This is a genomic window from Shimia isoporae (genome assembly GCF_004346865.1).
GTDB classification, from domain to species: Bacteria; Pseudomonadota; Alphaproteobacteria; order Rhodobacterales; family Rhodobacteraceae; genus Shimia; species Shimia isoporae.
The window spans coordinates 394683-856055 of sequence record NZ_SMGR01000001.1 but is presented as its reverse complement, the minus strand read 5'-3'; the positions used below and the strand labels follow the sequence as shown (position 1 = coordinate 856055).

Below are 461373 nucleotides of genomic sequence, written 5' to 3'. Positions count from 1 at the left end.
AACATGACATCTGGACAGCCTTCGTAAATTACCGGCGACAGATCTAACTTCCAGAGCCCGTTGGCTGGTTGAAGGCCTACCGCTTCGGGAGACACGGCCTCCAAGCCGGTTTCGATAGGCAGGCCTTTCGGCACGCAATGGTCGGGGCCTCGATAGTCATAGGTTTCGAAGGCAGTTCCCAATACCACCTGAACTGCGGTCAATTCTTCGACGGGCACCCAATACCCCTCGCCATCATGCAAAACGAGGCCATAGCCGGCCTCAGGAGGCTGTCCATATTTCTTGGACCGCGCCGCAGAAGCGGCTTCATCGGGCACCTCAAAACGCGCGCCTTCACCGTCGAGAGAAATTGTTGGTGCGAGGCAGTTCGCGATGGCGAACTCCGGAGATGTACCGAGAGCAAGCAAGAAGCAAAGTCGGGGAAATTTCATTTTTTGTCCTGAAATTCGGAGTATTAAGCATATTATGGCCTTAGCAATCGTTGTTTCTTTGGACATGACCACTTCTGGTTATGTAGACAGAATTTCAAAAGAATTTTGAAAGGCCGTTTCCGGCCGGGACACATTCATGAAGGCATTTCCCGAATTGGTTGGCTCGCTATACGAAGCAGCCGCTGACCCAGCGAAATTTGATCGACTGTTGAGACTGGCCGAAGCCGGCTTCGAGAAAGCTGAAGACCAAGTGTCGTTTTCAGCGTTGCGTACAGCTTGGGAAGCACACATTGCACGGGCAGAAGACATTCTGACCAAGTTCCCGATGGACCCGACTGATACGGAAACCAATCCTGCATTTGACTTAGAGAGAAATGGGCGCGTTGCACGGCCAAACAAGCTCGCGCAGAGGCTGATGGGATTGAAAGAAGGTGATTTGCTTTGCCAATCCTACGACGTAGAATCCAGTGTGCTGAAAGCTCTGGCCGCCTATTCTGATGGCGGCGCTGAATTCGCTCCGGCACTGCGTCTGCCGCGCGAGGACAACGGCAAGCTGGTCCACTTTGTAGTTCGCGCAATCCCATCGAATGGAACGCTTCGTCTCACTGGAGTTGAAGCTGCCTGGCATCAACAAGCTTCTCGGACCATGCAATTTCTGTATGGACTGACCCCGTCAGAAACAGAAGTTCTCGGTTTTTTGTGCGAAGGCCATTCACCCGCGGAGACGGCTGAAAAACGTCAACGATCTATTGAAACAATTCGCCAGCAAATACGCGCAATGATTGATAAGACCCATGCGCAGGGACTCAGTGGTTTGATACAGTTAGGACAGGCAACAACGTTGGGCTGTACGTTATCTCAATCCAAGAGGTTCCAAAACCAAGAGAGCGAAGTCTTTCTGAGTGATGGCCGGAGGCTCGTGTTCATCGAACAGGGTCCGAGAAATGGCCGACCAGTGGTTTTTCTTCACGGATGTCTTGGAGGGAACAGGCTGCCGAAGTCCGCCGAAAATTGCTTGTTTGAAAACAATTTGAGATGGATAGCCCCGGCCCGTCCGTGGCATGGGCGATCAGAAGGACACACTTCCTTTGCCGACAGACCAACAGCCTACAGTAACGATCTTTTTGAACTATTTGACCATTTGGATTTGTCGGACGTTTCGTTGGTGGGCTATGACGTTGGAGCGGCATTTGCTCTTTTGTCGGCCTCAAATCTGGCATCGCGTTTGGCGCAAGTTGTTTGCGTCGGACCGACTCCCCCGACACGTGGCCTGCGGGATTTCGCGGATGCCCCAATGGCACAGAGAATATTGGCAATGGCTGCTAAGACGTCGGAGCCCTTACTACGTTATCTTGCAGTCATCGGGGACCGCAAGATACGCGCCGAGGGCCCTCAATGTTTCGCTGCAACCGTGTTTGCCGATAGTACCGCCGACCTTGTCGCTTGTCAGGACGAAGAAATACTTGAGGTAATGTGGCAAGGACATCACTTTCACGTCCTTTCCGGAAATGAAGGATTCATCAACGACTGCCGACTTATTGCGTCGGATTGGTCCAAACAAATGCAGCAGCATCTTATTCCAGTGTCAGTTGTTCATGGTGGAAGAGATAAAATTGCGTCGATTCAAAGGGTCAGGAAGTTCGCCTGTGAACTTAAGGCTCCTCTCAGTATTGTGGAGAACGCCGGACACAGCCTGGCGTTCAGCCATACCAAAAACGTCCTGGACCATATTGCCGGAGGATTGGATTAGTTTTTCAGCATCTCCGCCAGCTTACGATAGGAAGCCTTTGGTGTTCGCTCGAAGGTGTCAAAATTGACATGAACAAGGCCGAACCTCTTGTCATAGCCCAGCGCCCATTCGTAGTTGTCCATCAACGACCAGAGATAGTAGCCCTGAACCGGCACCCCCTCCGCAATCACTGACTTTACCGCCTCCAAATGCGATCCAATGTAGTCGATCCGATGCGGGTCATCTACAACACCATGCACCGCAACATCATCTGCGGACATACCGTTTTCTGTGACAAAAATGGGCAAGTCGCCGGTGTATTCATCCTTTGCTCTACGCAGGAAGTTGGCCAAACCTTCAGGATAAATTTCCCACCCCATTGTTGTTTGCGGCAACTCGCCTGTGGTCTCCACGTAGCCCGGCCAAGGACTGTCGTCAGGCACCACGATCTTTCGGGTGTAGTAATTCAGTCCACACCAATCGACCGGCGCACTTATCGTAGCAAAATCATCTTGCCAATTGTTCGGCAAATGCGGCTCAAGACCTTCAAGTGCAAGCGAAGGATACTCACCCTTGAAAATGCCTGACAGGAAAAACCGATTGTAGATCGCGTCGTACCGAGCTGCAGCCAAGGCAGCTTCGGGAGAGTTGTCCGCGGGCATCGCCCACTCAAGGTTGCAAACTGCTCCCAGGTTATCCATTCCGAGGCCCCGCATGGTTTCAATCGCGCGACCGTGAGCCAGCAACACATGGTGCATAGCCCGCGCGGTTGCGCGTATGTCGCGAAGACCAGGTGCATGCAGCCCCATGAAATGGCTAAGCCAACCCACGCACCAAGGTTCGTTGATTGGTGCGGCCGACCAGACGCGATCCCCGACACGCCCCATAATGACCTCTGTGAAGTCCGCGAACCAATTGGCAATATCGCGGTTCCGCCAACCACCTAAATCAGCCAATGGCGACGGCAATTCCCAATGGTAAAGCGTTGCGGCCGGCTTCACACCGCGCTCAAGTAGGCCATCGACAAGGCGGTCGTAGAAATCGAGCCCCTCCATGTTCGGCGCGCCGCGACCTTCAGGCAACACGCGGGCCCAGCTGGTCGAAAAACGATAAACATCCACGCCCAGATTGGCGATCAGATCCAGATCTTCATCGAGACGATTGTAGTGATCGCACCCTTTGTCTCCATTTTCGGAACGCACGACATTTCCTGGCGTTTGTGCAAAGTCGTCCCAGTGGGTCCGCCCTGCTCCACCGAAGCTGTGCCCTTCGATTTGATAGCTTGACGTCGCCACGCCGAATTTGAAGCCATCCGGGTACTCCGAGCGGTTGAATGTCATGTCACAGTTCCATTGTTTTGAGCATCAAGAAAGGCAGGCGCAGGGCCGGTGGACTGCCCAACAAGCAGCGCAGCCTCCAGCATCACTTGGCGCACAGGAGCATCGGGGGTTTCAATCATATCCATCAAGACTTCGCCGACCCGTCTGCCAGCTTCGCGGACAGATGAACGGACTGCCGTGAACTCTGGCACGTCTCCTCCGTTCCGGAAGTAGGATAAGTCGTCGTCGTGCACGATCACGGATACATCTTTGCCCATGACGAGGCCGGCATCCCAAAGAGCGCGTCGCACACCAATAGCTGGAATGATGGAAGAACAAACTACTGCGGTTGGAGAATTGTCCATCTCGAAAAAGCTGCGCATTGCGTCGTATCCGAAAGCCTCGGTCATTTCGTCGTGCAACATCAGGTCCGGATCAGGTGACACACCGCGTGTGGCTAAAGCGCTGCTGTATCCTGCGGCGCGGCGAGCCGCGAAATCCATATCCGAGAAGCCGTTGAGCAAGGCGATGCGGCGATGCCCAAGATCCAAAAGAAATGAGGTGGCGCGCTCGAAAGACCGTCGATTGTTTACGTCCACAAAATTGTAGGGCAGGTCCACGTCACTGGAACGACCATGGACAATAAACGGCATGCCAAGCTCAGTCAGAAGCGGTACTCTCATGTCGTTTACTTTGGGCCCGTGAACGACCATTCCGTCAACTGTACCTCTCGCAGCCAGACGACGATAAAACCCCTCCTCATCGACATCCTCTACAACTGACAACTGAAGATCGTAGCCGTTTGCGGAATAGACTTCACCCGCACCAGCTATGAAATCGGCAAAAATCGGATTGACCATCTCGTGCTTCTTAGAGACCGGCAGGACGTGACCGATGGTCATGGTCCTGCCGGTCGCCAGGCGTTTTGCCCTCGCATTGGGCGCGTAGTTCATTTCCTTGGCGACCTGCATCACCCTCAGTCGCGTGCTCTCACTGACCTCCGGATACCCGTTTAAAGCCCGGCTGACAGTGGTCTGCGAAAGCCCCAGCTTTGCCGACAGGTCTTTCAGATTGGTTGCCAAGTCGAATCACCTCAAAGCGCTTTGAATTTCCTTCAGCAAGTTAACCTGTGAAATCCACCCCGTCAAAGGGACGCCCTGCAAAATGCTTTAAAATACAGAATATTTTGACACCCAAAGCACATACTTACCCTGAGATTGATTTATCCAAAGCGCTTTGATAAATTTCTTACATACATGAAACGGGAGGTTCTTCATGAAACCGATTCTTATGTCTGGCGCCGCAGCGCTGGCTCTCTCTGCATCTGCCGGATTGGCCGAGCAGCTCACCGTCTTTGGCCCCTGGCTTGGACCGGACCAAAAAAACGTGGAAACCGTGCTAGCGGACTTTGCCGAAAAGTCCGGACACGATGTTCGCTATGTCGGTTCGGATAGCTTTGAGCAGCAGATCATGGTCGACGCTGAAGCCGGCTCCGCGCCGAATATAGCGATTTTCCCGCAACCTGGCCTTGCCGCGGACATGGCGAAGCGCGGCTTTCTCACTCCACTCGCTGATGGCACTGGCGAGTGGGTACGCGACAATTATGCGGCAGGACAATCCTGGGTGGATTTGGGCACCTATGCGGATGCCGATGGAGATGACCAACTGTTCGGTTTCTTCTACAAAGTCGACGTAAAGTCGCTGGTTTGGTACTCGCCTGAGAATTTCGAAGACGCAGGGTACGACGTGCCCGAAACCATGGAAGATCTCAAAGCGTTGACGGATCAGATCGTCGCAGATGGCGAAACTCCGTGGTGCATCGGACTGGGTTCTGGCGGCGCAACGGGCTGGCCGGCAACCGACTGGGTCGAGGACCTGCTGCTTCGCACGCAAACACCCGACGTCTATGACGGCTGGGTTAGCAACGAAATTCCGTTCACAGATGCGCGCATCGTGGCGGCAATCGAAGAATTTGGCGCCTTCGCCGGCAACGACGACTATGTCGCTGGTGGGGCAGGTGCGGTTGCGTCAACCGACTTCCGCGACAGCCCGAAAGGAGTCTTTGACAGCCCGCCACAATGCTACATGCACAGACAGGCATCATTCATTCCGGCATTTTTCCCTGACGGGGTTGTCGTCGGTGAAGACGCAGACTTTTTCTACTTCCCGGCTTATGCGGGCAAAGATCTTGGCAAGCCGGTTCTTGGCGCAGGCACGCTTTGGGCGATTACCAACGAGAATCAGGCAGCGCACGATCTGATCGCTTATTTGCAGGACCCGAAGGCACATGAAATCTGGATGGCACTGGAAGGCTTCCTTACGCCCCATAAAGGCGTGAACCCCGAAGTTTTTGGGGACCCGACCTTGCGCAAAATGAACGACATTCTGTTAGGCGCCACGACTTTTCGCTTCGACGGTTCCGACCTGATGCCGGGTGGTGTTGGTGCGGGCTCCTTCTGGACTGGTATGGTTGACTATGCTGGCGGAAAGGACGCGGAGACAGTTGCTCAAGAAATCCAGAACAGCTGGGACGCCCTGAAGTAACCCAACAACTTTACAACGCCCTTCACCCACCGTGCGGGGCGTTGTTGCATTCGAAACCTCGGGGGAGGGTCAGCCATGCATCCGGCCATTCTAGGACTAGTGACGATTGCGCTCGGCGTTGGGGGCTGTCTCGGATATTTCTATTTTTCCAACCTGCTTCTGGACAAAGTGCTGTTTCCAGCACGCGGACCAAACGCGGGGAAAAATATCAATCGCGCCAATATGATACGGCCTTGGCTGTTCCTTTTTCCGGCGGTCTTCGCGCTTGGCCTTTATCTGGGCTACCCAGTGGTCGAAACTCTGCGGCTTTCTCTAACTGACAGGGACGCAGGGGGAACGTTCGTTGGGCTGGCCAACTACCAGCAAATGATGAACGAGCCCAAATTCTGGGAAGCCATGCGCAACAACATGCTTTGGCTGATTGTAGTGCCCGCAGCCTCTACGGCTTTTGGGCTGCTGGCCGCGCAACTCACTGACCGAATTCGCTGGGGAAACATCGCTAAATCTCTAATTTTTATGCCGATGGCGATCTCGTTCGTTGGCGCGGCCGTGATTTTCAAGCTGGTTTATGACGCCCGTCCGGCAGGCAAGGAACAGATCGGTGTACTGAATGCGATCTGGATGACTTTCGACGGGGGATGGGGCTCGATCCTGTTTCTGAAAGCCCTTCCAATAGCGCTGCTTCTCTCGATTGTGGCCTTGCTGTTTTACGTCGGTATTACGTCGGCAAAACGTCTGCGTGAAGACCGCGCCCTTGGCGGCATAGGCAAACTCGGACTTTTGGTGGTCTTGTTTGCTTGCCTCGCATTAGGGGCGATGGGTGTCATGCAAACAGCGGACATCTTTGCAGCGGATTTGCCGTATGGCACGCCCCAGACATGGTTGACCATTCCATTCTGGAACAACTTCCTGTTGATGGTGGTGCTGATCTGGATTCAGACTGGTTTCGCGATGGTGATCCTTTCCGCTGCTTTGCGCGGCATTCCCGAAGAGACCATCGAAGCAGCTATTGTGGATGGCGCCTCCCCTCTCCAGGTGTTTTTCAAGATCAAGGTTCCCCAGATCATTCCCACCATCGTCGTCGTCTGGACGACCATCACTCTGGTTGTGCTCAAGATCTTTGACATCGTCTTTGCAATGACCAACGGGCAATGGGAAACGCAGGTTTTGGCGAATTACATGTTCGACAAGCTTTTCCGCGCCAACGACTGGGGTGTTGGGTCAGCTGCAGCAATTGTCATCATGTTGCTGGTGTCGCCCATTCTGGTTTGGAACGTCGTCCAAGCCCGCAAAGAGATGCGGTGAGGAGAGAGTTCATGGACAATATCGCTGGTCGCAAATCTTCTCTGGTCTGGACGGTTCAACTCGCCACTCTCGCACTTGTCGCGCTTTGGCTGTTTCCGACAGTTGGACTTTTGGTCTCATCGTTTAGGACCGCAGATCAGATTTCCAGTTCAGGCTGGTGGAAATCGCTGACGGCATCCGAGCAGGTGATCCAACTCCGCACCGGCGGCAAGGATGCCGCGCGTGAGGAAAACGGACTTTGGATCGTTAAGGGAAACCTCCTCACCGAAGGGGATACGCCTCCTGGCTCGGATGTGGAAATCACCCGTTTTGGCGTGTCGTCCAAAGCGGTAGATGCTTTCGAGATTGGCGACGAAGCCGTATTCTCCAAAGACAGCAAGACATTCACCCTGCTAAAGGACGGCAGCTATCGCCTGACATCCACCAAAGAGCTTAAGTCACGCGGTCAGAGGGTCTTTGTCACCGCCGTACTGCCGCCGGAGTTTACCCTAAAGAACTACGAGCAGGTACTGCTGAGCGGAGACACTACCGACAGTATGGCCAAAGCGTTTTTCAACACGCTGACCGTGACCATTCCGGCGACGATCATACCGATCGTTATTGCGGCCTTTGCGGCCTATGCCTTGGCCTGGATGGAATTCCCCGGTCGATCATTGCTGATCGCGGCGGTCGTTGCGCTGCTGGTTGTCCCCTTGCAGCTGGCCCTTATCCCGCTTCTCAAACTTCATCTCGGTATCGGGATTGGTAAGGGATATCTCGGTGTTTGGCTGGCACACACCGGATTTGGCCTTCCATTGGCGATCTACTTGCTGCGCAACTATATGGCCGGCTTGCCTCGGGACATTATCGAAAATGCGAAGGTGGATGGCGCCACCGACTTTCAGGTCTTTACCAAGATCGTGTTGCCATTGTCCTTCCCTGCCCTCGCCAGCTTTGCGATCTTTCAATTTTTGTGGACATGGAACGACCTGTTGGTGGCGAAGGTCTTCCTGATCGATGCCACCGGAGAAACAACTGTGATGACCAACCAGATTGTCGAGCTGCTTGGCACGCGCGGCGGCAATTGGGAAATTCTCGCGACGGCGGCGTTTGTGTCTATCGCCGTTCCGTTGGCTGTCTTCTTTGCGATGCAACGCTACCTCGTGCGCGGCCTTTTGGCCGGCTCGGTGAAATAACGACTGAATTGAGACCTTAGATGACCCTTCAGGACCCGAAAATGACCCAGAAATCCGCTTTGATCAAAGACCCTGACTGGTGGCGTGGCGCGGTGATTTACCAGATCTACCCGCGCTCCTTTCAGGACAGCAACGGCGACGGTATCGGCGACATTGCCGGGATCATTCAACGCCTTGATCACGTGGAGAAGCTCGGCGTGGACGCGATCTGGTTAAGCCCGTTTTTCACCTCTCCGATGCTCGATTTCGGTTACGACGTGAGCGACTACCGCGACGTTGATCCGATGTTTGGCACCCTCGAGGATTTTGACGACCTGATTGCAGCGGCTCATTCCCGGGGGATCAAAATCATCATTGACCTTGTGCTGAGCCATACCAGCGACCAGCACCCTTGGTTTGTTGAGAGCCGCGCGGACCGCGAAAACGTCAAAGCTGACTGGTATGTCTGGGCAGACGCAAAGCCGGATGGAACGCCGCCCAACAACTGGCTGTCGATTTTTGGCGGTTCGTCTTGGGAGTGGGATGGACAGCGGATGCAGTATTATCTGCATAATTTCCTGATCGAACAGCCGGACCTGAATTTCCACAACGCCGAGGTGCGGCAGGAATTGTTGGATGTGGCACGCTTTTGGCTGGATCGCGGCGTGGACGGATTTCGGCTGGACACTGTGAACTTCTACTATTGTGACGCTCAGTTGCGGGACAATCCTGCCCTACCCGATACGGCACGCAACGATAGCATCGCGCCTGCCGTGAACCCTTACAACTTTCAGGAACACCTCTACGACAAGAACCAGCCGGAAAATCTCGAATTCCTAAGGGAGCTCCGCGACCTGCTGAATTCCTACGATGCTATCACAACGGTTGGTGAAGTTGGGGATGCCCAGCGCGGCAGCGAAATTCAAGCCACCTATACCGGCGGCGGTGATAAATTGCATATGGCCTATGACTTCGCGCTGCTGGCCAATGCATATCCAACCGGAACCCGGATTGCAGAGGTTATGAAAACGTCAGAAAGCTTCGGTCAGGACAGCTGGGGGTGCTGGGCTTACTCTAACCACGATGTGGAGAGGCACGGCTCTCGCTGGCGCCTATCTGATGAGGCCAAGCGTGTCTATGCGGCTTTGTTGATGTGCCTGCGCGGGTCTGTATGTCTTTATCAGGGGGAAGAACTTGGCCTCGAAGAAGCAGAGGTTCCGTTCGAGGCTCTGCAAGATCCCTATGGCAAGAGGTTCTGGCCAAAATTCAAAGGGCGCGATGGCTGCAGAACCCCTATGGTCTGGCAAAGCGATAATCGGAATGGTGGGTTTTCAACTGCAACGCCCTGGCTGCCAGTATCGGCTGACCACTTGAACAAGTCTGTTTCATCACAACAGGAAGATGCGACTTCGATGTTGGCGTTTTATCAGGCCATGATCGCCTTTCGCAAAACACAGACACCACTGCTCAAGGGGCACTATGCGCCAGTTTCGGCGGATGACGCGCATATTGCCTTCGAGCGCGAACATGACGGGCACCGCATATTGTGTGTTTTCAACCTGTCTGATGCGCCGATCAGCGTGCCGCTGCCAAGTGGAGAGTGGACTTGGAATGGAACCGCGCCATTTGAGGATGTTCGCAATGGCGAAACGGTGTCTCTCGGACCATGGCAGGCCGCGTTTGCCAACGAAAAAGGAGCTTTGTGATGGCTGAACTTTCCCTGAAACAGGTGTCCAAATCCTATGGCGAAGTGAATGTTCTTGGAGACATCAATCTGGAAATCGACAAAGGGGAATTGATCGTCTTTGTCGGCCCTTCAGGCTGTGGCAAGTCCACCTTGTTGCGGATGGTTGCCGGACTTGAAAAGATTTCGGGTGGTACGCTCGAGATCGATGGAACTGTGGTTAACGACGTCCCGCCCAGCGAACGTGGCATAGCAATGGTGTTTCAGTCTTACGCACTGTATCCGCACCTGACCGTGCGAGAGAACATGGCCTTTGCGCTCAAGATTGCAAAAATGGCGCCCGCCGAAATCGAAGAACGTGTTGAAAAGGCTGCAAGGACCCTTCAGCTTCACAACCTTCTGGATCGCTTGCCCAAAGAACTCTCTGGAGGGCAGCGGCAGCGTGTGGCCATAGGGCGCTCTATTGTGCGTGACCCTAAGGTGTACCTGTTTGACGAACCGCTTTCCAATCTGGACGCCGCGCTCCGCGTCGCCACCAGGATCGAGATTGCCCAACTCAAGGAAAGCATGCCAGACAGCACGATGATCTATGTCACCCATGATCAGGTCGAGGCCATGACTCTTGCAAGCCGGATCGTGGTGCTTGCGGGAGGCGGGATAGCTCAGGTTGGTACCCCTCTGGAACTATACGAACGACCCGAGAACGAGTTTGTCGCACAGTTTATTGGCTCACCGTCGATGAACCTTTTGTCCGGAAAAATTGTCGAAACAGGCAAGCAAACACGGGTCGAGTTGGATGCTGGCGGGCAAGCAGTTTCCGATGTTCCAAGCGTGACAGATGATTTGGGCCGCACCGTCAATATCGGCGTTCGACCGGAGGATCTGACGGTAACAGATGGACCGGCTATATACCGAGGCGAAGTCGCCTACACCGAAGCTCTTGGCGAGGTCACCCTGCTCTACTTCAAGCCCGATGCAAACGGGGGAACTGTCATTGGCAAGCTGCCCGGTGTGCACAAGGGTTTAAAGGGTGAGTCGGTGGCGTTGACCGCGCCTGCAGCCAAGGTTCATATCTTCGCAGACACACAATCCCTGCTGTATCGCGACCAGCCAATCAAACATATCACAGCGGGCACACACTAAACCGCGCAACCCACTCAAACCAATAATAAATTATGAAAGAAGGTCCGCGCCGGAGCAGCTGTCTGTTCGGGTGACCTTGAATAGACGATGCCTGTCGAACTGGAACAAAAGTAGGTCAAAAGGGGAACCTGTTAACGGTTCGTTATTTCCCTTGCCGCACCATTGCCGGAAATTTGTTTGTTTCAAAGGTTTTTGGTTATGGCGCAAAACAGCCCCCAGCCCGGTGCGAAAAAGATTGTCGGCACATCTGGCGATGACACAATCGTTGCCACCGACGGCGACGTCGATTCTATCAATGGAAACGCTGGCAACGACACGCTGGAAAGCGGCGACGGGAATGACCTTGTGGCCGGCGACATGGTCGGCAATGAGTGGGTCTTTGTTGACGGCAAGTGGGTCTACAATCCGGACCTGATCGATACCACAAGCCCTGCCATAACCCGCAACTACAACGACATTATCACGGCGGGAAGCGGAGACGACGTTCTGCTTGGCAACGGCGGAAACGATATCCTGAGCGCCGGTGCTGGCGACGACACTGTCAATGCCGGCACGGGGCGAGACAAGGCGTATGGCGGCGAAGGCAATGACATTCTGAACCTCGAAAGCGGAGATGATACCGGCGCGGGCGGCATCGGCGCAGACACGATCAATGCCGGGTCCGGAAACGACCTCGTGTACGGAGACTTATCAAACGGAAACATGCTCGGCGGAGAGATGGAAGGGGGGGCAACGTTCGCCCAACACGCTGGAAACGGCGCCTGGAGTGTTGCGGACCACAATGGAGTTTCGGAGATCAGCCAGAAACTGTCCACGAAACTGGGTGAAACATACTCAATGAGCTTTGACGTTGCCGCCAATCTTGCCGGAGGATCTACGTCGGGCAATGTCGAAGTACTTTGGAATGGAGATGTGGTTTGCGTGATGCAGCCTTTGTCTGGAGCGTATGAAACAGTCACATTCGATATTGAGGGCACTGGTGGTGAAGGCACGCTAACGTTTCGCGAATTGCCCCCACCGCAAGACGGGCCTGTGATTGATATGAGCGGACCCATTTTCAGTTATGCCAAAGAGATGGACTTTGGTGGAAACAGCGTCGAGGTTGCCGCCTTTGCTCCGGGACAAAGCAAGCTTTATCAGGTGATCGACGGCCAACTGAACGTGTTTGACCCGCAGTCGGAACAATACGAAGTGGCGGGTGATCCGACAGGCCTGCGTATCAACGCCATCGGGTTCAATACCGAAGACGACCTAATCTACGGTATCGCCAAGGCCAATGGCACTGACACCCTGGGAAATGTGGTTTCGGTCCGGGACCTTGTGATGCTTGACGCGAATGGAGAAGCCTACCGGATTGGCGAAACACCCGTTGGTGACTACGTTGGAGACTTTGACAGCGACGGCAATCTCTGGACGTTCCAGTCCAGCCTCAACCGCGTCACCAAAATTGACGTCAATGCACTGGATGCAAACGGCAATCCGGAAGCAACCAATTTTGATCTGCCCGATAGCCTGTTCAAAGGCCGCAGCTATGACATCGCCTACAACGCCGCAGAAGACGCGTTTTTTGCCGTGGAAAGTCCGGGTACGAACGGCGGCAACGGTACCGTGCACCGGATCGACCTCAGGGGCGTTGAAAATGGCGGGCCTCCGGCGATCACTTCGGTTCCTATTACTGGAACTCTTTATGATGACGGTATGACCGCGGGAATGCCCAAAGGCGCGTATGGTGCGGTCTTTCTGGATGGCGACGGCAATCTCTACTTTGGCTTGAACAAGGGGGATCACGATCTCGACGGATCCACCGAAGCCACTGGCGGCATTTTTAAAGTACACATCGACTGGACCGAAGAAGCGGCCTACAGCGAACTCATGGCGGAGGCGCAAGCCACAGGCAGCAACGATGGGGCCGTGGACCCGCGCGCGCCTGACCCCTTTTCCGAGGTAGACCCAAGCGGCAGCGTTCTAATACGAAACCCGACGTTGGAGCCAACCTCTGGAGGAAACGACAAACTCCGTGGAGCTGAGGGAAATGACACCATGCACGGTGGTGGCGGCGACGACACTCTGCACGGCGGTGCTGATGACGATGTGTTGCATGGAGACGCGGGGGCCGACCGGATTTTTGGCGGATCTGGAGATGATATGGCAGCTGGAGGCTCCGGAAACGACAGGCTGATCGGATCGCGTGGCAACGATCATCTTTCCGGCGGTTCTGGCCGAGACTATTTGCACGGCGGGTCCGAGGAGGACAGCCTGGATGGCGGCGCCGGAAACGACAAACTTGTGGGCGGGGTCGGGTCTGACACGATCTCAGGAGGCGCCGGAAACGACCATTTGTGGGGAGGCAACTGGTGGAAGGACGGCAGTACAGACACATTTGTCACAGCTGCCGGCGGCGGCAGCGACATGATCCATGATTTCGAAAGCGAGAAGGATGTCATTGACCTGACGGCATACGGCCTCGAGTTTGCTGACCTTGAAAACCATATTCAGGATCAGGGCTGGGCCACGATTATTGACCTGAGCGCGCTAACGGGCGGCGAGGTCAATGACAAACTGATTTTGAAATCGGTTTCTCCGGACGATCTGGACGAAAGCAACTTCCTGCTCTGAGGAGTGCGACATGCCGAATGCTGCCATAGGGCAACTCAGGCGGCTGATCGTTCCGCTGTTTTGTCTCAGCTTGATCACCAATCTCGCAATTTTGGTGAACCCCATTTTCATGATGCAGGTTTTGGACCGCGTGGTTCCAACCGGTAATTTGAACACGCTTGCGATGCTGCTCATTGTGGGTGTGGGGGCGCTGGCCTTGCAGGCAAGCGTCGAGTTCATACGCGACTTGTGCTTTCAGCGCGCGGCGCTCTGGATCGAACAGAGCACCATTCCGGCAGTCATGAACACCCCGGCTGAGGAAAGACAGTCTTTGATTGCAGACCGGACTGTATTAACCGAAGCACTGGCGGGCGGAACTTGCGCGACAGCTTTGACGCTGCCCTGGATTCCCTTGTTTCTCCTTGTCCTTTGGATCATCCACCCATTGTTTCTACTACTGGCACTCGCGCTGACAACTTTTGCGGCGGTGATCAAATTCGCCGGGGAAAGCCTTGCCGGAGGCAACGCACAGGCCCGTTCATCGCTGCGGCAAGAGGAGGTCGAAACTCTTCGAGATGCCGATGACGTTGTGTGTGGATCGGGTATGCCCGCCGTTTTCCGAAACTTCTGGGAAAGATGGGCAACACTCTCAAACAGTCGTATCCACTCTCTTGGCGAAACGCTCGCGGCCTCAGTCGCGACGACCGCTTCAGCTGGCTTTTTGCGCGGTGTGACCCAGCTTTTGGGACTGAGCCTAGGGGCCGCATTGGTCGTTTCGGCCGAGTTGACAGCTGGCGGCATGATTGCCGCGAGCCTCATACTGGCGCGCACCGTCGCAAACGCCGAAATGGCCGTGAAAGCCTGGCCGGAACTGCGTGCGGTACGGACCGCGTTTGATCGGCTGTCATTGCCTCGGGACCATCAATCCGACATCAGGACCGAGATTGCTGAACTCGACGGTCGCCTTTCATGCAGCGGGCTTATTTTTCCGCGAGGTGGAGGCGCGCCTCCGCGCCTTGATCGGGTAAGTTTCAAACTCACACCAGGACAGTGCCTCGCCATCGTCGGACCAAGCGGTGGCGGCAAGACCACTCTATTGGAAGCCCTGAGCGGAGTGGCCCACTGCCCTATTGGCTCGGTTCTATTGGATGAAACCGACATCAAGACGCTGCCCATCGAAAGTCTGGGAAAACACGTCGGGTATTTGCCGCAGCAAGCGAAACTGTTCAGGGGCACGCTTGCCGAAAACATCAGTGGCTTCGCTGTCAACGTGGATGGTAAACGCGTGGTTGCCGCAGCAAAAACCGCCGGTGTGCATGGGCTCATAAGTGCGCTTCCCGAAAGTTATGACACGGACATAGGCGCACATCCTCATGTGCTGTCGGCAGGTCAAAAACAGCGAGTCGCGCTGGCGCGCGCGATTTTCAGCCAGCCTAGATACCTTTTTTTGGATGAACCCAATGCTTTGCTGGACGCCGCCGGCGAACGTCAGCTTTGCGCTGCTCTCGCGCGCCTCAAAGGCTTGGAAACGACCATCGTCATGAACATTCACCGGTCGGGCCTCATGGGGCTCGCCGACCAAGTCCTCGCGCTGGAAAAAGGTCGGATTGCCGATATTGGACCGCGCAACGAGGTGCTTGAGCGCATGAACAGTGGACACCGGCGTATCGAGTTGCCACTGGCCAAAACCGCGTTGCAGGATCTGACCGACTGGGTAGGCGCTCAGTTCACACGCAGCAGTGACGCGGAATTCGCACGCAAAGCCGAGGTTTTGGCCCGCGAATTATTCAATCTCGCGCTTCTGGAAAAGGATGCGGATGATGTCTGCGCTGCCAGTTTTCAATTTCGCTTTCTGAGTGACGCAACCTGTGAAGTTAGCCTGATCCAAGATGCTCCGACGCAGGCTCGTTCCAAAATGAAGGGCGTCACGAAGCTCCTGTCGCGATCGGAGTTCGACCTTGCGCAACTTGCGGAAGACGAAGCCGCAATGGCCACCATTTCCCAAATGAGCGACACATTCGACATCCAGTCGCAAGACGGGACATCCGTATTTCGGGCCGCGTTGTCCGGGCCAAAGCGCAGGGTGAACGGAGGTGCATCGCATTGACTGAAAACGGAGCCTCACAACAAGCCGATACTCAGCCTGCGCAATTGCCTCGCGCAATCCTCCGCCCCCTTATTTGGGGGGGATGGGCAATTCTGATTTCAGCTTGTTGTTTTTGCCTCTGGGCAATTTTTGCTCCCTTATCGACGTCGATCTACGCGATGGGACACTTGAACGCGCCACTTCCGAATTTTGATATTCAACACCCCGTTGGCGGAGACATCCAAGAAGTCCTTATCAAAGAACACGAACCAGTTGTCGCCGGGCAAGTTCTTGTGCGCATGGACGTCACCAACGAGAGAGCGCAACACGCAGAACTCGAAGGCAGTTTGCAATCCCTCATTGCGGAGCGTGCTGCGATTCAATGGGCGCTTTCCTTCACACCGACGGCTGTTCAAACGCCCTATTCAGGCCTGAAAGAAGAGCTGTCTACTGCCGCGCAATCCACGGCACAAAACTCATCTCATATGGCCCGAATTTCCAACATGCTTGGGGCGCTTAGGCTGCACAAGGATGTCATGACGCAAACCGCCGACGCTATGCTGGTGCGGGCACAGGGGCTTGAACACGGCCTGCAGGCTCGGTTGCAGCAACGCAGGTCTATGCAGGCGCGTTTCGACAAATTCCGGCAATTGGTCGCGACAGGGGCTTTCCGCGCGTCGGACAACGACACTCTGCTTGAAGCGATCCTCGATCTGGACTCAAGCATTCGTTCCCAAGAGGCCGAGGTGGCCGCAATCAAGTTACAAGCTGCGCAAACGGAGCTACAAATTCATTCAGAGGAGCTTGAACTGCGCCAAAAACTTCTGGACCGGCAAAGCCAGATCGCGACAACGATTCCTCGCCTACGGATGCGGCTTTTGCGGCTAGAGGCAGTCTTGCAACATGCGGAATTGCGCGCGCCAGCAAACGGAACGATCGCGCAACTTCATTATGACACCGAAGCCATGTATGTGCCGCGTGGCGAGACGGTGCTCACTCTGACGCGACATACGAAAGCGCATCATGTTGCCTTCGTCGTGCCACCGCACGCCATAGACCAGGTTCGGGTCGGAATGGCGGGAAAGCTCAAAGTGTCCAGCCTGCCTCAACGCAATCACCCGGAGATACGGGTCGAAATAGCGTCCATTTCGCCCGAGGCACAACGCGATGCTGAAGAGACTGTTTTGGGCTATGACGGGATAGCGCAGATCAACCGGGCTGACCTGCAAAACCTGCGTAAACAAATGGGGGACGAACTGTCTTTATCGATCGATATGCCCGTGACGCTAATTTTCACAGGACGCCAGACGACTTTTGCCGACTATCTGATTGGACCATTTTGGGACTTTCTGGCCAAGGCGCTTCAGGACTGATTGCGAAACAATGTTCGGTGGTTTTCTCTTGGCGAACCGGAAAATCTGACGGACAGTGGAGGTTGCCGCTGATACTCAACGGGTGAAAACAGCCGATGTTAGAAATGGATTCCGGAAGAGATTCCCAACCCGAAGGCCTCGCGTCTTGTTCAGGCCTTTTGCGGCCCGCTGCAAACCTCTTTGAGGCTGACTACGGCTCCACGCGGACACACCTCAAGGCGATGCATTTCCAGCCGCCCCCGGTCTGAACTGGTTCTTCTTTCTGATAAACCACTCATTTCGGAGGCTTTATGGCTCAACAACCCAATATCGTGGTAATTATGGCCGACCAACTGGCGCCGCATTTTACAGGCGCATACGGTCACCGCACCGCAAAAACCCCACACCTAGACGCGCTTGCAGAACGAGGCATGCGTTTTGACGCCGCTTATTGCAATTCGCCGCTTTGCGCACCGTCTCGATTTTCCTTCATGTCCGGCCAGTTGATCAGCCGGATTGCAGCCTATGACAATGCGTCGGAGTTCCGAGCTTCGGTCCCGACATTTGCGCATTATCTCAAAGCGCTCGGCTATCGTACGTGTCTTTCCGGAAAAATGCACTTTGTTGGTCCCGATCAAAAGCATGGCTTCGAGGATCGCGTGACCACTGACATCTACCCTGCAGACTTTGCTTGGACGCCGGATTGGGAGGCGCACGACGAGCGGATCGACAAATGGTATCACAACATGCAAACCGTAAAGGAAAGTGGAGTCGCGCAGGCCACCTATCAGATCGACTATGACGACGAAGTAGGATTTGCCGCCAAACGCTGGCTGTTTGACGAGGCCCGCCGACGCGGCGCCGGAGATGATCGCCCATTCGCGCTTGTGGCCAGTTTTATCCATCCGCACGATCCCTACGTTGCGCGGCCCGAATGGTGGAATCTGTATTCGAATGAAGATGTGGACTTACCTGCCTTTGTGCCACCGATCGAAGAACAAGATGCATTTTCAAGACGTCTGATGGACGGCATTGAAGCCAGCTACATTCCCCTTTCCGATGAAGAACTGATCAGAGCGCGTCGCGCATACCTGGCCAATGTCAGCTACTTCGACAGCAAGATCGGGGAACTTGTTCAAACGCTTGAAGACATAGGAGAACTGGAAAACACCGTGGTGATCGTCACAGCCGATCATGGTGATATGCTTGGTGAACGTGGGCTCTGGTACAAGATGAATTTCTTTGAACACTCCGCGCGGGTTCCATTGGTGATGGCTGGACCGGGCATCAAAACCGGCACCGCCTCCAATGCCTGTTCGCTGGTGGATATGCTGCCCACACTGATCGACATTGGCGGCGGGGATTTGAAGATGGTCGGCGAACCTGTGGACGGGCGCAGCCTCATGCGATTGGCCCGCGCCGAGGACGATCCGATTGACGAGGCTATCGGTGAATACTGTGCTGAAATGACGCCCTATCCTGTGGTGATGATCCGGCGCGGATCTTTGAAATATGTGCATTGCGACATAGACCCACCGCAGTTGTTTGACGTCGTTTCAGACCCTCTTGAAACCACCAACCTCGCCAAAGACCCAGCCTATGCTGAAGCGGCTTCTGGATTCGCCGACGAAGTGAAAGAGCGTTGGGATGGCGAAGCTCTTCGAGCCAGGGTTATCGCCACTCAAAAGTCGCGACGAGCGTTGCATGCAGCTATGGAAGCTGGCGCCGGAGAGCATTGGGACTACAACCCGCCGTCAGACGCTTCACAGCAATATGTTCGCAATCACATGGACTGGGCAGAAGCCAATAATTTCTATCGCTTTCCGAGAGTCGAAGACGGTTCATCTTGAACGGATCGGGAGCGTGAACTGCTGTTGTTTTATCTGGAGGTCGGCTGGCGCCTTTGGCGTCCGGCCAGCCATCCCGATGACCTCAAGAGCCAGTTTTTCGAGCTAGACCTTACCGGAAGGTTTTGCCAGCCGCACGCTGACACAACACCGTTTGAGGAAATGGTCAGCGTGATGTGAGCGATCCCTTCTCCATCTCCATCCGACGCGTGGCAAACGAACCGCGTGCGAACGGCCGCCCCCATTTTCTGAGCAAGCTGGTCCGCTTTCTGTCTGATAAGGAGGCCGTTTTTCGCGTCCTTAAGTGCTTTTGGTGGTGCCTTCCACGGTGCCTTGCAGGGGCTTAACCAAGCTATTCACCACGACAGCCACCGATGGACTGGACGCCAATACCGACAGTAAATCTCATCCGACTCATCTGGCCACGCGGCCTGCTTTGGGGTCCACGTTCGAACTTCCGCCAGCAAAACCTTCTAGCGAGCCGTGCCCATGGCATTCAGGGGCAGAACGCTCTATCGTCCTTTGCCGCTGATCCGAGTGCAGCTCTAGCCCTTTTGCGCGGCCACTCCCTGCGCGCGCACCTCGCTTAATGACTGCACTGGCGTCAGGGCTTCTGGGTCAACCTGCAATTCGATCAGGTAGCCGGATGACGATGTGCGTGCCCGTTCAAGCACAGCCGGAAAGTCCTCGGTACGCGTCACGACTTCTCCGGGGATTCCAAACGACTTGGCATAGGTAACAAAATCAGGGTTCACCAGTTCGGTAGAAATCACGCGCCCGGGGTGGTGACGTTCCTGATGCATGCGGATCGTACCGTACATACCGTTGTTAACGACAAGGTAAATGATTGGCAGATCGTATTTTTTTGCCGTTGCCATTTCTTGTGCAGTCATCAAGAAGCAACCATCCCCTGCCACGCTTACCACCGTACTTTCGGGTTTTTCCAGCTTGGCCGCCACAGCAGCCGGCACCCCATAGCCCATGGAGCCACTCGTTGGCGCAAGTTGGGTGCGATACGTGCGGTGGGCATGGAAACGATGCAACCAGACGGCGTAGTTGCCTGCGCCGTTCGTGAAAACAGTGTCGGCCGGCAGTGTGTCTGAGGTGTGCCGTATCACGTGCCCCATGTTGAGATCACCCGGCACTTCGGTTGGCGTTCGGAAGGCCTGATAACGGGCATGGAAACCGCCAGTCCAATCGCTCCGGTCAACATCCGGCGAAGACAGCTCGAGCATTGCGCTCAGAAAGTTCTCAGCCGAAGAAACGATCGAAACGTCAGGCGCATAAACGTGGCCGAGCTGTTCCGGTCCCGGATGAACGTGCACAAACTTCATTTGTGGCACAGGACTATCGATCAGTTCATAGCCCTGCGTGGTCATTTCTCCGAACCGTGTTCCCACCGTAATCAAGAGGTCGGCCTCTTCACCCACGCTTTGCAACAGAGATGGCAAGGCTGCGATTCCGATGACGCCCGCATAATTGGGGTGCCCGTTGTCGACGTAGTCCTGACAGCGGAAGGTTGTGGCTACAGGAAGGTCGAATTTTTCCGCAACCTGCGCAGTTAACTCGGCAGACCTTGCGCTCCAGCCCGGCCCGCCAACAACAAGCATGGGCTTCATGGCTTGCGCGATCAATTTTTCCAGCTGCGCCATGTCTTCGGCAGCCGGTGCAGCATACCCAACATGCGCCGGACGGGCATCCGGGACAGTGGCCACGGCAGACAGAGTGTCTTCTGGCAAGGCCAATACAACCGGACCCGGACGGCCCGACAAAGCCACATGCCAAGCTCTTGAAATATATTCAGGAATTCTTGAGATGTCGTCGATCTGCGCGACCCACTTGGCCATCTCGCCAAACATGCGGCGATAATCGATCTCTTGAAAGGCTTCACGGTCCATCATGGATGTGGCCACCTGCCCGATCAGGACGATCATCGGCGTGCTGTCCTGAAAGGCAGTGTGCACGCCATTGGAGGCGTTTGTCGCGCCCGGCCCACGGGTGACAGCGCAGACCGCAGGTTTTCCGGTCAGCTTGCCATAGGCATCCGCCATATTGGCTGCGCCGCCCTCATGCCGGCAGGTTACAACGTCGATCTTGTCGGCGTGATCATAAAGCCCATCAAGCAGACCGAGATAGCTTTCGCCAGGAACGCAGAACACCTTTTCGATGCCCAGTATGGCAAGTTGGTCCGCGAGAATTCTGCCGCCATGACGCGAATTTTCACTGTTTTCAGAACGGCTTGCGGGCATGGAATTTTCTCCGATTGGGCGCACGACTCAGCGTGCATCTGAGCAGTCCACAAATCCCGTCGCAACCGCAAAATGGCGGCGCAATCAGGTGCGCGCCGCCTCAAACGCCGCCCATGCCTTTTCGAAAGCCTCGAAATCGAACCCATCCTGGCGTGCCGGTTCCAAAACGAGCTTTTCGGTTTCCAGCAACTTCAGAATGGACGCTTCGAGGGAGTCCAGAACGTCGGGCGGAACGACGAGGGCCCCGTGTCGGTCTGCGTGAACAAGATCGCCGTTCTTCACCTGCATCCCGAAAATGGTCACCGGGGTCCCGATTTCCCGCACATGCACGAAACCGTGGCTGGGACCAATCGATCCCGCAACCACGGGGAAGCCCTCGGGCAGATCGCCAAGGTCGCGCATGACGCCATTTGTAAGCGCGCCGGACAACCCCAAACCCTTGTGAACAGTTGTATTGATCTCGCCCCAAAAAGCGCCAATGCAGTCCGGGAAGTCGACGTCTTCGACAACGGCGACAGTGGGTTCCGCGCCTTCGGACATATGTCGATAGTATGCCATGCGACGTGTTTTGAGGATATCTGCGGCCTCGGTCGGCGGGTTGAGCGCCGCGATTTTGGCCGTGCGCGCGTATCCCACCATGGGCGGTTCGTCGGGAGCCGAGCAGAGCATGGTGCCTCGAGTGAATTGCGCAAACCCGCGTTTGCCCTGAGCGACCTCAATGGCATTGCAAACCGTGGGTGTATCCACGGAACGGAGCAGTTTCAGAAGTGATGGGGTCATAGTCTCTCCAGCCATCGCGACAGCGCGGCGTTTGTTGCTTCGGGTTGTTCCAGTGTGGGGAGATGGCCAGCGTTTCGAACGATCTCCAAATCCGAGTCCGGCAGCAGATCCCGCATCAATTCATGTCGGGAAACCGGACAGAGTGTGTCGTCTTCCCCGCAAAGAGAAAGCGCAGGCTTCGCGAACGATTTCAACGTTTCAGATTGATCAGGTCGCGTCATTAAAGCTTTGGATTGGTTTATGAAAACCTCATCGCCAAGGTCCGCGGCCATCGCCATGCAGATGTCCAAGATCGCCCCCTGATTTGGGCCGTCTGTGAGGTAATTGGGTTTCATTTCCTCGCGCATGACTTGCCTCAGATTTCCGGACTTTACCGCTTCGATCTGCGGCCCCCGCCGCGCTTTTACCGCGTCCGATTCCGCTAGCGGGTTCGTATCCAAAAGCGCCAAACCAGCCACGCGCTCCGGTGACTGTCGCACCATTTCCATGGCGACAATACCGCCCATCGACAAACCAGCGAGTGCGAAGCGTGCCGGAAGTGAATTCAGCACGTCTGCAGCAAGTTCCCGCATGGTCTGGAAGGCGCTGATCGGTGCGGCTATCACCGTGCGCGCGCCTGAAAACGCCGCGAATTGCGGGGCAAACAGACGTGCGTCACACATCATACCCGGCAATAGAACGAGGGGCAGCGTCACGAGTTCTTGCCTGCCAGTGCCGCGCCCTCGGACAAAGCGGCCAACTTGGCGTAGGCAATATCCGGATCCACGGCACCAAATCCAGCAAAGGTGCCAAACCCGCAATCGCTACCGGCAATCACACGGTCCGCTCCAACTATTCCCTCAAACCTTTCAATACGTTGCGCCACAAGCTCCGGATGCTCGACAAAGTTTGTTGTCGTGTCGACAACGCCCGGCACCAGCACTTTGTCGTCAGGAATTTCCGCTTTCCGGTCACGAAATGTGGTCCATTCATGGGCATGGCGCGGGTTCGAAGTTTCAAAAAGGACATAACGTGACTTGGTGGCCATCAGAGTCGAAAAGACCTTGTCCATAGCGATGTCACAACAGTGTGGCCCTTCGTAATTGCCCCAGCAGATGTGAACACGCACACGGTCTTGCGGCACGTCTGACAGCGCGTGGTTCAGGGCCTCGACGTGCATGTCGGCGACCTTGACGAATTCATCGTCGCTGAGATCGGTAAACAACATATGACGAGACAGCGCGAGGTCGGGGCAATCCAACTGCAAATCGAGCCCGTTTGCCACAATCGTCTCGTACTCAGCCTTCATCGCATCAGCAAGTGCGGCCAGATATGCTTCGCGGCTTCCGTAGAAATCGTTTTGCAAAAACAGAGAGATAACCCCGGGAGACGCTGCGTTCATGAAGCCGCGTTCAACGCCGTGCTTGGCCATAGCCGATTTGAGATTGTTGATGTCTTTCATCAGTTCGTCCTGCCCTTTGGAGCGGACTTCGCCGGTGCATTTTGGACGTGCATATTGGGGCGTGCCGCCGTCATCGGCCAACCGTTGCAGGAAACTCGGGAACATTTTCAGATCGGCCGGGGCGTTGCGTTCACTGTCGCCGGAAAACCCCGTGTACCGGTCCTTGACGTAAGTCGCGTAGGAAATTTTGCTTGTTTCCCCGTCGCTTACGATGTCCACCCCCGCCTCGACCTGCTTGCGCACTGTTTCGTCCACAGCCTCGGTCATGGCCGCATCAAACGCCGCTTGATCGTAAGGCTTTTCGTTTTCCCGTGCGAAGATGAAATCCACCACTTTTTGTGTGCGTGGCAAGCTGCCCACGTGGGATGTTAAGATCTTAGCCATTTCGCTTTGTCTCCCTGTCTGCACAACGTCGGCAAAACGTCGGTATTACGTCGGTGCGCGTTTCCGGCGGTTATGTTAACCGGTTGGCGCCGTTCGCCCCTTAGGGCCAGGTTTCCGTGCGGCGAAGGCAATTCCCCGCCGTACGGATGCACTGTTAACCCTGCCAGGTCAGTCCGGCAGGATCAGCGGTGCCAACAATCTGATAGATCGCAGCCTCTCCTGTCATGGATGGCAGAACGGTGTGCGCCATGCCTTCCGGGACTGACATGGTGTCGCCCGGTGCAAGGGTTGCGCTACCGCCGTCCCATGTCACCTTCCAGTGGCCGGTGACCGGCATGAGAACGGAAGGATAGTCGAATGACGTTGTGGTATCCGATGCCGAACCGCGGGTTATGAAGTTCACTTCAAAACCCGGCTTGTCGCGCAGAATACCGGTTTCGCCGATCACCTTCGCTGGCGTCTTGTCTGACAAGGCAACCATGTCCCAGTAGCGCGCAACATGATTTGGCAGAACCTGCGCAGTGGTCGGTTCGCCCCGCTTTGCCAATTCATCGGCCGCCATCAAAGGCATCGGGCTCACGCCCGAAGGCAGTGCCTCTCCCTTCTTGGTGTCATAGAGCTTGCCGCTTTCGGCGAGAACGAGACCGTGATCCGCGGCATCCTCAATCACCTGCGGTGCCCACATGACGCCGCCGCCGGCGTCGTCGCCCCCGAGAATGGCCATGATCATCCCGTAATCTGTGCCGATGTTTTCGAAACCGCGGAAGATGCCGGTGGGGATATTGAAGATGTCGCCTTTTTCAAGAACCACTTCGCCTGCGTCGCCGTAGCGGCCCCAAAAGAACCGCCACCGGCCAGACAGCACAAAAAACGCTTCGGCCGTTCGGTGATCGTGCAACGAGTTGCGGCATTTCGGGGGTTGGCCGGCCGCGCCAATATTGAAGCCGTGCGGGATGGTGATGTGCACATGCTGATCGGGGCTTTCGGACACGCCGCCACCGATGATGGTGAAGTTTTCCTTCTGATCGCTGCCCGGAGTGTGGGCATCAATGAAAGCGGTTTTGCAGGGTTGCAGTTCGCCGTAGCGAACGATGCGGGATTCCATTTCCTGAGGTGTCATACTGGTCGTCCTTTTTACGTGTTGTGATTTCAGTTCGGGAAAACACAACGCCGCCCCGGAGGACGGTTGTTGAGGCGACGTGCGCGTAAGGCGGCGCGGTGTGCATGAAAGCGCCGCGCGGCCTGTGAATCGCACAGGGGTCGATATGGTGGCGCGACGCTCACCCCTGGCCCGTCTGAAGGAGGATCTGTTTCCAGATCGTCGTTTCGTCAAAGAGTGTGTACTCGCGGCGCACTTTCGGTTGGCCGGAAATGACCGCACCGAAGTCTGCATGGCTGATGCCAAGCACATAGACCTCCGCTCCCGTTGGAGCGCCAAATGCGCCCCAGCCTTCGTGTTTGCCCCAAAGGCTCCAACGAAGGGCTGCGCGAGGAGGCATCATCGGATCGTCACGTCCAATTTGATGTTCAATCTTGAATTCGGCATTCGGGAAGGCCGCGCGCAGGCTCATCCAGAAGCGGTCAACCGCACCCCAGCCGTGTCCGGTCACGCCACCGACATATTCGGATTGCACCGCACGGTCATATTCGGTTTCGATCGCGGCAATGTCTGCGCCCATGATGCGGCTGATGATGTCCGCGTAACGCTGTCCCCACTCGTTGTCATTTCCCCTGCCCTTGTAGGGCCCCGGTTGATCGGTGTCGGGCGTCAGGGGTTTGATGCAGTTTTCGGGGCCGCCTTCTGCTTCGATCAGGTTGGCGGCGTAGGCCTTGGGCTCCCAGCCCATCTGACGCACAATGGCGCCCTGATCACGGATCAGCCACTCGTCGTTGATCTGGTTGTTGATCGCGTGACAGTCCGCAAGGATACGATACCGCAACTGCTTGCCGGTCGCCTTTCCGTAAACTCCGTCTGCCATGTGCGTTGCGGTGGAAATGATACGGTGGCTCGAGAGCATGCCGTCTTCGGGTGTTCCGGACCAGATCACGTCTTCGCCCAGCAATTCCCGGTCAGGAAACTCGGCGAGCGTTGCCATTGTTGCACCGATAACGTTCTGGTTGCCAATCACCACGGACGCAGGAGATCGTACGACGATGTCGTCGCTGTAGTAGTGGTGAAGAGTCGCGATGCCACGATCTTCCCAGATCTCTTTGGTAATGCCGATGATGTAGTCCGGAAAATCGGTGAATTTGGAGTCAAAACCTTGCATCAGGTGGTTCCTTTGTCGTTAGCCCAGCCTTCAGGAACGCGCGCAGAGCCGCGCAGGATCAGGGGGGCGTGAATGGCACTCTGTTTGGGAGTGGCGCTCGCGGGCGTTTCAATGTGCGACAGCAGGGCGTCCACCGTTTCGGCCACCATCAGGTTGGCCCGCTGTCGCATGGTGGTCAGGTCATAGGCACGCCATGAAGCGGGCGGCGCGTCGTCAAAGCCAACAACCGAAACGTCTTCGGGCACCTTGAGACCGAGGCCGAAGCGCAATTCGTCCATCACCGCAAAAGCCATATGGTCATTGGCAACGAACACTGCGTCGGGACGCCGTTCGACAGGGACGTCGAACATTCGCCGAGCCGCATCCCGGGCTGTTTCGGTTTGGAAATTGCCGACCTCTCGGGCAAAGAGGTCACGGCCTGCCTGTTGCAGCCCCTTGCGGAATCCGGCCTCACGGTCGCGCTGGGTGGATGCGCCTTCCCATCCGGCTATGTATGCGATCCGCTGATGGCCTCCATCGATGAGAAACTCGGCCAGTTCTTTGCCGCCGGCAAAGTTGTCTGACGTCACATAGGATACGCCTGCGCCTTCCTGAACCCGGTTGAAATGCACGACCGGAACACCCGCGGCCTGACAGCGCTGTGAAATATCAGAGGACAGGGCGACGGACGCCGTAACGATCCCATCCACCTGATAATCCAGAATTTCCTCGACAACAGTGTCGATATTGCCCGCCGTTTGCGAGGCCATGAAAACAAGAACGTGGTACCCTTTTTCCTGAAGCTCGTTTGAGAGGATTTCCAGGGCTTCGGGGTAGAAATAGTTGTCGAGATACGCCACGACGAGCCCGATGATGCGGCTCTTGCCGGAAACCATGGCCCGGGCCAGAACATTGGGTCGGTAACCGAGTTCCTCGGCCGCCTTGCGCACCTTTTCAACGGTTTTCTTGCTGGCAGACGCACCGGGCGTGAACACACGGCTGACCGCGGACTGGCTGACACCCGCGCGTTCTGCAACCTGTAAAGACGTTACTTTCTCAGCCATCAGTCTGCGGTCCAGCCTCCGTCAATCAGCATAGAAGTGCCTGTCACAAGAGCCGACGCGTCAGAGGCCAAGTAGGCGACTGCGCCCATGATGTCTTCGACTTCGCCAACCCGCCCGATCTTGATCTTGTCTTCGATCCAGGCGCGGCGTTCCGGGTTTTCAAACGTCGACGCGGTCAGAGGCGTCTTGATGAAGGTCGGGCAGATCGTGTTGATCCGGACGCCCTGCTTTCCCCATTCGATGGCCATGGCTTTGACCATACCTTCGAGCCCGTGTTTGGTGGCGCAATACACCGCGCGGTCAATTCCACCGACATGCCCCATCTGCGAGGAGATGTGCACGATGGAGCCCCCCTTGCCTGCTGCAATCATGGCTTTTGCAGCATAAGTGGACAGGAAATATGCCGAACGCAGGTTGACCGATTGCACGGCGTCGAAATCCTCTGGGGTGGTTTCCAGAGACGGCCCGTGCCGTGCCAGTCCCGCCGAATTTACGACCACGTCAAAGGCCCGATCCGCGCAAAGGGTTTCCAATGCGCCCAGATCGCCCTGATCAAGTATCAACGCTTCCGCTGACAGGCCTTCGGCCTGCATTGCCGCCACGCTTTCGTTCAGCCGCTCCGCCCCGCGCGCAGCACAGACCACGTGGGCCCCGGTTTCTGCAACGGCGACAGCGCATCCGAGGCCAATACCGGAAGAGGCTCCGGTGACCAAAGCGGTCTTGCCTTTGAGTGAAAACGTCGGTGTGCGGGGCAATTGGGTCATCAGCTCATTCCATCAGGGATATCTATGCGCGCGATATTGCGCGCCTTGTTGAATTCGCGCAAACGGGCAAAGACGTCTACGCCGAGCTGTTTATAGGCGTCGATCAGGTCAACCAACACCCAGTTTTCACGGATCTTTCCATCCTCCAACCGCCAAAAATCAAGTGATTTCATGGTGATCTTCTTGCCGGCAGGCGCAATGCCCATCCAGCCGTCATGCGTCACAGTCTGGATCATGTTGGGCCAGCCGGTTACGGCGGCATATTCGCCATCACCAAAGAAATGGTATTTGATCTTCGCCCGCTCGAAGCCGCGGTCTGGCATGCCGTTGAGGAACGGGATCTGATGCCAGTTTCTGAAACCCGCAATCCCGCGACCAGTGCCGATGCCGGATGGCCCGTACCAGTTCATGCGCGGATGCCAGAACCGGTCCATTTCCATGGACTGCGGATCAGGATCAGAGGGATGTTTCTTGAGGTGTTCGAGCATTTCGATGATGTGCTGGCGCGTTTCCTCACCCTTGGCTTCATCATGTGGACCGGGCACAAATCCGTCTTGCGTTGCGGGACCCGGAACATGGAACTCGCGGCCCAGCGACGGGGCCATCGGCCATGCGTTCGCCTGCATCATGACTTCGGGCACGTCCCAAAGTGCCTGAAACTCCACGACTTTGCCATCGACTATGCGGAAAAACTCATGAAAGCGCATTGTCACCTGGTGGCCAGTTGGCGGTATGTCGAGCCAAGGGCCGGTGAACACCCCTGTGTAGTATCCGCCGCAACCGACCCAGTCGCCCTCGTAGTCGTCGGTTCCGGCCATAACGATGTAGTCACGCCGCTCGAGATCGGGCCACGCTTCAAACAACTCGGCGTAAGCCGCATCATAAAATGCATCGGCCCCAGTGCTGTCCCCAAAAGGCTCGCAGAGACGGAACACGGCGTCGGGTGCGGAAACAGCCGAGAGGGCCGCGCGCACGCCCGCCTCGCTGAAGTTGTACATGGCTTCGCGCAGAGGAGCGATGAGCGCCTTGTTTTCTGTATGTCTGTCCATCATCTTCTTGCTCAACAAAACCGAAGCGCGAAAAGCCGCGCTCCTGCTTACAGTTTTTCCTTACTCTGCCGCGTCGCGATACGGTGCGCCTTGTCCATACGGCACGTTAATTCCGCCATATCGGCGTACCCGCACGTTGCACTGCTCGGCATGGCCAACGAAGCCCTCGAGCATGCAGAGGCGCGAGCCGTACTCGCCAACCATGGTGGCGGCCTCGTCTGTCAGGACCTTCTGATAGCTGTGGGTTTTCAAAAACTTACCGACCCAAAGTCCACCGGTATAACGCCCCGCTTTTTTGGTCGGCAGGGTATGGTTTGTGCCAATGACCTTGTCGCCGTTGGAGACATTGGTGCGTGGTCCAAGGAACAGCGCACCATAACAGGTCATGTTTTCGAGGAACCAATCGTCCCGGTCGGTCATCACCTGCACGTGTTCGGACGCGATGTCGTCAGCCACCTTGAGCATTTCATCATAAGTGTCGCAAACGATCACCTCGCCATACTCTTCCCAGCTGACCGAGGCCGTGTCGGCGGTCGGCAATATTTTGAGAATGCGGTCGATTTCGCTCAGGGTGTCCTCGGCGAGTTTGCGTGAGTTTGTCACCATCACGCAGGGGCTGTTGTAGCCGTGTTCGGCTTGCCCCAACAAATCGGTTGCGCAGATTTCGGCATCAACGGTGTCATCCGCGATGACCATGGTTTCTGTTGGCCCGGCAAAAAGGTCGATGCCAACGCGGCCAAAAAGCTGGCGCTTGGCTTCCGCCACGAACGCATTGCCGGGGCCAACAAGCATATGCACGGGATCAATGGTTTCGGTGCCCAATGCCATTGCGCCAATCGCCTGAATGCCGCCCATGACGTAGATTTCGTGCGCACCGCCAAGGTGCATCGCGGCAATCACCGCTGCGTTAGGTTTGCCCTGAAACGGGGGTGTACATGCGATGATGCGCGGCACGCCCGCTACCGAGGCAGTGGCAACCGACATATGCGCCGAGGCCACCATCGGGAATTTGCCGCCGGGCACATAACATCCAACTGACTGAACGGGGATGTTCTTGTGGCCGAGGATCACGCCGGGAAGCGTTTCGACCTCAAGATCAAGCATGGTGTCGCGTTGCGCCTGCGCGAAGTTGCGCACCTGTTCCTGCGCGAACTTGATGTCGGAGAGCTCGCGGTCCGTCAGCTGGGCGATAAGGTCGTCAATGTCCTGCTGGCTCAGCTTGAAGGCCGCCGGGGAGTAATTGTCAAATTTCTCCGACAACTCTCGCACGGCGGCGTCACCGCGTGTTTCGATGTCTTTCAGGGTCGCTTCGACCACAGCGCGGGTTTTGGCGTCGTCTTCGGCGCGCTCGGCCTGGTCCTTGCCGCATTTGAGATACTCGATTGTCATACCATCTTCCTCGATTATTCGGGCCGCGGGGCAGTTTTTTCCCCGCGATCAAAGGCTTCCCAGCCTTCACCATTGAACAGATCCACGCCCAGCTGCGCGGCGACATGGGCGAAATCGACATTCACCCAGTTGTCGACGATCTTGCCGTCGACCACTTTCCAAAAGTCCATGTAGCGGATTTCGACCCGCTTTCCGGTGGGCGCTATGCCAAGGAACTCACCGCTGTGGGTGGCTTCCTGACGACCAAATGCTGCTGCCCATTCGCCCATGTATAGGCGCGCCTCGTCGATGCAGGTTTTGTCCGAAAAGGCCGCCTGAAACGGACGCTGCCAATTGTCCTGAAACTCCTTTAGGCCGGTTTTCGTTCCACACCCCTGATTGCCCATCCAGCGGAAACCCTGTGTGAAGAACTCTCCTATGTCGTCAATGCGGTGGTCGTTCAGGCCATCAACCATACCTTCGATGACGGCACGGGTTTCTTCGGTCTTGCTCATGTCGGTGTCGCGCGTCAGCACGGCTTGTTCGGGGCGGGAGCCTTTCATGGGGCGTCTCCTTTCAGAAGTGCGTTGGGGATTTCGAGGGGAACGATTGTCCCCCGCCCTATGAAATCCCGCGGCAGTCTGTTGAGAGCCGGATGGCGCGCCATGGCGGAGGAACGGGCAGATGCACTCATGCGGCCTCCTCCGAGATGAATTGCGCTCCACGCCATCCGATCATCATCGAAGGCGCGTTTGTGTTAGCAGACGTGACCTGCGGCATGACAGATGCATCCGCGACCCAAAGGCCGCGGACACCGTTCACAGAAAGGCGTTCGGAAAGCGGACCGCCGAGGCGAACTGTGCCAACCGGATGATAAGCCGTTCCAGCGCTGTTGCGGATGTGGGTTTTGAGTGCTTCGCCGGTAACGGTTTCGCCGGGGTGCACCTCAGGTGCCCTGTGCTTGCCGAAATCGGCGTCCTTCAACAGCTCGCGCAGACGGCCAATGCCAGCCACCATCGTGTCCAGATCGCTGTCATCTGCGAAAAGCCCGAGGTCGATCAGCGGCGGCGCCTTTGGATCCTTGCTTGCAAGACGTAAGCGACCGCGAGACTTCGGGCGACAGAGGCAAACGTCAGCGAAGTAGCCTGCTTTCGCCTGATATTTGGGGGGCTTATGCGCCAGATGGAACGGGATGAAGTGGGTTTGTACATCCGGTTGATCGCTGTTGCCACGCGCATTGAAAAACAGGCCGGCCTCCACTGTTGGCGAAGAAAGCGGGCCGGATGCGGCGAGTGCATAATTGAGTGGAGCCAGAGCCCAGGACAGCCACTGAGCGGGTTCCAGTCCATAGCCGGAGCGCGGCCCCTCAAAGTGCAGGCCGACGCCGGGGTGATCGTGAAGGTTCTCTCCGATATCGGGCGAGTCCAAACGAGGGTCGATGCCGAGTTGGGACAGGTGGTCCTTTGGACCGATGCCCGACCTCATAAGAATTGCAGGCGATGCAACCGACCCCGCGCACAACACAACGCCTTTTGCTGCGCGGACTTCGGTTCCGTCAGCCAGAACCACACCCGCAGCCCTGTCATTGTTCCAAAGAATGCGATCAACCTCACATCCTGTGCGCACTTCGACATCATTGCGACGCCGCAAATAAGCTCGCGCAGCCGATCGCCGCCGGTAGCGGGTTTTGTTGTGCGAAAGCAGCCCGCCCGATTGCGCCTCCGGCGTCGGGCTGGTGTTGCCAAACAGCGGCTCCAAACCATGCGACAACGGGTGCGCCTTGGTCAGGCGTACGGGGTGCAACTCTTGTTCAACCGCGTCAAAGGCCGGAGCAACATCGGCATAGGACCAGCCGTCTACGCCCCAATTGTCAAAGTCGTCCTGTCTTCCCCGAAACCACACCATCGAATTTATCGATCCCGATCCGCCAACCATGCGGCCACGGGGCACGGAAATTTCGCGTCCGCCAGCGTGCGTTTGAGGAGTGGTTTTGAAGGCCCAGTCACGCGGCCCGTTCATGAGCCAAACAAGGCCAAACGGGATCGATACCAGCGGGTGGGTTTCGGCAGGACCTGCCTCCAGCAGCATCACCGAGCCCGCACCGCGGCGGGCGAGTTCGGCGGCCATCACACATCCGGCGGAGCCTGCGCCTATGACGAGGTAGTCACGCATCAGGCGGCGGCCTCCACGGTCGAGGGACCTTGAAGGCAACCCAAAACGTCGACGCCGAGTTGGCGGTAAAGATCGAGCATGTCGACCATCACCCAGCATTCTCGCACCAAACCGCTTTCAAGCCGCCAGAAATCGAGTGAACGGCGGGTGATGCGTTTACCGGTAGGGGCAAGACCCAGAAAGCCGTCACCGGAATGCACGGCCGTACCGGACGGCCAGCCGGTGAATGCCACGAGTGCGCCATCACCAAAGAAAACACCGTCATGAAGGTGCCGTGTGTTGTCTGAAAGCCCTTCGCGGAACTGCTTGAAGATGCGGGTAGCAATGCCGTGATGGCCGCGCGCTGTGCCGAGACCGGTATGGCCGTACCAGTTGGCGTGGTCATGCCAATAACCGCCCAAGCCACGCTCTGGCGTTTCCGCAGTTCCTTGTTTCAGATCGTGCAACATGTCCCAGACACGTTGCACTGAGGCGTTCGATTGAGTGGCGTTTCGGGGCGCAGTCATCACGCCTGCGCCATCCATCGGTCCGGGGCACATCCACTCTTCGCCCTTTTGCGGTGCCATGGGCCAGATTCCGGCCTGATACATGACCTGCGGGATGTCCCACAGCGCTTCCATCTCGACTACCTTACCGTCTTCGATGCGCAGATATTCGTGATAACGCATGAATACGGGGCGTCCGGTGGCAGGTATGCCAAGCCAAGAGGCGGAGAGGGTCCCAACGAAGTTACCTCCGAGACCAACCCAATTACCTGATTTGTCTTGCCCCCATCTGGGACCGGCCATCACGATGAAATCCCGTCTTTCAAGATCGGGGATCGCGTCAATCAGAGGTGTATAGACACGCTCCCATAAATCCTGCGGACCCGCTACATCCTGAAACGGGTGACCCATGCGGATTTTTGCGTCGGGAGCAAAGAGTGCCAGCAAAGCTGCGCGCATTTCCGCCCTGTCGCCTCTTTGAAAGGCTGCGCGCAGAGGGGTCATGGCAGACCGGTTATGGTCGTGTGCTGAGTTCACCCTTTCACGGCCCCTGCTGTCAGGCCCGAGACGATCTGACGCTGGAAGAACAGGATCATGATGAAGAGCGGTACCGTGGCCGACACTGCGGCGGCGACAGCAAACATGATGTTGCCCTGCACCTGTACCGACCCAAGGAAACTGGCAACGGCAGGCACCATGGTTTCGTTGGGCTTGCTGAGCAGCATGTTGGTCACGATGTAGTCGTTATATGCCAGCAGGAAGCTGAAGAGACCGGTCGTGATCACGCCAGGCCACATAACAGGTACAATCACGTGCCAGAAGGCCTGAAAGCGGGTGCATCCGTCAACCATGGCGCTCTCGTCCATGTCTTTGGGGATGTTCTTGAAAAAGCTATGCAACATCCACAGGGTGAAGGGTTGGTTGATCGCCACGAGCACGATGATGGCTGTGCCTTTGAGGCCCCAGATGTTCCATTCAAAGAATGGCAGCATGTAACCGGAGACCAGCGTGATGTGTGGCATGGCGCGGAAGATCAGTGCGGCCATCAGGATCCAGAAGGCGTATTTGAAGCCGGAGCGGGCCAGCGCGTAGCCACCCAGCGTGCCGAAGGTCAGCGAGATAATAACGGTGAAGAACACAATCACCGAGGTGTTGAGCACGTTGCGCCAGAACTCTTCCTGAATCCAAGCGCCGCGATACCCGTCAAGCGTAAAGGCGCTTCCGGTTTCACGGGTCGTGAAGACGCCATAAATCGCATTGGTCCAGTCCGCCTTGGAAAAGAAATCGCCCTGAACTTTGAAGCTGCCCCAGACCGTCCAAAGGAACGGGAACGCCGCGATAATGAGCCAAACGATCACCAGCGCGTAGGAAACGACCTTGAGCGTTGAGAGACGGGATTCTGCCTTGGTTGCCATGACTGTCGTCTCCTTAGTGGGCTTTGGCGTTAAAATCGCGCCAGGTGCGGATCAGCACCGGAGTGAGAAGGATCGCGACACCGATGATCGTCAGGATCGAGGTGGCCCCTGCAGAGGCGTAGAGCGGGTTACCGGCTTCGATCAGATCGCTGACAATGAAGGTGCTGAGGGACTGGGCGTGCGCCTCGGCCTGAAAGCTGACGAGCGGTTCAAGGACGCGGAAGTTGTCCATAAGGAGCATCAAGGTCACGAAGGACACCAGCGGCATCAGGTGGGGAACCACGACGCTGATCATGGTTTGCCATTTGCTGGCCCCGTCTACGCGGGCAGCTTCCAGCGTGTCTTGAGGGACGGTTTGTAAGCCTGCGTAGAAGGTGATGAACGAGAACGGCAAAGTATGCCAGACACCGTAGACCATCAGCATGATCCACATGAGCGGGGTCGAGGCTTTGATGCTGAGGGACGGATCATTAAAGATGCTCTGCAGCGTCGCGCCAATCACCCCGTCACCGTCAACCATCCATGACAGGATCATCGACCCGACGATGGTCGGGACAAGAAATGGCAAGAGCGAAATGAAAATCGCAAGGCCACGGACGGCTCTGGGCAGATTGTTTACGCCAACTGCAATGGCCATGCCAAACACCAGAACCAAAGGTGTGACGACGAAAGTGTAGGTCAAAGTAAAGACCAGGGCGGCGTAGAACTTCAGATCCATGATTTCCGCAAGGAAATGTCCAATGCCGCTGGTAGACCTCCAGATTTCGCCGATTTCGGCAATCGCGAGGTGAGACCGGTCAAAATAGGTGCCGAGTCCGTTGAACCGACCGAGTGGCTTTTCTTCTCGAAGCTGTGCAGTGGCTTCGGCGTCAATCGTCGTGGTTGGCGTACACCCGAAGGGGCCGCAGCTTTCGGTCACGATCAGAACCTGTTCGTGCTCCACAAACAGTGACTGAATGAAGACCGAGACAATGGGCAAGGCGATGAAGAGTATCATCGCCGAGAGTGTCGGCAGGATGAACCAAAAGAAGGTGCGATGCTTCATGACAAACGTCCCGGTCGAAGGATTTACGTGGGGGAGAAGGGCCCCGAAGGGCCCAACTCAGGGGAGTGATTATTGCAGGAAGCCTGCTTCCTTGGCGGCGGTGCGATAGGCCGCTTCTACGTCTGCCAGCGCATCTTCTGCGCTCTCGTCGCCCTTGTAGTAATCCACCAGTTCCGCGCCCAACGCGTTATGCATCAGGTTGACGTAGGGGATCATCGGGTAAGGTTTCGCGCCGCCCGCGGCTGTTGCCGCAACACCTGCTGCTGCAGGGCCAGGCTTGAAGCCGTCGATCAGCCAGATGGCCTTGTCGTTGTGCTCCGCCATCAGGTCAGAGTTGATCGCGCTTGCCAGCGCCGCAAAGGTCGCCTCTGCGTCGGCATCAGGCACGTTCTTGGCAATGGTGAAACCGTCCCACCACAGTGTAGCGGCTGGGGTAGAGCCCCCACCTGCTGTCGGTGCGGCGGACAGAACGGTGTTGGAAGTGACTTCGGCGGTCGAGCCTTCGTCATCCAGAACCGCGCCACCGCGGGACCCCCACATGATGGCCATTGCAGCTTTGCCAGCTTCCCACAGACCTTGCGTCTCGTTGGATGCGTGGCTCAGATGGTCCGGATGCGTGTATTCCAGCAGCGCTTTCACAGACTCAAGTGCTGCCATGCCCTCTGGAGAGTTCACGTTCGGCTCGGCTGTGCCGGGCTTGAACAGTTCACCGCCGTTGGCGAAGTAGAACAGGTTGAACAGTTCGCCGACGTTCCAGCCGACTTTCATGTTCATCACAATCGGGTATTCCATGATGCCTGCCGCGCGAATTTTCTCTGCTGCGGCAACCATTTCCTCGACGCTGGTCGGGATGCCGTCCACACCTGCCTGCTCCAGAATATCAGTGCGGGTATACAGGTGCTGAGAGTTGGCCATGAAGGCCACCGCCATCACCTTGCCGTCGATCTTGATCAGCTGGGACGGTTTGATATTCGCGCCATACTTGACAACGAGATCGTCAAGCGGACGCACCAGATCGTCGTTCATCAACTGGGTCAGAGTGGAGTTGGCAACGATAACGGACGTATATTCAGCCGGGTTCGGCGTCAGAGCCTGATTCATCATATCGCGTGTATTGTCGCGAAGGTTGATGGTGAATTCACTTGCACCGCTCGCGCAGTTTGCCTCGGCAGCACCCGACACGGCCTGAATGGCCGGGAAGTCGGAGCCGAGAATGCGGACGGAATTGCCGGAAGGGCCACAATCGGCGGCAAAGGCTGCCGTGCCCATGAGGCCCGATACGGCCCCTGCGATGGCTACTTTCTTCAGAAACATTTTCTTCTCCCTGTTATGTTTCTTTGTATTTGGATGCGCCTTGCAACCGCGCACCCAATGGTGTTTCCGGCAGGAGACCGCCGGAAATGCGGAGGCTGTCAGGCCTCGATCCGAGCGCCGGTCTGGGCGTCGAACAGGTGGCAGATTTCGGCTGGCACGGAGAGTGATACCGTGTCGCCAATCTCTGACCGGAAATCCTTGGGTGCACGCACGGCGACCAATTCGCCACCGATGCGGACGGTTACCATTGTGGCCTCGCCCAACAGTTCGAGCGTGTAGATCGGAGCGGTGATTTCATGGTGACCAGCGTCCCCCAAACCCGCGTCTTCGGCGCGGAACCCGAGGGTCACGGGGCCATCAGGTGCAGACAATCCCGCGATTTCAACGTGTTCGGCGCGGAAGGTGCCACCTTCCATAGTGCCGTTCATTAAGTTCATCGCGGGGTTACCGATGAAGCTCGCAACAAAAGTGTTGGCCGGCCGGTCATAGATGTCGGTCGGGCTGCCGACCTGTTGCACCACGCCCTGTTTCATCACCACAACGCGGTCAGCCAGCGTCATCGCCTCGATCTGGTCGTGGGTCACGTAGATTGTGGTCACAGCCAGTTCATGGCTGAGGTTCTTGATCTGGGCGCGTGTGGAAACCCGCAGCTTTGCGTCAAGGTTGGAAAGCGGCTCGTCCATCAAAAACACGTTCGGCTCTCGCACGATCGCACGGGCCAGAGCAACACGTTGGCGCTGACCACCTGACAATTCCGCAGGCTTGCGGTGCAGGAAATCGTCAAGCTCCACCATCGCCGACGCGCGGCGGACTTTCTCGTCATGGGTCGCCGGATCAATCCCACGCACCTTGAGCGGAAAGCGGATGTTTTCGTAGACGTTCATGTTCGGGTAGAGCGCGTAGGACTGGAACACCATGGCCACGTCGCGGTCTTTAGGCTCCAGATCATTGACCTTTTTGCCGTCGATCAGGATGTCGCCTTCAGTGGCGTCCTCCAGTCCGGCGATCATCCGCATGGTGGTGGTCTTACCGCAGCCTGATGGGCCAAGCAGGACCAGAAACTCCTTGTCCGCGATGGTCAGGTCGAAATTGTCGACCCCGACAAAGTTGCCCCATCGCTTGCCAACATTGCGAAGCTGAATTTCTGCCATTTGGTCCCCCTGCCGCTTCTGGCTGAGCCGACTCTCGAGGAATCGGGAATCGTTTTGCATACGTTTGCAAAATAACGTAATGACGTGAGGGCAATTTTGGCAAGACTTTTTTGCATACGTACGCAAAACTCGGTCAGAGAGCCGAATCCATGCAGATAAAACAACGGAAAAGCCATGAATATCAGCGACAACACGGAAAACGACGTACAGGACGCCAAAGACGTGGTGCGCCGATTCTATGATGCTTTGGAAACCCGCAGGACCCAGACGCTACCGGATGTGATGGCAGAATTCTGCGCTGATAACCTTTTGTGGCGCGGCTTTTCACCATTTGATGAGATCGTTGGCCCACAAGCCGTTGCAGAGAAGTTCTGGCAGCCCTTGCGTCGCAGCCTCACACGTCTGCAGCGGCGCATGGACATCTTTTTCGGTGCAAAGAACCGCCATGATCCCGATGGCGATCCGTGGGTCTGTTCAATGGGACACCTGATGGGACTGTTTGATGCGCCATGGCTCGGCATTCTGCCAACAGGGAAGATTGTGTTTCTGCGCTATGCCGCCTTCCACAAAGTAAGAGATGGCAAGATCGTCGAAACCGCGATGTATTTTGACGTACCACATCTGATGATGCAGGCAGGTCTGCGCCCGTTTCCGACACAGACGGCAGCGGAATTGGTGCAACCGGGGCCGCGCACCCATGACGGGTTGTTGTTTGAGGCGCAGCCCTTAGACGCAGGTGCCAAAACGCTTGCTGCGATCGAAGCGATGATCACCGATCTTGGACAATGGAACAGCGGGATGCCTCTGGAGGAGGAACTGGCGCGAACGTGGCATGACGACATGATCTGGTGGGGTCCGACCGGTATCGGCGCGACCTACACGATCGAGCGCTACGCCAAACAACATTCCGGCCCATTCCGCGCGGCATTCGGAGAACGCTCGAAAACGAAACATGTGTGCCGTATGGCAGAAGGCCACTATGGCGGCTTCTTCGGGTGGCCGAATTTCACAGCGGTTCCAACAGGCGGTTTCATGGGTATGCCCGCAACAGGCAAAGCCGGCGAGTTTCGTGTGATCGACATTTACCGTCGGGATGGAGACAAGCTGTCGGAGAATTGGATCTTCATTGATCTTCTGCACTTCTGGAAGATGCAGGGAGTGGACATTCTTGCGCGCACCACCGATATCGCCGCCGGAGAGGCCACATGCTGATTGATGCGCATCACCATCTCTGGGATTTGTCAGCGGTTCATTACCCCTGGCTGATGGCGCAGGGCGAACCGAGATTTTTTGGCGACCCCGCTCCGATCCAACGCGACTATCTGATGGACGAGTTCCGCCAAGGCGCCGAAGAACTTGGATTTGCCGGATCAGTTCACATTCAGGTGGGCGCGGAAGATGGCTGGCAAGAAGCAAAATGGGTGCAGGCCTTGGCGGATGACGCTCCCGATTGGCCCTTGGCTCAGGTTGTTTTTTGCGATTTGACACGCACGGATCTGGAGCAAAACCTGGATTTATTTCAGTCTTTGACCACCGTGCGAGGCGTGCGCCAGATCGTAGGGCGCGCACCGGGCGAGGATGCTGTAACAGGGACCAACGACCTGCTGGACGATCCAAGGTTTTTACGCGGGCTGCAAATCGCCGGTGATCGCGGGCTGTCGTTTGATTTGCAACTCATCCCGGAACTGATGGAGAAGACCGCGAGGGTTTTGTCCCGTGCGCCTCAAACAAAGGTCGCCCTTTGCCATGCCGGAAGTCCGCACGACCGAAGCCCGTCAGGTCTTGCGGATTGGGCCGAAAGGCTGAAGCTCTTGTCGGAACTGGAAAACATCACGTGCAAACTGTCAGGACTTGGCATGTTTGAGCATAACTGGACAACGGAAGACTTTCGTCCAATCGTGGAAACTTGCCTGGAGCAATTCGATCCGGAGCGCTGTATGTTTGGCTCAAACTTTCCGGTGGACAGCCTGTATTCGGACTACGCAACCCTCGTGAACGCCCACCGCACCCTTGTTCCCGAGGCGGTTCATCCGCAGGTTTTTGGCGACACGGCACGGTCGTTTTACGGGTTATAAGGTTATTGCAGCGCCGCTTGTTGCAGTTCAGGTGCCACGCCAAAAGTGATGGTGCTGGCCGGACGGCTGGCCATACGCTCCAGATTTACGATGGTCGACAACATTATCCGGTCGTGGCTCCAGTCTCCGGAGCGTTGCAGCATGACCGTAGTGCTTAGCACCATCATCACCAATGCTGCGGAAATAAGCGCCCAAGTGCCGAAGGTGGGTTTGGTTGGTTGCTGTGAAGTGACCACGATCAAACGGTTGCGCAACGCGGCTCCGCCTTGAAGTTCGTCCCCGTCAACCAATGCGACCGATGGAGAGATGCGCTTGAAGAACGTGCGTTTCTTGCCGGCCTCGGCCACCGCGCGGATCAGGCATTCGCAATAGGCGCGCACATCAAATCCGGGACGGGCCGAGAGGGATTGGTCGCAAGCGTATTCACGCAAGTTTCGCACTTCACGTCGCCACATCACGAACGCCGGGTTCCAAAACAGAAATGGACGCAGCAATTCCAGAACGATTTCGCACTCTATGTCTTTCTGCCGAAAGTGCTGCAGTTCGTGTGACATGGTCAGGCGCAGATCCTGCGGACGCTCCAGCACGGATTGTGGTAGGATCACATAGCGGGTGAAAAGGCCACGGGTGGAAAAGGCAACGCGCGCGGTCGAGCTTACACGAATTTGGACACGCCCAATCTGACGCCAGACAAAGGCACCGCGCAGCGCAACACGGAGATGCCAGAGCGACAGACAGATATGCGCGATGCACCACCCTGCCCCAGCAGCAGCGACGGCGGCCAGAACTTTGCTCCACAGCGTTTGCTGCGCCAGCATCTCACGCACAAAGTCCTCACGCAGCCCCAGAGTGGTTTCCAGTGATGTGGCCGAGATGTTCATGTTGCCTTGCAGGTATTGGGCAACAAGCAAATCCGCGAGGTTCGGCGGATGTGCCATGATCCAAGTTGTGAAAACGAGCGCCAAAAGCGGCGCGAGCGCCAACAACAACGTCAGCCCGTTCATCAGGCGCAGTTGCGGCAGGAAAGCCATGCCAAGGGATGTCCGACGCAAAACCCATCGCAATCCGAACCACAGCACAGCGCCCAGCGCGATGAGCAGGTTCAGATCCAGATACGCGTTCAGCCAGCCCTCTGCGGTCATTTTCCCCCCAGCCTTTGATCAAGCAACGCCCGCATCTCCTCCAGCATGGCGTCGGTTACATCCTCGTCGTCCACCAAACGCGCCACCATGGCAGCGGGCGTTCCGTTGAACAGTTTGCTCGACAGGTCTTTCAGGTGAGTGCTTTGATACTCTGCCTTTGGCACGGCGGGGCGATAAACTAGCGAACGGTCCTTCCGCTCGCTCGACAGGAAACCTTTCTGCTCCATAATTTTCAGAATGGTCGCCACCGAGGTATAGGCACGCTCCTGTGCCTTGTTCAGCTCGGCGAGCAGTTCGCGCACTGTGCCCCCACCGGTTTCCCAGACCACATTCATGAATTCGAGCTCGACCTCGGTCAAAAGCGAATTGTCCTGTTTGCGTCGCATGCTGTGGCTGTCCGGCTTGAGTTGGATTTTTGCCATGCTAGAAAATGAAACCTCATTTGGGAACTAAAAAATTAGAAGATGTGAGAGAACGCCCCTCACACCTTCCAGAAACAGAATGCGCCCCAGCAGATTGCCAACGCCAAAGGTGCCCACAACGGCGTGCCCATGATCCCCAGCCACGCCAGGAAAATATAGGCTGACCCAAGCAGGCTGATGAACAGCCTGTCGCCCCGCGTGGTGGTAAGCCCGAGCACGCCTTTGCGGGCATCGCCACCGGGATTGCGGATTTCCAGAGCGATCAACAGACCGATTGTGGCGAACAAGGCGATGAAAAACAGCGCCGTGGGCCAGGTCCAGGCCATCCAACTCAACATCACACTCTCCCCATCGCGAAACCCTTCGCGATGTAATTCCGAACAAAGTAGATCACGATAGCTCCCGGAATGATGGTCAACGTACCCGCCGCGGCCAGCAATCCGAGTTCATAGCCTGCGCTGGAGGCCGTTTTGGTCATCGTTGCCGCAATGGGCTTGGCTGCTACTGCGGTCAGGGTCTTGGCCAAGAGCAACTCTACCCACGAGAACATGAAGCAGAAGAACGCGGCGACGCCGACGCCTGCCTTGATTGCGGGAATGAAGATCGTGGCGAAGAAACGCGGGAAGGAATAGCCATCCACAAAGGCGGTCTCATCCAACTCTTTCGGCACGCCTCCCATGAAACCTTCCAAGATCCACACCGCGAGGGGGATATTGAACAGGCAATGCGCCAGAGCCACGGCGAGATGCGTGTCAAAAAGACCAACGGCCGAATAAAGCTGAAAGAACGGCAGGGCGAAAACGGCGGCCGGCGCCATCCGGTTGGTCAGCAGCCAAAAGAACAGCTGTTTGTCGCCCAAAAACCGGTAGCGGCTGAAGGCATAGGCTGCTGGAAGCGCGACGGCGACCGAGATCACGGTGTTCAACGACACATAGATGATCGAATTGATATAGCCCCAGTACCAAGACGGATCAGTGAAGATCGTCTTGTAGTTTTCCAGTGTGAAGGTTTGTGGAAAGAGCGAGAAGCCGGCAAGGATTTCGTTGGTCGTCTTGAAGCTCATCGCCACGAGCCAGTAGATCGGCAACATCAGAAAAAGGATGTAAACGATGGGGACGATGGATCGTTTCTGCATCTGGTCCCTCCCTTAGTTCAGATCGTCTTTGGTCATCAGCGTGTAAAACAGCCAGCTGACCAACAGAGTGATTGCGAAATAGATCAGGCTCATTGCGGCGGCAGGACCGAGGTCAAACTGACCAAGCGCGATTTTCACCAGATCGATAGACAGAAGTGTCGTCGAGTTGCCCGGCCCGCCGCCTGTTAGGACAAACGGTTCGGTGTAGATGTTGAAACTGTCCATAAACCGCAGAAGGATCGCGATGGTGAGGACAGTTTTCATCTTGGGCAACTGGATGAAGCGGAACACGCTCCAGTTCGACGCGCCGTCGATTTTGGCGGCCTGATAGTAGGCATCCGGGATCGACACGAGACCGGCATAGGAGAGCAGGACAACCAGCGAAGTCCAGTGCCAGACATCCATTGTGATGATCGTCACCCAAGCCGCCAGCGGATCTTGCGTCATGTCGTAGTTGATGCCTAATACGTGGTTCAGGAAATACCCAAGAAGTCCGATGTCCGGCAGCGTGAAAATATTCCACATTGCGCCAACTACGTTCCACGGGATCAGCATCGGAAGCGCCATCAGCACGAGACAAACCGGCACCCAGAAACCCTTGCGCGGCATCGACAGCGCAATGGCAATGCCCAGCGGGACCTCGATGACAAGAATAAGCGCGGTGAACATGAACTGGCGGCCCAATGCGGCATGGAACCGGTCAGAGCGCAGAATTTGTTCAAACCAGTCAACGCCTTGCCAGAAAAACACGTTGTCGCCGAAAGTTTCCTGAAACGAATAGTTCACCACCGTCATCATCGGAATGAGTGCGTTGAATGCGACAAGCAGCAAGACGGGCAAGACAAAGAACCATGCCTTTTGGTTTTCGGTCTTCATGCCGAGACCTCCTCTGGCTGAGTGGCCAGCCAACCATCCACATAGAGGCGGGTCTGGGCTTGCAGGAATTTGAGATGCACCGAGGCACCTTTCTCGGGCGCGGGTGCCTTGATTATGGCGTTGACGCGGTTCCCGCCGGCATCACATTCGACAACCATGTGGCGGCCCACGTCGGACACTTTGGTGACAGTGGCGGGAATGCCGGAGCTTCCGAGAGCGACGTACTCAGGGCGCACACCGATTTCCAACTGCCCGGAAACGTCGTCCGGCACGGCACCTTCCAGCAGAACGGGCGCTCCGTTGAACAACGCTTGCCGGTCTTTGACAGAGCACGGTAGTACGTTCATTCCTGGCGATCCGATGAAGTGACCGACAAACGTGTGGGCAGGTCGTTCGAACAGGTCCACCGGCGTGCCGATCTGAACAACTTCGCCTTCCTGCATGACCACCACCTGATCCGCGAAAGTCAACGCTTCTGTCTGGTCGTGGGTCACATAGATCATCGTGGCGTTTACACGCTGGTGCAGTTCCTTGAGTTTGGAGCGCAGTTTCCACTTGAGATGCGGGTCGATCACTGTGAGTGGTTCGTCAAACATCACCACATTCACGTCCTCGCGTACCAAACCGCGGCCCATAGAGATTTTCTGTTTGTTATCGGGGCTTAGACCGGCGGCTTTCTGGTCAAGCATATCCGTGACCTCGAGCATTTCGGCGATAGCTGTGACGCGAGACTTCACGATGTCTTCGCCACGCCCGCGATTGCGCAAGGGGAAGGCTAAGTTGTCGTAAACCGTCATGGTGTCGTAGATCACAGGGAACTGAAAAACCTGCGCGATGTTGCGCTTGTCAGGCGGCAGATGGGTCACGTCCTGATCATCGAACAATATCTTGCCTTCAGACGGGACCAACAGGCCCGAGATGATATTGAGCAACGTAGATTTGCCGCAACCGGACGGCCCAAGAAGCGCGTAGGCGCCGCCATCATTCCAGTCGAGATCGATTTCCTTGAGCGCGTATTCCGACCGGTCTCTGGGTTCGGCAAGATAGCTGTGCTTGAGGTTGGAGAGTGTTATTTTGGCCATGTCTTTGCCTTATGCCGCGCGTTGGCCGTCAGGCGTGAAATAGAAGCACGCCGTGGGATCAAGGTAAAAGTCGTGCGCCTCGCCGACCTCATAGGGATGGACGCCGTGGCTGAGTGACACCCAACTGCCCTGCCCCATGTCGAAATGTGCACTGCTTTCGGAACCGCTGAGTTCGGTCACCTGCACATGCCCCTGGATCCGCACGTGATGCACATCATCGCTGAGCGGAAGAACGTGGTGGGGACGGATTGCAACCGTGTAATCACCGTCAACCAGAGTGCTGTCCATGACCGTCCAGCTGACATCGCCGAGATGCACTGTGTCGCCGGTTTTGGTGACGGTCGCGATGTTGATGGGCGGGTCCGAAAAAACGGCGGCCGAGCGCAGGTTGGACGGTGCGCGATAGGTTTCCGCAGTTGGACCGAATTGTGTGACTCGGCCGTCCTCCATCAATGCGGTGTTCCCGCCGAGCAGCAGCGCTTCTTCAGGTTCGGACGTGGCATAAACCACCACCGCGCCGCGGCCGGCAAAAAGTTCAGGTAACTGGTCGCGCAATTCTTCGCGCAGTTTGTAATCAAGGTTCGCCAGCGGTTCATCGAGAAAAACAGCTTTGCTTTCCTTGGCGATGGCACGTGCCAAGGCGGTACGCTGTTGTTGTCCGCCAGACAGCTCATGCGGGCGACGGTGCAGCATCGGGCGCAATTGCAGGATGTCGGCAGCTTCTTCGACACGGCCCTGAATCTCGGATTTCGCCATGCCAGCGACCCGCAAGGGAGAGGCGATATTGTCGAAAACCGTCATGTGTGGATAGTTGATGAAAAACTGGTGTACGAGGCTGATGTTGCGCTTTTGGGTGTTGAGCCGGGTCACATCCTGCCCGTCCATGAACACCTGTCCGCTGGCGCTCGGGTCGAGCCCCGCCATCATCTTGATCAGCGACGTCTTGCCAGAGCCGGTGGCCCCCAAGAGCACATTGAAGTGGCCCGGCTTCAAGGTCAGCGATGTCTCCTTTATGTGGAGTTCGCCACCGACGCGCTTGGTCACATTCCTGAGTTCGAGTGTCATTGCTTTCGCGACTTTCCAGAGCGCCAATCGGCGCCTTGTGAGTGGTGAGGATGCCCCGGAGATTGCGCTCCGGGGCCAGGGAGTGGGGGCAAGGTGATCCCTCGCCCCCGCTGGGGAGTGTCCCTATTTCAGGGTCAGTTGTTGGCCCAGCGCGCAACGAGCTCGTCGTAGTTTACGGTCTTGCCTTGCGGCTTTTCGTTGTCGAGCTTGGGCTTGGCACCGCCATTTGCGAACCACCACTCCGCGTCTTTCTCTTCGTTCAGACGCGGGCCGCAGCCGCCATAGACATTCTGGGCTTCGTCCGCACGCTGCATACGCGCCATGGTGATGTCCATTTCCTCGGCCAGGCGATCCATCGCTTCCTGCGGAGTGAAGGCACCGGAGTTCACGTCACCGATTTGCTGCCACCAAATCTGGGCAAGCTTGGGATAGTCCGGCACGTTGATGCCGGTCGGAGACCATGCAACGCGATCAGGCGAGCGGTAGAATTCTACCAGACCGCCGAGTTTCGGCGCGCGTTCCGTGAAGCTCTCGTGGTTTACAGAGCTGTCGCGAATGAAGGTCAGGCCCACGTGGGATTTCTTGACGTCGACAGTTTTGGAGGTCACGAACTGGGCATAAAGCCAAGCTGCTTGTGCGCGATCTGCCGGTGTCGACTTCAGGAATGTCCAGGAGCCAACGTCCTGATAGCCAACCTTCTGGCCTTCTTCCCAGTACGGACCATGCGGGCTCGGTGCCATGCGCCACAGCGGGTTGCCTTCGGCGTCAACAGTGTTGTTGCCTTCGGACTGAGGCTTCACCATGTCTGCGGTAAAGGCCGTGTACCAGAAGATCTGCTGGGCCACGTTGCCTTGGCTCAGAGCTGGCAGAGACTGGTAGAAGTCGAAGGATGCGGCGCCCGGAGGGGCGTAGTTGCGCAGCCATTCGTCCCACTTGCGGATCGCGTAAACAGCCGCCGGTCCGTTTGCTGCACCACCGCGCGTTACAGACGCACCGGCCGGGTTACAGGATCCGGCTTCCATGCGGATGCCCCATTCGTCGATAGGCACGCCGTTCGGCTCACCCTTGGAACCTGCACCGGCCATCGAAAGCCATGCATCGGTCATCCGCCAGCCCAGGTCAGGCGCACGTTTGCCGTAGTCCATGTGGCCGTAGATGGCCGTACCGTCGATTTCTTTCACGTCGTTGGAGAAGAACTCGGCGATGTCCTCATAAGCGGACCAGTTGACCGGCACACCCAGATCATAGCCGTACTTTTCCTTGAAAGCGGCCTTCAGGTCTTCGCGGTCGAACCAGTCTTTGCGGAACCAGTAAAGGTTTGCGAACTGCTGATCAGGAAGCTGATAAAGATCACCGTCCGGGCCGGTTGTGAACTGGCTGCCCATGAAGTCGCCGAGGTCGAGCGTCGGCGATGTGGTCGCAGCCCAGTCCCCTGCCATCATGTCGGTCAGGTTGTACGCAAGCTGAAGACGCGAGTGTGTGCCGATCAGATCGGAGTCATTCACATAACCATCGTAGAGGTTCCGGCGTGTCTGCATTTGTGTCTGCACCGCCTGCACAACTTCGCCTTCGCCGAGAATCTGGTGGTTAACCTTAATGCCCGTGATTTCCTCAAATGCTTTGGTCAGCACTTCGGATTCGTAGCCGTGCGTCGGAATGCCTTCGGACAGAACGTTGATTTCCATACCAGCGAACGGAGCTGCGGCCTGAATGAACCACTGCATTTCCGATAGCTGTTCGTCTTTGGACAGAGTCGACGGTTGGAATTCCTCGTCGATCCATTTCTTGGCCGCCGCTTCATCAGCGTGCACGGCTCCGCCCGCAATCACGGCCGCCGCCGCAACTGCGGAGAGAAGATACTTCCGCATCTCTTTCCTCCCATTTGTAATAGTGCCAGAAACCTTCTGGTTTCGTGACTGACATAGAGGTTTCACATGCTGGGGCTTCCTGTCAAACTAAAATTTTAGTTTTTAGTAAGATACTGTTTTTAAATTATATAATGACGGATACCTGAAATCTCAAACGATCAAAACGCCCGCCATCCCTCTTCGTCCCTGGGCGAATTTCACCCGTTTGGGACTACGAACATCTTGCGAGAAGAAATGGAATAACATAACAATTCCTGCAATTCATTTAGCCCCTTCCGGAGATAAATCATGACCCGCAAATCCGTCTTGCTGTGTACCACGCTCATTTTCACCGCTCTGCCCGCTATGAGCGAAGAAAAGCGTGAACTTGGCGCCCACGCCCATGGCCACGGCGCGTTGAATCTCGCTTTGGACGGAAATGTGCTGGCAGCAGAACTTGAAGTGCCAGGTTTTGACATCGTTGGTTTCGAACATGCAGCCGAATCCGATGCCGACAAGGCGGCGATTGCGGCTGCGCTGGAAACACTGGGCGATCCGCTCGGCCTCATGGCGTTGCCCGCAGCAGCCGGATGCGAGGTGACGGAAACCTCGGTGGAATTGCACGGCGATGAAGATCACGACGGGCACGACGACCACGGGCATGACGACCACGGCGACGAAAAACAAGGCGATCACGCTGATCACGACGAGCATGACCACGACGACCATGGCGATGAAAAGCATGACGATCATGCCGACCATGATGACCATGATGACCATGATGACCATGATGACCATGATGACCATGATGACCATGAGCATGAGGACGAACATGCCGATGAGGCCTCGCATTCGGAATTCCATGCCGAATACGTTCTGACGTGCTCAGATCCGTCGAAACTAGACAAAATAGAAATGACCTACTTCAGCGTTTTCCCAAATGCAGAAGAACTCGAAGTTCAACTGGTGTCTGATGCTGGCGCGCGTAAAGTGGAGGTCAGCGGGGACTCGCCCGTGATTGATCTTAACTGAGCACAGGACTTTTTCGTCGCCAATGAATGCCGCCGTGAAAATGACCGATGTGGCGTTCGCTTGGCGCGGACAAACGACGTTTTCGCTCGCCCTTCCAGACTTGACGGTGGCGGCGGGCGAAAAACTCTTTGTGTTGGGTGAAAGCGGCAGCGGGAAGTCCACTCTGCTTAGCCTGATGTGCGGGATCACGACGCCACAATCCGGAAAAATCGAGATCGACGGCACAACGCTGTCTGACCTGCGGCCAGCACAGCGCGATCGGTTTCGGGCAGAAAACATCGGCGTCATCTTTCAGATGTTCAACCTGTTGCCCTACGCCTCACCAATTGAAAACATCGTTCTTCCGCTCGCGTTTGCCCCCAATCGCGCCAAACAGGCTGGCGACCAGACCGCAGAGGCTCTGCGGCTGACAAAAGCACTGGGTTTGCCGGAAACGCTTGTCACAAGGGCACGCACAACCGAACTCAGCATCGGACAGCAACAGCGGGTGGCGGCGGCGCGGGCTCTGATCGGCAAACCGCGGTTGATAATTGCTGACGAGCCGACCTCGTCGCTTGATGCCAACACTCAGGAGGCCTTTGTTGATCTTTTGATGGAGCAGACAGCGGCGGCTGATGCCTCTTTGATCATGGTCTCGCACGATGCGCGGCTTGCAGACAGGTTTGACCGAGCGTTGGATCTTTCCGAAGTCGCGCAGGTATCGCGGAGCGGCACATGATTCTTGTCCGTCTCGCCATAAAGTCGCTGAGAAGCCGCATTCTGACTGTCGGATTGACGGTGTTTGCCATCGCACTTTCGGTGGCGCTGTTCCTTGGTGTCGAGAAGGTGCGCACGGGAGCGAAAGCCAGTTTTGCCGATACCATCTCCGGCACAGACTTGATCGTCGGCGCCAGATCAGGCGGCGTGCAGCTCTTGCTATATTCGGTTTTCCGTGTGGGCAACGCGACCAACAACGTGACGTGGCAAAGCTATCAGGACATTGCCAACCGAGACGAGGTCGATTGGATCGTGCCATTGTCTCTAGGAGACAGCCACCGCGGGTTTCGCGTTCTGGGCACGAGCACCGCGTTTTTTGACCGCTATAAATACAGGGGCGGACGCGACATCGCGTTTGGCTCCGGGGTGGGTTTTGACGACCTTTTTGAGGCAGTTGTTGGCGCGGACGTTGCCAATGAGCTGGGCTATGTTCCCGGCGACGAGATCGTCGTCGCGCATGGGTTGGCATCGTTCACAGAGCATGATGACAAGCCATTCAAGGTTTCCGGTGTCCTCGAAAAGACCGGCACGCCGGTGGATCGCACAGTGTTTGTAAGCCTTGAGGCCATCGAGGCCATCCATATCGATTGGCAAGGCGGCGGCAGATCCCAGAACACGATCAGTGCGGAAGAGGTGCGGCAGATGGATCTGACCCCCAAGGCCATCACAGCGGCGCTTGTCGGGGTCAAATCGCGGCTAAAGATATTTGGGCTGCAGCGCTGGGTGAACACCTATCCGGAAGAGCCGTTGCTGGCCATTCTGCCCGGCGTTGCACTGAGCGAACTCTGGAGCTTGATTGGCGTCGCTGAAACCGCGCTCGTGGGCGTTTCGGTCATGGTCGTCGTCACTGCGCTTCTGGGCATGATGGCAATGATCTTTTCCGGTCTGAATGAACGACGGCGCGAGATGGCCCTTTTGCGCGCGATTGGCGCGCGTCCCCGCACGGTACTGGCGCTGCTGATGACCGAAGCTGCCGTAATGAGTCTGGTTGCGACGCTGCTGGGCGTTGCCCTGCTTTACACGGGATTGTTCGTTGCCAGATCCTATGTGGACGCGGCATTTGGTCTGTATCTCGAGATCACCTGGCCTACGACGCGTGAGTATCTGGTTCTGGCCGCGGTTGTGGTTGCGGGGACTTTGGTTAGTCTTCTGCCCGCCGTCCGCGCCTATTTTCTCTCGCTGGCGGACGGAATGCAGGTACGGTCCTGAGGCCGAGACATAGGATAGAGACATGCAAACGCGGCGCGACTTTCTTAGAGTTCTAACGACGGCCACCCTGGCCACGGCGACGTCCGGTGCCTGGGCCCGCGACACCGTGGATCTGGACTGGAGCGACTTGATTCCGGCGGGCGACATGGCAACCCTCATGCGGGATTTGCGAGGCTTGGGCGTCGTGCAGCACGGTGAATTGTCCACCGGCTTTGAACAGGCTGAAGCTGGTGGCGTAACAGAAGCGTTTAATGGCCAAACTGTGCGGATACCCGGGTTTGTCGTGCCCCTCGACTTTAGTGCGACCGGTGTCACGACCTTTATACTGGCGCCGTTTGTAGGCGCCTGTATCCATGTCCCTCCCCCGCCGGCAAACCAGCTGGTTCTGGTCACCGCACGCAAGCCCTACGAGCTTGTGGACATGTTTGATGCGGTGGAGGTAACTGGCGTGTTCGGCACCGCAGCCACAAGCACCGATCTGGCCGAAATCGGCTACACAATCGAGGACGCCAAAGTGCGCGCATACAAAGGCTGACGCAGCCTCCCAGCCACGCATAGCCAGTCAATTTCATATGTATGACTTGGTGCCTCGCACACGAGCTTTCTGCGAGCAACCCAGTTTCCGCGGTGTTTGCCTTACTGCCCAAACAGACGAACAAGCGAGGCCGGGTTGAGCACGTCCCGTCTGTGCCAATGCGGGATCTGCCGGCGGTCGGCGGTCAACTGTTCAACATCCCCCACCAGAGCGCATGATCGTGTCGCGTAATTTTTGTAGACACTTTGTGGCGGGTTAGTACTAATCCCCGCCTGGCATTTCCCATCCAGAAGCGGCCAGAAACACTCTGAGCTGACGCTCGAGCTCTTGGTAGCTACAATCCCCAAGGCGACTGCGACGATGCTCGGCAACGTCAACCAATCTTTCACTAAGCAAATTCATCAGCTCATGGCCTTTTTCAGTAGGCGTAAGTCGTACTTCGCGCCCATCGGAGCTCAAGCGGACGCGCTTAAGGTAATTCGCGTCCTCCAGACGCACGGAATACCGGCCCAAGGTAGCGTCATTAAAAACAAGTATCCGGCAGTAAGTCGTTAACGGTTGATCCGGGAAACGACACACCATGCCAAGCAGCGACAGGTGTCCCGTTGGCAAACCTACGTCTGACGAGATTCTCTCAAGGTCCGAGGTCATAACCCGGCCGGCGATCTGGAGAAGAACGCCGAGCGAAACATCGCGAACGTCGCGTTTTGGCTGCATTTCGTCGCTGGTCATAGCTCATAAATTCACACTTGGTTAACGAGGTCAAATCACTAAAGCAATCAATCGCTTACGCAACGGGGAATGAGAAAAAACCTCCAAAAGCGCGAAGAAATCAGGGAGATTTTCCTTCAGATGATAATGTTTCAATTGCAATATTGTCAACTGAAGGAAGATTGTCGTGATAAAACCACAATTTGAGACTTATTGCTGCCAAATTGTTCAGAGGGAACCACAATGAACAAAAGACTCGACCCGACACTTTCTGTGAAAGACTACTCGCACCTCAGCCAGTCCCAATCCGGAGTTATTGATACGGGTGACCGCGCCAAAACCTACGTTTTTGACGAAGATGGCCCGGGCTCTTTCAAGATCATCGGAAAAACCAACCGCCCCGAATTTGATACAAGTTCCGTGCTCAAGCGCATCGCAAAAACCAACGATGGCCGCGAAAACTGGGGCGAGGCGAACAACGGCGACGGCGAAAGCCGCAACAAGCTCGACCTCTTCGATTCTGAAGGCAATGTGGCCGACGACTTCGTGGCCCTCGTAAAAGAGGCTATGGAGGGTGATGAAGGCATCACCTTGGGTGGTCTGTCCCGCGCCAGCGGTGACTACGTGCTTGAGATCGAAGTGCAAGGACGCTGGAGCTCTGACATCCTGAAATTCTCCGGCGACTACGTGGCACAAGCCATGCAGCAGCTGGCACAGGAAGACCCGTCAGGTTACGCAGCCACCTTTGGAAGCGCTGGCCCAACCCACGTTGATCTCTTCGACAAATCCGAACAGGTTGGGGTTTTTGTTTTTGACAGGCCTGACAAAAACGACTCCGTCTATCACGGCCGCAACAACTTCTCCACGGAAGACATGAGCGACCTTCTGGACGGCGGCTCCTTCATGAATGACGGGGAAATGATCGCTGTGGTCAACGCTGCTCTCAACCAGAAATACGGCATCGCTGAATTGGACGGCCTGACCTACTTCAACGACGATGGCTCCAGCATCTCGATTGGCATTACCAACACTCGCGGAGCAACCGACACCATTGTTCTGACCGGAAGCGAAGTAGAGGCTGTTATCGGGGGCTTCGCGGATCAGTTTACAACCAACATGGACACTGGTGACGGTCGATCCAAGTTCGCCTTCTGGGACACAGATGAAGGGGGATCCATGTGGTGGGGCGGTGGCAAGAACATCGTCCATTTTGATGAAGATGAAACCGTGTCCCTCGGGAATACGTCCGGAAACCAACTCAACACTGGGGAGATAGACGAGTTTGTGTTCCTGGCTCTTTCAAACGACGGTGCGAAAGACGTGGATGTTGTTCTCGGGGGACAAGAGGGTGACGATTTCATCAAGGTCGAACTCGCCACAAAAGGTGGTAACACCGACACGTTGGTCCTGACAGGCGATCTCGTTGAGCAGGCGATCGAAAGCTATTGGGATTTCGTCGCCTAATTGGCTGCCAAGCAAAGCTCAACTTCCAGAGGTGCCCACTCATTTGGGCACCTCTTTTCGCGTCCGCCGAACCGAAATCTATCGATCAACAGTGGCTACAATGCCATCTTGGCGATGGCCTCTTAAGTGCGCTTTGCTCTCGTAGAATTTGAAATTTGTCACACATAGATTTGCGCTGTTCGATTTCTGCTTCACCACAGTGAAGACTGACAATTCGGTGCGCTTGAACCTCGTCTCAAATCCTTCCTAGGGTTGCTGATTGACCCGCAGCGCCAACGCCCAATATCCCCAGCATTGCAAGTAAAAGGTATTGCGGCACATGGGGCTGGTTCGCGCGGATAGAGCTGCATCGTGGAGCGCGTGGCGGTTACGAATGTGCGCAATAAGCCGTTCGCGCGACTTTGCAAAGCACGCTTTCTGCGAGCTGCAGACCTTGATGCACCGCGCAGCAAGCGGGTTCCGCTCTGACAGGGTATGAATGGCCGCTTTGGCCAAGCTGAAGCTCAGCATTCGCAAATGCAGAGAATGACAGGAATCCGCCCGATCCGCAAAAACACCAGATCGGCCCAAAGCCGCCGTTGGCGGGATTGTCGGCATGCGGAGCGACTTCGCGATTGGAGATCAAATTCGCGCTCTGAGACCAACGAACGCGTCCTCCGGCACTCCATTGTGCGCAAACTCGATAATGGTTGATTTTTTGTTTTGTATGTTAACTATTAAGCGTTTTTCAGAAAATTGAGTTTGAGTGGATAATGAAGGTTACACGGTCGGAAGCTTTGGTAGCGCAGAAATCGATTGTTCTTACAAAATCAATGGTGGACGAGAACGAAAGAGCGGCGATTGTTGGATCTCTGAACGTCGTCGATCCATCGCTTGGCGACACCTACACAGTGAGCCTCTCTGCCAATTCATCAGGCCTGTTTGCGATTTCAGGAAACACGCTCAGTGTCGCCCCAGGGAAGGCTCTTGATTTCGAAAGCGCGGCCAGCCACGCAATTACAGTTCGCGCCACCGATGACCGCGGCTTCACAGTTGATCAGTCTCTTAGGATCACAGTCAACAACCTTTCGGAATTGCTAGTTGGTAGCAACAACGCCGACACAATAGCCTCAGGCTTTGGCGCCGACACTGTAACGCTCAACGGCGGACCAGATGCGTTGCAAGGCACACTCCACGATTTAAATGGCGACACAATAACCGACTTCGCGCTCGAAGATCGGATCGTCGTTTTGCAAGAACATGCAAGCATCAGCGGCATTTCCGCGAGTTTTGAAGCCGCGGAGCTAGAGCTCGATGCCGATGGAGACGGGACCGCCGACAGCACATTGACCATGTTGGGAGACTTTTCGACCGGCGATTTCATGGCAGTCGCGAATGGGCTGAACACCCAGGTGACTTTTGAAACGTTTCTGCCAGCCCTTGGTGAGGGCGTGAGGGTTGCTCCGGGCGCAATCAACGGCGTTGCAAACCAAGCTTTCTTGACCGGCGATGGGGCAAACACGTTTCTGGTGACGTTGAACGAAGCACAGATGGGTGCACGATACGATAATACGTTGGGGGTCTATGAGATCGCCGACGATGGGACGATTTCAAATGTGCGCTTGCTCGCCGAGAGTGTCAAAGACAGCGCGAACACGAGCTTTGAAATCTCAGGTGTCGCTGCTGGCATGCAGCTTGGCTTTTTCATTGTGCAAGACGGAGCCCAATGGGCAAAGGCGCTCGAGGTTAAGGACGTACTTGGGTTTACAGGTTCAAGTGTCCACAGCGCGGCGCCAACGCTAACGGTAAATGGTGTTGAAACGGATGTCGCTGTATTTCACAGCTTTCGCCCTGAGTTGAATCCGGGCAATCAGCAGCATGTTCTCTCCGGTGTCGCGCCCGGCGGCGCTGGATTATCGCTTGGTTTTGAAGATCAAACAAACGGTGGCGACCAAGACTATCAGGACGTGGTTTTCACAGTAACCAAAGCCACACCACTTATGCCTGTGTCTCCGATGCCAAGCACCGTTGCCGGTGCCGTCAACGCCGAAACCGGAGAAGACACCCCTCTTTCGATAACACCTGATATCGACGGTCCACTTGCTTCTCAGCCCTATACGATAAGTCTGGACACAGTGGGCCTTTCCGGTCTTGCGTCAGTTCAACTCGACGGGACAATCGTTTACGATCCAGCTGGCGCCTTTGACTATCTCCGGCTGGGCGAAACAGCACAGGAGCTGTTCACCTATACCGTTACCGACGCCAAGGGTGTGACGTCGCAGGCAAGTGTTCATGTCACTGTGCTCGGGCTCAACGACGCGCCCATGGTTGTGCAGGAAACGACGACAGGCACCGAAGACACAGCGCTTCGGATCTTTCCGTTGGCGAATGACACGGATGCCGAGAGCGACGCATTGACGATCGTCGCACTGCGTGGTGTTTCCAACGGGACAGCTGAAATCGCCCCGGATGGCCAGTCCATCCTGTTTACGCCTGCCCGGAATTTCGACGACGGCGTGACTTTTGAATACCTGGTTCAGGACGCTTTTGGCGCGGCAACCTGGGGCAGTCTCGAGGTTGGGTTCACAGGCGTGAACGACGCTCCGAACGTCGGCAATCTGTCGGACGAAACCGAGGCGGGCTTGAGGGTCAACTTCCTCCTAGGGGATTTTGAGCCGTCGTTGGTTGCGGACGGTGAAGATCTCAACCCATTTACACTACCGCGTGCCTATGGTGATCCTGACGCCTATGACGAGCACACAATCACCCTTAACACGGCAGGTTTGCTGGGGGTCGTGACTCTGGGTGAAGGCGGAGCAGTTTCATACGATCCGGGCGATGCCTTCAAAGGGTTGGCTGCGGGGCAAACGGCACTTGAAAGCTTTACTTACACGGTCACCGACCTTGGTGGTCTTTCGTCAACAGGAACCGTCAACATCACGGTAAACGGTGCCAACGACTCGCCGGTCGCGAGTGATGACTCGGTGTCCACCAATGAAGACCAGCCGATTGTCATCACCCCTCTTGGCAACGACACAGACCCCGATACAGGGGACAGCCTTACGATCGTCGCCCTTCGCCCGCCGCAGAACGGCACAGCCAAGATCGCTGCCGACGGGTTGTCGATACTGTTTACGCCAGATCTTGACTGGAGCGGGACGACTTTTCTCGAGTATCAAGTCTCTGACGCGGGCGGGTTAAAAGACTGGGCAAAGGTGGACATCGAAGTCTCGCCACAAAACGACAACCCAGTGCTGCAAGCCCTTTCTGGCAGCACAATGGAAACGAGCACAATCCAGCTCACTCCGATCTTCAGCGATGTTGATGGCGACAGTCTGACACTGTCTTTCGACGATACCGGCACTCAAGGGGCGGTGACACAAAACGCAGACGGCACCTTTACCTATGATCCAAACGGCGCGTTTGGCGGCCTGGCGGACGGCGCCATTGCCACCGACACATTCATTTTCACTGTTTCTGACGGCAATGGCGGCATAACAAATGCAACCGCAACGGTGACTGTCACGGGGCAGAATGTGGCCCCTATCGCTGTGGCCGACACTTTCTTTGTTGTGGAAGACACGCCAACCGTTCTGTCTCCGTTGAGCAATGATATAGATGGGGACGGCGACGCGCTCGTTATTATCGGTCTCTCGAATGTGCTAAACGGCAGCGCCGTGTTGAGCGCGGACGGCACGTCAGTCACGTTTACTCCGGATGGAAACTACAACGGCCCAGCCAGTTTCACCTACACACTGAGGGATCCGGATGGAGAGACCAGCAGCGCCGTGGCAGGGATCTCGGTGACGGCGGTGAATGATGCGCCTGTTGCATCCGGTTATGACATTATTATCGACCCCTCGGTTCCCGCGCCTGAGTTCGTTCTGGACCTGCAGTTTATTGACCCGGACATCGTTTATGGTGACACGCATATAATATCGATCGATTATGCTGCCTCAGACACTCTTTTTGATCAAAACCCGGCGCGATTTGGTGCGAGCGAGTTCTATATAAAATCGTCTACGGGTGAGGTCATCTATTCGCCTCAGGACGCTTTTGTAACCGCTGCTGCAGGTGAGGTATTGACCGAGACTATTGTCGTTAAGGTCACTGACGCGGGTGGGCTGAGCGACACTGCCGAGTTCAAAATCTCGACCACAGGCGTGAACGACGCGCCGGAAAGCTTCTGGATATCCGGCACCGGTGGCAAAGAAGACGCGGGCCCGATGATCCTGTCGCTGGGAGGTGTCATCGATCCTGACTTTGGCGACAGCCACCAAATCAAAGGTATCGCGGACGCTGTGGGCGGTTCGGCACGTTTGTTGCCCGACGGGACGATTGAATTTACACCGGACCCGGATTTCTGGGGCAAGGCGTCGCTTGAGGTCACAGTTGACGATGCTTCGGGAGCCAGCGTAACCCAAACCGTCGACATTCTGGTGGACGGGACGGCAGACCCGATCTCGGTTGGCTTTGAGGTCTCCGAAGGGCCTGAGGTCAATCAGTTTTACTTGGACGTTTCAGCCATTCGTGCGTTGGAGAGCAGCGGTGAAAACCTGCGCGAACTTACGCTCGAAGTCGTGGATTCCAACGGAAACCTGCTTCCCAACCAGTCGTCATATCTAAGCCAGAGTTCGTTCTCTCCGACCAGTTGGGTCGGCGACAACGTGGCACAAAGAGTATTGGTTACCATCCCTGACGGTGCCCCAGCCGACTTTGGAATCCGTGCCAATGTCACTGCATTTACGCCAGGTCTCTACTTCACGTCGACCGACCCAGACAAATTCACCACTGCAACCAGTACTTTTGATGTCAGCTGGAAGAGCGCGACCAACACTTTCGAGGAAACGGTCACTTTCTCCGACCAATCAATTTGGGAGAACGGTTCCGCAGACACGCGGCACGAGGCCAGCTTTGGTCTGGGTGCAACGCTGGGTGCGGGCATCGATGAGAGCCAAACGCTGCTATACGCGAACCTTACCGCGGGTGGGGTTGGGGCAAAAACCCATATTTCCGGCGCGATTGGAGTTGATGCCTTCACGACCTTCGGCATGACCAACACTGTCTACGCCGAGGGTGGCGGCACCTCGGGTGGGGTTACGTACGACGGATCAGTGAACATTTTTCACAACAAGGTCACCGATCTGGTGCAGTTTGAAACGTCGGCAATGCTGGATCTGGCCAACTCCTCTTTCGTTGCCGGTTCGCCTGAACTCGGCTTCTCTTCTGCTTTGAATAACCTGGTTTTCAACCTTTCGGCCTATGCGAAAATCTGGGGCTATGTGCATCTAAAGAGCGGCGTCACCACGACCGGGCCTGAGTTCAACATCGGCGGCAGTCAGAACATCGGTGTCAACCTCCCGGGACTTGAGTTGGTGTCCTACGACGGAACAACTCTCAGCCTGCTTGAGGGGCTGGCGACTAAGGATGGCACCAACTATACCAAGACCTTCACCAAAGGCACGAACGAGTTGGGTACGGTCACACTGACTGCGCCCCAAGTTAACTCGACGTCGACACAGCTTGATTCGGCTTCGCTTGCATCCGGTGCCAAGACAGAGTTTGCAAACTTTACGCTGGACTTGGATGGGATTATCGCGACGGCTGCTGGTAAGCCCAATCCTGTGCATCTGCGAAAAGGGATCGGCGAGGAAGGAGACGCGGCTTACGCGTTTCTGTCGCTCGAGGCCTTGGACCTCGATCTTGTGAACCGGCTCAGCTATCAGCAGAACCATATCCTGACACCGGGTGAAACCTTACCCGGGGTGCTGGTGCTCGAAGATGGCGACCGCTTTGAGTTCAAATTTGGTGACACAATCGATGTTGGCACACTCGCCAGCCACGACGTGAACGGGGATGGGCAGCTTGAATACAGTTTTGAACTTGACCCAACGGCGCAGTTTCAGACCAAAGCTCAGATTGTCTATGAGATGTTTGATCGGCTGGAAATCCTCAAGGCCAGCTTTGGCGGCGGGATCGATTTTGGAGTGCTCGAGGAGGACTTCTCAAAGACTCTGGGTCCCTGGAAATCCACCAACTCCAACGTAATCGATGTCGAGGAGTACCTGCCAATTACAACTCAGGATTTTGCACTGTCCTTCGACGACGCGACGACATCTGTTTTCCTGATTTGATGCGGATTTCGCGAGCAAAGAGACGACGCGGGTTATTAAACGGGTTCGTGTTCTGATCGGGGATGCAGGAGTAGAAGGCGCGGCTGGGACAATCGATGAACGGCAGCTTTCGCGGCGCTGCCACAGGGACCGCGAGAGCGTGGAGAATGTCCGCTTGCGAACCGTCGTCTTGCTCAGCCTTCCCGCGGAAGGATTCCACTTGCTTAACGCGATCAAGGTATCGCGATATGCGGCCACACCGATCTGGGTTGGCTGCTCAAACGGCTTGCCTCCCAGAGCTTTTCCGAACGCGCGAATGTTGGTCAAGTCGGCATCCACCGTCTTTTCATTGAGCCGCCTTAGGTAGATTTACCAAGAGTGGGTGATGCGTTCATTTTGTCCCGAAATCCGTTAACTGAGCGGCGCTGCGATTTTCGTCGCATCGATTTTCCCAATATCAACATGACTGGCTCCCGTTTCTTCGTCCAATGCGCTGGGCACCCACTCGTTTGCAGTTTGCTCGGACAAGCGCTGCCCCGAACTTTGCCTAAAGGCAGGCATATCCAATCGAAAGTTCTTGGCCGCGAAGCGGCCTGCGAGACTCGACTGCGCCCAACAAGCCCGAATGGCGAGCATAAAGCGCGAAAGGCGGTCTCGCTCGGGCCGAAGGCCTGATCTGTTCGAAAACCACTTAAAGTTACCAGCAAAGCGTTTGCCGCCCTGCGTGCCACCGCGCAACGCTCAGCACCGTTACGGCCCCTCCCAGAATCCGAAGCACCCCACACCGCCAAACGATTACAGAAAGGCTCTGTGCTTTGTCTGTATAAGTATTCAGAACGGCCGGTCGCTGGGTCTCTCACATCCCAAACCAATTCTCAGAAAAACCTCACAGCTGAGCCAGCGCTGGAAAGGCAATCCAGAAGTGCCTCACGTTCAGTTCCGAACTGCCGCAAAATCGCTTCGGTGAACTGTTACGGAAAGGAAACCCGCACGGGGTCAAGCCATTGAATTCACGACACTATGTGAAAGTGGCGGAGACGAAGGGATTCGAACCCTCGAACGAGTTTCCCCGTTACTCCCTTAGCAGGGGAGCGCCTTCGACCACTCGGCCACGTCTCCGCCGACGCGTGTATCAGCCTTGTGACAGGAAGGACAAGTGCAAAAAACGAGATTTGGGCGCAAATTTGCGTACACCCCGAGCCGCAATCCTTGGGCCGTCAGACCCGCATCGGCCGAGGCATGTGCCTACGAGAGCCGCTGCCAGTTATGTTCGATATTCCGGGCAGCGACCTTCACCTCATTTTCAAATGTCATCGACAGCGCGAGTGCGCGGGCGTTTTGCGCGATCTCTTTTGCCCGCGTGTCATTTGCGCGAACCCAATCGTATTTTTCAAACAGATCGCTCAGGTCTGCCGCGACCGGGACGAAGTGTTCCCATGGCAACAGGCGATCATAGTACCACTGGCGATACCCATAGTCGCCAGCGATCTTGAGCACACAGCAACCCATCAACATCCGGTGGAAAAGGTTGTCCCAAGTATTCGAGTAACCGTCGATGTCGATAGCAAACTTCCGGCCAAACCAGGAAATGTTCTCGACCCGCGGTCTGTTCAAACCGGCCTTCGCGATTATCGGGTCATGTGGCTGGGCAACACCTGCTGAGAAGCCAAAATCGATTTCACTATCCTTGCACAACCAAGCGCATCGCAATCGTTGCTGCAAAAGCGGATGTGTGGCCAAGGACGCCTGCCCGCTCAGCCAACCAAGGCCATTTACTCCGCCACGCCAGACCAGATCGGAACTGCGGCTGCCCCATGCGACGTCTTCGCTTTCAATCCGGTCGCGCATCTCCTCAAAGCCTTGCGCCTCAAAGAAATACTGGTCCGGCACGAGAGCCGCATCCTCGCGGTATGAGGAAAAGAAGAAGCCGCCAAGGCTCAGCTCGTGTCCGTCAGAGAAATGGAACGGCAAGCGTTCCACATCAGCAGAAGCCTTGTTCAAATAATACAGGAAGGACATCGCGCGACGTCCGCCCATGCGCGCTCCCAAGCCTTTTCCTACCGATTTTTTCTGAAAGACAATATCATAGCCGCCTTTACGGCGTTCAATAACACCATCGAACTGACAGGCAATTTCATCGCTGAAACGCACTTTGAAATCGGGTGGGGGAACATCGTATCCGGTGAAAAACGTCAACCCACGACTGCGGGAAATATAACTGTAGTAAAGGCTCATCATCCGGTCCTGCATAACGGCGTGCATATTGATCGCCGTCGGTCGGAGCCGACCATGCCAGACGGGCGGACGAAATCAAGCGGGATGTGTGGACACCATTGGACAGGGACCGGCGATCAGGCCGCCTTGAAGGTGTTCATCGCCCATTCGGCACGCCATTTCGGATCAGGCGAAACATCATTGCCAGCCAGAAGCGCTTCCACTGCAGCAATCCGGGGCTGCATGCCCTGTCCGTTTGCCACTTGAATCGCCAGTCCGGGGCGGGCGTTCAACTCGAGCACCTGTGGACCACTTTGCCGATCCAGCACCACATCGACCCCCATATATCCAAGCCCGACGGCTTTCTGGCACTGCGCTGAGAGCTGAATGATTTCTTCCCAGCGTGGGACAGCGATCTGGGCAAGGTCGGCCTCTGTATCGGGGTGTAGCAGCACAGGACGATTGTATTGAACGGCGCGGTTGGAGCGCCCCGTGGCGATGTCCAAACCGACCCCTACTGCGCCCTGGTGCAAGTTGGCTTTGCCGTCAGATGCGGCGGTCGACAAGCGCGTCATCGCCATGATCGGAACCCCCTTGTAGACGATCACCCGAATGTCAGGCACGCCTTCAAATGAAAAACCGTCAAACACCGGATCAAAATCAATCATCGCCTCGATCATCGCGACGTCGTTCTTGCCGCCCAGAGAAAACAGACCGGAAAGGGTGTTGTTGATGTGACGGGCCACTTCATCGAAGCCGATTTCAGCGCCCGAAGGTTTTACATAGACGCCATCGCGCTGCTCGGTGATGACCAGAATACCTTTGCCCCCCGACCCTTGGGCCGGTTTGATCACAAAGCTTTCGAACGGCTTTAGAAATGCCTGCAATTCACGGATCTGACCTGTTTGGCGGACGACGCCCAGCAATTTGGGTGCCGCCAGCTTTTCTGCCAGAACCAGTGCCTTGGTTTTGAGCTTATCATCCACCAAAGGAAAGAGCACGCGAGGGTTGTTCTGGGCGATCAGTTCCACGTTGCGCCGGTTCATTCCAACGATCCCTGCGCGACGCAGGCTCCAGGGGGCAGCCAGCCGCATCAGGTGTCCTCCCGCGTCAAAGGTTCAAATCTGCGCAGCTCGCTGAGGCGATAACCGGTATATTGACCGATCACCAAAATGAGGGCGAGCACCACCAGCAGGAGTTCCGGATACGCGAATGTCAGATACGCAACCTGTCTGTCTGTCATCAGGAGATAGGCCACGATCGCCGTAAACAGGGAACCGCCGCCTTGCACCAACACGTCCCGCATTCCTTCTTCTTCGGCCAGTACCGACATGCGTTCGATGGTCCAAGCGATAATGATCATCGGGAAGAACGTGATCGACAAGGCTGCGGTGACGCCAAGTTTGAAGCCGACAACCGAAAGCGCGAGATAGAGCCCTGTGACCACGATCAGCACAGCCGCTATTCGAGGCACAAGGAGCAGGTTAAGCGACGTCAGGTACCCCCTGATCACGAGGCCGACGCCGACAACAATCAGGAACAATGACAGACCCGCGATCAATTCTGTTTGCACAAATGTAAGCGCAATCAGAATGGGCATGAAAGTCCCCGACGTCTGAAGGCCGACAAGATTGCGCAAAACCACAACGACAAGTGCGCCAATGGGAATAAGCAGCAAGGTAGCAAAGGTGTTTTGCACATCCACTGGCAACGCGAGAATGGAGAAATCGACCAATCCTGCCCCGGTTTCACGGCCCAGCTGTACAGCCAATTCACGGGACGACACGCGATCAACGATGCCGCTGAACACGATTTCTGAACCACTGCCGCCAGACACTTCATACAGAAGCTCATCCTGACGGGCGAACGGAACGAAGTCTGACGGCATGCCAACCGTCTGCGCCACCGGAACGATTACTCTCCAGCTTTCACCATCCCAGAGTTCAATCAGACGCGACACGGACAGACTTCGACTGGTTTCTTCAAGATAGATGCCGCGCAACTCGTGGGCATGCACGCCCGCAGACCGAAGCAATCTGACCGTCATGGCGGCGCGGTCTGCCACCTTTGGCTCGTCTCCTAAAAGAGCTTGAACATAGTCGCTGCCCGCATCCTCCCAGAGTGTTTCCGCCAGGCGAAGGCCAAGCCCGACCTGATCCGCAGAGAAGGAATATGCTTCCTCCAGAAGCGCATCGGCTACGTCAGCCTCGGGATCGGCAAACGGCTCTGCTGCGGGGTCGCCGGAAGGAGGCTGCAAATCCGGTAAGATGCCGCCACCCTTGTAGACACGGGCTCGAAAAAACAGCCGCTGGGGACCGCTTTGCTTGCGGGTCTCCCAGACCCCGACGCGCGGTCCGCCGGATTGTTCGATGTGGTAGGCGTACCCGGGAGGCGCCAAGCCTTGTGGCACAACATAAACGTCGCGTGTCATGTCCGGCAGGTTCAGAGCCACACGAACGGGCTCATCCTGCGCCTCAAAGGTAATCTGCGCCTGAAGCGTCCATACGTTCTCTTTTTCGCCGGGCGTGATCGGGAACCCCAGAACAAAGTGCTTGTAGCCGGCGACACCGAAACCCACGAGCAGCAGCACCGCCACCATCAGGCGCAATTGTTGTTTTGCAGACATGATCAGCGCTCCATTTCTTCTTTGGTGCCGTGCAAATAGGCGCGGCTGACGTCAATCAGTGTGACGCCGCTTAGAAAATTCCGGCCAATCAAAAGCGGAAAGGTAAAGTCGGTTCTGTCGGTCAGGTTGACTTCGACGGTTTGCACCAGAGGTCCGACCTGCAACGCCATTTCGACCACCGGCCTGCGTTGATCGGGTTCTCCGCCGCGCCGCGTAATAAAGGCTACACGGACGACTGGGCGCTCCATTTCGATACTCTTGTCGAGTTCTTCGTTGCGCGCGACGAAACGCACCCAGGGTTTGCCATCCCGCTCGAACTCTTCGATATCAACCGCATGCAGCGAGGTCGTTGTGGCACCGCTGTCGATGCGCGCGGGCCAAACACTATCGAGTTCCGGCAGGGAGAACATTTCCGCTTCACCGATCACCAGAAGGTCACCGACCTCAAGCTTGTCCTCCAGCCTGACGACTTTGGGAACCTCGTCGGCGACGCCTTGAGGTGCGTGAAACAACAGACCAATTACGAGCAAAAAGACCAATCGTGCCAAGGTGAGCTACTCCGCACTGTTAAAAGGAAATCGTCTAAAGTCCTCTAGCTATAGCACAATTTTTCGTGTGCTCACCTTTTTCTTCAAATGCCCGCTGTCATCGAGGTCGAAAAACAAAAACGGCCGCGATCATCTCTGATCGCAGCCGTAATCCATTTTCCGTCCGAACCAGGTCCGGCGAAGCCGGGTATCAGGTGTTAAACAGGAAATGCATGACATCGCCGTCTTGCACTTCGTACCCTTTGCCTTCAGCGCGCATTTTGCCCGCCTCTTTGGCACCGCTTTCGCCGTTGCAAGCGATGTAGTCGTCATAAGCAATCGTTTCGGCGCGGATGAAACCCTTTTCAAAGTCACCGTGGATCACGCCCGCGGCCTGAGGTGCCAAAGTGCCCTGACGAATGGTCCAAGCCCGCGCCTCTTTGGGTCCGACCGTGAAGTAGGTTTCCAGGTGCAACAACTCATAGCCCGCACGAATCAGACGATCCAGACCGGCTTCCTCCAGTCCCATTTCGCCAAGAAACATCTCGGCTTCGTCATCTTCGAGCTGGCTGATCTCTTCTTCGATCTGTGCCGAGATAATCACGTGGCTGTTGCCCTGCGCGGCGGCCATTTCTGCCACAGATGCGGAGTGCGCATTGCCTTCGGCGGCTTCGCTTTCGCCCACGTTGCAAACATACAGGATCGGCTTTGTCGTCAGAAGTTGCAGCATTTTCCAAGCTTTGGCGTCTTCGTCATCGACCTCGACCAGCCGCGCCGGCTTGCCATCCTCCAACATTGCCTGCGCCGCCTTCAGAAGGCGCTCCTGCTGGACAGCTTCCTTGTCACCGCCGCGCACCTTGCGCACGATTCCCTGGAGTCGCTTCTCGATGCTTTCGAGATCGGCCAACATCAGTTCGGTTTCGATGGTTTCAGCATCGGCGACAGGATCTACGCGACCATCCACGTGGGTCACATCGCCGTCCTCAAAACAACGAAGCACATGGGCAATCGCATCGGTTTCCCGAATGTTGGCAAGGAACTGGTTGCCAAGACCTTCGCCTTTGGATGCGCCTTTGACCAATCCGGCAATGTCCACAAACGTCATCCGGGTCGGGATGATCTGTTTGGATTGAGCAATTGCCGCCAACTTATCAAGACGTGCATCCGGTACGCCGACTTCGCCCACGTTGGGCTCGATCGTGCAGAACGGAAAGTTCGCCGCCTGCGCCGCAGCGGTTTTGGTCAGCGCGTTAAACAAGGTCGACTTGCCCACATTCGGCAAACCCACAATACCCATCTTGAAACCCATGGCCGGTCTCCTGTCACAGCTTTGACGCTGCTCTTATGCAGAGTTTGGGCGCGGTGCAAGCCGCGTGTTATTCTGGTTCACAGGAGGACCAGCGACATGACATTCAATCCCTACCTCAATTTTGACGGACAATGCGCCGAGGCTCTGACCTTTTATGCAGACCTATTTGGGGCAACGGACCTCACCTTGATGCCATATAAAGACGCGCCGGACAGCGAGCAACTGCCGGCGTCTGACCGCATCATGTACGGGCACATAATGCTTGGCGAGGCGTGCCTCATGGCGTCCGATTTTCCGCCCGGGATGCCGGCGAAGCCGATGGAATCGGTTTCGGTCAACCATCCGGTGCCGGATGCAGCAACCGGACAGAAGATCTTTGCTGCGCTTGCCGAGGGTGGCGATGTGACCATGCCTTACGCCCCCACATTCTTCTCCAGGGCATTCGGCATGGTACGCGACCGATTTGGCACGAACTGGATGATCGGAGTCGCACCGGACGAGCAAGCCTGACGCCCGATAACGGGTGGCATTGATTTTCCGGCGCGAAACAGGCATCCCTGCCGCAGCACTTTGTTGAGGGATGCCCGAAATGACTCGTATCGACGCCAAATTCGCCGAATTGAACGCCGCAGGCAAAAAGGCTTTTGTAGCCTATGTGATGGCGGGTGATCCCGACTACGACACCTCGTTGGAAATTGTTAAAGGATTGCCCGGCGCGGGCGTTGACGTCATCGAACTCGGATTGCCGTTTACGGATCCGATGGCGGACGGACCGACCATTCAACTTGCCGGCCAACGTGCGCTGGATGGCGGCATGACCCTGCAACGCACGCTCGATCTGGCAACCGAATTCCGCAAAGAAGACGACACGACACCCATTGTGTTGATGGGCTATTACAATCCGATTTTCTCGCGCGGCGTTGACCGGTTTCTGGACGATGCCAAAGCGGCCGGCATCGATGGTTTGATCGTTGTGGACCTACCACCGGAAGAAGACGAGGAACTCTGCATTCCGGCGCAGGCAGCTGGATTGAATTTCATTCGCCTTGCGACGCCGACAACCGACGACAAACGCCTGCCCAAGGTACTGCAGAACACATCGGGTTTCGTGTATTATGTGTCCATTACCGGCATCACCGGCGCGGCAGAAGCACAGGCCACCGACGTTGGTCCAGAGGTGGCCCGCATCAAGGCGGCCACCGATCTGCCGGTGATCGTGGGTTTTGGCATCAACACGCCTGCTAAATCACAAGCGATCGCCTCAGTGGCTGACGGCGCTGTGGTTGGGTCTGCCATCGTTAGCCAAATCGGAGCCGGCAAGCCGGTCGACGAAGTGCTTGCCTTTGTGAAATCACTGGCTGACGGCGCGCATTCCGCCTAGATCTCGGGTTCCTCCTCCCGATTGGCGCAACACGCGCCGCCGCAGCGCAGTCTGGCCGAGTGTGCGCGCACGCCAATTCCGCATGTCCAGCTTACGGACAATTGGCGCCGCTCTCTTGACGCTTAAACCCGACCTCAGGGTTCCGCTCCCCGACTGCGCTTGTCCTCCAGAGCTTTGACCATAGCTTCGACGAGTACCGACCGGCTGACAGGCTTTGCCACATGTCCGGTCATACCCTGAGACAGGTAGTCCGCGACCTGATGCACCATCGCATTAGCGGACACCGCGATGATAGGGATGGCCTCCTTCATGTTAGCCTTTTCCACCTCTCTGATGACCCGCGTCGCCTCAAGCCCGTCCATCACAGGCATATTGATATCCATGAGAACCATTTCGAATTGGCCTTCGGTCCAGGCTTCCACCGCTTTCTTCCCATCGGGAACGATAGTCAGATCGACCCTGGTCTTTTTGAGCATGGCCCGCAGCACAAGCTGATTGGTTTTGTTGTCTTCCGCGGCCAGAACCTTCAACCCCTCCAGCGACACAGCAGCTCTGTCAGAGTTTTTAAGCGGGCTGGCCGGCGTGCGGTCATGCAGCGGTACGACCTGCATTCTGGCGCGGAAGACTGCGCCCTGCCCTGCTTCGCTTTTGACGCTGATGGTGCCCCCCATGAGTTCACAAATCCGCCGTGAGATCGCCAAACCCAGCCCTGTACCTCCGTGCAGGCGGGTCACCGAGGCGTTCGCCTGATTGAAACGTTGAAACAGGCGAGTCTGCTGTGATCGCGGAATGCCCGGACCGCTGTCACTGACCACAATTTCCAGCCATGCTTTGTCGCCAGTTCCGCGGCTGAGGGACATACGGAGAGACACGTGACCGCTGTCGGTAAACTTGATCGCGTTTGACAGTAGATTACCGGCCACCTGCTGTAGACGGGTCGGATCGGTTTCGGCCATGACCTGTGCCGAAGGATCAATTTCCACGTCAAATCGCAACCCTTTGTCCGCAGCACGTTTGGCGTGTTGCTGGTGCAAGACCCGTGCCAACTCGGGCAGAGAATAAGGAATTGTCTCGAGATCAAATTTCCCCGCCTCTATTTTGGAGATATCCAGCACGTCGTTGATGATTGAGAGAAGCAAACGTCCACTGTCACCCAGCACGCTCACGAGACGGCTTTGCTCGACAGTCAGCCCGCTGTCATCGAGCGCCTGAGCCATGCCGAGAATGCCGTTGAGCGGCGTCCGGATTTCATGGCTCATAGACGCCAGAAAGACGGACTTCGCCTCGTTCGCAGATTCCGCCGCGACCCGAGCGGTTTCCAATTCGGCCGTGCGTTCATGCACCGCGGTTTCCAGTGTTTCCGCGAGCTTGGTCAGTCGCTGGTTGGCTTCGTAAAGCTCTCGGCTTTTGCCTTCCAGCAGTCGCTCGGCCTCCTCGCGGCCCTTCCTTTCACGCAAATATCGCCGGCGCGACACCATTTCGGCACCTGATCCGACCTTGTCCCCGAGATACATCAGGCGACCTTCTGGACAAGGAATTCCGCGCTGTGGGTGCTGTCAGAAGACTTGTCCACCATATCGACCGTGTAGGTATGACCAAAATGATCCATACAACTTTCCAGCATGCCTCGACAAAAATGCTGTAGCGGGCGCTCGGAGGAATAGACCATTCTCAATTGCCCCTCTGCCGGACGATCCGTTGCGAACGTCGGCAATTCCACTTCGGGATATAGCTTACGTACCTCGACGTGCACCTCGTTCTCAATGGAGTCGAGCATGTCAAAACCATCGGTCTTATTGGCAAAGAACGCCGGGTAGTTCTCGACAAAGCGGCCAAACATCCAATGCCCGAACTGCACCTGGAGGGCATCCACGGGTGCATCCAGATGCGTTCCGAAAGCACCAACCAAACGCAGCAATTCGCTGCAAGGGTAGTTTCCAACAGTGCTGAAGGCCCCGTCGGTTTCCAGATCAATGGTATCGAGGATGTCATCAACGGCCTCTTCGCCCATGACGGATTCGGCCATGCGGATCAACTCCACAAACACAACGCCCTTCATCAGGACCTCCAACAAAAAACTCACTAAACTAAGGGCAGATTACGTCAGAGACGTTAACGGACCCCTAATAAGCGCTATTGGGATTGCACCGACTCCCTCATATTGGTAAGGAACCTTGACCAATATGAGGGAGTTTGGACCAATATGCCGGTAATCACCTGTATCGATGACCTGAAACGCATCTACGAAAGGCGCGTGCCCAGGATGTTTTTCGACTATGCCGAATCCGGCAGCTGGACCGAGCAGACTTTCCGCGAAAACACGTCCAACTTCGAAGACATCTATCTGCGCCAGCGCGTTGCTGTGGACATGTCGGGCCGATCCACTGCCAGTCAGATGATCGGTCAGGATGTCGCCATGCCTGTCGCACTCGCACCAGTGGGCCTGACCGGCATGCAATGTGCAGATGGAGAGATCAAAGCTGCGCGGGCCGCGGAGAAATTCGGGGTTCCGTTCACCTTGTCGACAATGTCAATCAACTCAATTGAAGACGTTGCCGAAGCCACCACAAAACCGTTCTGGTTCCAGCTGTACACCATGCGGGACACTGATTACGTCAGCCGTCTGATCCAACGTGCCAAAGACGCCAACTGTTCGGCACTGGTGATAACGCTCGACCTACAAATTCTGGGGCAGCGGCACAAAGACCTGAAAAACGGTCTGTCCGCTCCGCCCAAACTCACGCCGTCCACGATCGCAAACCTGATGACCAAGTGGTCATGGGGGATCGAAATGCTCGGCGCCAAGCGTCGCAACTTTGGTAACATCGTCGGTCATGTCGACGGCATCTCGGATGCGAAGGACCTCGGTGCATGGACCAAGGAAAGTTTCGACCCAACTTTGGATTGGGACAAGGTGGCCAAGCTCAAGGAAGAATGGGGGGGCAAGGTAATCCTCAAAGGCATTCTGGATGCCGAGGACGCCAAGATGGCTCTCAAAGTTGGCGCTGACGCAATCGTTGTGTCCAACCACGGCGGTCGCCAACTTGATGGCGCTCTGTCATCCATCCGCGCCCTGCCCTCGATTATGGAGGCGGTGGGCGATCAGGTTGAAGTCCATCTGGACAGCGGCATCCGCTCTGGTCAGGACGTGTTGAAGGCGCTGGCGCTGGGGGCGAAAGGTACCTATATCGGACGCGCATTCGTGTATGGCCTCGGGGCCATGGGACAGAAAGGCGTTGAAGAGGCCTTGCGGGTCATCCACACCGAACTCGACCTCTCTATGGCGCTCTGCGGCCGCCGTCGCATAGACGAACTGGACCGCGATATCCTGCTGGTACCGGAGGGTTTTGAAGGTCGCTGGCAGGCCTGATTTGCGGCGATAGGCGGGTTCGCGCGAAAAATCCAACAGAGCGGCGCGAATCCCCTTTGCTTTCTAGGGAAACCCCGCTATACGCGCGGCTTCACGCGAGGTTACAGCCTTGGAGGAACCTCGCACTAGTATATGGAGAATTCAAAATGGCTGGTCAAATTCCTGATCTTATCGCCGAAGCACGCACGGGGACAGGCAAGGGCGCCGCTCGTCAAGCACGTCGTGACGGCTTCGTACCTGGTGTTGTTTACGGTGGCGACGCCGAACCGCTCGCAATCCAGATCCCTTTCAACGTTCTGTTCAAGAAACTGAAAGAAGGTCGCTTCCTGTCGACCCTTTTCAACCTCAAAGTTGAAGGTCAGGAAGACGTGCGCGTGATCTGCCGCGGCGTACAGCGTGACGTGGTCAAAGACCTTCCGACCCACATCGACCTGCTGCGTCTGCGTCGTACTTCGAAAATCAACCTGTTCATCCATGTTGACTTTGAAAACGAAGAAGAAGCACCCGGCATCAAAAAGGGCGGCGTTCTGACCGTTGTGCGTCCGGAAGTCGAACTGAACGTGACCGCGGGCGAAATCCCCGAGCGTCTGGTTGTTGACCTGACCGGCAAAGAAGTTGGCGACACCATTACCATCTCGCAGATCGACTTGCCTGCAGGTGCCAAGCCGACAATCGACCGCGACTTCGTGATCGCAAACATCTCCGCTCCATCTGGTCTGCGTTCGTCCGAGAACGAAGAAGGTGAAGGCGAAGAGGCAGCCGCAGAAGAAGCAGCAGCCGAAGAATAAGACCCCGCCGCAAGGCGTGTGGCAGGCGCGGCGCTCCTCACGGGGCGCCGCGCTTTTTTATGGCTGAATGGCGCGCGGCAAACTAGGCTCGTTGCAGATGTATCGCGAGCTCTCAAATGCCCCTTCATTTTACACTCGACGAATTCCAGCAACGTCAGGACAAAGCCTGCGCAGCTCTTGCCAAGGCGGGTCTGGACGCCATTTTGCTTTTCGCACCGGAAAGCCACTACTGGCTCACGGGATACGACACCTTTGGATTTTCCATGTTTCAATGCATGGTTCTGACGGCAGATGGCCGCATCCATTTGTTGACCCGCGCCCCCGATCTGCGACAGGCGCGACACACGTCCGTTCTTTCTGACGATCAAATCCACATCTGGCCGGAATACGAAGGGGCCACCCCCGAAAACGATCTCGCCACTTTGCTCAGCGACCTGAATCTGAACGGTGCACGGATCGGATGGGAGACACAGACCGCGGGCCTCACAATGTGGAACGGTCAAAAAGTACAGTCAGCAGTCTCCGGCCTGATCGAAGCTTCTGACGTGATCCGCTCTTGCCGTCGGGTGAAATCAGCGGCGGAAATCGCCATGCACCGAAAGGCTGCGACGTTGTCAGACGACGCGCTGGACGCGGCGGTCAAAAGCACCCGTGCAGGCGCGTTTGAAGGGGACATCCTGAGCGCTATGCAGGGTGCGGTATTTGAGGGCGGCGGTGACTATGCTGGCAACGAGTTTATCATCGGCTCCGGCTCTGGTGCGCTCCTCTGCCGCTCTTACTCCGGCCGCCGCAATCTCGATCCGCAAGACCAGTTGACACTTGAATGGTCAGGCACGTTCGCCCGCTACCACGCCGCGATGATGCGCACGTTGGTCGTTGGCGAAATCAGCGACACCCACAAACGTATGCATGCCGCCACTGTGGAAGCGTTACACGCCTGCGAAGAGGCCATCCGTCCGAACGCACCGATGGGAGATGTATTTTCGGCCCACGCCCGCGTGTTTGACGCCCACGGTCTTAACCACGCGCGTCTGCAGGCCTGCGGCTATGGCATGGGAGCAGTCTACAATCCGATCTGGGTGGATTTCCCAATGTTTTATGAGGGGAACCCGCTTCTGATGGAACCCAATCAGGTGTTTTTCCTGCATATGATCCTGATGGACTCGGACACAGGGCACGCGATGTGCGTGGGACACTCTGTTCTCGTCACCGAGACGGGCGTTGAACGCTTGTCGCGCAGCCCGCTGGATTTGGTCCCCCTCTGATCCGTGTTTGCTGCAAATGCGCCTGGGGGAGCCGAGCCAGGCCCTAGAAAGAGTCTGGTGGGCAGTTTCATCTTTGAAAGGTCAGTATCCGGCAGGTTCGCACGGGCGAAGCCCCTACCCTTTCTTCACCTTGCCAACCCGCATGAACCCCAATGTCCGCCCAGAACTGGTCGACGGGTCATAGGTCAGCCCCGAGCGGCTCATGCAATCCACGATCTTCTTGATCACTTTGCGTGGGTATTTGGATTGGTGCAGCTCAAGCACCACGTGGCGCACGCATTTCGGCCACTTCTCGTCAAACAGGAACTGCTCGCCCCCTTCGATGTCCATCATCACAAACTGAGGCTGATGGATCGCAAGCAGGTGCCCAATTGGCAGTGCCGGCACCTCGACCATGTCGTCCGGCGAAGCCCCCTCCTCAACAAGCCCGCCTCCCCAAAACAGAGCTCCGGCGCGAAATTTCACTGTCTCGGATGAATGGGAGTCGCCAACCACCGCACCGTGCACAAGGTTCACTCCCTTCTGCCCATTGCGGTCCAGATTGGCGCGGATCGGGTCAAGCATTTTCGGATTGGCCTCGACGCTCATGACGTTTTCGGCGCCGGCGGTCTGTGCGCAAATTGAGCTTACATACCCAAGCCCTGCACCGATCTCCAACACGCGCCAGCCTTTCTTGATCCGCTTTAGCGCGGCCTCGCTCTCCTTGTTTTCGTAGTCGCCTGAGGCCAGCTTGGCTTCTATGCGGGTGTCTTTCAGCCAGTCGGGAATACCAACCTCAATGCCTTTGAGCGTGTAAACCGTCATACCCCAACTGCCTGTTGCCTCTTGTCATTTCATTGAGTCCTAGGGGCTCGGCGGCTATAGAGCAACCGTGAGCAGCACAGGTGAGCAGTCATGAAACTCTTTGTCGGCCTTGGCAATCCAGGCAACAAATATGCGGGCAACCGCCACAACATCGGCTTTATGGCTGTGGATCGCATTGCCAAGGATCACGGATTTGCTCCCTGGAAAGGCAAATTTCAGGGGGCTCTGACAGAAGGTCGCCTTGGAACCGAAAAAGTACTGCTGCTAAAACCCGAGACGTTTATGAACCTGTCGGGCCAGTCGGTGGGTGAAGCCATGCGGTTTTACAAGCTGGAGGCCGAAGACGTTGTGGTTTTTCATGACGAGTTGGATCTCGCGCCGGGCAAGCTCAAATACAAGAAGGGCGGTGGACATGCGGGGCACAACGGATTGCGGTCAATGCACCAGCACATCGGCGAAACCTATGGCCGCGTGCGCATGGGCATCGGTCATCCGGGGCGCAAAGATCTGGTGAGCCACTACGTGCTCCACGACTTCCACAAAATGGATCAGGAGTGGCTGGAGGACATGCTGCGTGGCATTTCGGATGGCGCAAAACATCTTGCGGAGGGCGATACTGCCAAGTTTTCCAACGCGGTTGCCCTGCGGCTGAACCCGCCGAGGTCCTCGACTTCCAAACCAAAACCCGACGCGCAACAGCAAAAACAGCCGAAAGCCAAACCAACGCCAAAGCCCGCCCCCAAACCGGAACCGATAGAAGACACCCGTAGCCCTCTACAGCGGCTCATGGACAAGTTTTCATGAACGCAGCCCTTCGCGCTGCCTTTCTGGAACAGGCGGGCCATTGCGAGGGTCTGGACAGCCGTTTTATGGGCCGGTTGCTGCGTTTGTTGGGCGACCACTGGCCTGAGGACACCGAGCTTGGACAGAAAAGCGCGGAGTTTACTGGCGACATCGGGCCTTCGGGGCACAGTCTGCCTTTGCGAATTGCCGGCGGGCTGCACGCCCTTGTGCTTTTGGGCAAAGATCCGAGACTTGCTGGCGCTTACCCCCCACACACTTGCTCAGATGACGAACTCGTCAACGCAATCGTGCAGGCGATAAAAGACAACGACGGGTTTCTGTGTGACTGGATCGGGAATGCCCCGCAAACCAACGAGGTCCGTCGGTCTGCGGTTCTGATCGGCGCAGCGCAACTGCTTGCTGATCGTTTCGGCCTGCCCTTTCGGCTATCCGAGCTTGGCGCCTCTGCCGGGCTCAATTTGATGTTTGACCGGTTTCGGATGAATGTCGGGAGCGGCTACGGTCCTGACAGCACCGTGTCACTTTCGCCGGAGTGGAAAGGCCCCCTGCCGCCGCTTGCAGACATTTGCGTTGCGGAGCGGCGTGGCGTCGATTTGAACCCGCTGGATGTCCGCGACGATGCAGATGCGCTGCGACTGCAGGCCTACCTTTGGGCGGACCAGAAGGAGCGCATCGCGCGCACCCGCGCCGCAATCGCACTTCAGGACGCACCTCTGGACAAGGGGGATGCAATTGACTGGCTTGCAACCCGTTTGGCGGCACCTGCTGAAGGACACATTCACCTGATCTACCATACAGTGGCATGGCAGTATTTTCCGGCTGATGTCCAAGAACGTGGCACAAGACTGATTACGTCTGCCGGGTCACGGGCGACCGAAAGCGCACCGCTGGCATGGCTATCCTATGAGGCCGACAATCAAGCGCCCGGAGCAGCGTTGACCCTACGCATCTGGCCGCAGAACACGACGCTTTCGCTGGGAAGGGCCGATTTTCACGGCCGCTGGGTCGATTGGCATGCACCTGCGACTTTGCGCTGATCACCGCTCTGACCCAAGGTAAGACTTGCGGAGATCGACCGTCAGGTGATCAAGTTCCCCCGATATGAGAGGAGACATTCATGCGCACGTTTGGCAAGTGGCTTGGCCGCATTCTTTTGATGTTTATCTTGGCTGCCGCTGTGGTCGGGTTTGTAAAACGCGAAGAACTGATGCGCCTGATGGCGGTCAATTCCCTGTTTGCCGAGGACAAGATCGTCCACAACTTTTCCCATATGAACGGCGCGTTTTTAAGTCGTGAAGTGGCCCGCGGAGACGGGCCGGTGATCAATCTGCCAAGTGGGCCGGAGGCGGAGCTGCCTGCACGCACAAGTCAGTGGGTTGAAGACAGAAATGTGACGGCACTTGTTGTCCTAAAAGACGGTGCGCTGGTGCATGAAAGCTACCATCTCGGCACGCAAGACACCGATCAACGTATCAGCTGGTCAGTGGCCAAATCCTATCTTTCTGCGCTCATGGGAATTCTTGTTTCCGAGGGCCACATCGAAAGCATCGACGATCCCGTCACCAAATATGCGCCCTTGTTGACGGGCACTGCCTATGACGGAGCAACCGTCAAAAACGTTTTGCAGATGTCATCTGGCGTCACGTTCAACGAGGACTATCTGGATTATGACAGTGACATCAACCGCATGGGGCGAGTTGTGGCCCTTGGCGGCACATTGGACGGCTTTGCGGCAAGCCTGAACGAAACCTTTGCGCCTCCCGGCAAGCAGTTTCAGTACGTGTCTATAGATACCCATGTACTCGGCATGGTGATCCGCGGCGCAACTGGCAGGGATGTTGCCTCGCTCCTGTCTGAGAAAATTGTCTCCAAGCTCGGCTACGAAGCTTCACCATATTACGTGACCGATGGGGAAGGAGTGGCATTTGTTTTGGGCGGGCTGAACATCCGCACGCGAGACTATGCAAAGTTTGGACAGATGTTCTTGCAAAACGGCATGGCAAATGGCGAGCAGATTGTGCCCGCAGATTGGGTGGCCGCGTCCACTGTTCCCAGCGCCAATACCGGCGAAGGCAAGCTGCACTACGGCTATCAATGGTGGATGCCCAAAGACCCTCGTGAGGGTGAGTTCTTTGGCATCGGCGTGTATGGACAATATATCTATATCGACCGCGCCGCAGGTGTTGTGATTGCTGTCAACTCCGCGGACCGCAAGTTCAAGGACAAGGGCGTGAACGACGACAACATTGCGCTGTTCCGCGAGATTGCCTCAGGGCTTCGGTAGCGTTGGAGAGTTCCGGTCAACAAAGAACTCGTAGATCGGATCGCATCACAATACTGTCGACAGGCTTTGCCAACGCGTTAAGCCGTGCCATGGTCGGCGTATGATTGAAAAAGACCCATCCGTGAATGTGCTGGGCGAGGCGCTCGTACCTTGCTCCCACGACCCTTTAACAGGCTACTTCCGTGACGGAGCGTGCAATACCTGCGCCGAAGACACCGGCAGTCACACTGTCTGTGCTGTCATGACGGCCGAGTTTCTCGCCTATTCAAAATACGTCGGCAACGACCTCTCTACGCCAAGACCGGAGTTCGGTTTTGCAGGCCTCAAACCCGGTGACCAGTGGTGTCTTTGTGCCGCTCGTTTTCTACAAGCCCATGACGAGGGCTGCGCACCAAAAGTCCATTTGGCCGGCACCCATCAGCGTGCCTTGGATATTGTCCCTATGCGGGTGCTTGAGCAACACCGCATCGACGCGCATCCGGGGTAACGCAAGTCGCCGCTTCGGGGTCACTTCCGATCTGCGGTCCCCTTTGCGAGGATCCTGTCGGAGCGCGTGCCCGACACATATCGCACCATGAAGGGACGGACAGGATGTGTAATTCAAACCGTTGGCAAAACGGTCATCGAAGTGCCGAACCCGTTCCACTCTGGCGTTCGACCACTATCCGGCCACCAAGTGACGATGCTACCGGCCGCCGATGTCACCGAAATCCGGCCCCTGCTGGGACCAGTGTGGCTGTCCCTGCGGAGGGCGCGGCCGCACCATATCCGTGACTCTTGCTCCGGTTTTCTTGTCGACGATAATCACAAACTGATTTTCGTCTGTGTACCCCATAACGCGGGTGTTTCCATTCAGGCGTTTGTCGATCTTGATTTGCTGTGCACCGTTGCGCGTCATTTGCGCGACCGCGTCGTCTACGGAGTCTTGGACCACATCAGCCGAGGCGGGCACGGCAAAAGCCAGACCAAGACATACAGCGGTCACAAAGCGGTTCAGACGCAACATGGCAAATCCTTTGAACATATACCCGAATTTGGGCTGCCTAAGGATGACCTTCAAGAGGGAAGTCCAGCGAGTTTTTCCCGCAAGCTCCGCCCCAAAAAAAGAGCGCCCAATCGGACGCCCTCATTTTCAAAGCTCGTTTAGAGATCACTCTACAGAACGGCCCTCGGTGTCTGACATGTCAAAGCCAAGATACCGTGCAACGGTTTGAACGTCCTTGTCCCCGCGACCGCACATGTTCATGACCAGCACGTGGTCTTTGGGCAGGCTGGGCGCAATTTTCATTACATGAGCCAGCGCGTGGCAGGGCTCAAGCGCGGGAATGATGCCTTCCTGTGCGCAGGAGAACTGGAACGCTTCAAGCGCTTCCTTGTCTGTAATCGACACATATTGGGCGCGTCCGGTGTCGTTGAGCCAGCTGTGTTCTGGTCCGATGCCCGGGTAATCCAGGCCGGCGGAAATCGAATAACCCTCGAGGATTTGCCCGTCGTCATCCTGCAAAAGATACGTGCGATTGCCATGAAGCACACCAGGGCGTCCCCCTGTAAGCGACGCACAGTGCTCCATTTTTTCGTCAACACCCTTGCCGCCTGCTTCGACGCCGATGATGTTGACGGACTTGTCGTCTAGGAACGGATAGAAAAGGCCCATGGCATTGGATCCACCACCAATGGCGGCGATCACGGTGTCGGGCAAACGGCCTTTGCCTTCATGCTCCTCCAACTGCCAACGCACTTCCTTACCAATAATCGACTGAAAATCACGAACCATCGCCGGATACGGGTGCGGACCGGCCACTGTGCCGATGCAATAGAAGGTATCGCGCACGTTGGTCACCCAATCGCGCAACGCGTCGTTCATCGCATCCTTGAGCGTGCCGCGACCAGAGGTAACCGGCACCACTTCGGCGCCCAAAAGACGCATCCGGAACACGTTTGGCGCCTGGCGTTGGACGTCATGCGCGCCCATGTATACCACGCATTTCAGACCGAATTTCGCACAGACCGTTGCTGTTGCAACACCGTGCTGGCCGGCGCCTGTCTCCGCAATGATGCGGGTTTTGCCCATGCGACGCGCCAAGATGATCTGACCAAGCACATTGTTTACCTTGTGCGCGCCGGTGTGGTTCAGCTCGTCACGTTTCAGATAGATTTTGGCACCGCCAAGGGTTTCGGTCATACGGGAAGCAAAATAGAGAGGGCTCGGGCGACCCACATAGTGCTTCCACAAATCATTCATTTCCGCCCAGAAGGTCGGATCGTCCTTGGCTTTTTCATACTCTGCCTCCAGATCGAGGATCAGGGGCATAAGGGTTTCGCTGACAAAGCGGCCGCCAAACTGGCCGAACCGGCCTTTCTCGTCTGGGCCATTCATAAAGCTGTTGAAAAGGTCGTTGGACATTGTGCCTCTCCCGCGGTGTTTCAATTCTTCTAGGGCTGGGAATCAGGATTGGAAAGAGCAATCTGCGTGATTACGCAGCATCACGCGGAACCTGAGCTCGCAGCGGCTCCGGCAAGGCCGTGTGCCATTCCGCCAAAGCGTCCGGAATGCGCGGTATTTCCTCGGCCCAGTAGACGTGAAAACGTGAGGTATCGGTCAATCTGCTGCCCATCTTCAACGCATGTCGATGTGCACCTGACGTCGCGAAACGCCGCATCGCAGCCGGTGACGTCCAGACTGTCAGGGAAAAGAAATGGTTTGCGTGCGGAAATACGTCTGCCCTCAGGTTTTCTTCCATCGCCCGCGCCTGCCGCAGCGACAGCGCCGTGAGAACGGTAAATTGCGGCATGTCCCACCAATGCAAGAGTTTCGCCGCACCTATCGCTACCAGAACCATTCGGAGATCTCCCATTTCAAGGAGATTACGGGAGGCAAGGAGGCACGGACCAATCGCCCGCTATTTGGGCGCCAACACCTTGCGCACCATCCACGGAAGAGAAGTAATCACCTTGGGGGCCACCCATTTTCGAAAGGCTGGCAGGGCATCTTCGGCAATTTTGCAAAAGACCTCGTCGTCTCGAACTTCGATCGCATCAGCGTGTGATTCATAGGCTTGGAATGGCTCACCCAACAAGCGTTCGGCCCACGCAATGTCATCCGAGTTTGCACGCAGATAAAGAGCCACCCGTTTCGTCGGGATGGCCAAAGGATGCCCGGGAAACTCGCGGGCCAGAATGCTGAGGTACCGGTTCCACTGCTGCCCAAGGACACCAGCCGGCTTTCTCAGATAATGATTGGTGACAGCAAGAGCTTCGGTCGACGGGCTTATGTTACTTCCCTTGTTCTCCGGCAGCGGTTTGGTGACGCCCACTACGGCGCCGAAATCCGCGACAACGCCACCCACACCGAAGGCACCTCGATGGAACGGTCGAACATGAACATTGTCTCGCCCGACCGCATCGATCCAATGTTCCAAGCGGGCGCGATACATTGCCTTCTCAGGCACCGGTCGAAACTCCGTCGGGGTCGTTTTCATCCGTTCGGCCAGCATGCTCGTCACAAAGGAAACAGGTTCCCGCAAGTAGACAACCACCTGCACGCGGTCAAAATGCGGACGACAAAAATCCAGCAGCGCCTCATGGCCACCTGCAAAGCCGGGCCGCGACATGGACTCACCCGAGATGACGATGTCTCGGCGATCCTGTTCCAGAAGTTGCTTGAAACGGTGCAAAAGCTTGGGGCGATTGCGCGCAAAGTCCCGATAGGGATAAGGCACTCGGGCATTGGAGAAAAACCGCTCCGGGTCCGTCTGGAACATTGTCAGTATCGGAAAGGAGTGGTTCGGGTGCGGCAACGCAAGATACCGCAGACCGTCATCGGAATACTTGTGGAATGCCGATTGGATCGCCGTGGTTCCGGTTTTGTGAGTGCCGATATGCAGCCACAGTGTGCGGGTCATTTTACGCTCCGCACCGCCTCCATGAAGGCGCGGATCATCTCTGGATCCTTGATGCCGGGAGCGCTTTCGACACCAGACGACAAATCCAGTTGCCGCGCTCCGGTCATGCGGATGGCTTCTGCCACATTGTCCACTGTCAATCCTCCCGCCAGCATCCAGGGTGTCGGCCAATATTTGCGGTTGACCAGACGCCAGTCAAACGACAGCCCGTTACCGCCCGGCAACGCGGCTCCTTTTGGCGCCTTAGCATCAACCAGCAGCTGGTCCGCGACTGCCCCGTATGTCTCGATCTGTGCAACGTCTGCTTCCTCGGCAATGCCGATTGCCTTCATCACAGGCAAACCGTAGCGAGACCGCACTTGGGCAACACGCTCCGGAGTTTCCTTGCCGTGCAGCTGCAACATGTCCAGAGGAACCGTGTCGACAAGCTGATCCAGAAAAGCGTCCTCTGCATTTACGGTGAGTGCAACCTTGGCCACGCCGACAGGCACGTCGACCGCAAGATCCCGTGCACGCGGGAGACTCACGTTGCGCGGCGACTTCTCAAAAAAGACAAAGCCCACATAAGCAGCGCCGGCATGAGCCGCAGCCGCAACGTGTTCAGGCTCTTTAAGCCCGCAGATCTTGACGCGAATATCCATGAGCTAGCCCTACAAGAGCGGCCCCCAAAAGCAAAGCCTCAGCTGGCTTCGTCCAGCAAGGCGAGAACCTCGTCTTTGTTCTCGGCCTGCTTCCCCTTGAGACGCCGAACCTCACGCTTGGTCTTGTGAAGCTCTTTTTCTGCCTTGCTCTTGTCCGCTCGATGGCGGTGTTCCCGCAGCCATTCCCAGACGAACCCCACCAGGAGGCCGACAACAATCGCGCCAAGGATCACCACAAACAGAGGCAGGCTGATTGAGAAATTCATCCCCAGCAGATCGCCGAGTGCGGCGGGCAAAAGGGTGAGGGTCACAAGGTCGCGGTTTGCAAGACAAACAGCAATAAGGACGACACCAAGGGCGCCCAGAAACGCATAACGCAGATAGCGCATTTTACTTCCCGTTCAGTCGGTCACGCAGCAACTTGCCCGTCTTGAAGAAGGGCACGTGTTTCTCTTCTACTTCTACCGACTCACCAGTGCGCGGATTACGGCCCGTACGGGCATCGCGCTTTTTGACCGAGAATGCACCAAAGCCCCGAAGCTCTACACGGTCGCCATCACTCATCGCATCCGTGATCTCGTCAAAGATCGTGTTCACGATGCGCTCAACGTCGCGCTGGTAAAGGTGGGGGTTTTCATCTGCAATTTTCTGAATCAGTTCCGAACGGATCATCGGCTATGTCTCCCTGAGGACGTGCAGGTCTTTGCGCATGCATCCTCCCGACTATAGGTAGAAACGCCCGAAACGGAAACGGAAAGGCAGGCCCAGAGGGGTGTTTTCCGCCTAAATCCGCCGATTTTGGCCTGTCTTGCGCAAAACAAATGCCCAATTTACCGATGGTGCCAGCTCGTCCTCCAGCGCCGCAGCGCAGAGAAGCTATTGATTCGCAACAAAAAGCCCAGGGCACTTTCGCTTGGCCTTCTAAGCGTCCAAGAGGCGCGTCCACACTTTTCAAAATACGTGCCCGATTTCTGGCTGACGTCTTTTGCGCAGATGTTAGGCTGTCTTCATGCTGTTTGAATTGCCCGACCACAACACACTCTATGAGGCCCTCCTGAAGCGCGATGACCGCTACGATGGTCAGGTCTTTGTCTGCGTGGCGACCACTGGCATCTTCTGCCGGCTGACGTGCCCAGCCCGCAAACCGAAACCGGAAAACTGTACTTTCTTTTCCACGATTGGGGAGTGCATTGAAGCTGGCTACAGGGCTTGCAAGCGGTGCCATCCCCTTCAGCCGGCGGCGCAGGCAGATCCGGCCATTTCGGCTTTGTTGAACGCCCTGGACAAACGTCCAGACATCAGATGGTCAGAAAGCCACATCACGCAAATGGGCTTTGACTTGTCTACCGTGCGGCGCAGCTTCAAACGACAGTTTGGCATCACGTTTCTCGAAATGGCTCGTCAACGTCGTCTGAGAGAAGGGTTTGAAACGCTGGCCGGCGGCGACTCCGTTATTTCCGCGCAACACGAGGCAGGATTTGACAGTCCTCAAGCCTTTCGTACGGCCTTTGCCAAACTGCTGGGCTGTCCGCCCTCCTCACTTCCATCGGGCGGATTTTTGCGAGCTGACTGGATCAGTACGACATTGGGCGACATGATCGCCGTCTCGTCCACAAGCCACCTGCATCTTCTGGAATTCACGGACCGAAAGGCCCTGCCGCGAGAACTGTCCCGTCTTCGCGCGCACGCAAAGGGAGATCTGGGACTGGGTCGTTTTGGACCCACGGATCAGATTGAAGCCGAACTGAGTGCGTTTTTCTCCGGTCGCAATGACACCTTTGCCACGCCGCTTGCCCTGCACGGCAGCGCATTCACAAAAGAGGTATGGCATGCCCTGCTGGCTATCCCGGCCGGGCACACACGAAGCTATTCACAAATCGCGCGAGAAATCGGCCGTCCGACAGCGACCCGCGCCGTTGCACGCGCCAATGGTGCAAACCAGATCGCCGTGGTGATACCGTGTCACCGCGTGTTGGGTGCTGACGGCGCGCTGACGGGATACGGCGGCGGCCTTTGGCGCAAACAGAAACTTCTCGAAATCGAACAGCAGTACCGCACATCATCCGAAAGGCTCCCAGCATGATCGACACACCATCCTCCGCTCAAAAGGCCGAAACCCTCAAGGCTTTGCATCTGCCCGGAACACCGGTTGTTCTCTATAATATTTGGGACGCGGGCAGCGCAGGCGCGGTCGCCAAAGCGGGCGCCAAAGCGCTGGCTACGGGAAGCTGGTCCGTGGCAGAAGCGCAAGGCTTTCGGGACGGTGAGTCTCTACCAATGGAGTTTCTGTTTTCAATTGTGGAACGGATCGTCGCAACCAACGACCTTCCTCTCACGGTGGATTTCGAAGGCGGTTACGCGATGGCTCCGGAAGAGGTCTCGCTCAATGTCGAACGGTTGATTTCGGCCGGTGCTGTGGGTCTCAACTTCGAGGACCGCGTCGTAAAAGGCAAAGGGCTACATGCGATCGACGAGCAAACCAGTCGTGTCAAAGCAGTGCGCGCAGCCGGTGATCAGACAGGTATTCCAATTGTCATAAACGCCCGCACCGACCTGTTCTTGCAATCCAAGCCCGAGGATCACGCCAGCCACATACCAGAGGCGCTGGAACGCGCAGCAGCCTATGCAGAGGCAGGCGGTGACAGCTTTTTCGTCCCAGGCCTTTCGGATCCGGACCTGATCCAGAAAGTCTGCACCGAAAGTCCCCTGCCGGTGAATGTCATGTTGCGAGACGTGACAGCACAAATCGCCCCGCTCGCGGCACTTGGCGTAGGTCGCATCAGCTTCGGCCCCACACCATATGCTGTGGCAATGAAAGCAATTACCGAACAGGCCAAGGCTTTTTACTGACCCTGCCGGGCGCGGATGTCCCGCGCCCTACTCCATCCAAGAAGGCTTGTCCTCGACATGTTCTTCAAATTGCACCTGCAAACCGAGATCGCCATCAAAAACGTTGGCTGACACCGGGAAACTGGCCTCTTCCGAAAGTACCTCGCCAAGGGATGTGCCGCAGATCTTGCAAAAACAGCGTTTATATTTGTACGGCTGCTGGGGGCGATAGACCGCTATCTGATCTTGTCCGGATACCCAGTTCAGACTCTCCTTCTTAATAAAGACCATTGCGCTGGCCCCCGCCTTTCGGCAGCGGGAACAGTAACACGCGCCCAGGGTGCTGGGCGCCTCCGTCAACTCGAACCGCACTACGCCGCAATTACAACTGGCTGAAATCATCCTGAAAACTCTTCAATTACCTATCAATACAAAAAGAACATACCATGAACAAATGGATTGAACAAAGAAAAACCCCGCCGTTTCCGGCGGGGTTCATTAGTGTCTCAGAAGATCGGGTTGATCTTATTCGTCGCCCGATTTCAGCGCTGCGCCGAGGATGTCGCCGAGCGATGCGCCGGAGTCCGAAGAACCATACTGTTCCACGGCTTCTTTCTCTTCTGCGATCTCGCGAGCTTTGATCGACAGACCCAGACGGCGGGTCTTGCTGTCGACGTTGGTGACGCGGACGTCGACCTTGTCGCCAACCGAGAAGCGCTCGGGGCGCTGCTCTGCGCGATCACGCGACAGATCGGAGCGGCGGATGAAGGACTTCATGCCTTCGTATTCCACTTCGATGCCACCATCTTCGATCGCGGTCACTTCTACGGTGATCACGGAGCCGCGCTTCACGCCGCCAACCGCTTCTGCGAACTTGTCGCCACCCAGTGCTTTGATCGAGAGGGAGATACGCTCTTTTTCAACATCCACTTCGGAGACAACGGCCGAAACCATGTCGCCTTTGCGGTAGTTCTGGATCGCATCTTCGCCACGCTCGTCCCAGGACAGGTCGGAGAGGTGAACCATGCCGTCGATCTCGCCCGGCAGGCCGATGAACAGACCGAATTCGGTGATGTTCTTGACTTCGCCTTCGACCTCGGTGCCTTCCGGATGGGTTTCCGCAAAGACTTCCCACGGGTTGCGCATGGTCTGCTTGAGGCCAAGGGAAACGCGGCGCTTGGAGCCGTCGATTTCCAGAACCATGACGTCCACTTCCTGAGAGGTGGAAACGATCTTGCCGGGGTGCACGTTTTTCTTGGTCCAGGACATTTCGGACACGTGAACCAGACCTTCAACACCCGGCTCCAGCTCAACAAATGCACCGTAGTCGGTGATGTTGGTCACGCGGCCTTTGTGCACGGACTCAAGCGGATACTTGGCTGCGACCAGATCCCACGGATCTTCCTGCAGCTGCTTCATGCCGAGGCTGATGCGGTGGGTTTCTTTGTTGATCTTGATGACCTGAACCTTGACGGTTTCGCCGATCGTCAGGATCTCGGACGGGTGGTTCACACGGCGCCATGCCATGTCGGTGACGTGCAGCAAGCCATCAACGCCGCCGAGGTCTACAAACGCACCGTATTCGGTGATGTTTTTGACCACACCGTCGACTGCCTGACCTTCGGACAGGTTGCCGATAACTTCGGCGCGCTGTTCGGCGCGGGACTCTTCGAGGATCGCACGACGCGAAACCACGATGTTGCCACGACGACGGTCCATCTTCAGGATCTGGAACGGCTGCTTCAGACCCATCAGCGGGCCAGCGTCGCGTACGGGGCGCACGTCAACTTGCGAGCCGGGCAGGAAGGCCACAGCGCCGCCGAGGTCGACAGTGAAGCCGCCTTTGACGCGGCCGAAGATCGCGCCTTCGACGCGTGCATCGTCTGCGTATGCTTTTTCCAGGCGGTCCCATGCTTCTTCGCGGCGCGCCATCTCGCGGGAGATCACGGCTTCGCCACGGGCGTTTTCAGCCGCGCGCAGGTACACTTCCACTTCGTCGCCGACAGCGATCTCGGGAGCTTCACCAGGATTTGCGAATTCTTTTACGTCAACGCGGCCTTCCATTTTGTAGCCTACGTCGATGATGGCCTGACCTGCTTCAACAGCGATGACAGTGCCTTTGACAACAGAACCCTCTTCGGGTGTGTCCATTTCGAAGCTTTCATTAAGGAGGGCTTCGAATTCCTCCATGGTGTTATCAGCCATGTGGCGTCATTTCCTTTTCAATCGTTTTATCTGGCCGAACGGTTGTCTCCGCCGGTCTTGGTTTCCATTGGTCTGGGCGCACCACATCGGACAAAAAAACACAAAAACAAAGAAGGGCCGGCTTGTGCTCGACCCTGCTCGTCCCGATGTATCTGGCGTTTGCGCCTTATAGACAGGGGGGCATATAGCGGTGTTTTGCCAAGGGAGCAAGGGGATTCGCGGGCTCGAATATTGAAGCTCGAAGCCAAAGCACAGCTTTGTCCGATTCGTAAGTCGCTCCCACCGACCAGCGCTTCGGCTCAGTCTATGAGAAACTTTGCGAACCTAAATCAACCTGCAAGCTTAACGCGCCAGTTTCACCCCGCGCCTACCTGAAGTCTGCGAACCAATGAAAATCCACTGATAGAGTGCGACGCCGTAAAAAAACGACCGCCCTTTGCAAATCGGTTGCCAAGACACCTTACGTGCATCGCACCTCTTAAAAAACTGGCATTTCGACGTCCGATTTGACGAAACCTTTCGGTTGGCCGAGCAACCTTTTTAAGCCACTCCCGCCGGAACAACCGCATTTTGCCCCCATCGTTTGGGGGACTGCCCGTAGGCGCGTTTGAACTCGCGGCTGAACTGGGAGGAACTCGCATAGCCGACGTCCATCGCGGCTTCTGTAACGCTGGTGCCTGCTGCGATTTTCATCGCTGCGGAATTCAGACGCATGGATTTCACAAACTGTATCGGAGACATGGTTGTCGCCTGCTTGAACTTTCGATGGAATACGGCGCGGCTCATGCCAACTTCTGACGCCAGATCGTCAATCGTGACGGTTTCGTCCAACCGCGTCGACAGAAACTCGATCGTGCGCGCGATTTCGTTGCCCACGCCAAAAGCCCGCCGGGCGCCGTCGCCTGCTTCGCCCTTGAGAACCGCGTAATACAGTTCACGCAACCGCCCTGCCCCGAGAACCGCTGCATCGTCGGGTTGTTCCACTAGTTGCACCAGCCGCAACAACGCGTCGGAAAATTCCGCATCCCAATGCGCCAGCGCCACGCCTTGCGGCACTGCGCCGCCCTTGGGCGTGCGCAACCCGCCCCCAGCGTTCTCCATCTCGATCGCTAGTTCGGTCATCACGCGGGTATCGAGCGAAATCGACACGCCCAACAGGGGTGCTTCTGGCGAGGCTTCCGGCGTACCGGCCTCGGCGGGCATAGACATCGAACAACACATATAGCGTTCGCTGTCATACACATGCCGCTCGCCATCCAGAACCGCTTCCTTGGCGCCACTCACAATCGCGACAACCGAAGGTTCATACACAGCCGGCACACAAGGCATCGGCGTGGCAACGCGAAACAGCTGCACACCGCTCACACCCGTCTCAAACAGACCTTCGTCACGGACAACGCGTTCGATGATGGATTTGATCTGGTCTTTACTCATGAGGCAGATTTAAGAGCCAACTGCCAGACAATCCAACCCCAACGATACAAACAGGCAAGAATGAGCGACGAAATTGCCCCTTTTTCACCCTATCACGCCAAGATAGGGCACTATTCGGGAGAGCGCATCGCTTTTCGGCTCAATCAGCCGTTAGAAAAGCGGCCGCCTCTGCCAGAGCCCGGTCTGCCTCTGGGGTAACGCTGCTGTACATCTGGTAGCAATGCATCAAACCGTCCGTTTCGCGCAAAACCACCTCCACGGACTGTTCTCGCAGAGCCGTCACCATGCGGGTAGAATGGTCATAAAGCCTCTCGGTCCGGTCGACCTGAAACAGCATCTTTGGCGCGCCCTCAAAGGTGCCATATAGAGGCGAAATCTCAGGATCCTTCGGATCTGCCGCCCCTACGTAAGCCGCATTTCCGCGCAAAACAAAGCCTTGCGGTAACAGCGCTTCAGAGCCGGCATTGGCATCAAAGGTCGTAGAACGCTTTGTCAAATCCGTAACCGGCGAGAAAACTGCCACGGCAGAGGGCTTTGCCGCCCCTTTCGCCAGTACCCGATGTGTAAGCGCCAAAGCCAAATTGCCTCCGGCACTGTCACCTGCGACTGAAACATATGCGTCGCCGTATTGCTCCTGCAGGTAATCAAGGGCCGCTTCTGCTTCGTCCAGAGCTGCGGGAAATGGACTCTCAGGCGCCTTGCTATAGTCCAGAAAATACACAGCACACAATCCGGCATTCGCGAGACCGGAAACCAAGCCTTTGTAGTCTCGCAGACCACCGATCACGAAAGCCCCGCCATGCAGGTAGAGTACAGCCTTCTGCGGGTTCGTCCCGTTTGGTGTCGCCCGAGTAAGCGTGGGTTGCCCATTGACCGGTTGAAAAGACACGTCCTTGTGCACTCTGTGCAGCGTCAATGCATTCAATGCCGCCACCGGCCGCAAGAGTTTCGGGCAGGCAAGCAGAGCCAACAAAGTTTTTTGCATCATGCGCGCGTGGAGATTCACGAAACGCTGTTTTCTGGATATTCCGGTCAACTGGCAGCACGTTTTGAGAAGGTTAAAATTTGGGGCATGCAACGGCGTGCCCTCGCCACCCTACCGAAGCGCAGGAATAACTGAAGTGGCACTTTGCTTAGTTTGCGCAAAGTCACGCACCCGAGTTTTAAAAGGGCGAGGCACAATCCTTGCGCAAAGTGGCAGCCTCGACCGCAGCCAGTCGCGCCAGAGCGGCCTCCGGATCACGTGCACCGCCGGCTTTCACCCAAATACCTCTTGCCGAGGCTGGGCTCCAAGGGAGCGCGGCCGTGCTGAGCCAGCGTCGCAATTCCGGAGGTAGTGCGTCATAAGCCTGCATCGCGTTGCCGGGGCGGCGACGACGACGCAGGCTGCTCTGGAGGTTCTTAGTCATCTTGGGTCTTCAGTAGAATTTAGATAGTTATGTTATTACATTACTAAATCGACCAAAGGCAAGCCACAAAACAAAAACAGCGGCACCTCGCGAGGCGCCGCTGCGGATTTTCGCCTGTGTCCCGGATCAGGAAACGGTTTTGACCATCTCGTCCTTGCTCTTGCGCACTTTCGGCATTGGCAAAAGCCAGTCAGCGCCTTCTTGACGATAGCCCAGCGGCAATAGTGTGACAGACTTCAAGCCGAGTTCATTCAGTCCCATGATCTCGTCAACTGCGGCAGCGTCAAACCCTTCCATCGGGCAAGTGTCGACACCCAACTCCGCAGCAGCAAGCATTGCAAAGCCAAGAGCAATATACGCCTGCCTTGCAGCGTGGTCGTGGTTCACGGTTTCTTCGCGCGGCAGATAGACCGCTTTCAGGTTCTCGTAATACTGGCTCAGCATCGGGTTCTCTCCGCGCAGCTCTTCCATGTGCGCGCGTACCGCATCGATGCGTTCCGCCGAATAGTTGTCCCAAGCAGCAAAGACCAAAAGGTGAGACCCTTCTGTGATCTGGCTTTGGTCCCAGCCAACTTTACGGATCTTTTCACGCATCTCGTCATTGGTGACGACAAAGACCTCGAACGGCTGGGTGCCGCTGGAAGTTGGTGCCATACGGACGGCTTCGAGGATGGCCTCGACATGCTCTTCGGAAACCGCCTTGGCCGGATCCATTTTCTTGGTGGCATAGCGCCAGTTCATCAGCTCTTTGAGTGTGCTCATTTCTGTCTTTCCTTGTACCGCCGACGCGCTCCCCATGAGTGCGTCAGGGGTGGTATATTTCTGTAACCGGCGATATATGAGGAACTGAATATCGGCACAAGAAGGCACATTCTGGTGCCCCGGTCACACGGAAGGAACCACCCCATGCCCAAAGACACCGCCAAAACGGGCAACTGTCCGGAATGTTCGCGTATCAACGAAGTGCTTGGTCGCGTCGGCGATCGTTGGTCCGTGTTGATCGTCATCTCGCTGGCGCAATACGGCACCCTGCGGTTCAACGAACTCAAACGTCATCTCGGCATCTCTCAACGCATGCTGTCGCTCACGTTGCGAGAGCTTGAGCGTGACGGGCTTGTGCATCGGGAATACCATCCGACCATTCCACCCAAAGTGGAATATTCACTGACCGAACTAGGACAATCGTTTCGAGAACCCGTTCAGGCCTTGGGATTGTGGGCGCTGAAAAACCTTCCGAATATCGACGCCGCACGCGAGACCTACGACATGGAAAATCCCGAGAAGGCGCCGGCCTGATCCTTAGACGAGGAACAGCAGTGCCAGAAAAATACCAGCAACGCCTAGGGCCTCCATCCAGCTGTCATCGTCACCGCCATCATCCACCGGCTCCTCATCTTCGACACCGGTTGTTTCGATCTCGTCTTCAGGCATCGCCACTTCGGGGGGCAGATCAACGGGACGCAGAATGTCGTCGATCACATGGGCGACGCCGTTGGAGGCCGCCAGATCAGTCTGAATGATCATCGGGTCATCTGCGTTCGGGTCCTGGTCTACGAGGGTGGCACCATCGACCCCAATTTCTCCCCCCTGCAAAGTGGCAAGCGTCTCAGATCCGAGCACTGCCGTACTGTCCTGTTCGCCGGGGCTCACATGATAGGTTAGAATGGAGCTCACCACCGATAGCGGATCATCCGGATTGAGAACGGTTGCTGCGTCGACAATGGTCTGGAACGCACCGGCTTCGTCCTCTCCCTCGTAGCCGAGATCCTGCGCCAGCGCGATGAAGGCACTGTCCTGAGGCGCAAACACCGTCAATTCGGCATTTGGATTATCAACCGCTTCGTCCAATCCGGTTACCTGAAGCGCCGTTAGCAACATGTCAAAGTCATCCGGGTTGTCGTCAAAGCTTCCGCCGCTTTCCTCAAGCAGTCCCAGCAAAGTCGGGTCGCCGCTATCGACAGGTGCATCCAGAGGCAGCAGCACCTGATCCACGATCTGGACTGTGCCCGCCCCCACGCCGACATCGGCTGCTACAACATCCGCATTCTGGTAGTCGGGATCTCCGTCGATCACAGTACCATCGGTGACCTCGAACGTGGCGTTCTCAAGCAGAGTGGCAACCGGCCCTTCAGCATTCAGAGTGCTCAGGTCATCCTCATCCGGCGCGACGTGATACAGCAGGATATCGGTGAGCAAGGGGATCGGATCGCCATCTTCTGACAAACCGGTCAGCGCTGCTGCAATCGCTCCGAAGACGGCGCTTGCATCGTCGGGGTCACCGTCAAACCCCAGGCTTTGCGCAAGCGAGGCAAAAGCATCGTCCGTCGGCGCGAACAGAGTGAACCCTTCGAGACCGGAAACCGCCCCCGTCAGTCCCGCAGCATCAAGCGCCAGTCCGAGGACTTCGAAATCATTGGATGTGGACAATGGTCCGTCAGCCGTTTGAACGAACGGCGCGATGGTTGGAAACAGGTTTTGCAATGACATGGTCTTCTCCCCCGAGCGTTGTGAGGGCTTACGGGGACATGTCGCGGCGGGTTCAGATTGTCGCAGGAGAGTCACGCAAACGTGACATGCGCCCAGGTTGCGGGAAACCTGTCAGCGGCTGCGGGCAGTCTCAATGGCCGCAATGGCGGTGCTGACCGCCTCTTCAATTCCAAGAGCAGACGTGTCGATCACAACAGCATCCTTGGCAGCCACCATCGGTGCTTCCGCCCGATCACGGTCGCGCGCGTCGCGCTCCTTCACGTCAGCCAGAACAGTTTCAAAGCTGGTGCTTACACCTTTGCCAACCAATTCCCTGTAGCGTCGCTCCGCCCGCACTTCAGCACTGGCCGTTACAAACAGCTTGGCTTCGGCATTCGGACAAATCACGGTGCCAATGTCACGTCCATCCAGAACGGCGCCGCCGGCACGACGGGCGAATGCTCGCTGGAAATCAACCAGCGCAGCTCGCACCTCGCCGATCACAGCGACACGGCTGGCGGCCTGCGCCACTTCCGGTGTTCGCAGATTTTCTGCCTCTAGATCACGTGCAGTAAGCGCCTGTGCGGCTGCGATTGCATCGGTTCCGTCAAGCGTTTTGGCCCCGACAGCCCGATACAGCAAACCTGTGTCCAGATGGGCAAAACCGAAGTGACCGGCCACAGCTTTCGAGATTGTCCCCTTACCTGCGGCTGCCGGCCCGTCGATGGCGATGGTGAAAGCCATGGCTCAATTCCGCACGACGTCGGCGCCTAACGCCGCCATCAGTGATTCAAAAATCGGGAAAGACGTGGCAATCGGGCTGCCATCATCCACGCTCACAGGGTTCTGGGTCGCCATGCCCATCACCATAAAGCTCATGGCGATACGGTGGTCCAGATGGCTTTCACAAGTCGCTCCGCCCGGCACATTGCCGTGCCCGAGCCCCTTGACGATCCACCAATCTTCCCCTTCTTCCACTTCAACTCCGTTCAGCCGCAGACCGGTCGCCATAGCGTCAATCCGGTCGCTCTCTTTCACGCGCAGTTCTTTCACACCACGCATCACGGTTTCACCTTCGGCAAAAGACGCGACCACGGACAGGACCGGATATTCATCGATCATGCTGGCCGCACGGGCGGGATCAACTTCAATGCCCTTCAGGTTGGGCGAAAACTTCGCACGCAGGTCCGCCACTGGCTCTCCGCCTTCTTCGCGCTCGTTTTCATAGGTTAGGTCGGCGCCCATTTCCCGCAAAGTGGTGAAAAGACCGGCGCGTGTCGGGTTCAGACCGATATTCGGAACAAGCACATCCGAGCCGGGCGTTATCACTGCTGCACATACAGGGAAAGCGGCTGACGACGGATCGCGGGGTACGGCAATCACCTGTGGTTTCAACTCCGGCTGACCGGTCAAGGTGATGACGCGGCCTTCATCTGTTTCTTCAACAGAAATATCAGCGCCAAAGCCCGCCAGCATACGCTCGGTATGATCACGGGTGGCTTCCTTCTCGATCACCACGGTTTTGCCGGGAGCATTCAGACCGGCAAGCAAAACGGCGGACTTCACTTGGGCCGAAGGCATCGGCACGGTGTATCGCACCGGCACGGGGTCCTTTGCCCCAACAATCGTCATGGGCAAGCGGCCACCCGAACGGCCGACAGACTGTGCGCCGAACAAAGCGATAGGGTCTGTCACGCGGGCCATCGGGCGTCCGTTCAGGCTCGCGTCACCGGTAAAAGTCACGGTGATATCACAGGTCGCCATCGCGCCCATGATCAGTCGCACACCTGTGCCGGAGTTCCCGCAATCGATCACAGTGTCAGGTTCAGCAAATCCGCCAACGCCAACGCCATGTACCGACCAGTTGCCGCCTCCGTGGTTGATTACGTCTGCGCCGAAAGCCGCCATTGCCTTTCCGGTGTCCAGAACATCCTCGCCTTCCAGCAGGCCCGATATTTTGGTCTCGCCGACCGCCATTGCTCCCAAGATCAAACTGCGGTGACTGATCGACTTGTCGCCCGGCACATTGGCCTCGCCGGTCAATGGACCGCAGGGACGGGAAGTCATCGGAATAGGAGTGCCGTGGCCGGACATAGTGCGCGTATCCTTCTTGCTCTTGCCTCGCTGTTAGCGCAACAAGTGGCCCTCGTCCATGCCGTGTTTTGTCCGATTGCTGCGCGCGGGCTCAGGCTGGCTCCGTTCCGGTCAGCCAGCGGGTCGGATTGACGTGGGCGATCTGGCGGAACGTATCCCCGCCAAGCGCATGACGCAGGCGCATCGACACGGCTCGCTCGCTCAGGTCTTCCTGCTTGGTCATGTAATAGTCAGATCCAAAAAGAACGCGATCCCGCAGCTTGTCGTTTTCAAGGAACACGCTCAAAAACGGGATGTTTTCCTCAAAATCAAACATCGTGTAGCTGATGTCGGTATAAAGATTGGGGAAATCGCCAGAGGTGATCATGTCTCTGATCGTCGCAACCCAATTGCGGCTGCGTGACTGGGCATCCAAAGGGTCAATTCCGGCGATATAATCGTCCCATTCATCCGATCCGCCGAAATGGGCCAGGCAGACACGTAACTCCGGAAATTCCTTCAGTACACGTTCATAGTTGCGCGGCGAACCAAGATCCTGCCCAACTTTGCCCTTGAACCCGCGCCCGTAAACACCGCCGCGCGAACAATGGCTCATCACGGGAATGTTGTGGTCCACGCAGTAGGGATAGACTTTGCTCATCAGCATGGGGTCCCGCGGATCGTAGCCAAGCTTGGGATAAATCTTCAGTCCGTGAAAACCGTACTCCTCGATACACCTGCGGAATTCGTCAAATGCATCGGCTCGTCGAGGATTAACTTTTGCAAACGGCAAAATGCGGTCCTTGAAAGCCGGATCCTTGGAAAGTTCAAAAAGCTCTCGATGCTGCGCGGCGATGTCCTTTGGCGCCTCTTTGTAACCGGAAGCCGCGATGTCCATTGGCAGAACGACAAAGCGCGCATCATCGGGATACTGCGGCAAAACAGAGCGCAGCACCTGTTGCTGGGATTTCAATTGTCCTACGGCCGCCATGCGACCCAGTTTCTCGACCTGAAGCCCCAACTCGCGAAAAGGACCGACCAGAATATTGGAGAAAAAGCGGATCAGCTTGGGGTTTTTGCGAATGGCGCCGACAATTGCCACCGGAAAATCCTCCGGCACATGATCCAAAGTAAACAAATGCAAATGACAATTCGTAATACGGTAATCGGTCATAACGACACCTCAATAATGAAATGCCGAAAGTGTCTCCGATCCCCGCGATTCCCTCAAGTCTGGCGACGAATGGCCACTTAGGACTTTCGAAATGTCAGGTAGTGCGGCGTTCGCCCTTCGCGGAAAGCCTTTTGCTCATAGCGTGTTGAAATCCAGTCGTGCCATGGCTCGCGCCAATCTTCCGGCTTTTCTGCCAACCATTCAAAACCGTGTTTGGGCACCTGTTCCAACGTCTGGCGGACATAGTCCTCGATGTCGGTTGCCACCCGGAAAATTGCTCCCGGTTTCAGCTTGCGCGCCAGAGGTTCGAGGTGCTCCGGAGTGACGAACCGGCGACGGTGGTGACGTTTTTTCGGCCACGGGTCCGGATACAGCAAAAACGCGCGGCTCAGGCTTTGGTCAGGCAACACGTCAAACATGTCGCGCGCATCACCCGGGTGTACTCGGATGTTGTCAGCTCCGGCCTTCCGGATCTTGCCCAGCAGCATCGCGACGCCGTTGATGTAAGGTTCGCAACCGATGATTCCGACGTCGGGGTTTTGGACCGCTTGATGAACCATGTGCTCACCGCCTCCAAAACCGATCTCCAACCACACATCCTTGCCCCCAAAGAGCGCCTCGAGGTCAATGCGCGTACGCTCCGGGTTCTCGTCCCATGTCACCTTGCCAGGGCTCAGTTTGGCAAGGTCCTCATCCAGATAAGCTTCTTGCGAAGAGCGCAAACCCTTGCCTTTGAACCGGCCATAGAAATTGCGCCATGGGGCGCCCGAAGGGTGTTTGTCAGTCGGCTTGTCAGACATGAGCTCTCTCGTTTCGATCGCCCGTGCCTTTGCCGTACCCAGCCCTTCGGGTCAAGCTTTGCTCAATCTTTTCCGAAAATCGCGCGCAGAATGAACATGCCGGGAATGGTCACGATATACATCGTGATCCCGTAAAGCGCGGCTGGCACTGCAAACTCCGGTATGCCCGAGGCCTGCGCCACCATGCCTGCAACTGTGATCCCCAGCGTGGCATTCTGCACGCCCATCTCGACCGAGATGCAAAGCCCATCAGGTCCAGACAATCCCAAGAGCCGCGCAACGTATACCCCTGCCACGAGAAGGATTGCATTGAGGATCATCAAAACTGGCCCCAACGACCAGATGTTTGCCATGAACAGATCCCAGTTTGTCGCCAGCGCGGCGGCGACGATCACAAGGAACAGGATGAGCGCCACTGCCGATACGATTTTTTCGATTTTGTCCGCCAGTCCGCTGGCAACCCAACGTGTCAAAAGGCCAATGATGACCGGCACCGCCGTGATGGCAAACATCGACATGCCGATCCCGAGGACGTTGACCTCAGGCGCCGCTGCCCCAAGAAAGGTGTCACCCGCCCAAGCCACGAGGATCGGAACCGTGATCACGGACAAAAGGCTCACGACAGCGGTCAGCGTGATCGACAGCGCCACGGTCCCGCCAGCGAGTTTGGTGAGGATATTGGATGTCACACCGCCCGGACAGAACGACAGGATCATGACGCCAAATGCCATGGCCGGCGGAAGGTTGAAAATAAACAGCAAAAGGTAGGCAACCAAAGGCACAGCCCCGATTTGCATCACCACACCTGTCAGCACTGCCTTTGGCATTGTGAGAACCCTGCCGAAATCGGCAAAGGTCAGGCCAAAGCCCAGTGAAAACATGATGAAAGCAAGAGATAGCGGCAGCGCCACATCGATGAGCATTGGTAGTCCTCCCTATTCGCGAAGAGAGGTTTGCACAGAAAGCAGGCAGCACCAAAGGTTTCGTTGGGGAAAGGCCGCAAGGAGGGCGTCTCCTGCCGACAGCAACGGCAACGAGGTGCTTGCAAAACAAAAGCCCGCCGGAAACCGACGGGCTCTTTGGGCTTCTCTTGGAAACCGGCGTTATAGCGCCGATTTGAGGTCCTCGACCAGATCGGTGCGCTCCCAGCTAAAGCCACCGTCCGCATCCGGTGTACGCCCGAAATGGCCGTAGGCAGCGGTACGTTGATAAATCGGCTTATTGAGCTGAAGTTTTTCGCGGATGCCACGCGGTGTAAGGCTCATGACCTCGCGGATCGCTTGTTCGATTTTTGCGGGCTCTACGTCACCAGTACCATGGTTGTCACAATAGATAGACAGTGGTTCGCTGACGCCGATCGCGTATGACAACTGGATTGTGCACCGCTCCGCCAAACCAGCCGCAACAACGTTTTTCGCCAAGTAACGCGCAGCATAGGCCGCCGAGCGGTCAACCTTGGTCGGGTCTTTCCCGGAGAACGCTCCACCGCCATGCGGTGCCGCCCCTCCATATGTGTCCACAATGATCTTACGGCCGGTCAAACCGGCATCACCGTCCGGCCCGCCGATCACGAATTTTCCGGTTGGGTTCACATGCCATTCGGTCGCGTCGCTGACCCACGCGGCAGGAAGCACTTCGCGGATGTAAGGTTCGACCACCGCGCGCACATCGGCGCTGGTCATAGCTTCGTCAAGGTGCTGCGTGGACAGAACGATCGAGCTCACACCGACAGGCTTGCCATCTTCGTACACAACCGACAGCTGTGATTTGGCATCCGGCCCCAAAGTTGGTTCCTGACCAGATTTTCGCACCTCGGCCAGACGGCGTAGAATTGCATGCGAGTATTGAATCGGGGCGGGCATCAAAGCGTCGGTTTCGGTTGTCGCGTAGCCAAACATGATGCCCTGATCACCAGCGCCTTCATCCTTGTCGGCGTTGGCATCAACCCCTTGTGCGATATGCGCAGATTGCTCGTGCAAAAGGTTGGTGATCTCAACAGTCTCGTGGTGGAACTTGTCCTGCTCGTAGCCGATGTCCTTGATACAGGCGCGAGCGATTTCGTCGATCCGTCCCATGTAATCCTTAAGTTTGTCTTGGTCTGACAGACCAACCTCTCCACCGATCACCACGCGATTGGTGGTGGCAAAGGTTTCGCAGGCCACGCGGGCCTCAGGTTCTTCGGTCAAAAATGCGTCGAGAACCGCGTCCGAAATCCGGTCGCAAACCTTATCGGGGTGGCCCTCCGAGACGCTCTCGGAAGTAAAGGTGTAGTTATTTCTTGCCATGGGGGTGCTCCATTAAAATAATTCATCGCCACGTCAGGAAGCCGTTGTGGCGACAGATGTAGATAAGCCCTTACGTGCCGGTTACGCCCGGGTCAATGAGATTTGCGCCACCGCAAGGCGGCCATTGTCAGAATGAGCGCCAAAAGCAACAGCGCCAGCGGAGTATCGCCTGTGCGTGAATAAAACGTTTCCGGTGCAAGCGCGGGCAGCGCTACGTCCAGAGCTCCCGCTTCATTCAAAGTGAGCGCCGCCACAATCCTGCCCTGCGCATCAATCGCAGCAGATACGCCGGTATTGGCTGCACGCAACACAGGCACTCCGGTTTCGATCGCCCGCATGCGGGCCTGCGCCAGATGCTGATAGGGGCCGGAAAAGTTTCCGAACCAGGCATCATTCGTCATATGCAGCATGACTCTGGGTCGGCTTTGTGTACCGCGCACGTCCTGCGGGAAAACCGCCTCATAGCAGATCAACGGCAGTGCCGCACCAATTGGCCCGAGATCGACAAGCTCCGGCCCGTCGCCGGAGGAGTATCCGCCACCGTGTTGGCTGGCCAGTCCACGCAACCCGAAACGACCCAGAAAATCGCCAAACGGTATGTACTCACCGAATGGCACGAGGTGATGCTTGTCATACAAGTCAGTCACAGTACCGCCGGGACCAATCACCGCCACGCTGTTGTAAATTCGCGGCCCGACATATCTGTTGAGGCCAAGAACAACCGGTGCGCCACCAGCCATTTCAGCGGCAGCCTCCAATGCCCCTGCCGCGTCCTCCAACAACCATGGTACGGATGTTTCTGGCCAGACAATCAAATCAACTCCCGCCGCACCCGCGCCACCAGAAGTCAGCATCAAGGATCGCTCGAAAAACCGCTGATAATGATCTGGATGCCATTTCAGATGCTGAGCAGCATTGGGTTGCACCAATCGAACAACGGGCGCGTCCGCGCCCGTTTCGGACGCCTCCGGAACAGGTATCCAGATGGCCAGCATAACGGCACCGGCAACTCCCCAGATCCAACGCCAACGGGTTACCGCCCCAAGCGCCAGTCCTGCAGTCGCAAGAAACAGAAGGAAGTTAAGACCATGTGGACCAATCACCGATGCCGCCTGCCCAGCTACCTGACTGACAAGCACATAAGATGGCATCGCCCAGGGAAACCCGGTGAAAACATATGCTCTCAACAGTTCCGTCGCGGTCATGCACACGGCAAGCGCGGCGGCGCCCCCATACCCGCCGAGACGCAACAGGCCGGCCACTCCGAATGCGGCACCCCAGAACAGCGCGCCCCCGGCCGCCATCAAGACGAGTGCAAAGGGCGCCATCCAACCGTGACGGGCGACGTCGACTAAAAACGGCTCAACAATCCAATGAAGGGCCACGGCGAAATAGCCGAACCCGAACCACAATCCAGTCTTGGCCAGAGCGCGCCAATCTCGCGCGCGCAACGCGAGTCCGAAGACGGCCACAAACGACGCGACAGTCAGATACCATTGGTCAAAAGGCGGATGACCAAGGGCGCCCAGCGCGCCCAGAAGAACGCACAATAGAATCTTCCAGATGCCCGCGACGTCCCAGCGCTGCACAACAGCGCTGTCAGCCATTTGCGGCCTCCGCCGGAAGCAGAACTCTCAGTCGTTTGATGCGACGCGGATCCGCATCCACAACCTCAAAGCTCAATCCGTCTGGCAACTCGACCACTTCACCGCGTGCCGGAACGTGGCCACACAACATGAAAACCAAACCGCCCAGAGTATCGATCTCCTCACGGTCAATATCTTCATGATGCGTAAGCGAACGCCCGATTGCGGCTTCAAAGTCTTCCAAAGGTGTTTTGCTCAAAGCAAGGTAACTGCCGGGCCGCTCCTGAACCCAAAAGTCCGCCTCTTCAGCGTCGTGTTCATCTTCGATCTCGCCGATCACCTGCTCAATGAGGTCTTCGATGGTCGCAAGACCGTCAACGCCACCGTATTCATCGATCACCAGCGCCATGTGACGGCGCTCCGCCTGCATCTTGGCCAGCAATACACCTATGGCCATCGAAGGGGGGACAAACAGCAAAGGTCTCAGCATCTTGTCGATTTCGAGGCTGCGCGTGTCGCCGTTGAAACCGTGACGCAGCGCAAAGTCCTTCAAATGGACAAAACCGATCGGCGTATCCAATGTGCCGTCATAAACCGGTAGCCGCGTCATGCCGCTGTCGCGAAAGACCTGCAAAAGCTCGGTTTCGCTGATCGTATTTGGTACAGCGACGATATCGGCTTTCGGCACGGCCACATCCTCAACGCGCATGCGGCGAAGGTTGATCATGCCATGAGGCTGGGAAGCAGGTGCCGGAGCCGCCTGAGCGCCATTGATGGCCTCCGGCATCTCCGCGGATTTCGAAAACAGGCGTGCTATCCAGCCGCCCTTTTTCTGATGTTGACCTTCCGGCCGCGCGCTCAGCGCTGCGTTAGAAGACCCGTCGATGGTGTCGCCCATTGGTCCTTTCCGTTGGGGATTTGTCCCCGTTCATCCTTCATATGGGTCCGATAAACCCATTTTGCCAAGTATGGCTGTTTCCAGCCCTTCCATCAAAGTGGCATCTTTGTCACGGATATGATCATAACCGAGAAGATGTAACACCCCGTGAACAACCAAATGTGTGACGTGGTCCGCCATCGGTTTTCCCGCAGCCCTCGCCTCACGTTCGCAGGTTTCAAAGGCAATCGCGATGTCGCCCAGTTCCGTGTCCGGCCCTTCTGGTGAATTCGGCGTGTCGCCATCCACCTCTGCGCCCCTCTCTTCGCTTGGCCAGCTCAAGACATTCGTCGGCGTCGGCTTGTCGCGAAACTCGGTATTCAATTCGGCAATGCGGGCATCATCACAGGCCAGCACCGCGATCTCCCAATCCCCAGCCGCAAACCCCAGATGCGCAAGAGCCGCCCGTGCAGCGGTCTCTGCCAGCGCTTCAAAACCCAACGCGACCCAGCGCTCGTCTTCAATGATGGTGTCAGTCAACATGCTTTGACTATCTCGGAACCGTTTCCAGCTTGGACGCCAGAACACATACCGGCATCACGCCTTTTGCTCTTTTTTTTCTTTCTCCGCCAAGGCCCGCACCGCGTCTTTGTCGTAAGCCTTGATGATCGCCGCCACCAACGGGTGGCGCACGACATCATCTGCAGTGAAATAATTGAAACTGATGTTGGGAATGCCCTTCAGCAGGCGCTCCGCATCCTTCAACCCCGACGGCACCCCGCGCGGTAGGTCGATCTGGCTCCGGTCGCCAGTAATCACCATGCGCGACCCTTCACCCAGACGAGTCAGGAACATCTTCATCTGCATTGTCGTTGCGTTTTGCGCTTCATCCAGAACCACAAAAGCGTTTGCCAATGTCCGCCCGCGCATAAACGCCAGCGGCGCAATCTCGATCTTCTTTTCTTCGATCAGCTTCCCCAGCTGTTTCGCTGGCAAAAAGTCGTTCAGCGCATCGTAGAGCGGCTGCATATAGGGATCGACCTTGTCCTTCATGTCGCCTGGCAGATAGCCAAGTTTCTCGCCCGCCTCCACGGCAGGACGTGACAGAATAATCCGGTCCACTTGCCCCGAAATGAACATCGACACCCCGACCGCAACGGCCAGATAGGTTTTGCCCGTACCTGCGGGACCAATGCCAAACGCCAACTCATTTTTGAACAGCGACAGGACATAGGCCTTTTGCGCATCGGTTCTGGGCTCAATCAGTTTCTTGCGGGTCTTGATCTCAACAGGCCCGCCTTTGAACATCTCCATCTGGTCGCCGTCGCGCACGCCGGTGCCTTCTTCAGAGCCTCCCATGCGAATCTCACGATCAATGTCGCCGCCCTCGACGGACTTGCCACTTTCCAGACGGTCATACAGAGATTGCAGCACGTCCACGGTCTCAGAACGAGGCCCATCCTCGCCAAACACGGCCAGATGATTGCCGCGTCGCAGGATCTGCACCCCCATTTTTTGCTCTATATCCGCGAGGTTGCGGTCAAACTCTCCGCAAAGCTCGATCAAAAGGCGGTTATCCGGAAACTCGACCGAAGTCTCTTTGGCTGTTTCGGACGCTGGCGGCGGGGTCATCGCACCTGTGGGCAATCAGATCTCCTGAGAACTAGATGTTGTACCCCGATGGTGCCAACTTGCAGAACAAGGTGCAAGCGGTCGCAAATGAAATTTGTATGAATGCCGTGAAATTCCGCACCTACAAACGAAAAAGGCCGCGCTTTTGTAGCACGGCCCCTCGTATTCCATCAGTTCGGATCAGATCTGGTCCTTGAACCGCGATCCGCGCTTGAACGGACCGGTCGCCACGCCGGGAGGTGCGGCATTGGAGCATACAGGCTTCCCGTACGGATCAAGTCTCTGGGACAGGTACCCCTCGACACCGTCGTCAATGATCCAGTGGTCACAGCCGTTGGGATCTACCCAGATACCCGCCTTAAGTTGGCTCAGGTGCTTGCTGTCAAAACCACGGTCGATGGTTTTGTCTACTTTGTTGTCCGTACAGGCTGAAACGCCAACTGCCAGCGAAACCAGGAGAGCGCCTTTGATGATGTTCATGTTCTCTCTCCTCAGCGCAAACAAATGATTTCGACGCGGCGGTTCTCCGCCATACCGGACGCCGAGCGATTGGACGCCCGAGGCATACGTTCGCCGTAACCACGCACATCCACGATGCGCGCGCCTGCCTGACGGCCGACTTTGGCCACCGCATTCGCACGGTTGTAGCTCAGTCGCATGTTGTATTCATCGCTTGCTCGGCTGTCGGTATGACCTGCGATGATAAAGGCCGAAGCGGTCGAGGTCTGGAAGAACTCTGCCAGCTTCTGACGGTTTGCCGAGTTGATATAATATTTATCCGTGGCAAAGAACTGATCCGAGTTCATCACCCCGCAAACGTTTCCGCGACGGCAAACCGGAATACCCTGACGGCTCACGTGGGGCGTCATATAGCCCTCGACACCGTCGTCCATCACCCAGTGCTCGCATCCATCCGGATCAACCCAGACCGTCGGCACATATTCCTGACCCAAAACCGTACGCTGCGTTTGTGCAGCGGCGGGTTGAGCTACGGCCACCAGCGCCACGCAAGCTGCAGCAAGACCTGCAGATGCCGCGCGGACCATATTCTTGATTTTCTCCGCCAAAACGACTTCCTCTCACAATCCCCCAACGACGCGGTCGCGGAAGCAGAACCCGCAGAGCGCCTAACCAGTGCTCGGCAGATTACCGGAATTCGTAATTTTTCCAAGGACTAATGCCGGATTTGCCGCTTGCGGATGACAAAAAGTGGCAAATTTATGACCGGATTGGGAAGTTAACAGGCAGGCGTTTGGTCAATCCCGCCTACCCCGCAAAATTGTTTCCGCGCAGCGATCAATCGCGCGCTAGAACACCGCCCAGAGAGTTCGGGCCGCTCTCCACGATTCTCACCTTGGCAATCTCGCCCACTTTGGCGTCGGCATCGGACACGTGCACGGCGTGCAGATATTCGGACTTACCGACCATTTGGCCTTCAAAGCGCCCCTTGCGCTCGAACATGACACTCACGTCGCGCCCAACCATGCTGTCCTGAATTTCCCGCTGCTGCTTGGTGATCAACGCCTGCAAGCGGTACAGCCTGTCGGTGGCCTCGGCATCATCAACCAATGGACGTTCGGCGGCCGGCGTACCGGGACGGGTGGAGTATTTGAAGCTGAACGCCTGTCCGTATTTGACCTCTTCAATCAGGTCCATGGTGTCCTGAAAATCGGCTTCCGTTTCTTCCGGAAAACCTACGATAAAGTCTCCGGACAGCAGTATGTCGGGACGGGCTGCACGAATGCGTTCGATCAGCCTGATATAGCTGTCGCGGTCATGACTGCGGTTCATGCGCTTCAGGATCTTGTTGGACCCGGATTGCACCGGCAAGTGCAGATACGGCATCAATTTTTCGCAGCTGCCGTGCGCCTCGATCAGGTCGTCCATCATGTCGTTAGGATGGCTGGTCGTGAAGCGGATGCGCTCAAGTCCGTCGATTTTGTCCAGTTCCCAGATCAATCCAGCAAGCGACATGTCACCGCCATTGTGAGCTCCGTGATAGGCGTTCACATTCTGACCAAGCAGAGTGATTTCACGCACACCGCGCTCCACGAGATCACGCGCTTCTGTCAGGACACGGTCCACAGGACGGCTAACTTCCGCCCCGCGGGTATAGGGCACCACGCAGAAGGCGCAGAACTTGTCGCAGCCTTCCTGAACGGTCAGAAAAGCCGCCGGCGCACGCTTCGCTTTCGGACGCGACTTCAGGCGCTCGAATTTGTCTTCCTCAGGGAAATCCGTGTCTAGGGCCTTTGCGCCTTCCTGCGTTTTGGCCTCCATTTCAGGCAACCGGTGATAGGCCTGCGGGCCAACGACAAGGTCCACCAGGGGTTGGCGACGCATAATCTCCTCGCCTTCGGCCTGCGCCACACAGCCCGCCACGCCGATCTTCAGGTCCGGCTTCTCAGCTTTCAAACCTTTGAAGCGGCCAAGTTCGGAATAGACCTTCTCCGCCGCTTTTTCGCGGATATGGCAGGTATTGAGCAGGATCATGTCCGCGTCATCGGGGCTTTCCGTGGTCTCGTAACCTGCCCCGCCCATGGCCTCTGCCATGCGCTCACTGTCGTAGACATTCATCTGACAGCCATAGGTCTTGATAAAGAGCTTCTTCTTTTCAGAGGACTTTTCAGAGACAGACTCGGTCATCACGGGTTTCCTGCTGCGGTTTCAGGGCGCCTCCCTACATCAAAAGCGGTGCGGCTTGCAATGCACGGCAAATTAACCGATTTTAACCACAACAGGCGCAAGAACCGCATCCAAGGGCCGGGCATGAAATACGACTCCGTCAACCATCTGATCCGTACGGGAAAATCCCATTTCGCCAAGGGGCCGATCGCGCTGATTTTTGTGGAAGACGATGTGGAAATCGACAGCACCGTCCGTCACCATCTTGATCTCGGCTTTCGGAAGGTGGCCGTCTTCATGCCTGATGGCTTCGACCTCGCCGAAGATCTGTCAGAGCTCTGTCTTCGCATCACTATGGAAACCACGCGCGGTAACTCCGTGATGGAGGCAGTCACAGCCATCAACGAAATCGCCACCGGACAATGGATTTATTACTGCTTCAACGCAGAGTACCTGTTCTTCCCGTTTTGCGAGACCCGTACGGTTGGCGAGATGCTCACATTCCACACCGAGGAGCGTCGCGACGCGATGCTGACCTACGTGATTGATCTTTATGCGCCGGACTTGGGCAAGACCCCCAATGCCGTCTCGCTTGAGGACGCACAACTGGACCGGTCCGGCTACTACGCCTTGGCCCGCAATGATGCGGACAACCACAACCATCCCAAAGAACGGCAACTGAATTTCTTTGGTGGCTTGCGCTGGCGCTTCGAGGAACACATTCCCGCCGACAAACGCAAAATCGACCGCATCTCCATTTTCCGCGCCAAACCGGATCTCGCGATGCGCGAAGACTTCACGTTCACCGACGAGGAATACAACACCTATGCCTGCCCTTGGCACAACAACCTGACCGCGGCGGTCTGTTCGTTCCGGACCGCCAAGGCTCTTAAGTCCAATCCAGGCAGTACCTTCGAGGTGCATGACTACCGCTGGCACAACTCCGTGCCCTTTGAATGGCACTCCCGCCAACTGCTTGATCTTGGCCTGATGGAGCCGGGGCAGTGGTTTTGAGGCCGCGCCTGCTCTACCTTCTACTGCCTGTAATTCTCGCTCTGTCGGCTTGTGCCAAAGTGCCGTTTGATGCACCTCGTGAACCCTCCTACGCCATTACGCCCAAGACCGCGGCACGTTCCGATGTCGACACCGCGCTGTCGCTACAGCAAGGCGCCCCCTCGGCGTATTTTGAACTGAGCAATGGCACCGATGCATTGGGGATGCGGCTTCGCATGATCGAAGCTGCGGAACATAGCATCGACATTGCCACATTCCTGATCAAGCCTGACACGGCCAGCGCCATCCTCGCCCACCGGCTCTTTGACGCGGCTGACCGCGGTGTGAGAGTGCGACTTCTGGTAGACGACGTTTTCACCACCTCCCCGGACCAAGACCTCGCGGTCATCGACGCGCATCCCAACATTGAAATCCGCATTTTCAATCCGACCTCTCGCAATGCTCCCAAAGCGATGGGCTTTGTATTCGATTTTGCCCGTGTAAACCGCCGGATGCACATAAAGACATTTGTGGTGGACGGGACCATGGGCATCATTGGCGGGCGCAATTTTGCAGACGAGTACTACGCGCTGAAACCAACCGAGGAGTTTGCGGACTACGATCTCGCACTTTTCGGTCCGGATGTGGCGGAAATTAACCCGGTGTTTGACCAATACTGGAATGACCCTTTTGCGCTCCCTGTCGCGGCCCTTCGGGCAAAGTCCGCCCCTCCGGTTCCTCAGATTTCGCTGTCGGAATGGGCATATGACCCACAAAGCCCGGAAGTGCAGGCCTACAGACAGGCAATCGACACACCCTATTTGCGGCAAATCGAGAGCGGCGCCATCGCGCCTTTCCGCGGCACCTCCGAGGTGATCGCGGATCCCCCCGAAAAACTGCGCAATCCAAACGGCAAAGGCCCCCATGTTTTGGGCGAAGCATTCTTTGCGGCCATCGGTGCCGCACAGGATCAGGTCACTCTGATAACGCCATACTTTGTTCCTGAAAATTACGGCGCTGCCTTCTATGAAAAACTTGCGCGCTCCGGGGTGCGTCTGCGCATCATTACCAATTCACTCGCGTCGACCAATCACGCCTATGTTCACGGCGGCTACGCCCGTCACCGCGAACGGCTGCTGACCGCTGGTGTCGAACTCTACGAATTGCGTTATGACACCATCGCCGCGCTCGGCCTTCTTCCCGAGGACGAAGCGCCGGGTGTCACGCTGCACAGCAAGCTCGCGATTATTGATGACACGTCAGTGTTGGTAGGCTCTCTTAACCTCGATCCACGTTCCATAAAGACCAATGCCGAAATTGGCCTCTTGGTCAAAAGCCCCGCCTACGCGCGTGCACTCTTGGCAGATCTGGACCGTGAAATCGAAGATTTTACCTATCAGGTCACCGACACTGGAACCTCTCTCAACTGGGCGTACACGCCCCGAAGTGCCCCACCGCGCGAAACCGACAAAGAACCCGACGCCACTTTCTGGCGCCGCTTCCTTTCGGTGCTTCCACAGTGGTTCGGCCTTGAAGGCCTCACCTGATGTCCGTCAGGCGGTAGCTTTCACCAAGACTGCGCCAGTCCGCCCACCGGCCTCAACCATCTCATGTGCCTTCGCAACTTCCTCAAGTGCAAATACGTGCGGCGGTTCAAACCGCAACGCACCGGCGCTCAACGCTTCGTGCAGCTTTGCGACAGCCCGCAGGCGCTCGTCTAATGGCAGGATATAAATCAGCGTAATGTCGACCTTCAAAGCTTTGAACAGCATCGGGCCAAATGGCATCTGTGGCGTCATCTCTTTTGCCGACCCATAGGCGGCAATCGTACCCAAAGGCTTCATCACCTCGCACAACATTGGCAGGTTTGGCCCCAGTTCGACCTCGATCGCGCGATCCACACCCGCCCCGTCTGTCGCAGTCAGTATCTCGGACGCCAGATTGGCACTGGCGTAGTCCAGGATAACATCCGCTCCCGCCGCTTTTACCCGCGCAACGTCTCTTGCACCGCAGGTCGCGATCACTCTTGCGCCTCCCCAGACCGCGAGCTGAACCGCGAGATAGCCAACCGAACCACCACCTCCGGACACAAGCACGGTCTTACCAGCCACATCACCGGCACCGAACACCGTCTGCGCCGCCGTCAGACCCGGAATACCCAGAACCGCACCATCTTCCAGCGAAACGGTTTCCGGCAGCGCGACCGCCTGCTCCGCTGGCAGGACCACATATTCTGCACAGGTGCCAAAGGCCCGCTGCCATTGCCCGTTCCAAAGCCAGACACGTTCGCCCACACGCGATGCGTCCACGCCCTGCCCTACGGCTTCGACCACGCCCGCTCCGTCACTGTGGGGCACAATCATTTCAAAAGGTGGCTTCGTAACGCCCGGACGCGCGCCTCCACGGGCCTTACAATCCGAAGGGTTCACCCCACTGAACGCCACCCGAACCAGAACCTCTCCGGCACCGATATCCGGCCGGACCATTTCTTCCACAGACAAAACATCTGCGGCGGGGCCAAAAGCCCGCCAAACAACTGCCTTCATGACAAATCTCCCTCGTTGGCAGCCATGCTGTCACAGCCCGGACAAAGGCACAATTCTCGGATGTTGGAACGTCGTCGCGTCAGACTGCGCTCAGGTGCGGCGCAACCGGATCACTACGTCAACCTTGGCGATCTCGGCGCCTTCGGGCACCTCAGGCAGCTGCGCGATCTGCAATTGTTCAGCAGGAGCATCCGTCAAAGTACGGTCGTCTTCCCAGAAGAAATGCGGGTGATCGTGGGTATTGGTGTCAAAGTAGCTTTTTGACCCGTCAACCGTGATTTCCTGCATCAGCCCCGCGTCGCAGAATGCACGCAGAGTATTGTAGACCGTCGCCAGCGAAACGCTCTCGCCATGCTCGCGCACCGATGCAAATAGGCTCTCGGCCGTCACATGCCTGTCGTTGCCATCCCCCACCAACAACGCAGCCAGAGCCACACGCTGCCGCGTCGGGCGCAATCCTGCCGATGTCAGCCAGTCGGTACCGTTGCGGGTCGCTTGGTCAATCATGTCATGATCCCATGGGGTTAACGCGCGCTTGCGCCTGCCTGACAAGGCTTATACCCCGCCGCGCCCCCTACATTCAATTGAAAATCAGTTGCAGCCCACGGGACGCCTTGTCACAGCCACCTTGCGGGAGCAAAGCCACAGGTGATAGACGGGGCGGGACCTAGAACAGAACGTGACACGACTAAAGGACCTTTCGCATGGCCGACTATCCTACCAGCTTTGACAAAGAGGACCTGCTGAAATGCGCCCGCGGCGAGCTCTTCGGCCCCGGCAATGCGCAACTGCCTGCTCCGCCGATGCTGATGATGGACCGCATTACCGACATCTCTGCGGATGGTGGCGAGTTCGGCAAGGGCCACGTGGTTGCGGAATTCGACATCACCCCCGACCTTTGGTTCTTCGAATGCCACTTCCCGGGCAACCCGATCATGCCCGGTTGCCTTGGTCTCGATGGACTATGGCAGCTTACCGGCTTCAACCTCGGCTGGCGCGGCATGCCCGGCAAAGGCATGGCAATGGGCGTGGGCGAAGTGAAACTCAAAGGCATGGTCAAACCTGACCGCAAGATGCTGACGTACAACGTGGATTTCACCCGCATCATCGACCGCAAGCTCAAGCTTGGTGTGGCCAACGGCAAGGTCTTTGCCGACGGCGAGATTATCTACGAAGTCAAAGACATGCGCGTCGGTCTTGCGGCGGAATAAGCAACAGCGACACCTAAATGAAAAAGAGGCCTGCGGGCCTCTTTTTTTGTTTGGTCGGGATGGCTCATTCTAAGCCGCCTTCAGTCCAGCGCTTTCAGCACGGCCTCGGCCAATGGCAACTGAGAGTAGCCTATCTTGGATGGCGTCAATCCCAGCCGCACAATCACGATGTCACGCTTAGGAAACACGCCCACAGACTGCCCGTCGTGGCCAAGCAGCCAGACGGAACCCTCAAACTGTCCCTGGTTCTCGGTGCTGTCGATCCACAAGTGTCCCTTGCCATAGACGTCCTCGGACACTGCCACCGGTTCAAACATCCAGTCTACATATCCCACCGGCAATATCTGTTGTCCGTTCCATACGCCCTTCTGCAAAAGAAACTGGCCAAATCGCGCCCAATCACGTGCTGTGGCATACATGTAGCTCGACCCGACGTAGGTATCTAAGGCGTCCGTCTCCATAATCGCGGAGGTCATCCCCAGCGGCCCGAAAAGCGCCTCCTGAGGATAAGACAAACCATCATCGTCGAGGTGATCCTGCCAGACGCGAGACAACATTGTCGACGTTCCGGAAGAGTAATTAAAGGCCGTCCCGACTTCGCTGGCCAAGTCCCGATTGGCAGCGAAACCTGCCATGTCGTCGTTCAGGTAAAGCATCTGCGTGACATCCGACACATTGCCGTAGTCTTCATTCCAATCAAGTCCGCTCGCCATTGCCAGCATGTCGCCGACTTGCACCGCGTTTCGCCCATCCTGTGCCCACTCCGGATAGGTGTTCTCCAACGTGTCCTCGACCGTCATGTCGCCGTTTTGGACCAATGCGCCAATGATGCTTGCCGTTACGGTTTTGGTCATGGACCAGCCAAGCAAAGGTGTCGTTTCATCAAACCCCTCTGCATAGGCCTCGCCCACGACACGCCCGTTCTTCACCACCACAACAGCACGGGCTCCTTCCCCCAGCAAATCCGGATCGGAAAGCGCATCTGACAACGCCGCATTATCGATTGGCGTCACGTCGTTGCCCACCGGCCAAACTCCCGGACCAGCATCCGGCAGGGACTCAAGCTTGGCAGAACTCAGATCAGCGTCATGCACGTTGGTGCATCCAAGGCCGCTTCGGTACTGCGATACCGCCGGAGCAAAAAACCGAAAAACCCGTGCTTCGACACGCTGGGCTTCCGCGTCGACATCGACGGAGATGTGCTTCAACAACGGATGCCCCGGCGCTTGCACATCAACAGTCAGCACCTCCTGCGCGTCGCGATTGGCAATGAACACATTGGAACATACTATTTTAGCAGAATAGTTCGTTCCCACCTTCAACAACGCGGGCGGTGAGACAAACAAAAAGACCACCAGACCGGCAAACCCGACAAGGACCAGTCCAACCCCATACTTCAGCGCTTTCAATAGCATGTCTTCCTCTCAACCGGACGCCCGGTTCCTGCAACACAAGTTGCACCCATCTAAGACCATGACCGTGCCGTGCGCCACAGTTCCGTTAAGTCCCAACCGACGCGGCCACACCTCGCGGCCACGGCGCTACAAAAGTGTTTCGCCTTGCGAGGGCCTGCCGTCGCTACCATGGCAACCTATTCACGGTGTATGTCGCGACGTCGCAAATTATCTGCGTTGCCCCTCCGTCAAGAACCTGTTCAACCTGACGAAATTCTCATTCAATTCCGGAGCCACCGAATGGCGATTCAAATCGATAAATCCCGCTTCTCCAATCTGGCTGTTGAAGAACGCGACAATGGCGTCTGGGTTGTGACCCTGAACCGTCCCAGCAAGCGCAACGCACTCGACATCGACACCATTGAAGAACTCGTGGAGTTCTTCTCGCTGGCTCCGCGCGCCGGTGTGAGCGTGGCGGTTCTCGCCGGCTCCGGTGACCATTTCTGCGCGGGACTTGATCTCATCGAGCACCACGACGAAGATCGTAGTCCGGCGGACTTCATGCATGTTTGCCTGCGCTGGCACGAAGCTTTCAACAAAATGGAATACGGCGGCGTCCCGGTGGTTGCCGCCCTTCAGGGCGCCGTTGTCGGAGGGGGACTGGAATTGGCCAGCTCGGCCCATGTTCGCGTTATGAACGAAACCACATATTTCGCACTGCCCGAGGGTCAACGCGGCCTCTTTACAGGTGGCGGCGCGACAATTCGTGTAACCGATCTCGTTGGCAAAGCACGCATGATCGACATGATGCTGACAGGTCGGGTCTATCAAGGCCAGGAAGCGGTCGATCTTGGTCTCGCACAATACATCGTGGAAGGCTCCAGCCTCGACCGCGCTCTGGAACTGGCAGATCGGATTGCACAGAACCTGCCGCTGTCCAACTTCGCCATTTGCTCTGCCGTCAGCCACATCCAGAACATGTCCGCACTGGATGGTGCCTATGCCGAAGCGGTTGTGGCAGGCGTCGTAAACACGCAGCCGGACGCCCGCACGCGACTGGCGGCTTTCGCGGACAAAAGCGCTGCGCGCGTGCGCCCCAACGACTGATGGCAAAACGGGGCGCGAAACCGCAGAACTCGCGGCCCCACCTTGCGCCCTGCCCGCCCAATGCCCTACATAGGCAGCAACACATCTAAGGGAGAGCGCACATGCGTCGCGTCGTCGTTACCGGACTGGGTATCGTTTCCTCGATCGGCAACAATGCCGAAGAAGTCACAGCCTCGCTCAAGGCAGGCAAATCCGGCATTTCCGCCAGTGCCGAAATGGCCGAACATGGTTTCCGCAGCCAGATCGCGGGCCATATCGACATCGACATCAAGGAACTGGTCGACAAACGCACCCTGCGTTTCATGGGTCCTGGCGCCGCATACGCCCATATTGCCATGCAGCAGGCGATTGCTGATGCGGGCCTGACCGAAGAGCAGATCGTCAACGAACGCACCGGCCTCGTGGCTGGTTCCGGCGGGCCCTCGACCTCTGCCATGCTTGTGGCCCACCAGACGGTCGAAAAGACCGGCGCGACCAAGCGTATCGGACCGTTCGCCGTGCCGAAGTGCATGAGCTCGACCATTTCTGCAAATCTGGCAACCGCCTTCAAAATCAAAGGCATCAACTACTCGATCACCTCAGCCTGTTCGACGTCTCTGCATTGCATCGGCAACGCCGCGGAACAGATCATGATGGGCAAACAGGACGTGATGTTCGCTGGTGGTGGCGAAGAACTCGACTGGACCCTGTCCTGCCTCTTTGACGCCATGGGCGCAATGAGCAGCAAATACAACGACACTCCGGAAAAAGCCTCCCGCGCCTTTGATGAAAACCGCGATGGTTTCGTGATTTCCGGCGGCGGCGGCATCGTGGTTCTGGAAGACCTTGAGCACGCGCTGGCCCGTGGTGCAAAAATTTACGCCGAGGTCACCGGCTTTGCGGCAACGTCTGATGGCCACGATATGGTTGCCCCGAGCGGTGAAGGCGGCGAACGCGCCATGCGCCTTGCGGTGTCGACCCTGCCGGAAGGTCGTTCTGTCAGCTACATCAACGCCCACGGCACATCCACACCAGTCGGCGACGTCGGCGAAGTCGAGGCCGTGCGCCGCGTCTTTGGCGAAGGCAGCACGCCTCCCATTTCTTCCACGAAATCGATGACCGGCCACGCCCAGGGCGCGGCCGGTGCTCTGGAGGCTATTTTCTGCCTCTTGATGCTGGACGGTGACTTCATCACCCCTTCTATCAATGTCGAGACCCTCGATCCGGCGATCAACCCTGACGAGATTGCGACCAAAACAATTGAAAACGCCGGTCTTGATACGGTGATGACAAACAGCTTCGGCTTTGGTGGCACCAACGGCTCGATGCTCTTGTCGAAGTTCGAGGGATAACGAGACCATGCGGAATACACTGCAGGGCAAGCGCGGCCTGATTATGGGCGTCGCCAACGAACGCTCGATTGCTTGGGGCATCGCCAAGGCGATGCATGACGCAGGCGCGGAGTTGGCATTCACCCATCAGGGAGACGCATTCGGCAAGCGGGTCGCACCATTGGCAGAAAGTCTTGGAAGCGATTTCCTTGTCGATGTGGATGTGACCGACGACGCCTCACTGGATGCCGCGTTCGAACAGCTTGGCGCAAAATGGCCGACCATCGACTTTCTGGTGCACGCGATTGCCTATTCCAACAAGGACGAACTCACCGGTCGGTTTGTGGACACCTCGCGTGACAACTTCAAGAACTCGATGGACATCTCCTGCTATTCGCTCATTGAAGTCGCGCGCCGCGCGCATCCGATGATGGCGGAGAACGGCGGAACGATCCTGACGTTGACTTACCAGGGATCGACCCGCGTCACCCCCTTTTACAACGTGATGGGCGTGGCAAAAGCGGCACTGGAAAGCGCAACCCGCTATCTGGCAAACGATCTTGGCCCTGACGGCATTCGCGTAAATGCGATTTCTCCCGGCCCGATGAAGACGCTTGCCGGCGCCGTTATTGGCGGCGCGCGCAAAACGTTCCGCCAAACCGAGCAGAACGCGCCTTTGCGCGCCAACGCCACACTCGAAGCCATCGGCGGTACTGCGGTCTACCTGGCGTCGGAGGCCGGCGCCTGCACCACTGGAGAAATTCTGCGTGTGGATGGCGGCTATCACGTCCTGGGCATGCCACAGCCAGAAAACCTCTAAGCGCTTGAATTCCTGCAAACGGGCTCCCGCCCCCTATCGGGGTTGGGCCCGGCTCAAGCCTCCGGCTTGAGCCTTCGGGTATTTGAAACCAGTCAGAAGATCAGGGAACACGCATCTTTCCGTCTCGACAACGGCCACTTTATCCCCTTGGGGGCAGGTCGTCAGATTTCGTGGTGTAGAGTTCCGATGCGATGGCGCGCAGGATATCGGCTGATGTTCCTCGCCTGATCTGCCCTGCGCCAGTGCCCGCCCATTGGGCGCCATAGCCTGCCTCGCCTGCATTTTTTGCAGCCGCATTCAGCGCTTTTCCGATGTCGTAAGCCACCGGATAATCCGGTGCCGACACCTCGCCCAGCGCCTCGCCCAACACCACAAACCGGTTTGACAGGCAACGCGCCGCCCGACCCGAAATGACGCGGGTCAGGACCGTTGAACCGGCGCCGGCCTGCCTCAAAGCAGCGCGATACCCCGCGTCCGCAGCGGATTCATCAGTGTCAATAAAGGCCGTGCCAAGTTGCGCCGCCACAGCACCGGCATCCAGCGCCGCCGCCACGCCTCGCCCGTCCATGATACCGCCCGCAGCGATAACCGGCACGTCTACTGCTGCATTCAACGCGCCGACCAACTCCAGAGTTGTCATCGCACTGTCTTCAGACGCCGGATCAAATACCCCCCGGTGGCCGCCGGCCTCGATTCCTTGGGCTACAACCGCATCGACACCGGCCGCAACACAAGCCTCTGCCTCTTCCACGGATGTCGCACTGGCAAAGACAAGGTTACCCGCTGCTTGCAGTTCGGCAATCCATCCGGTTGCGGGCAAGCCAAAGTGCAGGCTGACCACGCCTGGTTTTTCCTCAAGCAGCATGTCCATCATGAGGCGATCCTCGAGGAACGTACGGTAGATTTCCGACAGTGAATCCGGTGGCGAAGCGCCAAAACCTTCAAAAACCGGCCGCAACGCTTTGATCCAATCGGCCTCTTTTCCGGCATCGCGAACGGCAGGGGCATGGCAAAACAGGTTTGCATTGATCGGCTTGTCGGTCAGTGCTCGCGCGGCGCGCAGCATGGTGCGGGCGCCGTCGACGCCGGCCGCGCCAAGCCCCATCGCGCCAAGCCCTCCGGCGTTGCTTACCGCGGCTGCCATTGCGGGGGTCGAAACGCCCGCCATGGGTGCCTGAAAAATCGGCCAGCGCAGGCCAAGCTTTGTGATCAAGTCCATGACATGTCTCCCTCCGGTTCCACGCTAGGCCTTGCCCGCCCAAAGAAAAAGCCCGCCAAAATACGGGCGAGCTTCTGTCCTAAATCTGCGAATACGGGGTCAGTTGATTGATACCAGCTCGATCGCAAATGTCAGATCCTTGCCCGCCAGCATGTGGTTGGCGTCGAGCTTCACGATCTCGTCCGTGATTTCCACCACAGTCACAGGCACAACCTGCCCGGTCGGCGACTGCATCTGCAGTTGCAGACCGATCTCAAGCGGGATCTCCGCCGGAATCTGTTCGCGCGGGACGTCCTGAATGGCTTCTTCGTGGCGCGGGCCATACGCCTGATCTGCAGGAATCTCCGCAACCTTCTTGTCGCCTACGCTCATGCCATCCACGGCATTGTCAAAGCCCGGAATGACCTGCCCTGACCCGAGAGTGAACTCAAGCGGATCACGCCCCTCGGAGCTGTCAAAGACCGATCCGTCGCTCAGAGTGCCAGTGTAGTGAATGCGAACGGTATCGCCCGATTTTGCGGCTGTCATGGTGTGTCCCATCATTGTCTAAGTGCGCACCCCACCGGCCCGCATAAAGGCCGCACCCTAAAGTCGTAGGTCCGAAAGTGCAAACGCCCCTTTCCGCCCCCTGCGAAACCTGACAATCTGCGCCATAACGGGAGGATCACATGGCCATCACAACTTGCATTTTCGACGCATACGGAACGCTCTTCGACGTGGCCGCAGCCGCTCGGGAAGCCGCGGCCGAACCCGGTCGGGACGCCTTTGCAAAACACTGGATGAAAGTCGCGAATGACTGGCGACTGAAGCAGTTGCAATACACCTGGCTGCGAGCTGTCGCCAATGCACATACAGATTTCTGGGAGGTCACCCAGAACGGTTTGGATTGGGCGCTTGAAGCCTCCGGCCTGCAAGGCGATGCGGAACTCCGAGAACGCCTGCTCGCACTCTACTGGGAGCTGTCAGCCTATCCCGAAGTCCCGCAAATGCTTGCGGATCTGAAATCCCGCGGCCTGAACACGGCGATACTCTCCAACGGATCGCCTGAAATGCTGAGCGGGGCGGTCGAGAGCGCGGGCGTTCAGGAATTTCTGGATGATGTGTTGAGTGTGGAGAGCGTCGGTATCTTCAAGCCTGCAGAGTCCGTTTATGAACTGGTCACCAAGCGGTTTGGTTGCGCGCGCGACGAAGTGCTTTTTGTCTCCTCAAATGGATGGGACGCGGCTTGCGCAACTGGCTACGGCTTCAAAACCGCATGGGTGAACCGCGCGGGCGAACCCGTTGACCGGATGCCGTGGAAACCAGCGATCATCCTGTCCGACCTAACAACCATCCCTGATCACGCAGTTTGACGCATGCCCAGATTTACAACATCAGACGGTCTTTCGCTCTTTTTTGAAGATACTGGCGGCGACGGACCCGTCGTCCTGTGCCTTGCTGGGTTAACCCGCAATAGCACCGATTTTGATTACGCCCTACCCGCAATGACAGCCGCGCGGGTGATCCGGTTGGATTATCGCGGTCGTGGCCAGTCAGACTGGGCAGAAGACTTCATGTCTTATTCGGTGGACCGCGAAGCACGCGATGCAATCGAACTGCTGGATCACTTGAGGATTGAAAAGGCAGCTGTTCTCGGCACATCCCGCGGCGGCCTTATTGCCATGCATCTCGGTCAAATAGCACCGCAGCGGTTGAATGGCGTGTGCTTTAACGATGTCGGACCGGTGATCGAAACCGACGGGCTTGAGATCATCCTCGTTTTTATCGGGCGCAACCCCGTCTGGAAAACGCTTGATGAAGCCGCCGAAGCCTTCGCCACGCGCATACCCGGCTTTGACGGGGTGCCGCCAAGCCGCTGGCGGCAAGAAGTGACAAAACACTTCGTTGAAACGCCGGACGGCCTCGCGATCAACTATGATCCCAAACTGCGTAATGCGACGCTTGCGACCTTTGATCCCCGCGCGGAACAGCCCGATCTCTGGCCGCTCTTTGATGCTCTAAAGGGCATGCCTCTTGCAGTGATCCGCGGTGCAAACTCTGACATTCTGTCCGCGCAGACATATTCCGAGATGCTAAATCGCGGCCCGATTCTTGCGGCAGAAATCCCCGACCGCGGTCATGTTCTCTTTCTCGACGAACCGGATGCAGTCGCCATCCTGCAAAGCTGGATAGACCAACTGGAGAGCCCTTCATGAACATCGACATGATCCGTGCAGCAGCCGACCGGCTGCAAGGTCACGCACGACGCACACCAATTTTGACCTCGCCGTTTCTGGACGAGATCGCCGGTCGTCAGGTGTTGGTTAAACCGGAGTGCCTGCAACACACCGGCTCCTTTAAATTCCGCGGTGGTTGGTCGGCGGTCTCGGCTCTGGACGAGGTTACCCTTAAGCGCGGCATCATCGCCTACAGTTCAGGAAACCACGCACAGGGCGTTGCCCTAGCCGCCGCCAAGCATGGGGCGCCTGCCGTCATTGTGATGCCGAAAAACGCACCCAAACTGAAAATCGCCAACACACGCGCACTTGGGGCCGAAGTCGTGCTTTATGACCGCGCAGGCGGGGAACAACGCGAAGAAGTCGGCGGCAGGATTGCCGAAGAACGCGGTCTTACCCTGATCCGTCCCTATGACGAGCCGCAAGTCATCGCCGGTCAAGGCACCACCGGCCTCGAAATCGCGGCCCAAGCCGCCGAGTTCGGCGTGACCTCGGGCGACGTTCTGGTCTGTTGCGGCGGCGGCGGTCTGTCTTCCGGAATCGCCTTGGCGCTGGAGGCCGATGCACCTGACTTGCGCGTCCGCCCCTGCGAGCCCGAAGGATTTGACGATGTCGCACGGTCGCTCCGAACCGGTGAAATCCAGTCCAATCCGACCCAATCCGGATCGCTTTGCGATGCTATCATAACGCCCCAACCCGGCAACCTGACGTTTCCGATCATGTCCCGTCTTTGCGGCCCGGGTTTGGTGGTCACCGAAGACGAGGCACTTCGTGCGATGGCTTTGGCTTTCAAACGCCTGAAAATCGTGGTGGAACCCGGCGGTGCAGTCGCGCTCGCTGCAGCCCTCTTCCATGGTGAAAACATCGAGGGCGACGCCGTTGTTGCCGTCTGCACGGGCGGCAATGTGGATGCCGAGATTTTCGCCAATGCCATCACCAGGTTTGACTAACACTAGGATCGCACCCGCACCAATGGCGGCCATCGTCACCGCATCAACAAGGACCAACGCGATGCCCCATCGCTCAAATCAGTTTGAAATTCGCACCCGCCGTCACGCCGGACGCGCACCCATTCAGGCATGGCGCACCTCCGGTGCGACAAGGCGGGGTCGGGTACGATCCGAGCCGCTGCGCGCCTCGGATTTCTGTTTCTCAGGATAATCCCATGACCCGTTTCACCATCGCCTCTTTCAACGTCAAAAACCTCATCGGCCCGGATCAGGAATATTATCCGTTCCAGTCGTACACTCCCGAAGAATACGCTTGGAAAGAAGACTGGACCGCCTCGCAGATTTTCTCCATGGACGCCGACATCATCGGCTTTCAGGAAATCTTTGACGAGGCCACCCTGCGCAATGTCATTGCCGAGGCCGACCGCAACGGCATCGAAAGCAACAAAGCTGTTCTCCCCGACAAATCCAAGCGCTACCACCGCAAGGCCATCTTCCGCAAACTGGGCTACACCCCGTACGAAGACAAAAGCCTTTTTGTCGCTCCCAACATCAACGACACCGGCGAACCCGGCCAACGCCGCCCCGGTGTCGCGATCCTTTCGCGCTTCGGCTTTGCCGGTACGCCCGAGATCATCCAAGACCTACCCAAACCACTCGACATTCCCTTCCGAGACCTCACCGGCGAGGACGGGGGCCATTATCGCCTTACCCGCCTCTCCCGCCCGATTTTGAAAGCCCGCATACGGGTCTCCGAAACCACCACCATCACCGTCTTCAACTGCCACTTGAAATCCAAGCTCGGCGAATTTCCCCGCGGTGATGATGGCAGGGCACCGGAGGCGGATCTCACGCAATACGACCCCGTAGGCCGGGCCATGGGCGCCATGCGTGCCGCCCTGCGCCGTATGGCCGAAGCCTGGGTTTTGCGCCGGGAAATCGTGGCCGAACTCAACGCAGGACACCCCGTCATGGTTATGGGTGACTTCAACGACGGCGAACATGCGGTCAGTTCAGAAATCATCTCCGGCGAAGTGCCCTTCCGCAACTACTCATGGATGCTCAGACACGACGCCAAACACGGCGCCGACAGATATTCGCGCGAAGAAAACGACCTCATCCAAAAGGCTGTGAACAAGGTCCGCCTGACCTCCGCAGAAAGCCTTTTTGTGAAGAAATCCATGCGCGACATGGTCTACACCACGGCCTTTGGTGGCGTTTACGAAAGCATTGATCAGATCTACCTCAGCCAGCATTTCCATCCGGACAATGCCGCGGCGATTGGCGAAATGGAGTATTTCTCGGTTTTGAACGACCATCTGACAGACGGCAGCCATGCCGAAGCACCTTATAATAAACTTGCTTCCGATCACGGGCAGATCATGGCCCACATCCGGCTTAAGGACGACTGATGCCCCTCGCAAATCTCAATGGAATTTCCACCCACTTTCGCGAAGATGGCGACCCGAATGGAGCGCCAGTTGTTTTCATCAATTCGCTTGGCACCAATATGGGCCTTTGGGAACCCATCCTGCCGTTCCTGACCAAAGGTCTGCGTATCATCCGCTATGACATGCGGGGGCACGGCGAGACAGATGTGCCGCCTGCCCCCTACGCGATGGGAACGCTCGTCAAGGATGCTGAGGCCCTTCTGGATCATCTGGAAATCAAGGATGCACTCGTCGTAGGCCTTTCGATCGGCGGTATGATTGCTCAGGGTCTGGCGGTAAAACGCCTCGATCTTGTGCGTGCCATGGTCCTTTCCAACACAGCAGCCAAAATCGGTTCACCAAAGCTCTGGGACGACCGGATCGAACAAGTTCGCAAAGGTGGGCTCACCTCCATGGCAAACGCCACAATGCAGCGCTGGTTCAGTCGTGACTTTCTTGCCCGGCCTGAACTCGCGCACTGGCAAGCGATGTTCGAAAGTACGCCACCAGAAGGATACATGGGCTGTTGTGCCGCGATCAAAGGCACTGACTTCTACACCCCCACATCGGGGTTGCGCCTGTCCACCTTGGGCATAGCGGGATCAGAAGACGGGGCGACGCCACCGGACCTTGTGCGAGAAACAGTAGAACTGATTCCGGGCGCGCGGATGGAATTGATGCGGCGTACCGGCCACCTGCCCTGCGCAGAAAAACCGGAAGACTACGCAGCCCTCATCAACGGCTTTCTCAAGGAAACCGCTCATGTCTGACATTCTCCTGGTGCATGGTTCCTGTCACGGAGCGTGGTGTTTTCGCGATCTCATACCGGCACTCGAAGCCCTCGGCCACTCCGCCCGCGCGATAGACCTGCCCAGTCACGGTCAGGACAGTACCCCCATTGAAGATGTCACGCTGGATACCTGTGGACAAACCGTTGCTGATGCACTCGGCGACAACACCTTCGTTCTGGGGCACAGCTGGGGCGGCTATCCCATTTCGAGGGCTGCTGACCTGGCAGACGGGAAAATTGCGCGTTTGATCTTTCTCTGTGCTTATGCCCCTTGGGACCGGCATTCGCTCGCCGATATGCGCCGCGCAGCGCCGCGCCAGCCGATACTGGATGCCGTCATCAAATCGGAGGACGGCCTCAGCTACACCATCGATCCAGCGAAGACACGCCGCGTGTTTTATCACGACACGCCCGAAGGCACCGAAGACTTCGCAAATGATCACCTCTGCCCGCAACCCATCCTGCCGCAAGAAACTCCGATTTCCTTAGGCAGCGGCTACGCAAAAACGCCAAAGTCCTACATCCGCTGTAACAATGACCAAACCATTCCGCCCGAGTTCCAGCACACCATGACCAAGGACTGGCCCAGCGAAGACGTCTATGAAATGGACACGAGTCACTCGCCGTTTCTTGCTGCTCCAGAAGAGCTGGCTGCGTTGGTTCACCGGATCATCACCAAATAACTCCCTTTCAGAATTCTTTGAAAATTAGGGGTGTCCGCACTTCCCATTTAAAAAAATTGCCCCCATGTTCTGCTCTACCGCGTAGCACTCGCGATTGACGAACTGGACCGACTTATGACGAACCGCCTACCCATACTGGTCATTCTGGCCACTGTGACCATAGACGCCATGGGCATCGGTTTGATTATCCCGGTCATGCCGGACCTGATCCGCGAGGTGATGGGCGGTGATCTGGCGCAAGCGGCGGTCTGGGGCGGTATTCTCGCCACCGTTTTCGCGGTAATGCAGTTTCTGTGCGGCCCTCTTCTGGGCAACCTTTCTGACCGCTACGGACGGCGCAAAGTACTTCTGGTTAGCCTCGCTGTTATGTCCGCAGACTACGTGATCATGGCGTTGGCAAATTCCATGTGGCTTCTGGTTGTCGGGCGCATCATTGCGGGCATCACCGCCGCGACCTATGCAACCGCGTTGGCCTATATGGCCGATATTTCCAAACCCGAGGACAAAGCCAAGGCCTTCGGGATCGTGGGCGCAGGTTTCGGCATCGGCTTCGTGCTTGGCCCGGCAATTGGTGGCATTCTTGGCGAATTCGGTACCCGCGCTCCATTCTGGGCCGCCGCAATTCTCGCGGGTGCAAACGCCCTTCTCGGCTGGTTCACACTCACGGAAACGGTGACAGAAAAGAACCGCCGCACCTTTGAATGGCGACGCGCGAACCCACTCGGTTCACTCAAGGCGTTGGGCAAGCTGCCAGCCATGACCCGCCTGCTTACTGTCTTTCTGTTGTATCAGATCGCAACCGCCGTTTACCCGGCTATCTGGCCGTATTTCACAGCCGAGCGCTTCGGCTGGGAACCTCGCATGATCGGCGTGTCACTGGCGGTCTACGGCATTGGATTTGCACTGGTTCAGGGCTTTTTGATCGCGCCGTCCGTGCGCATTTTCGGCAACCGTCGCACGGTGCTGATCGGGTTGGCTATCGAGGTGGCAGCGTTGCTCTTCCTCGGTTTTGTATCCATCGGCTGGCTCGTGCTCGCAACAGTGCCGATCGCCGCGCTTGGCGGCATCGGTCTGCCGGCGCTTCAGGGGATCATGTCCCGCCGCGTTCCGGACGACGCTCAAGGCGAGCTACAAGGTGTCTCGGCCTCGCTCACATCCCTCGCCCACATCGCCGCACCCTTGGTGATGACACAGACCTTCGCCTTCTTCTCCAAAGAGCACGCGATTCTCTACCTGCCCGGCGCTCCGTTCCTGCTGGCGGCCCTGTTGATGGTCTTGTCCTTTGTGGTTTTCCAAAACTCACGTGGCGGCAAATAACCCAAAAACGACGCTCTTTGTCTGGTTTAGCATGACAGCCTCCCTATCCTGCCCCAAACTGTTGGGAACAGGAGAGGATCAGACCACATGACCACCATCAAAGCCGCTGTTTGCCACGAGTTCGGCCAACCCCTCGTTGTCGAAGACGTCACTCTGCGTGCGCCCCAAATGGGCGAAATCGAAGTTGAATTGTCCGCGGTGGCAATTTGCCATTCCGATATTTCCTTCGCTGACGGCGCTTGGGGCGGAAGCCTGCCTGCCGTTTACGGCCACGAAGCTTCAGGACGCATTACGTCGGTGGGCGCGGGCGTCACCGGTCTGGCCGAAGGCGACCCTGTTATTGTCACGTTGATCCGTGCCTGCGGCACATGCCCCTCCTGCTCCGAGGGCAAGCCGGTGATCTGTGGTACGCCCTACGACGGCGACAAGGGGCCTTTGAGCACAACAGATGGCGGCAAACTGCATCAGGCCATGGCCTGCGGGGCCTTTGCCGAGAAGGTCGTGGTCGACCAGTCGCAGGTTGTGAAAATCTCCGAAGACATTCCGATGGAGGCCGCCAGCCTAATTGCGTGCGGCGTGATCACCGGCGTCGGAGCCGTGGTAAACGCCGCCCAAATTCGCGCCGGTCAGGATGTGGTCGTGATCGGCGCCGGCGGCGTGGGCCTGAACGCCATTCAAGGCGCCCGCATCGCTGGAGCCCGCCGGATCGTCGCGGTGGACATGAGCGAGGAAAAGCTTGAAATCGCGAAGGAATTCGGCGCCACAGACGGGGTTCTGGCAACCGAAAAGAAGCCCTTTGTGAAAGCAATGCGCGCAATGGGCCGCGGCGCCGACGCGGTTATTGTCACCGTCGGCGCGATCCCCGCCTATGACGACGCCCCCCGCTATCTCGCGCCTGGTGGCAAGGTCATCATGGTTGGCATGCCGCATTCCGGCGCCAAATCCACTTATGAGCCGGTTATCCTCGCTGCCATCGGTCAGGGCATGCAAGGCAGCAAGATGGGCGACGTGGTCATCAAGCGTGACATTCCGTGGATGGTGGACCTTTACCAGCAGGGCCGCCTGAAGCTTGACGAACTGATCTCGGGCCGCTGGACACTTGACCAGATCAACGAGGCCATCGCCGACACCAAAACCGGCAGCGCGAAGCGCAACGTGATTGTGTTTGACCGCTAATCAGTCCGTATCCGGAGGACAGCCGTGCTGAAATTCGTCACAGACCTCTTCAAACCGTCGGCGCCGAAACCGCCGCCGCCGATCACCTCGACGACGTCCATGAATTTTGACGCCGTCGAGGTCGCGCCTTTTCTGACACGGCTGACCAACCATCCGCGCTTTGAACTGCCCGCAGATGTGGCCACGGCCATCGGCGATGGCCTTTCCGATATCCCCGTCGAAGACACAAGGCGCTGGAAAATCACATGCGGTTTTGACGGAGAAGACATCGCCATGGAGATCGAGGTCTTCATGGACGATGTTGACGCGCCCGATCTCTATTTCTTCAGCACGCAAGCAGCGATCACCGAAATCGAGCGCGAACTTGAAGCCTTCGCAGCATCAATGGGGACCTGAGTTGGCGCATCCCGACCCATCTTCCGTCGCGACAGGCAGACGATAGCCAGCCCCCGGGCGAAACGCCGGCGCCGCAACACAGCAGGAGTTCAGAAATGACCGACGCCACATTGCAAGACCAAGGCCAAGTTCTCGCTCTTTCCTTGCCGCAAGGTGTGCTCCGATTTCACGCAGTCTGGCTCCGCCACAACGCCCTTGACCCATCCAATCGGGATCAAAACAACGGGCAACGCCTCACAACGCTCGCCGACCTGCCAGACACCTGCAAACTCGCGACTGCCGAAGCGTCGGACACAACCGTCTCGATGACCTTTACAGACGGCAAGTCCACGGCTTTCCCCGTCGAGTGGCTCGCAGCCAACGCCTATGACCGTGTTCTCAAAACCGACAAAGGACATTTGCCGGAACACGCTGAGACATGGGACGCGTCTTTGATGGAGCGCGTGCCGACCGGACACCTGCCCGACCTGCAAAGCAGCAACCGTGCCAAACGCGACTGGCTTGCGGCCATCCGCCGCTACGGGTTTGCCAAAGTATCCGGTATGCCACCGAAACCGGGTGCACTATTCGACATCGTTGCCCTTTTTGGCTTTGTGCGGGAAACCAACTATGGTCGGCATTTCGAAGTCCGTACCGAGGTCAATCCAACCAATCTCGCCTTTACAGGCCTCGGCCTTCAGGCCCACACAGACAACCCCTATCGCGACCCTGTTCCGACCCTTCAAGTCCTTGCCTGTCTTGAGAATTCTGCTGAAGGCGGCGACAACATGGTGGTTGATGGATTTGCAGCTGTGCAAAGGTTGCGACAAGACAATCCGGATGGCTTTGCGCTTTTGCACAGCCACTCCGCCCGTTTCGAATATGCTGGCGAGGCCGGCGTAAAGCTCACGTCACGCCGTCCGGTCATCGAACTCACACCGGAGGGCACATTGAACTCCATCCGGTTCAACGCACGTTCCGCTGCTCCGCCACTGGACGTACCATTTGACAAAATGACAGATTACTACACTGCGCTGCGCCAGCTGAGCGACATCATCGACGACCCTGCGTCGGAGGTCCGGTTCAAACTGGTCCCGGGAGAAGCATTCATCGTTGACAACACCCGCGTTCTTCACGCCCGCAAAGGATACTCGGGCGCGGGCAATCGCTGGCTCCAAGGCTGTTACGCAGATAAGGACGGCCTGCTGTCGACGCTTGCCGCGTTGGAGATCGAACCATGACCGAACTCACACAAGACACCATCGTTGATTTCATCGGCGACATCTTTGCGCGATGCGGCGACGAAGAATATCTGGGCGAACCCGTCACCATGGCTGAACACATGCTTCAGGGGGCGACAATCGCGGAACAGAACGGCATGAGCGAGGACATCATAGTTGCAGCGCTCCTGCACGACATCGGCCATTTTACTTCCGAATTCGGAACGTTTTCCATGGAAGACACCAAAGACCGGTTTCACGAGGAAGCCGGCGCCAAGGTATTGGCCGAATTCTTCCCGTCGGTGGTCACCGATTGCGTGCGGTTTCATGTGGCCGCAAAACGATATCTTTGCGCCACCAAGCCGGAATATTTTGACCGCCTGTCAGACGCGTCGATCCATTCGCTCAATCTTCAAGGCGGCCCAATGTCCGACGCCGAAGTTACCGAATTCGAACAGAACCCGAATTTGGAGAAAATCATACAGGTCCGCTACTTGGACGAAGCCGGAAAACGCCCGGACATGCCGACGCCCGACTACGCCCATTTTGCGCCAATGGTTCAAAGAGTTGTCGACGCCCACATGAGCCACCAGAGATAAATCAAGCCCACCCAATCGGCACAGATGCGGTGCCGACGAAATACCGACGTTTTGCAGACGTCAGAAACAGCAAAATTCAGACCGTTCGTCAGAGAGCGACTGACCACAGGGACAAGACCATGAAACTCACAGATCTCGACGTCATCGTCACTGCGCCGCCCGCGCCCGGTTGGGGTGGCCGCTACTGGATACTCGTCAAGCTGACCACAAACACCGGCGTCACCGGCTGGGGTGAATGCTACGCCTCATCAGTAGGTCCGGACGCGATGACCCACGTTATTCGCGACGTGTTTGACCGCTACTTCCTTGACGAAAACCCCGAAAACATCGAGCGCCTTTTCCGCCGGACCTATTCATCCGGCTTCACCCAGCGTCCTGACCTGACTGTGATGGGTGCATTTTCCGGCCTCGAAATTGCCTGTTGGGACATTCTTGGCAAAGACCGCGATCGCCCGGTTTATGCTCTGCTCGGCGGCTTGATGAACGAGCGCTTGCGCGCCTATACCTATCTCTATCCCCTTGATCATCATAAGGTTTCCGATTTCTGGACTTCCCCAGAAATGGCGGGAGAAACCGCCGCCGAAATGGTGCGCCAAGGCTATACCGCTGTAAAGTTCGATCCCGCCGGCCCTTACACCATGCGCGGCGGACATATGCCCGCCATGTCCGACATCTCCATGTCTGTCGCCTTCTGCAAAGCCATAAGAGAAGCAGTCGGCGACAGAGCAGACCTGCTTTTCGGCACCCACGGACAATTCAACACAGCGGGCGCCATCCGCCTCGGTCAGGCACTGGAGCCATACAGCCCGCTCTGGTTCGAAGAACCGACACCGCCTGATAACATCGAAGACATGGCCCGAGTGGCTCGCAACGTGCGTATTCCGGTCGCAACGGGTGAGCGCATGACGACCAAATCGGAATTCGCAACCGTGCTTCGCACCGGTGCGGCCGAAATTCTGCAACCTGCCCTCGGGCGTGCCGGCGGCATTTGGGAAATGAAGAAAGTTGCTGCAATTGCAGAATGTTACAACGCTCAAATGGCACCCCACCTTTATGCCGGGCCGGTGGAGTGGGCTGCCAACATCCACCTCGCAGCGTCCATCCCCAACCTGCTAATGATCGAGACCATCGAAACCGAATTCCACGACGCGCTGATATCCTCATCGATCTCAGTCGAGGACGGTTTCGTGACCCCGCCCACGGCCGCGGGGCTCGGCATTGAGGTCAACGAAGACCTTGCCCGAGCGCACCCTTTCACCGACACCGGACTTCACTTGCAAATGCAGGACGAACCCTGTGACTACGTCAACGGAAACAGTTTCGAAGGCGGCGCGCCTCCAAAAACCTGAAGACATCTCGAAAACCTTTCTCGCCGATGCTATATCTCTCTGACGCAAGAGAGCAGACGTGATGACCGAGACCCTTCAGAAACCGCCAGCGCCCCCAACGGAAATGGCGCAAAATGCACAAGCCGCCGCCGCCTATCTCAAGACGTTGGCGCACGAAGGACGTCTGATGATCCTGTGTCATCTCGGCTCCGGTGAGAAATCTGTTGGCGAACTTGAGGATCTCCTCGACCTGCGTCAGGCCGCTGTAAGTCAGATGCTTTCCCGCCTGCGCGAAGAAGGCCTTGTCGCCACGCGCCGAGAGGGCAAAACCATCTACTACACGCTGGCGGACCGCAACACGGCAGAGGTTATCTCATTGCTTTACAACCTCTTTTGCGCGCCTAACGCCAAGTGACATCGCCTCAACTGCCCGCCGCTTTGGAAGGCTGGTTTGCCACGCGCGGTTGGGACATCCACCCGCATCAACGCGAAATGCTCGCACGTGCGGCCGACCCATGCACGCTGCTGATTGCGCCAACCGGCGGTGGCAAGACGATGGCGGGTTTCCTGCCGACACTTGCCGAATTGGCCGATGGAAACCACGCGGGCCTGCACACACTCTATGTCTCGCCACTCAAGGCCCTTGCTGCCGACATCAAACGCAATTTACGCACGCCGGTCGAGGACATCGGGCTTCCGATCCGCATCGAGGACCGCACCGGCGACACCTCGCAAACTGCGAAAAAACGCCAGCGTGTCGACCCTCCGCACATATTGCTGACCACGCCGGAAAGCCTCGCTCTCCTGACGTCATACGAGGATGCACCGCGCATCTTCAAAGGCCTCAAGCGCGTTATTGTCGACGAAATCCACGCTCTGGCTGATTCCAAACGCGGCGACCAACTGTTCCTCGCACTTGCCCGTTTGCAAAGCCTCTGTCCTGACCTACGACGTGTCGGCCTGTCGGCCACGGTTGACCGGCCAAGCGAGATCGCAGACCTGCTCGCGCGGCACCCCGACCCCTGCTCGATCATCACGGCAGACCCTGGGCCAGCGCCGGATATCGCCATGCTTCAACCCAACGAAGCGCCCCCTTGGTCAGGCGGCGGGGCTGCCTATGCCATCCCCGCTGTTCTGGAACAGGTGAGGCAACACAAGACCACACTGATCTTTCACAATACACGTGCGCAGGCGGAAATTTTCTTTCATAATCTGTGGCTTGCTAACGAAGACAGTCTTCCCATCGGCATCCACCACGGCAGCCTCGACAGGCAGCAACGCGAAAGGGTCGAAGCTGCAATGGTGCGGGGCGATCTAAGGGCAATCGTTTGTACCGGTTCCCTCGATCTTGGCATCGACTGGGGTGATGTGGACCTCGTCATTCAGGTTGGTGCCCCCAAGAACGTAAAACGGCTGGTGCAGCGCATCGGTCGCGCCAACCATCGCTACAACGCTCCCTCCAAAGCCTTACTCGTGCCGGCCAACCGCTGGGAAGTTGTGGAATGCGTTAACGCGCTGCAGGCCGTCCGCGAAGGCGACCTTGACGGCGATCCCCGCGCGCGTGGACCCCAAGACGTACTTTGCCAACACATCTTGCTCGCCGCAGCATCGGCTCCCTTTTCCGCCGATGCCCTGTTTACCGAGATGACCTCTTCAGGTGCCTATGCCGATCTGACTCGAGAGGAGTTTGATGCCTGCCTCGAGTTTTGCGCGACTGGCGGCTACGCCTTTCGGGCTTATGACCGGTGGCAACGGCTGCAAGAACGTGACGGCCTCTGGCACCTGCGCGATCCGCGCGCAGCCGCGCGGATACGCATGAACGCAGGAACCATTCAGGACGCCGACACACTCAAGGTCCGTCTCAAGCGCAATCGTGGCGGCAAACCTCTTGGCGAAGTCGAAGAAGCCTTTGCGGCATCGTTGTCACAAGGGGACACTTTTTTGATCGGCGGACAGATCGTCCGTTACGAAGGCTTACGTGAAATGACGGTCGAAGTTTCCCGCAATGCCGCAAAAAAGCCTCGGGTCGCTGTATTCTCCGGAACCAAATTCGCGACATCCACACAACTCAGTCAACGCACTCTCCGCTTTCTGCAACAAGACAGTTGGCCGGAATTGCCTGAGCACACTGCGGACTGGCTACGCCTTCAGCGCGACATGTCTCGTCTGCCGGAGCCCGGTCGACTTCTGGTGGAAACGTTTCCCCGGGACGGCCGTGAAAATATGGTCGTCTACGGCTTTGCCGGTCGCAACGCACAGCAGACGCTCGGGTTGTTGCTTACCAAGCGCATGGAAGACCTCGACCTCGCTCCGATGGGTTTTGTCTCTACTGACTATGCCACCTTGATCTGGGGGTTGGACGAAATAGCAGATCCGGAACCTCTTTTTGATCTCAACGCTTTGCGCGACGGTCTTGATGGCTGGCTCGCGGGAAATGCACTGATGAAACGTACCTTCCGCGGGGCTGCAACAATCGCAGGCCTAATCGAGCGTAACACCCCAGGTCAGCGCAAGTCGGGACGGCAAGCGACCTTCAGCTCTGACATTCTCTACGACACGCTGCTGAAATACGATCCGGATCATCTTCTGATGAAAGTCACGCGAAATGAGGCACTCAGCGGTCTTGTCGATTTCGCACGCATTGAAGACATGCTTACGCGCGTCGGAGGCCGCATTGATCACGTCCGCACGCCTCACGTGACACCATTGTCCGCCCCACTGTTTCTAGAAGTCGGAAAAGTTCCCGTTCAGAGCGGCAGCGCCGAAGAAAGATTGCTTGCCGAAGAGACCGCAAGCCTGATGCGCGACAGTGGTCTCTACAATGTCGAAGGTTAATTTGTGTTAACGGCGGAACGTTAACAATTTCGCTAAAATTTGTTCCATTTGTGTAAGTTTTCGAGTCCGCCACTTGTCTGGATTGGCCCTTCGGGATAGGAACGTACCATGAACGGCGCAGACTTCTCCCTCGCTGGTGCACGCCTCACTGCACTTGGCTCCGGAGCCCTTTGGTGGGCAGACCAACGCTTGCTTGTTGTCTCCGACCTGCACCTTGGAAAAACCGAACGAATTCTGCGGCGTGGCGGCCCCTCTTTACCTCCGTACGAGACTCGCGACACGCTGATCCGTCTTGAGAACGACCTCAATGCAACCAACGCGGCGACCGTGGTTTGCCTCGGAGACAGCTTCGACGACGTCGAAGCGGCCCGCACATTGCCCGAGTCGGACCGTCTCTGGATTTCCCGTCTCCAAGCCGGACGCCGCTGGGTCTGGATCGAAGGCAACCACGACCCGGGGCCAATCGATCTCGGGGGCACCCATCTCGCAGAGCTTCCGCTTCCACCCCTCACATTTCGCCACATTGCAGAAACAGGCAAAAGCGGCGAAATCTCCGGCCATTATCACCCGAAAGTTCGTGTACAAACGCGGCTGCGCAGCATTACCCGTCCAGCCTTTCTGATCGACAGCGACCGCGTCATCATGCCGGCCTATGGCACCTATACCGGAGGCTTGCGCAGTTCGGATGACGTGCTCAAAACCCTTATGCGTCCCGAAGCCACGGCGATCATCACGGGACAGACCCCACGCATGGTGCCCATGCCGCGTTAACTTTTGCGGATAAATTATTAACCCGGCGTCAAAAAATTATGCCCATTGACCAACGCAAGCGTTTGACCTTCTCATATTGACCAGCCGTTCACTTCCGGATCTTTTCATGAGTATGACACCCGAGATCTCCGAAAAACTCCACGAGAGCTTCGCCAAACAGTCCATGATGTCGACTTTCGGTGCCCGGATCGATGAGATCAGGCACGGCCAAGTCACACTGCATGCGCCCATCAATGAGGGATGCATGCAACAGCACGGCTTCGCACACGCAGCTCTGACGTTTGGGTTAGGGGATTCTGCCGCTGGATATTCCGCGTTGTCTGTCATGCCGTTAGAGGCCGAAGTTCTGACAAGTGAAATGAAGATTCACCTGCTCGCACCAGCAAAAGGTGAACGGCTTGAGGCCGTCGGCAAAGTCATCAAACCGGGCAAACGGCTGGTGATTGTTCAAGCAGAAGTGTTCGCCGTCTCCGATAGCACACGCACACAGGTCGCGTTGATGACCGGAACCATGGTGCCTGTTCTGCCAAAGTAAAAGGCGGCCCGCGTCAGGACCGCCTTCCAAGCTGTTCACAAGGCGGCCATTTACGCAGTTAAGCCCTCGGGCTCAGCCAGACCATTTGCCCGGCAACAGGCCGTCACCGTGTTGGCCAGTAGGCAGGCAATCGTCATCGGGCCGACGCCACCCGGCACAGGTGTGATTGCGCCAGCAACGGCCGCCGCGCTTTCGTAGTGCACGTCGCCCACAAGCCGGGTTTTGCCTTCGCCCTTTTCCGGTGCATCAATGCGATTGATGCCAACGTCAATCACTGTTGCGCCTTCCTTGATCCAGTCGCCGGGCACCATTTCCGGACGACCCACGGCCGCCACAACAATGTCCGCGCGCCTCACAACTTCCGGCAGGTCCTTGGTACGGGAGTGCGCGATGGTCACGGTGCAGCTGTCGCCCAGCAAAAGCTGTGCCATCGGCTTGCCCACAATGTTGGAGCGCCCAATCACAACCGCATCCATGCCGGACAGGCTACCGTGATGGTCGCGCAGCATCATCAGACATCCAAGCGGTGTGCAAGGCACCATGGATTTCTGACCCGTACCCAGCAGACCCACGTTCGAAATGTGGAACCCGTCAACGTCCTTTTCGGGCGCAATCGAGTTGATAATCAGATCTTCGTTCAGATGCCCCGGCAACGGAAGCTGAACCAGAATGCCATGCACATTGGGATCGTTGTTAAGCTGATCCACAACCGCCAGAAGATCCGCTTCGGAAGTGTCTGCCTCCAGCTTATGTTCATAGCTGTTCATGCCGGCTTCTACGGTCTGTTTGCCTTTCGAGCGCACATAAACCTGGCTTGCGGGGTCTTCACCAACCAACACAACAGCCAGCCCGGGCGTGATGCCGTGCTCTTCTTTCAGGCGTGCCACATGGCCTGCCACCTTTTCGCGGACCGTCGCCGCAAAGGCTTTGCCGTCAATCACTTGCGCTGTCATCTTGATCTCCCGTTAAACGTCTGTCCGGGCATAGCTGTCCCGGTAGTGGTCCATTTGCATCCGCGTTGCCAACACGGCGTTTTTCATCAGAGTTGCCACCGTCACGGGCCCTACACCGCCCGGAACCGGCGTGATCCAACCCGCCACTTCGGCGCAGCTTTCAAAATCCGCATCGCCCACAGTGCGCGGCCCGTCCGGTGTTTCCACACGGTTAATCCCGATATCGATCACCGCGGCCCCCGGCTTGATCATGTCTCCGGTCACCAGACCGGGTTTCCCAACGGCAACAAACACGGCATCTGCGGCTCGGCTGTGCATCGCCACCGAACGCGTCATGTGGTGACACACCGTGACCGTCGCCCCTAGGCCCATCATCAAAAAGGCAATGGGTTTACCGACAATTTCGGAATGCCCGATCACCGTCACGTTCAAACCTTCCATCTGCAAAGGCAACGTTTTCAGAATTTCCACGGCCGCCACCGCAGTACAGGGACCTAGCGCAAGATCGTTGTAAACGATGTTGCCGATAGAGGCCGGATGCATGCCTTCCACGTCCTTCAACGGATGCACGGCTTTTTGCAGCGATTTAACTGGAATATGCTCGGGCAGCGGACGCTGGATGATGATGCCATTCACCCGTGGGTCGTGATTCAACCCCTGTAGAATTCCGATCAGCTGCTCCAAGGAGGTCTCGGCCGGATAGTTGCGCGCCTCAAACTGCACTCCCGCGCTTTCGGCCTGCTTCTGCTGGTTGCGCACATAGAGTTCGGCTGCCGCCGTTTCACCCACGCTCACAGACACCAGCCGAGGCGACCAACCCAGCTCGCTCAACTTCTGCGCCTCCGCCCTGACGTTGGCCCGCAGCTCCGCGGCCACTGCTTTTCCGTCAATCACTGCTGCGCGCATGGTTCGCTCCGCTATTCGAAATCGATGGTCCGCGCTTCGCGCGCGATGGACCAGTCGATCAATTCTCGCCACATGACCTCTACGATCGACGGGTCCAACCCTTCGGTTTCGGCCGTGGCTTTCACTTTGGCCACCACGTCTTCGACGCGGGCCGGAATGGAGGCAGGCAGCCCGGCCTCCGTCTTGATCTCTACCGCCCGATCGATATAGCCCGTGCGCTTTGCCAGAAGCCGCACCAGATCACGGTCAAGCGCGTCAATCTGATCGCGCAAAGTCGGCATGTCGGGGCAATCGGCGGGGTCAAGCATGGCGTTCCTCTCGGAATTTCTCGCGCATGCCCTACCCCGCCTTTTGCCAAACCGCAATGCGGATCAGAACAGGCCTTCGACCAGACCTTCTTCGTTGATGCGAATGTTCTCTGCCGCCGGATGACGCGGCAGACCCGGCATGGTCATGATCTCACCGCAGATCACCACCACAAAGCCAGCGCCCGCGCTCAGACGCACTTCCCGCACCGGAACAGAGTGGCCTGTCGGCGCACCGCGAAGGTTCGGATCGGTCGAGAAGGAATACTGGGTTTTGGCCATACAAACCGGCAGATGACCATAGCCAGCTTCTTCCCACTGACGCAGCTGGTCACGGATCTTCTTGTCCGCCAACACTTCGTCCGCACGATAGATCGAGGTCGCGACACGTTCGATTTTCTCGAACAGCGACAGTTCGTCTTTGTAAAGGGGCGCGAATTGGCTCACACCGGCATCCGCAATCTCTGCAACCCGGGTAGCCAGTTCCTTGGTACCTTCGGACCCTTTTTCCCAGTGCTGACATAGGATCGCTTCAGAGCCCTGCCCCTCAACATAGTCCTTCACGGCTTGAACTTCTGCGTCGGTGTCGCTGACAAAGTGGTTGATCGCGACAACAACCGGCACGCCAAATTGTTTGAGGTTGCCGATGTGACGCCCAAGGTTAGCGCACCCTTCGTTCACTGCATCCACATTTTCCGCGCCAAGATCTGCCTTGGCTACGCCACCGTTCATCTTCATGGCACGGATCGTTGCCACCAGTACAACGGCGTCAGGCGCAAGGCCGGCCTTGCGGCACTTGATGTTCATGAACTTCTCGGCACCTAGGTCCGCACCAAAGCCCGCCTCTGTGACGACATAGTCCGCGATTTTCAGCGCAGTGGTAGTGGCAATCACTGAGTTACAGCCGTGCGCGATGTTGGCAAACGGCCCGCCATGAACGAACGCTGGGTTGTTTTCCAGCGTCTGCACGATGTTTGGCTGCATCGCATCCTTCAGCAGCACGGTCATAGCGCCATCCGCTTTGATGTCGCGGGCATAAATCGGGCTGCGGTCACGACGATAGGCGACAATCATGTCTCCCAGACGTTTCTGCAGGTCTTCCAGATCGGTCGCGAGACACAGGATCGCCATGACTTCAGACGCCACGGTGATGTCAAAACCTGTCTGACGTGGGAAGCCATTGGCCACGCCGCCAAGCGAAGTCACGGTGTCACGCAGCGCTCGGTCGTTCATATCCAGCACGCGACGCCAGCTCACCCGACGCTCATCGATCTCGAGCTCGTTGCCCCAGTAAATATGGTTGTCGATCATCGCCGAAAGGAGGTTGTGCGCCGAAGTGATCGCGTGGAAGTCGCCTGTGAAGTGCAGGTTCATCTCTTCCATCGGAACAACCTGAGCATAGCCACCGCCGGCGGCGCCACCCTTCATACCGAAGTTCGGCCCAAGCGATGCCTCGCGAATGCAGATCGCCGCCTTCTTTCCGATCGCGCAAAGCCCGTCACCAAGGCCCACGGTCGTGGTTGTCTTGCCTTCGCCAGCCGGAGTCGGGTTGATCGCGGTGACAAGGATCAGCTTGCCGTTTTTGTTGCCCTGAACAGAATTGATGAAGTCTTGGCTCACCTTGGCCTTGTCGTGGCCATAGGGCAGCAGGTCATCGCTTCCGATACCCAGCTTGGCGCCGATTTCCTGAATCGGGCGTTTCTTGGCCTCGCGGGCGATTTCGATGTCGGTTTTGAAACTCATGACGGTCCCTGTCGCAAAATGTTGGCGCTCTCTCTGCTTCTTTTGTAGCGCTCACAAAGGCGCCGGCGAGATGCATTTCCGACATTTAGAGCGCTTCTTGCGTCGACATGCGCGGCACCCGTTTCGTTTTGGAAACGTAACGTCAACATCGGCACCGTCCGTGTCAAAAATTGAGACTCACTGTGCCCGCGCGGTCTCCAGTTCACTCCAGACCGGTTGATCGGGAATAAACAGCCGCAATTTGTCTCCCAGATTGAGCGTTCCCGGCCGCTCGACCCAGGCCGTTACACCGCGCCGGTTGTTGGCGGCCGGTTTGAACTTCTTGCCGAAGCCCTCGTGCACACCTTCAATCACACGACCCGGAAATACACAGGGACGGTTTTCCATATCGATGGTGATCGTCACACCATCCGGCCCCTGAAGGCGCGAGTTCGGCGGCACGTGCGTAAAATCGGGTATCCCCTTGATCACCAGCGACGCCCCTACCCAGGCCGGATCAAGGCTTGCCAACCCCATTTCGGCGGCGATCTCATCTAGCTCTTCCTGACTCAGAACAGACATCTGGCGCACATTTACGATCTCGGTGCCCTTCGGATAAAGCGCCGAGACCCGCACACAAGAGGCCCGCGTCACACCGGCGTGGCTTTCGTTGTCGGCCCCACCAAAGGCAAGCGGCAACGTCGTGGCGCCCTGTGCCTGCAAATCCGTACCTCTGTCAGAAACCCGTCCCAGCCAGACAACTTCCGCTTCAAATCTCGTTGGTTTCAACGCAGGCATTCTGCCGCTCCCTCTCGAATTGCTTTGCCAAAGGAGTAGACAACCACCGTCTCTCAGACAACGCACGTTTGGTGACGGGGGCAATCAGGGGTCGTGATCCTTTGGCTGACCCGATGCAGCCCCATCGGCAGCGTTACCGTTCTTCTCGCACCGGATGGGTGCCACAAAAGGTCACCGCCCAAGCCCGTTCTCGTCGTGCAGCCCACAAAAAAACCCCCAAGGTGCCCTCACACCTTGGGGGTTTCTAGTCTTGGGTCCCTTCTCAGGGTCTGTCCCTCGGATCAGCCGGTGGGTTCCGGCTCCATCCCGCCATCATCACCAGACGGCTTGCTGCGGGGTTTGGTTTTCGGAATGGCAGTCACGCTGGGCGCGTTGCCTTGGTCAGAGGACTCATCGTCATCACCTGTGTTCGGCGGCTCACCGTTCATGACGCGTTTGATCTCGTCACCGGTCAGCGTCTCATATTCAAGCAGACCCTGCGCCAAACGTTCCCATTCCTCATTTTTCTCGGTCAGGATCTTCAAGGCGTCGTCATAGCCCTGCTGGATGAAGCGCTTCACTTCTTCTTCGATCAGCTCCTTGGTGGTCGCAGACACGGAGAACCCGCCTGCACCGCCGTTGGCTTGGTAACCCGCCGCCGCTTCCTGGTAGTCAATGTTGCCCACCTTGTCGGACATGCCCCATTGCATCACCATGGCACGCGCTAGGGCACTGGCCTGCTGAATGTCACCGGCTGGGCCGTTAGACACGTGGTCTTCACCGTATTTGATCACCTCGGCCGCCTTGCCTGCCATGGTCATCGCCAGCTTCTGCTGACATTCATCACGGTGATAGTTCAGGCGGTCCATTTCAGGCAGGCTGACAACCATGCCCAGCGCGCCACCGCGCGGAATGATCGTCGCCTTGTACACCGGATCACACAGCGGCAGTTCAAGACCGACGACGGCGTGACCTGCTTCGTGATAGGCCGTTTTCTCTTTCTGGTCTTGCGTCAAGACCATCGACCGGCGCTCGGCGCCCATCATAACCTTGTCTTTGGCAGCTTCAAAGTCTTCCATCGTGACGAAACGACGACCCACGCGTGCTGCCATAAGCGCAGCTTCATTCACGAGGTTTGCCAAATCCGCACCAGAGAAGCCCGGCGTGCCTCGCGCAATGATACGCAGGTCCACGTCAGGACCCAGAGGCGTTTTGCGGGCATGCACGCCCAGAATCTTTTCGCGGCCCTTAATGTCGGGATTGCCCACAGTCACGTTGCGGTCAAAACGACCCGGACGCAGAAGCGCAGGGTCCAGAACGTCCTTGCGGTTGGTGGCCGCGAGGATGATCACACCTTCGTTGGCCTCAAAGCCGTCCATCTCTACCAGTAGCTGGTTGAGCGTCTGTTCGCGCTCGTCGTTGCCACCGCCATAACCTGCACCACGGTGGCGGCCTACGGCGTCAATCTCGTCGATAAAGACAATACAGGGCGCGTTTTTCTTAGCCTGCTCGAACATGTCGCGCACACGTGAGGCGCCCACGCCAACGAACATTTCCACAAAATCGGAACCGGAGATTGTGAAAAACGGCACGCCCGCCTCGCCCGCAATCGCGCGCGCCAGCAACGTCTTACCAGTACCCGGAGGGCCGACTAGCAGAGCGCCTTTTGGAATCTTACCACCGAGTCGCGAGAATTTCTGCGGGTTGCGCAGGAATTCGACAATCTCTTCAAGCTCTTCCTTGGCTTCGTCGATGCCGGCCACGTCGTCAAAAGTCACGCGACCATGTTTCTCGGTCAACATCTTGGCCTTGGATTTACCAAAGCCCATCGCGCCGCCCTTGCCACCGCCCTGCATGCGATTCATGAAGTAGATCCACACACCGACCAACAGCAGAACCGGCAGCATGCTGAACAGAAGCGCCTGGAATCCGGAGGTTTCCTGGCTCTTCGCTGTGACCGGAATATTGTTATCAATCAACAAGTTGGTCACCTCGGCATCGCCAGGCATGATGGCAACGAAACTCTCGCCGCTCTTGGTTGTGTAAACTGCCTTCTCACCGTCCAGCGTGACCGACGCCACTTCGTCTCTGTCCACTGCGGCCACAAAATCAGAGTAGCTCTGATCGCGGCTCTGGAGTGCCGATCCGTTGCTGTCAAAAAGGTTGAACAAGGCCAGGATCAGCAAGAAAATGACGACCCAAAAGGCTATATTGCGCGCGTTGCCCAAGGCAAATCTCCCGTAAAAACCGCCGCGGTTCCTAACATGGCGGCGATTAGAGTTAAATAGACATCACAGAGCACAGTTCAATGCGTTTTTGCGCTTGTTTGTCTCCATTCATCCAAACACGTCCCGCCCGTTGATCAACTCAGCATACCAGCCTTCACCAAATCCAGCCAGCGGAGCGGCGATCAATTCCTCGCCACGCCAGACTGCAGGCGAGGACAATAAGCTCACACGCGGCACACCCGTTTCCCTCCAGTTCCCGCAGAGCGCCAACCCGGCTTCTCCCAGCGCACCAACGACCCCGCCCTCAACGTCAGGGCCCCGAACCATCCAACGTCCGTCCCAGACGCTGCCGAATGCGACAACTTCGGACTGAACCGCCCTCAGTTCTCTGGTGATGGTTACGCTGTTTTTTCCCTTCAAGATCAAACAGCCGTGCAGGCTCGTAACCTTCTCCGCGTCAAAGACGGCTGCCAGCGTCTTAAATCTGGGCCGGTAGGCCTGCCCCGACACAAAAGACAGGGCATCCGCAAGCAGCCGGAAGGCAAGCGATTGAGGCAGCGCGCTCCAAACTGCGGCGTCCAGTACAATGTCGCCACGGGACTGCTGTGCGAATTGCGCCTTGGCCTCCGCAGCCGCCCAATGAAGCGTGGTTCTCTCGCGTCCCATATGGTCCGCGGTCTGCACAAGGCGTTCGACGGTCAACCCCAATGGTTTCAGGACATCCATCATTTGCCGCGCTTTAACACGGTCAAAGGTCGTATCCTCGTTACTTGGATCGTCGGCCCAGATGATTTTTTCCGTGCGCAAGTATGAACGGAGATCCTCGCGGCGTGCACTCAACAAAGGCCGCAACCACGTAATCTCGCCCTCTTTTCGAACTTCCGCCATGCCGGCCAAACCGTCCACGCCGGAACCGCGCGCCAACCGCATCAAAAACGTCTCGGCCTGATCGTCCGCTGTATGCCCCAAAACCACGTGGGAAATGCCATGCGACCGGGCCCATACCCGAAGCGCCTCACGCCGCCCTTCACGGGCCGACGCCTGCAAATTGCCACCACGGTCCCACTTCCAGTCCAGAACGTCGTGGCGGAGGCCGTGCTCCGATACGTAGTTTGAAACCAGGGCTATTTCATCGGCGGCCGCGTCTCGCAAACCGTGGTTCACGCTGGCCACGGCGAGTGTCGCGCGCCCCCACCGGCGCAAAAGGTCGAGCACGGCCATGCTGTCCCCACCGCCACTGACGGCCACACCAATTGTCTCTGGGACATTTTGTTCAAAGGCACCTTGCAGCGCCTTTGCCATCATCTCGTCAAGCGCATGCACCGCTCAGGAACACTGCAGCGACATCATTTCATCCCGCGCCTGCGTTACGAACCCGCTGGCCGGATACCGTACGCCGACCTCGTTCAACGTCACACAAGCCTCATTGGTCTGCCCCAACGCGCCCAGCGATTTGCCTAGGCGAAATAGGGCCTCTGGCGCGGTGCCGGCCTGCGGACCACCGGAATAGGCTTCCAGAAACGCGCGTGCGGCATCCGTATTCGCGTTCATACCTTCCAGAGCCTGCCCACGACGAAGGTGTGCTTCCGCTTCAAGCGGGCTTCCGGGGTAAGTTTGTACAAACGCTGCGAACTGGTCCGCTGCCGCTCCAAAGTCGGCACCGTCCAAGGCCGTCATGGCACGCCCAAAATCGGCTTCTTCGCCCACGGCTAGCTCACTACTGTCCACCGCATCACCAGAACCGCTGGTATCGGTTTCAACAACGCGGCTGTCCTCGACATCACCACCAAGTGTCGTGGTTTCGCCCAAAGCGCTCAGATCGCCGCCCTCAAGCTCGACAAGCCGGAATTCTAGGTCCCCAATACGGTTGGTACCGTCTTCGACGATCCGTTCGACACGAAACTGCAACTCCTCGGTTTTGCCCGTGAGCACTTGCAACTGCCGCTCGATTGCATCCACCCGCTCCAGCGTACTCGCACCCGCGGGCGCCGTGCTACCAGCCCCGCCAGTGGTCGACAGTTCGCGTTTCAGCCGCTGAATATCGACATAAAGCACAGTCAATTGCTGACGGATATCCGCCAGCGTTTCGTCGCTGCTCTCCTGCGCCGCCCCCATCATCGGGGCCAGCGCCAGGGCCAATGCGGTCAAGCCGCCAAAAACCGTGCTCTTCATTTCCATATTCTCCGCGCGCTTAGCCCGACAAGCCCGCTGTCAGCACCGTCACAGACCGACGGTTCTGCGCATAACATGCCTCTTGCGAGCAAACCTCGATCGGACGCTCTTTACCATAGCTCACTGTGCTCAAACGGTTCGCCGCGACACCTTGGGACACCAGAAGTTCTTGCACCGACGCCGCACGTCGCGCGCCAAGCGCGAGGTTGTATTCACGTGTGCCCTGCTCGTCGGCATGACCTTCAATAACGGCTGTGTAATCCGTGTTTGCCAACAGCCAGTTGGCCTGCGCCAACACCACAAGCCGCCCCTGTTCGCTCAAAGTGGACTGATCCACCTCAAACAGGACACGATCTCCGATCGTTTCGTTGAAATAGGCAACAGACGTCGGATCAGACGGGTTGCCATTCTCGCCGACACCGGTGCCCGGACCGGTACCACTACCGTCCAGATGCGGTTGACTACAGGCGGCCAAAGCCAGCCCTGCCACGACAAGCGCCACTTTGCTCAGATGTTTCATCTCAATGTGCCTCTTCGTTTCCTTGCCTGTTCTTGCGCCAGTCCTACCACAACCGCCGCTCTGATAAAATATTGCCTTACTGAAGCGGCGACCATGCGGGGTCAGACCCGCCGCCACCCACTTCGACACGCTTCAGGTTGCGCCCGGAAACATCGACCGAATAAAGCGCGCTTACGCCATCCGATCCCCGTGTCTCGCGTGTGAACATAATGACCCGACCGTTGGGCGCCCATGTCGGCCCCTCATCAAGGAACGAGGCGGTCAGCAACCGCTCTTCGCTGCCATCCGTGCGCATAACGCCGATGTGGAACCGGCCTTTGTTCTGTTTGGTGAAGGCGATCAGATCCCCGCGCGGGCTCCAGACCGGCGTGCCATAGCGCCCCTGACCGAAACTGATGCGCTTTGCCTCGCCGCCACCTGCATTCATAACGTAAAGTTGCGGACTGCCGGATCGGTCGCTTTCGAATACGATCTGCTTGCCATCGGGGCTGAAACTCGGCGCGGTCTCGATTGAAGGTGTCGATGTCAATCGACTGCGCTTCCCGCTTCCGATGTCCATCTTGTACAGGTCGGTGTTGCCCCCCTCTGTCACAGACATCACCACGCTCTTTCCGTCCGGACTGAAACGCGGTGCAAAACTCATCGTCCCGCTCTGGTTGCTCAATACGCGGCGCTGAGCAGAACCCACGTTCAACAGATAGACCTGCGGAAATCCTGTTTCATAGCTCGTGTACAGAACCCGGTCGCCGGTGGGCGAGAAACGCGGCGCAAGGACAATATCCTTGCTGTCTGTAAGATAGGTCAGGTTCGCCCCGTCATAATCCATCACGGCAAGGCGCTTCTTGCGGTCGTTTTTGGGGCCCGTCTCGCTGACGAACACGACGCGGCTGTCAAAGTAGCCGCCTTCGCCAGTAATCCGGCTATACACCGCGTCCGCAACCTTGTGCGCCATACGCCGCCAACCGTCCGTGGTACCTTTGAACCGCAAACCGTTACCAAGCTCCTGCCCGGCAAACACGTCAAAAACCCGGAACTTCACCTCAAGCTGATTGCCCGACACCGAAACGCCACCGGTGATCAGCGCTTGCGCGTTGATCGCTTTCCAGTCCGCGAACTGCACAGGACTGCCGAAATGCGTGATCGTCGAGATATGCGCCTTGGCCGGAATTTCGCGGAACAAGCCGGTTCCATTCAGGTCCGCCGCGATAACCCGGGCCAGATCTTTGGAGATCTGGTTTGACCCCGGGGTCTCAGCCACAAAATCCGGCACGGCATAAGGCAAAGGCTCGATCACACCATCAGTGATCTCGATCCGCAAAGGTCCACTTTGCGCCTGTGCCGATTGCCCAAAGGCACCCAAGGCACAGAGTCCGATCAGAAGGGTCGCAGCCAGTTTCTTCATTTGCGCCTCATTTTCTCCGGATTGAAGGTAATTTCCACGTCTTTCCAGTGGTCGTATTTTTCTTGTGGCAGATCATAGCCGCTTTTCTGGCATCGAAGAACGGCTCTTCGTGCCGCCTGAAATGCCGTGCGCACAGCGGCTTCATCGCCGCCAGTGGCATCAATCAGCCTCACATCACCCTGCACCTTGCCGTTGCGATCGAGTGACAGCCCGACAATCACGGTCACGTCCGCAGCACGGCTGCCCACATCCACGACCCAGCATTGTTGCACGGAAAGGCGCAACGCATCTTTCTCTCCACCGGTCAGCGGTGGTCCCGAAGGCGCTGGAGACGGCTCGCTCTCCGCGGCCTCTGCCAGTGCCGCGGCAACTGCGTCGTCCGTTGGCGTGGGGGTGGGTGTCGGCTCCGGCTCGGTCACAGCAGGGCGTGCCGGGCGCAGTTTCGGGCGCAACGAGCTTGTGGGGGCTGCGCTGGCCACGTCTTCCTGTTTTGGTTCCGTGATGATTTCCGATGAGGCCGCCTCTGGAGCAGTGTCCTCAAGCACCTCTTCCGCTGCCTGACCGGACTCGTCAGGCTGGGTGGCTTCCTGAACATCGTCCGCAATCGTGGTGTCAGGTTTGGGTTGTGCCACAGGCTCGGGTGCCACCCGGTCTGCCGGCACAGGATCAGGCTGAACCGGTGTATTGGGAATTACAACAGCGGTATCGACCTCCGGTTCGGGCAAAACCGGTGCATCATCCATCACGTCTTCCGGTTCGGGCGGCTGCGGGTCGGGCACAACCGGAGCCGTATCCGGCTCGGTTTCGACAATCTCTTCGGGAGCAACCTGCGCAACGTCCTCGTCGGGCTGCTCTGCAACTTCGGGTGCTTCGGTTGCTTCTGGCGGTTTGGGAGCGACAACCTCGGAACTCAGGTCCGGCGCTTCTCCCGGTGGCGTTAGCGCTGCGAACTCTTCTGCCGTAATGATCGCTACTTCAGACACCTCGACAGGCGGCAGGTCCGAGCGGAAAGCACCGCCAAACAGAACCCAGCCGATCAGCCCCACATGGGCCGCGCCAGAGATATAATGTCCGATATGCACCTATTCGCGCTCCGGCTTATTGCCCGTCTTGCCCGTCAAGTGTCGGCCCGCCGACATCGGTCACAAGACCCACGTTTGAGAACCCGCCCGCATTGAGCGCTCCCATGACCTGCACCACGGCCTCATAGGGGATTGCCCCGTCGGCGCGCAGATATACGCGATCACTGTCGCGCTCTGCGGCAACCGCACGCAGCATAGGCACGAGCTCGTCGGCAGCAACTTGCGTCGTCATCACGCTGATGGACAGGTCTGCGGCGATGGTCACGGTCAGGGGTTCTTCCTGTTCGCCCGGCAAAGGGTTCGCCGCTGTCTTGGGCAATTCCACGGGCACTCCGACGGTCAGGAGCGGCGCTGCCACCATGAAGATGATGAGTAACACCAGCATGACGTCCACAAACGGTGTCACGTTGATTTCGCTCATCGGCTGGCTGCCACGCCGGCTGCGGCGACGCCGTTTGCCGCCGCCTCCGCCTGATTTCATTACACCCGCGCCCATAACTCAGGCGTCCAACTGACGGCTGAGGATGGTGGCAAACTCATCGGCAAAGGCCTCATATCCGGCGATGATCCGGTCGCTGTCCGCGCTCAGCTTGTTGTAGAAGATCACCGCGGGGATTGCGGCAAGCAAACCCAGCCCCGTCGCCAAAAGCGCCTCGGCAATACCCGGTGCCACAACTGCAAGATTGGTGTTCTGCTGCGCGGCGATCTCGATAAAGGCATTCATGATGCCCCAGACGGTTCCGAACAGCCCCACAAATGGCGCCGTCGATCCGACCGTCGCGAGAATGGGCAAACCGTGTTGCAGCTCGTCTGCTTCCTTGGCGATGGCCACATCCATAGACCGGTCAATCCGGCTTGTGGCGTTCGCGATCAGCCCGCCATCCTGACGGTGGCTGCGCTGCCATTCGACCATTCCGGCTGCAAAAACCCGCGCCGAACGCCCACTGGGTTCCGGCCCAATCTCTTCGAACAGCTTGTCCAGTGGTTCTCCAGACCAGAAAGCCCGGTCAAACCGCGCCGCCTCGCGCCGCGCTTTGCGATACATGATGTGTTTCTGGATAATCACCGACCAGGCCCAAAACGAGGCCACGATCAGCATGATCATCACTAGTTTTACGGTCAGGGTTGCGCGCGCAAATAACGCCCACATCGAAAAATCGACTGCTGCTTCCATACTGCCTGCTCTGCTTTCGGCCCTCTTCTGGGGCTTTGATTTGCTGGAAAGTTAACGCAGGTCCAGTGCGAAAGCTATCAATTTGGCGTCAGAGGCAGCAAATGCCCCTGATTAGTGCACCATTTGGCGGATATCCGCCGGTAAACGCACCGGTTGGCCTGTTTCGTTCATGCAAACCACGGTCACAGTCGCCTGAAACAACAGCTCCTCGCCCCGTTTTACCCACTGATCCATGACCAGTCGCGCTGCGGAAACGCTGCTCACCTTCGTCTCGACGGTCAACTGGTCGTCCAGAACGGCGCTGCCAAGGTAGTCACATTCCACCCGCCGCACCGCAAAGACGATACCTTCTTCCTTCATCTTAAGCTGATCCATCCCGATCTCGCGCACCCACTCGCTGCGACCACGTTCGATGAACTTGAGATAGTTGGCGTAATAGACGATCCCCGCCATGTCGGTGTCTTCATAGTAGACGCGGATCGGCAGGGTGTAGATCATGGCAGGTGCTCCGGAATAAGGTTGTCAAATGCGTAGGAGGAAACCGACGTTTGGGCAATACCCACCGTGCCCTCACCCATCCGCCTGGATCAGATGCACATCGCGCTGCGGGAACGGGATGGAGATGCCTTCGGCGTCAAAGGTCTCTTTCACCAGCCCCGTCAGGTCCCAGTACACGTCCCAATAATCTTCCGTCCGCACCCAAGGACGACAGAACAGATTGACCGAACTTTCCCCGAGTTCCCCGACAAAAATCGCAGGCGCCGGATCCGGCAAACAACGTTTGTCCGCAGCCACAAGTCCCTTCAAAACCTCAAGGGCTTCCGGCGCGCTATCGGAATAGGCGATACCAAACACCAGATCCACACGACGGGTTTTGGCCGCACTCACGTTGGTAATCACATCCCCCCAGATCTTGGAGTTCGGCACAACGATGATCTGGTTGTCGAACGTGCGGATTTGCGTGGAAACGACCGACATGTCATCCACCACACCGCTGGCCCCCGACACTTCGATAAAATCGCCGGTATCGAAGGGTTTGAGAACCATGATCATCAAGCCGCTCGCCAGATTGCCGAGCGTGTCCTGTAGCGCAAAACCGAGGATAAAGCTCAACCCGCCAAACACGGCAAACAGAGGTGTGACGTTTACCCCTGCGATGCCCAGCGCAATCATCAGCCCGACAACAACTGTGATCCAATAGACTACGGTCAAAACAAACCCACGCAAAAGGTTCGACATCGCGGGCAGCCGCCGCAATCCGCGGGCCGCGAGATTGCGCACAAACCGTGCAACAAACAACAAGACAATCAGGGAAACAAAGAACACGGACGTCTTCATCAAAAAGCCCAGCCCGCCATCGCGCGATCCCAACCAATCCCAAGCAATGGAAAACAGCGTTGCCGGATTGGTTGCTCGAATCGTCGCCCCTGCAACCACGGTCAAATACCTTTGGTGGGGGTCAATTTCTTCTGCCTTGCCGCCCTTGGCGGTCCAACTGGCAATAACGGCACGATAATTGTCAGCCACGCGCGTCTGCTGTTCCAGCGTCGCCTCAACCTGTGCCCGCGCCGCTTTTGCTGCGTCACTATCTCCGCCATCGTCTTTCTGGCTCAATTCCACAAACTCGGAGATGACGTCCGAAAGGTGACCCTGCCACACATCAGCAAGCTCCGAAATCTGCGCAACGGTCAGCGGAACCACAAACAGTTCCAATTTTTCGGTTTCAACAGTCGGATCACTGGCTTGTGACACCATGTCTTCCGAAGACGCCTGTGCGCACGCCGCCCATACTCCGAATAGGAAAATCGTGAAAACGCACATCAGCCACTGGGGCAACGTTCTGAAATTCGCCATGTTCCAAAACCTTTCAAATCAACTACCCAGCATCTTTCCCTTTCGCTTAGCGCTTTTCAAGTTTGACAAATCAAAAGGCCACCCGCGGTTGAGCGGATGGCCAAAACTGGTCCGGGTAAATTGTCTAGATACCGATACCCGCGAAGCGAACACCGCTCAGGTCGGCCATTTCGCGCTTCCAGGTTGTGATGTCGTCGCGATTGAGATCTGACAGGCTGGAATGTCCGCACGCCCGCGCCAGAACCTGCATCAGTTCAACGCTTGCACCAAAGTACCGTGCCAATTTCTGGGCGCCCACCTGCACATCAAGCCGCTTGCGAAGTTCGGGCTTTTGCGTGGCCACCCCGACCGGACAATTGTTGGAGTTGCACATCCGCGCCGCGATACAGCCTACGGCTTGCATCGCCGAATTGGACACCGCCACCGCATCCGCTCCCAATGCCATCGCTTTCACAAAGTCCTCGGCCACCCGCAAACCGCCGGTGATCACCAAAGTAACTTCGCTGCCTGCCTTGCTGTCCAGATGTCGGCGCGCCCGTGCGAGGGCCGGAATGGTGGGCACTGAAATATGGTCGCGGAATATCAGAGGCGCGGCACCGGTTCCGCCGCCGCGTCCATCCAGAATGATGTAATCTGCACCCGCTTCCAGTGCAAAATCGATATCAGCTTCGATGTGGTTGGCAGACAGCTTGAACCCGATCGGAATGCCTCCGGACCTTTCCCGAACCTGATCCGCTACTTTCGCAAAGTCCGCAGGGGTCTTGAGATCCAAAAACGTGCTTGGGGAAATGGCGGCCTGCCCGGGCTCCAAACCCCGCACATCCGCGATCTTTCCCTGTACTTTCTCCCCCGGCAGATGGCCGCCAGTGCCGGTCTTTGCCCCTTGTCCACCTTTGAAATGGAATGCCTGCACGCGCTCTGTCAACGCCACATCCCATCCAAATTGGGCGCTCGCCAACTCATAGAAATAACGTGAGTTTTCCGCCTGCTCCTCTGGAAGCATGCCGCCTTCACCGGAGCAGATACCTGTCCCTGCCATCTGCGCGCCCCGCGCCAATGCGGTCTTTGCCTCTTCGCTCAAGGCCCCATAGCTCATGTCGGACACAAACAGCGGAATTTCCAGCGTCAGCGGCTTCTTCGCACGTGGTCCAATCACCACCGAAGTCGCAACCGGAGCATCGTCCAACAAGGGCTTTCGCGCCACTTGTGCGGGCAGGACCTGAATATCGTCCCAATGCGGTAGATCTTTGCGGGGCACACCCATCGACCCCATCTCGCCGTGGTGACCAAGCTTGCTTAACCCGTCGCGCGCCAGTTCATGAATTCGCGCCACAGTGGGTTCTTCCGGCGTCGGCACGGCCTCCGGCACATCCGACACCGGCTTCGGCGCCGGATCACCGATTTTGAGTTCCCCAAGTTTGGCGTGTGTTCCATCGCAAAACGGCGCATTCGCACTGGCTTTACACTGACACAAAAAGGCAGTGCCGCTCTTTTCGGCGACAAATTTCTTGGGTGTCATTCCTGTGCCAGCGTGACTTCCGTCACAGAACGGTTGGTTTTTGGACCGCCCGCAACTGCACCAGAAATAACTCTTCCCTTCTTCCAACTCGACTTTGGTGGGGTTGGTCGCCGCAATGATGGGCACGTCGCCTGCCATGATGTTCTCCCGTTCGCATAAGGTTGGTACGATTCACACTGCACGGAAGATCTAACGCACAAAACCCTATAGAAATGCACATCAAGGTGCGTAGAAGCGCAGAGGTAGCCGGAAGACAGCAAGGCCGGCTTTGGCCGCCTTGTCAGTTGTCCAGCCGCAGTCTTGCGAATAGCCTCAAAGCATGGCTGGCATCCACACTCGCCGGCGGCATCATCCGGTCATAGGCCGCCGCTGCCACGGCAGCAATCTCGGGCCGCAGGACCGTCGCGCCGCTGTCAGGCACCACCGCAAGCGGCGAGCTGTCGCGGAAAGCCTCCGGCCCCCAAGTGACAATCACCTGCACCGCCTCGCCCAACGCCAGCGCCTCTGCCGGAATTTTCGACATCGCTGCATTCATGCGCAAAAACACAAAAGCCGCCTGAATGGAGCCGTCATTGTCAAACCGGAAGGCCCGATACTGCGTGGCGTCTGCGGTCTGCAGCTTGCCGACCAGTTCTTCCAGCCCGGGGATCATCCGCTCAAGATCGGGCACATCCAACAATTCCGCCCATTCGCGGAAAAAGAACACCATCAGGTTGCTGCCAAGTTCAGGGTCGGTCTCCGCCATCTGGTGCCCAACGAGAGTTGCAACCGCTTCGATCGCGCCTTTCACGGTCGCCAGCGTCTCGTCCTGCACACCAAAAACCACCGGCGCGATTGGCCGTCCCCAACGGGCAAAGCCGTAGCTTCCGTCCTCACGTGTGAACAGGCGCTCTACGTCTTCAGGTGTCATCTCGGGTATCCTCTACCGATCTCAAATAGGCGCCCCACTTCTTGTCCAAAGCAGCGCCAAGGTCCACCCCCTGACATTGGCCAAAAAAACGCAAGAAGCCAAAAAGGTCGGCTAATTGTCATCAATATCAGATTGCATAGCATCCGATGCCAAATCCGCGCGACGCCAAGCTCTTCAAACTGTCGCAAACAAATCTCACTGTTCCAGCAGGCGCAAATACCATACCGACGCCAAACCGACGTTTTGCAGACGCTTTGCAGCCTCACCCAAACAGGTTCGATTGTTCATTTTTGCGTGGCGCCTCCAGCCCAAGATGACGCCATGCCTTTTGCGCCAACATTCTTCCTCTGGGGGTGCGCTGCACCAGACCTTGCTGCAACAAAAACGGCTCGATCACTTCCTCAATCGCGTCCCGGCTTTCGCTCAATGCCGCAGAAATTGTGTCGATCCCAACCGGCCCGCCACCATAGTTCTCAGCAATGAACGTCAGGTACCGTCGGTCAGCCCCATCCAGCCCGAGATTGTCCACGCCCAACCGCGTAAGCGCCCCGTCTGCAAGAGGTTTTGTTATCTTCCCATCACCTTCGACGAGGGCGAAATCGACCACCCGACGCAGCAATCTTCCGGCAATCCTGGGTGTTCCTCTCGATCGCCGCGCGATCTCGCGGGCACCTGCTTCATCCGCTGGAACACCAAGCTTGCGCGCGTTACGCGTTACGATCTCGTTGAGTTCGTCCTCGGTGTAGAACTGCAGCCGCGTCGGAATCCCGAAACGGTCCCGCAAAGGTGTTGTCAGCAAGCCCAAACGGGTGGTCGCCCCGACCAGCGTAAAAGGCTGCAACTCAATCCGTACCGTCCGCGCAGCCGGCCCCTCACCAATCACAAGATCAAGCTCGAAATCTTCCATCGCCGGATAGAGAACTTCCTCCACAGCGGGATTTAGCCTGTGAATTTCATCAATAAAAAGGACGTCTCGCGCTTCAAGGTTGGTCAGGATCGCGGCCAGATCGCCTGCCTTTGCCAGCACCGGACCAGACGTCATACGAAAGTTCACCCCCAACTCTCGTGCCATGATCTGCGCCAAGGTGGTTTTCCCCAGCCCGGGCGGTCCATGAAACAGCGTGTGGTCCATCGCCTCACCGCGCCGCTTTGCGCTCTCAATGAAGACACGCAGGTTGGCGCGTGCCTCTCGCTGTCCGATAAACTCTTCAAGCGCCTGCGGCCTCAAGGCTCTATCAGCGTCTTCCGGTCGGGCTTCGGGGCGCAATGTCGGGTCCGGCTGGTCCATGAATTATCCCTTCGGCGCCAAAAGCTTGAGAGCCGTTCGGATCAGGTCTGCGGCTTCAGCGTCCGGCATCTCTCCAGCCGCCTCCGCCACGGCCTGTGCGGCCTCGCTTGGGCCATACCCAAGGTTGCCCAAAGCTGACAACGCATCCGCCTGAACGCTCGCTGCAGCTTGGGCCGCGGCCCCGCTTGCAGATGCGCCGGATCTCAAACGCGAAGGCGCGACGTCGCTATCGTCAATAACATCCTCGGATGCTGGCGCTTCTGCCGGGGCATCTCCCATCGCCTGAGACAAAGTCCCGCCCAGAGCCATGATCTCGGGCGCCTTGTCCTTCAACTCGATCACGACTCTTTGCGCAGTTTTCGGACCAATGCCTTTTGCCGCCTTGATCGCAGTCACATCACCAAGCGTTATGGCGCGGCTCACACCGTCCGCACCCAAAGTGCCAAGAATAGCCAACGACGCTTTGGCCCCAATGCCCTGAACGCTCATCAGGAGCCTGTGCCACTCTTTCTCAAAAAGCGTGGTAAACCCAAAAAGCTGCAACAGGTCTTCGCGCACCAGCAAATCCGTATAAAGCGCCACAGCCTCACCCGCAGGCGGCAACGTTGCCAACACGCGGTCGCTGCAATAAACGACATAGCCAACGCCGTTCACATCGATCAGCACATGATCCGTCGTGCGGTATTCCACTCTTCCGGAAATCTTGCCAATCATGCGCTCGCCCTCTTCAGTGCCGCATCATATCCCGCACCCGCTTTGGCATAGTGCGCATGACAGATTGCGATCGCTAACGCATCCGCTGCGTCCGCGCCGTTGATGCTCACACCCGGCAATTGCAGTTTGACCATGTGCTCGACTTGATGTTTCTCGGCATGGCCAACCCCGACCACAGTCTTCTTCACCTTGTTCGGCGCGTACTCTCCAATAACCAAACCGGCCTGCGCGGGAACAAGCAACGCGATCCCTCTGGCCTGCCCAAGCTTCAGAGTGCCGGCACCATCCTTGTTCACGAATGTCTGTTCAATCGCAGCGTGGTCTGGCTGGAACCGCGCAACCACGTCGGTGAGTTGCTCATGTAGGCTCAGAAGGCGTGCCGCCAGATCCGCGCCCACAGAATGGCAAATCCCGTTTGCCACGTGCGAAAGGCGACTCCCGTCGGCGTCAATCACGCCCCACCCCATATTGCGCAACCCGGGATCGATTCCCAAAACCCGCATAATTTGCCTCACTGCCAAGTAGTTTTTCACATTTTCTCATGCAGTAGCACGAAACGGGAACAAACTCCAAGACAATAGCACATTGTGAATTTGCGACAGAAGAATGCTTATTGCCGACAATCGTTAACGCCCCAGCAACAATTTGCGGTCAAATACGACACCCAAAAGGTCGTTTTCCGCCTTAATTTTAAGGGAAATAGGCGGATTTCTACCTATGCAAAAATTGCATCCCACCTATGAAGTAATACCTCTTGTTTCCTTAACGACCTATCCATATTTGCCGGTCATCAGAACAACGCGGACCACCAAAACATCAGCTTAAAGGAATATGGAAATGGCCTCGATTGAAAACACCTCGAACACCACCACTAACGGCCATTTCGGCTCGTTTATCTCCTCCATCGTTGCATCTGTCGCAGCATGGAACGACGCGCGCCTGACCCGCAACGCGCTGCGCCAGCTCAGCGATCGCGAACTGGAAGACATCGGTCTGTCCCGCGACGACATCAACGGTATCCGCTAAACCGGATAACTCCGCCCGATCAGGGCGTCGATCATACCGCTTTGGAACCGTGGCGCCGAAAGGCACCACGGTTTTCTTTTTCTGTAATGACAAAAAAACAGCCTCGGGGAGAGAGACCCGAGGCTGTTTTTGCGATCTTGGAGGGATCGTCAAATTTCGTGTTTGTCTCAGAAAACGCTTTTCACCTGCGTGGCGACCCACCGGCTTACCGGGTCCGGGCTCATGGTCCAGGACATCACCTGCTCCGCGGCCGAAGCATCCGCCATACGGGCCACATGCTGGGAATAAAAGTCGGGGCCAAACTGAGCAATCATGATGCCTTTGATGGCAAAGAACGCCACTGCAACCATCATCAATCCCGACCAAGGGAAGCTGCGGCGGTTCGCTTTGCCTTTGACGATCACATACCCGTTGCGGTCAATCGCTACGGCTTTGCGTCCCACACGGCCGGTCTTGGCCTGTTGACGATAAATCTTTGCAAGACGGTCGTGAAATTCTGCGTAAGATTCACTCATGGCACTAGCTCTTTGTTCGGCCCCCACCAAACATGGTCAAAGTCGCGCCGAATTGTGGCGAAAGTAAGGCAAGTTGCCGAAAATACGGCAAAATCAGGACAAATCTGGCGAGAATGCCTCATTCCGAAATGCCTTTTGGAAACAGTGATTTCGAAGGAAATTAGACTGTTCGAGATTTGCCAACAATATGCAAAACACAAGCACAAAAAAAGGCGGCCAGCGCCGCCCGATTCTGAAGAAGTCTTAAGATTCGCTTAAACGAAAATGTGTCAGCGTCGCGTTAGGGTCAGGGTTGTCCACTCTCCGACTTCCTCACGGGTGTGCACGTCAAATCCGGCAGCGTCATAAGCCGCGACAACGTCGTCCGCCTGTTCGTTCAGGATGCCGGACAGGATCGCATGCCCCAAAGCGGATACATTGCTTCCCATGTCGGGCGCCAGATCCACCAACGGCGCCTTCAGAATGTTCGCGAACACCAGATCGTACGGCGCTTTCGCCGCCAGTTCGGGGTGCCCGAAGCCAGCTGCTTCAAGGCAGACCACCTTCCCATCAAGCCCGTTGGCTTTGACGTTGGCTTCCGCCACTTCAACCGCGACCTCATCGATGTCGCTTGCCAGCACCACATCCGGCCAGATGCGCGCCGCACCCATCGCAAGAACAGCTGTACCACAGCCGATATCGGCGACGTTCTTGCCAACAAACCCTTCGTTTGCAAGACGATCCAGCGCTTTAAGACAGCCAAGTGTTGTTCCGTGATGCCCGGTACCGAAAGCCATTGCCGCTTCGATCAGCAGAGGTTCGGACCCAGCAGGAACCTTATCGGCGTCATGACTGCCATAAACAAAGAACCGGCCCGCCTCGACCGGTGCAAGCTCACGCTTTACATGAGCCACCCAGTCGGTTTCCGGCAATTCGCTCACCACAAAAGGTTTGGCGCCAAAGGCAGCTGCCAGCACCGCAAGCCCGGCTTCGTCAGGCTGCTCCACGAAATAGCCACCGATCTCCCACAGACCGGATCCGTCCTCTACCTCGAAGACACCGACACCAGTCGGCTCCGGGACAAGGCGCTCCATGGCGTCGCCAAGCTTCTCCGCCTGGTCCTTGCCGGTCAAAGTGGTTAGTGCGGTGAATGTGGGCATAACAGCTCTCCGAATGTCGCTGCGCTGCGCTTAGGGCCTCTCTGGCGCAGGGTCAAGCGTCGCGGACCCGCTCTCAATGCCAAAGCCACGCAAGAAGTGCCATGCCCAGAGCGCCGCGATGATGCCAACAACAACGCTGACAACCGTCTGCCCATAGACCACACCCGGGGCTGCAAACCAGCCCGCACCCAACATCGCCGCCGGCAGAATGAAAACGCCGTCGCGAGCCCAGTTGATCAACGTTGACCGCCCGGGTTTGCCCAAATTGTTGAACGTCGCGGTTGCCACGAACAGGGCCCCGACAAGCATGAAGCCGCCTGCACCTACATAGGCAAACGCGAGGTAGACGTCCTGCCCCCGCTCTGCCAATCCGAAGCCTCCGACAACGGCCTCCGCAGTGGCTGCGAGAATAACCCAGGTCACAAAGGCATATCCCATCGCAAAGACGAGTGCGTCGCGAAAAGTGCTCCGCAGCCGGTCGAACTGTCCGGCTCCGTAATTCTGGCCGAAGATGCCACCGATTGCGCCTGACAAAGAGAATATCCCGCCAAATGCCACAACAGTGAGCCGGTTCAGCACCGCCCAACCTGCGACGGCATTGTCACCAAATCCGGCAATCACACCCGTGAGCAAATAGTTCCCAAAGGGCGCGGCAAGCTGCGTCAACATTGCTGGTAATGCTACGGCGAAAAAAGGCTTCGCGACCCGCTTGACCGCAAAGACCGCCGGACGGGCCAGCAGATCATGCGTACCAACGGCAAACCGCAGCGCCATTCCCGCCAGCACAACGCGCGACAGCACCAACGCCCAGGCCGCGCCGTCAATCCCCCAGCCCAGATACAGGATCATAAAGGGATCAACCGCCATGGAGATCGTGCCCGACGTAAGCGTAACAAACATTGCCCGCTTGCCGTCTCCTTCAGCTCGCAACACCGCCGACCCCACGAGCCCAAAGGCCATAACCGCCAACGAAGGAATTGTGATCAGCAGATACCGCGCGGCGTATTCGAGCGTTTCACCGCTCGCCCCCACCAGCTCCAGCAACGGATACCGCAACGCGACCACCACCGCAGCAACGATGGCCTGAAACGTCACAGAAATCACCATCGAGGCCGTCGCATCCTCCCGCGCACGGGCTTGTTCACCCTTACCGATGCGCCGGGAGACCAACGCGGTTGTCGCGATCATCAGGCCAATGCCGCTGGAAACCGAGAAAAATTGGATCGCGAAAGCGAACCCCATGGCTGCAACCATCTTCGGATTGCCAAACTGTGACAGCCAAAACAGGTTCGCGAGGTCGACCAGAAAGACAAAGGTGATGCCAACGGCGCTGGTCATGGTCATGCGCACCACATGCCCCATTGTGGACCCGTCGAGAAATCTACCGCGCTTCTGCATGTGTTACTCTGCGGGTGCGCGCGCGAACACGGAGAAGCGGGTTTCGTTGCCCTTTTCAGGATGGCGCGGGATCAGCGTCGCGAGGATCAAAGAGACACCCGCCATCGCCGCCGCCAACACGAACACAGCACCGGGCGAGGCCAGCCATAAAAACCCAAGCGGCACCGGAAGCGTGACTGCGGCAATATGATTGATCGTAAAGGCCACGGCTGCCGTCGGTGCCATGTCCTCAGGGTCGGCAATCTTCTGGAAATAAGTCTTCAGAGCAAAGGCCAGCGAGAACAGAAGGTGGTCGACGACATATAGCAAACAAGCCACAAGCAGCCCCCAACCGAACATGTAAATGCCGCCATAAGCGAGGAAGACGATCACAAGCCCAGTGTATTCAAAAATCAATGTGCGCCGCTCGCCAAATCGCGCCACTGCATGACCAAACGCTGGCGCCAACACCATATTGGCCACAAGGTTGAGCAAGGCGAGGCCCGCGACTTCGTGCACTTCAAAACCAAACCGCTCCACCATCATGAACCCAGCAAAGATCACAAATATCTGTCGCCGCGCGCCAGACATGAATTGCATGGCATAATAGAGCCAGTACCGTTTCTTGAGCACCATCTTTCGAGCTTGTGGCGTCGGGCTTTCAAACTGTGGAAAAGCAAACAGGCAATAGATGGCGATCAACGCCGTGACGCCGCCACCAACAAGGTAGACCTGCTCATAGCTCCACTCAAACCGCTTCCAGCCAACGGTCAAAAGTGCGTAAGGCACAAGCGCCGCCGCCGATCCAATTCCGACCAGATACCCCAAAATTTTCGGCGCGACTTTCTTGTCAAGCCACTGAAGCTGCAGCGATTGGTTGACTGTCTCGTAGTAGTGAAATCCGATCGAACTCAGCAATGTCAGCGTCAAGATCCCGGACATCTCCGGAAAATAGGCCGTGACGGCGGTCGCGGCCCCCAACAGAAAAAGCGACAAAAGCCCAAGCGTCTGTTCCCGAAACAGATACAAGAGGTAGATGACCAGAATTGCGAGGAAGCCGGGAATTTCTCGGACGAAATGCAAAATGCCAATGTCGAGGCCATCAAAATCCGCCGCATCGGTCACAAAGTTGTTGAGAAGTGCCAGCCAGACATTGAACGCAATCGGCATACCGATTGCCATCAGCACCAACAAAGCGACAGGCCGCCGCCAAACCGGCAGATGCTGTGCGTCATCAAGGGAAATTCTTTTGAACATGCTTCGGCTTTACGCCTGTGCGGTGCGAATGGCGAGACACAAATTTGCACAGAGCGTGTGTTTGTCTAGAGGTGACCAAACGGTGCGCCTTCGGCGCTCAGGCTTGCAGGATGCGAGGCGCTGCCTCGCGCTCCAGGGTATTTTAGGCCACAAAGAAGGTCAGTAAAAACTCTGCGGGTCGATGTCGACGGACAGGCGCAGATCGCCCTTTAACTTGAACTGGCCAACCCATTTGGCCAACGCCGCCTGCAAAGGCGCACCTTTGTCCGCTTTGACCAGCAAGCGCACGCGGTGCCGGCCGCGCACGCGCGCAATCGGTGCTGGCGCAGGGCCATAAACTTCTGCGCCGATCTCGCGCAGCATGCCAGCATTTCGCGCAAGTGCGTTCCCAAGGTCGAAAACCTGCGACACATCCGGACCGGATAGGATAATTCCGGCCATCCGGCCGAAGGGCGGTACCCCGGCGAAGCGGCGCTCGTCCGCTTCTGCACGCCAGAAACCGAGCTCGTCGCCAGCCAGCGTCGCGCGGATGACCGGATGCTCGGGCTGATAGGTCTGCAAGAGCGCCTGCCCTGGCTTTTCTGAACGCCCCGCCCGCCCTGCAACCTGTCTCATCAACTGAAATGTGCGTTCGGCGGCGCGCAGATCGGATCCTTGCAGGCCCAAGTCGGCGTCGATTACACCGACCAACGTGAGCAAAGGAAAATTGTGGCCCTTGGCTACGAGTTGGGTGCCAATGATGATGTCGGCGCCACCGCTCGCGATTTTCTCGATACCTTCCTTCAGGGCTCGGGCCGATCCGAAAAGGTCAGACGAGAGAACCGCCTGACGCGCATCCGGCCAGAGTTTTTCGGCCTCTTCAGCGAGGCGTTCCACCCCCGGACCAACCGGTGCAAGCTTTCCTTCGACGTCACAACTCGGACAGGTGTCGGGCATAGGTTTGGTCTCGCCGCACTGGTGACACACCAGCCGTTTCAGAAAACGGTGTTCCACCATCCGCGCATCACAATGATCGCAGCCCACTTGATGCCCACAGGCCCGGCAGATGGTCACCGGCGCGTAGCCCCGACGGTTGATGAACAACAGGGACTGCTCGCCTTTCTCAATACGCCGATCCACCGCGCGTTTGAGCGTCGGAGAAATCCAACGGTCCCGTGGCAAATCCTCGCTCCGCATGTCTATCGCGCGCATTTCGGGCAGCACAGCCGCACCGAACCGTGAAGTCAGTTCCAGCTTTTCGTATTTTCCGGCTTCGGCATTGGTCCAACTTTCAAGGCTAGGAGTTGCAGAAGCCAGCACCACCCGAGACGCAGCAAGAGACGCCCGCAGCACCGCCATGTCCCGAGCATTGTACAGCACGCCATCCTCCTGTTTGTATGAGGTGTCATGTTCTTCGTCGACGACGATCAAGCCTAGATCACGATAGGGCAAAAACAGCGCGGACCGCGCGCCGATCACCATCTGTGCACCGCCCTGCCCGACCATCTTCCAAGTGCGCCGCCGTTCTGTCATGGTCACACCGGAATGCCATTCGGCAGGCTTCGCCCCGAACCGCGCTTCTACGCGTGTAAGAAACTCCGCCGTCAAAGCAATCTCCGGCAGCAGCACCAGAGCCTGCCGCCCCTTTCGCAGGCATTCAGCCACCGCTTCGAGGTAAACTTCGGTCTTGCCCGAACCGGTAACCCCGCGCAAAAGCGTTGTCCCATAATCGCCGCTTCGCACTCCAGCCCTCAAGGCGTCGGCCCCTTTTGCCTGTGCTTCAGTCAGGTCTTTTCCGCCATAGTCCGGATCAAGGCGCATGAATGGCACATCGCGTGGTGTGTCCTCTTCTCGCACGACGCCCTGTTTCACCAGACCTTTGATGACCGAATTGGTTACGCCTGCCATTTGCGCCAACTCGCCCATGGTGAAGGAAAGCCCGCCATATTCGCGCAAAGTCTCGAGTACACGCCTTCGCGCGTCGGTTTGCCGATCCGGCTCACCTTCGCCCAACCGATAGATCTTGCGCATCGAAGGCGGATCCGACAGCCCAGGCGCCCGCGTCGCCAAGCGCAGCATCGCGTGCATCGGCGTTAATGTATACGCCGCAGCACGTTCCAGAAACAGCCGCATGTCCTCGCCCATCGGCGCCACGTCCAAAACGCGTTGGACCGCGCGGATGCGGGAGATATCGAAGTCGCCCTTGCCGGGTCCCCAGATGACCCCGAGCACCCGTCGCGGCCCCAATGGCACCTCGACAAAAGCACCGCGGAAACACCCACCAGTTGGCGCCTTGTAGTCCAGAAACCGGTCCAGCGGCTGCGTGGTCAGAACCGCCACCAGCGCGCCTTCCTCAAAATACTCCGGTCCCATGTCGGGCTCTGTCATGCTCGTGTGATCCGCTGTGCCTGCCACGCCAGATGAAGGCGAGCCCTAAGCATCCGCATCTGAACGGCAAAGGCAAGGCGGCGATCCTCTGCCACAGCACAAACCGTCACCAAAAAAGTTGCGGCAATCCGCGCGGCCCTCTGCTAAGGTGCGGCCAACGAGAAAAAACGGCACTGACATGAGCAGCACTCCACAGATCGACGACACCCTGCGGGACAAGATCATTTCGTCTCCTGACGTGATTCTTGAAGACCGTGATCTAATGCGCGCGCTGATTGCGGCCAACGAGAAAACGATGGGCGGCAACATCGTGGATTTGCGCGGTATAGCCATGGAGCGGCTCGAAGCCCGCCTTGACCGGCTCGAAGACACGCATCGCAGCGTGATTGCTGCCGCCTATGACAATCTTGCCGGCACCAATCAGGTTCACCGCGCGATCCTGCGTATGCTTGATCCGGTGGACTTCGAGAGTTTCCTGCGTGATCTAGGCGCGGAAGTGGCCGATATTCTCCGCGTGGATTCTGTCCGGCTGGTTTTGGAAACAGAGCAGGACGCCACGGGCGATGCCAACATCCAGAAGCTTGGGGATGTTCTGTGCATGGCCGAAGCCGGTTTTGTCGACGGCTATCTGACCGGCGGTCGTGCGATGCCGTCACGCCAGGTTACTTTGCGCCAGCTTCAGACCGGCGCGGATGCCGTTTATGGCGAGGACGCCGACTGGATACGCTCAGAGGCCTGCTTGCGACTCGACCTTGGCGAAGGCCGGTTGCCCGGCATGCTGGTTATGGGCGCCGAAGACCCGCACCAGTTCACGCCTCAGCAAGGCACTGATCTCCTCGCGTTTTTTGCGGGAGTCTTTGAACGGGCCATGCGCCGCTGGCTGTCGTGATCAGCCCCGCGGCCCACGATGCTCTCGACACGTTCCTGACCCATCGGGCTGCTCTGGGCGGCGCCTCCGAAAACACGCTGGATGCCTATCGCCGCGACATTGCCGATTACCTTGCGTTCATGACCCTGCACAAGGGGGCGCAACAAGGGCTCGGCCCGCTAACCAAAATCGGGGTTCCCGACATGCGCAGCTGGATGGCATCCGAGCGAGGCCAAGGTCTTTCTGCCCGTTCTCTGGCACGCAAGCTGTCCGCGGTCAAAAGTTTCTATCGCTGGCTGGCTGAGCGCGAAGGATTTGACCCCACGGCTGTCCTGTCCACACGCGCGCCGAAGTTTCAGGCAAAGCTACCGCGTCCTTTGGCCGAAGACGCCGCAAGAGCGGTGATCGATACCGTGGAAATTCAGTCCCGCGACGATTGGGTCGGCGCCCGTGACACCGCGGTTGTGACCCTACTCTACGGCTGCGGGCTGCGGATTTCCGAAGCGCTCGGGCTGACGGGCGCCGATGTTCCGCTCCCGCCTTCGCTACGTATCGTTGGAAAAGGCGGCAAGGAACGTCTGGTGCCTGTCATCGATGCTGCGCGCGAGGCCGTCGATACCTACCTGCGCCTTTGTCCCATGGAAATAACACCCGAAATGGAGGTGTTTCGCGGCGTCAGAGGCGGCCCGTTGGGCGCCCGGGCCGTTCAAAAGGCGATGGAACAGACCCGCCTGCAACTCGGCCTACCCGCAAGCGCAACGCCCCATGCAATGCGCCACAGTTTCGCAACGCACCTTTTGTCGGCAGGAGGCGATCTACGCGCCATTCAGGAGCTTTTAGGGCACGCGTCTCTCTCCACGACGCAAGCCTATACACAGGTAGATACCGCACGATTGATGGAAGTCTACAACAAGGCTCACCCGAAGGCCTGAAGTCCTGCCTAGCCGCCTTCGTGGAAGAAATCATAAATCGTTTCCGCCAGCGCATCGGACACGCCGTCCACTGCTTTCAGATCCGCGAGGTTCGCCCGACTGACCGCCTTGGCGGAGCCAAAATGCGCCAGCAGCGCCCGCTTGCGTGTGGCGCCCACACCCGGCACATCATCAAGCGGCGTCGCCCCAACCGCCTTGGCGCGCTTCGCCCGGTGGGTACCGATGGCAAAACGGTGCGCCTCGTCGCGCAACCGCTGAATGAAATACAAAACCGGATCATTGCGCCGCAACGCCATCACGCTTTTCCCGATCCGATGGAATTCTTCCTTGCCGTGATCCCTGTCCACCCCTTTGGCGACCCCGACCATGGGGATATCCTCAACGCCAAATTCCGCCATTATCTCATGTACGGCACTGACCTGACCGGCCCCGCCGTCGATCAGCAAAAGATCTGGCCACATGCCTTGCTCTCGATCCGGATCTTCCTTGAGCAACCTCTCGAAACGACGCGTCAGCACTTCTTTCATCATGCCAAAATCGTCACCCGGAGTCAGATCATCGCCTTTGATGTTGAACTTGCGATAGCTGTTTTTCATAAAGCCTTCCGGCCCCGCAACGATCATCCCGCCAACAGCATTCGTGCCCTGAATGTGGCTGTTGTCATAAACCTCGATGCGTTCGGGAGACCCGTCCAGGTCAAACGCCTCTGCAACGCCCTTAAGCAACTTGGCTTGGGTTGCCGTCTCGCTCATTTTTCGTGCCAGACTTTCCCGCGCATTCCGCGCCGCGCCGCTAACAAGCTCTGCCTTCTCGCCGCGTTTAGGCACCAATATCTCAACCTTACGCCCAAGCTTGCCACTCAGGGCCTCCGCCATCAGATCGGAGTTGTCGATCGGATGGCTTATAATGAGTTGTCGCGGCGGTTCTTTAGTGTCGTAGAATTGCCCGACAAAAGCTTCCAGAACCTCTGCGGCCTCAACATCGGCACCCACACGCGGGTAGTAATCGCGATTGCCCCAGTTCTGGTTTGCGCGAATGAAGAACACTTGGACGCAAGCCTGTCCGTTTTCCAGATGCAACGCGATTACATCTGCCTCCGCAACGCCCCTCGGATTGATCCCCTGCGACGCCTGCACCGCTGTCAAAGCGCGAATACGATCTCTCAGCGCCGCGGCGCGTTCGAACTCCATGGCGTCGGACGCCGCCTGCATCTGCGCAGCCAGTGTTTCCTGTATCTGTGTCGAACGGCCCGACAGGAAACGCTCAGCATCGCTCACACTGGTGGCGTAGTCTTCCGCACTGATCTTGCCGACACAGGGCCCTGAACACCGCTTGATCTGATACAAAAGGCAGGGCCGCGTGCGACTTTCAAACATCGCGTCCGAGCAATTGCGCAGAAGAAAAACCTTCTGCAACTGATTCAAAGTACGATTGACGGCACCGGCGTTTGCGAAAGGACCATAGTAGCTGCCCTTTTCCTTCTTGGCGCCGCGGTGCTTCTTGATCTGTGGAAAGCTGTGGGACTTGCTCACAAGAATGTTCGGGAAGCTTTTATCGTCCCGCAACAGCACGTTGTACTTCGGCTTAAGCTGCTTGATCAGGTTTTGCTCAAGCAACAGGGCTTCGGTCTCGGTTTTGGTTGTGAGAAACATCATTGACGATGTTTCCGAGATCATGCGCGCGATCCGTCCGGTGTGGTTTCCGGGTCTTGAGTAGTTGCTGACGCGCGCTCTCAAGTTCCGGGCCTTGCCGACATAAAGCACACGACTTTCAGCATCCAACATCCGGTAAACTCCCGGCGATCCGTCCAGTGTTTTCAAATAACTCTGAATGCGGGCATAGCCGGTCTCAGTTTCGGTCTGGGGGGGATGTTGTTCGCTCATAGCCCTGAAATATGATTCTTTGGGTGGCCCTGCAATCTTCGGGATTTTGTTTCAAGAGAAAACAAATCCACGGTTCCTGTGGATAAGTTTGGAGATAACTTTGCCGGAACCGCGATTTTTCGTTGTTTTCGGCCCATTTCGTTGATTTGCACAAAAAATAGGCACTTTTGCAAGTCATTGATTTTATTAACAAAGAATTTACACATCAGCCAAACGATTGAAAACATTGCAGAATTGTTAACAGTTCTGTAACGGTTTCTTGAACGGTGCAAAACTTGTGCCGCACCTGCATCTTTTGCTGCATCTGCGAAGCCCCAAACCACAGTCGTTGGGCGATCATCTTCGCCGTGTAATCGTGTCAAAACTTCACTCGGGACCAAGCACATCCGGCGTCTGCCATCCAAGGTGCTGACCACCATCCACGCAAATCAACTGGCCCGTTACGCCCTTCGCATCAAGCAGGTAGCCGAGCGCAGCGCAAATATCGTCAGGGCCCACACCGCGTCCCAGCACAGTTGCCGCACGCTGGGCAGCAAACTGATCCGCGCTTTGGCGTGCCCCTTGCAACGTCGGGCCGGGCCCTATTGCATTCACGCGAATGGCAGGCGCAAGCCCTTGCGCTGCGGTCTGTGTCAGCGCCCAAAGCCCCATTTTTGCCAGCGTGTAGGTAGAAAAGTCCGGTGTCAGCTTGCGTACACGCTGATCCAGCATATTGACCACCAAACCGCTTGCCACAGGCTCGTTCGCCTCATCCAGATGCGGCTCAAGCCCCTGCGCGGCCATCGCCTGCATAAGCACAAATGGTGCGCGCAGGTTACTCTCCATGTGCCGGTCCCAGCTCCCGCGGGTCGCGCTTTCGATGGTGTCGTGTTCAAATATGGATGCGTTGTTGACCAAGCAGGTCACTGCCCCCCCCAAAGAGGAAGCAGCGGCGGCAAGCAAGCTTTCAACTTCGGCTTCGTTCAGAAGGTCTGCCTGCAATGTTTCTGCCCGCTGACCTTTGCTCCGGATGAGGCTTGCGACCTCCTCGGCCGCATCTCGGGACGTGCTGTAGTGCACAGCAACATCAAATCCTCGATCCGCCAGATAGAGCGCCATGGCACGGCCAAGCCGTTTGCCCGCTCCAGTAACCAAAGCTCGTTTCATCACACCTCCCGCGCACGCTGCGTCAGGACAGCGTAATCAATACGAAAATCACGTAAAGTACGGTAAATGTGATACCCCAGATCCGATTAATGTCACGCTTCATGAACACAAACGGGATCAACAGCAGCGATGCTCCCAGCATGACCCAGAGATCGAACTCCAGGAAGTCGGGATCAACCGCGATCGGATGAATCACGGACGTGATGCCGATGATGGCCAGCAGGTTGAACATGTTCGACCCGATCACATTGCCCAGGGCGACATCGGCCTGACGCCGCAACGCGGCCATCAGTGTGGTCGCCAGTTCCGGCAACGAGGTTCCGAGCGCAACCAGGGTCAACCCGATCACAGTGTCACTCACGCCATAGCGGCGGGCGATAACCTCGGCATTATCCACCATCAGGTCCGCGCCAAGCGGCAATCCGGCAAGGCCAAGCACGAGGAAGACAATGATGCGCCACCACGGCATGTTCGGGTCAGCGCCTTCGACCTCTTCATCCTGATCAAGGCAGGCGGCCTTGTTTTCCTTGTGGTGCTTGTGTGCCTCACGCACGGCGTCCAGCAACATCAGCGCCAGTGCACCCAGAAGAATTACCCCTGACCAGAAGGTAAAGATTCCAAAGGCAGCCAACCCGATAAACAGGATGGTTGCGATGATCATGAAAACGAAACTTCGGCGCGTATCACTGCCCGAGGTGTGCATGACCGTTATGGCCGCAGGCACACCAAGAACCAACAATACGTTGGCGATATTGGAACCAACCACGTTGCCGAGAGCAATGCCGGGCGCGTTCTTCAGCGCGGCTTGCAGTGAGATCAGCAATTCTGGGGCAGATGTGCCAAAGGCCACGATCGTCAGTGACACCATCAACGCCGGAATACCGATCCGCAACGACAGGTTCACTGCGCCGCGTACAAGCGCGTCCCCTGCCAGAAGCAGGATCACAAGTCCCAGCGAGACGAGCAACCACTCCATGTTCTACCCCACGTTCTTTCGACAGGGACACGGCCCCTTGCCGATTTTAAACCGCCCACACTTCGGGCACTTCGCAGACTGCAACCGCTTCTGCCCCGGATAGCGCAGCTTGCCAAACATGGCCAACACGGCCATGCCCACCAGGAACAGAGAGACGATCTTTATAATCACGTCTACAATCCAAAACGCGCGTATTCCGCACGCTCTTCAACACCGGCCAACGCATCTTGCGCCAGCGTCGCGCCGAACCGCTGGAAAACCGACTTGCGTACGCCATACCGGCGCAGCTTGACCTTGTCCCCGAAACGGTCTTTCAAAACCGGTACGATGTGACCGATCCCGTCGATCAATCCTACGTCCTGCGCATCCTTGCCGGTCCAGATTTCGCCAGTAAACAGGTCCTCGCTCTTGTCCAGCTTGTCCCCGCGTCGGCTTTGCACATGGTCGATAAAGTTGGTGTGGATCTGCCCCAGCAACCGCTTGAGACGCGCCACGTCCTCTTCCTTTTCCGGACGGAACGGATCCAGCATCGATTTGCTTTCTCCAGCAGTGTGCACCCGGCGCTCGATCCCTTGCCGTGACAAAAAGACATGCGCGCCAAAACCCGCCGAGATCACGCCGATTGATCCGACAACAGAACTGTGATCCGCATAGATCTCGTCCGCCGCTGCGGCCAGCCAGTACCCACCAGAAGCAGCCACGTCCTCGACGAAGGCCAGAACCGGAATATCCTTCTCCTCGGCCAATCGCCGGATACGCGCCCCGATCAGCGCACTCTGCACCGGGCTGCCTCCCGGAGAGTTGATTTCGAGCGCCACAGCCTTGGGTTTGCCGCGGCTGAAAGCTTTTTCGAGGATCGGGCCGATCGCCTGATCGTTCAACTGCCCGCGCGCGCCACTTGCGATCACTCCGTTGAGGCGCACAACAGCCACTGTGGGTTCAGATTTGAGAAAGGGTATCCAGCGTTTCATGGGTTGGGATGTAGAGAGCGCCTAAAGGTTAAACAAGGCAACGCCCTCAGGAAACCGAAGGCGTTGCGAATTTGCCAAAGAAACTGGCGGATAAATGCGGGTCAGGCACGAATGCGCCAACCTGTGCGGAAAATCCACCAAATCACGCCCATACAAACCGCGGTAAATCCGGCAATAGCCAGCAAACTAAGGCCCACCGGCACATCTGCGGTGCCAAAGAAGCTCCAGCGAAAGCCGCTGATCAGATAGACCACAGGATTGAAGAGCGTGATCTTCTGCCAGATCGGGGGCAACATCGAGATCGAATAAAAGGACCCACCAAGGAACACGAGTGGCGTGATCACCAACAACGGGATCAACTGCAACTGCTCAAAGTTCTGGGCCCAAATGCCGATGATGAACCCGAAAAGCGAAAAGCTCAGACAGGTCAGCAACAGAAACACCACCATCGCAACTGGATGCTGGATTTGGATGTCTACAAAAAGAGACGCCGTCGCGAGAATGACCACCCCGATAAAGAGCGCCTTGGTCGCAGCCGCCCCCACAAAACCCAAAACCACCTCGAGAAAGTTCACAGGTGCGGAGAGTAGTTCGTAAATCGTGCCAATGAACTTCGGAAAGTAGATCCCGAACGAGGCATTCGAAATCGCCTGCGTCATTACCGACAGCATGATCAATCCCGGGACGATAAACGCGCCATAGCTCACGCCTTCAACCTGATCGATCCGGCTCCCGATCGCGGCTCCAAAGACCACAAAATACAGCGAAGTGGAAATCACCGGAGAGATAAAGCTCTGCGCTATGGTCCGGAAAAACCGCGTCATCTCGGACACGTACATGGATGAAACCGCCGCCCAGTTCATGCCGCGCCCTCCTTGACCAGCCCGACAAAGATGTCCTCGAGGCTTGATTGTTCTGTTTGCAAATCACGCATGTGCAGCCCCGCTTCCGACAGCGCTGCCAACAAGCGGGTAATCCCTGTGCTCTCGGCACGTGTGTCATATGTGTAGCGCAGCGCTGTCCCGCCGTTGACCAGCTCAACCTCGTATGCTGACAACGCATCAGGAATGTTACTGGCAGCTTCCTGCAACTCGATCTGAAGCGTCTTTTGCCCAAGACGCTGCATCAGCGCGTTCTTTTCCTCGACCAGAAGCAACTCCCCTCCATTGATGACCCCGACCCGATCAGCAATCGCTTCCGCTTCCTCGATATAGTGCGTGGTCAAAATTATGGTCACGCCCTCCTGCTTGAGGCCGGCCACCACATCCCACATGTCTTTGCGCAATTCCACGTCCACGCCTGCGGTCGGCTCATCAAGAAAAAGCACCTTCGGATCATGTATCAACGCCTTGGCAATCATAACCCGACGTTTCATCCCGCCCGAAAGCTCCATGATCCGCGCGTCACGCTTGTCCCACAGCGACAGCTGCCGCAGGATCTTCTCCATCTTGGCATCATCCCGCGGCTTGCCGAAAAGACCGCGAGAAAACGCCACCGTGTCTTTTACCTTGGTGAACGGCTCAAGGCTCATTTCCTGCGGCACAAGGCCAATCATCGAGCGCGCGCCGCGGTATTGTTCCACGACGTCGAAACCACCGACCTTCACATGCCCGGAACTGGGGTTTGTGATTCCGCAAATCGTTGAAATAAGGGTGGTTTTCCCAGCGCCATTTGGCCCAAGCAGCGCGAGAATCTCACCCTCTTCAATGCTCAGGCTGACGCCTTTCAGCGCTTCGAACCCGCCGTCGTAAATTTTGCGCAGGTCGCGAATGTCCACAATCGAAGTCATGATTGTCCCTCTCTCTCCGCCGCGCAGCCTAGCAGGCCGAGATTTGAGCGAAAGGGCAAATCATGGGGAATTGTTTGTGCGCTAACGCAGGTTGGACTGTGCGCCTTCCAGATCGTTCCAACCGGAAAGGCGCGTCAGACGACCGGAGCTCAGCCGCCAGTCAAACGCTTGAGAAGTCCTTTCTTCTCACCCTCAGGGGCAGCCTCATCCGCCCCGCCTTCGGCAGGCCCCTCAAGAGCTTCCTGAAGGTTGGTGAAAAACTGGTCCGCCATCTTTTTGGCAAAGCCATCAATCAACCGACTGCCAAGCTGGGCGAGCTTACCGCCAACCTTTGCGTCAACCTCATAGCTCAACAGGGTACCGGCTTCGGTCTCAACCAGCTTCACGTCCGCGCCACCTTTGGCAAAACCGGCCGCGCCGCCCTTGCCTTCTCCGGTCAGCGTCAGGCTTTCGCCTTCAATCATGTTGGACAACACCACGTTGCCTTTGAAGGTTGCTTTAACCGGACCGACCTTTTGGGTCACGGTCGCCTCAAAGCCATCCTCGGCATTGCCGGTCACTTCTTTCGCCCCCGGCACACAGGCCTGCAAGGTCTCCGCGCTGGTCAATGCCGCCCAGACGTCCGCCACCGGCGCCGCGATCTCGCGTTCATCACTCATATGCATGGCTGACCCTCCCGATCCTTTGCCCTTCACTTTCGCGCACCCTAGGCAGGCAGCGCGCGGCCTGCAAGCACACCAAGGTCGTAAAGCGGGGCCACAGGTGCCAATTCCCTGACCTGCGACACACCCGCCGTTGACCAAAGGTTAACACGCCCCATATCAGGATCACGTACCTGTTATTTGATTTCGAGAGTTTTCCGATGCCGTCCGATATTCAACGCAAGTTGACAACCATCCTCGCCGCCGACGCGGCCGGTTACAGCCGCGTCATGGAACACAACGAAGAGGAAGGTTTGCGTGCGCTCAAAGCCGCCCGCGCGGTTTTCAAAAAATTCATTGCGCGTCACCACGGTCGCGTTGCCAACACCGCAGGTGATGGCCTGATTGCAGACTTCCCGTCCGTGGTTGAGGCCGTTCAATGCGCCATCGAAGTACAACGAGAACTCGGCGCGTTGCCCGCGGACCCCGACCTCGCGCTGCACTTCCGTATTGGCATCCACCTCGGAGACGTCATGATCGATGGGGACGATTTGTTGGGCGAAGGTGTGAACCTCGCCGCCAGGCTTCAGAGCATGGCAGAACCCGGCGGCATTCTTATTTCTCGGCAAGTCTACGACCAAGTGCACGGTAAACTGTCTGTCAGCTTTCAGGACCTTGGCGAAAAACACCCTCGCAATTTTTCCGAAGGCGTCCAGGTTTATGGCATTTCCACACTCGGCACAGCCGGGCCAGCAGTACACCTGAAGGAACCTGAGCGGCCCTCCCACACAAACCCCGAGCCTGCGCCACGTGCGCCGACCCATCATCCTACGCCCGACAATTCCGCCTCGGCGAAAGAGATCATTCTCCAACGGATCAAACCGCTCGGCATCGCCATTCTCGGCCTGTGCCTGATCGACGCATTTTCCGGTCGGGGCATTTGGGCCCACTACCCTGCCCTTGTTCTCGCAACCCTCGCGGGCCTGCACGCGGCGCCTCTTTTGGCAACCAGCCGTTGGAACCCCCTGCAAATCCGCGGCATGATTATGGCCGGTTTTCTCGTTCTTATGAATCTCTTCACATGGAACGGCACTTTCTGGGCGATTTGGCCCGTGGGCGCGATGGTTCTGTTTGAAGTGATGCGCCGGTCCACCCGTCGGTCTTGACGGCGAAAACTCCGGAAGAAGCCTTCTAGCCGCTCCAAAGCTTACGCCACGTTCCGTATTCACGGTTTTGCGATCGATTTCGCACGCCCCTTATTTGTTTGGCGAACAGTGTTATTTTCTGCATAGTGGAATTTCATTCCGCACATTGACAGACGCATCCGAATCCCCTCTCCTGTGATCAAGTTGCGGAATGTTTTTCCGCATTGCGAAATTCTGGCAAAAGCCATGATGGGAGGACATAAAATGATTTCGAGACTTCTGAACTTTGAAGACGGCGTGGGCTGCGAATACGGCCTCTCCAAATGGGTCAAAATCGATCAGGAAATGATCGACGCTTTTGCCAAAGCGACGGGCGATCACCAATACATCCACACGGACCCCGAGTCGGCAAAAGACTCTCCCTTCGGAGGCACAATCGCGCACGGGTTTCTCACGCTGTCACTGTTGTCCCAGATGATCGCTGATGCCGTGCCCCGCACCGAAGCAGAATCCACTGGCGTCAACTATGGCTTTGACAGGGTCCGCTTTGTCGCGCCAGTCCGCGCAGGCGCCGAAATCCGTGGCCGCTTCACTCTCGCCAAATACGCGGAACCCCAGCCCGGCGTGATCGAAATGCAGTGGAATGTCACTGTGGAGATCAAAGGGGAAGACAAACCCGCCCTGATCGCCCAGTGGAAAAATCTGCGTTTTGAAAACGCTGAGGAACCCCTCAAGAAAGCCAGCTAGGACGTTACGTTCCAAACGGGACGCAACCGCCACTGACGCGATACCGACGTTATACAGACGTCATACAGACGCTAGAAAATAGGACATTATTAGATGCGCGACGCCTTGATCGTCTCCACCGCCCGTACGCCGATTGGCAAAGCCTATCGCGGGGCATTCAACAACACTCAAGCGCAAGAACTGATTGGCCATGCGGTGTCCCACGCCGTGTCCCGTGCCGGTCTGGACGGGTCCGAGGTGCAGGACTGCGTGATCGGTGCCGCGCTTCAACAGGGCTCTACAGGCGGCAACATCGGCCGTCAGGCCGCGATCCGCGCGGGCCTTCCTGTTACCGTCGCTGGCATGTCACTGGATCGTCAGTGCGCCTCCGGCATGATGGCAATCGCAACCGCGGCCAAACAGGTTGTGCACGATGGCATGGATGTCGCTATCGGCGGCGGCGTCGAGTCCATCTCTCTGGTACAAAACGAAAAAATGCGCATGGACCGCGCAGGCGATCCCTGGATCAAGGAAAACAAGCCCGCGCTTTATATGACCATGCTTGAGACCGCGGAGATCGTCGCGGAACGTTACGGCGTGTCTCGCGAAGATCAGGACGCCTACGCTCTGCAATCTCAGCAGCGTACAGCCGCCGCACAGGAAGCTGGCAAATTCGACGATGAAATCGTGCCTCTGACATCGACCATGGGTGTCATGGACAAGGAGACCAAGGAAATCTCCTTCCACGAAGTGACTCTCGACAAAGACGAGGGCAACCGCCCGTCGACCACTCTGGAAAACCTTCAAGGTCTGAACCCCGTTTTCAAAGGCGGTCAGCAGGTCAAAGAAGGCCAGAACATCACTGCCGGCAACGCAAGTCAGCTGTCAGACGGCGCCTCCGCTTCCGTTGTGATGGAGGCAAAAATGGCAGAACAACGCGGACTTGAGCCGCTCGGCCGCTACGTCGGTGTTATGGCAGCGGGTCTTGAGCCGGACGAAATGGGCATTGGCCCGATCTACGCTGTGCCGAAACTTCTTGAAGCGCACGGCCTGAAAATGGATGACATCGGTCTCTGGGAGCTGAACGAGGCCTTTGCCTGTCAGGTTCTGCAATCGGCACGTGTTCTCGGCATCCCGAACGAGATTCTAAACGTCAATGGCGGCGCGATCTCCGTCGGCCACCCCTATGGCATGTCCGGCGCCCGCATGGTTGGCCACGCCTTGATCGAAGGCAAACGCCGCGGCGCCAAATACGTCGTCTGCACCATGTGCGTCGGCGGCGGTATGGGCGCTGCAGGTCTTTTCGAAGTTCTTTAAGTCTCTGAAATTGAAGTTGAAAGGCGGCGCTCCTTGCGCCGCCTTTTTCGTTGACATCCCCGCGCCAAAAATCAACCTTTGAGCGAAGTTTGACAGGAATGGTTGCGGCAATGGTTTTGAATTTTCGGGTTTTCGCGGCCTTCGGCGCACTGCTGATGGCAGCTTTGTTGGCACTCATTCACACAAATTCGGATTTGATAAAAAACTCTTCCCTGAGGTTTGTAACCGCCCAAATCCAGCAAGAGGTTGCCGACCGTTTTCCAATGCTTGTTGACAGCTCCGCCGAGGCAGGAATCTCCAAACTGACAGAGCGCTTCAAGTCCCAAGAAACCGCCATCGGCAATAAGCTTGCCGAAGGCGCGCATCTGTTCGTCGCCAGCGCAGTTGCGCGACTTTGTGATTGTGAGAACAACTCAGCGTCGAAAACAAAAATCGCGACTGCGCTACAAAACGCCATGCAAGACCAAATCGGCACCGTAGCTGCGGCGCGCGAACGATTGGAAGCCGTGATCCAAGGCCGCTACAACAGCCTGCTGGATGCCCTGATGCGCGACTTGACCATCTTCCTGACCACAAATCTGGTCGCCTTTGCCGCGATATTTGCAGCAACTTTTGTGCGCAACGGCAAAGGTCCTATGCTTGTCTACCCCGTCGCCTTGCTCAGCACCGCTCTCGCCCTCGGCGCGGGCATCTACGTTTTTGGGACCGATTGGTTCTATGCCATCCTGTTTCAGGACTATTGGGGTTTTGGCTACTCAATCCTGATGGTCTGCCTGTTTGCAATTCTGCTGGATATTTCCGCGAACAAAGCGCGCATGACTTCCGGCTTTGCAAGTACCCTGCCTTCGTTTTTGGTTCCGATTTGCTGAGTCTCACGCCCCGATCACCTTCTGGTCAGGTGGGTGCAACAGGCAGCGAACGGTGCCTATAGTCTTTTTCAAACAGGAGGACTCAGAATGATCACACGTCGCGCCGCTCTTGGCCTTTTTGCAGCCACCCCAATCGCCTTTGGCATCAGTTCCAAAGTCGCACTCGCCAAGGAACCGGAGGTGTTCCAGAATCCAACCGCGATCAATGGCTATGATCCGGTCGCATATTTCAAGGAAAGCAAACCTGTTGAAGGCTCCGCAGCCAACTTGGTGGAATGGAATGGAGCGAACTGGCATTTCTCGGACGCGCGCAACGCAGCGGAATTCCTTGAGAGCCCGGAATCCTTCGCGCCGGTGTTCGGCGGCTACTGCGCCTATGCAGCATCCAAGGGTTACCTTGCCCCGACCGTGCCCGAAGCCTGGACGATCCACGAAGGCAAACTCTACCTGAATTACAATCTGCACGCTCAGTCGCTTTGGCGAGAGGATATCCCCGGCAACATTGAAAAGGGCCTCGCCAACTGGCCGGGCATCCTTGGCTAACCTGCCTGCCCCTACGTTTTCCTTGATCGGGCAGCCAAACCTGCGAGCCTTTCCACATCGCGATCGGGAGGCTCGTAATGTTCAAACTGTGGCTACGCTATCGGCTTTGGCTGTTCTACACCGTTTTTCTTGCAGCGGCCCTGATGTTCGGCGGAAGAGAGGGGCTGTTCGCCCTGCCTGACACCCATGCAACAGGCAAAATTGCACTGATGGTCGTCTTTGTGGCTTTCACAGCTTTTTCGCTCTACGCAACCAAGGCCGAAAACTTCTTCCGTACTGTGCGAACGATCAACAGGTACCTCTGGGGTCGGCAAATCGGGCTGGATCTCTATATCAGCGTCTTCCTGTCGCTGGGCGTGATCTACTTGTTGGAGGGCTCGCTGTTAATCACCGCGCTTTGGGCCTTGCCGATCCTGATCTTCGCCAACCTTGCGATTTTGCCTTACCTGCTGCTGAACTACAGCGCGCTGGTGGGATTGCTCGTCGGTTGAAACGCAAACAGCGCCCGATCCGCCGGGCGCTGTTCAGACCGCCGTCGTCTGGGTCAAGCCAGTGCTACTACCCGTTCGCCCTGTACGACCATCACTTGCAGGTCTTCAGGCCGATCCGTTTTGGCATGCACCACCGCTTCGTGCCCGGCCTCGTCGGTTAGAATCACGTCCAGCCCGTCTTCGGCATGCTCCAGCGCGACTTCCACAATGGACGAGCTTTCCGAGTCCCTTTCCGCTGTTAGATTTGCTTCTGCTTCGATCACGAGCATCTCGCCCTCCGCGTCCACATCCTCGAACACAACAGCCGACATGTCGGTTTCACCAAGAGAGGTCTCCGTCTTCTCCGCGGAAACCATTTCCAACGTCGCTTCTTCCACGCCCAAATCGAGAAAATCCACCGGTCCGGCGCCCGCACTATTCTTGTTTGCGGAGGTCAAGAGATCGTCAGGAGCGTCGTTTTCAGCGGTCCGCGCCAGATCGTCCGAGGGCGCCACACGCTCGCTCAGCTCCCCCTCGTTCAACTCGGTCTTTTCGGCGGCAAGCTCCGCATCCTCCTCTTGACCATGCTGTTCCGGAAGAGAGCCTGACTTTCCGCCTTCCTTTAGAAATTCTTCGAAAGCCGCATCCTCGGCGGACGTGTCGTCTGGTTGACCGGCGGGGTCGTCCGCGGCGATGGCCGCCAGCAAAACGGCCTCCGGATCCCGCTCGACATCCCGCCCCTGCACGGTCTCTGCCTCCTCAACTTCCTCAGGATCACCCAACAGATCGGACACATCAGAAATCTCGGGCTCGAAATCCTCCTCGAACTTGTCCAGTTCCTCGTTCACAACGTCCCGAACCTGTCCTTCGATTTCTCCCATGACACTGGAAACAATGCCCATGCCCATGACGCTTCCGACCAATGCCAAAATAACAAAACTACCCATAACCAAAACCGCTTCAAACTGACTAAAATTGAACTCTGAATTTAGCTTTCCAGCTTTTGGTTGCCGAAAGCTTAACTGCGAACAAAAAAAGAACATATCGCAGAAAAAGGCCGCCCCAAAACTATGGAGCGGCCTCATATTTTTTAAATATTTAAGGCGGTTAAGCTGCGTAACCTTTCATCACCTGCGAGAGATGATAATCAGTGTCGCCAAGCTGTGCATCCAGCATGATCAGGCGTTTGGCATAATGGCTGACCGCGTATTCCCAAGTCATGGCGATCCCGCCATGCATCTGGATGCTTTCTTCGGCAACAAGGCGGGCCGCACGGCCGATCATGTTCTTGGCCATCGACGCATACTTGGCTGCATCGTCGCCACCCAGCTCAGCAGCTGCTTTGATCACAATAGAACGCGCCTGCTCGATCTCCGTCAGCATGTCTACCGCACGGTGTTGCAGCACCTGAAACTTGCCGATCGGCACGCCAAACTGCTTACGCTGTTTGAAGTATTCTACCGTCGTCCAATGCGCGACATCCATTGCACCGACGGCCTCGGCACAAAGCGCCACGATACCGGCATTCAGGGCGTCTTCCAAAGCAGCTTCCGCGTTCGCCATGACCAAAGTGGCCGGCGTGTCATCCAGCAGGACTTCAGCCGCACCGCCGCCATCCATCATGCCATATCCGGTCACATTGGCGTCTGCAGCCTGAACCGCGAATACACCAAGCCCGTCGCCATGCTTGGCCGCGACAAGCACAACATCCGCCACCTGTCCGCCATACACTGTCGACTTGCGCCCAGACAGCGCGAAGCCATCTCCCTTGGCGGTTGCAACCGTTGCAATCTGATCCAGCTCATAAGGTGCGTCGATTTCCGTGATACCGACCGCATATTTCGTTGCGCCGGTCAGCAGAGCCTCGAGATCAGCACCTGCCGCAGCCAGCAGCCGCGACGCCATCAACGCGCCAAGCACAGGCTCCGGGCACAGCGTCTTACCGAGAGCCTCAAAAACCACGGAAATATCAAAACCCGTGCCGCCCATGCCTCCAGCGTCTTCAGGCGCCAACGCATAGAGCGCGCCAAGTTCGACAAGCTGATCCCACAGGGCAGGATCGTGATACGGCGCGTCGTAAGCTACCTTGATACGATGCTCGACGGGATACTGTTCTCCAAGAAACCGGCCCAGCGTGTCCGCCAGCATTTGGCGATCTTCGGTCAGGTTGAAATCCATCTCACAGCTCCAGCATTGTCTTGGTCACGATATTGCGTTGGATCTCATTGGATCCGCCAAAAATCGAGGTTTTGCGGTTGTTGAAATAGCGCGCTGCGTTGTGCTCGGTATCGGGTGGACCAAACATCAGGTTACCTTCCGTGACATGCCCAGGGAATGGTGCCGCCGCCGGCCCCAGCGCGCGTCGTGCGAGGTCTTTGAGTTCCTGATTGATCACTGTTCCCTTGATCTTCAGAAGCGACGTCTCAGGTCCGGGAGCACCTTGTTCCTGTGCCTTGAACAGCATCCGTAGATTGGTGATTTTCATTGCTTCAAGATCGATCTCTGCCTGAGCGATACGTGCGGCAAACAGTGGGTCGTCGATCAGCGGCCTGCCTCCACGCATCGTTTTGCGGGCAATAGACTTCACCTCCTCGAGTGCCTGAATCGAGAAGCCAACACCGGCAATCCCAGTGCGCTCATGCGTCAACAGGAACTTGGCGATGGTCCAGCCTTTGTTTTCCTGGCCCACAAGATTGCCAACCGGAACACGCACGTCGGTGAAGAAGATCTCGTTCACCTCGTAGCCTCCTTCAATCAGCTTGATCGGACGCACTTCAATGCCCGGTGTATTCATATCCACGAGGATAAAGCTGATACCTTCCTGCTGCTTCGCATCCGGATCGGTCCGGCAAAGACAGAAAATCCAGTCGGCGTGCTGCCCCAGCGTGGTCCAGGTCTTCTGACCGTTGATGACCCACTCGTCTCCATCGCGCTCGGCTTTGGTCTTGAGGGAAGCAAGGTCTGAGCCGGCTCCAGGTTCCGAGTACCCCTGACACCACCAATCCGTGCCATCCAGAATTCTCGGCAGATAGTGTTCCTGCTGTTCTTTGGAGCCAAAGGTGATCAGCACAGGCCCTAGCATGTTCAGGCCAAATGGAACGATGCGCGGCGCATAGGCGCGGCAGCACTCTTCCTCAAAGATGTGCTTCTGCACAGGCGTCCAGCCAGGTCCGCCAAATTCTTTTGGCCAGATCGTCGCGAGCCAACCTCGCCGGTTCAGAATGGCATGCCATTCCTCAATCACTTCCTTGGTCAATTCTCCACCGGCACGTACCGCATCGGTCATGTGCTTGGGCAGGTTCTCCGCCAGATAGGCGCGGACCTCGTCGCGAAACGCGAGGTCCTCTGCACTGTAACTCAGGTCCATCCGATCATTTCCCCTTGTTCATTTTGTCAAAGCTGCCGCCTTCGTCTGCCATCTTCTGCAGCAACGCAGGCACCTGCCAGTAATACGCATCTTCCTTGGCATAGGTTTCAATCCGCTCCACCAGTGCTTTGGCACCGATCGTGTCGGCATAGTGCAGCGGTCCGCCACGGTGGCGCGGGAAGCCGTACCCCATCAGGAAAACCACATCGACATCTACAGGACGCAATGCGATGCCATCCTCCAGCACCCTTGCGGCCTCAGAAATCATTGCGGTCATATAGCGGTCAACGATCTCCTCGTCGGAGAATGTCTTGGGTGTGATGCCTGCTTCGGCACGGACCTCCTCGATGATGCCATCGAGATCAGGGTTCTCCAATGTCTCCCGACCTTCATACACAAAGTAGCCCTTCGCTGTTTTGCGTCCATTCCAGCCATTTTCGCTCAGGCGGTCGGCAATGGCTCCACCATAGCGCTCTTCGGGCGGCCGGGTGGGCTCAAGCCGCTTGCGGGTCATATAGCCGATGTCCAGACCGGCCAAATCGCCAACGCGGTGTGGTCCCATGGCAAAACCGAAGGCTTCCAAGGCTTTGTCCACCTGATCCGGATGCGCACCATCCAGCACCAGATAGCTTGCTGTCTTGAGGTAATGCCCCAGAATTCGGTTGCCGATGAACCCATCGCAAACCCCTGCGCGTACGCCAACCTTGCGCATGCGTTTCGCCAGCGCGAAACCAGTCGCCACAACGGCAGGATCGGTTTTCTCGCCAACCACCACTTCCAACAGACGCATGATGTGCGCGGGCGAGAAGAAGTGAAGGCCGAGTACGTCCTGCGGACGGTCGGTCATCGCTGCAATCTCGTTGATGTCGAGGTAGGATGTGTTGGAAGCGAGAATGGCACCCTGTTTACAGATCGTGTTGAGCTTGCCGAAGATCTCCTTCTTGATCTCCATTTTCTCGAACACCGCCTCGATCACCAGATCAACCTCGGCCAGCGCGTTCATATCTGTCGACGCAGTCAGGTTTGCCAACGCAGCATCCCGTTTGGCCTCAGACATTTTCCCGCGTTTCACTGCGCCCTCGAGATTGCCGGTGATCGTCGCCACACCTCGGTCCAGTGCTTCCTGCGTGACCTCGATCAAGGTCACCGGAAGGCCTGCCATCAAGGCAGAAGTCGAAATTCCCGACCCCATTGTTCCGCCACCGATCACACCCAGCGACTGCACGTCGCGCGGTGTCTCCCTTTTCTCCGGGATATTCGCCACAGCCCGCTCGCCGAAGAAGGCGTGGATCATGCCTCGGGACTCGTCTGTGCCCATGCAGGCCATGAACGCCGCGCGCTCAGCCGCCAGCCCCTCGTCAAACGGCAAAGTAGACGCGGCAACCGCCGTGATCGCCTGAACAGGCGCGTTCAGGCCGGGCGCCTTCTTGGCAACCATGGCCTTCGCAGCTTCAATCGCGGCGTCATCCGCTTTTGTTTCTATGTCACGGGTCACACGGGTCTGAAGTGTACCTGAGATGACGTCTTCGGCTGCGGCCAGCACAACGTCGCGCGGCTCACCTTCCATGATACGGTCGATAATGCCCGCTTCCAGCGCTTCCTTGGCAGGCATCTGGCGACCCGAAAGAGACAGATCCAGCGCCACAGGGATGCCTGCAAGACGCGACACACGCTGTGTGCCACCTGCCCCCGGCAGAAGTCCCAGATGGATTTCAGGCAGACCAACGCGCGCAGTCGGCACCGCCACGCGGGCGTGACAAGACACTGCAAGCTCCAGACCGCCGCCCAGTGCGGTCCCGTGAATTGCGGCCACAAGAGGGATCTCGGACGCCTCAACCTCGTTGTACAGGTCCGGCATAAACGGCTGTTGCGGCGGCTTGCCGAACTCGGAAATATCCGCCCCGGCCACAAATGTCCTGCCCGCGCAATACACGCCCATGACTTTGGCTTTGCCCTCGGCATTCACATCCTGAACAGCCTTTTGCAGCCCTTGCCGCATGGCGGCGCTGCCCGCGTTCACCGGCGGATTGTCGATACAGATCAGGGCGATTTCACCCACATATTCAACGCTGACGACTTGGTTCTCGCTCATCTCGTAACTCCCTAAAATCTCTTAGCAAATTGTCTCGCCACCATCGGCCACAATGGTTTGGCCGGTGATATAGGCGCTGGCGTCGGTGGCAAGGAACAAAGCGGTGCCCGCAATATCTTCCGGCTGTCCGATCCGACGTAGCGGGTTCTGGCCTTCGACTTTCGCGAGATAGTCGGGGTTTTCCCAGAGCGCCCGCGCAAAATCGGTTTTCACCAAGCCCGGCGCAATCGCGTTTACGCGAATGCCTTTGGGTCCCCACTCCACCGCGAGATTGCGCGCCAAAGACGCGTCCGCGGCCTTGGAGATGCCATAGGCACCAATCACCGGGTTGCCGGTAAGGCCTGCAATGGAAGACAGGATGACAACATTGCCACCACCGCGTTTGGCCATGCCTGGTAAAACCAGATTACAAAGCTGCAGCGGCGACAGCACGTTCGCTGTCATGATCTTGGCAAAGGCCTCATCATCCAGCTGGCTCATAGGGCCGTAAACGGGATTAATCGCCGCATTACAGACCAGAACGTCGATCTGCCCCCACTCCGCCAGCGTTTTCTCTACCAGCCCCTCGACTTCTTCCCGCTTGCTCACGTTGCAAGGCACCACCAGCGCCTCTCCACCATCTGCACGGATCGCTTCCGCGACAGGCTCACAAGCCTCGGCTGTCCGGCTGGACACCACAACCTTTGCGCCCGCCTTTGCATACATTTCAGCAATGGCGCGACCGATTCCGCGGCTAGATCCAGTGATAACGGCAACCTTGCCGGTCAAATCAAACATCGATTTTCCTCCCGATAGTGCACCAGACTCGCTTGACGCACACAGTCCATTTGACCGGCATCCTAGGCTTCCTTCCGCATCGCGGAAACGCGTTTCGCTGCAATGCGGCCAAAAACGACGCGACGACACTTGCTGCAAATTCCGCATGACGAAATGGAAGTTGACGCTAGGCTACCTCAACTTGACCAACCCCAAACGGAGCGCATGATGCCCCACCCGAACGCCCGTATTCCTGACTTCTGGCCAGCCGGAAAACCCTGGACGTTTGAGCGCCCCGACACACCTCTGGACGTAAATCTGGACAAAACAGTCGCCAAGTGGGGTGATCGTATCGGGCTGACTTACAACGGCGCTGACTACACGTATCAGGACATCGCAGATCGGGTCTCAGCCTTGGCTGGCTATCTACAGCACGTCGGTCTGTCCAAGGGCGATCGGGTCCTGCTCTATACCCAGAACTGCCCACAATACATCATCGCATTCTATGCCATCTTGCGCGCCGGCGGCGCAGTTGTGCCGGTCAACCCGATGAACAAAACAGCCGAGATCGACTATCTGGTGGAAGACACCGGCGCCAAAATCGCCGTTTGTGCCCTCGAGCTGTCCGACAACATCCTACCTGCACTCAAGCGCGGGGACTTGGAAACGCTGATCGGCACGCGCATGACGGATATGGGCCTTTCGGGATTTGACCTTGTTCCGGAAAAGCAAACCGTCGCGATGAGCGAACAAGAAGCCGAAGCGCATGGCATGGTAGGTTTTCAAACGGCCATAGATGCAGGTCACACCCCTGCGCCGCGCACCACAACTTCTGACGACCTTGCGGTCATCCCCTACAGTTCAGGCACAACCGGAAACCCGAAGGGATGTGTTCACACGCACCGGACAGTCATGGCATCTCTGGTTGCTGGCGTGATCTGGAACCCGACCACGGAAACAACCGTTCACCTTGGCGCTCTGCCGTTCTTTCATGTCACTGGCATGATGAACGGTATGCACGCGCCAATAATGACGGGCGGACGCAACGTGATTTTGCCGCGATGGTCGTCCAAACTGGCGGCCGGTCTGATTGAACGTTTCAGGATCGCAAGGTGGCGCTCCATCGCGACCATGGCGATTGATCTCGTGAACGACCCGAACTTTGACAGCTACGACCTTTCCAGCCTCGAAATGATAGGCGGCGGCGGCGCGGCAATGCCCGAGGCGATAGCAGGAAAGCTCAAACAGATGACTGGGCTGGACTATGTCGAAGGCTACGGCCTGTCCGAGACGATGGCGGCAACACATGTGAACCCGATCGATGCCCCCAAACGCCAATGTCTTGGCCAACCAATTTACGAAGTCGACAGCCGCGTTCTGGAAATCGGCGGCGACACCGAGCTTGCGCACGGTGAGATTGGCGAAATCGTCATGCACGCCCCTCAGAATTTCCTCGGCTATTGGCAACGGCCCGACGAGACAAAAGAAGCTTTTGTGGAAATCGATGGGGTTCCGTTCTTTCGTTCAGGAGACATCGGCTATCGCGACGCAGATGGCTATTTTTTCATGGTCGACAGGGTCAAACGCATGGTGAACGCGGCAGGTTTCAAAGTCTGGCCCGCGGAAATCGAAATGCTCATGCTACACCACCCCGACATCGCCGAGTGCTGCGTTGTTGGCGCACACGACGAGCGCCGCGGGGAGTGTGTGAAGGCGATAATCATTCCACGCGCAGAAGCACGCAACACAATCACAGCCAAAGGCGTGATCGACTGGTGCAGATCTCAGATGAGCGCCTACAAATGTCCGACAATCGTCGAGTTTGTTGACGATCTTCCTCGCTCGGGCGCTGGCAAGGTCTTGTGGAAGAACCTCACATGACGCATAGGAATTCCACAATGCGGAAATACGACCACTCATGAGAAAACGCACCCAATCCACGGGCGAACCGACTGCCCCTCCCGAGAACGACCGTCAGTTCGTCACAGCCCTGTCCCGTGGTCTCGAAGTCCTGCGTGCATTCAGGCCGTCCGACCGAGCAGGCCTCTCTAATCGCGAACTCGCCCAACGGACAGGGCTTCCAAATTCGACGATTTCGCGGCTGACCTATACGCTGATGACCACGGGCTATCTGCTCTATAACGAAACAACTGGGCGATATAATATCGGCGTTCCGGTTCTTGGCTTAGGCTTTTCCCTTTTGGGCGCAATGCCGATGCGCGAAGCTGCCAAAGATCTCATGCAAGATTTGGCGGACTACGCCGGTGACGGCGTTCAGGTTGCTCTCGGGGCGCGCGATGGCCCAACCGTCACCTACCTAGCGTGCGCACGCGCCGCCAATGGTGTGGTCTCCTTGCAGCTTGGTGTTGGATCTCGTATCTCGCTGGCCCGCTCGGCAATGGGGCGCGCGTACATTGCAGGATGCATTGGCGAGGAAAAGGAAGAGATTCTGGATCTTCTTGCCGCCTACTACGGCCCACAGGATTGGCCCGAGACGTTGGACGGCATCAAAAATGCAGCCGATCAGATCACACAGAAAGGCTTTTACGCCAACTACGGCGACTGGCATGACGGCGTGCATTCGCTCGCGGTCCCGTTTCCGGTCCAAGATGAAGGCTCGCCCAACATGGCGTTTAACCTTGGTGGACCCGCTCATTTCCTGCCCAAGGAGCGCATGGAGAATGACCTTGGGCCCCGTCTTGTCGCAATGGCCCAAAACCTGCAACGCCGCAGCTCCGCCTATTAATTCCACATTGGAAACAATGCGTTTCTGACCGCCTTACCCAACGCCCAACCTTGACCAAGTTGGGCACTTGCCTCATTCTCGCCACAAAATTGCCAGTGAAAAACCGCTTTTCATCCGACGACACGCCCAGAACAGGCGTCTGTCGGCGTTTGGTGTTCTAGAAACTGGCTTTGGGGGACACATCATCGGGCAGAAGCCCGCGACATATTCCGGATGCTTCCCGCAAGGCCATCAGCAATGTTGGATATGTTATGCCCGTTGTCCCGCCCGTCCTCCCGACCCTCGAAAGCTTGTATGGTCCGCTTCCCACACTTACCGAAGAACAGATCATAGTGGCCGCTGGCCCTTATGACCTGACAGCTAATTTCACAGGATTGCTTCCCGTCGCCAACGGACTCAATGTTCTTGCCATTGGCGATGCGGATGAACAGACGGTTGTGGTAGTTTTGGGCCGTGTGACGTTCGTCGCCGGCGACGGCAACGACGGCTTCTTTGGCGGTGCGTTGGGCGACATCGTGTTCGCCGACGATGGTATGGACACGATCCACGGCGGCATGGGCGATGACTGGTTCAACGGCCAGGGCGACGATGACAGCATCAAAGGCAACGACGGTTTTGACACCCTGCTTGGTGGCTGGGGCAATGACTGGATAAACGGCGGCGCGGACGACGATCACATCGAAGGCGGCGACGGCAATGACTACATTCTTGGAGGCACAGGCAACGACACGACGCTTGGTGGCAACAACAACGACACACTCTTCGGAAACGAAGGCAATGACGTTATGGGCGGTGGCGCTGGATATGACTCGATCCGCGGCGGCAGCGGCGACGACAGCATCTTCGGCGGAGAAGACCGCGACACGTTGTACGGTGACAGCGGCAATGATGTAATCGACGGTGGCGCAGGCAACGACCGGCTGAAAGGTGGCGGTGGCAACGACTTGCTTTCCGGCGGCGAAGGAAACGATTTCCTGACCGGTGGGTCCGGCGAGGACACACTACTGGGAGGCGAAGGCAACGACCGCCTTGCCGGTAAAGACCACAACGACCACCTTGCAGGCGAAAACGGCAACGACACGATATGGGGCGGTGGCGGCGATGACGTCGTGTCCGGTGGTGACGGCGACGACCTCGTCTATGGTGGACGTGACAACGACGAACTGGATGGCGACGACGGCAACGACGAACTCTACGGCCAGGGTGGCGACGATACCCTTCGGGGTGGTGACGGCGATGACTCAATGGTTGGCGGCAATGGCAATGACACCTTGACGGGTGGTCGCGACAACGACGTCTTGATCGGCGAGGATGGAAATGACCGGATGTATGCCAACAGCGGCAACGACACTCTCGACGGCGGCGCCGGTGACGATGTCGTCTTCGCAGGCTCAGGCGAAGACCTCCTGATTGGAGGCCCCGGCAACGACACCCTGCTCGGCGGGCGTGATGCGGACATCTTCGAGTTCGGGGCAAACGCAGCCGGCTACACCGACACAATCCTCGACTTTGCCGATCAGGAAGACCTGATCCGTATCGAAACCGGCTACAGCCCCTACACTGTAACGGACACAGCAAACGGCGCTCTGATCGAGATGGATAACGGTATCTCCATCTTACTGAATGGCGTTCTTGCAGTCGATGTTTCGGACGACGACTTCATTTTCTAAGTCGGACCGCACACGATTGACCTTGCGCCCTCTCGGGCGCAAGTTGTGCCCCGGGAATTCTCTGGAGGGCACGCATGGTTTCGATCACCCAAAACGACATCAACAGTTTTCAAAGTGATGGCGTTGTCGTCATTCGCGGCTTGTTTTCTGATCATCTCGACGCCTTGCGAGCGGGCGTTGAACGCAACATGACTGCCCCCGGGCCCTATGCTTCCGAAAACAGGAAAGACGGCGAAACCGGCCGTTTCTTTGATGACTACTGTAACTGGCAACGCATCCCTGAATTTCAGTCGGTTATCAAGCAAAGCGCCGCAGCAAATGTTGCCGCGCAGCTAATGCAGTCCCAAACCGTCCAACTTTTTCACGATCATGTACTGGTCAAAGAACCCGGGACATCCATGGCCACGCCCTGGCATACCGATGGCCCCTACTATTTTGTCGAAGGTAGCCAGACCCTCAGCTTCTGGTCACCTCTAGACCCGGTCACCGACGCCACCCTGCGCCTTGTGGCGGGCTCTCATCGCTGGGAAAAGCCGGTATTGCCAACCCGTTGGGCTTCAGAGGAAAGTTTCTTCCCCAACAAAGATGACTATATGCCGGTGCCCGATCCGGACGCCGAAGGCATGCGCATTTTGGAATGGGAGATGGAACCCGGCGATGCAGTGGCCTTCAACTACCACATTCTTCATGGCGCTCGGGGCAATCATGCCACGGCCAGACGACGGGCCTTCTCACTTCGGTTGCTCGGCGATGACGCGCGGTATGTCACCCGTCCGGGCCGCACTTCGCCGCCATTTCCCGGTCACGACATGATCGAGGGACAGCGGCTGCGCGAGGACTGGTTTCCGATGCTTATCGAATGAAGGCCGGAGGAAGCCCCCCAAAAGGGCCTGCGACACCTGACGGCGCGCGCGTCAACCTGCAAAGCCAACTTGCCGATTAGCCCGCTCCACCCGTCAGGTCCTGCGCGAGCATCAATGCGTTTCCATCGGGATCATAGAACGTTGCGGTTTTGACCATGCCTTCGACAACCTCGGTATCACCGTCGAACTTTACACCGGCCTGTTCCAGACTTTGACGACCGGCATCCAAATCGGCGATCCCAAAGACCGGAACGCAATTGCCCGGCGCTGGTTTCGTATGCTCCCCGAAACCGATTACAACACCAGCCGTGTTTGTCTGCATCTCGGACCACCCGGCCTCGTCGGCGTGGTAGAGCAACTCGAAACCCAACATGTTCTGGTACCACTTTGCGCTCGCGTGGCGATCCGTGACCGACATTGCGATTGTAATCGTTTGATCTACTGAAATGAGCGACATAGTCTTTCCTTTTTCTCAAAATATAGTAACTATACTTTATGGACATAAATTTGTTTGTCAACATCACGTCACGCGCTTGGGCGCTCCCCATTCTCGCTCAGCTGCATGCCGGCACCCCAGGCCGGCAAGCCCCTCTGCTGGCCGCAACCGGCGCGGGCAGAACCGCTTTTGCGCAAAGTATGGATCATCTGATCAATTTGGGACTGCTCGAACGAAACCCGGGCTACGGCCACCCATTGCGTCCTGAGTTCCGCCTTACCCAGATAGGGGTACCCGCGGCCAAACTCGCCAGTCAGATCAACGGCGTTTCGCAAGACGAGGATCAGGACTTGCTTCGGCGATCTTGGACGCTGCCGGTTTTGGCAACACTTCACAGGCCGCGCCACTTTATCGAGATCAAGCGAGACCTCCCCCCAATTTCGGATCGGGCACTGTCACAATCGCTGAAAACAATGGAAGCAAGACACTGGATTCATCGTCACATTGATGAACATATGCGCCCCCCTCGCTCTCAATACTCGGCTGTCAGCACGGGCAGCAAACTGAGCGAAGTGACAGCCGCTGCGGTGGCCTTTGTTTCTTGAAACAGCCACTTCTCCGGCAGTCGGTAAAGCAACGCGTTCATTCACATGGCACAAAAAAGCCCGCCATCGGCGGGCTTTCCAGATCACACTGAAAGCAAACCTACTTGCTCAGCTGATCCTTCACCATCGGGCCGACCTTTCCGAAATCCATCTGGCCGGTGAATTTCGCCTTCAATGCGCCCATTACCTTGCCCATGTCACGGATCGACTCAGCTCCCACCTCTGAAACCGCAGCTTCAATGGCCTTCGCCACTTCGCCGTCGCTCAACTGTTTGGGCAGAAACTCCTCAATGACGGTGATCTCGTTCATTTCGCGCTCTGCCAGATCAAGACGTCCGCCCTCTTCATAGGTCCGCGCGCTCTCCTGTCGCTGCTTCACCATCTTCGCAAGGATGGACAATATCTCCGCGTCATCAACGCCACTCGCGTCCTCACCAGCACCCCGTGCCGCAATGTCACGGTCCTTGATGGCTGCGCTGATCAGCCGAAGCGTTGAAAGGCGTTCTGCGGCGCGGTCGCGCATCGCCTGCTTCAAGCTCGCGTTGAGGTCGTCTCTCAGAGTCATCTACTTCGCCATTTGTTGCCAAACATAAGTCACGGACAATACAGAAAGCCTCGACGTCTGGCAACGATTCAGATTGCGCTACCAAACCCTTAAAAATAAGGGCTTCGACACCAATTTACCGACACTTAACACTTCGCCTTGACGATGTCCGGTCTCCGACATAGTTTCCCGACAATTTGTCAGCCGGAGAGTCGCGCCATGGCCCATCAAGCCCCATCCCACCCGACCGCATGTCTTGCTCTCGCCGATGGGACGTTATTCTACGGACGAGGCTTCGGCGCCACAGGTGAAACAGTGGCAGAACTCTGCTTCAACACGGCAATGACGGGCTATCAGGAAATCATGACCGACCCCTCTTATGCGGGACAAGTTGTGACCTTCACTTTTCCCCACATCGGGAATACCGGCGTGAACCCGGAAGACGACGAAACCGGCGATCCGGTCGCCGAAGGCATGGTCGTCAAATGGGACCCTACAGAGCCCTCGAACTGGCGCTCCGCCGACACGCTGTCCAACTGGCTCTCGGCACGCAATCGCATCGCAATCGGTGGCGTTGACACGCGCCGCCTGACCCGCGCCATTCGCCAGCAAGGTGCGCCGCACGTGGCTCTTGCCCACAATCCCGACGGCAATTTCGACACCGAGGCGCTTGTCGCAAAGGCCCGCGCCTTTTCCGGCCTCGAAGGTCTGGACCTGGCCAAGGACGTCACCTGCGCGCAGTCTTACCGTTGGGACGAAATGCGTTGGGCATGGCCTGATGGCTACCCGCGGCAGGAAGCTCCGAAACACAAGGTCGTGGCCGTGGATTTCGGCGCGAAACGCAACATCTTGCGTTGCCTCGCATCTGCAGGCTGCGACGTGACCGTGCTGCCCGCTACCGCGACTGCGGAAGACGTACTCGCACACAACCCTGACGGCGTGTTTCTGTCCAACGGTCCGGGCGACCCCGCCGCGACCGGTGAATATGCCGTTCCCATGATCAAAGGTGTACTCGCAGCAGACCTGCCTGTCTTTGGAATTTGCCTCGGTCATCAGATGCTCGCGCTCGCGCTTGGCGCAAAGACCGTGAAAATGAATCACGGCCACCACGGTGCGAACCACCCGGTCAAAGACCACGACACCGGCAAGGTGGAAATCACGTCAATGAACCACGGTTTCGCCGTTGATGCACAGACCCTGCCCGAAGGCGTCGTGGAAAGCCACGTGTCGCTGTTTGACGGGTCCAACTGCGGTATCCGCTTGGCGGACAAGCCGGTCTTTTCGGTACAGCACCACCCCGAAGCCAGCCCCGGCCCTCAAGACAGCTTCTATCTCTTTGAAAAGTTTGCCGCCAACATGGCTGCGCGATCTGCCTGAGCAACAAGCTGAATTAACCATTCATTAACCACGTCGCCCCAGACTAACCGCGTCAATTCAACGGGGTGACGTGAATGAACGGGCCACGACCGGACCTTGCGCCGCGAACGTGGCGACGGCAGGCGAAATCTCAAGACCTCCCGACGCTCCCGCTCGGGCGGAGCCTTGTAGAGCGCGGCTGGATTACCCCTTGGCAACTGTTCTTCGCTCTGCAGCGGCAGAACATCTGGAACGCGACTCTGCCGGAAATCCTGTTTTCGCGTGGTTGGCTGACACCTGACAGGTACTGGCAACTCCACGCCGAAAGAACGGGCATGCGTCTGGTCGATCTGGATCGGTTACCGCCCGATCCAGACCTCGCCATGTTGCTGCCGCCGGACTTTTGCCTGAAAAACAATGTCATTCCCTGGCGCGGCTTGGATGGTGAGGTGGTCCTTGCCACGGGACGTCCGGACCATCTGACAACGCTGCGCGAACGCCTGCCTCTACACTTGTCCAACGCCCCTTTGGTGATTGCGCCAGACGGCCAAATCAACGCCGCCATAGAAAGGCTTATGCGGCTCAGGCTGACCATGTTGGCCGAATACCGGCCCCACCCACGCTACAGCAGCCGTGGCTGGGATCACCGCACCATGCTGCAAAAAATAGTGTTTTACACCGCTCTGATTACACTGGCGTTCGCCTTTCTGACAGCCCCCGACATCATCCTCGGCATTGCCGTCATCTGGGCCATTATAACCCTAGCCGCCGCCACATCTCTGCGCTTCGCGTCGCTCGCCATCTGCGCGCTGCGCCCTGCCCGCGCGCCGCCCATGTCCCCCAAAGCACCCCTGCCGCGAATATCGGTCATCGTACCTCTCTTCAGGGAGAAACGCATCGCAAACGCCCTGATACGACGCCTCACACGCCTGACCTACCCGCGCGCCCTTTTGGACGTTGTCCTTGTTCTGGAGGAACATGATCACGTCACCAGACAGACAATCGCCCATACGAAACTCCCCAAGTGGATGCGCGTCGTCGCAGTGCCAGCGGGGTCAGGCGTGACCACCAAGCCGCGCGCATTGAACTATGCGCTGGATTTTTGCAAAGGCGAGATTATCGGCATCTGGGACGCGGAAGACGCGCCCTCTCCGGATCAACTGGATCAGGTCGCCGCACATTTTGCATCCGCCCCTAGAAACGTGGCCTGTCTGCAGGGCATTCTCGACTACTACAACCCTTACACAAACTGGCTATCACGTTGTTTTTCAATCGAATATGCCGCCTGGTTCCGGATCTACCTACCGGGGCTAACCCACATGGGTTTCGCAGTTCCGCTGGGCGGCACCACCCTCTTTCTGCGTCGCTCCGCACTGGAACGCATTGGCGGTTGGGACGCGCACAACGTCACAGAAGACGCAGACCTCGGCTACAGACTGGCGCGGTTCGGCTACCAAACCCGCCTCATCCGGACAGTGACGCTTGAAGAGGCCAACTGCCAGCCCGTCGCATGGATCCGTCAGCGCTCGCGATGGCTCAAGGGATACATGGTGACCTATCTGGTCCACATGCGCTCGCCAAGTCGCCTTTGGCGCGATCTAGGTACGCGCAAGTTCCTCGGCTTTCACCTCGTGTTTCTCACAACCTTCAGCCAGTTTCTTCTGGCGCCCCTGCTCTGGCTCTTGTGGGGAGCAACACTTGGATGGCAACCAGATGTACCTGGAATGGAGACGGTGCCTGCATGGCTCTCGGTGGCCTTGATCCTGTCCACACTTTCCAATGTGCTGTCGTGGGGCATTGCTGCAAAGCTATCTGACCGTCCCGGTCTGATCCGGTGGATACCTGCCATGCTAGCCTATTTTCCGCTCGCCACCATAGCGGCCTACAAAGGCCTGATCGAGCTGGTCGTCGCGCCATATTACTGGGACAAAACCGAACACGGAAAGACGTTCGAGGCCACCCAGGTCGACTGAATGAAATGGGATCTTTGAGAGCGCTTAAGCCTCGTTCTCGGCTTTCAGACGTGTGACAAAAGCCGTGCTGATGTGTGCACGCAGGGCTTCGTAGGCACCCGCCTCATCGCGGTTGGCGATGGCATCCACAATCGCCTGGTGTTCCACAAGCGTATCTTCGCCCCGCCCTTCGGCAGCAATCGAGGTCGTTGCCATCAACGCCATCGACCGGTGGACCAGATCAAGCTGCTGCACCAGATACCGGTTGTGGCTGGCCAGATGAATCTGTTTGTGAAACCGCCGATTGGAACGTGCCAAAGCGGAGGGGTCGTTCACCAGTTTCTGGTCGCTATCGACCATGTCCTGCAAAACACGCACTTCTTCCTTGGTGGCGTGACGCGCCGCCAGTCTCGCTGCCAATCCTTCCAGTTCAGTCCGCACCACATAAAGTTCGGCCATCTGATTGTGATCAAGCGAATTCACGATAAGGCTGCGCCCGTCCCGCGCCAAAAGCGACTGCGTCTCCAGGCGCTGCAGCGCCTCTCGGATCGGGGTCCGGGACACTCCGAACCGCTCTGCCAGATCGCTCTCAACCAAACGATCCCCCGGTTTATAAACGCCTACGTCAATCGCTTCCAAAATCAGCGAATAAGCGTCCTTGTTGGGTCTTTGGCCTTGTGCCATCCTGCGCGTCTCCATTTGCGATGCCAGCCAGATTACGCGCGCGCGATTGTGATGCAACCCCGCCATTGCGCCAGACCTCTGCAAACAGTAACACGTCAGCCATGCCCAAAGCTTCCTTTGCACATATCGACACCTGGGTGTTTGATCTCGACAACACGCTCTACCCACCGGCAATGCGCCTTTTTGACCAGATCGAAGTGCGCATGACAAATTATGTGATGTCAGCCCTCGGCGTTGACCGCCCGACAGCAGATCAGATGCGCAAGGATTATTGGGCCCGATACGGCACAACGCTGACGGGGCTGATGCGCGAGCATAACGTGGACCCGGGGCCCTATCTTCACGATGTGCACGAAATCTCACTGGATCACCTCAGCGCTGATCTCATACTTCGAAACAACATCCAGAACCTGCCGGGCCAACGCATCGTCTATACCAACGGAACCGCGCCTTACGCTGAGCGCGTTCTGGAGGCGCGCGGACTGGCAGGTCTGTTTGACGGCATTTACGGTGTGGAGAACGCGGACTTTCTTCCCAAGCCGGAACGCGCCGCATTTGAAACTGTCTTTGACAAAGCCAACGTCGAGCCGACACGCGCAGCCATGTTCGAGGATGACCTCAGAAACCTTCAGGTACCCCACGAGATGGGCATGCGCACCGTCCATGTCGCCCCGGAGGATTCCGCGGCCGACCATGTGCATCACCACACGGATGACCTCACAGAATTCCTCGGAAAACTGACCTGATCTAAGCGGTTTTTTGCCATTGCGACAAACTGACTGATCGCAGCTCGCGGCAAACTGCATAGGTGCATTCCACACACATCAAAACGCCGAACCAGACGCCGCCCAAGTGGGCAGGCGCCCAAAGGAGCTTGTCAAAATGGCATCCACCGAAACCGTCTCTACCAAAACTCTCATCGCGATCTATGCCGTTATTTTGCTGGCTGTCGTGCTGTGGGGAACCTCTATCGCCCTATTCGGAATTCCGGGTCTTTATATACCGGCGCTCTGCGCGGTTCCCGTCATCTGGACCATCCTGCTGATCATTTCCCGAGGATGACGCCACAGGGACATTTCGCCCTCTTTAACCCCGCCTCCTGCCCGCGTATCTTCGCGCGCAGGAGGCCTTGCGCATGACCCAATCCCAATCCACGTCTGTTGACGTCCTCATCTCTGGCGGCGGTATCGCCGGACTGACCGCAGCTGCGGCCTTCGGAACAGCCGGGTTTTCCGTTCAATGCGTGGATCCGACACCTCCCGTCACGGAACGGGATGTTGAAGGGTCCGATCTGCGCACCACGGCGTTCCTGCAGCCTGCCCGCGCGCTATTGGATCAGGCAGGTCTTTGGGATCGTCTCTATCCCCATGCCGCACCTCTGCAGGTAATGCGAATTGTGGACGCCGGTGGCGAAGAACCGGAACCACGGATCATCAAGAACTTCGATGCATCCGACCTTTCTGACCTGCCGTTTGGCTGGAACCTCCCGAATTGGCTTCTCCGCCGGGAAATGCTGGCGCGACTAGATGAACTGCCCAACGTCGACCTGCGTCTTGGTACGGCAACCAAAACGCTCTTCACCCGCACGCACGAAGCCAGAGTCGGCCTCACCGATGGATCTCAGACCAACGCGAAACTGGTGATCGCAGCAGACGGTCGCAATTCGCCCATGCGGGACGCGGCCAAAATCAAGGTTCATACAACCCGCTACGGGCAAAAGGCGTTGGCCCTCGCTGTGACCCACCCGATACCGCATGCAAATGTCTCCACAGAGATTCACCGCTCAGGCGGTCCGTTTACGCTTGTTCCATTGCCAGACTATAACGGCATGCCGTCGTCAGCTTTGGTCTGGATGGAACGAAGCGCGCGGGCAAATGCGCTTTTCGAGATGGAAAAGACGGACTTTGAAGCCGAAATGACCGCCCGTAGTTGTTCTCTGTTCGGCCCGCTCAAACTCGCGTCGCGCCGCACCATATGGCCGATTATCTCTCAATCTGCTGAAACGCTCTATGGCGAACGCATCGCCCTGGTCGCTGAAGCAGCGCATGTCGTGCCGCCGATCGGCGCGCAGGGTCTCAATATGAGCCTTGGCGACATGCGTGTTCTGCTTGATCTCGCAACCGAAAATCCCGGGCAATTGGGCAGCGAACGGATGCTCCAGACCTATCATCGTCGCCGCTTCGCCGAGGTGAAACTGCGGGTTCAAGGCATCGATATGCTCAACCGTGCGTCAATGGTCGAAACGCGCGCGCTGCGTGACGCCCGCGCTATGGGACTAAACGCGCTCTACTCCCTCGCTCCGGTACGCAAAACACTCATGCAGATGGGCCTCGGCGCGAAATAACCTCGCACCGACGCTTTACCGACGCTTTGCCGACGTTCTGCAGCTTGGTATTTTGGCTCAAAGCACCTCATCCAACACGGTCTTCAACCGCGCCATAGTGCCTTCCACGTCATAGAGCTTATCCAGGCCAAAAAGACCCAGCCGGAAGGTCATGAAGCTCTCCGGTTCATCACAGGCCAGCGGTACACCAGCAGCGATCTGCATGCCTTTGGCAGAGAACTTGCTGCCGTTCTGAATTTGGGGATCAGCGGTATAACTGACCACCACCCCCGGAGCGCCAAAGCCTTCCGAAGCGACCGACGTAATACCTTTTTCTTTCAGCATGTTGCGCACACCGTTACCCAGGGCCCACTGCGCGTCACGCAGCTTGTCAAAACCATAGTTCTTGGTCTCTGCCATTGTGTCGCGAAATGCTTTGAGCGCGTCTGTTGGCATGGTGGCGTGATAAGCGTGACCGCCGTTTTCATAGGCCAACATGATGTCGCGCCATTTCTTCAAGTCGATGGCAAAACTGTCCGATTGTGTCGTTTCCAGCCGCTCCAGCGCACGGTTCGACAGCATCACCAGCCCCGCAGACGGCGACGCACTCCATCCCTTTTGAGGTGCCGAACACAGAACATCCACACCCAAAGATTTCATATCAATCCAGACACACCCGGACGCGATACAATCCAACACCATCAAGGCGCCCACTTCGTGTGCCGCTTTCGCCATTTCGGCAATATAGTCGTCGGGCAAGATGACGCCAGCGCTGGTCTCAACGTGAGGCGCAAAAACAATCTCGGGCTTCTCCTCGCGAATGCGCGCAACGACATCTGCAATCGGTGCGGGGGCAAATGGCGCCGTGGCATCATTGCCCGTCTGCCGTGCCTTCATGACCGTGCTTTCCGCAGCGAACCCGCCGGTTTCGAAAATCTGGCTCCAGCGATAGGAGAACCATCCATTGCGCACAACCAGGGTCCGCGCGCCACGCGCGAATTGGCGTGCTACGGCCTCCATACCAAAGGTACCGCCCCCCGGCACCAGTGCCACGCCGTCGGCGTTGTAAACCTCTTTGAGCATGTCCGAGATGTCGCGCATAACCTGTTGGAATGATGCGCTCATATGGTTCAAGGAACGGTCGGTGAAAACCACCGAGAACTCCTGCAAGCCATCCGGGTCAACCGAAGATTCATTAGACATGTGGGCCTCCTGCGAAAACTGGCGCCACCCTATGGTTGACGCCAGCAAAAGGAAACCACGCTTTATGGATAAAGAGCTTCAGGCCACCTGATCAAAGTGGTCCTGGACTTCATCCCGCCACGACACCACGAGCCTGTTGCGCCCCCCCTCCTTTGCGACATAGAGCGCATCGTCTGCAAGACTGATCGCCTTGGTCAATTCAGCCACAGAATTCATCTGCGCCGCACCGATGGATATTGTTGCGCGAAGTGTTTCGTCCTGAGAGACCGGAATGATGCGGCGCTCAACTGCGGCCCGCAAGCGCTCCCCGATAGACGCACCTGTTGTCTCGTCCTGACGGTTCAGGAAAATCAGGAATTCTTCTCCACCGAAGCGACAAATCATGTCTTCGGCCCGAATGTTCCCCGCCAGCAGCGACGCTACATCGCGAATAACCGCATCACCGGTTAAGTGCCCATGCGTGTCATTGACGTTCTTGAATCGGTCCAAGTCGACCATGAGCACAACGCCATGCGCATTCGGACGTTTTTCCATTTCCGAGAAAAAGAAATCCCGCGTAGCCACATCGGTCAGCCGGTCTCGATCAACCAAGCGCTGAAGCTCAAGAGCGAGCGCATGAGACTTTTGCACCTGCCTAGCCAGAGTCCAACTGACACCTACCGTCAAAGCTGTGGCAAGGATCATGACGACTGGAAGGTCAGAGCCCCATTCTTCTCTTTCGGTCAAAAAACTCGCGACAATGATCACGCAAGCGTTCACAAAAACCGTAACCGCAGCGACTTTGATCGCAATTTCCCGTCTGGCCGACTGCATCCGCACTATCCCCTATTCGTATTGGGGACGGGCATACACTAAAGCTGTTAATGTTCGGTTTGTTTCGTTTTTACAATTTGACCAAGTGGGCCTGGCCGTCGCTCTTCACTCAGCAGGACATTCGCTTCGACATTTCCCACGCCCGGCAAAGTCATCACCCTTCGGCGTAAAACGCGCTCAAAATCCGCAATGTCCCGCGCGACAACCCGCAAGCGATAATCATACATTCCCAAAACGTGCTCGACCGTCTGCACTTCGGGAATGGCCGCTACCGCGCGTTCAAAGTCTTCCAATGAAACCCGCCCTTTAGTTGCCAACTTAACGCCTAAAAATACGGTCACGCCGAACCCTAGTTTCTCGCGATCCAGATCCAGCTTGCGTCCCGCTATCACCCCACTGTCGGTCAGTCTTTTGATCCGTCGCCAGGTCGCGGGCTGGCTCAACCCGAATTTCCGCCCCAACGCACCAGCATTCTGTGTCGCGTCTTCAGCCAAGGCAGCCAACAAACCGCGGTCAATCTCGTCCAGGTCGATCATACCGGCAGGCTTTCTTCAGATTTTATCCGCGCAACGTGCATCAGAGACTCAATGTCGGCGATATGGGGCAAAGTCAGAATGCGGCTGCGGTATACCTCCTGATAGTGTCCCATGTCTTTGGCAATCACCGACAATCGGACGTCCACCTGTCCGAGAAATGTCTGAATCTCAGTCACCTCGGGGATCTCTCGTGCGGCTTCGATGAAATCATCAAAGGCGCGAGGCTGCGTCTTGTCCAGTGTCACCCGCAACGACACCTCAACGGCATAGCCAAGTGCTTGCCAGTCAATCACAGCCCTTTGCCCACGCAGGATGCCTGCGTCACGCAACTTATCCAGTCTCCGCGACAGACGCGAAGTGGTGAGGGTCAATCGGTCCGCCAATTCCGGCAGCGATTGAGTCGGGTCATCCTGCATGTACCGCAAAATACGGCGATCCAGATCATCAAGCATGAAAATCTCAATATCGGAAAGTATCGAGAATGAAAACCTCGAGATAAAGGCAAGAAATACGAATATTTCAGCTCGATCTTGTGGTTCTCACGCCTATGATCACCGCAAACACCGTCTCTACCAGCAAAAGGAGCGCCTATCATGCGCGTTTACTACGACCGCGATTGCGACATTAACCTGATCAAAGACAAAAAGGTCGCCATTCTCGGCTATGGCTCCCAAGGTCACGCCCACGCTTTGAACCTGCGTGATTCCGGCGCCAAAAACCTTGCCGTCGCTCTGCGCGAAGGATCCGCATCCGCCAAGAAGGCCGAAGCCGAAGGCCTGACAGTGATGGGTATTTCCGAAGCAGCGGCATGGTGTGACGTGATCATGTTCACGATGCCCGACGAATTGCAGGCAGAAACATACAAGAAATACGTCCATGATCACATCAAGCCGGGTTCCGCGATTGCCTTTGCACACGGCCTGAACGTTCACTTTGGCCTGATCGAGCCAAAAGAGGGCGTCGACGTAATCATGATGGCCCCTAAAGGTCCGGGCCATACCGTACGTGGCGAATACACCAAAGGTGGTGGCGTGCCTTGCCTTGTGGCAGTTCACAACGATGCTTCCGGCAAAGCGCTGGAAATCGGCCTGTCTTATTGCTCCGCCATCGGCGGTGGCCGCTCAGGCATCATCGAAACCAACTTCCGCGAAGAATGCGAAACCGACCTCTTCGGTGAGCAGGCAGTTCTCTGCGGCGGTGTGGTCGAGCTGATGCGCATGGGCTTTGAAACGCTGGTCGAAGCTGGCTACGCGCCCGAAATGGCCTATTTCGAATGCCTGCACGAAATGAAGCTGATCGTCGACCTGATCTACGAAGGCGGCATCGCAAACATGAACTACTCGATCTCCAACACTGCGGAATACGGCGAGTATGTTTCCGGCCCGCGGATCCTGCCCTACGACGAAACCAAAGCCCGCATGAAAGCTGTTCTCACCGACATTCAGACGGGCAAGTTCGTGCGTGACTTCATGCAGGAAAACCAAGTTGGTCAGCCGTTCTTCAAAGGCACCCGCCGCATCAACGACGAGCATCTCGTCGAAGAAGTGGGCGAAAAGCTGCGCGGCATGATGCCGTGGATTTCGGCTGGCAAAATGGTCGACAAGGAAAAGAACTGATCTCCCCGATCAGACTGGATAGGGCGCCTCTGGGCGCCCTTTTTCTTTTTTCAGAAGGCGCTGACGAACCGCTCGCCAAGCACGAAATCCCAACCAGAATCGTAATTTCGGCGCATGTCCTCGGCACGGTCCGCCCAGCGCTCCCAGCCGGAATGCGTGAGTGTCACGCGACATTGCCCACCAGGCACATCTTCGAAATCGACCGCCACCTTTGTCGGGTTTTCCGCTTTAGTTCCTGGGTGCCAGGTAATTACCAACCGCGCTCCCAAAACATATTCGAGAACCGTCCCCCAATCGGCTCGGCTACCATCGTGCATGGTTTCATAAACCGCTCCCCCAACGTTGGGTTCTATAGTCACGGCAAGTGCCGCCTTGTTGTCGCGCGCTGAAACAGCATGCCCACCCAATGGCCACCAGCTTGAAGTTTCCTGCGCAAAGATCTCAAAGGCCCGCGCGGCATCGCACCTCACTACAACCGTCTTAATTATGGGTTCGGTCATAAGTGTCTCCTTTCTATCTCGTCGGAAAACTCTCTCAAAACATCACCCCAAAGCTGATCCAGATATGCTCTGATTTCGGACAGCCCTTCCCGCCGTACAGCATAAATATTTGAGCGGCCTTCCTTTCGCATGGTGACCAGACCAGCATCTGTAAGTACCTTCAGATGCTGGGAAACCGCCGGACGACTAACCGGAAAAGCATCTGCCAAAACGCCCACCGCCGCAGGTTTCCGCGTGAGCGCCTCAAAAAGCGCTCTTCGGGTCGGATCAGCCAGAGCGGCAAATGTCGAATCGTAAGCCATGACTTACCGTAAGTAATTACTTACGAAATGTCAAAACCCGTTTGACCCGCACACCACAACACAGCTAACTGACGGCGCCGCATTTGAACGAGTATTCATGTCCACCACAGCCCTACCGACACCAACTGCTTCAAGCTGGTTTAACATCGCGCTGCTCGGCTTTGTCTGGGGTGGTACGTTCATGGTCATGGCCATTGCGCTGGAGGGCTACCCACCAATGACAGTCGCCTGCGCACGCACCGTGCTTGGCGCCTTAGGCCTTCTTGCTCTCCTGCCGTTAACGGGCCGCAAAATCCCCAAGATCACACCGAGTTTGGCGCGAAGCATTCTCTGGATCGGCCTCTTTTCTACAGCCATTCCCTTTGTCTTGCTCAGTTGGGGGCTGTCACATGTTCCTTCGGCGTTTGCAGGAGTGTCGATGGCGGCTGTGCCTCTATTCGTCCTGCCACTTGCGCATTTCTTCTCCGACGAAAAGCTGATTCCGCGCCGTCTCATTGGCGTACTCATCGGGTTCTGTGGCGCTCTCGTGCTGATTGGTCCCGGCCTTGCAAACCTCGGACAGGGTAACGAACCCCTAGCGCAGGTCGCATGCCTGACCGCCGCTCTTTGTTATGCGATCTCGTCCACGGCTACGCGCCGTTGCCCTCCAATCGACCCGATGGTTCTTTCGGCGCTTTCACTGCTTGTTGGAGCAATGCCTTTGGTACCCCTCATGCTACTGATTGATGGTGTGCCGTCGTGGGAAGGCGCTCGCGCGGGTGGCGCGATCCTGTTCCTGGGTCTGATCCCGACCGCCGCTGCAACACTACTGCGCATACAGGTTATCCAGACCGCGGGCTCGGTCTTCATGACCCTCGTAAATTATCAAGTGCCAATCTGGTCAATGGTTTTTGGCGCAGTGGTGCTTTCCGAGGAACTGCCCCTGCGCTTTTACGTTGCACTCGTATTGGTATTGATCGGTCTGGCCGTCAGCCAGTGGAACAGCCTGCGCAGGCTATTTCAAAGCGCCTAGGACACAGCTGCAACTACCGCCTCAACAACGGAATCCACCGTGCGCTCAAGCAATTGGGCATCTTCACATTCCGCCATCACTCGGATCAACGGCTCTGTACCGGACTTGCGGATCAACAACCGACCACTGCCAACCAATGCCGCTTCGGCATCAGAAATCGCCGTTTGCACGGATGCGACCTCAAGTGGAGTCTGCCCCTCACCGTAACGCACGTTCTTCAACATCTGAGGCACCGTCTCGAAGACTTTGCTCAACTCGGATGCCTTCTTACCGCTCTCGACCATAGCCGCAACGAACTGCAAGCCAGCCATCAACCCATCGCCTGTAGTAGCATAGTCCGTCATGACAATATGACCGGACTGTTCGCCCCCGAGGTTGAACCCGCCCTTGCGCATTGCTTCCACGACGTAGCGGTCGCCCACCGCAGTACGTTCCAGCCGCAGCCCTTTGTCTTCGAGAAACCTTTCTAGTCCAAGGTTACTCATCACAGTGGCAACCAGCGCGCCCCCCTTAAGTTGACCTTTCTCGGCCCAGCGGGCTGCCAACAACCCCATGATCTGATCGCCGTCGGCCACGTGGCCGGTCTCGTCAATGATCATCACCCGATCCGCATCGCCATCCAGGCAAATACCCACATCTGCACCATGCGCGACAACCGCTTCACAGGCAGTCTGCGTGTTGGTCGATCCACAGTTTTCGTTGATGTTGAGCCCGTTAGGAAAAACACCCACCGGGATCACCTCAGCTCCAAGTTCCCACAAAGCCTCCGGCGCCGCGCGATAGGCTGCTCCGTTGGCGCAATCGACAACGACTTTGACCCCACTTAAGGGCAACGCTCGCGGCAATGAACTCTTGACCCGCTCGATGTAGCGAAAGCGGCCATCGTCGATCCGCGTCGCGCGGCCAATATTAGCGGCCTGCGCTGGCTCCACCCCGCTTTCAATCAGCCTTTCAATCTCTAGTTCCGCTTCATCTGACAACTTGAAGCCATCCGGACCAAAGAACTTGATCCCATTGTCTTCGGCGGGGTTGTGGCTGGCGGAAATCATCACGCCAAGGTCCGCGCGCATGGACGTCGTCAGCAAACCGACTGCCGGCGTTGGAACCGGTCCAAGGAGAAAGACGTTCATGCCTGTGCTGGTCAAACCCGCAGTCAGCGCGTTTTCGAACATGTATCCGGACAAACGGGTGTCCTTGCCGATCACAACGCGGTGCTGATTGGTTCCGTCATTGCGGAAGTACCGGCCCACTGCAGTGCCGATACGCAATGCCATTTCGGCGGTCATCGGGTAGGTGTTTGCCGTACCGCGCACCCCGTCGGTGCCAAAGAACTTACGCGTCATCAATATCTCCTGTCGTCACAGCCTGCCAGAGGCCCAGCGCCTGCGCGGTCTCCGCCACGTCGTGCACACGCACAATCTGAACGCCCTGCGCAACCGCTTCAAGCGCCACGGCAATTGAGCCCGGCGCCCGGTCGCTTGCGAGCGGTGCATTGCCGATTGTGCCAATAAATCGCTTACGGCTCGCCCCAAGTAAAACCGCGCAGCCCAGCGAGTGGAAAAGACTAATGCGCCCCAATAAATCAAGGTTATGCTGTAAAGTCTTGCCAAACCCGATACCTGGATCAACCACTATATGATCCCGCGCTATGCCCAGCCCGATGAGAGCCTCAACTTGTGTTTCAAGAAAGTCATAAACGTCCAGAAGGACGTCATCGTATCGCGGGTTCGCCTGCATGGTTTGCGGATCTCCTTGAGCATGCATCACGCAAACCGGCACGCCGTGAGTTGCAGCCAAAGGCGCCAGATCAGGATCGAAGGTAAACCCCGCGACGTCGTTCACCAATGTCGCACCCGCTGAAATAGCCGCCTTTGCCACTGCCGCTTTACGGGTATCTATGCTGATCGGTACTTCGCTTTCTTGGCGTATGGCCCTGATCGCCGGCGCCGTTCTTGATATCTCTTCCTCTATATCAACTTGTTCCGCACCGGGCCGCGTGCTTTCACCGCCCACGTCGATAAGTGCAGCACCGTGACCCATCATCCTGACCGCATGCGCTCTCGCCGCCGACGCGCCGACATGCTGCCCGCCATCGGAAAAGCTATCCGGTGTCACATTCAAAATGCCCATGATCTGCGGTCGCGAAAGATCAAGCCCGGAGACAGACGAACGCTGCGCCGTCATGTGGCCCAACACGTCAGTTGGCACCTCAGTTGCCGGCGCAACACGTGGCGCCGTATCGCGCCGCAATACTTCGACATGTGTAAACCATGACCAACCACCAGCCAATGTCAGTGCATTGTCAGGTCGGGCCAGGTCAGTCTGCGGGATCGCACGAAAATACGTCGTCATGTTCGTTCCATGCGCTCAAATCCGGCAAAACTCAAGCCTTAGAGCGTTGCCTGATCCAGAGCAATCATCCGAACCGGTACATCTGCTCCTTCAGGCCCATGGGCGCCAATTACACACAGCTGCAAACCTTCCATTTCGGCCGCGAACCATTGGCACAACTCAAGCCCGTCCGTCGTATCCGCGGGAGGACCCTCCACCGCATCCAGCACGACCTTGGAAGGCGCCCAGACGCAGATTTGCCCGTTCTTCATGGCCCAATCAAGTTCGGTGCGTGTGTCCACAACAACGCAGCGTTCGTCTTTTGCCGCGAGCCGCCATGCGTTCTGCTCAATTGCTAAAAGATCCACCCGTCTCTGCGTCATCTTGTGGCCGGTTTGAGGCGCCGTCACATCTGAAACGCCAACGCAGAAAATCAAAGGCGCGCCTTGCGAAGCCAGTTGATCAATCCAGCCAGTTAGCAGAGGCGACTCAATCGCGGCATTGGAAACAAACACAACACGCGGGTGCGGCGCTTCTTCCTCTTCGATTTCCTCCACCGGGGTCAAATGCGTCTTGCGACTCCGCACAATTTCCACACCCAGTGCGCCAGGTCCGCGGTCAAGCTTCTCGATGCGCACGAACACTCGCATCGCTTGCGGTTCAAGCAGGATACGATCTGCGACCCGTGCCGCAAGCGTCTCGAGCAAATTCAGGCGTTCTGCAGCAAGTTCAAAAGCAATGGCTTCCGTTACCTTGTCATATGACAGAATGCGGTCAACATCATCGTCCACAGGAGCTGTGATGGGACGGACTTCAACCACAACGTTGAAACATACCCGCTGAGTTGTTCCACGCTCTGCCTGAAACGCGCCGATCTCCACTTCGACGGTATGATCGCGCAAGGAAATCCGATCCAGCGGCTCGCCATCGGCCATAGCTTCCGAGCGCTCCGATGGATGCGCGAAGGCAAGGCGAATTTCATTGGTCATGACGCCACTCCCGTGTTTTGTCCGGCACTAATCAGACTATGTCTGTTGCCGCGCGCATAACAGAGCATTTGGCGGCACGCCATAGTCCAAAGACGTCAAAACCCGCGCAATAGCACGGGTTCCGTTTCATTTGTTCGCCGATGTCAGTTCTGCGTCAAACGCGTTGGCATACGGTAGAAGTGGTGAACGCCGATGGTCGCGGTCCGCGGAAAAGTTCGCGACCACCGTGGGCTGACCGCCTTGGTGTGATAATGTGTTGCGCCATCCGTCAAACCGCGAGGCACGCCGTCCAGCGACAAATAGGCTACCTTCACAACGCGCTCATAGGCATCTTTTTCGTGAATGCGGTTGGTCACACCGTCGCAGTTATAGGTGAACTGACACTGATACTTGCGCCCTGAGGCCGTACCCTGCTTGATCACACCGCAGACACTATCGGGAAAGCTCCCGTGCTCGGCTCGGTTCATGATGACTTCCGCCACCGCGAACTGACCCTTCACACCTTCACCGCGAGCCTCAAAATACAGTGCCTCGGCCAAGCAAACCAATTCATCGGAACGGTGTTTGTCCTCGACCTTGGGCAAGCTGTCGACGAACGCGCGGCTATAAGTGATCTCGGTTGGTTTTTTCTTCTTCGGCACAAAGATCTCGCGCAGGGATTTTCCGTCAAAAAGCACAACTTTTTTCGGATTTCCCACTGCCTCTTTGCCAGAAGCAGGTGCTTCAGCAAATGCAACACTGGACGACACAAAGGCCGCCGCAATAGCCAGAACTACGGTCCGCATTTCAACCTCACAGTTACCGAATGCGGCTTGCCCCCCGCATCACAACGGCCGTTTTATTAGCTCAAAACGTAAAAATGGTAAACGTCAGAGCATTTTGCTTGATTTTTTGAAGCTTTACTGATGGCCAAAAAACGGCGGAAGCACCTTATTTTATTCAATTTTGTCACGAATCGCCAATTGGGCCGCCGCTAAGCGGGCAACGGGTACTCGGAACGGGGAGCAGGACACATAGTCCATGCCGATAGTCCTGCAAAAGGCAATTGATTCGGGTGAACCACCATGTTCGCCACAAACAGAAAGCGTCAGATCGGCCCGAGCCTTTCGCCCCCGTTCAGCCCCGAGGCGCAACAATTCCCCCACGCCTTCCTGATCCAGCGTGTGAAACGGATCTTCCGGAAAAACGCCTTGCTGTACATATGGCGACATAAAGCGACCCGCATCATCTCGCGACAGACCATAGGTCATCTGCGTCAAATCGTTAGTGCCGAAGCTGAAGAACTCGCAGTGTTGCGCGATGTCTTCAGCACGCAGGGCTGCCCTGGGCGTCTCCACCATAACGCCAAGTCTGTATTCAAAGTCCCTTCCACGCTCTGTGCGCACGGCCGCAGCAACCGCATCGATCCGGGTTTTGACCAATTCAACTTCGCGTTTTGCGGAAACGAGCGGGATCATGATCTCGGGAACAACCGGCTCGCTTTCGCCAGCCGCATCCAGCATCGCCTCGAAGATCGCCCGCGCCTGCATGTCGAGGATTTCAGGCACCGTAATTCCGAGGCGAACACCCCGCATACCAAGCATTGGGTTATACTCGCCGAGTTCTTCCACACGCCGTGTCACGGTGCTCAAGGAAAGACCGAGCGCTTCCGCCAGATCCCTCAAGCCGGAACGGTCCGTCGGCAGGAATTCATGTAAGGGCGGGTCAAAAAGTCGGATGCAAACTGGCCTGCCATCCATGACCTCGAACAACTCAACAAACATCTCCCGCTGCATCGGCAAAAGAGCCTGCAGCGCCACACTGCGACCCTCGGGGTCGTTTGCGAAAATCACCTCGCGCATCGCGATCAACTGATCGGCCTCAAAGAACATGTGTTCCGTACGCGCCAGACCAATTCCCTCGGCCTGAAAGACCAGCGCTGTCCGTGCATCTGCTGGCGTGTCCGCGTTGGCCCTAACACCTATGTCACGATTTTCATCCGCCCAGCCCATCAGTGTCTGAAAGCTTTCATCAAGTGCGGCTTCCATCATCAATGGTTCACCGGCCAGCACCTGGCCGTTGGTGCCATCCACCGTGATCACATCGCCTTCTTGGAAAACGCGTCCGTCTTGCGCAATCAGCCGCTTCTTGCTGGTCTGGAACTTCAGGCTGGACGCGCCCACGACACAGGGCAACCCGAGCCCACGTGCGATCACCGCCGCATGGCTGGTCATTCCGCCCCGCTCTGTCAGTGCGCCGTTGGCGGCGTGCATGCCTCGGATATCTTCGGGGTTGGTTTCCCGACGTACCAAAATACACGCTTCTCCGCGCGACTTGCTCGCCTGTGCTTCCGCTGCAGTAAACACGATTTTGCCAGTTGCCGCGCCGGGACTGGCGGCAATGCCGTCTCCGATCACGTCGCGCTCTGCCTCCGGATCGACTTGACGGTGCAACAATTCATTGAGCGCGCGTGGCTCAATCCGCATCACGGCATCCTGCTCGGGGATGATGCCATCCTGCGCCAACGAGACCGCGATCCGAACTGCCGCCCGAGCGGTCCTTTGAACACGGACGCCGTCGAGAATGTGGATCACACCGTCTTCGAGCGTGAATTCCATTTCCATTTCCTCGCGCAGCTTCACACGCATCACTGCCGCGTAGTCCTTGAGCTTGGCAAAAACCTCCGGTGCGTGTTCTTCAAGCGATGGGCCACGCTCGTCCGCTTGCAAGTACAAAGCTTCTGCACCGGTCTGGAGCGCATCTCGCCCTTGCGCTTGGCTCATGTACCGTCCGGTGATTTGGGGATAACCGCTGTCGCTATTCACCAACTGCAACACACCTGATCCGCTTTCACCGTTGCCAACTCCAAGCGCCAACGCCTGAATGACCAGCCCCAAACCGGCATCTGCGGGCGCACCTTTGGCCTGTCGCAATAGGCGGGCAGTTGTACCTTCCCAAGCACGCGCCATCGACTTGAGAACGCCAGCAAGCTGGACATCCCGATCCTGAGGAAACGGCTCTTCCGCCTCGTCCTCGTAAGCCTCCAGATAATCCTCGAGCGCTCCTTCTTCACGCGGATCGATGTCGTCAAAAATGTCCGGATCAAGACGCGCCACATGTGTCGAATAAGACTGGATGAACTTGAGATACAGGCGGGTTGCCGCTTCTGGACCGATCTCCTCCGACAAGACCCGATGCCGCGCAGCGTTCATCCCGATGTTCAGAATAGCGCCAGGCCCACCCCAGTCGGGGTCCTCCGAACTGGGACGCACACACAAAAGCTGACCATCTTCAAATGCGGCTGCCATCGCTGCCATGTCGGGCACGTTTCCCGCGGCAATCTCGTGCACTGCATCGAAGGACAGCGCCACTGTAGTCGGCACAGGCAAATCCAGCCTTACCAAACGCTGCAAACATTTCGCCCGACCGCCATGAGTGGCCACAGCCACCGGCGCTTTAGGTGTGATCAGGGTTATGTTCGGATTGTTCTGCTGCACTGCGGCACCTCGCTTTGGATGCGCAGAATACGCCTGAAAGCGTGCGAGGCAAGCTTTTGCTGCCTCGCAATCGACTTAAGTCTCAGCCTTCGACCCGCGTCAAATCCGCCGCCTGCAGACAAATGCCGCGGATGCGAGACAGCAGGTTCAGACGGTTTCGGCGCACCACTTCGTTGTCGCTGTTGACCTGAACGGCCTCAAAGAACGCATCAATTGGGGCCCGTAGCGACGCCATTGTGACCATCGCCGAAGCGAAGTCCTCCGATGCTATCGCATCGGAAATTGCTCCCTCCGCGGAATCGAGCGCGGCAAATAGAGCCTTCTCGGTCTCGTCCTCAGCGAATTTCACGTCCGCACCAAAGGAATATTCAACGCCGTCTTTTTCTTCGGCTTGGCTCAGGATGTTGTTGGCCCTTTTGAAGCCTTGCAACAGGTTCTCGCCGTCTTCAGTGGACATGAAGTCTTGCAGCGCCCTTGCACGCGCCACCAACAACGCCAAATCGTCGTTGCCCGGCATCGCAATGCAGGCATCAATCACGTCATGGCGAATACCCTGATCGCGCAAGTAAACCTTGAGGCGATCATGGAAAAATCCGAGCAAATCGCCGGAGACATCCGGCAGGCTGTCCCGCAGCGCTTCGATGTGTTTGGGGAGTGCGCCATCCACAGCCGCTTTCACAGTGTTAACAACCGCACCCAAAACACCATGCTCCGCGATTTCATTCTCGATGTCCTTGGCCAACACCTCTGCGAGCATGTCGTCTTCGCTCTGATGCGCTTCGTGACGTAGCAACTGACGTTCAAAGTGCGCGTCCAACGGCATACGCAGGCCATTCTCAAGCACCAGTCGGATCACCCCAAGCGCAGCTCGACGCAGCGCGAACGGATCCTTGGACCCCGTAGGCTTCTCGTCGATCGCCCAGAACCCGGTCAGCGTGTCAAGCTTATCGGCAAGAGCGACGGAAACGGACACCGCAGCCGTCGGCACATCATCAGACGGGCCCAGAGGTGAGTAGTGTTCTTCGGCGGCGGCGGCGACTTCGGCCGGATGACCGGCGGTTTCGGCGTAGTAACGGCCCATAAGCCCTTGCAACTCAGGGAACTCGTAAACCATTTCGGAGCTGAGGTCAGCTTTGGCCCACCGTGCAGCTGTATCCGCCAGCGCGGCATCCGCGCCGGCAACTGTTGCCATCTCAGCCGCCAAAGCTGCGATCCGGCCAACGCGGTCGCCCTGACTGCCCAGCTTGTTGTGGAATGTGACATTGTCCAAACTCGAAAGCCATTGTGCCGCGCCAGTGGCCGCCACGCGGATATCATTCTCCCAAAAGAACTTCGCATCGCTCAAACGGGCGAAAAGCACTTTCTGGTTCCCAGCAAGGATCGTCTTGCCGTGGTCCGCAGTTTCGCGATTGGCCACCGTGATGAATTTTTCGATCCGGCCGGTCTTCGGATTTTTTACCGAGAAGAACTTCTGATGTTCTTTCATCGATGTCTGCAAAACCTCCGGCGGCAATCCGAGGAAGTCCTCTGCGATATCCCCCATGAGGACAACAGGCCACTCAACCAGTCCCGCCACCTCGGCCAGCAGGCCTTTGTCTTCGACAACCTCCATGCGCTGTGCAAAAGCCATGTTGGTGGCTTCAGTCCAGATTGCTTCGGCGCGCTCATCGGCGTTAAGGATCACGCGATCACGCTTGAGCTTTGCTTCGTAGTCTTCAAAACCGTGTACTGCAAACCGACCGCTTCCCATGAAACGATGGCCTTCGGTAGTGTCCCCAGACTTGATGCCATCGATGTCCAGCGCGACAACATCATGCCCCTCTTCCGAGGACAGAACACAAAGAATGGAATGCAACGGGCGAACCCAGCGCAATGAGCCTGCCCCCCAGCGCATGGACTTCGGCCACGGGAAGTTCCGGATCGCGTCTTCCAATACGTCCGCAACAATCTCTGCTGCTGGGCGTCCCGGTTTGGTGATCGTCGCGAAATAGACGGCACCTTTCGGCGTATCGCGCTCTTCGAGGTCTTCACGTGCAACACCCGCACCACGCAGGAAGCCTTCCAGCGCTTTCTCCGGCGCGCCCACTTTCGGGCCTTTGCGCTCTTCTTTGACTGTCGGGCTTTCCGCCAGGAGGTCCTCAACCGCCAGCGTCAACCGACGTGGAGTGGAAAACGCCTGTGCACCACCATAGGTCAAACCGGCCTCCACCAAACCATCTGTGACCTTCTTGCGCAGATCATCAGCGGCCCGCGCCTGCATGCGCGCGGGGATTTCTTCGGAAAATAGTTCGATCAGCAGATCAGGCATAGCGGGTCCTTAGAAGTCTACAATCATCTGGATGACAACCGCGTTCGCGATATCGACAAAAAAGGCGGAAACCAAGGGCAAAACCACAAAGGCGAGCGGTGCAGGCCCATATCGTTTGGTCACTGCCGTCATATTGGCGATTGCAGTGGGCGTTGCACCCAAAGAGAAGCCCGCAAAGCCTGAGGCCAATACAGCCGCGTCATAATTGCGTCCCAGCACCGGAAACAGGAGAAGAATCACTAGAATGACGGTCAAAACTGTCTGCAACGTAATCGTGCCGAGAATTGCGAAACCAAGTTCGCTCAGTGTGGCCAGATTGATTGTCATCAGCGAAATCGCCAAAAACGTGCCCAAAGCAAAATCCGAGATCTCGGCCAAAGTGGTCGAGCGCGAAACTGCGGGCGAGTTCGGTAAAAAGCGATCATAGGCGTTTCCAACGGCTATCCCAACCATCAGGCAGGGCACAAACAGCGGTAACATCAGCCCAAGGTCGGCCAGACCACGTTGAAGGAAAACACCGCCAATAATCGTCACATGCAACACCAGAGTGACTCGCATCAGGGTGACATGCGTGATGTCAGATTGCTTGTTTTCGTCCTCAAAGGACACACCGACAATCGCCGTATCATGGGTTTCCGAAGACGTCAGATTGTTGCGCGTTACCAAATAGCGTGCGATCGGACCGCCGACGAGCGAAGCCGAAATAAGACCCAGCGTTGCCATGGCAATGCCCAGCTCTGGGGCGCCTTCAAAATTGGCGGCTTCCGCAATTTTGGGCGACCATGCGATCGCGGTGCCATGGCCGCCGATCAGGGCCGCCGAACCAAAAAGCGCACTGGTCTGAAACGGCATGCCAAACAGTTTGGCACTGGCCACTCCGATGATGTTCTGCACTACGATCGCCACGAACGTCAGCAACAGCAATAAAGCAAGAATACGCCCACCGCGTATCAAATCGCCAAATCGTGCATTCAACCCGATCGCACTGAAAAACAACACGAGAAAGTAGTCCCGCGACTGCATGTCAAAATCGATCGCCCGCGCACTGATCGCAGTGAAGATCGTGAAGCAGATAGCGGCAATAAGCCCCCCTGTCACAGGCTCGGGAATATTGAACTCCCGCAACAAGCGCACCTGCCGCGTTATTCCTGCCCCTAAAAGAAAGACGGCAAACCCAACGGTTGCCGTCAACATTGCTGATACAGAAATCGCGTCTTCCATTGTGTCACTCCAGCGGCTTAGGCGGGCACTCCTCTGGCAAAGGCTTGCCGTCAAAGGCAATTTCTCCACATTTATTGATTTCATGCCAGACAAAACCGCGCCCGTCAGACATTATTGCCACCAACCGGTCGATGCCGTAGATCACGTCTTTCTGCCCCAGAAATGCGAGGGCCTCGCCACTTTCCAGTGCCGTGCCGATTTCTTTCGCATCAAAACAATCAAACCACTCCGGCGCATTGCGCGGTTCGGCGTGTTCAATCATCTCGTATGTTTCCGTCAGCAGCGCCGCACTCATCCCGGTGGTGAAACACGCCCGATACCTGATTGGTGAACTGTCCGCATCGATCGCCTGGAAATCCTCGTAAAGGATGGGTTCGGGCTCACCAGTAACCAATAGCGTAAGCTGTACGTCATCTTTTGCACTGGAAGCTTCGATCGTTTCGTAAAACCCGTAGACCTGCAGCCAGTAAATGGCCGCACCGCCCAACAATGCTGTCAGCACAATGAAAACTCCTACGATTTTTCCGGTCATGCAAAGGCTCCGTCAATATTTGGCACAACCCTGTTGCGCATTGAAGTGCAGCGCTTCACAGTTGAAGCGACAGAATTAGAGGTTTTTGAGTATACGGACGCAACAGCATGAGCGACGCATTTGCCATCACAATGTTCGGCGCCCTCTTTGCGGTGATGAATCCGTTCATCAATTTGCCGATCTTTCTCGGCCTGACGGAAGACCTCGAGCAGTCCGAACAACGAAAGGCTGCGGTTCAGATCATCACCTACACGGCCATAGGCTGCGCCATTGTTGCCGTAGGAGGCTCGGAAATCCTGAAATTCTTCGGCGTGTCCATCGATGCATTTCGCGTCGCGGGTGGCATGGTGCTCGTGTCTATCGGCTTTAACATGTTGAACGGCCGCAACAGCACAGCACACCACAGAACGGAGCGTGAGAAAGAAGTCGGCGCAAAGGTCGAGACGGACAGCATTGCGTTTTATCCCATGACGTTCCCGATGCTGATCGGTCCGGGCACGATCACAACGCTGATCCTGGCCGCGCAGCGCGTTCAGAAACCTGAAGACTGGTTCATCTATGCAGGCTGTGTCGGGCTGGTTCTGGGCCTTATGGCTGTCGTTTTCTTTTTTGCCGGCAATATCGGTCGCTATCTCAGCGTCACAGCTCGAACGATCATGACCCGCCTGATGGGCATGATCCTGATCGCAATTGCCGTCGGCATGGTGTCCGAAGGCGCAAAAGTGTTGTTGCCTGGTCTCGCCTGACGCAAGGATCACGCAGCGTGACCTCCGGCTTCTGTCTGGACAAATGCATCTGCACATTGCTTCGCCAACGCACGCACCCGCCCGATATAGGCCTGCCGCTCTGTCACCGAAATCACGCCGCGCGCATCAAGAAGGTTGAACAGGTGTGACGCCTTGATGCATTGGTCATAGGCAGGATGCGCCATGATGATGCGTTTGCCGGTTTTCGGGTCAACATGTTCCTGCGCAAGGATCTTCTCGCACTCCGCCTCGGCCTCTTCGAATTGCTTGAACAACACGTCTGTATTGGCCACGTCAAAGTTCCAGCGGCTATATTCTTGTTCGGTCTGACGGAAGACATCCCCGTAGGTCAGTGCAATCTCAGTCTGCGGATCGTTGAACGGCATATCCATAACATGGTCGATGCCCAGCACATACATTGCCAAACGCTCCAAACCATAAGTCAGCTCGCCGCTCACCGGGTGGCAGTCATGCCCGCCGACCTGTTGGAAATAGGTGAACTGACTTACTTCCATACCATCACACCAGACTTCCCAGCCAAGCCCCCACGCGCCGAGCGTTGGGCTTTCCCAGTCGTCCTCGACAAAGCGAATGTCATGCATTTCCATATCGATGCCGATGGCCTCGAGCGAGCCGAGATATAGTTCTTGCAGGTTGGGCGGACTCGGTTTGATCAACACTTGGTACTGGTAGTAGTGCTGCAAACGGTTCGGATTCTCACCATAACGCCCGTCGGTAGGACGGCGCGAGGGTTGGACGTATGCGGCCGCCCAAGGCTTGCTTCCTAGCGACCGCAGAGTTGTGGCCGGGTGGAAGGTCCCTGCCCCGACTTCCATGTCATAAGGTTGCATGATCGCGCAGCCTTTCTCGGCCCAGTAGGACTGAAGGCGCAGGATGATCTCCTGAAAGCTGCGGGGTTTGCCGTCAAATTGTGTCATGCTTGATCCCTCTGGAAACGCGGGTCTTGCTTATGCGCATGCGCCGGTGGGGTCAATTGCACCCTCACGCAAATTAAGGGTGCATGACGGCGCGAAACTGATAAATAGGTCGGACAACACCACAGTCATGAGTTTCAGGGGCTCCTCCGAACATGTTGCGCATACTACTGTCGCTGATTATTTCGATCACTTTCTTCATTTCCGCCGCTTCGGCACAATCTTCTAATGACACTGTCTGGGTTCAACTTGAGGCGCAGCCCAGCCTGACCGTGGCGCAGGACCGCATCCGCGGTTATGCCGCAACCATGCAGGATGTGAACGGGTTTGCTCTGGGTGGCGGCTGGTATGCCGTCGCGCTTGGCCCCTACGTTCGCGAGGACGCGGAACGGGTCTTGCAGGTTTACCGCTCCGAAGGCCTGATCCCAATCGACAGCTATCTCGCGGTCTCGGCCGATTACCGCAGCCAGTTCTGGCCAGTGGGCGCCAACCTTCTGGCCGGCGTGGCTCCTGCGTCGCCGCAGGTGACACAAGACACCGAGGCAGACACAACTGTAGTTGTTGAAACGCAACCCGAGGAACCGGAACTGCCGGATGAAACCGTGCGAGAAGCCCGTGCATCCGAGGCAGCTCTTTCCCAAGAGCAAAAGAAGCAGCTACAGGTCTATCTGCAATGGGGTGGCTACTACAATTCTGGTATCGATGGCGCCTTTGGGCGTGGCACCCGCAACTCTATGGCGGCATGGCAAGCCGACAATGGCTTTGAAGCGACCGGCGTCCTCACGACGCGCCAACGCGACACTCTTCGGAGCCAATATTTCGCGATCCTTGAAGGTATGGACCTGAAACTTGTAACGGACGCCGATGCCGGTATCGAATTGCAAATCCCGACTGGCGTAGTGCGCAAAGCCGCCACTGAATATCCCTTCGTGAGGTATGAAGCCAAAACCGATGTTCCGGCAACCGTCCTTCTGATCAGCCAGGCTGGGGACCAAAACACGCTCTTCGGCCTCTACGATATCATGCAGACGCTTGAAATTGTGCCGCTGAACGGCCCACGCGAGCGCAGCAAGTCTTCTTTTACGCTGGTGGGTGAAAACGCAGACATTATCTCTTACACGCAGGCTGCGCTCGAAGATGGAGAAATCAAGGGCTTCACACTTGTTTGGCCTGCGGGAGATGACGAGCGGCGCACCCGCATCCTCAATGAGATGAAAGCCAGCTTCACCCGAATGGAAGGGTCACTGGATCCGGCCGCCGGTGACGACGACGCACAAAGCATAGACCTGATTGCGGGTCTGCAGGTCCGTAAACCGCGCCTGTCCAGGTCCGGATTCTTTGTCGACAATCGCGGCCATGTCGTGACCACGGTCGAAGCTGTCTCCGCCTGTGAAAAAATCACATTGGAAGGGGAATACGAGGCAGACGTCACTATTCTGGACGAGACCCTCGGCATAGCGATCCTTAGTCCGAAATCGGCGCTCGCACCAATGAGCGTGGCGTCCCTTCGGGCGGGCGCTCCGCGTCTGAAGTCGGACGTGGCCGTGTCCGGTTACAGCTATGAAGGCGCGCTCGGCGCTCCAACAATGACGTTTGGCCAGCTTTCCGACGTGCGTGGCCTCGGCGGAGAGCAAGAGCTGGCCCGTCTGGCTCTGGCCCCGCAACCCGGTGACGCAGGCGGACCCGTTTTTGACACCGCCGGTTCGGTTTTTGGCATGCTCCTGCCTCGCGCCTCTGACAGCGCTCAGCAATTGCCTGGCGAGGTGAACTTCGCAGTGAATGCCGACGCTATCCGCACGCTTCTGGAACAGGAAGGCATCGCGCCGAACGTCTCTGAAGGGGGGAACGTGATGGCGCCGGAGGACCTGACCAAAAAAGCCAGTGGCATGACGGTTTTGGTTAGTTGCTGGTAACCTGCAGACACCCGCTACAAAAAATAGGCCCGAGGCGAATAGCCTCGGGCCTTTTCTTTTTCAGCCGAATAGCACTACGACAAAGCCGCGGTCATCCGGATCATGGTGGGGCGATCCGCATTGAACGCCTGCATCAAAGCCGCCTGCAACTCTTCCAGTGTCGCCGGTTCCGTCGCCAGACACCCGTAGCTTTCCGCCAGCTTGCAGAAATCCGGATTAAGTGCCACGACCGCATTGGGCGCGATCTGGCTTTCCACCATGCTATCCTCGATCTCCTTGAGCTTATGGTTGTCCCACAGCAAAATCGGAATTGGTAACTTCATTTCCACAGCGGCACCAAGCTCCTGAACCGTGTATTGGAACCCGTAGTCCCCAGCGATACAGACAGTCGGCTTTCCACGACGGGCCATCGCGCCGCCAATCGAGGCAGGCAAGGCGTAACCCAACGTGCCAAAGCCGGTTGGATGGTGCCAATTGTGTGGATGCGTGAGATCCCAGACTTCTTTGGCCACATAGGCAAATTGGGTCATGTCCGAATAGACCATGGCATCGTCTGGCATCACGTCACGCAATGCATCGCAGATTGCAGCAATCCCGGGGCGCTCCGCATCGCTTTCGGCGCGGAACCGTGTCTTGGCTCCAGCGATCTCGCTTGCATCCCATTTCGGTACCACCGCGTCGTCAGGCTCTCTGCCCTGAACCGACAGATGATGAGAAAAGGCCGACCGCATTTTCATCACAAATGAGAAGGCATCCGCCAAAACGGTTGTGTCGGCGCGATGTCGATCCGCCAGAACTTCAGGATCAATGTCCACTCGCACAAGCCGTCCGGTGTGGCCCAATTCATCGCGCCACAGATCGCACTCGCTCAACTCTGTTCCCACTGCGATTACGAGGTCACTCTCGCCAATGATCCGCTTGCTTTCGCTGCGTCCCAAATAGGTGCCAAAACTCATTGGTTCGTCTGGCGCCAGCAGACCTGATCCTGCATAAGTCATGAATGCCGCCGCTCCGCATTCCTTGAGAAACTCGCGCATATGCAGGGCCGCGGCATCCCCCGACGCGGCGAGGCCACCGCCAAGAATAAAAAGCGGCTTCTTTGCGTTGAGCAGGTCAAGTGCAATACCACGCATATCTCCCGCTGAATGCCCCGAATGCTCTTCCAAAGCGCCGGGCTTGGCACTTGGCGCTTCCGGTGCCATGGCACCCAAAAGCCCAATCGGAACCTGAATGTGCTTTGGCCTTGGTCGCTTTGTTTCGAACTCGACAAACGCACGGTCGATCAGGTCATACGCCGCCCGGGGTGACCGCGCTTCTTCAGACCAATCACAAACTGTGGCCGCAGCAGCCCTTTGATCTTTCATTTGATGGAGTTGCCCGCGATGGCCCACGTGCTCGTCCAAACAGCTAGAAATAGTCAGCACCGACACACTGTCCGAATAGGCCTGCCCGAGCGGGGTCATGATATTGCACAGTCCCGGCCCCGTGATCACATAGGCTACCCCCGGCTTGCCGCTCGCCCGCGCGTAGCCGTCCGCCATAAAACCTGCGCCTTGTTCGTGTCGCGCTAGGACATGGGTGATCCCAGCTTCTTCAATCCCGCGATACATCTCGACATTGTGAACACCCGGAATGCCAAAAATTACGTCCACCCCGCGCGACTTCAACATATGCGAGATTTGCGCCCCCAAGGGACGCATCGTTTCACCATTTTGCCCCATCAGGCCCTCCAGAATTGAACAGTGAATATTACGTAGACAGCCAAGAGCTCCAACCGCCCAATCAGCATGCCGGCTGCCAGAAGCCATTTGGCTGTGTCATTGAGCGAGGCGAAATTGCCTGCGGGACCGATTGTATCGCCAAGACCCGGTCCGATGTTTGCCAACGCAGCTGAGGCGCCTGACAGTGCGGTCGTAAAGTCCAGCCCTGTAAGGCCCAAAAGCACCGAAAGCACGCCAAGTGACACCATGAAGAACACGAAGAAACTCATAACCGAACTCAGCACATCATCTTCGATTTTGCGCCCCTGATAGGTCGCGGTGAAGACACCACTCGGATGCTGAATCTTGCGTATCTGCACTTTGATAGACGCAAAGAGAAGCTGGTAGCGGAAGACCTTGATCGAACAGGCCGTCGATCCCGCACAACCGCCAATCAGGCCAGCGAAAAACAGAACCGCAACTGGAAACCCACCCCAAAGCATATAGTCCGCACTGGCGTAGCCCGTTCCCGTGAGAATTGAAACCGAGTTGAAAAGCGCCTTTCGCACCCCCTCTTCGGACCGCACGCCCATCACCATCACCTGCCACAGCACCAACATCAAAACGATGATCGCCGCGATCGAGAAAAATGTCCGGATCTGGCTGTCTCGGAACAACGGTTTTGCGCTGCCGGCAGTCAGCTGGACGAAGCGCACGAACGGCAAAGCCGCGAGGAACATAAATATTACCGCTACATATTCAGTGCCCGCACCAAACGCTCCGAAGGACGCATCATAATTGGCAAATCCGCCGGTCGCGATGGTCGTCATCGCATGCACAAGGCTGTCAAACTTGCCCATGCCCGTAATGCGATACGCGAGGGCGCATATCAGGGTCAGCGCGATATATATTACCGAAATCCGGCTCGATATCTCTGTCGCTCGTGGCAGGATTTTTCCAAAGGTATCAAAGCCTTCACTGCGGAAGATTTGCATACCGCCAACCCGCAGTTCAGGCAAGAATACCATAGCCACAACAATAATGCCGATGCCGCCCAGCCATTGCAGCAGCCCCCGCCAAAGCTGGATCCCGCGCGGCAAGTCTTCCAGTCCGGAAAACACGGTTGAACCCGTGGTCGTCAGGCCTGACATCGCCTCAAAAAACGCATCCACGACACGTGCATCCGTTGCACCCAAAAAGAAGGGAAGTGCGCCGAAAAGTGGCAACGCGAGCCAAACACCCGTGGTGAGCAAAAAGGTCTGTTGCAACGTCAGGCGTGACGCTCGGGCATTGTGACAAGACAGGGCAACAAGCCCGCCGACCAAAAACGAGATCAGACCGGAAAAGAAAAAAGCGCTCCAATGCGCGTCCCCGTCGTAGAGGTCGATCGCCATCGGCAAGAGCATGGTCAGCCCAAGGCTCGCGACCAACAGGCCGATCAGATATCCAACGGGTCTCAGGTCCAGCATGGGCGCAGGGTTGGCCGTTGCGTGCCACGCTGTCAAGCGTCATCCGCTAACCAAAACAGGGCTTTAGAGCCTACCCTAAGGGCATCCGGACGAAAACGACCCTTCATCAGCGGGACGCGACCGCCCCTCTACACCACGCGTAAATTATCCAACGTGGAAAAGAGACGAAAACAGCTTGGGATCAAGGCTTTGCGCCTCAAAGAACGGCCCATCTGTCAGAACGCTTACCGCATCATGACTGTGAAGGCTTTCCTGATGGCTCGCGATTACTCGGAAATCCCCGATACGCGGGTCTGCCTTTAGTTGCTCACAAAACAGGCGTGCGGCATCTTCCACAAAAATCGGGTTCGCCGCATTGAGTTCTGCAAACGCCTGCTCGTCCTCACGCTTGACCATGACCTGCGTCTCCGTCGGCACAGCAGCCCGCGCCAGATCAATCAGGTCCTCGAACCACAACATCCCATCGGTCACCTTGACCGATATCCGTGCCACCGAGCGTTGCGAATGTGGCGTTGCGAGTTGGCCGCGCTCCGAGCGAGCGTGTTCTGAGAGTTCCAAAGAACAGGGACACGTGGACGAGTACACGTAATCCAGATGCATTACCTTATGTAGCTCGCCGTCCTGCTGAACCTTCTCCAGCGCGAAATCATAGTATTGGTAACCTTCAAGCCCCGAGCGCAACGAATTGATCTTCATCGGATAGCTGAAGCGCATCTGAAGACGGGCATCAAAAGTTTCCAGATCGGTGATGTAATCGGCCAACGCAGCCTCCATCACTTCAAAACTGAAGGTCTTCTCGGCATGCTTGTAAAACGACCGCATGATCCGGGACATGTTGATTCCCTTCTTGTCAGCCTCAAGACTGACCGTGCCGGTAACACTCGTTTGAAGAGTGATGTCTCCGTTGTCGCGGGTGTGAAAGCGGATCGGCAAACGAAAATTTGAAATGCCCACATGCTGGATTTGCTGCTTCTCGCCTTTGATCAAACTCGACGGTCCATTTTGAAGGTCCGGCAGCGATTTGCGATACTCCGGAGTTACTTCGAAGTCGGCGTCGTAATTCCGTGCCAGGTCAGGATAATTCGCTTTTGGTTGATCCGGCAGCAGCCGCGCCACAGAAGGATCAAGCTCGGCAATTTCGGTCACCGAGGCGCTTTGCGCCCACGCCCGCAGCTTCTCAAGAGCGGTCTCCGCTTCTTCGCGGGTGATCTCGTCATTTGCTTTCGGAGTCTGCATATTCATGATCCAAGCCACCTTTCGCGCCTGTGCGCCGGTTTAACCTAATGGTTGCACCGGCTGATTGCCAATAACGCTTTCTCGTACGCACAAAGCGACGTGGTGGATTGAATTCATGGACAACAGCAACCGCCTCTTAATGCCTGAAAGACGACTTTGGTCCTTAGGCTTGAGACGCCGCCACAGCTTGGCGAATGTCCGCAATCAGGTCATCAGTGTCCTCAAGGCCAACCGAAAAACGCACCAGACCTTGGGTAATCCCAAGTTCAACTTTTTGGTCGTCTGGCAAACGTTGGTGAGTGGTTGTCGCCGGATGCGTCGCAATCGATTTGGCGTCTCCAAGGTTGTTGGAGATCACCGCGATTTGAAGCGCGTTCAAGAATTTGAACGCCGCCTTCTGACCGCCTTTGAGGTCTAGCGAAAGCACAGTGCCGCCCTTGCCGCCCAATTGGGTTTGGACCAGCGCATTCTGCGCATGCCGTTTCAAGCCTGGATAAATTACACGCTCAAGCGCGTCATCTCCCTCGAGCGCTTCAGCAATGGCCAGCGCTGACGCTGCCTGTGCCCGCACCCGCAGGTCAATGGTTTCAAGGCCTTTCAAAAGAACCCAGGCATTGAACGGGCTCATGCTGCCGCCTGTGTGTTTCATGTAAGGCTCAACAGTTTTGCGGATGAACTCCTGCGTGCCTAGGATCACCCCGCCAAGACAACGGCCCTGACCATCAATGTGCTTGGTCGCAGAATAGACCACAGCGTCTGCGCCCTGCTCTATGGCGCGGGAAAATACGGGAGTAGAAAACACATTGTCGACAATGACCTTCGCACCAACCGCATGGGCGATCTTGGCCACCTCGGCCACATCGATGACCTCAAGCGTCGGGTTAGACATGCTCTCAAAGAACACGGCCTTGGTGTCATCGCGCACGGCCGCGCGCCATTCATCAAGGTCGGTCCCGTCGACAAACGTCACCTCTACGCCAAACCGTGTCAGGATTTCTTCGAGGATGTAGAGACACGAACCAAACAACGCCTTTGCGCTCACAACATGGTCGCCAGCTTTAAGCATCGAAGTCAGTGCACCGTTAACAGCCGCCATGCCACTCGCCGTGGCAAAGGCATCCTCCGCACCTTCCAGGGCAGCAATTCGCTCCTCGAACATGGCCACAGTCGGGTTACCGTAGCGCGCGTAAATAAACTCGTCCGGTCCGGTCTCGATAAACCGGGCTTCCGCCTGTTCCGCGCTGTCATAGACAAATCCCTGGGTGAGGAAGATCGCCTCGCTCACCTCATTATATTGACTGCGCCGTGTACCGCCGTGCACCAGCTTTGTGCGTGTGTTCCAATCGCTCATCTCGTCTCTCCCGGACCGTCTTTCTTGGCCCAAATAAAAAAGCCCCGTTCCGGCCAAGCGGAAGGGGCTCCTTCGTCTCGACCTCTTTAGCGGCATGTTTAACGTGGCCCGCAATCCGGTAACAAATCGCCACGACTGCCGATTACGCCGCAGGTGCAAGAAGGTCAAGACCAATTGGGCGCGTCCCCTTGCAGGAGGGCGGGAAACAGGCATCATGTTCAAAATTTCTTCAAAGGACGTGCCATGACCGCCTCGATTGATCTTTACTACTGGCCAACGCCCAACGGCTGGAAAGTCTCCATCGCCCTGGAGGAGATGGACCTCGATTACACCACGTATTTGATCAACATCGGCAAAGGCGACCAGTTTGCGCCGGATTTCCTGAAGATCGCCCCCAACAACCGCATGCCCGCGATTATCGATCCTGACGGACCGGACGGTCAATCTGTGTCCGTCTTCGAAAGCGGCGCAATCCTACTCTACCTCGCCCGAAAAACCGGTTTGTTCATGGGCACAACCGACCGCGACCGCATCGCAGTTGAAGAATGGCTCATGTGGCAGATGGGGGGCGTCGGACCAATGGCCGGGCAAACCCACCATTTCTTGAAATACGCGCCCCAAGATATCGCCTATGCAAAAAAGCGATACCGTGATGAAACCGCGCGCCTCTACGGCGTGCTGGACCGACGGCTCTCAGAAACCGAATTTGTTGCCGGTGACTTCTACTCCATCGCAGACATGTCGATCTGGGGCTGGGCGTCGCTTTGGGAAGGTCAACAACAGACGTTGGAAGACAAACCAAACCTCGCTCGTTGGCTCAAACAACTGTGGGATCGCCCAGCCCTGCGTCGCGGTCGGGCTTTGCATGCTGACTTGCGAGGTGACCGGTCCGATACCTGGGTTCAGGCCGATCTTTTTCCCGCCAAATAGGTCTACCGCCCTCTGCTTGGCCAGATCGAACGCGACGTGTGTCGGATCATACTTGTTGCCGCTGCAACTTCGGTCATGTGCAGGTAGAAAGTGGGCTTCAAGAATGCCAGACCATTTGCGTTATGAGCAAGCAAACGCACGCACGAACGCAACCCACAGGCGCTCTCCGCTTGCACCGCCAAAGCCTGCACGCTAAAGGCTGTAGCCAAGTTGCAATCCGGAGAGTCAAAGCGATGTCGATTGACGAAAGCACCGCCGCCAAAGTGGCCAAACTGGCCCGCATCAAGGTAGAAGAAGACGCCCTGCCCGCTTTGGCGCAGGAGTTCAACGCCGTGCTGGGCTTTATCGAACAGCTCAATGAGGTGGATGTGGACGGCGTCGAGCCCATGGTTTCCGTGACCCCGATGCGCTTGAAGCGTCGTGAAGACGTGGTCAACGATGGTGACCAACAGGAAAAAGTCCTGTCGAATGCGCCGGATGCCCGTGAAGGCTTCTTCACCGTTCCCAAAGTGGTCGACTGACCTCCACTTTTCCTGAATTTGCCCGATATCCAGAAGGCGACCCGACATGACTGATCTGACAAAACTCACCCTTGCAGGCGCCCGTGACACACTGCGTGCAGGTGATGTGACTTCCGTAGAACTGACCGAAGCGTTCCTGTCGGCCATCGACAAGGCCGATGCGCTGAACGCGTTTGTTCACAAGACGCCGGAGCTGGCTCTGGAGCGGGCCAAGGCAGCGGACGCCCGCATCCAGCAGGGCGACGCACCGGATATGTGCGGCCTTCCGATCGGCATCAAGGATCTCTTCTGCACCAAAGGTGTGCCGTCACAAGCTGCCAGCCGCATCCTCGAAGGCTTCACTCCCGAATATGAATCCACCGTTTCCCAGAAGCTGGAAGACGCGGGAGCGGTGATGCTGGGCAAGCTCAACATGGACGAATTCGCTATGGGCTCGTCCAACGAAACCTCTGTCTACGGCAACGCTGTGAACCCTTGGCGTCGAGGCAACGACAACGCGGAGCTGACTCCCGGCGGGTCGTCCGGTGGCTCGGCTGCCGCCGTGGCCGCTGATCTTTGTTTGGCGGCGACCGGCACCGACACAGGTGGCTCGATCCGCCAACCGGCAGCCTTTACCGGTATCACCGGCATCAAGCCAACTTATGGCCGATGCTCTCGCTGGGGTATCGTCGCCTTTGCGTCGTCGTTGGATCAGGCTGGTCCGATGACCAAAGACGTGCGCGATGCCGCCATCATGCTTGAGGCAATGTGTGGTCACGACGCAAAGGACAGCACGTCTGCGGATCTGGCTGTACCAAATTTTGAAGCCATGCTGACCGGCGACATCCGCGGCAAAAAAATCGGTATCCCCAAGGAATACCGCATGGAAGGCATGCCCCAAGAGATCGAGAAACTTTGGTCCGAAGGCACGGAAATGCTAAAAGCAGCTGGTGCCGAGATCGTCGACATCTCGCTGCCGCACACCAAATACGCCTTGCCAGCCTACTATGTCATCGCGCCCGCCGAGGCATCATCCAACCTCGCGCGCTACGACGGCGTTCGCTATGGTCATCGCGCCACCCTTGGCGCAGGCGATGGCATCACCGAGATGTACGAGAAAACCCGCGCCGAAGGATTTGGCCACGAGGTCCAGCGCCGCGTGATGGTCGGCACCTATGTGCTTTCGGCTGGTTTCTACGACGCCTACTACAACCGCGCGCGCCGTGTTCGCACCCTGATCAAGCAAGACTTCGAGAACGTCTTTGCGCAGGGCATCGACGCGATCCTGACACCAGCGACACCGTCTGCGGCCTTTGGCCTCGGCGAAATGACTGACGCTGACCCGATCCAGATGTACTTGAACGACGTGTTCACCGTCACGGTAAACCTCGCCGGTTTGCCGGGTGTTTCGGTGCCCACTGGATTGGACAGCCAGGGATTGCCACTGGGTCTGCAACTGATTGGCCGTCCTTGGGAAGAAGGCGATCTGCTGAACACCGCTTATGCGCTGGAACAGGCGGCGGGATTTGTAGCCAAACCGGCTCAATGGTGGTAAAACCCTGCCAAAGCTAAAAGAGCAGGCAAGGCAAATATGACACGGTTTTTCCTTACAGGATGCGCTCTGGCGGCGCTGGCAGCATGCCAGCCTGCCATCCCCGACAGCGCCGCGGGCGTTGGCTTTGACAACATCCACAACTCGCCAGAGGCCCGTGCCCAGCGCGAAGCGGAACTGACCGGAAACGCCTTGCCCAATCCGCAAGCTGTGAGCGACGAGACCATTCCCGCGGCTCCGACCGTAGCCGCGGCTCCGCTTGCCACCACGCCGACAGCTGCCCCTGTCGCAACAACGGCGACCGCAACAGTTGCGACAGCGCCCGCCCAATCTGAAGCCGCTGATATCGCTCGCGAAACACAGGCCGCGCTGAACGCAGCATCGCTGAACTCGGGTGTGAAACCCGTAGATGCGAGCCCGTCAAATCCTGCGCCAACCGTGTTCTCCAATCCCGGCATTTCGGACGAAAACAGCTTTGACGCGGTCGAGGATCGTCGCTCTATCGAAGACGATGCTGCGCGGCGCGAGCGCAATAAAGCACAATATACCGTCGTGGAAACAACCGCTGTTCCGACCCGCTCCGGAAACGCGGGGCCGAACATCGTGGCCTACGCTCTGTCGACCAAGAACCCTGTCGGCGTTAAGCAATACAACCGCCTGAACTTGAAGTCTGCCGCGCAGTTGCAAGCAGCATGTGACAAATACCCTAGTCCGGATCTCGCTCAAATGGCCTTCCTGGAAAAAGGTGGCCCCAAGAAAGACCGCCTCGGTCTGGACCCGGACGGCGACGGGTTCGCTTGCGACTGGGATCCGACCCCATTCCGCAGCGTTTCCGGCAACTAGTCCTTGTCCCAAGGGCCGCACATCACCGACCACCCTTCACCGAATTTCGGCCAGCGTCGCAATGGGCTGAAGCCGGAACTGATTGTTCTGCACTATACCGCGATGGACTCCGCCAAAGCCGCTCTGGCGCGATTATGTGATCCCGCGCCGGAAGTCTCAGCGCATTACTTGATATGTGAAAAAGGTCATATTTACAGACTGGTAGACGAAAGTATGCGGGCGTGGCACGCTGGTGCGGGGTCCTGGCAAGGTAAGTCTGACGTTAACTCCCGCTCCATCGGAATCGAACTGGACAACCGTGGCTCTCATCCGTTTTCCGAACCCCAGATGGCGGCGTTGGAACAGCTCTTGCCGATGATCATGCGCCGGTGGAACATACCGGCCGAGGGTGTCATAGGTCACTCGGACATGGCGCCGGGACGAAAGTTTGACCCCGGAACACGCTTCGACTGGCGACGATTGGCATTGCAAGGTCTGGCGCTCTGGCCAGACCAGGCGGCAGCCTTGGGTGACTGGGCCGACGCGGCCGCGAAAATCGGTTATGACACAGACAATCCCGAAGCGATCGCTGCATTTCGTGCCCGCTTTAGACCATGGGCCAACGGCGAGCCCGACGCGGAAGATGCAAGGATTGCACTTCGCCTGACAGATCGCCCCTCCGCTTGATTGCCGTGCCTTTCAGCACATTGACCTGCCGAACCTTTTCCCCTACACCCGCGAATGCGCAAAGAGCCGGATGGCCGCGGGGGTGCAAACCTACGAGGAAAGTCCGGACTCCACAAGGCAACGGTGCCGGGTAACGCCCGGCCGGGGAAACCCGAGGGAAAGCGCCACAGAGAACAGACCGCTTCCGCTTGCGGGAGTAAGGGTGAAACGGTGGGGTAAGAGCCCACCGCGTCCTTGGCAACAGGGACGGCACGGCAAGCCCCACCGGGAGCAATGCCAAATAGGGACCGCGCGTGAGCAATCACAGGGCCGCCTTGGCCCGAGCAGGTCCGGGTTGGCAGCTAGAGGGCGACTGGCAACAGGCGCTCTAGATGAATGGTCATCGAACCGGGGCAACCCGGGGAACAGAATCCGGCTTATAGGCTCTCTGCGCGTAAAAAGGCTCCGGACGTCGTTCCGGACCGGGCCACGCCCAGACGTACCCCCATGCACTGACATATGAGGACCCACTGTTTGTCGCCCAAGCTAAAGGCTTCCAAATCGGACTTTTCGGTGTGAGACGTTGCACTCCGGCACATCCGGCCACTGCAACCGCGAGCTCCCTTGCCCCGAGTGATTGTAGGCAACTTTGTTCTATGGGCCCACGAAATGGAACCACAAACACTATCACGTCAAAACGGCCGCTTAGGAGTAGCCCCGCAAAAGCAGGCACTTGCGCAACCTTCTCGAAAATGTCCTGAATACCGAGTGAAATAACTTGTCGGGAGAGCACCATGAACAAAGAGAGTATCGGATTTGTCGGGGTTGGGTTGATGGGGCACGGAATGGCGGCCAATCTTCTCAAAGCAGGCTACCCCGTCACAGTGATCGCCCATCGCAATCGTGCGCCTGTCGATGACCTGGTCTCTAAAGGCGCAGCAGAAGCTTCCTCTCTCGCCGCATTGGCAGAGGCCAGCACGGTCATACACATCTGCGCGCCCGGTTCGCCGCAAGTGGAGGCGATCGTCGACGAAATAATGCCGCATATGTCTCCCGACAGCGTCATCGTGGATTGTTCCACGGCCGACCCTACGTCGACCATGGCGCTTGCCGAAAAACTTGCGGCCGCGGGTTGCCACATGGCCGATGCACCACTGGGCGGAACGCCGGTGCAAGCTGAAGCCGGAGAATTGGCGACAATGGTTGGCGCGTCCACAGAACTCTACGACCGCCTGACGCCCGTGATCTCTGCTTGGGCGACAATAATCGTGCACATGGGACCTTCCGGCGCAGGTCACAAAATGAAGCTACTGAACAATTTTCTCGCCATGGGATATGCGTCGCTATACTCCGAAGCACTCGCGCTATCAGAGAAAGTCGGCATTACAACGCAGCAATTTGATTCCGTCATTCGTGGCAGCCGCATGGATTGCGGGTTCTACCAAACATTTATGGGTTACGCCGTCGAGGGCAATCCCGAGGCCCACAAGTTCACCCTGACAAACGCCCTCAAGGATATGCGCTATCTGGAGGCCATGGCGGACAGTGTCGACTTACCCAACCCGGTGGGAAACACGATCAAGAACAGCTTTGCCATGGCAGTGGCTGCAGGCGGTGATGGTCCCAGCGACTACGTCCCGCACCTGGTAGATTTCGTCGCCCAACGAAGCGGTGTGACAAAAGCCTAGAGGTAATGACGCCAGTCATGTCGCGGCGTAAAGCCAAGCAAACGCTTGGCCTTTTTGTTCGAATAGAATGTCTCGTCTTCGGCCATGTCCGCTTTTTGGGGAACACCATCGTAATAGCGCGCGATGATCTCAGATGTCGTCAAACCAACCGAATGATTGTCATTTGAGGCATTGAAAACCTCGTAGCCAAGCCCATTAACAGCAAGGCAACGGTCCACCAGATGTCCCAGATCGCGCGCATCGATGTAGGCAAAGATATTGCGCCGCCGCATGTCCGGATCTGCCATATATGCGGGAAAGTCCTGCGCATATTCGTGTGGTTCGATTACGTTGTTGATGCGGATGCCGTAGATATCAAAACCACTCCGGCGCTGAAAGCTACGCGCCGTCACTTCATTTACCACTTTGGACATCGCATAACTGTCTTCGGGCACCGTGGGATGCTCTTCATCGATCGGAATGTAATCCGGCTTGCGCTCGCCATCCGCAAAGCACACACCGTAAGAAGTCTCCGAGCTGGCAAAGATGATTTTTCGGACACCGAACTTCACAGCCGCATCGATCACGTTATAGGTGCCCAACGTGTTGACGCGAAAACACTCGTTGTCGGGTTTCAGCAAAATACGTGGAACCGCCGCAAAATGTACAACCGCATCAAACGCCGGCACCCCTGTACCAGGATCAAGTTCGTCAAAACCGGCATAGCTTGTCATGACATCATACACCTGACCGGCATTCGAAATGTCTGCAACGCGGTTGTCGACGCCTTCCATTTCCAAAAGCTGAAGGTCGAGATTCAGAACCCGATGACCTTGTTCCACCAGATATTGAACTGCGTGTCGTCCGGCCTTGCCGGCACCACCTGTGAACAAAACCCGCATCGACTTTCTCCTCATTCGTTGACCTCAAACTAACACCTTCCGGCCTGAAGCGTCGACAGCATCGCGTTGCATTTTGCGCATTCCCGCGTTTGCGTCGGCTTCTGGCTCCGCCTAAGGTCACCAGGAATACGACGGATCGATCAATATGACCCCATTCGAAGTCATCGCGTTGCGGCAAACGCTGAAATTTGTTTTTCTAGGCATAGGCTTACTGGCAGCCATTGGCTATGCGTTATTCTTTTGTCACCGCCCGCCTAGCCGCATGAAAACACTGGTAAAAGCGGTCCCGATGCCTGCTTTCGCCGCCGCTTCATGGATCAGCTTCGGTCATCCGGCGGTCACGATCGCCTTGTTGCTTTCTGCCGTCGGAGACATTGCACTTTCTCGCGATGGGGATCGCCCCTTTCTGATCGGGTTGATCGCTTTCGCTGCCGCGCATATCGCTTTCATCTTTCATTTCTGGACGCTCGGGGCGGGTCCGCTGGAAGCTCCCCTCCCGCTGATCCTCGCCGTGATTGTCTTTGCACTGTCCTCAGAACTTTGGCTCATCCCTTTCACTGGCGGTATGCGATGGCCTGTACGTGTTTATGTAGTGCTTATCGCGTTAATGGGCCTCACGGCGCTTGGTCTACCAGCACTACCGCTTGCCATCGCAGGCGCATTTGCCTTTTTGGCCTCCGACACAATCCTGTCGTTGCAACTTTTCCGGATGCCCGCGCACTCCTCTTGGCAACGCCCTGCCTCAATTGCGCTCTGGTCGCTCTATGCGGGCGGTCAGTTCCTTATCCTCGCAGGCAGCGGCTGGAACACGCCACTCTTTTAAGTCCCTGCGAATAATACTAAGTGGGACAAGGACGTTTCGCGGAGGCCCCAATGGCGTTTTTCTCAAAGCTCAAAGACCGGCTCTTTAAATCTTCCTCCAAGCTCGAGGAAGGGCTTGATGCCATTGTTGAGGATGGCGGTCAGGAAGAAACTGTTGAAGCCCCTGCGCCGCTACCGGAGCCACAACCAGCGCCTGATGCAGAGCCGCAATCAACGCCAACAGCGGAACCCGCCGCGGCCGAAGAGCCACCAAAGCCACAGCCTGCCGAAAAGCTTGCTACAGAGGAACCTGTGGTCGCACCGGAACCTACTCCTACACCGCAACCGAAACCGGCACCCGCGCCAACAGCACCCGCTGCTCCGAAACCGGGCCTACTTGCTCGTCTCACGGGTCGCACCACCGCGCCAACAGAAGTCAAACGCGAGCTTGACGACGACATGCTGGAGCAACTCGAAGAATTGCTCATTGCTTCGGATATGGGCGTCGACACTGCTCTGCGCGTGACAGCCAACATCGCAGAAGGCCGTATGGGGCGTCGTGTATCTTCTCGCGAAATCAAAGAGATGCTGGCGGCTGAAGTGGCCCGCATCATGGATACGGTCGCACGCCCGATGCCGCTCTACCCTTCCAAACCGCAAGTGGTTCTGGTGGTCGGCGTGAACGGCTCAGGCAAAACCACGACAATCGGCAAACTTGCCAGCCAGTTCCGTGCTGCTGGCAAATCCGTGGTGATCGCTGCCGGCGATACCTTCCGCGCCGCGGCAGTCGAACAGCTGCAGGTCTGGGGAGAACGCGCCGGAGTGCCGGTCCTGACAGCACCCGAAGGTTCCGATCCGGCTTCTTTGGCATTTGACGCAATGACCAAGGCCGAAGCCGATGGCGCAGACCTTCTTATGATCGATACAGCAGGGCGTTTGCAGAACCGTCAGGACCTGATGGAAGAACTCGCCAAAATTGTGCGCGTGATCCGCAAAAAGGACCCGGACGCGCCGCACAACACTTTGTTGGTATTGGACGCCACCACCGGCCAGAACGCGATTTCCCAGGTCGAAACTTTCCAGAAGCTCGCGGATGTCTCTGGTCTTGTGATGACCAAACTCGACGGCACAGCCAAGGGCGGGATCCTTGTCAGCCTCGCAGACAAATTCGGCCTGCCAATCCACGCCATAGGCGTCGGCGAACAGATCGACGACTTGCAGCCGTTCGATCCCGAAGAGTTTGCCGCCGCACTGACGGGTCTGGAGACAAGCTAAAGTGATGCTGCGGCCCGGAAAAAGGCCAAAGGCCCGGATCAGTGGAGTTTGCCTGCCATGAGCGACTGGCTGATCTCGCTGGAAGGCACTCCAGCTGGCCACCAGATGGCCCTGATACTCGCCCTCGCCGCCGCTTTTCTCCACGCTGTCTTTGGTGCGCTACAAAAGGGGCGCCATGATCCCTGGCTAACCCGGGGCGCAATAGACTTTTCCTATGCTGCCATGGCGGCACCGTTCGCTTTTTTCGTTGTGCCCTGGCCAGAACCGCATATGTGGCCGATCTTTGCAGGCGCGTTCGTCATCCACCTCGGTTACAAGTTTCTGCAAAGTTGGGCCTACACCAAAGGCGCCTTCACGGTCGTGTATCCTGTGGTACGCGGCACTGGCCCTTTCTTCACGGTAATCGGTGCCTATCTCATTTTCGGGGAGACATTCACCGGCGCGCAATGGCTCGGTGTACTGGTTTTGATGTCGGGCATCCTCGGCCTCGCGGTCTACAATATGATTTTCATGACCGAAGGTCGCGACACGCTGGTCTCAGCCATGGTCATTGCGTTGTTCACCGGCTTCTTTGTCGCGCTCTACACAACCTATGACGCCTATGGCATCCGCGCGACGGCAGATCCGTTCACCTTCCTTGCGTGGTTTTTCTTTATCGACGGACTGGTCTTCCCCGTCTTGGCGTTCCTGCGCTGGCGCTCCATGGCCGACGCGCCCGCCCCCGGCCCACTGATGCTGCGCGGATTTTTCGGCGGGCTCGTGGCCTTTGCGAGCTTTGGCTCTGTCATGATGGCCACCCGGCTCGACAAAGTCGGAGAAGCCGCCGTTCTTCGGGAAACGTCTCCGATTTTTGCAGCCCTGATCGGCTGGCTTGTGCTCAAGGAAACCGTCGGGCCCCGCCGCATCGCCCTTATGGCATTGATTGCAGCCGGAGCTGTGATAGTTGAGATCGGAGGATAAAGGAGCGCCCATGTCTGAAAATACGCCCGAACAGCCTGATCAGAAGGCCATCAATCCATGGCTTAAAACCGGCCTCGAATTCGGTCCGATCATCCTGTTTTTCATCGGCTACATGCGCATGAAGGACATGACCTTTACCATCGCAGGAACCGAGTATCAGGGGTTCATCATCGTAACGGCCTTGTTTGTGCCTTTGCTGATCGCCACCACAGGCATCCTTTGGAAGCTCACCGGGCACCTGTCAAAAATGCAAATTGTAACGCTGGTTCTTGTGATCATCTTTGGTGGGCTTACGGTCTGGCTCAATGATCCGAAGTTTATCAAGATGAAGCCGACCATCCTTTACGCAATGTTCGGTGGCGTGCTGGCGGTGGGCCTCGCACGCGGCCAGTCCTACCTACGTCACGTGATGGAAGGCATGATGCCCCTTCAAGACGAAGGCTGGATGATCCTGACCAAGCGCCTGATGCTGTTTTTCTTTGGCCTTGCGGTCGCCAATGAGCTGGTTTGGCGCTTGATGAGTGAGCAAGCCTGGGTCAACTTCAAAACGTTCGGGCTGACCGCTGCTGTTTTCGCCTTCTTTATGACCCAAGGAAAACTGTTCTCCGAATACGGTATCGAAGAAGAGGACGAGAGCGCCTAAAAGGCCCTCTCTCGGCCTTGAGCACACAGCCCGGGTTTTTGCTGACCAGAACGAAATCTTCGGCGACCTAAGGCTCGGACAGTCATGTCCGAGCCTCTCCCTAGCCGGGCCTGTCTACGCCGCCAATCCGCGTCCTTTGAGCAATGCCTCAACCCCCGGCAACCGCCCGCGGAAACGCTTGTAAAGATCATCTGCCTCGACTGTACCACCGGTCGACAGGATGTGTGTTTCAAGCGCCTTGGCCGTTTTTGCGTCAAACGGGCTGCCTGCTTCTTCAAAGGCCTCAAATGCATCCGCATCCATCACTTCCGACCACATGTAGCTGTAGTAACCGGAGCTATAGCCATCACCTGCAAAGACGTGCGCGAACTGTGGCGTCGCATGGCGCATGGTGATCGCGCGCGGCATTCCCAAGTCGGCCAGTACGTCGGCCTGTTTCGCCATTGGATCCGCCGGCGCATCACCGTCGTGGAACGCCAAATCCACCAGAGCCGACGCAACATACTCGACCGTAGCAAATCCTTGGTCAAAGTTTGCCGCTCCCAGTACTTTTTTCAGCATCTCGTCCGGCATCGCCGCGCCGGTCTCTGCGTGCGTTGCGAACTCTGCAAGGACTTCGGGCACCTCCAGCCAGTGTTCATAAAGCTGACTCGGCAGTTCAACAAAATCGCGCGCCACAGACGTTCCGGACACACTCTCATAGGTCACATTGCTCAACATCTGATGCAACGCATGTCCAAATTCGTGAAACAACGTCCGCGCATCGTCATAGCTCAAAAGCGCCGGATCGCCCTTTGCGAAATTGCAGACATTGATCACCACGGGGCCCTGTACTTTCGGGAATTTCGCCTGACCACGCATCGCGGAGCACCACGCGCCGGAGCGCTTGCCACCGCGGGCAAAATAGTCACCGATGAAAACCGCCACGTGTTCGCCATCACGTGTCACCTCCCACGCGCGACAGTCTTCGTGATACAGCGGCACGTCCAATTCCTTGAATTCCAGACCAAAGAGTTTCGTGGCGCAGGCAAAAGACGCCTCAATCATGCGTTCAAGCTGCAGGTAAGGTTTCAGCGCCGCCTCATCCAGATCATGTTCCGCCTTGCGCCGCTTCTCCGCATAATATCGCCAGTCCCACGGCTCGAGATCACCGTTGATCCCATCCGCATGCATCATCTCGGTCAACACAGCGCCATCCGTTTCGGCCCGCGCCTTCGCCGGCGCCCACACCGCCATCAAAAGTTCGCGAACAGCCTCAGGCGTTTTCGCCATTTCGGTCTCAAGCTTGAAATCCGCAAAGCAATTGTATCCCAAAAGCTTCGCCCGCTCTTCGCGCAACGCCAACGTTTCTGCGGCGATACCACGATTATCTGTTTCGCCTCCGTTTGCGCCGCGCGCCGCCCAGGCCGCAAATGCCTTCTCCCGCAGGTCCCGACGCGGAGAAAACTGCAGGAAAGGCACGATCAGCGAACGCGACAATGTCACCACCGGACCTCTTTTGCCCTTTTCCTCACCAGCAGCACGCGCTGCATCCACCACAAAGGCAGGCAGACCTTCAAGATCCTCTTCGCTCAGTTCCATGAACCAATCGCGCTCATCGGCCAGCAGATTTTGGGTAAACTCTGTCCCCAACACAGCAAGCCGCGACTTGATCTCTTTCATGCGCTCGTCATCCGCGCCTTCAAGTGCTGCGCCGCCGCGCACGAAGCCACGGTGTGTCAGCATGAGCACCCTGAGCTGCTCGTCGTTCAGATCAAGGGTGGCCCGATTTTCCCAAACGGCTGCAATCCGCGAGAACAACGCCTTGTTGGAAGAAATCTCTGCGCTATGTGCGGCCAGCTTCGGTGAAAACTCACGCTGCAGCGCTTCTCTCGCGGGATTGCTGTCTGCACCTGCCACAGAAAAGAACACTGACAAAACCTTATCCAGCGCCTCGCCAGCCATTTCCATCGCCTCGATCGTGTTGCCAAATGTTGGCGTTTCCGGATTGTCTGCAATCGCCGCGATCTCTGATTTGTGAGCAGCCAAAGCCTCCACGAAGGCGGGCTCAAAATCCGCGTCGCTGATCTTGTCAAATGGGGCAATCTCGAACGGGGTACTCCAGTCGCTCAAAAGCGGGTTCGTCATGGCGATGTCTCCTTTTGGCGCCAGCCTATGCGGCGCGTTCGCGAGCTGCAATCAAGCTTCGCTTCACAAACCCGAGCCCCACTGATTTTTGATGGTTACACGGCGCCGACGAAATACCGACGTGTTGCAGATGTTATGCAGATTTCGCGTCATGGGCACCGCATGTTGGGCAATCCGGTCGCCGTTTCAACATGATCTTTCGGGTCTCTCCCCACAGCGCGTCATAGATCATCATCTCGCCCCGCATTGCCGATCCGGCACCTGTGATCAGTTTGATCGCCTCAACCGCCATCATAGTCCCGATGACTCCCGGCAGCGGGCCTACCACGCCGGCTTCTGCACAGCTGGGCGCAAGCTCAGGTGCCGGAGCGCTGTCGAAAATACATTGATAGCATGGCGCATTGTTGGCTGGGTCAAAAACGCTCAATTGCCCCTCCCACTGAGAAAGCGCGCCTGAAATCAAAGGCTTGCCGAGCTTCACACAGGTTCGGTTGACCAGGTATCGCGTATCGAAATTGTCTGTACCGTCCAACACGAGATCGTACTCGCCGATCAACGATTCTGCATCGTCTTCAGACAAACGGCGATGGTACGGCTTCACCGACACAAACGGATTTTGCGCTGTCATGGCCTCAGCTGCCGAGAACACCTTGGGCTCTCCGATCATCCGATCCGGATGGATCACCTGTCTTTGCAAATTGGAATTGTCGACCACGTCGTCGTCCACCACTCCAATTGTCCCCACGCCCGCAGCCGCAAGATACAGCAACGCCGGAGATCCAAGCCCTCCGGCCCCGATCACCAATACTTTGGCATCCTTGAGCTTTTTTTGACCAAGCCCGCCCATTTCCCGCAGCACGATGTGACGCGCATACCGGTTCAACTCTGTTTCCGAAAAGGGCCCGGCTGGTGTCTCTTCAGGGGGGATTTCCGCTTGCGCATCAGCATGCGCTTTCAGGCGCAGCAGGACCGCTCGATAGCCAAAAACCAAAGCGACACCGCCACCAAGTATGGCCCATAGTGCCGCGGTTTCCCCCGTTGCCATTCTAAGGGAATTGCCATCCGGCAACACCAGATGCGCGATCAGAACCGCAAGGTACAACAGCCCGATCATCGTCCAGCGGACCCGCTTCGGAGCGCCAGTCAGGAGCCCTACGCCCCAGATAGCCGCGGCCATCGCAAACACCAAAAGCATCAGGTCACTCCAGTTGATCCAAAGCCGCCAGCGCCGCGTTCGCTCTCGCTAAGCTCTTGGTGCAATTCAAATTTCGCGCTCAATACTGGCGCGACGATCATCTGCGCAATCCGCATTCCGTGCGCGATCTCAAAAGTCTCTTGGCCGGCGTTCAGCACAATCACGCCGAGCGGCCCCCGATAGTCGCTGTCGATGGTACCAGGGCTATTGGGCAACGTGATGCCATTTTTAAGAGCCAGCCCCGATCGTGGCCGCATCTGCACCTCATAGCCCTGTGGAATTTCCAACGACAAACCAGTTGGCACCAAAGCACGGGCACCAGGTGCCAATGTTATTCCTGCACGGCCCGTCTGAGGAAAATTGGCCCTCACATCAGCACCCGCCGCCCCTTCCGTTTCATAGGACGGCATCGGTACAGACTGGTCAGCGCCTTCTAACCAGCGAAGCTTGATAAGCACTTTTGTCATGCGCGTTGTCCCTTCGGAACTCTCATCCAAGGTGAAACAGTCACAACGCCTTCGCAACGCGTTCCGCCAACAATCGCGCAACGTCTCTCTTGCCCATGCGCGGCCAGGCTTCCGCTCCACTGTCCGAAATCAACGTCACTGCGTTCTCCGTGCCCCCCATAATTCCAGTTTCGGGGCTCACGTCGTTCGCAACGATCCAGTCGCATCCCTTGCGCTCGCGTTTAGATGTAGCGTTGTCGATCACATCGTCCGTTTCGGCAGCAAACCCCACCACCAGTTTGGGGCGCCCCATAGCCATCTGACTGACCGTTGCCAGAATGTCCGGATTTTCCGCAAATTCCAGAGTGGGCAAGCCTTGCTTGGTTTTTTTGATCTTACTGTCAGACGCGCTGGCAACCCGCCAATCTGCCACCGCTGCACTGAAGATTGCTGCATCCACCGGCAAAGCGCCCTGCACCGCCTGCATCATTTCCTGAGCCGTTTCGACCTCAACCAAATGCACTCCGTGCGGACGTCCCGCCTCCGCCGGACCAGTCACAAAAACAACCTCGGCGCCTTGCGCGACCATTGCTTCGGCAATCGCTGTTCCTTGCGCACCTGAGGACCGGTTGGCGATATACCGGACCGGATCTATAGGCTCGTGAGTGGGGCCGGAAGTTACCAGAACACGTCGACCAGACAGAGGGCCAACTTTCATTGCACCTTCAATTGCCGCAACAATTTCAAGCGGTTCAGACATCCGGCCCGGCCCGTATTCACCACAGGCCATATCGCCTTCGTTGGGTCCGACGAACCCCACACCATCGTTTTGCAGTGTCTCCAGATTTCGTTGTGTTGCAGGATGCTCCCACATGCGCACGTTCATTGCGGGCGCCGTCAAAACTGGCGTATCCGTTGCCAAAAGCAGCGTCGACGCCAGATCATTGGCCATACCGTTGGCCATCTTCGCCAGCAAATCCGCCGTCGCCGGAGCGACAACGATCAGGTCAGCCGAGCGGGAAAGCTGAATATGCCCCATCTCCGCCTCATCCGTAAGGTCGAACAGGTCTCGGTACACTTTCTCGCCCGCAAGCGAAGACACCGACAAAGGCGTCACGAACTCCTCGGCTGCACGCGTCAATACGGGTGTTACCCAAGCGCCGCGCTCTCGCAGCCGCCTAATCAGATCGAGCGATTTATAGGCGGCAATACCACCCGCAATGATCAGGAGAATGCGCTTATCCGTCAGCATGTTGTCGGCCTTCTTTGTCACAGTAGACCAAACCTATGTCGCTGGCGCGCGCGACACAAGCAACGGTTGCTATCTGAACGCGGCACAAGGATCTTCCCTTTCCGCAGCTTCTGTGACCAACCAAAAATCGTACGGCACGCTGGCGTCAGGCGCGGCCTCAAACTGACCAATCGACAGGACTGAGACGTTTTTCCCGATGAGGGCCGACGCACCCCAATCTGTGCGGGCGTGGCCGTTTCCGGTGACGACGGCCACCGGCCCACCGGTCGCTTCCAGGGCCTCAACAGCCGCACGAGCCAACGTAGCATCTCGCAGGCGTTGAGCCAAAACCATACCCGGCAGCATTTCAGCCGGAAGCGCGTCACAATGCGCCGCCATTTGCTTGGCTTCACGCTCCGTTTGCTGCTCCGAAGGCAAGGCGTCCAACAGGCCGAACTCGCCTGCCCGGTCACCAAATGCCGAAGCCACATCGCCCCCCATCACAGCGTCGCGTGCCGACGATCTGGGGACTTGCGCTCCGAAAATCGCAGCTCCTGCGCTTGCAGAAAACACAGGGAAGTACATTGCAAAGTCCGGCCAACCACTATTATCCCAATCCAACGCCTCCCTAAGACCGGACTCGTCGTTCATCAGCTCCGGTGTCACTTTCTGTGCCGCGTCTGGCGTCAACATTTCAAAGACAACCGCGGCCGGTCTTAGAGCCGCAAGAGCCACCGCCTGATTGTCATGATGATGCGGGTTGTCATGTACCTCCCCCAGAAACACCACCTGAGCCGAGGGCAGATCCGTCAATTCCTTGGCCGAAATCTCTTTGGCGATTGAGAAGTTTGGCACGATCATCAAAGCGGTGGCCGTCACTGTAAAAAACGTTTTCATACTCGTCCTTTCTCAGGCCCGGACCGTCGAGGTAATATTAATCCAGAATTCAACTCAACTTAACAACGCAGCGCACGGCCTCTTGCACTCGCCGCATCTTTTGCCAATCTACGCGCCAGCGCAATGGACGGATGACACATGCTGCAAAAACTGAGTCTGATCCTCGGCGGAGCTTCCTCCGGTAAGTCGGCGTTTGCCGAGTCGTTGGTCGTCGCTACAAAGGCGCCGCGCGTCTATCTTGCGACATCACAGGCGTTTGACGACGAGATGCGTGCAAAGATTGCTGCACACCTTGATCAAAGAGGTCCTGACTGGCGCACGATCGAAAGCCCGCTCGACACCGCGCATGCGCTCTCTCAAGTCGCTGAATCCGAAGTGGTTCTGCTGGATTGCGCCACGATGTGGCTGTCCAACCACCTATTGGCAGAAAGCGATATTGCCGCAGAGCAAGAAAGGCTGCTGACAGCACTTTCAAACTGCAATGGCAGGATCGTTGTGGTCACAAACGAAGTAGGCCTTGACGTTGTGCCAGACAACAAACTCGCGAGGCAGTTCAGAGACGCCCAAGGCAAACTCAATCAAGCCATTGCCGCCCAGGCAGATTTGGCAGTTCTGGTTGTTGCCGGCCTACCGATGCTTTTGAAGGGAGAACTGCCGTGACCAGACTACACCTTGTCCGACATGGCCCAACCCACGCCAAGACTATGGTCGGCTGGTCGGACCTGCCCGCAGATTTGTCGGACACCGCAGCGATAAACCGGCTATCCGGGTTTCTTCCGAAAAGCGGTCTGATCATTTCATCGGACCTGTCGCGTACGATTGCAACTGCGGATGCGATCCAAGGCGAGCGCCGTCGCCTGCCCCACGACCCGGATCTCAGAGAAATCCATTTCGGGGATTGGGAACTCAGGAAATTTAAAGAAATTGAGGCCGAAGACCCTGACCGCATCCGCGCATACTGGGAGCATCCCGGCGATGTTCGGCCTCCGAACGGCGAAAGCTGGAACGAAGTCGCCACCCGCGTAAACCGGGGCATCGACCGCTTGATTGCAGGCCACGCAGGGGAGGATCTGATCGTTGTTGTGCATTTCGGGGTGATCCTGACGCAGGTCCAGCGCGCCGAGTGCCTCACAGCCTCCGAGGTCTTTGCGCACCGCATCGACAATCTGTCAGTCACGTCAATCCAGATCGAAAACAATAACTGGTCCCTCCAGCACATCAATCACATTCCGTGATACACTCCTCCAAAATCTTTCGCTTTGCTGATACCTAGTCCGCCATTAACCTCATCGCCATGACTTATCAGCTTCTACTGGGCGACTACGCCTACTCTTCATGGTCGCTGCGCGGCTGGCTTTTGTTTGAAAAATTTGGAATCTCCCGTGACCAGACCATGGTGGATTTCTCAGACCTCTCTGTGGCCGAACAACTGGTCAAATTCGCGCCCGCGCGAACGGTTCCAACAATGATCACACCAGAAGGCGCGGTCGTCTCTGACAGCCTCTCGATCGCCGAGGAACTGGCCTCGCGTCACCCCGAAGCAGGCCTGTGGCCAACCGATATCAAGGCCCGTGCAACAGCCCGAACGCTTGCCGCGGAAATGCACTCGGGCTTTACTGCGTTACGGTCGGACTGCCCGATGAATCTGAGGATTTCTTATCAGGACGCCGCGCCGTCAGACAGCGTCCTCGAGGACCTTGCGAGAATTGAGGCCATCTGGTCCCACGCCCGCGAAACCACCAAGCCCGAGGGGCCATGGTTGTGCGGCGACTATTCCGTCGCGGATGCAATGTTTGCCCCCGTTGCAGCGCGGATTGCCGGTTACAACCTACCAGTAGGAAGCGCGGCCAACGACTATGTTGCTGCCCACCTTACCGATCCTGCCTTCAGGCGCTGGCGTGCCATGGGCATGGTCCACGGAGCGACACTGCCATGGTACGCTAAGGAGTTCGACACACGTCCTTGGCCCGGCCCGAAACCACTTGACGCGCAAGCCGTCGAAACGGGCACTTCGGAGAATACCGAATGCCCCTACTCCGGTAAGCCGGTGACACATCTGATGCAATTGAACGGCCGTACTTTCGGCATGTGCAATGCTTTCTGCCGGGACAAAACCGTAGCGGACCCAGAAGCATGGCCCGCCTTCACAGCTTTGCTGTGACAAGAAATTAACCTTTCAATAACCAAAACCCGCGTACCGTTCTTAACGATTGTTAAGCATTTTCTGTAAGCGGGTTTTGGTATGGTGGCTCGGTCCTACACGGTCGCGTTCGAAGGCGTTGAGGCCCATCAAGTCGAGGTCCAATGCGCCGTAACCCCCGGGCTTCCAGCCTTCTCAATCGTTGGGTTGCCCGACAAAGCTGTCAGCGAGGCACGTGACCGCGTCCGATCCGCCTTGGCCTCAATGGCCATTGCGCTTCCCTCAAAGCGTATCACTATAAACCTGTCCCCTGCGGATCTGCCCAAGGAAGGTTCACATTTTGACCTTCCAATCGCCGTGGCGCTTCTGGCGGCCATCGGAATTATTCCAGAGGACGCCTCTGAAGGTTCTGTCAGTCTCGGAGAACTGTCTTTGGACGGCTCACTTGTCGCCGTTACCGGTGCCCTCCCCGCAGCCATGGCGGCAGCCGAGGATGATCGCGCGCTCTTGTGCCCCAGCGCGTCCAGCCCCGAAGCTGCATGGGTCGCCGCAACCCAAGTAATCGGAGCAAAGTCTCTTGCCGACGTTGTGAGACATTTTTCCGGGCAATCCCCGCTTCCGCCGTCTGAGCCAGGAGAAGTCCACCATGCAAAGGCATCCAAGGACATGCGCGATGTCAAAGGACAGGAACGCGCAAAACGCGCACTCGAAATCGCCGCGGCGGGGCGTCATCACCTGTTCATGGTAGGGGCACCCGGGTCAGGCAAATCCATGCTCGCAGCCCGCTTGCCTACGATTTTGCCTCCGCTAAGCCCCGCTGAGGCACTGGAAACGTCCATGATACACTCCGTGGCCGGTCTGCTGGATCAGGGGGGAATATCACGAGCGCGCCCATTTCGGGAACCACATCACACCGCATCCATGGCGGCAATTGTCGGCGGCGGGCGAAGGGCCGCACCCGGAGAAATATCTTTGGCACATAATGGTGTTCTGTTCATGGACGAACTGCCGGAATTCTCACGTCCCGTTTTGGAAACCCTTCGCCAACCCATCGAAACAGGTAAAGTGATGATTGCTCGCGCCAACGCCCATGTAACATACCCTTGCCGGTTCATGCTGATCGCCGCAGCCAATCCATGCCGGTGCGGACACATGTTCGATCCAGCACAGGCATGTGCACGAGTCCCGAATTGTGGCGAAGACTATCTTGGCCGCCTGTCCGGTCCCTTGCTGGACCGGCTCGACCTTCGTATCGAAGTGCCGCCGGTCTCGTTTTCCGACCTCGATCTGCCGGCATCCGGCGATACATCAGAAGTCGTCGCGTCTCGGGTCAAGATGGCCAGCGACCGCCAGCTAAAACGGTTTGAGGGTCTTGCGGGTATTCGAGCCAATGCTGATGCCCACGGGAGTCTGCTTGAAGAAATTGCAAAACCCGACGCGGAAGGCCGTGATCTTTTGTCCAAGGTCGCTGAAAAGTTCGGACTTTCAGCCCGCGGGTTTCACCGCGTGATGCGTGTCGCTCGCACCATTGCAGATCTTGCCGGGTCGGACACCGTCCGGAAACCGCATCTGGCGGAAGCCATCAGCTTTCGCTTGCGCCTACAAACAGAACTGTAAGTTAAACCGTTAAATAAGTTGCGAATATCCCATAGAGAGATAACGTCTCATTGTTTTCAACCAGAAAACGTTCAACTTTGAGACGAGGAAATTATGTCAGATATCGCATACATCGGTGAAATTCGTTTATTTGGTTTCGATTGGGCCCCCCGAGATTGGGCCCTTTGTCATGGTCAGCTTCTTTCCATCAACGACAACACAACACTCTATTCCCTGATCGGAACCCGTTTTGGCGGTAATGGGAGGACAACTTTTGCCCTGCCCGACCTGCGTGGCCGCGTGGCAGTCCACCAAGGACAAGCCCCCGGATTAAACAACTACATGCTTGGTCAGAAATCCGGCATGGAGATGGTGCAGTTGACGGTGAATGAAATGCCAAGTCACACGCACAACCCGCAAAGCAGCAATCAGCCCGGCAATCAGCAGTCCCCCAACAACGGCGTTTGCGCCGATGAAACCAACGAAACCTTTTCGCTGTACCAATCTGCAGCTGACGGGGTGATGCTTCCGACAACCGCTGCCGGCGGCAATCAGGCTCACGACAACATGCAGCCTTATCTTGTGGCGAACTACTGTATCTGTATGAACGGCATCTACCCGTCGCGTTCATAAAACAGCCCGCAAAAGACTTTGCGCCAAGCGTTACCCCTGACGCTTGGCCTCAATCGCTTCCCAGATCTTCTCTGCGACGTTAACACCGTCAAACCGCTCCAGTTCCTGAATGCCGGTTGGCGAAGTCACATTTATCTCGGTGAGATAGTCTCCAATCACATCGATGCCGACAAATATCTGGCCTTTCTCCCGTAAAAGAGGGCCGATTGCCGCGCATATTTCCAGATCACGTTCGCTCAGTCCGATCTTCTCTGGCCGGCCACCAACATGCATGTTTGACCGGGTCTCTCCTTTGGCCGGTACGCGATTGATCGCGCCAACGGCCTCGCCGTTCACCAAAATCACACGTTTGTCGCCATTGCTGACGTCCGGCAAGAACTTCTGAACAATCAACGGCTCGCGACTGAAGCCGGTGAACAATTCATGCAAGGAAGTCAGGTTTCGGTCGCCCGCATCCAAGCGGAAAACACCTGCTCCGCCATTGCCGTAAAGCGGCTTCAAAATGATGTCGCCATGCTTTTCTTTGAAAGCTTTGATCGTATCAAGATCACGCGCAATTGTTGTCGGCGGTGTCAGGTCGGGGAAATCAAGAACCAGTAGTTTCTCCGGATAGTTCCTCACCCAAAATGGATCATTCACGACCAGCGTGTCCGGAGCGAGCCGATCCAGCAGATGGGTGGAGGTGATATAGTGCATGTCAAACGGCGGGTCCTGTCGCAGCCAGACGACATCCACATCCGACAGATCAATTGATACCTCGGGACCAAGCGTCACATGATCGCCCTCAACCCGCTGAACCGTCATCCAATGTCCGCGCGCTGTTATTCTGCCTTCTTCATAAGCAAGCTTGTCCGGCGAATAATAAAACAGCTCGTGCCCGCGCGCTTGGGCTTCTTCGGCAATGCGGAAAGAACTGTCCGCGTTAATGTCGACAGACTGGATCGGATCCATCTGGAAGGCGATTTTCATAAGCGGCATCCTCCGTTTGTGCCCCCTTCATGGCGCAACGCGGTCCTAGGTGCAATGCCGGCTCAATACGCGCCCAGCGCATTCTCGAGAATTTGAATACCGCCCTGTCCATCGACCAATGCCACATCAAAACGCATGGGGGTCAACGTCCCCGCCGGTTCACTCCCCACGAACTCTTCGCCGGCGCGCAACAAGCGTTCGATTTGACGCGGCAAGAGATGCAGGGACGCATGCTCACAACTCCGACTCTTTTTGACTTCGACGAAAACAACTTCAGCCCCATCTCGCAGGACAAGATCAATTTCTCCGGCTTTACCTCGCCACCGATGGTGGGCAACCGTCATGCCACGGTCCAGATAAGCTCGCATGACCGCCGCCTCAGCCGCTTGTCCTGTAAGGTAGTTTCGGTATCCCGCCCTGCGCCGGGCGTCTTTGACACGGTCGCGCTCTGCCTTCTTCGTTCCGAAATCAGACATGGCACCTTCAGCTCTCAAATCCCGACAAGTGGCAGAAGTTTTGGCTTACCCTGCCTCTCTCAATTTCAAGGCAAGTTGGTAAATTTTTCGTTTATTCTCGCCGAATGCCTGCGAAACTTCCGCCGTTGCGTCGCGAACCGACTGTGTTTCCAAAGCCCCCCGCAAGGCTGCCTCGATTTCCTCAGGACTGGCAACCTTGGCTTTGGCTTTTTCGACGAGCACGACGATCTCACCTTTGGGCGGGACTTCTGCCGCGCCCTGCGCGAGTTCATCCAACGTGCCGCGCCGCAGTTCTTCGAACTTCTTTGTCAGTTCCCGCGCCATGACCGCTTGCCTTTGCCCACCAAGCACGTCCGCTGCATCCGCGAGCATTGCCGCCACGCGTTTGGGAGACTCGTAAAAAACCAAGGTGCCCGGGACATCCGCAACCGCCTCGATTGAAGTCATTCGCGCCTTCCGCGTGTTCGGCAAAAAACCCGCAAAGAAAAACGCATCCGTCGGCAACCCTGCAAGGCTTAGCGCCGTGATAATCGCAGATGGCCCAGGCGCGGACGTGACGAGGTAGCCTTCCTCTGCAGCAGCTCTGGACAAGTGATACCCTGGGTCGGCGATCAAAGGTGTTCCGGCTTCAGATGCATAGGCAACTGACCGTCCATCCGCGATATGCGCCATCAATTTGGCACGAGCCTTTTCGCCGGAATGATCGTGGTAGCTAAGCACCGGACGGTCCCCCAAAGGTACGCCGTGTATTTCCAGTAGGCGCTTCATAGATCTCGTGTCTTCAGCGGCAATCACATCCGCCGAAGCCAAAATATCCAGTGCGCGCAATGTGATGTCGCGCGCCGTGCCGATGGGTGTGGCGACAAAGTACAAACCCGCCTGCAAATTGACGACTTGATGATTCCCCACTGGACCCGCCCCCTCTTCCGTTTATTATTTGCGCTCAAAACCAGAATCCGTCCGCGCCCAGCGGCCACCCCAATCAGGGAATGGAGTGTCTCCGATGTTGTCTTTTTTTACCCCCGCCCGTCGTTTTCTTAAAGGGGCGGTTCTCGGGCTGGCCGGATTGGCGCTTGTGGCCTGCGTTCCTTCCGGCGGCGGCCCGACTATTTCCACGTCCAAACCTGTGCCCGTGGCACTACTCGTTCCGAAAGGTTCCAGCAATTCCGGCGACGCTGTTCTTGCGCAAAGCCTTGAGAACGCAGCCAAGCTTGCGATCGCTGATCTAAACGGGGTGCAGATCGATCTACGCGTCTACCCGACCGCTGGTGACCCGGCAACGGCGCAAGCCTCTGCTGCCCAAGCCGTCGACGAAGGCGCGAAAATCATCATCGGACCCGTTTTTGCTGAAGCTGCGAACGCAGCTGCAAAGGCCGTTGCGAGCCGCAACATCAACGTTTTGTCCTTCTCGAACAACACGTCGATTGCCGGAGGCAACCTGTTTGTGCTTGGCCCAACCTTCGGCAATACAGCCGATCGTCTTGTGAGCTACTCACGCAGCGCAGGCAAACCGCGCATCATGGTTGTTCACTCCAACAACGCCTCCGGCGCGCAGGGCAAGGCGGCCATTGACGGCGCGATTTCACGTCAAGGCGCTGAGCCTGCAGGATCGGTGAGCTACCAGTTCTCCCAGGAAGGCGTCATTGCGGCTGTCTCGCAAATAAAACTGACTGCCGACTCAAACGAAGTGGATGCCATCTTCCTTACGGCCAACACGTCTGGCGCTCTGCCGCTGATGTCGCAACTCCTGCCCGAAGCGGGTCTGAGCCCTGCAACAACCCAGTTCATCGGCCTGACCCGTTGGGACATTCCGAGCCAGACTTTGGAACTGCCAGGGGTTCAGGGCGGCTGGTTCGCTTTGCCAGACCCCAACCTGACGCAGCAGTTCCAGAACCGCTATGCACAGGCTTATGGTGGACTTCCCCACCCGATCGGCGGCCTTGCTTATGACGGTATTGCGGCGATTGGCGCACTGGTCAAAGCCGGTAAGGCCGACGCACTCACTACGGGTGCGCTCACACAAGGCGCAGGCTTTCAGGGTGTAAACGGCATTTTCCGCCTGCGCGCCGACGGTACGAATGAACGCGGGCTGGCCGTCGCCACGATCCGCGACAAGAAGGTTGTTATCATTGACCCAGCTCCGCAAAAATTCGGAGGCGCAGGCCTCTAAACCCGACGCCATCTTTCCGGCCGAACCATCGGCCGGGTTGATCTGCCCAGCTGACGAGATATTTGATCGTGCCGCCGTAGCAGCTGAACTGGACGCGATCTTTGAAAAAGACGCAGGGAGCGGTCGGCGTGGCGACGTGGTCCAAGTTCTCTCTGCCCGTCGGAAAACAGCCATGGCCGCCATTGCGGCGTCATTCCGTGCCAACCCTATGGCTGCGCGCGAAATGACCCGCTCCTACACCTGGCTCACCGATTGCCTGATTGGCTGCGCCTACCACGTGGCCACAGAACGCCTGCATCCCTTGTCCACTCCGACCGAGGCAGAGCGGCTGACCCTTTTGGCCGTGGGCGGCTACGGTCGTGGGGAAATGGCCCCTCAATCCGACGTCGATCTGCTGTTCCTGACGCCTTACAAAATCACGCCGTGGGCCGAAAGCGTGATTGAAACCATGCTCTACATCCTGTGGGACCTGCGCCTGAAGGTTGGGCATGCGTCACGCACTGTCCGCGACTGCTTGCGACTCGGCCGCGAGGATTTCACCATTCGGACGGCGCTGCTCGAACATCGGTTCCTGCGCGGCCACGAACCCTTGGCCAAAGAGTTGGCGGAGCGTTTGGAAAACGAGCTTTTCAAAGGCACCGAGCGCGAATTTATCGACGCCAAACTTGAGGAACGGGACAACCGACACCTGAAGCAAGGTCAGCGCTACGTTGTTGAGCCGAACGTCAAAGAAGGCAAAGGAGGCCTGCGCGACCTCCAATCTCTCTTCTGGATCGCCAAATACGTCTATCACGTCACAGATGTGCGCGAGTTGGTGGCCCTGGATGTCCTTCAAGAAGAGGAATTGGAGCTGTTCGTGGCAGCGGAGAATTTCCTTTGGGCGGTCCGCGGACACCTCCACCTGATCGCCGGCCGTCCGTCCGAGACCCTGTCGTTTGACGTTCAGGTTGAGGTGGCAGACGCGCTTGGTTATGCGGATGAAGGTGGCCGACGCGCCGTGGAACACTTCATGCAGGACTTTTTCCGTCACGCGACATCGGTTGGCGACCTCACGCGGATCATCCTGACCAAGCTTGAAGCCGACCACGCCAAATCTGCGCCTTTGATGGAGCGCATTTTCCGCAGACGCCCGCGCGTGAAATCCGGTTATGTGGTGATCCACAACCGGCTCGCCGTGGCAGATGCCGACACGTTCCTGGCGGACCCGCTAAACCTTTTGCGTTTGTTCGAGGAAGGCTTGCGCACCGGGATGCTGATCCACCCCGATGCGATGCGGCTGGTAACGGCCAACCTGCATCTGATCGACGATGACATGCGCGCAAACAAAGAAGCGCGGCGTATTTTCCTCGACCTCCTGCTCAAACACGGAAATCCGGAACGCGCCCTACGCAGGATGAACGAATTGGGCGTTTTGTCTGCGTTCATTCCCGAATTTGAACCGATCGTGGCGATGATGCAGTTCAACATGTATCACTCCTACACCGTTGACGAACACACCATTCAGGTGATCGCCAACTTCACGCACATCGAGAAAGAAGAACTGCAGGACGAGCTTCCGCTCAGCTCCGAAATCCTCAAGACCGGTATCAACCGCAAAGTGCTGATGGTGGCCATGCTGCTACACGATATCGGAAAGGGCCGTGACATAGACCATTCGGTTCTAGGCGCACAGATTTCGCGCAAAGTTGCTCCGCGACTAGGCCTCAACAAAGCCGAGGTGGAAACCGTGGAATGGCTCGTGCGGTACCACCTCTTGATGTCGGACATGGCCCAAAAACGCGACATTGCCGATCCGCGCACAGTGCGTGATTTTGCCAAAGCCGTGCAAACCGTGGAGCGTTTGAATCTTCTGACGGTTCTGACCGTGTGTGACATCCGCGGCGTTGGACCTGACACCTGGAACAACTGGAAAGCCGTTCTTTTACGGGCACTTCATGGACAAACCAGACTCGTCCTAGAAAACGGCATGGAAGCCATCACCCGTGAAAATCGCGGCACCAAAGCCAAAAAAGCCCTGCGTGCCGAGTTGTCGGATTGGCCTGCCAAGGACCTCAAGAAAGAGACCGGCCGCCACTACGACCCATATTGGCAAGGCCTTCACATCACCGCCCACAAGGTGTTTGCCGAGCTGCTGCGCGACATTCCCAACGATGAAATTCGCATCGACCTGCATCCGGACGAAGACCGCGACGCCACCCGTGTCTGCTTTGCCATGGCCGACCACCCCGGTATTTTCTCGCGCATGTGTGGTGCGCTGGCCCTTGTCGGCGCCAATATCGTAGACGCACGCACTTTCACCTCCAAGGACGGCTTCGCGACAGCCGCCTTCTGGATACAGGATGCTGAAGGCAAGCCTTACGAAGCCGGACGCCTGCCGCGCCTACGCCAAATGATCGAAAAGACGCTCAAGGGCGAAGTTGTCACCCGCGACGCTATGCGATCGCGCGACGTGATCAAGAAACGGGAACGTGCGTTCAAGGTGCCTACCACCGTGACCTTCGACAACGAAGGCTCCGAAATCTACACCATTATCGAGGTGGATACCCGTGACCGCCCCGGATTGCTGTTCGACCTGACGCGCACATTGGCCAACAACAACGTGTATATCGCTTCTGCTGTGATTGCGACTTACGGGGAGCAAGTGGTGGACGCCTTTTATGTCAAAGACATGTTTGGCCTGAAATTCCACACAGACGGAAAACAGAAAACTCTGGAGAAAAAACTGCGCGAGGCCATCGAACAAGGCGTCGAAAGGGCCACCGCTTGAAGCCGATCCGCCTGATACGCGGTTTCTTGACCGTCGGTTTTTGGACCCTGCTAAGCCGAATTCTTGGCTTCGTACGCGAAATTCTGTTGCTCAGTTATCTCGGGCCCGGCCCCGTTATGGATGCTTTCGTAGCGGCGTTCCGGCTCCCGAACATGTTTCGACGCTTCTTTGCCGAGGGCGCATTCAACGCGGCTTTCGTGCCGATGTTCTCCAAAAAGTATGAAGCGGGTGAAGACCCGGAAGGTTTTGCCTCTGACGCACTGAACCTTCTTGCGACCGTCGTGCTGCTCCTGACAGCGCTGGCCATGGTGTTTATGCCCGCGCTGGTCTGGGCCACCGCCGAAGGTTTTTCTGGGGATGTGCGGTTTGATCTCACCGTCGGCTATGGCCGTGTCGTGTTTCCCTACATCTTTTTCATGTCTTTGGCGGCCCTGTTTTCCGGCGTTCTGAACGCCACGGGCAGGTTCGCGGCCGCGGCCGCTGCCCCCGTGCTGCTCAACATTATGATCATTCCGGCCCTGGTGGTTGGTCACGCCATAGGCGGTGAGGTGATCCAATGGTTGATCTGGACAATTCCTCTCGCAGGCATCGCGCAGTTGGCGCTCGTCTGGACCGCGGCGTCCCGCGCCGGGGTCAAGCTGCGCCTCGGATTGCCGCGCTGGACACCGGACATGGCCCAGATGGTACGCGTCGCCGTTCCCGCCGCCCTTGCCTCCGGCGTTATGCAGATCAACCTAGTGGTTGGTCAGATCGTAGCCTCCGCGAATGAAGGAGCCGTCAGCTGGCTTTATGCTGCCGACAGACTTTACCAATTGCCCTTGGGCGTGATCGGCATTGCTGTTGGAATTGTGTTATTGCCAGACTTGTCGCGCCGCTTGAAAGCCGGAGACGACGCTGGCGCCAAAAACGCTCTTTCCCGCGCCACCGAATTTGCCATGTTTCTGACGATCCCTTGCGCCGTCGCCTTCCTCGTGGTGCCGCTTCCTATCGTTTCGGTATTGTTTGAACGTGGCGAGACGGGCGCCGACGACAGCGCGGCCATAGCAGTAGCATTGTCGATCTACGCGGTCGGCCTTCCCGCTTTCGTCCTGCAAAAGCTGTTGCAACCCCTGTATTTTGCCCGTCACGATACCAAATCGCCGTTCCGCTACGCCGTCTGGGCAATGTTGGTGAACGCCGGTTTGGCCTTCGGGCTTGCCCCGTTTATCGAATGGCTGGCGCCTGCCATAGCTGCGACGGTCTCTGCCTGGGTGATGATCGCCCAACTCGGATTTGGAGCGCGGAAATTCGGCGACACCGCAAAGTTCGACAGCCGACTCCGAAAGCGCCTCTGGCGTATTGTATTATCGAGTGCCCTCATGGGCACTGCGCTCTGGTTCCTTTGGATAGTGCTTATCCCGTGGCTCGGAAGCCCGGGCTGGCGCTATCTGGCACTTGCTGTGCTCATCTTGATGGGCGCTTTGATTTACTTTGCTTCGGCCCGTATCACGGGTGCGTTTGCCATGGACGATCTGCGCAAGGCCGCACGGCGCGCGCCCTGATCAACGGTCAAAAATTTCAGAAAAACGTTGCCTGCGCCCCCTAAACCAACGTTACATCTGATCATTCAATTCATCCGACAACGCAAAAACGTCGGAATTCCAGAGGGGAAAGTGACATGTTCAATTGGATTTTTATGCTGGTCATCGGCGTCTTATCGGTCGCGGCTGGCATTCTTGCACTGGCCAACCCGTTCGGCGCATCAGTTGCCGCAACGGTGATCGCAGGCTGGAGTTTCGTCTTTCTGGGCGGCATTCAAGTTGTGGCGTCGTTTTCGGCCCAAGGCGCAGGCGCAAAGATTTTCGGCATACTTTTCGGTGTGATCGCCTTCATTATCGGCCTGAACATTCTTCAAGAGCCACTCAAGGGCATGCTGACGCTGACCTTTGTCGCCGGCATCATGTTCCTTGCTTCGGGCATCACCAAAGCATGGTTCGGGTTTTCCAACGCTGAAGGCACTCCGCGGATGGCGCTCTTTCTATCTGCCTTTATCTCGCTCGCTCTGGGCGCGATGGTCCTGTCCAACTTCCCGCAATCCGCGGCTGTCATTCTTGGCATTCTGCTTGCGGTCGAACTGATCTCCAACGGCATCGGCGCCATCGCACTGGCTTTGATGGCCAAGGACGTTGACGCCTCAAGCGACACCTAAATCAGGGACGGCGGATGCGATCCCGTATCCGTCGCCATCCACCGGGGACAAGCACGAAGCTCATCAGGAAACCGGCAGCAAACCCGCAAACATCTGCAACCCAGTCCGGATTACCGCCAAAAAGCAACCCGAACACCAACTGGATCGCCACTAGGACACCGATCAGCGAAAAGGCCCGCGCCTGAGGCGCACCCAGTTCTCCGAGGCGCGCCCACATCAGAAATGTGAATGCTCCGATCAGACCATAGACGCCCGGATAACTCCCGATCAGCGGTACGTCAGGATCGAGGATCAAAGCATAGCCCAGCGCACCGGCAATTCCCGATCCGATAAACACGATCAGCGTGGCCAATTGCGAAAACACTTCGCCTACCATTTTGCCAATCGCCAGCAGCAACACCCCGCCAAACAGCGTGTGCGTAAATCCTATGTGTACAAACATATAGGTCACAAACCGCTTCACATGCTCCAGCGGCCAGTTGCCCGTCGCAAGCATCCAGTCAAAGATCTCCGCCGAAAATGCATATTGTTGCAAAGCAGACAAACGCCAGCCAACAGCACTGGGTCCACCTACTAACCCACGCGAGCCCGCCCAAAAGATCGCCTCGACACCGACGACCAACAAAAACAGCGCCACCACCACCGGCGGCAAAGGGTTGATCGGACTTTGATCGTCGGGATGGCTCATATGGCACGTTCCTTCTTGTTCCCCACTCCCCGCGTATGACTTCTTGACGGGGTATTGCGCCCTGAGTAAGGCACTCTCACCATTTTATCCAGACGGAGTAAATCCAATGACAGAGGCGGTCCAAACGTCCTCCACCTTTACCCCACGCGTCTTTTCCGGGATCCAACCCTCGGGTGGTCTGACGCTGGGCAATTACCTTGGCGCCATGAAGCGCTTTGTTGACATGCAGGAAGCCGGTACGCACGAGACTGTCTATTGCATGGTTGACCTGCACGCGATCACCGTCTGGCAAGATCCCGAGAAGCTACGCCGTGCCACACGCGAACTCTGCGCCGGCTTCATCGCTGCGGGCATTGACCCGAAAAAGTCTATCCTCTTCAACCAGTCTGCCGCACCGGAACACGCGCAACTGGGATGGATCTTTAACTGTGTCGCCCGCATGGGCTGGATGCAGCGCATGACCCAGTGGAAGGACAAAGCCGGCAAGAACCAGCAGAACGCCAGCCTCGGCCTGTTTGCCTATCCCGCATTGATGGCCGCGGACATTCTGGCCTATCACGCCACCCATGTTCCAGTGGGGGAGGATCAGAAACAGCACCTTGAGCTGACCCGCGACGTGGCGATCAAATTCAACCACGACTACGGCGTAGATTTCTTTCCGGTCACCGAACCTGTCATCGAGGGTGCGGCCACCCGCGTCATGTCCCTGCGTGACGGCTCCAAAAAGATGTCGAAATCCGATCCGTCTGATGCATCACGCATCAACATGACCGATGATGCAGACACCATCGCCAAGAAAATCCGCAAAGCCAAAACCGACCCCGAGGGCCTGCCGTCCGAAGCCAAAGGCCTCGAAGACCGGCCCGAAGCCCGCAACCTTGTGAACATCTATGCGGGGCTGTCCGGGCAAACCGTAGATCAGGTATTGGCAGAAGTGGGCGGCAAGCAATTCTCGGAATTTAAGCCGCTGCTATCCGACCTCGCTGTCGACAAACTTGCGCCGATTTCCACCGAAATGGCGCGCCTGATGGAAGATCAGTCCGAGATCGACAGAATCCTTGCGCACGGCGCCGGACAGGCCCGTGAAATCGCCGCGCCCATCCTGAAAAAGACCTACGAAATTGTCGGCATGGTTGGCGCGTAATACTCAAATCGTCAAAAGATACAGGAAGCCCCGCCAACCAGCGGGGCTTTTCTTCTTTAGGAATGCGCGTCGTACCACGCCACCATCTGTTCCGGATGTTCGGAGAAAAATTGATACCCACGAAACCTCTGCGTCGTGTCCTCAATCCAGTAAAGCTTTTTGTCCTCAACGGGGATGTTGTCATAAACCGCTTGAACGTCTTCCTCCGCAAAGGTGAACGCATCATTTCGTACCTGCACCACAAAAGTAGGCATTGTCACATTCGCCGCGTCCTTCTGGGGTGAACTGTCCTCGATCCGAAAGCCCCAGATCTCACGATAGTGCCGTTCGAAGGCAGCATAGGCCTTCTTTCCCATTCGCATGTTTTTTACGAGCTTTCGCACCAATGCGTCGCCGGAAATCGGTTGCAGAAGGATCATCGACTTAACATCGGCAAAGGCTTCCGGCTGTTTGCCCATCGCAACCAATGTCGCATTTCCGCCCAGACACATGCTGTGCAGATGAATTTCCATATCCTTGGTCACAGGATTTGAGCGAACGAAATCGAGTGACCCAAGCACATCCTTGAACTCAAAAAGACTCGGGTTGTACCCCCCATTTTGCGCGGGCGCGCTCGTTCCGTGATTTCGCAAGTCATAGGCAAGGACATTGTATCCGGCTTCTACGAGCGCCTTGTATTTCGGCAGGAAGTTTACTTCGAAGCCACCCGCACGACGCCAGCCTTTCAAATGGCCAGCATACCCGTACCGGTTTGCAGGAGAAAAATGGTTGCACACCACAATTTTGTTCGATGGCTTGGCTGCGGGCATGTACCAGCCTTCAAGCACAACGCCATCTGAAGATGGAAACGTAACATCCTCATACGACATCCCGTATTCGTCTGGTCTCCGGTAAATCGGTGATCTTTGGGTGGCTGCAATCATCTGGGCAACACGACGCATCATAAAATCAACAATCATTCTTTTCTCCATTTCCAGCCATTCGGGCATCTACTTTACACATGTTCGAATCTTGTAAGGTTGTATTTTACATTCGTACCAGACTTGTCAAGTCGTCGATCCCAAATTATTTGTTGGTGCATGAACAAAGCCGTGAAAACCACCGAAGCCACCGAGGCAAAAATTATTGCCGCAGCGACGCGTTGTTTCGTGCGCTACGGCGCACGAAAGACCTCGATGAACGACATCGCCAGAGAGGCGGGCCTGTCGCGCCAGACCATCTATGACCTGCTGGGCGGGAAAGACGATTTGATTTGCGCCTGTATCCGCACGATCACAGACCAGAATTTGTCAGACGTCAGGGCGCGACTGGAAAAAAGTACGAGCTTGGCTGAAAGCTTGGAAATCTATTTTGCAGAAACCATCGTCAAAAGCTTCGAGCTGCTGCAGACCTCAGGCGACGCTGAGGATCTGATTTCAGGGCACAACGACGCCGGGAAGGAAGAAATCGCCCGGTCTCATCTGAAGCATGAAAGTCTGGTGACCGAGCTGCTTTCCCCATACACGGAATCTCTTCGGTCGCTGAACCTAACACCAGCCGAACAGGCGCACTTCCTCGTAACCGTTGTCATGGGGCTTAAATACGGGGCAAAAAGCCGTAATGATTTGGACGCTTTGCTGGACGCGCTCAAGCGCAATATTCTGAATGCAAGTTCGGCTTAGCCCAACTGCGCATCCACGCACAGCATCCGCGCTCTGACGTCAGTTTCATGCGAAATGTCACAGGTCTACCTTGTCCCAATCAAAGGAGACACATCATGACCACACCTGTACATCCCGAAGCCCGCATCGGCCACGTCCACCTCAAGGTCGCCGATCTCGACCGTGCGATTGATTTCTATTCCGGTGTTCTGGGGTTTGATGTTCAAGTACGGATCGGCAATGACGCGGCCTTTCTCGGTGCGGGTGGCTATCACCACCACATCGGTTTAAACACCTGGTCTTCCAAGGGCGGTACTCCGCCTCCTCCCGGTCACACGGGCCTCTTCCACACGGCCTTTTTGTACCCGAACCGCGCGGAACTGGCAGATGCCGTACGCCGTGTGATCAAGGCAGGCTACGCCGTTGAAGGAGCATCGGATCACGGGGTTTCCGAGGCCATCTACTTCACCGATCCCGATGGCAACGGTGTGGAACTCTACCGAGACCGACCGAAGGCCGACTGGCCACGCAATCCGGACGGAAGCATTGCCATGTACACCCGACGCCTTGATCTGGACGGTTTGCTTACGGAAGCGGCCTGACCTTTGCCCGGACCGGGCAAGTCCGGTGTTACAAATCTGAATCGCCGTTGTCACGAATCCGTACCTTGCTCTCTATAGGATCGCTCTGCACAGTTTGGCTGTGTCGAATGTTAGCAAGCCCGCGTTTGGGCACCTCCCCTCCCAAGCGCACCGAATAGGAGCCAGCAATGGATCGCGACGACCTGTCTTTTGACGAGATTGACGAACTGATTTCCCCGCGCGCGGAAGAAACCGACTTTGACCGCGTGGTCGACACCGCCCTGTCCCGTCGAGGCTTCCTTGGTGGCGTGATGACCTTTGGTCTTGGCACTTTCCTTGTCGGCACCACCGCGATGACCCGCGACGCCGCTGCCGCCGAGGACCGCTTTGGATTTGCTCAGGTTGCCGCCAATTCGGACGACACCATCACCGTGCCGGAAGGTTTCGAATGGGAACAGGTTGTGGCATGGGGCGACCCGATCAAGCCGGGCGCGCCCGCCTTTGACGAAGCCACCCGCGGCACCGCAGCCAGCCAGGAAATGGCCTTTGGCGACAACAACGACGGCATGTCGATCTTCACCAAGAACGGCCGCAGCGTTCTGGCGGTGAACAACGAATACACCAACCGCAAGATTATGTGGGGCAACAACCCCGAAGGCAAACCCGCCTCTGACGACGACATCTCCAAAGGCATGATGGCGCATGGTGTGTCAGTCTTTGAGGTGGCGCGCGACGATACCGGCAAATGGCAGGTCGTGATTGACAGCGATCTGAACCGCCGCATCACGCCGCAGACCGAAATGGACCTGACCGGCCCCGCCGCTGGCCATGATCTTTTGAAAACCGCCGCTGATCCCTCCGGGTTGAAAACCAAAGGCACCTGGAACAACTGCGGCAACGGCGAAACGCCTTGGGGCACCTACCTGACCTGTGAAGAAAACTTCAACGGGTACTTCTCCGCTGCGGACGAATCCCACGAAGTCTCCGCTGAACTGAAACGCTACGGCGTTTCATCCAAAGATTGGGGATACGGTTGGGCCAAAGTAGATGAGCGCTTCGACGTCTCCAAGAACCCGAACGAACCGAACCGGGCTGGCTACGTTGTGGAAATCGACCCGTTTGACCCGACCTCCACGCCGAAAAAACGCACCGCTCTGGGCCGTTTCAAGCACGAAAACGCCGCCGTGGTACTTGCGCCTTCCGGCCACGCCGTGGTCTACTTGGGCGACGATGAGCGCGGCGAGTTCCTCTATAAATTTGTCTCTCACGGCGTTTATGCCGCCAACGGCGACAACTCTGATCTTCTGGAAAACGGCGACCTCTTTGTGGCCAAATTCCACGACGATATGCGCGGCGAATGGCTGGCGCTGACTCCGGACACCACCGGCATGTCGGACGCCGAAATCCGCGTCCACACCCGTCAGGCCGCGTCCAAAGTTGGCGCGACGACCATGGACCGTCCAGAATGGGTGGCGGTGAACCCGACAAAGGCAGAAGCCTATGTCGCGCTCACCAACAACAAAAACCGCGGCAAAAAACCGAATGCAGGTGGCGACGACACCTCTGCCAACGGCCCCAACCCGCGCGTGGAAAACCACTACGGTCAGATCGCGCGCTGGATGCCTGACAACGAAGACCACGCGGCAACTGGCTTTAGCTGGAACCTTTTCGCGCTCGCCGGCAATCCAGATGTACACGACGACGCCTATGCGGGCTCCGAAAACATCAATTCCGGCAACATGTTCAACTCGCCCGACGGGATGGCGTTTGACAGCACAGGTCTCCTCTGGATCCAAACCGACGGTAAATACTCCAACGAAGGCGACTTTGCCGGCATGGGCAACAACCAGATGCTCGCAGGCGACACCGTCACCGGCGAAATCCGCCGCTTTTTGGTCGGCCCGAAAGAATGCGAAGTGACTGGCATCTGCTGGTCTGCAGACCGCCGCACAATGTTTGTTGGCATCCAACACCCCGGCGAGCGCGGCGACAGCCACTTCCCCGGCGGCGGCACTTCAGTTCCGCGTTCCGGAGTTTTTGCGGTGCGCCGCTCGGACGGCGGCCTGATCGGATAAAGAAATTTCATAAGGCCTTTTCAGCACCAAAACTGCCCCGAGCCACTCTGGCTCGGGGTTTTGCGTACATGTTCCCATTCCGGTGATTGGTCACATCACAAATCGCGATTCACGCACTCTGGACCTTCCCTAGCGTCGCGCATAGTCTCCGCGCCAGCGAGCGAGAGGGGAGTTTCCAAAATGGCCACAGGCAAGAATATCCGTACTTTTTTCAACGGCACATGGCATGACGGCGACACGCCGGTTATTTCTGCCGCCGACCATGGCGCTTGGCTGGGGTCCGGCGTTTTTGACGGAGCACGTTTCGTCAACGGGCTGACCCCCGATCTGGACAAACACTGCGCGCGAACAAACCGGTCCGCCGAAGCCCTGATGCTGACACCTACCGTCTCGACCGAAGACATGGTGGACATCGCTCTGGAAGGCCTCAAAGCCTACGATCAAGGAGCCGCAGTCTATATCCGCCCGATGTATTGGGGCATCGACGGCGACGCGACAGCGATTGTCCCCAGTGCCGAAAAGACAGGTTTTGCGATCTGTCTCGAAGAAATCCCGATGGCACCGGAAACCGCATCCGCAACGCTGACAAAAACACGCTTCCGCCGTCCGGTGATGGAAAGCGCAGTTGTGAATGCCAAGGCAGGTTGCCTCTATCCCAACAACGCGCGCATGCTCCGCGAAGCACGTGCCAAAGGGTTTGCAAACGCTTTGGTGACAGACGCCATGGGCAACGTGGCGGAAACCGCTACGGCAAATATTTTTATGGTGCGTGACGGTGAGGTTTTTACCCCCGTACCCAACGGCACGTTCTTGTCCGGCATCACCCGTGCCCGCCACATCGAAAACCTAAAGGCTGATGGCGTGACCGTTCATGAGACAGTTCTGACCTACACAGATTTTGAGGAAGCCGACGAAGTCTTCATGTCCGGCAACATGAACAAAGTCACACCTGTATCTGCATTTGACGACCGTCAGTATCAGGTGGGCCCGGTCACCCGCCGCGTGCGCGAGATGTATTGGGATTGGGCTGCGTCCGCCTGATACACTGGGCCCGGAGCTTCGCCCCCGACGCACCGGGCCACTGCCCCCACGTTTGCCAGGCAACCAAAACGCGCAAAATCTGTTGCGCCACAAGCCCCTTGCCGCCAATATCGCCCAAACGGGAGAAACCTGATGCGCAAGTTCCTAGTGGTTCTGGACGACAGCCGCGAATGCCTCAACGCAATGCGCTTCGCCGCGATGCGCGCCGCCAATACGGGCGGCGGTGTCAAAGTGCTGTCCGTAATCCCACCCGAAGAATTCAACCACTGGATCGGGGTCAGCGACCTTATGCGGGAAGAAGCACGGGAGCGGATTGAGGTCCATTTCGAGGTTTTTGCCAAATGGATGCGCGATCGTCAGGGCGTCGATCCCGAACTCAAAATCCGCGAAGGCGAAGCGGTGAGCGAAATCCTGTCCGAAATCCGTGAGGATGAGGAGATTGGTGTTCTGGTCCTCGGCGCGGGCACAGACCGCAAAGGCCCCGGACCGCTGGTCACTCAGCTCTCGCGCAACTCCGGCTCTATGCCGGTGCCAATGACAGTTGTTCCCGGAGACCTGACAAAAGAGCAGCTCGAAGCGATTACCTGACATGCCGATGCCGTGGACATATCGGCACTCCGAGCGCGAATTCAAAGCTTTCCTGCAAGACGCGCGCCAGCGCATGGAACTGCAATCTGACAACAACACGTACACCGCGGTTGACGGTGTTTTGCGAGCTTTTCGCGCCCGCTTGACGCCGCAACAAGTGGTCGATTTTGCTCAGGTCCTGCCCTCAACCTTACGTGCCATCCTGATTCAGGATTGGGACACGACCAGCCCCATCGTTGCGTGGGGGAGCCGTGGTGACCAACTCGCGGACGTCCAAAACCTCCGGCTGCACCATAACTTGACGCCAGACACAGTGATCGAGGCTACAGCATGGGCGTTGCGGCGCCACGTTCGCCAGATCGATCTAGACCGCGTCCTCAAAAGCATCGGCCCCCAAGCAGAGGCCTTCTGGCATGTCGATGTCGACGATCCCGCCGAATTGGAACAACGGATTGTCTAGCGCTCGCTCCTTTTCAAAACAATCCGATGGCCGACAAAGTTGCCGGAAGAAACCAAGCTGAACACATTCGTTCCAATTTGTGCTATAGTCCGCGCATTGAACTTTGTTCCTTGGTTAATTTGTTATGTCCGATTTTTTCTCCCGTTTGGCGACGCTTTTTGTCGCTCTCTTTTTTTCAGTTTCCTCCGGCCTCGCGGAGGGCTACGATCCCTGCCCTCGATTGGAAGACGCATCCAGCCAGGATCCAACAGGTCCGAAGCTGCTTTGGAACTTGGTGTTCGGCAGTGAGGAATCCTCTGAGAACCCCAGCTATCATAGCGACCACGATTTCTTTGTGACCATCAATCCGGGGCGCTTTGTGAATGTGCGCTGCGACGACGCGCAGTTCGAGCAACAGGAGATGTATCCTATCGGCGTTGTGGTGCGTCCCATAGGTTATGTGCCACTGGCTGATTTTGAAAACGCGCATGATGACAAGGCCATTTTGGTCATCACAGAGTTCGGCCATCGCAAACTGATCCGCGAGAGAGACCTCTCGCCAATTCTGCACAACGCGACATACGTCTTCACCGATAGCCCCATCAATTCACGGATTTGCCGCACTTCAGGAGACTGCCCGGGAAACGACCCTTCTGTTTGTGATCGTCCATCCCCTTGCCGTTATGAGGTATCTGCAAGGCACGGTTACGCCATCGCAGCAACCGACCGTCCGGAAGTCCAGTCGGCAATAGCAGCCTATCAGCTGGTTTCGCGCTCCAGCCGGGAAAGTCAGGCGGACTTGATGATCGGGGAAGACCTTCAACGAGCGGCGCGGGTGCGGCGGGCAGCCTGCGCCCCATTCCCTGTCAAAGCATATAAATTCGGAGGCCAAGCTCACCAAGTCAGGGACAGCTATTTCACACTGTGTGCCAAACGAGCAGGTTTTGACGGCCCAGTCGACGCAATCGCGCCAATCAAGCTGGTGACTATGGAATATGCGCAACGTGCCTTTGCATTTCACATGGATGGCTCCTTTCACCGCCGCTTTGGCGTGAACGCCTCCGGCAATACCGCCAACCTGCTGTCATCTCTTACCGACTATCAGATCACATCGGTCAAAGAATGCGGCACCGAGATCACTCAGAATTCCGATGTGGATTTTTCAGGTGGTCTAAAGGCCAGTTTAAACGCTGGCGTGGTTGAGATTTCCGCGGGCGCCGAGGCTTCCTTGAGCGCGCAGATACAGCACACACTCAGCGCCGACGATTACTTGCTGATGTCGACCTATATGATAGTGCCCTTCCAAGGCGCCCCGGAAACGTCGGGCGATGACGACAGCGATCTTTGGTTTTTCCGAATTGTCTTTCGATCCCGATGCGACAACGGCACTCCAAAAGAGGCGACCTCAATCGTCATTCATTACCATCGGCTCTCAAGTCAAATGCTGGAAGTCAGGGCGAGCGACGATTTGCGTGCAAGTTATGTGGAGAAATGGTCGGAATACGGCTATGCGCCCGACAACAGCGCCTCTGCCCTTCGCGAGGGGCAATTCTGGCGCATAAAAGACCTCCAGTCGTATTTTATCTGGCGTGACACCCTCCGCAATTTCATCGCGGAGGAGAATAACGTCACCAGCAATCTTCTTTTTAAGCACAAGAAAGAGAACCGAGCCTACGTTCGCGACTTCTTCGTACATTTGATGCTTGCAGCTGCATACCACCATAGCGACCCGTCTTTAGGAGGCTAACGAAATGCTACCTCTTTTCATGATCATTTCTCTGCTCAGCTCGCCGCTTGGCGTAACCGCAACAGGAAAACCATGTGAATTCGCGCAAGGAACACGGTGTTGCTCTTTGTCCAGCGGAATGCAGTGCTGTGGGTTTTCTTCCTCTCCAACTGGATCGATAAGCGGCTGTGCGTGCAGCGGCTCGTTATAACAGACTTCTTAGAACGATTCTAATCCTTGACACAGGCCCCCAGCAGGCGCATATCCATTCCTGATAGGAAAGGTCTGCCATATGTTCATTCAAACTGAATCCACGCCGAACCCGGCCACTCTGAAATTCCTGCCCGGCCAGACCGTGCTGGAGGCAGGCACGGCCGATTTCCCTACTGCTGAAGGCGCCTCTGCGTCCCCGTTGGCGACGCGCATTTTTGCAGTGAACGGTGTGTCCGGAGTGTTCTTTGGCAATGACTTCGTGACCGTCACCAAGGGCGATGACATCGAATGGGACCATATCAAGCCAGCGATCCTCGGCGCGATAATGGAACACTTTCAATCCGGTCAGCCGGTCATGGCAGGCGAAGCCACCGCCCCGTCCGGCCACGCTGAACACCACGGCGAGGACGGCGAAATCGTCGGCCAGATCAAAGAGCTGCTCGACACGCGGGTCCGCCCTGCTGTGGCGCAGGACGGGGGTGACATCACCTTCCACGGTTTTGATCGCGGAGTGGTGTACCTGCACATGCAAGGCGCTTGCGCTGGCTGCCCTTCGTCCACCTTGACCCTGAAAATGGGCATCGAGAACCTGCTGCGTCACTACATTCCGGAAGTGACCGAGGTACGCCCGGTTGCCGTCTAAGGACAGCACGAACAAGGCATTTTCAGGACGGTGCTATTGTGGCGCCGTCCTTTTGCGTTCCAAGATGCCGCCGACCACCGTTGCCTATTGCCACTGCTCCGATTGCCGCCGCTGGACCGGCGCGCCTCTACCGGCTTTTGCGGCATTTGGCGCGACCGACCTAACCGTATCTCCGGAACAGGACGCAGGGGTTTCCCACTCAGAGGGCGTCACGCGCTGGAACTGTCACTCTTGCGGCTCGCCTCTGATGGCGCGGTTTGAGTATCTGCCGGATCAAGTCTATGTTCCCCTCGGTCTGCTCGATCAGGCCGCAGACCTACCCCCTGCGCTGCACTGCCATTCAGAGGCAGCCTATCCTTGGCTGCACGTCGACGATGACATCCCGCGCATCACTGGGACCGCTCGAGACACATTGAACAACGCCACCTGAGGGACCTCTTGTGACCACTGCCCCCTTGATCCTCGGATTTGATACTTCCGGACCACACGTGTCGGCCGCATTGCGTCGGGGCGATGAAACCGTCGCCCTTGCAAGCGAAGACATGAAGCGGGGCCAGGCCGAACGCCTCATGCCTCTGCTGGAAGGAACTTTGGCCAAAGCAGATTGCTCGTGGACAGACCTCTCGGCAATTGGTGTCGGTGTCGGACCAGGCAACTTTACAGGAATCCGCATCTCGGTCAGCGCCGCGCGTGGCCTCGCTCTCGGGCTGGGAATCCCCGCTGTTGGCGTGTCTTCATTTCAGGCAATCTCGCTGGACCAGGCGGAACGCCACATCGCCACAGTCCCCGCCCCGCGCGACCAGGTATATGCACTCGGCGAGGGTTATCCGGAGCCTAAGCTGGTTCCGCTGTCTGAGATTGACACAGCTCTTGCCCGCCCGCTCCCTGCAGCAGCCCAACTCGTCACAAACATTGCGCGCATCGCCGCTGCGGAGTTCCAGAAGAACCCGCCGCGCCCGGCGCCACTGTATATCAAACCCGCTGACGCCGCGCCGCCGCGTGATCCAGCGCCGGTCATCCTCGATGCCTGATCCTGCCGCACTTGCCGCACTCCATGCCGCTGCGTTTGATACAACCCGAGCATGGTCGGCGGAGGAAATCGCTTCGCTCCTCGACAGCAGACTTGTGTTCTGTATTGCGCGTCCCGAGGGTTTCATCCTCGGTCGCGCAGTCGCAGATGAATCCGAGCTTCTGACGCTGGCGATTGACCCGACGGCCCGGCGCATGGGCCACGCCCGCGCGCTGCTCCGCGCATTTGAGGACGAATCGCGAAACCGGGGTGCCGTAAGGGCAATTCTTGAAGTCGCCGAAGACAACAGTGCCGCGCTTGCCCTTTACGAGACCTCGGGATACCACACCACCGCCAGAAGGCCGGGGTATTACCACCGCGACGATGGTGCCCAAATAGCTGCCAGCCTTATGGAAAAGGCGCTAAACTAACGGCAGGCCCGATTCGCCGACCCTTTTTTTGGCCATTTAGTCAAAAATTTGGTTGACCCCTTGGGACACTGTGGCCTTACTTGCACGATGATCCTTCGGGATTGAACCAATGGGACGGCAAAAACAACGACCGACCCGCTCAACATATGGGAGACATTCATGAGCCTCATGCACAAATTCCTCGGCGCAGCCGCTGCCGTTGCCCTGTCCGCAGGCGCAGCTCTGGCAGAGCCGGCGCTGATCTTTGACCTTGGCGGCAAATTCGACAAATCGTTCAACGAAGCAGCCTTTGGCGGCGCGACCCGTTGGGCTGAAGAAACCGGCGGCACTTTCCGCGAAATCGAACTGCAGTCCGAAGCTCAGCGTGAGCAGGCTCTGCGTCGTTTCGCCGAAGCTGGCGCAAACCCGATCGTCATGACCGGCTTCGCATTCGGCAACGTGCTGAGCGAAGTGGCACCTGACTATCCTGACACCAAGTTCGCGATCATCGACATGGTTGTCGATAGCCCGAACGTCCGCTCCGTTGTCTTCAACGAGCACGAAGGCTCTTACCTTGTCGGCATGATGGCCGCACAGGCGTCCAAGTCCGGAACTGTCGGCTTCATCGGCGGCATGGATATCCCGCTGATCCGTAAGTTCGCTTGCGGCTATGTTCAGGGTGTCAAAGCTGTGAACCCCGACGCAACAGTCATCCAGAACATGACCGGCACCACACCGGCAGCATGGAATGATCCGGTAAAAGGCTCCGAGCTGACCAAAGCCCAGATCGCCCAGGGCGCTGACGTTGTTTACGCAGCAGCAGGCGGCACAGGCGTTGGCGTTCTGCAAACCGCAGCGGACGAGAACATCCTGTCCATCGGCGTAGACTCCAACCAGAACTACCTGCACTCCGGTAAGGTTCTCACTTCCATGATGAAGCGCGTGGACAACGCAGTTTACGAAGCGATGAAAGCTGGCGAAGGTCTGGAAACCGGCTTCAACGTGATGGGCGTTGCCAACGGCGGCATCGACTACGCCATGGACGAACACAACGCGTCTCTCGTGTCTGACGACATGAAAGCTTCCGTTGACATGGCCAAAGGCAAAATCGCGTCCGGCGAACTGGCCGTTCACGACTACATGTCCGACAACACCTGCCCGGTGGAATAAGACGAACCGCCCGGATCACTCTCCGGGTTTGAAAATCGGGGCCGTGCCAGTACGGCGCGGCCCCTTCCACAACCAAAGGCCCGTCATGACACACGCGATTGAAAGCTTCTTCGCCGCATGGGGCGAGGCTGACGCGGACACCCGCAGCGACAAGCTGCGCGAGACGCTGTCTTCCCAGATCTCCTATGCTGATCCCCGCACGCCTGACCCGATCACCGACGCGCAATCGTTGGTCGAATATGTCGGCATGTACAGCCAGTACGCTCCCGGCGCGACTGCCGAAGCCGTGGCAACCAGCGAGACATCTGGGCACTTCCGCGTGACCGTCGCCTTCCGCATGCCGGACGGCAACGAACAGCTGGGCCAATATTTCATTGACCTCGACGACCAATCCCGGATCACCCGAGCGATTGGCTTCGCAGGACTCGGAGCACCTGAATGACCGCACCGGCGATAGAATTAAAAGGCATCTCCAAAGCCTTTGGCCCCGTTCAGGCCAACAAAGACATCTCCATCTCGGTCCAACCCGGCACGATCCATGGGATCATCGGCGAAAACGGCGCGGGGAAATCCACGCTGATGTCGATCCTGTACGGATTTTACAAAGCCGACGCGGGCGAGATTTTCATCAAGGGTCAGAAAACCCTGATCCCAGATAGCCAGCACGCCATCAAGGCGGGCATTGGCATGGTATTCCAGCATTTCAAACTGGTCGAGAACTTCACCGTTCTGGAAAACATCATCCTCGGCGCCGAAGACGGCGCAATGCTGAACACCTCGCTGGGCAAGGCCCGCAAGGAACTCAAGCATCTGGCAGAAGAATACGGTCTGAACGTGGACCCCGACGAGGTCATCGAAAACCTCTCCGTTGGCCACCAGCAACGTGTTGAAATCCTCAAGGCTCTGTATCGCAAAGCCGAAATCCTTATTCTGGACGAACCGACGGGCGTTTTGACTCCGGCCGAGGCCGACCAGCTTTTCAGGATTCTCGATCGCCTGCGTGAGGAAGGCAAAACCATCATCCTGATCACGCACAAGCTGCGAGAAATCATGGACACCACCGACACGGTTTCGGTGATGCGCCGTGGCCAGATGACGGCCACTGTCAAAACTTCCGAGACCTCGCCGGAAGAGCTTGCCGAACTGATGGTAGGCCGCAAAGTCCTGCTGCGCGTCGATAAAGAAATCGCCAAGCCCGGTGAAACTATTCTTGATGTCAAAGGCTTGCGTGTCATCGATGAAAAGGGCGTCGAACGCGTGAAAGGCATAGACCTGCATGTCCGCGCAGGGGAAATCCTCGGCATTGCGGGCGTCGCAGGAAACGGACAGTCCGAACTGCTCGAGGTTCTGGGCGGCTTTGCGGACGGGACCGGTGTCATCACTATGAACGGTTCGGAGATCCCACTGTCCGGTCACGGTGCAGACGGGCGTGCGCGCCGTGATGCTGGCATCAGCCACGTGCCCGAAGATCGCCAGCGCGAAGGTCTGATCATGGAGTATTCCGCCTGGGAAAACACCGTGTTCGGCTATCATCGCGACAAGGATCATCAGGCCGGCCTGCTCATGGACAACGCCGCAATTCAGGCCGAAGCGCAAGAAAAGATGGACCGCTTCGACGTGCGTCCGCCCAACCCGAAACTCGCAGCCAAGAATTTCTCCGGCGGCAACCAACAGAAAATTGTTCTGGCACGTGAAATCGAACGCAATCCGGACCTTCTGCTTATTGGCCAGCCGACCCGTGGCGTAGACATCGGCGCGATCGAGTTTATCCACCAGCAAATCGTGAACCTGCGCGATCAGGGCAAAGCGATCCTTCTGGTCTCGGTAGAACTCGACGAGATCATGTCGCTCAGTGACCGCATCGCGGTCATGTTTGACGGCCACATCATGGGCGAGCGCGATCCGGCGCAGACCAACGAACGCGAACTCGGCCTTTTGATGGCCGGTATTACTGACACCTCCGCCGTGGCCGATGACGCCAAAGGCGCTTCCGAGGAGGCTCTCAACGATGGATAAGATGCCAAAATGGGCCGACATCGTCCTGATCCCCGTCATTTCCCTTTTGCTCGCAGCCTTTTTCTCCGCGCTGGTCATTCTGGCCATCGGTGAAAACCCGCTCGAAGCTTTGAAACTCATGGTCGATGGCGCGCTCATGCGGTCGTCCGGCTGGGGCTACACACTCTATTACGCCACCAACTTCATGTTCACGGGCCTTGCCGTGGCTGTTGCGTTTCACGCGCGGCTTTTCAACATCGGTGGTGAAGGTCAGGCGATGATCGCCGGCCTCGGCGTGGCACTGGTGTGTCTCTACATTCCGTGGCCGCATTGGTCGCTCGCCATTCTCGGTGCCTCCGTCGGCGCGGCCTGTTTCGGAGCCCTATGGGCGCTCATTCCGGCCTACCTTCAAGCCCGCCGCGGCAGCCACATCGTGATCACCACGATCATGTTCAATTTCATCGCCGCAGCGTTGTTGAACTATGTGCTTGTTGAATTGTTGCGCCCAGTCGGCGCCATGGACCCGGCCTCGGCGAAATTCCCTGCAGGAACCCATCTTCCGTCCTTCCAGGACATGTTCTCTACCGAGACCACCAAGATGTTCCGTGGCGCCCCGGCAAACGTGAGTTTCTTCCTGGCGCTTGCGGCCTGTGTTTTTGTCTGGCTCCTGATTTGGCGCACACGCCTCGGGTACGAAATCCGCGCCTTCGGCCAATCGGAATCCGCCGCAAAATATGCCGGCATCAGCCCTGTTCGCATCACTGTGATCGCTATGCTGATCTCCGGTGCGCTAGCTGGTATGATGGCGGTCAACACCACAATGGGTGAAAGCGAACGCCTGATCCTGAACGCAACCGAAGGCGCAGGCTTTATTGGTATCGCGGTGGCTCTTATGGGCCGCAACCATCCCTTTGGTGTGTTCCTTGCCGCGATCCTGTTTGGTTTCCTCTATCAAGGCGGCGCAGAACTGGCCCTCTGGACCAACATTCCGCGCGAACTGATCGTGGTCATCCAGGCCCTCGTGATCCTCTTCACCGGTGCATTGGACAACATGGTCCGCGAACCCATTGAAAAACTCTTCATCGCTATGCGCCGGAGGAACGCCTGATGCAATTCTTGGACATCGTCCAACTACTGGACACCTCCATCCGTCTTGGCACGCCTCTGCTATTTGCCTGTCTTGCCGGACTCTTCTCCGAGCGCTCTGGCGTCGTAGATATCGGCTTGGAAGGCAAAATGCTGATTGCGGCCTTCTTCTCCGCAGCATTTGCTTACTACTCCGGAAACGCCTGGGTTGGACTGCTGGCTGGCATAGCCGCATCGGTCTTGCTGGCCGTGATCCACGGTCTTGCCTCGATCACTTTCCGCGGCAACCAACTGATCTCGGGTGTGGCCATCAACTTTCTGGCCGCTGGCATGACTGTGCTAATCGCCCAAAGCTGGTTCAAGCAGGGTGGCCGAACACCCCCCCTCACCGGCAATGGCCGTTTCGGGAATGTCGAACTGCCTTTCGCAATCGGCCCATCTGACGCAGAAGCGGCGGGCCGCCCTCTGAGCCAGATGATCGCCGAAGCCGGTCCGGTACAGCAATTCTACTCTGAACTGATCTCCGGACACTCGATCCTCGTTTATCTCGGACTGATCACAGTTGCCGCGACCTGGTGGATACTGTTCCGCACCCGCTTCGGCTTGCGCCTGCGCGCGGTGGGCGAAAACCCGGCGGCCGTAGACACCGCCGGCGTTTCAGTCATTCAGTTGCGCTACGCAGCCGTCTTGATCTGTGGTGTGCTGTGCGGTCTCGCAGGCGCCTATATGGCAACCTCGCTTCAGGCAGGTTTCGTCAAAGACATGACCGCGGGGCGCGGCTTCATCGCTCTTGCCGCTTTAATTTTCGCGAAATGGCGTCCTGTCTACGCGATGTGGGCCTGTATGCTGTTTGGGTTCTTTCAGGCGCTGGAAACACGTCCCGACCTGATCGAGGCCGTGATCGGAATGAAAGTCCAGATCCAGCTGCTTGGCGCCCTGCCCTACATCCTGACCGTGGTGATCCTCGCCGGCTTCATCGGCAAGGCCATCCCACCCAAGGCCAGCGCAGAGCCTTACATCAAGGAACGCTAAAACCAACAAAGCCCCGCCCCTCCGGCGGGGCTTTTTCGTAGCAATGGCTGCCAGGCGGCAACTTCCCCAGAAACCCGCTGGCCCCTCCCCGCGACCGGCTGTAGGGTCGCGCCATGACCGAGAACGCTCTTACCTTCAGCCACGATCAGGCGGACGCCTTCGACAACATTTCCTCCATGTTGAAAGGCGTCGGTGTCGATTTGGATGAGGGCATTCTAACGCCTGCAACCGAAGGCAAAATCTCCGTCGCCGCGGTCACCGGCAAAGCGGGTTCCGGCAAAACACACCTCCTCGCAGAGTTGGTGAAAGCGCTGCAGGACGCTGGCGTGGACATTGTGTCGGGTGATTACGAAGGCAAGCGAAAAAAAGACAAGCGCACCCTCGCCATCCTTGCCCCGACCAACAAGGCCGCAAGTGTTTTGCGGATGCGCGGCGTTCCCGCCACCACGATCCATCGCATCATATACACGCCGGTCTATGACCCGGAATACGAGAAGATTGCCGAGTGGCTGGCAGAAAACGGCGAACGCCCCGAAATCGAAGGCCTCACCGACGAAGCACTCGACCGCGCCGCCGAATTCTACAAGCTTAACAAGTCCATCCCGGGTGCGCTCGCAGCAGCGGGCTTGCGTGGTTCGGATTTTATCACCGGCTGGAAACGCCGCGACGATCCGCTCGACATCGGCTTCATCGACGAAAGCTCTATGCTGGATGACAAGCAGTACGAAGATCTGCGCGAGATTTTCTCAACGCTCGTTCTATTTGGTGATCCAGCGCAGCTTGCCCCCGTGAACCAATCCGGCGCCATGGTGTTCGACAAGCTTCCCGCACCTGCCGTCTATAACCTCGAACGCATCCACCGACAGGAAGCAGACAACCCGATCCTTGATCTCGCGCACGCCTTGGCGGATCCGCAACTTTCGTTTCAGGACTTTGAACGGATGATAGAGGATACCGCCCGCAGCGATGACCGGGTTATTCTCGGACAAAGGGTCGAGGTGGACCTGATGGCCCGCAGCCCCGTCCTTGTCTGGCGCAATGCGACACGCATTCGACTGATCAACGCATTCCGGCAAGTGCATCACGCACCCGAAGACGAACTTTTGGAAGGTGAACCCCTGATCTGTGATGGCATCGAACTGCCGCTCAAGCACCGCAAAAAGCGTCTGGATCTGGAAGCGCGCGGCCTTATCAAGGGCGCACAGGTTGTCTATCTCGGGCCCGGTCGAAAGCCGGGGTTCTCACGACTACACGTCATGGGGGCCGAAGATCCCCGTGTCTCGGCCGCTTCGATCGTGAAGATCGAAAAGCCCGACGAAGAAGAACCGTTTATCCCTTTCGCCGCCCGCATGGGCGCAACCTTCCTGCACGGTGCCGCCGTAACCATTCACAAGGCACAAGGCTCGCAGTGGGAAAACGTACAGGTCTTTGCTCCCGATCTCTTTGTCGCTGCCCGCATGAATCGCATCGAGGCCGGACAACCTCTTTGGAAGCGCCTGGCTTATGTTGCCATTACGCGGGCCAGCGAACGCCTTTATTGGGTTGTGCGGAACCGTCTGGCCAAGCCGACTTACGACCTGCGGATCGATGATCTGCCATCAGCACCTGCACCATTGGCGCTCGAAGTACAGGGAGAAGAGCCATGAAGAGCATTATAATCACTGGCGCCAGCCAAGGTATCGGACGCGCAACAGCCGAACTGTTCCTTGCAACCGGCTGGACGGTCGGGTTGCTTGCCCGCAGCGCGGACAAGCTGGAAGCGATCGCGCAAACGAATCCGAACGCGATTGTACTTCAGGCCGACGTAACAGACGAAACCGCCTTGGCAGACGCTTTTTCGATGTTTGTCGGCAAAGTCGGTCGCCTGGACGCCCTGTTCAACAACGCCGGTCTTTTTGGCCCGGCTGGCCCCATAGATCAGGTGCCCCTGACCGGATTTGACGAAGTAATGAACGTCAACGTGCGCGGCATGTTCATTGCGGCCCAACTCGCTTTTGCAGAAATGCGCAAACAGGCGCCACAGGGTGGCCGCATCATCAACAACGGTTCTCTGTCTGCCCATGTCCCGCGCGAGGGTTCTGTTTGTTACACCATGAGCAAACACGCCATTACAGGGCTCACCAGAACCTTGTCGCTGGACGGACGAGAACATGACATCGCTTGCGGTCAGATCGACATAGGCAATGCAGCCACGGACATGGTCTCTGGCCTGAACGACGCTCTGATAGCAGATGGCAAAGATCCAATCGCTACAATGGACGTCAATGACGCCGCCCGCTCTGTGTTGCATATGGCCGAAATGCCTTTGGCATCCAACGTCCAGTTCATGACCGTCATGGCGACCAAAATGCCCTTTATCGGGCGAGGATAGGTCCGACGGCCCCATGTCGAGACCGTCGCCATGACCTGCCACGTTCTACCCCGGGAAGAATGAAACACCGAACTTGAGCTGCCACTCGTCATTGGCCGCTCCGGAGGCGACATTCCTGTACGCGCCGATGTTGAAATCGATCGCGTTTCCACCCTTTGTGACAAAGGTTTTGCCAACCACTGCCCCCAGCGGAATTGTCCACTGATCCGCATCCCAATTGTAGATCCAGGTGTTGGAATACCCGACATAAGTCCCACCCAACACATTGGGCATATTGTAGAACAGGATCGGCTGAAGGGTCGAAACCGTCGCGTTTTCCCCCCACATATGTCCAGCGATCCCGCCATAGGAAAAGTTGCCGTTGAATCCGAAACCCACAACCCCGACTCCCGCGCCTTTGCCAAGAGTGGAGTACTTTGAACTCTGGGCAGTGGGCAGCGACGCCTGCAAACCGTACCCCATCTTGAATCCGCCATTATAGCTGTTGGGCACATAGAACGCCTGGATCATCGTATCGCCGAGACCGTAACTGGTCTTGCCGGACACCGGATCCTTCACGCCCACCGTGGGAATGATGCCCCGCAGAATGAAATTGGCGTTCTCACCTTCGAAGGTGTGAACCGGTTGCAACTGGAATTCCTTGCGCGCTGCGCCGCTGGCATCATAACTGATCGTGTTGTCGGTCAGGATGGCAGTGATCGGCGCAAGCGGGTCCTGTGCCTTTCGCGCGACTTGACAGGCTTCGTCACAATAGTCGTCGCCTTGGGCAAATGCAGGCGCAGAAATCACGGCACAGCTAACGGCGACAGAGAGGGCAAACTTACGAAACATTTTGGGATACCTTTGGCTAGTGATGCCCAAGATAAAGGTTTCCACACATTATATTTCAAATTTATTTGTATTAATGGGCGATTATTAGCTCATGCGCAGCTCGAACCTCAGATCACCCCCGCCGCAACAAGGTGAAGGCAGCCGAGGCACCCCAGCCCGCCGCGATGGCGATAGCCAGCGACATAAGCCCATAAATCAAAGGCTTCTGCCGCGACAAATCAAACAACCAACGCTCCAGGCCGACTTTTTTCACTGCAATCACAGTTTCAAACGTCGAGACCACCTGCCCGTCACGTGTCAAAAAAATTCGGGTTGGATAGCCACCTTCGGTCAGGTTGGCCGGCATGGAGATAGACGTCCTGAAAAGCGTCTGCTGATCGAACTGCACTGCGCCTTCGAGCATCTGGTAGAGCCCCTCGCTCTGCCGGATACGGATCACGGCCTCAGTGAACGCCTGCGCATCTGTCACCGACATGGGCGCCCCGACAGAGCGGATTGCGCGCGGAATTGACACCTTGTGGCGCTGATCCTCGACGTTTGACAGTACTTCGGAAAACGGCGCCGAGGTCGCCACGGCATAAAAGCTTGGCGCAGCATCCACATTCACGGCATCCGTGTTCACCCAAATCCCGAACCTGCGCTCCTTGCGACGCACAGTCAAAGGCCCCTTTGGTCCGGACACCGCAATCAACACTTCCAGCGGTTGCTCCGTCTTGATTGGTGCTTCGCGCTTCACAGCCCCGAACAGCAGGATTTCTGACCCGTCAAAGGTCGCGGTGATTGCCACCTTGTCCTGGCTCAGGCCCAGCACAACCTCCTCGGACCGCGCGGGCAACGCCAAGAGCGTGATTGCAACAAGGAAGAGCGCGCGCAGACCCATCAGTGCCCCTCCACCGCGCCGATCGTGAACAATTCAGCAGGCTGCAGCAAAAGATCCATCGCAAGCTTCGCGCAAACCAGAATGACAAGAAGCGCCAGAAGAATACGCAACTGCTCCGCTTTCAGATACGTGCCCAAGCGTGTGCCGATCTGGGCACCGATTACGCCGCCAACCAGCAAGAGAACCGCCAGTGCAATATCCACGGTATAGTTGGTGGTCGCGTGCAACAGTGTCGTGAAACCGGTCACAAAAATAATCTGGAACAGGCTCGTGCCAACAACAACCTTGGTTGGCATCCCCAGCAAATAGATCATGGCCGGCACCATAATGAACCCGCCACCGACGCCCATGATTGCACTCAGAATGCCTACCAGAATGCCAACCATCACCGGAGGGATCACGGAAATATAAAGCCCCGACACGCGGAACCGCATCTTGAAGGGCAATCCGTGGACCCAATTGTGTTTTTTACGGGTTGGCGGCTGGTTGCGCCTGGACTTGCGCAACGCGTTGAGGCTTTCCACGAACATCAGCGATCCGATGATGCCCAGAAAGACCACGTAGCAAAGCCTGACAAGCAGATCGACTTGTCCGAGCGCCTTCAAATAATTGAACACGACAACGCCAAGCGCCGCACCGATGAGACCGCCTATAAGCAACACGGTCCCCATCCTGAGGTCCACCGTTTTTCGCCTCAGATGCGCCAATACACCGGAGAAAGACGACGCAACGATCTGGTTGGCTTCGGTTGCTACGGCCACGGCTGGCGGGATGCCAATAAAGAACAAAAGCGGCGTCATCAAAAACCCGCCGCCTACGCCAAACATGCCCGACAAAATTCCCACCATGCCGCCCATGCCCAATAGCAAAAAGGCATTCACAGAGACTTCAGCGATGGGAAGGTAGATCTGCATATTTTTTGATAGCGCCAGCGGACGGCATAATGCAACCGCAGCAAAGCGGAAAAAACAGGTTAGGACAGATAGGTTATTGGAAACTGGACTTATCAGACGTCCAATTTTGGAGCGAACTCACCGAACATTTGCCGTGCCGCCGGCTTCTCACCGGCCCAAGGCACTCAATCGCAAAACACAGAGCGCACATCATATCTGGGCGCCGATAGCTTCTCTGGACGGGGCGCGACACCCCTGTTTTTCTCCGACCCTTCCAATCCCGGCGCCCTGGGTACCTGCAAACTGTCCGGGTCAAGCGCCCACCTTTGGCATTCGGACAATCCTTTGACAGACGGCGCATCCAGCATCCGCAAATCCACAATATGCCCCCGCCGATGCCCGACACCCACCGAAAAAACGAGCGCTTCATCCAAAGCGAACACCCGGGTGTCCAACCCAAAGAGCGTGTCCTCGTCCTGCCATTCGGCTCCATGTGCAAAAAGCAGCCCAAACCGGCCCGGCGGCACTAGCACGCGAAAAAACTCTCCGCCCCGTGCATACGCTGCAAGAACCTTGTCTCCGCTGGTCAAGTCGATCAGATAAACAACCGTATCTCCGCCGCTGTCCGTTTTGATTTGCAATGGGATCGTCGCGGGCAGTCCGGAGCGGTTCCACATAAGTCCCTGCGGGCGATCGGCAAGTGCCAACGTTGCTCCGGAAAGGAACGCTGCAACCGCCAAGATGCACCCAAGCTTCCGCACGCACTGTCTCCTTCGACGACAAAACCGGTTTGGGCTTTTAAGCCAACTCGACAGTATGGGCACCGCACCTTCGCCACGGCAACCGCTACGGTGGCAAATTCTTCGTGAGGCCGCATGAAAAAAACCCCCGAACCTTGCGATCCGGGGGTAAGTCGAAAAACGGGGGGAAACCGTTCAGACAAATTCAGTGAGGCTTACTTGCCGGCCTCCAACACATCTTCCAGTGTGCGCAGACCGGTCTTCGGAGCCTGCACCAATACGGACATGTTGCCCGGCTTGTGCTCATTGCGCAGCATCTTCATGTGCGCCTCTGGCAGATCAGCCCAGGAGAAACACTCCGACATGCAGGGATCGAGGCGGCGCTCGACCATCAGCTGGTTCGCTGCCGACGCCTGCTTGAGGTGGGCAAAGTGGGAACCCTGCAAACGCTTCTGGTGCATCCACATGTACCGAACGTCAAAGGTACAGTTGAAACCGGACGTACCCGCGCAGATCACGACCATACCGCCCTTTTTCACAACAAACGTGGACACAGGGAAAGTCGCTTCGCCAGGGTGTTCAAACACCATGTCAACGTTCACGCCCTTGCCGGTGATGTCCCAGATGGCTTTGCCGAACTTGCGCGCCTCTTTGAACCACTCGGCATATTCCGGAGTGTTAACAGTGGGAAGCTGACCCCAACAGTTGAAGTCTTTGCGGTTCAGAACGCCCTTCGCGCCAAGACCCATCACAAAGTCACGCTTGTCTTCGTCTGAAATAACACCGATCGCGTTGGCACCCGCCGTATTGATCAGCTGGATCGCATAGGATCCCAGTCCACCGGATGCGCCCCAGACCAGAACGTTTTGGCCCGGCTTGAGATCATGCGGTTCGTGACCGAACAACATGCGGTAGGCGGTCGCCAGTGTCAGCGTGTAGCATGCAGCTTCTTCCCAGGTCAGGTGCTTGGGACGCGGCATGAGCTGCTGCGCCTGCACGCGTGTAAACTGTGAGAACGAGCCGTCGGGTGTCTCGTAGCCCCAGATACGCTGGCTGTCAGAATACATCGGGTCGCCACCGTTGCAGTGCTCGTCGTCGCCGTCGTCTTGGTTGCAGTGGATCACAACTTCGTCGCCGACCTTCCAGCGCTTCACCTTGTCACCCACAGCCCAAACGATACCAGACGCGTCGGAGCCGGCAATGTGATAGGGTTGCTTGTGCACGTCAAACATGGAAATCGGCACGCCGAGACCCGCCCAGACCCCGTTGTAGTTCACACCGGCAGCCATAACCAGAACCAGCACTTCGTGGCTGTCCAGCGTCGGCACGTCTACCACTTCCTGAAGCATAGCCTTGTTCGGCTCGCCCTGACGCTCGCGACGGATCGCCCACGCGTACATCTGTTTCGGCACGTGACCCATCGGAGGCATCTCACCCACTTCGTACAGGTCTTTTTTGGGAGCGTCATAAGACGCGATTGCGCTTTCGGTATCCAGAGCCATCGTGCCCTCCAACTGTTGGTGTTGCCGCGATGCAGAATCGCGTTGTCTGACCATGAGATATCGGCCGAAAGGTAATATTGCAACTGCATTCAGGCTGGTTTTGAAATTTTATAACCCAGCGGGTGCAGCAAAAATTTCTGCAATTGCGAAATCACCGCAACAGATGGTCGATGGAATTGGCATAAAAAGAAAGCAGATCACGCCGATCAGGGATCGCTTCAAACCGTCCGGCGACACGGGAAATGACGCGGCGTTCTTCCAATATGCGGATGCCGACTTCCGTCGCATAGCTCAGGTCATCACGCGGCAAATGAACGTGCTCTGTGCGCAGTTTCTTCAGCCAGGTATCGTACTGCGTCTCGATCGCCCCGCGACTCAGCGGCGTGTCACTTGAACGAATAATGGAAGCCACCATCGGCGCCGGCAGCACCGGCACCACCCCGTTGATGCGCCCCATCAGTTCCCGCGCCAAAGGCTTTGCCAACTCGCCTTGATGATTTTCAGCAAACTCCGACAGCGACAACGGGCTACCAAAACTCACCGCCGCATATCCGAACTTGTGGTATTTTCCGCGCAACCGCAGCCAAATCTGCTTGAAAAAGAATCCCGCGATCACACTGATCTTCGCGTCGAAACGGCGGCCACCAGAAGCATTTGCATTCAACAATATCCGGTCTTCCAAGACCCGATCATAGTTCAGCGCCACCGGAACAAAGACCACGTCCCGCCCTCCTGGCTCAAATGGATCGGTGATGTACTTCAGAAGCCCGAGCTTGGGCTGCTGCGGCGAACCATCAAGGCTCAGCCCGCCCTCGGGGAACATGGCCTGTGTCACTCCGCCTTGTGTCGCGAGCCTGACATAGGCTGCCAAAACCTTGCGATACAAAGCATTCCGCGATTTCCGCCGGATGAAATACGCCCCCATCGCCTTGATCAATCGACTTAATGGCCACACCCGTGCCCATTCGCCGACGGCATAGGCCAACGCGGATCGCTGTGCTGCCAGATAGGTAACGAGCACGTAGTCCATGTTGCTGCGATGGTTCATCACGAACACGACCGTCGCATCCTTTGAAATTGCGTCGATCCCGCCTTCGTCAAAATGCACCAACCGCACACGGTACAGTGCGCGGCTCAGAAAACGTGCCGCGCGAATGGCGAACCCGAAATAGGCCGACGCCGAAAACGACGGCACGATTTCGCGCGCATAGCGTTTGGCTTCCTCAAAGGCGACGTTCTCCGGAATACCTTCCTCGGCCGCGTGTTCCGTCACAGCCTGAGCAACATCCGGCTGGTAGATCAGGCGCTGGATCATGTCGTGCCGACGCGCCAGCTTGAAAGGTTCGATCGGCCGCTCCAGGCGCTCGTTTAACTGCGACACGGCCTTTTCCATACGCCGCCGGAAGAACCAGCGTACGGACGGGAAAAGCAAATGGCTTGCAGCTGTCACCGCCGCAAACAGCAGGATCAGGATGAACAGCCAGACTGGTAACTCGACAGTTTGCGTCATGGCCCACCCTTGCAACGCAAAAAGCGCGCGGTAAACAACAAAATCGCCTCGCCCGGGCACAGCGAAAGGCAGACGACCTCGCGTCGCGCCTCGCCGCAACGCAGCGAAATCGCTTGCAAATGAAATTTCACACTTCTAGGTTCTCACGCAACAATATTGCCGCCGTGTTTTTTGACACTGATTCAGGAGGCCCCAAATGTCGCAGACGCAGCAAGACCGCCAGAAGGACCGCCCATGGCTGATCCGGACCTATGCCGGTCACTCCACCGCCAAGGCTTCCAATGCGCTCTACCGCTCCAACCTTGAAAAAGGTCAGACCGGTCTCTCCGTCGCATTCGACCTGCCGACCCAAACCGGCTACGACAGCGATCACGTTCTCTCGCGCGGAGAGGTCGGAAAGGTGGGCGTGCCGGTCTGTCACCTCGGAGATATGCGCACGCTGTTTGACCAGATCCCTCTGGAGCAGATGAACACCTCGATGACGATCAACGCCACGGCACCGTGGCTGTTGTCGCTCTACATCGCTGTTGCCGAAGAACAGGGCGCAGATGTCACGAAGCTTCAGGGCACCGTTCAGAACGACCTGATCAAGGAATACCTCAGCCGTGGCACCTATATCTGCCCACCAGAGCCCAGCCTCAAGATGATCGCGGACGTGGCAGAGTACTGCTACACCAACGTTCCCAAATGGAACCCGATGAACGTCTGCTCCTACCACCTGCAAGAAGCCGGCGCGACACCGGAACAGGAATTGGCCTTTGCACTGGCCACGGCGATTGCGGTCCTGGATGCCCTCAAGCCCCGCGTACCTGCCGAAGACTTCCCCGCCCTCGCAGGCAGAATCTCGTTCTTTGTAAATGCCGGTATTCGGTTCGTTACAGAGATGTGCAAAATGCGTGCCTTTGTGGATTTGTGGGATGAAATCCTCGAAACACGCTACGGCGTCGACAATCCGAAATACCGCCGCTTCCGCTATGGCGTTCAGGTCAACTCTCTTGGCCTTACCGAACAACAACCGGAAAACAACGTTTATCGAATTCTGATCGAAATGCTGGCTGTGACCCTTTCGAAAAAAGCCCGCGCCCGCGCGGTGCAATTGCCAGCATGGAACGAGGCGCTCGGTCTGCCCCGACCATGGGACCAGCAATGGTCCATGCGCATGCAACAAATTATGGCATTTGAAACCGACTTGCTGGAATACGACGATCTATTCGACGGCAACCCTGCGGTCGACGCGAAAGTCGAAGATCTCAAAGCCGGCGCGCGCCACGAACTGTCCAATCTTGAAAGCATGGGCGGAGCCATTGGCGCAATCGACTATATGAAATCCCGTCTCGTGGATTCCAACGCCGACCGCCTTGGCCGCATCGAAGCAGGTGAAACCGTCGTCGTAGGCGTGAACAAGTTCCAAAAGGGCGAGCCATCGCCTCTGATGACCGGTGATGGCGGCATCATGGTCGTTGATCCGGCTGTCGAACAGGAGCAGATCACCCGCCTGAATGACTGGCGCCGCGAGCGCGATACCGCTGCGGTCGAAAAAGCCCTCGCCGATCTGCGTGCCGCGGCCGCCAATGGTGAAAACGTCATGCCAGCGTCAATCGCCGCAGCCAAAGCAGGCGTTACGACTGGCGAATGGGCCGCGCAAATGCGCACGGTACACGGAGAATATCGCGGTCCCACAGGCGTTTCCGGCGCACCGTCAAACAAGACGGAAGGGCTGGAAGACCTCCGCTCCGCAGTGGACGCAGTATCCGACAAACTGGGGCGCCGTCTGAAATTCGTAATCGGCAAGCCCGGTCTCGACGGCCACTCCAACGGCGCCGAGCAGATTGCTTTCCGCGCCCGTGATTGCGGTATGGACATCACCTACGAGGGCATCCGCCTAACGCCGGAGGAGATTGTGTCCAAGGCCCTCGATGATGAAGCTCATGTTGTCGGCCTGTCGATCCTGTCCGGATCCCATATCCCGCTGGTCGAAGACCTCATGCATCGGATGCGTGAAGCTGGTCTGGGCGACACACCCGTGATCGTGGGCGGGATCATTCCCGACGACGATGCTGACCGGTTGCGCGCGATGGGTGTGGCCCGCGTCTATACGCCAAAAGACTTTGAGCTGAATACAATCATGAAAGACATTGTCACGCTGGCTGACCCAAAAGCGGTGGCCGCGGAATAGCGGATATCTTTCACCATTCTCAAATACTGGAACGCCGCGCCTTCATTTCGAATTGGCGCGGCGTTTTCATTTCCGGTGAAAATGCCCGTTCAATAACACTGATACAAATAGCAACTTGTCGCTCCCATTCGAACCTCGCCTAATGGCGTCAAGTCAATGAAGAGGATGGAATTGGCATGAATCTCGCGAAGAAATCGTACGAGGAATTGGTTGCGCTGAAAGCGGAAATCGAGATCGAGCTCAAAAAACGTGAAGCCGACCGCCGCAGGGATGCGCTAAAAGCGGTGGAAGACGCAGCGGAACAATTCGGCTACTCGCTGGCCGATCTGGCCGCAGCCACCGGACTGGGCCGACGCCGCGCGTCTCTCAACAAGGGCGTGCCGAAATACGCAGACCCGAAAGACAAAACCCGCACTTGGACAGGCAAAGGCCGAAAACCGAAGTGGTTTGACGAGGCACTTGCAGCCGGAGTTACCCCCGAGCAGATGGAAATCTGACGTCAGCTGCTTGGCTGCATCTAAAGTTTTTGGCGTTTTAGCGCCAACTCGAGAAAGTCCTTCTGGTCAAATCAGCTTGCATCCACATGCAAGTTTGAAGCATCAGGAGGACTACTGATTTTGTTCCAATCAAAGGTGACCCCATGACCGTTCACATCGGCGCCAAGCCAGGCGACATCGCTGAAACCGTTCTTCTTCCCGGTGATCCCTACCGAGCGCGCTGGGCGGCAGAAAATTTCCTTGAGGATGCGGTCTGTGTGAACGAAGTGCGCGGCATGCTCGGCTTCACCGGCACCTACAAAGGTAATCGCGTCACCATTCACGGGTCCGGCATGGGCATGCCCTCGCTGTCGATCTATGTCAACGAGCTGATCAAAGACTACGGCGCAAAGACCTTGATCCGTATTGGCTCCGCCGGTGGCATGCAGGAACACGTGAAAGTGCGCGACGTGGTCATCGCCATGACAGCTTCCACGCTATCCACACCCTCCCGCGGCATCTTCAAGGAACTGAACTTTGCACCTTGCGCCGATTATGGCCTGCTGCGTGCAGCGGCCGATGCGGCACAAGCCAAAGGCACACCGACACACGTTGGCGGTATCTACAGCTCGGATGTTTTCTATGACGAACGCCCGGACCTGAATGAGCAGATGGTGCGCCACGGCATTCTCGGCGTCGAAATGGAAGCCGCCGAACTGTACAATCTCGCCGCTCGTTACGGCGTTCGGGGTCTCGCGGTTCTGACAATCTCCGATCACCTGCTGACGGGCGAAGCCCTGCCTTCCGAGGATCGCGAACAAAGCTTTGGAGATATGGTCGAAATCGCTCTGGAAGCCGCCTTCGCCTGAAGACTTTCAATAACCGCAAAACGCAACGCCCGCCCCTTTAACCGGCGCGGGCGTTGTTTTTTGGACATTGATACCGACGCGATGCCGACGTTTTGCAGCCACGTTGCAGCCTGACAAAACCGCTTTCTGTCAGCGGCTTAACCTCTGATTCGACTTACTCCACCGTGATCGTGATAACCGCGGATGCCACCGGAGGGTTGTGCGGCACATGGAACTCGTCGCCAAGCACCAGCTGAAGCGTATGCGTACCGGCGGGCAGATCCAGCATCACCTCAGTTTGTCCCCCTCCAAAGTGCTTGTGGTTGTCGTCCGTAGGCACTCCGTTTTCCAGCAGTTCAGCGTCCTCAGTGCCTTCACCAAGCGGCGGTCTGTTGATGAAAATGTGGTGGTGACCGGTGTTTTCCTTCTCGGTTCCCGCGGGGGCAACCCCCATACCGGAAAGCCCCATCTGGATCATCACGGGACTGGTGACCGTGGCGCCATCCTCAAGATTAATGAAATAGACTTTCGCCCCATCAGGCGACGGTGTCTCCCCGGCGAAAGCCATTCCGGCTGAAAACGCGGCCGCCAAAAATGTCATTCGTTTCATTTGCTTACCTCCAGATACCTAAAACTATGCATCAAGCATAACAGGCAACGGGGGTTCTGCCTAATGACAGGCCTGCAAAGCTCAGCGCCCGTGCGTTCTGTCGTATCCATTGGCGGAAGGCTGTGTCCATTCACCCAGCGCACCCGCCTTTGGCTCAAAGACTTCGACGAGCAACGGGTGACAGGCAGCCACATCCGAACTGTGCTCAGCACTGCAATCGCCGCCGGGGCAAGCCGAAAGACCGCCAAGAAGATCAATCTCGGCAAAAAACTCAAGATAATCACCGGGCTGAACCGGGCTCGCCTTCATAAAGTACTGGCCGGTATCGCGGGTGAAGCCAGTACACATAAAAACATTCAACACGTCGTGCACATGCGGCTCGGCTTCCACCAGAGAAAGCCCCATGTGGTCGGCCAGCGCCCGCGTCAAATTCGAATGACAGCAGTAATGATATTGGTTTTCATTCAATAGGTTAGACGTATAGGGATCACATCGCGTACCGATGACATCATGTACGGAACCGCCAAATTCATCGATGCCGTACCATCCCAGCGTATCGGCTACGATCGTCGCCATCGGCCGCAGCGTCGGAAAGCTCGACCACAACCGCTCTCCGGTGGTCACATGCGTACCGTGAAGCGCGCGCGTCTTTCCAGAATAGAACCGCTCCGACAGGTCATGCAAGTTCCAGAAATTCAGGTCTCCGACCTGCGGGCCTTCTACCGACGTGATCCGCACAAAGTGCCCTGCAGGCACTTCGAAACACCGCGCATCCCGAGCCGGAACCAGTGTCTCTGCCACCTTTTGCGCCCCGTCCCGAGCCGCTTGATAAAGGGCCAAAGGCGCCTCCGGCAAAGTTTCGTTGGGATAACAGATCACCGGTTTCACAGCCCGCCGGGCGTCGGCATCTTTTGGTGCATCACACATCCGCTATCCCCTTGATTTCCAGATCAGACAGACCGCCCTACCGCGCGACCCGAGAAAATACAGCCGCCAAGGAACGTGCCTTCCAGAGCGTTATAGCCGTGATAGCCACCACCGCCAAAACCTGCAACTTCGCCCGCCGCGAACAGCCCGTCAAATGCGCTGCCATCCGGACGCAGAACCTGACCGGTGACATCCGTATGCAATCCCCCAAGGGATTTGCGCGTCAGAATATTCAAACGCACGGCGATCAGCGGTCCATTCTCTCGATCCAGTATCTGGTGCGGTTTTGCTGTACGGATCAACCGATCGCCACGATAGTTTCGGGCACCACGGATGGCGGTAACCTGAGCGTCCTTGCTGAACTCGTTGTCGATTTGCGCATCCCGCATCTGGATCTGTGTGCGGATCTTTTCGAGATCCACTGGGACTTGGGGCGTTATCTTGTTCATGTCCGCGACCAGCTCTTCAAGAGTGTCGGCCACGACAAAGTCCTCACCGTGTTCTTTGAACGCTTCTACCGGGGCTGGCGCTCCTTTATTCATCATCCGCCGGCGCAACACCTCCGACCACTTGCCCGACGTCAGGTCCGGGTTTTGCTCGGACCCCGAGAGCGCAAATTCCTTTTCGATGATCTTCTGAGTCAGGATGAACCAGCTGTGTTCATGCCCCGTCGACAGGATCCGCTTCAGCGTGCCAAGGCTGTCAAACCCGGGAAGATAGGGAGCTTCCATACGCTCGCCGTCCGCATCAAACCACATCGAACTTGGTCCCGGCAGAATACGAATTCCGTGGTTCGGCCAGATAGGATCCCAGTTCGCAAGTCCCTCTGTGTAATGCCACATGCGGTCGCCGTTGATTATTGCGGCGCCAGCGCCCTCGGCAACCCGCTGCATTTGTCCATCAACATAGTCCGGGACGCCGGCTACCATGCGTTGCGGCGGCTTTCCAAGCCGGTCTTCCGGCCAGTATTGGCGCACCATGTCATGATCACCACCGATCCCTCCCGTAGTGATCACCACTGCCTCTGCGCGATGTTCAAATGTACCGACGACTTTCCGATTGGTCGACATCCCGCGATCTGCGCCGTCATCGGACAGAATCTCACCCTGCACGCCTTTGACAACGCCGCCTTCGACGATCAAGCCACTGACCTTGCGCCGGAATTCCATCGTAATACGGCAGGCGGATGCATGCGCGCGCACCAAGCGCTCAAAGGGCGCAACCACGCCCGGTCCCGTGCCCCAAGTGATGTGAAAACGCGGCACGGAGTTGCCGTGCCCGTGGGCCATCTCTCCACCGCGCTCGGCCCACCCCACAATCGGGAACCAACGCATGCCGATCGAATGAAGCCAGGGGCGCATTTCACCCGCGGCAAAATCAAGGTACGCTTCGGCCACTTTGCGCGGGTTCGCATCTTCAGGCCGGTCGAATTGGGCCGACCCCATCCAGTCACCGGACGCAAGTGCGTGGCTGTCCTTGATGCCCATACGCCGCTGTTCCGGCGTGTCGATCATGAACAGCCCCCCAAGTGACCAAAAGGCTTGTCCGCCGAGGCTCTGTTCTCCCTCCTGGTCCAGCAGAAGAACCTTACGTCCTCTGTCTGCCGCTTCATTTGCAGCCACAAGACCGGCCAAACCGCCGCCAACAACAATCACGTCAAACATGACAAAGCCTCCCCGTTTCCAGAGAGGCTAGTCAATCGAATGGGATGCTCCAAGAGCAACCTAGCGTCAGGACTTTACGTTACTCCGCGACGGGGAGCGCGCGGTGCCCTTAAGCAGCCTTTACATACTCGTAATAGGTTTCGCTGGCCGAGTTATCCACCTGGCGCAGTGGCAGGTTGTAATAGGCATAGGATTGCTCCAGCAGTTCCAGAGCGCGGGCAGCGAAATCTTCGGTTTTGACATTATCTGAGGGCGACATGAACTGATCTCCAAATGGGTTGCGTCTACCCCCTCCCTGACCCGCATATAGGACCGCGCTGCGTCGCAGAAAAGCCACGTCTGCGCAAAGGCGCCATGCAAAATATGCAATGGCATACTTCTGCGCACAATTGTCGGAAATTCACAAAGAGTCCTGCGACTTCAACGCAGTGTCGTGATCTGTAACACCAGCATTGCCAGTCCGGCTACCAGTGTTCTCCAAGGATTTTGCTGATTGGCTGGATACCATACTTTTTTGCAAATTCGGTATAGAGATGGCCGTCGCTGTCCATCCGTTTGTCTTTCCAGCCACCCTCATCGACCCAGGTGCTGCGCCGCATTACAAACTGCATGGCATCTATGTAGCCGGCTCCAATAGGCAGTCCGGAAAGAACCACTTCAAGGGTGTTTTCCTCGCCTTTGAACCGCCGCAGCCCATCACGAACCGCGGTGCATCCTTTCAGAATGATCGGGAAAATAAGGATGTCAAAGCGGTCTCCAGTGACATACGCGTCCGGCCGGGTCCGAAAAACCTTCCGCTGCAACCAGTTCCCTGTGCGATTGCGTATCTTGGGTTTGAAAGCGCTGACAGCTGCGTCCTTCAGCGTTTGCACTGCATCGGGATAAAAAACGTTGTCGGCGTTGGTCATTATCAACCATTCGCCCTTTGCAGCGCCAATTCCCCTATCCCTGTTAGAATGTCCCCAATCGTTTTCACGTTCATCGGAAACAAAAGTCCGCACCTCGGGCAAGCCCTCAATGCCTTCTAAGTCTTTGCTGTAGGGGTGTTCTTTCGGGCCGTCGTGATAGATCAGGATTTCGAAGTCCTTGCAGGTCTGATCCGCGAAACACTGGATCGCGCGACGAAATTCGTCGCGCGACACCGACCGGTCGTAGTCAACCATGATGACACTGAAAAGCGGCCCCATAGGTGTGTCTTTCAAGACGTGGCGTTAGACGTGTCGCTCTACCAGCATTTTTTTGATCTCTGCAATGGCCTTGGCCGGGTTCAAACCCTTGGGGCAGGTCTTCGCACAGTTCATGATCGTGTGGCAGCGATACAGCTTGAACGGATCTTCGAGATCGTCCAGACGCTCTCCCGTCGCCTCGTCACGGCTGTCGATTATCCAGCGGTAGGCATGCAAAAGCGCGGCTGGGCCAAGATACTTGTCGCCGTTCCACCAGTAGCTCGGGCAAGACGTCGAGCAGCTGGCGCACATTACACATTCATAGAGACCGTCAAGCTTCTTGCGGTCTTCGATCGATTGCTTCCACTCTTTCGCGGGACGATTTGTCTTGGTCTCAAGCCAAGGCATGATTGAGGCGTGCTGAGCGTAAAAGTGCGTCAGGTCGGGGATCAGGTCCTTCACCACCGGCATGTGCGGAAGCGGGTAGATTTTCACGTCGCCTTTGACTTCGTCCAGACCATAGATACAGGCCAATGTGTTGATCCCGTCAATGTTCATCGCACAGGATCCGCAGATCCCTTCCCGGCAGGAGCGGCGGAACGTGAGAGTCGGATCAATCTCGTTTTTGATCTTAATCAGCGCGTCCAGAACCATCGGCCCGCATTTGTCCATATCGACAAAATAAGTGTCCACACTCGGGTTTTTGCCGTCATCCGGATTCCAGCGATAGATCTGGAACTTGCGCACATTCTTTGCGCCTTCCGGCTTGGGCCAGGTCTTGCCGGTCGTGATCCGGCTGTTCTTGGGGAGGGCAAATTCGACCATGGTCTTTCCTTCCTATCCGCGGGCTAGCGCGCGATGCGCATCCCTTCGTTCCTTCTCAGGCCTTTCGACGGTCTGCGTCAAAAAGCGATTGATTGTCTTTCACCAGTGCAGCCACTTTTTTGCGGGCCTGTTGTGGCAGACCCAGGCCATTCAGCTGGCGCATGAATTCCAGAGAGCCCGCATTCAGGCTCTGATTGCTCCGCCCCTCAAGGGGCGATAGCGCGTCAATCTCGTCACTGGTCAAACCAGCCAACGTCAAAAGCTGCCGACCAGGGCGATCCGCGGTTGTTTCATCCTCAAGTGCAAATACGCTGAGGCGGTCGTCGCCGACCACAGCTGCGACCTCTTGTGCCACAGCAGGCCAGTCGCGCGCGTCTCTGACATCCGCATCAAACTGGGCTTTTGAGCCCGCATAACTGTCCGACTTAACAGCCTGATTATACACGCTCTTCAACCACGCATCCCGTGCACGGGTATAGATCACATAGTCCGGTTTGAACGGTGCCAAATGAGCATCGATCAGTCCGACTATCTCACCCGCACGCGGATAAAGCTCGCGCACGTCGCGGCGTCCCATCATCGCGCCAATGATGTTTTCGTGGCTGATGATACAAACGCTGTCACCACCTTCGAGGTCGGCTCTGACCTGTTCCAGCAGGCCAACCAGCGACGCTTTATGGGCCGCCGGCTTGAGGCTGTACAAGGCACAGGTTTTTCCCAACTCACGGACAACGGATCCTTTTACCGGAACGCGAATATCGACCTTCCCCGCAAGCGTTTCCTGATTAAGTTTCAGAAACCGATGCAAGGAGGTCGACCCGGTTTTCTGGGCACCAATATGAACGATGACCCGCCGGTTAGCCGATATGTCGCGTACCGCGTCCAAGATCCTGCCTTAGAAGGTCCGCGCCTTGGGCGCGATCTTTTTGAGGCTGATACCGCCTTGGTCTTCGTTGGTCAGAGGATCAACGATCACAGGACGATAGCTCAGGTCTACCTTGTTGCCGTCAACGCGGCTGACCGTGTGCACGCGCCAGTTATCATCATCACGCTCGGAATAATCCTCATGCGCATGTGCGCCGCGGCTTTCCTTACGCGCTTCCGCACCGTGAATGGTCGCCAGAGCGTTTGGCATCAGGTTTGTGAGTTCCAGCGTCTCCATCAGGTCGCTGTTCCAGACAAGCGATGTGTCGGTAACGTGCAGATCGTCCATCTTGGAGGCGATCGCCGTCATCTTGTCCACGCCTTCCTTCAGCGTCTTGTCGGTGCGGAACACCGCTGCATCAGCTTGCATGCAGTGCTGCATCTCCAGGCGCAGTTCCGCAGTCGGAACGCCGCCCTTGGCGTTCCGCAAACCGTCAAACCGGTCGAACGCCGCATCAACCGACGCTTGGTTCAGAACAGGATTAGGAGCGTCCGCATCCACGACTTTGCCCGCGCGGATCGCAGCAGCACGCCCGAAGACGACGAGGTCAATCAGCGAGTTGGACCCAAGACGGTTCGCTCCGTGCACAGAAGCACACCCTGCTTCGCCCACGGCCATCAGACCCGGCACAACGGCGGTCGGATCATCCTGCGTCGGATTCAGTACCTCGCCCCAATAGTTGGTCGGGATACCACCCATATTGTAGTGCACGGTCGGCAAAACCGGGATCGGTTCCTTGGTAACATCTACGCCTGCAAACACTTTCGCGCTTTCCGAAATACCCGGAAGTCGTTCCGCCAGCGCGTCAGCTGGCAGGTGGTTGAGGTTCAGGAAAATGTGGTCGCCATTTTCACCGACACCACGACCTTCGCGGATTTCCATTGTCATGGAGCGGGAGACGTAGTCACGCGGCGCGAGATCTTTGTACTGGGGCGCATAACGCTCCATGAAACGCTCGCCTTCGGAGTTGGTCAAATACCCTCCCTCACCGCGCGCACCTTCTGTGATCAGGCAGCCGGAGCCATAAATACCAGTCGGGTGGAATTGCACGAACTCCATGTCCTGCAGCGCAAGCCCTGCGCGCGCAACCATGCCGCCGCCGTCACCTGTGCAAGTGTGCGCGGAAGTCGCCGAGAAATACGCACGACCATAGCCGCCTGTCGCCAGAACCACCATTTTGGCATTGAAGACGTGCATGGTGCCGTCATCCAGCTTCCAGCAAACCACACCCTGGCACTGACCGTCATCGGACATGATCAGATCAATCGCGAAATACTCGATATAGAACTCGGCGTTGTTCTTCACCGACTGGCCATAAAGCGTGTGCAAGATCGCGTGACCGGTCCGGTCTGCCGCAGCACAGGTCCTTTGTACCGCTGGGCCTTCGCCAAATTCGGTGGTGTGCCCACCAAACGGCCGCTGATAGATTTTGCCTTCTTCGGTACGCGAGAACGGCACACCGTAGTGCTCCAGCTCATAGACGGCCTTGGGGGCTTCACGCGCGAGGTATTCCATCGCGTCGGTATCACCAAGCCAGTCAGAGCCTTTCACAGTGTCATACATGTGCCACTGCCAGCTGTCGGGGCCCATGTTGCCCAACGACGCGGCAATACCACCTTGCGCCGCAACGGTGTGCGAACGGGTCGGAAAGACCTTTGTAACGCAAGCCGTGCGAAGACCTTGTTCCGCCATGCCGAGCGTCGCACGCAGACCGGCGCCGCCAGCCCCCACCACGACCACGTCATATTCATGAGTTTCGTATTCGTATTCAGCCATGTCTCAGATCCTCAAAGCGCGATTTTCGCCAGCGCGAACAGGCCAGCCGCGGTCAGGCCATAGGTCATGGTGATCACCAGCATGATAAGAACCTTTCGGGTCGACTTGCGGGTGTAATCTTCGATCATCATCTGAGCGCCCTTGCGGAAGTGCGCGAGGCCAAACACCAGCACCAGCCCAGACAGGATTGCGGGGAACGGGCGGCTCAGTGTCGCGATGACATGTTCATAGGAGGAGCCCAGCAAAGAGCCGAACATGTAGATGAAAGCCGGAACGATGAAGGCCAAGCCTACCGCGCTGACCTGCATGTACCAGTGATGTTCGGTGCCGGCGTGTGCTGCACCACGCCCTTCAGCGCGCTTGCGGTCTGTCAGAAAACGCATGATGGGCCCCCTCAGACGATGATGATTGTGAGAACGGTCAAAACGACCGAACCGACGATGCAGGCCCAGCCCAGCTTTTCCGCGGTCGGAATATCAAGGCCTTTGCCTGCGTCGAAAATCAGGTGACGCAATCCGGCAAGGTAATGATACCAGATGCCAAGCGCGGACAGCGCGAAGATAACATCGCCCAGCAGGCTCGTGGCAAATCCGTCAGCCACGGCAAAATGCTCGGGGCCGGCCGCTGCGGCCAGCAACCACCAAACGATGATGAAAGTGGTGACGATCAGCGCATTGCCAGTGACCCGCGTAAGGATCGACGTCATCGACGTCAGCTGCGGGCGATAGATCGTCAGGTGAGGAGAAAGCGGGCGCTCGACCCTTTTCGCGTCAGCCATGTTGAATCCTTTCAGGTTCCCTTGCCACTTTACTAACGTTTTTTCGCGGCCTGTCACCTTTGAGGCCAGCAAAAACCCGCGCTTTTTTGGCACAGTTGGCGCTTTATTTGACCTTTGTGATCACACCCAAAAGATCGTGATCACAAAAATCAAATCCAATAATTTTAGTCAGAATAATCCAGCGAAATTTGCAAGATTTCGCGAGAGAATACCCCGAATCCGTCGTTACGAAAACTGTTTGCGCTCACATGGACGGCCAAATTCATCGATTGTCCGCAAATTGTTCGGCCACTTCCCGAATGAGCTTTTGCCTGATCCGCGCGGGATAATCAGCAAATCCATTTGCCGTTACCACAAAAGCTCCAGACCCCGTGATCACATTCTCCCAGAAATAGCCTGTCAAATCGGCTTCATCGGTCTCTATGACCAAAGCATTCACGGTGACCCCCAGATTATCCAACCGTGAACGTCCTTCTGACGGTTCGATACCTTCGTTTGACACCCCATCCCCCGAAACGTCGATCACTTTCCGTCGGCACTCGGGTGCCTGCTCGATTAAGTCCGCGCCACGCCACAAGGCATCCCCAATCGCGGTTGAGTACTTCGTCCACGCGCGCGGCATTTGCTCGACTGCAACCGCCAGCGCTTCCGCCTCGATCGTGTTACGAACCCGCGTCCAGGGCACGGAAACCTGCTGTCGACGTTCCCCGGTCCACTGCATTAAAGCGACGGCGGCCTCAGCTTTGATCAACGCCTCAACGACAACACCATCCCGCAAGCCAGCGGCCAGCCCGTCCATTTGTATCCGATACTCCTGGGCATCTACGCTTCCGGACACGTCCACAGCCAACAACAGCGCTATGTCACAGGCGGAGGCTGGTGGTGCCATCAGGCACAAAGATATCGACAAGTTGCGCAACATCCCGACACCCTACATGTCACCGGGTTATCCTGAAATCACCTTGTTGAGTGGATCAAAACCCGGGTGCCATTTCGACAAGCGCATCCGCAAATTCGGTGCACATAACAATCTCACGAAACTCCGGATCATAATATGCGTTGGCTTCTCCGCATGCGATAACCGACACATCCAGATTGCGCGGCAAGCGGAACTCTTCGTTCAACGCCTGGATTTCCGCCTCGATAATATCAACCGTCAACTGCCCACCGTCCGTATCGACTTCGACATCACGCATGCGGATTGTATTTCCACCGCTCGTTGCGGTGATCTCATCCATCGCCCCGCCCCAGCTGTCAGCGGCCTGATCATACTCTTCCGGACAGTATTCAGCCCGTTCTTCCGGCAACCCAAGATCAAAGGCGACGTCCTCCCGCTCCTCCGGATTGGCGCCATAGAAGATGCAAACAGTGTTGTAATAACGCTGCAAATCAGGCCCATGCACATCCCAGAAAACAATTTCCGGCGCGGCTTCGGCCTCTCCGAGGAACCCGAAGGCCGCGTCGTATGCGATCTGAACGGCCGAGTCTTCTTCAAAGAATGCGTCAATCAGAAAGATCGACAGAACATCCGCTGCATCTTCTTCCTGACCAAAGATCGGAAGGCCTAGGATGTCGATCAAGGCGTGCCCCAACTCGTGATAGAAGATCCCGAGCAGATTGTTCTCCACAAAGGCCAGAGTGGCTTCATCGGAGCGGTCAAAATCAACCTCTGCCTGCACAGGGCAGGCAAGGGTCAACAAGCACGAGACGAGACAACGCTTTAACATGACCTGATCAGGTCGGCATCAGTGCCCAGTAGTCAAGATCAAGCAACACATCAGGCAGATATTTTCCGTCGTCACCCTTGAGTTCAAACGGCGCGCCCCCCTTGGTTGCAACAAGCCTCAAACGGATCGCCCCGACGCCGGGTGCTGAAGTCTCGGCTTTGTCCAACACCTCGGACCATGCCTTTACAGTAAGTCCCGAAAACGCGGGATTGGCATGTGCACCACCGTTGAGCCCGACGATCATCTGTGCATTTGCCAGCCCATTAAATGACAGCGCCCGCGCAAGGGAAATGATGTGTCCACCGTAAATCAAACGCTGGCCATCCGGCCGGAATGTCGCGTCAAAGTGCACCTTTGCAGTATTCTGCCAAAGGCGTGTCGCCATCATGTGCTCTGCCTCTTCAAGCGTCACACCGTCGACGTGGTCAATGGTTTCACCAACTTCGTAGTCATCCCATCGATGGTCTTCGCCTGCCTGACCAAAGTCATAGTTGGAGAAATTGAGTCCCTCAGGAATGACCAAATCGGCAGGATCAATCACCTTGGACAGTTCTGGAACGACGGTTTCAGGCGCCGGCGCGTCGATGTCGCGTTTTCGCACCATCACCCAGCGGACATACTCCATGACCACTTCGTCGCGTTGATTCACGCCTCGTGTCCGCACATAAACAACGCCGGTTTTGCCGTTAGAGTTCTGCTTCAAGCCAATCACTTCGCTCGACGACCGAAGTGTATCGCCAGCATAAACAGGCCTCAGCCAGCGCCCCTCGGCGTAACCGAGGTTCGCCACAGCGTTCAACGACACATCCGGGACGGTTTTGCCAAAGACCACATGGAACGCTGCCAGATCATCCAGCGGAGACTGCGGCAGGCCCGAAGCCCGTGCAAATTCATCACTCGAATACAAAGCATGGCGCGCTGGATAGAGGGCATGATAAAGCGCCCGCTCTCCAGCTCCCACCGAGCGCGGTACAGCGTGCTCGATCACCTGCCCGAGCGAATAGTCTTCAAAAAACCGGCCCGAATTTGTCTTGGCCATTTAGTGCTCTCCCAGTTTGGTCTCCGGGGTGTAGGTGCCTTCGACTTCCTTCACCACGGATTGACCACAGCGCATTACGCCGGTCTTGTGGCAGAAAGTCTGCGTCGGCGAGCCGTAAAGCTCCCACCCCTTGTTGAGGGCGTCGGTCACCTTGTGACAGAACGCCGATGTGTCTTCTTCCGATAGAAAACGATAAAGTTTCATGGCCTTAAGCTCCAAATGGGGACGGGCCGACCAGCCCGTGAATGAAGCCAATTACACCCATCAAGATAACGGATGCCACAAAGAACATTCCGTCCTTGGCGATGGTGCCGTTTTCCGTTGGCTTCCAGGGACCTTCGGCGCGATTGATGACCACAATCTCGAGAATTGCCCAAGCAAGCAGGCCGCCGAAGAGCACCAACGAAGGCATGTCGGGGTTGACCCAAATGTGCGCCGCGGCCCACAGCGAGAAGCCGATCAGCATCGGATGGCGAACACCATTCAATAGACGCCCCTTTCGCGGTGCAGGGCTCATCATGAAGATCGCAATCAGGACCACCAGATTATTGATGTGCTTCGCAAAGCTTGGTGTCGACCAAAGAACATCCGTTACTTCCGCCGCGCGATAGCCCACAACCATCAGCACCACAGACACAAGCAGGGCAAGGGCGACCATTCCCTTACCTTTGTCCCCCATGGGCTCCCGAACGCCCGGCACAGCACGTTTGAAAAAATGGGCCACGGCCCACAAAAGAACTCCCAAAACCAATAATGTCATCTCGCTCCCTCGCTGGATAATTTGGTTATGGGATAAGAGTTACCCTTCCAGCGCAGCGATTGCATCCGCCTTTGCCAAAATTTCACGAGCGGTCACAACGTGCAGGTTTTCAACGATCTTGCCATCAACTACGGCAACGCCTTGACCGCTGGCCTCCACTTCTTCGAAGGCCGAAATCTGGCGCTGCGCAAGGTCGATCTCCTCCTCGCTAGGTGCAAAAGCCGCGTTGGCCACATCTACCTGTGCCGGATGGATCAGCGTCTTTCCGTCAAAACCCATGTCCCTGCCTTGGTCGCACTCGACCTTCAGCCCTTCGGCATCCTTGAAAGCATTGTAGACGCCATCAACGATGACGATGCCCTCTGCTTTGGCGGCCAACAAGCAAAGCCCCAACCCAGCCATCATAGGGAGACGATCCGCGCGGAAGCGGGTCTGCAATTCTTTTGCAAGGTCATTTGTCCCCATGACAAAGCCCGTCAATTGCGGGTGTGCCGCAATCTCTGCTGCATTTAACATGCCACGCGGGGTCTCCATCATAGCCCAGATCGGTTTGTTTCCAATCAAAGACGCCAGCGCATCAAGCTGGGATGTACTTTCCACCTTCGGCAACAGCACCGCATCACAGTCCATTGCTGCTGCCGCCTTGGCATCCGCTTCCCCCCATTGCGTATCCAACCCGTTGATACGCACGATCCGCATTCGGCTGCCGTATCCGCCCTGTTCCAATGCTGCGGCAAGTGTCGCGCGGGCATTTTCTTTTTCGTCGGGCGCCACGGCGTCCTCGAGGTCGAAAATGATTGCGTCCACCGGCAAACCGCGCGCCTTTTCCAGCGCCCGGTCCTTTGACCCGGGAATATACAGTACCGAACGATAGGGACGTGCGCGCTGATCCATGACTCTCTCCGAAATTTTGTTGCGCAGAATGGGGCATTTTTCTCAGATAACTTCAAGGCCAAAATTGCCGCATCGCAGAAAAACCGGACATGACGCACCGTCCAACGCTACGTGGGACCCCCCGCCGCACGACGCGTTAACCAAAACTTTTGCAGCCACCAGCAAGTCTTGCCGTTCACCGGACACTGCAAGAGCCGGCAAACGGCCGTCCAGTTTGGTTCACTTGAAAGGACAGGCAAATGCAATTTTTAAGTCTCAAAGTGGTGATGGGCTTTGGCCTGCTAATATTAGCTGCAACCCATGCAGATGCCCGCGGAAACTGCGCCGACAGAGAGGCCGTCATCGAACGTCTCGCCCAACGGTATGGAGAAACACGTCAGGCCATAGGGCTGGCACAACAAGGTGCCGTTGTCGAAGTTTTCGCGAGCGAGAAAAGCGGCAGTTGGACAATTACGGTAACCATGCCGAACGGACCAACATGCCTTGTGGCCAGCGGGCAAGCCTACGAAGAACTTGCGGAAGCGCTTCCGCCAAAAGGTGACGGAACCTAAGTAACCGCGTCAAATACCAGCTTGATACCGGTTATGGTCAACAAGACATAGGTAACCCCAAAGAAGGCCCGCTCTGGTATCGCGTAGTGGGCCTTCACTCCGACGTACGCGCCCAAGAGCGCAAAAGGCGTCAGCATGACATTGGCCCAAAGCGTCTGCATCGTGAATGCCCCCAAGAACGCGTAAGGTACGAATTTCGCAATGTTTATGACCCAGAAAACCAGGACAGTTGTCGCCTGATAAGTCGTCTTCCCCATGCCGCGCGACAACAAAAAGACCGCGGCCGGCGGCCCTCCCGCATGACTCACAAAGCTGGTGAAACCGGCCACCATGCCCGCAACATATCCGCCCCACAGCGGCACCTCGCGGGCTCGGGTTGCGCCAGGCCAAAGACGCCAAATGACAAATCCCAGGGAAACTCCGCCGATCAGCAGACGCAGCACATCGTCATCCGCTTGCGCAAACAACCACACTCCGGCGGCGACCCCTGGAAGGCCACCGAGGATGAGGACCTTCGCGTCGGGCCAACTCCACTTTTTCCAGAAAGGCGGCAGTGTGGTCAGATCGACGAGCATCAGCAGCGGGAGCATCACGCCCAAAGCTTCTCGAGGCGGCATCACCAACGCCAAAACCGAGGCTGACGCAAACGCCGCGCCAGAGCCAAACCCGGCCTTGGACACGCCAGCAAAGACAACAGCCAGTGCCGCCAAAACAAAGACGGGGACAGAATCAATCAATTTGCCGCCCCCCGAATTCGTATCAGACTATCAGGGTAACCGATCAGCTGCCTTTCAGGATCTTGCGACGCTGCTGCTCATATTCCTTTTCCGTCAAAAGCCCCTGACGATAAGCAGCATCCAGCGATGCCAACTCTTCGCCGACAGTGGTTGCTTGAACGTTGTTGGTCGTTTTGCTGCCGCCACAGGCCGACACAGTCATTGCCACCAAAGTCAACGCTATCAGGGTTTTCAGAGCAGAGTTCATTGGGCTCAGTCCTCAATGCAGAAATTTTCGTCAGGCCACATCTACGCCCACCATGAGTTTCATTGCAAGGTGGCCAATGTCTACAATGCGGCAGTTTTCTGCGAGCGCAAACACCCGTCGCGCGATCACGCCGCACCTGCAAACACTTGCTTCAACGCCGGATTCCGCTTAAGCCACCCGCGACAATTCACACGGACCGGAGATTGATCCCATGGCAAGACCCAAGATCGCCCTCATCGGCGCAGGCAATATCGGCGGCACGCTCGCCCACCTCGCCGCCCTCAAAGAACTTGGCGACGTTGTTCTTTTCGACATCGCAGACGGCCTGCCTCAGGGCAAAGCGCTCGACATCGCGGAATCCGGCCCTGTTGAGAAAATCGACGCCGCCATGTCCGGAACATCCGACTACGCAGACATCGCGGGTGCAGACGTGTGCATCGTGACCGCCGGTGTGGCCCGCAAACCCGGAATGAGCCGTGACGACCTGCTCGGCATCAACCTCAAGGTTATGAAGTCCGTCGGCGAAGGCATCCGCGACCATGCTCCGGATGCATTCGTGATCTGCATCACCAACCCTCTGGACGCAATGGTTTGGGCGCTTCAGAAGTTTTCCGGTCTGCCGACACATAAAGTCTGCGGCATGGCAGGTGTTCTGGACAGCGCGCGCTTCCGTCACTTCCTTGCAGAAGAATTCAACGTCTCCATGCGCGACGTGACCGCATTCGTTCTGGGTGGCCACGGCGATACCATGGTGCCGTCTGTACGTTACTCCACAGTTGCCGGCATCCCCCTTCCAGACCTGATCGAGATGGGCTGGACCACACAGGAAAAACTGGACGCAATGGTTCAGCGCACCCGCGATGGTGGCGCCGAGATCGTTGGCCTGCTGAAAACCGGCTCCGCGTTCTACGCTCCGGCAGCCTCTGCCATCGAAATGGCCGAAGCATACCTGAAAGACCAGAAACGCGTTCTGCCTTGCGCCGCTTACTGTGACGGCGATCTGGGTGTGAAAGACATGTACGTTGGCGTTCCGACCGTGATTGGTGCAGGCGGCGTCGAGCGCATCGTCAACATCAAGCTCAACAAAGACGAGCAGTCCATGTTCGACACATCGGTCAAAGCCGTACAGGGCCTCGTGGACGCCTGCAAAGGCATCGACAGCTCGCTGGCCTAAACCCGGCAACATGATACTGAGGAAAGCCCGCCCACTATGGCGGGCTTTTCTTTTTTGCTAACCCCTTGCCAGAGTTCGTCCGTGACGCCAAACCTGTCACATGATCGGCCTCAATCGTCCTCTGGATACGACCAACGGCGTCAAGCTGTTGGGGGAACGCAATTCCGGCACCAATGTGCTGGAACACCTTCTGCGCCAAGTTCCCGACCTCCATCTGTTCCCCAGCTTGCCCATGCTGACCTGGCGCAACACGCTCGGGCTGCACCGGCCGGTTTCGGCACTGTGGCGATACCGCGCCGCGCAAGAGGAAACGCTCGACTATTGGCACAAGCGCGCCCTGCCCCACTCCGGCGGCTGGAAACACGCCGCCCCAACATCCGATTTTCACGATCAGTTCCTTGCCACGCAGCAACCAGCGGTTCTGGTGATCATCCGCCATCCGGCCGCATGGTTACGGTCAATGCACCGCAATCCGTTTCATGCGCTGACCCGCGTGCCAACGGAATTTTCAGCATTCATCAGGCACCCTTGGCTTTGCACCGAACGTGACGGCCTGTCTGATCGACGGCTCCCCGATCTACCGGCATTGTATTCAAAGAAACTGGACGGCATCGCGCGAATGCTTCGAACCTATTCCAACAGTGCTTTGATCCGCTTCGAAGACCTGCAAAGCGCGCCGGTCGAAACCCTGTCAGTGCTCGGCTTGCCTTGCCCGCCATCCTTCGAACTGCCCGAAACGGACCTACGCGCCTTTGCGAAGGACACTCTGCGCAAAGCGGAGACAAACCGGACAGTTGCCGCCAATGCTGGCTACGATGCGCTTTCAGGTCCCGACGCCGGGTTCTTGAAATCGGCGCTAGACGGTTCGCCCGCAATGGACCTCTACCCTGCTTAAAAGCTGGATCAAGACTTGGGTAAGGCTTAAGACTTATTGTATTGCCACCAATCCATTGCACCAGAGGTCGCTATGCACACCAAAATCCTTCTTCTTTCTTCCCTGGCTTTGACCTTTGCGCTCGCCGCATGCGGCGGCACTAAGGACCTCCCGGTCCGGAGCACTCCACAGGCAGAGCATCCGGTCACCGGAGAAATCGACGGTGTGGGCGCCTAGGTGATTCACCGCATCGCACGCGATAAGCCTTTGTAAACCTCGTTTATGCGTGCTGCGGCACATTTGTGATCACACTTTTTCTAGCTGTGATCACAAATGGCGAAAAATGCGCTAACATCGCAGAAATCGCTACAAGCCCCAACGGAAACTGTGCCAAAACTCTGCCAATCGCAGCAAGATGGGACAGTTCCATGAACATCCATGAATATCAGGCGAAAGCCCTGCTTCGCTCCTACGGCGCCCCGGTGTCCGAAGGTCGCGTTGTTCTCAAAGCCGAAGACGCCAAAACCGCCGCTGGTGAACTTGACGGCCCACTCTGGGTTGTGAAGGCACAAATCCACGCAGGTGGTCGCGGCAAAGGCTCCTTCAAAGAAGCCGACGCTGGTGAAAAAGGCGGTGTCCGCCTCGCCAAGTCGGTCGAAGAAGCCGCCGAAGAAGCCAAAAAGATGCTGGGCCGCACCCTTGTGACCCACCAGTCCGGCCCCGCCGGCAAGCAGGTCAACCGCATCTATATCGAAGACGGTTCCGACATTGAGCGCGAACTTTATCTGGCCCTTCTCGTAGACCGCCAGACCTCCCGCGTGTCTTTCGTATGCTCCACAGAGGGCGGCATGGACATCGAAGAAGTGGCAGAAGCCACCCCCGAGAAAATCACGTCTTTCTCCGTTGATCCCGCCACCGGTTATCAGGCTTATCACGGCCGCCGCGTTGCTTTCGCCTTGGGCCTTGAGGGCGCACAGGTCAAGGAATGCGTCAAACTGATGGGCATTCTCTACAAAGCCTTCATGGAAAAAGACATGGAGCAGCTGGAGATCAACCCGCTGATCGTCATGCCAGGCGGCGCACTCAAAGTGCTCGACGCCAAAGTTGGCTTTGACGGCAACGCTGTTTACCGCCACCCCGACGTGGCCGAACTGCGTGACGAGACCGAAGAAGACCCCAAAGAGCTCGAGGCCTCCAAGTACGACCTCAACTACATCGCTCTGGACGGTGAAATCGGCTGCATGGTGAACGGCGCGGGTCTCGCAATGGCCACCATGGACATCATCAAACTCTACGGTGCCGAGCCTGCCAACTTCCTCGACGTGGGCGGCGGCGCAACCAAAGAGAAGGTGACCGAAGCCTTCAAGATCATCACCTCTGACCCAAACGTCAAAGGCATCCTCGTGAACATCTTCGGCGGCATCATGCGCTGTGACGTGATCGCAGAGGGCGTTGTAGCGGCTGTCAAAGAAGTCGGCCTCAAAGTTCCGCTGGTTGTACGCCTCGAAGGCACGAACGTGGAAGCCGGCAAAGAAATCATCAACACTTCCGGTCTTGATGTGATCGCCGCGGACAACCTGTCTGACGGCGCGGAGAAGATCGTGAAGGCGGTTAAGGGCTGATGAAGACAACCGTCGCCATTCTATCCCTGCTGTTGGCAGCCTCCGCCGCGCAAGCGAATGGGTTGGCCAACAGGGCAGCGAAGATTTTTGAACAAGCCTGCTTGTCAGAACCTGTGCTGTCTCTCGGCAAAGGATCGAATGCGGCGGATGGCGCTTTGGCGGCAAGCTACGCGGGATCCGTGTTTGCTCAATACGACGCCAACGGCACCACTATGGGATTGCGAGGCAAGCCAACTTACTCGATAGGCAGCCCTAAAACTGAGGGAAGCTTTAAGTGCTATGTCGCGTCCAAAGATCTCACAGCCCAAGACGTTGTAAAAAAGTTCAACCGCTTAAAGAAAGTCGCAGGAAACGGGCAAAGGCCGACCTATGTCGGTCCTGCCAAATGGGACGACGTATCTGAAGACTACGACCGCTATATCGAAGGCAAGCGGGCGGAGTTTCAAAGTGAAGGGCGCAAGCTGCAGCTTGAGCTATATCACTTTATTTCAGACCACGGTCCAGTTGGCGCCCTTTTCCTGACGCTAGAACACAAGGTTTCTCAATAGTCGGAGACCGCAATTCAAGGAGAACGCCAAATGGCAATCCTCGTAGACGAAAACACCAAGGTCATCTGTCAGGGCTTCACCGGCTCTCAGGGCACCTTCCACTCTGAACAAGCCATCGCATATGGCACCAAAATGGTCGGCGGCGTGACCCCGGGCAAAGGTGGCAACGACCACCTCGGCCTGCCGGTCTTCAACTCCGTGCACGAAGCCAAGGCAAAAACCGAAGCAAATGCCTCCGTGATCTACGTCCCGCCGCCCTTCGCGGCCGACTCGATCCTCGAAGCCATCGATGCGGAAATGGAACTGATTGTCTGCATCACCGAGGGCATCCCGGTGCTGGACATGATGAAGGTGCAGCGCGCGCTGGAAGGCTCCGCCTCCCGTCTGATCGGCCCCAACTGCCCGGGCGTCATCACTCCCGACGCCTGTAAAATCGGCATCATGCCAGGCCACATCCACAAGCGTGGCTCCGTGGGCGTTGTGTCCCGCTCCGGCACCCTGACTTATGAGGCCGTCAAACAGACCGCCGACATCGGTCTGGGCCAGTCCACAGCCGTGGGCATCGGCGGCGACCCGATCAAAGGCACCGAACACATCGATATCCTCGACATGTTCCTGGACGACGACGAAACCCAGTCCATCATCATGATCGGTGAGATCGGTGGTTCCGCAGAAGAGGAAGCAGCCGAATTCCTCGCCAATGAGCGCAAGAAAGGCCGCTGGAAGCCGACCGCAGGCTTCATCGCCGGCCGTACCGCCCCTCCCGGCCGCCGCATGGGCCACGCCGGTGCAATCGTTGCCGGCGGCAAAGGTGGCGCAGACGACAAGATCGCCGCGATGAAAGAAGCCGGCATCGTAGTCGCCGACAGCCCCGCGGGCCTCGGCGAAGCAGTGCTCAAAGCCATCGAGCTCGGCTAAGTTGGCCGCTGCCCGGCATATCAAACCAATGCGGTGCCCGACCGATGAGACGTCGGACACCGCAGGCGGACTATACCCCACTCTTCAGGCCAAAGGACCAAAGCCTGAAGCAGGAACCGCTGTAACTCGCACCCGGATTTTTTGTAACGTCACCAAGTAACACGTTTCTACTATCGGAGCCCAAGTTGGACGCGATCATTCATATTGGCATGGAAAAGACCGGTTCGACCTCGATTCAGGGGTGGAAGGCTCTCAATGAGCTAGCTCTGCGCGAGCAAGGCGTCGTTCAGATGAAACAGACCGGCATGATAGGTCCGGATATGCAACTGCACCGCTGTGCTTCCTGGGTCGCTCACAAGGAGATCGGTTACTCCAAAAAGTCAGCGTTTGCCCGTATCGCTGCCGAACAAGCGCGCAAGTTACCCGCGATTCACGAACAGGCGTCTAACGAGCTGGAAAATCTATCAGCTCAAGACGGAGTCTTTCTAGGGTCTTGCGAGCATCTCTTCTCAATGTCTGCTGAACAAATAGAGGGCCTCGAAACCTTTCTGGCACGCTATTTTGGCAAGGTGACCTATGTCGTCTACATGCGTGAGCCTGTAGAGTGGTACGCGAGCCTCTATTCTCAAGTACTCCGCGCAGGTCACACAACGACCTTCTCTGAATATTCAGAAAGAGCCGACGGTGTACAAAAACGTATCTCTCGATGGAAAACCAACCTTCAATTGTGGTCTCAAACCGAGGGCGACCTCCAAGTCCGCCTACTTGAACGGGACACTTTGAAAAACGGCGATCTCTACGATGATTTCGCAGAAATCGTCGGCGTAACCGGTGCTTTTGATAGCCCAGAACGCATGAACGAAGCTATCGGTGCCGATTTCGTAAATTACGCAGTTGAGATCAACAAGGTGTTTGCAGGGAGGCCGCCGCTTCCAAGAAACCATCATCAACGCGGTCGCGTTATGCGTCACTTGAGTGACTTTTCCAGAAACGCTCCCAAACTAAAAATTGGCAATACGCAGGCGAAGGCAATCTACTCCGAAATTGACGGAATTCTTGAAGACATTCGCGGCGAATACTTTCCAGAACGGGAAAACCTATTTGTTGACCGTGATCACGGAGACGGTGTCGCCGCGACCGAACTCACAAGCGACCTGCGCACAGAAATCGACCAGAAGCTAGCGGAACAGCTCCTTCTGGACATCTGGAGCGCGCCATGAACTCAAAAACGGAAAAAAAGAAAGTGTTCTTCGCCTCCGCCAAGCCTCCCCGTTATGGCTTGGGCTCTTGGTCCAAGCCGAGGGCCTTCATCCGAAGGTTATAGAAAGTGATGCAGATTTTCGTTGCCATAAAAAACAAACCCGGTCCCAACCCACATGAGGTGCCAAAATGACCGACCAAAGCCCCAATGACATCTTCCACGCCTCTTCCTTCATGCAGGGGCACAACGCGGAATACCTCGAACAGATGTACGCCCGCTACGCCGCCGACCCCAATGCGGTCGACGACGTCTGGCAGGAATTCTTCCGCCAGCTTGGTGACGCGGAACTGGATGTAAAGGCTGAGGCCACCGGACCGTCATGGGCACGCACAGATTGGCCGCCGCAACCGACGGACGACCTGACCCAATCCCTGACGGGGGAGTGGACGGAACAGGTCGAGGCCAAGGCCGCGGGCAAGAAAATCAAGGAAAAAGCAGCCTCCTCTGGCGTGGAAGTATCGGACGAGGCAATCAAGCGTGCCGTGCTGGACTCTATCCGCGCCTTGATGCTGATCCGCGCCTACCGTATTCGCGGCCACCTGATTGCGGACATCGATCCGCTCGGCATGCGCGACCAGACCCCGCATCCGGAACTGGATCCGAAATCCTACGGTTTCACCGAGGCCGACATGGACCGCCCGATCTTCATCGACAAGGTTCTGGGTCTCGACATCGCCACGATGCGCCAGATCATGAGCATCGTGAAGCGCACCTACTGCGGCACCTTCGCGCTGCAATACATGCACATCTCCAACCCCGAAGAAGCCGGTTGGCTGAAAGAGCGTATTGAAGGCTACGACAAGGAAATCACCTTCACCCGCGAGGGCCGCAAGGCGATCCTGAACAAGCTTGTCGAAGCGGAAGGCTTCGAAAAATTCCTGCACGTGAAGTACATGGGCACCAAACGCTTCGGCCTGGACGGCGGCGAGAGCCTCATTCCGGCGATGGAGCAGGTTATCAAGCGTGGTGGCAACCTTGGCCTCAAGGAAATCGTCATCGGCATGCCCCACCGTGGCCGCCTTTCGGTTCTGGCCAACGTGATGGCCAAACCCTACAAGGCCATCTTCAACGAATTCCAAGGCGGCAGCTTCAAACCTGAGGACGTGGACGGCTCTGGCGATGTGAAATACCACCTTGGTGCCTCTTCTGACCGGGAATTTGACGGCAACAATGTCCACCTGTCACTGACTGCGAACCCCTCGCACCTCGAAGCTGTGAACCCTGTGGTTCTGGGCAAGGTCCGTGCCAAACAGGACCAGCTCAATGATGAGAACCGCACTCAGGTAATGCCGATCCTGCTGCACGGCGATGCGGCCTTTGCCGGTCAGGGTGTGGTGGCAGAGTGTTTTGCCCTCTCCGGGCTCAAAGGTCACAAGACCGGCGGCACAATGCACATCGTGGTGAACAACCAGATCGGTTTCACCACCGCGCCGCACTTCTCGCGTTCGTCCCCCTATCCGACAGACAACGCGCTGGTCGTCGAAGCACCGATTTTCCACGTGAACGGCGACGACCCGGAAGCCGTGGTACACGCGGCCAAAGTCGCGACGGAGTTCCGTCAGAAATTCCAGAAAGACGTCGTCATCGACATGTTCTGCTACCGCCGCTTTGGTCATAACGAGGGCGACGAGCCCATGTTCACCAACCCGGTGATGTACAAAAACATCAAGAAGCACAAAACCACCCTGACGCTCTACACCGAGCGTCTGGTGAAGGACGGCCTGATCCCCGAAGGCGAAATCGAGGATATGAAAGCGTCGTTCCAGGCTCATTTGAACGAAGAGTTCGAGGCCGGAAAAGAATTCAAACCCAATAAGGCTGACTGGCTCGACGGACGCTGGTCTCACCTGGACAAACGCGGCGAAGACTACGAACGCGGCCAGACTTCGATCAAGGATGATACTCTCGTCGAAATCGGCAAGGCGTTGTCTTCGGTGCCAGAAGGCTTCCCCCTGCACAAAACCGTGGGACGTTTGCTGGATGCGCGCGGTAAGATGTTCTCAGGCGGAAAAGGTTTTGACTGGGCAACGGCAGAAGCAATGGCCTTTGGCTCGTTGCTGACCGAAGGCTATCCGGTGCGACTGGCAGGTCAGGACGCCACCCGCGGAACCTTCTCGCAACGCCACTCCGGCATCGTGAATCAGGAAACCGAAGAACGGTACTACCCGCTGAACAATATACGTGCCGGACAGAGCCAGTACGAAGTGATCGACTCCGCGCTGTCGGAATACGCGGTTCTCGGTTTCGAATACGGCTATTCGCTGGCAGAACCGAACGCACTGACCCTCTGGGAGGCCCAGTTCGGCGACTTCGCCAATGGCGCTCAAATCATGTTTGACCAGTTCATCAGCTCCGGTGAAAGCAAGTGGCTGCGCATGTCTGGCCTGACAGTCCTTCTGCCGCATGGCTTCGAAGGTCAGGGGCCGGAACACTCCTCTGCACGTTTGGAACGCTTCTTGCAGATGTGCGGCGGTGACAACTGGATCGTTGCCAACTGCACCACGCCGGCGAACTACTTCCACATTCTGCGTCGACAGCTGCACCGCACCTTCCGTAAGCCTTTGATCCTGATGACCCCGAAATCCTTGCTGCGCCACAAACTGGCGATCTCGGATGTCGAGGATTTCACTGAGGGTTCTTCTTTCCACAGGGTGCTTTGGGATGATGCCGAAAAAGGTCATTCCGATACAAAGCTGAAGAAGGACAAGGACATCAAACGTGTCGTAATGTGTTCGGGCAAAGTCTACTACGACCTGCTCGAAGAACGCGACGCACGCGGCATCGACGACATCTATCTGATGCGGATCGAGCAATACTATCCGTTCCCGGCACATAGTCTCATCAAAGAGCTGGAACGCTTCAAAGGCGCCGAGATGGTCTGGTGTCAGGAAGAGCCCAAGAACCAGGGCGCATGGTCCTTCATCGAGCCCAACATCGAATGGGCGCTGACGCGCATCAAAGCCAAACACACCCGCCCGACCTATGCTGGCCGCGCCGCCTCGGCCTCGCCTGCAACCGGTCTGGCAAGCCAACACAAATCCCAACAAGAAGCGCTGGTGGATGCCGCGCTCTCCATGGAAGGAAACTGATCCATGACCGAAGTACGAGTCCCAACCCTTGGCGAGTCCGTCACCGAGGCCACCGTCGCAACCTGGTTCAAGAAGCCGGGTGACGCAGTCGCAGTCGACGAAATGCTCTGCGAGCTGGAAACCGACAAGGTAACCGTCGAAGTACCCGCCCCTGCCGCTGGCGTATTGGGCGAGATCGTAGCCGCCGAAGGCGACACTGTTGGCGTGGATGCCCTTTTGGCCGTGATCAACGCAGGCGAAGGTGCTGCACCCGCACCTGCCGCCGCGGAAGCCCCGCAATCGGCGCCTGCTGCGTCCGGTGGCAATGCCGTTGACGTCATGGTCCCGACCCTCGGCGAATCCGTGACCGAGGCCACCGTGTCCACTTGGTTCAAGGCCGTAGGCGACACCGTGGCGCAAGACGAAATGCTCTGCGAACTCGAAACCGACAAAGTATCCGTAGAGGTCCCGGCACCGGCCGCTGGCGTGCTGACCGAAATCGTTGCCCCTGAGGGCACCACCGTGGATGCTTCGGCAAAGCTTGCCGTGATCGGCGGCGCCTCGGCTGGCGCAAGCGCCGCTCCGGCTGCTGCCCCTGCACCGGCCGCAGCTCCGGCGGCGTCCGCAGACGTAGAAAACGCGCCATCGGCGAATAAAATGATGGCTGAAAAAGGCATTGACCCTGCTTCCGTTACAGGCACAGGCCGCGACGGTCGCATCATGAAAGAAGACGTGATGAAGGCCGCGTTGGCTCCGGCACCGGCTGCCGCCGCCGCACCCACTGCCGCACCACGCGCGCCGGTCGCAGCGGAAGACGAAGCGCGTGAAGAACGGGTGAAAATGACCCGTTTGCGTCAGACCATCGCGCGCCGTTTGAAAGACAGCCAGAACACTGCAGCGATGCTGACGACCTACAACGAGGTCGACATGGGCGCGGTGATGGAACTGCGCAACCAGTACAAAGCCGAGTTCGAAAAGAAACACGGCGTACGTCTGGGCTTCATGTCCTTCTTCACCAAGGCCTGCTGTCACGCGCTGAAAGAAGTGCCCGAGGTGAACGCCGAAATCGACGGCACCGACATTGTCTACAAGAACTTCGTGCACATGGGCGTTGCCGCCGGTACACCGACTGGTCTTGTGGTGCCTGTGATCCGCGATGCCGACAGCATGTCCTTTGCGGAAATCGAAAAAGCGATTGCAGAGAAAGGCAAGCGCGCCCGCGACGGCAAACTGTCGATGGCGGAAATGCAGGGCGGCACCTTTACGCTCTCCAACGGCGGCGTCTACGGCTCGCTGATGTCCAGCCCGATCCTCAATCCGCCACAGTCCGGCATCCTTGGCATGCATAAAATTCAGGACCGTCCGATGGCAATCAACGGCGAAGTTGTGATCCGCCCGATGATGTATCTGGCATTGTCGTACGACCACCGCATTGTGGACGGCAAAGGCGCTGTGACCTTCCTCGTGCGCGTCAAAGAAGCGCTCGAAGATCCGCGTCGCCTGCTGATGGATCTCTGATCAGAGTAGGGGCGCCGATCAATGGATCTGGCGCCCCAGTTTTATTTGCTCGCATCTGGCAACTCGCGTACCGACGCGATACCGATGTAATACCGACGCGATACAGACCCGCGATTTCGGGCTTCGCAAACCAAAGGAAAATGACCCATGTCCCAATATGACGTCATCATCATCGGCGCTGGCCCCGGCGGCTATGTCTCCGCCATCCGCTGCGCCCAACTGGGCCTCAAGACCGCGATTGTCGAAGGCCGCGACACCCTCGGCGGCACCTGCCTGAACGTGGGCTGTATTCCTTCCAAGGCCCTCTTGCACGCAACCCACATGCTACACGAAGCAGAACACAACTTCGCCGCGATGGGGCTCAAGGGTAAGACCCAGTCGGTCGACTGGAACCAGATGAAGACCTACAAGGAAGACGTTGTCGGCCAAAACACTTCCGGCGTCGAATTCCTTATGAAAAAGAACAAGATCACCGTGATCAAGGGCTGGGCGTCCATCCCCGCTGCGGGCAAGGTCAAGGTTGGCGATGACGTGCACGAAACCAAAAACATCGTGATCGCTTCCGGCTCGGTGCCGTCCTCATTGCCAGGTGTCGAAGTGGACAATGACAAAGGCATCGTGGTGGACAGCACCGGAGCGCTGGAGTTGCCGAAAGTGCCTAAAAAAATGGTTGTCATCGGCGCTGGCGTCATCGGCCTCGAGTTGGGCTCGGTTTACGCCCGCCTTGGTTCCGATGTGACTGTGGTTGAGTACATGGACGCCGTATGTCCCGGCATGGACGCCGACGTGCAGCGTACTTTCAAGCGTATCCTTGAAAAACAGGGACTTAAGTTCGTCATGGGCGCCGCCGTAGGCGGAGTGGAAGCCAGCAAAACCAAAGCCAAGGTCAAATATACCTCCAAGAAAACTCCGGATACCGAAGAAGTCCTGGACGCGGATGTCGTATTGGTAGCGACGGGGCGCAAACCCTATGCTGACGGTCTTGGTTTGGACGCTCTAGGGGTGAAGATGACCGAGCGCGGCCAAATTGCCACCGATGCCAAATGGGCAACCAATGTTCCCGGTGTATATGCCATCGGTGACGTGATCGAAGGGCCCATGCTGGCCCACAAGGCCGAAGACGAAGGCATGGCGGTTGCCGAGGTCATCGCTGGCAAACATGGCCACGTAAACTATGGCGTGATTCCGGGCGTCGTCTACACCACCCCCGAAGTCGCCACCGTCGGCGCGACCGAAACCGCTCTCAAGGCGGAAGGCCGCAAGATCAAGGTCGGCAAATTCAACTTTATGGGCAACGGCCGCGCGAAGGCCGTCCATCAGGGCGAAGGGTTTGTGAAGCTGATCGTGGACAAGGAAACAGACCGCATCCTCGGCGCAGCAATCATCGGGCCCGGAGCAGGCGACCTGATCCACGAGATCTGCGTTGGAATGGAATTCGGCGCATCGGCACAGGACATCGCTTTGACTTGCCACGCCCATCCGACGTTCTCCGAAGCGGTGCGCGAAGCCGCCCTCGCTTGTGGAGACGGCCCGATCCACAGCTGATCAAGGCGCTCAAAACAAACAGAAAAGGCGGGTCACTTGATCCGCCTTTATTTTTTCACGCTGCCGCCGCGGCCTCTGCACATAGATCGGGTACAACACTCGGGAAACAGGGAAAGAACTCCCCGTGCCAGTATTTCAGGAGGCAAAGATGCGGTTTTTTGCAGCGATCGCTTTGGCGATATCCTTCGTCGCGATCACGTCCGGACAGGTCAACGCCCAGCAGGACGGATTTACCGGCCAGAGCCATTCCTTAACCTTTGTAAGTGACACAAAGCTCAAAGATATGGACGGAAACATTCTGGATCTGTGCCACCTTACCGAAGACCGTCACCTGCTTGGGCAGGGAATTTGGGTCGCGTCAAAGGGTTATGTTTTGGCGCAGAACAAATGTCAGGCCGAAACCTTTTTCACATTCACCGACGCGCAGCTACAGCAGGGCCTTCTGGACGGAAATGTACCTGAAACCATCCCAGCTCTGCCGGAAATGAACGAAGAGCAGATCGTCGATCGCATGCGGGGCTACACATTGATGGCGATCGGTGGAGGCGTGTTGGTCTTGATCGGCATCAGCGCTTTTGCCATGCAGCGCCGCCGTGCCGCTTGGCGAAAATACCACGAAGAGCTTCTCTACGTTTCTTCAGCCGAATGACCCCGAAATGAATTTGGGCGGCCCAACGGCCGCCCTTATCGTTCATTCTGCTGGCGTTTTAGGACGCTTGCGCTCCAATCCCCTTTTCAGGCGACGTCCAACTTTGGCGAACGGCATGCCATAGAGTTTCCAAACGCTGTCCATTTCCATCGACTTCATCCCAAGAACACCGAATTTCACGTCGCGATTATCTTCCGGCATAATGTAAGTGCCAAAGATCACGTCCCACATAGGGAACATGAACGCGAAGTTCTTGTCGCAATGATCCGGATGGCAGCTGTGGTGCACATGGTGGTGGGCTGGGGACGGCAACACCTTGGACCAGTTTCCCGGCCAACGCAGCCAGATATGGCTGTGCCTTAAATTGTAGGCGAAGATATTGAAAAGAAACAACAGAACAGGAACACCGATGATTGTGATGTTGTTCGGGAGCACCCCGAGAAGATTGAAGGTGACGCCAGTAACAACACCGTACCCGACACCGATTGCGAAGAGATAAAACAGATTGTCGATAGGGTGCTCGCGGTAATTCGACAGCGGATGCATGACCTCCGCCGAATGGTGCACTTTATGAAATTCCCAAAGGATCGGAACCTTGTGTTGAAGGTAATGTACCGTGTACCCAATCAAGTCGCTCACCAGAATGGACACGAACATATAGATCAGAACGACGCCAAGCCCGACGCTACCTTGGACCGTCGCGGGAATTTGGGTCATATGCGTTCCGGTGATCCATTTGAAGACGTAGGCCATTGCCGCAGCCAACACCCCGAACAACAAAAAGTGTCCGATCAACTTGTGAAAAAAGAAATACCTGACATCGAGCCAAGCGGACGGGTGACCCCACACTGATTTCGGAAACAGGAATCTCAGGAACGATCCCGCCTCAACCTCCTTCCGTCGGCGCGCAACAAGATACACCCCAAAGGCAAAGACGATAGAACTTGCCAAATAGAGCACGTAAATTCGCTGAGCAGGGTCAAATATCGACATGAAAAAATGTCGAACGTAATCCAGATAGGTCGCAATAAATTCCTGCACGCTTGTTTACCTCTTTGTCGGATGCGGATCTTTTGCCCACATTTTGTTTGCAAAGAGATTAAATGATTAACGCGCGCGGGTCATTACCCAACAACCAATTATTGGTGACTCATGGGTGCCGGATCGAAATTCACCACATTGTTTTGGCTGCTCTTGCACCCCAGGCGGCATCATATGGCTCGCCGCCCTCCTCTCCGTCGGTTTGCTCGGCCAATAATTCGCCAGCCGTGGGCAAACTGTCACCAACGTGGGAGTCTGCCCATAACGCCGACCGCATCAAGGCTCGTGCACATTGCGTGTAGACCTCAGCAATACGAATAACGATCACAGATCGAGGATGGGCGCCCTTGACTTCGAAGGACTCGCAAAGGTCCGGGGCGGTTGTCACTCTCGCCTGTCCGTTGACGCGAACCACGTTATTTGAGCCGGGGATCATGAACATCAGCGAAACGCGGCCATCAGCCACGATGTTTCGCAAAGTATCCATCCTGTTGTTTCCACGCCAATCCGGCATCGCCAGTGTTTTTGGGTCCAGTTCCCTTACAACCGGCCCATCGTCACCGCGGGGGCTTCCGTCTGTACCTTCCGGGCCCACAGTAGACACCACGCAAAATCGGGATTGCATAATCCATTTTCGATACAGCGGTGTAAGGTGGTCCGCGACCTTGGCCGTTGAAGCAATTCCTGGTGCGCCATAAAGCGCTTCCAATTCTGATATGTCTTCAACCCACTGCATCAGGATCAAACCCGGCTTCGCGCATCAAATCATTGGAGCGCGTCTCAATGACGTCCTCAAGATGTTTCATAAACGCCTTTTGGTCTTGGCCTTGCTCAATTGGATCGAGAAACTCGACAACAGCCAGCCCCGGTTTGCGCAGCATCGTGCCTTTGGGCCAGAACAATCCCGCATTTGTCGCGACCGGCACCGCAGCCTGCCCTGTTTCTTTATAAAGAACGTAGGGGCCAACCTTATAGGGCGTGTAGTCGCCAGCGCGAACGCGGGTGCCTTGAGGGTAAATCACCAATTGTCCCGGCGGCACACGACCACTTTCCACGTCCGCCAACATCGCCTTTATCGCTGCACCACGCTTTCCGCGGCGAACGGGAACACATCCAAGGCGCCATGCATAAACACCGATAATCGGAGTAAACAACAATTCGTATTTCATGATAAATCTCGGCTGAGGCACAGCCTTGTAAATCATCATGATGTCGAGAAAAGACTGGTGTTTCGCCGGAACGAGCACCGCATCGGTAGGAATATTCCCACGAATTTCGGAGCGAATGCCAACCATCCAGCGCGCAGTCCAGATAGCCCAGGTCGCATAGGTGTTGCATGCTGTGGAAGCACCCTTGGGAGACACAAGCGCCCAGGGGAAAAATACAATCCCCATAATAAGCATCATAATCGCGTTTTGGATCACGTAGAGAATGCTCATTACCCACTGGAACAAAAGTCGCATCATGCCAACTCCCCGAGCGTGCGCCGGGCCGCGGCTCCGGTCGCAAGATAGGCCACCACAGCCGCGAGAAGCGGAATGGCCAGCGGAATAGCCCAACCAATCCCACTGAACCCAAGTCCGGTCAGAAATCCGCCTTCATCCTGTGCAGCAGGCAAAAGGTAAATGGCGATCATGCCAAGCCCGGTTCCGATTGCCGCGCCAAGTAGGCTGCGCAACGTAAAACGCCGGACAAATGCCTGAGCAATATAGGCGTCCTGCGCGCCAATAAGTCGAAGGACTGATATTACCTGCGCGTTTGCAGACAAAGCAGCGTTCGCAGCCAACGTGATCATCGCGGCAGTCGCCGCTCCAATCAGTCCAATGGACACCCATCCAAGTAACCGCAGCCTGCCCGCTGCCTTTTCAAGCGGTTTACGCCAACGGGTATGATCGTCAAGCACCGCACCCGGAACCTCTGCTTGCAGGCGATGGCGCAATCCGACAGCATCATAACCCTGTTCAGTTTCCTTGATCTCTATGAGCTGCGGGATAGGCAGGCTATCCACAGGCAGGTCCGGACCGAACCACGGCGCCAGCAAGTCGCGCTGTTCGTCACTGGTCAAAGGCCGCGCACTGGCGACACCAGGCGTGCTTTCAAGAACGGTCAAAGCCGCTTCCGTCTGAGCGTCAAGTTGTTCGGTCGGTGCGGAAATGCGCAATGTAGAACTTTGCGCGAGTTCGTTGCCCCAACGCGTTGCCAACCTGCCTGACGCCAGAGAAAGTGCCAACGCAAAAACCGTTAGAAATGCCATCGCACCCGCTGCGAACAACGTCAGCCGAGCCGTGTATCCGGTCGGAGGCACAACACGGTCTGCTTGCGCATCTCCTACAAAGACGGTTGAAAGCGCATTGAAAATTTTCACAGATCCGCCCCCGCCAATTGAAGTTTGCGGTTCGAAATTCGCAATACACGCGCCTGCACATGGCCTTTAGCTGCGCGGATAAGGTTCATGTCATGGGTCGCGATCAGGATCGTTTTTCCCATTTTGTTGAGTTCGATCAGCAACTGCAGCAGACGTTGGGACATTTCCCAATCCACATTGCCCGTCGGCTCATCGGCAAGCACAACATCGGGTGACATGATAACGGCTCGTGCGAGCGCAGCACGCTGACGTTCACCTCCGGACAATTCCGGTGGAAGGGCACTCGCCCGGCTCCCCAAGCCAACCCAGCTTAGAAGTTCTTTGAGGTTTGCGACATTTTCCAAACTCTCACGACCGGAAACCGTCAATGGGAGAGCCACGTTTTCACGCACCGGCAGGTGATCGAGAAACTGGCAGTCTTGGTGCACAACGCCGATCTGGCGGCGTGTTATGGCATGGTCATCTCGGCTCATCTCGCGCACGTCGCGCCCGAACAATTCAACATGACCGGCCGTGGGTACAAGCGCGCCATAACATAGCTTCAGGAAGGTCGTTTTCCCTGAACCTGACGGCCCCGTCAGAAAATGAAACGATCCCGGCGCGATCTTGAGTGAAACATCACTCAAGAGTTCGCCGCCACCATAGCTGTAGGCAATATTGCTGAGTTCGATCAAACGGGACCTCTTCTTCTTGGCCTGTTGTGCCTTAGCATCGCCGCGGTTTCAATCCACATCGCCGAAGGCTTTGCACTTTCGCGGTGGTTTGTTACAGATTATGGTTCAAGAACAAAGACAAACCATGGGGGCAACGGGGACTTGCGATGCGGCTAATCTGCCCGAATTGCGGCGCACAATATGAAGTGCCTGATGACGTCATCCCGGCAGAGGGAAGAGACGTGCAATGCTCGAACTGCGGAGACACGTGGTTTCAAGCGCATCCGGACACGCTTCAGTCTGAAGATCAAGCAACCGATCCCGTTCAATCGACAGCCGAAGAACCCGCTCAGGACGACCCAGTTGAGGAAGAAAGCCCGGACACGTTTGATGAGATCGAACCTCCAAGTGTCAGCTTCGAGGAAGAAGACGACGCAACGGATCTGGGCGGCGAAGACTGGAACCTGGACGATGATCTAATCGATACTCCCGAGGACGAGGAAGACATCGTCGGAGAGGATGATTGGCGTGATGCACTCGAAGAAAGCGACGCGTCATCAGAAGCCGAAAACGATGAAAACTCCGCCCCCCAAGGTACGATAGATTTCGAAGACAACGAACAGGAAGGTCCGGCGGATGAGCCCCCAGCAGCGCCTCAACGGCGTGGCCTTGACCCCTCCATTGCTGATGTCTTGCGTGAAGAAGCAGAACACGAACAGCGCGCGCGTGCCGAAGAGGAACGCGCGGCGCTCGAAACACAGGAAGAGCTAGGCCTAACTGCTCCCGCCAGCGATGCTTCCCGTCGCGCCAACGAAGCCCGCGACCGGATGCGCAAACTGCGCGGCTTGACCGATGAAACAGTAGAAGCACCAGCGGTGCCGGAACAGACAGAAATCCGCGACAGCCGCCGCGATCTATTGCCTGACATAGAAGAAACCAACTCAACCCTGCGCCATTCAGCGGATGCACCGCGAACTTCAGACGCAGCGGTTGAGCCGCCTGCTTCGGACGCCAGTCGTGGGCGTGGCTTCAGACTGGGCTTTGTTCTTGTCATATTGCTGGCTGCAGCCGCAGTCTTTGTCTACAGCCGACACGAAACCCTAAGCGCCAGCTATCCGCAGTTTGCCCCGCAAATCGAGGGATTTGTGGCAGGCGCAAACGACGCTCGCGTTTGGCTGGACACGAAAGTGACAGGCCTGTTCCTGTGGCTGAATAATGTTGCAGGCGGCGGCAACGGTTAACCGTCTAAAAGCGGTCCAGCAATCGTTCCAGATAGTTGCGCTCAATCTCGGGACGTTCGACTTCCCCCGCGCGGCGCCGGATTTCATCCAACAGGCGGCGGGCTTGGCGATAGACATCTTCGCCTTGCAGCAAACCGTCGTCGGTTCCGGCCGCACCACGATTGCCCTGCGAGCGCCCTAGAGGATCGCGGTTGGCGCCTTGCGCTTGAGCATTGCCCTGCGAACCCTGTTGCTGAGCTTGGTCCATCGCATCACCCAGCGATCTCATACCTTCACGCAAAGCTTCCATAGCTTCGGCCTGTCGATCGATCGCAGTGGCAAGATCATCCTGCCTCAGAGCTTCCTCCGCGCCGTCCATTGCATCACCGGCCCTTCCAAGAGACTCTCGGGCGGCATCGCCTTCTGGGGTGCCAGCGCCTGGCAAATTCTGCATTTGACGGTCGAGCTCCTGCCGAAGTGCCTGTTGCCGGTCACCAAGTCCCATATCGCTGGATTCATTTCCACCCTGGCCTTGCTGACCGTTCTCCTGTTGGCCTTGTGCGGTGCCTTCCTGTCCTTCACCTTCCCCTTCGCCGCCAGTGCCGTCATGCGCTGTGCCGCGTCCCTCGCCACCATTGAACCCCTGATTTTCGCCTGATTGTCCGGCCTGCGCATTTGGATTGAACTGTTCCTGCAACTCTCGGAACGCTTCATCCGACAAGCCTTGCTGTTCTCGCAGAGTGTCCGCGAGCCCCTGCATGGACTGATCGCCTTCGCCGTTCTGACCCTGTCCCTGAGTGACCTGCATGTTCTCAAGCATACGCTGCAGTTCCTCAAGGGCTTGCTGCGCTTCGGCCATGCGCCCCTGTTCCATCAGTTCTTGAATTCTGTCCATCATCCGCTGCAGATCGTTCTGATCCATTTGCATGGAATTCTGGGCCTGCTGCTGATCTCCGGATTGCTCGCCTTCCTGCTGGTTTCGGCGGGCGAGTTCGCGCATGTAGTCTTCCGTAGCTTCCCTGAGCTCCTGCATCAGGCGCTCGATTTCGGCATCACTTGCGCCGTTCTTCATCGCCTCTGCCAAACGCTCCTGAGCTTGCTGCAAGCGCTCAAGTGCATTGCCCAAAGTTCCGTCCTCGAGGTTCAAGGCGAGTTCCCAAAGCGCTTCTGCCAACTCGTCGCGTTTTTCGTCCGTCAGACCATAAGCCTTGAAGGCCTCCAGACGTCTTAAAATCGTGCGTAGCCGCAGATAGTCTGTTTCCCGCTTAAATATTCCGTCTACCGGATTGTGGCTAACGGCACGCATCAGTTGGGCAACACGCGGGGCGTTTTCTTTGGACCATAACAGATCGCGGCGCATCTCGATCACCGCCGCTGCCAGCGGATCGAAGAACCGTCGCGCAGGCAAATCAATAGGCAGAGTAACGCTTTCGCCAGTCTGGCCTGCCGCATCTTCGGCAATCAAAGTGACAGTCACCGGCAGATGTGCCCAAACGTGTTCGGAAAAGTCCTCAATAAGTATTTCTTCAAACGAAGCTCGGTCGCCTGAAATCGGCAGGGGCAAGGGTACGGAAATTGGCTCGCGCGCCTCGGGTTCTAGCGCAAGACCATAGGTACGACTTACACTCGCGAGATCCAGGTTGATAACGGCCGTTCCACCCACCACTTCGTAGTCATCGCTCCCCTCGAAAGGCAGCGTCATCTCGCCACGCGCAGAGGTGTCAGCACTGCCAGTCATTGCAATTTCAGGTGCGGTGTCTCGCAGGAGGGTCACATCCCATTTCGCACCGCCGGGCCCGGAAATCTCCAGAGTTCCATCCTGCGCTGCCAGAAAACTTTGTTCCGGTTCCGCTGCACTTGGAAGCTCTCCAGTTCTTGCAGACACTGTTTCCGCCACTGTAAGTGCGCCAACCTCACCATAAAGCCGCAACATGATGCGGCTTCCTTCCGGAATTTCCAACGCACCTTCCGGCTGATCATTGAGATAGCGTGCTGGCAACCCAGTGTAGCGGGGAGGTTCGATCCAGCCTTCCCAAGTAGGACCAGCGGCCAAGTCAGTGACGCCATTGGAAGCGATTTCCCCGATTTGGCCTACTCGCGCCACAGAGCCAAACAAAAGGCCAATCAACAACAGAAGCGTCGCAGTGTATCTAAGGCCGAATGGGTCCAGTCGAGCCAACTGCAAGTTCGGTTTAACCGCACGTGCTGCTTTTGCGCGTTCTGCCATGCGGTCCTGATGCGCTTGCCAAATTGCTTGGGAACCGGCATCCCCTTCCCCAATCGCAGGCGCGTCGCGAAGCGCTTGCAACGGGCGACCGGGCAGCGTTGAATCAAGACGAGCTATGGTGTCTTCACGCGTTGGCCAATGGACTTTGGCGACGCCGCGAGCAACAAACCATCCCACAGCCAGGACAGCGAATATTCCAATGGCCCAGATGGCTTCAAGCGGCAGCACGTCCAGCGCTCCCATCATGACGCTGGCGGCAAGTGCAAAGAGAATCGTCCAGACAGGCCAGAATGCACGGGTCAGCGTCTCGGCCAACAGGCCAAGACGCGTCAGCCCAAGCACAAAGCCCAAGCGTTTCAAGGCTGTTTCACTGGTCGACCGGTTGCTCACAGCGCTCCCATCCACAGGCAATTTAGAGGCGATTGTCCCACCCCTGAGGCGGATGCCTCAAAGCCATACGGGGATGCTATCGCGGTTTATCATCTCTTCATAGGTGGGGCGTTGCCGGATAACTGCAAATTGATCCCCTTTCACAAGCACCTCGGGGATCAGAGGCCTGGAGTTATACTCACTCGACATTACCGCGCCATATGCCCCCGCACTGCGGAATGCCACAAGGTCGCCCGCCTCCAACTTGGCGATGTCGCGAGCTTTCGCAAAAGTGTCTCCACTCTCGCAAACTGGTCCGACGATGTCGTACTTGGCCGGCTCGTGGCCGGGCTCCGGTTCGACAACAGGCACGATATCATGATGCGCTTCGTACATGGCCGGTCGGATCAGATCGTTCATCGCTCCGTCGATAATCAGGAACTCCCGGTCTTCACCGGACTTCACATAGATGACCTTGCTGACCATGATACCCGCGTTACCGGCAATCAAACGGCCCGGTTCGATTTCGATTTCACAGTCCAGATGACCAAGCGTGCGCTTGACCATCGCCCCGTATTCTAGAGGCAACGGCGGCGCTAAGTTGGAACGCTCATAAGGAATGCCAAGCCCGCCGCCCAAATCAAGTCGACGGATGTTGTGACCATCAGCGCGGAGGGTTTGCGTCAGTTCCGCGACCTTTTTGTAGGCTAATTCAAAAGGCTCGAGCTGTGTAAGCTGACTGCCGATGTGCACGTCTATACCGACAACATCGAGCCCCGGAAGACTGGCCGCCAATGCATAAACCTCGCGCGCGCGGCTAATAGGGATGCCGAACTTGTTTTCAGATTTCCCTGTCGCGATCTTTGCGTGGGTCTTGGCATCCACGTCCGGGTTAACGCGAATGGCAATCGGAGCCACCTTGCCAAGTCGACACGCGACGGCGCTGATCGCCGCCATCTCTGGTTCGCTTTCGACATTGAACTGGCGAATACCTCCGGTCAGCGCGTCCGCGATCTCCACCTCGGTCTTACCAACCCCGGAAAAGACGATCTTGTCTCCCGACACACCGGCGGCTTTGGCGCGCGCGTATTCCCCTCCGGAAACGACATCCATGCCCGCGCCAACCTCGGCCAGAGTTTTGAGGATCGCCTGATTCGAAGCTGCTTTCATCGCGTAGCATACGAGATGCTCTGTTCCCTCCAATGCCTCGTCAAAGAGACGAAAGTGACGCTCCAGAGTCGCCGTAGAGTAGCAATAAAACGGAGTACCAACCTGAGCAGCTATTTCCGAAACTGGAACGTCTTCAGCATACAATACGCCGTCGCGGTAGAGAAAGTGATCCATGCGGCGCCTCCAGCCTGCTCATTTTCACGTCAGCGTTCGTCATAACGTCGTGCCCGACGCCGTTCAATGGCACAAATTGCCGATCAGCGAACAGGTTTCGCGCGCAAAAACAGGTATAGCGGCAAGCCGCAACTCACACCGATCAACCAGGTCGCAGGAATCGCCAGAAGCGCAAGCCAGTTCCTGCGAACCGCAACTTCGGCGATTATCCAGACATTCAGGGTGATCGCCGAAATCACCAGATCCCAATAGATTCCGGTGACGGCATCATTCGCCTTCCAAAGCGCGACCATAGCCTGAAGGTCAAATCCGTTCTCTGCGATCCACGGAGCAAAATAGGCCATCGGATGGATGGCCCCCCAAATCGCAAGAGCAAGAAAAATGTATCTCAGCGGGGACATGGCTAGCTCCGAAAGTGTTTTCATTGGCATTTACGCCAGACAAAGCCTTTCGGTTCAACCCTTTGCCAATTTTTACCAGCACCCATACCGGTAACAGCCACCGCCGACAGAAATCGAAACCGGACCATTGCTTATTCCGATGTGCCCCGAAGTATGCACCCCATCCGAACCGATACCGATGGTGCCGGACATGGTTGGTGTCCACGGTTCTCCATCAACTCCACAAGCAGCAACTAGGCATAAGAACGCAAAAGCAAAAACGACTCGCATAAGATCATCCGAAAATTGGGCAGCTTCATGAAGTCTATCGCGCCAGGCAATACTTGGCAAAGACGACTTCCGAGGAAAATGTCGTGGCCCGCGCCCCGGATCAGAAGCTTGTCACCACACCGACCCGTGCCGAGCCGCTTATTGTGATACCGGATTGTTTCTGCGGCTCAGGCTCGGCTGGGCGGTATCCGGTTGGCTCACAAGCTGCCAACGCGAAAACCGCAAAAGCCATAGCGCCGCGCAATACCATCAAAGAACTTCTTTCCAGCGCGCAATCTGTTCGCGCACCCGCTCAGGCGCTGTACCACCGTATGACAACCGTGAGGCTACGGAATTGTGGACGCCAAGAACGTCAAACACGTCTGCGGTGATCGCCGAATGTACACTCTTCATGTCCTCGAGCGTCAAATCCGGCAAATCACAGCCGCGCGCCTCTGCCATGGCAACCAACGTGCCAGTAACGTGGTGCGCATCGCGGAACGGCATGTTGAGTGCACGCACAAGCCAATCTGCAAGATCAGTCGCAGTAGAAAACCCGCTTCCGGCGGCCGCCTCAAGGCTATCCCGATTGGCGGTCATATCCTTGACCATGCCTTCCATTGCAGCAAGCGCCAACATCAAGTTATCCGCCGCGTCAAAGACTTGTTCCTTGTCTTCCTGCATGTCCTTGGAATAGGTCAGCGGAAGCCCCTTCATCACCATCAGGAGGGCTGTATTTGCACCGAAAATCCGGCCGATCTTGGCGCGGATCAACTCGGCCGCGTCCGGATTTTTCTTTTGCGGCATAATGGACGATCCGGTCGAAAAGCGATCCGAAAGTGTCACGAAACGGAATTGCGCAGACGACCAGATCACAAGTTCTTCGGCAAATCGGCTCAAGTGCATCGCACAGATACTGCTTGCCGACAGAAATTCCAACGCGAAGTCACGATCCGCCACCGCATCCAGCGAGTTGGCAGCCGGACGGTCAAAACGCAAAGCTTTGGCTGTCATCTCACGGTCAATCGGGAAAGACGTCCCCGCCAGAGCCGCTGCTCCAAGTGGCGACTCGTTCATACGGGCACGCGCGTCTTGGAAACGCGACAAATCACGTCCGAGCATTTCGACGTAGGCCATCATGTGGTGGCCCCAAGTCACCGGTTGTGCAGTCTGAAGATGGGTAAAGCCCGGCATAACCCAGTCTGCCCCAACCTCAGCTTGCGCAACAAACGCGCGGATCAGCGCCGAAATTCCTTGAATGGCAGCGTCAATTTGATCCCGAACCCAAAGTTTGAAGTCTGTCGCCACCTGATCGTTGCGGCTGCGCCCTGTATGGAGACGGCCCGCGGGCTCTCCGATGATCTCCTTCAGACGCGCTTCGACGTTCATGTGGATGTCTTCCAGTGCGGCGGAAAATTCGAAGTTGCCGGTTTCAATCTCTGACAAGACCGTGAGAAGCCCTTCCCGAATGGCTTCGGCATCGCTATCAGTCAGGATGCCCGTTTTGGCAAGCATCGCCGCATGGGCCCGCGAGCCTTCGATGTCTTGCGCAGCCATTCGCTGGTCGTACCCGATTGAGGCATTGATTGCCTCCATGATCGCGTCCGGTCCTGCGGCAAAGCGGCCGCCCCACATCTGGTTCGAGGTATCTTTGGTCATCGTCTGCCCTTCGGAGGGATTATGAAAGTTATCGGGTCCATCAAGGAGTGTTCCGCGTCGGTTTATACGGCGTGCGCAGCAATCGCAATTGCAGCAGGTCTCTTTGTCGCCACTCCAGTATCAGCAACCGAGGCGGTCACTCTCGAGGCCGTATCGGCAATGCGCGAAGGCGACATGCGCAAACTGAACTTCCACTCTGTTTCAAAAGACATCTCATCCAATCCGTTCATTTCCGAAGACGGCGAGGAAATCACTCTCGCTGACTACAAGGGAAAAGTCGTTTTGCTGAATTTCTGGGCCACTTGGTGTGCGCCCTGCCGCCATGAGATGCCGATGCTTTCCGAACTGCAAACTCAATTGGGCGGCGACGATTTTGAGGTGGTCACCGTTGCCACTGGTCGCAACATGGTACCAGCAATGAAGAAGTTTTTTGCCGAGATTGAGGTCAACAACTTGCCCCTGCATCGCGACCCCAAACAAAAGCTGGCCCGCGACATGGCGGTTCTTGGTCTTCCCGCGACGGTCATCATTGACGCGGACGGCAAAGAAATCGCGCGACTTCAAGGAGATGCAGACTGGTCGAGCGAAAATGCGCGTGCTATTGTCGACGCGATAATAACGATGAATAACCAGTAAGCGTCCATTTTCTCAGGCGCTGTAATTGAATGACTTACCGCCTGCTGTCACTTCTGTTTGCCTTCCTGTTATGTGTCGGGCCTTTGGTGCCGACGATTTCTCACGCTCAAGGCATCAACGTAGAAAAGAAAAAGAGCCGTCTGCACGAGATTGCCGGTTTCAAACTGCGCGGTGATGCAAAATCCGAATTCAGGAAATTCAAACGCAAAGCCGAGTTTTACGGCGCCTTCTTTGCGAACAGCTCCGAGAAGACTGCCGGTTACTACTATAACGCCAGTTCTGTTGAAGTTGCAGAGGATTACGCCCGTCAGGCCTGTGAAGCGAACTCACGCAATCCCTTGGGATGCGTCCTCTACGCGCGCGTCCTGCCAAAGAAGTATGACCCCAGCGAGTCGGGAGTTACCCTGTCGCGCCAAGGTAACAAGGATTTTCGCGAATATTTGCGCGTTCAGGATCCGGAGCGCTACGGCGCTTTTGCCTTGAGCGAAAACGGGGCCTCCGGCTTCAGCTGGGCGGAACACAGTCGCGGCTCTGCCGAGTCCGAGGCGATCCGCCGGTGCGAAAAGTCGGCCAAAAAGCTTTTGAGGAAAACGCCAAAGCACCTCCGTGAAACCGTAGCCGACCCGACCAAACAAGGCTGCAGAGTAGTCCACTGGTCCGGTTGACCCAACGCCACCTTTGACAAAATGTCGCTCGAAGGCTCTCCTTTGTACCGGAGGAGGAGGACGGGCATGTCACTTACCGTATTGCTCGCGCTGGTGGTCTTCGGAATCGCCGGGATCACTGCGCTGCTACATGTTACGGGCCACACGGCGTCGCAGCGTTTTGCGTCAGAGGAAGAGGCGCGCGCCGCTTGGCACAGAGAAGTTCCCGACAAACCTGTGACTGGCGTGAGGTTGTCGTCGGACAAGCGCGCAGCACTAATCACTTTCCAGAATGGCGCTGGGGTCGTTTGGACATTGGGCGACGACACCGTAGCGCGGGTTCTGGACACGAAACTTCCAACGTCTGTTGCTCGCGGCCTACGGTTTACCTTTCACGACTTCGGTTCATCCTCGCTCACCGTGCGCCTTGACGAAAAAGAACGTGACCATTGGCGAAGACTTCTGAGGGCATAATGACCGATCAACTGACATATCCGGACGTCGTACAACTTGCCGTCCCACTTTTTATTGGCGCGATTCTGCTCGAGCTTGTTTGGATCATGTTGAAGGGTCGCGGTGGTCGGTACGAAACCCGAGACGCAGTGACTTCGCTTATCATGGGCGCAGGCAATGTGGCATCCGGCATTCTGCTAGGCTTTATTGCTTACGGATTTTTTATGGTGCTATGGGAAATCACGCCATTTGATTTGGGCACAAGTTGGTGGATTGTTCTCGTCTGCTTCGTACTGGATGATCTGCGGTACTATTGGGTGCACCGGTTCGGCCACCGAATCCGGTGGGTTTGGGCCAGCCATGTCAATCACCACAGCTCTCAACATTACAATCTCACCACCGCCTTGCGGCAAACTTGGACCGGAACGTTTACGTTTATGATGGTCGTGCGCGCACCCTTGATCCTCTTTGGGTTCCATCCGGCAATGGTATTATTCTGCGGCGGCCTTAATCTGATCTACCAATTCTGGATTCACACCGAAGCAATTCACAAATTGCCGCGCTGGTTCGAGGCCGTCATGAACACACCGAGCCATCACCGCGCCCACCACGGTCGGAATGCACGGTATCTGGATTGCAATTATGCCGGCGTTTTCATCATCTGGGACAAATTTTTCGGCACATTTGTTCCGGAGCAAGACCATGACAAGGTCGATTACGGGCTCGTACACAACCTCGGGAGCTTCAACCCCTTACGAGTAGCCTTCCACGAATGGGTTGGTATCTTCCGCGATATGACCCAAAGCGGACTGTCGCTCCGTGAGCGCGTTATGTACGCGGTCGCCCCACCTGGCTGGAGCCATGACGGCAGTCGCATGTCGTCTGAGGAACTCAAAGAAGACCACCTGAAGCGTCATCCAGAGGACCGCGGAACAGCGGGGTTCTCCAAATAGTGCATGAACGTATGCGGCCTTAACAATGATTGTGGCGGTTTCTTGACTTCCTTGTGGCAGGGCATACATTTGGGTTGAAAGACGACAAAGGAGAGTCCCCATGTTTGTCAAAGCTTCGATGATCCGTGACCTGATCGCCCGCGCCAAGGAGCGTGTCGAAGAGCTGGCTGATATGCTGGACGCAGAGTTTGGCAGACTTCAACCCGAAGAACGCGCCGTTCTGGTTCCTGTCGAAAAAGACCGTCGTGACCCGCGTTTTCCACGCGGATAATCGCTAAATTTTCCAACAATTCTAAAGGCTTTTGCGCTGCGCATGTGTCTGCTGCGTTAAAGAAGGATTCACCAGTAATCCTCTATTCTGCTTCGGAGCTTGGACTCACGCAGGATGCCGAGATGGATAACCCGAAGAAGAAGAACCGCAAAGCAAAGATGAGCCGCGAACAGCGCAACCCGCTGGCCTACGCGGTGAATTCACGCGATTCGTCCACTTTGGACATGGTTCGGGACGCCATCCGCCACAAACAGGTGATGCTTGCATTCCAACCAGTCGTGCAATCCGGTCGCACCAAACACGCTGCATACTTTGAGGGGTTGTTACGCGTTCTGGACGAAACAGGCCGGATCATCCCAGCCAAGGACTTTATGAACGCTGTCGAAGACAGCGAACTAGGTCGCCAACTGGATTGTCTCGCACTTGAACTTGGTCTGGAAACGCTGGCTTCCCAACCGAACCTGCGCCTGTCTATCAACATGTCCGCCCGCTCGATCGGTTACGCTCCTTGGATGCAAACCTTACAAATGGGTTTGGCAAGGGGAGCCACGGTGCCGGAACGACTTATCCTGGAAATCTCGGAAAAATCTGTGACACAAGTGCCGGAAATTGTGCGCGGTTTCATGGAAGACCTTCAAATCAAAGGTATTTCCTTCGGCCTCGACGACTACGGTGCCGGTCTTTCTTCGCTGCGCGTCTTCCGCGACTTCGACTTCGATATCGTCAAACTGGATGGATCCTTTAGCCGCGACATCGCAAACGACTCCGCAAACCAGGTGATCGCCAGCGCCGTTGCTGCCGTCGCCGAACGCTTTGACATGATCTCTGTTGCCAGCCGCATCGAAAGCCCGACAGACGCGCAGACAATGCATGAGCTTGGTTTTGATTGCCTTCAGGGATTCGCATTTGGTGCGCCCACAATCTCCCCGCCATGGGAAAAGAAGGCGCGTCGCTCCTCGGCTGCCTGACGTACTCCTCCGTAGTTCTACCTCTGGGACAAGCTGTCCGTTGCCGCACTGCGGCAAATGCGCTATTTACGTCGCGGAAAGGTGTTTAGGCACCTTGTTGGAGGGGCGTGGAGCATTGATGCTGCGCCCGACACCAAGTGGAGGACTACCCAATGACCAATGTCGTGATCGCGTCCGCAGCCCGCACCGCCGTGGGCAGCTTTAGCGGTTCTTTTGCCAACACCCCGGCCCATGATCTGGGCGCCGCCGTGCTCGAAGCACTCGTCGCCCGTGCCGGTGTTGAAAAATCCGATGTTTCCGAAACCATTCTCGGTCAGGTGCTGAGCGCCGGTCAGGGACAGAACCCCGCGCGCCAGGCTCACATCAACGCCGGCCTGCCTATTGAAAGTGCTGCATGGGGCATCAATCAGGTCTGCGGCTCAGGCTTGCGCGCTGTTGCCCTTGCCGCGCAGCACATCCAACTGGGCGACTCCAATATCGTCGCCGCCGGTGGCCAGGAAAACATGACACTGTCGCCGCACGTGGCACACCTTCGTGCCGGAACCAAAATGGGCGACGTAAAATACATCGACTCTATGATCCGTGACGGTCTTTGGGATGCGTTCAACGGTTACCACATGGGCCAGACCGCTGAAAACGTAGCTGAGAAGTGGCAGATCAGCCGTGAACAGCAGGACGAATTCGCTGTTGCGTCGCAAAACAAGGCAGAAGCCGCTCAAAAAGCAGGGAAATTTGACGACGAGGTAATCCCTTTCACGGTCAAAACACGCAAGGGCGACATTGTCGTGGACAAGGACGAGTACATTCGCCACGGCGCGACGATTGATGCGATGCAGAAACTGCGTCCCGCTTTTGCAAAAGACGGTTCGGTTACCGCCGCAAACGCATCCGGCCTGAACGATGGTGCCGCTGGTGCTCTCCTGATGTCCGCAGAAGAAGCCGAGAAACGTGGCATCGAGCCGTTGGCACGGATCGCCTCCTATGCAACCGCCGGACTCGACCCGTCCATCATGGGCGTCGGTCCGATCTACGCGTCTCGCAAGGCGCTCGAAAAGGCCGGCTGGAAAGCGGAAGACCTTGATCTTGTTGAAGCGAACGAAGCCTTCGCCGCGCAGGCTTGTGCCGTCAACAAAGACATGGGTTGGGACCCGTCAATCGTGAACGTTAACGGCGGCGCGATCGCCATTGGACACCCGATTGGAGCATCCGGCGCGCGCATTCTCAACACGCTGCTGTTTGAAATGAAACGCCGCGATGCCAAGAAGGGTCTTGCGACGCTTTGCATCGGTGGCGGTATGGGTGTGGCCATGTGCCTAGAGCGTCCGTGATTCTGGCGCCCCGTATCTGATTCTGCGAGGGGGCGCCCAGTTGGGCGCCCCTTTGCCTTTTTGGGAGGCACTTTTCGCACAAGCAGCAAAAAATATCTGCGGTGCGGCAATTCATCACGCAATTTTGTTGCGCATCTTGTTTATAGATCGTAACAGAATTACCAGACCATTTGCCTAATTGGAGGGACCCACATGGCAAGAGTAGCACTCGTCACCGGCGGTAGCCGCGGTATCGGTGAAGCCATTTCCAAAGCACTTAAAGCCGAAGGCTATGAAGTTGCAGCAACCTACGCCGGCAACGACGAGAAGGCGGCAGCCTTCACCGAAGCGACCGGCATCAAGACCTACAAGTGGAACGTCGCAGACTACGAGGCCTCCAAGGCAGGTCTCGCGCAGGTCGAAGCTGACCTCGGCCCAATCGACGTTGTTGTCGCCAATGCCGGCATCACTCGGGACGCGCCTTTCCACAAGATGACTCCCGAGCAGTGGCACGAAGTGGTCGACACCAACCTGACCGGTGTCTTCAACACGGTACATCCTGTTTGGCCCGGCATGCGCGAACGCAAGTTCGGCCGCATCATCGTTATCTCTTCGATCAACGGTCAAAAAGGACAGTTCGCTCAGGTAAACTATGCCGCAACCAAAGCTGGCGACCTGGGTATTGTAAAATCCCTCGCACAAGAAGGCGCGCGCGCAGGCATCACCGCCAACGCGATTTGCCCAGGATACATCGCGACTGAAATGGTCATGGCCGTTCCCGAGAAAGTCCGCGAGTCGATCATTGGTCAAATCCCGACAGGCCGTCTTGGCGAGCCTGAGGAAATTGCACGCTGTGTGACGTTCCTTGCCTCCGAGGACGCCGGCTTCATCAACGGATCTACAATTTCCGCAAATGGCGGTCAGTTCTTCGTATGACCCTGCCGCTTACTAAAAACAATAAGGGCCGGTCGCTTGACCGGCCCTTTTTCTTTGCCCCGTAAGTGCTTTGGCGAAAAAGCTCAGCGGGACGGCACCGTAAGGCCAAAGTCGGCCAGCGGTGTTTCGGATTTGCCAAACAGCCATTTGAACATTCCGACAAAGGCGCGGCTGCGCTCTGCGTGGGCGTCTTGCATGGCTCTTGCGATACGGGCGTTTGCGGCTGTTTCGATCATGATGCGCCTCCTTAGGCTTGGCATTTGCAGTAATTCTTAACTGCAACTTATATGACACTCGCAAACAAAACCCACAAACGAGACTTTTCACACTTTCAGTTAAGCTGTACTTAAGTGAATATGCCTGACCGCCTTCCCCCACTCACTGCTCTTCGAGCCTTTGAAGCCGCAGCCCGCCACATGTCTTTCGCCAAAGCTGCCGACGAACTTTTTGTCACGCCAGCTGCGCTATCCTATCAAATCAAGTCGCTCGAAGAACATCTGGGAGCGCCGCTCTTTCACCGACTCAACCGAGCTGTCTCGCTTACCGAGGCAGGCGAAGCTCTGGCTCCCGGTGTCAGCGACGGTTTTCAGTCACTAAGCGCTGCATGGCGCACCGTGCAACGCTTGACCGATGACGCCACACTGATGGTCACGGCCGGTCCGGGTTTCACTGCAAAGTGGTTGGCGCCACGCTTCTTTGAGTTTGCTCGCGCACATCCCGAAATCGACCTGAGGTTTTCAGCGACACTGCACAACGTTGATTTTGGACGAGACGAAGTTGACGTGGCCATCCGCTTCGGCCGCGACCAAACAACGCCGGGGCTGTGGAGCTACGAGTTGCCCGAAGAATGGGTCACGCCTGTGATGACACCGGAATTGGCAAAGCAATATCCGACGCCTCAATCTCTGGAACACGCGACGCTGATCCATGACGAGTCAATCAATTTTCTTACACCTCGTGCGGACTGGTCGGCATGGACCCGCATGATGGGGGTGTCGTTCGATACTTCACATGGACCGCGCTTCACTGGGGCCGATCACTCCATCGACGCAGCGCTCGCGGGCGCAGGCGTGGCCTTAGGCCGACGCGCCCTTGTGGTCAAAGACATTAGCGAAGGGCGTCTCGTCGCACCATTCGCGGAGGCCATTGTCTTGCAAGCCCGTTTCCGCTTTCTCTGTCAAGACGGGGTACAGGACCGCCCGCATATCGCTGCCTTTCGCAACTGGATGCGGGAGGAAATCGCCAAAACCGCACATGTGACAGAGGCGCTCACATTGATCCCAATCGAAGACATCCCCGAACAATGACCCGATCCCGCGCCACCTTTGTCGGTTTCATAGCGATTCTTCTTTGGTCGCTACTGGCTTTGTTCACGGTTGGAAGTGCTCCGACCCCTCCCCTTTTACTGAATGCGATCTGCTTCGCCATCGGCGGTGCCTTGGGAGTTGTCTGGGGTGTCCGCACAGGAAACCTGAAAAGCCTGCGCAGCGTGCCATGGACTGTTTACTTATTTGGAACTGTCGGGCTGTTTGGTTACCACGCACTCTATTTTAGTGCGCTCCGCAATGCGCCTGCGGCTGAGGCGGGCCTGATCGCCTACCTTTGGCCATTGCTAATTGTGCTCCTGTCAGGTCTACTTCCAGGGGAGCGACTAAGAGCTGGTCACCTGATTGGCGCATGCCTTGGGCTCGGCGGCGCTTCACTGATTATCTCCGGAGGTGCGACGGGCTTTGATCCCGCCCACACAAAAGGCTACTTGCTCGCATTGGCCTGCGCGTTCACCTGGTCCACCTATTCCGTTGGCTCGCGCCGCTTTGGTGACGTTCCAACAGCATCGGTAATTGTTTTCTGCTTGGCCTCTTCTGTTTTGTCATTGGGCCTGCATCTGGCGGTCGAGACAACCGCCTGGCCGCAAGGAGTTCTAGGCTGGGCGGCAACAGCAGCACTCGGCCTCGGGCCAGTCGGCCTGGCCTTTTATGTCTGGGACATCGGAGTCAAACACGGCGACATACAACTGCTCGGCACGGCGTCCTATGCGGCACCGCTTCTGTCTACGCTGGCCTTGGTGGCCGCAGGAGTGGCTGCGCCAACATGGTCATTGGCGCTCGCCGCTTTGATGATCACCGCAGGGGCGGTATGTGCCGCTTTGGCCAGTATGAAATCAAATTAGATTTCCGGTCGGCGGCTTGGAAAAGTTACGCCGAAAGGCGCGTGATCTCTTCCTTGAGCTTAAGCTTCTGCTTTTTCATTTCAGCAATTTCAAGATCGCTGGCACCGGGTGAACGCTGCTCCGCTTCTACTTGGTCAGAAAGCGCTTCGTGCTTGCGTTTCAGTTCTTCCAGGTGTGCGCTTACGCTCATATCGTCTCTCCTATCAAAACAAAAACTGTATGAGGATTGCACCACAGAAACCGCGCCCTGTCACGCTGGACTTGCGCTGCTTTTGCAACAACAGCGGAAAATTGCCGCAACCGTGCGCGCCTGTCATAATTTCTTTGGAAACGTGAATTTTTGGCAAGGCGTGGAAATCGCTAACGTTTCTCGCTGACGCCAATCCTATGCTGTCTCGCAACAACACCCCTGCAAAATTCCGATTTATTTTTTGTTGCTTCCGAAAGCCAAGGCCGCCCCATCGCGCAAAACCGAGCGAATCTCCGGCGTATAGCTCTCGCCATCGGTTTCGTGACGCGCGCCTTCGTGCATCATTACAGGCGCACAAAGACGAAAATCCGCACGGCCGCCTTTGCGGGCGCGCAAAACCACCAAACCCGCATCCCGTCCAGCTCGGGCCTGCAGCGGCAAAATCTCGATGGATCCAAGCTTTTTGCCTACGTGCATCAATAACTCGGGCAGCCTCTCCGCTCGGTGAATGAATGTGGCATACCCCTTTGGCGCAAGACGACGCGCCGCCACATCGACCCAAACAGACAACGCCGTGCCCTCCCCCATCGCAACCTCTCGGCCTTCATTCGCCGCGGGAGAACTCGCCGTCCGGTCAAAGTATGGCGGATTGGCAATCACATGATCGAACAGGCGTAGCCGGAAATCATCTGGCAGCGTCGCCAGATCACCTTCGCGTATGTCCGCCACGATGTCGTTCGCATGAGCGTTTTCACGGGCAAGCGCGGCATAGGTTGGCTGAACCTCAACAGCGGCCAAACTCAACTCTGGCACACGCATCGCCAAGCAAAACAACGCAGTGCCCACACCGCACCCCAACTCGAGCACAGATTGCCCGCTTTTCGCAGGTATTGTCGCGGCCAGCAAAACCGGATCAACTCCTGCTCGATAGCCCTTTAGTGGTTGCCGAAGTGTCAAACGCCCGCCAAGGAAGGCATTTTCGGACGTCTCGATCAACGGTCCCGTCCCAACGCGATATTGTTGTCCGCCATGACAACCTCAGCGGCTGATAAATCGTCCTGCCGCACCATCAATCTGCGGGGCAAAATACCGATACTACCTTCCAGCACGCTCATATTTACGTCCATTTCAAAGCAGTCTATACCCTCCCCCTGAAGCAGGGCGGAGGCAAAAGCGATGATCGTCGGGTCGTTGCTGCGCAAAAGCTCTTTCATAATAGGGATGTAAGAGCAGGGGTAAGCACTTGTCGACCCCAGCCACAAGAAGTTGAGCCAGGAAAATAGCGTATGGGCCTCGATACCGCAGCCAGCAAACCTCACGAAGCTCTCGCCGCCTTGCTGGCCGAAGAGATGGACGCCGTTAACGCGCTGATAGAAGAGCGTATGGCTTCCGAACATGCTCCACGTATTCCCGAGGTGACAGCGCACCTCGTAGGCGCCGGCGGCAAACGGCTCCGTCCGATGCTCACGCTCGCCGCGGCACGACTGTGCGACTATACCGGCCCCTATCACGTCCACCTTGCTGCAACCGTGGAATTTATTCACACAGCCACTTTGCTTCATGATGACGTCGTCGATGAAAGCGCGCAGCGTCGCGGACGTCCCACGGCAAACCTTCTTTGGGACAACAAAAGCTCCGTTCTGGTTGGTGACTATTTGTTTTCTCGCAGCTTCCAGCTGATGACGGAAACAGGCAACATCGACGTTTTGCGTATCCTATCGAACGCATCTGCAACGATTGCAGAAGGCGAAGTCCTTCAACTTACCGCCGCCACGGATCTCGCAACCGATGAGGGCGTGTACCTTCAGGTTGTACGCGGAAAAACCGCTGCTTTGTTTTCGGCCGCCACCGAAGTCGGCGGGGTGATAGCAGGGGCCGACACTTCGCATGTCAAAGCCTTGTTTGATTACGGAGACGCCCTCGGAATCGCTTTCCAGATCGCGGACGATCTACTCGACTATCAGGGCGACAGCGCGCAAACCGGGAAGAACGTCGGCGACGACTTTCGTGAACGCAAATTGACTTTGCCAGTGATCAAAGCCGTCGCGCAATCCACCGAAGAAGAACGCGCATTCTGGATCCGCACGATTGAAAAAGGCCGTCAGGAAGAAGGCGACCTTGAGCACGCGCTGGGGCTCATGGCCAAGTATGACACGTTGACCGCAACACGCGACGACGCGCTGGCTTGGGCGGAGAAAGCCAAGTCCGCAATTGGGCAACTGCCGGAACACGAGATCCGCGAGCTGTTGGCCGACATAGCCGACTACGTAGTCGCGCGACTAAACTAAAGTCGGTTTTGAGCATCTGACCATCTGGGCGCAAACCCGAAAGCCAGATTCTGGGCAATCTCTCGCCTCTCCACGGCAAGGTGATCAGCCTGATCTTTCTCTGTGCCATTCTCTAAGCTATCAAGAACTAATTTTAGAGGATTGACGCAGCCGCCCCTTGGCCACGCGGTCCACCACATAGGAACCGTAAATGCCTGTTATCTTACGCTTACTTGCAATCGCCCTGCTGGCTTTGCCAACTATTGCCACGGCGCAATCGACGGAAGCACCCGCCGGAATTTCTCTCGAACTCAATGCGGTAGAGGACGTCGAAGGTGCGTGCCGGTTCACTTTTGTGGCTCACAATGAGACGTCTCAGGCGATCGACAAGGCCGTTTTCGAAACCGTGATCTTTGACGCTGAAGGTGCCGTTGTACGACTGGCGCTGTTTGATTTTCGTGAGTTACCTGACGGCCGCCTGAGAGTCCGCCAATTCGACGTTTCAGGCATGAACTGCAATGCAATTTCTCAAGCCCTTATCAATGGGACCAACAGCTGCGTTATTGATGGTGTGCAAAGCACTGTTTGCAGCGACGGACTGTCACTGAGCAGCCGTATCACCATAAAACTACTGGGATGAATGCGATGGATGGTTTGCGCGATGTATTGGCTCTTGGTGGGCCGGTGGTGGCAATTCTTTTGGTGATGTCGGTTCTGACCTTTGCTGTCACGATCTACAAACTCTGGCAATTCGCAGCGTCTGGAGTCGGCCGCCACAAGGTGCTGTCCGAAGCGCTGTCAGAGTGGGATGCAGGCGACGCAAACGCTGCGCAGGCGCGCCTTTCGCAAAGCCGCAGCTATCTTGCGCCTTTCATCGAAGCGGCCATCCACATGCCCAACTCCCAAGCCTTGAGCGACCGTTTGGACGCAGAGGCCGGCCTTGCCCTTGCTCGCTTGGAAAGGGGATTTCGCCTACTGGACACGATTGCCCAACTGGCGCCTCTGCTCGGCTTGTTTGGCACCGTGCTCGGCATGATCGAAGCTTTCCAAAGTCTTCAGTCTTCCGGCGCCTCGGTTGATCCTTCGTTGCTCGCAGGCGGCATCTGGGTGGCTCTTGTTACAACTGCAGTCGGACTTGCGGTGGCGATGCCCACATCTATGATCCTGTCTTGGCTCGAGAGCCGAACCGCCCGCGAACGCGTCTTTGCAGACAAGGCACTACGTACGGTTTTGATGCCACGGGGCGCCGCCGGTACGGTCGCCTCAAATGCGGCGCAGGGCCATGCGTAACCTAGCGCCATTTGTGCGCCGCCCACTGGCCCTCACGCCGTTGATCGACGTGATTTTCTTGCTGTTGCTGTTCTTCATGTTGACATCAACCTTTTCCACCTTCGGTGAAATCGAACTCAGCAACGCACGCCAGGGAAGTGGAACGGCGCAAACAACCGTGGACCGTCACTTTGTGCAGCTTGGTCCGGACCGTCTGACCCTGAATGGACAATCTGCAACGCTGGATGACATTGCCAGCGATATTGAAGCCGGTCAGGTTCTGGTCAGTCTCGATCAAGGCACCACCGCCCAACGCCTCGTGGATTTCCTACACCAAATGCGCACGCGCGGCGATCTTGACGTGCTGGTCTTGGAGTGACCCGATGATCCGCCAGTCGCCACTTCGCAAAAAGCGGGACTCGACCATCCCCTTGATCAACGTCGTTTTTCTGATGCTGGTCTTTTTCCTGATCGCCGGCACTGTTGCTGCACCGCTTGATCCTGATCTGAACCTCGTACAGACAAGCGACCTTGAGGGGCGCGAACCACCGGATGCACTCATTTTGCATTCAGACGGCAGCCTCACATTCCGCGGCCAAGCCACAACTGCTGAGGACTTTGTCGAAACCCAAGGCGGCGGTCCAACACGCATTGTGCCTGATCGGGACGTGGATGCCCTACGCTTGATGGAAGTCACCGGCGCCTTGCGCAATGCCGGCGCATCTTCCGTTATCCTTGTGACCGAGCGGGCGTTGCAGTGATCCGCCGGTCCCTACTCATCGCCTGCTGTGCGCTTCTTTTGTCCCTCGCAGTGCACGTGTTGGGGCTGGGCGTTGCAGTCCGCGTTGATCGCGCCGCTCCGCCTCAGGAAACAGCCGGAGATGTGATCGCGCTTGGCAATGCGTTTGAAGACATAGCAGAAACGGTACAGGAGCCTGAACAGCCCGAAACAGTTCCGGAACCCGAACAGGACCCACCGGTCGAGCCTGTGCCACCCAGCGAGGCGGAAGTACCCGACACAGAAGTTCATGTAGCCTCCGAGAATCCGCAAGATACGTTTGCACCGGACACCGGCGCCGCCGAAATCGTCGAACCGGTCCCCTTGGCCGGTACACAAAGTGATTTTGTGTCAGAACCAGATGTCACCGAGCCATCAGCGCAACCGGACGAGACAGAACCGGTTCAACCTCAAACGGACACGCCGTCGCCTCTCGGTTCGGAAACCGAAACCGCCGAGGCTCTTGAACCGGTCGCCCCGATCGAATCTGCCCCCCCTGTCGAACCGGAAACTACGGACCCATCGGATGAGGTGATCGCCTCCCTGCCGGAAACTGCTCTGCCTGTTGTGCCTGTCACGCCTCTTGTCGACCCTCAAGAAGAACAGGTTACCGAGCCCGAACTGGTTGAACCCCTTGAAGATGCTCAGGACGCGCCGCCTGAGAACAGCACCGAAACCGAGCCCAAACCGATGTTTCCGGGTTGGCGTGACGGGTTTGAGGAGCTGCGTAATTCTACCGAAACCGTGGAATCTCCGCTGGAAACCTACCGCCGCGAAGGATCTCTCGCCACTGTCGGTGGGTTCGGTATTGAAACCGGCTCCGGCGCCAATTCCCGCGGCCCGGGCAACTCCACCACAACGAATTATGCTGGCCGCGTCCTTGTGCACCTCAACCGAACACCACCGGTTCACGTCAAAGCGCCGGGATGGGCACGGGTGTTCTTCGAGATCAGCCCGGACGGTTCCTTGAACTGGGTTGAGGTCGTCGATGGTTCCGGCAACGCGGACGTCAACCGCGCCGCCCGCATCCAGATCCAGCGGGGCGCTCCTTTCCCGCTCCCTCCCAACGGCGAAAGCCGCCAGTTGTCCTTTTGGTACCGCTCTAGGTAAAGGGCTCGGGACGGATCGGAACTTGTCGGGGAAACCCAATCTCGGTCAGGACAAAATCCAAGACGTCTCAATCCACCAATCCGCATAATCCGTCCTGATTGCTTCTGCAGCGGCATCTCGGCTTTCAACGCTCTCAAATAGTCCGAAACACGTCGCTCCGGACCCGGACATGCGCGCGAGCTCACATCCAAGGCAGCCTCGCAAAGCGCTCAACACTTCGGCTATTACGGGGCGCGCCGCAATTGCCGGCGCTTCTAGATCGTTGCGCTGTGCCGCAAGCCAACTTACAGCATCCGATCTGTCGGACCAGTCCGGAAATTCGTCAGGCATCGGTGGATTGTTCTTGCTTTGCAAGGCCGCGAAGACCGTCGGAGTCGGCACATCCACTCCCGGATTGATCAACAAGACGGGCCAGCGGACGCCATTCGCCAAAGGAGCTATCTCTTCACCGATGCCCGACATGCGCTGCCAGCCATGTCCAACACAAACCGGAACATCTGCCCCAAGCGAAAGAAGATCAGCCACAGGTGGCACCGGCTTGCCGGTTAGGTCGGCAAGCGCGCGCAAGGTGGCAGCAGCGTCCGACGACCCACCCCCGATTCCCGCGGCCGCTGGAAGATGTTTTTCCAAGGCGATATGCGCCGAAACCCCGAAGGTTTTTGCCGCCTTGTGAACCAGATTGCTCTCATCCGAAGGCACGCCTTCCGCAAGAGGCCCCGTCACCGTAAGTGATGTGTCAGGAGCCCGCTGCACAGCGAGCCGATCACCGATATCAGCAAACACAACTAGAGAGTCGAGCAGATGATACCCATCAGCCCGTTGTCCTGTGACATGCAAAGTCAGATTGATTTTGGCCGGCGCAAACGCCTCAACCGTCCGAACCATCGACCACTTTCAACGGCTCAGCGCCTTCTTCTTCGAGTACCACGTCCAGACCGACCTCGAGCTTGCGCCGAATGCGGTCTGGCTTGGCTTCTTCTGCGGTTTCTTCGTCAACGAAACTCAACGCGCGTCGCCATTGGAACTGCGCCTCCAGTTTGCGGCCAACGGCCCAGAAAGTGTCGCCCAGATGGTCATTTACAACGGGATCGACAGGCATCAGTTCCGCAGCCCGCTCCATCTGAATGACGGCCTCATCATAGCGCCCAAGACGGAACAACACCCAACCGAGACTGTCTACGATGTACCCGCTGTCGGGGCGCGCCGCCACGGCGCGCTCGATCATATCCAGAGCTTCTTCCAGCTTGATCTGTTTCTCTACCAGCGAATAACCAAGATAATTCAGAACCTGAGGCTGCTCGGGGTTCAGTTCCAACGCTTTTCGGAAATCCGCCTCGGCTTGCTCCCAATTGTCCAGCCGTTCGTGTGAAATGCCACGCGCGTAAAACAGGAACCATTGGCGCTGCTCCAACTCCTCGAAAATCTCGATAGCTGTGTCGTAAGACGCCACAGCCGCTTCGAACTCCCGCTCCTGACGGTGCAAGTCCCCAAGCGACGAATGCACATACGGCAAATGACCCTGGCTCCGCGCAAGCTGTTCCAAAACCTCGATTGCAGCTTCTAGCTTACCCGATTCCCGAAGCGCTTCCGCCCGTCCCATTTCTGCGGCGTGGAAAGATGGATGGTCCGCTGGTACGCGTTTGTAAGCTTGAGACGCGAGCTCATACTGGTCGAGCGCTTCCAACAATTCCGCGGTCAAAAGGATTGCTTCGATATGGTCGCTCCGCAGCGCCTCCGCAATGCGGGCATAAAGCAACGTGTAATCCGCGTTGGCCTCGTTCTGAAGGGCGCTTCCAATCGTATAGTAAACTTCGGCGATGCCATCCTGTGCGCTGCGCACGTGAGTGAATGGCAGCTGGTTTCCTTCAATCAGGTCCGCCTGCATCTGTCGCAACTCGGGGTCCAGATCGCTGCCAAACACCTCATCGAGTAGAGCAAGCGCATCATCGTTCCGGTCCAACTGGCTTAGTACCTCGACCTCGGCCATCACACCGCGGCGCGTGCGCTGCAAACCGTTTTCGGCACCACTTGCGAAAATCTCGTCGGCCCCTTCGAAATCACCAACCGAAGCAAGCGCCAGCGCCTTGTGGTAAGCCGAGAACCCGGAAAGACCGGGTTCGGAAGCGACCGCATCAAATGCAGCCAAGGCTTCGGACATCGCTCCGCGTCCGATCTGCGCCCAGGCTTTCATCAGCCCGTCGACCAGAGGGCCCACTCCACGGTTTTCAAGCCGCGACAGCAATTCGGAATATTGGCCGTCCTGAACCATGCCAGAAGTGATCACCATCTCGGCAATCTGACTTTGGAATCCCTCCGCATCGAGTTTGCGCGCCACCGGCATCGCACGATCCATCTGCCCTAACGCCACAAACGCAAGCACCGTGTTTTCCAGCAACGCAGGGTTGGACGGATCACGGGTCAGGGCTTCTGAGTAATATCGCGCGGAATTGGCGTAATCACTGCCATAACTGGCCTGTCGCGCCGCCAAATAAGGCCCTGCAAAACTGTCAGCATTCGCAGGCACCGCCATTGCCGCCACAAGGGCAGAAACGGCAACTGAGCGGAAAAAACGATGGGCCACGGGCAACTCCTGTTCAAATAACCTCAGAAAGGTAATCTGCCCCTGCCTAACACGCAATGGGGCGGCCCGCAGGCCGCCCCATGTTTTTCGGCAAATCTTTGCGAATTGCGATCACATGTTCGGGTAGTTCGGCCCGTCACCACCTTGCGGTGTGGTCCAGGTGATATTCTGGCTCGGGTCTTTGATGTCACAGGTTTTGCAGTGAACGCAGTTCTGGAAGTTCACAACAAAGCGTGGTTCGCTGCCTTCTTCTTCCACGACCTCATATACGCCAGCCGGACAATAACGCTGCGCCGGTTCCGCAAATTTCGGCAGGTTGACCGAAATCGGCTTGGCCGGATCCGCCAAACGCAGGTGACACGGCTGGCTCTCCTCGTGGTTGGTCATCGAGAAGCTCACGTTGGTCAGGCGGTCGAACGACAGCTTGCCATCAGGCTTGGGATAGTCGATCGGCTTGTGTTTGCTTGCTTCCTCGGTCGCCTCGGCATCGTTCTTGCCGTGGCCCAGTGTGCCAAACAGCGAGAAGCCACCGGTCAACGTCTGGAACCACATGTCGAAACCGCCTAGGGCCAGCGACGCTGTCAGGCCCCACTTGGACCACATCGGCTTTACGTTACGCACTTTCTTGAGATCTTTTCCGATCGCACCACCGCGCACGTCTTCTTCATAGGCGGTAAGCTCGTCACCGGCCCGCTCTGCCTTGATTGCATCGAACGCGGCTTCGGCAGCGGCCTTACCGGAAAGCATCGCGTTATGGTTGCCCTTGATGCGCGGTACGTTGACCATGCCTGCGGAACACCCAAGAAGCGCTACGCCGGGAGCAACAAGCTTCGGCATGGATTGCCATCCACCCTCGGTGATGGCGCGCGCGCCATAAGCCACGCGCTTACCGCCTTCCAGAAGTTCGGCAATCATGGGGTGATGCTTAAACCGTTGGAACTCCATGTACGGGAACAAATGCGGATTCTTGTAGTTCAGGTGCACCACGAAGCCGACGTACACTTGGTTGTTTTCGAGGTGATACACAAACGAACCACCTCCCGCATTGGAGTTCAGCGGCCATCCCATTGTATGGGTGACAGAACCTTCTTTGTGCTTGGCAGGGTCGATCTCCCAGATCTCTTTCATCCCCACGCCGTACTTCTGTGGTTCTTTGCCCGCTTGCAGATCATATTTGGCAATCACTTCCTTGGACAGAGAGCCGCGCACGCCCTCTGAAAGGAACACGTATTTACCATGCAGCTCCATACCTGGTTCGGTGTTGGGACCGTAAGAGCCGTCCTCTTCCAGACCGAAGACACCGGCAACAACGCCTTTGACTTCGCCGTTATCGCCATAGACCAGCTCGGAACACGCCATGCCCGGGAAGATTTCGACCCCCAGTTCTTCAGCCTGTTCTGCCATCCAGCGACACACATTGCCCATCGACACGATGTAGTTGCCGTGGTTGTTCATCAGCGGTGGCATCGGGAAATTCGGAATTCGGATTTCGCCCGCTTCCCCCAGCATATAGAAATTGTCTTCGTTTACCGGCGTGTTCAGCGGTGCGCCTTTTTCCTTCCAGTCAGGGATCAACGCGTCCAGGCCACAGGGGTCCAATACAGCACCGGATAGGATATGCGCACCCACCTCAGAGCCTTTTTCCAGAACCACAACATTGAGGTCCGCATCCAACTGTTTCAGACGGATCGCAGCAGACAGGCCCGCCGGCCCCGCACCGACGATAACAACGTCATATTCCATGGCTTCGCGTTCGATTTCCGACATTGGCTTCCCTTCCCGGATCGCTGGCGTAATTTTCTTTCGCATCTGCTAGCGCGAGTTTGACGTTTCGGTCAATCAGAACCCAACGACATTTCGGCCGAAAACGACATGTTTCGCTGCGGCACAGCATATTTATGCTTGCAAAGCGCTCCGCTCTTGCATTTCTACGGGTGCTCGGGGCAAGTTGCGCCACGTGTTTTACAAATGACCAGCCTTTGCGTCAGTATTGCAGAGGCCAAAAACAACCGACGGGACTGCCTCATGGACAAACTACCAATGACCCGCGCTGGCTATACGGCGCTCGAAGCAGAATTGAAGCAGCTCAAATCCGAAGAACGTCCGGCGATCATCGAGGCGATCGCCTCCGCACGTGAACTTGGCGACCTAAAGGAAAACGCCGAATATCACTCAGCGCGTGAAAAGCAGGGTTTCATCGAAGGCCGCATAAAGGAACTCGAAGGCGTGATAGGCCTCGCGGAGGTCATTGATCCCACGTCGCTGTCCGGTTCCATCAAGTTCGGTGCGACGGTGACCCTCGTGGATGAGGATACGGATGAGGAAAAGACTTGGCAGATCGTTGGCGAGCACGAGGCCAACGTCGAAAAAGGCCTCTTGAACATCAAGTCCCCTCTCGCCCGTTCCCTGATCGGCAAGGAGGAAGGCGACAGTGTTGAAGTGCGCACCCCCGGGGGCGAGAAAAGTTACGAAGTGCTCGCCATCGACTACAAATGAGCCAGTCAAACGGTCAGCAGAAAATGACAGAAGAACGCGACAGCAAGTCGACTCCGCTGGGCATCTACGACAAACCGCGCGTACCAACCGTGACCGGTATCGAAGTGATCGCGGTTGCGCTCAGCTTTGTCTGGCTGGCAGCCGCTGTCATCTTTTTTCTGGTTCTGGAACCCGGTGCGCTGGGGGACGTTGATAATCTCCGGTTCATAATGACCCTACTGGCGATTTTTATGCCTGTTGCCATGATCTGGGTCGCAGCAACAGCTGCGCGGTCGGCGCGAGTGGTTCGTGAAGAAAGCGCACGCCTGCAGGCGGCGATTGACGGCATGCGTCGCACCTATGTGTCACAATCTCAAGGCGCACAGGCCCAAATGGGCGCAGAGCCTTCGGTCGCGCGCAAACTCGATGAAATCGCCGCAGCGACACGCAAGACAGAGACAGCGTTGGCGACATTCTCCACCAGCCGCGAACGCGAGAACGGCATTCGTAAGCCGGCGGAACAAGCGCCTTCCGAGGACGGTGCAAATCAAGGACTTCTGGAACTCGGCACGCCCGCAGAGGTGTTGGGACCACCGTTGTCTAGGGAAGACTTCATCTCGGCTCTCAATTTTCCAGAAAACGCGGATGATGCCGAAGGTTTTGCGGCACTGCGCAAAGCTCTCAAGGACCGCAAGGCCGCACACCTCATTCAGGCCAGCCAGGACATCCTCACCTTGCTGAGCCAAGACGGGATTTACATGGACGACCTGCGTCCGGATCTGGCCCGCCCGGAAATCTGGCGACAGTTCGCTGCGGGCGAACGGGGCAAACCCATTGCCGCATTGGGCGGCGTGCGTGACCGCAGCTCCCTTGCCTTGGCCGCCGGTCGCATGAAACAGGATCCGATCTTCCGCGATGCGGCGCACCATTTCTTGCGACGCTTTGACACCAGCTTTGTCGAATTCGAAGAGACCGCAACAGACGCCGAGATCGCGCGCCTGGCTGATACGCGAACCGCGCGGGCCTTTATGCTTTTGGGACGTGTTGCCGGAATCTTCGACTAATTTCTTGCCCGTACTGGTTCACCGGTCCGGGCAAGTCGCCCATCACAGTCCAAAAGACGCATAGCTGTAGTAGGCCACCGGTGTACCCGGGTTGATTGTCAGTTCACCATCCGGCAATTCCACCAAGCCATCTGCCCAACTCAGCCCGCTGATACGGCCTGACCCTTCCGAGGGAAACACCTCGGCTTTTCCATCCACCAGTCGCGCGCGCAGATACTCTCGACGTCCCGGTTTTTTGTTTTTGCTAAAGCTGGCTGGCACAACCATTGGGTCCGGCATATGCCAGCCTTCACCGGACAAAGCGCCCATTGCGGGTCGTGCAAATACCAATGCACAGACCATCGCCGCAACTGGATTACCCGGCAAACCAAAAACCGGCTTCTGGTTCCACATGCCAAGTGCCAGAGGACGCCCGGGCTTGATCGCCAGCCGCCAAAGCGTCATGGCACCACTTTCATTCAGCAATGCAGAGAGATGATCCTCGTCGCCTGCCGACGCCCCGCCCGACGTAAGTATCAGGTCAGCGCTGGTTGCCGCCTTGTCCATCATGTCCCGCAACGCGTCGCGGTCATCTGGCGCGCGGCCAGCATCCACAGGCTCAAAACCGAACCGTTTGATCATCGCCAAAAGCATCGGACGATTGGCGTCAAAGATCTGATCTGCCCGCGCCTGCTCGCCTGATTGGGCAAGCTCGTCTCCGGTCGACAAAACGGCCACGCGCAATGGCTTACGCACTGTCAGCTCGGAGATGCCTGTCGCAGCGGCAAGCGCAAGATCTGCCGGCGTCAAACGGCGCCCCGCCGAGAACAATACCTCTCCGGCGTCAACGTCCTCGCCTGCGCGCCTGACATTGGCGCGAGGTTTCAACCCGCCATGAAACGCAATCCGCGCACCATCCGTGGTTACGTCCTCTTGCAGGATAACGGTATCCACTCCCTCGGGAATTGTCGCGCCGGTCAACACCCGAACCGCGTACCCTTGCGGCAGCTCGCCTTCAAAGGGCGCTCCCGCCGCGGCCCGTCCATCCACCAAAGGAAGCGTTTGTGGACCATCCCGCGTATCGGCATGCCGTAATCCATAACCATCCACTGCTGAATTGGGCTGCGGCGGATTAGACCGTTTGGCGATCACTTCACTGGCCAACACCCGATCGAGGCCCTCATGCAGCGGCACGACCTCTTGCCCCACAACAACCGACAAACGGTCCTGCAACATCGCGTGCGCTTCTGCGACCGGCGTCCAGTGAGTGCCCGGCGGCAACGCGAAGCAGTCGTCCTTCAATGGTGGCGGCGCAAGCGGTTCAGCCATTTCAGCTGGCCTCTACCCGGACAGGGACCAGGCCAACTTCTGTCAGTACAAAATCCGCAATCGCCACTGTGTCGTTCAGATCAAACACCACACGGTCACTTACCACATCCGTGTCGGCGGCTATCGCGCGAATGGTTTTGTCTTCCGGAGCTATCAGCGGATTGCCGGTTTCTGCGCGAAACGCCTCAACTTTGGGATGCGCATCCCGCTTATAGCCTTCGACAAGGACCAGATCGACCGGCGCCAGCTTTGACAATAGCAATTCTAATGGCGGCTCCGCCTCTTCCGCCAGTTCGTGCATCAGCGCCCAACGGGCACCGGAAGCCAACAAGACTTCTCGCGCACCAGCCGTCCGGTGCCGATGGCTGTCTTTGCCGGGTTGGTCCACGTCAAACGTGTGATGGGCATGTTTGACCGTCGAGACGGAATATCCGCGCCCTGTGATCTCGGCAACCAAACGTTCCATCAATCCCGTCTTGCCGGCGTTCTTCCAACCAACGACGCCATAAATCCGCTGAGTCATTCTGCCCCCACCATGCGCCGCGCCTCTGCAAGGTCCTCGGCCGTATTCACGTTGAAAAACGGATCACCACCATCGGTGGGGAACTCCGCCAGACGCCCGCCGTGCGGGTCGGTCCACAGCACCACTTTGCGCAAGCCATCGTCAAGGGCGGCCCGCAAATCGTGGCGCAATGCCACAGGCCAGATGCCAAAAGTCGGATGCCGGATCAGCCCCGAGCGCGACATGGATTTTGTCGTTTCGCCTTCACCGCGCGGTGTCGCCGCCAGCGCCAACCGGTTGTCCATCCCGTCCGTCGCCAACAACAAGCGAGGCACCAGATCGCATGGAAAAAAAGGTGTGTCCGCAGCCGCAGTGACAATGCTTTCAGCGCCCTGCTCCGCGGCCCAGTCCAACCCCGCCAGCACACCGGCCAAGGGTCCGGCAAATCCGTCCACATCATCCGCGATCACCGGCAGACCCAGATCGCCAAACCGCGCCGCGTCGCCGTTGGCATTGAGCGCAACAGAAGCCACTTGCGGCTCCAGCCGGTCGATGACGTGCGAAAGAATGGAGCGATCCCCAAGCATCAGTCGCCCCTTGTCGCCCCCGCCCATACGTGTGGCCTTCCCGCCCGCAAGGATCACGCCGAGAGGTTGTTTCATGCTCCCGCCCCTTTGCGCCGGTGTTTCTTGTCTTCCTCTACAACGCTCTTCGGATCCGCATCGCGCAGCAATCGCCCCTCGCCGCTCAAGCAGACAAACCGCTGTCCCCGCATGCGGCCAATCAGCGTCAGACCAACTTGTCGGGCAATCTCCACACCCCATGCGGTGAAACCGGACCGCGACGCCAGCACCGGAATGCCCATCATTGCCGTCTTGATCACCATCTCACTGGTCAAACGGCCTGTGGTGTAAAGCACCTTGTCGCCCGCGGTGGCACTTTCCTGAAACATCCAGCCCGCGATCTTATCGACCGCGTTGTGACGGCCCACGTCTTCCATATAGACCAACGGGCGCGCGCCCTGACACAGCACCGTGCCGTGAATGGCACCCGCCTCAAGATAGAGCGACGGGGTGCGATTGATCTTGTGTGCGAGTGAATAAAGGTCTGAGGTTCTCACCTGCATGTCCGGCAACGCAACGCCCTCAAGTCCCTCCATCATGTCACCAAAAACCGTGCCCACTGCACAACCGCTGGTACGCGTTTTTTTGGCAAGTTTTTCTTCGTGATTTGTCTCGACGGCCGTACGAACAACCACGACCTCAAGCTCTTCGTCAAACTGGACGCCTATCACTTCGTCTTCTGGCAAAAGCATGCCCTGGTTGAGCAAAAAACCAAGCGCCAGATACTCTGGATAGTCCCCAATGGTCATCGCTGTGACAATCTCGCGGCTGTTGAGGTAGATCGTCAAAGGACGTTCTTCCACAACCGAAATTGTGGTCTCGTTGCCTTCCTGATCGAGCCCGGTCACTGCCCTCGTCAGCCGATCGTCCACGGGATTTGGAGCAATCAGGTAGTCCCGCAAAAAGTCTTCGTTGTTCAAAGCAAAAGCCTCCTGGCCGTCGGGGAAAACCTAATGCGGATTACGCAAAGTGACCACAGATGAATCAACATTCATTGCATCCCACCATTTACCGCGTTACGCCTTGGCGGTCTTTACACATTTAGCCGATTTCAAGGTCACATGACTTCCTACTACGACCGCACCAGCTACATGCGCGGTATGCGCGACGGCTTGCCGTTTATTCTCGTCATTGCCCCGTTCGCATTGCTTTTCGGGGTGGTTGCGACGGAGGCCGGTTTGACCGTTTTTGAAACCCTGACGTTTTCCGCTGTCGTCATCGCGGGTGCAGCACAGTTCACTGCGCTCCAACTGATGAATGACAATGCGCCCACAATTGTGGTGATTGCCTCCGCACTGGCGGTCAACCTGCGCATGGCGATGTATTCCGCGTCCCTCACGCCTCACCTCGGAGCACTGCCGTTCTGGCGTAGGGCCTTCGCCGCCTACACGCTGGTGGACCAAAGCTATGCGCTCAGCACCCTAGAATTTGAGAAAAACCCGGAGATGACCCTTGCCCAAAAGGCATCATATTTCTTTGGGGTGATCACACCGGTCCTTCCCAACTGGTACTTCTGGACGCTTGTCGGCGCTATGGTCGGGCAGTCTATTCCCCCGTCCTTCGCGCTCGACTTTGCTGTGCCGATTACGTTTCTCGCGATGATCGGCCCCATGCTGCGCACAGGAGCCCACGTCGCGGCTGCCTTTGTTTCAGTGGCTTGCGCAATAGGGTTTGCCTTCTTGCCGTGGAACCTCGGACTGATGGTCGCGGGCGTCGCAGGCATGGTCACGGGCGCACAAGTTGAACTCTGGCTGGACCGCAATTCTGACAGGAAGGACACGGCATGATCGACAAGTCCGACCTTTGGATCATCATCTTTGCAATGGGTATCGGCAGCTTCGGACTGCGCTTCCTGTTTCTCGGGCTTGTCGGCGACCGACCTTTACCACCCTGGGTACTGCGTCACCTCCGTTACACGGCTGTGGCCGTTCTGCCGGGGTTGGTGGCGCCACTGGTTTTGTGGCCTGCGGCCACAAACGGCCAGCCCGACCCGGCGCGCATGATCGCTGCCTTAGTCACGTTCGCGGTGGGGTATGCCACAAAAAACGTGCTCGCCGCCATCTTTGCGGGCGCAGGCACCTTGTTTCTCGGGCTCTACTTTCTTGGCTGAGCCATCGCTGCCGGATCAGTTCGAAGGATCGACTGGTTCCGCTTCGTATTCCGGGGTGAAGGCCGCAAGGACTTTTGACTTGTCGTCATCGTCATATTCAAACAACCGGTCATAGGTTGCGCCTTTGGCCGCGAAGTACTCTTCCAGGCGCGTCGGGAAAAACGTCGACGGCGCATCTTCAAATCCAGGCAATGAACGCAACACCTGCGACGTTGTCTGTGCACATTGCGCTTCCAGTACGGGACCTAGAGTTTTTGCCTTGCGCAATGCCATCTCAGCGACCTGCGGGCTTACGTCGATAGATTGGACCACGACGTGATAAGTCTCTCGAGCGTGGAAGCGGGTGTATTGATCGACCATCCATGGCGTCATGCCATAAACCACGTCGTTCTTGGCGACGATTGCGCCTTCTTTGCGGAACGAGCCTGCCGGATCAAATGCCACCCGCTCGGATGCATTGATCAATAGCGATGTATGCGCGCCCTGTCCGGTACGGTTGGACCGCATCGTAAAGAGCGTCAGGCGCGGCGGGCCGTCATGGACATACTGCGCCGCGACAACTTCGGCATCGGGAGAATTTTCCTTGACCGGATTGCGTACCGTACACGCAGTCAAGGACACCACTGCCGCAACCACGGCACATACTCGCAACACCGATTTCATGACACTTGGTCCTGCGATCAGCTGTTGAAGATCGCGAGGAATATCAGCACACCGATGGAGGCTGCCGCCACGTAGATCGACCATTTGATGAAGCCTTCAAAGGTCTTTTCCTGAACTTTGATGTCCATGGATCCGTGTTCATGTTCCGCCATAGTCGCGTTCCCTCTTGTTCGCTAAGTCCGGACTTAGCCGAACTGTCATTCCCTCAGATCGCAACGACCTGATCCTTCCATTTCCGGCTGGATACCCGATTCATCCTGCCCTGTCACCACGACAATGGCGCACAGGGTTCATGATTTCGTCAGATCATCCGCCAGCCGGAAGCCAATCCGCGAGGCTTCGGTCTGCTCCACCGGTTTGGGCAACGCCCGCAGCATTACGTTGAGCTGGCTCACGTGCTGCACCAACTGGGTTTTGATACCGTTGCTGTCACTGCCGTAAAACGTCACGATGTCGGGATCAAAATATCCCATCCCCTCAATCCGGAGAACACCGGCCTCCCCGCCGGTAAAGCCCATTGCAATCTCATGGTCACTGTCGAGTTGTTTCTCGAAGTTCTGGATGTACATCACCAGCCGCTCATATGCCCACTCCGCGGGACTTTTCTGGGCGACAGGTTTTTTGGTCACACCCTCCGGCACCTCCACCTGCGCCGCATCGGGATCGGCATGCACCTCGTACAGACGCGGCAACGCCGCCGCTTCTTCTGCCTCGGCGGTGGTCTTGATGTCTTGGGTCATGATGTGCCTTTTCAGTCGATGCTTTGCCAAAGATAGGCGCCATCATCCCGAACCGTGCGCCTTGCACTGCCAACATGATAAAGGTGATTGAGGTGTGCAAGCGCTTCCACAAGCGCGAGCCCGTACGCCCCGCCTTCGATATTTCGCTTGAACAGTGGAAGAAAACACTCGGCGGCAGTTTTGGGAACGTCCAGATGTTCGCGCAGCCGGTTCAGCGCCCCATGATGGTTTTCGATCAACTGCCGCATCCGCGTCGGGGCGCCTGTAAATGGCAACTTGTGCCCACCGAGGATCAGCTGATCATCCCGCGCCAACAACGATAAACGCTCGCAAGCTTCCAGCCAATCCGCCACGGGATCCGCTTCCGGCTCTGTGGCATAGACCCCGATGTTGGAACTGATCGACGGCAGTATTTGGTCTCCGGAAAGCACCAGATTGTCCGAGCGGCTCCAGAAAGTCGCATGCTCGGGCGCGTGCCCGTTTCCGATGTGCACGTCCCATACGCGTCCGCCCATCTCGATCACATCGCCCTGCTTGATGCGCTTGAAACCCAAAGGCATCGGCGCAACCACGTCCGCAAAGTTGAACGGCCGCTCGTTTGCGCGTTCCTGAAAGATCGCTTCGTCCATGCCGCAACTGCGATAAAAGTCGAGCGTTTCCTGACGTGGAACCGCCTGCTCGTCCAATTGCAGCATGCGCGCAAATAGCCATGCAGTGCGCGTTGTCCACAGGCTCGCGCCGTGTTCAGTCTGGAACCAGCCAGCCAGCCCAACGTGATCCGGATGGTGATGGGTGACAACCACGCGACCCACAGGTTTACCTTGCAATGGGCCGGCCAGAAGGTCGCCCCAGATGGCACGACCTTTTTTGCTGTCAAAGCCCGTATCGACAATGGTCCAGTGATCGCCCTCGTCAAGGGCGTAGATGTTCACATGATCCAGCGCCATCGGCAGCGGCAACCGCATCCACAAAACCCCATCGGCCACTTCGATGGCCTCGCCCACTGCGGGAGGAGTTTCCCAAGGATATCGTATTCCTGCTGCCGATCCGTCGCTCATCAAGCGGCTCCCAATTCTTCCGCGCTCAGTGCATAAACGCCTGCCGCACCCTGCATAGCGTGCTCCAGAAGTCCAGAGTGTTCCGGCAACAAGCGCTTGATATAAAACGCTGCCAGCTTGCTGCGCGCGCCTTCGCCTCCTTCGGCGATTGCCGCCTTGAGGTGGAAGTATCCGCCAAGCACACGGGCGAAACCCATCAGGAAAGGTACAGAACCGGCAAAGCGCTCGTTCATGTCACTTTGGGCAACCATCCATTCGGTTGCTTCGCGCAAAGTCTCTGTGGCCTGCCAAAGTGGCTCAGCCAGCTCAGACATGCTCTCCCGCACTTTCTCAGCGCAATCCTCGATCTCGTCAAGCAGTGCATAAGCCGCGTCGCCACCGTCCATCAGTTTCCGACCGACGAGGTCCATAGCCTGAATGCCGTTGGTGCCTTCGTAGATCGCAGTCACGCGCACATCGCGGCTGAACTGGGCCGCGCCGGTTTCTTCGATAAAGCCCATGCCGCCATGAACCTGCACACCCTGTTGCGCCACATCGATGCCGACTTCTGTGCCAAAACTCTTGGCGATGGGCGTCAGGAAGGCCGCACGGGCTTTCCAGTCCTTGTCACCGGTTGCTGTGTTCATGTCGATCGCGACAGCGCAGGCCATTTCAATTGCCCTGGCTGCGAAAATATCAGCCTTCATGCTTGTCAGCATCCGACGCACGTCAGCGTGATCCAGAATTGTACCGGTACCGTCTCCGACGGGCGTGCGGCCCTGTTTGCGCTCCAGCGCATAGTGCAATGCGTGCTGATATGCACTCTCCGCGATACCGATGCCCTGACCACCGACGCCAAGACGTGCGTTGTTCATCATTGTGAACATGCACTTCATGCCATCATGTTCTTGACCGACAAGCCAGCCTTTGGCGTTGTCATACTGCATGACCGCTGTTGGAGACCCGTGCAGGCCAAGCTTGTGCTCAAGGCTGACAACCCCCAGCGTATTGGCCACACCCGGCTTACCGTTCTCATCCGGAATGAACTTGGGCACCATGAAAAGGCTGATACCTTTGGTTCCCGCTGCCCCATCCGGCAAACGGGCGAGAACAAGGTGGCAGACATTTTCGGTAAAGTCGTTGTCGCCCCAGCTGATATAGATTTTCTGACCGGAGATCGCAAAGCTGCCATCCCCATTCGGTACCGCCTTGGATTTCAATGCACCGACATCGGAACCGGCTGCAGGCTCCGTCAGGTTCATCGTGCCGGCCCACTCACCGGAAATAAGCTTCGGCAGGTAAAGGTCTTTGATCTCGTCCGATGCGTGATGCTCAAGCGCCTCGATCTGCCCCTGCGTCATCAAAGGGTTCAACTGCAAAGACAGACAACCGGATGCCATCATTTCGTTGACTGCAGTCGTAATGGAATGAGGAAGTCCCATTCCGCCGTATTCGGGGTCGGCGCTGGTAGAAATCCAGCCCCCTTCTGCAATCTGTTTGTAAGCCTCTGCAAAACCGGGAGACGTACGCACCTTACCGTTTTCCAGAACCGCACCCTCGAGATCACTGCCGCGGTTAAGCGGTGCCATAACCTCCTCGACCATCTTGCCTGCTTCCAGCAGGATAGCATCGGTGGTGTCTTTGTCCGCATCCGCAAACCGCTCGGTGGCGGTTACGTTTGCAAAGTCTACGACGTGGTCGAAGAGAAACTGAAAATCGGTCACTGGGGCGCGAAACGGCATGAAATTCTCCGGCAGGCTTGGCATTAACTGCTGCGGCTTGTATGCAGCATTTCGCTTTACGGTAAGGGGCGAAAGAGCCCTATGATAGAAGAACGCAGCGTCACAGGAGCCTGCCCGTTGGAAACGCAAACGCTCACGCCAGATAGCGTCGGATATGCGCATGCTGCCTCTATTCTGGGGGCGGGTGGACTGGTCGCATTTCCGACCGAAACCGTATACGGGCTTGGCGCAGACGCCCGCAATGACTTCGCCGTTGCCCGCATTTTCGAAGCCAAGGGCCGCCCGCGGTTCAATCCATTGATCGTCCACGTGCCGGATGCTGCGACAGCAAAACGCTACGTCATTTGGGACGACGGTGCCGACCGGATCGCGTCTGCTTTCTGGCCTGGCCCGCTGACATTGGTGCTGCCCCTACGCCCTGACAGCGGTCTGTCGCCTCTTGTCACAGCGGATTTACCGACGCTTGCAATCCGCGTGCCGGCGCATCCCGTGGCCCGCGCATTGCTGGCAGAATTTGACGGCCCCGTGGCCGCGCCGTCAGCCAATCCGTCGGGCCGTATCAGCCCGACAGAAGCTGGTCACGTAATTGCCGGGCTCGCGGGCAGGATTGAAGCAGTGGTCGACGGCGGACCTTGTGACGTGGGTGTGGAAAGCACGATACTCGGGCTATCAGATACCCCGAAACTCCTGCGTCCGGGCGGGCTGCCTCAAGAGGCTCTCGAAGCCGCGCTGGGCACCGGGCTTTCGCACTATCAGGACGGCGACCCCCTCTCTGCTCCGGGGCAGATGCTGTCACACTACGCGCCCGGCGCCTCTGTGCGGCTGAACGCCACCCGCATTTCAAAGGGCGAGCGCCTTCTCGGCTTCGGAGCCGTTGAAAATGCCACTCTCAATCTCAGCCCCGCTGGTGACCTGACAGAAGCTGCAGCAAATCTGTTTCATCACCTTCACGCGCTGGACAAGTCCGGCGACGCTCCGATCGCGGTATCCCCGATACCCGAAGTCGGTCTGGGCCGGGCGATCAATGACCGCCTCCGCAGGGCAGCGGCCCCACGTCACTGATCCGTCAGGCTTTACGCCTTTGTGCTGGCAATCCCCAAGGTCATGAGGGCTTTTTCTGCGGCAGCGGAGGGAGCAATCTCGCCCGCCGCTACGTCAGCACCTAGAGCCTCGACGACGTCGCGAGCGTCCTTTGTCTCTAGCCGAGCCAACAGCGCCTGTCGCAATTCTTCATGGAACCAGTACTGCGCCTGTTGCACTCGCCGTCCGGCCCAGTGCCCATTGTCTTTGCGCCAGTCGGTCAGCGTGACCATTTCCTCCCAGGCCTGAGACAACCCGTTTTCTTCGAGGGCGGACACCGTCATGGCTTTGGGAAATCCCTCCGGATCCTGCGGGCGCTTTCGCAACAACCGCAAAGCCCCCGAATAGTCCGCACAGGTCCGGATTGCTGTGGATTTGAGATCTCCATCCGCCTTATTCACGAGAATAATATCGGCCATCTCCATGATGCCGCGCTTCACGCCCTGAAGTTCGTCACCACCTGCTGGCGCCAACAGGAGAAGAAACAGATCGGACATCTCCGCCACAACCGTTTCGGATTGCCCGACCCCGACCGTCTCGATCAGCACCACGTCAAAGCCGGCAGCCTCACACAGCGCGACCGCCTCTCGTGTACGTCGCGCGACGCCCCCAAGGTGCGTCTGGCTTGGTGACGGACGGATAAAGGCGTTTTTGTCACGGCTCAGCCGTTCCATCCGTGTCTTATCCCCCAGAATCGAACCGCCAGAGCGCGCGGAACTCGGATCAACAGCCAGAACCGCAACGCGCAATCCCTGCGCCGTCAGCATCATGCCAAAGCTCTCGATAAAGGTGGACTTGCCCACGCCGGGGGTTCCCGACAGGCCGATCCGCAACGCCTGCTTGCCAGCCCCACGCAAAGCATCCAGCAATTCAGCTGCCTGCGCCCTGTGATCTTCACGCGCGCTTTCGACCAAGGTGATCGCCCTTGCCAGAGCACGACGCTCTTGGTTCAATATCCTGTCACGCAAGTCTGCGATGTCCATGCCGTCACCTGTGTTCTTCTGAGACCCGTTCATGCCCCGCAGAATCCGCTCTTGTCTACCCCGCCGCCTACAAATGCGACACCTTGGTCGCGCCGTCGCACTTGGCATCGCGCTTCTAGTCCCGTCTTTCACAGCCGCCGCAGAGAGCCAGCTTTGGTCCGTACGCGCTTTCGGCGTAAAGATAGGCGAACTCCAAGTCAAAACGGTTCAGTCGCAAGCAACATACAGGGGCGACGGGTCTTTTCAGACCACGGGTCTTGCCGGCGTACTCAAGCGCATTCGCTTTTCCGTGGCATCCAACGGCCGCGTGCAGCAAAGCCGCCTCCTGCCACTGGCCTACACCGGCTTCATCGACACCGGCCGCCGCATTTCCGAAACCAAGCTCGGGTTTACTGACGGTCTGCCAACAAAAATTGCAGGCGAGCAGTCTCCAGAGACGCCCATCTCCAACACAGCAAAACAAGGCGCAATAGACCCGATGACAATGATGTGGCTCACGGTGCGAGACCAGACAGCCGCCACGCTGTGCAACATCGACCAGACCCAGTTTGACGGCACCCGCCTTGTGCGCATTACGCTCAAAACCCGCAACACCAACGGCAATATGACAACCTGTTCGGGAACTTACGACCGCATCGGCGGCTACTCGGCGGAAGAACTCGCCGAACTTAAAACATCCCCGTTGGCAATCACCTACACCTTTACCGGCGACAGGTGGCGCGCAACGGAAATCGCGCTTACATCGCGCCATGGCAAGGCCAGGTTGCTGCGTCAGGACTAAGCTCTGGACGTCACGCACGCCCTGCTCGATAAGTCCCCTATGACGACCCTGCCGATACATGACGCTCTGGAACCGCTGCTCGCCGCGTTGCGCGCAAACAACCGCGCCGTGCTTCAGGCTCCCCCAGGCGCGGGTAAAACAACTGTCGTACCTCTGGCAATGCTCCAGGCCGGCCTGACTTCCGGTCGCATCCTGATGCTGGAACCCCGCCGCCTTGCCGCCCGCGCAGCAGCGGAACGCATGGCGCAAACACTCGGTGAAAGGGCCGGCGAAACAGTCGGGTATCGGGTGCGCGGTGAAAGTAAAGTTGGCAAGGCGACCCGCATTGAAGTCGTCACTGAGGGTATTCTGACCCGCATGATCCAATCAGACGCGGAGCTTACAGGCATCGGCGCGGTCATTTTCGACGAATTCCACGAACGCAGCCTGAACGCCGATCTGGGCCTCGCCCTTTGTCTGGAAATCGCAGAGGCCCTGCGCGATGATCTGATCTTGTTGGCCATGTCCGCCACACTAGATGCCGAACCGGTTGCCGCCTTGATGGGCGATGTGCCGGTGATCACCTCCGAGGGTCGTGCTTTCGCCGTCGAAACCTGCTGGCTGGACAAACCGCTGGGCAAGAAAGATCGCCTCGAAGAGGCCACAGCCCGGTTGATCAACCAGGCCGTTGGCGAAACAAGTGGCGGCGTGCTCGTTTTCCTGCCGGGCGAAGGAGAAATCCGACGCACTCAGTCCGCTTTGCGCCTGCCGTCCGATTGCACTGTGCACCCCCTGTTCGGCGCCATGCCCTTCAAGGATCAACAAGCCGCGATCCGCCCCGCTCAATCTGGCCGCAAGGTCGTGCTTGCCACCTCTATCGCCGAAACCTCGCTTACCATTCAGGACATCCGCGTTGTCGTCGACGCTGGCCGCGCACGCCGGGCACGCTTTGATCCGGGGTCCGGCATGTCGCGGCTCGTGACTGAACGCGTTACCCGCGCAGAAGCAACACAGCGACAGGGACGAGCCGGCCGCGTGGCCGAAGGGAGATGCTATCGTCTCTGGACCAAAGGTGAGGAAGGCGGCCTCTTGCCCTTTCCACCAGCCGAAATCGAAGCAGCCGACCTCACCGGTCTGGCTCTGGAACTTGCCGTTTGGGGCGCTTCCCCGGACGATCTTGCCTTCCTGACTCCCCCCAACTCCGGAAGCTTTTCGGAGGCTCAGGCCGTCCTCCAAATGCTTGGCGCGCTTGATGCTGAACGCCGCGTAACCGATCATGGCAAAGCTCTGGCGGCCTTGCCGTTGCACCCGAGACTGGCCCACATGATGGCCGTTGCGGGACCGCAAGCTGCGCCGGTTGCCGCGCTGCTCTCGGCCCGCGATCCGCTTTCCCGCGGCGCGCCTGTTGACCTGTCGCTCCGCCTTGAAGCTCTGGCCGACATCAAGGCCTTCACTGATCGTCGCCCCTTTGGCGTCAACCGCAACGCCGTTGCCACGATCCGTGACGAGGCCAAACGCTTGCGTCAATCGACCCGCGACGTAACGGCGGATGCCCTGTCGCCCGAGGAACTAGCGGCATTGGCATATCCCGACCGTATTGGCCTGCGGCGCAAAGGAGACACCCCCCGTTTTGTTCTTTCCGGCGGCAAGGGCGCAATACTTGATGAAAGTGATCCGCTCGCCAATGCTCGCCTGATCGTTGTGACTGACACAGACGGCAACCCTCGAGAAGCCCGCATCAGACAGGCGCTCCAGATCAGCGAAGCCCAATTGCGGGACCTGTTCGTCGACCAGATCGCTTGGCACAACAGCTGCACATGGTCCAAACGGGAGCGCCGGGTGATCGCCAGGCGTCAGGAAATGCTCGGCGCCGTGGCGTTGGATGACCGCATCTGGAAAGACGCGCCCGACGATGTCATTGCCAAAGCCATGCTGGACGGCGTGCGCGACCTCGGCATTGCTCTGCCGCCTGCCGCACAACGGTTTGTCGCAAGGGTCGAACTGATCCGCTCCGCTGGGCACGACCTGCCGGACATGACCCCCGAGGGTCTCATAGAGACAATCGAAGACTGGCTTTTACCGCATCTGTCCGGCATCAAAACTGCCGAACACTGGAAAAAATTCGATCTGCTCGACGCCCTACGGGCTCGGCTGGACTGGAACCAGATGCAGGTCGTGGACCGTCTCGCTCCAGCGCATTTCACCACGCCGCTCGACCGCAAAATACCAATCGACTACTCCGGCGAAACGCCTGAGATCACCCTCCGACTGCAAGAGCTGTTCGGCCAGACGACGCATCCGAAAATCGGAAACACGCCGTTGCGCGTAACGCTCCTTTCGCCTGGTCAGAAACCGGTGCAAACAACGATGGACATTCCCGGCTTCTGGGCCAGCTCCTACGCCGACGTGCGCAAGGATATGCGCGGGCGCTATCCGAAACACCCTTGGCCCGAAGACCCAACCCAGGCCGATCCAACGCTGCGCGCCAAACGACGCAAGCCCTGAACCGGTGCTCACCTTGACCCTCAGGTGCAGCGAACGTATATACAAATTTAACCAAAACAGACTAATCAAGCGGCCAACCGCACCAAGAGCAGACCAGACCAACAATGCCCAGCGCACTAAAAAGAGCTTACCACAGCGTGCTTGTTCCGCTGTTGCAACGCCCGCGGCGTCTGCAGGTTGCTGCCCTTTGCATGCGCGAACGCGGCGAAGTGCGTGAGGTCCTGCTGGTCACGTCTCGCGATACCGGTCGCTGGGTACTTCCGAAAGGCTGGCCAATCCGCGGCAAAGATGCTCCCGGCTCTGCATTGCAGGAAGCCTGGGAAGAGGCCGGCGTGCGCGAAGCCAATATGAATACCTCCCCTGTTGGCAGCTACGGCTACGACAAACGCCTCGATAGCGGCCTTGCTCTGCCTGTTGAAGTCAAAGTCTACGAGGCCGAAGTTACCAAGCTGATGGAAGATTTCCCCGAAGCCGAAGAGCGTACACGCAAATGGGTACGCCCAGAGGAAGCCGCGGAAATGGTGCAAGAGCCTGAACTACAGGCCTTGCTGCGCGACATCTAGGCTGTGGCTTTGCCGACTTTGCTCGGTTGTTTCATGACAGATTTGTGACAGAACCATTGAAATGTGCAGACACTGCGTTTAGCCGTTTGGCCAACTCGGAATAGGGATTCTGTCATGTCTGCGCCAAAACACGGCAAACAATGGTCCGCTCTGGACCGCGATCTTCATCGGTTTTCATACCTTGAAACCGGTGCGGCCTACGTTTCGCGCCCGATGGTAGGCTTTGGCATCGCCCTTGCATTTATCGTTATCGCCGGCGTCCTAGCCGGTTTTGTTTTCGGCACAGATACCAGCGGTATGATCGTCGTCGCAGCAGCGGCCTTTGGCGCCTACATGGCGATCAATATCGGCGCCAACGACGTAGCCAACAACATGGGTCCGGCCGTAGGCGCAAACGCTCTGACGATGGGCGGGGCCATCGCCATCGCCGCCATTTGTGAAAGCGCAGGTGCGTTGCTTGCGGGAGGTGACGTTGTCTCCACTATTTCCAAAGGCATCATCGACCCTTCGGGCATGCAGACCACCCAGATTTTCATCTGGGCCATGATGGCCGCTCTGATCTCCTCCGCGCTCTGGGTCAATCTCGCCACATGGGTCGGCGCTCCGGTTTCCACCACCCACTCGGTTGTGGGTGGGGTTATGGGGGCGGGCATCGCCGCCGCCGGATTTGCCGCTGTAAACTGGCCAACCATGGGGAAAATCGCTGCATCTTGGGTGATTTCGCCAGTCCTTGGGGGCGTTATTGCCGCCGCCTTCCTCGCCTTCATCAAGGCGAATATTGTCTACAAAGAAGACAAGATCGCCGCGGCCCGCAAATGGGTACCGGTTCTGGTCGCGATCATGGCCGCAGCCTTCGCCTCCTACCTTGCGCTCAAAGGCCTGAAACGCGTGATCAAGATCGACATTGAGACATCGCTGGTTATCGGCGTCGTCATTGGTGTGATTACATACTTCATCACCCGCCCATTGATCCGCCGTCAGTCCGAAGGCCTCGAGAACCGCAACAAGTCTCTCAAGGTGCTCTTTGGCCTGCCGCTTGTGTTCTCCGCGGCCCTTCTCTCGTTCGCACATGGTGCAAACGACGTGGCAAATGCGGTCGGCCCTTTGGCCGCCATCGTACACGCCAGCCAATTCGGGGACATCGCCGCCAAAGTCGCCATCCCGTCGTGGGTCATGATCATCGGCGCGCTCGGCATCTCCTTCGGCCTGTTCCTGTTTGGTCCGAAACTGATCCGCATGGTTGGCGAACAGATCACGAAACTGAACCCGATGCGTGCCTATTGTGTGGCGCTCTCCGCGGCCATCACAGTGATCGTTGCTTCCTGGCTCGGCCTTCCAGTCAGTTCGACCCACATAGCCGTCGGCGGTATTTTCGGCGTGGGGTTCTACCGCGAATGGCATTCCGAGCGTCGCCGCCGCAAACTGGCAGCAACCCGCCCGTTGCCGCACATACCTCCCCTTGCCCCTGAAGAGCGTCGCCGCCGTAAATTGGTACGTCGCAGCCACTTCATGACAATCGTGGCCGCTTGGGTCATCACCGTCCCTGCCGCCGCGTTCATGTCAGGGATCATCTTCCTGTTGCTGAACGCAATGGTCGGCTAAGCAATCAGCCGTTCCTGACCTGCGCAGCTGTCAAAGCGGGCGATCCCTCGCCCGCGTCTTCGGCATTGCGTACCAGTTCGATGACGCGCTCATTGATAGGCGCAGGTATCCCGTGCTTGTGAGCCAACTGGACAATCACCCCCTGCAACTCGTCGATCTCGGTTTTGCGACCCTTGCTCAGGTCCTCCCACATGGAACTCCGCGCGGTTGGATCGATTGCCAACATCGCCTTGGCAACCCAACGAAAGGCCCAAGTCGGCAACCGCAGGATCTTGGGTACAGTGCGCATCGGCACGGAAGCCGTCACAGGGTTCGTTGTTTCGAGACTGGCGGCTTCAAGTACCGCAAGCGCCTCTTTCATCTGATCCGCCATTAACCGGCGCCACCGCATGTCCATGATCTGCTTGCGCAATGGCAGATCAGACAACGCATTCAGCGCATTGTTCAGGTTGATCAACAGCTTACCCCATTGCACGGGCGCCATTCGTTTCACTTCATGGACATCCAGATCGCGCACGCTCAACTTGCGCGCGATGTGTCCCGCACCCTTCTCGATTAGGATGTCGCCGCTCGTTCCCCGGTGAAATCGCCCGCCCCCCATGGCCACGACATTGAACGGGACCATGCCGGCGCGCACGTCCCAACCCGCAAGCCTTTCACGTAGCAAGCCCGCATTCTGTGTCCCGTTCTGAAGGGAAACAACAACCGCATCCTTGCGCGCAAACGAGGCAATTTGCTCGGCCACGACAGAGGTTGCACCGCTCTTGACCGTGACCAGAATGATGTCTGCCTCTGAGAGCGCTTCGGGTTTCGTCACCAAATTGACCGCGTCCGGTGGCAGCGCTTCGTCAAGCCCGGAAAAATCGGTCAACAGGATGCCCTGTTTGGAAATTTCTTCAAGCATATAGGGGCGGACCAGCAAAGTGACATCCTGCACGCCGCGCGCCAGCAAGCCCCCGACAAAACACCCGATGCTTCCCGCACCGGCCACCACGATACGTGGTCCTCCCGACGTTTTGCGCTCTTCCTGTGCCATATCACCCCCCCAAAGCATGTGTGGCTCCGACGACGATTATGCACGATTTGAGGCAATTTTGGGGCACAGCACCAGCCTTGAATCAAAAACAGGCGCCGCGTCATTCGCAGCGCCTGTCTTTTGTTCAGCTGAAAGCTGGCCTTACTTCTCCAGACACCACTTCATGATCGCCTTCTGCGCGTGCAACCGGTTTTCCGCCTCATCAAAGATCACAGAGTTCGGCCCGTCCATAATCGCATCCGTAGCTTCTTCGTTCCGGTGCGCGGGAAGGCAGTGCATGAACAGCGCGTCCGGTTTGGCGTGGCTCATCAACTCTTCGTTCACCTGGAACGGACGCAACAGGTTGTGGCGACGCTCCCGCGCGGAGGGGGCATCGTGCATGCTGACCCATGTATCAGTGACAACAAGGTCTGCACCCTCAACGGCCTTTGCCGGGTCACGTTCGATTTCGATGTTAACGCCTTTGGCCCGCGCCTCCTCAAGGAACACCGTCTCTGGATCAAGAACCTCCGGGCCGGTGAAGGTCAGGTCAAACCCGAACTGGCCGGCAGCATGAGCAAAGCTCGCGAACACGTTGTTGCCATCACCGGACCAGACCACCTTCTTGCCTGCGATCGGCCCGACCTTTTCTTCAAACGTCAGGATATCGGCCATGATCTGACAGGGGTGCGAACGGTTTGTCAGGCCATTGATCACCGGCACGGTCGCGTGCTCCGCCATCTCAAGAAGCGTGGCTTCCTCAAAAGTCCGGATCATGATCAGGTCCACGTAGCGGCTCATGACCTTGGCCGTGTCCGCGACAGTCTCGCCATGGCCCAGCTGCATCTCGGACCCCGACAACACCATGGTCTGTCCGCCCATCTGGCGTACGCCAACGTCAAAACTCACCCGTGTCCGCGTGGACGGCTTTTCGAAAATCAGCGCGACCATGTGGTCCTTCAGGGGTTGCTCGTCGTCAAGCGCGCCCTTTGGGCGTCCGTTGCGCGCGTTCTTGATGGATTTCGCGCTATCGATCATGCCCCGCAGATCGGAGAAATCGGTCTTGTTGATATCCAGAAAGTGTTTCATCTTTTCAGGTCCTTACACTTGCGCCGCAACCTGCGCCGCCGCCTTTTCGAGCCGTTCGACGGCCTCGGAGATTTCTTCGTCAGAGATATTGAGAGGCGGCAGCAGCCGCACCACGTTGTCCGCGGCCGGTACCGTCACCACCTCGTTGTCATAGCCTGCTGCGACCACGTCGGTGCAAGCCGGCTTTGCGCATTTCAAACCCAGCATCAGGCCTGTGCCGCGCACAGTTTCAAACACGTCCGGATGCGCCGCGACCAAACCCTCCAGCTTTTGCCGGAACAGCCCTGCCTTTCGGTTCACATCGGACAGAAATGCCTCATCCGCCACCACATCCATAACGGCACCGCCGACCGCACAGGCCAGCGGGTTGCCGCCGTAGGTCGACCCGTGTGTTCCCGCCACCATGCCGCTTGCCGCGTCTTCGGTCGCCAAAACAGCGCCCAGCGGGAAGCCGCCGCCAATGCCTTTTGCTACCATCATGATGTCCGGCGATACGCCGGCCCACTCATGTGCAAACAGCTTACCGGTCCGGCCGACGCCACACTGCACTTCGTCCATGATGAGAAGGATACCGGCTTCGTCGCAAACCGACCGAAGCGCCTTCAGGTCCGCATCCGCCATCGGACGGATACCACCTTCCCCCTGTACTGGCTCCACTATCACCGCAGCAGTGTTCTCGGTGATCGACGCCTCAACTGCCTTCAGATCGCCCCAGTCAACATGCACAAACCCCGGCAACAAAGGACCAAAACCTTTGGTTAGCTTTTCACCACCCGCCGCGGCAATGCCTGCCGAACTGCGCCCGTGGAAGGCCCCTTCAAAGCCGATGATCTCGACCCGATTGGCCTGCCCTTTGTCATGCCAGTATTTCCGCGCCATCTTGACTGCCAGTTCGCAGCACTCGGTTCCCGAATTGGTGAAGAACACCGTATCTGCGAACGTATGTGCCACCAGTTTGTCTGCCAGAGCCTGCTGTTGGGTGATGTTGTAAAGGTTGGACACGTGCCAAAGCTTGTTGGCCTGCGCGGTGAGCGCTTCAACCAACGTGGGATTGGCGTGCCCAAGGACATTCACCGCAATCCCTGCGCCAAGGTCGAGAAAACGTCGTCCGTCCGCCTCGATCATCCAACTGCCTTCGCCCGACTCGAAGGTCAGGTCAGCACGGTTGTAGGTCGGCAAAACGGAGGGGATCATCGCGATCTTCCTTTTCAGAGATAGAGCCTCAATCAGTGAGTGTCAGAGGCGATTTCGTCAACAATAATAGGAGAGTTAGTGTCGGTGTCAGACACATGGGATCAAGGGCCGATTACGCGCTAAGGCGTCGGCGTCGCACAGACAGGATATGTTGGCGTTTGATCATGTTGCTTCCCTAGCTGCATTGCTAACAAATGGAAACCCCCTTCTTTCAGATTGCGCAAATTGGTTGCAATATGTCCGTTTCGGTCGGCAAATCCGTCACCAAAGGCATCCTGCTTGTCACTCCGTCATCAGCCCCACATAACAACCCAATGAGCACCGCTTCCAACCCTGCCCTTGCTGCTGCGCTGACCCTCGCGGCTTCGGCCTTCGCTGCCGGCACCACGCTGCTTGCCAAGGCGCTCGGAACCGACGCCCTTGGTCCGGCTCTGCACCCGCTACAAGTCAGTCACGGGCGTTTTCTTTTTGCTTTTCTGATATTCGCATCGGCCGCCGTACTGCTGCGACCCCGCTTCACGCGTCCGAACTGGCGACTCCACATCGGTCGGTCCTCGCTCGGCTGGAGCGGTGTCACACTCATGTTTGCCGCGGCGGCCTTTATTCCCTTGTCGGATGCCACCGCGATCAGCTTCCTCAACCCGGTCGTCGGTATGTTGCTCGCGATCCCCTTTCTGGGCGAACGCATCGGCCCGTGGCGCTGGGGATCTACTGCCCTGGCCTTTGCCGGTGCTATGGTCCTCACACGCCCGGGTTCGGGCGCTCTGGAATTTGGAGCACTTCTTGCATTGCTGGCTGCCTGCGCACTTGGCGGCGAACTCATTTTCATCAAGCTGCTGTCCGGGCGTGAAAAACCCTTTCAAATCCTGCTTGTAAACAATGCAATCGGCCTGACAATCGCAACTGTGGCCGCCTCTTTCGTTTGGCAAACACCAAACGCCGCCCAATGGGCGGCGCTTGCGGGTATCGGCGCCCTTATGGCTTCTGCCCAAACCTGCTTTGTGAACGCAATGCGTATGGCTGATGCCAGCTTTGTTTCACCGTTCTTTTACACATCACTGGCTTTCGCAGCGCTTTATGACGCGCTGGTCTTTTCTGTTTTGCCGGACGCAGTGTCCTACGCGGGTGCAGGATTGATCATTGCCGCCGCCGCTATTCTCGTGTGGCGCGAGGCCCGCCCTAGAATGCGGCAACTCCCTTAGTCCATCCGCACAACGACCGTCATATCGCCGGCATAATTGTTGGCCCACCTCAGATCGACCTCACTTCCGTCGCTTCCCTGCTCCAGCAAAACGTTGGGCATGTCATACACCGTGACGTTGGACGTGTTCTTGAGCTTGGAAGTCGGCACCAACGCATCCACGCCCCGCGCCCGACCCCCAAACGGCAACTTGCCTTCTGTCCGGACGGTCCACGTGCTCTGGTGGGTGTTCTGATCATGTTTCACCCGCAAGGGACTATGCGCTGCGGTCACCACATTGTGGAATGTGTTGCCAGCAAAAAGGATGTTCTTCCCTTTGCTCATGTCGAGGTTGGAAAAGCTCGTGTCAACGCGGTCCACACGGTCAATGGTCCCGTTGATCGAACGAAACTTGTTGCCGGTCACGTTCAGGCCAGTGATGAAATGATCCGCACCATGCGGCTTGATCACGATATAGCCGAACCATGGTGCCACATCGCCACTCAGGAACACGTTGTCGGTGATTGAAAGCGAGCCGAACGAAAACCCGCCGGTAAAGTCCGGCTCGCTGTCGTACTCATTGCTCCACTCTAAGAAGCAGTTGTCGACATAGTTCCCGTCAAACGTTGCCGAGATAAAACCCTGCGCAAACACAATTCCCGCCGTTCGAACCCCGTCCGGTTCATCGTCGCCCTGAAAGAAGTGGTTGCCTGTCACCATCGCATTTTCGCCACCTATCACAGCGAAGTGTCGGAACTGGCTTGCCCGATTGTTCCGCAGCTTGAAATCGTTGGCGTTGCAATTGATTGCGACACTCACACGATCCTGAGACGGTGTCCCTCCCTCGTTGGTGATAAATTGACAGCGATCCACCAACAGACCCTGACAACCTTCGCCACAAGATGAGATCCCGCGATGCTTGGGCCGCGTGATGTAACTGTCCCGGAAATGGAACGCCACGCCTGACGGCGACAACAATATGCCATTTGCCTTGGAGTTGCATTGCAACTCCACGTCCGAAATCGAAAAGGCGCTCACCTTGGAGAAACCGCTGAAATCAAGGATATATTTGAAGCGGGTAAAGGTGAAATTCTGCGTTCCGGCCGCGTCATATAGCGGCTGGCTCAGGGTCACCTCCTGCGTTGGGATATCCACCTCACGAACATAGACTTCCCGCCCCACGCCATTGCCCGTCACCAGCGATCCAACCTGAATGTTCGCAACATTCACCACGTTGCGCAGCGTGCGCCCTTCCGAAGGTGAATAGGTTGCCTGAGATGTAACCACATCTGGTTGCCATGCAGAATCGCCGGTCACATAAAACTGCCCGTTTGCGATATGCCGCCGCTGCGCATAACTGCCCCGGTTGGGCACCGCTGCCTGCAAGTCAATCGGCTCGGTGATCGTGATCCGCCGCCCGCCCAGGTCCAGACTTTCGTGATCCGAATTATTGAGCAACGACTGGAACGCCTTTTTGAAGGCCATCTCCTCATCACCAAATGCGTTGATGTAGCTTGGTAGATCGAAATTCTTGGTCAGCGAGAAGATCGAACCGACACCCATCGTAACCGTGCCCTCGAATTCCACAGGGTTCTGGAACGTCACGCTGTCGCCCAGATAATAGACGCCCTCCGGCACCAGCACTCGCTTGCCGTCCGCCGCTGCATCTGCCGCTTCAAAGGCGGTCGCATTGTCGGTACTGCCATCCCCAACAGCACCAAAGTCGCGCACATCCACCCAGTTCATCATGTCTCGGTGAAAGGCGCTTGTGATGTCTTCGATGACGATGTCGTCGATCCGAACAACGCCACCGCTGGCCCCCGTTAGATCCAGACCGAAATGCCCGTATGCCGGCGTCGCGCCCCAGACCATGTCCACACCACCCCGAACACCGCTTCCGACAATGGCGCTCACCTCGACCACAGACCCGTAGCCTGTCAGGACCGTGCTGGGTCCAACTTCGGTGAGCCCATTGACATGCGCTCCGCCTGCAGTGGCCGCATAGCCTGCAATCCGTACAGTCGGGCGATTGCCGCTGATGGCTTTTACACGCGCGGTTATCCGCAAATAGCACCCGGGGAAGATCGGGGTTTGCGCCATATTCCGCAACCGCTGGGTGCTCTGTGTTTTCAGCATCTCGAGGCACCCGCCAAAGTCACTGTCAGATGGTACAAAAACAGCATTGCTGGCTCCGGCATAAGTGTCCGAGCCTTGTGTCCCGTCCCCGCTCGACCACGTCCCAAGCCCCTGCGCAAACGGTGGCGGCATCAGCGCCAGCCCTTCAGTAATCGCCTTGTTCATTTTTCCCCTTCCGCGCACCGCGCACCCACGCGGCACGTCCCTGTCCAACGCCAGACCGCCCTAAAAGATGTCGGCTCGCGAGAGGGTGCGCAGAAAAAATTAACGCGCGGCTTGTCCACCGCGCGTTGCAATTTGGGGGGAATGTCCGGACTGCCTAGGCGCTTTCTTCCGCGCCAATCATTTGAACCGCCGCGATGCGCCAGCCAGCCTCGGTCGGCACCATGAGGTAATCCAGCACATAAAGTGCTCCGCCTATGTCGCGAACGAGCACGCGCTGCCAGAGGGCATCTCCTTCCTGACGCAAGTCACCAAACCGGACATCTCCCGGACGGTGAACCATGGGATACCCACGCTTGACCATCTCACCGAAATTCTCCGGCGTGCGGAACATGCGTTTGATGTTGTCGGCCGCAAATCCGAACGCGCGGGTGAAATCATCGCCTTGAAACGCCTCCATCTGCTGGTTGATGACACCTTCGATCTCAACCGCTGCGCCCTGTTGCGCCTGCGCTTCCCGCGCAAAACTCGCAACCACTACAAGTGCCAGCAAAACATGTTTCATTGCGTGTCCTCCTGCAAAGACTACGCCATGCCGCCGTTATCGGATCAGCCTGCCCCGTTCTCGCGAGTCCCAAAACGAACAAAGACCCGCCTGGGCGGGCCTTTGGAAAACGTGTCTGCGCCAACAGGCGCAGTCCGCTGGGTCACGCGGCGACGAACTCGCCATCAAGCGCCTTGTGGATCAGTTCGCGGGTTTCCTCGACGCCATAGAGCGCAATGAACCCACCAAAACGAGGGCCTTGGCTTGCCCCAAGTAGCACTTCGTATATCGCCTTGAACCAGTCGCGCAGTGGTTCGAACCCGTGGGTTTTACCCACCGCGAACACGATGGACTGCAGGAATTCCTCGTCCGAGAAGTCTGCTTCAGGCAACGGGTCTTCACTGCCCACCAGCGCGTTCTTCGCCGCAATTGTTGCCAATGCGGTTTCCGCTGATCCCAGCGCGTTGCACAGATCTTCCAGCGCCACGCGTTCCTTTTCGGTCGGCGCACGGTAGACTTTGGAGGGCTTCACAAAGTCATTGAAATAGCGCACCGCATAGCCTGCTGCGGCATCCATTCCCGGATGGCTCTCGGGCGTCGCGTCCGGCGCGTATTTGTTGATGAAGCCCCACATCGTCGCCTTGTCTTCCGCAGACGACGCACTCGCCAGATTGAGCAGCATCGAGAAGCTGACCACCATATCGCTCTGGGGGACGTCACCAGAATGGATGTGCCATACCGGATTGTTCAGTTGAGCCTTTATGTCCTGTGTGTGATAGGCACGCAGCTGCTGATGATACTCGTCCACCGCCTTTGGAATCACATCAAAGTGCATCCGCTTCGCGGTTTTCGGCTTCTGGTACATGAAGTAGCTCAGGCTTTCGGTCGAAGCATAGGTCAACCACTCGTCAATCGACACTCCATTGCCGGACGATTTTGAAATCTTCTGTCCGTTCTCATCAAGGAACAGCTCATAAGAGAAGTGGTTCGGCGCACGCCCTCCGAGCACACGACAGATCGCATCATAGATCTTTTCGTTGGTGGCGTGTTCCTTGCCATACATCTCGAAATCAACGCCCAACGCAGCCCAGCGCGCGCCAAAGTCCGGCTTCCACTGCAGCTTTACGTTGCCGCCCGTCACAGGCACGGTCCATTCCTTGCCGGTCTCATCGTCAAAGGTGACCGTATAGGTTTCTGCACAGACCTTTTTCATCGGCACATACATGACGCGCCCGCTTTCCGGATGCATTGGCAGGAAAATGGAATAGGTCGCCGCCCGCTCCTCACGCAGCGACTTCAACATGATCGCCATAAGGTCGTCGTAGCGCTCGACTGCAAGCTTCAGAATCTCGTCAAACTGGCCTGACGCGTAGAATTCCTTGGCAGAATAGAATTCGTACTCGAAACCAAACGTATCAAGGAACCGCCGCAACATGGCATTGTTGTGGTCGCCAAAGCTCTCGTGCGTGCCAAACGGATCGGGCACCGAGGTCAGCGGCCGTTGCAGGTGCTGCTCCAGAATTTGCGGATTCGGCACGTTAGAAGGCACTTTGCGCATGCCGTCCAGATCGTCAGAGAAACAGATCAACCGCGTCGGAACATCGGAAATGGCCTCAAACGCCTTGCGGATCATCGTCGTGCGCAAGACTTCGCCGAAGGTACCGATGTGCGGCAAACCAGACGGACCGTAACCGGTCTCGAACAGAACATATCCCTTCTTGTCCTTGCTACCTTCATACCGTTTGAGCAACCGGCGCGCTTCTTCAAAGGGCCAGGCTTTCGATACAAGGGCTGCGTCGCGCAGTTCAGACATGGGATTTCTCCGGTTCAAAGGAAATTGCCTTCAGGAACACCATTGCGCCCAAAGGTCCGCCGCTTCCTATTGCCCCTGACCATCGCAGTCAATATTCTGCGCTGCAACACCGCCTTGCAAAGGAACCAACCGTGTCTCAAGACCTGCCCCACTCCCTGTCTGCACAGGACTGCCTCGTTGCCGTGATGATCGCTGTGTCGGCTTCCGACGAGAATATCCGCACCGCAGAACTCGTCAAAATCCAGGTAGCACTAAATAACCTGCCCGTTTTTGCCGATTATGACATCGACCGACTGCAAGTCATGAGCCAAACGGTGTTTGACCTGTTTGAGCAGGAAGACGGCCTTGCCGCTCTCTTTGGTCTCGTACGCGAAGGTCTGGACGAGCGGTTATACGAAACCGCCTACGCGCTGGCCTGCGACGTGGCGGCCGCGGACGGGTCTCTTGCAGAGCCGGAACTGCGCCTGCTCGAGGAAATCCGCTACGAACTCAACATCGACCGCCTGCACGCAGCCGGTATCGAACGCGGCGCCCGCGCCCGCCACATGGTTTAACAAACCAAAACGAACCCCGGTTCCTGAAAACCGGGGTTCGCCGCTTTTGCGCCTTTGACGTTTTACTGCTCTGAGTACTGCCCGATCAGCTTCAAGGCGCGATCTACAGTTTCCACCAGCTTCTCAGCCACACCGTTGTCTTCCCAATCCTGCATGAAGACGACCGATATGCCTTGGTTCAAGTCCGAGAACCCAACCTGACCATAGCTGCCAATGCTCATGACCACGTTGTGTTCCGGCAAATACCAGCCCTGCGATCCATAGGTCACTTTGGTGCCCAATGCCTGCGCCATGCCCTTGCCTTTCTCCGACACCGACAGCAGGTCCTTTTCGACATCGGTCACGGACGCAAGGAAGCTTTCCGGCGCTTTGCCCTGCGCGATCCACTGCGTGAACAGCCCGTAGTCCCGCAAGGTGGTGCTGATCCCGTAGGACGGTGAGGCGGTGCCATCGACCGACAGAGAAATCGAACCGTCGCTCTGAGCGCCAAATTCATTGAACAAGTCAGTCAACTGACGGGCAAACGGGACACCGGTGACGGCTTCGGCCAGCATCGCAAGCAGGTCGGTGTTCTTGTCGTTGTAGGTATAAACCTCTCCTGCTTCATTTTGCGTTTTGGCGGTGCGCACAGCGGCGCGATGTCCAGAAGGCGCTCCCGGTTTCAAGCCCTGTTCGGTCTCAAAGACAAAAGCCTCACCTCCTGGCACATGGTAGTCTGTTGCCGGCAACAGACCCGCAGTCATATCAAGCACGTGCCGGATTTTGGCAGCACCAATCGCGGTTCCCTGAAAGTCTTGGAGCACACTCGCCACTGTTGCTTCAGGTTCAATGTGCCCTTCGTCGATCAGCTTGGACACGACAATTCCGGCGTATGTTTTGGACGAGGACTGAAGCAACTGAGTTTGGTCGACGGAAAACCCGTTGTCGTAAAACTCGCCAAGGATCACGTTTTCCTTCATTACGAGGAAGCCTTTCGTCTGTGTGTCCTGCAAGGATTGGGCAAAGGACTTCCCGTCACGAAATTCCTGCCCCAGGTCCAACTGGTTTTCTGCCATGCGCAGCTCAGCGGGCTTCTCTGCTGCAAACACCGGCGCGGTGCCAAACAGGGCATAGTCGTCCCAGTTCATCGAGACGTGTTTGTAATAAGGCCAGGACTGCATGTTCTCCGGGGTGATTTCCGAAAGTTCGTAGGCCCTGTAAAAATCATTGAGGGTGACAGTGTTGTTCGCATTGGCCATAGAGCCCAGCGCTGTTGAAAGCGTCAGCGTTGCGATCAGAGCAATGCGACGGAAGGGGGTTTTGGCGGAAGGTGTCATTTCAAAATTCCTTTTGCTTGTGTGAGGTGAGCGGCTGCTCGTTTCTGATGACACTGATTTAGCAATCGCCTTTGCCTTTTGAGATGTGCTCTACTGTTGACTACATAGAGTCTGCCGGTGAGCCGAGCCTCACCATTGTGCAAGCCTTCCCAAGCCAGGCGCTTTTGAGATGACCCAAACCGTTGATCCGAAACTAGTCTTTGAGCAGATGCATCGGATCACCGGTGCGCAGGATTTTGCGCCGGGCAAACGCACCCGCCAGTTCCTCGAGCACATCATAACCGAAGAACTCGAAGGACGCGGTGACCGCCTCAAAGGTACGGCTCTCGCAATGGACCTTTTTGGTCGCAGTGCGGATTTTGACCCCGCTTCCGATCCGGTCGTCAGAACCGAAGCCATGAAACTTCGCAAAGCCTTGGAGCACTACTACCTGACGGAAGGAGCGCAGGACCAGATCTACATCGATGTGCCAAAAGGCAGCTACAGGCCGGTTATTACACTGCGCGAAATTGACGACGTGCAAGCCTCGGATACGAAGCACCCCAATGCGCTTCCTCTGCTGTCTGTTTGCCGATTTGAAGGCGACCACGCAGACAACACCCAACTCTACCGGGAGGGGCTCCCCGGCGAGATCGCTTTGGAACTGGCAAAATTCGGTCATATCCGCGTCCGCGACGTTTCCGCTGCCCAGACCGAGCCGGATCTGACACAGGGCTATGCTCTGCAAGGCAAAGTGCATGCCGCAGGAACCAAGGTGAGAATTGTTCTACAGCTGTCCCGACAACCTGACAGGCAGATCATCTGGTCTGACCGTTTCGTTGTCGACGCTGACGAGGCAGATGTTTTTGCCTTGCAAGAAACGATTGCCAAAGCCTGTGCGACCGAACTTGCGGATGCCTACGGCGCATTGGGAGAGGACGTCGCCGCCTCATACGCGGGGCGCGACAGGAAAGATGCCAGCGTCTTCGGGGCCCTTCTGAGTTTTCACGCCCACATGCGCACGAGTTCAGTGGACAGCCTGTCCAAGTTTGAAGACCTGTCAAACCGGGCTTTGGTGGCAACCCCGGAAAGTGGATTGGCCCACGCCCTCGTCGCACTGTGCCAAATCGAAAAGGTCGCGCTCGGCTTGGCTGATTTCGCGTCTTTGGAAGGGGAAACGCTCTCCCATGCAGAAACGGCCGTGGCGCTCTCGCCCAAATGTCAGGAAGCATTGTTCGCCGCCGCCGTATCCGCCTTGTTGAGACACGATAAAACCGAATTTGAATCTTTGCTTTCGCGCGCGGTGAACGCCAATCCGAATGGCGCCTTGCTTTCAACGATGGTCGGAGCCTGGATCGCAATGTCCGGAGAACTTGAACGAGGTTGCGAACTCATACGCCGTGCACAGGAAACAAACGCCCATTTGCCCGCTTGGAGCCGTATTCCGCTTGCGCTTCAACGGTTGGACGCCTCCGAATTCCAGTCAGCCTCGAAATTGGTAGATAATCTGGACGCTCGCGATGTCGCCATCGAGTGGGCGCTCTTGGCGGCCATCCACGGATCGGCGGGAAATGAACGCCAAAAACAAGGCGCTATGGATCGGCTCAATGAATTGGGTGCCAACCCAAGCCAGCTGATCGCTGCTCTACCTCTCGAACCAAAGCTCAAGGCAAAGCTATTGCCGGAACTGTCTCCTAACAACGAGTCGTGACGGGACACATTCGGTGTGCCAAAGACCCCCGACATTGCGTCGGGGGGCAGCGTTTATTCCATCGCCGGCGGCACATATGGATCCGGAGTGCCCGGCGGAATTGGCGGGTACTTCTTGAACGACGCCGCATGCTCCAACAACTGGGGCAGCGCTTTCTCCGCCGCCCAGGTATGCGGGAACAAAACGCTCTCCCGTTCGTTCGGGTCATTTAGCAGATTGTAGACCCGCGGCGTGTCAAACGTCTGCGTCTCATCAAAGATAGAGGCGTTTTCTTTGAACATGACTTTCCAGTCCTGCCATTTCACGCCGAAAATCTGGTCTCCCATATACACAATCACGCCTTCACGGTTCGAGTTGCTCTGCGCCCCAAGAAAAAAGTCCGATTGATCTATGCCGTCGAAAGCGCGGTCCGTAGGCACCTCTCCTCCGGCAAAAGCCGCCAGTGTCGGGAACAGGTCCATAGAGTGAACCACTTCGTTGCTTTCCGATCCCGCTGGAATTTTACCCGGCCACTTGATGGCAAACGGCACGCGCATACTGCCTTCCAGACTGGTAAAAAGTGTTCCACGCCAAGGACCTGCATTGCCTTGAACCATGGGCACCGGCGATACATTTGAACTGCCTATGCTTGTTGCTTCCGGACCGTTGTCCGCCGTGAAGATAACCACCGTGTTGTCTTCTACGCCAGCATCCGCCAACGCCTGATTGATCCGGCCCACATAGGTATCGACCTGCAACAGAATATCGGCCCAGACACCTTTGCCGGTAGCGCCGTCAAACTCAGGGTGCGCGAGGTTCGGATAGTGCGTCTGCGTGTAGGCCAGATAGACAAAAAACGGATCGTCCTCCTGGCTTTTTGCGTTGATATAGCTGATCGCTTTTTCAGTAAGATCGCCATCAATCAGAGCACGGTATTCCAGATCATAGTCTCTTGCCACGGTGGCTGGCTCACCCGCGACGCCCTGCATGACCACAGGCTCTTCCAGATCAGCTTCCGCAAATCCCGCGAGGGTACTCCAGACCGTCACGTCTGTTGTCTCGACACCGTAGAATTCGTCAAATCCCTGATTGGTCGGATACCGTCCTTCGGACCAGCCGAGGTGCCACTTGCCGTACATCGCCGTGTTGTAGCCTGCGTCCTTGAGCATTTCCGCCATGGTGATTTCCCATTGGGTAAGCCCGTAAACACCACCACCAAGCGGAACTGTATGATTGCCGCTGCGCACACCATAGCGACCGGTCATTGTCGCGGCGCGGGAGGGTGTACACTGGCTTTCGACGTTGAAATTGGTCAGGCGCAATCCTTCCTCGGCCAGCGCATCCATTTCCGGAGTCGGTGTCCCACGAATGATGCCGCCACCATTGAACCCCGGCTCACCCCAGCCGAAATTGTCCAGAAATATGAAAACAATATTGGGTTTCTCTTGCGCCGCAGCGGCTCCGACCGCCCCGACTACTCCAGCTGCCGCGAGGGTTAATGCCGCAATAAACTTCATGGCTAAATACTCCGGTTCAGGTAATGAACCGAGTATAGCTTGCCAATGACGCAGTTCGTCAACTGCGGGGGAAACGAGGTAAATGCCTAAGCACTCGCCCGCAGCACCTCCATCAGGTCATCCTTGCGGAACGGCTTGCTCAGAAAGTCGTTCATGCCCGCCTCAAGACACGCTTCCGCGTCTGCAGGCTGGGCGTTGGCCGTCAGCGCCACAATCCGTCTTTGCGACACGCCGGTATCGCGCTCGTGTTGCCTAATCAATCGGGTGGCTTCGAGCCCACCCATGACCGGCATTGACAGGTCCATCAATACAAGATCGCAATCGCTGGTTTTGTACGCCTCGACCGCCGCTTGACCGTTCTCTGCAATGTGGATTTCCGCGCCGGTCCGCTCCAGCATTTTGCGAACAACCAACTGATTTGTGCGGTTGTCTTCGGCCACAAGTATTCTGAGCCCGGCCAAATCCTTTTTGGCTGGCCGCGCGAACCGGCGTCTCAACGCCGCTTTCGCACTTTCCGTTCTGGACGGACCGGCTTTTGCGGCTGAGCCCTTTTCCTGAAAAACCGGCAAATCAAGCGACACCGTGAAGGTCGCACCAGCCCCCGGTTTACTGTCCACCTCGATTCTGCCCCCCATGCGCTCCACCAGAGCACGGGTGATCGCCAGCCCCAGACCTGTCCCTTCTTCGGGTTGTTCCGCGGGCGTATCCACCTGCTCAAAAGCCGCGAATATCCGCTCTTGGTCCTCCAGCGGAATGCCCGGACCAGTATCCGAAATCACGATGCGCAGGGGCCTGCCCAAAGGGGACGGCTCGTGCGTCACGGCAACGTCAACGCGCCCGTTCTGCGTAAATTTTACGGCATTGCCGATCAGGTTAATCAGGATCTGCCGCATGCGGCTGCTGTCACCTATGAATTCTCCGGGCGCCTTTCCGTCGTATCGCACATCAAGCGTGACATCTTTGGCGTCAGCTTGCGGACGCAGCAGCATTCCGGTTTCTGCCGCAAGCGCCTCCAGCGAAAAGGGCGCTTCCTGAAGTGTGATCTTCTCAGACTGGATTTTCGAGTAGTCCAGAACGTCATTGATGATATCCAAAAGCGCGTTCGCCGAATTGAAAATCGTGTCCGCAAACAGTGACTGCCTCGCGCTGAGCGGGGTTTCACGCAGCAACTCGCACATCCCCATGATGCCATTCATCGGCGTCCGGATTTCGTGGCTCATGTTTGCAAGGAACCGCTCCTTGGCGCGGCTGGCTTCTTCTGCTTCTTCCTTGGCAAGTTTGGTCAGTTCCAGCGCAGTGTCACGTTCCTTTTCAGACGTCACATCAAGCGAAGAACCCACCAAATGCGTGACATTGCCTTCCCCGTCGAAAAACGGTGTCAGCGTTGACCGCAACAATCCCAGCTTCTGCGCAAATGGAATGGTCACCTCGTAACAGACTGGGTGCCCCGCTTCGATGACTGCAACGTGTTGGTCAAGCGCGCGCTGCCCTGCCACGCCACCGTAAATCTCCAGCGCGGTCTTGCCTACAATGTCGTCAAGCTCGTGTCCGATCCAGCCAAGCCCCACGTCGTTGATGCTCACGTATCGGGGCAACCCGTCCTCAGCCACTTCCAGAATGAATATGGAAATCTGGATCGCATCTGTCACAGATAAAACGTCCAGAGAGAGTTTCCGGTTCATGTGGGCCTCCCGAGTGATCGCGGCTGAACAAGCGTTCACAAAGGGTCTATGGCACAGTGGTTATCAAAACCTTTCACGCGCACAGCTTATGCGTGTCAGAGCAAAACTTACCAAACGTCAATCGCGAAAGTTGCCTATGGATGATGCACCTGAACGGTGAACCCTTCGGCAGCATCCGGCGCAACAAAATGCGCGACGATCTGGTCAAATTGCGCCTCGCTCACCGAAAACGGATGTTTGCCAGAAGCGTTGCGAGCCCGCAGGCGCGCCTTACAGACCTCGTCGGGCACGTCGAGGTGATGCAACGTCGCTCGTGCCTGCGCTTGCCGCGCCAACCCCGCCATCCATGCGCGGCTTTCCAGCGTGTTTGCCTGAAAATCCAGCACCACATTCACACCGGCCTTGAGCAAGTCAACAACATGCGGACCAGCGACTTCACGGACTTTTTGCGAGCAACGCACAAAATCGGCAATGGAAGACATCTGGTCGCCAAACAACGCAGCGAGCCAGGCATCCTCCGAAATGACAACGGTCCCCGCAGCACGCGACAGTTCGGCACATAAGGTCGATTTACCGGCGGCGGGTTTGCCACAAAGCATATGCAGTTCAGTCTCGGTCATGCTGTCCTCAATACATCGACGCCTTGTAGCCTTCCTCCAGCTTCTCGTCGATTTCTGCCATGGCTTCGGGATCTTCCGGTGCGCCGACTGTTTGATCCATGATCATCTTGGACAAAGACGGCATTTCACCACGGTCCTGCCGGGCCTCGGGATTCCAGAGATCGGACCGGCGGAAGGCTTTTGCGCAATGCAGGTACATTTCCTGTACCGTCACAATTATCGCCACGCGCGGCAAACGCTCCTGCACCGACATCAAAGCCAGAACATCGGGATCCGTCGTCACCCGTGCCGTGCCGTTGATCCGCAAGGTTTCGTCAAATCCGGGCACCATAAACAGCAATCCTACCGATGGGTTCGCCACAATATTGCTGAGCGTATCCAGTCGGTTGTTTCCCGGGCGGTCCGGGATCGCAAGAGTGCGGTCATCCAGAACTTTTACAAAGCCGCAAGGATCTCCGCGCGGGCTCACATCCGCGCCGCCATCAGGCGCTTGAGTTCCGATACACAGAAAAGGGGACCGCGCAACAAAAGCCTTGGCATGCGGATCGAGATGATCGAGGCATTTCACCTTGGCCATGTCATGTGTCGGTGGGAACAGCGCCCTCAGGGCCGTCTCATCCTCTATCGCAAACTCGGTTTTGAACTCAAATGGATCAGACATATTGCCTCCTGTCAGGTCCGGCGCCTTTTTGCGCCTCGTGCCATGACACAATGTCTGTCGCCGCAATCAGCAGACGAAGGTCATCAAAACATAAAGGTACGCTAGTTGGCGCTGCTTCCACTGGCAACCGCCGGGGTTACGCCCGATAAACCGCCCCCCAGCGCTCGATCAACTTCTGTTGCAGCTTCTTTGACCGGCTGTTGAATGTTCTCGCGCCCTTCGGGCGTTCCCGATCCGGCCCGATCAGCCTGTCTCGCGCGCTGACATCTGCACCGAATATCGCAAACGAGAGCTCCGTATTACCCGGCCCCGAAATATAGCCCGCCAACGCGCTGACAAAATGCAACGTGCCGGTCTTGGCCTTCACGCTCAGGGGGTGGCCTTTGTTGACGCGCCCATTTGGATCCCGCAACGCGATGTCTTTCAGGATCGGCTTCAGCACACCGTGTTCGGACGCTCGGGCAAGCACAACCGCAAATTCGTCAGCCCGCATCCGCGAGGCCTCGCCCAGTCCCGAGTGATCGACAAGGCGCGCGTTGCCCATGCCCAGTGCCTCGGCCGCCCACTGGTTCATGGCATTGGCGGACGACTTCAGACTTGCCACCTGCGCCCCGCGCGCGTGGCTCGCCGCCATCCCGACCATCTCGGCGGTGATGTTGGTCGAATACTTGAGCATCCCTTTGAGGATCGTGCGCAAATCAGAACTGCGGTGCATGGCCAGAACGGTGCCAAACGGTGCTTGCTTGGTGACCTTGGGCGCACCCAGCTTGATGCCATGCGACCGGGCCAACGTGCGGAAGACCTCGCCTGCATAAAGCTCCGGCTGGCGCACAGGCAACCAACGCGCTCCGCCGTTGCCAAGCGCTGACCGCGCCACCGTCCAGTGATCCTCCTTGCCCATCGCCTTGTAGGTGTAGACCGGCAAATCCCGATTGGCGATTTTCATTTTGGCCACACTCACTTCGGGCCGGTATTTGTTGGTTCGCGCATCCATCGCGGTGACATACCCGTTGGCACTGCGCTTCCACTCAAAATGTACGCGATTGTAATTCAGAGACAATCCGGACACCGCAGGATTGTACCCCGCGTGATCGGGCTGCTTGTTGTCTATCCGTGTCACCTGCGCCATTGCGCCGCCCCACACAAGGAACCGCCCTTTGACACCGATCACGCCGGCCGCCTTCAAAGTGCGCGCAAGATCGGCCAGCCCGTCCGTGCTCAACGTCGGATCACCGCCACCGCGCAGCACAAGGTCACCCTGTATGACACCGTTCTTGATCTCGCCGGTCGCGACGACCTTTGTCTGGAATCGATGCCCCGGCCCCAGATAACGCAGCGCGTATAGCGCAGTAAGCGCTTTTGCGACGCTCGCTGGTGGCTGCGCTGATTGGGCACCATAGCTTTCAAGCACTTCGCCGGTACCGACCCGCGCAACAGCGACGCTCAACTTGCCGCTGACGCCCGCCTCCTGCAAGAGGCTCTCGATACCTGGCATATTGACCTCGCCAAGCCCTTTGGGCCGCAGCACAGGTCGCAAGGATCTCGAAGGCGCATTCGCCCAAAGCGGCGTCGCAAAACTCGCCGCCGTCAAACCCAAAAACGCACGCCTCGAAAAACCTTTACTCATGTCGCTGAGTCTAACGCTGCTGCGCAGGTGTTTTCAAGCAGGCAAACCCTCCATTTTCCCTGTCATTTCCGTAATCTGACGTGCTAGGCCTTGGGCATGTGGAAACTGCCCGCCCTCATGTTTCTGGCGATGTCGCTGATCCCCGCCGGAGACGCCGCGGGCAAGCTCATGACACAGGATCACGACCTCAGCCCGATCTTCGTCGGTTGGTCGCGATTTGCGCTTGGCACCTTGCTTGCTTTGCCGCTGGTCAGGGCGGACACTCTGCCGCTTTTGACCAACTGGCGCATCTGGCTCAGAGCGCTTCTGCTGGTTGGAGGGATCACATCAATCCAGACCGCCCTGCTACACGCGCCTCTTGCCGATGTGTTTGCCGCTTTTTTCATTGGCCCGATTTTCAGCTTCGCGCTCTCAGCCCTCTTGCTTGGCGAACGCGTGACGCTGCCACGCGCTGCAATGATGGCGCTCGGTTTTGCCGGTGTTCTGCTGGTGGTGCGGCCCGATTTCGGTGGCGACGGCCCGATCCTTTCCACCGGACGCAGCTTCGCCGTTCTCGCCGGTTTGTTCTACGGGGCTTTTCTTACAGCCTCGCGGTGGCTCGCGACGGCTGCACGCCCGGGCAACCTGCTGTTCACCCAGCTCTTTTTGGGAGCGATCGCGCTGACACCTTTCGGGCTTGCTGTTCTGCCGGAAATGACAGTGCCGATCGCGGGGCTAACCTTTGCATCTGCCGCTTTCTCGGGTCTCGGGAACCTGCTTCTGATTTACGCCTACATGCGGGCTGACGCTTCAGAACTTGCACCCTACGTTTATTTCCAGCTCGCCAGCGCCGTAGCGCTCGGCTGGCTCATTTTTGCGGACGTTCCCGATGCGTTGACTTGGTCAGGCTTGGCCCTGATTGCAGCCGCAGGCCTCGCGTCTGCCCGCCTTGCTGCCCGTTAATCCCAGCGCCCTGCCGCACGGATAGCAGTCGAACTGGCGTCGTCCATCGGCAGGTTCACAAAACACCAAGCCGGCGCTTCGCTGCGCCCCAACAGATGGGACGCTCTCGGATGCAGCCTTGCATGGCGCATCACCTGTGCCGCTTTGCCCGTGCGTCCTGCGATCCGGTCCCCGGGGCGTGCCAATACGCCGACAGGCACCCGCACCATGATCTCCCGCCAGTCTTTCCAGCGGTGGAACTGCGCAAGGTTGTCTGCGCCCATCAGCCAAACAAAACGTGTGTCCGGACAAGCCGCCTGCAGCGCCATGATCGTCTCGGCCGTATAGCGCGTGCCGGCCTTTGCCTCAAAGTCGCTGATCTTCACGCGCGGGTGATCCATGATCTTGCGCGCCGCAGCCATGCGCCGCTCAAGCAACACCGGCCCGTGATCCTTGAGCGGGTTGCCCGGGCTCACCAGCCACCAGACCTCGTCCAGCCCGAACCGCTTGAGCGCCTCACGTGTGATATGCACATGCCCCCCATGTGGCGGATCAAACGATCCCCCCAGAAGGCCAATGACACGACCGCGTCCCACATATGGCAAACCATTCTGCATCAAGGGTTTCTTGCCGCCGCCTCGTCCCAAGTCAACCGCCAAAAGACCAATTGACAGCCTCCTGTAGTTGACCTACGTAAACAATTAAAGTTGACTAAGGTAAACAATATGACTATCAACCCGATCACCCGCATCCGCCGCTTCAACCGTGCCGTGACGCGCGAAACCGGCGCATTGGAAACGTCTTTCCTTGGTCGCGGACGTCCTCTCGGCCCCGCTCGCGTCTTGCACGCCATCAGCCCCGAAGGCACCGATCTGGAACATCTGCGCAGCTACCTTGGTCTCGACAAAACCCTGCTCAGCCGCTTTCTGAAATCCCTTGCGGACGAAGGCCTTCTGGAGTTGCGCCAAGACTCCGCCGACGGCCGCCGTCGCACCGCGCATCTCACCGGGTCCGGCACCAAGGAACGGGCTGCTTACGACGCGCTGTCCAACGCTCAGGCGCAATCCCTGCTCGACCGCCACCCGCGCCCGCAAGCACTGCTGGACGCGATGGACCTTGTCGCCTCCGCCCTCGGCCAGGACGACCTGACTTTCCTCACCGTCGACCCGCGCTCCGACGACGCTGTCTATTGCCTCGAAGAATACTATGCCGAACTCGGCCGCCGCTTTGACACCGGCTTTGACGTGAACCTCTCCGCTGACCCAGACGCCACCGACATGATGTCCCCCCGTGGCACCTTCCTCCTGACGATGTCGGACGGCCTGCCTTTAGGGTGCGTCGGCGTGAAGGGCACCAACAAAGGGTACGCCGAAATCAAACGCCTCTGGGTCTCCCCTGCCGCGCGTGGCATGGGTCTTGCCAAAAAGCTGATGGACCAAGCCGAAGCTACCGCCCGCGATCTCGGTATCACGCTGCTGCGGCTGGACACCAACGCCGCCCTGCCCGAAGCCATTCGGCTTTACGAAACCACCGGCTGGACCGCGATCGAGCGCTTCAACGACGATCCCTACCCGACGCATTTCTTTGAAAAGGCGCTTTGAAGTTACCACCGGAGCCAAAGCAAGGCTTTGGCTGGCGCCCCATTGGCCGACAGGGCCTTGCTCAGCGGTGTCCCGAAAAGCGAAACGCCCCCAATATCTTTGGGTAAGCTCTCACAATCTATCATCAAAGCCAAAGCCGAGCTTTGGCTAGCGCCCGAACCGCCCCCACGGGGCGGGCGCTTCGCTTCCACCCCTCCGTTCGGTCGCAGGCAAGCTCAAAGGGCTGGACAGGGCGCAAGCAGCAACTCTGCCCTTGCGTGTATTTCAGGAAGAATTGTCCATCATCATGTTTAATTTCTCTCCCCGCAAAGCTTGGGTGCTCTTTGCACTGACATTCGCAGGCCTGTTTGGCTGGCTTCTTTGGCAAACACCTTCCGGAGAAATCGTCGAAACCGAAGAAATCATCTACTACCAGGTTGATGCTCTAACGATCTCTGATCTCAAAGCGCAGATACGCACCCGCGGACCACAAGGGTATTCTGGCTTTGTGCAATGGCGGGTGCTGCCAACGCTGAACGGTGGCCTCAAATTGCACACCAAGATCACGATGCCAAAACATGCCGCACCCGATCAACTGTCGTCATCCGTGGCCTTCACATGGAACCGTTTTGTCAAAGCGCTGTGGAAGCATGAGCGCGTGCACCAATATCACGGCAAGCGGGCGGCAAAAGAGGCATTGCAGAGCGCATATGTGCACCACCTTGCGATATTCCGGAAATGGTCCAAGCAGGACGATCGCTTCGACAAACTAACGGCTCATGGCGCAACCGAAGGCGCATGGCTGCCGTAACCACAGCCCAATCAACCTCCATTGCCCCTCCCCGCCCACTCCGCTATCACCTCTGCCAACCTCAAGTTTCCCCCATGACGGAGTCGCAAAATGGCCTCTTATCAATACGTCTATCACATGCAGGGCGTGTCCAAGACCTACCCCGGCGGCAAGAAATGCTTTGAAAACATACACCTGTCCTTCCTGCCGGGCGTGAAAATCGGCGTCGTCGGCGTCAACGGCGCCGGTAAATCGACCCTGATGAAAATCATGGCCGGTCTGGACAAGGACTTCACCGGCGAGGCCTGGGCCGCCGAAGGCGCCAAGGTCGGCTACCTTCCACAGGAGCCGCAACTCGACGAAAGCCTCAACGTGCGCGAAAACGTCATGCTCGGCGTTAAGGCCAAGAAGGACATTCTGGACCGCTACAACGAGCTTGCGATGAACTACTCGGACGAAACCGCCGAGGAAATGGCCAAGCTTCAGGACGACATCGACGCCCAGAACCTCTGGGATCTGGACAGCCAGGTCGACATCTCCATGGAGGCCCTGCGCTGCCCCCCCGACGACGCCAACATCGCCGATCTCTCCGGCGGTGAAAAACGCCGTGTCGCGCTCTGCAAACTGCTGCTCGAAGCGCCTGACATGCTGCTGCTCGACGAACCGACCAACCACCTTGACGCAGAAACCATCGCCTGGCTGCAACAGCACCTGATCGACTACAAAGGCACCATCCTCTGCGTCACCCACGACCGCTACTTCCTCGACGACATCACCGGATGGATTCTCGAACTCGACCGCGGCCGCGGCATCCCTTACGAGGGCAACTACTCCGCATGGCTGGAGCAGAAAGCCAAACGTCTGGAGCAGGAAGCCCGCGAAGACAAATCCAAGCAGAAAACGCTTGAACGCGAACTCGAGTGGATGCGTCAGGGCCAAAAGGCACGTCAGGCCAAATCCAAGGCCCGTATCGCGGCTTACAACGAGATGGCCAGCCAGTCCGAGCGTGAAAAAGTCGGTCGCGCGCAGATCGTCATTCCAAACGGCCCGCGTCTGGGCTCCAAGGTGATTGAGGTCAACGGACTGTCCAAACACTTTGGCGACAAGCAGCTGATCGAGAACCTCGAATTCTCCCTGCCGCCCGGCGGCATTGTCGGCGTGATCGGCCCCAACGGCGCCGGTAAATCCACGCTCTTCAAAATGCTCACCGGTCAGGAACAGCCTGACGAAGGCACCGTCGAATACGGCGACACCGTGAAGCTCAGCTACGTCGACCAGTCCCGTGACGATCTGAACGACAAGGACACCGTCTGGGAAGCCATTTCCGGCGGCGCGGAAATCATCGAGCTTGGTGATGCCCAAGTGAACTCCCGCGCCTACTGCTCGTCTTTCAACTTCAAAGGTGGCGATCAGCAGAAACCTCTGAACCTGCTGTCTGGTGGTGAACGCAACCGCGTGCACATGGCGCGTCTTTTGAAAGAAGGCGGCAACGTCCTCCTGCTCGACGAACCAACCAACGACCTTGACGTCGAAACCCTCCGCGCGCTTGAAGACGCCTTGGTCGACTTTGCCGGCTGCGCCGTGGTCATCTCCCACGACCGCTTCTTCCTTGACCGCATCTGTACCCACATCCTCGCCTTCGAAGGCGACGCCCATGTGGAATGGTTCGAAGGCAACTTTGAGGACTACGAAGAAGACAAGAAACGTCGTTTGGGACCGGATGCTCTGGAGCCCAAGCGCCTGAAGCACAAGAAATTTACCCGCTGAGTGTTTGGCACCGCCAAATCACTCAGAGTGCGCGGAAGCGTTCCGGCAAGCCGGAACGCGGGCGCATCCCGGTGAGACGGCACACAAACGCTGAGTGACCAAACAAAAACACCCGCGCCCTCGCGCGGGTGTTTTCGTTTCACCTATCTAAGCGTTGCCCACCAAAGCCCGCAAAGCGGGCTTACCCCTCCGGCACGCCCCCACGGGCGCGCACGTTCGCACCCACCCTCCTCAGCCGTCAAACACCAGTTCGCTATGCAACTGTTGGTTATTCTTCGACTTCTAGAAAGCCGCCTGCCGGCACTTTCCAAAACCGATTTGATGCCAGCAACCACGTGGTAAACCGTTGATTTTTTTGAACACTGCATTACGAATTGGGCATAGCGATTTCAGGGAGCGTCACATGGAGCAAATTGCTAACAGTTTGGGAAAATTTGTGTACCGCGATCTGTTGTATGTGATTGCGGGATTGATTTGTCTTACTGCATATGCGTGGACCTATCAGCCGACACCGCCTGAGAATTTGCCACTTCAAGAATTGACCTTCGGTGGAATCGCCTACGTAGTTGGTTTCGTTTCACAAGAGATTTTTTCGGTGTTGCAAATAGTGTGCCTTCGAGAAGTCTCCGTGCCTTCTAAAGCTTGGAGTATTTTTAATTTGGCCGCGAAGTTGGACCAGTCAGTCTTGAAGGGAATGACACAGCAGCAATTACTAGAAGCGAAAGTCTGCTATCGCTCGCAAGCCGACATCCCTGAGCTTACTCGCTCACAGATCTCCAGATATATTATTCTCAAAGACATAGCAGGGAAATTTGGCAGTGCTCTACTCATGTCGGCATTGATTCAAATCCCCTATTTACTGTGGATGGACGGACCGAAACACACAGCGGCCTCTTTTTTTTTACTTTGCTTGTTCTTGGGGGCATTCTTAGCTTTTCAAAGCTACTTTCGCGCCAATCAAGTCGCGTGGTACATGGTTTCCTTTGTTAACAAAATGCCCAAGAACTAACCTGCAATAGTACAATGGTATCCAACATGGTCGGCCGACGCTCAGCCCACCAGCAACAAAAATCACACCCCCGCCATCCCGCTGTAACGCCTCTTCCCTTCACCACACCGCGCCCCCATCCTCGGTACACCACCACCCGGAGGACCACCCCATGCGTTATCTGCTACCTGCCTTGCTCAGTGCCATTCCAATGGCTGCCCTTTTTGCGTTTGATGCGCCGAGAACTTTGGGCGCCCACCCTTGGTGGAGCCAAAAGGCCATCTTGTACGGTGCTCCGATCGGTTTGATCCTGGCCGCCTTGGGCACCCGCCTGATGCGACCGGCCCCAGCCATCATGACTTTCGGCCTTTTGACTGTTCTTGCCTTTGCCACCGCCAAATACGGCCAAACCCAATTTGCAGCGTCTTATGCCGAAGACCAGTTCGCGGGCAAACTCTGGTACTTTGGCTGGATCGCCACGAGCGTGGCACTTGCAGCAACCATCTCATCTCTGTTCCGCCCCGTGCTGCGCTAGGCACTTCCCAAACCACGCACCGCCCCCCTATCCTGATCCTGTGACAATAGGAGCGCCTCATGCCGGAATGGATGGAACCCGACTTTCTGAGACAGGCCAATCTCAATATCTGGTCTGCAGTTCTCTGCGGCGGTCTGATTGGTGCCGAACGGCAATTGCGCGGAAAACGGGTGGGGCTGCGCGTTTGCATGTTGATCGTGCTGACCTCGGCGATGTTTGTCACTATGGCCGTTGAAATTGCACCCGATGGCGGGAACCGGGTGCTGTCGGGCATCGTTTCCGGGGTCGGTTTCCTGGGGGCCGGTGTGATTTTCGCCCAGAACGGCAGGGTCTCAGGCATCACCACCGCGACACTGATCTGGTCGCTTGCGGCCATCGGGGCCTGCATCGGATTTGGCTATCCCATCGCCGCTATCCTTGCCACATTGGTCATCATGGCCATCTTGGGACTGGTGGATTTTCTCGAATCCCATCTACCCCGACTGGGTAAAGAGCACGACGACAGCAACAGCGCCTGAGCAGCATTCCGCCGCCACCCCGCCCAACCGGCGAAGAACCGCGTCCGGCATGATCTCGCCCTAGCAGCGCCCAATTTCCGCCTTATTTCAGGATCACGATTAACTTTGTGCTAACCCGGTTGTGAGAATTTGGTCCCATGGCTCTGATCTTGTTTTTTATTGGCAGTTTCCTCGGAATTATCGTTGCCGCCGTGCAAACGATGTTTCACGACGCGTCTCTTTGGCAGGCTTTCGGCACCTATTGCACCTTCTCTCTCGCCATTCCGTTTTTTGTCGGCCTTCTGGCTTATGCGCTTTCCAATCTGCGCAGCATGGAACGTGAGGACGATGCGTCCTTCGGTATGAACGAGGCCTGAGTCTACCGGCGCGACAACGCCTTCTCGACCTGCACTTCATCGGCAATTTTCATTTGTGCCCATGTGGCCAGCAACCGATTGATGCGGGCGTGATATCCGCGTCCCATCGCGCGATAGAACCGCGCCACGGACCGGTCCAGATAAAGCGTCACCTTCTCTTTGGGTTCCTCCACATCCAGATCAAGTTCCAACGTGTGCCACGCTTCGGGAATGTCTTCACGCAAGGCGACAGGCAACCAGCTCTCTGAATTCAGGAGCAGCATGTTGCGGGCCAGTTTGGCCCGCGCAATGCGTTGGGTTTTGGTCTGCGGTTTTCTTCCGGCTTGGGCAACGGGCATGGCAAAATCTCCTTTGCGGCAAACCCTGACAGCAACCTGTTAACCGCTCCTGACGGCACCGGACGCCGCCACCGACGTTTTGCCGACGCGATGCTGACGCTTTGCAGCCGACCTTATTCCGTCGGCCACACCTCGTCCTCGGCCGGCACCGGACGCGGTTTCCCGTCCTCGTCAATCGCGACATAGGTAAAGACCGCTTCGGTCACCTTTTCATAGACACCGCGCCGGTTGCGAAAGGCCCAGGCCTCTATGCGTACCGCCATTGATGTGCGCCCGACGCGCTCAACCCACGCCCACACACAAAGAATGTTGCCGACTTTTACCGGCCGAATGAACTTCATCGCGTCTACGGCCACCGTGGCAACGCGGCCCTTGGCACGTTGACCTGCAACAATACCAGACGCGCTGTCCATCTGGCTCAACACCCAGCCACCAAAGATGTCTCCGTTGATGTTCACATCGCGCGGCATGGCCGACACCCGCAGCGTCGCTTCTCCGTCGGGGCGCTTTTCTTCCTGCTGGCTCATCCTCTGGCTCCTTTGCTGGTCTTTCCGCATCGTAACCCTCTGGCGCCGCAGGCGAAAGCTGGTAGAACCACGCGTAATCAGGAGAGCTCATGCCAGACTTTGACATCATCGTCATCGGCGCCGGTCCCGCCGGCAGCGCCGCCGCCACGTGGGCCGCGAAACACGGCGCCAAAGTCGCACTGGTCGACAAAGCCATGTTCCCCCGCAACAAGCTGTGCGGGGGCCTGTTTACCGAACGCAGCCGAAGCTATTACTGCGAGATTTTCGGTAGAGACTTTGATCTTTCCCGCGCCGTTACCCGCCACGACATCTCCTTCTGGCATGACGGGGCCGAGCTCGCCACACTCACGGACATTCCGCCGCTGCACCTCACCATGCGGCTGGATCTGGACAACACGCTTTTCGAGCACGCCCTGACGGCCGGCGCATCGGACTTTTCCGGACGCCACATCGCGCAAATCTCTGAAAACGAAATACTTTTCAAGGACGGAACGGCCCTGCATGCACCAATCCTGATCGGAGCGGACGGTGTAAATTCCATTGTTGCCAAACACCTTTTCGGGGCGTCATTCAACACCGAAACCATTGGTTTCGGGTTGGAAATCGAAGTGCCCGAGAGCACGCAAAATCCAGTAGAGAAACCTCTGCGCATCGACTTTGGCGCAGCCACCTGGGGCTATGGGTGGTCCTTTCCCAAACAGAATTCCACGACCGTCGGTGTGGGCGGACTGCGCGCGCCAAATCCGGACATGAAGGCGCATATGCGCCACTATTTGAAAACTCTCGGACTGGATCCTGAGGCGGTGAAATTCAAGGGCCATCACCTACCCTTCGGAGATTTCCGCCCCACTCCGGGTCGGGACAACATTCTGCTGGCCGGCGATGCCGCAGGTCTGGTGGACCCCATCACAGGCGAAGGCATAGCCTTCGCTATGAAAAGCGGGCAGATCGCAGCGCAATCGGCGCTGGACGCCCTGGGAGCTGGGTCCCCGAAGACAGCGCTGCGGCGTTACCAGCGGACTCTGCGCGACATGCAGCGAAATCTGCGCATCGCCCGCACCCTGCGCCGTATTATTTTTGCGCCCCGTTGGCAGGGCGCGTTCACTCGAACGTTCCGTCGTTCCGGCACCGTGCGTGTCATGTACATGAGGCTTCTGGCAGGCGAGCTGGAATACCCCCAGTTGGCGCGGTCTGTTGTCGCCCGCCTTCCGAGATACCTTCTGAACGCCCTGCGCCGCTAAGCCGCTCACCTGAATGAAAAAAAGGCCGGACACAATGTCCGACCTTCCTTGTTAAGCCTCTGAATTGAAGGGTCAGTTCAGTGCTTTGTCCGTAATCGCGTGCGTCCAAGCGCCTTCAGGCTTTTTGGTGATAACCGGATCGGAACCACCCGACATCAGGCTCTCGACTGTCCGCTCGTAGTCCGCCGGATCCAGCGCACCATTCGAACCGGCGGTAAGCTTGGCGATTTCACCCATCATGCGGATCTGGTGTTCTTCGGTCTGTGCACCGGTCGCGTCGTTGTCGAGCACGATCATTGCCGCATCCTCAGGGTTTTCCTCGGCCCATTTCCAACCTTTCATGGACGCCCGAACGAAGCGCACCATCTTGTCTTCAAACGCCGGGTCCGCGAGGTTTTCTTCAAGCACATACATGCCGTCTTCCAACGTCGCCACGCCCTGATCTTCATACTTGAACACCACCAGATCGTCCGGGCTCAAGCCAGCGTCAATGATCTGCCAGTACTCGTTGTAAGTCATGGTCGACACACAAGCGGCTTGTCCCTGAAGGATCGGGTCCACGTTGAAACCCTGCTTCAGAACGGTCACGCCACCATCACCACCATTGGTTGACAGCCCCAGCTTGCTCATCCAGCTCAGGAACGGATATTCGTTACCGAAGAACCAAACACCAAGTGTCTTGCCTGCGAAGTCTTCGGGAGAGGACACACCCGCGTCCTTACGGCAAGTCAGCATCATGCCAGAGCTTTTGAAAGGCTGAGCAATGTTTACCAGAGCCAGGCCTTTTTCGCGGCTTGCCAACGCGGACGGCATCCAGTCCAGAACCACATCGGCACCGCCACCTGCAATCACCTGTGCAGGCGCAATATCGGGGCCACCCGGCTTGATGGTCACGTTGAGGCCTTCCGCTTCATAAAAGCCCTGGTCCTGCGCCACGTAGTAGCCCGCGAATTGGGCTTGCGTGACCCATTTCAGTTGCAGCGTCACGTCATCTGCGGCCTGTGCCACACCCGCTGCCATCATGGCCGCACTGGCGAGGGCCGTTTTCAAAAATGTTTTCATCTTCAGTCTCCTAGCTGGTCATTTCATTGTTTTCTTGGTTATTGCTGCACCGTCTCCGCGGCACCTGTGACAAAGCTGAACCCCTTCGGGTAGCTATGAAATCCGTCAAAATCACCTTTACCAACATCCGCACCCTGCGCGCGCAGGATCGCGTATCCCTGTCCCATGTGAAAAAAGAAATTCGGGGCCGCATAAAGTGTCAGAAAATCGAAAGCACTCTGAGTCAGCTCCGCTTCGCCCGCCACATGGGTCACTGAACGTTTCACCGCTCCATCAAACTCCACTGCCGTCATTGCGTCCAGTGTCTCCCCGACCAACGCGCCCCTGGCCTTCAACCCATCCGCGTCAGCCACATCCGGCATCTTTGGCACATCGCGCCCCAAAACAGGCAACAAAGCGCGAAGCACATACCCTTGCGCGATCGCAAAGTGGGTCAGCGCGTCAAAACCGTCTGGTGAAAGCCGCGACTCCAACTGGTCTGTATTTGCCCGCTCTGACAGGCCGGCAATTCGACCGAGATAGTGCCGGAATACCGGTACATAGGCAAAGAGTACGGCATCCGTCATCGCGACTTCCTTTGACTTGGGTGCCAGAAGGTAACAGCCTTCTCCAGCAAGGCGACGCCACCATAAAACAACGAGCCAGCAAGCGCGGCCACGACGATTTCGGCCCACACCATGTCCAGCGCTAGGCGTCCGACTTCGGTCGAAATACGGAAACCCATGCCTTTGATCGGGCTGCCAAAAAACTCCGCCACAATCGCACCGATCAACGCAAGGGTGGTCGAAATTTTCAAACCGTTGAAGACAAACGGCATCGCCGCAGGCAGGCGCAGCTTCATAAGTGTCTGCGGATAGCTTGCCGCGTAGGTGCGCATCAAATCGCGCTGCATGTGGTCCGTGGCCTGCAGGCCCTCGACTGTATTCACAAGCATCGGAAAGAACACCATGATCACGACCACTGCCGCTTTGGACTGCCAGTCAAACCCGAACCACATCACCATGATTGGTGCCATGCCAATGATCGGCAACGCGGCAACAAAATTGCCCACGGGCAGCAACCCGCGTTGCAGGAAAGGAAAACGGTCGATGGCAATCGCTGTCAGGAAAGCCGCGCCGCACCCGATCACGTAACCTGACAAGGCGCCTTTGATGGCGGTCTGCACAAAGTCCGCCCAAAGTGTCGGAATGGAGGTCGCAAAGGTCACGGCAATCACCGAAGGCGCAGGCAACAGCACCGGATTGATATCGAAGCCGCGCACCACGCATTCCCAGATCACGATGATGCTGACGCCAAAAATTGTCGGAACCAACAGCCCCGTGGCACGTGTCCGCGGTTTCGCTGCAAGCCAAACATTGGCACGCCAGGCAACCAGCCAGAAAACAAATCCTGCCAACAACCAGCCCATCACGCCATCCCCATCCGCTTGAGAACCACTTTTTGTATCAACCCGATGATCCCCACCAGCGCCGCAGCCAACACGGCCGCCGTGATCAACGCGCTCCAGATCTGAATGGTCTGCCCGTAGTAGCTTCCGCCCAACAAGCGCGCGCCAAGCCCTGCCACGGCACCGGTTGGCAGTTCACCAACAATTGCCCCCACCAAAGAGGCTGCCATCGCCACCTTCAACGACGGAAACAGGAACGGCATCGAGGACGGCAAACGCAGCTTCCAGAACTCCTGCCCTTTGGTGGCATTCCAGGTTTTCATCTGATCCACCTGCATGTGATCGGGGCTGCGCAGGCCTTTGACCATGCCAACAACCACTGGGAAGAAACTCAGATACATCGAGATCACCGCCTTGGGCAGCAGGCCCGAAATGCCAACCGCGTTCAGCACAACAATGATCATCGGCGCAATCGCGAGGATCGGAATTGTCTGGGACGCAATCACCCAGGGCATCACGCTCATGTCCATCGTGCGATTATACACGATACCGACCGAAAGCAGGATGCCAAACCCCGTGCCCAGCGCGAACCCCAACAACGTGGCGCTCAGCGTGATCCAGCTGTGATAGATCAGGCTGCGCTTGGAAAACGCGCGGCCCTTGGCAACCATTGCGCCCGTTGTTTTCCAAATCTCCTGCCCCACCTGATGCGGCGGCGGCAGCTTGGGTTTCTTCTGACTCATCGTGTCTGCAAAGAGGTCTTTGGTGGTCAACTCCACACCCGCGCGCTCGGCCTTGTCATAAGCCCAAGGCGCGTTCAGCACGACAGACCCCGCATACCAAAGCGCAAAGATCGCCGCGACGACTGTGAGGATGGGAAAGAGGTTTCTCATGCCCGCCACTCCATCCGCACTTCGCGTACGGTGTTGGGCGGCTCCGCCTCATGGCGGCCCACTTCGGAAAAGCCTTCACGTTTATAAAACCGTTGCGCGGCTTCATTGGGCTCATGCGTCGTCAGCCAGACAAAGTCACGACCTTCCTTGGCCTTGTCCATCAGGGCTTTGCCCAATCCCAGTCCCGTCCGGCGACAGTAGAGCCCACCGACACGGGACACCTTGGGATCAAATGACAAATAGCCTTCAACGGGCTCCCCAACGACCCAAATGTCGCGAGCAGGCATTGCCTCAGTGATGAAGCCCGCAATCTCTTTTGGCCCGTAGGGTGATACCATCCACTCGGTTTCCGCCTCCCAATCGCAGACAATCTTCGCCAACATTGGAATGTCTGCCTCAGTGGCTTCTCTGATCGTCAAATCAGTCATCCGCATGCCCCGCCCGCAAGCCGTCACGCACGCGATGGGCAATTTCGATAAACTCGGCGCTGTCACGAATGTCCAACGGACGCTCTTTGGGCAGCGTGCTTTCAATCACATCGGTGATCCGGCCGGGACGCGGGCTCATCACCACGATCTTCGTCGACAAGTAAACCGCTTCGGGGATCGAGTGCGTTACGAAACCGATCGTCTTGTTGGTCCGCGCCCACAAATCCAGCAATTGCTCATTCAGGTGATCGCGCACGATCTCATCAAGCGCCCCGAACGGCTCGTCCATCAGCAAAATGTCCGCGTGAAACGCCAGCGCCCGCGCAATCGACGCCCGCTGCTGCATCCCGCCAGACAGTTGCCAGGGGTATTTCTTCTCAAACCCCTCCAGATGCACGAGCTCCAGCACTTCCTGCACGGATTTGTCCTGTTCCGCCTTGTCCACGCCCATTATTTCGAGCGGCAGACGGATATTTCCACCAATCGTGCGCCACGGATAAAGGCCCGCATGCTGGAACACATAGCCATAGGCCCGCGCCTCGCGCGCCTCTTTCGGGCTAACGCCATTGACGGTGATCCCCCCCGCCGTCGGCTGCTCCAAATCGGCCATACAACGCAGGAACGTGGTTTTGCCGCATCCCGAGGGCCCGATAAAGGAGACGAAGTCCCCCTTGTTGATTTCAAGGTTCACATCCTTGAGCGCATGCACAGGCCCGTCGTTTGTTTGGAACGTCAGGCTCAGGTTCTTGGCGCTGATCACGCTTGACACACCGCTCTCCACTTCTCTGATAGTCTTGTAGTCATTGCCCACGGCCCCAAGGAGCTCTCATGTCGACATCTATGCCCACCACTTGCCAAAAACTGCGCCTTGGAGAGACTTACCAAGGCAAGCAGGGGTTTAGCTATTTTCAGGGCATCGCTCGCGAAACCACCGGATCGCAAGGTATCTGCATGCACATCCTGCGCATCCCGCCCGGTGGCCGTGCCAAAGCCCATCTGCACGAAAGCCATGAAACAGCGATTTATGTGCTTGAAGGCGAGGCGATAATGTACTGGGGCGAACAGCTGGAACACCGGATGGAAACCAACGCCGGCGATCTGGTCTACATCCCCGCCGGGGTGCCCCACCTGCCGATCAACACAGGGTCGGTTGAGGCCGTTGCAGTCATCGCGCGCACCGACCCGCACGAACAGGAAAGCGTGCGCCTCCTGCCCGAGCTTGAGGATCTGGTGCCGCAATAACCGCATCAACTTACACGCCCGTCGCCGGAATACCGGACCGCTGCACAGGCTGCGGCGCGGTCAGCTCTTTCCACGTCGACAGCGCTTTATTGACCGTGGTGTTGGCCTCACGCGCCACAAACTGGCCGTGGCCTTCCTGCGTGCGGATCTCGCCGTCATGCACCGCCACCTGACCGCGTGTCAGGGTAAAGCGCGGCAGGCCTTTGACCTCATGGCCTTCAAACACATTGTAATCAATTGCCGACTGCTGGCTGCTCGCCGAAATGGTCTTGGACTTCTCCGGATCCCAAACCACAAGGTCCGCATCCGCGCCCACCAGCACAGCACCCTTCTTGGGGTAGCAGTTCAGGATTTTCGCGATGTTGGTCGAGGTCACGGCGACAAATTCATTCGGCGTCAAACGTCCTGTAGCAACACCCTGCGTCCAAAGCATCGGCATCCGGTCTTCAAGACCACCTGTCCCATTCGGAATCTGGCTGAAGTCTTTCAGACCAAATCGTTTCTGCTCGGTCGTGAAGGCACAATGATCCGTTGCCACAACGCTCAATGACCCCGACTGCAGACCCGCCCACAGGCTGTCCTGATGTTTCTTGTTGCGGAACGGCGGGCTCATCACACGCCGCGCGGCGTGGTCCCAATCGGCGTTGAAGTACTCGCTCTCGTCCAGCGTCAGGTGCTGGATCAGCGGCTCGCCCCACACGCGCTTGCCCTGCATACGGGCACGGCGGATGGCCTCATGCGCCTCTTCGCAGGACGTGTGCACCACATAGAGCGGCACGCCCGCCATATCGGCAATCATGATCGCGCGGTTGGTGGCCTCACCTTCCACCTGCGACGGCCGCGAATAAGCATGCGCCTCTGGCCCTGTGTTGCCCTCGGCCAGCAACTTCGCGGTCATTTCCGCAACCACATCACCGTTCTCGGCGTGCACCATGGCAATCCCGCCCAGCTCGCTCAAACGGTTGAACGAGGCAAAGAGCTCATCGTCATTCACCATCAACGCGCCTTTGTAGGCGAGGAAGTGTTTGAACGTGTTGATGCCGCGCTGCTCGATCACGGTTTTCATGTCGTTGAAAACCTGCTCGCCCCACCATGTCACCGCCATGTGGAAGGAGTAGTCACAGTTCGCGCGGGTCGATTTGTTGTCCCAGCGCTTGATCGCGTCCATCAGGCTTTCGCCTTGGTTGGGCAGACAGAAATCCACGACCATCGTGGTACCGCCCGCAAGCCCAGCCCGCGTGCCGCTCTCAAAATCATCGCTGGAATAGGTGCCCATGAACGGCATTTCCAAATGCACGTGCGGATCAATCCCGCCCGGCATCACATAACAACCGGTCGCGTCCAGCTCCTCATCGCCTTTCAGGCCCTTGCCAATCTCGATGATCACACCGTTCTCAACCAGCACATCCGCCTCATAGGTCAGATCCGCGGTGACGACGGTGCCGTTCTTGATAACCTTGGTGGTCATGGTTTTTCTCCCTATCCTTCGGTGCCCGTGCACCTCCCCGTCCAGCTTCTTTTGGCTGAAAATACTCCGAGGGTCCGTGGGCGGCGCCCCGGGGTTTCAATTATTCAACAATCTCCGCCGTCTCCAACACCGCGTGCATCAGAACGTCTGTCCCCGCCGCAGCCCAATCCTTGGAAATCTCTTCCGCCTCATTGTGGCTCAAGCCATCCACACAGGGACACATCACCATTGCCGTCGGCGCCACCTGATTGATCCAGCAGGCGTCATGGCCTGCGCCGGAAATGATGTTGGTGTGGCTATACCCCAACCGCTCCGCCGCATTGCGCACCGCGGTCACACAGCCTTCGTCAAACTTCACGGGGTCAAAGCCGCCCACCTTCTCAAAGGTGATAGACAGCCCCATCTGGTCCGCGATCTTCTGACCTTCCATGCGCAGGCGCGCTTCCATGTCTTCGATCACCGACAACTCCGGCGAGCGGAAGTCCACGGTAAACACCACTTTGCCGGGGATCACGTTACGCGAGTTCGGATAGACATCGATATGCCCCGCCGCGCCCACCGCATCCGGCGCATGGCTCCAGGCGATATCATCAACTTTTTCAAGCACGCGGGCCATCCCCAGCCCCGCGTTCTTACGCATTTTCATCGGCGTAGATCCGGTATGCGCGTCCTTGCCCTCAATCGTGACCTGCGTCCAGCTCAGACCCTGCCCGTGGGTGACCACGCCAATGTCCTTGCCTTCCGCTTCCAGAATTGGCCCCTGTTCGATGTGCAGCTCAAACATCGCGTGCATTTTGCGCGCACCGACTTCTTCCTCGCCGCGCCAACCAATGCGGGCCAGCTCATCGCCGAACTTCAGCCCGTCGGCATCTTCACGATCATAGGCCCATTCCTGCGTATGAATGCCGGCAAACACACCGGAAGACAGCATCGCCGGCGCATAGCGCGTGCCTTCCTCGTTGGTCCAGTTGGTCACAACAATCGGGTGTTTGGTCTTGATGCCAAGGTCTTTCATCGTGCGCAGCACTTCCAGACCGCCAAGCACGCCCAGCACCCCGTCATACTTGCCGCCCGTAGGCTGCGTATCAAGGTGACTGCCCACATAGACCGGCAATGCATCAGGATCGGTGCCTGGATATTCGGCAAACATATTGCCCATCTGATCCAGCCCCATGGTGCAGCCCACGGCCTCACACCAAGACTGGAACAGCGCACGACCTTCGCCGTCCTCATCCGTCACGGTCTGGCGGTTGTTGCCACCCGCCACGCCGGGGCCGATCTTGGCCATCTCCATCAGGCTGTCCCACAGCCGGTCCGCGTTCACCTTCAGGTTTTCACCGGGTGCACCCATGTTTTCACTCCCTATGTCTGGCCCGGGCTTGCGCCCTGATGGGCTGCCCTTGCTGGGGGGCTCTTGATCTCACGGCCATCCTGACCGTATGGTCAAGTTCAGACGACCACAGCCTGACCAACCGGTCAAGATTTTTTCACAAAGCGAATTTGATGCCTGATCAACAATCTTCGCCCGCAAAAGCCAGCAGCAAGAAAATGCGCCGCCAGGAGGCAGAGGCGCTTATTTTGTCAGCAGCAGAAAAAGTCTTTGCCGAAGCGGGGTTTGGCGGAGCAACAATGCAGCTGATTGCCGACGTTGCCGGGCTGCCCAAAGCGAACCTGCACTATTATTTCCCGACCAAGGAACAGCTCTACCGTCAGGTGGTGCAAAACATCTTTCAAATCTGGCTTCAGGCCGCTGACATCTTCGATCAGGCCGACGGACCAGCGGAAGGCATCGGGGCCTACATAGACGCGAAAATGGAAATCTCCCGCCGTCATCCGGAGGGCTCAAAAGTCTGGGCCGCAGAGGTCATGCACGGGGCGCCGGTCATACAGGACTATCTGGAAACCACCCTAACGGACTGGACCAACGGCAGAATCGCCGTCATCGAGCGCTGGATCACCGAAGGTCGCATGGATCCCATCGACCCACGCCACCTGCTCTACATGCTCTGGGCAACGACACAGCACTATGCAGACTTCGGCCACCAGATCGAAACCCTCAATAACGACACTCCCCTGAGCGACGCCCAGTGGGATGCCGCCAAGGCAAGTGTGAAACGCATTATTCTCAATGGCATAGGGGCGAATGACGATATCTGATCCGAATTCCCCCTGCGTCCGGCTAGACAGACTGCACACGCATCCACTAGCCTGCCCAAGACCGCCCAAAGAAGGTGAAATATGACCGAGGCCTCCGCACGCAAACCGAGCCGCATCCAGCAGCGCAACCGCAAAATTATCATGGACGCCGCTCTGGAAGTGTTCTCGCGCTACGGCTACCGCGGCGCGACGCTGGACCAGATCGCCGAACAGGCCGGCCTCTCCAAACCGAACATCCTTTATTATTTCGACGGTAAGGAAGACATCCATGTCCAACTCCTCAACCAGTTGATGGAGAGCTGGCTTGATCCGCTGGAACACATGGATCCCGACGGTGAACCACTCACGGAAATACTTGCCTATGTGCGGCGCAAACTGGAAATGACCCGAGAGTTTCCGCGTGAAAGCCGTCTGTTTGCCAACGAAATCCTGCAAGGCGCTCCGCGGATGGGCCCTCATCTGGAGAGCGGTCTGAAACCGCTCTTCGAGCGCAAGACAACCGTTATCCGGGACTGGATGACTCAGGGAAAGCTAGCCAAAGTCGATCCGCGACATCTCGTTTTCTCGATCTGGGCCACAACCCAACACTACGCCGATTTTGACGCGCAGGTGCAGGTTTTGATACCCGCGGGAGAAGACGTTGTAGACGGCGCAGAGACCTATTTGGAAACGCTGTTCACCAAGCTTCTGACCCCCTAGCGCTGCAAACGCTCCACGACCATTTCTGCCTCATTCTTGCCACAATTGCGTCAAGCTTTGTGCACTTTGTCGCCGTACCCAATTTGAAAATACATAAAACAAAACACATTCAGGGCAGGCATAATGGGAAGCGAACCACTTCTTTTTCAAATCGGATTCAACAAATGTGCGACAAGCGCACTGTTTTTCCTCTTTCTTAAGTCAGGCTACAATGCGCTCCACAGCGGCGGGAAATTCTACAAGCGCAAGAACGGCGGATTGCTGAAAAACATCAACCCGCAACGCATGATAAACGACAACATCACGGCAGGTCGTGCGCCTCTCGAAGGCCTGGAGCGGTTCCACGCATTCTTTGACATGGAGTTCAAAAAACGCGGTTTGAACATTGAAAACTTCCTGCACTACAAAGTGTTTGCCGAACACTACCCTCACGCAAAGTTCCTTCTCAATATCCGGGACAAGGACAAATGGCTACGCAGCCGTATCCGCCATTCTGACGGGTTCTACCTTCAAAGCGAGATGGACCGGCTCGGCCTGACAGAGAAACAGACCACCGAAAAATGGGCCGCGTTCTTCGACAGACACATCGCAAACGTACAGTCTTACTTTGAGAATGACCCTGACCGACTGATCGTGTTCAACACAGATCACGACGACATCGGCAAAGTGATCTCCGCGGTCAGTCCGGACTTCACACTGCGTCGTAAACGCTGGGGCAGGGTTCGGCAGACGGATCAGGTTGTTGAAAAGAAAGGCTGGGATGATGTGGGCGCGTCCACGCCTTTAAAAATCGCAGCCTGACCTCCAAAACCCATAGCGAAACAGAAAACCCCGCTACAGGAAGCATATGTAGCGGGGTTTCTTCAGGAGCGGGAGAGCCCCCTGAGGCAGGAGGGGAACAAGCCACCTGCCAAGTGTTTTGAGCCAAACCTATTCCGCAGCCTTGGCCATCGGATTGTTCGGATGCGTAGTCCAGTTGCCATACTCCGCTGCCACAGGCGTATCGGTGCGTTCGTCCATCTCACCGGCGTCCAGCGTACGCATGGTGATACAACCTTCGACCGGGCAGACATTCACACAGAGATTACAGGCGACGCATTCGTCGTCCTTGACTGTGAAAACGCGATCCTCGGACATTGCGATGGCCTGATGCGAAGTGTCTTCGCACGCGGCATAACACCGCCCACATTTGATACAATCGTCCTGATTGATTTCGGCTTTGGTCACGTGATTGAGGTTCAGGTATTGCCAGTCGGTCACGTTCGGCGTCGCCAGCCCAACGAAGTCGGAGGTGCTTTCATAGCCCTTCTCGTCCATCCACTGGGACAAGCCGGAAATCATTTCCTGAACAATCTTGAAACCATAGGTCATCGCCGCGGTGCAAACCTGCACGTTCCCGGCGCCAAGCGCCATGAACTCTGCTGCATCGCGCCAGGTTGTGATGCCGCCAATGCCCGAGATCGGCAGGCGCGCGGTTTCGGGATTGCGCGCGATTTCTGCCACCATGTTCATCGCAATCGGCTTGACTGCCGGACCGCAATACCCGCCATGGGTGCCTTTGCCATCAATCATCGGCTCGGGGCTCATTGCATCCAGATTCACAGAGGTGATCGAGTTGATTGTGTTGATCAACGAAACCGCGTCGGCCCCACCGCGCAAAGCAGCTTCGGCAGGATAGAGAATGTTGGTGATGTTCGGCGTCAGCTTCACGATAACCGGAAGGTCTGTCGCTTCCTTGCACCAGCGAGCAACCATTTCAATGTAGTCCGGAACCTGACCAACAGCAGAGCCCATGCCGCGCTCCGCCATGCCGTGCGGACACCCAAAGTTCAGTTCGAACCCGTCACAACCGGTTTCCGCGATCATCGGTAGGATGCGTTTCCACTCTGCTTCCTCGCAAGGCACCATCACCGAGGCAATCAGCGCATGATCCGGGTAATCCCGCTTCACACGTGTCATTTCCTCAAGGTTTACCTCAAGCGGACGATCCGTGATCAACTCGATGTTGTTCAAGCCGAGCAACCGGCGGTCCGCGCCATGAATGGCACCGTAACGGGGACCATTCACGTTGACCACGGGCGGCCCTTCGCTGCCCAACGTTTTCCAGACAACACCGCCCCAGCCTGCTTCAAAGGCCCGGCGCACGTTGTATTCCTTGTCCGTGGGCGGCGCAGACGCCAGCCAGAACGGATTGGGGGATTTGATCCCGACAAATTCACTTTCGAGATTGGCCATTTGCTTATCTCCTCTTACGCCGACAACGCGGCGTTGATGTCTTCGGCGGCGTCGCGCCCTTCGGCTACGGCTGTCACGGTCAGATCGTCCCCGCCTGTCGCACAGTCACCACCTGCCCAGATGCCATCAACCGAGGTACGGCCAGTGCCATCCACCTTGATCTTACCACGCTCCAGCTCCGGCAGGCCTTCGCCCGCAAGTGTCTGGCCGATCGCCTTGAACACCTGATCCGCCGGAAGACGCACTGTCTGGCCAGTCGGGTTCAGATCATCGTCGGTGTATTCGAATTCGATCTCACGCACAGAGCCATTGCCAATCACTGCTTTGGGCGAAGCATTGGTGATAATCCGAACGCCCTTGGATGCGGCCAGATCCTGTTCGAACTCCGAAGCGTTCATGCGGTCTTTGCCTCGGCGATACACCAGCGAAACGTTCAACGCGCCAAGAAGCTTTGCCTGAACAGCCGCATCAACCGCTGTCATACCGCCGCCAATCACGACAACATCGCGTCCGATGGGCAGGGCACCGAGATCCGTGGACTGACGCAGATCAGCGATGAAATCGACCGCATCATCAACGCCATCTTTGTCTTCGCCATCCACCCCAAGCGCATTTACTCCGCCCAGACCGATGCCCAGGAATACCGCGTCGAATTCGGACTGCAACGTGTCCAGCGAAAGGCCGTCACCCAGTTTCCTGCCCGTTTCGATGGAAATACCGCCTATCTTCAGAAGCCAGTCCACTTCGCGCTCGGCAAAGCTGTCGACCGATTTATAAGCCGCGATGCCGAACTCGTTCAGGCCGCCCGCTTTTGCCCGCGCGTCATATACAGTCACGTCGTGACCGTATCCCGCCAGGCGGTGCGCCGCCGACAAACCGGCCGGTCCTGCACCCACAACTGCGACTTTCTTACCGGTGGCCGGTGCCCGTTCGAACGGGTGCTCGCCGGTATCAACAAGCGTGTCCGTCGCAAAACGCTGAAGCCGGCCGATTTCTACCGGCTTGCCTTCTGCCACTTCCCGTACACAGACTTCTTCGCAAAGTGTCTCGGTCGGGCAAACCCGCGCGCACATGCCGCCCAGAATGTTCTGGCTAAAGATCGTTTTGGCCGCCGCTTCGGGCGTTCCTGTGGCGATCTGACGAATGAACAACGGAATATCGATGTCCGTCGGACAGGCCGTCATACAGGGCGCATCATGGCAGAAATAACAACGATCCGCTGCCACCAGCGCCTCGTGTTCGTCAAAGCGGGGATGAAGATCCCCAAAGTTCTCGGCAAGCTCCGCGGGCTTCAAACGTCCCGACTGGATGCCTTCGCTGAACGGTGTGTTGGACATAAAACCTCCCCATACACCTTGTTTGGCTATTGGGGTCAGGCTGACACAGCTCTTTTGACCAATCAATAAAAATTTTTACCGAAGGGTCAAAAGATTGCCCCCGCGGAGAATTCCGGCACATAAGATCAGCCATGCTGTAGAAATAGGCAAAAGGCGCACCAAAGCTGTTCTAAAGGCCTGAGGCTGTTAATTTTGACAGCTAAATCAAAACCTTCTTCTGCCGGACATTGCCTCCACCGTGACAAATCCGTGAAATCTTCGCCTTTTTAGCAGTTTACATGCCCCAAGGTCACATTGTCCCTTGCTTTCTCCACGACCTTTGCTCTGATAAACGCGCGAAGTTTCTAAAATCGACCATCTGCTCCTATCCGGCACAGTCTATCGATCAGAATACCCGCCGGGGCGTCGCATGTTGCGGACAGCCACAATTAAGGAGAACGACGATGGCTACTGGCACCGTCAAATGGTTCAACACCACCAAAGGCTACGGCTTTATTGCGCCTGACGAAGGTGGAAAAGATGTTTTTGTACACATTTCAGCGGTCGAGCGTTCCGGTCTGACTGGCCTCGCCGACAACCAGAAAGTCAGCTACGAGCTGCAAGAAGGTCGTGACGGCCGCATGAACGCAAGCGATCTTTCGCTGCTCTGATCGCGTCAGAAAACGCGTATTGAAGGCGGCCCACGGGTCGCCTTTTGCTATGGGGCATCCCAATCGACATCTACGGCTTCCTCAACGGAGAGGCGCCCTTCCGGCCACGGAACCATAAGGGGCGCAACATCATCCGCGCTTCCCTCAAGCCACAATGGCACGTCTTCGCGACGTAGCAGAACGCCCATTCTATGGTGAATCGGCTCCACATCCGCATTGGGCGCACAAGTCACCGTTGCCACTTGCGCAATTTCCCGACCACCGGGCGCAGTCCAGACGTCGGTTATTGCCGCAAATATCAATGGTTCGGAACCAAATATCCGCCACGCCGTCTTGCGCCGTTTCTCCCCGGTCCATTCATACCATCCATCCACAATGACCGCTGCCCGCCCCACGCCGTCGAAGGCGGACTTGTCAAAAACCGTTTCTGATCGTGCGTTGACGATGGTTTCCATCACCGGACGGCCACGCGCGTTTTTGCGCCCGACCGGAATGATACCCCAGCGCATTCTGGAAAATCCAGTACCGTTGAAACAGACGATCTCCTGAGCCGGCGCAATGTTTCTGCGCGGCGGCTCGTCCGCGACACCACCAGCGTCCGCGCCCATCCACGCGGCCACATCAGACATCGGAGTCGTAAGAAAAAAACGTCCCGGCATCAGCCAAATCTACCGCCGTTTCCCGTTTGTGCCTAGTCGCGCCTACTGCGCGCTTGCGACCAGCGCCGCCACATAGGGTCCAAGCAGAGCCACGATCCGCGCCACACCTTCTTTGTTTGGATGTATGCCGTCGGGTTGCATCACCGTGCCAAGATCCTCCGGTGCAACATCCCGCAACCCCTCAAAAAAGTCTGGAGCAAGCATCACTCCGTACTCTTCCGAGAGCGTCCCGTACATGCTGTCGAACGCAGCCTTGTACTCCGCCCCGTAATTCATCGGAGCCGTCATGCCGACCAGTAACACCGCCACATCCGCCGCTTGGGCCGCATCCAGAATTCCGGCGAGGTTGTCCATACTTACGCCTGGATCGATACCCCGCAAAACATCGTTGCCGCCAAGCGCTACAATCATTGCATCCACATCCGGCCCAAGCGTCCAGCCAACCCGCGCCAGCCCGCCCTGGGTGGTGTCACCCGACACGCCCGCATTCTGCACAACGACATCCACGCCCTCACCGCTGAGCCAGGCCGATAGTTGCGGCACAAAACCGTCTCCCTGCGGCAAGCCGTACCCATGTGTCAGGCTATCTCCTAGCGCGGCAACAACCACTGGCTCGGCCACAACCGATCCGGCACCAAATCCGGCAAAAACGCTGAATGCCAAAGCCTTGCCCCAACCGGTAGCAAGCCCATATAGAGATGAACGATTTTCCAACAGGCGACCCTCGCAATGACATCCGTTCTTTCCCTCAAAGATGCCACTTTGGCGCTTGATAGCAATGCCGGCCGTGTCGAAATCCTGCACGGGATCACGCTTGACGTTCACAAAGGCGAGACTTTGGCGCTTGTCGGTCCGTCCGGATCGGGCAAATCGAGCCTTCTGATGCTCATGGGCGGCTTGGAGCGCGCAACATCGGGTACGATCATGGCGTTGGATCAGAACCTTTCGCAAATGTCGGAAGATGCCTTGGCAAAGTTCCGGCGCGAAAACATGGGCGTTGTGTTTCAGAACTTTCACCTGATCCCGACGATGACCGCTCTGGAAAACGTGGCAACACCGCTTGAACTTGCGGGTCGCAAGGACGCAATGGACCGCGCGCGCGCAGAACTTGATGCCGTCGGTTTGTCACATCGGGCCGATCACTACCCGAGCCAGATGTCCGGAGGCGAACAACAGCGGGTGGCCCTCGCCCGCGCCTGCGCACCGTCTCCCAAGGTCCTCCTCGCGGATGAACCCACCGGCAACCTCGACCAGACCACCGGCGAAACCATCATGGATCTGCTGTTTGATCTTCATGCCAAACGCGGAACAACGCTCGTTCTTGTGACTCACTCCAACGAGCTGGCAAACCGCTGCGGCCGGATCGTGCGCCTGCGCGATGGTCTGATCGCGCAGCAAGCCGAGGCCGCAGAATGAGCCTTTCTACGGCCGCCCGCCTTGCACGACGCGAAATCCGCGGCGGCTTGCGCGGATTTACCGTGTTTCTGGCGTGCCTCGCTCTCGGCGTCGCCACCATAGCCGCCATCGGCTCTGTCCGCGCGGCCATCGAAACCGGTCTGGCGAATGAGGGTGCAGCCCTGCTTGGTGGCGACGCGGAAATGAGTTTCACTTACCGCCGCGCCACCGACACTGAATTGGCGTGGATGACCGCAAATGCCGACAAGGCTTCCGAAATCATCGACTTCAGGTCCATGGCCGTTGTTCCACGCGCCGACGACGCAGAACGTGCTCTCACACAGGTCAAGGCCGTGGACAGCGCCTACCCTTTGATCGGATCCGTCGCGCTTGAGCCTGACATGCCGCTGACAGATGCTCTTGCGGGAAAGGACGGTCTGCCTGGAGCCGTCATGCAGGGTTTGCTTGTGGATCGCCTCGGTCTGGCCATTGGCGACACCTTCAAACTGGGCGCACAGGAATTCGTGCTGTCCGCGCGCCTAATCCGTGAACCTGACAGTTCGGGCGGCTTCGGCCTCGCCCCGCGAACAATCGTCACCATCGACGGGCTGTCTGAATCGGGCCTGATTGCACCTGGCACACTGTTTGAAAGCCGATACAGATTGGCGCTGCCTGCCGCCACGAACCTCGCCCTGATCTCCTCCGACGCCAACGCAAAATTCGAAAGTACCGGCTTGCGCTGGCGTGACAGCCGCAATGGAGCCCCCGGCCTAAGCCAGTTTGTAGACCGTTTTGGAGCATTTCTTATCCTCGTAGGCCTTGCCGGTCTGGCGGTGGGTGGCGTTGGTGTCTCCACAGCCATTCGCGCCTTCCTTGCCCGCAAGACTGAAACAATTGCGACGCTGCGCAGCCTCGGCGCAACCCGCAACACAATCTTCGCGACCTACTTCCTGCAAATCGGCATGGTCGCACTGGTGGGCATCGGCATTGGCCTGCTGATCGGCGCTCTCGCCCCGATCCTCCTCGCGCCACTCATTCTTGCGGTACTCCCGTTTCCGGCGGTTTTCACCGTCTACCCCTTGCCGCTTCTGGAGGCGGCACTTTATGGCGCGCTCACCGCGGCAATCTTTACACTGTGGCCCCTCGCCCGCCTTGAAGATGTCCGGCCCACGTCCCTGTTTCGAGACGCGATGGAAGCCCGTGCGCCCCTGCCCGCCCCCCGTTACCTGATCGCCGTTGCCACACTCTTTGTCGCTTTGCTGTTTGCTGCCTCACTGTTGTCGGGCTCAACACGTCTTACACTGTGGTTCGCTGCGGGCGTGGTCGCCGCCATGGTATTCCTGAGCCTTGCAGCCTTGGGTCTTCGCGGCCTTGTCCGCAGCCTTGCCCCGCGTCTGCGGACCCAACCGGCACTGGCTTGGGCGCTGGCCGCAATCGGGCGTGCGCGGGAAGCCGCAACGCCCGTTGTCCTGTCCCTTGGCCTCGGTCTGTCGGTCCTTGCCACGGTCGGACAGGTTGACGGCAATCTTCGCAACGCCATCGCACGGGACCTGCCGGACGTGGCGCCGTCCTTCTTCTTTGTCGATATTCAACGCGATCAGATGCCTGACTTCTCCGCCCGCCTCTCGGCCAACAGCGAAGTCTCCAAAGTGGAAAGCGCCCCGATGTTACGCGGTGTAATCACCCGCATTAACGGTCAACCGGCGCGCGATGTTGCAGGCGACCACTGGGTGATCGAGGGCGATCGCGGCGTGACCTACTCTGCCGAAATCCCGGAGAACACCAAACTCACGGCAGGCACGTGGTGGCCCGCAGACTACTCCGGTGAACCACAGATCAGCTTTGCTGACGAAGAAGCCGAAGAAATGGGCGTGTCTCTGGGAGACACAATGACGGTCAACGTTCTGGGACGGGACATCACCGCCACAGTGACCAGCTTTCGTGAAGTCGACTTTTCCACTGCAGGTATGGGCTTCATCATCGCCATGAACCCCTCCGCACTCGCCGGAGCACCGCACAGCTTCATCGCAACCGTCTATTCATCTGCCCAATCCGAAGCCGGAATTCTGCGCGAACTGTCAGCAGCCTTCCCTAACATAACCGCGATCCACATCCGTGAAGCGGTCGGACGCGTTTCCGATTTGGTAGCCCAACTTGCGAACGCCACCACCTATGGCGCGGCCGCGATCCTTCTGACCGGCCTTTTGGTGATCATCGGCGCTGCCGCGGCAGGACAACAGGGACGCACCTATGAAGCGGCGGTTCTGAAAACCCTCGGCGCTACGCGGGCGCAAATCCTGCGCAGCTTCGCCCTTCGCGCCGCCCTGCTCGGAGCGGCGGCAGGTGTTGTTGCGCTTGCGGTTGGCGTCGCTGGCGGCTGGGCAGTGATGACCTTCGTGATGGAAAGCGAATTCGAGGTGATCTGGCCAAACGCGCTTCTGGTGGTCACGACCGGTCTGGCGGCAAACCTGATTGCGGGACTGATCTTTTCGCTCCCGTCACTGGCCACCCGCCCCGCCCGTATTCTCCGGGCGCGGGACTAAAGAAAAGCCGGGCACTGGGCCCGGCTTTTCCTGATCGGTTATGTGAGCTGCGATCACTCTGCCGCTTCGGCATAGTCCTCCATCGGCGGGCAGATGCAAACAAGATTGCGGTCGCCATAGGCGTTATCGACGCGTCCCACTGGCGGCCAATACTTGTCGACTTTGAACGAACCCGGAGGGAAGCATCCTTGCTCGCGGGAATAAGGCCGGTCCCAATCCTTGACCAAATCCTGCATGGTATGGGGCGCGTTCTTCAGCGGGTTGTTTTCCGCATCTATTTCGCCTTCTTCCACCGCACGGATTTCTTCGCGGATCGCCAGCATCGCCTCGCAGAACCGGTCCAGCTCCGCCTTGGTTTCACTTTCCGTCGGCTCGATCATGAGTGTGCCCGCAACCGGCCAGCTCATCGTCGGTGCGTGGAACCCACAGTCCATGAGGCGCTTGGCAATATCGTCTACCGTGATACCCGCGCTTTCAGCAAAGGGGCGCGTATCGATGATGCACTCGTGCGCCACCCGTCCGGACGGACCTTTGTACAGCACGTCAAACGCGCCTTCGAGGCGCTTCGCGATGTAGTTGGCGTTCAGGATCGCAACCCGCGTCGCTTGCGTCAGACCCTCTCCGCCCATCAAAAGCACATAGGCCCAGCTGATCGGCAACAGGCTTGGAGAACCAAACGGCGCGGCTGATACCGGCCCTTCTTGCCCGCCAGTTTCCGGATGGCCCGGAAGATGCGGAACAAGGTGTGCCTTCACGCCGATCGGACCCATGCCGGGACCGCCGCCGCCATGCGGAATACAAAAGGTCTTGTGCAGATTCAGGTGGCTGACATCGCCCCCGACATCGCCCGGACGCGCCAGACCGACCATCGCATTGAGGTTCGCCCCGTCGATATAAACCTGTCCACCATGTTCATGGGTGATCGCACAGACGTCGTGCACAGTGTCTTCGAATACCCCGTGGGTGGACGGATAGGTGATCATACAACCCGCAAGGTTCTCGCTGTGCTTTTCCGCCTTGGCGCGGAAGTCTTCCAGATCGATATCGCCATTTTCTGCCGATTTCACCGGAACCACTTTCCATCCCACCATCTGTGCCGATGCCGGATTCGTGCCATGAGCGCTCATCGGGATCAGACAGATGTTGCGGTGCCCTTCCCCGCGACCGCGGTGGTACGCAGCGATGGTCAATAGCCCTGCATACTCGCCCTGTGCGCCGGAATTGGGCTGCATGGAAATCGCGTCATAACCGGTGATCTGGCACAGCTTGTCGTTCAGGTCCGTGATGAGTTCCTCATACCCTTGCGCCTGATCTTTCGGCGCAAACGGGTGCATCAGCGAGAATTCACGCCAGCTCACGGGCATCATCTCGACCGCCGCATTGAGCTTCATCGTGCAAGATCCAAGTGGAATCATGGCGCGATCGAGTGCCAGATCACGATCCGCCAGACGACGCATATAGCGCATCATCTCTGTTTCCGCGCGGTTCATGTGGAAAATCGGGTGATCCAGATAGCTGCTCTCACGCCCAATCGCGTCCGGAATATTGTACTCGGGTTCGAATTCGTCGTCCTTGCGATCAATTCCAAAGGCCCGCCAAACAGCTTCCACGGTTTGTGGCCGGCTGGCTTCGTCCAATGATATCCCAACCTTGGTTTTGCCCACGCGGCGCAGGTTGATCCCCTCCTGAACCGCGGCCTGCAAAACGCCACGCTGCAACAGCCCCACGTCCACGGTGATCGTGTCGAAATACACCTCCGGTTCCACGGTAAAACCCGCGTCTTGCAGGCCTTTGGCCAGACGGACCGTCTTGCGGTGAATGCGCTGCGCAATCGCTTTGAGGCCTTTGGGACCGTGGAAAACCCCGTACATCGACGCCATGACCGCCAGCAGAGCCTGCGCCGTGCAAACGTTTGAGTTGGCTTTCTCTCGGCGAATGTGCTGCTCGCGAGTTTGCAGGGACAGGCGATAGGCACGGTCACCATGGCTGTCGATAGACACCCCGATGATCCGGCCCGGCATCGCGCGCTTATAGGAATCCTTGGTGGCCATATAGGCCGCGTGCGGACCGCCATAACCCACAGGGACACCGAACCGTTGCGTGCTGCCGACCGCAATGTCGGCCCCCATCGCGCCAGGTTCTTTCAGAAGGGTCAGTGCCAGAATATCGGCAGCTACGACACCAATAGCCTTGGTTTCGTGAAGGGCGGCGATTTCCTTGGTGAAATCACGCACATCACCGTAAGTGCCGGGATACTGGAACACCGCTCCAAACACCTTGTCCGCTTCAAGGTCGTCCGGATTTCCGACAATGACCTCAATGTCCAGCGGGGCGGCACGGGTCTGCATCACTGCAATGTTCTGCGGGTGGCAATTTTCGTCCACGAAGAACGCCTTGGCTTTGGATTTACTGACACGCTGCGCCATCGTCATCGCTTCTGCGCAGGCCGTGGCCTCATCCAGCAGAGAGGCATTGGCGATCTCAAGACCAGTCAGGTCGCTCACCATGGTCTGGAAATTCAACAACGCCTCAAGGCGGCCTTGCGAGATTTCCGGTTGATAAGGCGTATAGGCCGTATACCACGCCGGATTTTCCAGAATGTTGCGCTGGATGGCCGGGGGCGTAACGGTTCCATAGTACCCTTGGCCAATCAGGCTGGTCAGCACTTTGTTTTTCGCAGCGGTTTCACGCATGTGGCGCATCAATTCACGTTCAGAAAACGGGCGGCCGAAATCCAGCGACTCTTTCTGCCGGATGCTATCCGGAACAGTGTCATCGATCAGCGCATCAAGGCTGTCCACGCCAAGCGCGTCGAGCATCTCCGCCATTTCGTCCGGCGACGGGCCGATGTGACGGCGATTGGCAAAGTCATATGGCAGGTAGTCAGTAGGCGTGAAGGGCATAGAAGGTCTCCTCAGCGGTCTGCGGCAACAGGCACAGAAAATGTCGGTTTGAGGCTCGTTTGGATGCAGATAACTGCGCCCGAGCCTTGGAGGGGGCGTAAGCACCCTCCAGTTGGGAGGGCGGGCACAGGCAGGCATTTCAACCGTCCCGCACCCATCTCGAAATCAATCAGGATTCATTGGTCGGGCACGGGCCCGGTCGCGCCGGAACCGGCGTTTACCCAATGAAATCCTTGTATTCGTTCTCATCCATGTAGTCGTCCATCTGGCTCAGATCAGACGCCTTCATCTTGAAGAACCATGCGCCTTCCAGCGGGTCCTCATTGACCTTGCCCGGTTCATCCACCAGCGGTTCGTTGACCTCTACGATTTCACCATCCAGCGGCGCCAGAATGTCGGACGCGGCCTTCACGGACTCGATCACACAGACCTCTTCGTCCTTGGTCACCTCGGTGCCGGCTTCCGGTAGTTCCACGAACACCACGTCGCCCAACTGTTCGCTGGCGTGTTCCGTGATGCCAACCACCACAAGGTCACCTTCGACACGCAACCATTCGTGCTCTTCGGTATATTTCATTGCTTGCTCTCCTGTTGCTCAACGTTTGAAATTGGCTGGTACCAGCGGCATCTTCGCCACTGTCACGGGCATGCGTTTGCCCCGCACCTCGCCAAAAAGTTCCGTGCCGACTGCGGCTTGCGCCGCGCCGACGTATCCCATTGCGACCGGCCCTTCGTATGTCGGGCCAAATCCACCAGAGGTCACTTCGCCAATCGGGTCGCCACCTTCAGCTTCCGCGAAGATGGGCGTCCCCGCCCGCATCGGGGCGCGACCCTGTGGCACTAGGCCCACGCGCTTGCGGGCCACGCCTTCCGCAAGGTCGCCAAAAATCCGGTCCACACCCGGGAAGCCGCCTGCGCGATCTCCACCTGCGCGACGCACCTTCTGGATGGCCCATGTCAAACCAGCCATGACGGGCGACGTGCTCGTATCAATGTCATTGCCATAAAGACACAGCCCTGCTTCAAGTCGCAAACTGTCCCGCGCCCCAAGGCCGATTGGCTCAACCGCATCCATTTCCAGCAAAGCCTTGGCCAATGCTTCCGCCTGTGCTTCCGGAACGGAAATCTCGTAGCCGTCTTCGCCGGTGTACCCGGATCGGCTGACCCAGCACTCCGCACCGGCCAACTCGACGGTGACGACATCCATAAAGCTCATTCCTGCAACCGCTGGATTGAGCCCTGCCAACGCTGCCTCCGCCGCTGGGCCCTGCAAGGCAATCAGCGCACGGTCCGTGATTTCCTCAACGGACACCTCAGGCTCAAGCGCGGCCTTCATGCGGGCAATATCTGCCTCCTTGCAGGCGGCATTGACGACCACAAACAGATGATCGCCCCGATTGGCAAACATCAGGTCATCCTCGATGCCACCGCCATCATTCGTGAAAAGCCCATAACGCTGGCGACCTTCGCCGAGCCCAAGAACATCCATCGGCACAAGTGTTTCAAACGCCCGCGCCACGGCCTCGTAACTTTCGCCACGCAGGACAACCTGCCCCATATGGCTCACATCGAACAAGCCCGCCTGCGCTCGGCAATGCAGATGCTCTTTCATCACGCCCAGCGCGTATTGCACCGGCATTTCGTAGCCTGCAAACGGCACCATCTTCGCGCCCAGCGCGACGTGCAAATCGTAAAGTGGTGTGCGGTTCAGCTCACCCATGGACAGCGCCTCCCTAGCTTTCCGGTGGCTTCCATGGTGGCCCACAGAACACATCCGGCATCCTCAGTCCGCACGAGGCTCCTCCCCATGCGCGCGATGCCCCCTCTGTCCTTCAGCCTGAGATCGTTATCCCTTCGGCGGACGCCCATTTTTGACGCCTCTCTCCAGAGTGTGTTTCAGTGGTAAATCGGTCCCTGAGGCCTGAGAGTTTCCGGGGCGGTTGCTCCTTCGGCACCGGATTGCTCCGGTTCTCCCGATTCACCTATGCGCAAGAACCTAGTGTTCCCCTGCGCTCCTGACAAGCTGAAATTATCGCGCCTTCACGGATGGTTATGCCGACCGGCATTTTGGCGCCAGCAGTGCCGACAGGGCGTCGTTGCCACACACAAGCCCATCCAGCGTCACACGATCGAGCCGCGCATAAAACACTTCCAGCGCCTCCTGAAGGGCCAACTTCAGACGGCAGACTTCAACCAGCGGACAAGAGTTGTCCACGTCGGCAAAACACTCTGCAAGCGGCACCGGTGCTTCCATAGCACGGAATATGTCTCCGATCTCGATTTCAGCCGGTTCGCGCGCCAAAGCCAAACCACCGTTCCGCCCGCGCTGGGTGTGAATTACCCCCATCTGGGCCAGCTGATTGATAACCTGTGCCAAATGGTTTTCCGACGCGTTGCAGCGTTGGGCAATCTCGTGCTTTGTCACCAATCGGCCCGTATTCACGGCACAGAACATCAGCACCCTGATCGCGATATTGGTCCGTTTTGTGATGCGCACGACAGTTGCCCCTCCGGCTAATTCGCAACTGTTTTGCCGCCAAATTGCGGATAACTCATTGACATGGATCAACGGCTTGCGCGACATGCGCCCATGAGCACGCCCTATTTCTTTGGCTATGGCAGCCTTGTGAACACCCGCACGCATGACTACGCCGACGCGCAACCGGCGCAGCTTTTGGGCTGGAAACGGGCGTGGGTCGCCACCGATTTGCGGCCGTTTGCCTTTCTCAGCGCAGAGCCGGAACTGAACTCCGTCATTGACGGCCTGATCGCGCATGTTCCAGGCAATGACTGGGCTGCTCTGGATCAACGGGAATTTGCTTACGATCGTATGGACGCCAGCGCCGACGTGACACACGCCAAATCCGACCCCATACGCATTGCCGTGTATTCTGTTTCAAATGAAAGACGCGTTCGCGCCGAAACTCCGCCTCGCATCTTGCTCAGCTATCTGGACGTGGTCGTTCAGGGGTACCTTCGCGTCTTCGGGCGACAAGGTGTTGCGGACTTCTTTGCAACGACTGACGGTTGGTCCGCAGAAGTTCTTGATGATCGCGCCGCGCCTATCTATCCGCGCCACCAAAGGCTTTCCGATGAAGAAACATCTTTGGTGGATCATCATCTGGCCGCTCTTGAGGCAACACGCGTGCAGCCCTCCTGAAGCGCGCGCCAAAAGTCGCGTTTTCTGGTCTGTCCCCTTCGGAAGTACAGGAAACCATCCGGTTCAATTCAGTCAGCCAAAACCGGCCACTTCGCATTAAGGTCGCGAAGCCCGGTCCGGATAAGCTCTTCCAGCACCTCCATATTCACATCAGCTAACTTATTGATGTACAGGCAGCTTTTTCCCATCTTGTGTTTTCCAAGCCGGTCCAGGATGTCGCTATAGTCCTGATAGCCTGGCATTATGTATATCGACAGGTTTGCTTTGCGCGGGCTGAATCCGGTTGCCAGGAAATCCCCCGTGCGCCCGCTTTCGTACCGATAGTGATACCGACCGAAACCGACGATCGACGGCCCCCACATCTTTGCTTCAAATCCTGTGACGCGCCCGAACAGGTCGAGCAATGCCAGCCCGTCGTCACGCCGACGCGCCGGTTCGATCGTGGCCAGAAATGCAGGGACATCCTGTCCGGTAGGTACTGTCTTGTTGCCGCTCATTCTCTCATTCCAGATCAATTTCCCGCGATTTTCAATCCACTCTCAAAAAATCGTCGTATAGTGTAGGATATAACAAATATCGATTTTATCAGCACACAGGAGAGGACCCATGCTGAAGACCCCAACGATTTCCCGCCGCCATTTGATCGCCGGCGCCGCTGCGTTGCCCGTCGCGGCGGCCACAGGCACCCAAGCCACCGCCGCTGCTGACATGATGGGCGTTGCCCAGACTCGCTTCAACCGCATGAAGCTGGGCAACTTTGAAGTCACCACACTTCTGGTTGGCACCCGCACCGTAGAAGGCCCGCAAAACATCTTCGGCATGAACGTTTCTGCTGACGAGTTTGCAACCGCATCCGCCGCCAACCGCATTCCCACCGACGCGGCACAGTTTTTCTTCACGCCCACGATCGTCAACACCGGCTCCGAGCTGATCCTGTTTGATACAGGCCTTAGCCCCGAGGCGATCTCCTCCGCGTTGCAAGCCGCGGGATATTCCACCGATCAGGTCGACACCGTTGTCATCACCCACATGCACGGTGACCACGTCGGCGGAACTGCCGGCGAAAACGGCGTAACCTTTGCAAACGCCAAGCACGTCACTGGCGCCGCCGAGATGAACTTCTGGGCTGGCACCGACCAAAACAAAGCCTTCGAAGGCAAGATCCGCCCCAACATGGATCGGTTCGACATGATCGACGACGGCGCCTCCGTGGCGTCCGGTGTGACGGCCATGGGCGCATTCGGACACACGCCGGGCCATATGACATACATGCTCGAAAGCGAGGGGCAGCAAATGCTGCTCGGCGCGGACTTCACCAATCACTATGTATGGTCGCTGGCCTACCCTGATTGGGAAGTAAAATTCGACATGGACAAATCTGCCGCTGCCGCCACACGTCGCAAGGTGCTTGGTATGCTGGCCGCGGACAATGTGCCTTTCGTGGGCTACCACATGCCATTCCCAGCTGTTGGGTACGTCGAAACCCACGGCGACGGCTTCCACTACGCGCCGGCAAGCTATCAGTTCATGATGGGCTGATACCCTCGCCACCTGGTCAGCGCGCTTGCTCCGTCTGGCGCGCTATAAATACAGCGCGCTGGCCACCACAAAAAAGATCAAAACACCAAAGACATCGTTCGTCGTGGTGATAAAAATCCCCGTTGCCACCGCAGGATCAAGACCGAGCGACCGCAACAAAAACGGGATCATTGCGCCCATCGTTCCTGCAATCGTCGTCACGAGCGTCAAGGCCAAAAAGGCCGAAAGCGCAAGCATCTGCGGCGCGGCTATTGGCAGAACCAGACTGACAACCAAAACGACCAGAGCGGTGATTGCTCCGATGCTCAGGCCATTGAACAACGCTCCAAAAAACTCGCGCAACATCCGCGTCCCGAAATCGCCACGCCAATTCGCACCCGTTGTCAGCGTTTGCACCGAAACAGTACTGGCCTGAATACCTGCGTTGCCTGCTGTCGCCATAACCACTGGAATGAAGCTCGCCAACACAGCAGCCTGCGCCAGTGCTTCCTCGTATGACCCAATCACAGCGGCCGCAAAACTCGCCCCGCAAAGCCCACCCAACAACCACGGAAGACGCCGCTTCAAAATTGTGAAAGGTCCGTCAAACTGGGTCGTCGCCGGAGACACCGAGCCCATGCGCAGCATATCTTCCTCGGCTTCCTCCTGAACGATCTCCTGAAGTTCCCTGGCCGATATCCCACCCACCAGTTTGCCGCTCGCGTCGACAACACCCAGCGCGTTTAGCCCCTTGCTGCGCGCCAGCTTCAGCACATCCTCGCGGTCGGTTTCCCCGTCTACGACCACAAGTTCAGGGTGGACGATCGAGGTCAGGGCCACATCCGCCCTCGCCTGAAGCACCTCCCGAAACCGCAGAAACCCGACCGGCCTGCGGGCCTCATCCACCACAAACATCATGTCGATCTTGCCGATTTCCTCGGTGCGCAGCCGGATGTCCTCGGTCAACTGACCCACTGTCCAATGCTCGGGCGCCATAAGCACACCCAGTCGCATCACCGACGCGGCACTGTCATCACGTGCGCGCAGAACCTCAGCGATACGGTCGGCATCCGGCCGCGTCGCAATGACATTTGAGGCAAAATCTCGAGGCAACTCCTGAAGCGTGTCAACCGCTTCATCCACATCCATCATCTCGATGATGTTGGCGAAGGTGCGTTCGGACTCGGGGCTGTAGAGCACCGTGTACAGGTCATTGTCCAACTCCGCGAGCACCTTGAGTCCAAGCACATCAGGCAACCAGTCAAACGCCAAACGCGCTTTCGCGGGACGCAACCGAAGCAAACAGGCCAGCGCGTCTGCCGGGTGCCAGTCGCCCGTCGCGGCCAGCACGCCCTCGCGATCTCCCGCCGCGATCATGTCGCTGATCTTGCGCAGGGTGGTTTTGTTCGCCTCGCGCCCTCCCTCGGTGCGCTCATCCTGCCAGGTTAATGTGCCCATAACGCACCCCGTCAAAAAATGTCTTTTTTACATGCCTGCCACATGCGCCATTGCACGCAGCTTGCCAAGATGCGCAGGCAATTGCACGACTTTTGCGGCGCTCTTTCGCTGATCCCAAGTACCATTTGTTCACTTGGAAAGTTAGCGCAAACATGTCACATCATGCCTATCGTCAGCCGAACCGGTGCCCCATGCAAGACATCCTAACAGTCACGCTGAATCCCGCAGTGGATCTCTCGACCACGGCTCCGAGTGTGGTCGCGGGCCACAAGCTGCGCTGCGCCACACCCGAATTCAGCGCTGGCGGCGGCGGCATCAATGTGTCCCGTGCTATCCGGATCCTCGGTGGCCATTCCCGCGCCTTTGTCGTCGCCGGAGGCAACGCCGGCCAACGCCTCCAAACCCTGCTCGCAGACGAAGGCATCGCCGAAATCGCGCACCCCGCGCCAGGCGAAACCCGCACCAATGTCGCTGTCATCAGTGACGAAACCGGCAAGCAGTTCCGCTTCGTCATGCCTGGCCCAACGTGGTCCTCGGCTGACTGCAAACAGCTTCTGACCCGTCTCAACGCCATGACCAATCGGGCAGGCCTTCTGGTCCTGTCCGGAAGCCTCGCTCCAGGGATGCCGCGCGACTTTGCCCGCACCATCATCGCCTCACTCCAAGACACCGGCCCCAGTATCATCTGTGATATCTCCGGCGAGCCGCTGCATGATCTTTGCTCCGGCCCCAACCCCGGGCTCGCGGTGCTGCGTATGGATCTGGACGAAAGCGAGGACATTCACGGCGCTCCCCTACCAACCCGCGAAGACAGCGCCCGTTTCGCAGAAAACCTCGTGAAACGCGGTGTGGCCGAAACAGTGATTGTGGCGCGCGGCCCCGATGGTTCCATCCTGGCAAGCGAAGACGGATGTTTGCACGCCTCCGCACTGGATGTCCCGATCGACAGCAAGGTTGGCGCGGGAGACAGCTTTGTCGGCGCCTTCACGCTTGCCCGCGCCGCTGGCGAACCCCTCGCAACAGCCCTGCAACACGGCACGACAGCTGCCACAGCCGCCGTGACCACACCAGCCACCGAACTCTGTCGCAAGTCGGACTTCACGCGCTATTTGCCAGACTGCTCCCTTTCAGAGATTCACCTCTGAAAAGGCCGCTGAACCGCAATCAGCTCTCGTCGCGAAAGCGGTTCACGATCGGATAACGGCGATCCATCCAGAATGCTTTCTTGCTCAACCGGGCACCGGGTGCAGACTGGAACCGCTTGTATTCACTAATGTAAACCAGATGCTCGACCCGTTTGACCGTTTCCCGGTCAAATCCTGCTGTAACACAATCAGCCACCGATTTTTCCTGATCCACCAGCATCAGAAGGATTGCGTCCAGAACGTCATACGGAGGCAGGCTGTCCTCATCCTTCTGATCAGGTCGCAGCTCGGCCGAGGGCGGCTTATCGATGATGTTGACAGGAATGACCTCACCTTCCGGTCCCGACATCCAGTCCCGATGCACAGCATTGCGCCACCGCGACGTCTCGAACACGCGGGTTTTGTACATGTCCTTGATGGGATTATACCCGCCCGCCATATCGCCATAGATCGTGGCATAGCCCACCGCGACCTCCGACTTGTTGCCCGTGGTCAAAAGCATCTCGCCAAACTTGTTGCTCAGCGCCATCAACAACAATCCGCGCAGACGACTTTGTATGTTTTCCTCGGTCAGACCGGCCTCGGTGCCCTCAAACAAAGGTGCAAGCGTGTTGGTGATCGCTTGCCGCCCTTCCTTGATTGGCACAAAATCATACCGGACACCCAAACGCTCTGCGATGTCTTTGGCGTCATCCAGTGACTCCTGTGATGTGTACTCGGACGGCAACATCACACACCGCACATTGTCCGGCCCCAGCGCATCCACGGCAATGGTCGCAACCAGCGCACTGTCGATCCCCCCGGACAGCCCGAGCAGAACCTTCTTGAAACCGGTCTTGCCCATGTAATCCCGAAGCGCTTCGACACAAACGCGATAATCCTGCTCCTCACCAGCGGGCAGAACCGCCTTCGGCCCCTCCTTGCACCGCCATCCGGCAGGTGTGCGCTCGAACTCGACATGTGCGATCGCTTCGTCGAAAACCGGCAGCTGCATCGCAAGTTCGCCACCAGGGTTCAAAACAAAAGACCCGCCGTCAAAGACCTGATCGTCCTGACCTCCCACCATGTTCAAATAGACCAGAGGCAGCTCGGTCTCTATGACACGCGCGACCATGTGGTTCATGCGCCGGTCAAACTTGTCGCGATAGTACGGCGATCCGTTGGGCACCACGAGAATCTCCGCTCCGGTTTCCTCCAGAGTTTCCGGCACGTCCTCGAACCAAGCATCTTCGCAAATCGGGCTGCCAACCCGAACACCGTTCACGTCATACGGCCCGCCCATAGGGCCATGTTCAAACAGGCGTTCCTCATCGAACACCGTATAGTTCGGAAGGTGATGCTTGAGCTGGCGATGCACGATCCTTCCGCCCTTCAGCACGAAATACGCGTTGTACAGCTTTCCGTCATCCGCCCAGGGTCCACCGACAGTCACAACCGGCCCGTCAGCGCAATCCACCGCCAAACGCTCGATTTCCGCCAACGCCGCAGCCTGCAACGCAGGTTTCAGGATTAGGTCCTGCGCGTTGTAGCCGACGATGAACATCTCGGGAAAGGCAACCATGTCCGAGCCCGCAGCCTTTGCTTCGGCCCAGATCGCGCGCACCTTGTTTGCATTGCCGCGCAGATCGCCCATCACCGGATTGGCTTGCGCCATGGTCAAGCGGAACGTGTCGGACATCGCCCCTGCCTCCTGCTAAATTCCTTCGGCCAAAGATGTAGCAGACCCAGCGACAAGGGAAAGCGCAATCGCGTTCACTTTACAGCTGCAAAGGCAACTCCAGATGGTTGGCATACATATGATCGCGGTGTGCGAGCAAGTTGGGCGCAAGCGCTGCCTTTGTTGGCCCGTCCAGCGTTTCAAAAGACGCCCGCGCCTTTTCATGCATCGGACAGACGTTGTCCGGCAACGGTGCAAACAACGCCATGACACAGGCCAACTGAATATCCGCCGCTGTCATGGTGTCGCCAAACAGATAAGGCCCTTCCGAGTTCGCAAGAAATTCAGAAAATTCCCGCAAAAGTGCGACAACCCGTGGCCCGTAGGTCTCGCCCATGCTTGCGACATAGCCATACTTTGCTGCCAGATAGGCCGCGACGCCACCAGAAAACCCGCCCGACGATGTCATGCCGTAGTGCACGAGCTGTAAGCGGCGGGACCACGCCAGGCCGCCTTCGCCCATCAGGTCTTCGCCCATCTGCAAAACAAGCGCCCTCTGGTTTTTGTCCTCGGGCAAAAGCGCTGGTGTCGGCGCAAGCCGTTCAGCGAGCGCGACGATCTCGCGTACCGACGAAAGCGGCGCTTCGTCGCCGTAAACGGCTGTCGGCGCACTCACTTGACCGGTCCATTCGATCTGGGCCTTGTCCTGCCCGTCAAAACTCACGGGTTGCCAGTCGATGTTTTTGACATGCAGCACGCCCTTTACAACTTCCCCCCATGGGCTCGGCACCCCACGGACAATTGTCACCCGCAGCCCGTCCGCAGCCATGCCATCACTGGTCCCCACATAGTCCCGCATCGTTTTCTCCTTGTTCGATTTTTGTGCACGCTGCCACGCCAACCGGACTGTGACCAGTCACAGATTCCCCTGCGCCATTGCACAGCCCGTCAAAACCCGTTGCCCAGCGCAACCCATTGATCTAAAATTCGATCCAATGCCGGAAAACGGCTGGGGATCCCCCTTTGTGGGCAACATGGGACTGAATGAATGAGCAGAACTCAGGCACTTACTTTAGCCATCCTGCTGGCGGCCGCTCCGGCCATTGCGCAGGACAGCCAGGTTCTGACCAAACAGTATGACGATGGCGGCGTGTACGAAGGCACCTTCAAAGGCGGCCTGCAGCACGGTACCGGCACCTACCGCCTGCCCAACGGATACGAATACACGGGTGCGTGGGTCGACGGCGAGATTCTCGGCAAAGGTGTGGCCCGTTTCGCAAATGGATCCGTTTACGAAGGCGACTTCGCCAAGGGCCGTCCACACGGCGTCGGCAAAATCGTTTTCGCAGATGGCGGCACCTATGAAGGCGAATGGAAAGAAGGCCAGATCACCGGTCGCGGTGTGTCCATCGGCGCAGATGGTGTGCGCTACGAAGGCGACTTCGTGAATGCGGTCCAGCACGGCCACGGAACGTCCATCTTCCCGAACGGCGACCAGTACGAAGGCAGCTGGGTCAACGGCATTCGCGATGGCCAAGGCAAAATCACCTTTGCAGACGGCACGATTTATGACGGCGGCATGGTCAACGGGCAACGCTCAGGCACCGGCACACTCACGGTGCCGGACGGGTTGGTCTACACCGGCAGCTGGGCGGATAACCAGATGTCTGGCGAAGGCACCATCACATATGCCAACGGCGATACGTACGTCGGCCAGATCAGCAACGGTCGCCGTCAAGGAAATGGCGAGATGGCCTATGCGAACGGCGACCGCTACGTAGGCAATTTTCAGGATGGTCAGCGCCACGGCCAAGGCACGCTCACCGCGCCAGACGGCTACAGCTACAAGGGCAGCTGGCTCAACGGCCGACAAGAAGGCGAAGGCACGCTCACCTACACGGACGGCTCCGTCTATCAGGGGGCCATCCGCAACAACCAAAGCCACGGCTTCGGCAAAATCACCTATGCCGACGGCAGCATCTACGAAGGCGAATGGGTCGACGGCGTGATCGAAGGCAACGGCAAGGCTGCTTATGTGAACGGGCTGGTCTACGAAGGCGAATTCAAAGCCGCCCGCAGCCACGGCAAAGGCGTGACCACCTACCCTGACGGTTACCGCTACGAAGGCGACTTTGTGGAAGGTCTGCGCCACGGTCTGGGCACTGTCACCTTTCCGGACGGCTCCGTTTACACAGGTGCCTTTGTCAAAGGCCAACGCGAAGGCATCGGCGAACTGGTCATGCCTGACGGCTTCAAATATTCCGGCGAATGGAAAGCCGGTGAAATCGACGGTATGGGCGTAGCCACCTACGCGAACGGCGACGTGTATGAAGGCATGTTCAAAGCCGGCAAACGTCAGGGTTCCGGCACGATCAACTACGCTGGCGGGGAAACCGCAACCGGCACATGGGAAAACGGAACCCTTCAGACCGACGGCTGAGGCGATTCTCCAGATCAGAGGTGAAGAAAGGCACGCGGTTAAGCCGCCTGCCTATTGGCGGACCCACGGCAAAGGAAGCGGAGACCGCCTTAAAACCCTGAAATAAAAAGATTACTTACCCTTGCCCTCAACCTAACCTGAGGCCTTAGACATGTGAGCAACGAACTCCGGAGCCCACATGCACGTCCTGACTGTCCTCGACCATCCTAACCCCAACGCCTTCAGCGCCGCGGCCGCACAAGCTTTCATGCGCGGTGCCCAGGCAGCAGGCCACTCAACCGAACTCGCCGACCTGAACGCGGAGGGGTTCAACCCGCTGTGGTCACTGGCAGACATCAAAAACACGACCCCGCCGGATGTTCTTGCAGAACAGGCGCGCATCGCGCGGGCCGACGCAATCTGTCTGGTGTTCCCGTTGTTCTGGTGGGGCATGCCGGCAATGACCAAAGGTTGGGTCGACCGGGTGTTCCGGTGGGGTTGGGCCTACGACCAACTCGACGATCCCGAGACCTCCCTGCAACGCGCCCGAAGCGGCGTTTTGCTGGTCCCTGCGGGCGGGCGGTCTGACGAAATCAAAAACGAAGGCTACCTCGAAGCACTCGAAACCGCGTGGATCAAGGGAACATTCGGCTATTTCGGATTGTCTCCCCGCAAATTGGAAGTGTTGTACGGCGCCACAGGGTCGGATGCCCGCCGTGCCGCGCTGCTGGAGCAAAGCTACAAAATCGGGTTTACGCTGGCCTCACCAAACGACGGGTGCGCCTGAATAATCAAAGAACCCGCCGGTATCGCCCGCGTCCAACCCGTTCAGCACATCAAGCAATCGCGTCGCACTTTCCTCCGCCGAGAGCTTCTCCCGACCCGAAAAACCAGCGGTAAAGGATGTTTCCACCGTGCCCGGATGCAGCGCGACACAGACCGCCTGCTTGTGCGTCCGCGCCAATTCTATCGCCCCTGTGTGCACGATCTGATTTAGCGCCGCCTTACTGGCCCGATAGGAATACCACCCCCCCGCGCGATTATCGCCAATCGACCCAACCCGTGCCGACAGCACTGCGAAAACGCCACGCTGGGCGCGTGCCAGCAACCTCGGCGCGTGGCGCAATACAAGCGCCGGTCCGATGGCATTGATCGCAAACTGTTCCGCGAGTTCCGCCGCGGAAACCTCTTTCAGCGACTTTTCCGGCCGTTCCCGCGTGCTGACCAATGCACCTGTCGCCACGAATATGAGGTCGAAGACATCATCAAGCGCCGCAATTTGTTCCTCAGCTGCGTCCGGACTTAACAGGTCGAAGCCGGTTCGCGCCCGCGAAAGGCCGACAACATCGGCGCCGCGCGCGTGCAAAACCTCTGCCACCGCACCGCCAATCCCGCCACTGTCTCCAATCACCAATGCCCGCATTCCGACCTCCCCGCTGTCTGTCAGATACGCATGGGCGGTCCCATCGGATCGTCCGTTAGGTACGACAACCACGCGGGACCGGCCAACTTTCGCGGCCCAAACCAGCCTGCGCAAAATTCCCCTTCCCATTTACCAAACGGCATGTATAAATCCCGCCCATGATCAAAACCACACATATCGCACTGACCGAGCGCCTACCGGCGCCGTTTGCGCGTGGCATTGACCTACTCCTAATCCGCCTCTGAGCGCGGCCTCTCCGGCGCGCGTGCTCAGAGGACATGATTACGCGCCGCACTTCCGCGAACCGAGATTAGGAACCACATCATGCACAAAATAAATCTATCGGAGAAACTTTCGCAGTTTTCCTCGCATTGGGACCCCCATGTCGTTGCCAGCTACAACGACAACGACGTGATGGTTGTAAAATTTCAGGGTGAATTTCCGTTTCACAAGCACGACAACACAGATGACTTTTTTCTGGTGATCGACGGCTCTGTGACCATGGAATACGACAACGCCCCGTCCGTCACCTTTGGGCCGGGCGAACTATTGATCGTGCCTCAAGGCCAAATCCACCGCCCCCGCGCGGAGACCGAAGCCAAGGTGCTTCTGATTGAGCCAAAGGGCGAAGCAAACACAGGGGATAGCGGCCATGCGCCCGCCCCGAAACCGCATATCTGACAGGAAAAAACAATGACACAAGACCGCGTAGTTATTTTTGACACCACCCTCCGTGACGGCGAGCAAAGTCCCGGCGCGACCATGACTCACGACGAGAAACTCGAAATCGCCGAGATGCTCGACGATATGGGTGTCGACATCATCGAAGCTGGCTTCCCGATCGCGTCGGAAGGCGACTTTGCTGCCGTTTCCGAAATCGCACAGCGCTCCAAGAATTCCCGTATCTGTGGTCTGGCACGCGCCAATTTCGCTGACATCGACCGCTGCTGGGAAGCCGTCAAGCATGCGGAACAGAACCGCATTCACACGTTCATCGGCACCTCACCGCTGCACCGCGCCATTCCAAACCTGACTATGGACGAGATGGCAGACAAAATTCACGAGACGGTGACACATGCCCGTAACCTCTGTGACAACGTGCAGTGGTCTCCGATGGACGCCACCCGCACCGAATGGGACTATCTCTGCCGCGTGATTGAAATCGCCATCAAGGCCGGTGCCAGCACGATCAACATCCCCGACACGGTTGGCTACACCGCCCCGATGGAAAGCGCCGATCTGATCAAAAAGCTGATCGAAACCGTTCCGGGCGCAGATGAGGTGATCTTCGCCACCCATTGCCACAACGACCTCGGCATGGCGACAGCCAACTCTCTGGCCGCGGTGGCAGGTGGCGCACGTCAGATCGAATGCACGATCAACGGCCTTGGCGAGCGCGCCGGCAACACCGCACTCGAAGAAGTCGTCATGGCGCTCAAGGTGCGCAACGACATCATGCCGTGGACCACCGGCATCGACACCAAAAAGCTGATGAACATCTCCCGTCGCGTGGCAACGGTGTCGGGCTTCCCCGTCCAGTTCAACAAAGCCATCGTCGGCAAGAACGCCTTTGCGCATGAAAGCGGCATCCATCAGGACGGTATGCTCAAGAACAAGGAAACCTTCGAGATCATGCGTCCCGAAGATGTAGGACTTGCCGGCACATCCCTGCCGCTCGGCAAACACTCAGGCCGCGCCGCGCTGCGCGACAAGCTCGAGCAGCTCGGCTTTGAAGTGGGCGACAACCAGCTCAAGGACATCTTTGTGCGTTTCAAGGAGCTGGCCGACCGTAAGAAAGAGGTCTTTGACGACGACATCGTCGCCCTTGTGCGCGTCGGAGACGGCGAGGATGAGGACGACCATCTCCAACTTGTCAGCATGAAAGTAACCTGCGGCACCGGCGGCCCTGCCGAAGCCACAGTCGAAATGGAGATCGATGGCAAAGACGTTACTGCGGTCAGCGAAGGCGACGGCCCCGTGGACGCCACCTTCAAGGCAATCCGGATGAATTATCCGAATGCCGCGCATCTGGAACTCTATCAGGTGAGCGCCGTGACCGAAGGCACCGATGCGCAGGCCACAGTGTCTGTACGTCTCGAAGAGGATGGCATCATCGCCACCGGCCAATCGGCCAACACCGACACGGTTGTGGCATCTGCCAAAGCCTACATCCATGCGCTCAACCGCCTGATCGTGCGTCGCGGCAAGGTCGGCGAAGGGGCTGACGCCAAAGAGATTTCCTACAAGGATCTCGCCTGAATCGACAAAAGGCCGCCTCCGGGCGGCCTTTTCTTTTGCCCCGTTAAAGGGCACGCCCAACCCTGGGTGCGCGTTTTTTTCACAGAGAATATCGTCGAGATGCGCGCCCGTTGAGGCAGGTCACACGCGACCCGGTGGGCTTCGCCCTTGATTCCGCGCCAAACACTCCCCATTCCTATTGCCCATGAGCACCACGCCTGATCTCACTGCCGTCTGGTCTGCCTACCGCGACCGGCTCAAGGCCTTTCTGCGCGCCCGCGTGTCAAATCCGGACGACGTCGACGATCTGTTGCAGGATATCTCAATCAAGGTGTTCACAGGGCTGCCAAACCTGCACGACGAGACAAAACTCAAACCGTGGCTTTTCCAGACCGCAAATCGCGCGATCATCGATCATTATCGCCGCGCCGGCCGCGCAGCCCCACAGGCCGACGAACTCTGGTACGCACAGGACGACCCTGTCCTGCGCCACGATCTGGAGGCCTGCGTTGCACCGTTCATCAAGGCTCTGCCTGACGACGCTGCTGCGCTCCTGACCGCAATTGACCTTAACGGCGTGTCACAACGCGACTACGCGTCTGCGCAGGACATCCCCTATTCCACCCTGAAATCCCGCGTCACCAGGGCCCGCGCGGACTTGCGAACGCTGTTCGATGCCTGCTGCAAATTCACGATGGACACCCGTGGCAACCTTTCCGAAATGGAATTGAAATCAAACGGTTGCCGCAAATGCTGAAAAAAGTTTGAAATTCCTGTCGTCTTTTTCCCGCGTCCCCCGTCTTACCCTGTGAAAGACATCAAAAGGACGCCTCAAATGATCAAGATCGTCAGCTTTACCATCTGCCCCTTCGTGCAACGCGTCACCGCGCTGCTCGAAGCCAAACAGATGCCCTATGAAATCGAATTCATCTCGCTTGCAGACAAGCCACAGTGGTTTCTCGACCTGTCCCCCACCGGGCAGGTGCCCATGCTCGTCACCGACAGCGGCACCGCGCTCTTCGAAAGTGATGCCATCGTGGAATACATCGACGAAATCTCCGCTCCGTTGCAAGCGGCCCTCACCCCGGAGGATCGTGCCCTGAACCGCGCATGGTCTTACCAAGCCTCCAAACACTATCTCGTACAGTGCGGGACAATGTCTTCCAAAGACCCCGCGACCTTTGGAGAGCGCAGTCGCAAACTCACCGCCGCCTTCGCCAGAGCCGAGGCCCAGTTGGGTGATGGACCGTTTTTCGGAGGAGACACCCTCGGCAACGTGGATATCGCATGGTTGGTGCTCCTGCACCGCGCGCACATCGTGGAACAGCATTCCGGCCACGACATGCTGGCAGAGTTTCCCAAAGTGAAGCGCTGGCAACAGGCCTTGATGGAAACCGGCATTCCCCAAAAATCTGTCGCGGCTGAATTCCTGGACAGGTTCAGCAATTTCTACCTGAGCGACGCAACATGGCTCGGACGCGGTGCGAACCGCAATCAATCTCCCTGCCAACCGGCGAAAGCCTCCGGCGGCGGGTGCTGCGGCTGAATGCAAAAGGCCGCCCAATCACTGGGCGGCCTTTCAACCCGCTTTCAACCTGACCGACGCAGGCTCAGAATTTGCCGTTCTCGTGCGCCATTTCCGCAGGGATGTCTGAAACCACATCCCAGTGTTCGACAATCTTGCCGTCTTCAACGCGGAACAGGTCGAAGAACGCCATCGGCACGCCCCCCATCGATCCTTCCGAGGCTGCAAAGACAAAGTTGCCTTCGGCCACGACCATATGCACCGTGTCATAAGTGAACATCTGCCCCGCCGCGCTCAACTGCGCAATCGCGGCGCCCAGCCCCTCAAGTCCGTTTCCAATTTGCGGATTGTGCTGCACATAAGTCTCGGCAGAGATGTAGTCCGCAATCTTGTCGACTTTGCCGCCCATGAACACGTCGCTCAGCATGCCCTGCACCAACGCCTTGTTCTGCGCCGTCTTCTCCAGATCCATAATCTCGACAGCGCCATCCACCATCGAATTGCCGTTGGCTGTCTGAGCTGCAGGCACCGCCGGTTGCAGGTTGTCCCAGTGTTCCACGACCTTGCCGTCCTTCACGCGAAACACGTCAAACGCAATCACCGTGTCGGCGCCGATGATTTGTGCATTGCTGAACGTGGAATGCAGCACAACCAGATCACCCTCTGCAATCACCCGATGCGTTTCCGCCTGAAACCCGCTCTGTTCCAGCGCCGGCACAAAACCGACAATCGCCGCCGCCCCCGTAGGCACCGCCGGATTGTGCTGGATATAACCCGGATCGAGCAATGCTGTCGCCGCCTCGGGGTCAAAGCTTGAGAACAAGGCAGTGGCCAACTGGATGACAATTTCCTTCGCGGACATGAGTTTTCCCTCTCTTTTTGCAAACTCTGCCGAACTAGGTATTGTTTTCGCACCTAGTGTCAATTACGCACTAATTTGACACCAACGACGCCACACACAACCAGGTATCCTGAAAGGAACCACCATGACCGCGCTGACCGCCAAGACCGACAACGACAAAGCCACCTGCCCGATCCGCTCGGTGCTGGCCAACGTCATGGGCAAATGGAGCTCGCTGATCCTGCTGGTTCTGGAACACGGTCCACAGCGTTTCTCTGCAATCAAACGCATTCTGGGTGACATCACCCAGCGCGTACTGACGGAAAACCTGCGCTCTCTGGAGGCTGACGGGTATATCACCCGCCGCGTGGAACCCGGCCCGCCGATCGAAGTTCACTACGAGTTGACCGATATCGGCGCGGAGTTTGTGGCCCGCTACAAACCTTTGGTGAACTGGGCCCTCACGCGACGCGAAGACGTTTATGCAGCGCGCATCGACTACGCCGAACGCACCGCAAAATAAGCCTCAGCCGATCACCATATCGCCCGCCAAACCAAGCGCGAAGCCCGCCACAGCCCCAAGCGCAGGCGACCATGTGCCTTTCTCATAGGCCTCCGGCGCGATGTCCTGAAAGATCAGATAGAGAATGCCGCCTGCGGCAAAGATCATGATCGCCCCCAGCGTTTCCGGATCGCTGGACAGGAAATGGAACCCAAGCGCCGCACACAGCGGGCCAAGCCCCGCAAGTCCGACAAAGATCGCAAGCACCACCCAGCCCGGCACCTTGCCATGCGCCCAGATGTCCCGGAACGCGCCAAACCCTTCCGGCAGGTTTTGCAAAAACATCATCGCGGCCAGCAACTTGGCCGTCGCCGCTTCGGTCACCAACAAAGCACCAAGCGCCATGGCTTCCGGCAGAAAGTCCAGCAGCATCGCCAATAGCAACGCGCCACTTCCTCCGGCCTGCGCCAGCAGCTTGTCGACGAGATAGAAGGTCAGACCGCCACCGACCAACAATGGCACCGCCAGAACCACCGGTAGGGCTTCGGCCCCTTTTGGCACCAACACCAAAGCAACCGCGGACAACAGGGCGCCACCGCCAAATGCCGTCACACTCTTGACGACCCGCGCCTCAACTCTTGCATTGCGGATGTGTTCAATCCGCGCCAGCACGCCTCCCAAAGGCATCGCCAATCCCGCGAACAGCGCCAACAACAAAGCTGAGGTCAAAGCATCCATACTGAGAACCTAGGACAGCCAACGTCAGCACGCGAGCCTTAAGCGGCAGACGGCATCAAAAACACGCGTTTCGCCAGCTCACTGCCAAGCCGGTCCCCGTCGTAAAGCCCGCTCAGAACATTCTTGTCCAGCACCTCGGGAAAAGCCTGCACGAAAGCAGGGAAGTCGCCGTCAAATCCCGCCATGCGTTCTGCAATCAGACTCATGAAAGCGTAAGTGATTGTCAGATTGAACTTGTCGTGTGCGCCCGCGCGTTCTGCGATTGCCCGAATGCCTTTGGCATACTTCGCTGCCGCATCGATGAACTCATATTCTCTCAGCAACGCAAACGCAGCCAAGACGTGCTCCCGGTGATGAAAACAAGACGCGTCAATTGTCAGCGTTTCAAAACCCAGGAGGATCTCAGCAACACTTGAATCGTCTGTCGTCATCTCCGGTCTCCGATTTGTGGCTGTCTGACGCCGTCCATTCAAGATCATAGACCTCCTTGAGCTGCGCAATCTTGGCCTGCGTACTTTCCGAGAAAGGCGCTTTGCCCTCGAACGCATGCAGCGCCATTCCTTCGATCAGGTCACCCAGCGACATGTCCAGATGTTCAGCAAGTCCTTTGAGAACCTTCAGAAGGCGTTTCTCAATCCGGACGCCAGTTTGTACGCGTTCGATTCGATCTGTCATGCGTCATATTTAGGTACCTTGGTACCAATTATCAATACCGACGCGATACCGACGCTTTGCAGACGTTCCGCAGACAACAAAAAAGGCGGTTCCCGGGGAACCGCCTTTCCAAAAACCCAGCGCCAACGCCCGGTGATCAGTTCATGTTGCTTTCGGCAAGCACCTGACCATCCTTTCGCACCACTACCCCGCAGGCAGGAATACGCTGCCCGTCGTGCGTGACATCCCCTGCGTCATAGTTGATCAAGAACTCCAGATCACCCAGCATTCGCCGGCGCAATCCTTCCGGCATCGGATGCGTCTCAAACTCCCCGGCCTCTGACACCAGTCCCACGATCCGGTCAAACAACGTTTCATCCGGGAACCCGCCGAGATACCAGCGATTACGCTCCGCCATCAAAACCAGCGCGCCGTTTTCCAATGAAAGCAATGGCTTGGCGGAACCGGAAAGCCGTTCACACCAGTGATCCACAGTGCCGCCCCCAACAACGGCCATCCCCGCATGCGGCGGTAGACTTTCAATCAATTCCACACGCGCATCAAGTCCAGGTACGCCGGGGCGTCCACCTTCGGGAATGCGGAACTCGGTTGTAATCGCCCCTGTTCGCGGCCCCAGAACGCCGATCGCCCCTGCGTCATCAATCGCCTCGACCAACGAAGGCTCCAGTGTCGCCAATCCCGGTGCAAACACAGCCCTGTAGCCCGCAAAATCACGGCAATCGCTGTTCACGATATCCACCGACAATCCCGCGCGGCGCAACGCGCGGTATGTTGCAAATGTCAGACGGAAATAGTCAAATCCCGCCCCCTGCGGCTGGGTGTGCCAAGCCCAGTCAGACGCGTAGTCAAACACGATCGCCACAGGCGACTGTGAACTCTCAACATCATCAAAAGCCTTAACAATATCAGCCACCTGACGCGCCTCGGCCATGCCGGGTGCCTCTCGTCCGTCAGGAGTCTGTAGACCCGCATGCATCATCTCTTGCGCCATCGGCGCCTGTCGCCAACGGAAATAGCTGACAACTTCCGCGCCATGCGCAAATGCCTCAAGTGACCAAAGCGCCACCATCCCCGGAAGTGGGGCCGGATTGAATGGCGCCCAGTTCACAGGACCCGGCTGTTGCTCCATAACCCACCAGCGGCCTTTCCCCACGGCCCGATAAAGGTCGTGATGAAACGCCTGCATATCCGGATCCCCCTGTCGAAGGAACCGTGCCTTGTGGTCGTCTGACGCCTCCAAGCGGTCCGAAAGGAACCCGATCGGATAACTGTCCCAGCTGGCGATATCGAGATCCGCACCAACATCAAAATGGTCGAACTCCAGAATGCGCCCCATGTAGTTGTGTATCAGCGGCATGTCCGTGTTTTCGCGCAGGATGTCAGCCTGAACCTTGTTGAAACGCACAACCTGATCCGAGGAGAACCGTCGGAAGGCCAGAACATGGCTCGGGTTGGGTTCTGTGACTGTCAGGTTCGGCAAGTCGATGTCTTCAAAGGAAAAATACTCCATCGACCAAAAGATATTACCCCACGCCTCGTTGAGTGTGTGGATGGTCCCGTATTTGTCCCGACACCATTTCTGAAAGGCGATTTTCGCCGGCTCGGAATAGCTGATAATGGTGTCGTGACAGCCGTATTCATTGTCCGTCTGCCACGCAGCAATGTGCCGGTTTCGACCATAGCGCTCCGCGACGATGCGTGTGATTCTGGCGCTTTCCTCGCGATACCCGTCGTGGCTGAAGCAATAATGCCGACGTGAACCGAACTTGCGCGGATTGCCGCTTTCATCAACGGCCAGCATGTCGGGATGTTTGTCGATCATCCAACGGGGCGGTGTGGCTGTCGGGGTGCCTAGAATAACCTTCAAGCCAGCCCCGCCAAGCACGTCGATGGCACGATCCAGCCACTCCAAGGTCAACTTGCCCGGCACTGCCTCCATGCGGCTCCAGGCGAACTCGCCAATACGCACCCATTTGATGCCGGCCGCCACCATATCCGCAGCATCTTTGGCCCACATGTCCTCGGGCCAGTGTTCGGGGTAATAACACACCCCAAGGTCCTTACTCATAGGATCACCTTATGCTCGGCCTGCCCTTTGGCGACCGCTTCTTCCATGAAAACCATTCCGTTTTCCGGTTCTTTCTCAAGCACTTCCGCCGACACCCCTTCAGCCGCCGTAGTGCAAAATAACGTCGTTAGGTCGGCGCCACCGAAGGCCGGACAGGAGGTGTGTCGTCCGCCGAACTCCACTGCACGCACAAACTGTCCGCTCTCGTCATAAGCCGCTACACGGCTGGCACCCCATTGTGCGATCCAGATATTGCCTTCCGCGTCGATCACCGCCCCATCAGGGTTCAATCCTTCTGCCTTGGTATCAACATGCACAGCGGCGTCGCCTTCCGGCCAGCCATCCTCACCAAGAGCCCAGCGCATTACCTGACCTGTCAGGGTGTCCGTGTAGTGTGCCCACTTGCCGTCCGGCGAAAAGCAGATGGCGTTGGTAATTGTGACGTCCGACACCAGTTTGCGAAGCGCACCACGAAAGTACCGATAGATAGCGCCTGCACCGGCCTCGGCGCTTTTGCCCATCGTCCCGATCCAAAAGCCTCCGTAAGGGTCTGCGCGGCCATCATTGGATCGTGTCACCGGATTGTCCGCCTCAAGCGCAACAAGGTATTCCTGTTCACCGCTCGCTAGGTCAAATGTCCAGAGCGCCGTCTCGCTTGCGATCAACAGCGTGTCGCGATCAATCCAGCCGGCAGCAGACACATGTTCGTCAAAATCCCACTCGAGCGGCTCTCCATTCTCACGGGTTTTCAACTTTTTCCCAATGATATCAAACCAGAACAGCTGCTGCCGCTCCGGATGCCAGAGCGGACCTTCTCCCAGTTCGCAAACGCGGTTGTCATAAACCGTACTCATGGAAGCACCTTGTCATAGGCCGCAACAATAGCATCAGCCTTGGCGCGCACATCCGACACGCTCATGCCCGGTTTGTAGATTGCGGATCCGATACCGAACCCATCGGCGCTTGCATCGACCCATTGATCGAAATTCTCGGGCCCTGCGCCTCCCACGGCGTACACCTGCGTGCCCTTGGGAAGAACCGCGCGCATCGCCTTCATCCCTCCCGGTCCGGCCATGTTTCCCGGGAACAACTTCAGACCCGTCGCACCGGCTTTCAACGCGGCAAAAGCCTCGGTGGGCGTAAACACCCCTGGCCAGCTTTCCATGCCCAAATCCGCTGTCCGCGCGATGACTTCAGGGTCGTAATTTGGAGACACGATCAACTTACCGCCCGCCGCATGAACCGCTTCCACATCGCCAACGGTCAAAACAGTACCGGCCCCGATCAAAGCGCGCCCGGCGTTGTCCGCCGCCAGACGGCGAATGCTCTCAACAGCATCCGGCGAATTCAGGGGCACCTCGATCTTGGTGATGCCCGCTTTAATGATTTCATGCGCAATCGGCACAACTTCTTCGGGGGTCACCCCCCGCAATATGGCAATAATAGCCCGATCCATGGTGTCACCCCAAAAGGTTGCGCGCGGCAGTCAGCCCCGCAATGGTCATTTCCTGACAATCCGCAATCGTGGCAAAACCACCCTGCGTCTTGAGCGCTTTGGCGTAAACTTCGGACAACCCGACATCACCGATAACGGCGATGTTCTGCCCAAGCCAATACGGTCGTGCAGCAGCCAACTCTGCTCCCAACAGCAATCCCGACAAACGCGCGCGCCCAGCAGCTGCTGGCGTCGCGTTCAAGAGATCACTGGCGCGGATGCCGAAAAGTTCGGCCGCGATAGCTTCTGGCCGCGACAACGTCGTGCCAAGTCCGTCTTCAAAAGCTGCCTCGTCCCAGCCTTCACCTACCGAATGCTGCAAAACCGAAGACCCGGACAACAGGGCAAACATCTCACCCGTCATGAACGTGCGGAAACTAATCACTTCGTCCGCGCTCACATGCACCCATTTGGTGTGGGTACCAGGAAGGCAGATCACCCCGTCCCAGTTTTTGTTTTTCGCCAGAAAGCCCGCTACCTGCGTTTCCTCTCCGCGCATGACGTCCGCCGGCTTGGCTTGTTTCAGCCCCGGCACGACAAAGACGCGTACACGCGCATCCGTACCTGGCACCTGCGCGGCATTGCCTGTCAACGGCGCGCTCGGGACGGTGCCATATGGCGCCTCAACCCACCCCTGTCGGGCTCCGACCATGCCACATGCCACGACGTCCGTGACGCCAGCCCCCAGCCAACCGTCAATCAGGGTCATCAACGCCGGTCCGAACTCCGCTTTTTCAAGCTGGGACATACCTTTATCCGATTGTGCCTCTGCCAGCACAGTCTCACCATGCATGGCAAACGCACGCAGGTTCGACGTCCCCCAATCAACTGCAATCCATTCCGCCGTGACCGCCATGACTTACCCCGAAACCACGACGCCGCCGTCAACGGCCATAGTCTGCCCCGTCATCATCCGGCTTGCGTTCGACGCCAGATACAGGGTCGGATCAATCATGTCCTCGGGCTTGAGATGTTCTTTGAGGCACATCTTGTTCATGTGCTCTTCAAGTCCTTCCGGATCGGCCCAGAGGTCCAGTTGCTTCTGCGTCAGCACCCAACCGGGCGCCAGTGCATTCACGCGAATGCCGCGGGGGCCAAGCTCCCGCGCGAGAGAGCGGGTCATGCCTGTGATGCCCGCGTTTGCAGTCGTGTAAATCGGATAGCCAGCGTTGCCCATCATATAGCTGATCGAGCTGAAGTTAATCATCGCGCCACCGGCGTCCATATGACGTGCGGCTTCCTGACAGGCAAAGAAATAGGCCTTCAGGTTCACTGCCTGCATCCAATCATAGAACTCCTCGTCCACCTCATCGAGGCTGTGGCGCTTGTCATTGGCGGCGTTGTTCACCAGCACATCCAACCCACCGTGTTCTCCAACAGCCTGTTGGATCGTCTCCCGCAGACGCGCCACATCAGAGATGTCTCCCTGCATGAACAAAGGCGTTGCCCCGTGTTTGCCCTCCATCTCCGCGATGAATTCGTCAGCAGCAGACCGGCCGATAATCGCAACTTTCGCGCCCTGCGCCATGAACCCGTCGGTCAGCGCCGCGCCTATGCCGCTTGCACCGCCGGTGATATAGACAGACTTGCCTTTGAGGTCGGGAAAAATCGTTCCGGTCATCAGTGGCTCTCCCTTGTAACAGGCCGTGTATCCTTGCCGACTAGGAAATCGAGATCCGCGCCCCGATCGGCTTGAAGGACGTGATCGATATACATGCTCGCGTAACCGCGCGTGTAGTGCTTCGCAGGCTCTACCCACTCCGCAAGGCGCGCCGCAAGCTCATCTTCGCTAACAAGCAACTCAAGGACGCCGCCTTTGGCAGACACCTTGATCCGGTCACCGGTTTGCACCAAGGCAATCGGTCCACCTGCGGTGGCTTCCGGCGCCACGTGCAGGATCACGGTTCCGAAAGCCGTGCCGCTCATCCGCGCGTCGGAAATACGCACGATATCCCGCACACCTTGCTTCACCAGTTTGGCCGGTACAGGCATATCGCCCACTTCGGGCATTCCGGGATATCCCTTCGGGCCGCAGTTCTTCAAAACCAGAATACTGCTTTCATCAACGGGCAGGTCGTCGCGGTCAATGTTCGCTTTAAGCTCTTCGATGCTCTCGAACACATAGGCCTCGCCCTCATGTTCCAGCAAATGATCAGAGGCTGCCGAGGGTTTCACAATCGCGCCTCTGGGGGCGAGATTGCCTTTCAAAACACGCAGCCCCGCCGCGGGTTTACGCGGCGCATCAAAAGCGAAGATCACGTCACGGTTATAAGTCTCCGCATCCTCATAATAATGCGAAATGTCTTTGCCCATCACCGTCGGCGCGTCGCGCAACAAATGGCTAACTTCCTTCAGCACCGCAGGCACTCCGCCCGCATAGCAGAAGTCTTCCATCAGGTACTTTCCCGACGGCATGCAATTCACCAAGAGCGGAATTTCTGACCCGATCTCGAAATCACTAAGGTCCAGCTCAACGCCAACCCGCCCCGCCAACGCCAGCAGATGCATCACCGAATTTGTGGACCCACCCAGCGCCGCGTTTGCGACAATTGCGTTTTCGAAATTCTCGCGCTTCAGAACGTCGGACAGCTTCAAGTCTTCATCGACCATTTCGACAATTCGTTTGCCGGTCATATGCGCCAAGGCCATGCGACGCGCGTCGACGGCAGGCAAAGACCCGTTCATCGGCAAACTCATCCCCATAGCTTCAACCAGAGACGACATCGTCGACGCCGTGCCCATGGTCATGCAGACGCCTTTGGACCGGCTCATTCCCGATTCCGTGGCCATGAAGTCCTTGAGCGTCATATCGCCCGCCTTCACGTCCATCGCGAATTTGCGCACATCGGTACCGGAACCCAGGTCGCGTCCTTTCCACTTGCCCGACAGCATCGGACCGGAGGACACAACGATTGTCGGCAGGTCTACCGACGCAGCTCCCATCAGCTGACCGGGCGTGGTCTTATCGCATCCCCCCAACAAGACGACACCGTCCATGCCATAGGCGCGGATGCTTTCTTCCACGTCCATCGACAACAGGTTGCGAAACAGCATTGCCGTCGGTTTCATCTGGGTCTCGCCCAACGACATCACCGGGAACTCCACGGGAAATCCACCCGCATCCCAAACGCCACGTTTCACGCCTTCTGCCAACTCTCGCAGGCCAGAGTTGCACGGTGTCAGCTCCGACCACGTATTGCAGATGCCGATGATCGGCCGTCCATCAAAAGCATGATCCGGATAGCCCTGATTTTTCATCCAGCTGCGCCGGATAAAGCCATCCTTGTCCATCATGCCATACCAGTCTTCAGACCGGCGTTTCTTCGTCATTTCTTCGTTCCTTCAACGACCCACATGCGATCCGGGAAGGACCATGGCAGGATCAGACCTTGTTGCATCAGCTGTTGCCCCGAAAGGACCATTGGTCCCTCTTTCAGAGGCATCGAAGTCCGGCTCAGATGGTTGGCTTCGTCACGGTTGATCAGAGCCACTTCATAAAGTGCATCCGGGTCCAGCCCGGTCAGGCGCAGTGGGCGCGGCATGTTCTGCACACCGCTCGCCGCCTTGCCCGCAAAAACAACGAACTGCGCGCCATCGGCTGCCAATTGCATCTCCGCAATCACGCTCGGATCCGCGCTGTCGAGCCGCAGAATATCGGCCTGCATCCGCCAGTCTCGGTTGCTCTTCCACCATGCAGTTACCCGGCTCAGAACCCCGGCTTCTTCCTCGGTGAGCTCCCGAGGGTCCATTTCGAACCCCATATGCCGTTGCGCGGCGACCCATGCACGGAACCGGATGTCGTGCACCCGCCCTGATGTGTGACAATGGCGGGGGCCCACGTGCGATCCGGTAATCGCCGCCGGTAAAAACAGCGCCGCATCATGCTGAATCCGCAACCGCTCAAGTGCGTCGTTGCTATCGCTCAACCAGACCCGCTGTGTGTGCTGCAAAATTCCTGCATCGATGCGCCCGCCGCCAGAGGCACAACTCTCGATTTCCACTTGTGGGAAATCTTCCCGAAGCTGCGCCAAAAGCGCGTAAATCCCGTCGCCTTGCGCCGCGTCGGCCACCGGCAATAGACGATTGTGATCCCATTTGATGTAGTCGATGTCATGTGTCGCCAGCACCGCCGCGATCTTCTCGTAAAGATAGTCGCGCACCTCTGGGTTACCGACATCAAGCACCCGTTGCTGCCGCCCTTCGACCTGATCCGCACGTCCCAAAATCCATTCTGGGTGCGCCCGCGCCAGATCGCTGTCAAGGTTGACCATCTCCGGTTCAAACCACAGGCCAAACACCATGCCCAGCGACTTCACATGATCAATCAGCGGCGTTAGTCCGTCCGGCCATTTGCGCGGATCAATCTCCCAGTCACCAAGCGAGGACGTGTCATCATCCCGTTTGCCAAACCAACCGTCATCCAGCACAAACCGCTCGGCACCCAGCTCGACGGCCCGATCCGCGATCGCAGTCAAAGCCTCGAAATCATGGTCAAAGTAGATCGCTTCCCAGCAATTGTAATGCACGGGTCGCGACCGTTCCGGATGTGGCCACGTGACCAGCTCATCACGCAGATGCCGCTGAAACGCTACTGCGCAACCGTTCAGTCCGACTTCGGAAACCGCCAGATACACTTTGCCCGTTTCAAACTCGGTCCCCGCCGCACGTGTGCCGGTTGCGTGCCCGAATTGCACCAAACGGCGGCCATCAGGCTGTTCTTCGGCATACATAACGTGCCCGCCGGACCATCCGTAATGCATGGCAAACACCGTCCCGCGCGTGTTTGTCGCCCCGGTCTCCGGGAAATAGGCAATAGGTGGCGTTTCGTGTCCTGATCGCCCGCCCCGCGCCTCGCGCATGTGGACACCGGACCGCCACAAGGCACGCTCCATCTGGAACTCACCAATCCAGCGCCCTGAGAAATCCAGAATCTCTTCGGCGAACTGAGGCCCCGGCATCGCCGGCGCTGCAAGGTGGTGCAACGTGATTGTTTGCTCCGAAACAAGTGAGGTCGATGCCGCAATCACCGAACCCTCGACTGCAAACCGGAACGTGACCGTCAGGCCCAGATCTTCGTCGCGGCAGACAAATGTGCCGCCCTCTGCCGACACCAGTGCGAACCGCGGAAAAAGCACGCGCCCCGCGCGATACGCTTTGATGCCCGGCTGCCCCTGATAGCTGTCTCCCTCTTCGGGGCACAACGACAGCTCCGGCAAAGCATCGATCATGCCGCCTGTCACATCGCGCTTGGCCGCCGAAACAACAGCGTCCAAATCCTGCTCCAAAGGCAAGGACGGGCCCCAGTAAACGGCAACAGGAATGCGCCCGCTTGAGGCAAGAACAAGCGTCTGGCCTGGCGCATCAATGCGCCAGGCATTCGGTGTGGTTGTCACTTCACGGCTCCCAAGGTGAGACCTGCAATGAAATGCTTCTGCATCAAAAAGAACATCGCCACAGGCGGCAGCGCTGCCACGATCGAGCCCGCGCTCATCATGTGATAGGCCGCACGGAACTGCGCGTTAAAACTGGTGATACCCGCTGTGACTGGCTGACTGTCAGGGCCCTGCGTCAGAACAATCGCCCAGAAATAGTCGTTCCAGATAAAGGTAAAGATCAGCACCGACAAGGCCGCGAGAGCGGGCTTCATAAGTGGCAGAACCACATACCAAAAGATCTTGATTTCGCTCACACCTTCCACACGCGCCGCTTCGATCAGCTCATAAGGCAGCGCCCGGATAAAGTTGCGCATAAACAGCGTGCAGAACCCTGTCTGGAAAGCGATATGGAACAGCACCAAACCGGCCTTGGTGTCATAAAGACCAAGGCTCAGTGTCAGGTCGCGCACCGGCACCATCAGGATCTGGAACGGAACAAAGTTACCCGCCACAAACAGGAAGAAAATCCACAGGTTTGCCCGGAACTTGTACACGCCCAGCGCAAAGCCGGTCATCGAACTCAGCGCAACCGCGCCAATCACCGTGGGAATGGTGATCATGAATGAGTTCAGCAGATACTGCGGCATGTCGGAGTTGAAAAACACCTGACCGTAGTTGTTGAATCCTTCGAAACTTGACGGAACGCCCCAGTAGTTACCGGCCGTGAAATCCGCATCCGGCTTGATCGAGAAGAGCGCGACTGCCAGCAAAGGCGCCAGCCAGAAGAGCAGAGCCACAGGCAGCAAGGACTTGTAGGCAAACTGTGCGCCCGCGGATTGTTTTTCTATCGGTTTGGGAAACATCTCAGTGCCCCTTCTCTTCGCGATACATCGACCACAGGAAGTAGGCGATGAAGCACATCATGATCATGAACAGCACCACGGCGATGGCCGCGCCATAGCCCATGCGGAAGCCGTATTCTGAAAGAGCCACCTCGAACATGTAGTAGGCCAGCACGCGCGAGCTGCCGAACGGCCCGCCTTCGGTCATGATCGACACAAGGTCAAACGAACGCAGCGCGCCGATGATGGTCACAACAAAGGCAATAAAGGTCGCGGGGCGCAGTTGCGGCAGAATAATATGCCACAACATCCGCAGCCCCTTCGCGCCATCAAGACGCCCGGCTTCGATTTGTTCGGGATCCACGGCATTCAGACCGGTGAGATACAGGATCATGCAATAGGCCGTCTGCGGCCAAAGACCGGCAACGATGATGCCATAGGTCACAAGGTTTTCGTCACCCAGCACGTTCACGGGGCCAAGGTTCACCCAGGCCAGCATCGTGTTCAAAAGGCCAAACGACGGGTTGTAGAACCAGCTGAACACAAGGCCGACCACCACTTGCGAAATCACAAAGGGGAAGAAAAACAGCGACTTGTAGATTCGGATGCCCCGCACAGTCTGGTTCAGGAAGAGCGCTATGAAGAGGCCGGCAGGGATCGCCAGCAAATACATAAACAGCCAGATCACGTTGTTCTTGAGCGAGATGAAGAACGCGTCGCGATCGACATACTCCCAGTACAGCTGCTCATAGTTGCTCAGGCCCACGTATTCCGCCTGCCCCAGCCCGTCCCACTCATACAAAGAGAGGTTAAACGACTGGAAAATCGGAATAATCACGTAGACGGCAAAGAAAAGAATACCCGGCGCCAGGAAAATCCAAGGCGCTATTTTCTGCTGGTTTTTGTGGAACCAGCTTTCGGTTTCAGGAATATCGGAAGCAACGGTCATTAAATCTGCCCGGGATTTGAGGGGGACAAGGCGGGGAAGTCCCCGCCCTGTCGAATTAAGGGATGGCCGGCGACGCAATGGCCGCCGGCAAAAGCCTTACTTGTAGATGCGCTCGCGAGCGCGCTCCAGCTTGGACAGGATCTTGTCGAGGTTGTCCGGCTTGACCATGAACTCCTGGAAGCCTTCCATGGATACCTTCGCCATTTCCGCCGGTGCATCACGGTCCCAGAACTGGGCCACGCCGCCGGTGGAATTGGTGGACAGCATCTGGAAGCCCTGCTGAAGGAACTTGTCGTCATCAACCGAGGAACCCGCGTTCACAGGCAGCTGGCCCAGGTTCTTGCCATTGTTGATGATGGTCTGCTCTTCCGGCGAAGTTGCAAAGCGCAGGAATTCACGTGCGGCTTCTTTGTTCTTCGCGTTGGCCGGGATGTGGAAGGTATCGGTCGGTGCATCTTCCGACAGTTCTACGTCCGGGTTGATCTTCACGAACTGGTAGAAGTCCAGCTGGTCGTCGGTCAGGCCTGCTTCGCGCAGCGGTGCCACTGCGAAGTTGCCCATCAGGTAAGCTGCGGCTTCGCCTTTGACCATGAACGGCAGAGCTTCCTGCCAGCTGTAAGTCTGGTGGTCAGCAATAAAGCCGCCCATGTCGATCAGCTCTTTCCAGTTCATGAAAGTCTGCTTCACGCGGTCGTCAGTCCAAGCAACTTTGCCTGCCGCCAGATCCATGTGGAAGTCAAAGCCGTTGGTGCGCATGTTCAGGTAGTCGAACCAGCCGCCGGCAGTCCACAGGTACTTGGTACCAATGGTGTAGCAGGCGCGGCCAGATTCAACGATCTTGGCGCAGTTTGCTTTTTCTTCGTCCCAGGTCATCGGCTCGGAAAGACCCAGTTCGGCGAAGATGTCTTTGCGGTAGTAAACGCCCCACTGATAGTAGGTGTAGGCAACGCCCCACTGCTTGTCATCAATGGTCAACGCACCTTTTGTGGATGCCAGACCTTCCGCGATCGCCGGCTCTGCATAGAGGTCGGAGACGTCTTCAAACAGACCTGCTTCCACATAGGGACGCATACGGTTTGCCGCATACCAAGTAGCAACGTCCGGTGCATCAGCAGTCAGGAAGTTACGGATCTGGGTTTTGTAAGCCTCGCGATCGATCACCGTGGTTTCGATGTTCAGATCTGGGTGCTTCTCTTGGAAACGACCGATCATCGCTTCCATGGTGGCGCGCGGCGCCGGGTTCGACGTGTCCAGGAAAATGGTCAGGTCGCCGGTCAGCTCAGCAGATGCCGGAACGGCAAACGCCGATGCAACCGCTGCTGCGGCTGCGGTGGTTTTCATTTTGGAAAGCATTGTGTCCTCCCTGTGCTCCAAAATTATGCAAGTTTTGGTTCCATTATTTGAAACCGCGTTTTACATATTGAAAACTACACATCGACTCGGTTAGCTTGTCAACAGATTCCTGAGCGGAAGCTTGGGAGACGGAGGAGAAAACTCACCCATGTCAGGGGACGGAACAGTCGGCAAAGCACTTGATGTGCTTGACCAGGTCGCTGCATTCGAGCGGCCGGTGCGCTTTGGCGAATTGCAGGACCACAGCGCCTACCCCAAGGCGACGCTCTACCGATTCCTGCAAACCCTGACCAATCAGGGCATGCTGTCCTACGATTCCGACCGCCAAACGTATTCCCTTGGAATGCGCCTCGTGCGGTTGGCGCATGCGGCATGGACAACGTCGTCTCTGGCCCCGATCGCGCGTCCACATCTGGATGCGTTGAGCGCGGAAACAGGCGAAACCGTGCACCTCGCACAGCTCGATTCGTCGCAGGTCCTCTATGTGGACAAGCGAAACGCGCGCCAACCCGTCGAGATGTATTCACAGGCCGGCAAGGTTGGCCCCGCCTATTGCACTGGTGTTGGCAAGGCGATGATGGCCTTTCTAGACGAGGCTGAATTAGATCGAACAATTCAGCAGCAAAGCTTCCACCGGTTTACACCAACCACATTGGCCTCTGAATCGGACCTGCGCGACGAACTCGCCAATATCCGCGCGCGCGGCTACGGTTTTGACCGCGAAGAACACGAACCCGGCATCGTCTGCGTGGCTGTGCCGATCCTGACCGAAAACGGCCGTATGCTTGGCGCGCTTTCGGTCACCGGCCCCACCAGCCGGACCTCACTTGAACAACTCGAAGACTGGGCCCCGCGCGTGATCGACACCGCGACCCGCATTGGGCGCGAAGCGCAAGCTTGGCGGTTCCCGGAAACACGAACGGAAAAGGTAACGACATGACAGGTGTAACGCTGCAAGGGGCCATCAAACGCTATGGCGAAACCCAGGTTATCCACGGCATCGACCTTGAAATCGAAGACGGCGAGTTTTGCGTTTTTGTCGGCCCGTCGGGCTGCGGCAAGTCCACGCTTTTGCGCATGATTGCGGGCCTCGAAGAAACAACCGAAGGCAGCATCAATATTGGCCAACGTGATGTGACCCACGTCGACCCCGCCAAACGCGGAGTGGCAATGGTGTTCCAGACTTACGCGCTCTATCCGCACATGACAGTGGCCGAAAACATGGGTTTCGGCCTGCGTATGAACGGCCACCCGAAGGAAGAGATCGAGGAAAAGGTCGCCAAGGCCAGCTCGATCCTGAAACTGGATCAATACCTCGCCCGCAAACCCAAGGCGCTTTCCGGGGGGCAACGTCAACGCGTCGCCATCGGACGTGCCATTGTGCGCGGCCCCGAAGTCTTCCTTTTTGACGAACCTCTGTCCAACTTGGACGCCGAACTGCGTGTCGAAATGCGCGTGGAAATCTCCCGCCTCCACCAAGAGATCGGCGCCACGATGATCTACGTGACCCACGATCAGGTCGAAGCCATGACCATGGCCGACAAGATCGTCGTGCTGCGGGATGGGCGCATCGAACAAGTCGGGGCACCACTCGATCTGTACCGCAACCCGGACAACAAATTCGTAGCCGGCTTCATCGGCTCGCCGTCCATGAATTTCCTTGAGTGCGACGTGGTCGATGGGAAATTGGTGCACCCCGCTTTCGGCGCACCGCAAACATCACCCGTCAAATTGCCCGAAGGCATGTCCAAAGTCACCGTTGGCATGCGTCCGGAGCACATCGAACTCAACCACGATGCGGACGAACTGACCATCAACCTGACCGAGGCCCTCGGTGGCGTAAGCTATTGCTACCTCACGACAGGAGGCGGAGAGCAACTGATTGTAGAAGAACGTGGCGACTCGCGGAGCCCTGAAGGTGAAAAAGTAGGACTTCAGGTTGCAACCGAACGACTGTTCCTGTTTGACAGCGACACAGGCCTGCGCCTTCGGTGACACGGGACTTCCCGGCGCCCGTCCCTCCAAAGGATCCTGGTTCACGATCACCCCATGATCTTCCAGATCAAAGACGGACTCCGATCGGCAGAAGTCGAAAGGAAAGGCCCGCCAGAACGGCGGGCCTTCTTGCATTTAGAGTTTCAAAAAACACCGGCCCTTACGCCGCGATGGTGACCTCGCCGGCAAGCGCGGCCGTGAATGTGATGTCTGGTGCATCATTCAGCGTGTTCTGCGCCCATGTTACGGATCCACCCGCATCAAGGATTCCAGTGGCCTCGCCAAGGTCAAGCACACTCATCACGCGCAAGCCATGCGGATTGACGGCCGAATTCTCGTACCAATCCTCCAAATCATCCGCCGAAACGTCGTCTTCGCTGCCGGCTGGCCCCTGCACGACGAAATATGTCGTCGAGCGATACACATTTCCGGCGTCCTCTTGATCTTCTTCAACGCGGATCAGGAATACCGGCCCGTCTGAACGGTCCGGAACCACGATGGTCAGACTGTCATCCACATCCTGAAAGTCGATCACACCGGCGTTCTCCTGAAATTCGGACGGACTCTCTGGAGCTTGATATGCTGTAAGGTTCAACTGAATAACATCCGCTCCATCTTCTTGAAGCGCCCCAAGTGCGTCCACGCCACCGCTGACGTTCTGTGCGGCCCCGACAGTGATCGTGTCATCACCTTCACCAGCATCTATCGTGATTTCTCCAACCTGCGCTGCATTCACCAAGATGACGTCATCCGCCGCGGTGCCCACGAATGTGCCCCCCACGGGCACATCTGTCACGTTATCACTGGACCAGTCAAAAGAGTGTACCCGAACGGTCTCATCATCCAGATAGTCAAGATCGTCGGAAACAGCGATCGCGCCAATAAAATCGCCTTCCTCTTCAAGTTCGAAAATCGAAATCGGCGCATCCGTGACTATGTCCACCGCTTCCGCACGGCTGTCCCACATTGAAACCGGACCGACGCCATCCGCCCAAGGCTCGGGATTGTGACCTTCCTGTCCCAAATCCCAACTCGCCAATTCCTGCATATCGTAAATCTCTTCAAGGTCATCGATTGTATAGAAGCGAGACCCGCTGCCATCTTCGGGCAGGCCATCACGGCTGTCAGGAAACTCGACGCCTTCCGGAACCAGATACAACGTAAGGCTAAAACTATTGGCCGTCCCGTGTCCGGAACCGCTCCCTACGTAATACTCAGACGCCAATTTCAATGCTACGAGCGATCCGGTTTCGTCTTCGCCCAACTCGACAGTTACTGACCCATCTTCGTTTTCGATGACCGATGCACCAAGGTCGGGCTCCTCTGGTGTTTCAGGCTCTTTTGGAATTTCAGGTTCTTCCGGTTCATCTAAGATGTCCGGCGCATCCGAGACTTCAGGCTCATCAGCTTCTTCCCTTCCGTCAGGAGAATCGTCGTCGTCATCGACCAAACTCCACACCGCTGCACCGGATAATAATCCCAATCCGATCAAAGCCGCCAAAATCATCTTGTCACCCAATACATCCGCCTGCGCTCAGGCGGCTCCCTCAAAAGTAGAAAAAATATTAACCAATACCCTATTAAAAATTGAGTTCAAAATAAGTCAAAAAATGGCAGAGCCAAATAGCTCTGCCAGATATAAAAGGTAAAACGACGGTTTAGGCGCGCATGTTTGCACCGTTGGCATCATAGACCGGCGCGCCCTGGACTTCCGCGCGTTTCATTTCACCAAGGATTTCGACATCAAGAACCGTGCCTGCGGCTGCATGTTCGCTGGCCACATACGCCATCGCCATGGATTTGCCCACGTGGTGCGCGTAACCGCCTGACGTGATATACCCGATGGCCGCACCGTCTACCAAAACGGCCTCATCCAGCGTCACGTCGATCTCGGTATCGATCACCAGCGTCACCAGCTTGCGGCCCACGCCCTCGTCCCGCGCCGCTTCCGTCGCTGCTTTGCCTACAAAGTCCTTTTTCCAGTTTATGAAGACGTCCATTCCCGCCTCAACGGCGTTGAAGTCCGGCCGGAATTCGAGCCCCCATGCGCCCCATCCCTTTTCGAGCCGCAAACTCATCAACGCGCGGTTGCCATACCAGCAATACCCCAGATCGGCCCCGGCCTCTTCAATCGCTTCGGCAAGGCGGATCAGGTATTGCGGGCGGCAGTAGATTTCAAAGCCAAGTTCCCCTGAAAAGCTAATCCTGTTCAGCACAACCGGAACTCCGCCGACATAGGTTTGACGACAATCCCGGAACTTCATCCCGTCAGCAGACACATCCTCCCGCGTAATCCGGCTGAGCAACTCGCGCGACTTCGGGCCGGACAAAGCGATCCCGTGCCAGCTTTCGGTCTCGTTGGTGTGTTCCACATCCTCGGGCAATGTCTTGGCGAAAAAGCGCGAATGGGCGTCCTGCATGGCCCCTGATCCGAACAGCATGAAATGCTCCTCTCCCAGACAGGCCACAGTCAAATCCCCATATAGCCGCCCTTTTTCCGTCAACATCGGCGTCAACGTCATCCGTCCCGGCTTGGGAATAAACCCTGCCATCGTCGTGTTCAGCCAATCGCGGGCACCAGGCCCCTTGATGACATGCTTGGCAAAGTTCGCCACCTCAATGCCACCAACCCCTGAACGCACGGCTGCGCATTCTCGGGCCACATAGTCGTGGCTCCGGTTGCGCTCGAACGTCGGGTCCTCATGCGCGTCTTCGGGACCGTCCGCGAACCAAAGCACATGCTCCAACCCAAAGGACTGCCCCATTCTGCCACCTTTGGCGACCAATCGGTCATACAGCGCGGTGGTCTGCTGCCTGCGACCCTTCGGCAGGGTTTCGTTCGGGAAGGTCATCACAAACCGGCGTTCATAATTCTCCGTCGATTTCACGGTACCCCAATCCGGCGTTGCCCATTTTCCAAAGCGTGCAACGTCCATGGCCCAGACATCAATCGACGGCTCCCCGTCGATCATCCACTCCGCCATGGTGAGACCAACGCCTCCGCCCTGACAGAAACCAGCCATAACGCCGACAGCACACCAATAATTGGTCATACCCGGTACGGGCCCGATCATCGGGTTGCCGTCAGGCCCGAATGTGAACGGCCCGTTGATTGCGTCCTTGATCCCCGCGTTCGCCAACGCCGGAATACGCTCAAAACCCAGTTCGAGCCGATCCGCGATATGCTCGAGATTTGGCGGCAAAAGCTCATGGCCAAACGTCCACGGCGTTCCGTCGACTTTCCACGGCACGCCTACTGGTTCGTAGGTTCCCAACAACATCCCCTCGCGCTCCTGCCGGAAATAGATGTTGGCCTCGTAGTCTATCCCGCATGGAAGCCGGGAGCCGAAATTGGCAATTTCATCGATCTTCTCGGTGATCAGATAGTGGTGCTCCATTGGTTGCACCGGCAGGTTCAGCCCGCCCATGTGCCCCACCTCGCGCGCCCAAAGCCCGCCACAGTTCACCACGTGCTCGGCGATAATCACTCCCTTGGGCGTTGTCACATCCCATGAGCCGTCCGCGCGCTGCTCGGTTTTGGTTGCGGGTGTATGAGTGAAATACTGCGCCCCAAAAGTGCGCGCTGCCTTGGCAAAGGCATAAGTCGTTCCGCTTGGATCTAGATCACCGTCCTGATCATCCCACAACGCCGCATAGTAGTGCTTTGGATCGATCAAGGGATGGCGTTCCGCCAATTCCTTGGGGCTGATCCATTCTTGCTGAAGCCCCATATAACGCGCCTTGGAACGTTCTCGTTTGAGGTAGTCGTGCCAAGTCTTGTTTGACGCAAGATAGAAGCCGCCTGTCATGTGCAGCCCAACCGAATGCCCCGACAATTCTTCGATCTCTTTGTAAAGACCGATGGTGTAGCTCTGAAGGCGCGAGATATTTGGATCGGAACTGATTGTGTGAATTTGCCCGGCCGCGTGCCAACTCGACCCTGACGTCAATTCGTCACGTTCGAGCAAGACCGCATCCTTCCAACCGAACTTTGCCAGATGAAACAGGATCGAGCAGCCCACGACTCCGCCGCCAATGATGACCACTTTGGCGTGACTTGGCAGCTGTTTGCCTTGCGCGCCCTCTTTGATGACTTCAGGCATCTCAGCCCTCCCCGTTCTTTAAGACCTGTTCATGTTTGTTGCCCCGGAACCGACACTGATACCGACGCTATACCGACGTTTTGCAGACGCTTTGCCGACACGGCACAATCCGCGATCAGCATCCGATTTGCATAGGCACAGCCAATGCAACACTCCTCAATACCAGGCATCCGGAAGCTCTTCCTTGCGCCGCGCAACGTAGGCCTCCAGCGCTTCCCTCTTGGCCACGTCCATCGCTGGCGCCTCGTATTGCTCCAACATTGAACGCCACTTGGCAAAGGCCCGCGCCCGCATATCGAGCGATCCGCCTTCCTCCCAACTTTCGACATTCTCACTGTCACTCAGCGCCGGTTCATAAAACGCAGTTTGATAGTTGCGCATCGTGTGTCCGCACCCGAGGAAATGCCCCCCCGGTCCGACCTCACCGTAAGCGTCCCTAGCCATCGCCTCGTTGGACACATCAAGCCCTTGTGACAGCACCTTCTGATAGCTGCCGAGCCTGTCCGCATCCATGATCAGCTTTTCAAATCCGGTACAAAGACCGCCCTCGAGCCATCCTGCTGAATGCAATACAAAATTCGCGCCTGCCAGCATGGTGGAGTGCATGCTATCCGCGCTTTCATATGCCGCCTGCGCATCTTCGATTTTGCTGGCCGTCAGAGACCCGCCACAACGCAACGGTAAACCCAGCCGGCGCGAAAGCTGTGCCACTGCATAGTTCGACATCACCGGCTCCGGCATCCCGAAAGTCGGCGCTCCGGATTTCAGCGACATCGACGACAGGAAATTTCCAAGCACGAATGGCGCGCCGGGCCTGACAAGCTGCGCAAAGGCACAAACCATCATTGCTTCGGCCATTGCCTGCGCCACACTCGCTGCTGTGCTGACCGGTCCCATTGCCCCCGAAAGGATGAAAGGCACGACAACGATGCCCTGCCCGCGTCCGCAATAAACCCGCACGGCCTGCGTCACGACTTTGTCCACCAATAGCGGTGAATTGGTGTTGACGTTCCCCATGATGACGCAGTTTTTCTCCATGAAGTCAGCGCCATGCAGAATCTCCGCCATATCGACACTGTCCTGGGCGCGCTCCATTTCCGTGATCGCCCCGAGGTGCGGTTTATCCGACAGCGTCATATGCGCCAGCACCATGTCCAGGTGGCGTTTCGAAACCGGAATATCGGTCGGTTCTGCAATCACCAAACCCGTGTGATGCAGGTTCGGATGCATGTAGGCCAGCTTCACGAGCTGCTCGAAATCCTCGAATTTCGCATACCTCCGCCCACTTTCCAGATCACGCACAAACGGCGCTCCATAAATCGGAGCAAACACCTGATTGTTTCCGCCAATTGTGACCGAACGCGCCGGATTGCGTGCGTGTTGCACAAACTCGCTTGGCGCCTTTGCGCATTGGGCGCGCACCCACTGCGCATCCGCCTTGACCAGATCTCCGAACTCTCCTTCCGGTGTGATGCCGGCCGACTTGAATATCTCCAATGCCTCAGGATCATCCCGAAACGCGATCCCGACATTCTCCAGAATCCAGTCTACCTGGGTTTCCATAGCGGCGATTTGCTCATCATCCATAGGATCGAAAAACGGCAATGCCCTCTTGACGAATGGGGCCGCTGGCAAGGTCATACGGGCTTCGGTTGATCGGCGCGAGCGTCGGGCCATGGAAACACCTTTTCTTAGGTCTATCCATTGATAGTCACAGTCCAAACGCAGGTGATCCTTGAAAAATTCTATGCTTTGAGTAGACACAGCCTATGGCAAGCATCTGGACACAAATCAATTCGCCCCGAAATCTGGTGATCTTCACCGCCGCCGCCAAGCACGGCAGCTTCACACGCGCGGCTACTGAGCTGAACATGCAGCAACCCTCTGTCAGCGCTGCGATAAAACAGCTTGAGGAGGCGCTTGGCGTCACACTATTCGTCCGCGGGCATCGCAAGGTAGAGCTTACCACAGCAGGAAATCGTTTGTTTTCAGATGTTTCACGTGCACTCGACGATATAGAGCGCTCCGTTCACTCGGTTCGCCAAATGGGACGTGAAGATCACGTCACACTGAATAGCTCGTCCGCCTTTTCCTACTACTGGATGGTGCCCCGCCTACAAAAACTGCACGATCTACACCCGACAATCGATCTACGCCTGCAAATCAGCGATCGTGAGCCGGATCTGGACATGGAAAACATCAGCCTTGGCATACGCCTAGGCAATGGCAACTGGCCAGGCTGTCATGCCTCGAAAATCGCCGACGAAGTCATCTTCCCCGTCGCTTCCCCACAGGTCATGGCAGCCGCCCGCAACCTGCGTTCAATTCCAAACTTGATGAACGAACGCCTGATTCATCTCGAAGAGCCGATCCGCGAACGGCCCACTTGGGCCGACTGGTTTGCCCATCATGACATCAGGGACCGCAACATCGTGGCCGGTCTTCGGCTCAATGACTACGCTCTTGTGCTGCAAGCAGCCATTTCCGGAGAGGGCTTTGCGTTTGGCTGGGAACACGTCGTGCGTGATCTGATGGAACGCAAGTTGTTGGTGGCAAAGCAGGAGTGGGCATGGCGGACCGGAAACGCATTCTACCTTGTCTGGTCGGCGAACAAAAAGCTGGCCCCACATGCAATTCAGGTACGGGATTGGATCATTTCCGTCTCCGACTTTCCGGACCAGTCCGGCGAAAAATGAGAGGGCCGCTCAATGCGGCCCTCTGCTGATTGTTTTTTAGTTAAGCAACACCCTCGGGAGCCACAAAGCGATATCCGGGAAGGTGATCACCAGAGCCAGCCCGATAAGCTGAAGCAATACGAATGGAATGATCCCACGATAGATTTCCTGTATCTTCACCTCCTTCGGCGCCACCGCTTTCATATAGAATAGGGCAAACCCGAAAGGTGGAGTTAAGAACGAAGTCTGGAGGTTCACCGCCAGAAGGATCGCAAACCAGTATGTTACCTCGAACTTGCCAACGTGGTCGCCGAAATCCAACTGCGAAATGATCGGCGCGAACACAGGCAGCACGATCAATGTGATTTCGATCCAATCAAAAAAGAATCCGAGGATAAATACGATGCCTAGGATCAGGAACAAAAGCCCCCAAGGCCCGAACCCCATGTGGTTCACGAACTCGATCACGAGGTCATCACCACCTAAGCGCCGGAAAACATAGCTAAAAAGCGTCGCCCCAACAAAGATTCCAAAGATCATTGCGTTGGTCATGGTGGTCGCATCCACAACACCCTTGACCACATTCCAATAGTGAGAAAGCTCACTTCTGAAACCGCCGCCAACAGAGTGATCATCCAGATCCACGGCATCCGGTGTGTCCAGCACGAACTCCTTCACGCCCAAGGACGGCAACAGTACGAGGTTGATGAATCCAAGCAGCAAAGCACCCATTGCGCCGACCCCGGCAGCCTCTGTCGGAGTTGCCAAACCTCCTAGAATTGAGCCCAGCACCATCGCGATGAGCACCACAGGCGGTACGAAACTGCGCAGAACCATAACGATGGTTCCCCCCCAACTTTGCGGACCAATGTTGGCCTCCAATCGTGGAGCGAGACTGGGATTGATGGTGCAACGAATGACGATGTAAGCGACGTAAAGACCTGCAAGGATCAATCCGGGAAACACCGCTGCGACAAACAAGTTCCCGACCGATCTAGAAAGCAAGTCCGCCATGATTACCAACATGATAGACGGCGGGATCAGGATACCCAGTGTACCCGATGCAGCAATGGTTCCGGTCGCAAGTTCGTGGTTGTAATTGCGTTCGATCATAACCGGCAAGGCCAACAAGCTCATCATGATGACAGACGCGCCAATAATGCCCGTCGTTGCTGCCAGAATGGTGCCCATTAACGTCACAGCCAGAGCCAGCCCACCAGGAACCTTACGCAACAAAACCTGCAAGCAATTGAGCAGATCGCGCGCAATACCGGAGCGTTCCAACATCGTTCCCATAAAGATGAACATCGGGATCGCCGTCAGGATCAAGTTTTCCATGATACCGCCAAAAATTCGGCTCGGCAGAAGCTTTAGAAAGATAAACTGAAACTCGCCTAAAATCATGCCAATGAAAGCGAACCCAAGCCCGACGCCCCCAAGAATGAAAGCCACAGGGAAACCGGAGAACAGCAAAACGCCAAGTGCCGCGAACATAAACAATGGGAGATATTCAGCCATGTTCAATGTCCCCCACTTAGTAGTTTTTCTTCTTCAGCCAGGGTGAGTTTTCCACGGTATCCGGCAATGGCTTTGATCAGTTGTGAAACTCCTGCCAGGAACAAAAGTAGGAACAATGACAACAAGCCGGCCTTAACGACCCAAAGGTTGCTTAGACCGGTTTGTGATTTCGATATTTCGCCGGATACAAAGGACTGCTTCACAAAAGGCCAGCTGAGCCAAAACCCGATCACTGAATAAGGCAGCAAGGCGACGCATATTCCGATTGCGTCCACCAGATGCTTGGTTTTGTTGGAGAAATTGTCCCGCACTAGGTCGATACGCACGTGGGCGTTGCGAACAAACGCGTATCCCAGCGCAAAGACAATGAGGCCTGAGTGGAGCCAGTACTCGAATTCCTGGATCATGGTGGAGTTAAGGCCCGCAGGCTTTGGCACTCCGAAATATCGCGTGATCACGTCATAACAGACCACGACCACCAAGGCGAAGCCAAGCCACCCCCCGATTGACGCAAAAAAGCCCAGCAAGCGATCAATCCGCCGGCTGAGACCCAATAGGCTTTGCACGGTTCAATTCCTTCTATTCAGCGCGCTGTACAGATGTGAGTGATTGCTTTCAGCGCAGCGTTTTGTTGTGCCGGCCCGATGAGTAGCACCGAGCCGGCAGGGCCCCTTATTTCAGGTAGCCGAGATCGCTCCAGACAGCGTATTCCGCGCGGAATTCCTGCATGCTGTCCCAAACTTTCTGGAAGTCAGGGTTTGCTGCGGCTTCCTCGGCCACGACCTCTTCCCAAGCCGCTTTGAAAGTTCCGAGCATTTCGTCATTCCACTTGTGGATGGTCACGCCCTGCTCTTTCATGTCAGCCAGTGCTTTGCCTTGAATGGCTTCACCCTCTGCCAACTGATTGGCAACATTGGCTTTACACGCAGTCTGGATAAGACCGCGCTGACGGTCATCCATGCTGTCCCACTTGGCCTTGGAAATCAGCAGTTCCTGAACGGTAGACTGCTGATGCCAGCCTGGGAAATAGTAGTGCTTTGCGATATTGTAGAACCCGAGGTTTTGGTCGATCGCAGGCATCGAGAACTCTGTCGCATCAATTGTGCCTCGCTCCAGTGCAGGATAGATATCGCCACCTGCAAGCAACTGCGTGTCAACGCCTAGCTTCTGCATGACCTTAGCGCCAAGACCAAAGAAGCGCATCTTCAGCCCTTTCAGATCTTCAGCTGTTTTTATTTCCTTGCGGAACCACCCCGAAGCTTCCGGTGCGATGATACCACACACCAGCGACTGAATTCCGTCGCGGTTGTAGATTTCATTCATCATCTCTTCACCGCCGCCATACCAGTGCCAAGCAAGGTATTCCCCCGCCGACGGGCCAAACGGAACCGCTGCAAACAAATTATACGCAGAGTTCTTCGATCCCCAGTAGCCAGGAACCGACCAACCGGCATCGATCGAACCGTTGGAAACGTTGTCATAGATTTCCAGCGGCGGCACGAGCGCGTTGGGTTCGAAGAACTCAACCTCGATGTCCCCACCCGAAATCAGGTTCAATGTATCCTGCAGTTTAACGCCGGCCTGACCCAACTGGATCAGAGACCCCGGAAACGTCGACGGCATATTGAGTGTGACCTTGTCGGCAAGCGCCGACGTGGCGACGACCGATAGCGCGGCCGCTGCAATAAGCTTTTTCATTTTGCTCCTCCCATAGTGCTTCTCGCCATTTAACGGCGACAACAATGTATACGTTATTGAATTTTTTAAATGAGTCAATCGCTTGAATGTGAGTTTTTTCCTGAAAAACAAGGGAAAACAGCGCGATCACGCCTCAGTTTCAGAAAGCCTTTTTGGCCCCGAAAGGCAAAATACCAAACGGGGTTACGAACAGGCGGAATGTGCCCGGGGTTATGTACCTACGGAGATTTCGCCATAGGTCGACACAGACTTTTCCGCGATCAAGTCGCTCACAGCTGCGTCGAATTCAATAAAGTGTTCGCTCGCAAGATGCGCCTGAAAAGCGGCTTTGCTTGCATATATCTCGTAGAGAAAGACCTCGTTGTCTGACGATCCGCCTGAACAGACATCAAACCGGAAACACTCCGGCTCCCTCGTCAGAGAGTTTTTTGCCTGAGCCAGCATCAAGGGCATGAACTGGTCCATCGCCCCCTGTTTTACGCCGAATGTCACACAAACAACAAACATGGTCTGCCCCTTAAAGTTTAACTCTCTGCCCAGTGGCATCGCTTTGATATGCGGCCTCTGTGACCCTGATCACTTCGAGGTAGTCTCGCGCTTCGTTTTCGAGCACGCCCTCCCCTGTTGCCGCCGCAGAAACGTGATTGCACAGACAAGCAACACAACCACCGCCGAAAGACTCTTCGTCGATATCTTCAACCAACGGCACTAGAGTTTCACTTTTCGCGCCAAAGGGTCGGAAATGTACCTGCCCGCTGCCATCAAGCCTGAGTGTGCCTTTTTCTCCTTCGATCCACATCTCGCCCATCGTGCGGCGAGCGTTATCCGTAACGTGGTCCATCAACCGGTTCCCGTCGAACACACTCCGCACCCCGTTTTCATGGGTCAGCCGCATCTCGCCAGCGTCCTCTCCCTTTAGAACCGAGTTTATTTGCAGGAGGTCAGCGTAGACTTCCGAAATCTCTCCGAACAACCAACGGAATAGGTCGATGAAGTGCACACCGGTCTCATGTATCAAAAGGCGCGGCATTTCGCGAAATGCCGGCTGGCGAGACAGATATGCATCCTTTCCGCGACCGTCTCCCGGTCGAAGGTTGAAACGGCATTGAAAAACTGTGCCCATACGGCCTTCGTCGAGGAAAAGCTTGATTGTCCTGTGCCACGGCTGGAACCGGAAATTCTCGTGAATAACAACGGATGCTCCAATGTCTGCAGCCTTGGAAACGACCGACTCGGCCTCTTCAATCGACGTGCAGAATGGCTTTTGGCACACAATGATCCGGCCTGACGACAAGCAAGCCTCTACAAGCGCCGCGTGCGCGGGAGGCGGCGCAACGATGTCGACTATGTCGACATCTGCCGACTCAAGCGTTTCAGTTAGAGTCTGATAAACCTCTATGTCAAACACATGGGCCGCCCACCGCCGCCGATCTTCGGACAGGTCCGTAGCAACAATCCTTGAAACCCGAGGGTCCTCACTCCAAGCTTTGAGGTGAAACTGGCTGAAGTATCCCAACCCAAGTACGGCGACGGTTAATCCGGGCATGTCTCAGCACCCAACCGGATAGCGTTTTGCAATTTCCGCAGCCTGCTCTTCAGAGAGTGGCGCCGTCGGTACACCTTGCAGGATCAAAAAGAGTTTTGCTGTCTCCTCCAGTTCTTCGCTCGCGAATATTGCGTCCGGGAGGGATTTTCCTGCGACCACAGGACCGTGGTTCGCGAGAAGAACCGCATGATGATCTTTGGCAGCCGCCTCTACGGCCTCACCCAATGCCGGGTCTCCAGGCGGGATGTAAGGCACCAACGGCAACTCACCTATTCGCATCGCGTGGTAAGCGGTAAGAGGCGGCAGAACGTTTTCCGGGTCTAACCCGGCCATACAGCTGACCGCGACTGCGTAGGTCGAGTGCAGGTGGACGACGGCTCCCGCCTTGGGGCGCTGGCGGTACATCGCCATATGAAGGAAAGTTTCCTTGGTTGGCTTGTCGCCAGAAACGTACTCTCCTTTGTTGTCCAGTTTGGACAGCCGCGCAGGATCCAGCGTTCCCATGGTCGAGCCCGTCGGTGTCATCAACCAGCCATCCTCAATACGTACGGAGATATTACCAGAAGATCCGGCTGTAAGCCCGCGCGCGTAGAGCGACGCCGCCATTTGGCAAAACTCTTCTCTTTTTTTGCTCTCGTTCATCTTATCACCGCGAAAGCTTCTTCAAAAAAATCAGGTCCGCCAAAGTTGCCGGATTTAAGTGCCAGCGCCAGAGGCCGAGTTCCAATACTCTGCGACCACGGAACACCTGGCGCGATCTCCGGTCCAATGCGGAGGGATCCGACACCCAAGGCAGAAACTACGGCGCCGGAAGTTTCTCCACCGGCAACAACCAGGCGGCTAAAACCGGAAGCATTCAAGCGCACAGCCAATGCCCCCATCACCTGTTCCACCATTGCTCCAGCACGCTCAACGCCATAAACCGACTGAATTTCGCGGACTTCCTCCGGATCAGCGGATGCATATATCAGCACTGGTGCTTCGTCGTGTTGCGCAAGCGCCCACTCTGCGAGGTCCCCAGCGACGTCCTCGCCTTTGGCAATACGATCTACGACAATTTTGCGCGTTGGCCACTTCTCTTTGGCAAGCGCGATTTGTTGACGGGTGGCCGTCGAGCAACTCCCCGCCAGCACCAGTTCTCGCCCCTTTACCCGTGGTGTATCTGTCTCGGTTGTCGAGCCGAGGAGGCCCTTTTTACGAAAATTTTCTGGCAGGCCGGTCGCCACGCCGGACCCACCCGTCACCAATTTATGATCGCGCGCGGCATCCCCAATGATCCTGAGGTCGTCATCCGACAAAGCATCCACCACAGCGTATCCATTTCCTGCCGTTTCTAACGCTTTGATCGCGTGCGACACGGCATCTGCGCCTTTTGCGACGGTCTTATGCGGTACCAACCCGACCTCGGCCCTTGATTGTTGCGACATCAGCCGGATCAAGCTGCTGTCTCGCATTGGCGTCAACGGATGGTCCTTCATGGAACTCTCATGAAGCGGCACCCCACCCACAAACAGGTGCCCTTGATAGATTGTTCGCTCGTTTTCAGGGAAGGCAGGGCAGACGATGGAGCATCCCGCCCCCATAGCCGCCCGCAAAGCATCCGCGACCGGACCGATGTTACCTTGTTTGGTGCTGTCAAAGGTTGAGCAATACTTGAACACAACTTGCTGTGCGCCGTGTGCCTGTAGCCAGCGAAGCGCGGCGAGCGACAGCTCGACAGCTTCATTAACTGGCGCAGTTCGGGTTTTCAACGCTACAACAACTGCATCCACACCTTCAGTGTAGGCATCGTCTTTTGGCACGCCGATGGTTTGCACCACCTTCATCCCTTCTTTAACTAGCGTGTTCGCAAGATCGGTCGCACCAGTAAAATCATCAGCAATGGCGCCGAGCAGAATCCCCATCTCAGCCTGCCTCCACGCGGCGCAAGAGTTCGGCGGTCACTGCCTCCGTGCCCATATCACCGCCGAACTCCATCGGACGCAGAGCGTTTTCCCCAAACCCCGCATCCACCGCGCGTTCAATAAGTTCTGCCGCTGCCTCCAGCTTTTTGTCGCCGCTCTTATCTGAAAGGTAGTCCAACATCATTGCTCCGCTAAGAATTGCGGCTAGCGGATTGGCTTTATCCTGTCCCATGATGTCCGGCGCAGACCCGTGTGCTGGTTGGAACAGGCCGGTGTGGTCGCCGATTTCACCACAGGCTGCCATACCCATTCCGCCGACCAGCCCGCCGGCCAGGTCACTTAGGATGTCACCAAACATATTTTCCATGACCATGACGTCGAACTCCCACGGTTTCCGAACCAGATCGAGCGCCATGGCGTCCACGTAATTGTAACCAACCGCGATCTCCGGGTACTCGGCCTTGGTCTCATCGAAAATTTTGCGAAAGAACGCCATCGAGGCAAAAACGTTAGCTTTGTCAACGCAAGTCAACCGCGCTGATTTACCCCTCGCCTTTCGGCGCTCCGCCAGCTTGAATGCAAATCTATGCAGCTTTTCCGTGGTGGCTCGCGAAATCCGCAGGGTCTCCCGCACCTCCTCATCTCCACTGGCCACAAACCGGCCGTGAACGGCAGCGGAATAAAAGAGCCCTTCGGTACTTTCCCGCAAAATGACCATATCTAGATTTGCGGCACGTGGGTCCGCGAGCCTTTGCGGCGCATTTGGATAGGCTTTAACCGGGCGTACGCCTGCGTATAGCTGAAAACGGTCCCGAAGCCGGAGATGGGGTGAAATCTCAGTGCCATCTTCGTGCCGTATGGCTGGGAGGCCTATGGCCCCAAGAAAAATCGCATCAGCTTCGCCTGCACGCTCCTCACCACCTGGCTCGATGTCGAGACCTGTCTCTGCGAAATAGCCGGCACCAGCATCGATGTCGTCATATTCCAAAGCCGGCGCACCTACACGCGCCAGTGACGCGTCCACAACCGCAATCGCTGCATTTGCCACATCAATTCCGATTCCATCGCCTCTGATAAGGGCGACTCGCAGGGGGTGAGTCATTCTTTTCCAGTCTCTTCCGTTTTCGCGGCTACAGTTGTGGCAGCCGGTAGTTTTCCAATAGTTTCAAAAGTTCTCCCGCAGCCCGCTCCCGGTGTTGCCGGAACACGCTACGTGTGCCTTCGACGTCGCCAGCGGCCAAACGATCTAAGATTTCCCGATGTTCTTTCGTTGACCTGACGGGCGCCTCACGTAACCGAAGAGTCACGATCCGTGCCCGGTGTGCTTGGTCAAACAACGCGCTTACAAAAGCTTGCATGCGTTTGTTGCCATGAAGCTCTAGCAACGTGATGTGGAAACGGTCGTCAGCGGCAGCCCAACTATCAAGGTCACCCGCTTCCAGCGCTTCTGCCATTTCATCCGTCGCTTGGCGTAGTGGCGCAAGCTCCTCCTCACTCGGATTTCGAGCGGCGAGATTCGCAGCGGCGTCCGGCTCAAGAGCGGTCAATATCTGATAAATTTCCTTCATGTCTTCAGCTTTGATCGGCAAAACCCTTGCGCCTCGGCGTGGGATCAATTCCACCAGACCTTCAGCCTCCAGCCGGATTAACGCCTCACGTACTGGCGTCCGGCTCATTCCAAGACGTTCCGCAATCTCTGGTTCTGGCGCCTGGTATCCTGGCGGCATCAGGTTTGAGCGAATATCCTCCTTCAGCCGCGTATATGCGTCACCAACACGTGTTGTTTTCTCAGACATCTTTTTAGACGTACCCCAAAGGCTTCCGCAGCGACGCACCGCCAGCGCATACTTTAATGTATACATTATCAAATTCTTTAAGTAAAGACCGGACCTGACAATGTGCGCATTGCAGTATTTGACAACGTCGAAAAAACCTATCCGATATGGATGGGAAGACCAGCGCCAGAATGGTTTCAGGAGGGAAAATGTCGGATTCTTGGAAGGTTTACGCGATTAAGTATGCGGATCGTAACACCCGAACACGCGCGGACAGTTTTATCTTTGATGACCACCCAGCAGCCCAACATGGCATGGACTACTTTGTCTGGCTCCTGACAAACGGTGACCGGCACATACTTGTTGATACTGGCTACGACAGCACCGAAGCCAACCGCCGCGACCGTCCGATTCTAAGAGATCCATCCAAGGCACTGGAAGTCATGGATGTAGACGCGGCCAAGATCGACACAGTTATCATCACTCATCTACATTATGACCACGCTGGCGGATTGGACCGCTATCCTAATGCAATTTTTCACATTCAGGAGGCGGAGATGTCGTTCGCGACCGGTCCATGTATGTGCCACGACACGCTTCGCATGCCATTTACCGCAGATCATGTCTGCGACATGGTCAAACACGTCTACTCTGGTCGCGTGGTCTTTCACAATGGTCCCGGTCAGGTTGCGCCAGGTGTTCGTGTGCACTGTGTGGGCGGTCACTCACGTGGTCTCCAAGTAGTAGACGTCGACACAGAGTATGGTCCCCTCTGTCTAGCCTCCGACGCCGCACACTATTACGAGAATTACCTACTCAGAAAGCCGTTTCCAATCGTCGAGAACGTGGAAAGTATGATCAAGGGCTATGACACCCTTTTTCGCTTAGGCGGAACGCAAGGCAGGATCATTCCGGGGCATGATCCATTAGTGACGAAACACTACCCGAGTATAGGGCAATCAGGGTTTGTTTGGCGCTTGGACACAGGTCCAGACAAACCTTTTTAGAAAAAAACGCCGCCCTTGGGGCGGCGTTCGCTTTTACACGATTTCGTCTTTGAGACCGTCCGTCGAAAGTCCTTCAAGCTTGGGCATCAAACTCAGCAATTCACGAGTGTAGTCAGTCTGCGGATTGGCAAAAAGCTCTTCCGTTTCTGCCACTTCCACCATTTGCCCCTGACGCATTACACCGACGCGATCACACATTTGGCGCACTACCGGCAGGTCATGACTGATAAACAACATCGTCAAGCCGAGGTGCTCCTGCAAGTCCTTTAGGATATTGAGGATCTGCGCCTGGATAGACACATCCAGCGCCGAGGTGGGTTCATCACATATCAGGAAGCGTGGCTGGGTCGCGAGGGCCCTTGCAATCGAGATACGTTGACGTTGCCCACCGGAAAACTCGTGCGGGTACTTGCGACCAGCTTCGGAGCCAAGCCCCACGCGTTCAAGCAGTTCGTCGACGCGATGCTGAATCGAGGCGCCTTCAAGAAGCTTGTGATGTTTCACCGGCTCCGCAATGATCTCGTCCACCCGCATACGTGGGTTCAGGCTCGAATAGGGATCCTGAAAGATCATCTGGATCTGGCGGCGGTAGCCTTCCAGATCTTTGTGCGAGTGCAACGCTGTCACATCGGTTTCGTCAAAGGTGATCTTGCCGCCGTTGGTCTCGTAAAGCGTCGCGATCATCCGCGCCACAGTGGACTTACCCGAGCCACTTTCCCCAACGATGCCAAAGACTTCTCCGTCCTTGATATCAAAGCTGACTTCGTTGACGGCCGTGAAGTATTTGCGCCGCGAGGGCAACACATGCCCCCTCTGCAAGAACGTCTTCGACAGCTTGTCGACCTTCAGCAGCGTGCCCGATTTCGACGGCTCCGGCTTGTGCCAGTTGCGCGCGAGATCGTCGATGTGGAACTCGATCTGACGTCCGCCATAGCTCAGCTGCGGGAAACGATGCACCTTCAGCGTCGGACGCGGCACCGCCGCAATCAGCGACTTGGTGTATTCGTGCTGCGGATCGCCCATGACCTGTTCGGTCGTGCCGCTTTCCACAACCTCACCTTGATACATCACCGTCACCTTGTCGGTGGTGTCGGCAATCACACCCATATCGTGCGTGATAAGGATCACACCGGTCTGCCGCTCGCGCGCTAGCTCCTTGATCAGGTCCAGAATCTGCGCCTGAATTGACACGTCGAGTGCCGTTGTCGGCTCATCCGCAATGATCACGTCTGGCTCAGAACAAAGTGCAAGAGCAATCACCACCCGCTGCCGCATACCGCCGGAGAACTGATGCGGATACATGTCCACACGCTCCTCAGGATGCGGAATGCCGACACGATCCAGCAACTCAATCGCCCGCTTGCGGCTGTCGCCGTCAGACAGTTTCAGGTGGAACTGGATGGTCTCGATCAACTGCTGGCCAACGGTCAGCAAGGGGTTCAACGACGTCAGCGGGTCTTGGAAGATCATAGAAATCTTCGCCCCGCGAAGCGCACGCATGCCATTGGCATCGCGCCCGCTGATTTTTTCACCTTTGAACGACACCGTGCCGCCCGCGATATGACCGGGCCGCTCAAGCAACCCCATCACCGCCGCGCCAATGGTCGACTTACCGGCACCGGATTCTCCCACGAGACCATGGATCTCACCCGGCTCAACTGTCAGGTCCGCATCGTTGACGGCCACAAAAACCTTGTGACGGGTCGGGAAATGGACGGACAGGTCTTCAATCGTAAGAAGGGTCATTTCTGCAACCTCGGATTCAATGCGTCACGCAGCCAGTCGCCCAGCAGGTTCACCGACAAAGCCAGCGCCAGCAGGGTGATCGACGGGAACAGGATGATCCACCATTCACCGGAGAACAGGAAGTCCTGCCCGATCCGGATCAGCGTACCCAATGACGGCTGGGTCGGCGGTGCACCTACGCCGAGGAACGAAAGTGTTGCTTCGGCGATGATGGCAAGCGCAAGAGAGATCGTTGCAATAACCAATACCGGAGAGAGCACGTTCGGCAGAATGTGACGCAGCATGATGATGCCTTTTCCGCGACCAATCATGCGGGCTGCTTGCACATACTCTTTGTCTTTTTCCACGAGGGTCGCACCGCGTACGACGCGCGCGAACTGCACCCAGTCAGAAAGCCCGATCGCCACAATAAGAACCCAGATCGCCATTGTATCCTGATGCTCGATCGGCGTGATCCCTTTGGCGATACCAAATATCAGCATCGCGACGAGAATGGCGGGGAAAGTCAGTTGGACATCAGCCGCGCGCATGATGATGGTCTCGGTCCAACCGCCTACGTAGCCTGCGATCAGGCCAAGGGTTATGCCCAGAACCATTGCAAATGCTACCGCAGCAAAACCGACAAAAAGCGAGATGCGCATGCCGAACAAAATGGTCGAAAACACGTCACGCCCCTGATCATCAGTTCCGAGCCAGAATACGTCGCCCGTAAAGTCGTTGGGAGCCATCGGAGCCGTGTAGCCGTTCATCAAATCCAGAGAGGAAGGATCAAACGGATCATAGGGCGCGATCAGCGGAGCAAAGATTGCGCCAAGGATCAGCAACAGAACGACAAAGAAGGACACAACTGCCACCGGCGTATGGCGGAAGTTGTACATGAAGTCGCTGTCCCATGCCTTGGCGAAACGCGACTGGGTCGCAGATTGAGCGGTTTGATCAGACATCACTTCGCTCCTTTCTGTTCAGCGCGCAGGCGCGGGTCGATGGCAAAATACAATAGATCCACAATCAAATTGATGCCGACAAACATCACCGAAATCAGCATCAGGTAGGCCGCCATGACCGGGATATCCACGAACTGGATTGCGTTGATGAACAGCAAGCCAACACCCGGCCACTGGAAAACTGTCTCGGTGATAATCGCAAACGCGATGATCGATCCAAGCTGGAGGCCGGTCACCGTGATAACCGGCACCAAAGTGTTTTTCAGCGCGTGATGGAAGTTCACGGACTTTTCCTTGAGGCCGCGGGCGCGGGCAAATCGGATATAGTCCTGACGCAGTACTTCGAGCATCTCGGAACGCACGAGACGCATAATCAGCGTCATTTGGTAAAGCCCAAGTGTAATCGATGGCAAAATCAACGCCTTCAGACCTGAACTGGTCAACAGACCGGTACTCCACCAGCCCAAATGAACGACGTCGCCCCTCCCAAACGAGGGAAGCCAACCCAACACGACGGCAAACAAGTAGATCAGCAGGATACCAATGAGGAATGTGGGCAAACTCACCCCTATGAGCGAGACTGACATGATGAAATTCGCTAAGAACCCGTCTTTACGGATCGCCGTAAAGACACCGAGACCGATACCGATCGTAATTGCGAAGAAACCGCTCACTGCGGCCAACTCAAGCGTTGCCGGTGCGCGCTCGACAAGGATTTCGCCTACAGGGCGGCCTTGACGGTAGCTCACACCAAAGTTGCCCTCGACGGCACCTTGCAGAAACTTAGCGTATTGTACGGGAAACGGTTGGTCCAAACCCAGTTCGGTGCGCAGTCGTGCGATGTCCGCGTCGGTACGTTCCTGGCCCAACATGTTGTCGATCGGATCTCCAACGAAGCGGAACATGCTGAAGGCCACCAGGCCAACAACCAGCAGAACCAACGCAGATTGGAAGACTCTGCGAATGACAAAAGTCAGCATTTATTTGCCCCTCTTTTATAGGCGGTCTCCCATGGTCCCTTTGCAGACAAAGGTCAACCGCCCCGACGCATAACATGCCCGTTTTTTCAGCAATTTTTCTGTAACACTTTACTGAACGGTTACCCAACGCAGGATAAAGAAGTTGTCAGGCCTTTGAGTCAGCTCAATATTTTTGCCAGTCCCCCAAACGAGCGGCTGAACATACATCGGAACGTAGGCTGTTTCGTCCTGCAAGATCTTTGCGGACTCATCCAGCATTGCCTGACGCTTGGTGTCGTCAATTTCCGACTGGATCATAGGCAAAAGCTCGTCGATTCGAGCGTTGGAATACCCGGCAAAGTTCCAACTTCCCAACTTCTTTTCGGAGTTTGGCGTCGAAGCAAGGAACCGAAGCGGATGTTCCGCATCAAAGGTTCCCGGGGACCAACCAAGAAGGTACATATCATAGTTGTCTGCACGCAACTCCGGCCAGTAGTTTTGGACCGGCATGGCCTCAAGCTGGGCCGTCATACCAACCTGTGACAGCATAGAGGTCACAGCCTGACAAACCGCCTCGTCGTTCAGATAACGGTTGTTCGGACATTTCAAACCAAAGCTGAAACCATCTGCATAGCCAGCCTCTGCCAAAAGCGCCTTGGCCTTGTCTGGATCAAACGCGGGGCGGTCCGCATTCGCTTCCGAATACCCACGCATTGCGGGGCTCACCAACTGGCTTGCAGGTTCGGCGTTGCCCCGCATTGTCACTTTCAGAATCGCGGGAACATTAACGGCGTGCGCCACGGCAGCCCGTACGCGCGGATCCAGGAATGGGTTCGGCTTTCCGGCATCATCGCCATATTTCAGCACGTCAGATTCCTGCGCCATTCCGAGCATGATCACACGGGCTTCGATCCCGCGAATAACGTTTACGTCGCCAGATTCCGCTAGTCGTTCAGCGTCCTGAATGGGCACGGGATTGATCATGTCGACATTGCCACTCAGGAGGGCCGCAACGGCAGTTGCCGGATTCTGAACCGGAGTAAACTCGGCGCGCGTGATATTATGCTCGGCCTCGCCCCACCATCCGCCATGCGGCACCAACTCTGTGCGCAGGCCCGGCTCGCGCTCCGAAACCATAAAGGCGCCCGTTCCGTTAGCGTTAAGGGTAGCGTAGTTTCCGTTTTCTTTGTCAGGCAACGCCGCATCATTGGCTTCTGCCCAATCTTTGTCCACAATCATCCAGTTCGCGATGCTGTCGGGAAAAATTGGGTTTGGCGCGGACGTCATGATGTCCACTGTAAATGCGTCAACAACTTTCACTTCCGACACAGGCGCAAACCAACTGCGAGTGTCGCTGACTTCGTTGGAGGCGCGCTCGTAAGAGAAGAGCACATCTTCAGCATCAAAGGCGCTACCGTCATGAAAGGTCACACCTTCGCGTAAGAAGAAGCGCCACCCATCGCCGTCGCCGATCGGCTCCCAGCTGGTCGCCAGCGCCGGTTCAATGGACATGTCCTTGCCGCGACGAACAAGCCCTTCATAGACATTGTTCAAAAAACCCAAAACGGCAGCTGTGTTCACGGCATGCGGGTCCATTGTCTGCGGGTCGGTCGTGCCTGCCCACTTGAAGTCTTTAGCTGCGACTGGGCCGGCCAATGCAGCCGCAACCGCCAGAATACTCAAAGCGTTTTTCATTGTGTTTCCCCTCAAATTCGGTTGCGGCGCGGTTCAGTCAGGCGTCACGTCAACCCATGGCGTTAACCATTCCACAAAGGAAGGCTCCAAGGCAAAAGAAAACCCCGCACCACAGGGGTGGCACGGGGTTCAATGTCAAATCGTAAGCATTGCTTACTTCATCTTGAAGTATTTGAACTTCGCAGTGTCGTCCGGCGCGACAATTGTGTCGATGTTGGACTTCATGCCCCAGTTCAGAACTTGGTGGTGAATCGGGATGTACAACTGTTCATCCTGCACAACAGTCCAGATCTCGTTGATCATCATGTTGCGCTTGTCCAAGTCTGTTTCACTCGCCAGTGCTTCGATCTTGACGTCAAGATCCGCATCGCTAAAGCGCGTGCCGTTCCAGGAACCGTATTTCTCGCCCTTGGTATGCGCGAGGAAGTTGAACACATACTCGGAGTCATAAGTCGGAACGCCCCAACCCAGCATGTAGAAGTCGGTTTCGAGGTTGTTGATCAGCGGGAAGTGCTGTGCTTTCGGCTTGGCATCGAGGTTCACCTTAACGCCGATTTTCGCCAACATACCCACAGCCGCCTGACAGATCTTTTCATCGTTGATGTAACGATCGTTCGGGCAGTTCAGCGTGATGCCAAAGCCGTCTGCGTAGCCTGCTTCGGCCATAAGGGCTTTTGCTGCGTCAATGTCGGTTTTTGACGAACCGTCCATTTCTTCGTTCCAGCCATTCACAAACGGAGGAGCAATCATGCCCGCCGGCGCGGACTGACCACGCATCACGACTTTCTTGATCGCTTCGCGGTCGATTGCCATGGACATCGCCTTGCGAACACGTACGTCCGACATCGGGTTCATGCCATCAACGTCGTCACCGGCGATGTCTTCGGCGGCTTGGTTCATACCAAAGAAGATCACGCGGTTTTGCGGTGCAGTGCGCACGTCCAGACCGTCGGTGCCAGCTACACGACCAAGGTCTTGCACCGGGACATCCTGAATGAAGTCAACTTCGCCGGACAGCATCGCTGCGACACGGGTCGCTGCGTTCTGAATCGGCGTGTAGATGATCTCGGTCACTTCCATCGGGAATTCGTCTTTACCCCAATAGTTGTCGTTGATCGTCATGACAGTTTTTACGTCGGGCTCACGGCTCACCAATTTATATGGACCGGTGCCGTTCGCGTTCTTGGCTGCAAAGGTGTCTTCGCCACCCTCATAGTCCTGAACTTTCACCGCATTGTTTGCCTCTGCCCAGTCCTTGTCCATCATGAACATGTTGGTCAGGTTGTTGGGCATGATCGGGTTCGGACCGTTGGTCTCGATCTCGATTGTGTATTTGTCGGTCGCCCGGACCTCTTTCACCGAGGCCAGAAGTTCCTTGTAATCGGAATCGTCAGTCATAGCGCGGTCGAGCGAGAACTTTACGTCTTCGCTATCGAACTCTGCACCGTCGTGGAAGGTCACGCCTTCACGCAGCTTGAACACCCAAATGTTCGGATTGTCGGCGGACGGACCCCATTCGGTCGCCAGTGCCGGTACCATTGCGCCTGTCATGTCGCGCATTACCAGCGGCTCCATGATCTGGTGGGCCAGAGCGGATGTCGGGCCTTCATTCTGCGCGTGCGGGTCAAGTGTCAGCGCGTCACCGGCGCGCGCCCAACGCAGCGTCTCGGCTTCGGCCATCAGCGGCATTGCTACCAAGGCGGCAGTTGCCAGAAGTGTGGACTTGAATTTCACGTTAAGTACTCCCCTACTTTTTGTGATTGTGGCGGGATGATCTCCCCCTCGTCCCCCTTTGACAAGCCCATTGTGAACAATTGTTCAGGTCTTCCTCGCATAATCACCATAAACAATTGAAAAAAATAATAAAAAAGGGGCATGCACCGCTGCGCATGCCCCACAATTTGAGTGTTTTTTGCCGTCAGGAACGGACTTCTTCCATGAAACGCTCACGGATCACGATCGGGTTGGTCTTGATAACCGGTACCTTCACGTTGCCGCTTTCACATTTTGACACAATGATTGTCATCTCGTCCGACTCGATGGCTGCCTTAACGGCATCCGCGGTCTGTTCTGCGCTCACCGTTTGCACATTTTGCGCACCGCACGCCTTTGCGACGGCCGCCAAATCTGTGTTCATGCCGGCATAGGTCGGCTGGTCTCCTGTCGAGCCATAAGACCCGTTGTCGATGATCAGAAGAGTGTAGTTGCCTTGCGGGTTGTTGCCGATTGTCGCCAACGTTCCGAGGTTGGTCAGTACCGACCCATCGCCATCAATCGCAATCACCGGCTTGTCCTGCGCCGCCGCCAGACCAAGGCCAATCGAACTTGCCAGCCCCATCGTACCCAGCATGTAGAAATTGGACGGCTGATCGTCCATCGCATGCAACTCTTGGCTCGGCGCGCCGATGTTGCACACCACTAGGTGTTCGCTAATCACGGATTTCAGGGTTTGGAAAACATCATTTCGGATCATGCCGAAGCCCTCCAGAAGGTTGCATCGCAAAGGATCGCGACCGGTTTGCTTGCCATCTGGCAATACTCAAGAATGCCAGGCAGCTCCGCGGCGTCTTCCGGTTTATGGAAGTGATATGTCGGAATGTGCATCTGGTTGAGTATCGCCTTTGTGTGCAGTGCCATTTCTACCTGACACGCCACCGGTTCACCCACTTCTCCACGATACGAGATCAGCATCGGTAGTGGTATCTGATAGAACTGAATCAACGTTGCCAAAGTATTCACGACCACGCCAAGTGCAGTGTTTTGCATCACGATGCAGGGCTTCATTCCGCCCATATAAGCACCGGCGCAAAGCCCCATACCCTCGTCTTCTTTGTTCGATGGCATGTGCATGATCTCAGGCGTTTCCTCCAGCACCTCGATCACCCCTGCCAGCTGTTTGCACGGCACCGAGGTAACATAGTCAATCCCCGCCGCCTTCAGATCGTTCACGATCTGCTTGTCCATTTCAGTTACCATGTTTCCTCCCATTTCCTCCACTATGCCAGCCGGTCCAACACCAGATCCGCGATCATGGTGCTTACCCGCACGTTGCTGTCCTGCGTCACACCGGCAATGTGTGGTGTCAGGATCAGATTCTTAATGCCTTTGAAAATTGCGGCCGCCTCTTGTGTAAGAGGTTCGGTTTCAAAAACATCCAATGCCGCACCGGCGATATGGCCGGACGCCATAGCCGCCACCAGCGCCTTTTCATCTACTACGCCGCCCCGAGCGGCGTTGATCAAAACAGCCCCATTTTTCATCTGGGCTAGGCTTTCGGTGTTGATAATGTGCCGCGTCTCATCTGTGAGTGGTACATGCAAACTCACAACATCCGACCTAGAGAGCACCTGTGAAATTTCGCCACGCTCTGCTTCTGCCCATGCTG

General features: G+C 57.2%; 446 protein-coding genes, 1 tRNA gene, 1 other RNA gene and 4 riboswitches (2 of these 452 running past the window's edge). Of the genes, 187 read left to right on the top strand and 261 right to left on the bottom strand.

Annotated features, from left to right (window positions below; all coding sequences use genetic code 11):
- A protein-coding gene (locus BXY66_RS04195) for a hypothetical protein (RefSeq protein WP_132858915.1) crosses the window boundary here: on the bottom strand, positions 1–431 show its 5' portion. 361 nt of this gene lie to the left of the window's left edge; 431 of the gene's 792 nt are visible here — the first part of the coding sequence; it begins with the start codon at positions 429–431; the stop codon falls past the left edge of the window.
- A gap of 136 nt (positions 432–567) precedes the next feature.
- Between BXY66_RS04195 and BXY66_RS04190 the strand changes: the two genes are divergently transcribed.
- Positions 568–2181: a bifunctional helix-turn-helix transcriptional regulator/alpha/beta hydrolase gene (locus BXY66_RS04190; protein ID WP_132858914.1), complete on the top strand. Its 1614-nt coding sequence runs from the start codon at positions 568–570 to the stop codon at positions 2179–2181.
- Here the strand turns inward: BXY66_RS04190 and BXY66_RS04185 are convergent.
- Together BXY66_RS04185 and BXY66_RS04180 are read right to left on the bottom strand one after the other, a co-directional pair.
- Complete coding sequence (locus tag BXY66_RS04185; protein ID WP_132858913.1) at positions 2178–3500, bottom strand: GH1 family beta-glucosidase; 1323 nt, start codon at positions 3498–3500, stop codon at positions 2178–2180. The two genes, BXY66_RS04190 and BXY66_RS04185, sit on opposite strands and share 4 nt — an antisense overlap.
- A complete protein-coding gene (locus tag BXY66_RS04180; protein ID WP_132858912.1) occupies positions 3497–4561 on the bottom strand; it encodes a LacI family DNA-binding transcriptional regulator in 1065 nt (354 codons plus the stop codon). Before BXY66_RS04180 ends, BXY66_RS04185 begins: the two co-directional genes overlap by 4 nt.
- 193 nt (positions 4562–4754) lie before the next feature.
- On the opposite strand from BXY66_RS04180, the gene BXY66_RS04175 reads away from it, so the two are divergent.
- The 9 genes from BXY66_RS04175 to betC all read left to right on the top strand — a co-directional run bounded on the left by BXY66_RS04175 (position 4755) and on the right by betC (position 19192).
- Positions 4755–6023: an ABC transporter substrate-binding protein gene (locus tag BXY66_RS04175; RefSeq protein WP_132858911.1), complete on the top strand. Its 1269-nt coding sequence runs from the start codon at positions 4755–4757 to the stop codon at positions 6021–6023.
- A 75-nt stretch (positions 6024–6098) separates the two neighbouring features.
- A complete protein-coding gene (locus tag BXY66_RS04170) occupies positions 6099–7328 on the top strand; it encodes a carbohydrate ABC transporter permease (RefSeq protein ID WP_132858910.1) in 1230 nt (409 codons plus the stop codon).
- Between the two features lie 11 nt (positions 7329–7339).
- Positions 7340–8503 (top strand): carbohydrate ABC transporter permease, encoded by a 1164-nt coding sequence (locus BXY66_RS04165; protein WP_132858909.1) that lies wholly within the window; start codon positions 7340–7342, stop codon positions 8501–8503.
- A gap of 41 nt (positions 8504–8544) precedes the next feature.
- On the top strand, positions 8545–10188 hold the full coding sequence (locus BXY66_RS04160; RefSeq protein ID WP_132858908.1) for an alpha-glucosidase family protein: 1644 nt from the start codon (positions 8545–8547) through the stop codon (positions 10186–10188).
- On the top strand, positions 10188–11309 hold the full coding sequence (locus BXY66_RS04155) for an ABC transporter ATP-binding protein (protein ID WP_132858907.1): 1122 nt from the start codon (positions 10188–10190) through the stop codon (positions 11307–11309). The genes BXY66_RS04160 and BXY66_RS04155 overlap by 1 nt, the downstream gene beginning before the upstream one ends.
- Positions 11310–11507: 198 nt before the next feature.
- Positions 11508–13925, top strand: a complete 2418-nt coding sequence (locus tag BXY66_RS04150) for a calcium-binding protein (protein ID WP_132858906.1) — start codon at positions 11508–11510, stop codon at positions 13923–13925.
- Between the two features lie 10 nt (positions 13926–13935).
- On the top strand, positions 13936–16011 hold the full coding sequence (locus tag BXY66_RS04145; protein ID WP_132858905.1) for an ATP-binding cassette domain-containing protein: 2076 nt from the start codon (positions 13936–13938) through the stop codon (positions 16009–16011).
- Positions 16012–16169: 158 nt separating this feature from the next.
- Positions 16170–17363: a beta-barrel domain-containing protein gene (locus tag BXY66_RS04140; RefSeq protein WP_132858904.1), complete on the top strand. Its 1194-nt coding sequence runs from the start codon at positions 16170–16172 to the stop codon at positions 17361–17363.
- A gap of 290 nt (positions 17364–17653) precedes the next feature.
- Positions 17654–19192 (top strand): choline-sulfatase, encoded by a 1539-nt coding sequence (gene betC, locus BXY66_RS04135; RefSeq protein ID WP_132858903.1) that lies wholly within the window; start codon positions 17654–17656, stop codon positions 19190–19192.
- Between the two features lie 542 nt (positions 19193–19734).
- Here the strand turns inward: betC and BXY66_RS04130 are convergent.
- From BXY66_RS04130 to BXY66_RS04050, 17 genes are all read right to left on the bottom strand, one after another.
- Positions 19735–21438 (bottom strand): thiamine pyrophosphate-binding protein, encoded by a 1704-nt coding sequence (locus BXY66_RS04130; RefSeq protein ID WP_132858902.1) that lies wholly within the window; start codon positions 21436–21438, stop codon positions 19735–19737.
- A gap of 84 nt (positions 21439–21522) precedes the next feature.
- Complete coding sequence (locus BXY66_RS04125) at positions 21523–22218, bottom strand: RraA family protein (RefSeq protein ID WP_132858901.1); 696 nt, start codon at positions 22216–22218, stop codon at positions 21523–21525.
- On the bottom strand, positions 22215–22880 hold the full coding sequence (locus tag BXY66_RS04120) for an alpha/beta fold hydrolase (RefSeq protein ID WP_132860332.1): 666 nt from the start codon (positions 22878–22880) through the stop codon (positions 22215–22217). Before BXY66_RS04120 ends, BXY66_RS04125 begins: the two co-directional genes overlap by 4 nt.
- A 29-nt stretch (positions 22881–22909) precedes the next feature.
- Complete coding sequence (locus BXY66_RS04115) at positions 22910–24043, bottom strand: cobalamin-independent methionine synthase II family protein (protein WP_132858900.1); 1134 nt, start codon at positions 24041–24043, stop codon at positions 22910–22912.
- A gap of 154 nt (positions 24044–24197) precedes the next feature.
- The gene (locus BXY66_RS04110; RefSeq protein WP_132858899.1) at positions 24198–25163 is read right to left on the bottom strand and encodes a cupin domain-containing protein; all 966 of its coding nucleotides are present in this window, start codon (positions 25161–25163) and stop codon (positions 24198–24200) included.
- A 160-nt stretch (positions 25164–25323) separates the two neighbouring features.
- Complete coding sequence (locus BXY66_RS04105; RefSeq protein ID WP_132858898.1) at positions 25324–26313, bottom strand: nuclear transport factor 2 family protein; 990 nt, start codon at positions 26311–26313, stop codon at positions 25324–25326.
- Positions 26313–27356, bottom strand: coding sequence for a LacI family DNA-binding transcriptional regulator (locus BXY66_RS04100; protein ID WP_207911285.1), 1044 nt, complete (start codon positions 27354–27356; stop codon positions 26313–26315). The genes BXY66_RS04105 and BXY66_RS04100 overlap by 1 nt, the downstream gene beginning before the upstream one ends.
- Entirely contained in the window at positions 27356–28120 is a 765-nt protein-coding gene (locus tag BXY66_RS04095; RefSeq protein ID WP_132858896.1) for an SDR family NAD(P)-dependent oxidoreductase, read from the bottom strand. The genes BXY66_RS04100 and BXY66_RS04095 overlap by 1 nt, the downstream gene beginning before the upstream one ends.
- Positions 28120–29172, bottom strand: a complete 1053-nt coding sequence (locus tag BXY66_RS04090) for an ester cyclase (RefSeq protein WP_132858895.1) — start codon at positions 29170–29172, stop codon at positions 28120–28122. Before BXY66_RS04090 ends, BXY66_RS04095 begins: the two co-directional genes overlap by 1 nt.
- 57 nt (positions 29173–29229) lie before the next feature.
- The gene (gene hisD, locus BXY66_RS04085) at positions 29230–30558 is read right to left on the bottom strand and encodes a histidinol dehydrogenase (RefSeq protein WP_132858894.1); all 1329 of its coding nucleotides are present in this window, start codon (positions 30556–30558) and stop codon (positions 29230–29232) included.
- A 14-nt stretch (positions 30559–30572) separates the two neighbouring features.
- Positions 30573–31100 (bottom strand): ester cyclase, encoded by a 528-nt coding sequence (locus BXY66_RS04080; RefSeq protein ID WP_132858893.1) that lies wholly within the window; start codon positions 31098–31100, stop codon positions 30573–30575.
- Positions 31101–31227: 127 nt separating this feature from the next.
- The gene (locus tag BXY66_RS04075) at positions 31228–32709 is read right to left on the bottom strand and encodes a GMC family oxidoreductase (protein ID WP_165929098.1); all 1482 of its coding nucleotides are present in this window, start codon (positions 32707–32709) and stop codon (positions 31228–31230) included.
- On the bottom strand, positions 32709–33698 hold the full coding sequence (locus BXY66_RS04070) for an ester cyclase (RefSeq protein WP_132858891.1): 990 nt from the start codon (positions 33696–33698) through the stop codon (positions 32709–32711). Before BXY66_RS04070 ends, BXY66_RS04075 begins: the two co-directional genes overlap by 1 nt.
- Positions 33699–33727: 29 nt before the next feature.
- Entirely contained in the window at positions 33728–34609 is an 882-nt protein-coding gene (locus BXY66_RS04065) for a carbohydrate ABC transporter permease (protein ID WP_132858890.1), read from the bottom strand.
- A 13-nt stretch (positions 34610–34622) separates the two neighbouring features.
- Entirely contained in the window at positions 34623–35654 is a 1032-nt protein-coding gene (locus BXY66_RS04060; RefSeq protein WP_132858889.1) for a carbohydrate ABC transporter permease, read from the bottom strand.
- A 69-nt stretch (positions 35655–35723) separates the two neighbouring features.
- Positions 35724–36968: an ABC transporter substrate-binding protein gene (locus BXY66_RS04055; protein WP_132858888.1), complete on the bottom strand. Its 1245-nt coding sequence runs from the start codon at positions 36966–36968 to the stop codon at positions 35724–35726.
- A gap of 98 nt (positions 36969–37066) precedes the next feature.
- Positions 37067–38119: an ABC transporter ATP-binding protein gene (locus BXY66_RS04050; protein WP_132858887.1), complete on the bottom strand. Its 1053-nt coding sequence runs from the start codon at positions 38117–38119 to the stop codon at positions 37067–37069.
- Between the two features lie 174 nt (positions 38120–38293).
- On the opposite strand from BXY66_RS04050, the gene BXY66_RS04045 reads away from it, so the two are divergent.
- Together BXY66_RS04045 and BXY66_RS04040 are read left to right on the top strand one after the other, a co-directional pair.
- The gene (locus BXY66_RS04045; RefSeq protein WP_132858886.1) at positions 38294–39331 is read left to right on the top strand and encodes a nuclear transport factor 2 family protein; all 1038 of its coding nucleotides are present in this window, start codon (positions 38294–38296) and stop codon (positions 39329–39331) included.
- Positions 39325–40194, top strand: a complete 870-nt coding sequence (locus BXY66_RS04040) for an amidohydrolase family protein (RefSeq protein ID WP_341785785.1) — start codon at positions 39325–39327, stop codon at positions 40192–40194. Before BXY66_RS04045 ends, BXY66_RS04040 begins: the two co-directional genes overlap by 7 nt.
- A gap of 2 nt (positions 40195–40196) precedes the next feature.
- Here BXY66_RS04040 and BXY66_RS04035 read toward each other — a convergent pair whose 3' ends face one another.
- The 8 genes from BXY66_RS04035 to BXY66_RS04000 form a co-directional block, all read right to left on the bottom strand.
- Positions 40197–41336 (bottom strand): M56 family metallopeptidase, encoded by a 1140-nt coding sequence (locus BXY66_RS04035; protein WP_132858885.1) that lies wholly within the window; start codon positions 41334–41336, stop codon positions 40197–40199.
- Entirely contained in the window at positions 41333–41722 is a 390-nt protein-coding gene (locus BXY66_RS04030; RefSeq protein ID WP_132860330.1) for a BlaI/MecI/CopY family transcriptional regulator, read from the bottom strand. Before BXY66_RS04030 ends, BXY66_RS04035 begins: the two co-directional genes overlap by 4 nt.
- A gap of 95 nt (positions 41723–41817) precedes the next feature.
- Positions 41818–42096 carry a DUF2160 domain-containing protein gene (locus tag BXY66_RS04025; RefSeq protein ID WP_132858884.1) on the bottom strand — a complete coding sequence of 93 codons (279 nt, stop codon included), beginning with the start codon at positions 42094–42096 and terminating at the stop codon, positions 41818–41820.
- Positions 42096–42893 carry a carbohydrate ABC transporter permease gene (locus tag BXY66_RS04020; RefSeq protein ID WP_132858883.1) on the bottom strand — a complete coding sequence of 266 codons (798 nt, stop codon included), beginning with the start codon at positions 42891–42893 and terminating at the stop codon, positions 42096–42098. Before BXY66_RS04020 ends, BXY66_RS04025 begins: the two co-directional genes overlap by 1 nt.
- 12 nt (positions 42894–42905) lie before the next feature.
- The gene (locus tag BXY66_RS04015) at positions 42906–43769 is read right to left on the bottom strand and encodes a carbohydrate ABC transporter permease (RefSeq protein WP_132858882.1); all 864 of its coding nucleotides are present in this window, start codon (positions 43767–43769) and stop codon (positions 42906–42908) included.
- Complete coding sequence (locus BXY66_RS04010) at positions 43766–44851, bottom strand: ABC transporter ATP-binding protein (RefSeq protein ID WP_132858881.1); 1086 nt, start codon at positions 44849–44851, stop codon at positions 43766–43768. Before BXY66_RS04010 ends, BXY66_RS04015 begins: the two co-directional genes overlap by 4 nt.
- Before the next feature lie 9 nt (positions 44852–44860).
- Positions 44861–45916 (bottom strand): ABC transporter ATP-binding protein, encoded by a 1056-nt coding sequence (locus BXY66_RS04005; RefSeq protein WP_132858880.1) that lies wholly within the window; start codon positions 45914–45916, stop codon positions 44861–44863.
- A 134-nt stretch (positions 45917–46050) separates the two neighbouring features.
- Positions 46051–47784, bottom strand: coding sequence for an ABC transporter substrate-binding protein (locus tag BXY66_RS04000; protein WP_132858879.1), 1734 nt, complete (start codon positions 47782–47784; stop codon positions 46051–46053).
- A 288-nt stretch (positions 47785–48072) separates the two neighbouring features.
- Here BXY66_RS04000 and zrgA point away from each other — a divergent pair, with 288 nt between their 5' ends.
- The 4 genes from zrgA to BXY66_RS03980 are packed head-to-tail and all read left to right on the top strand — an operon-like array spanning position 48073 to position 51295.
- A complete protein-coding gene (gene zrgA / locus BXY66_RS03995; protein ID WP_132858878.1) occupies positions 48073–48795 on the top strand; it encodes a zinc uptake protein ZrgA in 723 nt (240 codons plus the stop codon).
- A 40-nt stretch (positions 48796–48835) separates the two neighbouring features.
- Positions 48836–49513 carry an ABC transporter ATP-binding protein gene (locus BXY66_RS03990; RefSeq protein WP_243694287.1) on the top strand — a complete coding sequence of 226 codons (678 nt, stop codon included), beginning with the start codon at positions 48836–48838 and terminating at the stop codon, positions 49511–49513.
- Positions 49513–50760, top strand: coding sequence for an ABC transporter permease (locus BXY66_RS03985; RefSeq protein ID WP_132860329.1), 1248 nt, complete (start codon positions 49513–49515; stop codon positions 50758–50760). Before BXY66_RS03990 ends, BXY66_RS03985 begins: the two co-directional genes overlap by 1 nt.
- Positions 50761–50782: 22 nt before the next feature.
- Positions 50783–51295, top strand: a complete 513-nt coding sequence (locus BXY66_RS03980) for a DUF3299 domain-containing protein (RefSeq protein ID WP_132858876.1) — start codon at positions 50783–50785, stop codon at positions 51293–51295.
- 261 nt (positions 51296–51556) lie between these two features.
- Here the strand turns inward: BXY66_RS03980 and BXY66_RS03975 are convergent, their stop codons facing one another.
- Positions 51557–52027 (bottom strand): MarR family winged helix-turn-helix transcriptional regulator, encoded by a 471-nt coding sequence (locus BXY66_RS03975; protein ID WP_132858875.1) that lies wholly within the window; start codon positions 52025–52027, stop codon positions 51557–51559.
- Positions 52028–52249: 222 nt separating this feature from the next.
- On the opposite strand from BXY66_RS03975, the gene BXY66_RS03970 reads away from it, so the two are divergent.
- A complete protein-coding gene (locus BXY66_RS03970; RefSeq protein ID WP_132858874.1) occupies positions 52250–53470 on the top strand; it encodes a hypothetical protein in 1221 nt (406 codons plus the stop codon).
- A 752-nt stretch (positions 53471–54222) separates the two neighbouring features.
- Positions 54223–59583, top strand: a complete 5361-nt coding sequence (locus tag BXY66_RS03965) for an Ig-like domain-containing protein (RefSeq protein WP_132858873.1) — start codon at positions 54223–54225, stop codon at positions 59581–59583.
- Between the two features lie 1008 nt (positions 59584–60591).
- Here the strand turns inward: BXY66_RS03965 and BXY66_RS03960 are convergent.
- The 6 genes from BXY66_RS03960 to ychF form a co-directional block, all read right to left on the bottom strand.
- Positions 60592–60681 (bottom strand) — tRNA-Ser (locus tag BXY66_RS03960).
- Between the two features lie 126 nt (positions 60682–60807).
- On the bottom strand, positions 60808–61824 hold the full coding sequence (locus BXY66_RS03955; RefSeq protein WP_132858872.1) for a glycosyl transferase family 90: 1017 nt from the start codon (positions 61822–61824) through the stop codon (positions 60808–60810).
- 89 nt (positions 61825–61913) lie between these two features.
- Positions 61914–62870 carry an alpha-L-glutamate ligase-like protein gene (locus tag BXY66_RS03950; RefSeq protein WP_132858871.1) on the bottom strand — a complete coding sequence of 319 codons (957 nt, stop codon included), beginning with the start codon at positions 62868–62870 and terminating at the stop codon, positions 61914–61916.
- On the bottom strand, positions 62870–64402 hold the full coding sequence (locus BXY66_RS03945) for a UUP1 family membrane protein (protein WP_132858870.1): 1533 nt from the start codon (positions 64400–64402) through the stop codon (positions 62870–62872). The genes BXY66_RS03950 and BXY66_RS03945 overlap by 1 nt, the downstream gene beginning before the upstream one ends.
- A gap of 2 nt (positions 64403–64404) precedes the next feature.
- Positions 64405–64950, bottom strand: coding sequence for an ATP-dependent zinc protease family protein (locus BXY66_RS03940; protein ID WP_132858869.1), 546 nt, complete (start codon positions 64948–64950; stop codon positions 64405–64407).
- A gap of 190 nt (positions 64951–65140) precedes the next feature.
- Positions 65141–66238, bottom strand: a complete 1098-nt coding sequence (gene ychF, locus BXY66_RS03935) for a redox-regulated ATPase YchF (protein ID WP_132858868.1) — start codon at positions 66236–66238, stop codon at positions 65141–65143.
- Positions 66239–66334: 96 nt separating this feature from the next.
- Between ychF and BXY66_RS03930 the strand changes: the two genes are divergently transcribed.
- On the top strand, positions 66335–66748 hold the full coding sequence (locus BXY66_RS03930; protein WP_132858867.1) for a VOC family protein: 414 nt from the start codon (positions 66335–66337) through the stop codon (positions 66746–66748).
- A gap of 79 nt (positions 66749–66827) precedes the next feature.
- Positions 66828–67619 (top strand): tryptophan synthase subunit alpha, encoded by a 792-nt coding sequence (gene trpA, locus BXY66_RS03925; protein ID WP_132858866.1) that lies wholly within the window; start codon positions 66828–66830, stop codon positions 67617–67619.
- 134 nt (positions 67620–67753) lie between these two features.
- On the opposite strand, the gene BXY66_RS03920 is transcribed toward trpA, so the two are convergent.
- Together BXY66_RS03920 and BXY66_RS03915 are read right to left on the bottom strand one after the other, a co-directional pair.
- Complete coding sequence (locus BXY66_RS03920; protein WP_132858865.1) at positions 67754–69133, bottom strand: ATP-binding protein; 1380 nt, start codon at positions 69131–69133, stop codon at positions 67754–67756.
- The gene (locus BXY66_RS03915) at positions 69133–69678 is read right to left on the bottom strand and encodes a heme NO-binding domain-containing protein (RefSeq protein ID WP_132858864.1); all 546 of its coding nucleotides are present in this window, start codon (positions 69676–69678) and stop codon (positions 69133–69135) included. The genes BXY66_RS03920 and BXY66_RS03915 overlap by 1 nt, the downstream gene beginning before the upstream one ends.
- 144 nt (positions 69679–69822) lie before the next feature.
- On the opposite strand from BXY66_RS03915, the gene BXY66_RS03910 reads away from it, so the two are divergent.
- The 3 genes from BXY66_RS03910 to BXY66_RS03900 all read left to right on the top strand — a co-directional run bounded on the left by BXY66_RS03910 (position 69823) and on the right by BXY66_RS03900 (position 73042).
- Positions 69823–70989, top strand: a complete 1167-nt coding sequence (locus BXY66_RS03910) for an alpha-hydroxy acid oxidase (RefSeq protein ID WP_132858863.1) — start codon at positions 69823–69825, stop codon at positions 70987–70989.
- A gap of 146 nt (positions 70990–71135) precedes the next feature.
- Positions 71136–71777, top strand: coding sequence for a 50S ribosomal protein L25/general stress protein Ctc (locus tag BXY66_RS03905; RefSeq protein ID WP_132858862.1), 642 nt, complete (start codon positions 71136–71138; stop codon positions 71775–71777).
- Between the two features lie 116 nt (positions 71778–71893).
- Positions 71894–73042, top strand: a complete 1149-nt coding sequence (locus BXY66_RS03900; RefSeq protein ID WP_132858861.1) for a M24 family metallopeptidase — start codon at positions 71894–71896, stop codon at positions 73040–73042.
- A 114-nt stretch (positions 73043–73156) separates the two neighbouring features.
- Here the strand turns inward: BXY66_RS03900 and BXY66_RS03895 are convergent, their stop codons facing one another.
- Complete coding sequence (locus BXY66_RS03895) at positions 73157–73846, bottom strand: FkbM family methyltransferase (protein WP_132858860.1); 690 nt, start codon at positions 73844–73846, stop codon at positions 73157–73159.
- 90 nt (positions 73847–73936) lie between these two features.
- On the opposite strand from BXY66_RS03895, the gene pth reads away from it, so the two are divergent.
- The 4 genes from pth to BXY66_RS03875 all read left to right on the top strand — a co-directional run bounded on the left by pth (position 73937) and on the right by BXY66_RS03875 (position 77421).
- The gene (gene pth / locus BXY66_RS03890) at positions 73937–74650 is read left to right on the top strand and encodes an aminoacyl-tRNA hydrolase (protein WP_132858859.1); all 714 of its coding nucleotides are present in this window, start codon (positions 73937–73939) and stop codon (positions 74648–74650) included.
- The gene (locus BXY66_RS03885) at positions 74647–75687 is read left to right on the top strand and encodes a DUF2332 domain-containing protein (protein ID WP_132858858.1); all 1041 of its coding nucleotides are present in this window, start codon (positions 74647–74649) and stop codon (positions 75685–75687) included. Before pth ends, BXY66_RS03885 begins: the two co-directional genes overlap by 4 nt.
- Positions 75688–75767: 80 nt before the next feature.
- On the top strand, positions 75768–76934 hold the full coding sequence (locus BXY66_RS03880) for a serine hydrolase domain-containing protein (RefSeq protein WP_132858857.1): 1167 nt from the start codon (positions 75768–75770) through the stop codon (positions 76932–76934).
- Positions 76935–77034: 100 nt separating this feature from the next.
- Entirely contained in the window at positions 77035–77421 is a 387-nt protein-coding gene (locus BXY66_RS03875) for a DUF2237 family protein (RefSeq protein ID WP_132858856.1), read from the top strand.
- Between the two features lie 198 nt (positions 77422–77619).
- Here BXY66_RS03875 and BXY66_RS03870 read toward each other — a convergent pair whose 3' ends face one another.
- The 7 genes from BXY66_RS03870 to ihfB form a co-directional block, all read right to left on the bottom strand.
- On the bottom strand, positions 77620–77994 hold the full coding sequence (locus BXY66_RS03870; RefSeq protein WP_165929097.1) for a hypothetical protein: 375 nt from the start codon (positions 77992–77994) through the stop codon (positions 77620–77622).
- Between the two features lie 90 nt (positions 77995–78084).
- Positions 78085–79338: a tryptophan synthase subunit beta gene (gene trpB, locus BXY66_RS03865; protein ID WP_132858854.1), complete on the bottom strand. Its 1254-nt coding sequence runs from the start codon at positions 79336–79338 to the stop codon at positions 78085–78087.
- A gap of 70 nt (positions 79339–79408) precedes the next feature.
- Positions 79409–79774 carry a hypothetical protein gene (locus BXY66_RS03860; protein WP_132858853.1) on the bottom strand — a complete coding sequence of 122 codons (366 nt, stop codon included), beginning with the start codon at positions 79772–79774 and terminating at the stop codon, positions 79409–79411.
- 60 nt (positions 79775–79834) lie between these two features.
- Entirely contained in the window at positions 79835–80836 is a 1002-nt protein-coding gene (locus BXY66_RS03855) for an SIR2 family protein (RefSeq protein WP_132858852.1), read from the bottom strand.
- On the bottom strand, positions 80833–81477 hold the full coding sequence (locus BXY66_RS03850) for a phosphoribosylanthranilate isomerase (RefSeq protein WP_132858851.1): 645 nt from the start codon (positions 81475–81477) through the stop codon (positions 80833–80835). The genes BXY66_RS03855 and BXY66_RS03850 overlap by 4 nt, the downstream gene beginning before the upstream one ends.
- 38 nt (positions 81478–81515) lie before the next feature.
- Positions 81516–81866 (bottom strand): lipopolysaccharide assembly protein LapA domain-containing protein, encoded by a 351-nt coding sequence (locus BXY66_RS03845; RefSeq protein ID WP_132858850.1) that lies wholly within the window; start codon positions 81864–81866, stop codon positions 81516–81518.
- Between the two features lies 1 nt (position 81867).
- Positions 81868–82149, bottom strand: coding sequence for an integration host factor subunit beta (gene ihfB / locus BXY66_RS03840; RefSeq protein ID WP_132858849.1), 282 nt, complete (start codon positions 82147–82149; stop codon positions 81868–81870).
- Between the two features lie 337 nt (positions 82150–82486).
- On the opposite strand from ihfB, the gene BXY66_RS03835 reads away from it, so the two are divergent.
- Entirely contained in the window at positions 82487–83560 is a 1074-nt protein-coding gene (locus BXY66_RS03835) for a bifunctional transcriptional activator/DNA repair enzyme AdaA (RefSeq protein WP_132858848.1), read from the top strand.
- Positions 83557–84327 carry an isocitrate lyase/PEP mutase family protein gene (locus tag BXY66_RS03830; protein WP_132858847.1) on the top strand — a complete coding sequence of 257 codons (771 nt, stop codon included), beginning with the start codon at positions 83557–83559 and terminating at the stop codon, positions 84325–84327. Before BXY66_RS03835 ends, BXY66_RS03830 begins: the two co-directional genes overlap by 4 nt.
- 27 nt (positions 84328–84354) lie before the next feature.
- On the opposite strand, the gene BXY66_RS03825 is transcribed toward BXY66_RS03830, so the two are convergent.
- The 6 genes from BXY66_RS03825 to BXY66_RS03800 all read right to left on the bottom strand — a co-directional run bounded on the left by BXY66_RS03825 (position 84355) and on the right by BXY66_RS03800 (position 90116).
- Positions 84355–84708 (bottom strand): GFA family protein, encoded by a 354-nt coding sequence (locus tag BXY66_RS03825; protein WP_132858846.1) that lies wholly within the window; start codon positions 84706–84708, stop codon positions 84355–84357.
- A 123-nt stretch (positions 84709–84831) separates the two neighbouring features.
- Positions 84832–86511, bottom strand: coding sequence for a 30S ribosomal protein S1 (gene rpsA / locus BXY66_RS03820; protein WP_132858845.1), 1680 nt, complete (start codon positions 86509–86511; stop codon positions 84832–84834).
- Between the two features lie 540 nt (positions 86512–87051).
- Positions 87052–87945, bottom strand: a complete 894-nt coding sequence (locus BXY66_RS03815) for an AraC family transcriptional regulator (protein ID WP_132858844.1) — start codon at positions 87943–87945, stop codon at positions 87052–87054.
- 139 nt (positions 87946–88084) lie between these two features.
- On the bottom strand, positions 88085–88933 hold the full coding sequence (locus tag BXY66_RS03810; RefSeq protein WP_132858843.1) for an alpha/beta hydrolase fold domain-containing protein: 849 nt from the start codon (positions 88931–88933) through the stop codon (positions 88085–88087).
- Positions 88934–89108: 175 nt separating this feature from the next.
- Positions 89109–89354, bottom strand: a complete 246-nt coding sequence (locus BXY66_RS03805; RefSeq protein ID WP_132858842.1) for a DUF6525 family protein — start codon at positions 89352–89354, stop codon at positions 89109–89111.
- Between the two features lie 126 nt (positions 89355–89480).
- Complete coding sequence (locus BXY66_RS03800) at positions 89481–90116, bottom strand: nitroreductase family protein (protein ID WP_132858841.1); 636 nt, start codon at positions 90114–90116, stop codon at positions 89481–89483.
- A 144-nt stretch (positions 90117–90260) separates the two neighbouring features.
- Here BXY66_RS03800 and BXY66_RS03795 point away from each other — a divergent pair, with 144 nt between their 5' ends.
- Positions 90261–90650 carry a winged helix-turn-helix transcriptional regulator gene (locus BXY66_RS03795; RefSeq protein WP_132858840.1) on the top strand — a complete coding sequence of 130 codons (390 nt, stop codon included), beginning with the start codon at positions 90261–90263 and terminating at the stop codon, positions 90648–90650.
- 3 nt (positions 90651–90653) lie between these two features.
- Here BXY66_RS03795 and BXY66_RS03790 read toward each other — a convergent pair whose 3' ends face one another.
- The 14 genes from BXY66_RS03790 to miaB all read right to left on the bottom strand — a co-directional run bounded on the left by BXY66_RS03790 (position 90654) and on the right by miaB (position 104893).
- Complete coding sequence (locus BXY66_RS03790; protein ID WP_132858839.1) at positions 90654–91841, bottom strand: fasciclin domain-containing protein; 1188 nt, start codon at positions 91839–91841, stop codon at positions 90654–90656.
- Between the two features lie 111 nt (positions 91842–91952).
- Positions 91953–92564 carry a (d)CMP kinase gene (cmk, locus tag BXY66_RS03785; RefSeq protein ID WP_132858838.1) on the bottom strand — a complete coding sequence of 204 codons (612 nt, stop codon included), beginning with the start codon at positions 92562–92564 and terminating at the stop codon, positions 91953–91955.
- A 3-nt stretch (positions 92565–92567) separates the two neighbouring features.
- Positions 92568–93914 carry a 3-phosphoshikimate 1-carboxyvinyltransferase gene (gene aroA / locus BXY66_RS03780; protein ID WP_132858837.1) on the bottom strand — a complete coding sequence of 449 codons (1347 nt, stop codon included), beginning with the start codon at positions 93912–93914 and terminating at the stop codon, positions 92568–92570.
- A 91-nt stretch (positions 93915–94005) separates the two neighbouring features.
- Positions 94006–95067 carry an amidohydrolase family protein gene (locus BXY66_RS03775; RefSeq protein ID WP_132858836.1) on the bottom strand — a complete coding sequence of 354 codons (1062 nt, stop codon included), beginning with the start codon at positions 95065–95067 and terminating at the stop codon, positions 94006–94008.
- Positions 95068–95144: 77 nt separating this feature from the next.
- The gene (trmB, locus tag BXY66_RS03770) at positions 95145–95867 is read right to left on the bottom strand and encodes a tRNA (guanosine(46)-N7)-methyltransferase TrmB (RefSeq protein WP_132858835.1); all 723 of its coding nucleotides are present in this window, start codon (positions 95865–95867) and stop codon (positions 95145–95147) included.
- A gap of 62 nt (positions 95868–95929) precedes the next feature.
- On the bottom strand, positions 95930–96790 hold the full coding sequence (locus BXY66_RS03765; RefSeq protein ID WP_132858834.1) for a bile acid:sodium symporter family protein: 861 nt from the start codon (positions 96788–96790) through the stop codon (positions 95930–95932).
- Positions 96791–96970: 180 nt separating this feature from the next.
- On the bottom strand, positions 96971–98152 hold the full coding sequence (metK, locus tag BXY66_RS03760; RefSeq protein ID WP_132858833.1) for a methionine adenosyltransferase: 1182 nt from the start codon (positions 98150–98152) through the stop codon (positions 96971–96973).
- A 5-nt stretch (positions 98153–98157) separates the two neighbouring features.
- Positions 98158–98208: riboswitch (SAM-SAH riboswitch) on the bottom strand.
- A gap of 36 nt (positions 98209–98244) precedes the next feature.
- Positions 98245–99759 carry an apolipoprotein N-acyltransferase gene (gene lnt, locus BXY66_RS03755; RefSeq protein WP_132858832.1) on the bottom strand — a complete coding sequence of 505 codons (1515 nt, stop codon included), beginning with the start codon at positions 99757–99759 and terminating at the stop codon, positions 98245–98247.
- Positions 99752–100636, bottom strand: coding sequence for a hemolysin family protein (locus BXY66_RS03750; protein WP_132858831.1), 885 nt, complete (start codon positions 100634–100636; stop codon positions 99752–99754). Before BXY66_RS03750 ends, lnt begins: the two co-directional genes overlap by 8 nt.
- A gap of 30 nt (positions 100637–100666) precedes the next feature.
- The gene (gene ybeY / locus BXY66_RS03745; protein WP_132858830.1) at positions 100667–101158 is read right to left on the bottom strand and encodes an rRNA maturation RNase YbeY; all 492 of its coding nucleotides are present in this window, start codon (positions 101156–101158) and stop codon (positions 100667–100669) included.
- 54 nt (positions 101159–101212) lie between these two features.
- Positions 101213–102247 (bottom strand): PhoH family protein, encoded by a 1035-nt coding sequence (locus BXY66_RS03740; protein ID WP_132860328.1) that lies wholly within the window; start codon positions 102245–102247, stop codon positions 101213–101215.
- Positions 102248–102427: 180 nt separating this feature from the next.
- Positions 102428–102727, bottom strand: a complete 300-nt coding sequence (locus BXY66_RS03735) for a hypothetical protein (protein ID WP_132858829.1) — start codon at positions 102725–102727, stop codon at positions 102428–102430.
- An 11-nt stretch (positions 102728–102738) separates the two neighbouring features.
- Positions 102739–103293 (bottom strand): OmpA family protein, encoded by a 555-nt coding sequence (locus BXY66_RS03730; RefSeq protein WP_132860327.1) that lies wholly within the window; start codon positions 103291–103293, stop codon positions 102739–102741.
- 250 nt (positions 103294–103543) lie between these two features.
- Positions 103544–104893 carry a tRNA (N6-isopentenyl adenosine(37)-C2)-methylthiotransferase MiaB gene (miaB, locus tag BXY66_RS03725; RefSeq protein WP_132858828.1) on the bottom strand — a complete coding sequence of 450 codons (1350 nt, stop codon included), beginning with the start codon at positions 104891–104893 and terminating at the stop codon, positions 103544–103546.
- A 123-nt stretch (positions 104894–105016) separates the two neighbouring features.
- On the opposite strand from miaB, the gene BXY66_RS03720 reads away from it, so the two are divergent.
- Entirely contained in the window at positions 105017–105886 is an 870-nt protein-coding gene (locus BXY66_RS03720; RefSeq protein WP_132858827.1) for a hypothetical protein, read from the top strand.
- Positions 105877–107412 carry a phospholipase D-like domain-containing protein gene (locus tag BXY66_RS03715; RefSeq protein ID WP_132858826.1) on the top strand — a complete coding sequence of 512 codons (1536 nt, stop codon included), beginning with the start codon at positions 105877–105879 and terminating at the stop codon, positions 107410–107412. Before BXY66_RS03720 ends, BXY66_RS03715 begins: the two co-directional genes overlap by 10 nt.
- Positions 107413–107418: 6 nt before the next feature.
- On the opposite strand, the gene BXY66_RS03710 is transcribed toward BXY66_RS03715, so the two are convergent.
- Together BXY66_RS03710 and irr are read right to left on the bottom strand one after the other, a co-directional pair.
- Positions 107419–108411, bottom strand: coding sequence for an NADPH:quinone reductase (locus tag BXY66_RS03710; RefSeq protein ID WP_132858825.1), 993 nt, complete (start codon positions 108409–108411; stop codon positions 107419–107421).
- A gap of 90 nt (positions 108412–108501) precedes the next feature.
- Entirely contained in the window at positions 108502–108918 is a 417-nt protein-coding gene (irr, locus tag BXY66_RS03705; protein WP_132858824.1) for a Fur family transcriptional regulator Irr, read from the bottom strand.
- 197 nt (positions 108919–109115) lie between these two features.
- Here irr and fabA point away from each other — a divergent pair, with 197 nt between their 5' ends.
- A complete protein-coding gene (gene fabA / locus BXY66_RS03700) occupies positions 109116–109622 on the top strand; it encodes a bifunctional 3-hydroxydecanoyl-ACP dehydratase/trans-2-decenoyl-ACP isomerase (protein WP_132858823.1) in 507 nt (168 codons plus the stop codon).
- Between the two features lie 80 nt (positions 109623–109702).
- Here the strand turns inward: fabA and BXY66_RS03695 are convergent, their stop codons facing one another.
- On the bottom strand, positions 109703–111037 hold the full coding sequence (locus BXY66_RS03695) for a serine hydrolase domain-containing protein (protein WP_132858822.1): 1335 nt from the start codon (positions 111035–111037) through the stop codon (positions 109703–109705).
- A gap of 279 nt (positions 111038–111316) precedes the next feature.
- On the opposite strand from BXY66_RS03695, the gene BXY66_RS03690 reads away from it, so the two are divergent.
- The 3 genes from BXY66_RS03690 (at position 111317) to BXY66_RS03680 (ending at position 114253) form a co-directional block, all read left to right on the top strand.
- Positions 111317–112123 carry a crotonase/enoyl-CoA hydratase family protein gene (locus BXY66_RS03690; protein ID WP_132858821.1) on the top strand — a complete coding sequence of 269 codons (807 nt, stop codon included), beginning with the start codon at positions 111317–111319 and terminating at the stop codon, positions 112121–112123.
- 101 nt (positions 112124–112224) lie between these two features.
- Positions 112225–113454: a beta-ketoacyl-ACP synthase I gene (gene fabB / locus BXY66_RS03685; protein WP_132858820.1), complete on the top strand. Its 1230-nt coding sequence runs from the start codon at positions 112225–112227 to the stop codon at positions 113452–113454.
- A gap of 7 nt (positions 113455–113461) precedes the next feature.
- Positions 113462–114253, top strand: a complete 792-nt coding sequence (locus BXY66_RS03680) for an enoyl-ACP reductase FabI (RefSeq protein WP_132858819.1) — start codon at positions 113462–113464, stop codon at positions 114251–114253.
- 139 nt (positions 114254–114392) lie between these two features.
- Here the strand turns inward: BXY66_RS03680 and BXY66_RS03675 are convergent, their stop codons facing one another.
- On the bottom strand, positions 114393–115472 hold the full coding sequence (locus BXY66_RS03675; RefSeq protein WP_132858818.1) for an NAD(P)H-dependent flavin oxidoreductase: 1080 nt from the start codon (positions 115470–115472) through the stop codon (positions 114393–114395).
- Positions 115473–115571: 99 nt separating this feature from the next.
- The gene (locus BXY66_RS03670; RefSeq protein ID WP_058241264.1) at positions 115572–116000 is read right to left on the bottom strand and encodes an FKBP-type peptidyl-prolyl cis-trans isomerase; all 429 of its coding nucleotides are present in this window, start codon (positions 115998–116000) and stop codon (positions 115572–115574) included.
- 140 nt (positions 116001–116140) lie between these two features.
- Between BXY66_RS03670 and BXY66_RS03665 the strand changes: the two genes are divergently transcribed.
- The 16 genes from BXY66_RS03665 to BXY66_RS03590 all read left to right on the top strand — a co-directional run bounded on the left by BXY66_RS03665 (position 116141) and on the right by BXY66_RS03590 (position 131697).
- Positions 116141–116824 carry a haloacid dehalogenase type II gene (locus BXY66_RS03665; protein WP_132858817.1) on the top strand — a complete coding sequence of 228 codons (684 nt, stop codon included), beginning with the start codon at positions 116141–116143 and terminating at the stop codon, positions 116822–116824.
- Positions 116825–116827: 3 nt separating this feature from the next.
- Positions 116828–117667, top strand: coding sequence for an alpha/beta fold hydrolase (locus BXY66_RS03660; RefSeq protein ID WP_132858816.1), 840 nt, complete (start codon positions 116828–116830; stop codon positions 117665–117667).
- Positions 117664–118638, top strand: coding sequence for a threonine ammonia-lyase (locus BXY66_RS03655; RefSeq protein ID WP_132858815.1), 975 nt, complete (start codon positions 117664–117666; stop codon positions 118636–118638). Before BXY66_RS03660 ends, BXY66_RS03655 begins: the two co-directional genes overlap by 4 nt.
- Before the next feature lie 215 nt (positions 118639–118853).
- Positions 118854–120050, top strand: a complete 1197-nt coding sequence (locus tag BXY66_RS03650) for an endonuclease/exonuclease/phosphatase family protein (RefSeq protein ID WP_132858814.1) — start codon at positions 118854–118856, stop codon at positions 120048–120050.
- Positions 120050–120838, top strand: a complete 789-nt coding sequence (gene pcaD / locus BXY66_RS03645) for a 3-oxoadipate enol-lactonase (protein ID WP_132858813.1) — start codon at positions 120050–120052, stop codon at positions 120836–120838. Before BXY66_RS03650 ends, pcaD begins: the two co-directional genes overlap by 1 nt.
- Entirely contained in the window at positions 120831–121541 is a 711-nt protein-coding gene (locus BXY66_RS03640) for an alpha/beta fold hydrolase (protein ID WP_132858812.1), read from the top strand. Before pcaD ends, BXY66_RS03640 begins: the two co-directional genes overlap by 8 nt.
- Positions 121542–121655: 114 nt before the next feature.
- Positions 121656–122858, top strand: a complete 1203-nt coding sequence (locus BXY66_RS03635; RefSeq protein ID WP_132858811.1) for a TCR/Tet family MFS transporter — start codon at positions 121656–121658, stop codon at positions 122856–122858.
- An 87-nt stretch (positions 122859–122945) separates the two neighbouring features.
- Complete coding sequence (locus BXY66_RS03630) at positions 122946–124034, top strand: Zn-dependent alcohol dehydrogenase (protein ID WP_132858810.1); 1089 nt, start codon at positions 122946–122948, stop codon at positions 124032–124034.
- Positions 124035–124058: 24 nt separating this feature from the next.
- Positions 124059–124430, top strand: a complete 372-nt coding sequence (locus BXY66_RS03625) for a hypothetical protein (protein ID WP_132858809.1) — start codon at positions 124059–124061, stop codon at positions 124428–124430.
- Positions 124431–124525: 95 nt separating this feature from the next.
- Positions 124526–125650, top strand: a complete 1125-nt coding sequence (gene tmpA, locus BXY66_RS03620; protein WP_132858808.1) for a 2-trimethylaminoethylphosphonate dioxygenase — start codon at positions 124526–124528, stop codon at positions 125648–125650.
- The gene (gene tmpB / locus BXY66_RS03615) at positions 125647–126228 is read left to right on the top strand and encodes a (R)-1-hydroxy-2-trimethylaminoethylphosphonate oxygenase (protein ID WP_132858807.1); all 582 of its coding nucleotides are present in this window, start codon (positions 125647–125649) and stop codon (positions 126226–126228) included. Before tmpA ends, tmpB begins: the two co-directional genes overlap by 4 nt.
- Positions 126229–126347: 119 nt before the next feature.
- On the top strand, positions 126348–127577 hold the full coding sequence (locus tag BXY66_RS03610) for a mandelate racemase/muconate lactonizing enzyme family protein (RefSeq protein WP_132858806.1): 1230 nt from the start codon (positions 126348–126350) through the stop codon (positions 127575–127577).
- Positions 127578–127638: 61 nt separating this feature from the next.
- Positions 127639–127971, top strand: a complete 333-nt coding sequence (locus tag BXY66_RS03605; protein ID WP_425057057.1) for an ArsR/SmtB family transcription factor — start codon at positions 127639–127641, stop codon at positions 127969–127971.
- Positions 127968–130391: a ligase-associated DNA damage response DEXH box helicase gene (locus BXY66_RS03600; protein WP_207911284.1), complete on the top strand. Its 2424-nt coding sequence runs from the start codon at positions 127968–127970 to the stop codon at positions 130389–130391. Before BXY66_RS03605 ends, BXY66_RS03600 begins: the two co-directional genes overlap by 4 nt.
- Before the next feature lie 108 nt (positions 130392–130499).
- On the top strand, positions 130500–131162 hold the full coding sequence (pdeM, locus tag BXY66_RS03595) for a ligase-associated DNA damage response endonuclease PdeM (RefSeq protein WP_132858805.1): 663 nt from the start codon (positions 130500–130502) through the stop codon (positions 131160–131162).
- Between the two features lie 112 nt (positions 131163–131274).
- Positions 131275–131697 carry a PaaI family thioesterase gene (locus BXY66_RS03590; protein WP_132860324.1) on the top strand — a complete coding sequence of 141 codons (423 nt, stop codon included), beginning with the start codon at positions 131275–131277 and terminating at the stop codon, positions 131695–131697.
- A 50-nt stretch (positions 131698–131747) separates the two neighbouring features.
- On the opposite strand, the gene folD is transcribed toward BXY66_RS03590, so the two are convergent.
- The 20 genes from folD to ruvC form a co-directional block, all read right to left on the bottom strand.
- A complete protein-coding gene (gene folD, locus BXY66_RS03585) occupies positions 131748–132650 on the bottom strand; it encodes a bifunctional methylenetetrahydrofolate dehydrogenase/methenyltetrahydrofolate cyclohydrolase FolD (RefSeq protein ID WP_132858804.1) in 903 nt (300 codons plus the stop codon).
- 12 nt (positions 132651–132662) lie between these two features.
- A complete protein-coding gene (locus BXY66_RS03580) occupies positions 132663–133556 on the bottom strand; it encodes a bifunctional 5,10-methylenetetrahydrofolate dehydrogenase/5,10-methenyltetrahydrofolate cyclohydrolase (RefSeq protein WP_132858803.1) in 894 nt (297 codons plus the stop codon).
- Between the two features lie 11 nt (positions 133557–133567).
- A complete protein-coding gene (locus tag BXY66_RS03575) occupies positions 133568–133864 on the bottom strand; it encodes a chorismate mutase (RefSeq protein WP_132858802.1) in 297 nt (98 codons plus the stop codon).
- Between the two features lie 63 nt (positions 133865–133927).
- The gene (locus BXY66_RS03570) at positions 133928–135604 is read right to left on the bottom strand and encodes a formate--tetrahydrofolate ligase (RefSeq protein WP_132858801.1); all 1677 of its coding nucleotides are present in this window, start codon (positions 135602–135604) and stop codon (positions 133928–133930) included.
- A gap of 177 nt (positions 135605–135781) precedes the next feature.
- Positions 135782–136381 carry an MOSC domain-containing protein gene (locus tag BXY66_RS03565; RefSeq protein WP_132858800.1) on the bottom strand — a complete coding sequence of 200 codons (600 nt, stop codon included), beginning with the start codon at positions 136379–136381 and terminating at the stop codon, positions 135782–135784.
- Between the two features lie 281 nt (positions 136382–136662).
- Entirely contained in the window at positions 136663–138588 is a 1926-nt protein-coding gene (ftsH, locus tag BXY66_RS03560; protein WP_132858799.1) for an ATP-dependent zinc metalloprotease FtsH, read from the bottom strand.
- Between the two features lie 108 nt (positions 138589–138696).
- The gene (tilS, locus tag BXY66_RS03555; RefSeq protein ID WP_165929096.1) at positions 138697–139890 is read right to left on the bottom strand and encodes a tRNA lysidine(34) synthetase TilS; all 1194 of its coding nucleotides are present in this window, start codon (positions 139888–139890) and stop codon (positions 138697–138699) included.
- A gap of 24 nt (positions 139891–139914) precedes the next feature.
- On the bottom strand, positions 139915–140766 hold the full coding sequence (gene ybgF / locus BXY66_RS03550) for a tol-pal system protein YbgF (RefSeq protein ID WP_425057056.1): 852 nt from the start codon (positions 140764–140766) through the stop codon (positions 139915–139917).
- Between the two features lie 13 nt (positions 140767–140779).
- The gene (gene pal, locus BXY66_RS03545) at positions 140780–141280 is read right to left on the bottom strand and encodes a peptidoglycan-associated lipoprotein Pal (protein ID WP_132858796.1); all 501 of its coding nucleotides are present in this window, start codon (positions 141278–141280) and stop codon (positions 140780–140782) included.
- 76 nt (positions 141281–141356) lie between these two features.
- The gene (tolB, locus tag BXY66_RS03540) at positions 141357–142682 is read right to left on the bottom strand and encodes a Tol-Pal system beta propeller repeat protein TolB (protein WP_132858795.1); all 1326 of its coding nucleotides are present in this window, start codon (positions 142680–142682) and stop codon (positions 141357–141359) included.
- On the bottom strand, positions 142679–143764 hold the full coding sequence (locus tag BXY66_RS03535; protein ID WP_132858794.1) for an energy transducer TonB: 1086 nt from the start codon (positions 143762–143764) through the stop codon (positions 142679–142681). Before BXY66_RS03535 ends, tolB begins: the two co-directional genes overlap by 4 nt.
- Before the next feature lie 16 nt (positions 143765–143780).
- On the bottom strand, positions 143781–144260 hold the full coding sequence (gene tolR, locus BXY66_RS03530; protein ID WP_132858793.1) for a protein TolR: 480 nt from the start codon (positions 144258–144260) through the stop codon (positions 143781–143783).
- Positions 144261–144263: 3 nt separating this feature from the next.
- Positions 144264–144938: a protein TolQ gene (gene tolQ / locus BXY66_RS03525; RefSeq protein WP_132858792.1), complete on the bottom strand. Its 675-nt coding sequence runs from the start codon at positions 144936–144938 to the stop codon at positions 144264–144266.
- A 111-nt stretch (positions 144939–145049) separates the two neighbouring features.
- Positions 145050–145436, bottom strand: coding sequence for a tol-pal system-associated acyl-CoA thioesterase (gene ybgC / locus BXY66_RS03520; protein WP_132858791.1), 387 nt, complete (start codon positions 145434–145436; stop codon positions 145050–145052).
- 72 nt (positions 145437–145508) lie between these two features.
- A complete protein-coding gene (locus tag BXY66_RS03515) occupies positions 145509–146792 on the bottom strand; it encodes a mechanosensitive ion channel family protein (protein WP_132858790.1) in 1284 nt (427 codons plus the stop codon).
- 124 nt (positions 146793–146916) lie between these two features.
- On the bottom strand, positions 146917–148449 hold the full coding sequence (locus BXY66_RS03510; RefSeq protein WP_132858789.1) for a glutamate synthase-related protein: 1533 nt from the start codon (positions 148447–148449) through the stop codon (positions 146917–146919).
- Between the two features lie 142 nt (positions 148450–148591).
- Positions 148592–149221, bottom strand: a complete 630-nt coding sequence (locus BXY66_RS03505; protein WP_132858788.1) for a hypothetical protein — start codon at positions 149219–149221, stop codon at positions 148592–148594.
- A gap of 262 nt (positions 149222–149483) precedes the next feature.
- Positions 149484–150509: a Holliday junction branch migration DNA helicase RuvB gene (gene ruvB / locus BXY66_RS03500; protein ID WP_132858787.1), complete on the bottom strand. Its 1026-nt coding sequence runs from the start codon at positions 150507–150509 to the stop codon at positions 149484–149486.
- 3 nt (positions 150510–150512) lie between these two features.
- Complete coding sequence (gene ruvA, locus BXY66_RS03495; protein ID WP_132858786.1) at positions 150513–151223, bottom strand: Holliday junction branch migration protein RuvA; 711 nt, start codon at positions 151221–151223, stop codon at positions 150513–150515.
- Positions 151220–151726 carry a crossover junction endodeoxyribonuclease RuvC gene (ruvC, locus tag BXY66_RS03490; protein WP_132858785.1) on the bottom strand — a complete coding sequence of 169 codons (507 nt, stop codon included), beginning with the start codon at positions 151724–151726 and terminating at the stop codon, positions 151220–151222. The genes ruvA and ruvC overlap by 4 nt, the downstream gene beginning before the upstream one ends.
- 334 nt (positions 151727–152060) lie before the next feature.
- Here ruvC and BXY66_RS03485 point away from each other — a divergent pair, with 334 nt between their 5' ends.
- On the top strand, positions 152061–152249 hold the full coding sequence (locus BXY66_RS03485) for a DUF1127 domain-containing protein (protein WP_165929095.1): 189 nt from the start codon (positions 152061–152063) through the stop codon (positions 152247–152249).
- A 167-nt stretch (positions 152250–152416) separates the two neighbouring features.
- On the opposite strand, the gene BXY66_RS03480 is transcribed toward BXY66_RS03485, so the two are convergent.
- From BXY66_RS03480 to BXY66_RS03460, 5 genes are all read right to left on the bottom strand, one after another.
- On the bottom strand, positions 152417–152764 hold the full coding sequence (locus BXY66_RS03480; protein ID WP_132858783.1) for a hypothetical protein: 348 nt from the start codon (positions 152762–152764) through the stop codon (positions 152417–152419).
- 269 nt (positions 152765–153033) lie between these two features.
- Entirely contained in the window at positions 153034–153903 is an 870-nt protein-coding gene (locus BXY66_RS03475; RefSeq protein ID WP_132858782.1) for a 50S ribosomal protein L11 methyltransferase, read from the bottom strand.
- A 30-nt stretch (positions 153904–153933) separates the two neighbouring features.
- Positions 153934–155301, bottom strand: coding sequence for an MATE family efflux transporter (locus BXY66_RS03470; protein WP_132858781.1), 1368 nt, complete (start codon positions 155299–155301; stop codon positions 153934–153936).
- 3 nt (positions 155302–155304) lie between these two features.
- A complete protein-coding gene (locus tag BXY66_RS03465) occupies positions 155305–156537 on the bottom strand; it encodes an MFS transporter (protein WP_132858780.1) in 1233 nt (410 codons plus the stop codon).
- Positions 156538–156696: 159 nt separating this feature from the next.
- Positions 156697–158904 (bottom strand): primosomal protein N', encoded by a 2208-nt coding sequence (locus BXY66_RS03460; RefSeq protein ID WP_207911283.1) that lies wholly within the window; start codon positions 158902–158904, stop codon positions 156697–156699.
- A gap of 178 nt (positions 158905–159082) precedes the next feature.
- Here BXY66_RS03460 and BXY66_RS03455 point away from each other — a divergent pair, with 178 nt between their 5' ends.
- Positions 159083–159793 carry a DUF484 family protein gene (locus BXY66_RS03455; protein WP_132858779.1) on the top strand — a complete coding sequence of 237 codons (711 nt, stop codon included), beginning with the start codon at positions 159083–159085 and terminating at the stop codon, positions 159791–159793.
- Positions 159790–160704, top strand: coding sequence for a tyrosine recombinase XerC (locus BXY66_RS03450; protein WP_132858778.1), 915 nt, complete (start codon positions 159790–159792; stop codon positions 160702–160704). The genes BXY66_RS03455 and BXY66_RS03450 overlap by 4 nt, the downstream gene beginning before the upstream one ends.
- Before the next feature lie 8 nt (positions 160705–160712).
- Here the strand turns inward: BXY66_RS03450 and uvrC are convergent, their stop codons facing one another.
- The 8 genes from uvrC to BXY66_RS03410 form a co-directional block, all read right to left on the bottom strand.
- Positions 160713–162587, bottom strand: a complete 1875-nt coding sequence (gene uvrC, locus BXY66_RS03445) for an excinuclease ABC subunit UvrC (protein ID WP_132858777.1) — start codon at positions 162585–162587, stop codon at positions 160713–160715.
- On the bottom strand, positions 162584–162949 hold the full coding sequence (locus BXY66_RS03440; RefSeq protein WP_132858776.1) for a hypothetical protein: 366 nt from the start codon (positions 162947–162949) through the stop codon (positions 162584–162586). Before BXY66_RS03440 ends, uvrC begins: the two co-directional genes overlap by 4 nt.
- Before the next feature lie 4 nt (positions 162950–162953).
- Positions 162954–163733 (bottom strand): SDR family oxidoreductase, encoded by a 780-nt coding sequence (locus tag BXY66_RS03435; protein ID WP_132858775.1) that lies wholly within the window; start codon positions 163731–163733, stop codon positions 162954–162956.
- 22 nt (positions 163734–163755) lie between these two features.
- A complete protein-coding gene (locus BXY66_RS03430) occupies positions 163756–164709 on the bottom strand; it encodes a calcium/sodium antiporter (protein ID WP_132858774.1) in 954 nt (317 codons plus the stop codon).
- 173 nt (positions 164710–164882) lie between these two features.
- The gene (locus tag BXY66_RS03425) at positions 164883–165680 is read right to left on the bottom strand and encodes a S49 family peptidase (protein WP_132858773.1); all 798 of its coding nucleotides are present in this window, start codon (positions 165678–165680) and stop codon (positions 164883–164885) included.
- A gap of 101 nt (positions 165681–165781) precedes the next feature.
- The gene (locus BXY66_RS03420; protein WP_132858772.1) at positions 165782–166543 is read right to left on the bottom strand and encodes an ABC transporter permease; all 762 of its coding nucleotides are present in this window, start codon (positions 166541–166543) and stop codon (positions 165782–165784) included.
- Positions 166540–167469 (bottom strand): ABC transporter ATP-binding protein, encoded by a 930-nt coding sequence (locus BXY66_RS03415; protein ID WP_132858771.1) that lies wholly within the window; start codon positions 167467–167469, stop codon positions 166540–166542. Before BXY66_RS03415 ends, BXY66_RS03420 begins: the two co-directional genes overlap by 4 nt.
- A gap of 149 nt (positions 167470–167618) precedes the next feature.
- Positions 167619–168134, bottom strand: coding sequence for an SRPBCC family protein (locus BXY66_RS03410; RefSeq protein WP_132858770.1), 516 nt, complete (start codon positions 168132–168134; stop codon positions 167619–167621).
- A gap of 197 nt (positions 168135–168331) precedes the next feature.
- Here BXY66_RS03410 and BXY66_RS03405 point away from each other — a divergent pair, with 197 nt between their 5' ends.
- The 6 genes from BXY66_RS03405 (at position 168332) to BXY66_RS03380 (ending at position 173201) form a co-directional block, all read left to right on the top strand.
- Positions 168332–169276, top strand: a complete 945-nt coding sequence (locus BXY66_RS03405; RefSeq protein WP_132858769.1) for an adenylate/guanylate cyclase domain-containing protein — start codon at positions 168332–168334, stop codon at positions 169274–169276.
- A 243-nt stretch (positions 169277–169519) separates the two neighbouring features.
- Positions 169520–170002, top strand: coding sequence for a MaoC family dehydratase (locus BXY66_RS03400; RefSeq protein ID WP_132858768.1), 483 nt, complete (start codon positions 169520–169522; stop codon positions 170000–170002).
- A 93-nt stretch (positions 170003–170095) separates the two neighbouring features.
- Complete coding sequence (locus tag BXY66_RS03395) at positions 170096–171298, top strand: acetyl-CoA C-acyltransferase (protein WP_132858767.1); 1203 nt, start codon at positions 170096–170098, stop codon at positions 171296–171298.
- An 89-nt stretch (positions 171299–171387) separates the two neighbouring features.
- Positions 171388–172167, top strand: coding sequence for a hypothetical protein (locus tag BXY66_RS03390; RefSeq protein WP_165929094.1), 780 nt, complete (start codon positions 171388–171390; stop codon positions 172165–172167).
- Between the two features lie 87 nt (positions 172168–172254).
- Positions 172255–172710 carry a YHS domain-containing (seleno)protein gene (locus BXY66_RS03385; protein ID WP_132858765.1) on the top strand — a complete coding sequence of 152 codons (456 nt, stop codon included), beginning with the start codon at positions 172255–172257 and terminating at the stop codon, positions 172708–172710.
- A 77-nt stretch (positions 172711–172787) separates the two neighbouring features.
- Positions 172788–173201 carry a hypothetical protein gene (locus BXY66_RS03380; RefSeq protein WP_132858764.1) on the top strand — a complete coding sequence of 138 codons (414 nt, stop codon included), beginning with the start codon at positions 172788–172790 and terminating at the stop codon, positions 173199–173201.
- Positions 173202–173254: 53 nt separating this feature from the next.
- Here BXY66_RS03380 and BXY66_RS03375 read toward each other — a convergent pair whose 3' ends face one another.
- The 5 genes from BXY66_RS03375 to BXY66_RS03355 form a co-directional block, all read right to left on the bottom strand.
- On the bottom strand, positions 173255–174127 hold the full coding sequence (locus tag BXY66_RS03375) for a hypothetical protein (protein WP_132858763.1): 873 nt from the start codon (positions 174125–174127) through the stop codon (positions 173255–173257).
- A 160-nt stretch (positions 174128–174287) separates the two neighbouring features.
- Complete coding sequence (locus BXY66_RS03370; RefSeq protein WP_132858762.1) at positions 174288–175358, bottom strand: acyl-CoA dehydrogenase family protein; 1071 nt, start codon at positions 175356–175358, stop codon at positions 174288–174290.
- A 1-nt stretch (position 175359) separates the two neighbouring features.
- Positions 175360–176547 carry an acyl-CoA dehydrogenase family protein gene (locus BXY66_RS03365; protein WP_132858761.1) on the bottom strand — a complete coding sequence of 396 codons (1188 nt, stop codon included), beginning with the start codon at positions 176545–176547 and terminating at the stop codon, positions 175360–175362.
- 4 nt (positions 176548–176551) lie between these two features.
- A complete protein-coding gene (locus BXY66_RS03360) occupies positions 176552–178639 on the bottom strand; it encodes a 3-hydroxyacyl-CoA dehydrogenase NAD-binding domain-containing protein (protein WP_132858760.1) in 2088 nt (695 codons plus the stop codon).
- Between the two features lie 21 nt (positions 178640–178660).
- Positions 178661–179416: an SDR family NAD(P)-dependent oxidoreductase gene (locus BXY66_RS03355; protein WP_132858759.1), complete on the bottom strand. Its 756-nt coding sequence runs from the start codon at positions 179414–179416 to the stop codon at positions 178661–178663.
- Between the two features lie 207 nt (positions 179417–179623).
- On the opposite strand from BXY66_RS03355, the gene BXY66_RS03350 reads away from it, so the two are divergent.
- The 4 genes from BXY66_RS03350 (at position 179624) to BXY66_RS03335 (ending at position 184674) form a co-directional block, all read left to right on the top strand.
- Positions 179624–181276, top strand: a complete 1653-nt coding sequence (locus BXY66_RS03350) for a long-chain-fatty-acid--CoA ligase (RefSeq protein ID WP_132858758.1) — start codon at positions 179624–179626, stop codon at positions 181274–181276.
- A 37-nt stretch (positions 181277–181313) separates the two neighbouring features.
- Positions 181314–182141: an IclR family transcriptional regulator gene (locus BXY66_RS03345; RefSeq protein ID WP_132858757.1), complete on the top strand. Its 828-nt coding sequence runs from the start codon at positions 181314–181316 to the stop codon at positions 182139–182141.
- A gap of 251 nt (positions 182142–182392) precedes the next feature.
- Positions 182393–183811, top strand: a complete 1419-nt coding sequence (locus BXY66_RS03340; protein WP_132858756.1) for a calcium-binding protein — start codon at positions 182393–182395, stop codon at positions 183809–183811.
- Between the two features lie 74 nt (positions 183812–183885).
- On the top strand, positions 183886–184674 hold the full coding sequence (locus BXY66_RS03335) for a phytanoyl-CoA dioxygenase family protein (protein ID WP_132858755.1): 789 nt from the start codon (positions 183886–183888) through the stop codon (positions 184672–184674).
- A gap of 76 nt (positions 184675–184750) precedes the next feature.
- On the opposite strand, the gene BXY66_RS03330 is transcribed toward BXY66_RS03335, so the two are convergent.
- The gene (locus BXY66_RS03330) at positions 184751–185131 is read right to left on the bottom strand and encodes a VOC family protein (RefSeq protein ID WP_132858754.1); all 381 of its coding nucleotides are present in this window, start codon (positions 185129–185131) and stop codon (positions 184751–184753) included.
- A gap of 179 nt (positions 185132–185310) precedes the next feature.
- On the opposite strand from BXY66_RS03330, the gene BXY66_RS03325 reads away from it, so the two are divergent.
- Positions 185311–185715, top strand: coding sequence for a winged helix-turn-helix transcriptional regulator (locus BXY66_RS03325; RefSeq protein ID WP_341785784.1), 405 nt, complete (start codon positions 185311–185313; stop codon positions 185713–185715).
- Positions 185716–185815: 100 nt separating this feature from the next.
- Here the strand turns inward: BXY66_RS03325 and BXY66_RS03320 are convergent, their stop codons facing one another.
- Complete coding sequence (locus BXY66_RS03320) at positions 185816–186280, bottom strand: GatB/YqeY domain-containing protein (RefSeq protein WP_132858752.1); 465 nt, start codon at positions 186278–186280, stop codon at positions 185816–185818.
- A 198-nt stretch (positions 186281–186478) separates the two neighbouring features.
- Between BXY66_RS03320 and carA the strand changes: the two genes are divergently transcribed.
- Together carA and BXY66_RS03310 are read left to right on the top strand one after the other, a co-directional pair.
- A complete protein-coding gene (carA, locus tag BXY66_RS03315) occupies positions 186479–187636 on the top strand; it encodes a glutamine-hydrolyzing carbamoyl-phosphate synthase small subunit (protein ID WP_132858751.1) in 1158 nt (385 codons plus the stop codon).
- A gap of 74 nt (positions 187637–187710) precedes the next feature.
- Positions 187711–189588, top strand: coding sequence for a glycosyltransferase family 2 protein (locus BXY66_RS03310; RefSeq protein ID WP_132858750.1), 1878 nt, complete (start codon positions 187711–187713; stop codon positions 189586–189588).
- 24 nt (positions 189589–189612) lie between these two features.
- Here BXY66_RS03310 and BXY66_RS03305 read toward each other — a convergent pair whose 3' ends face one another.
- Positions 189613–190251: a GntR family transcriptional regulator gene (locus BXY66_RS03305; protein ID WP_132858749.1), complete on the bottom strand. Its 639-nt coding sequence runs from the start codon at positions 190249–190251 to the stop codon at positions 189613–189615.
- 101 nt (positions 190252–190352) lie between these two features.
- Here BXY66_RS03305 and BXY66_RS03300 point away from each other — a divergent pair, with 101 nt between their 5' ends.
- The 3 genes from BXY66_RS03300 to BXY66_RS03290 all read left to right on the top strand — a co-directional run bounded on the left by BXY66_RS03300 (position 190353) and on the right by BXY66_RS03290 (position 192595).
- Complete coding sequence (locus BXY66_RS03300) at positions 190353–190997, top strand: pyrimidine 5'-nucleotidase (RefSeq protein WP_132858748.1); 645 nt, start codon at positions 190353–190355, stop codon at positions 190995–190997.
- 136 nt (positions 190998–191133) lie between these two features.
- Positions 191134–191313 carry a hypothetical protein gene (locus tag BXY66_RS03295; protein WP_132858747.1) on the top strand — a complete coding sequence of 60 codons (180 nt, stop codon included), beginning with the start codon at positions 191134–191136 and terminating at the stop codon, positions 191311–191313.
- A 73-nt stretch (positions 191314–191386) separates the two neighbouring features.
- Positions 191387–192595: a UbiH/UbiF family hydroxylase gene (locus BXY66_RS03290; protein ID WP_132858746.1), complete on the top strand. Its 1209-nt coding sequence runs from the start codon at positions 191387–191389 to the stop codon at positions 192593–192595.
- Between the two features lie 57 nt (positions 192596–192652).
- Here BXY66_RS03290 and BXY66_RS03285 read toward each other — a convergent pair whose 3' ends face one another.
- From BXY66_RS03285 to BXY66_RS03270, 4 genes are all read right to left on the bottom strand, one after another.
- Positions 192653–193777, bottom strand: a complete 1125-nt coding sequence (locus BXY66_RS03285; RefSeq protein WP_132858745.1) for an aminotransferase class V-fold PLP-dependent enzyme — start codon at positions 193775–193777, stop codon at positions 192653–192655.
- A 78-nt stretch (positions 193778–193855) separates the two neighbouring features.
- On the bottom strand, positions 193856–194590 hold the full coding sequence (locus BXY66_RS03280) for a GGDEF domain-containing protein (protein ID WP_132858744.1): 735 nt from the start codon (positions 194588–194590) through the stop codon (positions 193856–193858).
- Positions 194591–194637: 47 nt separating this feature from the next.
- Entirely contained in the window at positions 194638–195126 is a 489-nt protein-coding gene (locus BXY66_RS03275) for an Lrp/AsnC family transcriptional regulator (protein WP_132858743.1), read from the bottom strand.
- The gene (locus BXY66_RS03270) at positions 195123–195578 is read right to left on the bottom strand and encodes an Lrp/AsnC family transcriptional regulator (RefSeq protein ID WP_132858742.1); all 456 of its coding nucleotides are present in this window, start codon (positions 195576–195578) and stop codon (positions 195123–195125) included. The genes BXY66_RS03275 and BXY66_RS03270 overlap by 4 nt, the downstream gene beginning before the upstream one ends.
- A 141-nt stretch (positions 195579–195719) precedes the next feature.
- On the opposite strand from BXY66_RS03270, the gene ilvC reads away from it, so the two are divergent.
- On the top strand, positions 195720–196742 hold the full coding sequence (gene ilvC, locus BXY66_RS03265) for a ketol-acid reductoisomerase (RefSeq protein ID WP_132858741.1): 1023 nt from the start codon (positions 195720–195722) through the stop codon (positions 196740–196742).
- A gap of 50 nt (positions 196743–196792) precedes the next feature.
- Here ilvC and BXY66_RS03260 read toward each other — a convergent pair whose 3' ends face one another.
- Both BXY66_RS03260 and BXY66_RS03255 read right to left on the bottom strand, forming a co-directional pair.
- Positions 196793–197242 (bottom strand): SRPBCC domain-containing protein, encoded by a 450-nt coding sequence (locus BXY66_RS03260; protein WP_132858740.1) that lies wholly within the window; start codon positions 197240–197242, stop codon positions 196793–196795.
- On the bottom strand, positions 197239–197544 hold the full coding sequence (locus BXY66_RS03255; RefSeq protein ID WP_132858739.1) for an ArsR/SmtB family transcription factor: 306 nt from the start codon (positions 197542–197544) through the stop codon (positions 197239–197241). Before BXY66_RS03255 ends, BXY66_RS03260 begins: the two co-directional genes overlap by 4 nt.
- Positions 197545–197641: 97 nt before the next feature.
- Between BXY66_RS03255 and BXY66_RS03250 the strand changes: the two genes are divergently transcribed.
- Positions 197642–198556, top strand: coding sequence for a DMT family transporter (locus BXY66_RS03250; protein WP_132858738.1), 915 nt, complete (start codon positions 197642–197644; stop codon positions 198554–198556).
- Here BXY66_RS03250 and glmM read toward each other — a convergent pair.
- The 8 genes from glmM to BXY66_RS03210 form a co-directional block, all read right to left on the bottom strand.
- A complete protein-coding gene (gene glmM, locus BXY66_RS03245) occupies positions 198553–199899 on the bottom strand; it encodes a phosphoglucosamine mutase (RefSeq protein ID WP_132858737.1) in 1347 nt (448 codons plus the stop codon). The genes BXY66_RS03250 and glmM overlap by 4 nt on opposite strands.
- Positions 199889–200908 (bottom strand): dihydropteroate synthase, encoded by a 1020-nt coding sequence (gene folP / locus BXY66_RS03240; RefSeq protein ID WP_132858736.1) that lies wholly within the window; start codon positions 200906–200908, stop codon positions 199889–199891. Before folP ends, glmM begins: the two co-directional genes overlap by 11 nt.
- Before the next feature lie 38 nt (positions 200909–200946).
- The gene (locus BXY66_RS03235; protein ID WP_132858735.1) at positions 200947–201876 is read right to left on the bottom strand and encodes a dihydroneopterin aldolase; all 930 of its coding nucleotides are present in this window, start codon (positions 201874–201876) and stop codon (positions 200947–200949) included.
- Between the two features lie 143 nt (positions 201877–202019).
- A complete protein-coding gene (locus BXY66_RS03230; protein WP_132858734.1) occupies positions 202020–202661 on the bottom strand; it encodes a cell wall hydrolase in 642 nt (213 codons plus the stop codon).
- A gap of 150 nt (positions 202662–202811) precedes the next feature.
- Positions 202812–205352, bottom strand: a complete 2541-nt coding sequence (locus BXY66_RS03225) for a putative PEP-binding protein (RefSeq protein WP_132858733.1) — start codon at positions 205350–205352, stop codon at positions 202812–202814.
- Between the two features lie 82 nt (positions 205353–205434).
- Entirely contained in the window at positions 205435–207660 is a 2226-nt protein-coding gene (gene glyS / locus BXY66_RS03220) for a glycine--tRNA ligase subunit beta (protein WP_132858732.1), read from the bottom strand.
- A gap of 9 nt (positions 207661–207669) precedes the next feature.
- Entirely contained in the window at positions 207670–208881 is a 1212-nt protein-coding gene (gene gltS, locus BXY66_RS03215; RefSeq protein WP_132858731.1) for a sodium/glutamate symporter, read from the bottom strand.
- Between the two features lie 4 nt (positions 208882–208885).
- Positions 208886–209413 (bottom strand): DUF6446 family protein, encoded by a 528-nt coding sequence (locus BXY66_RS03210; RefSeq protein ID WP_132858730.1) that lies wholly within the window; start codon positions 209411–209413, stop codon positions 208886–208888.
- A gap of 107 nt (positions 209414–209520) precedes the next feature.
- Between BXY66_RS03210 and BXY66_RS03205 the strand changes: the two genes are divergently transcribed.
- Entirely contained in the window at positions 209521–210159 is a 639-nt protein-coding gene (locus tag BXY66_RS03205; RefSeq protein ID WP_132858729.1) for a MarC family protein, read from the top strand.
- An 8-nt stretch (positions 210160–210167) separates the two neighbouring features.
- Here BXY66_RS03205 and BXY66_RS03200 read toward each other — a convergent pair whose 3' ends face one another.
- Complete coding sequence (locus BXY66_RS03200) at positions 210168–211097, bottom strand: glycine--tRNA ligase subunit alpha (RefSeq protein ID WP_132858728.1); 930 nt, start codon at positions 211095–211097, stop codon at positions 210168–210170.
- A 152-nt stretch (positions 211098–211249) separates the two neighbouring features.
- Between BXY66_RS03200 and BXY66_RS03195 the strand changes: the two genes are divergently transcribed.
- Positions 211250–213007: a serine protease gene (locus BXY66_RS03195; protein WP_132858727.1), complete on the top strand. Its 1758-nt coding sequence runs from the start codon at positions 211250–211252 to the stop codon at positions 213005–213007.
- Between the two features lie 74 nt (positions 213008–213081).
- On the opposite strand, the gene BXY66_RS03190 is transcribed toward BXY66_RS03195, so the two are convergent.
- From BXY66_RS03190 to metZ, 4 genes are all read right to left on the bottom strand, one after another.
- Positions 213082–214728: a 5-guanidino-2-oxopentanoate decarboxylase gene (locus BXY66_RS03190; protein ID WP_243694285.1), complete on the bottom strand. Its 1647-nt coding sequence runs from the start codon at positions 214726–214728 to the stop codon at positions 213082–213084.
- Entirely contained in the window at positions 214728–216176 is a 1449-nt protein-coding gene (locus BXY66_RS03185) for a TrkH family potassium uptake protein (RefSeq protein ID WP_132860321.1), read from the bottom strand. Before BXY66_RS03185 ends, BXY66_RS03190 begins: the two co-directional genes overlap by 1 nt.
- 144 nt (positions 216177–216320) lie before the next feature.
- Positions 216321–217418, bottom strand: a complete 1098-nt coding sequence (gene folE2, locus BXY66_RS03180; protein ID WP_132858726.1) for a GTP cyclohydrolase FolE2 — start codon at positions 217416–217418, stop codon at positions 216321–216323.
- Positions 217419–217575: 157 nt separating this feature from the next.
- Positions 217576–218763 carry an O-succinylhomoserine sulfhydrylase gene (metZ, locus tag BXY66_RS03175; protein WP_132858725.1) on the bottom strand — a complete coding sequence of 396 codons (1188 nt, stop codon included), beginning with the start codon at positions 218761–218763 and terminating at the stop codon, positions 217576–217578.
- Between the two features lie 65 nt (positions 218764–218828).
- A riboswitch (SAM riboswitch) is annotated at positions 218829–218906 on the bottom strand.
- A gap of 100 nt (positions 218907–219006) precedes the next feature.
- Here metZ and BXY66_RS03170 point away from each other — a divergent pair.
- The 7 genes from BXY66_RS03170 to BXY66_RS03140 all read left to right on the top strand — a co-directional run bounded on the left by BXY66_RS03170 (position 219007) and on the right by BXY66_RS03140 (position 224921).
- Entirely contained in the window at positions 219007–219693 is a 687-nt protein-coding gene (locus BXY66_RS03170) for a glutathione S-transferase N-terminal domain-containing protein (protein ID WP_132858724.1), read from the top strand.
- Positions 219694–219926: 233 nt separating this feature from the next.
- Complete coding sequence (gatC, locus tag BXY66_RS03165; protein WP_132858723.1) at positions 219927–220214, top strand: Asp-tRNA(Asn)/Glu-tRNA(Gln) amidotransferase subunit GatC; 288 nt, start codon at positions 219927–219929, stop codon at positions 220212–220214.
- Positions 220215–220260: 46 nt separating this feature from the next.
- The gene (gatA, locus tag BXY66_RS03160; RefSeq protein ID WP_132858722.1) at positions 220261–221748 is read left to right on the top strand and encodes an Asp-tRNA(Asn)/Glu-tRNA(Gln) amidotransferase subunit GatA; all 1488 of its coding nucleotides are present in this window, start codon (positions 220261–220263) and stop codon (positions 221746–221748) included.
- Between the two features lie 36 nt (positions 221749–221784).
- The gene (locus tag BXY66_RS03155; RefSeq protein WP_132858721.1) at positions 221785–222588 is read left to right on the top strand and encodes a hypothetical protein; all 804 of its coding nucleotides are present in this window, start codon (positions 221785–221787) and stop codon (positions 222586–222588) included.
- Positions 222589–222591: 3 nt separating this feature from the next.
- On the top strand, positions 222592–223254 hold the full coding sequence (locus BXY66_RS03150) for an N-acetylmuramoyl-L-alanine amidase (RefSeq protein ID WP_243694284.1): 663 nt from the start codon (positions 222592–222594) through the stop codon (positions 223252–223254).
- A 58-nt stretch (positions 223255–223312) separates the two neighbouring features.
- An RNA gene (rnpB, locus tag BXY66_RS03145) (RNase P RNA component class A) lies at positions 223313–223689 on the top strand.
- Positions 223690–224027: 338 nt separating this feature from the next.
- The gene (locus tag BXY66_RS03140; protein ID WP_132858720.1) at positions 224028–224921 is read left to right on the top strand and encodes an NAD(P)-dependent oxidoreductase; all 894 of its coding nucleotides are present in this window, start codon (positions 224028–224030) and stop codon (positions 224919–224921) included.
- On the opposite strand, the gene BXY66_RS03135 is transcribed toward BXY66_RS03140, so the two are convergent.
- The gene (locus BXY66_RS03135) at positions 224918–225802 is read right to left on the bottom strand and encodes an NAD-dependent epimerase/dehydratase family protein (RefSeq protein ID WP_132858719.1); all 885 of its coding nucleotides are present in this window, start codon (positions 225800–225802) and stop codon (positions 224918–224920) included. The two genes, BXY66_RS03140 and BXY66_RS03135, sit on opposite strands and share 4 nt — an antisense overlap.
- A gap of 262 nt (positions 225803–226064) precedes the next feature.
- Here BXY66_RS03135 and BXY66_RS03130 point away from each other — a divergent pair, with 262 nt between their 5' ends.
- From BXY66_RS03130 to BXY66_RS03115, 4 genes are read left to right on the top strand one after another with little or no spacing between them, the layout of a single operon-like run.
- Positions 226065–226625, top strand: a complete 561-nt coding sequence (locus BXY66_RS03130) for a lysoplasmalogenase family protein (RefSeq protein WP_165929093.1) — start codon at positions 226065–226067, stop codon at positions 226623–226625.
- A gap of 50 nt (positions 226626–226675) precedes the next feature.
- Positions 226676–227878: a signal recognition particle-docking protein FtsY gene (ftsY, locus tag BXY66_RS03125; protein WP_132858717.1), complete on the top strand. Its 1203-nt coding sequence runs from the start codon at positions 226676–226678 to the stop codon at positions 227876–227878.
- Between the two features lie 57 nt (positions 227879–227935).
- On the top strand, positions 227936–228838 hold the full coding sequence (locus tag BXY66_RS03120; protein ID WP_132858716.1) for an EamA family transporter: 903 nt from the start codon (positions 227936–227938) through the stop codon (positions 228836–228838).
- A gap of 10 nt (positions 228839–228848) precedes the next feature.
- On the top strand, positions 228849–229481 hold the full coding sequence (locus BXY66_RS03115; protein WP_132858715.1) for an inner membrane-spanning protein YciB: 633 nt from the start codon (positions 228849–228851) through the stop codon (positions 229479–229481).
- A 114-nt stretch (positions 229482–229595) separates the two neighbouring features.
- Here BXY66_RS03115 and BXY66_RS03110 read toward each other — a convergent pair whose 3' ends face one another.
- The 5 genes from BXY66_RS03110 to BXY66_RS03090 form a co-directional block, all read right to left on the bottom strand.
- A complete protein-coding gene (locus BXY66_RS03110; RefSeq protein WP_132858714.1) occupies positions 229596–231608 on the bottom strand; it encodes a M3 family metallopeptidase in 2013 nt (670 codons plus the stop codon).
- Positions 231609–231741: 133 nt separating this feature from the next.
- Positions 231742–232803: a HesA/MoeB/ThiF family protein gene (locus BXY66_RS03105; RefSeq protein ID WP_132858713.1), complete on the bottom strand. Its 1062-nt coding sequence runs from the start codon at positions 232801–232803 to the stop codon at positions 231742–231744.
- On the bottom strand, positions 232803–233270 hold the full coding sequence (dut, locus tag BXY66_RS03100) for a dUTP diphosphatase (RefSeq protein ID WP_132858712.1): 468 nt from the start codon (positions 233268–233270) through the stop codon (positions 232803–232805). The genes BXY66_RS03105 and dut overlap by 1 nt, the downstream gene beginning before the upstream one ends.
- 40 nt (positions 233271–233310) lie before the next feature.
- Positions 233311–234501 carry a bifunctional phosphopantothenoylcysteine decarboxylase/phosphopantothenate--cysteine ligase CoaBC gene (coaBC, locus tag BXY66_RS03095; protein ID WP_132858711.1) on the bottom strand — a complete coding sequence of 397 codons (1191 nt, stop codon included), beginning with the start codon at positions 234499–234501 and terminating at the stop codon, positions 233311–233313.
- 69 nt (positions 234502–234570) lie between these two features.
- On the bottom strand, positions 234571–235377 hold the full coding sequence (locus BXY66_RS03090; protein ID WP_243694283.1) for a ChaN family lipoprotein: 807 nt from the start codon (positions 235375–235377) through the stop codon (positions 234571–234573).
- Between the two features lie 138 nt (positions 235378–235515).
- On the opposite strand from BXY66_RS03090, the gene cobU reads away from it, so the two are divergent.
- From cobU to BXY66_RS03065, 5 genes are all read left to right on the top strand, one after another.
- Entirely contained in the window at positions 235516–236037 is a 522-nt protein-coding gene (cobU, locus tag BXY66_RS03085; RefSeq protein ID WP_132858710.1) for a bifunctional adenosylcobinamide kinase/adenosylcobinamide-phosphate guanylyltransferase, read from the top strand.
- Entirely contained in the window at positions 236034–236612 is a 579-nt protein-coding gene (locus BXY66_RS03080) for a histidine phosphatase family protein (protein WP_132858709.1), read from the top strand. The genes cobU and BXY66_RS03080 overlap by 4 nt, the downstream gene beginning before the upstream one ends.
- Positions 236613–236671: 59 nt before the next feature.
- Complete coding sequence (locus tag BXY66_RS03075; protein WP_132858708.1) at positions 236672–237538, top strand: glutathione S-transferase; 867 nt, start codon at positions 236672–236674, stop codon at positions 237536–237538.
- A gap of 81 nt (positions 237539–237619) precedes the next feature.
- Positions 237620–239134 carry a YifB family Mg chelatase-like AAA ATPase gene (locus BXY66_RS03070; RefSeq protein ID WP_132858707.1) on the top strand — a complete coding sequence of 505 codons (1515 nt, stop codon included), beginning with the start codon at positions 237620–237622 and terminating at the stop codon, positions 239132–239134.
- A 93-nt stretch (positions 239135–239227) separates the two neighbouring features.
- Positions 239228–239746 (top strand): phage tail protein, encoded by a 519-nt coding sequence (locus tag BXY66_RS03065; protein WP_132858706.1) that lies wholly within the window; start codon positions 239228–239230, stop codon positions 239744–239746.
- Positions 239747–239776: 30 nt separating this feature from the next.
- On the opposite strand, the gene gshB is transcribed toward BXY66_RS03065, so the two are convergent.
- The 3 genes from gshB to rsmI form a co-directional block, all read right to left on the bottom strand.
- Positions 239777–240715 carry a glutathione synthase gene (gene gshB / locus BXY66_RS03060; protein ID WP_132858705.1) on the bottom strand — a complete coding sequence of 313 codons (939 nt, stop codon included), beginning with the start codon at positions 240713–240715 and terminating at the stop codon, positions 239777–239779.
- A 62-nt stretch (positions 240716–240777) separates the two neighbouring features.
- Positions 240778–241191 carry a YraN family protein gene (locus BXY66_RS03055; protein WP_132858704.1) on the bottom strand — a complete coding sequence of 138 codons (414 nt, stop codon included), beginning with the start codon at positions 241189–241191 and terminating at the stop codon, positions 240778–240780.
- A gap of 45 nt (positions 241192–241236) precedes the next feature.
- Positions 241237–242100 carry a 16S rRNA (cytidine(1402)-2'-O)-methyltransferase gene (rsmI, locus tag BXY66_RS03050; RefSeq protein ID WP_243694282.1) on the bottom strand — a complete coding sequence of 288 codons (864 nt, stop codon included), beginning with the start codon at positions 242098–242100 and terminating at the stop codon, positions 241237–241239.
- 94 nt (positions 242101–242194) lie between these two features.
- Between rsmI and BXY66_RS03045 the strand changes: the two genes are divergently transcribed.
- From BXY66_RS03045 to BXY66_RS03030, 4 genes are all read left to right on the top strand, one after another.
- On the top strand, positions 242195–243361 hold the full coding sequence (locus tag BXY66_RS03045) for a penicillin-binding protein activator (protein ID WP_132858703.1): 1167 nt from the start codon (positions 242195–242197) through the stop codon (positions 243359–243361).
- Positions 243321–246128: a [protein-PII] uridylyltransferase gene (locus BXY66_RS03040; protein ID WP_425057055.1), complete on the top strand. Its 2808-nt coding sequence runs from the start codon at positions 243321–243323 to the stop codon at positions 246126–246128. The genes BXY66_RS03045 and BXY66_RS03040 overlap by 41 nt, the downstream gene beginning before the upstream one ends.
- Positions 246125–247669 carry a murein biosynthesis integral membrane protein MurJ gene (gene murJ / locus BXY66_RS03035; RefSeq protein ID WP_132858701.1) on the top strand — a complete coding sequence of 515 codons (1545 nt, stop codon included), beginning with the start codon at positions 246125–246127 and terminating at the stop codon, positions 247667–247669. Before BXY66_RS03040 ends, murJ begins: the two co-directional genes overlap by 4 nt.
- A gap of 116 nt (positions 247670–247785) precedes the next feature.
- Positions 247786–248316: an HdeD family acid-resistance protein gene (locus BXY66_RS03030; RefSeq protein WP_132858700.1), complete on the top strand. Its 531-nt coding sequence runs from the start codon at positions 247786–247788 to the stop codon at positions 248314–248316.
- A 1-nt stretch (position 248317) separates the two neighbouring features.
- Here the strand turns inward: BXY66_RS03030 and BXY66_RS03025 are convergent, their stop codons facing one another.
- The gene (locus BXY66_RS03025) at positions 248318–249004 is read right to left on the bottom strand and encodes a rhomboid family intramembrane serine protease (protein WP_132858699.1); all 687 of its coding nucleotides are present in this window, start codon (positions 249002–249004) and stop codon (positions 248318–248320) included.
- 106 nt (positions 249005–249110) lie between these two features.
- Between BXY66_RS03025 and trpS the strand changes: the two genes are divergently transcribed.
- A complete protein-coding gene (trpS, locus tag BXY66_RS03020; RefSeq protein WP_132858698.1) occupies positions 249111–250148 on the top strand; it encodes a tryptophan--tRNA ligase in 1038 nt (345 codons plus the stop codon).
- Between the two features lie 56 nt (positions 250149–250204).
- Here trpS and BXY66_RS03015 read toward each other — a convergent pair whose 3' ends face one another.
- Entirely contained in the window at positions 250205–251107 is a 903-nt protein-coding gene (locus tag BXY66_RS03015; protein ID WP_132858697.1) for an alpha/beta hydrolase family protein, read from the bottom strand.
- A 120-nt stretch (positions 251108–251227) separates the two neighbouring features.
- Between BXY66_RS03015 and BXY66_RS03010 the strand changes: the two genes are divergently transcribed.
- The 18 genes from BXY66_RS03010 (at position 251228) to BXY66_RS02925 (ending at position 268167) form a co-directional block, all read left to right on the top strand.
- A complete protein-coding gene (locus BXY66_RS03010; RefSeq protein WP_132858696.1) occupies positions 251228–251809 on the top strand; it encodes a TetR/AcrR family transcriptional regulator in 582 nt (193 codons plus the stop codon).
- Between the two features lie 95 nt (positions 251810–251904).
- Positions 251905–252390, top strand: a complete 486-nt coding sequence (locus BXY66_RS03005) for a VOC family protein (RefSeq protein WP_132858695.1) — start codon at positions 251905–251907, stop codon at positions 252388–252390.
- A gap of 167 nt (positions 252391–252557) precedes the next feature.
- The gene (locus BXY66_RS03000; RefSeq protein WP_132858694.1) at positions 252558–254444 is read left to right on the top strand and encodes a PhoX family protein; all 1887 of its coding nucleotides are present in this window, start codon (positions 252558–252560) and stop codon (positions 254442–254444) included.
- A 180-nt stretch (positions 254445–254624) separates the two neighbouring features.
- The gene (locus BXY66_RS02995; RefSeq protein WP_132858693.1) at positions 254625–255485 is read left to right on the top strand and encodes a branched-chain amino acid aminotransferase; all 861 of its coding nucleotides are present in this window, start codon (positions 254625–254627) and stop codon (positions 255483–255485) included.
- A gap of 132 nt (positions 255486–255617) precedes the next feature.
- Entirely contained in the window at positions 255618–256073 is a 456-nt protein-coding gene (locus BXY66_RS02990; protein WP_132858692.1) for a universal stress protein, read from the top strand.
- A gap of 1 nt (position 256074) precedes the next feature.
- Entirely contained in the window at positions 256075–256533 is a 459-nt protein-coding gene (locus tag BXY66_RS02985) for a DUF2267 domain-containing protein (RefSeq protein WP_132858691.1), read from the top strand.
- 124 nt (positions 256534–256657) lie between these two features.
- Complete coding sequence (locus BXY66_RS02980; protein WP_132858690.1) at positions 256658–258259, top strand: hypothetical protein; 1602 nt, start codon at positions 256658–256660, stop codon at positions 258257–258259.
- A gap of 271 nt (positions 258260–258530) precedes the next feature.
- Positions 258531–259094 carry a NifU family protein gene (locus BXY66_RS02975; RefSeq protein ID WP_132858689.1) on the top strand — a complete coding sequence of 188 codons (564 nt, stop codon included), beginning with the start codon at positions 258531–258533 and terminating at the stop codon, positions 259092–259094.
- Entirely contained in the window at positions 259084–259524 is a 441-nt protein-coding gene (locus BXY66_RS02970) for a GFA family protein (RefSeq protein ID WP_481882081.1), read from the top strand. The genes BXY66_RS02975 and BXY66_RS02970 overlap by 11 nt, the downstream gene beginning before the upstream one ends.
- 10 nt (positions 259525–259534) lie before the next feature.
- On the top strand, positions 259535–260125 hold the full coding sequence (gene tsaB / locus BXY66_RS02965) for a tRNA (adenosine(37)-N6)-threonylcarbamoyltransferase complex dimerization subunit type 1 TsaB (protein ID WP_132858687.1): 591 nt from the start codon (positions 259535–259537) through the stop codon (positions 260123–260125).
- On the top strand, positions 260118–260534 hold the full coding sequence (locus tag BXY66_RS02960) for a GNAT family N-acetyltransferase (protein ID WP_132858686.1): 417 nt from the start codon (positions 260118–260120) through the stop codon (positions 260532–260534). The genes tsaB and BXY66_RS02960 overlap by 8 nt, the downstream gene beginning before the upstream one ends.
- Positions 260535–260693: 159 nt before the next feature.
- A complete protein-coding gene (locus tag BXY66_RS02955) occupies positions 260694–261683 on the top strand; it encodes a BMP family lipoprotein (protein ID WP_132858685.1) in 990 nt (329 codons plus the stop codon).
- An 85-nt stretch (positions 261684–261768) separates the two neighbouring features.
- A complete protein-coding gene (locus BXY66_RS02950) occupies positions 261769–262125 on the top strand; it encodes a molecular chaperone GroEL (RefSeq protein ID WP_132858684.1) in 357 nt (118 codons plus the stop codon).
- Positions 262122–263699 (top strand): ABC transporter ATP-binding protein, encoded by a 1578-nt coding sequence (locus tag BXY66_RS02945; RefSeq protein WP_132858683.1) that lies wholly within the window; start codon positions 262122–262124, stop codon positions 263697–263699. The genes BXY66_RS02950 and BXY66_RS02945 overlap by 4 nt, the downstream gene beginning before the upstream one ends.
- Positions 263692–264786: an ABC transporter permease gene (locus tag BXY66_RS02940; protein ID WP_132858682.1), complete on the top strand. Its 1095-nt coding sequence runs from the start codon at positions 263692–263694 to the stop codon at positions 264784–264786. Before BXY66_RS02945 ends, BXY66_RS02940 begins: the two co-directional genes overlap by 8 nt.
- Entirely contained in the window at positions 264786–265796 is a 1011-nt protein-coding gene (locus BXY66_RS02935; protein ID WP_132858681.1) for an ABC transporter permease, read from the top strand. The genes BXY66_RS02940 and BXY66_RS02935 overlap by 1 nt, the downstream gene beginning before the upstream one ends.
- A gap of 113 nt (positions 265797–265909) precedes the next feature.
- Positions 265910–267442, top strand: coding sequence for an ATP-dependent DNA helicase (locus BXY66_RS02930; RefSeq protein WP_132858680.1), 1533 nt, complete (start codon positions 265910–265912; stop codon positions 267440–267442).
- The gene (locus BXY66_RS02925; protein WP_132858679.1) at positions 267439–268167 is read left to right on the top strand and encodes an SDR family oxidoreductase; all 729 of its coding nucleotides are present in this window, start codon (positions 267439–267441) and stop codon (positions 268165–268167) included. Before BXY66_RS02930 ends, BXY66_RS02925 begins: the two co-directional genes overlap by 4 nt.
- Before the next feature lie 45 nt (positions 268168–268212).
- Here the strand turns inward: BXY66_RS02925 and BXY66_RS02920 are convergent, their stop codons facing one another.
- From BXY66_RS02920 to BXY66_RS02895, 6 genes are all read right to left on the bottom strand, one after another.
- Positions 268213–268998, bottom strand: coding sequence for a hypothetical protein (locus tag BXY66_RS02920; protein ID WP_132858678.1), 786 nt, complete (start codon positions 268996–268998; stop codon positions 268213–268215).
- Positions 268999–269110: 112 nt separating this feature from the next.
- Positions 269111–269878, bottom strand: coding sequence for a TIGR02186 family protein (locus BXY66_RS02915; RefSeq protein ID WP_132858677.1), 768 nt, complete (start codon positions 269876–269878; stop codon positions 269111–269113).
- Positions 269878–270792 (bottom strand): sulfite exporter TauE/SafE family protein, encoded by a 915-nt coding sequence (locus BXY66_RS02910; protein ID WP_132858676.1) that lies wholly within the window; start codon positions 270790–270792, stop codon positions 269878–269880. Before BXY66_RS02910 ends, BXY66_RS02915 begins: the two co-directional genes overlap by 1 nt.
- Positions 270793–270956: 164 nt before the next feature.
- A complete protein-coding gene (locus tag BXY66_RS02905) occupies positions 270957–271532 on the bottom strand; it encodes a hypothetical protein (RefSeq protein WP_132858675.1) in 576 nt (191 codons plus the stop codon).
- 194 nt (positions 271533–271726) lie between these two features.
- Positions 271727–273013 carry a crotonyl-CoA carboxylase/reductase gene (ccrA, locus tag BXY66_RS02900; protein WP_132858674.1) on the bottom strand — a complete coding sequence of 429 codons (1287 nt, stop codon included), beginning with the start codon at positions 273011–273013 and terminating at the stop codon, positions 271727–271729.
- A gap of 151 nt (positions 273014–273164) precedes the next feature.
- Complete coding sequence (locus BXY66_RS02895; RefSeq protein ID WP_132858673.1) at positions 273165–274523, bottom strand: 1-acyl-sn-glycerol-3-phosphate acyltransferase; 1359 nt, start codon at positions 274521–274523, stop codon at positions 273165–273167.
- A 196-nt stretch (positions 274524–274719) separates the two neighbouring features.
- Here BXY66_RS02895 and BXY66_RS02890 point away from each other — a divergent pair, with 196 nt between their 5' ends.
- The 3 genes from BXY66_RS02890 to deoD all read left to right on the top strand — a co-directional run bounded on the left by BXY66_RS02890 (position 274720) and on the right by deoD (position 278044).
- Entirely contained in the window at positions 274720–276699 is a 1980-nt protein-coding gene (locus tag BXY66_RS02890) for a protein meaA (protein ID WP_132858672.1), read from the top strand.
- Between the two features lie 176 nt (positions 276700–276875).
- A complete protein-coding gene (locus BXY66_RS02885) occupies positions 276876–277196 on the top strand; it encodes an H-NS histone family protein (protein ID WP_132858671.1) in 321 nt (106 codons plus the stop codon).
- Between the two features lie 143 nt (positions 277197–277339).
- Positions 277340–278044, top strand: coding sequence for a purine-nucleoside phosphorylase (deoD, locus tag BXY66_RS02880; protein WP_132858670.1), 705 nt, complete (start codon positions 277340–277342; stop codon positions 278042–278044).
- A gap of 154 nt (positions 278045–278198) precedes the next feature.
- Here the strand turns inward: deoD and BXY66_RS02875 are convergent, their stop codons facing one another.
- From BXY66_RS02875 to BXY66_RS02805, 16 genes are all read right to left on the bottom strand, one after another.
- Positions 278199–278633: a DUF4399 domain-containing protein gene (locus tag BXY66_RS02875; protein ID WP_132858669.1), complete on the bottom strand. Its 435-nt coding sequence runs from the start codon at positions 278631–278633 to the stop codon at positions 278199–278201.
- Positions 278634–278714: 81 nt separating this feature from the next.
- Complete coding sequence (locus BXY66_RS02870; protein WP_132858668.1) at positions 278715–279560, bottom strand: urea carboxylase-associated family protein; 846 nt, start codon at positions 279558–279560, stop codon at positions 278715–278717.
- Between the two features lie 23 nt (positions 279561–279583).
- Positions 279584–281224 (bottom strand): FAD-binding dehydrogenase, encoded by a 1641-nt coding sequence (locus BXY66_RS02865; protein WP_132858667.1) that lies wholly within the window; start codon positions 281222–281224, stop codon positions 279584–279586.
- Between the two features lie 109 nt (positions 281225–281333).
- Entirely contained in the window at positions 281334–281483 is a 150-nt protein-coding gene (locus BXY66_RS20395; RefSeq protein WP_165929092.1) for a hypothetical protein, read from the bottom strand.
- Positions 281484–281688: 205 nt separating this feature from the next.
- Entirely contained in the window at positions 281689–282387 is a 699-nt protein-coding gene (locus tag BXY66_RS02860; RefSeq protein WP_165929091.1) for a glycosyltransferase family A protein, read from the bottom strand.
- A gap of 48 nt (positions 282388–282435) precedes the next feature.
- Positions 282436–283215, bottom strand: a complete 780-nt coding sequence (locus BXY66_RS02855) for a succinate dehydrogenase iron-sulfur subunit (protein WP_132858665.1) — start codon at positions 283213–283215, stop codon at positions 282436–282438.
- Between the two features lie 55 nt (positions 283216–283270).
- Positions 283271–284101, bottom strand: coding sequence for a hypothetical protein (locus BXY66_RS02850; protein WP_132858664.1), 831 nt, complete (start codon positions 284099–284101; stop codon positions 283271–283273).
- Positions 284102–284110: 9 nt separating this feature from the next.
- The gene (sdhA, locus tag BXY66_RS02845; RefSeq protein WP_132858663.1) at positions 284111–285916 is read right to left on the bottom strand and encodes a succinate dehydrogenase flavoprotein subunit; all 1806 of its coding nucleotides are present in this window, start codon (positions 285914–285916) and stop codon (positions 284111–284113) included.
- A gap of 11 nt (positions 285917–285927) precedes the next feature.
- Positions 285928–286299 (bottom strand): succinate dehydrogenase, hydrophobic membrane anchor protein, encoded by a 372-nt coding sequence (gene sdhD, locus BXY66_RS02840; RefSeq protein WP_132858662.1) that lies wholly within the window; start codon positions 286297–286299, stop codon positions 285928–285930.
- Positions 286300–286310: 11 nt separating this feature from the next.
- Positions 286311–286694, bottom strand: coding sequence for a succinate dehydrogenase, cytochrome b556 subunit (gene sdhC / locus BXY66_RS02835; protein ID WP_132858661.1), 384 nt, complete (start codon positions 286692–286694; stop codon positions 286311–286313).
- A 262-nt stretch (positions 286695–286956) separates the two neighbouring features.
- Complete coding sequence (locus BXY66_RS02830) at positions 286957–287583, bottom strand: DUF1194 domain-containing protein (RefSeq protein WP_243694281.1); 627 nt, start codon at positions 287581–287583, stop codon at positions 286957–286959.
- A gap of 85 nt (positions 287584–287668) precedes the next feature.
- Positions 287669–288391, bottom strand: a complete 723-nt coding sequence (locus tag BXY66_RS02825; protein WP_243694280.1) for a DUF4344 domain-containing metallopeptidase — start codon at positions 288389–288391, stop codon at positions 287669–287671.
- Between the two features lie 37 nt (positions 288392–288428).
- On the bottom strand, positions 288429–289460 hold the full coding sequence (locus tag BXY66_RS02820) for a MaoC family dehydratase (protein ID WP_132858658.1): 1032 nt from the start codon (positions 289458–289460) through the stop codon (positions 288429–288431).
- Positions 289461–289664: a DUF1737 domain-containing protein gene (locus BXY66_RS02815; protein WP_132858657.1), complete on the bottom strand. Its 204-nt coding sequence runs from the start codon at positions 289662–289664 to the stop codon at positions 289461–289463.
- Between the two features lie 4 nt (positions 289665–289668).
- Positions 289669–290220 (bottom strand): NnrU family protein, encoded by a 552-nt coding sequence (locus BXY66_RS02810; protein ID WP_132858656.1) that lies wholly within the window; start codon positions 290218–290220, stop codon positions 289669–289671.
- 39 nt (positions 290221–290259) lie between these two features.
- A complete protein-coding gene (locus tag BXY66_RS02805; protein WP_132858655.1) occupies positions 290260–291114 on the bottom strand; it encodes an HpcH/HpaI aldolase/citrate lyase family protein in 855 nt (284 codons plus the stop codon).
- A 239-nt stretch (positions 291115–291353) separates the two neighbouring features.
- Here BXY66_RS02805 and BXY66_RS02800 point away from each other — a divergent pair, with 239 nt between their 5' ends.
- Positions 291354–291665 carry a hypothetical protein gene (locus tag BXY66_RS02800; RefSeq protein ID WP_132858654.1) on the top strand — a complete coding sequence of 104 codons (312 nt, stop codon included), beginning with the start codon at positions 291354–291356 and terminating at the stop codon, positions 291663–291665.
- On the opposite strand, the gene BXY66_RS02795 is transcribed toward BXY66_RS02800, so the two are convergent.
- Complete coding sequence (locus BXY66_RS02795; RefSeq protein ID WP_132858653.1) at positions 291662–292402, bottom strand: sulfite exporter TauE/SafE family protein; 741 nt, start codon at positions 292400–292402, stop codon at positions 291662–291664. The two genes, BXY66_RS02800 and BXY66_RS02795, sit on opposite strands and share 4 nt — an antisense overlap.
- 43 nt (positions 292403–292445) lie before the next feature.
- On the bottom strand, positions 292446–292649 hold the full coding sequence (locus tag BXY66_RS02790; RefSeq protein WP_132858652.1) for an SHOCT domain-containing protein: 204 nt from the start codon (positions 292647–292649) through the stop codon (positions 292446–292448).
- Between the two features lie 211 nt (positions 292650–292860).
- Here BXY66_RS02790 and mdh point away from each other — a divergent pair, with 211 nt between their 5' ends.
- From mdh to BXY66_RS02740, 10 genes are all read left to right on the top strand, one after another.
- Positions 292861–293823 (top strand): malate dehydrogenase, encoded by a 963-nt coding sequence (gene mdh, locus BXY66_RS02785; protein ID WP_132858651.1) that lies wholly within the window; start codon positions 292861–292863, stop codon positions 293821–293823.
- Positions 293824–293923: 100 nt separating this feature from the next.
- Positions 293924–294718 (top strand): hypothetical protein, encoded by a 795-nt coding sequence (locus tag BXY66_RS02780; protein WP_132858650.1) that lies wholly within the window; start codon positions 293924–293926, stop codon positions 294716–294718.
- 407 nt (positions 294719–295125) lie between these two features.
- The gene (sucC, locus tag BXY66_RS02775) at positions 295126–296319 is read left to right on the top strand and encodes an ADP-forming succinate--CoA ligase subunit beta (protein WP_132858649.1); all 1194 of its coding nucleotides are present in this window, start codon (positions 295126–295128) and stop codon (positions 296317–296319) included.
- Complete coding sequence (locus BXY66_RS02770) at positions 296319–296867, top strand: hypothetical protein (protein WP_132858648.1); 549 nt, start codon at positions 296319–296321, stop codon at positions 296865–296867. The genes sucC and BXY66_RS02770 overlap by 1 nt, the downstream gene beginning before the upstream one ends.
- Positions 296868–296897: 30 nt before the next feature.
- A complete protein-coding gene (gene sucD / locus BXY66_RS02765; RefSeq protein ID WP_132858647.1) occupies positions 296898–297785 on the top strand; it encodes a succinate--CoA ligase subunit alpha in 888 nt (295 codons plus the stop codon).
- Positions 297786–297970: 185 nt separating this feature from the next.
- The gene (locus BXY66_RS02760) at positions 297971–299005 is read left to right on the top strand and encodes a hypothetical protein (protein WP_132858646.1); all 1035 of its coding nucleotides are present in this window, start codon (positions 297971–297973) and stop codon (positions 299003–299005) included.
- A 169-nt stretch (positions 299006–299174) separates the two neighbouring features.
- A complete protein-coding gene (locus BXY66_RS02755; RefSeq protein WP_132858645.1) occupies positions 299175–302135 on the top strand; it encodes a 2-oxoglutarate dehydrogenase E1 component in 2961 nt (986 codons plus the stop codon).
- Between the two features lie 3 nt (positions 302136–302138).
- Positions 302139–303632, top strand: a complete 1494-nt coding sequence (gene odhB, locus BXY66_RS02750) for a 2-oxoglutarate dehydrogenase complex dihydrolipoyllysine-residue succinyltransferase (protein WP_132858644.1) — start codon at positions 302139–302141, stop codon at positions 303630–303632.
- A gap of 147 nt (positions 303633–303779) precedes the next feature.
- Positions 303780–305177 (top strand): dihydrolipoyl dehydrogenase, encoded by a 1398-nt coding sequence (lpdA, locus tag BXY66_RS02745; RefSeq protein ID WP_132858643.1) that lies wholly within the window; start codon positions 303780–303782, stop codon positions 305175–305177.
- A gap of 148 nt (positions 305178–305325) precedes the next feature.
- Positions 305326–305826 (top strand): hypothetical protein, encoded by a 501-nt coding sequence (locus BXY66_RS02740; RefSeq protein ID WP_132858642.1) that lies wholly within the window; start codon positions 305326–305328, stop codon positions 305824–305826.
- A 42-nt stretch (positions 305827–305868) separates the two neighbouring features.
- Here BXY66_RS02740 and BXY66_RS02735 read toward each other — a convergent pair whose 3' ends face one another.
- The 5 genes from BXY66_RS02735 to BXY66_RS02715 form a co-directional block, all read right to left on the bottom strand.
- The gene (locus BXY66_RS02735; protein ID WP_132858641.1) at positions 305869–306867 is read right to left on the bottom strand and encodes a sterol desaturase family protein; all 999 of its coding nucleotides are present in this window, start codon (positions 306865–306867) and stop codon (positions 305869–305871) included.
- Between the two features lie 130 nt (positions 306868–306997).
- On the bottom strand, positions 306998–307603 hold the full coding sequence (locus BXY66_RS02730; RefSeq protein WP_132858640.1) for a pyridoxamine 5'-phosphate oxidase family protein: 606 nt from the start codon (positions 307601–307603) through the stop codon (positions 306998–307000).
- Complete coding sequence (locus tag BXY66_RS02725) at positions 307590–308330, bottom strand: lysophospholipid acyltransferase family protein (protein ID WP_132860317.1); 741 nt, start codon at positions 308328–308330, stop codon at positions 307590–307592. The genes BXY66_RS02730 and BXY66_RS02725 overlap by 14 nt, the downstream gene beginning before the upstream one ends.
- Positions 308330–309232 (bottom strand): cell division protein FtsX, encoded by a 903-nt coding sequence (locus BXY66_RS02720; protein WP_165929090.1) that lies wholly within the window; start codon positions 309230–309232, stop codon positions 308330–308332. The genes BXY66_RS02725 and BXY66_RS02720 overlap by 1 nt, the downstream gene beginning before the upstream one ends.
- Positions 309229–309906 carry a cell division ATP-binding protein FtsE gene (locus BXY66_RS02715; RefSeq protein ID WP_132858639.1) on the bottom strand — a complete coding sequence of 226 codons (678 nt, stop codon included), beginning with the start codon at positions 309904–309906 and terminating at the stop codon, positions 309229–309231. Before BXY66_RS02715 ends, BXY66_RS02720 begins: the two co-directional genes overlap by 4 nt.
- Positions 309907–310052: 146 nt before the next feature.
- Between BXY66_RS02715 and BXY66_RS02710 the strand changes: the two genes are divergently transcribed.
- Positions 310053–311126, top strand: coding sequence for a zinc-ribbon domain-containing protein (locus tag BXY66_RS02710; protein ID WP_132858638.1), 1074 nt, complete (start codon positions 310053–310055; stop codon positions 311124–311126).
- 4 nt (positions 311127–311130) lie between these two features.
- Here BXY66_RS02710 and BXY66_RS02705 read toward each other — a convergent pair whose 3' ends face one another.
- The 4 genes from BXY66_RS02705 to argH form a co-directional block, all read right to left on the bottom strand.
- Positions 311131–313722: a TIGR02302 family protein gene (locus BXY66_RS02705; RefSeq protein ID WP_132858637.1), complete on the bottom strand. Its 2592-nt coding sequence runs from the start codon at positions 313720–313722 to the stop codon at positions 311131–311133.
- Between the two features lie 57 nt (positions 313723–313779).
- Entirely contained in the window at positions 313780–315045 is a 1266-nt protein-coding gene (lysA, locus tag BXY66_RS02700; RefSeq protein ID WP_132858636.1) for a diaminopimelate decarboxylase, read from the bottom strand.
- An 83-nt stretch (positions 315046–315128) separates the two neighbouring features.
- Positions 315129–315446 carry a DUF2834 domain-containing protein gene (locus BXY66_RS02695; RefSeq protein ID WP_132858635.1) on the bottom strand — a complete coding sequence of 106 codons (318 nt, stop codon included), beginning with the start codon at positions 315444–315446 and terminating at the stop codon, positions 315129–315131.
- A 519-nt stretch (positions 315447–315965) separates the two neighbouring features.
- Positions 315966–317354 (bottom strand): argininosuccinate lyase, encoded by a 1389-nt coding sequence (gene argH / locus BXY66_RS02685; RefSeq protein WP_132858633.1) that lies wholly within the window; start codon positions 317352–317354, stop codon positions 315966–315968.
- Positions 317355–317375: 21 nt separating this feature from the next.
- Here argH and BXY66_RS02680 point away from each other — a divergent pair, with 21 nt between their 5' ends.
- From BXY66_RS02680 to phbB, 8 genes are all read left to right on the top strand, one after another.
- Complete coding sequence (locus BXY66_RS02680) at positions 317376–317990, top strand: TlpA family protein disulfide reductase (RefSeq protein WP_132858632.1); 615 nt, start codon at positions 317376–317378, stop codon at positions 317988–317990.
- Positions 317991–318019: 29 nt separating this feature from the next.
- Positions 318020–318655 (top strand): hypothetical protein, encoded by a 636-nt coding sequence (locus BXY66_RS02675; protein ID WP_132858631.1) that lies wholly within the window; start codon positions 318020–318022, stop codon positions 318653–318655.
- A gap of 66 nt (positions 318656–318721) precedes the next feature.
- Complete coding sequence (locus tag BXY66_RS02670) at positions 318722–319108, top strand: hypothetical protein (protein ID WP_132858630.1); 387 nt, start codon at positions 318722–318724, stop codon at positions 319106–319108.
- Entirely contained in the window at positions 319108–320040 is a 933-nt protein-coding gene (locus BXY66_RS02665; protein WP_132858629.1) for a sterol desaturase family protein, read from the top strand. The genes BXY66_RS02670 and BXY66_RS02665 overlap by 1 nt, the downstream gene beginning before the upstream one ends.
- Before the next feature lie 100 nt (positions 320041–320140).
- Positions 320141–320311, top strand: coding sequence for a hypothetical protein (locus BXY66_RS20390; protein ID WP_165929089.1), 171 nt, complete (start codon positions 320141–320143; stop codon positions 320309–320311).
- Between the two features lie 122 nt (positions 320312–320433).
- The gene (locus tag BXY66_RS02660; RefSeq protein WP_243694279.1) at positions 320434–321279 is read left to right on the top strand and encodes an EAL domain-containing protein; all 846 of its coding nucleotides are present in this window, start codon (positions 320434–320436) and stop codon (positions 321277–321279) included.
- A 152-nt stretch (positions 321280–321431) separates the two neighbouring features.
- Entirely contained in the window at positions 321432–322607 is a 1176-nt protein-coding gene (locus BXY66_RS02655) for an acetyl-CoA C-acetyltransferase (RefSeq protein ID WP_132858628.1), read from the top strand.
- 192 nt (positions 322608–322799) lie between these two features.
- Positions 322800–323522, top strand: coding sequence for an acetoacetyl-CoA reductase (gene phbB / locus BXY66_RS02650; RefSeq protein ID WP_132858627.1), 723 nt, complete (start codon positions 322800–322802; stop codon positions 323520–323522).
- An 83-nt stretch (positions 323523–323605) separates the two neighbouring features.
- On the opposite strand, the gene BXY66_RS20385 is transcribed toward phbB, so the two are convergent.
- Positions 323606–323758, bottom strand: coding sequence for a hypothetical protein (locus BXY66_RS20385; protein WP_165929088.1), 153 nt, complete (start codon positions 323756–323758; stop codon positions 323606–323608).
- Between the two features lie 120 nt (positions 323759–323878).
- On the opposite strand from BXY66_RS20385, the gene gcvA reads away from it, so the two are divergent.
- On the top strand, positions 323879–324829 hold the full coding sequence (gene gcvA / locus BXY66_RS02645) for a transcriptional regulator GcvA (protein WP_132858626.1): 951 nt from the start codon (positions 323879–323881) through the stop codon (positions 324827–324829).
- Positions 324826–325692 (top strand): aromatic amino acid exporter YddG, encoded by an 867-nt coding sequence (yddG, locus tag BXY66_RS02640; RefSeq protein WP_132858625.1) that lies wholly within the window; start codon positions 324826–324828, stop codon positions 325690–325692. The genes gcvA and yddG overlap by 4 nt, the downstream gene beginning before the upstream one ends.
- Positions 325693–325717: 25 nt before the next feature.
- Here the strand turns inward: yddG and BXY66_RS02635 are convergent, their stop codons facing one another.
- The 3 genes from BXY66_RS02635 to BXY66_RS02625 all read right to left on the bottom strand — a co-directional run bounded on the left by BXY66_RS02635 (position 325718) and on the right by BXY66_RS02625 (position 327096).
- Positions 325718–325882: a YdcH family protein gene (locus BXY66_RS02635; RefSeq protein ID WP_132858624.1), complete on the bottom strand. Its 165-nt coding sequence runs from the start codon at positions 325880–325882 to the stop codon at positions 325718–325720.
- Between the two features lie 234 nt (positions 325883–326116).
- Positions 326117–326878, bottom strand: a complete 762-nt coding sequence (locus tag BXY66_RS02630; protein ID WP_132858623.1) for a tRNA1(Val) (adenine(37)-N6)-methyltransferase — start codon at positions 326876–326878, stop codon at positions 326117–326119.
- The gene (locus tag BXY66_RS02625) at positions 326875–327096 is read right to left on the bottom strand and encodes a putative signal transducing protein (protein ID WP_132858622.1); all 222 of its coding nucleotides are present in this window, start codon (positions 327094–327096) and stop codon (positions 326875–326877) included. Before BXY66_RS02625 ends, BXY66_RS02630 begins: the two co-directional genes overlap by 4 nt.
- A gap of 72 nt (positions 327097–327168) precedes the next feature.
- Between BXY66_RS02625 and BXY66_RS02620 the strand changes: the two genes are divergently transcribed.
- The 6 genes from BXY66_RS02620 (at position 327169) to BXY66_RS02595 (ending at position 331306) form a co-directional block, all read left to right on the top strand.
- Complete coding sequence (locus BXY66_RS02620; protein WP_132858621.1) at positions 327169–328170, top strand: polyprenyl synthetase family protein; 1002 nt, start codon at positions 327169–327171, stop codon at positions 328168–328170.
- Between the two features lie 190 nt (positions 328171–328360).
- Entirely contained in the window at positions 328361–328789 is a 429-nt protein-coding gene (locus tag BXY66_RS02615) for a hypothetical protein (protein WP_132858620.1), read from the top strand.
- Positions 328790–328794: 5 nt separating this feature from the next.
- Entirely contained in the window at positions 328795–329439 is a 645-nt protein-coding gene (locus BXY66_RS02610; protein WP_425057054.1) for a MotA/TolQ/ExbB proton channel family protein, read from the top strand.
- Positions 329432–329797 carry a biopolymer transporter ExbD gene (locus BXY66_RS02605; RefSeq protein ID WP_132858618.1) on the top strand — a complete coding sequence of 122 codons (366 nt, stop codon included), beginning with the start codon at positions 329432–329434 and terminating at the stop codon, positions 329795–329797. The genes BXY66_RS02610 and BXY66_RS02605 overlap by 8 nt, the downstream gene beginning before the upstream one ends.
- 4 nt (positions 329798–329801) lie before the next feature.
- Positions 329802–330179 (top strand): ExbD/TolR family protein, encoded by a 378-nt coding sequence (locus BXY66_RS02600; RefSeq protein WP_132858617.1) that lies wholly within the window; start codon positions 329802–329804, stop codon positions 330177–330179.
- Complete coding sequence (locus tag BXY66_RS02595) at positions 330176–331306, top strand: TonB family protein (RefSeq protein ID WP_132858616.1); 1131 nt, start codon at positions 330176–330178, stop codon at positions 331304–331306. Before BXY66_RS02600 ends, BXY66_RS02595 begins: the two co-directional genes overlap by 4 nt.
- 45 nt (positions 331307–331351) lie before the next feature.
- On the opposite strand, the gene BXY66_RS02590 is transcribed toward BXY66_RS02595, so the two are convergent.
- The 3 genes from BXY66_RS02590 to BXY66_RS02580 form a co-directional block, all read right to left on the bottom strand.
- Positions 331352–332191, bottom strand: coding sequence for a 4-(cytidine 5'-diphospho)-2-C-methyl-D-erythritol kinase (locus BXY66_RS02590; protein ID WP_132858615.1), 840 nt, complete (start codon positions 332189–332191; stop codon positions 331352–331354).
- Complete coding sequence (locus BXY66_RS02585) at positions 332175–333887, bottom strand: tetratricopeptide repeat protein (protein ID WP_425057053.1); 1713 nt, start codon at positions 333885–333887, stop codon at positions 332175–332177. Before BXY66_RS02585 ends, BXY66_RS02590 begins: the two co-directional genes overlap by 17 nt.
- A gap of 111 nt (positions 333888–333998) precedes the next feature.
- Positions 333999–335654, bottom strand: a complete 1656-nt coding sequence (locus tag BXY66_RS02580) for an electron transfer flavoprotein-ubiquinone oxidoreductase (protein WP_132858614.1) — start codon at positions 335652–335654, stop codon at positions 333999–334001.
- A gap of 258 nt (positions 335655–335912) precedes the next feature.
- Between BXY66_RS02580 and greA the strand changes: the two genes are divergently transcribed.
- The gene (gene greA, locus BXY66_RS02575) at positions 335913–336383 is read left to right on the top strand and encodes a transcription elongation factor GreA (protein WP_132858613.1); all 471 of its coding nucleotides are present in this window, start codon (positions 335913–335915) and stop codon (positions 336381–336383) included.
- Positions 336380–337426, top strand: a complete 1047-nt coding sequence (locus tag BXY66_RS02570; RefSeq protein ID WP_132858612.1) for a hypothetical protein — start codon at positions 336380–336382, stop codon at positions 337424–337426. Before greA ends, BXY66_RS02570 begins: the two co-directional genes overlap by 4 nt.
- 42 nt (positions 337427–337468) lie before the next feature.
- Here BXY66_RS02570 and BXY66_RS02565 read toward each other — a convergent pair whose 3' ends face one another.
- Genes BXY66_RS02565 through BXY66_RS02550 form a run of 4 tightly spaced genes read right to left on the bottom strand, consistent with a single transcriptional unit; the run spans position 337469 to position 340779 of the window.
- Positions 337469–338734 carry a molybdenum cofactor synthesis domain-containing protein gene (locus tag BXY66_RS02565; protein ID WP_132858611.1) on the bottom strand — a complete coding sequence of 422 codons (1266 nt, stop codon included), beginning with the start codon at positions 338732–338734 and terminating at the stop codon, positions 337469–337471.
- Position 338735: 1 nt separating this feature from the next.
- Positions 338736–339257: a molybdopterin-guanine dinucleotide biosynthesis protein B gene (mobB, locus tag BXY66_RS02560; protein WP_132858610.1), complete on the bottom strand. Its 522-nt coding sequence runs from the start codon at positions 339255–339257 to the stop codon at positions 338736–338738.
- Positions 339254–339898, bottom strand: a complete 645-nt coding sequence (gene mobA / locus BXY66_RS02555) for a molybdenum cofactor guanylyltransferase MobA (RefSeq protein WP_132858609.1) — start codon at positions 339896–339898, stop codon at positions 339254–339256. The genes mobB and mobA overlap by 4 nt, the downstream gene beginning before the upstream one ends.
- The gene (locus BXY66_RS02550; protein ID WP_132858608.1) at positions 339895–340779 is read right to left on the bottom strand and encodes a formate dehydrogenase accessory sulfurtransferase FdhD; all 885 of its coding nucleotides are present in this window, start codon (positions 340777–340779) and stop codon (positions 339895–339897) included. The genes mobA and BXY66_RS02550 overlap by 4 nt, the downstream gene beginning before the upstream one ends.
- A 141-nt stretch (positions 340780–340920) precedes the next feature.
- Between BXY66_RS02550 and BXY66_RS02545 the strand changes: the two genes are divergently transcribed.
- Both BXY66_RS02545 and BXY66_RS02540 read left to right on the top strand, forming a co-directional pair.
- On the top strand, positions 340921–341646 hold the full coding sequence (locus BXY66_RS02545; RefSeq protein WP_132858607.1) for an AzlC family ABC transporter permease: 726 nt from the start codon (positions 340921–340923) through the stop codon (positions 341644–341646).
- The gene (locus BXY66_RS02540; RefSeq protein ID WP_132858606.1) at positions 341643–341969 is read left to right on the top strand and encodes an AzlD domain-containing protein; all 327 of its coding nucleotides are present in this window, start codon (positions 341643–341645) and stop codon (positions 341967–341969) included. The genes BXY66_RS02545 and BXY66_RS02540 overlap by 4 nt, the downstream gene beginning before the upstream one ends.
- A 15-nt stretch (positions 341970–341984) precedes the next feature.
- On the opposite strand, the gene BXY66_RS02535 is transcribed toward BXY66_RS02540, so the two are convergent.
- From BXY66_RS02535 to BXY66_RS02515, 5 genes are all read right to left on the bottom strand, one after another.
- Positions 341985–342632 (bottom strand): hypothetical protein, encoded by a 648-nt coding sequence (locus BXY66_RS02535; RefSeq protein WP_243694278.1) that lies wholly within the window; start codon positions 342630–342632, stop codon positions 341985–341987.
- Positions 342633–342649: 17 nt separating this feature from the next.
- Positions 342650–342784, bottom strand: coding sequence for an aa3-type cytochrome c oxidase subunit IV (locus tag BXY66_RS02530; RefSeq protein WP_132858605.1), 135 nt, complete (start codon positions 342782–342784; stop codon positions 342650–342652).
- Between the two features lie 138 nt (positions 342785–342922).
- On the bottom strand, positions 342923–343372 hold the full coding sequence (locus BXY66_RS02525) for a DUF6173 family protein (RefSeq protein WP_132858604.1): 450 nt from the start codon (positions 343370–343372) through the stop codon (positions 342923–342925).
- An 11-nt stretch (positions 343373–343383) separates the two neighbouring features.
- Positions 343384–344430: an MBL fold metallo-hydrolase gene (locus BXY66_RS02520; protein ID WP_132858603.1), complete on the bottom strand. Its 1047-nt coding sequence runs from the start codon at positions 344428–344430 to the stop codon at positions 343384–343386.
- Positions 344430–346151 (bottom strand): acyl-CoA dehydrogenase, encoded by a 1722-nt coding sequence (locus tag BXY66_RS02515; RefSeq protein ID WP_132858602.1) that lies wholly within the window; start codon positions 346149–346151, stop codon positions 344430–344432. Before BXY66_RS02515 ends, BXY66_RS02520 begins: the two co-directional genes overlap by 1 nt.
- Positions 346152–346268: 117 nt before the next feature.
- Between BXY66_RS02515 and BXY66_RS02510 the strand changes: the two genes are divergently transcribed.
- Positions 346269–347213, top strand: coding sequence for an L-threonylcarbamoyladenylate synthase (locus BXY66_RS02510; protein WP_243694277.1), 945 nt, complete (start codon positions 346269–346271; stop codon positions 347211–347213).
- An 11-nt stretch (positions 347214–347224) separates the two neighbouring features.
- Here BXY66_RS02510 and meaB read toward each other — a convergent pair whose 3' ends face one another.
- Positions 347225–348214, bottom strand: coding sequence for a methylmalonyl Co-A mutase-associated GTPase MeaB (gene meaB, locus BXY66_RS02505; protein WP_132860312.1), 990 nt, complete (start codon positions 348212–348214; stop codon positions 347225–347227).
- 73 nt (positions 348215–348287) lie between these two features.
- Here meaB and BXY66_RS02500 point away from each other — a divergent pair, with 73 nt between their 5' ends.
- The 4 genes from BXY66_RS02500 to BXY66_RS02485 all read left to right on the top strand — a co-directional run bounded on the left by BXY66_RS02500 (position 348288) and on the right by BXY66_RS02485 (position 353644).
- On the top strand, positions 348288–348995 hold the full coding sequence (locus tag BXY66_RS02500) for a DUF3108 domain-containing protein (protein ID WP_165929087.1): 708 nt from the start codon (positions 348288–348290) through the stop codon (positions 348993–348995).
- Positions 348996–349034: 39 nt separating this feature from the next.
- On the top strand, positions 349035–351479 hold the full coding sequence (gene hrpB, locus BXY66_RS02495; protein ID WP_132858599.1) for an ATP-dependent helicase HrpB: 2445 nt from the start codon (positions 349035–349037) through the stop codon (positions 351477–351479).
- 104 nt (positions 351480–351583) lie between these two features.
- Positions 351584–352042 (top strand): NUDIX hydrolase, encoded by a 459-nt coding sequence (locus BXY66_RS02490; protein WP_132858598.1) that lies wholly within the window; start codon positions 351584–351586, stop codon positions 352040–352042.
- Between the two features lie 114 nt (positions 352043–352156).
- Positions 352157–353644 carry an inorganic phosphate transporter gene (locus BXY66_RS02485; protein WP_132858597.1) on the top strand — a complete coding sequence of 496 codons (1488 nt, stop codon included), beginning with the start codon at positions 352157–352159 and terminating at the stop codon, positions 353642–353644.
- Between the two features lie 4 nt (positions 353645–353648).
- Here BXY66_RS02485 and BXY66_RS02480 read toward each other — a convergent pair whose 3' ends face one another.
- From BXY66_RS02480 to BXY66_RS02470, 3 genes are all read right to left on the bottom strand, one after another.
- Complete coding sequence (locus tag BXY66_RS02480) at positions 353649–354698, bottom strand: 2-dehydropantoate 2-reductase (protein ID WP_243694276.1); 1050 nt, start codon at positions 354696–354698, stop codon at positions 353649–353651.
- A 123-nt stretch (positions 354699–354821) separates the two neighbouring features.
- A complete protein-coding gene (argF, locus tag BXY66_RS02475; RefSeq protein ID WP_132858596.1) occupies positions 354822–355748 on the bottom strand; it encodes an ornithine carbamoyltransferase in 927 nt (308 codons plus the stop codon).
- 12 nt (positions 355749–355760) lie between these two features.
- Positions 355761–356942 (bottom strand): aspartate aminotransferase family protein, encoded by a 1182-nt coding sequence (locus BXY66_RS02470; protein WP_132858595.1) that lies wholly within the window; start codon positions 356940–356942, stop codon positions 355761–355763.
- A gap of 314 nt (positions 356943–357256) precedes the next feature.
- Between BXY66_RS02470 and BXY66_RS02465 the strand changes: the two genes are divergently transcribed.
- Positions 357257–358144 (top strand): DMT family transporter, encoded by an 888-nt coding sequence (locus BXY66_RS02465; protein WP_132860310.1) that lies wholly within the window; start codon positions 357257–357259, stop codon positions 358142–358144.
- On the opposite strand, the gene BXY66_RS02460 is transcribed toward BXY66_RS02465, so the two are convergent.
- The 3 genes from BXY66_RS02460 to BXY66_RS02450 all read right to left on the bottom strand — a co-directional run bounded on the left by BXY66_RS02460 (position 358141) and on the right by BXY66_RS02450 (position 362777).
- On the bottom strand, positions 358141–360423 hold the full coding sequence (locus BXY66_RS02460; protein ID WP_132858594.1) for a glycosyl hydrolase family 28-related protein: 2283 nt from the start codon (positions 360421–360423) through the stop codon (positions 358141–358143). The genes BXY66_RS02465 and BXY66_RS02460 overlap by 4 nt on opposite strands.
- A 154-nt stretch (positions 360424–360577) precedes the next feature.
- On the bottom strand, positions 360578–360985 hold the full coding sequence (locus tag BXY66_RS02455; protein WP_132858593.1) for a DUF4864 domain-containing protein: 408 nt from the start codon (positions 360983–360985) through the stop codon (positions 360578–360580).
- Between the two features lie 142 nt (positions 360986–361127).
- Positions 361128–362777, bottom strand: coding sequence for a lysine--tRNA ligase (locus tag BXY66_RS02450; RefSeq protein ID WP_132858592.1), 1650 nt, complete (start codon positions 362775–362777; stop codon positions 361128–361130).
- A 131-nt stretch (positions 362778–362908) separates the two neighbouring features.
- On the opposite strand from BXY66_RS02450, the gene BXY66_RS02445 reads away from it, so the two are divergent.
- Positions 362909–363331, top strand: coding sequence for a tellurite resistance TerB family protein (locus BXY66_RS02445; RefSeq protein ID WP_132858591.1), 423 nt, complete (start codon positions 362909–362911; stop codon positions 363329–363331).
- 62 nt (positions 363332–363393) lie between these two features.
- On the opposite strand, the gene BXY66_RS02440 is transcribed toward BXY66_RS02445, so the two are convergent.
- Entirely contained in the window at positions 363394–364647 is a 1254-nt protein-coding gene (locus BXY66_RS02440) for a serine hydrolase domain-containing protein (protein WP_132858590.1), read from the bottom strand.
- A 169-nt stretch (positions 364648–364816) separates the two neighbouring features.
- On the opposite strand from BXY66_RS02440, the gene BXY66_RS02435 reads away from it, so the two are divergent.
- Entirely contained in the window at positions 364817–366337 is a 1521-nt protein-coding gene (locus BXY66_RS02435) for a hypothetical protein (RefSeq protein ID WP_132858589.1), read from the top strand.
- A gap of 53 nt (positions 366338–366390) precedes the next feature.
- On the opposite strand, the gene BXY66_RS02430 is transcribed toward BXY66_RS02435, so the two are convergent.
- The 5 genes from BXY66_RS02430 to dacB form a co-directional block, all read right to left on the bottom strand.
- Positions 366391–367833 carry an arylsulfatase gene (locus tag BXY66_RS02430; RefSeq protein WP_132858588.1) on the bottom strand — a complete coding sequence of 481 codons (1443 nt, stop codon included), beginning with the start codon at positions 367831–367833 and terminating at the stop codon, positions 366391–366393.
- A gap of 86 nt (positions 367834–367919) precedes the next feature.
- Complete coding sequence (locus tag BXY66_RS02425; protein WP_132858587.1) at positions 367920–369515, bottom strand: ATP-binding protein; 1596 nt, start codon at positions 369513–369515, stop codon at positions 367920–367922.
- A 134-nt stretch (positions 369516–369649) separates the two neighbouring features.
- Positions 369650–370135, bottom strand: coding sequence for a P-loop nucleotide/nucleoside kinase family protein (locus BXY66_RS02420; protein WP_132858586.1), 486 nt, complete (start codon positions 370133–370135; stop codon positions 369650–369652).
- A 7-nt stretch (positions 370136–370142) separates the two neighbouring features.
- Positions 370143–370796, bottom strand: coding sequence for a pyridoxamine 5'-phosphate oxidase family protein (locus BXY66_RS02415; protein ID WP_132858585.1), 654 nt, complete (start codon positions 370794–370796; stop codon positions 370143–370145).
- Between the two features lie 136 nt (positions 370797–370932).
- On the bottom strand, positions 370933–372423 hold the full coding sequence (gene dacB, locus BXY66_RS02410) for a D-alanyl-D-alanine carboxypeptidase/D-alanyl-D-alanine endopeptidase (RefSeq protein ID WP_132858584.1): 1491 nt from the start codon (positions 372421–372423) through the stop codon (positions 370933–370935).
- Between the two features lie 96 nt (positions 372424–372519).
- Between dacB and BXY66_RS02405 the strand changes: the two genes are divergently transcribed.
- Entirely contained in the window at positions 372520–373365 is an 846-nt protein-coding gene (locus BXY66_RS02405) for a DMT family transporter (protein ID WP_132858583.1), read from the top strand.
- Here the strand turns inward: BXY66_RS02405 and BXY66_RS02400 are convergent.
- Entirely contained in the window at positions 373362–373961 is a 600-nt protein-coding gene (locus BXY66_RS02400) for a nicotinate-nucleotide adenylyltransferase (protein WP_132858582.1), read from the bottom strand. The genes BXY66_RS02405 and BXY66_RS02400 overlap by 4 nt on opposite strands.
- 108 nt (positions 373962–374069) lie before the next feature.
- On the opposite strand from BXY66_RS02400, the gene BXY66_RS02395 reads away from it, so the two are divergent.
- The 7 genes from BXY66_RS02395 to BXY66_RS02365 all read left to right on the top strand — a co-directional run bounded on the left by BXY66_RS02395 (position 374070) and on the right by BXY66_RS02365 (position 379878).
- Positions 374070–374945 carry a helix-turn-helix domain-containing GNAT family N-acetyltransferase gene (locus BXY66_RS02395; protein WP_132858581.1) on the top strand — a complete coding sequence of 292 codons (876 nt, stop codon included), beginning with the start codon at positions 374070–374072 and terminating at the stop codon, positions 374943–374945.
- 286 nt (positions 374946–375231) lie between these two features.
- Entirely contained in the window at positions 375232–375735 is a 504-nt protein-coding gene (locus tag BXY66_RS02390; RefSeq protein ID WP_165929086.1) for a DUF922 domain-containing protein, read from the top strand.
- Between the two features lie 90 nt (positions 375736–375825).
- Positions 375826–377481: an energy-dependent translational throttle protein EttA gene (gene ettA / locus BXY66_RS02385; RefSeq protein WP_132858579.1), complete on the top strand. Its 1656-nt coding sequence runs from the start codon at positions 375826–375828 to the stop codon at positions 377479–377481.
- Between the two features lie 403 nt (positions 377482–377884).
- Positions 377885–378490 carry a hypothetical protein gene (locus BXY66_RS02380; RefSeq protein ID WP_132858578.1) on the top strand — a complete coding sequence of 202 codons (606 nt, stop codon included), beginning with the start codon at positions 377885–377887 and terminating at the stop codon, positions 378488–378490.
- A gap of 151 nt (positions 378491–378641) precedes the next feature.
- A complete protein-coding gene (locus BXY66_RS02375) occupies positions 378642–379004 on the top strand; it encodes a hypothetical protein (RefSeq protein WP_132858577.1) in 363 nt (120 codons plus the stop codon).
- Positions 379005–379063: 59 nt separating this feature from the next.
- A complete protein-coding gene (locus BXY66_RS02370; protein WP_132858576.1) occupies positions 379064–379522 on the top strand; it encodes an MgtC/SapB family protein in 459 nt (152 codons plus the stop codon).
- A 137-nt stretch (positions 379523–379659) separates the two neighbouring features.
- Entirely contained in the window at positions 379660–379878 is a 219-nt protein-coding gene (locus tag BXY66_RS02365) for a hypothetical protein (RefSeq protein ID WP_132858575.1), read from the top strand.
- A 2-nt stretch (positions 379879–379880) separates the two neighbouring features.
- Here BXY66_RS02365 and BXY66_RS02360 read toward each other — a convergent pair whose 3' ends face one another.
- Positions 379881–380216 (bottom strand): BrnA antitoxin family protein, encoded by a 336-nt coding sequence (locus BXY66_RS02360; RefSeq protein WP_132858574.1) that lies wholly within the window; start codon positions 380214–380216, stop codon positions 379881–379883.
- Positions 380217–380329: 113 nt separating this feature from the next.
- Complete coding sequence (locus BXY66_RS02355; RefSeq protein WP_132858573.1) at positions 380330–380743, bottom strand: acyl-CoA thioesterase; 414 nt, start codon at positions 380741–380743, stop codon at positions 380330–380332.
- Positions 380744–380832: 89 nt separating this feature from the next.
- Here BXY66_RS02355 and BXY66_RS02350 point away from each other — a divergent pair, with 89 nt between their 5' ends.
- Positions 380833–381984 carry an NAD(P)/FAD-dependent oxidoreductase gene (locus BXY66_RS02350; RefSeq protein WP_132858572.1) on the top strand — a complete coding sequence of 384 codons (1152 nt, stop codon included), beginning with the start codon at positions 380833–380835 and terminating at the stop codon, positions 381982–381984.
- A 72-nt stretch (positions 381985–382056) separates the two neighbouring features.
- Here the strand turns inward: BXY66_RS02350 and BXY66_RS02345 are convergent, their stop codons facing one another.
- The 6 genes from BXY66_RS02345 to BXY66_RS02320 are packed head-to-tail and all read right to left on the bottom strand — an operon-like array spanning position 382057 to position 386523.
- Positions 382057–383046, bottom strand: a complete 990-nt coding sequence (locus BXY66_RS02345) for an ABC transporter substrate-binding protein (RefSeq protein WP_132858571.1) — start codon at positions 383044–383046, stop codon at positions 382057–382059.
- 38 nt (positions 383047–383084) lie between these two features.
- A complete protein-coding gene (locus BXY66_RS02340; protein ID WP_132858570.1) occupies positions 383085–383612 on the bottom strand; it encodes a DUF1993 family protein in 528 nt (175 codons plus the stop codon).
- The gene (locus BXY66_RS02335) at positions 383609–384454 is read right to left on the bottom strand and encodes an ABC transporter permease (protein WP_132858569.1); all 846 of its coding nucleotides are present in this window, start codon (positions 384452–384454) and stop codon (positions 383609–383611) included. The genes BXY66_RS02340 and BXY66_RS02335 overlap by 4 nt, the downstream gene beginning before the upstream one ends.
- A complete protein-coding gene (locus BXY66_RS02330; protein ID WP_132858568.1) occupies positions 384454–385326 on the bottom strand; it encodes an ABC transporter permease in 873 nt (290 codons plus the stop codon). The genes BXY66_RS02335 and BXY66_RS02330 overlap by 1 nt, the downstream gene beginning before the upstream one ends.
- Positions 385323–385754 carry a GNAT family N-acetyltransferase gene (locus BXY66_RS02325; protein ID WP_132858567.1) on the bottom strand — a complete coding sequence of 144 codons (432 nt, stop codon included), beginning with the start codon at positions 385752–385754 and terminating at the stop codon, positions 385323–385325. Before BXY66_RS02325 ends, BXY66_RS02330 begins: the two co-directional genes overlap by 4 nt.
- Positions 385747–386523 carry an ABC transporter ATP-binding protein gene (locus BXY66_RS02320; protein ID WP_132858566.1) on the bottom strand — a complete coding sequence of 259 codons (777 nt, stop codon included), beginning with the start codon at positions 386521–386523 and terminating at the stop codon, positions 385747–385749. Before BXY66_RS02320 ends, BXY66_RS02325 begins: the two co-directional genes overlap by 8 nt.
- Before the next feature lie 59 nt (positions 386524–386582).
- Between BXY66_RS02320 and BXY66_RS02315 the strand changes: the two genes are divergently transcribed.
- Positions 386583–386996 (top strand): cupin domain-containing protein, encoded by a 414-nt coding sequence (locus tag BXY66_RS02315; protein ID WP_132858565.1) that lies wholly within the window; start codon positions 386583–386585, stop codon positions 386994–386996.
- 10 nt (positions 386997–387006) lie between these two features.
- On the opposite strand, the gene hydA is transcribed toward BXY66_RS02315, so the two are convergent.
- The gene (gene hydA, locus BXY66_RS02310; RefSeq protein ID WP_132858564.1) at positions 387007–388464 is read right to left on the bottom strand and encodes a dihydropyrimidinase; all 1458 of its coding nucleotides are present in this window, start codon (positions 388462–388464) and stop codon (positions 387007–387009) included.
- A gap of 100 nt (positions 388465–388564) precedes the next feature.
- On the bottom strand, positions 388565–389815 hold the full coding sequence (locus BXY66_RS02305) for a Zn-dependent hydrolase (protein WP_132858563.1): 1251 nt from the start codon (positions 389813–389815) through the stop codon (positions 388565–388567).
- Positions 389816–390012: 197 nt separating this feature from the next.
- On the opposite strand from BXY66_RS02305, the gene BXY66_RS02300 reads away from it, so the two are divergent.
- The 3 genes from BXY66_RS02300 to BXY66_RS02290 all read left to right on the top strand — a co-directional run bounded on the left by BXY66_RS02300 (position 390013) and on the right by BXY66_RS02290 (position 392121).
- Positions 390013–390621 (top strand): TetR/AcrR family transcriptional regulator, encoded by a 609-nt coding sequence (locus tag BXY66_RS02300; protein WP_132858562.1) that lies wholly within the window; start codon positions 390013–390015, stop codon positions 390619–390621.
- Positions 390622–390702: 81 nt separating this feature from the next.
- On the top strand, positions 390703–391320 hold the full coding sequence (locus BXY66_RS02295; protein WP_132858561.1) for a TetR family transcriptional regulator C-terminal domain-containing protein: 618 nt from the start codon (positions 390703–390705) through the stop codon (positions 391318–391320).
- Positions 391321–391443: 123 nt separating this feature from the next.
- Positions 391444–392121 carry a sulfotransferase gene (locus BXY66_RS02290; protein ID WP_132858560.1) on the top strand — a complete coding sequence of 226 codons (678 nt, stop codon included), beginning with the start codon at positions 391444–391446 and terminating at the stop codon, positions 392119–392121.
- A gap of 129 nt (positions 392122–392250) precedes the next feature.
- On the opposite strand, the gene preA is transcribed toward BXY66_RS02290, so the two are convergent.
- Positions 392251–393555 carry an NAD-dependent dihydropyrimidine dehydrogenase subunit PreA gene (gene preA, locus BXY66_RS02285; RefSeq protein ID WP_132858559.1) on the bottom strand — a complete coding sequence of 435 codons (1305 nt, stop codon included), beginning with the start codon at positions 393553–393555 and terminating at the stop codon, positions 392251–392253.
- 14 nt (positions 393556–393569) lie between these two features.
- Complete coding sequence (locus BXY66_RS02280) at positions 393570–394892, bottom strand: NAD(P)-dependent oxidoreductase (protein ID WP_132858558.1); 1323 nt, start codon at positions 394890–394892, stop codon at positions 393570–393572.
- A 443-nt stretch (positions 394893–395335) separates the two neighbouring features.
- On the opposite strand from BXY66_RS02280, the gene BXY66_RS02275 reads away from it, so the two are divergent.
- The gene (locus tag BXY66_RS02275; protein WP_132858557.1) at positions 395336–395542 is read left to right on the top strand and encodes a cold-shock protein; all 207 of its coding nucleotides are present in this window, start codon (positions 395336–395338) and stop codon (positions 395540–395542) included.
- 47 nt (positions 395543–395589) lie between these two features.
- On the opposite strand, the gene BXY66_RS02270 is transcribed toward BXY66_RS02275, so the two are convergent.
- Both BXY66_RS02270 and BXY66_RS02265 read right to left on the bottom strand, forming a co-directional pair.
- On the bottom strand, positions 395590–396201 hold the full coding sequence (locus BXY66_RS02270) for an SOS response-associated peptidase (RefSeq protein WP_132858556.1): 612 nt from the start codon (positions 396199–396201) through the stop codon (positions 395590–395592).
- Between the two features lie 42 nt (positions 396202–396243).
- A complete protein-coding gene (locus BXY66_RS02265) occupies positions 396244–396915 on the bottom strand; it encodes an arylesterase (RefSeq protein ID WP_425057052.1) in 672 nt (223 codons plus the stop codon).
- A 15-nt stretch (positions 396916–396930) separates the two neighbouring features.
- Between BXY66_RS02265 and BXY66_RS02260 the strand changes: the two genes are divergently transcribed.
- A complete protein-coding gene (locus BXY66_RS02260) occupies positions 396931–397617 on the top strand; it encodes an ABC transporter ATP-binding protein (protein ID WP_132858555.1) in 687 nt (228 codons plus the stop codon).
- Positions 397614–400139, top strand: a complete 2526-nt coding sequence (locus BXY66_RS02255; protein WP_132858554.1) for an ABC transporter permease — start codon at positions 397614–397616, stop codon at positions 400137–400139. The genes BXY66_RS02260 and BXY66_RS02255 overlap by 4 nt, the downstream gene beginning before the upstream one ends.
- Before the next feature lie 53 nt (positions 400140–400192).
- Here BXY66_RS02255 and gcvP read toward each other — a convergent pair whose 3' ends face one another.
- The 4 genes from gcvP to BXY66_RS02235 form a co-directional block, all read right to left on the bottom strand.
- The gene (gene gcvP / locus BXY66_RS02250; RefSeq protein WP_132858553.1) at positions 400193–403042 is read right to left on the bottom strand and encodes an aminomethyl-transferring glycine dehydrogenase; all 2850 of its coding nucleotides are present in this window, start codon (positions 403040–403042) and stop codon (positions 400193–400195) included.
- A 217-nt stretch (positions 403043–403259) separates the two neighbouring features.
- On the bottom strand, positions 403260–403619 hold the full coding sequence (gene gcvH, locus BXY66_RS02245; RefSeq protein ID WP_132858552.1) for a glycine cleavage system protein GcvH: 360 nt from the start codon (positions 403617–403619) through the stop codon (positions 403260–403262).
- Between the two features lie 18 nt (positions 403620–403637).
- Positions 403638–404762: a glycine cleavage system aminomethyltransferase GcvT gene (gene gcvT / locus BXY66_RS02240; RefSeq protein ID WP_132858551.1), complete on the bottom strand. Its 1125-nt coding sequence runs from the start codon at positions 404760–404762 to the stop codon at positions 403638–403640.
- A gap of 95 nt (positions 404763–404857) precedes the next feature.
- Positions 404858–404940, bottom strand: a riboswitch (glycine riboswitch).
- Positions 404941–405028, bottom strand: a riboswitch (glycine riboswitch).
- Between the two features lie 64 nt (positions 405029–405092).
- Entirely contained in the window at positions 405093–405539 is a 447-nt protein-coding gene (locus BXY66_RS02235; protein ID WP_132858550.1) for an RrF2 family transcriptional regulator, read from the bottom strand.
- Between the two features lie 93 nt (positions 405540–405632).
- On the opposite strand from BXY66_RS02235, the gene BXY66_RS02230 reads away from it, so the two are divergent.
- Positions 405633–406202, top strand: coding sequence for a gamma-glutamylcyclotransferase family protein (locus BXY66_RS02230; protein WP_207911281.1), 570 nt, complete (start codon positions 405633–405635; stop codon positions 406200–406202).
- A 68-nt stretch (positions 406203–406270) separates the two neighbouring features.
- Here BXY66_RS02230 and BXY66_RS02225 read toward each other — a convergent pair whose 3' ends face one another.
- Entirely contained in the window at positions 406271–406699 is a 429-nt protein-coding gene (locus BXY66_RS02225) for a DUF1801 domain-containing protein (protein ID WP_132858548.1), read from the bottom strand.
- A 109-nt stretch (positions 406700–406808) separates the two neighbouring features.
- Between BXY66_RS02225 and BXY66_RS02220 the strand changes: the two genes are divergently transcribed.
- Entirely contained in the window at positions 406809–407741 is a 933-nt protein-coding gene (locus BXY66_RS02220; protein ID WP_132858547.1) for an MBL fold metallo-hydrolase, read from the top strand.
- 42 nt (positions 407742–407783) lie between these two features.
- Here the strand turns inward: BXY66_RS02220 and mgtE are convergent, their stop codons facing one another.
- A complete protein-coding gene (gene mgtE, locus BXY66_RS02215) occupies positions 407784–409178 on the bottom strand; it encodes a magnesium transporter (RefSeq protein ID WP_132858546.1) in 1395 nt (464 codons plus the stop codon).
- Between the two features lie 191 nt (positions 409179–409369).
- On the opposite strand from mgtE, the gene BXY66_RS02210 reads away from it, so the two are divergent.
- Positions 409370–410323 (top strand): 1-phosphofructokinase family hexose kinase, encoded by a 954-nt coding sequence (locus tag BXY66_RS02210; protein ID WP_132858545.1) that lies wholly within the window; start codon positions 409370–409372, stop codon positions 410321–410323.
- A 19-nt stretch (positions 410324–410342) separates the two neighbouring features.
- Here the strand turns inward: BXY66_RS02210 and BXY66_RS02205 are convergent, their stop codons facing one another.
- On the bottom strand, positions 410343–412001 hold the full coding sequence (locus tag BXY66_RS02205; RefSeq protein WP_132858544.1) for an NAD+ synthase: 1659 nt from the start codon (positions 411999–412001) through the stop codon (positions 410343–410345).
- Between the two features lie 79 nt (positions 412002–412080).
- Entirely contained in the window at positions 412081–412839 is a 759-nt protein-coding gene (locus tag BXY66_RS02200) for a glutathione S-transferase family protein (RefSeq protein ID WP_132858543.1), read from the bottom strand.
- A 189-nt stretch (positions 412840–413028) separates the two neighbouring features.
- Between BXY66_RS02200 and BXY66_RS02195 the strand changes: the two genes are divergently transcribed.
- Both BXY66_RS02195 and BXY66_RS02190 read left to right on the top strand, forming a co-directional pair.
- The gene (locus BXY66_RS02195) at positions 413029–414420 is read left to right on the top strand and encodes an MORN repeat-containing protein (protein ID WP_132858542.1); all 1392 of its coding nucleotides are present in this window, start codon (positions 413029–413031) and stop codon (positions 414418–414420) included.
- Positions 414421–414598: 178 nt separating this feature from the next.
- Positions 414599–415186: an NAD(P)H-dependent oxidoreductase gene (locus BXY66_RS02190; RefSeq protein WP_132858541.1), complete on the top strand. Its 588-nt coding sequence runs from the start codon at positions 414599–414601 to the stop codon at positions 415184–415186.
- Here BXY66_RS02190 and BXY66_RS02185 read toward each other — a convergent pair.
- Complete coding sequence (locus BXY66_RS02185; RefSeq protein ID WP_132858540.1) at positions 415163–415822, bottom strand: SDR family NAD(P)-dependent oxidoreductase; 660 nt, start codon at positions 415820–415822, stop codon at positions 415163–415165. The two genes, BXY66_RS02190 and BXY66_RS02185, sit on opposite strands and share 24 nt — an antisense overlap.
- A gap of 324 nt (positions 415823–416146) precedes the next feature.
- On the opposite strand from BXY66_RS02185, the gene BXY66_RS02180 reads away from it, so the two are divergent.
- The 4 genes from BXY66_RS02180 to BXY66_RS02165 all read left to right on the top strand — a co-directional run bounded on the left by BXY66_RS02180 (position 416147) and on the right by BXY66_RS02165 (position 419606).
- A complete protein-coding gene (locus BXY66_RS02180; protein ID WP_132858539.1) occupies positions 416147–416503 on the top strand; it encodes a cupin domain-containing protein in 357 nt (118 codons plus the stop codon).
- Between the two features lie 12 nt (positions 416504–416515).
- Positions 416516–418081, top strand: a complete 1566-nt coding sequence (locus BXY66_RS02175; RefSeq protein WP_132858538.1) for a 2-isopropylmalate synthase — start codon at positions 416516–416518, stop codon at positions 418079–418081.
- 184 nt (positions 418082–418265) lie between these two features.
- Positions 418266–418817, top strand: coding sequence for a sigma-70 family RNA polymerase sigma factor (locus BXY66_RS02170; RefSeq protein WP_132858537.1), 552 nt, complete (start codon positions 418266–418268; stop codon positions 418815–418817).
- A 78-nt stretch (positions 418818–418895) separates the two neighbouring features.
- Entirely contained in the window at positions 418896–419606 is a 711-nt protein-coding gene (locus tag BXY66_RS02165) for a glutathione S-transferase family protein (RefSeq protein ID WP_132858536.1), read from the top strand.
- Between the two features lie 64 nt (positions 419607–419670).
- On the opposite strand, the gene BXY66_RS02160 is transcribed toward BXY66_RS02165, so the two are convergent.
- Positions 419671–420447 (bottom strand): nuclear transport factor 2 family protein, encoded by a 777-nt coding sequence (locus BXY66_RS02160; RefSeq protein ID WP_132858535.1) that lies wholly within the window; start codon positions 420445–420447, stop codon positions 419671–419673.
- A 124-nt stretch (positions 420448–420571) separates the two neighbouring features.
- Between BXY66_RS02160 and BXY66_RS02155 the strand changes: the two genes are divergently transcribed.
- Entirely contained in the window at positions 420572–420949 is a 378-nt protein-coding gene (locus tag BXY66_RS02155; protein ID WP_132858534.1) for a winged helix-turn-helix transcriptional regulator, read from the top strand.
- Between the two features lie 3 nt (positions 420950–420952).
- Here BXY66_RS02155 and BXY66_RS02150 read toward each other — a convergent pair whose 3' ends face one another.
- The 13 genes from BXY66_RS02150 to BXY66_RS02090 form a co-directional block, all read right to left on the bottom strand.
- Entirely contained in the window at positions 420953–421666 is a 714-nt protein-coding gene (locus tag BXY66_RS02150; protein WP_132858533.1) for a ZIP family metal transporter, read from the bottom strand.
- Between the two features lie 38 nt (positions 421667–421704).
- The gene (locus BXY66_RS02145) at positions 421705–422097 is read right to left on the bottom strand and encodes a hypothetical protein (protein ID WP_132858532.1); all 393 of its coding nucleotides are present in this window, start codon (positions 422095–422097) and stop codon (positions 421705–421707) included.
- Entirely contained in the window at positions 422069–422341 is a 273-nt protein-coding gene (locus tag BXY66_RS02140; RefSeq protein WP_132858531.1) for a hypothetical protein, read from the bottom strand. Before BXY66_RS02140 ends, BXY66_RS02145 begins: the two co-directional genes overlap by 29 nt.
- A 136-nt stretch (positions 422342–422477) precedes the next feature.
- Positions 422478–424409 carry a beta-galactosidase gene (locus BXY66_RS02135; RefSeq protein ID WP_132858530.1) on the bottom strand — a complete coding sequence of 644 codons (1932 nt, stop codon included), beginning with the start codon at positions 424407–424409 and terminating at the stop codon, positions 422478–422480.
- Positions 424406–425263: an SMP-30/gluconolactonase/LRE family protein gene (locus tag BXY66_RS02130; RefSeq protein ID WP_132858529.1), complete on the bottom strand. Its 858-nt coding sequence runs from the start codon at positions 425261–425263 to the stop codon at positions 424406–424408. Before BXY66_RS02130 ends, BXY66_RS02135 begins: the two co-directional genes overlap by 4 nt.
- Positions 425260–425865, bottom strand: coding sequence for a 2-dehydro-3-deoxy-6-phosphogalactonate aldolase (locus BXY66_RS02125; RefSeq protein WP_132858528.1), 606 nt, complete (start codon positions 425863–425865; stop codon positions 425260–425262). The genes BXY66_RS02130 and BXY66_RS02125 overlap by 4 nt, the downstream gene beginning before the upstream one ends.
- A gap of 4 nt (positions 425866–425869) precedes the next feature.
- The gene (locus tag BXY66_RS02120) at positions 425870–426760 is read right to left on the bottom strand and encodes a 2-dehydro-3-deoxygalactonokinase (protein WP_132858527.1); all 891 of its coding nucleotides are present in this window, start codon (positions 426758–426760) and stop codon (positions 425870–425872) included.
- A gap of 3 nt (positions 426761–426763) precedes the next feature.
- Positions 426764–427525, bottom strand: a complete 762-nt coding sequence (locus tag BXY66_RS02115; RefSeq protein ID WP_132858526.1) for an SDR family NAD(P)-dependent oxidoreductase — start codon at positions 427523–427525, stop codon at positions 426764–426766.
- Positions 427525–429234, bottom strand: a complete 1710-nt coding sequence (locus BXY66_RS02110) for an IlvD/Edd family dehydratase (protein WP_132858525.1) — start codon at positions 429232–429234, stop codon at positions 427525–427527. The genes BXY66_RS02115 and BXY66_RS02110 overlap by 1 nt, the downstream gene beginning before the upstream one ends.
- Complete coding sequence (locus tag BXY66_RS02105; RefSeq protein ID WP_243694275.1) at positions 429231–431297, bottom strand: alpha-galactosidase; 2067 nt, start codon at positions 431295–431297, stop codon at positions 429231–429233. The genes BXY66_RS02110 and BXY66_RS02105 overlap by 4 nt, the downstream gene beginning before the upstream one ends.
- Positions 431294–432142 carry a carbohydrate ABC transporter permease gene (locus tag BXY66_RS02100; RefSeq protein ID WP_132858524.1) on the bottom strand — a complete coding sequence of 283 codons (849 nt, stop codon included), beginning with the start codon at positions 432140–432142 and terminating at the stop codon, positions 431294–431296. The genes BXY66_RS02105 and BXY66_RS02100 overlap by 4 nt, the downstream gene beginning before the upstream one ends.
- 1 nt (position 432143) lies before the next feature.
- Positions 432144–433070 carry a carbohydrate ABC transporter permease gene (locus BXY66_RS02095; RefSeq protein WP_132858523.1) on the bottom strand — a complete coding sequence of 309 codons (927 nt, stop codon included), beginning with the start codon at positions 433068–433070 and terminating at the stop codon, positions 432144–432146.
- Between the two features lie 96 nt (positions 433071–433166).
- The gene (locus BXY66_RS02090) at positions 433167–434423 is read right to left on the bottom strand and encodes an ABC transporter substrate-binding protein (RefSeq protein ID WP_132858522.1); all 1257 of its coding nucleotides are present in this window, start codon (positions 434421–434423) and stop codon (positions 433167–433169) included.
- A gap of 148 nt (positions 434424–434571) precedes the next feature.
- Here BXY66_RS02090 and BXY66_RS02085 point away from each other — a divergent pair, with 148 nt between their 5' ends.
- Both BXY66_RS02085 and BXY66_RS02080 read left to right on the top strand, forming a co-directional pair.
- Positions 434572–435363, top strand: a complete 792-nt coding sequence (locus BXY66_RS02085; RefSeq protein ID WP_132858521.1) for an IclR family transcriptional regulator — start codon at positions 434572–434574, stop codon at positions 435361–435363.
- Positions 435360–436418, top strand: a complete 1059-nt coding sequence (locus BXY66_RS02080) for an ABC transporter ATP-binding protein (RefSeq protein ID WP_132858520.1) — start codon at positions 435360–435362, stop codon at positions 436416–436418. Before BXY66_RS02085 ends, BXY66_RS02080 begins: the two co-directional genes overlap by 4 nt.
- 160 nt (positions 436419–436578) lie before the next feature.
- On the opposite strand, the gene BXY66_RS02075 is transcribed toward BXY66_RS02080, so the two are convergent.
- From BXY66_RS02075 to BXY66_RS02065, 3 genes are all read right to left on the bottom strand, one after another.
- A complete protein-coding gene (locus BXY66_RS02075; protein WP_132858519.1) occupies positions 436579–437937 on the bottom strand; it encodes a hypothetical protein in 1359 nt (452 codons plus the stop codon).
- A 139-nt stretch (positions 437938–438076) separates the two neighbouring features.
- The gene (locus tag BXY66_RS02070) at positions 438077–440521 is read right to left on the bottom strand and encodes a GcvT family protein (RefSeq protein WP_132858518.1); all 2445 of its coding nucleotides are present in this window, start codon (positions 440519–440521) and stop codon (positions 438077–438079) included.
- 156 nt (positions 440522–440677) lie between these two features.
- Positions 440678–442198: a trimethylamine methyltransferase family protein gene (locus tag BXY66_RS02065; RefSeq protein WP_132858517.1), complete on the bottom strand. Its 1521-nt coding sequence runs from the start codon at positions 442196–442198 to the stop codon at positions 440678–440680.
- Between the two features lie 92 nt (positions 442199–442290).
- On the opposite strand from BXY66_RS02065, the gene BXY66_RS02060 reads away from it, so the two are divergent.
- The gene (locus BXY66_RS02060; protein ID WP_132858516.1) at positions 442291–443217 is read left to right on the top strand and encodes a LysR substrate-binding domain-containing protein; all 927 of its coding nucleotides are present in this window, start codon (positions 442291–442293) and stop codon (positions 443215–443217) included.
- A gap of 36 nt (positions 443218–443253) precedes the next feature.
- Here BXY66_RS02060 and BXY66_RS02055 read toward each other — a convergent pair whose 3' ends face one another.
- The 9 genes from BXY66_RS02055 to BXY66_RS02015 all read right to left on the bottom strand — a co-directional run bounded on the left by BXY66_RS02055 (position 443254) and on the right by BXY66_RS02015 (position 451724).
- A complete protein-coding gene (locus tag BXY66_RS02055) occupies positions 443254–444714 on the bottom strand; it encodes a TRAP transporter large permease (RefSeq protein ID WP_132858515.1) in 1461 nt (486 codons plus the stop codon).
- Positions 444715–444716: 2 nt separating this feature from the next.
- Positions 444717–445280 (bottom strand): TRAP transporter small permease subunit, encoded by a 564-nt coding sequence (locus BXY66_RS02050; protein WP_132858514.1) that lies wholly within the window; start codon positions 445278–445280, stop codon positions 444717–444719.
- A gap of 106 nt (positions 445281–445386) precedes the next feature.
- On the bottom strand, positions 445387–446412 hold the full coding sequence (locus tag BXY66_RS02045; protein WP_132858513.1) for a TRAP transporter substrate-binding protein: 1026 nt from the start codon (positions 446410–446412) through the stop codon (positions 445387–445389).
- A gap of 210 nt (positions 446413–446622) precedes the next feature.
- Positions 446623–446919: a putative quinol monooxygenase gene (locus BXY66_RS02040; protein WP_132858512.1), complete on the bottom strand. Its 297-nt coding sequence runs from the start codon at positions 446917–446919 to the stop codon at positions 446623–446625.
- A gap of 10 nt (positions 446920–446929) precedes the next feature.
- Entirely contained in the window at positions 446930–447958 is a 1029-nt protein-coding gene (locus tag BXY66_RS02035) for a Gfo/Idh/MocA family protein (RefSeq protein WP_132858511.1), read from the bottom strand.
- A gap of 3 nt (positions 447959–447961) precedes the next feature.
- Positions 447962–448600 (bottom strand): 3-oxo-tetronate 4-phosphate decarboxylase, encoded by a 639-nt coding sequence (otnC, locus tag BXY66_RS02030; RefSeq protein WP_132858510.1) that lies wholly within the window; start codon positions 448598–448600, stop codon positions 447962–447964.
- Positions 448597–449862: a 3-oxo-tetronate kinase gene (gene otnK / locus BXY66_RS02025; RefSeq protein WP_132858509.1), complete on the bottom strand. Its 1266-nt coding sequence runs from the start codon at positions 449860–449862 to the stop codon at positions 448597–448599. Before otnK ends, otnC begins: the two co-directional genes overlap by 4 nt.
- Position 449863: 1 nt before the next feature.
- A complete protein-coding gene (locus BXY66_RS02020) occupies positions 449864–450964 on the bottom strand; it encodes an isocitrate/isopropylmalate dehydrogenase family protein (protein WP_132858508.1) in 1101 nt (366 codons plus the stop codon).
- A 28-nt stretch (positions 450965–450992) separates the two neighbouring features.
- The gene (locus BXY66_RS02015; RefSeq protein WP_207911280.1) at positions 450993–451724 is read right to left on the bottom strand and encodes a GntR family transcriptional regulator; all 732 of its coding nucleotides are present in this window, start codon (positions 451722–451724) and stop codon (positions 450993–450995) included.
- A gap of 122 nt (positions 451725–451846) precedes the next feature.
- Here BXY66_RS02015 and BXY66_RS02010 point away from each other — a divergent pair, with 122 nt between their 5' ends.
- The gene (locus tag BXY66_RS02010) at positions 451847–452644 is read left to right on the top strand and encodes an N-acyl homoserine lactonase family protein (RefSeq protein ID WP_132858507.1); all 798 of its coding nucleotides are present in this window, start codon (positions 451847–451849) and stop codon (positions 452642–452644) included.
- A gap of 33 nt (positions 452645–452677) precedes the next feature.
- Here BXY66_RS02010 and BXY66_RS02005 read toward each other — a convergent pair whose 3' ends face one another.
- The 8 genes from BXY66_RS02005 to BXY66_RS01970 form a co-directional block, all read right to left on the bottom strand.
- On the bottom strand, positions 452678–454390 hold the full coding sequence (locus BXY66_RS02005) for an ABC transporter ATP-binding protein (protein WP_132858506.1): 1713 nt from the start codon (positions 454388–454390) through the stop codon (positions 452678–452680).
- The gene (locus tag BXY66_RS02000; protein ID WP_132858505.1) at positions 454387–455334 is read right to left on the bottom strand and encodes an ABC transporter permease; all 948 of its coding nucleotides are present in this window, start codon (positions 455332–455334) and stop codon (positions 454387–454389) included. Before BXY66_RS02000 ends, BXY66_RS02005 begins: the two co-directional genes overlap by 4 nt.
- The gene (locus tag BXY66_RS01995) at positions 455334–456314 is read right to left on the bottom strand and encodes an ABC transporter permease (RefSeq protein WP_132858504.1); all 981 of its coding nucleotides are present in this window, start codon (positions 456312–456314) and stop codon (positions 455334–455336) included. Before BXY66_RS01995 ends, BXY66_RS02000 begins: the two co-directional genes overlap by 1 nt.
- A gap of 108 nt (positions 456315–456422) precedes the next feature.
- Positions 456423–457988, bottom strand: a complete 1566-nt coding sequence (locus BXY66_RS01990; protein WP_132858503.1) for an ABC transporter substrate-binding protein — start codon at positions 457986–457988, stop codon at positions 456423–456425.
- A gap of 153 nt (positions 457989–458141) precedes the next feature.
- The gene (locus BXY66_RS01985; RefSeq protein ID WP_132860306.1) at positions 458142–459677 is read right to left on the bottom strand and encodes an ABC transporter substrate-binding protein; all 1536 of its coding nucleotides are present in this window, start codon (positions 459675–459677) and stop codon (positions 458142–458144) included.
- Between the two features lie 229 nt (positions 459678–459906).
- The gene (gene comE, locus BXY66_RS01980; RefSeq protein ID WP_132858502.1) at positions 459907–460461 is read right to left on the bottom strand and encodes a sulfopyruvate decarboxylase subunit beta; all 555 of its coding nucleotides are present in this window, start codon (positions 460459–460461) and stop codon (positions 459907–459909) included.
- Complete coding sequence (gene comD / locus BXY66_RS01975) at positions 460458–460964, bottom strand: sulfopyruvate decarboxylase subunit alpha (RefSeq protein ID WP_243694274.1); 507 nt, start codon at positions 460962–460964, stop codon at positions 460458–460460. The genes comE and comD overlap by 4 nt, the downstream gene beginning before the upstream one ends.
- A 20-nt stretch (positions 460965–460984) precedes the next feature.
- Positions 460985–461373, bottom strand: partial view of a hydroxyacid dehydrogenase gene (locus BXY66_RS01970; protein WP_132858501.1) — the end only. Its footprint extends 529 nt past the window's final position; the window shows 389 of its 918 coding nt (coding positions 530–918); its start codon lies off the right edge, out of view; its stop codon occupies positions 460985–460987.

Coding starts and splice junctions, on each gene's coding strand:
- BXY66_RS03260 (WP_132858740.1), bottom strand. CDS start 197,242: ATGACCGAACCCATAATTAAGACGGTTGTAGTGAGGTGCGATGCCGCG.
- sdhC (WP_132858661.1), bottom strand. CDS start 286,694: ATGGCTGACGCGAAAAGGGTCGAGCGCCCGCTTTCTCCTCACCTGACG.
- BXY66_RS03275 (WP_132858743.1), bottom strand. CDS start 195,126: ATGATCGACCTGGACGAGATTGACCGCGGTTTGTTGGCTGCCTTGGCT.
- BXY66_RS03370 (WP_132858762.1), bottom strand. CDS start 175,358: ATGGATTTCAACCTGACCGAAGATCGCCAAATGCTGGCGGACACGCTG.
- otnC (WP_132858510.1), bottom strand. CDS start 448,600: ATGAACGAGAGCAAAAAAAGAGAAGAGTTTTGCCAAATGGCGGCGTCG.
- BXY66_RS03300 (WP_132858748.1), top strand. CDS start 190,353: ATGCCCAAAGCTTCCTTTGCACATATCGACACCTGGGTGTTTGATCTC.
- BXY66_RS02665 (WP_132858629.1), top strand. CDS start 319,108: ATGACCGATCAACTGACATATCCGGACGTCGTACAACTTGCCGTCCCA.
- BXY66_RS02325 (WP_132858567.1), bottom strand. CDS start 385,754: ATGACTGATTTGACGATCAGAGAAGCCACTGAGGCAGACATTCCAATG.
- gcvP (WP_132858553.1), bottom strand. CDS start 403,042: ATGCCCTTCACGCCTACTGACTACCTGCCATATGACTTTGCCAATCGC.
- BXY66_RS04040 (WP_341785785.1), top strand. CDS start 39,325: ATGCTGATTGATGCGCATCACCATCTCTGGGATTTGTCAGCGGTTCAT.
- BXY66_RS04010 (WP_132858881.1), bottom strand. CDS start 44,851: ATGGCCAAAATAACACTCTCCAACCTCAAGCACAGCTATCTTGCCGAA.
- BXY66_RS03955 (WP_132858872.1), bottom strand. CDS start 61,824: ATGCACGCCGTTATGCAGGACCGGATGATGAGCCTTTACTACAGTTAT.
- sucD (WP_132858647.1), top strand. CDS start 296,898: ATGGCAATCCTCGTAGACGAAAACACCAAGGTCATCTGTCAGGGCTTC.
- BXY66_RS02875 (WP_132858669.1), bottom strand. CDS start 278,633: ATGAAACGAATGACATTTTTGGCGGCCGCGTTTTCAGCCGGAATGGCT.
- BXY66_RS02425 (WP_132858587.1), bottom strand. CDS start 369,515: ATGAACCGGAAACTCTCTCTGGACGTTTTATCTGTGACAGATGCGATC.
- ftsY (WP_132858717.1), top strand. CDS start 226,676: ATGGCGTTTTTCTCAAAGCTCAAAGACCGGCTCTTTAAATCTTCCTCC.
- BXY66_RS03170 (WP_132858724.1), top strand. CDS start 219,007: ATGACCGCCTCGATTGATCTTTACTACTGGCCAACGCCCAACGGCTGG.
- otnK (WP_132858509.1), bottom strand. CDS start 449,862: ATGGGGATTCTGCTCGGCGCCATTGCTGATGATTTTACTGGTGCGACC.
- BXY66_RS03740 (WP_132860328.1), bottom strand. CDS start 102,247: ATGACCCCGCCGCCAGCGTCCGAAACAGCCAAAGAGACTTCGGTCGAG.
- BXY66_RS03635 (WP_132858811.1), top strand. CDS start 121,656: ATGACGAACCGCCTACCCATACTGGTCATTCTGGCCACTGTGACCATA.
- metZ (WP_132858725.1), bottom strand. CDS start 218,763: ATGAGCGATTGGAACACACGCACAAAGCTGGTGCACGGCGGTACACGG.
- BXY66_RS02855 (WP_132858665.1), bottom strand. CDS start 283,215: ATGGTCGAATTTGCCCTCCCCAAGAACAGCCGGATCACGACCGGCAAG.
- tolR (WP_132858793.1), bottom strand. CDS start 144,260: ATGGGCGCGGGTGTAATGAAATCAGGCGGAGGCGGCGGCAAACGGCGT.
- trmB (WP_132858835.1), bottom strand. CDS start 95,867: ATGTCTGACAAGCCGACTGACAAACACCCTTCGGGCGCCCCATGGCGC.
- BXY66_RS03825 (WP_132858846.1), bottom strand. CDS start 84,708: ATGATTTCAGCCAGTTGTAATTGCGGCGTAGTGCGGTTCGAGTTGACG.
- BXY66_RS02915 (WP_132858677.1), bottom strand. CDS start 269,878: ATGGGTCTGCGCGCGCTCTTCCTTGTTGCAATCACGCTCTTGGCGTTG.
- BXY66_RS02865 (WP_132858667.1), bottom strand. CDS start 281,224: ATGTTTGACGTGATTGTTGTTGGCGGCGGTTTGGCCGGTCTTGTGGCT.
- BXY66_RS02925 (WP_132858679.1), top strand. CDS start 267,439: ATGAAGAGCATTATAATCACTGGCGCCAGCCAAGGTATCGGACGCGCA.
- BXY66_RS03690 (WP_132858821.1), top strand. CDS start 111,317: ATGGCGATTCAAATCGATAAATCCCGCTTCTCCAATCTGGCTGTTGAA.
- tmpB (WP_132858807.1), top strand. CDS start 125,647: ATGACCGAACTCACACAAGACACCATCGTTGATTTCATCGGCGACATC.
- BXY66_RS03350 (WP_132858758.1), top strand. CDS start 179,624: ATGCCCCACCCGAACGCCCGTATTCCTGACTTCTGGCCAGCCGGAAAA.
- BXY66_RS04130 (WP_132858902.1), bottom strand. CDS start 21,438: ATGCCCGCAAGCCGTTCTGAAAACAGTGAAAATTCGCGTCATGGCGGC.
- BXY66_RS03965 (WP_132858873.1), top strand. CDS start 54,223: ATGAAGGTTACACGGTCGGAAGCTTTGGTAGCGCAGAAATCGATTGTT.
- mobA (WP_132858609.1), bottom strand. CDS start 339,898: ATGAAACAACCTCTCGGCGTGATCCTTGCGGGCGGGAAGGCCACACGT.
- BXY66_RS02120 (WP_132858527.1), bottom strand. CDS start 426,760: ATGGCGGTCACGGCGGAATGGATTGCAGTTGATTGGGGGACGTCGAAC.
- BXY66_RS02080 (WP_132858520.1), top strand. CDS start 435,360: ATGACAGGTGTAACGCTGCAAGGGGCCATCAAACGCTATGGCGAAACC.
- BXY66_RS03355 (WP_132858759.1), bottom strand. CDS start 179,416: ATGTTTGATTTGACCGGCAAGGTTGCCGTTATCACTGGATCTAGCCGC.
- BXY66_RS03235 (WP_132858735.1), bottom strand. CDS start 201,876: ATGACCAATGAAATTCGCCTTGCCTTCGCGCATCCATCGGAGCGCTCG.
- BXY66_RS02110 (WP_132858525.1), bottom strand. CDS start 429,234: ATGACGAAGAAACGCCGGTCTGAAGACTGGTATGGCATGATGGACAAG.
- BXY66_RS03055 (WP_132858704.1), bottom strand. CDS start 241,191: ATGTCTGATTTCGGAACGAAGAAGGCAGAGCGCGACCGTGTCAAAGAC.
- BXY66_RS03775 (WP_132858836.1), bottom strand. CDS start 95,067: ATGACCGATTACCGTATTACGAATTGTCATTTGCATTTGTTTACTTTG.
- BXY66_RS03830 (WP_132858847.1), top strand. CDS start 83,557: ATGATCGACACACCATCCTCCGCTCAAAAGGCCGAAACCCTCAAGGCT.
- BXY66_RS04020 (WP_132858883.1), bottom strand. CDS start 42,893: ATGCAGAAACGATCCATCGTCCCCATCGTTTACATCCTTTTTCTGATG.
- BXY66_RS04115 (WP_132858900.1), bottom strand. CDS start 24,043: ATGGCTAAGATCTTAACATCCCACGTGGGCAGCTTGCCACGCACACAA.
- BXY66_RS03435 (WP_132858775.1), bottom strand. CDS start 163,733: ATGAAACGAGCTTTGGTTACTGGAGCGGGCAAACGGCTTGGCCGTGCC.
- BXY66_RS03200 (WP_132858728.1), bottom strand. CDS start 211,097: ATGACACAATTTGACGGCAAACCCCGCAGCTTTCAGGAGATCATCCTG.
- ihfB (WP_132858849.1), bottom strand. CDS start 82,149: ATGATCCGTTCGGAACTGATTCAGAAAATTGCAGATGAAAACCCCCAC.
- BXY66_RS02230 (WP_207911281.1), top strand. CDS start 405,633: ATGAGCACGCCCTATTTCTTTGGCTATGGCAGCCTTGTGAACACCCGC.
- ychF (WP_132858868.1), bottom strand. CDS start 66,238: ATGGGTTTCAAGATGGGTATTGTGGGTTTGCCGAATGTGGGCAAGTCG.
- BXY66_RS02015 (WP_207911280.1), bottom strand. CDS start 451,724: ATGTATACATTAAAGTATGCGCTGGCGGTGCGTCGCTGCGGAAGCCTT.
- BXY66_RS02655 (WP_132858628.1), top strand. CDS start 321,432: ATGACCAATGTCGTGATCGCGTCCGCAGCCCGCACCGCCGTGGGCAGC.
- BXY66_RS01985 (WP_132860306.1), bottom strand. CDS start 459,677: ATGCCGCTGATGGCCGAAGCCGAGACGCTGCGTTGGGCGCGCGCCGGT.
- hrpB (WP_132858599.1), top strand. CDS start 349,035: ATGACGACCCTGCCGATACATGACGCTCTGGAACCGCTGCTCGCCGCG.
- BXY66_RS02615 (WP_132858620.1), top strand. CDS start 328,361: ATGCCTGTTATCTTACGCTTACTTGCAATCGCCCTGCTGGCTTTGCCA.
- folD (WP_132858804.1), bottom strand. CDS start 132,650: ATGACAGCGCAAGTGATTGACGGCAAAGCCTTTGCGGCGACGGTCCGC.
- BXY66_RS02515 (WP_132858602.1), bottom strand. CDS start 346,151: ATGCCGTTTCGCGCCCCAGTGACCGATTTTCAGTTTCTCTTCGACCAC.
- BXY66_RS03305 (WP_132858749.1), bottom strand. CDS start 190,251: ATGGCACAAGGCCAAAGACCCAACAAGGACGCTTATTCGCTGATTTTG.
- BXY66_RS03730 (WP_132860327.1), bottom strand. CDS start 103,293: ATGGTCCGCGCGGCATCTGCAGGTCTTGCTGCAGCTTGCGTGGCGCTG.
- BXY66_RS03580 (WP_132858803.1), bottom strand. CDS start 133,556: ATGCGCGCAGCAGTGATTGACGGAAAAGCAGTGGCCGCGGAGCTGCGG.
- BXY66_RS03270 (WP_132858742.1), bottom strand. CDS start 195,578: ATGCTTGATGATCTGGATCGCCGTATTTTGCGGTACATGCAGGATGAC.
- BXY66_RS02170 (WP_132858537.1), top strand. CDS start 418,266: ATGAGCACCACGCCTGATCTCACTGCCGTCTGGTCTGCCTACCGCGAC.
- BXY66_RS03110 (WP_132858714.1), bottom strand. CDS start 231,608: ATGACGAACCCGCTTTTGAGCGACTGGAGTACCCCGTTCGAGATTGCC.
- lysA (WP_132858636.1), bottom strand. CDS start 315,045: ATGGATCACTTTCTCTACCGCGACGGCGTATTGTATGCTGAAGACGTT.
- BXY66_RS02370 (WP_132858576.1), top strand. CDS start 379,064: ATGCCGGAATGGATGGAACCCGACTTTCTGAGACAGGCCAATCTCAAT.
- BXY66_RS03295 (WP_132858747.1), top strand. CDS start 191,134: ATGGCATCCACCGAAACCGTCTCTACCAAAACTCTCATCGCGATCTAT.
- glmM (WP_132858737.1), bottom strand. CDS start 199,899: ATGACGCGTAAGTTCTTTGGCACCGACGGGGTGCGCGGTACGGCAAAC.
- BXY66_RS03905 (WP_132858862.1), top strand. CDS start 71,136: ATGGCTGGTCAAATTCCTGATCTTATCGCCGAAGCACGCACGGGGACA.
- BXY66_RS02895 (WP_132858673.1), bottom strand. CDS start 274,523: ATGACGCAAACTGTCGAGTTACCAGTCTGGCTGTTCATCCTGATCCTG.
- BXY66_RS04105 (WP_132858898.1), bottom strand. CDS start 26,313: ATGCAAGGTTTTGACTCCAAATTCACCGATTTTCCGGACTACATCATC.
- BXY66_RS02675 (WP_132858631.1), top strand. CDS start 318,020: ATGACTTACCGCCTGCTGTCACTTCTGTTTGCCTTCCTGTTATGTGTC.
- BXY66_RS02330 (WP_132858568.1), bottom strand. CDS start 385,326: ATGAGAAACCTCTTTCCCATCCTCACAGTCGTCGCGGCGATCTTTGCG.
- fabB (WP_132858820.1), top strand. CDS start 112,225: ATGCGTCGCGTCGTCGTTACCGGACTGGGTATCGTTTCCTCGATCGGC.
- tolQ (WP_132858792.1), bottom strand. CDS start 144,938: ATGGAAGCAGCAGTCGATTTTTCGATGTGGGCGTTATTTGCGCGCGCA.
- BXY66_RS02995 (WP_132858693.1), top strand. CDS start 254,625: ATGGCCACAGGCAAGAATATCCGTACTTTTTTCAACGGCACATGGCAT.
- BXY66_RS04170 (WP_132858910.1), top strand. CDS start 6,099: ATGCATCCGGCCATTCTAGGACTAGTGACGATTGCGCTCGGCGTTGGG.
- cmk (WP_132858838.1), bottom strand. CDS start 92,564: ATGGCTTTCACCATCGCCATCGACGGGCCGGCAGCCGCAGGTAAGGGG.
- BXY66_RS02520 (WP_132858603.1), bottom strand. CDS start 344,430: ATGAGCGACGGATCGGCAGCAGGAATACGATATCCTTGGGAAACTCCT.
- BXY66_RS03680 (WP_132858819.1), top strand. CDS start 113,462: ATGCGGAATACACTGCAGGGCAAGCGCGGCCTGATTATGGGCGTCGCC.
- BXY66_RS02200 (WP_132858543.1), bottom strand. CDS start 412,839: ATGCGGGACTATGTGGGGACCAGTGATGGCATGGCTGCGGACGGGCTG.
- BXY66_RS02315 (WP_132858565.1), top strand. CDS start 386,583: ATGTCGACATCTATGCCCACCACTTGCCAAAAACTGCGCCTTGGAGAG.
- BXY66_RS02990 (WP_132858692.1), top strand. CDS start 255,618: ATGCGCAAGTTCCTAGTGGTTCTGGACGACAGCCGCGAATGCCTCAAC.
- gshB (WP_132858705.1), bottom strand. CDS start 240,715: ATGAAAATCGCCTTCCAGATGGATCCGATCCAGTCTGTCGACATTAAC.
- BXY66_RS02210 (WP_132858545.1), top strand. CDS start 409,370: ATGCAAGACATCCTAACAGTCACGCTGAATCCCGCAGTGGATCTCTCG.
- BXY66_RS02800 (WP_132858654.1), top strand. CDS start 291,354: ATGCAATTTTTAAGTCTCAAAGTGGTGATGGGCTTTGGCCTGCTAATA.
- BXY66_RS03320 (WP_132858752.1), bottom strand. CDS start 186,280: ATGACTCTGAGAGACGACCTCAACGCGAGCTTGAAGCAGGCGATGCGC.
- BXY66_RS03130 (WP_165929093.1), top strand. CDS start 226,065: ATGAAAACACTGGTAAAAGCGGTCCCGATGCCTGCTTTCGCCGCCGCT.
- BXY66_RS02180 (WP_132858539.1), top strand. CDS start 416,147: ATGCACAAAATAAATCTATCGGAGAAACTTTCGCAGTTTTCCTCGCAT.
- ybgF (WP_425057056.1), bottom strand. CDS start 140,766: ATGGAAATGAAGAGCACGGTTTTTGGCGGCTTGACCGCATTGGCCCTG.
- BXY66_RS02455 (WP_132858593.1), bottom strand. CDS start 360,985: ATGAAACATGTTTTGCTGGCACTTGTAGTGGTTGCGAGTTTTGCGCGG.
- BXY66_RS03790 (WP_132858839.1), bottom strand. CDS start 91,841: ATGTCATTGCAAAACCTGTTTCCAACCATCGCGCCGTTCGTTCAAACG.
- meaB (WP_132860312.1), bottom strand. CDS start 348,214: ATGGACATCGCAGACTTGCGTGACAGGATATTGAACCAAGAGCGTCGT.
- BXY66_RS02980 (WP_132858690.1), top strand. CDS start 256,658: ATGTCCGATTTTTTCTCCCGTTTGGCGACGCTTTTTGTCGCTCTCTTT.
- BXY66_RS02530 (WP_132858605.1), bottom strand. CDS start 342,784: ATGGCGGAACATGAACACGGATCCATGGACATCAAAGTTCAGGAAAAG.
- BXY66_RS03415 (WP_132858771.1), bottom strand. CDS start 167,469: ATGACTTCGATTGTGGACATTCGCGACCTGCGCAAAATTTACGACGGC.
- coaBC (WP_132858711.1), bottom strand. CDS start 234,501: ATGCTGACGGATAAGCGCATTCTCCTGATCATTGCGGGTGGTATTGCC.
- BXY66_RS02430 (WP_132858588.1), bottom strand. CDS start 367,833: ATGAAGTTTATTGCGGCATTAACCCTCGCGGCAGCTGGAGTAGTCGGG.
- BXY66_RS03330 (WP_132858754.1), bottom strand. CDS start 185,131: ATGTCGCTCATTTCAGTAGATCAAACGATTACAATCGCAATGTCGGTC.
- BXY66_RS02500 (WP_165929087.1), top strand. CDS start 348,288: ATGCGACACCTTGGTCGCGCCGTCGCACTTGGCATCGCGCTTCTAGTC.
- BXY66_RS03140 (WP_132858720.1), top strand. CDS start 224,028: ATGAACAAAGAGAGTATCGGATTTGTCGGGGTTGGGTTGATGGGGCAC.
- BXY66_RS02255 (WP_132858554.1), top strand. CDS start 397,614: ATGAGCCTTTCTACGGCCGCCCGCCTTGCACGACGCGAAATCCGCGGC.
- BXY66_RS03485 (WP_165929095.1), top strand. CDS start 152,061: ATGGCCTCGATTGAAAACACCTCGAACACCACCACTAACGGCCATTTC.
- BXY66_RS03475 (WP_132858782.1), bottom strand. CDS start 153,903: ATGCCCACATTCACCGCACTAACCACTTTGACCGGCAAGGACCAGGCG.
- BXY66_RS02045 (WP_132858513.1), bottom strand. CDS start 446,412: ATGAAAAAGCTTATTGCAGCGGCCGCGCTATCGGTCGTCGCCACGTCG.
- BXY66_RS02790 (WP_132858652.1), bottom strand. CDS start 292,649: ATGAACTCTGCTCTGAAAACCCTGATAGCGTTGACTTTGGTGGCAATG.
- BXY66_RS02755 (WP_132858645.1), top strand. CDS start 299,175: ATGACCGACCAAAGCCCCAATGACATCTTCCACGCCTCTTCCTTCATG.
- BXY66_RS02730 (WP_132858640.1), bottom strand. CDS start 307,603: ATGCAGTGGGTTGAAGACATATCAGAATTGGAAGCGCTTTATGGCGCA.
- odhB (WP_132858644.1), top strand. CDS start 302,139: ATGACCGAAGTACGAGTCCCAACCCTTGGCGAGTCCGTCACCGAGGCC.
- BXY66_RS03210 (WP_132858730.1), bottom strand. CDS start 209,413: ATGACCGGAAAAATCGTAGGAGTTTTCATTGTGCTGACAGCATTGTTG.
- BXY66_RS02060 (WP_132858516.1), top strand. CDS start 442,291: ATGGCAAGCATCTGGACACAAATCAATTCGCCCCGAAATCTGGTGATC.
- carA (WP_132858751.1), top strand. CDS start 186,479: ATGGCCCATCAAGCCCCATCCCACCCGACCGCATGTCTTGCTCTCGCC.
- BXY66_RS03480 (WP_132858783.1), bottom strand. CDS start 152,764: ATGAGTGAATCTTACGCAGAATTTCACGACCGTCTTGCAAAGATTTAT.
- BXY66_RS03950 (WP_132858871.1), bottom strand. CDS start 62,870: ATGCGGCTGGCTGCCCCCTGGAGCCTGCGTCGCGCAGGGATCGTTGGA.
- BXY66_RS03065 (WP_132858706.1), top strand. CDS start 239,228: ATGTCAGATATCGCATACATCGGTGAAATTCGTTTATTTGGTTTCGAT.
- BXY66_RS03900 (WP_132858861.1), top strand. CDS start 71,894: ATGCCCCTTCATTTTACACTCGACGAATTCCAGCAACGTCAGGACAAA.
- BXY66_RS02580 (WP_132858614.1), bottom strand. CDS start 335,654: ATGTCGGAAATCGAACGCGAAGCCATGGAATATGACGTTGTTATCGTC.
- mgtE (WP_132858546.1), bottom strand. CDS start 409,178: ATGGGCACATTAACCTGGCAGGATGAGCGCACCGAGGGAGGGCGCGAG.
- BXY66_RS20395 (WP_165929092.1), bottom strand. CDS start 281,483: ATGTCGCCCTCAGATAATGTCAAAACCGAAGATTTCGCTGCCCGCGCT.
- BXY66_RS03460 (WP_207911283.1), bottom strand. CDS start 158,904: ATGACAGAGCCCGACATGGGACCGGAGTATTTTGAGGAAGGCGCGCTG.
- BXY66_RS03290 (WP_132858746.1), top strand. CDS start 191,387: ATGACCCAATCCCAATCCACGTCTGTTGACGTCCTCATCTCTGGCGGC.
- BXY66_RS02035 (WP_132858511.1), bottom strand. CDS start 447,958: ATGCCCGGATTAACCGTCGCCGTACTTGGGTTGGGATACTTCAGCCAG.
- BXY66_RS01995 (WP_132858504.1), bottom strand. CDS start 456,314: ATGCTGACTTTTGTCATTCGCAGAGTCTTCCAATCTGCGTTGGTTCTG.
- BXY66_RS04090 (WP_132858895.1), bottom strand. CDS start 29,172: ATGATGGACAGACATACAGAAAACAAGGCGCTCATCGCTCCTCTGCGC.
- BXY66_RS03410 (WP_132858770.1), bottom strand. CDS start 168,134: ATGCATATGAGTGATGAACGCGAGATCGCGGCGCCGGTGGCGGACGTC.
- BXY66_RS20390 (WP_165929089.1), top strand. CDS start 320,141: ATGTTTGTCAAAGCTTCGATGATCCGTGACCTGATCGCCCGCGCCAAG.
- ccrA (WP_132858674.1), bottom strand. CDS start 273,013: ATGGCTCTGGATACCGAAAGCGCAATCGCGTCTTATGACGCTCCCAAA.
- BXY66_RS04100 (WP_207911285.1), bottom strand. CDS start 27,356: ATGGCTGAGAAAGTAACGTCTTTACAGGTTGCAGAACGCGCGGGTGTC.
- BXY66_RS03455 (WP_132858779.1), top strand. CDS start 159,083: ATGAGCAGCACTCCACAGATCGACGACACCCTGCGGGACAAGATCATT.
- BXY66_RS03005 (WP_132858695.1), top strand. CDS start 251,905: ATGACCACACCTGTACATCCCGAAGCCCGCATCGGCCACGTCCACCTC.
- BXY66_RS02020 (WP_132858508.1), bottom strand. CDS start 450,964: ATGACTCACCCCCTGCGAGTCGCCCTTATCAGAGGCGATGGAATCGGA.
- cobU (WP_132858710.1), top strand. CDS start 235,516: ATGCTGCAAAAACTGAGTCTGATCCTCGGCGGAGCTTCCTCCGGTAAG.
- BXY66_RS02940 (WP_132858682.1), top strand. CDS start 263,692: ATGGATAAGATGCCAAAATGGGCCGACATCGTCCTGATCCCCGTCATT.
- BXY66_RS03505 (WP_132858788.1), bottom strand. CDS start 149,221: ATGACACCTGAAGACGTAGAGCGCCTGTTCACACGTGAGGACGGAAGC.
- BXY66_RS03800 (WP_132858841.1), bottom strand. CDS start 90,116: ATGAGCACACTCAAAGAGCTGATGAACTGGCGCTATGCCACCAAGAAA.
- BXY66_RS02160 (WP_132858535.1), bottom strand. CDS start 420,447: ATGTCCGCGAAGGAAATTGTCATCCAGTTGGCCACTGCCTTGTTCTCA.
- BXY66_RS02465 (WP_132860310.1), top strand. CDS start 357,257: ATGAGCACCGCTTCCAACCCTGCCCTTGCTGCTGCGCTGACCCTCGCG.
- preA (WP_132858559.1), bottom strand. CDS start 393,555: ATGGCCAATCTCGAAAGTGAATTTGTCGGGATCAAATCCCCCAATCCG.
- BXY66_RS03405 (WP_132858769.1), top strand. CDS start 168,332: ATGCCGTCCGATATTCAACGCAAGTTGACAACCATCCTCGCCGCCGAC.
- BXY66_RS02345 (WP_132858571.1), bottom strand. CDS start 383,046: ATGAAAACATTTTTGAAAACGGCCCTCGCCAGTGCGGCCATGATGGCA.
- BXY66_RS03655 (WP_132858815.1), top strand. CDS start 117,664: ATGAACATCGACATGATCCGTGCAGCAGCCGACCGGCTGCAAGGTCAC.
- BXY66_RS02155 (WP_132858534.1), top strand. CDS start 420,572: ATGACCGCGCTGACCGCCAAGACCGACAACGACAAAGCCACCTGCCCG.
- BXY66_RS02005 (WP_132858506.1), bottom strand. CDS start 454,390: ATGACCCTTCTTACGATTGAAGACCTGTCCGTCCATTTCCCGACCCGT.
- BXY66_RS03185 (WP_132860321.1), bottom strand. CDS start 216,176: ATGCTGGACCTGAGACCCGTTGGATATCTGATCGGCCTGTTGGTCGCG.
- ybeY (WP_132858830.1), bottom strand. CDS start 101,158: ATGTTGACTGACACCATCATTGAAGACGAGCGCTGGGTCGCGTTGGGT.
- BXY66_RS03335 (WP_132858755.1), top strand. CDS start 183,886: ATGGTTTCGATCACCCAAAACGACATCAACAGTTTTCAAAGTGATGGC.
- BXY66_RS03665 (WP_132858817.1), top strand. CDS start 116,141: ATGGCCATCACAACTTGCATTTTCGACGCATACGGAACGCTCTTCGAC.
- BXY66_RS02860 (WP_165929091.1), bottom strand. CDS start 282,387: ATGGTTGACTACGACCGGTCGGTGTCGCGCGACGAATTTCGTCGCGCG.
- BXY66_RS02815 (WP_132858657.1), bottom strand. CDS start 289,664: ATGAAACTTTATCGTTTTCTATCGGAAGAAGACACATCGGCGTTCTGT.
- trpS (WP_132858698.1), top strand. CDS start 249,111: ATGACAGAGGCGGTCCAAACGTCCTCCACCTTTACCCCACGCGTCTTT.
- BXY66_RS03360 (WP_132858760.1), bottom strand. CDS start 178,639: ATGAGCGAGAACCAAGTCGTCAGCGTTGAATATGTGGGTGAAATCGCC.
- BXY66_RS02395 (WP_132858581.1), top strand. CDS start 374,070: ATGACTATCAACCCGATCACCCGCATCCGCCGCTTCAACCGTGCCGTG.
- BXY66_RS02780 (WP_132858650.1), top strand. CDS start 293,924: ATGATCGGCCTCAATCGTCCTCTGGATACGACCAACGGCGTCAAGCTG.
- BXY66_RS04095 (WP_132858896.1), bottom strand. CDS start 28,120: ATGACCCAATTGCCCCGCACACCGACGTTTTCACTCAAAGGCAAGACC.
- BXY66_RS02525 (WP_132858604.1), bottom strand. CDS start 343,372: ATGACCCAAGACATCAAGACCACCGCCGAGGCAGAAGAAGCGGCGGCG.
- BXY66_RS03895 (WP_132858860.1), bottom strand. CDS start 73,846: ATGACGGTTTACACGCTCAAAGGCATTGAGGTTGGTATTCCCGACTGG.
- BXY66_RS03000 (WP_132858694.1), top strand. CDS start 252,558: ATGGATCGCGACGACCTGTCTTTTGACGAGATTGACGAACTGATTTCC.
- BXY66_RS20385 (WP_165929088.1), bottom strand. CDS start 323,758: ATGATCGAAACAGCCGCAAACGCCCGTATCGCAAGAGCCATGCAAGAC.
- rpsA (WP_132858845.1), bottom strand. CDS start 86,511: ATGGCTGATAACACCATGGAGGAATTCGAAGCCCTCCTTAATGAAAGC.
- BXY66_RS03575 (WP_132858802.1), bottom strand. CDS start 133,864: ATGCTTGACCCCGCCGATTGCCCCGACATGCCGACTTTGCGCGATCAG.
- BXY66_RS02660 (WP_243694279.1), top strand. CDS start 320,434: ATGGATAACCCGAAGAAGAAGAACCGCAAAGCAAAGATGAGCCGCGAA.
- BXY66_RS02100 (WP_132858524.1), bottom strand. CDS start 432,142: ATGTTTCCCAAACCGATAGAAAAACAATCCGCGGGCGCACAGTTTGCC.
- BXY66_RS02150 (WP_132858533.1), bottom strand. CDS start 421,666: ATGGATGCTTTGACCTCAGCTTTGTTGTTGGCGCTGTTCGCGGGATTG.
- BXY66_RS02565 (WP_132858611.1), bottom strand. CDS start 338,734: ATGGCTGAACCGCTTGCGCCGCCACCATTGAAGGACGACTGCTTCGCG.
- BXY66_RS03325 (WP_341785784.1), top strand. CDS start 185,311: ATGGATCATCTGATCAATTTGGGACTGCTCGAACGAAACCCGGGCTAC.
- lpdA (WP_132858643.1), top strand. CDS start 303,780: ATGTCCCAATATGACGTCATCATCATCGGCGCTGGCCCCGGCGGCTAT.
- argH (WP_132858633.1), bottom strand. CDS start 317,354: ATGACCAAAGATACCTCGAACCAGATGTGGGGCGGCCGCTTTGCCGCA.
- BXY66_RS02405 (WP_132858583.1), top strand. CDS start 372,520: ATGTGGAAACTGCCCGCCCTCATGTTTCTGGCGATGTCGCTGATCCCC.
- tilS (WP_165929096.1), bottom strand. CDS start 139,890: ATGGCAAAGGCGCTGCAAGGTGCCTTTGAACAAAATGTCCCAGAGACA.
- BXY66_RS02270 (WP_132858556.1), bottom strand. CDS start 396,201: ATGCCGGGACGTTTTTTTCTTACGACTCCGATGTCTGATGTGGCCGCG.
- BXY66_RS02280 (WP_132858558.1), bottom strand. CDS start 394,892: ATGTCCAACACACCGTTCAGCGAAGGCATCCAGTCGGGACGTTTGAAG.
- BXY66_RS03835 (WP_132858848.1), top strand. CDS start 82,487: ATGCTGTTTGAATTGCCCGACCACAACACACTCTATGAGGCCCTCCTG.
- BXY66_RS02300 (WP_132858562.1), top strand. CDS start 390,013: ATGCGCCGCCAGGAGGCAGAGGCGCTTATTTTGTCAGCAGCAGAAAAA.
- aroA (WP_132858837.1), bottom strand. CDS start 93,914: ATGTCCGGCCACGGCACTCCTATTCCGATGACTTCCCGTCCCTGCGGT.
- BXY66_RS02885 (WP_132858671.1), top strand. CDS start 276,876: ATGAATCTCGCGAAGAAATCGTACGAGGAATTGGTTGCGCTGAAAGCG.
- BXY66_RS03135 (WP_132858719.1), bottom strand. CDS start 225,802: ATGCGGGTTTTGTTCACAGGTGGTGCCGGCAAGGCCGGACGACACGCA.
- phbB (WP_132858627.1), top strand. CDS start 322,800: ATGGCAAGAGTAGCACTCGTCACCGGCGGTAGCCGCGGTATCGGTGAA.
- BXY66_RS03850 (WP_132858851.1), bottom strand. CDS start 81,477: ATGGATATTCGCGTCAAGATCTGCGGGCTTAAAGAGCCTGAACACGTT.
- BXY66_RS02390 (WP_165929086.1), top strand. CDS start 375,232: ATGTTTAATTTCTCTCCCCGCAAAGCTTGGGTGCTCTTTGCACTGACA.
- BXY66_RS04140 (WP_132858904.1), top strand. CDS start 16,170: ATGGGACACTTGAACGCGCCACTTCCGAATTTTGATATTCAACACCCC.
- BXY66_RS02145 (WP_132858532.1), bottom strand. CDS start 422,097: ATGACGACAGACGATTCAAGTGTTGCTGAGATCCTCCTGGGTTTTGAA.
- BXY66_RS02695 (WP_132858635.1), bottom strand. CDS start 315,446: ATGTCCCCGCTGAGATACATTTTTCTTGCTCTTGCGATTTGGGGGGCC.
- BXY66_RS03010 (WP_132858696.1), top strand. CDS start 251,228: ATGAACAAAGCCGTGAAAACCACCGAAGCCACCGAGGCAAAAATTATT.
- BXY66_RS02090 (WP_132858522.1), bottom strand. CDS start 434,423: ATGCTTTCCAAAATGAAAACCACCGCAGCCGCAGCAGCGGTTGCATCG.
- BXY66_RS02010 (WP_132858507.1), top strand. CDS start 451,847: ATGTCGGATTCTTGGAAGGTTTACGCGATTAAGTATGCGGATCGTAAC.
- BXY66_RS02450 (WP_132858592.1), bottom strand. CDS start 362,777: ATGTCTGAACTGCGCGACGCAGCCCTTGTATCGAAAGCCTGGCCCTTT.
- BXY66_RS02065 (WP_132858517.1), bottom strand. CDS start 442,198: ATGGCCCGACGCTCGCGCCGATCAACCGAAGCCCGTATGACCTTGCCA.
- BXY66_RS03400 (WP_132858768.1), top strand. CDS start 169,520: ATGATTTCGAGACTTCTGAACTTTGAAGACGGCGTGGGCTGCGAATAC.
- BXY66_RS03795 (WP_132858840.1), top strand. CDS start 90,261: ATGCCCAAAGACACCGCCAAAACGGGCAACTGTCCGGAATGTTCGCGT.
- BXY66_RS03285 (WP_132858745.1), bottom strand. CDS start 193,777: ATGTCTAATGAATCTTCGGTTGACCCGGATGGCTTGCAGGAGTTCTCG.
- BXY66_RS02870 (WP_132858668.1), bottom strand. CDS start 279,560: ATGTGTGATGCACCAAAAGATGCCGACGCCCGGCGGGCTGTGAAACCG.
- BXY66_RS02380 (WP_132858578.1), top strand. CDS start 377,885: ATGGAGCAAATTGCTAACAGTTTGGGAAAATTTGTGTACCGCGATCTG.
- BXY66_RS02140 (WP_132858531.1), bottom strand. CDS start 422,341: ATGACAGATCGAATCGAACGCGTACAAACTGGCGTCCGGATTGAGAAA.
- BXY66_RS02605 (WP_132858618.1), top strand. CDS start 329,432: ATGCGTAACCTAGCGCCATTTGTGCGCCGCCCACTGGCCCTCACGCCG.
- BXY66_RS04120 (WP_132860332.1), bottom strand. CDS start 22,880: ATGTGTGACGCACGTCTGTTTGCCCCGCAATTCGCGGCGTTTTCAGGC.
- BXY66_RS03875 (WP_132858856.1), top strand. CDS start 77,035: ATGATTGAAAAAGACCCATCCGTGAATGTGCTGGGCGAGGCGCTCGTA.
- BXY66_RS03915 (WP_132858864.1), bottom strand. CDS start 69,678: ATGAAGGGCGTTGTGTTTGTGGAGTTGATCCGCATGGCCGAATCCGTC.
- BXY66_RS03190 (WP_243694285.1), bottom strand. CDS start 214,728: ATGGGGCAAAATGGTGAAACGATGCGTCCCTTGGGGGCGCAAATCTCG.
- BXY66_RS03465 (WP_132858780.1), bottom strand. CDS start 156,537: ATGTTCAAAAGAATTTCCCTTGATGACGCACAGCATCTGCCGGTTTGG.
- BXY66_RS02365 (WP_132858575.1), top strand. CDS start 379,660: ATGGCTCTGATCTTGTTTTTTATTGGCAGTTTCCTCGGAATTATCGTT.
- BXY66_RS04030 (WP_132860330.1), bottom strand. CDS start 41,722: ATGCGACGCAAACAGGACAATTCGCTTTTGACCGAGGTCGAGCTCGAA.
- BXY66_RS03610 (WP_132858806.1), top strand. CDS start 126,348: ATGAAACTCACAGATCTCGACGTCATCGTCACTGCGCCGCCCGCGCCC.
- BXY66_RS02400 (WP_132858582.1), bottom strand. CDS start 373,961: ATGCAGAATGGTTTGCCATATGTGGGACGCGGTCGTGTCATTGGCCTT.
- BXY66_RS03630 (WP_132858810.1), top strand. CDS start 122,946: ATGACCACCATCAAAGCCGCTGTTTGCCACGAGTTCGGCCAACCCCTC.
- BXY66_RS02420 (WP_132858586.1), bottom strand. CDS start 370,135: ATGACCGAGACTGAACTGCATATGCTTTGTGGCAAACCCGCCGCCGGT.
- BXY66_RS03670 (WP_058241264.1), bottom strand. CDS start 116,000: ATGACAGCCGCAAAATCGGGCGATACCGTTCGCATTCACTACACTGGC.
- BXY66_RS04065 (WP_132858890.1), bottom strand. CDS start 34,609: ATGGCAACCAAGGCAGAATCCCGTCTCTCAACGCTCAAGGTCGTTTCC.
- BXY66_RS02295 (WP_132858561.1), top strand. CDS start 390,703: ATGACCGAGGCCTCCGCACGCAAACCGAGCCGCATCCAGCAGCGCAAC.
- BXY66_RS02220 (WP_132858547.1), top strand. CDS start 406,809: ATGCTGAAGACCCCAACGATTTCCCGCCGCCATTTGATCGCCGGCGCC.
- BXY66_RS03395 (WP_132858767.1), top strand. CDS start 170,096: ATGCGCGACGCCTTGATCGTCTCCACCGCCCGTACGCCGATTGGCAAA.
- BXY66_RS03945 (WP_132858870.1), bottom strand. CDS start 64,402: ATGTCTGCAAAACAACAATTGCGCCTGATGGTGGCGGTGCTGCTGCTC.
- BXY66_RS02085 (WP_132858521.1), top strand. CDS start 434,572: ATGTCAGGGGACGGAACAGTCGGCAAAGCACTTGATGTGCTTGACCAG.
- gcvA (WP_132858626.1), top strand. CDS start 323,879: ATGCCTGACCGCCTTCCCCCACTCACTGCTCTTCGAGCCTTTGAAGCC.
- BXY66_RS03470 (WP_132858781.1), bottom strand. CDS start 155,301: ATGCAGAAGCGCGGTAGATTTCTCGACGGGTCCACAATGGGGCATGTG.
- zrgA (WP_132858878.1), top strand. CDS start 48,073: ATGACCCGCAAATCCGTCTTGCTGTGTACCACGCTCATTTTCACCGCT.
- BXY66_RS02095 (WP_132858523.1), bottom strand. CDS start 433,070: ATGACCGTTGCTTCCGATATTCCTGAAACCGAAAGCTGGTTCCACAAA.
- BXY66_RS02805 (WP_132858655.1), bottom strand. CDS start 291,114: ATGGATCAGCGCGCACGTCCCTATCGTTCGGTACTGTATATTCCCGGG.
- BXY66_RS03695 (WP_132858822.1), bottom strand. CDS start 111,037: ATGCTATTGAAAGCGCTGAAGTATGGGGTTGGACTGGTCCTTGTCGGG.
- BXY66_RS03250 (WP_132858738.1), top strand. CDS start 197,642: ATGTCCACCACAGCCCTACCGACACCAACTGCTTCAAGCTGGTTTAAC.
- BXY66_RS03090 (WP_243694283.1), bottom strand. CDS start 235,377: ATGAAAACGTTTTTTACAGTGACGGCCACCGCTTTGATGATCGTGCCA.
- BXY66_RS02485 (WP_132858597.1), top strand. CDS start 352,157: ATGTCTGCGCCAAAACACGGCAAACAATGGTCCGCTCTGGACCGCGAT.
- BXY66_RS02535 (WP_243694278.1), bottom strand. CDS start 342,632: ATGAAATCGGTGTTGCGAGTATGTGCCGTGGTTGCGGCAGTGGTGTCC.
- comD (WP_243694274.1), bottom strand. CDS start 460,964: ATGGTAACTGAAATGGACAAGCAGATCGTGAACGATCTGAAGGCGGCG.
- BXY66_RS03115 (WP_132858715.1), top strand. CDS start 228,849: ATGTCTGAAAATACGCCCGAACAGCCTGATCAGAAGGCCATCAATCCA.
- BXY66_RS03920 (WP_132858865.1), bottom strand. CDS start 69,133: ATGTATCTCGGGGACAAGGTCGGATCAGGTGCCGAAATGGTGTCGCGC.
- BXY66_RS02830 (WP_243694281.1), bottom strand. CDS start 287,583: ATGGCACCACCAGCCTCCGCCTGTGACATAGCGCTGTTGTTGGCTGTG.
- BXY66_RS01990 (WP_132858503.1), bottom strand. CDS start 457,988: ATGAAAAACGCTTTGAGTATTCTGGCGGTTGCGGCTGCATTGGCCGGC.
- BXY66_RS04160 (WP_132858908.1), top strand. CDS start 8,545: ATGACCCAGAAATCCGCTTTGATCAAAGACCCTGACTGGTGGCGTGGC.
- uvrC (WP_132858777.1), bottom strand. CDS start 162,587: ATGAGCGAACAACATCCCCCCCAGACCGAAACTGAGACCGGCTATGCC.
- sdhA (WP_132858663.1), bottom strand. CDS start 285,916: ATGGCTGAATACGAATACGAAACTCATGAATATGACGTGGTCGTGGTG.
- BXY66_RS02490 (WP_132858598.1), top strand. CDS start 351,584: ATGCCCAGCGCACTAAAAAGAGCTTACCACAGCGTGCTTGTTCCGCTG.
- BXY66_RS03105 (WP_132858713.1), bottom strand. CDS start 232,803: ATGCTTTTGGTGTTTGCGATGGCCGCGGCTATCTGGGGCGTAGGGCTC.
- ruvC (WP_132858785.1), bottom strand. CDS start 151,726: ATGCGGGTTTTGGGAATCGATCCCGGGTTGCGCAATATGGGGTGGGGC.
- BXY66_RS02125 (WP_132858528.1), bottom strand. CDS start 425,865: ATGGATCGGGCTATTATTGCCATATTGCGGGGGGTGACCCCCGAAGAA.
- BXY66_RS02350 (WP_132858572.1), top strand. CDS start 380,833: ATGCCAGACTTTGACATCATCGTCATCGGCGCCGGTCCCGCCGGCAGC.
- BXY66_RS02195 (WP_132858542.1), top strand. CDS start 413,029: ATGAGCAGAACTCAGGCACTTACTTTAGCCATCCTGCTGGCGGCCGCT.
- BXY66_RS02055 (WP_132858515.1), bottom strand. CDS start 444,714: ATGGCTGAATATCTCCCATTGTTTATGTTCGCGGCACTTGGCGTTTTG.
- BXY66_RS04060 (WP_132858889.1), bottom strand. CDS start 35,654: ATGAAGCATCGCACCTTCTTTTGGTTCATCCTGCCGACACTCTCGGCG.
- BXY66_RS03640 (WP_132858812.1), top strand. CDS start 120,831: ATGTCTGACATTCTCCTGGTGCATGGTTCCTGTCACGGAGCGTGGTGT.
- BXY66_RS03230 (WP_132858734.1), bottom strand. CDS start 202,661: ATGCGGACCGTAGTTCTGGCTATTGCGGCGGCCTTTGTGTCGTCCAGT.
- BXY66_RS02275 (WP_132858557.1), top strand. CDS start 395,336: ATGGCTACTGGCACCGTCAAATGGTTCAACACCACCAAAGGCTACGGC.
- BXY66_RS04110 (WP_132858899.1), bottom strand. CDS start 25,163: ATGACACCTCAGGAAATGGAATCCCGCATCGTTCGCTACGGCGAACTG.
- BXY66_RS02625 (WP_132858622.1), bottom strand. CDS start 327,096: ATGAAAGAGCTTTTGCGCAGCAACGACCCGACGATCATCGCTTTTGCC.
- BXY66_RS03515 (WP_132858790.1), bottom strand. CDS start 146,792: ATGGCGAATTTCAGAACGTTGCCCCAGTGGCTGATGTGCGTTTTCACG.
- BXY66_RS03980 (WP_132858876.1), top strand. CDS start 50,783: ATGCAAACGCGGCGCGACTTTCTTAGAGTTCTAACGACGGCCACCCTG.
- BXY66_RS02375 (WP_132858577.1), top strand. CDS start 378,642: ATGCGTTATCTGCTACCTGCCTTGCTCAGTGCCATTCCAATGGCTGCC.
- folP (WP_132858736.1), bottom strand. CDS start 200,908: ATGACGACGTATTTTCGTGCGATCCCGCAGACTGACCTGGCCCGACCT.
- BXY66_RS02600 (WP_132858617.1), top strand. CDS start 329,802: ATGATCCGCCAGTCGCCACTTCGCAAAAAGCGGGACTCGACCATCCCC.
- BXY66_RS02435 (WP_132858589.1), top strand. CDS start 364,817: ATGACCCAAACCGTTGATCCGAAACTAGTCTTTGAGCAGATGCATCGG.
- BXY66_RS02185 (WP_132858540.1), bottom strand. CDS start 415,822: ATGCGGGCATTGGTGATTGGAGACAGTGGCGGGATTGGCGGTGCGGTG.
- yddG (WP_132858625.1), top strand. CDS start 324,826: ATGACCCGATCCCGCGCCACCTTTGTCGGTTTCATAGCGATTCTTCTT.
- BXY66_RS04050 (WP_132858887.1), bottom strand. CDS start 38,119: ATGGCAGAAATTCAGCTTCGCAATGTTGGCAAGCGATGGGGCAACTTT.
- BXY66_RS04005 (WP_132858880.1), bottom strand. CDS start 45,916: ATGACACTCGAACTCAGGAATGTGACCAAGCGCGTCGGTGGCGAACTC.
- BXY66_RS03345 (WP_132858757.1), top strand. CDS start 181,314: ATGAGAAAACGCACCCAATCCACGGGCGAACCGACTGCCCCTCCCGAG.
- BXY66_RS03420 (WP_132858772.1), bottom strand. CDS start 166,543: ATGAACTGGGCGGCGGTTTCATCCATGTACGTGTCCGAGATGACGCGG.
- BXY66_RS03365 (WP_132858761.1), bottom strand. CDS start 176,547: ATGGACCTGAGTTACAGTGCAGAGGACCTCGCGTTTCGCGACGAGGTC.
- BXY66_RS02725 (WP_132860317.1), bottom strand. CDS start 308,330: ATGCGACTTTTGTTCCAGTGGGTAATGAGCATTCTCTACGTGATCCAA.
- pdeM (WP_132858805.1), top strand. CDS start 130,500: ATGAACGGCGCAGACTTCTCCCTCGCTGGTGCACGCCTCACTGCACTT.
- BXY66_RS03885 (WP_132858858.1), top strand. CDS start 74,647: ATGAACGCAGCCCTTCGCGCTGCCTTTCTGGAACAGGCGGGCCATTGC.
- BXY66_RS03720 (WP_132858827.1), top strand. CDS start 105,017: ATGAAATACGACTCCGTCAACCATCTGATCCGTACGGGAAAATCCCAT.
- sdhD (WP_132858662.1), bottom strand. CDS start 286,299: ATGCGTTTTCTGACAGACCGCAAGCGCGCTGAAGGGCGTGGTGCAGCA.
- BXY66_RS02290 (WP_132858560.1), top strand. CDS start 391,444: ATGGGAAGCGAACCACTTCTTTTTCAAATCGGATTCAACAAATGTGCG.
- BXY66_RS02770 (WP_132858648.1), top strand. CDS start 296,319: ATGAAGACAACCGTCGCCATTCTATCCCTGCTGTTGGCAGCCTCCGCC.
- BXY66_RS04155 (WP_132858907.1), top strand. CDS start 10,188: ATGGCTGAACTTTCCCTGAAACAGGTGTCCAAATCCTATGGCGAAGTG.
- BXY66_RS03880 (WP_132858857.1), top strand. CDS start 75,768: ATGCGCACGTTTGGCAAGTGGCTTGGCCGCATTCTTTTGATGTTTATC.
- BXY66_RS03810 (WP_132858843.1), bottom strand. CDS start 88,933: ATGATGCAAAAAACTTTGTTGGCTCTGCTTGCCTGCCCGAAACTCTTG.
- gltS (WP_132858731.1), bottom strand. CDS start 208,881: ATGGAAGACGCGATTTCTGTATCAGCAATGTTGACGGCAACCGTTGGG.
- BXY66_RS04145 (WP_132858905.1), top strand. CDS start 13,936: ATGCCGAATGCTGCCATAGGGCAACTCAGGCGGCTGATCGTTCCGCTG.
- BXY66_RS03430 (WP_132858774.1), bottom strand. CDS start 164,709: ATGGAGTGGTTGCTCGTCTCGCTGGGACTTGTGATCCTGCTTCTGGCA.
- BXY66_RS04035 (WP_132858885.1), bottom strand. CDS start 41,336: ATGACCGCAGAGGGCTGGCTGAACGCGTATCTGGATCTGAACCTGCTC.
- BXY66_RS03255 (WP_132858739.1), bottom strand. CDS start 197,544: ATGGCTTACGATTCGACATTTGCCGCTCTGGCTGATCCGACCCGAAGA.
- BXY66_RS03805 (WP_132858842.1), bottom strand. CDS start 89,354: ATGACTAAGAACCTCCAGAGCAGCCTGCGTCGTCGTCGCCGCCCCGGC.
- BXY66_RS02440 (WP_132858590.1), bottom strand. CDS start 364,647: ATGACACCTTCCGCCAAAACCCCCTTCCGTCGCATTGCTCTGATCGCA.
- BXY66_RS04185 (WP_132858913.1), bottom strand. CDS start 3,500: ATGACATTCAACCGCTCGGAGTACCCGGATGGCTTCAAATTCGGCGTG.
- greA (WP_132858613.1), top strand. CDS start 335,913: ATGGACAAACTACCAATGACCCGCGCTGGCTATACGGCGCTCGAAGCA.
- BXY66_RS02415 (WP_132858585.1), bottom strand. CDS start 370,796: ATGTCTGATCCATTTGAGTTCAAAACCGAGTTTGCGATAGAGGATGAG.
- metK (WP_132858833.1), bottom strand. CDS start 98,152: ATGGCAAGAAATAACTACACCTTTACTTCCGAGAGCGTCTCGGAGGGC.
- sucC (WP_132858649.1), top strand. CDS start 295,126: ATGAACATCCATGAATATCAGGCGAAAGCCCTGCTTCGCTCCTACGGC.
- BXY66_RS03425 (WP_132858773.1), bottom strand. CDS start 165,680: ATGAAACGCTGGATACCCTTTCTCAAATCTGAACCCACAGTGGCTGTT.
- lnt (WP_132858832.1), bottom strand. CDS start 99,759: ATGGCTGACAGCGCTGTTGTGCAGCGCTGGGACGTCGCGGGCATCTGG.
- BXY66_RS02955 (WP_132858685.1), top strand. CDS start 260,694: ATGAGCCTCATGCACAAATTCCTCGGCGCAGCCGCTGCCGTTGCCCTG.
- BXY66_RS02260 (WP_132858555.1), top strand. CDS start 396,931: ATGACATCCGTTCTTTCCCTCAAAGATGCCACTTTGGCGCTTGATAGC.
- BXY66_RS02190 (WP_132858541.1), top strand. CDS start 414,599: ATGCACGTCCTGACTGTCCTCGACCATCCTAACCCCAACGCCTTCAGC.
- BXY66_RS03845 (WP_132858850.1), bottom strand. CDS start 81,866: ATGCGCTATCTGCGTTATGCGTTTCTGGGCGCCCTTGGTGTCGTCCTT.
- BXY66_RS02820 (WP_132858658.1), bottom strand. CDS start 289,460: ATGGCCAAGACAAATTCGGGCCGGTTTTTTGAAGACTATTCGCTCGGG.
- BXY66_RS02480 (WP_243694276.1), bottom strand. CDS start 354,698: ATGCTTTGGGGGGGTGATATGGCACAGGAAGAGCGCAAAACGTCGGGA.
- BXY66_RS02470 (WP_132858595.1), bottom strand. CDS start 356,942: ATGATCCCCTCCGTTTTGCCGACCTACAACCGTGCTGACCTGACCTTC.
- BXY66_RS02920 (WP_132858678.1), bottom strand. CDS start 268,998: ATGTTTCGTAAGTTTGCCCTCTCTGTCGCCGTTAGCTGTGCCGTGATT.
- BXY66_RS03650 (WP_132858814.1), top strand. CDS start 118,854: ATGACCCGTTTCACCATCGCCTCTTTCAACGTCAAAAACCTCATCGGC.
- argF (WP_132858596.1), bottom strand. CDS start 355,748: ATGAAACACTTTCTGGATATCAACAAGACCGATTTCTCCGATCTGCGG.
- ybgC (WP_132858791.1), bottom strand. CDS start 145,436: ATGATCTACACCCTGCCGATCCGCGTCTACTATGAAGACACCGACATG.
- hisD (WP_132858894.1), bottom strand. CDS start 30,558: ATGACAATCGAGTATCTCAAATGCGGCAAGGACCAGGCCGAGCGCGCC.
- trpB (WP_132858854.1), bottom strand. CDS start 79,338: ATGTCCAACGACCTTTTCAACAGCTTTATGAATGGCCCAGACGAGAAA.
- pth (WP_132858859.1), top strand. CDS start 73,937: ATGAAACTCTTTGTCGGCCTTGGCAATCCAGGCAACAAATATGCGGGC.
- BXY66_RS03340 (WP_132858756.1), top strand. CDS start 182,393: ATGCCCGTTGTCCCGCCCGTCCTCCCGACCCTCGAAAGCTTGTATGGT.
- BXY66_RS03860 (WP_132858853.1), bottom strand. CDS start 79,774: ATGGTTCTGGTAGCGATAGGTGCGGCGAAACTCTTGCATTGGTGGGAC.
- BXY66_RS02935 (WP_132858681.1), top strand. CDS start 264,786: ATGCAATTCTTGGACATCGTCCAACTACTGGACACCTCCATCCGTCTT.
- BXY66_RS03750 (WP_132858831.1), bottom strand. CDS start 100,636: ATGGGCGACACCATCGACGGGTCTTCTAACGCAGCGCTGAGCGCGCGG.
- folE2 (WP_132858726.1), bottom strand. CDS start 217,418: ATGAATATGCAGACTCCGAAAGCAAATGACGAGATCACCCGCGAAGAA.
- gatC (WP_132858723.1), top strand. CDS start 219,927: ATGTCGATTGACGAAAGCACCGCCGCCAAAGTGGCCAAACTGGCCCGC.
- BXY66_RS02945 (WP_132858683.1), top strand. CDS start 262,122: ATGACCGCACCGGCGATAGAATTAAAAGGCATCTCCAAAGCCTTTGGC.
- BXY66_RS03735 (WP_132858829.1), bottom strand. CDS start 102,727: ATGAACATCATCAAAGGCGCTCTCCTGGTTTCGCTGGCAGTTGGCGTT.
- BXY66_RS04070 (WP_132858891.1), bottom strand. CDS start 33,698: ATGACCCCTCTGCGCGCAGCCTTTCAAAGAGGCGACAGGGCGGAAATG.
- BXY66_RS03015 (WP_132858697.1), bottom strand. CDS start 251,107: ATGATTGTTGATTTTATGATGCGTCGTGTTGCCCAGATGATTGCAGCC.
- BXY66_RS02355 (WP_132858573.1), bottom strand. CDS start 380,743: ATGAGCCAGCAGGAAGAAAAGCGCCCCGACGGAGAAGCGACGCTGCGG.
- BXY66_RS04175 (WP_132858911.1), top strand. CDS start 4,755: ATGAAACCGATTCTTATGTCTGGCGCCGCAGCGCTGGCTCTCTCTGCA.
- BXY66_RS02610 (WP_425057054.1), top strand. CDS start 328,795: ATGGATGGTTTGCGCGATGTATTGGCTCTTGGTGGGCCGGTGGTGGCA.
- BXY66_RS03385 (WP_132858765.1), top strand. CDS start 172,255: ATGATCACACGTCGCGCCGCTCTTGGCCTTTTTGCAGCCACCCCAATC.
- BXY66_RS02620 (WP_132858621.1), top strand. CDS start 327,169: ATGGGCCTCGATACCGCAGCCAGCAAACCTCACGAAGCTCTCGCCGCC.
- BXY66_RS03280 (WP_132858744.1), bottom strand. CDS start 194,590: ATGCAGTCGGCCAGACGGGAAATTGCGATCAAAGTCGCTGCGGTTACG.
- BXY66_RS02165 (WP_132858536.1), top strand. CDS start 418,896: ATGATCAAGATCGTCAGCTTTACCATCTGCCCCTTCGTGCAACGCGTC.
- BXY66_RS03075 (WP_132858708.1), top strand. CDS start 236,672: ATGACTTATCAGCTTCTACTGGGCGACTACGCCTACTCTTCATGGTCG.
- BXY66_RS02710 (WP_132858638.1), top strand. CDS start 310,053: ATGCGGCTAATCTGCCCGAATTGCGGCGCACAATATGAAGTGCCTGAT.
- BXY66_RS02070 (WP_132858518.1), bottom strand. CDS start 440,521: ATGCCTGAAGTCATCAAAGAGGGCGCGCAAGGCAAACAGCTGCCAAGT.
- mdh (WP_132858651.1), top strand. CDS start 292,861: ATGGCAAGACCCAAGATCGCCCTCATCGGCGCAGGCAATATCGGCGGC.
- fabA (WP_132858823.1), top strand. CDS start 109,116: ATGGCCGACTATCCTACCAGCTTTGACAAAGAGGACCTGCTGAAATGC.
- BXY66_RS02670 (WP_132858630.1), top strand. CDS start 318,722: ATGTCACTTACCGTATTGCTCGCGCTGGTGGTCTTCGGAATCGCCGGG.
- BXY66_RS02130 (WP_132858529.1), bottom strand. CDS start 425,263: ATGAGTACGGTTTATGACAACCGCGTTTGCGAACTGGGAGAAGGTCCG.
- BXY66_RS04000 (WP_132858879.1), bottom strand. CDS start 47,784: ATGCGGAAGTATCTTCTCTCCGCAGTTGCGGCGGCGGCCGTGATTGCG.
- glyS (WP_132858732.1), bottom strand. CDS start 207,660: ATGCCTGATCTGCTGATCGAACTATTTTCCGAAGAAATCCCCGCGCGC.
- BXY66_RS03030 (WP_132858700.1), top strand. CDS start 247,786: ATGTTCAATTGGATTTTTATGCTGGTCATCGGCGTCTTATCGGTCGCG.
- ruvA (WP_132858786.1), bottom strand. CDS start 151,223: ATGATTGGCAAGATTTCCGGAAGAGTGGAATACCGCACGACGGATCAT.
- BXY66_RS04150 (WP_132858906.1), top strand. CDS start 11,508: ATGGCGCAAAACAGCCCCCAGCCCGGTGCGAAAAAGATTGTCGGCACA.
- BXY66_RS02175 (WP_132858538.1), top strand. CDS start 416,516: ATGACACAAGACCGCGTAGTTATTTTTGACACCACCCTCCGTGACGGC.
- BXY66_RS03675 (WP_132858818.1), bottom strand. CDS start 115,472: ATGGACTTGATCACAAAGCTTGGCCTGCGCTGGCCGATTTTTCAGGCA.
- BXY66_RS02115 (WP_132858526.1), bottom strand. CDS start 427,525: ATGACCGGAACGATTTTTCCCGACCTCAAAGGCAAGTCTGTCTATATC.
- BXY66_RS03045 (WP_132858703.1), top strand. CDS start 242,195: ATGTTGTCTTTTTTTACCCCCGCCCGTCGTTTTCTTAAAGGGGCGGTT.
- BXY66_RS02305 (WP_132858563.1), bottom strand. CDS start 389,815: ATGGGTGCACCCGGTGAAAACCTGAAGGTGAACGCGGACCGGCTGTGG.
- pcaD (WP_132858813.1), top strand. CDS start 120,050: ATGCCCCTCGCAAATCTCAATGGAATTTCCACCCACTTTCGCGAAGAT.
- BXY66_RS03855 (WP_132858852.1), bottom strand. CDS start 80,836: ATGACCCGCACACTGTGGCTGCATATCGGCACTCACAAAACCGGAACC.
- BXY66_RS02570 (WP_132858612.1), top strand. CDS start 336,380: ATGAGCCAGTCAAACGGTCAGCAGAAAATGACAGAAGAACGCGACAGC.
- BXY66_RS03155 (WP_132858721.1), top strand. CDS start 221,785: ATGACACGGTTTTTCCTTACAGGATGCGCTCTGGCGGCGCTGGCAGCA.
- BXY66_RS03605 (WP_425057057.1), top strand. CDS start 127,639: ATGACCGAGACCCTTCAGAAACCGCCAGCGCCCCCAACGGAAATGGCG.
- BXY66_RS03975 (WP_132858875.1), bottom strand. CDS start 52,027: ATGACCAGCGACGAAATGCAGCCAAAACGCGACGTTCGCGATGTTTCG.
- BXY66_RS03570 (WP_132858801.1), bottom strand. CDS start 135,604: ATGAGTTTCAAAACCGACATCGAAATCGCCCGCGAGGCCAAGAAACGC.
- tmpA (WP_132858808.1), top strand. CDS start 124,526: ATGACCGACGCCACATTGCAAGACCAAGGCCAAGTTCTCGCTCTTTCC.
- BXY66_RS02360 (WP_132858574.1), bottom strand. CDS start 380,216: ATGCCCGTTGCCCAAGCCGGAAGAAAACCGCAGACCAAAACCCAACGC.
- BXY66_RS02680 (WP_132858632.1), top strand. CDS start 317,376: ATGAAAGTTATCGGGTCCATCAAGGAGTGTTCCGCGTCGGTTTATACG.
- BXY66_RS02040 (WP_132858512.1), bottom strand. CDS start 446,919: ATGTTTGTTGTTTGTGTGACATTCGGCGTAAAACAGGGGGCGATGGAC.
- BXY66_RS03310 (WP_132858750.1), top strand. CDS start 187,711: ATGAACGGGCCACGACCGGACCTTGCGCCGCGAACGTGGCGACGGCAG.
- BXY66_RS04055 (WP_132858888.1), bottom strand. CDS start 36,968: ATGTTTCTGAAGAAAGTAGCCATCGCAGGGGCCGTATCGGGCCTCATG.
- BXY66_RS02225 (WP_132858548.1), bottom strand. CDS start 406,699: ATGAGCGGCAACAAGACAGTACCTACCGGACAGGATGTCCCTGCATTT.
- BXY66_RS03930 (WP_132858867.1), top strand. CDS start 66,335: ATGACATTCAATCCCTACCTCAATTTTGACGGACAATGCGCCGAGGCT.
- BXY66_RS03590 (WP_132860324.1), top strand. CDS start 131,275: ATGACACCCGAGATCTCCGAAAAACTCCACGAGAGCTTCGCCAAACAG.
- BXY66_RS03120 (WP_132858716.1), top strand. CDS start 227,936: ATGAGCGACTGGCTGATCTCGCTGGAAGGCACTCCAGCTGGCCACCAG.
- BXY66_RS03205 (WP_132858729.1), top strand. CDS start 209,521: ATGAGCGACGCATTTGCCATCACAATGTTCGGCGCCCTCTTTGCGGTG.
- BXY66_RS02975 (WP_132858689.1), top strand. CDS start 258,531: ATGTTCATTCAAACTGAATCCACGCCGAACCCGGCCACTCTGAAATTC.
- BXY66_RS03660 (WP_132858816.1), top strand. CDS start 116,828: ATGCCCAGATTTACAACATCAGACGGTCTTTCGCTCTTTTTTGAAGAT.
- BXY66_RS02910 (WP_132858676.1), bottom strand. CDS start 270,792: ATGCAGATCTACCTTCCCATCGCTGAAGTCTCTGTGAATGCCTTTTTG.
- BXY66_RS03375 (WP_132858763.1), bottom strand. CDS start 174,127: ATGGGTAGTTTTGTTATTTTGGCATTGGTCGGAAGCGTCATGGGCATG.
- deoD (WP_132858670.1), top strand. CDS start 277,340: ATGACCGTTCACATCGGCGCCAAGCCAGGCGACATCGCTGAAACCGTT.
- BXY66_RS03565 (WP_132858800.1), bottom strand. CDS start 136,381: ATGCCTGCGTTGAAACCAACGAGATTTGAAGCGGAAGTTGTCTGGCTG.
- BXY66_RS02590 (WP_132858615.1), bottom strand. CDS start 332,191: ATGGTTCGGACGGTTGAGGCGTTTGCGCCGGCCAAAATCAATCTGACT.
- BXY66_RS03765 (WP_132858834.1), bottom strand. CDS start 96,790: ATGCTCATCGATGTGGCGCTGCCGCTATCTCTTGCTTTCATCATGTTT.
- ettA (WP_132858579.1), top strand. CDS start 375,826: ATGGCCTCTTATCAATACGTCTATCACATGCAGGGCGTGTCCAAGACC.
- BXY66_RS02460 (WP_132858594.1), bottom strand. CDS start 360,423: ATGAACAAGGCGATTACTGAAGGGCTGGCGCTGATGCCGCCACCGTTT.
- ilvC (WP_132858741.1), top strand. CDS start 195,720: ATGCGCGTTTACTACGACCGCGATTGCGACATTAACCTGATCAAAGAC.
- BXY66_RS02335 (WP_132858569.1), bottom strand. CDS start 384,454: ATGGGCTGGTTGTTGGCAGGATTTGTTTTCTGGCTGGTTGCCTGGCGT.
- BXY66_RS03990 (WP_243694287.1), top strand. CDS start 48,836: ATGACCGATGTGGCGTTCGCTTGGCGCGGACAAACGACGTTTTCGCTC.
- mobB (WP_132858610.1), bottom strand. CDS start 339,257: ATGACTCAGCGGATTTATGGCGTCGTTGGTTGGAAGAACGCCGGCAAG.
- BXY66_RS02540 (WP_132858606.1), top strand. CDS start 341,643: ATGATCGACAAGTCCGACCTTTGGATCATCATCTTTGCAATGGGTATC.
- gatA (WP_132858722.1), top strand. CDS start 220,261: ATGACTGATCTGACAAAACTCACCCTTGCAGGCGCCCGTGACACACTG.
- BXY66_RS02340 (WP_132858570.1), bottom strand. CDS start 383,612: ATGACGGATGCCGTACTCTTTGCCTATGTACCGGTATTCCGGCACTAT.
- comE (WP_132858502.1), bottom strand. CDS start 460,461: ATGATCCGAAATGATGTTTTCCAAACCCTGAAATCCGTGATTAGCGAA.
- trpA (WP_132858866.1), top strand. CDS start 66,828: ATGACTCGTATCGACGCCAAATTCGCCGAATTGAACGCCGCAGGCAAA.
- pal (WP_132858796.1), bottom strand. CDS start 141,280: ATGAAACATCTGAGCAAAGTGGCGCTTGTCGTGGCAGGGCTGGCTTTG.
- BXY66_RS04080 (WP_132858893.1), bottom strand. CDS start 31,100: ATGAAAGGCTCCCGCCCCGAACAAGCCGTGCTGACGCGCGACACCGAC.
- BXY66_RS03070 (WP_132858707.1), top strand. CDS start 237,620: ATGGTGGCTCGGTCCTACACGGTCGCGTTCGAAGGCGTTGAGGCCCAT.
- BXY66_RS04025 (WP_132858884.1), bottom strand. CDS start 42,096: ATGTTGAGTTGGATGGCCTGGACCTGGCCCACGGCGCTGTTTTTCATC.
- tolB (WP_132858795.1), bottom strand. CDS start 142,682: ATGAAGAAACTGGCTGCGACCCTTCTGATCGGACTCTGTGCCTTGGGT.
- gcvH (WP_132858552.1), bottom strand. CDS start 403,619: ATGAAATATACCGAAGAGCACGAATGGTTGCGTGTCGAAGGTGACCTT.
- BXY66_RS03510 (WP_132858789.1), bottom strand. CDS start 148,449: ATGGCAGGCGACGTGCCCATCATTGCGGCGACCAACCCCACCAAAGTC.
- BXY66_RS04045 (WP_132858886.1), top strand. CDS start 38,294: ATGAATATCAGCGACAACACGGAAAACGACGTACAGGACGCCAAAGAC.
- BXY66_RS04015 (WP_132858882.1), bottom strand. CDS start 43,769: ATGAAGACCGAAAACCAAAAGGCATGGTTCTTTGTCTTGCCCGTCTTG.
- BXY66_RS02135 (WP_132858530.1), bottom strand. CDS start 424,409: ATGAGTAAGGACCTTGGGGTGTGTTATTACCCCGAACACTGGCCCGAG.
- BXY66_RS04165 (WP_132858909.1), top strand. CDS start 7,340: ATGGACAATATCGCTGGTCGCAAATCTTCTCTGGTCTGGACGGTTCAA.
- BXY66_RS04075 (WP_165929098.1), bottom strand. CDS start 32,709: ATGCGTGACTACCTCGTCATAGGCGCAGGCTCCGCCGGATGTGTGATG.
- betC (WP_132858903.1), top strand. CDS start 17,654: ATGGCTCAACAACCCAATATCGTGGTAATTATGGCCGACCAACTGGCG.
- BXY66_RS04125 (WP_132858901.1), bottom strand. CDS start 22,218: ATGACCCCATCACTTCTGAAACTGCTCCGTTCCGTGGATACACCCACG.
- BXY66_RS02930 (WP_132858680.1), top strand. CDS start 265,910: ATGACCGAGAACGCTCTTACCTTCAGCCACGATCAGGCGGACGCCTTC.
- BXY66_RS02810 (WP_132858656.1), bottom strand. CDS start 290,220: ATGACATTATTGGTTTTGGGAGTTCTTTTGTGGGCCGTGGCCCATTTT.
- BXY66_RS04190 (WP_132858914.1), top strand. CDS start 568: ATGAAGGCATTTCCCGAATTGGTTGGCTCGCTATACGAAGCAGCCGCT.
- BXY66_RS03970 (WP_132858874.1), top strand. CDS start 52,250: ATGAACAAAAGACTCGACCCGACACTTTCTGTGAAAGACTACTCGCAC.
- dut (WP_132858712.1), bottom strand. CDS start 233,270: ATGACAAAAGTGCTTATCAAGCTTCGCTGGTTAGAAGGCGCTGACCAG.
- BXY66_RS03195 (WP_132858727.1), top strand. CDS start 211,250: ATGTTGCGCATACTACTGTCGCTGATTATTTCGATCACTTTCTTCATT.
- BXY66_RS02635 (WP_132858624.1), bottom strand. CDS start 325,882: ATGAGCGTAAGCGCACACCTGGAAGAACTGAAACGCAAGCACGAAGCG.
- BXY66_RS02740 (WP_132858642.1), top strand. CDS start 305,326: ATGCGGTTTTTTGCAGCGATCGCTTTGGCGATATCCTTCGTCGCGATC.
- BXY66_RS02890 (WP_132858672.1), top strand. CDS start 274,720: ATGTCGCAGACGCAGCAAGACCGCCAGAAGGACCGCCCATGGCTGATC.
- gcvT (WP_132858551.1), bottom strand. CDS start 404,762: ATGGGTGAGCTGAACCGCACACCACTTTACGATTTGCACGTCGCGCTG.
- BXY66_RS03910 (WP_132858863.1), top strand. CDS start 69,823: ATGCCGGTAATCACCTGTATCGATGACCTGAAACGCATCTACGAAAGG.
- BXY66_RS03815 (WP_132858844.1), bottom strand. CDS start 87,945: ATGAGTAAAGACCAGATCAAATCCATCATCGAACGCGTTGTCCGTGAC.
- irr (WP_132858824.1), bottom strand. CDS start 108,918: ATGATTGACCAAGCGACCCGCAACGGTACCGACTGGCTGACATCGGCA.
- BXY66_RS03025 (WP_132858699.1), bottom strand. CDS start 249,004: ATGAGCCATCCCGACGATCAAAGTCCGATCAACCCTTTGCCGCCGGTG.
- BXY66_RS02985 (WP_132858691.1), top strand. CDS start 256,075: ATGCCGATGCCGTGGACATATCGGCACTCCGAGCGCGAATTCAAAGCT.
- BXY66_RS03380 (WP_132858764.1), top strand. CDS start 172,788: ATGTTCAAACTGTGGCTACGCTATCGGCTTTGGCTGTTCTACACCGTT.
- hydA (WP_132858564.1), bottom strand. CDS start 388,464: ATGACCACCAAGGTTATCAAGAACGGCACCGTCGTCACCGCGGATCTG.
- BXY66_RS02545 (WP_132858607.1), top strand. CDS start 340,921: ATGACTTCCTACTACGACCGCACCAGCTACATGCGCGGTATGCGCGAC.
- ruvB (WP_132858787.1), bottom strand. CDS start 150,509: ATGGACCAGCCGGACCCGACATTGCGCCCCGAAGCCCGACCGGAAGAC.
- BXY66_RS03710 (WP_132858825.1), bottom strand. CDS start 108,411: ATGAAGGCAGTTGTTTGGCGGGCTTTTGGCCCCGCCGCAGATGTTTTG.
- BXY66_RS02205 (WP_132858544.1), bottom strand. CDS start 412,001: ATGTCCGACACGTTCCGCTTGACCATGGCGCAAGCCAATCCGGTGATG.
- BXY66_RS02000 (WP_132858505.1), bottom strand. CDS start 455,334: ATGTCTGATCAAACCGCTCAATCTGCGACCCAGTCGCGTTTCGCCAAG.
- BXY66_RS02950 (WP_132858684.1), top strand. CDS start 261,769: ATGACACACGCGATTGAAAGCTTCTTCGCCGCATGGGGCGAGGCTGAC.
- BXY66_RS02960 (WP_132858686.1), top strand. CDS start 260,118: ATGCCTGATCCTGCCGCACTTGCCGCACTCCATGCCGCTGCGTTTGAT.
- dacB (WP_132858584.1), bottom strand. CDS start 372,423: ATGAGTAAAGGTTTTTCGAGGCGTGCGTTTTTGGGTTTGACGGCGGCG.
- miaB (WP_132858828.1), bottom strand. CDS start 104,893: ATGACCGAGTCTGTCTCTGAAAAGTCCTCTGAAAAGAAGAAGCTCTTT.